We start from the raw sequence: 457269 nt of genomic DNA on the forward strand, positions 1-457269 counted from the left end.
AGGAGGGCGATCAGCCGCAGATGATCCCAGCTATCGACGGTCACGGCTTCGACGTCATCTACGAGCGCACAAGCAAGCTCAGCGTGAAGCAGTGCGCCAGCTTGATCGAGTGGGTTCAGGCATTCAGCGCTGAGCACCAGGTACGGCTGACGGCGAAAGATCATTGGGGTGGCCGATATGACTAACTTCGCAGAGGCCCTCATTCGGGTCGCAATCCGCCTCATCGTCTTTGCCGAGTGCGCTTATCAGATGCCGGTTACTCCGGCTGAGTTTCAGATGGGGGTGGGGTTGTGAGCTCAAAAATCTTTCCGCCGATCATTCTCACTCTGGTGATAGCTCTCTTCGCGGTGCTTGCGCAAGCAGGGATCAACCCTCAAGACGCAACCGCCTCGTTTTGGTCCGTAGTCGCCGTATCGGTCGCAATGGCGCTCGTTTGCTGGCTTTGGGGGAGTGACGCATGAACGACTTCACCTTTATCGACTTCATGCAGGCCCTGACCCTGCTGATCATGTTTTCGTGGTTCTGTTTGGAGAGGCAGTCATGAGCGGCTACCTCATCAAAAACACGGCCGGGGCAGTTGATCGCTTCCACGTTTACCGCCCAGGCGAGACTGCTCCAGCGTTCATGCTGCCGACAATTACCGAGGCGCTGGACATCGTAGCTCTGGATCGTGCCCAACCAGTGCCACTGAATCGCTGCGTGGGATGCGTAGAAGGGGAATGCCCATGCTTGCCTCAGTGAAGGTGCGAAAGGCCAAGAAGTGCCGCGTGGATTCGTGCGGGGCCTCATTCGTCCCCACGCGCCTAGGTCAGGCAGTTTGCAGCCCGGCCTGCGCGATTAAGGATGCGCCTGCCAATCGGGACAAGGCGCACAAGGCCTTGGCTGATGTCGGGCGCAAAGAGCTCAAGGTTCGCAAGGAGGGGCTGAAGAGTAGGGCGGATCACATGAAGGATACCCAGACGGCATTCAACGCCTGGGTGCGTGAGCGGGATGCATTGCTCCCGTGTGTCAGCTGTGGTCGCCACCACCAGGGAAAATATGACGCTGGGCACTATCGGACAGTGGGGAGCAATCCCGCGCTTCGCTTCGAGCCGCTGAACTGCCACCGCCAGTGCTCGCCGTGCAATACCAGGCTATCCGGGAATCTCGTCAACTACCGGGTCGAGTTGGTACGCAGGATTGGCATCGAGCAGGTTGATTGGCTGGAAGGGCCGCATGAACCGAAGAGGTACACCGTTGAAGAGTTGAAAGCGATGACGGCCGATTACCGGGCAAGAGCTCGAGACATTAAGCGCGCAGCAAATCAATAAATCTGGGAGCGCCTGCTATGCCCGAGCAAATGACGTTTGAGTTGCCGAGCCAGCCAGTCCGGCCACGTCTTCGTATCGTACCTCGGGAGCGGGCCGATTTAGGGCCTCAGCCAGAACAGCTATGGATTGATTTCACGGAGCCCGCTCTGGCTATGGCCGTCCGGATACCGCGTCAGCCGATCCGAAGCACAATCTGCGCAGGTGCCACGCTGATAACCAGGGACGGGATAATGCTCCCGGCTGCGGAGTGGGCTGCACGGCTCGGGCTGAAATGGCAGACAGTGAAAATGCGCAGGCTGCGCGGGGATAACTGGTCAGATGCGCTGGCCCCAGAGTTGAGGCGCAGCACCTTTATGTCAGGCTGGAAGATGCACGGTTAACGCCAGACGTGTAGCACCTTATCGCCATGGCCTTCGTCCACGGCCCGACGCTTCAACTCCTGCAATAGCACCAGCATGCGATCGATGCCCTCGGCGCTCAGCGCGCCGCCGATGACGGCATTCTCGGTCTTGCCGCTCAGCGAGATCACCAGCAACGCATCAGGCGGATTGGTGCTCATCGCTTCGTCCGCCAGCGCCATCACTTCAGTAATTGCCATGTACTCGGAATCGCGCGTCGATCCGATATCTGATTTCGTTTTGCTAGTCATTGGAATTGCCCCATTGGTTGAGAGGCCAGTCCATGTGACTGAGTTCGCGCGCGCAAGGCTTGTGGTGGCTATTGAGTCACATAGGCTCGGTTCAACGATGAAACCTGCCTCAAGGGCCGACGATGATCACCAAACCCAGCACCGCATCAGCAGAGGTCGAACATGGAGTTCAATAGGGCTTCCGTCTGGCTCGCCGGGCTGATTGGTGCCCTGATTTCGAGCTGGTGGCATAAAGATGATCTGGCCGATAAAAAGGCCTGGCTGATCTTTGTCACGTCAGGCGCATGCAGTGCGCTCTATCTGACGGGCATGGTCAGTTCCTACTTAGGTATCACTGATCCCAACAACGTTGCCGGTGTCGGCTTCCTGCTGGGCACCTTTGGTGGGTCTCTGATGGCCGCCATCAACCGCATGATAAAAGCCGCCGATCTCTGGTCTTTGATCAAGGCGAGATTCGGGGGAGGCTCCCCATGACTCTCGAAATCCTGAGTACGACCTGCATTGGCCTGATCGCGGCCTGGGCTACATGGTGCGTACTAAGCCGCAAGGTGAACGATGGCGTGGTGGGCAAGATCATCTTCGCTGCCATCGCGCTCGCTGGTTACGCCATGGTCATCCGCACCGAAAGTACCTTTTTCACGCCAACCGTTGCGGGGGTGACCTTTCATGCCGCCCTGGCCCTGGCCGGCGTCCGCCACTACGTCATGGTTAACCACTGGCCGAGCATCAAGGCGGTGATCTGCCGCTATCTGCATTGCGAAAGTTGCCTGAATGAACCGCTCAAAACTGAGCAACGGGAGTCACGTAAATGAGCGCATCACCAGCTGATATAGAGATCCTTGCCCGAACACTTTGGGGTGAGGCACGTGGCGAAGGGCTCTCCGGGATGATCGCCGTGGGCTGGTCTATCCGAAACAGGGTGAACGACGGAAAGGACAAATCTTGGTGGGGTGAAGGCTACGCCGGCGTGTGCCAAGCGCCGTGGCAATACAGCTGCTGGAACAAGAACGACCCCAATTACCCATTTCTCAGCGGCGCGCGCCCGATCCCGGCTGGTGAGATGTCCGCCGCCCGTCAAGCCGCCACCACGGCTATCGAGAGCCCCGGTCCAGATCCCACCGGTGGTGCAACTCACTATTACGCTACCAGCATGCCCAAACCGCCCGCATGGGCCGCCGCCGCGACGCAGACACTCGCGCTCGGCCATCACATCTTTTTCAGGAACGTGCCATGAACGAAGTCGCGTTGAAGTGGATCGGCTTCGCCGTCCTTGCCCTGGTTCTGATCGGTATCGGCGCGGCAGGTGCATGGCAATGGCAGGCCAACAGCTACATGGCGATCATCAAGACCAACGAGGCAAATCATCAGGCGGACTTGACCGCAATCGCCAATGCCGGCGCCGCACAGGCCCGGCAAGCGCTGGGCAAACAGAAAGACGCTGAGCAGGCGCTTGCCACCCTCGACACGAAAGCTACCCAGGAGAAGGCTGATGCCCTCGCTGAAAACGAAACGCTGCGCTCTCAACTCACCGGCACACAGGCTGACAACGACCGTCTGCGCGGCGACGTTGCTGCTGGTGATCGCCGGTTGCGCATCGCCGGTCGCTGCCCCGCAAGTAATACCGGTGGCGGCAACCTGTCCTCTCCCTCCAGCACCACCGGCCTGGGCGATGCAGCCACCGTCGAAATCTCTGCAGCAGCTGGACAAACTGTTTTCGATATCCGCGCCGGGATCATTGCTGATCAAGCAGCCCTGAGGATATTGCAGGATTACGCGACCAACGTCTGCCAAGGCGCCCCCGCCGCAGGTAACGCCCAATGAACTGGTTCAAAACCCTGCTCGCTAAATTTGCGGGCTCACGCCATATCGAGGAAATCGCCATGCCTGAAGTTGATGCAGCTACCGCAGTAATTCCAGTCTCCCCGACAGAGTTGAACACCGACACGCTCAAGGCTCTGCTCTTGGCTCTCGGCCATGACGTCGAAGCTGATTGGGAGCACTTGGTCGCGCTGGCCAAGAAAGCAATCTGAAATCCGCGCCACGTTCGGAGTTATCGCGAAACGTGGCGCGCCGTACAACTCGCATTGGAATACCTGAGTGGCTGAGCGCAAGAAAGTCGACTGGGAAGCGTTGGAGCGTGAGTTCCGTATTGGCTCGATGTCGCTGCGTGCTCTATGTGAAAAACACGGCGCCAACCCCGGCAACGCCAGTCGCAGGGCAAAGAAAGAGGGCTGGGTACAGGACGCAAGCCAAGAGGTCCGAGAGCGCACCCGCGCCGCACTAATCAGCCAGCCGAGGGAAGAAGACAACACTGTTGTATTCCGAGACAACGCTCCCACGCGGGCCGACGTCGATGTTGCTGTTCAGACTAACCTGGCCGTCATCACCCGGCACCGCAAGGACATCGGCCAGGGCCAAGAGATCGTCGGCCTACTCATGCGTCAGCTCGTCGAAACCGCGGTTAACCGCGAATCTATTGAGAATGACATTGAGGAAGAAACCAAAGGCGACGAAACCAACCAGCGCCGGTACCGGATGATCAAAGCCATCTCGTTGCCGACCAACGCAGCAGTGATGCGCGACCTTTCCACCGCCATGAAGAACCTGGTTGGGATGGAGCGTCAGGCTTTCAACCTTGACGAGCTGTCGTCAGAAGAAACGTACGAAGAGCGCTTGGCGCGCCTGATGGGCAGCAAGGAGTGAAGAAGAACTGGTCTGTCACAACGCCGGGGTATAAACCATTCCCGATGATCATGCTGGATGAGGCGATGGACCATGAGCACGCTTTGGCGTTTGCGCGTTGCATCTGGCCGCTGGCAGAAATCGAGTAGGGGGAGTGAGTGTTGTTTTTGTGTGGAGGCATTAAGCTACTTTTGAAAGCGTCAAAATGTTGCTATTTTTGGTGTTCAATTAATTGGCGTAGGTTGTTTTATGCAAGCAGTCAGCGAATTTGCCGGTATGGTCACAGGCTTCTGTGGGTCGTTAATTCTCTACGCATTCCTTGTGAGCCTGTTATTCGCTATCAGGTATTTGGACCTTTGGGATATCCAAGACGGCTGGTTCTACGCAGCCGGCATCGTCCTTTTTGTGTTGGTCGCAGTAATTCCTCATGGTTGGCATCTCGCGTTCGCTTCAGAAGGATTGGATTTCAGCGAACTCAGATCTGGTGGGTTTGTTAACCATGTTGCGCTGTTTAAAGCGAACCTGTGTGGTGCGCTGGTTGGGTTGCTAGGCGCAAGTGGCCTGGCGCTTTATGTCTCATTGAAGCGCAGCTACTAAGCTGTTCATTCAAGTTCAGCTTTGAAACCCAAAGCGCTCTTGGGGTTTACGCATCTGAGCAATCTGCTTGGTTATGCGGCCTCGACCGATACTGCCAGTCGCTTGCCCAGTGCACCCAACGCCGCCTCGACCTGCTCCATTTTCGACGTGTGCAGGAAGTCCACCAACCGATCGCCCTGCGCCTGGTGAACACCCAGTAACCGGCATAGGTCGGCTTTGCGCATACCGCGCTCGATCATCGCGTTCCACAGCACGATCTTCGCGACGGTGACTACAGGCAATCGAATCACGTGCTCGCCAGCGTGCGGTGCTGACGCATAGGGAATGGCCCGGCGCTGATCGACATAGATCGACAGGGTGGACTCGATGGCGTCAACAGCCTCAGCCAAGGCGTGCGTCTGGTCGTCGCCATAGCTGTTCAGCTCTGGTAGATCCCGGCAGAAGACGGCCAAGCCCGGACTGGTGTCGTCCTGCTCAAAGCGGATTGCATAGTCGTACATGGTCACTCCTTGGAGGTGATGGTCCAGCGTTCCGATGTGGTGAAGGGGCTCTCAGAGCCCCAGTTGTTTAATGATCGCCTTGCGGGTCGGTTCTGGCATTTCCTTGCTACCGTGATCCGCGAAGGTGCTCGTGTTGCCATTTGGGGCGGTGACTTTGAAGTGGCTTCCTTTGCCTGCTTCGAAGGTCACCCCGCGGGCCTTCATCCATCGTCTGAACTCGCTGAACTTCATCACCTCGCCTCGTTGTTTGGATAAGCCATTCTACTACACATCTGTAGTATTACAACATAAATGTTATATTTGGTGAGGTTTAGCGCTGGGCTTGCATTCCGGTCTCAGTCACAAACTCTGATAGCTCCTGAAGACGGTTACACCATTACCCATCGGAGCCTCACCATGCTTATCAAACGAACCACCTTGTTCGCCCTGGCTGTTGGAATGCTGCTGTCGTGCGGCTATGCGAGTGCCGAGCCGGCGTTGCATCAGTTCAGCTATCTGACCAGCCATCATATGGAGGCTATTTGCTCCAATGCGGTTGATGCGCAGATGGTGCGTGAGCGAGCGGTGTTGCAGTGGCAGTACGACGTAGCGCAGGGTTCCAGGGTTGCGCGATCTGACATGCATGCGTCCAGCGCTGGCTTTGTGTTCACGGCCATGACTACCGACTCGCTGACCGGTATCAATCCGGCGACGTAAGCCAGACCGAAACGAAAAGGCCCGAGCACTAACTCGGGCTTTTTTACGCCTGTTGCCTCGCCGATTCAGTCACATAGGCTCGGCCCCGTCATTTCGATAATCGGGATAGGGGCTGACCAATGTTCTTTCGCAAGAAGCCGGTAGTGATCGAAGCAATCACGTTTGAAGAGCTGGTAGCGCACGGAGTCGCCAGTGGCGGAAATATCGTCAATGGTATGCCGTGGTCTTTCCAGTACGCAGGGCAAGGCATCTCTCACGAAAACGACAGCTGCTACTTGATCCCTACTCTGGAAGGCACAATGCGCTTCGAGCGTGGCGATATGCTCATCACTGGCATCAAGGGCGAGATCTATCCGTGTAAGGGCGATATCTTCGCCGCTACCTATGATTCGGCTCATGACTCGGACTGCTCAATCAATAATCGCGGTGTTCCTGAACTGCTCGGGCCATGCGACTGCTCCGCCCTAAAGACCGTGCATACCGTCGAAGAGGACTTCGGTCACTTCCTATCCTATACAGGCTTCTGGCGCGCGCCTCAACAAGAGCAAGATCGGCTGCGTAAAGCGTATGAAGACGGTTCCGACCGTGGCTTAAATCTGCCGATCAGCAGCATGACGTTTGGCTTGGCTATCGAAAACCTCAAGGCCGGGAAGCGTGTTGCTCGTGCAGGCTGGAACGGCAAAGGCATGTGGCTAGTCCTCATCCCACGATGCCATTGGGAAACCACGAGGGGGCTGGACAATCTCGACGGGCTGCCATGGATCGGCATGAAGACCGCAGACGACAAGTTCGTGCCGTGGTTGGCATCGCAGACCGACATGCTCGCCGATGACTGGGCGTTGATTTAGCCCATGTCAGCCGACGCCATGCTGTCGAAGCTCATCACTGACGATGAGCTTTACTGCGCACGCAACTTGAAGATCCGGACGAAGGAGGGCGCAATCCTGCCCTTCATCTGGAACGACGCGCAACGCATCCTGCATGCCCGGCTAGAAGAGCAGTTGTCGTTGCGTGGCTGGATACGGGCGATCGTACTCAAGGGCCGCCAGCAGGGTTGCAGTACCTACGTGGCGGCCAGGTTCTACAAGCGCACCTGCACGAACTTCGGCAAGCGCACCATGATCCTGACTCACCTGGACGGCGCGACACAGAACTTGTTCGGCATGGTTAAAACCTTCTTTGATCTCAGCGACAGCACGCTCAGGCCGAAGGTAAAGGCCAACAGCGGCACCGAGTTGTCGTTTGAGAAGCTGCGCAGCGGCTACAAGGTCGCCACCGCCGGCAGCAAGAACGCTGGCCGTTCGGACACCGTCCAGTACCTGCATGGCAGTGAAATGGCGTTCTGGCCGAACGCGAGCCAAATCATGATGGGCCTGGGTCAGACCGTACCGATGGCCGATGGCTCAGAAATGATCCTCGAGTCAACGGCCAACGGGCTGGCCAACCTGTTCCGCAAGTTCTGGCTGATGGCTGTGTCGGGGAAATCCGACTACATGCCGGTGTTCATTCCGTGGTTCGTCCAGAAGGAATACCGTCGCAAGCCTGATGCTGACTTTGAACTGTCCGAAGAAGACATCGAGTACCAGGATGCGTACGCCCTCGACATCGAGCAGATGGCCTGGCGCCGCGCCAAGACCGACACCGACTTCGCCGGAGACAGTGACCAGTTTAACCAGGAGTATCCAGCATCGCCTGACCTGGCATTCCTCAAGGTTGGGCACAAGCCGCTGATCAACACGCTGAAGGTGCAACTGGCTCGCAAGAAGCTGATCGCGCACATGCAGCGGGTCGGCGCCCACGTTGTCGGGCTCGACCCTGCACGCTTCGGTGACGATGACTCCGTATTCATCCACCGCCAAGGCCGCGTCGCTTGGGGCACGGAACACATGGACGGCGCCGACACGATGGAAGTGGCTGGCCGTGCCGCACGAATGCTCACTGATGACCCGACCATCCGCATGATGTTCATCGATATCGGTGGCCTGGGCGCAGGTATCTACGACCGACTCGTCGAGCTTGGCTTCGGTGATCGTGTCACCGCCGTCAACTTCGGTTCATCCGCCTCTGATTCACGCAAGTACTTCAACAAGCGCACCGAGATGTGGGGCGAGCTCGCTGAATGGCTGCACGACAAGATCACCCCCTGCATTCCGGATGAAGACCTGCTCCACGCTGATCTGACGTCGCCATCGTTCACGTACAGCTCCAACGGGCAGAAGAAGCTCGATCCCAAAGAGAAGATCAAGGCCGAGCTCGGCCGCTCTCCTGATGACGGCGACGCCCTGGCACTCACGTTCGCTGAGCCTGTGGCTGCGGACGACACATTCACCGAAGACTGGAAGGCCAAGCTAATGCGCCGCAACTCCCGTAAATCTGCGATGGGGGCCTGACATGGCTGATGAGGTTGCTGAGGCGAACTGGTCCCGCTACCAATACGGTATCAGACGAGGCCACAACGATTACATTCATGACGCTCGCTTGTGTGAGGGTTTTTACCTGGGTGGTGGTCGCCAGTGGACCAATGAGGACCGCCAGCGCCTGAATGAGGCCGGCAAGCCCGCGCTCGAGTTCAACCAGATCAAGAACAAGATCAATGCTGCTGTGGGTTACCAGATTGGCAACCGTATGGACATCGGATTCCGTCCCCGCTCAGGCGCCTCTGATCAGGAAACCGCCACAACGCTGTCCAAGCTGGCAATGCAGATTGCGGATAATAATCAGCTGCACTGGAAGGAAACTCAGGTCTTCGGTGACGGAGTGATCCAGCAGCGCGGATTTTTCGATATCCGTATGAGCTATGACGACACGCTACTGGGCGAGGTCAAGATTGATGTGCTTGACCCGCTCGACGTGATCCCTGATCCAGACGCGAAGGATTACGACCCGGACAGTTGGGCGGACGTCGTCGTTATCAAATGGCTGACCCTGATTGAGATTGAAATGCTGTACGGCTCCAAGACAGCCAATGACCTTGATGAGTCAGGCGATGTGGTGGATGGCGGCGATAGATCTAACACCAGACGAAACAGCTTCGGTGGTGATTATCATGACTTCGATCAGTACGTGTCCGAGGACAAGGACGACGCGGCAAAACGCTTCTGTGTAGTTGATCGTCAATTCTGGCAGATGGACAAAGCCGACTGCATCATCACCTCGACAGGTGATATCCGCGTCATCTCGGACATGAAGCCCGAAGCCATCCAGTCAATGGTTAAAGAGGGTGGTATTCAACAGAAACGCCGCGTAAGGCGCGTGCGCTGGGCCGTGTCGACTCAAGACAAAACACTGCACGACGACTGGTCTCCATTCGATCACTTCACCATTGTTCCGTTCTTCCCGACGTTCCGGCGCGGTCACACGCGTGGCCTGGTTGATGACGCGATCGGGCCGCAACAGCTGCTCAACAAATCGATGAGCCAGTTTCTGCACACCATTAACACCACGGCGAACAGTGGCTGGATCACGGTCGCGGGTACTATCGCGAACATGCGTGACGATGAAGTTGCAGATCGGGGTAGCGAAACCGGGCTGCACATGATTGTCAAGAAAGGTACCGCAGAACTCGACAAGCCTAGGAAAATAGAGCCCAACCAAGTTCCAACAGGATTTGACCGGCTGATCGATCGCGCCTCATCGCTGCTCGAACAGGCGACCGGCATCAACGAGGCCATGTCAGGCAAGCAGGGTAACGAAGTCTCCGGCATTGCCATCCAGACCCGCCAGTTCGCCGCACAGCAGCAACTGGCCGTGCCACTAGACAATCTGGCCCGCACCCGGGCAATGCTCGCTGGCCGGATGCTTGAGATGATCCAGAAGTTCTATGACCAGCCGCGAATCATGCGGATCACTGAAACGGATCAAAGCGGCAAGGAAACGACACAGGAAATCCCGCTCAACTGGACACAGGATGACGCGCGGATCCTCAACGACCTGACCATTGGCGAATACGATGTAATCGTCACTGATGCTCCGGCGCAGATCACCTTCGAGAACAGCCAGTTCCTGCAGGCGATCGAGCTGAACGAGAAGGGGGCGAACATCCCGTGGTCGTTCATCATTGGTTATTCGAACCTGGCCAACAAGAAAGAGGTTGTCGCGGCCATGGAAGCCCAGCCTGCGCCACCGGTTGATCCAACTGTCCAGGCCAAGGCCGACTTGCTCGCGGCCCAGGGTCAGAAAGCTCAGGCCGAAACGGCGAAAGCTCAAATCTCGACCGATTTGCTCAAGGCTCAGACCGACGACATCCGCGCCGACACGGTATCCAAATCGGTCACCGCGCAGTTCAGCGCTATTCAAACCGCCGCAACAATCGCTGCAACGCCTGCCACCTCAAGCCTCGCTGACGCGCTGTTGTTGTCTGCTGGCTACGTTGATCACGACGCCTCGCCGATCGTCCCGCAGTACACCGGGACCGTCCTTGCTGCGCCGAATATTCCTCACAGCACCAACCCACTGACCCCGGCCCACCCTGCGGTAGGTCTTGATGCGGGCATCGAAACCCCGCGCATTGAAGGAGTACCAGCATGAGCAAAGTATTAGATAGCGCAGCAGAAGACGACAGCGAAGACGAAGCATGGGAAGTCGAATGTGACCTTCGAGCTCTGGCCACAGCCATCGAAATTAACAAAGACCCAAAAAGACTGGCGGCCGCCAAGGCCCTGGCCAAGCAAAAAAGCGTAGAGATGGCCTCGATCGCTAAGCAATAACACTGAAAATTAAAGGGGCAGAATATGAAACCAGCACTCGCACAAGAAACCCAGGAAGAGATCGACGCCCGCCTTGCGCAGGAAGCTATCGACAGCGGCGACCACTTTGAGCCAACCGCTGATGATCTGGCTGAAGAGGCCTCCGCCGCTGCGCCGCGCGATAAAAAACCAGCTTTACAAGCCGATATCGATCTCGAAACCTTGGCTGTGATCGCGGGTGACGATAAACCGAAGATGGTTCCTCATTCGCGCTTCAATGAGGTGAACGAGGAATCCAAAGCCAATCGGGCTCGGGTGCTGGAGCTGGAAGAGCAGTTGGCGCGCGCGAATGGTAATGCTGTCGCGCGGCCGGCTGCGCAAGCTAAACCTGAGATCGAACAGTACGACTATGACGCCGCCGAAGATCTATACAGCGCCGCTATTCTCGACGGTGACCCAGCCAAAGCAAAAGCAATCCGATCCGAGATACGTGCCAGCGAGAAAGCTGAGGCGATCCGCGATGCCGAAGCTGCTGCTGATCGGCGTTACTCGACCAATCGCCAACAGGATGATTTGGCGCGCGCGACCGTCGAGCGTGATTTGGCAGTGGCCAAGGCCTACGTCGAATTTCCATTTCTGGACTCGGCCAGTGCCGACAGCAATCAAGACGCGATCGATGAAGTGCTTGCCCTGACGAATCATTTCACCAGCAAGGGCAAAACTATCAGCGAGGCATTGGCCGCTGCTGTTTCCCGTGTTGGTCCTCGCTATGTGCCAGCAGGTGACGTAGTAAAGCCGCCGTTGGAGCAGAAGCCGGACCTGAAGAAGGGGATCGAACGCGCCGCACAGATTCCAGCGAGGGCGGCAGGGCTTGGCGCTCGGGCCAATTCCATTGATGTGCGCAAACTCACCGGCGCTGACATCAAGAAGATGTCAAAAGAAGATGATGCGAGGCTCTCGGGTGATGAGGTTTAGTTGACGGCCTGATTCAGTCACATAACTTTGTGGTTGCGGTAGACATCGACGCACAAGGAAGTGCACCTCTCCTCAATCCCGTACTGGGCAGAGAGTAATAAGCCTCGCATCGGCCAGATGCTCGCTCACCGAGTTACGGTGTCCCTCGCCGCCGGGCGTTAAGCGGACCAGCTGCAAGCGCCCCATGAGCGCCTAAACCATGTCCTCGCAAGGGTGGCGATATACCCAGAACCAGACCGCCACTCTCAAAGGAATGCCAATCATGGGCGTTACCAACTTTGCGGCCCTTCAGCCGCAGAACAAAGTTTATTGGTCCAAGAAGACCTGGGAAGCAGCTCGCGATCAGATGTTCGTGAACAAGTTTCTGGGCGACGGCGACACCGCGATCATCCAGCACATCACCGAACTGACCCAAACCGAAAAAGGCACCCAGGTGATTATCACTCTGGTCGCTGACTTGATCGGCGATGGCGTGTCGGGCGACAACTGGCGCGAAGGCAACGAAGAAGAAATGGAAGCCTACTTCCAAGAAATCCAAGTTGACCTGATCTCTCACCAGGTACGCAACAAAGGCAAGCTAGCTGAACAGCGTTCGGTTGTTAGCTTCCGCAACCAAGCAAAAAATCGTCTCTCGAACTGGCTGGCCCAGCGCGTCGACGAACTCGCAATCCTGACCCTCTCCGGTATTGGTTACACCTACAACACCGATGGCAGCCTGCGTTCTGGTTCTGCCTTCCCAAGTCTGTCTTTTGCCGCTGACGTGAGTGCCCCCTCGCCGAAACGGTATTTGACTTGGGACGGTTCTAATTTGATTGCTGGCAGCAATGCCGGGATCACCTCGGCCATGGTGCCGAAGTACAAAATGATTGTGGATCTGATGGCTTACGCCAAGACCCACCACATCCGCCCGGTGGTTTCGGGTGGCAAAGAATACTTCTTGGTCCTGCTGCAGCCCGGCACCCTGGCAGCTATGAAGATGGACCCGCTGTGGCAGAACGCTCTGTCGAACGCTGCCGTGAAAGGTGATCAAAACCCTTGGTTCACCGGCGCGACCATCACTGTGGATGGCGCGGTGATTCAGGAGTCGAACAAGGTGTTCACCACCTTGAACGCGCCTGCTGGTTCCAAGTGGGGCGCTGGCGGACTCATCAACGGTACTCGCACCTTGCTGCTTGGTGCACAAGCCCTCGGCTTCGCCGATATCGAGCAAGCGGGCGATTCCTGGAACGAAAAAACCTTCAACTACGGCGCCCAAACAGGCATCTCGGTTGACCGTTTCATCGGATTCCTAAAACCGAAGTTCTACAGCGTCTACGACAAGTCGACTGAAGACTTTGGCGTGATTGCTATCGATCACTTCCTGCCAAACGCTGGCCAGTAAGGAGTTCTGATGAACAAGTCCAATTATGAACACCAATGGCCCCTGGTTGGCCACAACAGCTTTCTGGTCGTCGACTTCGCAACGCTGGCCACCCAAAAGGTTATTGGTCTGCCAGCCGGCGCCCAGGTAATCAATGGGTGGGTGCTGGTCACTACGCCTTATGACTCTGCCACCACAGCGGTCTTGGACGTCGGCGACGTGGCCTTGCCGAATCGCTACGCCAATGACATCGACCTGAAAACGGCGGGCCGTAAGAACCTCACTCCGACTGGCTTCCTGACGACTGCTGCGGGTGCTGTCACTGCAACCTTCACACAGACCGGCACACCGGCAACTGTCGGCGAGGCCCGGGTGTACATCGAGTACATCGCGACTCGCAAGTCCGACGAAATCCAAGACTGATCTACCAATAGCCCCGGTTCGCCGGGGTCTTCACATGCGAAGGGGCAATAACCATGGCTGAAGCAACCCGTCTGTTACCGCCGAAAGGCAAAGAATCATTTCCAGTCTTCCTTGCGTCTGGGCAGAGCATTCGTATTTTTTGCGATGACCCTGACGGCAAGGAGGGCAGCATTGTTCCGCCGAAATATCGTCGCCTGGCACTGGCTGCTGGGTGTATTGAAGTCGGCACCGAGTATGAAGAAGATGAACTTGCTCAGGCTGACGGCCCGGTGGCGATGATCCTTCGTGCCATCGAGACGATCGTGAATCGCGATGTACTGGAAGAGCTGGAAGGCGATGGCCGCCCTAAGCTTGGCGTTATCAAGTCAGAAGTCGGCTTCAACGCGACCCGGGCGCAGGTCATTGAAGCCTGGAAGCTATTCGAAGAGTCGTTGGCTTAACCCATGGCCTACGAAACTGTCAGCGACCTCATCAAGGCCTTTCGTGAAGACGAGCAGGACACCATCGCGCCACACTTCTGGTCTGACAGCCAGTTGGTGCGCTGGACTAATGAGGCGCTGACAGAGTTCGCCGAGAGCTCGATGAGCATTTACGACGATGAAAGCCAGGTAACGCTCATCCCGTATGGCGTCGGTGAGAATCGGTTTTCGCTGGACCCCTGCATCATAGATATCATTGACGCCTGGATAGATGGGCAGCCGCATTGCCACCTCTGCCGTAGCATTGTCAGTTTTGGAAATGGTTACCGTGGTGGGAATGGTTACGGAAATATCCAGGGCTACAGTGGCAGCTGCACACATTTCCACTTCGATGGCGCCGGGCAACTGCGACTTCACCCCAAACCGACGACATCTGGAGCAATTCGCCTGCGTGTTGTACGGCGCCTAGTGAGGGAGCTCAGCAAGAGCGATCGAATCCCTGACTTGCTACCGCAAGAGCGGCGCCACCTACTGTCATATATCGCTTACAAGGCCTATCGCGTAAATGAGGGTGAGACCTATAACCAAGGAAGCTCTGACGAGCACCTGAAAAGGTTTGAAGAGGCTTGTCAGACAGTCCGTGAGACTTCAATTCTCCGCCGTGGATCATGCGCCAGGCCGATTCGGAGTAATTGGTAGTGGGCGGTTCTGCGCCGGCTATTCGCGGCCCATGGCCTGCTGGGATAAACAACCGCGCTAACGAAAAGGCGATCCCGACAGGCGCAGTGCGCGACTCTGTTAACTTCGACCCGAGCGCGGACGGCGTAATGCATCTGCGTTCCGGATTCGATCTGGTAGTGCCTGGGGAAAACATTCGCGGCGCTGTCGGTATTGGCGATCACGTATTGATCGCTGACGGTACCAAGTTGATCGATTTCAATGAGTCGACAGGGTCGACCGCCCAGCTGGCCAGTATCGCGGGTAGTGGTCGGTTCGTTGGTGATGTGCTGAATGATGAACTGTTCTTCTGTACCGAAAACCAATCCTTCCGTTACAAGAACGGCGCACTCCGACCTTGGGGCGTTCCGACTGTTACGTTGCAGCCGGTTCCCACTCTTGGCGCCGGATCGCTTGCGGCTGGTAGCTACCAGTGCGCAGCTACCTTTATCGATGCGCACGGCGACGAAGGTGGGACCACGGAAGCGCTCATCATTGACGTGCCGGCCAATAGTTCTTTGGGTTTCATCCTGCCATCACCTCCTGACGGCGGTAAGGTTCGACTCTATGTCAGCTCTGTAAACGGCGGCACGCCCTACCTCCAGTACGAAGGAGTCGGCGCTTATATTTGCTCGGTCGTAATGGATAGCAGCGCCCGCCTGGACACCCAATTCCTGCGCGAACCGGTAACCGGCGACTCAATTACTGCGCATAACGGCGTGCTGGTTATCGCCGCTGGTTCGACCCTGCATATGACCCTTCCAATGCGCCCGCATCTGCGCAGCGCAATGACAGGATTTTTTCAGTTTTCCAAGCCGATCGACATGGTCATGTCCTGTGACGGCGGAATCTATCTCGCCGCAGATAAGACGTTTTTCCTCACCGCTATCGAAACGCCAGAACCTGTTAGCACCAAGGTTCTGGATTTTGGCGCTGTGCGCGGATCCGGTGCGCGCGGTATCAAGAAGGAGGCGGTCTGGATGACCCGATACGGTGTGGCAATGAGCGACGGGCAGGGCGGAGCGACACTAATTAGTGAGGCTAACTTCGTGCCGGAACTTGCTTCCTCTGGTAGTTCAGGAGTGCTTGAGCACAACGGAAATCAACTGGTCGTCACGACAATGCATGACCCAAAAGGCCCAAACCCGCTCGCTGCGAGCGATTATTACGAAGCGGAGATTTTCACCCCATGACCAATCGTGACCATCACGAACAAGCGCTCCGCCTCGGTTTTATTTACGAGGGTGAGCTGGTAGACGCCGAAGGCAAGGTGCTCGACCGGTTCGTGGATCGAAATATTATTCCCCAGGCCGGTATCAACCATATCGTCGGCCTTATTCGTGGCGAAGCCAGCTTGCTGGCCCCTTGGTATGTGGGCGTCTATGAAGGCAATTACGTCCCGAACAGTGCGACCTCATCAGCAGATCTTCAGGCTGGCGCTCAAGAGTCTGTTTCCTACAGCGAGACTGCGCGGCCCGAATGGGTAGATGTTTATGATGGTGTTCAGCTGATCGGCAACCTGGCTTCCCGTGCTGAATTCACCTTTACCGCAGCCAAACGGCTTTATGGCGGCTTTCTCTGCTCGAACGCTGGAAAGGGCGGAAACAGCGGCGTGCTGCTCTCGATAGCGCGTTTTGCATCGCCTTACGATGTCCCTGCCGGGTCCACATTCCGTCTTGGCGTTTCCATCAGCATCGTTCCGGCGTCCTGAATATGGCTATGTCTCCAGATCTCATTGCTAGCTCCTTGGCGTACTACTTCACCGCAGACGCGTCGGTACCTAGGCCATCGGCATGGCAGCTCAGTCTGCACACAGCAACTCCAGGTGGTAACGGTACCGCGAATGAAGTTACGGACTCTGCCTATGCGCGCCAATCCGTGACGTTCAGCGATCCTGACTTGGCGAATCCGCTATTTCCACTTGTTTCCAACAGCGCACTGGTTTCATTCCCTGCGGCCTCGTCCTCATACACCGCAACTCATGTTGTCGTATGGGACGTAACACGTAGCGCTCCGCTGGTTATCCAGCGACTTATCGCAGACAAGGCCGTACCAATTGGCTCGCAAGCTCAGTTGGCAATCGGCGAACTTAAGATTGGAGGGGTAATTTAATGAAACGCAGCACTGGACTTCGAAACCTGATGCTGGCTTCCGGCTCCCTCAAGAGCGCGCTGGACGGGACAGTGATTGAAATCTATCAAGGCCCGGCCCCAGTTACCGCGGATGACGCACTATTAGCTGGAACAACACTGCTGTGCACCATCAGCGTCGGTGGTACGGGTACAGGGCTGACTATGGCCGCTACAGCAGCATCAGGGCAGCTGGCAAAAAATAGTTCTGAGGTGTGGAGCGGAACTGTAGTGGCTAACGGCACCGCGAGCTTCTTCCGTATGAAGACCGCAGCCGATGACAACTCAAGCTCAATCACGGCATCACGTATTCAGGGGAGTATCGGGCTGGATGGTGCGGATCTCAATTTCGCCACGCTCGGGTTGGTCGTTGGCAATCTGCGACAGATCAACTTTTTCGTGATTTCCGTTAGCGCGGGCTGAAAAAGGCATAACCAATGGCCCACCGACTGATCAAGCAGGCGACCTCGACCTATTTGCCTGCCGTCAAAGAGGTAATTGCCCAGCCGGCGCACTTCGATGTTGTTTTCACGCTGTCGGCGGTTACCAAGTACTCGCCCGGCACCAAGCCTGGCGTGCCGATACCTGTTTACGGGCCGGTTTCCGACGCGTCTGGGCGAACATCGCAACAAATCATTGGCTACACCTCAACACAAGTTCCTTCCGGCACGCCCTATGTTGTCTATGAACAGGTGCCCACCTATATCTATCGCCCAGCAATTTCGGATGTTCAGGGTCGCGATGCGACTGTTGTTACTGACAATCAGCCAGGGTGGAATGCCGGCGCCCATAGCTCAAAAGTCGTTGATGGTGACTTTGAAATAAGTTTCAGCCTTCCCCGTAGCGATATTGGCGCACTTGTTGGTCTGGCGGTACCAGGGAGCACTAACAGCTTTAATGGTGTTGAGCATGGGGTGTTACTGACTTCAGCAGGCAGCCTGACCATCGTAGAGTCGGGGGCCCCGCGTGACTCATCCGTAGCCTCGGAAGCTGTAGTGCCGATCAGAATTGTCCGGCGTAATAATGTAGTCACGTCCTACGTAGGGAGCGACTTTTCGTATATCAGCAGCATCCCGTCTTACGGTCCGAAGGTTTTATCAGCCGTTCTTTATGCTGCTACTGACTTTGTTGATGACCCCACAATCAGCGGCATAGTATTTTTCCAGTCTCGGGATGCTTGGGATTGGGGTGATGGCTTAGGCTTAATAGGTTTGCAGGCTCGTTCTGGTTGGGACCTGGCTGGTAGCGCGACAATTGGCGATGGCTCGGGGGAAATGTCCTTCGATTTGACGATGAATGCTCTTGATGCTGATCGCACCAGCGGGCATATGGTCATGGATGTGCCAACCCTGACAGCCACCGCTGGCTTTATTGACGTTGAGGCCAATGGGGTGACGGTCAATATCCCCATAAGCATGCTGTCCATGGCGATTGAGGTGGATATCGGATCGACGTCGTCGGTATTCGATCTGACTATGCATAGCGCCGATTATAACTACGGCGATGCATCCATAGTGTTGAATGCCCCTGATGTATTTGGCTTGTCTACCGAAGAACCGGTCGATACTTCGTCGTGGGCAGAGGCATCTTTTTTTGGTGATTTCTACAGCGTCGATCGCGTCCTGTTCGCGCTTATTCATGATGGTCTGTCGATCGGCGATTCGTTCGATTTGCTACTGAGCATGGACGCCGATCTGGCCGAGCACTTGATGCTCTACAGCGATTCTAGCGCCACGATGCTTATTCAGGCTCTCCTGACAAATGGCATTCAGGTTTCGAACATCGCATCGAGTGCCGCCCGAACCTTGCTGCAATACGTAACAAACCTCGCGAGTGGTGCTGTTGGTCGCTATCAGGGCTATGACTTTGATGGCTTCTGCCGCATAGGGATGCAGACCTTCGGATTTAAGCCTAACGGTCTCTACAGGCTTGGAGCGCCGGATGATAACGGTACGCTCATTAGCGCCCTCATTGATTTTGCCGCAGACAGCTTCGGTACCACTCAGGGCAAGAGGGTAGGAAACGTATTCCTTGGTCTTGGCACCGATGGCCAAGTGTTCGTGCGCACAACTGAAGATAACGACATCGAAATGACGTACCGCGCCTATCAACGCAAATCCGAGTTTCGTGCGGATATGCAGCGGGGCAGGGCGTCGCGCTTTTGGCGGATGCGTATTGAGATAGTAGATGCTTCCTTTGCGGAGCTAGACAACGTTGAGTGGGCGCTTGCGGCTACTGGGCGACGTACCTGAAGGAGAGCGACATGGCTTCTGAATACAGCAGTACAACGAATCAGCTCTTTTCGCTGGCGAGCTCAGCGCTCGGCCAAGTCGGGAATACTGCGGCGAATATCGGGGGTGGCGCCCGGCCAACACTTGGAAATACCACGCTAAGTTACAAGCCTGGATCGATGTCGCTTGGCGAAGTACCAAAATTCTCCGATCTTTTTAATGGGGTTGATAAGAGTGGCGAGCTCATCACTCAGCTAGACAGCCAGGTAGATGCATGGATTGCCAAATACTTTCCATCTATCAATGGACAATTTAAAAGTCTGCCTGAAGATTGGTGTGCCAACGTAATCAGTGGGGTAAAGCCCTATGGGACCGATTCAACAATCTTCGATTTGATATGGCAGCAGTCTCGTGATCGCGCATACCGTGCAACCCGCAGCGAGCAACGCAATCTCGAAGCTAATCTGTCTTCACGAGGATTCACCCTGCCTATTGGTGCGTTGGTCGACACCATCAGCCAGTCCGAGCAGAGGGCCACAAGCGCGATCCTGGACGTTAATCGTGAACAGGCGATAAAGGACGCAGATATCAAAGTAGAACTGCTCAAGCAGGCCGTGAGCATGGCTGCAACGCTGAAGATGGGAATACTCAATACCAGCGCCGAGTATTTCCGCTCGTATTACAGCGTCCACAATCTAAATAATGAGACGGCAAAAATTCGTGGCGATGCGTACCGATCTTTCTACGGCGCGCTGTCCAGCTACTACAACGTTGAGGTTTCGTTTGAGGAGCTTCGCTTACGGGCAGCTACGTCGACAGCAGACGTAAGCCTGTCGTCTGACCGCAACAAGATCAGCCTTTACGGAAGTGATGGTAGCTCGAAAGCCTGGGCCCAGGCATCGAGAGGGTTTGCCGATATTGCAAGCCACTCAGCAAGCGCTGCTGGAACACTATCTACCCAGATACAGAGCGTCTCTTGATGGATGAGAATGAGGGGCGCCCTAATCAGCCGATTATCTCCCAGGTGGCTACTCGCACCGGAGCTGTAAACATCAGGATGGCGCAAGACCTTGCTCGTAGTGCCGGAAGATCAAAGGTGCAGATTAATACCAGAATACTAAATGGATACATAATTCGAGGAATTAAGCGGGGGAAGATTTCGCTCGCGCAAGTAGTAGATCCACCGTCGTTCGCTCTGCTGGCTGGGCGCTCCAATGTCGGGCCAGTGCAAGGCATAAGCCTGGGCATGGCTGTTGGCAACCGGGATGAAGTTTATCCGCCTGGGACCATAGCGACGTATGAGGGGAAAGAGTCAGTAGGCGATACCTCAATCAGCCGAACTGTATGGGTTGGCCTAAAGCCGGCTGGCGGCGCTCTTGCTCGGCAAGTTATAAATCGTAGTCAAATACAGATCAGTTCGGGCCTGATGTCAGACGGTCAGCTATCTGCCGGGATCGCTGTAGACTGGAACAATCACCAAAACCTTGATGATCTGACAAAATTCACCGATGCGAGTCCGGTAACGCTATCGGGTGCGATCCGCACCCAGTACTTATCGGCGCTCCCTATTAGCGTTGTTGATGGGACAATTATTTCTGGGCAGGCCCCAGCAAGTTACTTTGCCTACAACTCGTTCACGATCTCTGAGTCGCAGCTTCCCGCGGGCTGGCAGTTCTTCCCGCGCCGGCTGCGGCCTTGGCAGGACTACACGGATACTGTTGATGAGCTGCAGGTGGTGCGGTACGACGAACCGAGTAATTTCGGGTTCGTGGCGGCTCCCTCTGGACCGCCGGGCACTAGCGGGGTAGATAAATTCTGCCTGACTGCCGGATGCGATAATCAACCAAAGACCCTGTTCAGGGAGAGTTCGGATGGGGTTCCTGTATATGCGCGCTATGGACAGAAGGGACTTATGGTAGCGTTGGGATCGCTAGATAGGGCCGCATTTTCCGGTAAAGATGTCGCTGCTACACTTGACTCTCTGAGGGTGTTTACGCCCGATGACCTGCCAGCTGCAGTACGTCCATTTCCCGAGATACGCTTGCCAGCAAATGACTTTGGTCGACCAGACATAAAGAACCTGGGTTACTTCTACTTCCCTCTGCCACTACGCACTACCAATGGGTTCATTACCTTCTCTCTTTACTACGCGGTACAGCAGGTAAATTCAGTGCAGAGCTACGGTATCTACGGGATTGTAGCCGTACTCGACAGCGGTAATCTTATAAGTGTCAACTCGGACTGGTACAACACGGGAATTTCCGGGACTCCTACTCCCGCTATACCCGAGTCTTCCCCAGACTTCTTTGTATATCCTCATATCGTTGGCGGCGTCTCAGTAGGCGGGATGGATAGCTCTGGAAACCCTACTCATACCGCTCAGTGTTTAGTGTGGGAGTATCTGGCGGGGCGGTTTGGCGACGATCCCCCACATGGTGTTCGCTGGGTAATTTATAGTACACAATCCGGCGCTCCAACCAGAATAGTACTTACGGGGGATGACTGCGGTCCGCTCTTTGGGCAGATGATGGCTAGTCCGCCATGGCTGAGTCATGGTATCCCAAGCGGGTATACAGCAAGTCCATGGAACTGGTTTTATCCTGGCGATGTTGGTCGCGCAGATACGGAGCATCAGTTGTCGGCGGTGTATGACTGCGGTGGGGGTCGGCTCGTTACTGCAGCTATCGCTTACCCTTGGCCCGATGCAGAAATATTCGGGAGCGTAGATACTAATCTAGTGGTAGCGGAACACGATATTCGCTGTATGGTCATCGACCTATCTGTCACTGCTTCTGGCACCACGGGTACAGTGAAGTTGCGGGGATCTATTGCTGCGCGAACAAGCGTTACAAGCAAGTGCATTATCACAGTTGTCCAGCCCTATGTTCCGGCAGTCAATGGAAAACCAGCAGTAGAGGCTGTGCTACTAGCCTCTGTTGTGGAGCATAAGTATGGTAACTGGGGTGACGGAAAGACCTACCTATCCATGGATGGTGGTGACAACTGGCGTGAGTACATCACTGATATCGGCGGGCAATCTGGCACGTTTTGGGCAGGAAATAGCCTTTATTTATTCGACCCGCTCAAGCCCTTTATCGAGGCGTCTCTATGAAGATCGTGCAGATACTCAATGAGTCCGGACAGATTAATGGCCACTCGAAGGCGTGGGACTCAGCCACTGGTAGCGTAGAAGAAAAGGTATGGGCCTGGCCTTACGGGACGAACCCGGGTCGAGTCGCCGAAATGCTCCGTACCTCTGGTGGGGTTATGGGGCTTACATACCACCAGATGGAATCCGATGGACGCTACTACATTGACAGCGCCTACACTGCAGTGGCTGGTGACAGCCCCGGCCCTATCACTGACCCTGCCGTAGGGTATCTGACACCGTTCGCGCAGAATAACTTCATGATTGGTGGCACCGTTATCATAGCGCTGCTGGACTGGAGGTCGCAGTACGTGGTGTACGACTTCGCTGCGGACATACCAGTGATAAAAATTGGTGCGATTGGCAGTTTCCCCGCCAGCATCAGCGGCCTTACGACAGTCAGCTACACCGACGGAGCAACCCGACTGGTTGCGATGTCCGGGGACACGGGGCTGATGTACCTATCTACACCTCTGGATGGGTCGACCCTGGACCTTGCGGCCTCATTGGCTATTGCGGTTCCACCATCTTCGCCCACTGACTACGCCGACATTTCCATACAGACGGCGTACGGGGCAACCCAGCTTGCCAATATTATTGCGGCCGGCTCTGGCACTCCAGTCTGGGGCGATGGCTGGATGGTTGGTAACGACCCGGGATATCCAGGGCTGTACGCTAGATCGCTCACTTCGCAATCAGTAGTAGCGCCTCTGCCTGGAAACTCGATACGTGTTGAGTTTGTAACTGGGGTCGATGGCGACCAGGCCGTAACTTTGATAGTAGATGCTGCGGGATCTATAACTGAAAAGTCAGTAGTTGCAGTCAGCGGGGTATCTGTTTCCGGTATCGACAAGTGGTTTGTTATGGGGCCAACAAGCGTGACGCCTCCAGCTGTTACTCCTCCTTTCTGGCGTAGCTTTGTGAAAACCTTCGAGCAGATATGAGGGGCTAGCCGAAGCTTGATCGTCACGTTTAGTCACATAGCCTTGGGTACACAGCTGATCAGCGGAGTACTCAAGCATGGCCATTGGCGATATTGCCGGCGACATCCAAAATACGTACGGGCAAGGTTTGACGCCGGAACAAAGGGCCGCACGGCAGGCAGCGCTGGCGCAGGGCTCGGCACCATCATCCTTGGCGACCTCTCCAATATCAGCACCGCCCGCCGGGCCAATTGGCCGAGCTCAGCAACAACTTGCCCCGACCTCTAGCCTCAACGATCCAAGTTTTGGCTTATCTTCCCAGGGCGATGCTCGGCAAACCTCTTTTGATGTTACCAACACGCCATCGAAGTACTTGCCGCCTGCGTCTCAGCCGAATCAGGTCGCGCAGCCGACAAGCCTCGGACAGATCAATCCGACTCCGCTTGATCCGGTGCCTACCGCACAGCAGCCATCTAGTCTGACCGACGCTTTCAAGACTGCTCCAGCAGCACAGCCTGCCGTAGTCGCGCCGTCAGTTGCGGCGCAGCTTGCGCCCTCGACCCCTGGGCAGCTTAGCCAAGAATTACCGCTTGACGGTACTGAAAGATCAATATCATCGGGCACTGTTGTACGAAACGACCCACAGGTGACGCCGCCTGCGCCTTCGGGTGGCCTTGGGCAGATAAATGTGACCCCGTTCGATCCTGTAGCCGCTGCCCAACAGCCGGCAAGTTTGACCAATGCTCATCTTCGCTTTCCTGTAGTACAGCCACAAACTGACACGCCGGCTATGCCGCAAATACCTCCACCAGCGGCAAATCCGGCTCAAGCCAATCCAAGCCCTATCGCCCGACTATCCATACCAGTAGACGCTAGCCCTCCCACCGGCTCACTCTCGTTAGATCAATATCGATCTACCGGGGCCGGAACAGACGCTAGTGGTGCAAATCGCCAAGGCGGACAGATCGTCGCGAAGGTAGGCCCTAACGGAGAGACGAGCTTTTCCAATGCTACAGGCGATCAAACTACCGCCCAAAGTCTTGGAAATCTTAGCGTTGAGCCTCGAGCTCAAACGTCCTCAGAACGCCCCGGCTCGCTCGCAGATCTCGGGTCAGCCTCAAATCTTGGCGATGGCATAGGTACATTCAGTCAAGCGCAGTCCGGTGATGCCGCCTTATCTATGGGGCGATTCCAGAAGGCACAGGACCTGCGCGATAGCTATAAGAACAAGGACCGGCTTGATCAGGCGCTAGGCGCTAAATGGAGTGCCGACCATACTAATGTCGTTCACGACAGCAGTAAGCCGCTAAGCCTGGCTGATATCAAATTTGATCAGGGTCAGCAGCAGAGCCAGGCGAGAGCTGATGCCAATGTAAATGGTGCTCAAGGGCTAGTCGATGCTGGCATTAAGGATCGGGCAAGCGAGCAGCAGTTACGACAGTCGACCAGGCTTGAGGACGCGCTTACTGCGGCAGTTGCTCCGAATGCCACGCCAGAGCAGAAGCAGCGCTATCAATCGTTGATCGATCCGACCGGTGCAGCCGGGCTTGATCGCCAGCTAAAAGTGGCCAAGGTCAATAACGCCGTGCTTGAGGGGCAATCAAAGCAGCAGCAGATTCAGCAAAGCACCCAATCCCAGGCTCAGGGAATTCAAGACAAGTCGACAGCGAGGAAGGGTCAGCTCGCAACATTCGATCAGGCCCTGGGGTCGGTAGATGGGCTCTTAGGCACCAAGCAAGATTCAAACAACCCTAAAGGGCCAAATACTGACGAGGATCCCGGCCTAGTTAAGGCTCTTGGGAAAATCGACGGCCTAGTACCAACCGCGCCAGGTACTGATGCTGCTGATTTTGAGGCAAAACTCGACACATTGAAGGCCCAGACATTCATTCCACAGGTCGCTGCGCTTAAGGGGATGGGCGCTCTTTCCGATGCCGAGGGCGCGATGTAGTGGTCAACTAATCCCGGACACGACGTTAAGTTTTTCTTCGGCCCGAGCTGGCGCCATCCCACCGTTGAATTGATGGGGTCGAATCCAGTTGTACCGATGCATCAAGAAAAGGCTGATATCACGCTGGGCTTCTTGGGCGGTTCTGTAACCCAGAGTCGGTATCCATTCAGTTTTCAAGCTGCGGAACACGCGCTCCATTGGCGCGTTGTCCCAGCAATTTCCCCGGCGACTCATGCTCTGGCGTATTCGATAACGCCACAGACGCTGGCGAAATAAACGACTCGCATACTGCGACCCTTGATCCGAGTGAAACAGCAGGCCCTGAGGCCTTCCTCGTTGCTCGTAAGCCATATCCAGCGCCTTGATAACCAGATCGGCGTCCGGCTTTTCTGACAACGCCCAGCCCACCACTCGGCGTGCGCAAAGATCCAGCACGACAGCCAGATAGTGCCATTTCCCCTGGGCCCAAATGTAGGTGATGTCGCCGCACCACACCTGGTTGGGTGCCGGGACATCGAACTCCCGATTCAAGATGTTCGGAATATCTAACCGTTCAACCGTCGCTCGTTTGTAGGCATGTGAACCTGGCTGTTTGCTCACGAGGTCAAGCTCACGCATCAAGCTGCGCACTTTGAACCGGCCGAGTTGCTCACCATCGTCACGCATCAAGGTGAGGATGCTACGGCTGCCCGCAGCACTGCGACTTTGTGAAAACAACTCGCTCACTCGGCTGCGCAATCGAAGCCGTTCGACATCAGGCGTTCGGCGCTTGAGACGGTGGGCGTAGTAGCTTGAGCGGTTGATTTCAAACACTTTACACAGCCAATCAACCGGCTCATGGACGCTCAGCTGAGTGATCAGCGCGTACGCTCGTGATCTTCCGACATCAAGAGCGCGGTAGCCTTTTTTAATATCGATTTTTCCCGTTCAAGGCGGGCGATCCGGGCTTCAAGCTCCTGGATTTTTTGCTGTTCCGGTGTCAGCGCTTTGCTCTGCGGGGTAACGCCTTGGCGCTCCTGCTGAACCTGCGTGACCCAGCGGCGTAGTGCCGACTCGCCGACGCCGAGTGAACGGCTGGCTTCGATGTAGCTGTAGTCTTGTTTGAGCACGAGGTCGGCAGCCTCGCGTTTGAATTCAGCAGAAAAGGTACGGCGTTGTTTGGTCATTTGACACCTCGATCTGGCGAGCATTCTCGCCTAAATGGGTGTCCGGTTTCATTAGACCACTACAAACAACGGCGAATACAAAAAGAACGGCACTATCGGTGAACTGACTGCGCCGTTCTATGAGTTCGACGCCTATATCGCCACGACCCCTGATCGTCAGGGTCTGCCGATGAATGTGCTGTACATAGCCCACCGCTATCGCGATATCGTCATCAACTTCGGCGCGCTGGTTCCACCGGGCGCTGGCGAGTTGTGCTGTGCCCTGTGGGATTTTCTGCAGAACTACATGGACACTAGCCGTCCGCTGCCCGACTTGCCTCGTTACGAAGAATTCCGCGACCTCGACCCTGTGACGGCCCAATACGACCGCGAAGTCGGCCGTAATCCACGGTTGTGGATCGACATGGATGACGAAACGTTTGAAGGGGCTCTTTACCACATACGTGGCCAGATCGATCAGATCGATACCTTCCGTCGCCCGAACCTGATGGCTCGGTATGTGGAGTATGTCGATTGAATTCCAGGGACATGACCGATGCCAAACCGAACTTCGAGAAAGTCGAACAGCTGTTCTGGGCCGATGAAACCGCCCATAAAGCGCAGAGCGGCGAATGACGGCCATGAACTCATCTTATTACGCGCCTACAGCCTACCGCTCTGATCAGATTCCCAGCCAACCGCCTTCGGCAGAGCGTTCGTGGATCCGACGTTTTGCCAAGGTGCGTCTGCCGTGGGGGATGACGCAGGAGGTTGCACCGGATGATTTTTTGAGAGAAGCGGCACCAAAAAATCTGCGTCGTGTAGAGAAAGGTCAACAGGAAAAGAAAGAGCAGTTGGCCTTAGGTACTTATGTGCCAGCACCCTATGAACATGTGGATTTTCATGATAGGGAGGATCAAGAGCGCTTTAGATTTTCGTTGTGGTCGAAACGATCAAGGTTTTGGATTTATTTACATTTGTTTGGGAAGTGGTTCTTCCTGATTGGTCTGATTCCAAGTGTTTTTACGCTTTTCGTAGCTATAGCTAAGCTTGATGGAACATGGATCGAAATAACAGTAGACAGCTTTAACAGTTTCTTTATTTGGTTTTCAGGCATTCCAATAGCGTGCTGGGCACTCGCCTCATTAGTCATCCGCTACTTCCCCCACCTCTGGGTCAAACCCTCCCGAGGCCCCATCTGGGAGATCAACCGTCGCACCGGCCTTGTCACCCTGTTCGATTACGACAACAAAGGCGAATACAAAAAGAACGGCACCATCGGTGAGCTGACCGCGCCGTTTTACGAGTTCGACGCCTATATCGCCACGACCCCGGACCGTCAGGGCTTGCCGATGAATGTGCTGTACATCGCCCATCGCTATCGGGACATCGTCATCAACTTCGGCGCGCTGGTTCCACCGGGTGCTGGCGAGTTGTGCTGTGCCATGTGGGACTTCCTGCAGAACTACATGGACACCAGCCGCCCGTTGCCCGACTTGCCACGCTACGAAGAATTCCGCCACCTCGACCCCGTCACCGCGCAATACGACCGCGAAGTCGGCCGTAATCCACGGTTGTGGATCGACATGGACGACGAAACGTTTGAAGGGGCGCTCTACCACATACGTGGCCAGATCGATCAGATCGACACCTTCCGCCGCCCGAACTTGATGGCGCGTTATGTGGAGTATGGGCAGGGGCATTAAAAAACCCGCCGCCTCTTGCGAGGGGGCGGGTTTTGAGGTGTTGCGAAGGGTGGATCAGCCGCGGTGACGACCACGGAAGTAATTGATCAAGCCTTGGGTCGACGCGTCGTCTGCCGGCTCTTCAATGCTACCGGTCAGGCGGTTGTAGACGCCTTTGCCCAGTTCCTTACCCAGTTCCACGCCCCATTGGTCGAAGGCGTTGACGCCCCAGATGACGCTCTGGACGAAGACCTTGTGCTCGTACATTGCCACCAGCGCGCCAAGACGGCGTGGGCTGATACGCTCTACGACCAGGGTGTTGCTCGGGCGGTTGCCCGGAATCACTTTGTGCGGTGCGAGTTTCTGGATTTCTTCTTCGGCCATGCCTTTGTCACGCAGTTCGGCTTCGGCTTCGGCGCGGGTCTTGCCGAGCATCAGCGCCTGGCTTTGCGACAGGCAGTTGGCGTATAGCCATTGGTGGTGGTCGGCCACCGGGTTGAAGCTGACGATCGGCACGATGAAGTCAGCTGGAATCAGCTGTGTGCCTTGGTGCAGCAACTGGTGATAGGCGTGCTGGCCGTTGCAACCGACGCCGCCCCAGATGACCGGGCCGGTGTCGGTGGACACCGGTGAGCCGTCCTGGCGTACGCTCTTGCCGTTGGACTCCATGTCCAGTTGCTGCAAGTGCTTGGTGATGTTGCGCAGGTAGTGGTCGTACGGCAGGATCGCGTGGCTTTGCGCACCCCAGAAGTTGCCATACCAGACCCCGAGCAGGGCCAGCAGCACGGGCATGTTCTGTTCGAACGGTGCGCTCTGGAAGTGCTGATCCATGGTGTAGGCGCCGGACAGCAGCTCTTTGAAGTTGGACATGCCGATGGCCAGCGCAATCGGCAGGCCGATAGCCGACCATAGCGAATAACGACCGCCAACCCAATCCCACATCGGGAAGATGTTTTCTTCGCGGATCCCGAAGGCCACCGCCGCAGCGTTGTTGCTGGAAACGGCGATGAAGTGACGGTACAGCTCCGCTTCGGAACCGCCTTGCGCCAAGTACCAGGCACGTGCGGCCTGGGCGTTCTTCAGGGTTTCCAGAGTGTTGAATGACTTCGACGAGACGATGAACAGGGTGGTCTCTGCGCGAATCTTGAGCGACAGTTCATGGAACTCACTGCCGTCGATATTTGCCAGATAGTGGCAACGCACACCTTTCTGTGCGTAAGACAGCAGTGCTTCGGACACCAGTTCCGGGCCGAGGAAGGAGCCGCCGATGCCGATGTTGACTACGTCGGTGATGGGCTTTTCGGTGTAACCGCGCCATAAACCGTCATGAATGCGTCCGACCAGCTCGGTGATCTGGTTGAGCACTTTATGCACTTCAGGCATCACGTTGACGCCGTTTACCGACAGCTTGTCGCCTACCGGGCGGCGTAGCGCAGTGTGCAGGGCCGGGCGGCCTTCGGATGCGTTGACCAGTTCGCCGGAGAATAACGCCTTGATCGCGTCCTGCAAGCCTGCTTCGTTAGCAAGGCCCACCAACAGGTCGCGGGTTTCGTGGGTGATCAGGTTTTTTGAATAGTCGAGAAACAGCCCGCAACTGCTGAGGGTGAATTGAGTAAAACGTTGCGGGTCGGCATTGAACGCCTCGCGCATGCTGAAATCCTGCATGGCTTCGCGGTGTTGATTCAGCGCCTGCCAGGCGGGCAGGGTAGTCGCGTCAATAGGAGTGCGGTAGTACGCCATCGCTGAGGGTTTCCTTGTACTTGAACTGCCTTTTCGGGCGCTAAAAAAGCCCGGACGGTGGATGTGAAGACGTCGATGCTCCGTCAGTGAGCGTAGACGGGTCACTGAACTCTAACGCGAGTTGCCTGGCCTGTCTGCGCGCTGCGTTGCCTTCGCTCGGTACTATTTTTCACACGTCAACGGCCGGGCTTTCCAGTGGATCGTCATTTTTACGTGTTCAGGGATAACTCAGGCAACCTGCACGGGTATGGCATTGCTGGTGTGGCTAAGTTCATTACCTGCGGCCATGTACAGCATGCGCGGTTTGAAATTGAGCAGTTCTGCTTCGCTGTAATGAGCATAGGCGCAGATGATCACACGGTCACCGACCTTCGCCTTATGGGCTGCGGCACCGTTCACGGAAATCATCCGTGACCCTTCTTCGCCACGAATGGCGTAGGTGGTGAAGCGCTCGCCATTGTCGACGTTGTAAATCTGGATTTGCTCGTATTCGCGAATCCCTGACAGGTCCAGCCATTCGCCGTCGATGGCGCAAGAGCCTTCGTAGTCGAGTACGGCGTGAGTGACCTCGGCACGGTGTAGCTTGGCCTTGAGCATGATTGCGTGCATTTTTATTCCTTGGTCAGGTGCAGATTGTCGATCAAGCGTGTTGGACCCATATATGCAGCTGCCAGAATCACCAGGTCGTGATCTTCCGCTGTGGTAGGGCGCAGGGTGGTTGCGTTGCGGATTTCCAGATAATCGAGGCGAAACCCGGCGGCCTTGAGTTGATCCACGCCGTTGGCGAGCAGGAAGTTCAAATCGCGCTCGCCGATGTGGATAGCCTCGGCGATATGTTTTATCACGCGATACAGCGCTGGCGCTGCAGCACGCTGCTCTTCGCTGAGATAGCCATTGCGCGACGACAGCGCCAGGCCATCGGCCGCACGTACGGTCGGTTCGCCGATGATCTGGATCGGCATGTTCAGGTCACGAACCAGCGCGCGAATCACTGCCAGTTGCTGGAAGTCCTTCTGGCCGAAGACCGCCAGATCGGGCTGAACCATGTTGAACAGCTTGCTGACCACCGTGGCCACGCCGTCGAAATGGCCAGGACGACTGGCGCCGCACAGCCCTTCAGACAAGTGCGGAACACTGACCAGGGTTTGGTCTTCCATGCCATGCGGGTACATTTCTTCGACCGACGGTGCGAACAGCAGATGGCAGCCGGCCTGCAGCAGCGTCTCCTGATCGGCGGGCAGTGTTCTCGGATAGGTCGCAAGGTCTTCGGTCGGGCCGAACTGCAGCGGGTTGACGAAGATGCTCGCCACCACGAAATCGGCACGTTGGGCCGCCTTGACGATTAATGCAGCGTGACCGCTGTGCAGGTTACCCATGGTTGGGACCAAGCCGATCCGCTTGCCTTCGCTACGTGCTCGAGCGATGGCGGCACGCAATTCACGTACGGTTTTTACTGTGTTCATGCTGAGAATCCGTGTTCAGTTGCCGGGAAGCTCACATCTTTGACTGCTGCGACATACGCCTGTAACGCCGACTGGATATCGGGCTGGCCGGTCATGAAGTTTCTCACGAACTTGGGCACACGGCCGGTGATGGACAGGCCAAGCATGTCATGCAATACCAGTACCTGGCCGTCAGTCCCGCTGCCTGCGCCGATCCCGATCACCGGGACTTTTACGGCGTGGGTGATTTCCTGGGCCAGTTCGCTGGGTACGCATTCGAGCAGGATCATGGAGACCCCTGCTTGCTCCAGTGCGATGGCGTCAGCGCGCATCTGGCGAGCTTGAGCCTCCAGGCGACCTTGCACCTTATAGCCCCCAAGGATGTTCACCGATTGCGGGGTCAGGCCCATGTGCGCGCAGACCGGGATACCGCGTTCGGCCAGCAACCGAATCGATTCGGCCAGCCACGCGGCGCCTTCGACCTTGATCATGTGCGCACCGGCTTGCATCAACTGCGCGCTGTTGGCGAATGTCTGCTCAAGGGTGGCATAGGCCATGAAAGGAAGGTCGGCGAGAATCAGTGCCCCCTGATTGCCGCGTTTGACGCTGGCAACGTGGTAGGCCATCTCTGCGTTGGTGACGGGCAGGGTGCTGTCATGGCCCTGCAACACCATGCCCAGAGAGTCGCCGACCAGGAGAACTTCGACGCCTGCCTGGCTGGCTGCGTGAGCAAAGGTCGCGTCATAGCAGGTCAGCATGGTGATTTTTTCACCTTTCTGCTTGAGGCCTTGCAGGGTCGTCAGGGATATTTCTGGCATGAAAAAGTCCTCGTTCAGGCGCTGTGAAAACTACTGCGAGCAACGCGTGAGATCATCTGAAAAAACAGGCGCACCGTCTTTGGCGGTGTTTATCCATGGCCTGATTTGCGCCCTTGTGCCCGGTAGGGGACAGCGGGACGCCTATCTTCGTGAGGAGGGGGCGTGAAGTCAATTACGGGTGTTACCGTTTTGTGTGCCTGTTACCGCTCACTGGGCGTTAGGTGTTACGGCGCGCGCCTCCGATCATGCATTCCTGGGCAGATAAACCGGGTTGCTGACTTCGCGAAAAAATTCCCACAGAGCCGGGATCTCCGCAGCTCTGCTGTCGGGCCCAGGCGCTAGAGGCGCTCAAGCCCAACGAATGGGCAGTCTGCCAGTAACTGATCAAGGTAACGGCCGTCAGCCAAGAGTAACTGAGGCGCAAGTTCGGCCAGGGGATATAGGACGAAAGGCCGGGCGTGCAGGTGATAGTGCGGCACTTTTAAGCGCGGCTCATCAATCAGGCGTTCGCCGAATAGCAGGATATCCAGGTCCAGCGTGCGCGGGCCCCAGCGTTCGTGGCGTTCGCGGCCCTGATCAAGCTCGATGGCCTGCAATGCGTCGAGCAAGGCCAAGGGCTCAAGCTCGCTGTCCAGCACGGCGACTGCATTGGTAAAACGCGGCTGGCCGGGCAACAACGAATCGCTGGCATAAAAGGAAGACACGCCCACCAGCCTGGATTGGGCCACGTGCGCCAAGGCTTTGAGAGCGTTGCGCAGTTGCTCGGCCGGGTCAGCCAGATTGCTGCCCAAGCCTATATAGACACGCTCCATGATCAATCGCCCCTCTATCAGTCGCCTGAAGTGGTCGGTGCGTCGGCGCCATTGCGCTTGCGTTTGCTGCCGCTGCTGCGACGGCGTTTGCGCGGGGCTGCACCGGTGGCATCGGGCTTGCTGCCCAAGTCACGAATCATGTTGCGTCGATCGCTGTCGTTGCCTTCCTGATAATCAGTCCACCAATCGCCAAGACCATCGGTTTCTTCGCCAGCGGTTTCGCGCAGCAACAAGAAGTCGTAGCCCGCACGGAAACGCGGGTTATCAAGCAACAGATCGGCACGTTTGCCGGTACGACGAGGCAGACGCTCCTGCATGTCCCAGATCTCGCGGATCGGCAGGGTGAAGCGCTTTGGAATGGCGATGCGCTGGCACTGTTCGGTGATCAGCTCGTGGGCGGCCTCCTGCATGGCCGGAATCGGCGGCATGCCGCGTTCCTGCAGGCGAATGACTTTGGCCGGCAGGGCAGGCCAGAGCAGCGCGGCGAACAGGAAGGCGGGGGTAACCGGTTTGTTCTGCGAAATACGCAGGTCGGTATTGCCCAGTGCTTCGCTGATCAGCGTGTGGGTGTACGTCGGGTTCAATTCCAGAGACTTGGCGCTGGCCGGGAACAATGGCTCGAACAGCTCGAGGTCAACCAGCATTTCGAAGGTGGACTCGGCGTAGCCGGACAGGAACAGCTTCAACACTTCTTCGAACAGGCGCGCTGAAGGGATGTCCCGCAGCATGGGCGCTAATTGCCGAATCGGCGTGGCGCTGTGTTTTTCAATGCCGAAATCCAGCTTGGCGGCGAAACGCACGGCCCGCAGCATCCGCACCGGATCTTCTTTGTACCGCTGCTGTGGATCGCCAATCAGGCGGATCAAGCGATTGCGGATGTCGTGCACGCCGTTGGCGTAGTCGAGGACACGCTCGCTGACCGGATCGTAATACAGCGCGTTGATCGTGAAGTCGCGACGCTGGGCGTCTTCTTCAAGGGTGCCGTAAACGTTGTCGCGCAGGATGCGTCCGCTTTCATTGCGGGAAGACTGGTTGCTGTCCTCTTCTTCATCATCTTGCGGATGGTTGGCGCGAAACGTCGCGACCTCAATGATTTCACGACCGAAATGGACGTGAACCAGTTTGAAGCGACGGCCAATGACGCGTGCGTTACGGAATTCTGCGCGTACTTGCTCCGGCGTGGCGCTAGTGGCGACGTCGAAATCCTTGGGCGTTATATGCAGCATTAGGTCGCGCACACAGCCGCCGACCAGATAGGCCTGATAGCCGGCGTTCTGCAAGCGCTCGACAATACTGACGGCGTAACGACTGAACTGGCCGCGTTGCAGCGAGTGTTGGCTGCTGGTGAGCACTTCAGGCGTGCTGCGAATATGTTGCGGTCGACGCACGGGGGAACGGAATGACTGGAATAGCTTCTTCAGCATGGGATGCACTGTTTGAAGGGATATTCGGCCAAAAAACAAGAATGACCGCATGATGGGCGGGGATTCTAGCATTTAGTCGGGGGATGGTGTAGGAAGCTGCGCGCAGGGGGCTGTATCAGGCGCTCGAGCGTTAGACCATGAGGGTTTTTCTGCAGAAGCTACTGGGGGAGCCGAAGCTCCCCCAAAGTGTTTGCGCTTTATTTTTATTATCGAGTCGGGCTTTTTGTTTTTATTGAGTGCCCAATCCACAAGCTTTTCGCCTGTGAAACCTCCCAGTCGGGAGTCAAGAGCAAACGGATTGCTTTGGTCGCTGCGTTGCAATGATCGTTCGATCCAACCAGTTCAGGCTCTACCTTAGGGTAGCTTTTTATTATTCTCGGCCTGGTTGCGGGGCAAGCCCCAAATACAACTCCTCTCCAAAAGAATCAGTTAGCTGCGCCTCCGCCGTGTTGTTTTTATTGTGCGTGAGTCGATTCGTCTTATTTTTATTGTCTTTTGCATTGCTTGTTATTGTTCTTGTACAAGACATATAGCAGGACCTGTGCCAACTTTTTAAATCCCTTTAAAATCGGGGGCTGGAGGGGTTTTGCGGTTTTTGGCAGGCATAAAAAAGCCGGGTCTTCGTTACCATAAGACCCGGCTTTTGTTACGTGTACTAAGGAGGGTAACAGTTTGCTCTAGGGCGGGAACACCGCGTGCCAGAGCCTCGCAGCCCCTAATGACCTCAGCTTTCGCTGGCGATACCGGTTTTGCGACGCGGGATACCCAGGCGCTGACGTCGCTCCCACAGACACTTACGGCTGACCCCGAGTTTGCGGGCCAATTCGGTTTCAGTCATGTGGTCCTGATGCTCGAGAACGAAGTGCTGGAAGTAGTCTTCCAGGGACAGGTCTTCGGTTGGCTCGTGGCTCGTGGAACCGGACGAGCTTTGCTGTGGGGCCAGGCCCATGAAATCGTCATCATCCAGGTCGCTCAGCTCGATATCGATGCCCAGCAGTTCGGCAGAGATTTCAGGGCTCTCGCACAGAATCACGGCGCGCTCGACTGCGTTTTCCAACTCGCGAACGTTACCGGGCCACGTGTAATGACGGATGGCCTGCTCGGCATCCGGGGCGAACTTAAGGTCGGTACGACCGACTTTCGCGCTTTGCCGGGCCAGGAAAGCGTGGGCGATGTCATTGACGTCGGCACCCCGTTCGCGCAGGGCTGGTAGTTTCAGGGCGATAACGTGCAGACGGTAATACAGGTCTTCACGGAACTGGCCGACTTTGGCCAGGCTCTTGAGGTCACGGTGGGTGGCAGCAATCAAGCGCACATCGACTTTTTGCGATTGCACCGAGCCAACGCGACGGATTTCGCCTTCCTGGAGTACGCGCAACAGCCGCGCCTGAGCCTCCAGCGGCAACTCGCCGATCTCATCGAGAAACAGGGTGCCGCCGTCAGCCGCTTCGACCAGACCTGCCCGGCTGGCGCTGGCACCGGTGAACGCCCCTTTTTCGTGGCCGAACAACTCGGACTCGATCAATGATTCCGGGATTGCGGCACAGTTCACCGAAATCATCGGTGCCTTGGCGCGTTTGGACAGGTTGTGCAGGGCTCTGGCCACCAACTCTTTACCGGTGCCGGACTCGCCCTGGATCAGCACGTTGGAGTCGGTTGGCGCGACTTTGCGGATTTTGATGTAAAGGTCCTGCATCAGTTGGCACGAGCCAATAATGCCGATTTCGCCGTTACTGTTGTCGACCGCACCTTTATCGGTGCCGCCAGCGCCAGCAGGCTTGGACGCGGCTGCGCTACGTTCAGCCTGGAGGCTTTGGATGCTTTGCCTGTCACGCAAAATACGCGCGACGGCCTGGAGCATTTCGTCGTGATCGAAGGGTTTGGCGATGTAGTCCACCGCGCCCATTTTCATCGAATCCACGGCAGAGCGCAGGCTGGCATAGCTGGTCATGATCAGGACAGGTTTACCCTGGCCCAGCTTGATCAATTCGGTGCCGGGTGCGCCAGGCAGACGCAGATCGCTGACGATGAGGTCAAACGAGGGGATGCTGAAACGTTCCTGGGCTTCCTGCACCGAACCCGCTTCGCTGACCTGGTACTGGTTGCGTTCCAGCAGGCGACGCAGGGCCGAGCGGATAATTGTTTCGTCTTCGACGATCAGAATGTGCGGCATTGATTCGATACTCTCGACGGTCTCAGTTCACAGCGGACGTCGCTTCGACATGACGCGGTAATGTCACCCGAATACGGGTACCGCGTTGGTGCTCGGGGTCGGCCGGGCTGTCGATGGTGATTTGTCCATAATGCTCTTCCACGATGGAATAGACCAGTGCGAGGCCCAGTCCGGTACCTTCTCCTGGATCCTTGGTCGTGAAGAATGGTTCGAATAATCGGTCCATGATCGCTTTTGGAATGCCACTGCCTTCATCTTCTACGATCAGATCGACCGTGTGTTCCGATGCCTCGCTTTTAACCCGCACCGCGCAGCCCGAAGGCGACGCGTCACGGGCGTTGGTGAGCAGGTTGATCAACACTTGCGCCAGTCGCTGTGGGTCGCCATCGACCCAGTGTTCGGGGTTGCACAGGTTGAAGAATTGAACTTCGTAGTTACGCCGGTTCAGCGCCAGCAGACCGATGGCATCTTGCGCCACTTCGGCCAGGCAAACCGGTTCGTCGGAATGTTGATGACCGCCGGCATGGGCGAAGCTCATCAGCGACTGGACGATGCGCGAAACACGTTTGGTCTGCTCAAGGATCTGGCTGCTGATTTCGCTCAGTTCGCTGTCGTCCTCGCGCTCTTCGCGCAGGTTCTGGGCCAGGCAGGCGATGCCGGTGATCGGGTTGCCTATTTCGTGGGCGACACCCGCCGCCAGACGACCGATGCTGGCCAGGCGTTCGGAGTGCACCAGTTTGTCTTCGAGCATCTGGGTGTCGGTCAAGTCTTCGACCAGCAATACCAGGCCGCTGTTGCCGGGGGCAAGCGGTTCATCAATGGCCGCTTTGTGCAGGTTCAGCCAGCGGGTTTGACCGTCGAGCCCCAAGCGTTGTTTGTGCAAGTGTTCGTCGGGCAGGTCAATAAAGCCTTGCAGCAATGCTTTCCATGGATCGGCGATGGTTTCCAGTCGCGAACCCACTACGCGCTGCGCAGCGATGCCGGTCAATTCCTCCATGGCCTTGTTCCACATCAGGATCTCTTGATCCTTGGCCAGGGAGCACACGCCCATTGGCAGTTCTTGCAGGGTCTGGCGGTGATAGCGGCGCAAGGCATCGAGTTCGGCGGCAAGGCCAGTCAGCCGGGAGTGGTAGTCCTCGAGGCGGCTCTCGATAAAGTGGATGTCTTCGGTGACGTAGTTTTCGCTGCCGGACTTATACGGCAGGAAGGTTTCGACCATGTCCTGAGCGACGCTGGGGCCCATCAGCCCGGACAGGTTGGCTTCGATCCGGTCGCGCAAGCGGCGCAGGGCATAAGGTCGACGTTCATCGAAGGGCAGATAGAGGTCGCGCAGTGCCTGTTCGACTTCTTTTTGGGCGGCCTTGGCGCCGAGGGGTTTGGCCAACTGGGTGGCGAATTCCTGGGGTGAGGCAGCGTGCAGCTCGCGGCGTTGTGGGCGTCGGACGTTGTCGACGGCGCACGCCTCGGCGGCGCTGGCTTCTTCCGGGCTGGCATCACTGAACAGCGAAATCAGGGTGAATATCAGAACGTTGGCCGCCAGCGAAGCGATGGCTGCCATGTGCCAACTGGTGTCGTCGAGCACGTAAATCATGTTCAGCAGAGGAATGTAGAAACCCTGAAAGTTGCCGATCAACGGCAACAGCATGGTCACCATCCACACGATGATCCCGGCCAGCAACCCGGCGATAAAGCCCCGACGGTTGGCAGTCGGCCAATACAGGACCGACAGCACACCCGGTAAAAACTGCAGAGTGGCGACGAAGGCCACAATGCCCAGATTTGCCAAGTCCTGCTGCGCGCCAATCAACAGGTAAAACCCGTAGCCGGCCATGATGATCGCGACGATCAGTGCGCGGCGGGTCCACTTCAGCCAGCGGTAGATATTGCCTTCGGCAGGTGGCTGATACAGCGGCAACACCAGGTGGTTGAGCGCCATCCCGGACAGGGCCAGGGTGGTGACGATGATCAGTCCGCTTGCTGCCGATAACCCGCCGACATACGCCAGTAGCGCCAGGGCTTTGTTGTTGGCGGCAATGCCGATGCCCAGAGTGAAGTATTCAGGGCTGGTGGTGGCGCCGAGTTTAAGGCCGGCCCAGAGAATCAGCGGCACGGCCAGGCTCATCAGCAACAGAAACAGCGGCAAACCCCAGCTGGCGCTGACCAGCGAACGCGGATTGAGGTTTTCGGTGAAGGTCATGTGGTACATGTGCGGCATGACAATCGCTGAGGCAAAGAACACCAGCAACAGGGTGCGCCAAGGGCCTTCCTGCAACGGGGTATGCAGGGCGGCGAGTGCAGCCTGGTTTTGCAGCAGCCACTGCTCCAGTTGCTGCGGGCCGTCGAACACTCCGTACAAGGCGTATAGGCCAATACCGCCGACCGCGATCAACTTGATCACCGATTCGAAGGCGATGGCGAACACCAGGCCCTCATGCTTTTCCCGAGTCGCGATGTGCCGCGAACCAAAGAAAATAGTGAACAGGGTGATCAGTGCGCAGAACGCCAGTGCAACGCGGTTCTGCACTGGCTCACGGGTCAGGATGCTGATGGAGTCGGCCACGGCCTGGATCTGTAAGGCCAGTAACGGCAGCACGCCAATCAACATGAAAATGGTGGTCAGCGCGCCGGCCCAGGTGCTGCGAAAGCGGAAGGCGAACAAGTCGGCCAGTGATGATAGCTGGTATGTGCGGGTGATCTTGAGGATCGGGTAGAGCAACACCGGCGCCAACAGAAAGGCCCCGGACACACCCAGGTAGCTGGAAAGGAAGCCGTAACCGTACTGATACGCCAGACCAACGGTGCCATAAAAAGCCCAGGCGCTGGCATACACCCCGAGAGACAAGGTGTAGGTCAGCGGGTGACGAATGATCCAGCGCGGAATCAGGCCGCGCTCACTGACCCAGGCGACGCCGAACAGCACCAGCAAATAGGTGGCACTGATCAGGATCATCTGGGTCAGGCTAAAGCTCATCGGCATCACGTTGACTCTGCAGGATAAAGGTCACGACGATCAGAATCAGCCAGAGTAAATACGGGCGATACCACGCGCCTGTCGGCTCAATCCACCAGTCCATGATGGCTGGGGAAAATAGGTATATTCCCACCACCAGGAGCAGGACCAATCGATAGATATACATGCTGGTCCCTCACTAAAAAGGTGCGGCGATGGTACTGGATGGTGGCCAAGCTGCAAGTGGCGTTTTAATAACGGTCAGAACTTGAGTGCGCTTGGCATGCCAACTCAGCTTAATAGAGCCTCTTCAAGACTGTGGGTGCGGGGGATGAGCGCAGCGTCCCAATGGCGAATTCCCCAGTCGAGTAACTCTCTGAGGCTGGCATATTCAAGCTCATCGCTGACGGGCTGGCCCAATGCCCGCAGGGCTCGCAGCAGGAGTGGGATGGCCTGGTCGCTGGACAGGGGCGGCGAGCGATACGACTTGCCCAGTTTGTTGCCGTCGGGCTGAGTGATCAGCGGGACGTGCAGATAACGGGGTTGCGGCAGACCGAGCAATTCTTGCAAGTAAAGCTGGCGGGGCGTGGAATCGAGCAGGTCGGCGCCGCGCACTATATCGGTGACCCCTTGCCAGGCATCGTCGATCACTACCGCCAATTGATAGGCGTAGAGACCATCACGCCGACGAATGACGAAGTCGCCAACGTCTCGCCCCAGATGCTGAGCAAACTCGCCTTGCACACGGTCCTTGAAGCGGTACTCCAGCTCCGGCACGCGGATACGTACCGCCGCGTGCTCAGGGTCATGTCCGGCATTGCGGCACAGACCCGGATAAATACCGTGGAAGTCTTCCAGCTGTTTGCGCGAGCAGGTGCAGGCGTAAGCCAGGCCCTGGCTCAACCAGCGATTTACCACCTGAGCATAAGCCTCGTGGCGCAGTCTTTGGTAGACGACCTCGCCGTCCCACTCGAAACCGTAGCGCTCCAGGGTTTGCAGAATCGCCAGTTGTGCACCGGCGACTTCGCGCGGCGGATCGAGATCCTCCATGCGCATAAGCCATTTGCCGCCCACTGCGCGGGCGTCAAGGTACGAGGCCAGGGCCGCAACCAATGAGCCGAAATGCAGGTAACCGCTGGGGGTTGGCGCAAAGCGCCCGATGTAGGGAGGGGATTTCATGGGGGCGATGTTACTGGAACTCGTTGATCACGATCCACTGACAAATCAAATCGCCAGGAACCACAAGGGGCGCCGGAGCGCCCCTTGTTCAGGTTGAAAACAGATTATTTACCGACCTGTTTTTCCTTGATTTCCGCCAGTGTTTTGCAATCGATGCACAGGTCGGCTGTAGGACGGGCTTCCAGTCGGCGCAAACCGATCTCTACACCGCATGACTCGCACCAACCGTATTCTTCGTCTTCGATCAGTTGCAGCGTCTTGTCGATCTTTTTGATCAACTTACGCTCACGGTCGCGGGCACGCAGCTCCAGGCTGAATTCTTCTTCCTGGCTGGCGCGGTCTGAAGGATCAGGAAAGTTAGCAGCTTCATCCTGCATGTGATGCACGGTCCTGTCGACCTCCTGCATCAGTTCCTTTTTCCATTGGCCAAGAATATGGGTGAAGTGAGCGCGCATACGAACGCCCATGTACTCCTCGCCCTTACTCTCAACGTAGGGTACAAAGCCGCGAATCAGTTGGCTGTTCTGTTGCTGTGCTTTATTGGGCATGAATGGACCGCCTCTTACTCTTCTAATCCATTGCGCAGGAATGATCCATCACCGACACCTGCCGGCCCTGCGGCTGCAAGCGGGCGAACTTACCAGATCGAATCGGAGCGCGCCACTCCCCGTTGTCGAGCGTGCAGTCATTGCTTGGCTTTAAAGCCCTGATAGTTGGACATTGGGCGTAAAAACGCGTTCGGAAATCTAATTTTAGTCCCCGCAACGGCGCCTGCCGGGTTTTATTTTCGATCAGGTTTCGGCGCCGCTCGACAGTAAACGCGTCATTAAACGGGCTCTTGCGCGGGCGCTTGGGTAGAATCGCGGGATTAATACTTCGACGCTCCCCGCTAAAAGGAAGACTTATGGCTCAGCCCTACAGTGCACGCAGTCGCGCTATCGAACCTTTTCATGTCATGGCTTTGCTGGCGCGGGCGAATGAACTGCAGGCAGAGGGTCACGATGTCATCCATCTGGAGATCGGCGAGCCGGACTTCACTACGGCCGAGCCGATCATTGCAGCCGGTCAGGCGGCATTGGCTGCGGGCAAAACCCGCTACACCGCTGCCCGTGGGTTGCCCGAGTTGCGTGAAGCCATCGCTGGCTTCTATGCCCAGCGTTATCAGGTGACTGTCGATCCGCACCGAATTCTTGTGACCCCCGGTGGTTCGGGCGCCTTGCTGCTTGCCAGCAGCCTGCTGGTAGACCCCGGTAAACACTGGCTGTTGGCCGACCCAGGTTACCCGTGCAACCGGCATTTTCTCCGACTGGTTGAGGGGGCCGCGCAACTGGTGCCGGTGGGGCCGGAGGTTCGTTATCAACTGACGCCGGATCTGGTGGCGCAGAACTGGAACCAGGACAGCGTCGGCGCGCTGGTCGCATCGCCAGCCAACCCGACCGGTACTTTGCTACAACGCGATGAGCTGGCTGCGTTGTCCGCGGCGTTGAAAGCGCGTAATGGCCATTTGGTGGTGGACGAGATCTACCACGGGCTGACTTACGGCTGCGATGCGGCCAGCGTGCTTGAAGTCGATGATGATGCTTTCGTGCTGAATAGCTTCTCCAAGTATTTCGGTATGACCGGCTGGCGTTTGGGTTGGTTGGTCGCCCCCGAAGATGCTGTGGCAGACCTGGAAAAACTCGCGCAAAACCTCTACATCAGTGCACCGAGCATGGCCCAGTATGCGGCGCTGGCCTGTTTCGAACCGCAGACCCTGGCGATTCTCGAAGAGCGACGTGCCGAGTTTGGGCGTCGGCGTGATTTCCTGTTGCCGGCCTTGCGCGAATTGGGTTTTGGCATTGCTGTCGAGCCAGAGGGAGCGTTCTACCTTTACGCGGACATCAGCGCCTTTGGCGGCGATGCGTTTGCGTTCTGTCGGCACTTTCTGGAAACGGAGCACGTCGCGATCACCCCAGGGTTGGACTTCGGCCGTTTTCAGGCGGGTCACCACGTACGGTTTGCCTACACCCAGAGCCTGCCGCGTTTGCAGGAGGCGGTTGAGCGGATTGCCCGTGGCCTGCGGAGTTGGCAGGGCTGATGCGCTTTTCTCCTGAACTGGAACAAGGCCGTCTACTGATTCGCTACAAGCGCTTTCTCGCCGACATTGAAACGGCCAGTGGCGAAAAGCTGACTATTCACTGCCCCAATACCGGTTCGATGTTCAACTGCATGGCGCCGGGTGGGCGCATTTGGTTCAGTCGATCCAACGATCCCAAACGCAAGCTGCCGGGTACGTGGGAGATCAGTGAAACCCCGCAAGGGCGCTTCGCCTGTGTCAACACCGGACGGGCGAATCACCTGGTGGAGGAGGCCTTGCTTGCTGGGGTGATCACCGAGCTGAACGGCTTTACCGCCCTCAAGCGAGAGGTGGCTTACGGCCAGGAAAACAGTCGGGTGGATTTTCGCCTGGATTATTCGAGCGGGCCTGCCTTTGTCGAAGTCAAAAGCGTGACTCTGGGGTTTGACGATTCGCGGATTGCTGCTTTTCCAGACGCAGTGACCCAGCGCGGGGCTCGCCATCTTCGTGAGTTGGCGAGCCTGGCTCGGGAAGGTGTGCGTGCGGTGCTGTTGTATTGCGTCAATCTGACCGGGATCGACGCAGTGCGCCCGGCCGAAGAGATTGACCCTGCGTATGCTGCGGCCCTGAGTGACGCGGTTGCGGCAGGTGTTCAGGTCTTGGCCTACGGAGTGCAGTTGACCCCTGATGAGGTTCGCATCGACCGTCGGCTTGAGGTGCATTTAGCACCGTCAACGTGACTAGGTCGGGCTGATCCAGACCCCGCTCGGGTCTTCGCGACAAGCAATTGCGCTTAACGATTGTCCTGCGCAAGGCCCGGACACACATTCTCCGCTTTCAATCAGAAACAGGGCGCCGTGGGTTGCGCACTGAATCAGGCTTGCGCTCGTGTCGAGAAATTGATCCGGCTGCCACTCCAGCGGTACACCTCGATGCGGACAGCGGTTGCGGTAGACAAAGACTTGCCCTTCCCGGCGTATCGCCAGCAGTTTGAGACCGTCTAAATCAAAACCCCGACTTTGGGATTCAGTCAGGTAATCTGCGGCGCAGAGAAATTTCATGCTTGGCTCCGATCACCAGTAAGTTCCCACCCGGACGCGAAATGGCCTGAGCGGGTGATTAAGCTTGATGCAAGAATGCCAACAATTATCGAACAGCTGGCGTGTTCAACGCTCGACAGTGTCGCAGCTCTGGCCGTTGGATGCTGCTTCCTGAAAGTGGCTAGCGGTCAATATTCAAGGGAACCTCGATATGGGCCTTCGTGCCAGCGGTCTCGGTCTTTGTGCCGAATCCTTTTGTAAACCGGCGTCTCGGGTGGCCGAAGGCTCTATGGCGGAGTTGTCGCCGCAATGAACGGTTTAGTGCCGCCGCGCGCCCTGTTCATTGGTTTGAGTGGGGTGTGCTTTATCGCGTTTTGGCTTTCCCTGGCGCTGGGCCCCATCAGTTTGCCGCTGATGGACACCTTGCGAGCGGGGTTGCGTCTGCTGGGCGTACCCGTGTCGGGCGCAGGCCTGGAGCAGGCCGAACTGATTCTCAGCCAGATCCGCTTGCCGCGTACCCTTCTTGGGCTGGTCGTCGGTGCGGTGCTGGCATTGACTGGCGCTGCCATGCAAGGCTTGTTTCGCAATCCGCTGGCCGATCCCGGACTGGTCGGTGTTTCCAGCGGTGCAGCCTTGGGCGCTGCGGTGGCGATTGTCAGCGGCTCGGTTTTTGGCGGCTTGCCGGAAGTGCTAGCGCCCTATTTGTTGTCGCTGTGTGCGTTCATCGGTGGGCTGGGCGTGACCGCGATGGTCTATCGATTGGGTCGGCGCGATGGGCAGACCAGCATCGCGATCATGCTGTTGGCCGGCGTCGCACTGACCGCATTGGCGGGGTCGACCATCGGCCTGTTCACCTACCTGGCCGATGACGCCACCTTGCGCACCCTGACATTCTGGAATCTGGGCAGCCTCAACGGCGCCAGCTACGCCCGATTGTGGCCGTTGCTATTGGTCTGTGTGCTGATCATCGTGTGGCTGCCGCGTCGGGCCAAAGCGTTGAACGCCTTGCTGCTGGGGGAATCCGAAGCCCGGCATTTGGGCGTCGATGTCGAAAAGCTCAAGCGTGAACTGATTTTTTGTACCGCGCTGGGTGTCGGTGCAGCAGTGGCTGCGGCGGGCATGATTGGCTTTATCGGACTGATCGTGCCGCATCTGGTGCGCTTGTTGACGGGGCCTGATCATCGCGTGCTGTTACCTGCCTCGGCGTTGGCGGGGGCCTGCCTGTTGTTGTTTGCGGATATCTTTGCGCGTTTGGTATTGGTGCCAACTGAGCTGCCGATCGGTATCGTGACCGCATTTTTGGGTGCGCCGTTCTTTTTATACCTGTTGGTGCGTGGGCGTACCTGATGACGGGTGCGTGGAGGTACCTGATGCCGTTACGAGGGCGCACCTGATGCTACGCAGTGAAAACCTGCACATTCAACGCGGTACAAAAACGGTGTTGACGGATATCACACTGGACCTTCGCCCAGGTGAGATTCTCGGCGTACTGGGCCCCAACGGTGCCGGCAAAAGTACCTTGCTGGGGGCGTTGTGTGGTGAGCTGAAAGCCGCTCGGGGGCAGGTTTGGCTGGATCAAAAAAGATTGGCCGACTGGGGCGGTTCAGAGCGGGCGCAGCGTTTGGCGGTACTGCCGCAAAGCTCGACCTTGAGTTTTTCTTTTAGGGTGGAGGAGGTGGTGGCGATGGGGCGCTTGCCCCATGACAGTGGTCGGGTGCGTGATGCGGACGTCATTCGTGCCGCGTTGATCGCTGCGGATGCGGCGCATCTACAGGGGCGCAGTTATATGGCGTTGTCCGGTGGCGAACGCCAGCGCGTGCACTTGGCGCGTGTGCTGGCACAGCTATGGCCGGGTGAACGTGGTCAAACGTTATTACTCGACGAGCCAACATCAATGCTCGACCCGCTGCATCAGCACACCATTCTGCAAGCAGTCCGCGAGTTTTCCGATCGCGGGGCCGCGGTGATGGTCATCCTGCACGATTTGAATCTGGCTGCGCGCTACTGTGATCGTTTACTGTTGTTGGCGAGTGGTCACGCCCATTCGCTGGGCAGTCCTGCCGTCGTTCTCCAGCCTGAGCCCCTCAAGTCGGTCTTTGGCCTGGAGGTATTGGTGCAAGCTCACCCCGAACGCGGCCATCCTCTGATCATCGCGCGATAAAAGGCAGGCCTGATGCTTCGTTTGCTCTGGATTATGTTGCTTGCCGGGTTACTGGCTACGCTGAGTGCTTGCCAAACCACGTCCCCCGTACGAAAGGTACCTGCCTGGCAAAGCCCGCGTGGGCATGAGCAGGCGGATGTCGGGGTCATCCGTGATATGAGCAGCGGTCGGGAACTGACGCCGCAGCAGCTGGCCGAGCGTTTAGCGCAGGCGCCGAGGGTCCTTGTCGGTGAGCAGCACGACAACCCCGATCATCATGCGTTGCAGCTATGGCTTTTGCAGGTGCTGGCCGATCAGCGTGCGCAAGGCAGCCTGCTGTTGGAAATGCTCACTCCTGACCAACAAGCGAAGGTTGATGCGGTCCAGGCGGAGGTCAGAAAGTCGGGTATTCCTGATGACCTGCCCGCTGCTTTGGCGTGGCAAAAGGGCTGGGACTGGGCTCTTTACGGGCCTGTCGTGCGCTATGCGCTGGGACAGCCCTATCCGTTGTTGTCGGCGAACCTGGATGCTCGCGACGTCACGGCGATCTACACGCAAGCACCGACGCTGACCGGCGTGCATTCGACCACCCCGGCGGTGCGCGAGCAATTGCTGAATCAGATTCGTGAATCCCATTGCGGATTGCTGCCGGAAGAGCACATGCCTGCGATGCTCGCGGTCCAGCAGCAGCGAGACCGGCGCATGGCGCAGAGACTGCTCGAAGCACCTTCACCCGCGCTGCTGTTTGCCGGTACTTACCATGCGCGCAAGGACTTGGGTGTGCCCACGCACCTTCTGGATCTGGGTGTCAGCCACGGCACCGTTGTGCTGCTTCTGGCGCAAGCCGGCGCTCCGGTGTCGCAAGGGGCTGCCGATTACGTCTGGTACACCCCGGCATTGCCTGAGCAGGATTACTGCGCACAATGGCGGGCCCAGCCTAAAAAGCCTTGATCATCGCTGTCATCGCACACCTAGGCACGTCTTCATTCGGACTCTTCCCTTAGTTTTGTAGTCCATGTCCCTGTTCGACGCTTGATCGAGTCTGGAGCATCGGCCTCGTTTATTGTTCTGCCTGTTGTGTAAGGGATTGGACAGAATGAACGAAATGACTCCGCAGGATGAGCAGTTGGCGCGTCAAGTGATCGGATTGCTTGATCTGACCCTGCTCAACGCCGATGACACAGAGGCGCGGATTATCGCCCTTTGCCAGCGAGCGCTAACGCCCGTGGGGACTGTCGCCGCCGTGTGTGTCTATCCGCGTTTTGTGCAACTGGCGCGGCGTACCCTGGATGAATTGCACGCGGAGACGGTGCGCGTCGCCGCCGTCGCCAACTTTCCGTACGGCGGGCTCAACATCCAGTCCGCTGTTTCTGAAACCAGGGGTGCCCTGGCCTCCGGTGCCGATGAGATTGATCTGATGTACCCGTATCGCACCCTGCTGACTGGTGACCAGCAAGCGGCGATGGACTTGGTTGCGGCGTGCAAAACGACGTGTGGCGAACGGGCGGTACTCAAGGTCATTCTGGAAACCGGTGAATTGAAAGACCCACAGATCATCCGTAAGGCCTGCGTGGACGTCCTGGCGGCGGGTGCTGATTTCATTGAGACCAGTTCTGGAAAAGTCGCAGTCAATGCCACGCCCCAGGCCGGACGTATCATATTGGAGGTGATTGCCGAGGCAGGCGGGCAGGCCGGAATCAAAGCGGCAGGCGGGATTCGCACGTTCGAGGATGCGCAGGTCTATCTCGACCTGGCTCGTGCCCGCTTCGGCCCGCATTGGGTCAATGTCAATCGTGTGCGACTAGGGGCTTCGAGCCTGCTCGACGATGTGCTGACCCGGCTAGGCGTGCTGGCGCCGGGGCACTAGCCGAGTGCGATGGCGGCGCTTTCATACAGGCAAAAAAAGACCCGGCAAAAAGCCGGGTCAATAACCGTGATTAGCCTGATGAGGAGATAATCTGAGAGTCCGAACCACTGGCCTTTCAAATCATCGACCAGCTGCAGAAATAATAACGATTCTCATTTGCGTGTCAATGCCTGGTCCATAACTAATTTCAACGGATTGACGCCTAGTACCTTTGGGTCGGCGCAAGTGCTTCAAGTTGCTGGTTCAGAGCTTGTTTACGCTCGACGGGGATGTCATTCCAATGCATGTCCAACAGCGCGCCTTCAATGGCATAAAGCAGCACTTTCGATGCTCGAAAACCTCGAGCACGTACCGCTTTGTAAGCGTTCACCGGGCCTAGCCGACGCAAGTCGGAAGCATTATGAATGCCGACGGCATGCAGCCATTGGGCAGACGTCTTGCCGAGGTTTTTCAAGTGTTGCAGTTCATCGTTCATCGAGCCTCCTTGCGATGGCTGAGCACTGCACTGTGTTTGCGGTGTGAGCAAATCTGAAAGGAGTGTAGCGGGCAGTGGCGAAAGCGCGGGCTATTGATACAGCAGGCTAAAGCTCGCTCGGGAAGGCGACATTCGACAGGGGCAAGTTCGGAGGGGGCAGGTATGCGCAGGGGACATGGGCAGCACGATCAGGCCCGCACGATAGAGCGTGCGGGGCCCGATTATCGGGCGATCATTTAGTTCTGTAGCGCAACCGGGTGCCAAAGTTGACAGACATCAGAATTTCATCCGCCGTCAGTTCCGCCGGGAAAAAAGTCCCGGAGATCTGTGCATGGCCAATGCTGGCGCCTTCCAGTGCGGTGTGACGCAGGTCCACTCCGCGTAGATCGGCTGCACGAAAATAGGCATCCGTGAAATCGACACCGGTGGCGTCCAGCCTGCGTAGATCAAGACCGCGGAAATCTCCGCCGACAAGATCGACGGTACCCGTTTTTGGCTTCTGTTCATTGAAGGCCGTGATGTCGTCTTGGTGCAGAAGAGCGTAGAGCGGGGAGTCGAGCTGTTTAGGCTGGCTCATGGGGGCATCTCCTGTTGGAATTGTGGCGCCAGTATAATGCCACTATTTTTGTGCCGTGAAGCATTAACTGCGTCACGGCACAAAGTATCGCTTACAGCCCCGGCAGGCGCTGGCGGATATGGGCAACCAGACCATCAAGATCGCTGCTGTTGTTGGTCTCGACGCGTTTGCTGCGCAGAATCTCATCAGCGCCCAAGGCTTCACGATGGGCCTGTTGAGCTTCAATCACTTCCATGGTCGCGTCGGACGGATCAACATTTTGCGCCTGACGTTGCGCCAGCCAACCCGCGATCACCGCTTGTGGCGCGTTGCAATCTAGGATCAGGAACGGCGCCCCCGAAGCCTCGGCAGCTTTTGCTGCGGCGTCGCGTTGCTCGCGCTTGAGGTAGGTCGCGTCAATCACGACCGGGAAGCCTGCGCGCAATACGTTGTCAGCCAGTTGATGCAGGTGGGTATAGGTGGCAACGCTGGCGTCGGCACTATAAATACCGCCGTTCTCGCTGTGCTTGCCGAAAAGACGTTTACGTTCGACGTCAGAGCGTAAGCGAATCGCGCCCAATGCTTCCACCAGACGCATGGCTACGTGGCTCTTGCCGACGGCGGAAACACCGTGGGTAATGACCAGAAACCGCGATGGGATGGCGCTGTAGCTTTCTGCCAGGTTGGCGTAATTGCGGTATTGGCGCAGGGTGCTGGCGCGTTGCACGGGATCGGCGTGCTCTGGCAGGCTGAACAATGCAACCTTGGCACGGACCAGTGCACGATAGGCTTTGTAGAAATTCAGCAGTTCCAGGCCCTGATAATCGCCGGTCAGTTCCAGGTACTGGCTGATGAAGCGCCGTGACAGTGATTTCAGGCCGCGGTCTTCCAGGTCCATGGCCAGGAACGCGATGTCGGCATAGACATCAGTCAGGCGGAAGGGCTCGTTGAATTCAATGCAGTCGAAAATCACCACCTTGCCGTCGATCAGCGTGGCGTTTCCCAAGTGAATATCGCCATGGCACTCGCGAATGAAACCTGCCGCCTTGCGCTGTGCGAAAAGGTCTTTGAGTCGCTCGAAGCTGGACTCAGCCCACGCCTGGAGCGCGTCCAGTTGCTGCAGGTCAGCCTTGTCACTGATCAACGGGCGGATTTGTTCGAAATTTTGCAGGACCGGCGCCATCACGCTTTCAGGTGCGCCAAGCGCATGTTCCTGTGGGACGTGCGGTGCGTTGATGTGGAACTCTGCAATCTGCCTGGCCATCTCGTCGATGTGCGACGGCGTCAATTCGCCATTGGCCTGCAGCGTGCTGAGCAACTGGCTTTGTGGGAACTGGCGCATTTTAAGTGCGTACTCGATGACCTCGCCATCGCCGCCCAGTTGCGGTGCTTCAACGCTGCCGGTAATCGGCAAGACATCCAGGTACAAATCGCTAGTCAGACGCTGGTTCAGGCGCAGCTCTTCGCGACAAAAATGCTCGCGTGCCGGCAGGCTGGTGAAATCGAGGAAGCCGAAGTTGACCGGCTTCTTGATTTTGTACGCGTAGGGGCCGGTGAGCAGCACCCACGAGATATGCGTCTCAATGACCTGGAAACCTTCTACCGGATGCGGATAGAGGGCCGGGTTTTGCAGCGCGGCAATCAGGGACTGGCTCACAGGCGATCCTTCAAGGGGTTGAAAATCAAGGCTGCTATTATGGCGATTCATGGCTGCGCTGCAAACCGCCCGAGGGTGCCTGTCGATCGTGAACAAAGTGCGTATAATCCGCCGCCATGACTCGTACCCGCACTCCCCGTACCCCCAAAAAACGCGCCTCTGGCGGTCTTCGCACCTGGTTTGGCTGGGCTTTGAAGCTCGGACTGGTAGGCCTTGTCGTGCTCGCAGGCTTTGCGGTTTATCTCGACGCTATCGTCCAGGAAAAGTTTTCTGGCAAGCGCTGGACGATTCCGGCCAAGGTTTACGCCCGCCCGCTGGAGCTATTCGTCGGACAAAAGCTTTCTCAGGTCGATTTCCTGACTGAACTCGATGCCTTGGGCTATCGCCGTGAAAGCGTCGCCAATGGGCCGGGCGCGGCAGCGGTGAACGGCACCAGGGTCGATCTCAATACCCGTGGTTTCCAGTTTTATGAAGGCACGGACCCTGCACAGCAAGTCAGCGTGCGTTTCTCGGGCGACTATGTGGCCGGGTTATCGGCGACCGATGGCTCGAAATTGTCGGTTGCGCGGCTCGAACCGTTATTGATCGGCGGGCTTTACCCGAAGAATCTCGAAGACCGCATCCTGATCAAGATCGATCAGGCGCCGCCGTATTTGCTCGATACGCTGATCACGGTTGAAGACAGGGATTTTTATCACCATTTCGGTGTGTCGCCAAAGTCGATTGCCCGGGCGTTCTGGGTCAACGCGTCTGCCGGGCAGATGCGTCAGGGCGGCAGTACGCTGACCCAGCAGTTGGTCAAGAACTTCTACCTGAGCAACGAGCGCAGCCTTAACCGGAAACTGACCGAAGCCATGATGGCCTTGCTGCTGGAGGTGCACTACAGCAAGCAGGAAATCCTCGAGGCTTACCTCAACGAGGTCTTCCTTGGGCAGGACGGGCAACGAGCAGTCCACGGTTTCGGTCTCTCCAGCCAGTACTTCTTCAGCCAGCCGCTGTCCGAACTGAAGTTGCATCAGGTAGCGCTGCTGGTCGGCATGGTTAAAGGCCCTTCCTATTACAACCCGCGCCGCTATCCCGAGCGCGCGCTGGAACGCCGCAACCTGGTGCTCGACCTTCTGGAGCAACAGGGCGTGGCGACGCCGGAAGTCGTCGCTGCGGCCAAGAAAATGCCGCTGGGTGTGACCAAGACTGGCAGCCTGGCGGACAGCTCGTTCCCCGGCTTCCTGGACTTGGTCAAACGTCAGTTGCGTGAAGACTATCGCGACGAAGACTTGACCGAAGAAGGTCTGCGCATCTTCACCAGTTTTGATCCGATCCTGCAGATGAAGTCCGAGGCCGCGGTCAACGAAACATTCAAGAAGTTGGCGGGTCGCAAGGGTTCCGAGGATGTGGAGGCGGCAATGGTCGTGACCAATCCGGAAACCGGCGAAGTCCAGGCGTTGGTCGGTAGCCGTCAGGCAGGGTATGCCGGGTTCAACCGGGCAATCGATGCCGTACGGCCGATTGGGTCGCTGGTCAAGCCGGCCATCTATCTCACGGCCCTCGAGCGTCCAAGTCAGTACACGCTGACCAGTTGGGTGTCCGACGAGCCATTTTCGGTCAAGGGTGCAGATGGTCAGATCTGGAAACCTCAGAATTACGACCGCAAGGCGCATGGCAACATTTTCCTGTACCAAGGGTTGGCACATTCCTACAACTTGTCCACGGCCAAACTGGGGCTTGAGCTGGGTGTGCCGAATGTGTTCAAAACCTTGGCCAAGTTGGGTGTGACCCGTGAATGGCCTGCGTATCCGTCGATGTTGCTGGGCGCGGGCGGGCTCAGTCCGATGGAGGTGGCAACCATGTACCAAACCATTGCAAACGGTGGCTTCAATACGCCGATGCGCGGTATTCGCAGCGTACTGACTGCCGAGGGCGAGCCACTCAAGCGTTATCCGTTCCAGATTCAGCAGCGTTTCGATCCGGGCTCGATTTACCTGGTACAGAATGCGATGCAGCGCGTCATGCGCGAAGGCACGGGTAAGTCGGTCTACAGTCAACTGCCGAGCTCTCTGAATCTGGCGGGCAAAACCGGCACTAGTAACGACTCGCGTGACAGTTGGTTCGCGGGTTTCAGTCAGGACTTGCTGGCCGTTGTCTGGCTGGGCCGCGATGATAACGGCAAGACTCCGTTTACCGGTGCCACCGGCGCGTTGCAGATTTGGACAAGCTTCATGCGCAAGGCAGACCCACTTCCATTGGATATGCCGCAGCCGGACAATGTGGTTCAGGTCTGGATCAATGCCAGTACCGGTCAAGGCTCCGATTCAACCTGCCCGAATGCGGTCCAGATGCCGTATATTCGCGGCAGTGAACCGGCACCCGGCGCAGCCTGTGGCGGTGTCAATCCAGCACCGGCCGATGCAGTGATGGATTGGGTCAAGGGCTGGTTGAATTAAGCAAAGAGGATGTGATGTGAATAAGTGGTGGATTCCTGCGGTAACGGCTTTGGCTTTGCTTAATGGCTGTGCCAGCGTGCAGCGTGGCTCAATTCCGGTGGTGGACTCCGGTAGCAAGGTCTCCAACAGTGAGCGTATCCCCGCCAACAACAAGGGCACGTATCGGCCCAATGTTGCCCAGCCTCAGCAGCGGCAAGCGATCCCGCAAGATTCAGGTGTAGTGGTGATGGTGCCTGGCGGTGGTGGTAGTTCTGCGCCGATCCAGAGTTACGCGGCGCCAATCAATACTGCGCCGATCAGCACCAGCCCGATCGATACGTCGCCGATCAGCCCATCGCCGATCAACTCTGCCCCCGTGAATACGGCGCCCGCTAATACCGGCAACTACGGCGCGCCTGCGCCTGTAATGCCGAGCGGTATCCCAAGTGGTGGCGGTTTGTCTGCGGACGAACAGCTGGATGGCCCGGTCTTGTCGTTGCTCACGACGGCTCAGCAGCAACAAGCCAGCGGCGATCTGAATGGCGCGTCGTCGAGCCTTGAGCGTGCCCAGCGTGTGGCGCCCCGTGAGCCGCAAGTGCTTTACCGTCTGGCGCAAGTGCGTCTGGCTCAAGGGGATGCAGCGCAGGCCGAACAGCTCGCTCGCCGTGGCCTGACTTACGCCAATGGACGGCCAAGTCTGCAGGCAAGCCTGTGGGGTTTGATTGCCCAATCGCGTGAGAAGCAGGGGGATCCGGCTGGCGCAGCAGTGGCCCGCCAAAAAGCCAAGGTCAGCTTCTGATGGATAGGCGCTTCCCTCGGATCGCAGAGCAATTGCTGCTGATCGAGCGTGAACTGCGTGTGCTGGGTTGGTGGAGTGATCTGCCACCCAGTGAGCAGGCGTTGGCCAGTCGCGAGCCTTTTTCCGTGGATACGCTGGAGTTCGACCAGTGGTTGCAGTGGATTTTTCTACCGCGGATGAAAGTCATCCTCGAACAGGATCTACCCTTACCCAATGCGTCGGGTATTCTGGAAATGGCCGAGATGGTCTATGCAAGCCGTCAGGGTGAAGCTCGACAGCTTCAGCAACTGCTGGCGCAGTTCGATCGACTGATCACCGAGGTCAGTTGACGCTCGGCTCTTTGCCTGGCGCGTTTACTGGCAGTTTTCGCTAATGGTTTTTTGGGTTTCGGCTATTCGGGTCTGACGCTCTTCCTCGGTCAAACGCCTCACGTCTCCATTCACTTCCTCACGCAGGCGCGGATTGTTTTGAAGCTGGACCAGATTGGTCCTTACGTCTTCGCAATACTTCGCCCGTTTGGTCTCCTGCACCGCAATCTGTTTTTTGACTTTGCTTTCTATTGCTTTCTGGTCGCCCTGCACGCTGCCTGCCGCCGGGGAAGGGCGGGGAGGGGCTGGCGGAGCCTTCTGCACATCAATCTGTTGCGTCGACTGCCCGGCTGGCGGTTGCGCATCAAAATGAGTCTGGCCTTGGGCATCGACCCATTTATAGATCTGCCCGGCTTGGCTGGTGGCGCTCACTGTAAACAAAAGAGCGGCCGCTAGGGTCCTGTAGCGCATGGTGCCTCCTTCGATGGCTGTGCACCGGCAACCTACCATAAGTGCATGCCAGCAGCCGTCACTCAGTGACTTTTCATGCGGTTAGTCGGAAGAAAGCGCACGGATGACTTGACTTGAAGAGGTCTAATCACAACAATCCAACGTTCGCTGTAGATGGACTGCCAGAAGCAGACCCTCTCGGTAGATCATGAGGCGCACATCCGCGTCGACCTGTAACACCCGCAACGCGTTACCTCGCGCTGGGTGGGAAAGCCCCGCAAACACTTTGGGGACCTCCCAATACTTGCTCAGTCAGTGCTGACGTAGTCGGCGACCACCGTCGCTCATGCTCTGCTAGCAGTAAACCTATTAAGACCCGTCCCTTTTTTGTGGGCGGTATTCTGGCGTTTTAGAGGTGAACAACGTGGAGCTTTTATCTGGCGCTGAAATGGTCGTCCGCTTTTTGCGTGACGAAGGCGTTAAGAATATCTATGGGTACCCTGGTGGTGCCCTCCTGCATATTTACGACGCGCTGTTCAAAGAACCGGCTGTGACTCACATCCTGGTTCGTCATGAGCAAGCAGCAACTCATATGGCTGACGGTTACGCCCGTGCCACCGGTAAAGCCGGTGTGGTACTGGTGACTTCGGGCCCTGGCGCGACCAATGCCATCACTGGCATCGCAACCGCCTACATGGACTCGATCCCGATGGTGATCCTGTCTGGCCAGGTTCCGAGCACCATGGTCGGCACCGACGCGTTCCAAGAGACCGACATGATCGGTATCTCCCGGCCAATCGTGAAGCACAGCTTCATGATCAAAAGCGCTGCGGAAATTCCTGAGGTCCTGAAAAAAGCGTTCTACCTGGCGCAATCCGGCCGTCCTGGTCCGGTGGTGGTTGATATCCCGAAAGATATGACCAACCCGGCCGAGAAGTTCGAATACGTCTTCCCGAAAAAAGCCAAGCTGCGCTCTTATAGCCCGGCTGTGCGTGGTCACTCGGGGCAGATTCGCAAGGCAGTGGAAATGCTGTTGGCGGCCAAGCGGCCGATCATCTACGCAGGCGGCGGCGTCATTCTGGGTCATGGCTCTGCGCCATTGACCGAGCTGGCACAGCTGCTGAACGTACCCGTCACCAATACCTTGATGGGGCTTGGTGCTTACCCGGGCAACGACCGACAGTTTCTCGGCATGCTCGGTATGCACGGCAGTTACACCGCCAACCTGGCCATGCACCATGCTGACGTGATCCTGGCGGTCGGTGCGCGGTTTGATGACCGAGTGATCAACGGCCCGGCAAAATTTTGCCCGAACGCCAAGATCATCCACATCGATATCGATCCGGCTTCGATCTCCAAAACCATCAAGGCCGACGTCCCGATCGTAGGCCCGGTAGAGAGCGTGTTGACCGAAATGGTCGCCACCCTCAAGGACATCGGCGAAACCCCTAACAAGGAGTCGGTTGCCAGTTGGTGGAAGCAGGTCGATGAGTGGCGCGCTGATCGCGATATGTTCCCTTACAACAAGGGTGACGGCAGCATCATCAAGCCTCAGACCGTTATCGAGACGCTCAGCGAAGTCACGCGTGGCGATGCCTACGTGACCTCCGACGTGGGTCAGCACCAGATGTTCGCAGCTCAGTACTATCGCTTCAACAAGCCTAACCGCTGGATCAACTCCGGCGGACTGGGCACCATGGGCTTCGGTTTCCCGGCGGCCATGGGTGTCAAGCTGAACTTTCCAGAAGCGGATGTCGCTTGTGTGACGGGTGAAGGCAGTATCCAGATGAACATCCAGGAGCTGTCCACCTGCCTGCAGTACGACTTGCCGGTGAAGATCATCAACCTGAACAACGGCGCGCTGGGTATGGTGCGTCAGTGGCAGGACATGAACTACGGCGCTCGTCATTCACATTCCTACATGGAGTCCTTGCCGGACTTCGTAAAACTGGCCGAAGCCTATGGTCATGTCGGGATGCGAATCACTGAGTTGAAAGATTTGAAGCCGATGATGGAAGAAGCCTTCGCCATGAAGGACCGCCTGGTGTTCCTTGATATCAAGGTTGATACCAGCGAGCACGTCTACCCGATGCAGATCAAAGACGGCTCCATGCGCGATATGTGGCTGAGCAAGACGGAGCGGACTTAATCATGCGGCACATCATTTCTCTTTTGCTGGAAAACGAACCTGGTGCATTGTCACGGGTTGTTGGTCTGTTTTCGCAGCGCAACTACAACATCGAAAGCCTGACCGTGGCGCCGACTGAAGACCCGACCCTGTCGCGCCTGACGTTGACCACCGTGGGGCACGATGAGGTGATCGAGCAGATCACCAAGAACCTCAATAAATTGATTGAAGTGGTCAAGTTGGTCGATCTGTCTGAAAGCGCGCACATCGAACGCGAGCTGATGCTGGTCAAGGTCAAGGCCACTGGCGCCCAGCGCGCCGAGATCAAGCGCACCACGGATATTTTCCGTGGGCAAATCGTTGACGTATCCAGTAGCGTGTACACCGTGCAACTGACCGGAACGAGCGATAAACTGGACAGCTTCATTCAGGCTATCGGCACTTCGGCGATCCTGGAAACAGTACGCAGTGGCGTGACGGGCATTGCCCGTGGCGACAAAGTGCTGAGCATTTAACTCATTACGCAAATGGCCTGAACGGCCAGGATAACAGGGGAATTTCATGAAAGTTTATTACGACAAAGACTGCGACCTTTCGATCATCCAGGGCAAAAAAGTGGCCATCATCGGTTACGGTTCCCAGGGCCACGCTCAAGCGTGCAACCTGAAAGACTCCGGCGTAGATGTCACTGTTGGTCTGCGCAAGGGTTCGGCTACTGTCGCCAAGGCTGAAGCTCATGGCTTGAAAGTGACTGACGTTGCTTCTGCTGTTGCTGCTGCTGACCTTGTCATGATCCTGACCCCGGATGAATTCCAGTCCCAGTTGTACCGTGACGAAGTCGAGCCGAACCTGAAGAAAGGCGCAACCCTGGCTTTCTCCCACGGCTTCGCGATCCACTACAACCAGGTCGTGCCTCGCGCTGACCTCGACGTGATCATGATCGCGCCGAAAGCACCGGGTCACACCGTGCGCTCCGAGTTCGTCAAAGGCGCAGGTATTCCTGACCTGATCGCTATTTACCAGGATGCATCCGGCAACGCCAAAAACGTCGCACTGTCCTACGCTTCGGGCGTTGGCGGCGGCCGTACCGGTATCATCGAAACCACGTTCAAAGACGAAACCGAAACCGACCTGTTCGGCGAACAAGCCGTTCTGTGCGGCGGTACCGTTGAGCTGGTCAAAGCAGGCTTTGAAACCCTGGTTGAAGCTGGCTACGCGCCGGAAATGGCTTACTTCGAATGCTTGCACGAATTGAAGCTGATCGTTGACCTCATGTACGAAGGCGGTATCGCCAACATGAACTACTCGATCTCGAACAACGCTGAATACGGCGAATACGTGACCGGTCCGGAAGTGATCAACGCCGAATCGCGTCAGGCCATGCGCAACGCCCTGAAACGCATTCAGGATGGTGAGTACGCCAAGATGTTCATCAGCGAAGGTGCCACTGGCTACCCTTCGATGACTGCCAAGCGTCGTAACAACGCTAATCACGGCATCGAAATCATCGGTGAAAAACTGCGCTCCATGATGCCGTGGATTGCAGCGAACAAGATCGTCGACAAAGCCAAGAACTGATCCCTGGTTCCAGGATTTTGTTTTGGAAAAACGCGGCTTCGGCCGCGTTTTTTCGTTTTGGTTGCACGCTTCTGGTATAAAGCTGCATCGTTTGATGACGAACCCTCGTCGCAAACATCTGTCGAAACTCTCCACACCGTTGCAAGGTATTGTCCATGAGCGAACGTCCCGAAGAGCCAAACCAGGCCTCTGACGCCGAAAGCCTGCTACCGATCGATGAGCACATTGAAGAAGGGCATGATGCCGAAGGGCGTAAGGTCCGGCATCGTGGTATCTATCTGCTGCCTAATCTGTTCACTACAGCGAACCTTTTTGCTGGCTTCTATTCCATCATCAGCTCGATGAGTGCGCAGAGCGCGTTGAGTGCTGGCGATCAGGTCGGGGCGAGCAAGTATTTTGCCTTTGCCGCTATCGCCATTTTCGTCGCGATGGTACTCGACGGTCTTGATGGTCGTGTCGCACGCATGACCAATACTCAGAGTGCCTTCGGTGCCGAGTACGACTCGCTCGCCGACATGGTTGCCTTTGGTGTCGCGCCCGCCTTATTGGCGTTTGGCTGGGCATTGGGGGATATGGGCAAGGTCGGCTGGATGGTCGCCTTCATCTATGTCGCCGGTGCTGCGCTGCGTCTGGCACGGTTCAACACTCAGGTCGGCAAGGCCGACAAGCGCTACTTCATTGGCCTGGCCAGTCCGGCTGCGGCGGGTGTTGTGGCGGGAACGGTCTGGGCCTTCAGTGACTACGGCATCCAGGGATCGAAAATGTCGTTTCTGGTTGCTTTGCTGGTGGCTGCCGCTGGCATGCTGATGGTCAGCAATATCAAATACAACAGTTTCAAGGAGTTGGATCTCAAGGGGCGCGTGCCTTTTGTCGCCATTCTTGCCGTCGTATTGGTCTTTGCGGTCGTGTTCAGTGATCCGCCTCGTATCCTCCTGCTCGTGTTCCTTGCCTACGCAGCCTCAGGGCCAGTGCAATATTTGTTACGACTTCGTCGTCACAAATCGGCTGAGTGATCTGCAATTTCTACCATACTCCACAGCCTACTGGTGCATAAGTTCCTCTAGCTGTGGAGTCATCAATGCTAATCAAGCTACCTGCGGCATCCGCCTGTAAAGAGTCGGATGTTACGCTTGAATCATTCTATATCTCCCGTCGCGCATTGCTCGGTAGCTCCATCGCCGGACTGGCCATCAGTGCGCTGCCGCGCTGGGCCAGTGCCGCTGATCCTTCTCCCTATGCGGGGGTAGAACCGGGTTCTGCGCCTGCATGGTTCAACGCAAAACTGCCTGATACCAAATGGCAGGCCGTCACCGTCAAGGGTGAGGCGATTACGCCATTCAAGGACGCAACTCACTACAACAACTTCTATGAGTTCGGGACCGACAAGGGTGACCCTGCGAAAAATGCGGGCACCTTGAAAACCGAGCCGTGGAGTGTGGTGGTCGATGGCGAGGTTGGAAAACCAGGGCGTTATGCGCTCGAAGACTTCATGAAGCCCTATCAACTGGAAGAGCGAATCTACCGACTGCGTTGTGTAGAGGCCTGGTCGATGGTCATCCCCTGGATCGGCTTTCCCATATCGGAATTGCTTAAGCAGGTGGAGCCCACTTCGAAGGCCAAGTACATCCGCTTCGAAACACTTCAAGATCCTAAAAGCATGCCTGGCCAGCGCTCCGGCTTTGCCCTGATCGATTGGCCCTATGTCGAGGCCTTGCGTCTGGATGAGGCGATGAACCCCTTGGCTATTCTTGCGGTGGGTATGTATGGGCGGGATCTGGCCAATCAGAACGGCGCGCCTTTGCGTCTGGTCGTGCCATGGAAGTACGGCTTCAAAAGCGTGAAGTCGATTGTGCGTATCAGTCTGGTCAGCGAGCAGCCAAAAACGACGTGGCAGAGCATCGCGTCGAGTGAATATGGCTTTTACGCCAATGTGAATCCGACTGTGGATCATCCTCGGTGGACGCAAGCGCAAGAGCGACGCCTGCCGAGCGGGTTGTTCAGCCCGAATATCAGGCGGACGGAAATGTTCAATGGTTATGGGGAGGAGGTTGCCTCCTTATATAGCAACCTAGATCTGCGGAAGAACTACTGATGCGTTATCCCTTTTGGCGCGTGGGCGTCTTCGTTGCAGCGTGCGTAGCCCCTATTCTTTGGTTGTATCAGGCCTGGAGCTTTGCTTTGGGGCCTGATCCCGGCAAGATCCTGGTCGATCGCCTGGGGTTGGGTACCTTGATTTTGCTTCTGATCACGTTGGCGATGACTCCGTTGCAGCGGTTGAGCGGTTGGGCGGGATGGATCGCGGTCCGTCGGCAGCTTGGATTGTGGTGTTTCGCTTATGTGGTCATGCACCTGAGTGCCTATGCGGTCTTTATCCTCGGGTTGGATTGGGCTCAGTTGGGGGTAGAGCTGATTAAGCGGCCCTACATTATTGTCGGCAGTCTGGCGTTTGTTTGTCTGCTGGCGTTGGCGGTCACTTCCAATCGCTATAGTCAGCGCCGATTAGGCGCTCGCTGGAAGAAGCTTCACCGATTGGTTTACGTGATTCTTGGGCTGGGATTGCTGCATATGCTCTGGATAGTTCGCGCAGACCTTAAAGAGTGGGCTGTCTACGCAGTCATTGGAGCATTGCTGTTAGTCCTGCGAATCCCGGCAATTGCTAGGCGTATCCCTCGGTTAAAGGCTCAAAAGGCACCCGCTGTAACAAAGGTCACAATAAGCCCTTGACGCCCCGTAAAATCTGTCTATAATTCGCACCTCTTCCGGAGCAGATGAAACGGAAAACTCTTTGTAAATCAAAGAGTTATCCAGAGTAAGCGGCGAGGAAGGGGTTTTGATCTTCTGGATCGAAAGCGGTAAAAAAGAGGTGTTGACAGCAGCGTGTAACGCTGTAGAATTCGCCTCCCGCTAACGAGAGACGTGAAGTTGATCGAAGCGCAAGTGGTTGAAGTTGCACAGGAAACTTTGAAACTTGTTAAAATAACCGCTTGACAGCAACAAGGGCTGCTGTAGAATGCGCGCCTCGGCTGAGACGAAAGATCTCAACCACCCGCTCTTTAACAACTGAATCAAGCAATTCGTGTGGGTGCTTGTGTTGTAAGACTGAAGTCAACTGATTATCAGCATCACAAGTTACTCCGCGAGAAATCAAAGATGTAACCAACGATTGCTGAGCTAAGTTTAGGGTTTTGTCAAAACCCAAAGATGTTTGAACTGAAGAGTTTGATCATGGCTCAGATTGAACGCTGGCGGCAGGCCTAACACATGCAAGTCGAGCGGCAGCACGGGTACTTGTACCTGGTGGCGAGCGGCGGACGGGTGAGTAATACCTAGGAATCTGCCTGGTAGTGGGGGATAACGTTCGGAAACGGACGCTAATACCGCATACGTCCTACGGGAGAAAGCAGGGGACCTTCGGGCCTTGCGCTATCAGATGAGCCTAGGTCGGATTAGCTAGTTGGTGAGGTAATGGCTCACCAAGGCTACGATCCGTAACTGGTCTGAGAGGATGATCAGTCACACTGGAACTGAGACACGGTCCAGACTCCTACGGGAGGCAGCAGTGGGGAATATTGGACAATGGGCGAAAGCCTGATCCAGCCATGCCGCGTGTGTGAAGAAGGTCTTCGGATTGTAAAGCACTTTAAGTTGGGAGGAAGGGCATTAACCTAATACGTTAGTGTTTTGACGTTACCGACAGAATAAGCACCGGCTAACTCTGTGCCAGCAGCCGCGGTAATACAGAGGGTGCAAGCGTTAATCGGAATTACTGGGCGTAAAGCGCGCGTAGGTGGTTCGTTAAGTTGGATGTGAAATCCCCGGGCTCAACCTGGGAACTGCATTCAAAACTGTCGAGCTAGAGTATGGTAGAGGGTGGTGGAATTTCCTGTGTAGCGGTGAAATGCGTAGATATAGGAAGGAACACCAGTGGCGAAGGCGACCACCTGGACTGATACTGACACTGAGGTGCGAAAGCGTGGGGAGCAAACAGGATTAGATACCCTGGTAGTCCACGCCGTAAACGATGTCAACTAGCCGTTGGGAGCCTTGAGCTCTTAGTGGCGCAGCTAACGCATTAAGTTGACCGCCTGGGGAGTACGGCCGCAAGGTTAAAACTCAAATGAATTGACGGGGGCCCGCACAAGCGGTGGAGCATGTGGTTTAATTCGAAGCAACGCGAAGAACCTTACCAGGCCTTGACATCCAATGAATCTGCTAGAGATAGCGGAGTGCCTTCGGGAGCATTGAGACAGGTGCTGCATGGCTGTCGTCAGCTCGTGTCGTGAGATGTTGGGTTAAGTCCCGTAACGAGCGCAACCCTTGTCCTTAGTTACCAGCGCGTAATGGCGGGCACTCTAAGGAGACTGCCGGTGACAAACCGGAGGAAGGTGGGGATGACGTCAAGTCATCATGGCCCTTACGGCCTGGGCTACACACGTGCTACAATGGTCGGTACAGAGGGTCGCCAAGCCGCGAGGTGGAGCTAATCCCAGAAAACCGATCGTAGTCCGGATCGCAGTCTGCAACTCGACTGCGTGAAGTCGGAATCGCTAGTAATCGCGAATCAGAATGTCGCGGTGAATACGTTCCCGGGCCTTGTACACACCGCCCGTCACACCATGGGAGTGGGTTGCACCAGAAGTAGCTAGTCTAACCTTCGGGAGGACGGTTACCACGGTGTGATTCATGACTGGGGTGAAGTCGTAACAAGGTAGCCGTAGGGGAACCTGCGGCTGGATCACCTCCTTAATCGAAGACATCAGCTTCTTCATAAGTTCCCACACGAATTGCTTGATTCATTGAAAAAGACGATTTAGAAGCAGCCCGAAATTGGGTCTGTAGCTCAGTTGGTTAGAGCGCACCCCTGATAAGGGTGAGGTCGGCAGTTCGAATCTGCCCAGACCCACCAATTTTGTGTGGGAAACGCCTGTAGAGATACGGGGCCATAGCTCAGCTGGGAGAGCGCCTGCCTTGCACGCAGGAGGTCAACGGTTCGATCCCGTTTGGCTCCACCACTTACTGCTTCTGTATTGTAGAGTTTAGAAATGAGCATTCCATCGGTTCGATGGTGAATGTTGATTTCTAGTCTTTGATTAGATCGTTCTTTAAAAATTTGGGTATGTGATAGAAAGTTAGACCGGACAGCACTTTCACTGGTGGTGTTACGGGCTAAGGTAAAATTTGTGAGTTAAATTGCGAATTTTCGGCGAATGTCGTCTTCATAGTATAACCAGATTGCTTGGGGTTATATGGTCAAGTGAAGAAGCGCATACGGTGGATGCCTTGGCAGTCAGAGGCGATGAAAGACGTGGTAGCCTGCGAAAAGCTTCGGGGAGTCGGCAAACAGACTTTGATCCGGAGATGTCTGAATGGGGGAACCCAGCGGTCATAAGACCGTTACCTTACACTGAATACATAGGTGTATGGAGCGAACCAGGGGAACTGAAACATCTAAGTACCCTGAGGAAAAGAAATCAACCGAGATTCCCTTAGTAGTGGCGAGCGAACGGGGACCAGCCCTTAAGCTGTATTGAGATTAGCGGAACGTTCTGGAAAGGACGGCCATAGTGGGTGATAGCCCTGTACGCGAAAATCTCTTTGCAGTGAAATCGAGTAGGACGGAGCACGAGAAACTTTGTCTGAATATGGGGGGACCATCCTCCAAGGCTAAATACTACTGACTGACCGATAGTGAACTAGTACCGTGAGGGAAAGGCGAAAAGAACCCCGGAGAGGGGAGTGAAATAGATCCTGAAACCGTATGCGTACAAGCAGTGGGAGCCCACTTTGTTGGGTGACTGCGTACCTTTTGTATAATGGGTCAGCGACTTATTTTCAGTGGCGAGCTTAACCGAATAGGGGAGGCGTAGCGAAAGCGAGTCTTAATAGGGCGTCTAGTCGCTGGGAATAGACCCGAAACCGGGCGATCTATCCATGGGCAGGTTGAAGGTTGGGTAACACTAACTGGAGGACCGAACCGACTACCGTTGAAAAGTTAGCGGATGACCTGTGGATCGGAGTGAAAGGCTAATCAAGCTCGGAGATAGCTGGTTCTCCTCGAAAGCTATTTAGGTAGCGCCTCATGTATCACTGTAGGGGGTAGAGCACTGTTTCGGCTAGGGGATCATCCCGATTTACCAACCCGATGCAAACTCCGAATACCTACAAGTGCCGAGCATGGGAGACACACGGCGGGTGCTAACGTCCGTCGTGAAAAGGGAAACAACCCAGACCGTCAGCTAAGGTCCCAAAGTTATGGTTAAGTGGGAAACGATGTGGGAAGGCTTAGACAGCTAGGAGGTTGGCTTAGAAGCAGCCACCCTTTAAAGAAAGCGTAATAGCTCACTAGTCGAGTCGGCCTGCGCGGAAGATGTAACGGGGCTCAAACCATACACCGAAGCTACGGGTATCACTTAGGTGATGCGGTAGAGGAGCGTTCTGTAAGCCTGTGAAGGTGAGTTGAGAAGCTTGCTGGAGGTATCAGAAGTGCGAATGCTGACATGAGTAACGATAATGGGTGTGAAAAACACCCACGCCGAAAGACCAAGGTTTCCTGCGCAACGTTAATCGACGCAGGGTTAGTCGGTCCCTAAGGCGAGGCTGAAAAGCGTAGTCGATGGAAAACAGGTTAATATTCCTGTACTTCTGGTTATTGCGATGGAGGGACGGAGAAGGCTAGGCCAGCTTGGCGTTGGTTGTCCAAGTTTAAGGTGGTAGGCTGAGATCTTAGGTAAATCCGGGATCTTAAGGCCGAGAGCTGATGACGAGTGTGCTTAGGCACACGAAGTGGTTGATGCCATGCTTCCAAGAAAAGCTTCTAAGCTTCAGGTAACCAGGAACCGTACCCCAAACCGACACAGGTGGTTGGGTAGAGAATACCAAGGCGCTTGAGAGAACTCGGGTGAAGGAACTAGGCAAAATGGCACCGTAACTTCGGGAGAAGGTGCGCCGGTGAGGGTGAAGCATTTACTGCGTAAGCCCATGCCGGTCGAAGATACCAGGCCGCTGCGACTGTTTATTAAAAACACAGCACTCTGCAAACACGAAAGTGGACGTATAGGGTGTGACGCCTGCCCGGTGCCGGAAGGTTAATTGATGGGGTTAGCTAACGCGAAGCTCTTGATCGAAGCCCCGGTAAACGGCGGCCGTAACTATAACGGTCCTAAGGTAGCGAAATTCCTTGTCGGGTAAGTTCCGACCTGCACGAATGGCGTAACGATGGCGGCGCTGTCTCCACCCGAGACTCAGTGAAATTGAAATCGCTGTGAAGATGCAGTGTATCCGCGGCTAGACGGAAAGACCCCGTGAACCTTTACTATAGCTTTGCACTGGACTTTGAATTTGCTTGTGTAGGATAGGTGGGAGGCTTTGAAGCGTGGACGCCAGTCTGCGTGGAGCCAACCTTGAAATACCACCCTGGCAACTTTGAGGTTCTAACTCAGGTCCGTTATCCGGATCGAGGACAGTGTATGGTGGGTAGTTTGACTGGGGCGGTCTCCTCCTAAAGAGTAACGGAGGAGTACGAAGGTGCGCTCAGACCGGTCGGAAATCGGTCGTAGAGTATAAAGGCAAAAGCGCGCTTGACTGCGAGACAGACACGTCGAGCAGGTACGAAAGTAGGTCTTAGTGATCCGGTGGTTCTGTATGGAAGGGCCATCGCTCAACGGATAAAAGGTACTCCGGGGATAACAGGCTGATACCGCCCAAGAGTTCATATCGACGGCGGTGTTTGGCACCTCGATGTCGGCTCATCACATCCTGGGGCTGAAGCCGGTCCCAAGGGTATGGCTGTTCGCCATTTAAAGTGGTACGCGAGCTGGGTTTAGAACGTCGTGAGACAGTTCGGTCCCTATCTGCCGTGGACGTTTGAGATTTGAGAGGGGCTGCTCCTAGTACGAGAGGACCGGAGTGGACGAACCTCTGGTGTTCCGGTTGTCACGCCAGTGGCATTGCCGGGTAGCTACGTTCGGAATAGATAACCGCTGAAAGCATCTAAGCGGGAAACTAGCCTCAAGATGAGATCTCACTGGGACCTTGAGTCCCCTGAAGGGCCGTCGAAGACTACGACGTTGATAGGTTGGGTGTGTAAGCGCTGTGAGGCGTTGAGCTAACCAATACTAATTGCCCGTGAGGCTTGACCATATAACACCCAAGCAATTTGCGTCGAAAGAGCAGATTGCGGTGTGTGAAGACGACACAAACCGAAAATTGGCAACAACCCACAGATCTATCACATCCCCATTAGTTGGCCCGTTGCGCGCAAGCACGACGATCCGGCAGCCGAATTTCTTGACGACCATAGAGCATTGGAACCACCTGATCCCATCCCGAACTCAGCAGTGAAACGATGCATCGCCGATGGTAGTGTGGGGTTTCCCCATGTGAGAGTAGGTCATCGTCAAGATTAAATTCCGAAACCCCTGTCTGCTTACGCAAACAGGGGTTTTGTTTATGCGCGGAGAAAACATCCTCCCCATCAAAAAGGCCTTAGTCCGCTCGCATCGGAACCTGTACTCGCATGCGGTAAAAAATTTGCGCGGCTATTTTTTGGGTAGACCACTAGAATGGGCCGCTATCCTTTCGTCTTTGAGTCTCCAGTTCTATGCCCGATCAAGCCAACTCCAGCGGCCTGGCCCAAGTGCCGCTAGATGAGTTGCCGCTCGATGATTTGGTGGCTTGTCATGAATGCGATCTGCTCATGCGCAAGCCCGTGTTGTCCCGCGGCGAAAAAGCTCAGTGCGTGCGCTGCGGCTACGAGCTTTATGCCCAAAGGCACAATGTCGTTCAGCACAGCTTGGCATTAGTGATCGCGGCATTATTGCTGTACATCCCCGCGAACTTTTTGCCCATCATGCATCTCAATCTCCTGGGCCAAACCTCGAAAGACACCGTTTGGACGGGCGTGCTGGGATTATTCGATACCGGCATGCAAGGCGTCGCAGCGGTGGTGTTTCTGTGCAGCATGGGTATCCCGTTACTCAAATTGCTCTGTCAGTTGTCTGTGTTGCTGAGCATTCGTTTGAATGTTGGCCGGAGCTTTGGCCTGCTGCTCTACCGTATTTATCATCACCTTCGTGATTGGGGCATGCTTGAGGTGTATCTCATGGGCGTGCTGGTCGCGCTGGTCAAGCTTTCCGACCTCGCTGAGCTGACTCTGGGCGTGGGGCTGCTATGTTTTATCGGCTTGTTGTTGGTTCAGGTCTGGCTTGAAGTGACCATGTCGCCCCACCAGATTTGGCAGGCGTTATCAGGTGGAGATGCACATGCGGGCGATTGATGCCGGGATTCTGATTTGTGCGGAATGCCATGAACTCAACAAAGCTGACCCGGACAATGACAACCTGACGTGTACTCGCTGCGGAGCGCAGGTACACCCTCGTCGCCCTGACAGCATGAAGCGCACGTGGGCATTGCTGGTGACTGCGGCCATTTTGTACATCCCTGCCAATATGTTGCCGATCATGACAGTCAGCTCATTGGGGCAGGGTGATCCCTCGACCATCATGTCAGGCGTCATTCAACTGATGCAACATGGGATGTACCCCATTGCCATCGTGGTGTTCGTAGCCAGTATTCTAGTGCCCACGTTCAAATTGATCGGTCTGGGCCTACTGCTTTTCTCGGTACAGCGTCGTCAGCCCTTATCGGCGCAACAGCGCATCATCATGTACCGCTTCATTGAGTTCATCGGTCGCTGGTCTATGTTGGACATATTCGTGATCGCCATTCTTGTGGCTGTGGTGAATTTTGGCCGCATCGCCAGTGTCGAAGCTAATCTTGGCGCAGTCGCTTTTGCCAGTGTGGTGATTTTGACGATGCTCGCCGCAGTAACTTTTGATCCCCGACTTATTTGGGACAACACGGAGTCGGATGACGACCATGAGTGATTTGCCTACCGCTAAAACCCGCCCTGCGTCCAATTGGTCTGCGATCTGGATACTGCCCTTGATTGCGTTGATCATTGGCGGGTGGCTTGGCTGGCGGGCATATAGCCAGTCAGGCATCGAGATTGAGGTGCGTTTTGAAAGTGGCGAAGGCATCCAGGCCAACAAGACCGAAGTGGTCTACAAAGGCATGTCGATCGGCAAGGTCAAGGCCTTGACGTTAGATGATGAAGGCAATACAAAAGGCGTTATTGCAACCATTGAAGTGAACAAAGAGGTCGAACCGTCCCTGCGGGCCAACAGCCGTTTCTGGCTGGTAAAACCGAGCATCACGTTGGCAGGGATCACCGGTCTGGAAACTTTGGTGTCGGGTAACTACATTGCCGCAAGCCCTGGCGATGGTGAGCCAACACGCAAGTTCAAAGCGTTGGCAGAGGCACCACCGCTCTCGGACAGATTGCCGGGGCTGCACCTGACCCTCAAGGCCGACCGTTTGGGTTCGTTGAATCGAGGCAGTCCGGTGTTCTACAAGCAGATCCAGGTTGGGCAGGTCAAAAGCTATGTCCTGTCGGAAGACCAAGGCACGGTCGAGATTAAAGTCTACATCCAGCCGACCTACGCCAATCTAGTGCGTAAACACACACGTTTCTGGAACGCCAGCGGCATTAGCATCGACGCCAATCTGTCTGGAGTAAAGGTGCGCAGCGAGTCGCTGGCCAGCATCGTTGCTGGCGGTATTGCCTTCGCTACGCCAGAGCACCGAAAAGACAGCCCACCCACCGACCCCAGTCTGCCTTTTCGTCTGTATGAGGATTTTGACGCCGCTCAAGCCGGGATACGGGTCAAGCTCAAGCTGAGCGACTTCGAAGGTTTGCAGGCCGGCCGTACGCCCGTGATGTACAAGGGTATTCAGGTCGGCAACATGAAAACGCTCAAGGTCGATCCCGATCTTTCCAGCGCTACGGTCGAATTGGCCCTGGACCCTTTGGCTGAAGACTATCTGGTGGAAGGCACCCAGTTTTGGGTAGTCAAACCCTCAATTTCGCTGGCGGGCATTACGGGTTTGGAGGCATTGGTCAAAGGTAACTACATCGCGGTTCGTCCCGGCGATCTAGGTTCGCCGCCCAGACGCGATTTCGTCGCCAGAGCCAAGGCACCACCACTGGACCTGCGCTCGCCAGGTCTGCATATGGTGCTGTTCAGCGACACACTGGGTTCGCTGGATGTCGGCAGTCCTATCCTTTACAAGCAGGTTAAGGTCGGCTCAATCCAGAGCTATCAATTCTCCCGCGACCAGAAACAAGTCGTGCTCGGCGTACATATCGAGAAGGAATACGAAAATCTGGTCAATGGCTCGACTCGCTTCTGGAATGTCAGCGGCATCACACTGAAGGGGGGGTTATCGGGTATTGAGGTCAAAAGCGAGTCCCTACAAAGTTTGATGGCGGGGGGCATATCCTTTGAAACGCCGCTGGCCAAATCGCCGCTGCAAAAACGTATCCCTCGCTTCCGCTTGTTTGCCAGCCGTGATCTGGCCACACAGCGCGGGACCGAAATCACGATCAAAGTCGACCGTGCAGACGGTCTGCATCCCGGTACGACAATCCGCTATAAAGGTCTGGATGTCGGCAAGGTCGAAGACGTCGATCTGACCAGTGATCTACAGGCGGTGATGCTGACGGCGCGGATCACCGAAGTACCCGACAAAATCGCCCGTGTGGGCACCGAGTTTTGGGTGGTCAAGCCAGAAGTGGGATTGATCAAAACCTCGAATCTCGAGACTTTGGTCACCGGCCAATACCTGGAAGTGTTGCCGGCCAGCAAAAGCGCGGGACCGCAGAAAAGCTTTGTTGCGTTGAAGGCCCCTCCGAATGCTTCCGCACGTGACGAGGGATTGAGTGTGGTCCTGAGCGCGCCACGTCGTGGCTCAATCAAGCCGGGTGTGCCGGTGACTTACCGTGAAGTGACAGTAGGCAAGGTCATGAGCTACGAATTGGGCCCGACGGCTGATCGTGTATTGATCCACATCCTGATCGAGCCGCGTTATGCGTCGTTGGTTCGGGGCGGCAGTCGTTTCTGGAACAGCAGTGGCTTTGGCGTTGACTTCGGCTTGTTCAGAGGTGCGACCGTCCGTACGGAGTCGCTGGAGACGCTGATCGATGGCGGCATCGCGTTTGCCACGCCGGAGGGGGAGCGCATGGGGAGTCAGGCGCGACCTGAGCAAACCTTCCCGTTGTTCGACAAAGCCGAGGATGAATGGCTGCAGTGGGCGCCCAAGATTTCTCTCGGGAAGTAGAGCAGTCAACGCGGTGTGCCAGGCACACCGCGTTGGCTTCTTCAGCTGCACATCAGGCCAGCACGGTCTCTGCTTCAGGATCTGCCGCCACTGCTTTCACCTCGTCATGGCGACGGATGTATTTCCAGTCGGCCTCGTCGATGTAAATGCCGTTAGGTCCGCTACCGCCTTCCAGATCGATCGCAACGTGTGCCGAGACCTGGGGTTTGACGCTGGCCAGAATCGGTACAAAGCCTAGCTGCAAACTGGTCTCCAGCAAGGCGGCCTGGTTTTTCTCGTCAATGTCGGCCGCTTCGTCGAGGTAGTAAGGCAGACGAATGCGCCCGGCTTGATCGCGATCCATCAAGTGCAGCAACAAATACATGTTGGTCAGCGCTTTGATGGTCATGGTCGTACCGTTAGACGCCGCACCATCGATATCGGTATGAATCACGGGTTGGCCGTTGACCTTGGTGATTTCAAAGGCCAGTTCGAACAAATCCTTCAGGCCGAGTTGGTTGTGGTTAGCCGCCACCAACCGTGCCAGATATTCCTTGGCCTCTTCGTTCTTGTTGTCCTGATCGGCACTTTGGCTGAGGTCGAATACCGACAGCGTTTCGCCTTCTTCGTACTGACCAGCGCTATGGATGATCTGGTCGATGTGTTTGAGTGCTTCCTTGTTCGGCGCCAGAACGATGCGGAAACTCGCCAGGTTGGACACCTGCCGTTTGTTGATCTCGCGGTTGAACAGCGCCAGTTGATGCTCAAGGCTGTCGTAGTCGCTGCGAATATTACGCAAGGTCCGGGCGATGTCGGTCACTGCTGCACGCCGTGCTTTACCCAGAGTAAGTGCCTCGTCTTGGCGATGCGCGTAGGCGTTGATCAGCAAGTGCAGGCGACGCTCCATGTCATCTTCACTGTCGAATTTGGCTACACCCTTGAGGCGCACTTGAGCGTAAAGCGCTTCAATCTGGCCATCGCTGCGCTGCAAACCCTGCCAGCTGTCCTGATAGTCATTGAGCAGCGGCAGCAGGTTCTCCAGCGAGTCATCCACCGGTTCCATGAACGGCGTACCGAACGGCATATCTGCAGGCAATAGCTGACGACGACGCAGGGCGTCATCCAGCGTGCGTTGCTTGGCTTCCATGTCGCCGATCTGCCGACCGACCAGTTGCAGCTTGGCGGAGAGCTGCTGCACACGTTCGGTGAAAGCATCGCTGGAGCGTTTGAGCTCGTCCTGCGCGGCTTCCATTTGCGCCAGCTGTTCGAGTTTCTCCGGCTCTTCCGCATTCAACGTCTGGCTGCGACGGAAGTCTTCCAGCGCTTTTTGCGCGTCCAATACCTGCTGGTACAGGGCTTCGGTCTGCGTTTTGCTCGCCGCCCGGTCCGAGGCAACGGCCTGTTGGACTTTCAGCTGCTTGAGTTCTTTTTCCAGACGTTCTTTCTGATCACGCAGTGCCGCACGGTCAGCCAGGGCTTGCAGCGCGGGCGGTTCAATGTGGGAAAGATTGATCGTCAGGCCCGGGACTTCGAAGCGCTCGCCTTTAAAGCTGTCGAGGATCAGCTCCAGTGATTTGACCCACGCGTCGCCATCATCGAGTGCAATACCCTGCTCGCCGAGTGGCAGGCTGAATAGCGCGCTGTTGAACAAACGCATCAACCGCTCGACATCTGGCTGCGAGAACTCTTCGCGCAAGCGGGCATAGCTGTTGTTGTCAGCGTGATCGAGTTGTTGCTTGACCGACTTCAGGCGTTTTTCCAGATCGCGCAGGCGTTCATCCAGGTCCTCGGCGCTGAACTGCCGGGACTGGGCCAGCGCACCGGCCAGTTCATCGTGAGCATCCTTGGCTGCCAGCAATTGCTGCTCCAAGACCTTGACGTCATCGACCAGCGCAAAACGATGCTTGAGTACCGACAACTCGCCGATCCAGCGCTGAATACCGCTGATTTCTCGCTCCAGGCGCATCAACTCCTGAGTCCCGCCACGCTGATCGTTTTGCAGCGAGTCCTGCTCGTTTCGGTAATGTTCGGCCTGGATCACCAGCTCTTCTTTGCGCGCGTTGGAATAGTCCTGCCACGTGCCCAGTAGCGAATCGAGCAGCGGTGACAGTCGGTGCAGTTTGCCGCGTAGTACTTCCCGCTGCTTGACCCCAGAGGACAGGGCTTCGACCAGTGGACCGGCGAGAACCAGTGCGTTGTAGTCCTGTTCCATGCGGCGTACGTCGCGGAAGGCTTCTTCGCACGCGGCGATGTAATCAACGCTGCCGGACCGCAAGCTGTGTTCAAAGGCATCGAGGAACAACTGCTTGAGTTTCGCCGCCGTGATTTCGCGCATATGCAGCAAGTTGATGAACAAGGCTCGGAAGGTCTTCAGGCTCTGTTCGCTGGTGGAGCGCAGCGGGATCAGGGTCAGGTCCAGCGGGATCGACGTATGACCACCCACCAGCAGGCGACGCAGTTCATCGGGCTTCAGCTCATAGGCTTTCAGGCCGTGGCTTTCCAGGTTGCTGAACAGCTCTTTTTGCCGCAAGCAGGTGTCATTTTTCTGATAGTGCGCCAGGTCCAGTTTGCCAGCGTAAGCAAAAAACTGGTGACCGAACCCACCGCCCGGTCCGCGTCCGACCACGCCAATCACATGCGGGCCGTGGGGCAGCGAGACTTCCACCAGGATGTAACTGGTGTCGGAGGCGAAATAGAAGCGCCGCGACTGTTCCAGGCTGTACTTACCGAAACTCATGTCCGACATGCGCGCCAGAATCGGGAATTGCAGGGCGTTGATCGAGGCGCTTTTGCCCAGGTTGTTCGCGCCGTACACCGACAAGGGGTGTTCCAGCGGGAACAGACCAAGGCTGTAGCCAGCCGTGTTCAGCAGGGCAAAGCGGCGGATGCCATAACGTTCCTGGCTCATGCGTCCATCTCCTGTTGCTCGGCGGCAATGGCCCGGGCCAACGCCTGCGCTTCGGTTTCTTCAGGTTCGTCGAACTCGGCGAGATCCAGCGGGTCATCGGTTTTCAGGAGTTTTTCGTCGCTGTCGCTGTCATCGTCAATCAGGATCGGCGTGGGCAGTGGCAACACGCTGTGCAGGCTGGCCGCCAGATCACGGTCCTGTTGCACCGATAGGCAGACGTCGAGGAAACGGTGCATCGGCGGCAGGAATCGGTAGATGCCGTTTTCTTCGTTGGCGAAACCGAGCTGGGTCATGCGGCGCATGATTTTCTCTTCCAGCTCTTCCTGGGTTTGTACTTCGGCTTGCACAAACAGGTCGCGGTATTTTTCCAGCAACGAAGGCAGCTCATCACGGCCCAGGCTACCGCCGTCGAGCACTGCGACCGGGTCGCGGCCCTGATCGGCCAAGTGCTCGACGATGATGAAGGTGAACAGCGCCAGGCGTTGCGCGGTCTTGTTCACCTGTGCGGCGGCCATTTCCGGGACGAAGTAATAGAAACCGCGGGTGTCGCAGACCAGTTCAAAGCCCAGGGCCTTGAACAGCGTTCGGTACTGGTCCTGGCAATTGGACAGCTGCGCATACAGCTCCGGGTCGCGGCGGCTGATGTGGTAACCCTTGAACAGCTCGCGAAAAATCGGCGCCAGCTGGGACAGTTCGGATAGATCAAGATGCATGAGGGGTGCTCGCGGAATTCTCTAGGTGCTCGTCTCGGCTAGAGAGCAGGGCGAAGGAGCGCAGGCTGACCTGATGCTCCTGCGTGTTGTAATCGCGACGTTCAAGGCGCTCACGGGTAAAACGCTTGTCCCGCGACAGGCGCGAGAACCAGTACAGCAATTCGTCGGTGGCGCCGTCCGGTTCTTGCTCCAACAGCCAAACCATCAAATCCGGCATCGGCAGGGCGTCTTCGCAGCGCTCCAGCATTTCTTTGACCGTGCGGGGCGCGCGGGGCGGTTCGCCTTTGCGTGTGACGTTGGCCTTGGGGAATTTCGCCGGTTTCGGTTCGAAGCGGGCCAAGGCATACACATAGGCTTCAACCTGACTGGCGCTGCCCAGGAACGTGCTTTGTGGTCGAGTGAACATCGACATAGCCGCTTGCGGCACGGCATCCAGCCCTTTACGGCGGATAGCAGAAAGCGCCAGCGCCGCACCACGGGTGACTGCGTTATGCCGGCGGGCTTCCTCACGCAGCGGCAACAGCAGCTCGCGGGCGTGACGCAGGGTCAGTTGAGCGCTGGTTTGCATCTCCAGGATGCGTGCGTGGGTACGCAGCAACATGTCGTCATCGACCAGATGGCCAAGGCGCTGCTGTTCGGTGAGCAGGCGCAGCAGAACATTTTCCACCTTGCGCACGCCCTGTTCGAACGCCCCGTCGGCGTTGACCAACTGGATCATCGGTTCGATGTACTCGTCCCAGGTCGCCAGCACCTCGGCATAGCGCTGACGCAGCGGAATCTGCCGGTCACTGGTCTTGGCCCGGTCAGCCACGGCGACCAGCGCCTGCTCATCATTGGCCAGCTTTTTCAGAACATCGCGCACACGCATGTCCAGCAGACGCAATTGCCGCGCCAGGTCGTTGGCATCGCGGATGTCGAAAGCGTCCTGGATATAGCCTGCCAGACGCTCCAGATGGCGTAGATAGGCTTCGATCTCCAGACACAGGCCAAGGCGATGTTCACGCCGGAGATAGGACAGAAAGTCATGGATCTGTGCGTTCAGTTCAAAACGGTTAGGGCTTTTAGCTACCGGAACCAGAATATCCAGACGAATCCACACGTCCAGCAGGCTGGTGATGTCTTGTGGCGTGCTATCCAGTTGCTGGGCGGCCAGTTGCAGGCGCAGTTCGCTCAGGCTCAAGGTGCCTTGGTCGAAGTGTTCGCACAGTGGCTCAAGGAGCGCCCAGTGTTCGGCAAGGGCGCGCAATACGCGCTTAGGTTCGATCATGGGAAGGCCGGTTGGTTGGCAAATAAAAGCAGCGATTGTACTGCATCGGCTACCTGAGATTTCACCTCCGGGCGATCAACTGCGGCGGGAATCGGCGAAGGGCGGTAGAATCGCCGACTTAACTTATCCACAGGTGGCTGACCTTTGCTTAATGAGTCCCGCCGCCGCGCTTATATGACTGCCATGCAGGTGGTCAATTGGCTGCCGCGCACCGAACTGCCCTTTGCCGCACCTTCACGCCCGGAATTGCTCGGGCCCTTGCCGTTGCCGGTCGAACAGGCTGTTGCTTCGCCTGCGCCCGCCGTCGCTGTTACGCCAGTCGCCACGCCTGTTGCGCGTCCGGTAGTCGAGCGGCCGAAAATCGAAGTGCCCCGTCCGTCGCTTTCCAGCACCCGAAATGGTGCCGTGGCCGACGCAGAGGTCGCTGCACCAGCACCAATCAAGGCCGTTGCCGTTCCTCCTCCACGCTTTGCCTTGCAACTGCTGCGGGCCGGGCGTTGCCTGGTGCTGGTCGAGTTACCCACAGGCGAGGCATTTCAGAGTCGCGACCCGTCCTATATGTTGCTCAAGGACATGTTGCGTGCCGCCGGTCTGCCTGACAGCCCGCAAATCATTGGCGAGCCGGTGCGTTGGCCATTGTTGGTCCGTGGTCAATTGGACCAGGGCCCCGCAGCCGCGCGTGATTTCGTGCAGGGATTTGTCCTCGCCCGACTGGAAGATGAGCCGTGTGCATGCCTGTGGCTGATCGGCTTGCCTGCGGTGCGATTTGCTGGCGAAGCCACTGCCGAGTCCTACAATCAAGAATTGCAGATCGACGGTCTGGGCAGTGCCTGGGCGCTGCCCGGTCTGGAATTATTAATGGATGAGCCGCAACGCAAGGCCGATGTCTGGCAAGCCATGCGTCGGCTGATGACACGCTGGAAAACGATTGATGACTGACGTTTCAATAAAGAGCCCCTCAATGAGCGACGCTGTAACTTTCCGCCCGATGACCGAAGCGGACCTGGACGCTGTACTGAAAATCGAATACGCGGCGTTCAGCCATCCCTGGACCCGAGGCATCTTTCTCGACGGGCTCAAATCCTACGAAATATGGCTGATGTTCGAAGGCGCCCAGCAAGTCGGCCACGGCGTGATCAATGTCATTATCGACGAAGCGCACCTGCTCAATATCACCGTCAAGCCAGAAAGCCAGGGCCGTGGTCTGGGCCTGCGCTTGCTGGAACACCTGATGTCGCGGGCCTACCAGATGAACGGCCGCGAATGTTTCCTCGAGCTGCGCGCGAGTAACCAAGCAGCCTATCGCCTGTATGAGCGCTACGGCTTCAACGAGGTGGGCCGCCGTCGGGATTATTACCCTGCGGTCGGCGGGAGCGAAGACGCGCTGGTCATGGCCTGCACCCTGTTTGAATAGTCGTTACTCTGGCTTGCCGTCGAGCGGATCGTGGCGAGCCAGTTCGGCTTCATCCAGGCCATCACCACCCCCGATGTCATCTTCATCGACGACACTCAAATCCCAGTCGGTAGGGCGGTTTTCGCCAGCTTCATTAGCTGAACGTGCGCCATCTTCGTCGATCATGTTTTCCGGGTCCAGGTCATCGTCGGTAGAGTGGTGATCCGGGGTCGACGCGCCGGTCATCCCCGCTTCACGAACCCGCTTGTCCGGGAACTCATGTTCGAGTTCGTTTTCTGGCACAAGATCGCCGATGCGACCGGTGTCCTCCTCTTCATCGAAGTGCAATTCTTCCATCGAGCCCATACGGTCTTCATTGTCATCGATCGGTTCAGGCTGTGGGGCACCGTAAGGGCGGCGTGATTCAGTCATGGCAATTCCTCATGTTTTGGGGCCTTATAAAGATTGACCGGCCGCAACGATGAAGATTCCTTTTGTATCCTCAGCAAAAGTAGTGGCACATAAGCGTGACCCAGACAGCCGGGCGCCAGTCAAAGCTGGGCATCATTTTCGAGGCTTCAACGCATGAACGAACTACAAGATCTGATTGATAACAACGAGCGCTGGGCCGACGCGATCAAGCAGAAAGACCCGGAATTTTTCGCCAAACTGGCCCGCCAGCAAGCGCCTGAATACCTGTGGATCGGTTGTTCTGATGCACGCGTGCCAGCCAACGAAATCGTCGGCATGCTGCCGGGCGATCTGTTCGTACACCGTAATGTCGCCAATGTTGTGCTGCACACTGACCTTAATTGCCTGTCGGTGATTCAGTACGCGGTGGACGTGCTCAAGGTCAAACATATCCTCGTCACTGGCCACTATGGCTGTGGCGGCGTACGTGCAGCGATGCAGAATCGCCAGCTTGGCTTGATCGATGGCTGGCTGCGTTCGATCCGCGATTTGTATTACGAAAACCGCGTCCCCTTGGCCCTGCTGCCAACTGAAGAAGAGCGTGTTGATCGGCTGTGCGAACTAAACGTGATCCAGCAAGTGACCAATGTCGGCCACACCAGCATTGTGCAAAATGCCTGGCATCGGGGGCAGAGCCTGTCGATTCACGGCTGCATCTACGGGATTAAGGATGGCCGCTGGAAAAGCCTGAACGCGACCATCACCGGTTTCGAGCAGCTGCCGCCGCAATACCGGCTTCGTCCGCTGGGTGAATGAAAGGCAAGGCGACTCATTCCTTGAGTCGCCTTGTATCCGCTTTTTTTAAAGTGGTGGCTGAGCCAGCACCGAGCCAGTCGGCGGCTGCACGTCGTGGGTCACTCGGCATCGCACGGGCTAGGCTCGGCCTTCGTACGGAAGTGATTACCGCCATTCCTTTTCGCGAAATACATGGCTTCATCGGCGTGCTTGAGCAGCTGTTTCTCTTCTATGCCATGTTCGGGGTAGAGCGCGATCCCGATGCTCAGCAGAGTACACAAGCCTTGACCTTCCATGTTCAGCGGGTGACTAAGCTCGCGATGGATTTTTTCAGCCACCCGCAAGGCGTCCTCCGGTAACTGGATGTTGTGCAGCAGCACCAGAAACTCGTCACCGCCGATGCGCGCAACCGTATCGGTTTCGCGCACGCATTGTTTTAGGCGCTGTGCCACTTCTTGCAGTAACTGATCGCCTGCCGCATGGCCGAGGGTGTCGTTGACCTGTTTGAACTTGTCCAGATCGAGGTAGAGCAGGGCGAACTGGCCTTGTTCGCGCCGGGCCATCGCGAGTGCAGTCTGCAGCCGATCTTGGAACAGTCCGCGATTAGGTAACTGGGTCAGTTGGTCATATTGGGCCATGTATTGCAGTCGAGCGTGCAGTTGTTTGCGCTCGATAGCGGCGGCGACTTGAGTGGAGACGAACTGCAACAGCTCTTGATCCTTCACGGTATAGCGTGTGCCACCTGAGTAGCTCTTGACCACCAAAGCACCGATAGTGCCCCGGTTCGAGTGCAACGGTACGCCCAGCCAGCACAGCGAATCGGTGTCGAACTCGGCGCGTAAATATTCCGGAAAGGTGGTCAGTGTCTCGGGGGTCAATAGCAGCGGGAGCCCGGTGCGGATCACCTCGGCACTCAAAGAGTCGGTGACTGTTTGTGGATCGGGTGCCTGGTCCTGTTCATCCACGTGGTAGGCAAAGCTCAACTGGTCACTCTTTTCGTCGTACAGCGTCACGGAAAAATTCAGTGCGGGCAGCAGTTCGCCAATGATCTGATGAATGCGATGAAACAGGGCGGGCAGATCCTCGGCGGCGTGGGCGGCTTCAGAAATGGAGTACAGCGCGGCTTGTACCGACTCAGACTGTTTGCGCTCAGTGATATCACGTGCAACCCCGATCCTTAGTTGATCGACTTCCGACCAGCGGGCCGACCACATGATGTGCACGATTTGCCCGTCTTTGCGCACATAACGGTTTTCGAAATGGGGTTTAGGCTGCCCGCCGATGATTTCGCTGGCGGCCAGCAGCGTCCGCGCTCGATCTTCGGGCAGCACCATGTCTATCATGACCCGGCCGATCATTTCCTCGGGCGTATAGCCGAAAATGCGTTCACACGCAGCGCTCACAAATACAAAGCGGCCCTGAGAGTCCACCACGCAGACAGCGTCGAGCATCAGGTCAACAAAGTTGCTCAACTGTGGGTAGGGGTTTTCCATAGGGAAGCGCTTGCCTGGAAAAATTAATGGTCGAGGACCGACATTCAGACCGATAGGCTGCTACAGATAGTGGCCGAAGCATAGCGTGATTTCAATTCAATGGGATGAACCCGATTACCAGCACGTCACGCTACTGATGATGGAGTGACGGCAGGAGGTTGATTCGAAGGTTTCGAGACGCTGGCCCTCTTGGTGGTTGGAGGGCCTGAGGGGGGTAAATGATAGGTGAGGCCGGGACAGATAGCACGTTACCTCGAAACGACCGTGCTATCTGCGAGGGCGGTGTTACTTCAATGCAAGTTTGTAAATGACTTGGGTCGCGTCCATGGGATCTCGGTGGCATTCAAAGCCTAACTGTTTAGTCAGCTGATGCATGTGAGTATTGCTTGTTGAGTCAATCGATATCATCTGTGCAAAACCGTTACGCCGTGCGGCGTCGATTAAATGCCGCATGAGTAACGTCCCCATGCCCAGATTTTGCCAGTCATCGGCAATCACGACCGCGCATTCGCATTGCCCTTCCTCTTCCAGCGCGGCATAACGACTCACACCGATTTCGATCAAGTCGCCATCTTTATGCGCCAACGCGACGTAAGCCATCCGCTTTTTGTTATCAACGTCCATCAACTGATCGAGCAGGGCAATACTGGGTTCATTCATTGAACCGAGAAAGCGAAAGTGCCGCGACTCTGGGGAGAGCTTTTTGATGAAGTTAAACTCGCGATCCCTGTCATGCGGTGCCAACGGCCTGATCAGGATGTGGGTCCCGTTGCTCAGCAAATCGATCCAGTGTTCACCGTTGACGCTTGGAAACGCGGCGCTGCCGCTGACATTGCTTGTTGGACTTATGGTCATGTTGATGCTTCCGTCGCAAGAAATGGGAGGGACTCTAAGCGTGGAACTTTGAACCTCTTGTACGCCTCGGAAGGTATTGCCAACTGATCTAGATCAAAAGTCCATGCCGGGGAGGATCCCGGCTGACAAGCGGTGAGCGGCTATTTGATGGGCCCGTGCCTGCTTGCGTGCAGGCACATGCCAGCCTTTCGCTGATTATTGCCCGCTGAGTCCGAGCCAGCCATGTATGCCCACATACAGACCGACACCGATGATCAATAGGCTGGAGAGGTAAGGTGCGCGGCGCGCCACAGCGCCCAGCCACGGCCAGCGATTGGACGCCTGCTTTGCACCCACGGCCGCAGCGACACCGACGCTGACCAGGGTGATCGCTAAGCCGATGCTGAAGCACAGAACGAGCACGCCGCCTAAAGCGACCTCTTTAACCTGCAGGCACAGCAACAAAACGGTAATGGCCGCCGGGCAAGGAATCAGGCCTCCGGTCAAACCGAACATGATGATCTGACGTGTGGTGACCTCGCGGTGGGTGAAGCGTTTGCGAATGTCATTGGCGTGCGCCCGTTCATGCGCATCCTGATAGCCGTCTATCGATAGCTCCAGCCCTTCCAGCCCTTCCAGCTCGGCGTGAACGTGGTCGTGCTCATGCTCATGGAAGTCCAGATCATAATCATGAGTGTGACTGGCATGCCCCAGACTCAAGCGCGCGTTGAACTGATGAGGCTCGGGGATTTCGGCCACTGACTCCAGGTAGTCGCCGCGATCGACGAATGCGAACTGTTGGGTCAGTCCGTCTGTACGCGTCGTCGACACACTGACCTCGGCAGCAGGCCATGCATGCCCGCTCAACGATTTCACCCGCCAGCGTGGTGGGGTACCTTCTTCAAAAATCGACAGTTCGATGTGCCCATGGCCAGTATCGATGCGATGAGTTTCATCATGGTGATCATGCGCTCCATGATGGTGATCGCCATCTTGCTCGAACTTGAACATCTGTTCGCCGCGCCACGTGCGCCAGAGCATCCAGAGGGCAATCGCGATGATCATCGCTGATGAGACCAGCTGAAAGTACGGCTCAGTGGTTTGCGCATCCAGTCCTTTGCCCAGGTACATACCGCCGATAGCAACTAGCCACACCACTGCGGTGTGCGAAACCGTCGCCGCCAGACCCAGCAAAATCGCCTGTTTGACGGAGCCTCGAACGGCCACGATAAAAGCGGCCATCATGGTTTTCGAATGCCCTGGCTCCAGGCCATGCAATGCCCCCAGCAAGATGGCACTCGGGAAATACAGCCAGGCGTGAGTTCCACCCTGTTGCAGCAGTTCAGCGAAATTTGGCATGACAGGCCTACAGGTACTTGGTGATTTGCTTGAACTCTTCCAGTGGCGCACGCGCCCCATTGGCAAGTGCGTCCACGGTGTGTTCCAGGCAGTGATCGATGTGATCCTGAATAAGCGTTCGCTTGGCCTGACAAACCGCTTTCTCAACGGCGTGCAACTGCTGGGCAATATCCACGCAGGCCCGCTGATCTTCGATCATGGTGATGATGCTGCGCAGATGACCCTCGGCCTTTTTGAGCCTTTTAACAATCGCATCATGAGTCTGGTGCGTGTGAGGGTGAGGGTGAGGGTGTAAATCTTCGCTCATGGCGATGGGCGTCCTGGTTCAGAGTGCTGGCATAGTATCCCCCCGGGGGGGATAAAGTAAGCCTGCCGATAAACTCTGAAAATGCGAGGACGCTGCGTAAACGGTGAATCGGTATTCTGACGGGGAACCGAATCAGGTAAGGCTTGAGCCTGTATTTTTAAGCGGGAGAGACTTCTTGCCGGGGCGACCTGATCGTCGAACCAGCGCCGTGATAATGATCAGCGTCGCTAGATACGTCAGTACCTGAATCCCCGAGGGTTGGGCGCTATAACCAATAAGGGTGTGCAGCATTTTGCCAACGATGCTGCTTTCTTTTAGCAGCCAAGAGCTGTCCCACAGTGTTTCTCCCAGCGCCGGCAACCAGTTGGCGCTGACCAGAAACGCTACTCCCTGACTCGCCATGCCTGCCGCCAACAGGATAATCATCCCGTTTGTCACCTTGAACAGATGACGCATCGCGACGCGTAGCAAACCGAAGTAGAGCGCAATACCCATCGCCACGCCGCTGGCAATGCCCAGCAATCCGCCCATTAACATTTGCCAGGTCTGGTTTGGGTCGCTGGCCGCGATCCCGTACAAAAACAGCACGGCTTCGGACCCTTCGCGCAGCACAGCGACGGCCACGACGATGGCCATCCCGCTTAACGCGCGGTCTCCACTGCTCACGGCTTCACCGACCTCGGTGAGCTGTACCGCCATCTCACGCCCGTGCTTGCTCATCCAGATGCTGTGCCATGCCAACATCAGCGCCGCGATAAACATGACGCCCGCGTTAAACAGTTCTTGCCCGGCACCGGAGGCCCAAGCGCTGATGGCGTCAGCAAAGACCGCCACAAGGCTTGCGCCCAGAATGCCGCCCACAACGCCCCACGCCACCCAAAAACCTCTGCGGTATACGCCTTTGGTGGCGGCGAGGATGATGGACACCACAAGCGCAGCTTCGAGGATTTCCCTGAAAACAATGAGCGCTGTCGATAGCATGGGGTTTACTCCGGAAGTGGGTTATTTAACGATCAACCGAGCTTTCGAAATGCTTTCTTTGTACTCGTCATGAAACTCATAAGTGCCGGGTTTCAATGGGCCAATGAAAAAGCTCACGGTTTTGCCTCCCGTCACCAACTTGCCACCTTTAAAGTCATCGCTCATAAATTCGGCGGTGGTTTGATCACGGTTTTCAAGGGTGACCTTGACCTTCGTGTTGGCAGGAATTTCCAATGGATTCGGTGAAAACAGATGGTCCTTGATGACCAGTGAAACCTCCGCGTCAGCGGCGAGTGCGGGCTGAGCCATGGAAATAAAGGCGAGGGCGGCGGCAGCACTGACAGTTTTGACCAGACTGGAAATACGAAGTTGCATGCGTTTGATTCCGTTTAATCATTGGATCTTGGCAATATGACGTCGCATTTGTCAAAAATACGTTCAAATCGCGTGAAAAAAACCTTAAAAACAAGCGGTTCGTCTTTCGTTGCAGCGCTCCCCCGGTCAAGGGTGGCTGCGACGTTGACGCGTTAAGGGCTTCGTTTCAGAGCGGTCAGTGAGTCGTTTTACTGTCGATTTTGGCGAGTAGCGTTGTCAGGGCCGAGGCGCAGGCTTTAGGGTCCGGGCTACCGGACCGCAGTTGCGACAAGGCCCGGTCGATGGACTTATCCACAGCGGTCCAGTCACTGGGGCTCATCGGTTGAAGCTTTTCTTCGCCTTGGTCCCAGGCCGTTTCCAGATCGGTAATGCGTGAACGTGCAGCGCTCATGTCACCGGCATCGACCAGCGCAGAGGTGTCCAAGACGATTTTTCGGTAGGCAGAGAGATCGCCCAGAGGACCGCCAGCAGTGCTCACGCGTGCTGCGACCTGACCTTGTTGGCTTGCGAACTTGGCGATCAGGGTTTGCAACGATTCATCAATGGCGGCCTTGTCCGGGGTACCAGAGCGCAATTGCACGAGGGCTCGATCAATGGATTTATCCACCGATGTCCATCCTTCCTGGCTGCGTGCCTGAAGTTGCTTGGCCGAGGCGTCCCATGCGCTTTCCAGATCCTTGATGCGGGCTTTCCCCCCTGCGATGTCACCGGCTTTTACTTTGGCAAGGATGTCGCTGGCGATGGCTGAAAAGGACGAGAGATCGCCTAGAGAGCCTGTGGTTACTAGCGTTTGAGCGCTTGGCGATGCTTGAGGGGTGAGTGTCGGTATCCAAAACCAGCCGCCCAACCCGATGACGGCCACGGCCAGCAGGAGGCTGATAAAGGGGCGCGACGTCAGGCGGGGAATGGTTGAGCGCCTATCGGGTCTGCTTAGGGACCGACTGTGCAGCGTGGCCCAGAGGGCGCCGGAGATGAAAATCGACGACACCGCGCCGCACATCAACCCGATCACCAATGCCAGCGAGAACATTTGCAGCGGTTCGCAGGCGAATAAATAAAGACTGGTCGAGGCCATCACCACGGTCAGTACTGTGTACAGGGAGCGCCCCAGAGTTTGCTCGATGCTCTGATTGACCATGCTCAACAAGGAGGCTTCGTCTGGGGTATTGGTCCGTTTGAGGTTCTCGACGATGCGCCCGAAGATCACGATTTTATCGTTCAGCGAGTAACCGATGATGGTCAGCAGCGCGGCAACGTAGGTCACATCGATTTCGAACTTGAAGAGCGCGAAAACTGCCGAGACAAATAGCAGGTCGAGGATGATCGGAAGGACCGTGGCCACGGCAATGGCCCAGGAAAACCGAAGCCCGATGTACAGGGTAATGCTGATGAATGCGGCCAGGACGGCATAGATTGCACGGGTCGCGAAGTCGCGTGCGATGCCTGGGTCCGCCGTATTCTCTTCATACTCGACCTTCTGGTATTTCGCCTGGAAGGCTGAAATGACCTGTTTCAACTCAGCGGGCTTGAGGACTTCATCGAAGCGGGCCGCTATGTGTTCGTTCTGCGCGCCACCTACCGCCAGCGTCGCCGGAACGATCCCGGCAGCGGTCATGATCTGTGTGGCGTCGCTCTGGGTTGTCGGGCGATCAATGTCGATATCCAGCGCAGTGCCGGACGTGAAATCGATATCCAGATTGAGTCCGTGCGCACGGTAATACAGCGCACCACTGGCGATGGTCAGCACCGAAAGAAGGATTGCTGTTTTGCCGAACTTTACGAAGCCGAAAAAGTGTTTGCGCGCGTTGCGCGGCTTGCCGCTACCGATCAACCAGGTCCGTGGCAACCAACCCGAATCCACCAGCCACAAGGTCAGCGTGCGCACCAGGAAATAGTTGGTGCAAATACTGATCACGATGCTTGCCAGCAAGGTCAGCGAGAATCCCTGGACCGGCCCGATGCCTGCGGCAAACAATGCGATCATTGCCAGCGCAGTGACCAGATTGGCGTCGCGAATGGTCGGGAATGATCCGTTGAAGCCAATCACCACCGCTGTTCTCAGGTCATGGCCCCGCGCGAGCTGTTCGCGGGTGCGTTCGAAACAAATGATGCTTGCATCCGCCGCCATGCCGATCCCCAAGACAAAGGCGACTACCGCAGAAAGCGACAGGGTCGCGTGTGATGCGTTGAACAGAATGATCAGCAGCCACAGGTAGACGACGGTGCAGAATGCGGCGATCAGCCCGGCCCCTCGGTACAGCACCAGCAGCAAGAGGAAGATGCAGGCGATACCGATAACCCCAGCGGTCATGGTTTCAGTCAGAGCCGTCTTGCCAAGGACGCTCCCGACCGTTTGGGTGTATTTTTCCGTGAGTACCGTCGGTAGCCCGTGGGTGTCGCCCAGCAGTGAGCGCGACTCATCCGCCGACGTCAGTCCCGCCAGCTTCACGCGGATGTGGTCTTCACCCTCGAGACGGATATCAGGCTCAGACATGCCAATGCTGTCGGCCCGTTGGCGCAGGATGTCGACGGTATTGAGTACATCCTGTTTGGACAGCGTCTGCTTGCCTGGCTGCGGCGTAACAACGTAATAAATCTCATAACCTCCGCGAAACTCCAGGCCGAATCGCACCTTTGAAGCAAGGGGCGCGAACGACAAACTGATCAAGGTGGCCAGCAGGCCCACCAGCAGCACAAACAAAATACGTTGTTTCGATTGAGTCATGATCGTTGTACCCGGACATGCGTAATTGCCGGGCAGTCTATTGAGGTGCGAATGAATGGATCATTAACGATAGAAAGCGACGCAAAGGGGACGACTTTATGGCTAAGTACGAATGCGGTAGCGTGTCGCGAACGATAAGGCGAGGTGATCGATGAAGGCGCTTGTGGTCGAGGACAATGTACTGCTCGGCAAGAGCGTCAGGCGTGGTCTCGAAGAGGGGGGCTGGGTGGTCGATCTCGCCCTGGATGGCAAGGAGGCACTCTATTTCGTCGAGTCCAGCGAGTACGACGTGATCGTGCTCGATTGGATGTTGCCCAAGTTGTCGGGCCTGGATTTCGTCAAGACGGTGCGTGCGCAGGCAAGAGAAGTGCCCATCATCATGGTCACCGCCAAGGGCGATTTGCGTGACAGAGTCGAAGGTCTCGATCAGGGGGCCGATGATTATCTGGTCAAGCCTTTCGACATGGTCGAGCTGATTGCCCGGGTCAACGCGCTTTACCGGCGATCCACTGCTCGTGGGGCAACGTTACTGGAACTGGCAGGCCTGAACATCGACCTTGCGACCATGAGCGTGACGATCAACCAAACCCCCTTGGTGCTGACGGGCAAGGAGTATGACCTGCTCGTGGCCCTTGCCAGTAAAGCCGGGCAGTTGGTCAAACGCACCGCGATCACCGGTTTGCTGTACTCCCTGGACATGGAGCCGGACAGCAATAGCCTTGATGTGCTGCTCGCGCGCCTGCGCAGAAAACTGATGGGGTCGGGCATAGAGATTGAAACCTTGCGCGGCAAGGGGTTCACACTTCGTGTGGCTTAAGCTTTCGCTGAATATCAAAATAACGATTACGTTATTCGTGGTGCAGGCGAGCGTGTTGGCGCTGAGTGTCCTTTGGTTGAGCCATTGGGTGGAGGCGGCTCGGCTGAATGAGTTGCGCCATCATCTGGATATTCAGTCAGATGTCATCGAGGCGCTTATCCTCCCCAAGGCAGGCCAACTGGTTTATCAGCGCAGCGGCGAGTTTGCGCAAGAGCTGGATCGTGACCGTGACGTCTATTTTATCGCGGGGGGCGAAGCAGGACCTCCGATTTTTGAGTCCCAAGGCCCCTCTGAGAAAATCCGCAACACCTTGCGCCAGCGCATGACGACCTTGAAGGTGACAGGCGAAGCATCCCGGTTGCTGAGCACTGAGTTTGGCAAATGGCTGGTTCAAAGCGGGCAGATAGAGCGTCAGTCCGGGGCAACCACCCTTCAGACGACGGTCACCGTGGCACTCAATGCTCAGCCCATGCTCGATGCTGTGAGTGAGTTCAAACGGCTGGCCACCCTGGCGGCGATTGGTATTTTGCTGCTGACGGCACTGGGTAGTTTTCTGGTGGTGTCTTATTCCACACGAAATCTGCGCAGTTTTTCGCGGCAGTTACGCTTGCTCAAACCCCCTGAGTTTACTCAGCGCGTGGTGTTTACACCTCATTCGGCAGAGGAAAAGCTGCTGTTCGACAGCTATGCTGAGATGGTGCATGCGGTGCGGACTGTTCTGGAAAACCAGCGTCTGTTCATTGCCAACGCGTCTCATGAGTTGAAAACGCCCATTGCCGCAGTGACATCTGCATTGGAGGTTATTCTCATGCGCCCCCGGGAGGCGCAAGACTACGCGGACACCTGCCGAGATGTTCTGGCGGAGATGCAGGTCTTGAAACGGTTGTCGTCGGCGCTAATGGACCTGGCACGACTGGACGGCGCCCAAATCGCCGGGATCAATAGTGAATGTCGGCTGGATGATGTCGTTCGCGTTGTAGCCGCCCGTTGGCAGCGGCAGGCTCAGGCCAAAAACGTGGCGCTTTCTGTGCAGATTGACGCAGGCGCACGTTACGAGACGCCCGGCTCGCTTGAACAGTGGGAAGTGGTGGTTGGAAACCTGGTCGACAACGCGATCAAGTACACGGCGGATCAAGGTCATGTATGGGTGAAGTTGAGCGCGTCGCCGGACGGCGATTGGCAATTGTCGGTCGAGGACGACGGCATGGGTATGACCTCGACGGATCTGGAGCAGTTAGGGCAGGTCTTCTTCCGAGCGGATACTGCACGCTCGGATGGAAGCTCATTCGGCCTTGGTTTTGCCCACGCCAAACGCATCGTTGAACAACTGGGTGGGCGGATGAGTGTGCAAAGTGTCAAATGTTCGGGCACCTGTGTGACGTTATTGCTGAAGACGTCGCAGTTCCTGGCCGGCTAATCCCGGAGTGTAATAGGAAAACTGCTCCTGACCACTTACATAGGCACGGGTTGATTCGGCTTGATATAGGCAACTGATCGACGTATCCGGTCAGCGAGGGTGCTGTCTGCATGCTGGTTGTGGTAGTGAAAGATAGCGGTTGCGCGCAAGGCATCCGGGTCAGCCGGTAGATTGGTGTGCAGCGAACGGTAGCCCCAGAACAGGTAGAGGTCGCCCGGTCGCATGTGGACTCGGGTGAACCGCTCGGGGTGCTTCGTGTACTCCTTTAGCCGCCGACGTTGTGCCCAGCGGTTATCGACGCGCAGCTTGTCGAGCAGGTTAAAGGCATAGGTTTTCCGGAGGGGGCGGTGGTTTGGCAGCATGATTAAATCGCCAGGATTATCCGGCATACAGACCGGCATGATGGTGGTCAGTACGAAGGAGTCGTAGTGGAAAATCGAGGACTCACGTTGACCTTGCTCACCGGTCAGGCAACGCAACACCTGATACAGACGCTGCTCGGTTGAATGTTCCCCCGTCGCGGCTGTAACGATACGCTTGCATAGATCGACGAAGTACGGGGAGCGGCCCCATTCGTCCAGGAGCGAACCGGCAACAGCTTGGTGCCCGGTCAGGGCAACGTAGTTGTTACCCGCCGCTACGACGGCGTCTGTGACCAAGGCCTGTAATTGGGTCAGCTCTGCGCTCGTCGCCCAGCCGGGTAACACGGCATAACCGTTGAGATCGATCGCCTCAATGAGAGACTTTATCTGTTCATCTGAAAACGTTGTGTATTGCATGGCTACATTCCCGACTTTCTTGAAATAGAAGGGGCGTTCGTAGGCACTCATCACAACATGGATAACGGCGTTGGGTGATGCCCACTCTCGCGTGGGTAGCGCACGGTTGATAATGCCGAGGGCACGTTTAATAGTGCGTCGATTCGTTCAGCGCTTTTAAACTATTCAATTACCGGTGTAGCAAAGCTTGTCGTCCGTGAGAACAGAGGCCACACCGACCTTCCAGACAACGCACAATCCGTCGTCTGGCAGTTACACTTTGAGGCTTCCCACGTGCATCGCCGTTTCATGAGCGTGCTCAGGGGGCCGAAATTTAGCGTAGCAGCTACTAAACATTATGCTGGCCGTGCCGAAAAATATTGTTGCGCTGAGCTGTGCACACAGCAGCTCGCGTGCGTGACGGCCGCTGAATAGTGTCTAATGGCCTCCAACCACGCCCCGGCAGATGATGCCGCTTTTGTGCGCACAGGCGGACGGGGCCTCAATCACGTTTTACCTCTATCGGTAACCTCAAATGAAACAGATCACCCCGGCTGACCTGGACGCGCTAGGTGCCCAAGCCCAGCAATCCCCGCGCCTGCGCGCTAACCGCAACCTGCACGAGGAATTGGCTGACCCGATCCAGCGCCTGGCTATCGCCATGGAGCCAGGCACCTACGTACGTGCCCAGCGTCATCCCCATACCTGGGAGTTGCTCTATCCCTTGCGCGGTCGGTTTGTGGTGTTGACTTTCGACGACGCGGGTATCGTCATCGAGCGCACGGTATTGGGCGAAGACTGTGCGGTACTGGAAATTCCCGCTGGCTGCTGGCATGCGGTGCTCTCTCTGGATGAGGGCGGTGTGATCTTTGAAGTGAAGCACGGGCCGTATATGCCCGTAGCTGAAGCCGACTTTGCCGCATGGTCCGGTGCCGAAGGCAGCCCTTTGGCGACCGCGATTCTGGACGGCTATGCCACGGCACAAATCGGTCAGCGTCTGCCCGGCCTTTAAGATAAGAGTACGTTTCGGACGGATGCCCGGCCCACGGGCTGCCAGTGAATGCCCGGTTGGTCGGAAACGACGGCGCGGGCCGGGTGATTTGTCCGCAGGGGAGAGCGGGCGCAGCAGCGCTTGTTTTTCCGTGTAACGCATCGCCGCTCAGGGCTATTTTTAGCATGATCCAGGTCAGTGACGACGGTCGCCTGTTCAGGTATTCTGCGCGGCTTCGGCGACCCCTACCCCCCAAAAAGTAAGGTCCGCACGTCATTTGACGGACTGGAGCACTTGCATGACCGATAGTCCTGTTCCTGTTTCGACCGAACCCGCCAGGCTCTTCTCCACGCTGCGTGAACGGATCAACTACAGGGTTGCCATTCTGGACCTCCAGGGACGTGGTTTGGTATTGATCGGTGGGCTCATCGCTTTGGCATGGGTCACGTCGGGCATTTATAAAGTGCAGCCGGACGAGCAGGGCGTAGTGTTGCGCTTTGGTCGTTGGGTGGACACCACCGAATCAGGGTTGCACTACCACCTGCCCTATCCCTTTGAGGCGGTGTTGCTGCCCAAGGTTACCCAAGTCAATCAGCTGCAGCTAGGCAGCGCCAGCAGTGCCCTCACCACGGGTAACAGCGGTTCACGTGACAAGCAGATGCTGACGGGCGATGAGAACATCGTCGAGGCAGATTGCACGGTTTTTTGGCGAATCAAGGATGCTGGACAGTATCTGTTCAAAATCAGCGATCCAGAGCGCTCGATAAAAATCATTGCCGAAAGTGCGCTACGTGAAGTCATTGGACGCACGCCGATCCAGTCCGCCATGTCCGACAAACGAGCGCAGATCGCGGATGAAACACGCGAACTGCTGCAACAGCTGTTGGACAGCGAGAAGGCTGGCATCCTCATCACCCAGGTTCAGCTGCAACGGGTCGATCCGCCGCCGCAGGTTATCGATGCCTTCAACGATGTGCAGCGCGCACGCGCGGATCAGGAGCGCGCCCGTAACGAAGCAGAGGCCTACGCCAACGATGTGATCCCTCGTGCGCGAGGCGATGCGGCGCGCATCACACAGGATGCCGAGGCCTACAAGTCGCAGGTTGGCAACCTGGCAGAGGGTGAGGCCAAGCGTTTTCTGTCTGTTTACAACAGCTATGTGCAATCCAAGGACGTTACTGCCTGGCGTTTGTACATGGAGAGCATGGATGAGGTGCTGAAGAAGGCCTCCAAGGTCATCATCGATTCGTCTGGAAAGGGTATGTCCGGCGTGGTGCCTTATATGCCGCTATCCGACCCAGGCAAGTCTGTTCAGAAGGATGCCAAACCATGAACCCCGCGCTCAAATGGCTGATCGCCGGAGTCGGCATCGTTACGTTATGGGTGTTGGCATCGTCGGTCTATGTTGTCGACGAAACGCAGCAGGCGTTAATTATCCGCTTCGGCGCGCCGATGGGCGTGGCCGGTGAGCCCGGCCTGAAGTTCAAGGTTCCGTTCAGCGACTCTCTGGTGTTCTACGACAGCCGGTTGCAGACACTGACCTCGCCGGCCGAGCAGGTGATTTTGGGCGACCAGAAACGCATTGAGGTCGAGACCTACACGCGCTTTCGCATCAGCGACCCGCTGCGCTTCTACCAGGCGGTGGGTACGCTGGACCAGGCCAGCGCACAACTGACGCAAATGGTCAGTTCTTCGTTGCGGCGTGAGTTGGGTCAGGTGACGTTGCGATCATTGTTGTCGCCGGAACGCCAGCAAGAAGTCGCCACCATCGAGAAGGACGTAGCCAGCAAGGCTGTGGGACTCGGGATCGAAGTGAGCGAGGTGCGTCTACACCGTGCCGACCTGCCATTCGAGGCCAGTCAGGCGATCTATGACCGGATGAAATCCGAGCGTCAGCGCGAGGCAAAGGAGCTGCGTGCACAGGGCTTTGAATGGGCGCAACAGATCCAGGGCAAAGCTGACCGGGACCGTACGGTCCTGTTGTCGGAGGTCCAGCGCCGGGCTGCGATTACTCACGGTGAAGCGGATGCTGATGCCAACCAGATTCTGTCGGCCGCGTTTAGCAAAGACCCTGCGTTCTACAAGCTATACCGCTCGCTGCAGACCTACCGGCAGGCACTGGCGGAGAGTCAGCCGACGCTGGTGCTGACGCCGGACGCTGAGTTCCTGAAGCAATTTCGCACGGGTCCTGCCGCGACCACCGTGAAGTAAAGAATGCGAGTCATTGAGCTTCCTTCTGACCACAAAGCATTTTGGCAACGGCTGACACGCTTGTTCGCCGTCATGGGGCCGGGACTGGTCGTGATGCTGGCCGATACCGAGGCCGGCAGCGTGGTGACGGCTGCCCAGAGCGGTGCACAGTGGGGATACCGCTTGCTGTTGCTGCAATTATTGTTGGTCCCGTTGATGTTCATGGCCCAGGAACTGACGGTGCGACTGGGGTTGTGCACTGGTAAAGGTTATGTCGAACTGGTCCGACAGCGCTTCGGTCAAGCGGTCGCGATAGTGTCCGCAGCGGTGTTGCTGCTGAGCTGCTTCGGTACATTGGTTACGGAGATGAGCGGGCTGGTTGGTGCAGGCAGCCTCTTTGGAATCCTGGGCTGGCAAATTCTTGTGGCGCTGGTGGTGATGATTCTCGGCATGGTCCTGACCGGCTCCTATCACTCGGTAGAGCGGGTAACCATTGCTATCGGGTTGTTCGGACTTGCCTTTCTGGTAATGGCGTTCAAGGCCCACCCGAACGTTCATCAGATGCTGCACGACATGACTCAAATACCTCTCGCCGACCATGACTATCTGTATCTGGTCGCGGCAAATGTCGGCACCAGCGTGATGCCATGGACGCTGTTCTACCAACAGTCGGCGCTGATCGATAAAGGGCTGGACACGGGCCGACTTCGGCTGGCGCGAGTCGATACGTTGGTCGGTACGGTGCTGTGCCAGGTGCTGACTTCCTCGGTATTGATCGCCGCCGCCGCCACGCTGGGTGCGCACGAGCAGGGTGGAAATCTGGACAACATCGCTCAGATCGGCGATGCGTTTGGTGCGCTGATCGGCCCCAGTTGGGGCAAAGTCGTTTTCGCGATTGGGCTGTCCGGCGGTGCGTTAGTAGCAACTATTGTGGTCTGCCTGACAGCTGTGTTGGCGTTGGGGGAGGCGATGGGGGTACGCCACTCGCTGGAGCAACACCCACTGGATGCACCTTGGTTCTATGGACCTTTCGCGGTGCTGCTAATCGTTGGCGCGCTGCTGGTGGCCTCGGGCGTCAATCTCATCCGGCTGTCGATTGCCGTGGGCGTGGTTAATGCAATTCTGATCCCGGTGATGCTGTTGTTGCTGTTCTTGCTGGCGCGCAGTGTCTTGCCGGCAGCACATCAATTGCGGGGAGGGTACGCACTGGCTGTCGGCGTCATCTTTGTACTGACTTCAACACTCGGCCTGTATGCCAGCATCGCCGGTTCACTCGGGTGATTTTTATATGAAACATCTCCTTGCCTGGAAACAGTCCCATGATGTTTGAAGGTTTACTGCACGCGATAGGCATGATCTTTCAGATATCCCTGCTGGACCTGATTTTGTCCGGCGACAATGCGCTGGTGATCGCTCTGGCCTGCCGCGGGTTGCCAGCGAATCAGGTGAAACAGGCGGTGATGATCGGTACTGGCGGGGCCATCGTGCTGCGCGTGCTCCTGACCACACTGGCCGGGTGGTTGCTGCTGGCGCCCTTTCTCAAGCTCATCGGTGCGGGGTTGCTGATCGTCATTGCAATCCGGCTGCTGATCGAAGAACAGCCGGATGACGAGAGTGACTCCGTCGAAAATACGCCGACCACCCTGTTCGGGGCTGTGACGACCGTACTGGTGGCTGATTTGGTCATGAGCATGGACAACGTGGTCGGACTGGCGGCAGTGGCGCAGGGCAGTATTTTCTATCTGGTGCTGGGATTGCTCCTAAGCGTGCCGCTGTTGATGTTCGGGAGCGTGCAGATCACCCGGCTGCTTCATCGTCAGCCTTTTCTGGTCTCGGTTGGCGGCGCGCTGCTTGGCTATGTTGCGGGTGATATCGCCGTTTCCGATCCTGCGGTGGTGGGCTGGGTAAATACTCAGTCGCCTGCGCTGAACACAATGGTGCCGCTCCTGTGCGCGGCTTTTGTGGTCCTGCAAGCGCGCATTATTCATCGACAGCGCGCGACGGTTGCCAAGCCGGCACCAAAGCTTCGAAGAGCACCTCCGGCATCGGAGTCTATAGCGGCAAGCGTAGTTGCCGAAGTCGCTCGGGACAGTGTGTTGATCGTTGCCGTCGATGCCCTCACCGAGCGCGCTAGCGTGGGCGCGACCAGTTCTGCAGAATCGTCAGCTACAGCGCCCTCTACGGGAGGCGCCGAGTGGGTACTCGCCAGTGTCAACCCTGTTCAGGACAAGCCTGAAGCGGCAGCTGTCGCGCGCAGTGTTCCGGCCGAAGTGCCAGACCGTGGGCGTCGCGTCTTCGGGGGGCGTGTACAGATATTGGTAGGGCTTGGGGCTATAAGTCTTGTGAGCTGGGTTTTGTACAGCTTCATTGGCAGCATCGCGGGTGGCTTGCTGCCCAGACCCGTGGCCGACAGCGCCTATGTTTGCCCCGGTGCCATTGCCACTGTCTACTATCGGCCCGGCGGCAGTGCGATACGTATTGTCACCGGGAACGGAGAAGCGGCAGGCTACGTGAGCCTTAAAAAAATTCTCTGGGAGAACCCCGCAGCAGCAGTCAGCGCGCTTCACCTTACGCCCCCCAGTGAAATAGAGAAGACCAACAGCAATGTGGTGACGCTCAGCGGCGGTAGCTTCTCGCAAATTCAGTGTGCACGCGTCCACTAGTGTTCATGGAACCTTGGGCCGCTGCCTTTTTAGCGCAGCAACTAGAGAGTCGGTTCATTGTAAATAGCATCCAATGAACCGGTTTTTGGCCCGGAATAAAGCTCCTGCGCGACCCTGACTACATCATCCACGCTGAGCGCACACAGCACATCTATGGGAAGTCCCGGAATCTCCGCTCGAATCAATACCTGTTGCACCCGGGTTTTTAAACGGGCGAGCATCAAGTGCTTGTTCTGGTCGAGGACTACTTTGCAAAAATCCTGTAGCGCTTCCACGCTTGAGCTGTCCAGGTCCGGAGACTCTTCCAGGCTGAGGATAATGGTATGCACGCTATCGCCAGCGGCCGTAATGTATTTTTGTACCTGCGCAAACACCCGTTCGGCATTCGCAAAAAAAAGACCTGTGTGTGGGCGCAAGATCAAAATGCCAGGGACTGCTTGCGCCTCTGGATGAAGGGTTGTGCTGACGAAATCATGGCCATGATTGAGCTGCCCAAGAATGGTCACCGATGACTCGGACAGCCGCCGCAACAGCATCACCAGGCTGACAGCGATAGCTGCCAGCAAGCCATCCAGTACACCTAATAACAGCACTGCCAATACCGCAGCAATCACGACCAGTCGGTCGCGGTGCAACGTGAAATAAGGAGCAAAAGTCGATGGGCGAAGCGTATGGCTGACGGCATGCACGACAATCGCCGCCACCACAGGTTCCGGTGTCAGGGCGATGGTTGGCAGAAGCGTCATCACGATGATCAAGAGCGCAAGGGCAGCAGACCAACCCGCCAGTCGCGACAAAGTCCCCGATGCCTCGTTTGCCGACGTCGCTGAGTAACCGGCGCCCACCGGCATGCCGTGGAAAAGTCCAGACACCAGGTTAGCGACACCGAGGGCAAGTAAATCCCGGTTAGGCGAGACACTGTCACCATGCTTCATCGCAAAACTGCGGATCGAACTGTAGGACTCTGCGTAGAGAATCAGCACCATGGCGATACTGAGTTCTCCTACTCGTAGCCACTCTGTGTACAGCAGCGTCGGGAGCGTCGGTGCGGTGAGTTGCAGGTTTATGGAGCCGACCAGACTAATGCCATACTGCGAAAAGTTCAGCCATTCACCGGCCGTGATGCCGATGACAATCACCAGCAGCCCTCCGGGCAGGTGTGGCATACGGGCAAACAAGAACAGCAATAACCACGCGGCGACGGCCACCGCCACGGCGGCCCAATTCCATGATCCTGTCTGACTGAATAACTCGACCAAGAATCGGATCAGGTCAGTGTGCTGGGGGTGGACGCCAACCACGTAAGCGATCTGCTTGAAAATAATCACGATGGCAAGGCCGAAGGCAAACCCGCGCAAAACCGGTTTGGCAATAAAGGCTGACATGCTGCCTAATCGTGCAAGTCCCGCGACCGTGAAAAACAGACCGGTCAGCATGACCAGGGCGATGGCAATAACCAGTCTGAGCGTGTTGTCTGGGCCCGCCATCGACGCGGAGGCAGCTGCCAGCACGGCAGCAGACGATGACGTTGCAGAGACGATCGCGAAGCGGCTGGTGCCGATCAATCCGTAGCAGACCAGTCCGGCAAACAGGGCAATGACCCCGGCCTGAGGCGCCAGATTTGCAATGCTTGCGTAAGCGACTGCCTCCGGTAACAGCAATCCAGCCAACGACAAGCCGGCAATGATATCCAGCCAGGACACACGGTCGATCAGCTTTGTTTTGACAGGCCCGGACTGCGGGCTTGGTGTTGACATCGGTGGCGCCTCGATCACGTTGCATGGGCTCTGGTCCCGGATAAAATAACCTGAGCTTACTTTTTATACTCAGGCTAAGCGTCCTGCCCCATTGATCTATTGATCATAACCACGATTCGACAACACGACGGTCCAACTCTTCCCAGTCAGCCATGCCCAGCACCCTGGTCGTATTAAGGCCTCGCAGGTAGCCCCTGAGCTGATTGGCCGATGCGCGCAAGTCATCGGACTGGATGTTGTCGTCGTGTAGAGCCTCTTCGTAGAGGCTCAGGTACTCGGCAACCCGGTCGCGATATTCCGGCAACACTGCTTCGCGGATACGGTCAAAGGTTCGCAGCTTCTGATGGGTATTCACGGTGTCATCCTTGCTGAGCTTGAGGGCTGCCGCCTGGGTGGGAGGATCGGATTTTAATGTACCTCATGCGAGGTCGCCTGTTGGACATGTAGTTGAGTAAAAAGGGAAAAAGAGATCGGTCTTACTGCGCTCGCAATAATATAAACGGCGCTGGGCATCATCAACGGCGTCTTGCACAGCCCACTTGTCGCTGATGACTAAAAAGGCCTACCTTTAGGTAAGCCCTTTTTAGTGTGCGGTGACCTATAACAATTAGATGGGGTATGACAGGCGACAGAACAGAACGAATTATTTTATTCGGTCACTCATTAAGGACGTGCCCGGGGGCTCGAGGTGTTCGCTTCGCTCATGGTCTTTATCCGGCTTTCGAGCATGCGCCCGATCTTCGAGGCGAAAAAGTCTGCCCTGCGGCTGATCGGCAAAATAACCCCGTAAACCTTGTCGCTTGCTCTCAATGAGCTGAGTGTTCTTTCGCTAGCACTCAGGCTCGAAAGGGCCTCACGCAATTCAAGTAGATTTGCGATCATTTTTGGCAGCGGGTCGTCATGGGGTCGGAGTTTGCGCATGGTTGATTCTCGCGGTTGAGCCCCTAGCATACCCAATGTCAGGGGCCTACCCGAGATCAGGCGATGACCGGAGGGCAGAGTGATCACTCGTCAAGCATTGCCACTTAGCGATAGCTGAACAAGGCACCCCGCTTGGTCAGCCGTATGTGATCCGCAGCGACGAGCAGCAGGCCAAGCGGATCACTTAGGCGGCCATACGTAAAGTCGCCAGAAATCATATCGAGCTGAATCAGATCCCTCAAGCCCATAAGGTTTCGCTCAGCGTTACCCATCAGGGCAAGCGAAGACCTGAGTTCGGCTATCGAGAGCTGAGCGATCAGGGATTGGAGCAGCGCGGAGTTGTTTTCGATGTACATGGAATGACCCTCTGTGCACAGCGAACAGAGTGGAACGCCATGAACGTAAGAAGTCAGTGAAGTCGGTTCGTTCAGTCTGTTTGGATTTAAGCCTCCGGCTGTTACCTCTCGGGTCCTTACTCGGCTTTATTCCTGACGATCCGTCCAGCCTTGATCTCATCGACATAGGCTTTTAATCGGTCGGAATCCTTATATAAGCGATTCATCAGGTGCAACACCGCAACAACATCCACATCGTTAATTCGCTCGGCGAGCCGACTGATTTCGCCTGCCGTTTGCTCTAGATTGCAGGCCACATTATTAAGGTCGCGCTTCAATTCTTGCGCTGACTTCTTGATTCCCACGATAACCCCCTAAAAAAACGTCGCTCCACGAGCCCGCTACGGTCCCATGATCGCCTTGTATTGTTTCTGACGTTCATCATAAGGCAAGTCCTGCTGCATAAGCTTCTGGATCGGTCTGCAGCCAGACCTTACCGCGATTAAATCCCGATCTTTGCCCCATCTTTAACCACCAGACCTTCTACGGTGGTCTATTCAGCCGACATCTCCATCTCCGGGCTGAGGGTGCCGAGCCAGGCAACCAGGCTCAGAATGATCACGGCGGCCGACAACTCCAGAATCATGCTGCGCCGCAAGGCGTTGATAGCGACCGTGTAAACCCCTGTTTGAATGGACCGTTCGAGCAGCGGGCTCAGGTGGAAGCGGTTCAACGCCGCAAACACTAGCATCCCGGCAAACAAGAAGACCTTTAAAGACAGCAGGGCCCCGTAAGTGCTGGTGGTCAATGTCTCGAATGTCGGCCCGATAATCAGCAGATAGTTAACTACCCCGGTGATAGTCAGGGTGACGACGATGAGCGCCCCTGCTGATTCGAAACCGGTCAGCGTTCGCGCCAGCAACCGGACTTGCAGTTCGCCTGTGAGCTTGTTTGAACGCAACAAAAGCGCAAATGCGGCCAGAGCACCCAGCCAGCCGCCAGCACCCAGAATATGAACAATATCGCTCGTGAAATGCAGGTAGCGACGAGGGCCTTCATCCATGGCGCCATGCCCTGTCCACGCTAGAGTAGCCAGTGCGGTGGCTCCGCACACAGTGACCATCCACAGGCTGAAAGCAGGGGCGCGCCTGTTGAATAGGGCGGCTACGACTGCCAGCGTCAGCGAGGCTATTCGGACCATCCATGTCAGCCCGACATCAGTCCCCATCAGCATCATTTGGAAAATATGGTGATGGAGTTCCATGAAACTGGACACTCCGCTCATCGACTTGGCCATTTGCAGCATCGCTGCCATCGACAGCAAAATGCCGATAACAGCGGTGCCCGCCAAGAGCGACTCAAAATTCAAAACAGCACCGCCGGCCCGTTCTTTTCCTCTGAGGCTATACAGACCGAACACCGCCAGCCCAAAGAGCAACATCAGGTCGATATACAGCATGAAGCGAAGCGTTATGTTGATTGAGTCGCCCATGGATCAGTTGACTTTAAAGGTCACGGCGCCTGTGATCGGGTGGGTATCGGAAGAGACCGCTCTCCACTCGACCTTGTAGGTGCCTGACGTGAGCGGAGCCGCGGGAGTGATCACCATCGTTTTTGGGTCGGCGCCGCCTGCGACACGGGCCTTAACGCCCATGGGTGAATTAGGCATGCCCGGCATGTCAGTCATGATCAGTTTCGCTCCCGAGAACTGAGTCATGAGCTTTTCCGAGAAGTGCAGTTCGATTTTTTCAGGCGCGGCTACCGTGGCACCCTCCGCAGGCGTAGATGACAGTAGTTTTGGATGCGCCTGGGCTATAGCACTCAGGAACAATCCGGTACTGAGTACTGTTGCGACGGTGATGCTTTTGAAATATGACATGCAAGGTTCCTGGCGGCGTGGGCCGCTGGTTGAGTTTTATTGTTTGAGCCGGTTTGGATTTCACGTGTCGATTGCGTTTAAAACCACATACGCACGCCTAGTACTAAACGTGTCTCGCTACGGTCTTCGCCTTCTTCTCGGGCGTAATCAGCTGTCTTCCCGTAGGAACGGTTCCAGGTCACGCCGATGTACGGCGCAAACTCGCGGCGAACTTCATAACGAAGCCTCAGGCCGATATCGGTATCCGACAGGCCCGATCCTGTACCTCTTTGTGGGTCATTTTTTCCGTAGAGATTTATTTCGGCGGTGGGCTGAAGAATTAAACGATTGGTCAGCAAAATATCGTAGTCACCCTTGAGCCTGAGTGCACTTTGGCCCCCCTCGCCGAGGTAGGCAGTCGCTTGCGTTTCCAAGTCATAGAACGCCATGCCCTGCAGTCCCAGCGCGGCCCAAGTCTGGGGCGCACCGGGCTTGAAGTCTTGCCGCACGCCGCTTACCACGTCCCACCAAGGACTTATGGCGTGTCCCCACAGGGCCTGGACTTCGGCGCTTTTAGTGACGCCATTGGTCCGCTCGCCCTCCGAGCGAAGTAAGAGGCGGTCGGTGTCGGTGCCAATCCAGCCGTTCGCCTCCCATCTCAGTGCACTTCCCTTATCGGCGTCTTGCCATTCGAGTTGATCGATCAAGAAAAACGAGTTGATCGAGCGGTCGGGCATTTGGTGTCCCGCGTGACTTTCAAAAACAGCGGCGCGATCAGCGTCTGTGAGCACCGGGATCGGCGTTCGGCTTTTCTGGGGGGGACTCGGTTCCATGCCCTGCATCTGGCCGCCATCCATACCTTGCATAGGCTCAGCTTGCGCATAGGCAAAAGGCAGCTGCATCACGCCCAACCCTAAAACCACAAGGCTGGCGAATACAGGTTTAGCGGTTTTGTCGACGTTCATGCCGTTCTCCTACTCTTGCACGCGGACTTCGCGGAACATGCCCATTTCCATGTGGTACATCAGATGGCAGTGATAGGCCCATCGTCCCAAGGCATCTGCGGTCACGCGATAGCTGCGTTTTGTTCCCGGCGGCATGTCGATCGTGTGTTTGCGAACCATGAACTCACCGTTTTCATCCTCCAGGTCACTCCACATCCCATGCAGGTGAATGGGGTGCATCATCATGGTGTCGTTTACCAGGACAACTCTGACGCGCTCTCCGTACTTGAGACGAAGCGGCTCGGCATCCTCGAACTTGATGCCGTCGAAGGACCATGAGAATTTTTCCATGTGCCCGGTCAGGTGCAAGGTGATCGTCCGGCTTGGCTCCCTGCCATCCGGGTCCTGAAACGTGCTCTTCAGATCTGCGTAGGTCAGTACCCGGCGGCCGTTGTTTCTCAGGCCCATGCCGGGATCGTTGAGTTTCGGCGTGGGGCTCATCGTCTGCATGTCGACCAGTGGATTATTAGCTTCGGAGGCTGGGTGGGGTTCCATGGTGCCCATGCCGCTCATGCCCTGGATCGAACTGCCATCCATGCCCGTCATTCCCTGCATGGAGTCGTCACTACCTGCCGCCATCTGGCTGTGGTCCATGCCCTCCATGCCTTGCATCGAATCCTGGCCAGCGCCCTTCATGTCGCCATGGTCCATGCCGCCCATATCACCCATGCCGATGTCGCTCATCGTGACCAGCGGGCGTGGGTCCAGCGGCGGTACAGGGGCTGAAAACCCTTCATGTACCGCCAATGTTCCTCTTGCGAAACCTGTGCGGTCCATCGACTGGGCAAACAGGGTGTGCGCGTTTTCGGTGGGTTCTACGATCACATCGAAAGTTTCGGCCACGGCGATGCGGAACTCATCAACGCTGACCGGCTTCACGTGCTGCCCGTCTGCCGCGACGACGGTCATCTTCAGGCCGGGAATGCGCACGTCGAAGTAGCTCATTGCCGAGCCATTGATGAACCTTAACCTTAGCCGTTCGCCAGGCCGGAAAAGGCCAGTCCAGTTGCTGTCCGGAGCCTGTCCGTTGAGCAGGTAGGTGTAGGTGGCGCCGCTGACGTCGGCAAGGTCCGTGGGGCTCATATTCATTTGCGCCCACATTTTTCGATCTGCGACGGTGGCGGACCAGCCGTTCTTGCTGACATCGTCAATGAAGTCGCCGACGGTGCGCTTGTGTTGGTTGTAGTAGCCGGATTGTTTCTTGAGCTTTTTCATGACCCGCTCGGGGTCTTCATCCGTCCAGTCGGACAGCATCACCACATAGTCGCGGTCGTAGCTGAAGGGTTCGGGGTCTTTTGCATCAATGACGATTGGCCCATAGACACCGACCTGCTCCTGAAAACCGGAGTGACTGTGGTACCAGTACGTGCCGTTCTGTTTGACCTTGAACGAGTACACGTACAGGCCACCTGGCTCGATTCCGTGGAAGCTCAGGCCCGGAACACCGTCCATATTCACCGGCAGAATAATCCCGTGCCAATGGATCGAGGTGTTTTCCTTGAGCCGGTTTCTGACCCGCAGGGTCACCGTGTCGCCTTCGCGCCAGCGCAGCAGCGGCCCAGGGAGGCTGCCGTTGATGGTCATGGCGGTGCGTGGAGTACCTGTGAAATTCACGCCCATCTCACCGACAGAAAGATCGAAATCAGTGCCGGCAAGCACATTCGGTTGGCCCGGGCTGGTAATCGCCCACACCGGACTGCGCCACAGCCCAAAGCCTGCGAGTATCCCGCCCGCAGCCAAGGCTTTCACGAAGGTACGTCTTGATGTTCTGGAATGCATGAACGGTATCCAATAAGTCAGAATCCAGGCAGGTACGGATTCGCCTCAGGGACCCGCTGCCAACCGCTATTTAGCGAGCAAGATGCCACATGACAGGCACGCGGATGATTACATTTCAGTCAGGTTGGCAAGGGCGGTCAGGCTCGCGCGGAGATTGAACAGCTTTTGTTATCTGGCCGCTCCGACGGGCGCCATGTGTTCCCCCCAAAGGTCATCGTCAATTGCCTGGGTAATCCGCGATTACCCGATCATTACCGGTATCGGTCAGACCTATCACCTGATACGGCTGTTTGGTCGAGCCATACTCCATACCGGGCGAACCCGATACCATACCGGGCACCGCGATTCCAACGAGGTCGGGGTGATTCTTCAGATCAAGGATCTGTGCCACTGGCACATGCCCTTCGACGAATTTTCCGTCAATCATCGCGGTGTGACAGGAGGCCAGGCGCGGAGCCACGCCGAGGCGCTGTTTGACTTCGCTCATGTTGGGTTCGACATGGTCGCGCACGCTAAAGCCATTGGCTTCAAGGTACTTGATCCACTCCTCGCAGCAGCCACAGTTAGGGTCGCGGTAAACGTCGATGACTTCAGCGGCTTGTGCTGCGCCTGCCATGAAGAGTGCAGTAAGAACAGCGATACGAAGTTTGGTATTCATGGGAACTCTCCAATTTAAAAAGACCGTTTACCGGCAGCAGCAACCACCGCCGTTCCCGCCACAACCTGAGATTTCTTTACTGGCTACACTTTCCACTGCCGCCAGTTGTGCCGGGTAGCCCGCGTCTTGCAGGGCTGCAAGCAGCGCATGGCTATCCGAACCGCCGCTGACCTTCACCCGTCCGGATGGTAGATCCACTGCCACGTCACTGACGCCTTCAAGTGAGCGTAGTGATTCGGAGACATGTTTGACGCATGAGCCACAGCTCATGCCCTGGACTTGCAGTTCAACGGTTTTCATGGATGACGCCTCACAAAAAATTGATCGTGGAAGGACAGCTGTATGCGGCTTTTTCTGTGGCCTTGGATTTATCCTCAACCTTGTCGCTATGACAAGGTCAAGGGCCTTCGTCACTCAATCCATCGAAACCTTGCGCAGGCGCAATACATTGAATGCCACCGACGCCGATCAGCGCGTCGCCAGGCCTCCTTAGGATCGGTAGGCCCAACATAGGGTCGTGTGTTCCCTGGCCAGATAGAACAAGGTGATCACCAGCCGCATGGGCAACGCTACGCCGGGTTTACTCCTCAAAAATGTTGGGGGGATCAGTTGAGTGCGGTGAACTGATCATGTTTTTGTACTCCTGAGGACGTGGTATCCCGTGAGGCGTCGCACAGGTTCAATGCACGACGCTATCGCCAGGATCACTGGTTCATGGGCATCGCCATCATGCTCGATTGCTGATCCATCATTTTCATCATCATGCTCATCATGCCCATGCCGTCTTTGTTGCCGGACATGCCCATGCCATTACAGTTTTTCTGCACCATGCCCAGGCTGTCTTTCATCGTCTTCATGTTCTCCTGCATGGCGGCCTGTCGCTCGGCAGGGGTTTTGGCCGCCGCCGCTTTGTCGTGCGCCGCCTGCATTTTTTGCATTTGCTCAGTCATGGCTTTGTTCTGCATGGGCATTTCGCTTGTTTGAGCTGGCGTGGTCGACGACGGCTCTGGCTGTGGTTCGTCGGCGGCCGAGGCCATGAGTGGGCTACTGATGAGCAGGGCAGCGAGGATCAGTTTCAATGACATATGCATGGCAAATCTCCAAAGGGTAAGGGCAACACAGGCGATACAAAGCCGCGCCAGAGTGGCGCAGCCAAGAAGTGCGGCCGGAATTCGGCGCGCAGAAGGTCGGTCTAAATAGTGAAACGGACGAAAATCAGGCGAGCGGGCGGTCTGGCAGGGGCAGGGCGCCGCAATGCAAGAAAGGCAAAAGCAGAGGAATTGACGGGGTAAAAAATCAGCAGTGCAGGGATCAGTAACAGAAACGTCCAACTGGACAGGTCAAACAGTTGAAGGTGCTGTGAAGGGCTCACGGCAATCGCCGCATCGGCGCAGTGTTCGATGCAGCCAAGGGGATGGGCGTCGTGGCTATCGTCATCTTGCACGGTGTTGAGCGAGACGTGGGTTGTCGCGGGATTGTGGCTGGGCTGTGTCAGGCATCCCTGGGTCGCGGCCAGACCAAACGCTAACACCCACAACACGATGGCGAAGCGCATGAACGCTGATTGGTGATAGCGAAACCAGAACATGATACATCCCCGACAATAGGTCAACGGGTGGTGGCGCACTCAACATACGCTACCTCGAAGTGCCACCCTTGATTCATATCAAGTAAAGCACAGCCTATGGTGTGCAGCCGAGAAGGGGACGCTCGAATTTTTCGCTCCAATTTTCCGGTATCACTTGCGCCACTGATTGCGCTGTTCGCGGTGGATGAGTTTGATGTTGTTGTTACTGAGAGGTGTCTATGCTGATGTTACCGATTTCATACCTTTGCAACGGTCTGCAAGGAGGCAATCAATGGGGCCCACGCTCAACTCCGAGAAGGCGTTTTCCCGTAGTCTGCTCGATGTACTGATTCGTGCCGGGCTGATTGCCGTACTGGTGATGTTCTGTTTCCGGATATTCAGTCCGTTCATCGATCTGATGCTTTGGTCGGTGATCATGGCGATCACTCTCTACCCACTGCAGGGCAGGCTCATCGGTATTATGGGGCACAGCGAGGGGCGTGCCGCGACGCTGATCGTGCTGGTCTCCATCAGTATCCTCATGGTGCCGATTTACCTGTTGGGCACCTCGATTGCTGACTCGGTGGCGAGTGTCGTCACCTTGGTCAAAAGCGGCAGTTTTCATATTTCTCCACCGGCCGACTCGATAGCCGATTGGCCGCTGGTGGGCAAGCCGCTGCATGGTCTCTGGCTGCAAGCGGCCACCGACCTGCCCGGTTTGACGCAGAAATTCATACCGCAAATCAAAAACGTCAGCCTCACCCTGTTGAGTAAGCTCGCAGGCGTCGGCATGGGCTTCCTCATATTCTTCTGCGCCCTGATCATCGCCGGTATCGTCATGGCGTATGGCGAGGGGGGGAGCCGCAGTGCGGTGCAGATCGCTTCGCGCATCTCCGGTCCCATCAAGGGGCCGCAAATCACCGAGCTGTGCACCGCCACCATTCGTGCGGTGGCGCTGGGGGTGGTGGGTATCGCCTTCATCCAGATGCTGCTGATCGGCGTCGGCTTTGTGCTCATGGGCATTCCCGGTGCGGGTCTGCTCGCCTTGGCGGTGCTGCTGATAGGCATCATGCAGTTACCGGCCACCTTGGTGACCCTCCCGGTGATCGTCTACGTTTTCGTCACTCAGGGTGCCACCACGGCGACCATTGTGTTCGCCATCTATATCTTCGTTGCCGGCCTGGTCGATAACGTACTCAAACCACTGCTGCTGGGGCGTGGCGTCAACGTACCGATGCCGGTGGTGCTGATCGGCGCCTTGGGCGGTATGGTCGCCAGCGGCATCATAGGCCTGTTCATCGGCCCGGTAATGCTGGCGGTCGGCTATCAGTTGTTCTGGCAATGGGTGAGGGACCAGCCGCAAGGCGGCGGGCCGGACGATCAGAACCAGCCGTGATGCCACGGGCTCATCCCCATCCAGGTCCCCATCATCTCACCGAGGCCAGTGACTCCTGACGGGATCTGCAGAAACAAAAAGCCCGCACGATGGCGGGCTAAAAAATCTATCACGAGAGAGTAGCCTGCAATGTGCGTTCTACACCGTGAAAGTCTTGTGAAAGGGATGTCGCAGATGTGGTAAAGCTTGAATAAATGCGGGCTCTACGCAATACAGATTGTTGCGCCATCAGCCCGGCCCGCGGGCGCCGCCGCTCAGAGCACAACGCATGGCATGAATCACGATGACTCATTCACCTCAATCGAAGATGGACCTTTTCCTGACGTTCTCTGCGCTGACCCTCCAAGGGTTTGGTGGAGTGATGCCTGTGGCTCAACGGGTATTGGTTGATAAAAAAGAATGGATGACACGCGAGCAATTTGTCGAAGAATTTGCGGTCGCGCAAATCCTGCCGGGTCCCAACGTGATGAATCTTGCCTTGGCGTTCGGACGGCGGCACTTCGGCTTGGGCGGAGCCGTCGCGGCACTGGCTGGGCTGTTGGCGGCCCCTTTGATTCTGATTCTTATCGTGGCATCCCAGTATGCCCACGTGATTGATCTGCCCTTCGTTCAAGGCGCTTTCAGAGGCGTAAGTGCTGTAGCGGCCGGTCTGATAGTGGGAACCAGCTTGAATTTGTTCTCGGCTCTGCGGCTTAACCCAATGGGTTGGACGGCGTCGATCCTGTTGGTGATCGTCGGGTTTGTGGCGCTTGCACTTATGCGATGGCCGCTGTATTGGGTCCTGCTGGGGGTTGGGGGCGCTGGCATTCTTTATTCGTATTTTCGGCACTTCAGAGTCCGCAGCGAGCGTCATGCCTCTGAGGACCCATCGGAATGAGCGTCACAATGCATGCCTTCGATTGGGTCTCGTTATTACTGCATTTTGTTTCGCTTTCATTGCTTACAGTGGGTAACCCGATGAGCCCGGCGCCCGAGATGCACCGCTATTTAGTCGATCAACAGCATTGGCTTAGCGACTTGCAATTTTCCTCTTCCATGGCCATCGCTCAAGCCCTGCCAGGCCCCAACGTTCTATTTGTGGCGTTGCTCGGTTGGAACGTTGGCCTTAACTCCGTGGGTGGGATCGGCGCTGGATGGCCGGCACTGATTCCGGCCTGTTTCGGTCTGGTGCTTAGCCTGCTGGGCTTTTTGCTCCCCGCTTTGATCGTTAGCTATCTCTGCTCTGGTTGGATCGCTCGCAACAGCAAGTTGTTGGCAGTTCGATCCTTCAAGACTGGAATGGCTCCCTTTGTGATTGCAACGCTCTTGGCGACTGGCTGGTTACTCATCGTCGGGCTCGGCGATCCGGCTAGGGAATGGGGCTATAGCTTGCTGGCTGCGGTCGCTGCTTTGCTTGTCTGGCGAACCAAGGTCCACTTGCTCTGGCTGATTGCGGCGGGAGCCGTGCTGGGGGGCTTTGGATGGATCTAATCCTGGCACGGAATAAGCGACACAAAAAAAAGCCCGCGGATGAGGGCGGGCCAAGGGAGTTCTTCAAAGGAGTAGATTAAATTTAGCGAGGCTGGAGTGAACGCGACGTGAAAAGCATGTCGCAGAAATGGAAAAAAACCGGCGCAGGGCCGGGCTAGACACACCACGTTCTGTTGTTCCTTGGCTATGAACCTAATCGTGTGAAAACTGTCACATTCGCGTTGAATTTAACTTCGTGGAGTTGTCATGTTTATAACAAAAAAGCGCATGGCTGTTGCGGCATGTCTGATGGTGTTTTCAGCGATATCCATGCTGCCCGGTGAGTTTTCGTTCATCTCCTCAGCCCATGCAAAAGATGGCGGCGGCAATGGTGGCGGTGGCGGTGGCGCTGGCGGTCACGGCGGTAGCAGCGGCAGCGGAGGTAGCGGGCACTCTGGCGGAACCGGGAGCAATGGGCAGGGCAACGGGTTGAGCAGCGATCACGATGGAAAGGCCGTGAGGGACAGAGGGGTAAGCGGTCAGCATATCGGCAATGCCCTTACCGATAAGGATGACCGCGGCTCGATCACTTCTGGCGTCGCGCACTCTAAAAATACTCGTGGGCTGTCCAAGGCAACGTCGATTTCTGGCACCACGCCGGGCGATCACAACGCCAAAGGGTTGTCCAACGCAGCCATATCAACGACCAAACAAGACCGTTAATTTCAACGTGGCCGGGCAAGCAGTTCAATGCCGCAAGCCCGGCGTCAGAAAGATCTCTCTTGCCCATTTCTCTAACCAGGGTGCTCGCCCACGTTGAAAGTGCGGAGCCTGTGCCATTCGTCGGGCGCTGTATTTGCTACCGAGCAAACGTGGCACAGCAACTAGACTCAGCGTTGAGAACAGTAGATCGCTGGTAGATGATGACCGGTAGTACAGCCATGTTTAGGGTGATGGTGATCATGGCGTTCTTGAGCCAGCCTCTCAACGTAAGGGGTCGTAGTGCGGGCCCCATGGCGCCGGACTACGACCCTGAGGCTGCAGAGCCTGTAGGGTCTATGCCGGATACTGTTGTCACATCCCTTCTATTGCCACCATAGGAGTACAGCAATGACAATGTCAGTCCGGTTCTTTCTCTCGATTATCCTGCTTACCGTATCGCTGGCATCGGCGACCTTCCTGAATAGCGCAAGTGCTGCTACTGCCGAGGACCTGGATAAAAGCTCCCGGCAGGCCTTACAAGCACTCTACAAAACTAATCCATCTGCCGAGACCATTTCGCGCAGTGCCAAGGCTGTGCTCGTATTCCCTAATATTGTCAAAGCGGGCCTTGTGTTTGGAGGCAGTTATGGTGAAGGCGAGTTGTTGAGAGGCTCGAAAGTGGAGGGCTATTACAACTCCGTGACCGGGTCATGGGGGCTACAAGCAGGCGCGCAGTCATACGGCTATGTGCTGTTCTTGATGACCGAAAAAGCGGTGAAGTATGTGCGCGAAACCAAGGGCTGGGAAATTGGCGTAGGGCCAACCGTTGTCCTGGTTGATGAAGGGATCGCAAAAAATCTGTCGAGCTCGACGCTGAAGGACGATGCGTATGCGTTTGTGTTCGATCAGCAAGGGTTGATGGCGGGCGTCAGCATTGAAGGAACCAAAATCTCTCTGATCAAACGCTAATCTGGCCATAACACTGAGGAGTATTCATTGTGACTTCCGTCCGTGGGTTAACGCCTTCAAGAGTTGCCCTTGCCGTGCTGTTGAGTTTCTCTCCTGTGGTACTGCAGGCCGCCAACGAAGTACCGATTGATATGTCGGCTGTGCAGTTGGAGCCGAAGGAGCAAAACGGCATCACCTATCTGTCTGGTGGCGTTGGCCAGGACGAGTCGCAGGCCATCCAGCAGGTCAAGGGTTACAACCTGCACATCACCTTCTCCATCGGGCCGGACAATAAGTACCTCAGTGGCGTTGATGTTGTGATTCAGACTGCCAAAGGCCGCTCTATAGTGTCGTTGAGTCAGGTGGGTCCCATCGTTTACGTTAAGTTGCCAGCAGATAACTATCTCATCATCGCCAGCCAGAATGGCCATGAGAAACGAAGTACCGTCGTGCTGGAAGGTTCGTCGACCGGTACGGTGAATCTTCACTGGAGTGATTAGCCCTGAGTTTGCTGAGGGGTAAAAGCCGTAAAGATTAAGCCGCGTGATGATGACGGGCAAAAAAAGCCTGCATGAGGGTGCGCTAAAGAATCAACTTTCGGGTTTTCTGGATAACAGAAATTTGTGAACGCCACAGAACGCTGGCGTCCAGTCGCGATACCCCAGACACAAGAAAGCCCGCACGAGGCGGGCTTCTTGAGGTGGTTTATAGACTGCTGTAGACGTCTGTAAACCGGTACTTGGTGGCTACACAGGGACTTGAACCCCGGACCCCAGCATTATGAATGCTATGCTCTAACCAACTGAGCTATGTAGCCAAGTGGCGCGCATTATTCGCGGATAACGAATATGTGTCAAGCGTTGTTAGTGAAAATTTATGCGTGTGATCAAGCGGTTAGGCTGCAGGGCCTGTGAAACGGGTGTTTATGGGGGCTGGCCTAGCGTTCAATGAGCAACGCGATGCCTTGGCCTCCGCCGATGCAGAGGGTGGCGAGGCCTTTTTTGGCGTCACGTTTGACCATTTCATGCAGCAGGGTGACGAGTATCCGACAGCCTGATCCGCCAATAGGGTGGCCCAAGGCGATGGCGCCGCCGTTGACGTTGACCTTGTCACTGTTCCAGTGAAGTTCGCGTCCTACGGCCAGGGCTTGGGCCGCAAAGGCTTCGTTGGCTTCGATGAGGTCGACATCCGCCAGCGTCCAGCCAGCTTTCTTTAACGCTTTGCCGGTAGCGAACACGGGGCCGATGCCCATGATCGCCGGATCGACGCCTGCGCTGGCGGCGGTGACGATTCGCGCGAGTATCGGCAAGCCCAGCTCGGAGGCTTTGTCTGCGCTCATCAGCATGACGGCTGCGGCGCCATCGTTGAGTGACGACGAGTTACCCGCCGTGACGGTGCCGCCGGGCTTGAAGGCCGGTCGCAGTTTGGTCAGGGTTTGCGCGGAGGTGCTAGGACGGGGTTGCTCATCCTGTTCGAATCGCACGCTTTCACCGTTGCGTTGGGGGATGTCGATGGCGGTGATTTCTTCCTGGAAGCGCCCTGCGTTGATGGCAGCACAGGCCCGCTGTTGCGAGGTCGCAGCGAAGGCGTCTTGCTCTTCGCGGCTGATGCCGTATTGCTCGGCCAGGTTCTCGGCGGTGATCCCCATGTGATAATCGTTGAAGGCATCCCACAACCCGTCCTGGATGATGCTGTCGACCAGTGACGCGTGGTTCATGCGCAGCCCGGTGCGGGCGTCTGGCAGCACGTAGCCGGCCATGCTCATGTTTTCCTGGCCACCGGCGATGATGATCTCTGCATCGCCACAGGCAATGGCCTGGTAGGCCAGTTGAACCGCCTTGAGGCCGGAGCCGCAGACTTTGTTCAGGGTCATTGCCGGGACGGTATGTGGCAGTCCGGCTTTTAGCGTGGCCTGGCGTGCCGGATTTTGCCCGGCGCCTGCGGTCAGTACTTGCCCGAGAATCACTTCATCCACGTCTTGCCCTGGTAGGCCGGTGTCAGCCAGCAGACGGCGGATCACCGCAGCCCCGAGTTCCGGTGCGGGGATGCGGCTCAACGAGCCCTGGAATGTGCCAACCGCAGTACGGGTGGCGGCGACAATGACAACTTCACGCATTCAATACTCCATAGGGCGAATGTCACCCCGACCCTCGCCAAGTGGGCGAGGGCAGATCGATAAAAATACGCGGACACCTAACCAGGCTGGCGCCGCGTTACGCTAAATAGTTAGAACTGTTCGGCATCCAGGCCGTATAGCGAGGCGCTGCCTGCCCGAATGGACTGTTCAAGGCTCAAGGTGCGGGGCAGCAGGCGGCTGAAGTAGAACTGGGCAGTGGCGATTTTCGCGCCATAGAACGCTTCGTCTTCGCCGCGCGTGCTCTCGGCGACCTGAGCCATGCGCGCCCAGAGGTAGGCATACGCGACGTAACCGAACAGGTGCAGATACTCGACCGACGCTGCGCCGACTTCGTTGGGGTTGGTCTTTGCCTGTTCTTGCAGCCAGTCGCTGAGGTTTTCCAGACGCTCGACGGCGTCGAGCAATGGCACGGAATACTTGGCGTCGGGCTGGTCGGCGAACACACGAATTTCATGAGTGAACTGACGCAGGGCGACGCCGCCGTTGGCGACTACTTTGCGCCCGAGCAGGTCCAGTGCCTGAATGCCATTGGTGCCTTCGTAGATCTGCGCGATACGCACATCACGCACCAGTTGTTCCTGACCCCACTCGCGAATATAGCCGTGGCCGCCGAACACTTGCTGGCCCAGTACGCAACTGTCCAGACCGCTGTCGGTGAAGAACGCTTTGGCGACGGGAGTGAGCAGGGCGACCAGGTTTTGCGCGTCGCTCCGCTCCTGGGCGTCTTCGGAAAATTTAGCCAGGTCCAGTTGTTGTCCGACATAGCTGGCGAAGGCGCGGCCACCTTCGGTCATGGCTTTCATGCTGAGCAGCATGCGGCGTACGTCGGGGTGGACGATGATCGGGTCGGCTATTTTATCTTTTGCCACCGCCCCGCTCGGCGCACGGCTCTGAATGCGTTCTCGGGCATAAGCGACGGCGCTCTGGTAAGACGCCTCAGCACAACCGATGCCCTGGATGCCGATGGACAGGCGTTCGTAGTTCATCATGGTGAACATTGCCGCGAGCCCTTTGTTGGCCTCGCCGACCAGCCAGCCGCTGGCGCCGTCGAAGTTCATCACGCAGGTGGCCGAGGCCTTGATGCCCATCTTGTGCTCGATCGAACCACAACCGACCGCGTTGGGCTGGCCGAGCGAACCGTCGGCGTTGACCAGCACCTTGGGTACTACAAACAGCGAGATGCCTCTTGGCCCTGCTGGCGCGTCCGGTAACTTGGCCAGCACCAGGTGGATGATGTTTTCGGTCAGGTCCTGATCGCCGCCGGTGATGAAGATTTTGCTGCCGGTGATGTTAAAGCTGCCGTCGGTCTGAGGTTCGGCGCGGGTGCGGATGATGCCCAGGTCGGTGCCCGCATGGGCCTCGGTCAGGCACATCGAACCGGCCCAGCGGCCTTCATACATCGGAGGCAGGTACAGGTTTTTCAGATCTTCGCTGGCGTGGGCATCAATGGCCAGGCAAGCGCCCGAGCTCAGGGCCGAATACAAAGCGAAGCTGGAGTTGGCGCCATAGAGCATTTCTTCGAACTGTACGGCGAGCATCTTCGGCATGCCCATGCCGCCGAAGTCAGAATTACCGGAAAGGCCTACCCAGCCACCCTCGATGTAGGTGGCGTAGGCCTCTTTGAAACCGTTCGGCGTGCTGACCTGACCCTCGAGCCACTGCGCGCCTTCCTCGTCGCCGCTACGGTTGAGCGGGGCGATCAGTTGCCCGGTGACCTTTGCAGCTTCTTCGAGAATGGCATCCGCAGTGGCGGCGTCGACGATTTCGGCCAAGGCTGGCAGGCGTGCCCACAGGGCTGGAGCGTCGAACACTTCTTGCAGAACAAAGCGCATGTCGCGCAATGGGGCGTTGAATTCAGGCATAACGTGAACCTCGTTGGAACAGCGTATGGATTGCACGGCACGTTTGGATGGCCGTGCCACTTTGGCGTGCAAAGCCCCGAAGCGACAGGTCGGACCTGTCGCTTGGTAGGGGCCTTATCGAGGTTTAAAGGGCCGAGGGTTAAAGATTCTTGGCCATGTCCCGCAGAACGAACTTCTGGATCTTCCCGGTGGAGGTCTTCGGCAGTTGGGTGAACACCACGGTGCGCGGCACCTTGAACCCTGCCAGATGCTCGCGGCAAAAGCTGATAATGTCGGCTTCGCGAACGTTCTGGTGGTCGGCCTTGAGGGTGATGAACGCGCAAGGCGTTTCTCCCCACTTCTCATCGGGGCGTGCAACCACGGCCGCTTCCAGCACACCCGAGTGGCGGTAGAGCACGCTCTCAAGCTCGATGGTGGAGATGTTCTCGCCACCCGAGATGATGATGTCTTTGAGCCGGTCCTTGATCTCTACATAACCATCGGGATGACAGACCGCCAGGTCGCCGGTATGGAACCAGCCGCCTTCGAAAGCTTCTGCGGTGGCGGTCGGGTTCTTCAGATAGCCCTTCATCACCGTGTTGCCGCGCATGAAAATCTCGCCGATGGTCTGGCCGTCGCGTGGTGTAGGTTCCAGGGTTTTCGGGTCGGCCACCATCACGCCTTCCAACGTCGGGTAGCGCACACCCTGGCGGGATTTGACCTGGGCACGCTCATCGAGCGGCAGTTCATCCCACTCGGCATGCCAGGCACAAATCGTGACCGGGCCGTAGGTCTCGGTCAGGCCGTAGACGTGGGTAACCTTGATGCCCATCTCTTCCACTGCGCCGATCACTTTGGCCGGTGGCGCGGCGCCTGCGACCATGGCATTGATCGGGTGATCAATGGCAGCCTTCGCCGACTCAGGCATGTTGACCAGAGCGTTGAGCACGATCGGTGCACCACAGAAGTGGGTGACCTGATGCTCGCGGATCAGGGTCAGAATCTTCTGCGGGTCGACGCGGCGCAAAAACACATGCACGCCGGCCATCGCGGTGATGGTCCACGGGTAGCACCAGCCGTTGCAGTGAAACATCGGCAAGGTCCACAGATAAACCGGATGGTTACCCATGTTCCAGGTCATCTGATTGCCCAGTGCGTTCAGATAAGCGCCGCGATGGTGGTAGACCACGCCTTTCGGGTTACCGGTGGTGCCGGAGGTGTAGTTCAGCGAAATCGCCTGCCACTCGTCGTCCGGCCATTGCCAGGCGAACGCGGGATCGCCTTCGGCCAGCAGCGCTTCGTAATCGAGGTCGCTGACGGCCTGGCCTTCGCCATACTCCGGGTCATCGACGTCAATCACCAACGGCGGGTGGTCCAGCATGCTGATTGCTGCGTGGATCACGTCATGGAACTCACGGTCGGTGATCAGCACTTTGGCCTCGCCGTGCTGGAGCATGAAGGCAATCGCTTCGGCATCCAGGCGCACATTGAGCGGGTTGAGCACTGCGCCGATCATCGGTACGGCAAAGTGGGCCTCAAGCATGGCGGGGATGTTAGGCAACATCAGTGCGACGGTATCGTTCTTGCCAATGCCGCGACCCGCCAACGCTGAAGCCAGACGGCGGCAGCGCGCATAGGTTTGCGCCCAGGTACGGCGGATAGAGCCGTGGATCACGGCAGGGTAGTCAGGATAGACGCTGGCAGTGCGCTCAATGAAGCTGAGCGGCGACAAGGCAATATGATTGACAGCCTTAGGGGCTAGCCCTTGTTCAAAAATCGACATGTAAAGGTACTCGGTGGCTGATTGTTAGCTCTTTAGGTGTGACCTTTCAGCATAGACTGCTGGGATCAACTTATGTCCGGCGTGTTTTATATAACAACTCTAGATAAATATGGAAGTAATACCTTAACAGTATAGTAAATATACTATATGTGATTTGCGGGTTTAAAAATTGATCCCAAGAGCGTGCCAAGGCGGGCATCTGCGGTCCAGATATTGCTTCGATATCGACTCTGAAAATGGCGATCTGCCGGTTTTGTATAAGCACCCTTCATGACCACAAGTGATGACAGGGGGCCCAGATGAGAGGTTGGACATGCAGGCACTTTTGTCACCGGGTATTCGCCTGCTTGGGCGTTTTGGATTTGCCCGCAAGTTTCAGCTGCTTTTTTTGCTGTTCATGCTGCCGTTAGTCGGCAGTCTATGGATGATTGGTCTGGATTATCGCGACAAACTTGCCCTGATTGCGGGGGAAAGGGCGGGTGTTAGCCAGTTATTGGCGCTGGAAACGCTGGACGACCTGCTGACCGCTCAGCGTGACCGCACAGCCCGCTGGAAAGCCGCCGACATTCTTCATGACCCGACCCCTGCGGCACGCGACGCCATGGACGCGCTCGACGCAGCCAACCCCGGAATCGGACAGGCGCTAACGTTGATAGGTGCGGAATTGCACCGTGACGGCGCGACGTCAGAAACGCTGGACCGTTACCAGAAGCTACAAAGTGCGGCCACTGGACTGGATTCTGCGGCCCTGCGCACGGTTGGCTGGTGGCCGGACGGTTATGAGCGCTTCACGACCGCCTTGAGTGCGCTGCAAACCTTGCGCGAACAAATCGCTCAGGACAGTGGGTTGATCCTCGACCCTTGGTTGGAAACCTATCTGTTGATGCAGATGTCCACGAAGCAAGCGCCTGATCTGATCGAGCGTGTCGGACGTCTGGCCAGCGTGGGACAAACGTCGGTGGCGTCCGGTCAGTTCAGCCTGCAAAGCCGTTTGCAGATGCGTGATCTGCGCAGCCGACTCGGCGATGCCCGCGAGCAATTGAACAAAACCGGGGGCTCCCTAGAGGCCAGGCTCTCGCCCGATCTGCAGCCGTGGGCTGATCAATACCGTAAAAGCCAACAGCGTCTGGACGGCGAGTTCAAGGTGCTTGATAACGGTCTGTTCGGTGGCAGCATCAACCTTGATACCGGCAGTTTCGAACGTAGCGTCGATGCCTTGCTGGGTGATTTGATGGCGCTGCGTCACCAATCTCTGGTCTCGTTGGACGTGCGTCTGGCCTATTACCATGACCAGTCGGTTCGCCAATTTATCCCCGTGGCGACGATTTTTGGTTGCTTGCTGTTGGCGGCGCTTTACCTGTTTGTCTGTCTGCAGACGTCGATCCGACGCAGTGCCAGCGGCATTACAATGCTGGCGCAGTCGTTACGCGACGGTAATCTATGTGTACAGGTGCCGGTTGAAGGGCGTGATGAGCTGGCAGCGATCAGCACAGCACTCAATGCAGCCGTGGTGCAGTTACGCACAAGTCTGTTGAGCGTCGATCACGAAACGCTGCAGTTGAGTAGTGCGGTTCTGACCCTCAACACCCAGTCCAACCGCACCCTCGATGAGGTCGAGGAGCAGCAGCAACAGATCAGTCAGATCGCCACGGCGGCAACGCAACTGGCCGCCACCTCTCAAGGCGTTGCGAAAAGTTGCGAGCAGGCGTCGACAAGCGCCCAGCACACCCGCCATGTGGCCGAAGAAAGTAGCCGTGACAGTCAACGAACCACTGCCAGTATTCAGCAACTCAACCTGCGCTTGAGCGACACCGCCGCAGCGTTGGGGAGGGTCAGCGAGCAGGGTCAGCAGATCCAGTCGGTGGTGGACGCGATACGCGGCATTGCCGAGCAGACTAACTTGCTCGCGCTCAACGCCGCCATCGAGGCGGCGCGGGCGGGTGAGCAGGGTCGAGGGTTTGCCGTGGTTGCCGATGAAGTGCGTAGCCTGTCACAACGCACGCAGGCCTCTACTGCGCAGATCGCGGGAACAGTGGACAGCCTGCGCAGCACGGTAAGTCAGGCAGTCGACCTGATGGCCGCCGCGTGTGGGCAGGCTGAGACCGATGCGGCTTCGGTGACCGGGTTGGGCCTGCGACTGGGCGAAATCGCCGATGCCGTGCAGGGTGTGACCGATACCTTGGCGCAGATCGCCACCGCCGTAGAAGAGCAGGCTGCCACGGCTGACGAAGTGAGCGGCAATATCCAGCAGGTCGATCAGGCGGCAGGGCGCTTGCTGGACGGTGCGCGCGCAGTGAATCAGGCGGCCGACACGCTCAGCAAGGGCAGTCGAGCGCTGAGTGATAACACCGCACGCTTTCAATTAAGCTAGGGGTTTGAAGTAAGCCCAGGTCTGTTCATCAGCGGTCCTGGGTCAACGTCATCAACGAAAGACGTCATCCGGCATTCCGGCAGATAAATAGGCTTCCATATCGAGTACATGACGTTGCTCTTTCAGCCAGCTCTTCAGGGCTCTCGGGTCTTCCAGCGCTTCACGCTGCTCCTTTAATGTCTGAATTTCAGTGCGCAGTTCCCGAAGTTTTTTCGGGAATTTGCGTGCTACGTTGGCGGGTGTGATGTGATCGCTCGGTGGCAGATTGAACTGCCTCTTGAACGCCAGCGTCAGCTCGGACACTTCGTGCTGCAAGTCATCGAGTTGATTGATCAGGACTCGGTTGTAGTGCTTGAGTTGGCCTTCAGCAATCGTGTTGATATGGCTCTGGTCGATCTGTTCGATCTCAAGTTGCAACTGCAGCAGAGCAAGCAGGTTGTTGTCGGTATAGGCCTGGTTGACCCGCTGCATCATCACGGTCTTGCGCTCTCGTTCGACAGCGTCGGTTTCGCGATCAGGGTGCAGCGCACTCACCAGTTTGCGGTAAATCTCGCGCACTGATCGGCTGGCGTTGGCGTGCTCTTCTTCCTCACGGATCTGTTGTGCGGATTTCTTGCGTGGCTTGGCGTTGCGTGTTCGCTGTTCCGCTTCCTCTGCCTGTTTTTCAAAAATGTATTGAGTGATGTCCTCCAGCGAATCCAAGTCGACGTCATCGTCCATCTTGAACCCGAACGTCTCTTCGAACGACGTCTTGAAGTGCTCGGCCTCCTCAAGCCTGTCGACGTCGAAGTGACTGCCCGCGTGCTTGTTGTAAATCGCCTTCAATGTTTCGTCATGTTCTCCGCCCATCAGGGAGGTCACCAGACCGCAGATGATCTCTTGCAGGGTCTGCCGATCATTCTTGCTGAGTTTTACTCGATCGCTGGCGTCGTCAAGGAAGTGCAGCATCTCGCTATCAAGCTGGTCAAACTCATCGAGCAATGGCTTGAAATCGGCGTTCCAGCGTTGCTGACAGCGAGACGTCGTGTTTTGCCAGGCTTCCAGTAATTGGCGTTGCGTTTCGATCTTCTTGAGCAAGGCGTTGAATTTCTTTTGCCCGGCCGACAGGTGCGGCTTGCCTGCCTGTGCGGCGATGCTGAGTTTCGGCGCCTGGTGTGTCATGGGAATCCCGCTGAGTCTGAAAATAGGGGCATTTTAAGGGACGACGACAGTTTTGTAATTGACTGCGGAATGCGCGGGAGATCACGCGCATGTACAGCCTGAAGCTGAGGCTCCACGTCGTGGAAAATGTGCGCTCAGGTGCACTAGCGATCATTCATGTTGGCAGCGATGCAGCTACGCTCAAACGGTACGTTATGGGCCTTGGGCTATGAGCATGAAAATTCATCAGCTGTCGGTCGCTGACGCCTTGGCCAGCGTGCAAGCCACTGAGCAGGGGCTTTCCCCGGCGCAGGTGCAGCGCCGTCAGCGCGAGTTCGGTCTCAACCGGATGGCCCACGCTCGGCGCCGCAGCTGGTTGCGGGCGCTGCTGAAGGAGTTTGTGCATTTCTTCTCGATAGTGTTGTGGCTGGCGGCGCTGTTGGCGTTCATTGCCGAGTGGAAGTCTCCGGGGCAAGGCATGGCTCGCCTCGGTTATGCCCTCATCGCGGTCATTCTGGTCAGCGGTGTATTCTCATTCTGGCAGGAGTATCGGATCGGGAAAGCGCTGTCTGCCTTACGCCGATTGCTGCCGCAGCAGGCTCAGGTACTGCGCGATGGCTCGGTGCTGCGGGTCGCGACCGAGGCGCTGGTGCCCGGTGATATCGTACTGTTCGCCGAGGGTGACCGGGTACCGGCAGATTGCCGGGTGATCGAGGCGTTCTCGCTGCAGGTCAATAACGCTCCCCTGACCGGCGAGTCGACGGCCGAAGCCCGCGATGCCCAACCCAGTGCTGCCGAGGACTGGCTATACGCGGGCAATATCGTGCTGACGGGCACTGCGATCATGTCGGGCAAGGGGCGCGGCGTGGTCTTTGCCACGGGCATGCACACCGAGTTCGGGCGCATCGCCCATCTGACCCAGGCCAGCGGTGCAGAAATCTCGCCACTGCGACGCGAGGTTGCCCTCCTGAGCCGCAGTATTCTGATACTGGCGCTTGGGATCGGTGTGGTCTTTTTCTGCCTCGGAATGGTGCTGGGTATGCCCTTCTGGAGTGATTTCATTTTCACCATCGGCCTCATCGTCGCAATGGTGCCGGAAGGTTTGTTGCCGACGCTGACGTTGTCGCTGGTTCTGGCCACCCAGCGTATGGCGCGCCGGCAGGTACTGATCCGTCATCTTCCGTCCGTTGAAGCATTGGGCTCGACGACGGTGATCTGCACCGATAAGACCGGCACCCTTACGCAAAATCGGATGACAGTGACCGCGCTTTGGCTGGATGGCAGTCTGTACGGCGACTTGGAGCACGGTTTGCCCGTCGGCATTGCGCAGGCCAATGCGCCGTTTTTTCAGGTGGCCGGGTTGTGCCACGATCTGCAGCAAACCGGTCCTTGTGAATCATTGACCTACCTGGGCGACCCTATGGAGCAGGCCATGCTCCAGTTGGTAAATCGTATCGCGCCTCAGACGTGTCCGATAGCGCGCTTGCAAGAGCTGCCGTTCAATGCGGAGCGCATGCGTATGTCGGTGGTGTACGCGATGGCAGACGGGCCTCGGCTGTTGTGCAAGGGCGCACTGGAAAAGGTGTTGCCGCTGTGCACCGGACAATGGCGCGATGGTGCGATCACGCCGCTCACTGACGAATGTCGCGCCCGTATCCTGGCGGCGCAGACGTCCATGGCCGACCGTGGCTTGCGGGTCCTGGCGCTGGCGTGGCGCGACGTGGAAGCGGGGCAGATGCCTGTCGAGCAGACGTTGGTCCTCGCGGGGTTGGTCGGACTGCAGGATCCGCCCCGACCAGAGGTGCCGGGGGCGATTGGCGCCTGCCAGGCTGCGGGCATCAAAGTGATCATGGTCACGGGAGATAACCCGCACACGGCGCTGGCGATTGCGCGCGAGATAGGCTTGGTACGCTCGGATGCGCCGCAGGTGCTCACCGGCGCACAGCTTTTGCAGTTGTCCGATGCGCAGTTGCAACTGGCGCTGGACGCGGCCGAAATCATTTGTGCCCGCATCGCGCCAGAGCAGAAGCTGCGGATCGTCGAGACGCTCAAGCGCAAAGGCGAGATCGTTGCAGTGACCGGTGACGGGGTGAACGACGCACCCGCCCTAAAGAGCGCCCATGTCGGTATTGCGATGGGGCTGTCGGGCACCGATGTAGCCCGCGAGGTGGCCGACATGGTGCTGCTGGACGACAATTTCGCCAGCATCGTCAATGCCGTCGAAGAGGGGCGTGCGGTGTTCGACAACATCCGCAAATTTCTCACCTACATCCTGGCGCACAACATGGCGGAGCTGATTCCCTATCTCGGCTTTGTGCTGGTCAAGCTGCCCCTGGCAATCACGCCCTTGCAGATGCTGGCCATCGACATGGGCACCGACACCCTGACCGCGCTCGGCCTCGGGGTGGAGCGGCCAGACCCGCAGATCATGCAGCGCCCCCCGCGTCCCCCGGGGGAGCGCTTGTTCAACCTGGGCGTTGCCCTGCGTGGTTATGTGGCGTTGGGCTTGTTTGAAGCGCTGGCAACCGTGTCGACGTTCATCTTTGTCCTGCAACGTGGTGGCTGGACGTTCGGCGACACAGTGGCTTTTTCCGATCCGCTTTATCACCAGGCAACCACCGGCAGCCTGGCGGCCATTGTGGTACTTCAGGTGGTCAACGTCTTTCTCTGTCGAAGTACGACCCGCTCGGTCTTCGACACGGGGGTGCGCGGCAATCCCCTGATTCTTTGGGGTGTGGCGCTGGAAATCGTCTTGATCCTGCTTTTTACTTACACCCGTTGGGGCAACGCGCTCTTGGGTACCGCGCCACTGCCGTTCGAAGTGTGGCTGTTCCTGTTGCCGTTTGCCCTGCTGTTGATTGGGCTGGAGGAGGCGCGTAAAGCGTTTGTCAGGCGCCGATGCCCCAGTCCATGAACCGGCGTCACTTCAATCGGAGGCATTTTCTGGGTATCTGCGGTTGGCATGATCCTGATCATGGAACCCAAACGGATGGCTTTGGATAATTGCCCGAACACCACTTCAATTAGGAGCTTCTATGTTTCCCGAATACCGTGATCTGATTACTCGCCTGAAAGCTGAAGATAAGCACTTTTCCCGTCTTTTCGATGAGCATAATGAGCTCGATCAGCGCATCAAGAACATCGAAGCCCGCATTGAGTCGGGTACCGAGCTTGAAATTGAAAATCTGAAAAAAGAAAAGTTGACCTTGAAAGACCAGCTTTACGTGATTCTCAAGAACGCTGAGACCGTATAGTTTTCGAGTCAGGGATGTTTATAAGATTCAAGGTTACCTGGTGTGTCTGGATTGCTCAGGTCCGCGTGGGCAGTCCCTTTTCGAGGAGTCTGGCGAATTGATCTGCCGGAACCGGACGGCTAAACAAATACCCTTGAACCTCATCGCATCCTGATTCGTTGAGGAACGCCAATTGGGCATCGACCTCCACACCCTCAGCGATCACCGTGAGCTGCAGGGTGTGCCCAAGCTGGATGATGGCTTTGACGATTGAGGCGCCATCGGGATCGGTCAACATGTCCTGCACAAACGATTGATCAATCTTGAGCTTGTCGACCGCCAGCTGTTTAAGATACGAAAGGCTGGAATAGCCGGTTCCGAAATCGTCGATGGACAGGTTCACACCCATGGCCTTCAAGCCGTGCAGGGTTTCTATCGTGGCATCCACGTCCTGCAGCAGAATGGATTCGGTCAGTTCCAGTTCCAGCCGGTCCGGTCGCAACCCAGACGTGGCAAGCGCAGCAGACACCACTTCCAGAACGTTCCCGCGCTTGAACTGCAAGCCCGAGAGATTGACGGCTATTACCGGTGCCGGTGAATATTGACTCTGCCAGACCTTGGCTTGACGACAGGCTTCGTTGAGCACCCATTCGCCTATCGGAACGATATGGCCACTGCGCTCAGCCAGAGGAATGAACTTGCCCGGAGGCACAAGCCCGTCGATCGGATGCTGCCAGCGGATCAGGGCTTCCGCGCCGATGATCCGACCACTGCGAATGTCTATCTGAGGCTGATAATGGAGCACGAATTCGCGATTTCGCAGAGCATTGCTTAATCCCCCGGTGAGTCGAACTTGCTCAATCAGACCGATATTCATTTCACGCGTGAAGAAACGATAGGTATTGCGCCCCGCCTCCTGGGCACTATTGACTGCCGTGTGGGCGTTATTGAATAGGGTGTCGAGGTCCTCTCCATCATTCGGGAACAAGCCAATGCCGATGGAGAAAGAAATACTTAGTTTATGGCTGCCGATTTCCAGGGGGTCAACAAAGACCTCCTGGATGGCATTCGCGAAGCCAATAATTTCCGCAACGTGGTAATTTCCCGTGAGCAAGACAACAAACTCGTCACCGTTAATTCGACTGATCGTTGCGGTCATTGGGATGCACTGCCACAGCCGTTCAACGACCATGACCAGTACCTGGTCGCCGACAGCGTATCCCAAGCTGTTATTGATCCGCTGAAAATGATCCAGATTGAGGTAAAGCACAGTAAGCGTGGTGTTTTCGCTCTTGCTGGTGAGTACTGCGTGCTCAAAGCGGTCGCGCAGCAGCAGACGATTGGGCAGGTGGGTCAGTGGGTCGTAATGCGCCAGGAACGCCAGCGTTTCTTTGGCGGCGGCATGCTCCGCACGGGTACGCAACGCCATGATGCCGTAAGCCAGTTCGTTGGCCAGCTCCTGCAGAAGCTTCAGCTCGTCTGGGTCGAAGGCGTGCGCTTCGCTTGCGTAAATGGTTAACGCGCCCAGCACTTTGGCGTCGCAAATGAGTGGCAGGGCCACACTGGATTGGTACCCATGCTGGATCGCCGCCTCGCGCCACGGCGCCATTCGCGGGCTGTTCTGGATATCCTGGCTGATATTCGGCTGACCGGTGCGGATGGCCATACCGGTCGGACCCTGACCGTTCTCGGTATCCGCCCAAGAGATATTGATCCCGTCGAGATACCCGTTGTCATAACCGGATTGCGTTATGGGTCGCACCATTTTGGCTTCATCCTGCTCCGCATAGCCAACCCAGGCCATCAGGTAATTGTCCCTGTCGACACACAAACGGCATATTTCAGCCAGCAGGGTGTACTCATCTTCAGCGTGCACCAGCGCTGTATTGCAGCGACTGAGCAGCCGCAAGTCGCGATTGAGCTTCCTGAGTACCGTTTCGCTTTGCTGCAAGGCTGATGTCATGTCTTTGGCAATGACCAACGCTCGTACTCGGCCTGTCACCAGCAGCCAGCCGACCAGGGCCAATAGCACGCTGGCAACGGTACCGGAAACTGCAATGATGTCGGCTTTGTCACTTTTCAGTCGGGCGTCAAAGGGTGCCAGTGAACTGACCGCTACCGTCCACTGATGGCCAAAAAGAGGAACAAGCCGGGTGGTGTGAAACTCGGGAGCCGAGCTGTCGCTACGGCTGTTCGAGCTGAAGATCAATGCGCTCTGTCCGACCGAATCACCGTCGTAGAGGTCTAGACTCAGTGTGGTGCCGGCTTCCCCAAAGCGTTTTCCCGGAATGCCGTCCATCAAGTCATTCATGCGGAAGGGGGCATAGACCCAACCGATCAGGTTTGCGCGGCGTTCATCGACTGTCTGATGGGGTGCTTGCAGACGATAGACCGGGTGGTACATCAGGAATCCTGCCTGAACGTCCTGATCGGTTTCCTGCAGCAGCCGAACCTTGCCCGAGATAGAGGTAATTTCCTCATCCCTCGATTGATCCAGTGCCGCGCGACGAACAGGTTCGGAATACATGTCGTAGCCAATCGCGCGCTGATTACGCCAGTTGAAAGGCTCGAGGTAGATGACCGGCGTGTAGAGGTCTCGGTTACCGCTGGGATTGATGGTGTAATCAACCCGGCCCTCGGTACGTACATCGGCGATGTGCCTGGATTTGTCCTCCGGCAACACCCGTGGAGCAAAACCTAATCCCTGGATGCCTGGGTATTTGCCTTCGAGTTTAAGAGCATCAACGTATCTAGCGAACTCGCTGCGCGTGACAACGAGCGACGTTGCGAACAGGCCCGACAGGCCTTCCATTAGTTGCTCGTAACGTTGTAAGCGCCTATTGGTGTTCTCGATGATTTCGTTGGTACGGTAGTCGAACTCATCGTGGAGCGCCTGTCGGGCAGACTCGCGAGGAATGTCCTGAAGTGCATAGGTCAGCGCTAGACCCAGGCAGAGGAAGACCCAGGGTATGAACCGAAGACGATTGGAAAGGACTTCATAGTTAGGCATTGGCTAGATTCCCTAGATGTCCTATGACGACTCTAGATGCAAAAAACCCCCTGTTTCAGGGGGTTTCAGGTTTTCATTGGGTTTCAGACAGTTTCTGCAGCCCAATGAAATAGCGGTAGCGACTTATACGTTGAAGCGGAAGTGCATCACGTCACCGTCTTTGACGATGTAATCCTTGCCTTCCAGGCGCCATTTGCCCGCTTCTTTAGCACCGGCTTCGCCTTTGTACTGGATGAAGTCTGCGTAGGCGATGACTTCGGCGCGGATGAAGCCTTTTTCGAAGTCGGTGTGGATCACTGCTGCGGCTTGCGGTGCGGTGGCACCCACGCGGACAGTCCAGGCGCGAACTTCTTTTACGCCTGCGGTGAAGTAGGTTTGCAGGTTAAGCATTTCGTAGCCCGCGCGGATCACGCGGTTCAGGCCAGGTTCTTCAAGGCCCAGAGCCTCAAGGAACATGTCCTTCTCTTCGCCATCGTCGAGCTCGGCGATTTCTGCTTCGATCTTGTTGCACACTGGAACTACGATTGCGCCTTCTTCTTCGGCGATGGCACGGACCACGTCCAGAAGCGGGTTGTTCTCGAAGCCGTCTTCCGCAACGTTGGCGATGTACATGACTGGCTTGATGGTCAACAGGTGGAAGCCACGAGCCAGTTGTTTGTCATCGGCATTCATGTTCTTCACCAGGCTGCGCGCGGGCTTGCCTTCGGAGAAGTGGGCGATGAGTTGTTCCAGAATGGCTTTTTGCGCAACAGCTTCCTTGTCGCCGCCTTTGGCATTGCGCGTCACTTTTTGCAGCTGTTTTTCACAGCTGTCGAGGTCGGCGAAGATCAATTCCAGGTCAATGATTTCGATGTCGCGTTTCGGGTCGACACTGTTGGAGACGTGAATCACGTTCTCGTCTTCGAAGCAGCGGACCACGTGGGCGATGGCATCGGTCTCGCGGATGTTGGCGAGGAATTTATTGCCCAGGCCTTCACCTTTCGAGGCGCCAGCAACCAGGCCGGCGATGTCGACGAATTCCATGGTGGTCGGCAGTACACGTTCCGGGAGAACGATGGCCGCCAAAGCGTCCAGGCGTGCGTCCGGCATCGGCACGATACCGGTGTTCGGCTCGATGGTGCAGAAGGGGAAGTTCTCAGCCGCGATGCCGGATTTGGTCAGGGCGTTGAACAGGGTGGACTTGCCGACGTTGGGTAGGCCGACGATGCCGCAATTGAATCCCATGATATTTCCCCTTGGAGTTAGTCAGGCCTTCTGGCTGTGCAGGTTTTTCATCGCGCGGTTCCATTCACCGGCGAAGATATCCGGCAGCACGCCGAGGGCAAAATCGATACTGGCGTCCAGTTTTTCCTGTTCAGCGCGTGGCGCTCGACCCAGAACAAAATTGGAGACCTTGCTGGCATCACCTGGGTGGCCAATGCCAAGCCGCAGGCGGTGAAACGTATTCTGATTGCCGAGCTGCGCGATGATGTCGCGCAGTCCGTTATGACCGCCATGGCCGCCGCCTTGCTTTAGCTTGGCAACGCCGGGAGGCAGGTCAAGTTCATCATGTGCCACCAGTATGGCGTCTACCGGAATGCGATAGAAGCCAGCGAGCGCCGCCACGGCTTGGCCGCTGCGGTTCATGTACGTGGTGGGGATCAGTAGACGAACATCCTGACCCTGGTGAGTGAATCGCCCGGTCAGGCCAAAAAATTTTCGCTCGACGGCAAGATTGACGCCTTGCGCCGCAGCAATACGCTCAACAAAAAGAGCCCCTGCGTTATGCCGGGTCTGTTCGTATTCGGCGCCTGGATTTCCCAGGCCAACGATCAGTTGTATGGCAGTCACGACAGGGGCTCTTCCTTGGAGTTGTGGATAACATCGCTAGGCGTAGCGACAGAAGTGGGCGAAATATGCTCATTTACCATGATGTAAACTCCGCGATCTCGCCCGCTTTGCCTGACTATCGCTCGCGACGCTTTCTGAGCAACTCCGACGTTACCAAGCAATGAATTACTCGGCAGCGGTTTCTGCTTCAGGTGCTACACGTGGTGCGTGAACGTTGGCAACAGCCAGGTCGTTACCGTGTACCAGTGTTACGAACTCAACGCCTTTAGGTGCTTTGAGGTCGGACAGGTGAATGATGTCACCCACTTCAGCAGCGTTCAGATCGACTTCGATGAACTCAGGCAGATCTTTCGGCAGGCAAGTTACTTCGACCTGGGAAATAACGTGCGAAATTTCGCCGCCTTTCTTGATCGGTGCTTCTTCGTTGATGAAGTGCACAGGTACGTGAGCGATCAGTTTCTGACCAGCGATAACGCGTACGAAGTCAGCATGCATCACGTGGCCCTTGGCCGGGTGACGTTGCAGTGCTTTGATCACGACGTTCTGCTTGGTGCCACCAATGTTCAGTTCGATAACGTGGCTGAAAGCAGCGTCGTTTTCCAACAGTTTGGCAACTTCTTTAGCCAGCATGCTGATCGATTCAGGGGCTTTTTCGCCACCGTAAACGACAGCTGGAACCAGGCTTGCGAGACGACGCAGGCGGCGGCTCGCACCTTTCCCCAGGTCGGAACGCACTTCAGCATTCAAAGTAAAGTTATTCATGTTGTTTCTCCAAAATAACCACATTCGCCCAGCGGTTGCGACCGGCGCTCAGACGATATGGGCAAAAAAGCCCCGCCCCAACAGTAGGTTGGGGCGGGGCGCTTTTCGACAGCGTAATGCAACCGTGGGCAGAGCCCTTAGCGGAACATCGCGCTGATCGATTCTTCGTTGCTGATGCGGCGGACCGCCTCAGCAACTACCGGTGCAATATCCAGTTGGCGGATACGTGAACAGGATTGTGCGGCAGCGGACAACGGGATGGTGTTGGTCACCACCAGTTCGTCCAGCATGGAATTTTCAATGTTTTCGATAGCCCGACCCGACAGCACAGGGTGTGTGCAGTAGGCAAAGACCTTGGCAGCGCCATGCTCTTTCAGGGCCTTCGCCGCGTGACACAGAGTGCCGGCGGTATCGACCATGTCGTCGACCAGAATACAGGTACGCCCTTCGACATCACCGATGATATGCATCACTTCAGAGTGATTGGCTTTCTCACGGCGTTTATCGATGATCCCGAGATCGACGCCCAAGGATTTGGCAACAGCCCGTGCACGCACGACGCCACCGATATCCGGGGAAACAATCATCAGGTTTTCGAAGCGTTGATCTTCGATGTCATCCACCAAAACGGGGGAGCCGTAGATGTTATCTACCGGAATATCGAAGAATCCCTGAATTTGGTCCGCATGCAAATCAACCGTAAGAACACGATCGATCCCCACCACGGTCAGCATGTCAGCGACAACTTTCGCGCTGATAGCTACACGTGCGGAACGCGGACGGCGATCCTGGCGGGCATAACCAAAGTATGGAATCACCGCAGTGATTCGAGACGCTGAGGAGCGGCGGAAGGCATCTGCCATCACAACCAGTTCCATCAGGTTATCGTTGGTTGGTGCACAGGTTGGCTGGATAATGAAGACGTCTTTACCGCGGACGTTTTCATTGATCTCGGCACTGATTTCACCATCGGAAAATTTGCCGACGGAGATATCACCTAGAGGGATATGCAGCTGGCGTACTACACGCCTAGCTAGATCGGGGTTAGCGTTCCCCGTAAAGACCATCATCTTGGACACGCGCACTACCTGCCGGCTGAGGGTATACCTGGATGAGTATAGAAAATGGCAGGGGCGGCTGGATTCGAACCAACGCATGGCAGGATCAAAACCTGCTGCCTTACCGCTTGGCGACGCCCCTGTAATGTTTCACCTTGAGTGCCCAGCACTCAATTCTTAGAACAGATCTTGTAACTTGCGATGCAACATCGAAACGTTGCTTCCCTTTGCTACAAACCCTGTAAGGGTCTCTGTAAGAAGGGCCGAGACTTTATCAGCTTCGGCTTGGTTTGGGAAGGCCCCAAACACACAACTTCCAGTTCCGGTTAATTTTGCTTCGGCAAAATTGCCTAACAAATTCAAAGCGTTACGAACAGCTGGGTAACGCCTCTCTACAACCGGCTGACAGTCATTTCGACTGTTTCCCTCGAGAACGGGGCGCACTTTAATGGGAGGAGTGTCTCGTGTCAACAGTGGATCTGAAAAAATTTCTGCTGTACTTACAGATACTTGCGGTACAAGCACCAGATACCAAGGCTCTTCGGGGTTTACAGGGGTCAGTATTTCTCCGACACCTTCAGCAAACGCAGCATGTCCACGCACGAAAACCGGGACGTCCGCGCCTAATGTCAGGCCCAATGCGGCCAGGCGATCTTCATCCCAACCAAGTTTCCACAGGTGATTCAGACCGAGCAATGTGGTGGCCGCATCGGAGCTTCCGCCGCCGATTCCTCCGCCCATGGGCAGACGTTTTTCCAGCCAGATGTCGATACCAAGGGTGCAGCCGGATTGTTTTTGCAATGCACGAGCGGCTTTTACGATCAGGTTACTGTCGTGGGGCACGCCGGGAATTTCAGTTTGAAGGCGGATTTCTCCGTCATCGCGTACGGCGAAACTGAGTTCGTCACCGTAGTCGAGAAATTGAAACAGCGTCTGCAACTCGTGATAGCCGTCTTCGCGACGGCCAAGAATATGCAGCATCAGGTTGAGTTTGGCGGGTGCCGGCAGCGTCAGGCGAGGGGTGTGCATGATTATTGCCCCAGTTTGCGTGGTTGCCAGTCCTTGATCACCAGCGTGACGTCGAGGTCCTGGCCGTGCAGCTTGATGCGCTCAGGCAGCCAATAGCCGTTCTGTTGCGTGTAGCTCAGGTATTCGACTTGCCAATCGTCCTGCTCGAGGCTGGCAAGGCGACTGTCGCCATCCAGGTTCAAGCGACTCCTGCTGCCGGGAGCGGGTAGACCGCGTACCCACCAGACAAGATGCGACACCGGTAATTTCCAGCCTAGTTGTTGTTGGAGCAAGTCTTCCGGGTTGGCAGCTTCGTAGCGGCCCTGATTGGCTACTTCCAGGGCGACGCTACCCGGTCGTCCGGTCAAGCGGGCTGCGCCGCGTCCCAGGGGGCCTGAGAGGCGGATATCGTAGTAGTCCTGACGCTGCAGCCAGAACAAGGTGCCGCTGCCCGAATCCTTCGGGGCGCGAATGCCGACCTTGCCGCTGATTTGCCACCCGTCAAGGCTGCTCAGTTGTGCTTTGTGTTCGCGCCATTGCGCGGGGTTGCCTTGGCCCTGCAGGGCTTCGCGAGAGGTAAAACCGGCGCAACCGGCGAGCAGGGCGATCAGGCTGAAAACGATAACGTGGCGCAAAAACATAAAATTAGAGAGTCTCGGATCCGGTCAGGCGCCGCAGAGTGCTGCGCAGAATAGGGCTATCAGGTTGTTGCTCGAGGGCTTTGCTCCAGACTTTCCGGGCTTCGCGCTGCTTGCCGTTGGCCCACAATACTTCGCCCAGATGGGCGGCGACTTCGTGGTCCGGGAAGCGTTCCAGCGCCTGACGCAGCAAGCGTTCGGCTTCATCGAGGTTGCCCAGGCGGTAATTTACCCACCCCAGACTGTCGAGTACGGCTGGGTCTTCCGGGTTCAGTGCGTGCGCTCGTTCGATCAGGGCCTTGGCTTCGGCATAGCGCGTCGTGCGGTCTGACAGGGTGTAGCCCAAGGCGTTCAAGGCCATGGCGTTGTCAGGCTCGCGCTTGATAATCGCGCGCAGGTCTTTTTCCATTTGCGACAGGTCGTCGCGTTTTTCCGCGAGCATGGCTCGTGTATACAGCAGGTTCAAGTCGTCGGGATACTGCTTCAACGCCTGCCCCAGCACTTGCCAGGCTCGATCGCTCTGGTTGTTGTTTGCCAGGGTTTCGGCTTCGATCAGGTACAGCTGAATCGCATAGTCGGGCTGCGCTTCGCGTGCGGCGGCCAGGCGTTTCGAGGCTTCGGCCACGCTACCGTTGCTCATCAGAATGTCGCTTTGGCGCAGTTGCGCCGGCAGGTAGTCATTGCCGGGGCCGACCTGAGCGTATTCGGTCAGGGCGTTTTGCGGATCGTTGCGTTCTTCGTAGACACGGCCGAGGTTCAGGTGCGCCGAATCAACGTGGCTGCCGCGAGCGATCAAGTCTTCCAGGTAGCCAACGGCTTCATCCCAGGCTTTGGCTTCAAGGCAAACCAGCGCCAGCGAATAACGCAACTCGTCGTCATCCGGGAACTGTTGCACCAGGCTGGAGAACTCGACTTTGGCGTCGTCCATGCGGTTCTGTTCGACCAGCATGCGGGCATAAGTCAGGCGCAGGCGTTTGTCGTCCGGGTATTGGCGAATGCTTTTTTCCAGGATCGGCAAGGCTTCTTTGCCTCGGTCCATGCCCTGCAGGAGGCGGGCCCGCAGCAGAATAGGGGTCACGTCGCCGTCATTGGCTGGATTGTCTTCCAGCAGTTTCAGGGCGCCTTGGGCGTCACCGTTCTGTTGGAGGAGCAAGGCTTTGCCGAAGATCAGCTGGCCGTTTTTCGGGTATTTCTTGAGCAGGCGATCAAAGCTGGTCAGCAAACCGTTGCGGGTATCTGCATCGGTTTCGGCGGCAGACAGCGCCAAAAAGTCAAAATGCGTATCGCCCTGTCCTTGCAGGACCTTCTCCATGTACGCCATGGAATCGTCATAGCGTCCGGCGCGGGCCAATTGAATCGCCGCCGCGCGTTGTGCTTCAAGATTGGTCGGGTCGTTTTTCGCCCAGATCAGCGAGGTATCCAGTGCTGCCTGATCGGCGCCCAGGTACTCGGCAATGTGGAAGGCGCGTTCGGAAATCCCTGGATCCTGAGTATTGATCGCTTGGGTGACGTAGTTATCCAGCGCGATGTCGAATCGGTTGCGCTGACCCGCCAGCTCCGCACTCAACAGGCTGAACACTGTGTCTTCGGTGAACGAGCTATAAACCTGCGGCTTGGGTGCGGGTGCGGGCGTCGTGTCTGCGGCCGGTGGCGTAGCATCCGGTGAAACGGGGGCTATAGCCTGGCAACCGTTCAGAAACACAAAGGCGAGAAGTAACGCGGAGGATCTATTCATATATAGGGAGAGGGCGACTTACCTGCGGTCGGATCATCATGACACAAGCCTAGGAGCAAACCCACAGCCTATGCGAAAACTACTCAACTGGCCTTTGGCGAGGCCAAAACACGGCCGATAAACGGCTTAAAAGGGGCCGCTCTATTCGGACAATAGTCTGCGGTGGTTGTTCTCACTCTGGCGAAGTAGGACAATTGCCGGCTTCACGTCACCATCAGCGACCTTGAATGGCCTTCCTTGCACTTGGTATTAACCATAAGACTGCTTCAGTAGACGTCCGCGAGCGCGTGGCATTTACGCCTGAGCAGTTGGTTGAGGCCTTGCAGCAGCTCTGCCGTCTAACCGACAGCCGCGAAGCTGCGATCCTCTCGACTTGTAACCGTAGCGAACTGTACATCGAACAGGATCACCTTGCGTCCGATGCCATACTGCGCTGGCTGGCCGATTATCATCATCTGAGCCTGGACGAGCTGCGCGCCAGTGCTTATGTGCATGAAGATGAGGCGGCCGTTCGTCACATGATGCGGGTTGCCTCAGGGCTTGACTCGCTGGTGCTCGGCGAGCCACAGATTCTCGGCCAGATGAAGTCTGCGTACGCCGTTGCGCGGGAAGCGGGGACCATTGGCCCGCTGCTGGGCCGGTTGTTCCAGGCCACCTTCAACGCTGCCAAACAGGTACGCACCGATACCGCCATTGGTGAAAACCCGGTGTCGGTGGCGTTTGCCGCTGTCAGCCTGGCCAAGCAGATTTTCAGTGATTTGCAGCGCAGCCAGGCATTGTTGATTGGCGCGGGCGAAACCATCACGCTGGTTGCCCGGCATCTGCATGATCTGGGCGTGAGGCGTATCGTGGTGGCCAACCGTACCCTGGAGCGGGCCAGTATCCTGGCCGCGGAGTTCGGTGCCCACGCGGTTTTACTGTCCGATATTCCGGCTGAGCTGGTCAAAAGCGACATTGTGATCAGTTCCACCGCCAGTCAGTTGCCGATCCTGGGCAAGGGCGCGGTGGAAAGCGCCTTGAAGCTGCGCAAGCACAAACCGATTTTCATGGTCGATATCGCGGTGCCTCGCGATATCGAACCGGAAGTCGGCGAGCTGGACGACGTTTACCTCTACAGCGTCGACGACCTGCACGAAGTGGTCGCCGAGAACCTCAAGAGTCGCCAGGGCGCTGCGCAAGCGGCTGAAGAGCTGGTGAGTCTGGGCGCCGATGAGTTCATGTTGCGCCTGCGAGAGCTGGCGGCAGTGGATGTACTTAAGGCCTATCGTCAACAAAGCGAGCGTCTGCGTGACGATGAATTGCTCAAAGCCCAACGCATGTTGGCCAACGGCAGCAGCGCCGAAGACGTGCTGGTGCAATTGGCGCGAGGGCTGACCAACAAATTGATGCATGCTCCAAGCGTGCAATTGAAAAAGCTGTCTGCCGAAGGTCGCCTCGATGCGTTGGCCATGGCCCAAGAACTTTTTGCCCTCGGTGAGGGCTCGACGGATAAACCCCCGCAATGAAAGCTTCACTGCTCAATAAGCTGGACATCCTTAACGATCGTTTTGAGGAACTGACCGCGCTGCTTGGTGATGCCGAAGTCATTTCCGAACAAAACAGGTTTCGCGCCTATTCCCGGGAGTACGCCGAAGTAGAGCCTATTGTCGTGACCTACAACCAGTTGCTCAAAGTACTGGGCGATCTGGAAGGTGCACAGGCGCTGCTCAAGGACAGTGACCCGGACATGCGTGAATTGGCCGTCGAGGAAGTCCGTGAAGCCAAAGAGCAATTGGCCGATCTGGAAGGTCAGCTACAGCGCATGCTCCTGCCCAAAGACCCGAACGACGGGCGTAATGTGTTCCTCGAAATTCGTGCTGGCACCGGTGGCGACGAGGCGGCGATTTTTTCCGGTGACCTGTTTCGCATGTACTCACGCTACGCCGAACGTCGCGGCTGGCGCGTGGAAATTCTGTCGGAAAACGTAGGCGAGCACGGCGGCTACAAAGAAATCATCGCGCGCGTCGAAGGCGATCACGTTTACGGAAAATTAAAATTCGAGTCCGGCGCCCATCGTGTGCAGCGCGTCCCTGAAACCGAATCCCAGGGGCGTATTCATACGTCTGCCTGCACTGTTGCGGTATTGCCTGAGCCCGATGAGCAACAAGTCATCGAGATCAACTCGTCTGATTTGCGCGTGGACACGTACAAGTCCTCCGGCGCGGGTGGTCAGCACGTGAACAAGACCGACTCGGCCGTGCGCATCACTCACCTTCCGACCGGCATCGTTGTCGAGTGCCAGGAGGAACGTTCTCAACACAAGAACCGGGCTCGGGCAATGTCCTGGCTGTCGGCGAAACTTAACGATCAGCAAACCAGCGCGGCGGCCAATGCCATCGCCAGCGAGCGTAAATTGCTGGTGGGGTCGGGTGACCGATCCGAACGAATTCGTACCTACAACTTTCCTCAGGGTCGTGTGACGGACCATCGGGTCAACTTGACGTTGTATTCCCTCGATGACGTTATGGCCGGTGGAGTCGATGCAGTGATAGAACCGTTGCTGGCCGAGTACCAGGCTGATCAACTTGCGGCATTGGGTGAGTAAATGACTATTATCGCCAGCGTGTTGAGAGCCGCCGAGCTTCCGGATTCGCCGACCGCGCGCCTGGACGTGGAGTTGTTGTTGGCTGCCGCTCTAGGCAAGCCCCGCAGCTACCTGCACACCTGGCCCGAGCGGATTGTCAGCAGCGAAGCGGCGCAGGTGTTTGCGTCCTATCTGCAACGCCGTCGTGCGGGCGAGCCGGTGGCCTATATTCTGGGCCAGCAAGGGTTCTGGAAGCTGGACCTGGAAGTTGCACCACACACACTGATCCCGCGTCCCGACACCGAGTTGTTAGTCGAAGTGGCGCTCGAACTGCACGCGATAACGCCTGCTCTGGCGCCTGTCACCGTGCTTGATCTGGGCACTGGCACCGGCGCCATTGCCCTGGCGCTGGCCAGTGAACGTCCAGCCTGGAGGGTAACGGCGGTAGATCGCATCCTTGAAGCCGTTGCATTGGCCGAGCGCAATCGTCAGCGCCTGCACCTGAACAATGTCACGGTGCTGAACAGCCATTGGTTCAGCGCACTTGAAGGTCAGCGTTTCGACATGATCATCAGCAATCCTCCTTATATTGCCAGCGCTGATCCGCATCTGGTGGCAGGAGACGTACGTTTTGAACCGAGCAGTGCCCTGGTGGCGGGCGTCGACGGGCTGGACGACCTGCGCGTCATCATTACCCAAGCGCCTGACTACCTTGATGTTGGCGGTTGGCTGTTGCTTGAACACGGTTACGATCAAGCCGCTGCTGTGCGCGACCTGATGGCAGGCCACGGCTTTGAACGCGTGCACAGCCGCAAGGATTTGGGCGGCCACGAGCGTATTACTCTTGGGCGCCTCCCGTGCTGACCGATCAGGAACTGTTGCGCTACAGTCGACAGATTTTGTTGCAGCACGTGGATATCGACGGCCAGTTGCGCCTCAAACACAGCCGGGCGTTGATCGTCGGCCTCGGCGGCCTGGGTTCTCCAGTGGCTCTGTATCTGGCCGCTGCCGGTGTCGGCGAGTTGCATCTGGCCGACTTCGATACCGTGGACCTGACCAATCTGCAACGGCAGATCATTCATGACAGCCACAGCGTCGGGCAGAGCAAGGTGGATTCGGCCATTGAGCGCCTGACCGCGATCAACCCCGAGGTGAAACTGATCGCCCATCGCCGCGCGCTGGATGCCGACAGCCTGGCTGCTGCGGTAGCCGATGTTGACGTGGTACTCGATTGCTCTGACAACTTTGCCACCCGCGAAGCGGTAAATGCGGCGTGTGTCGCGGCGCGTAAACCGCTGGTCAGCGGTGCAGCGATTCGCCTGGAAGGGCAATTGTCGGTGTTCGACCCACGGCGCGATGACAGCCCGTGTTATCACTGCCTGTACGGGCATGGCAGCGAAGCTGAACTGACGTGCAGTGAAGCTGGCGTCCTCGGGCCTTTGGTGGGGCTGGTTGGCAGCCTGCAAGCACTCGAAGCGCTGAAGCTGTTGGCCGGGTTTGGCGAGCCGTTAGTGGGGCGTTTGCTATTGATCGATGCGTTGACCAGTCGCTTTCGCGAGTTGAGGGTCAAGCGCGATCCAGCCTGCAGTGTGTGCGGTCTTGCCCATGACTAACACCCATGAAGCGCCGATTGGGGTCTTTGATTCCGGAGTTGGCGGTTTATCGGTGCTGGGTGAAATTCGCAGCCTGCTACCCAACGAGTCCCTGCTGTACGTGGCCGATTGCGGCAACGTTCCTTATGGCGAGAAAACCCCCGAGTTCATACGCCAACGCTGTGCGGTGATTGCCGATTTTTTCCAAAAGCAGGGCGCCAAAGCACTGGTGCTGGCTTGCAACACGGCCACGGTGGCAGGCGTTGCGGATTTACGCGAACGGTATCCTGACTGGCCTATCGTCGGCATGGAGCCCGCCGTCAAACCGGCAGCGGCGGCCACCCGCAGTGGCGTTGTGGGCGTGCTGGCAACCACGGGTACCTTGCAGAGCGCCAAGTTCGCGGCCTTGCTCGACCGGTTTGCACTCGATGTGCGGGTCATTACCCAGCCGTGTCCCGGCCTGGTCGAGCTGATCGAAACCGGCGATCTGGTCAGCCCGACTATCAGCAACTTGTTGCGCAGCTATGTTGAGCCGTTACTGGCTGCTGGCTGCGACACTATTATTCTCGGCTGCACGCACTATCCTTTCCTGAAGCCACTGCTGCGCCAAATGGTCCCGGAGTCGATCAGCCTGATCGACACAGGCGGTGCAGTCGCTCGGCAACTTCAACGGTTATTGACCCAGCGTGAGTTGCTGGCGACGGGGCCGGCTCAAGAAACGCAGTTCTGGACCAGTGCGGATCCGGAAGATTTCAGAAAAATCCTACCGCTGTTATGGAAAACATCTGGCTATGTGCGATTCTTCCCCCGGTAAAAAAAACGCGAAGAGCCCAGCTTTGAGCTGAGCTAACGTGTAACGGCGAATGTTCATAAAACGTCGCTGGATAAGTAAAGAGTTCCTACAACTGCATTCGAAAATAGGATGTTTCTGATGAAGCGACTGTTTTGTTTGGCTGCGATTGCGGCCGCACTAATGGGGCAAAGTGTTAGCGCTGAAGCTGCGGGCGTCGAGTTATCGGTCGGTCAGACTGGCGAATCGACAATGACCTATCGCTTGGGCTTACAGTTTGACTGGGATAAAAGCTGGTTACAGAGTGACGTGGGTCGCCTGACGGGTTATTGGGGTGGGGGTTACACCTACTGGGCCGGCCGCCATGGCGCCAGTAACAACAGCCTGTCGTTCTCGCCGGTATTGGTTTATGAGTTCTCGGGTCAAAACGTCAAGCCGTACGTGGAAGCAGGTATTGGCGTCGCGGTTTTTTCCGGCACTCGGGTAGAAAATCAACAATTGGGCACGTCGTTTTTGTTCGAAGACCGGCTTGGGTTTGGTCTGCGCTTTGCCGGAGGGCATGAGGTCGGGGTTCGTGCGACGCACTATTCCAACGCCGGGCTCAATGACGTCAACTCGGGTGTAGAAAGTTACGCCCTGCACTACACGATGCCTTTCTAATAGCGTGATGCCGTTTCACAGATACGCCGTGGCGATCCCTCGGCGTTCGTGCAGGCAATCCGCTTCGCCTGTTTCGAACTCGCGGCAAATCAGTGGGCGTTTTTCGTAGATGCTGCACATCATGGTGTTGCGATCCAGCGCCGCGCACCAGCCGTCATCCAGACGCAACATGACCTCGCCACCCCAATCGTCGGTATCGATGTAACGTTCAGGCACGCCGGTATCAGTGATCAGCATCACTTCCAGCTGGCAGCAACAGGCTGCACAGGTCGAACACGTGACGGCCGGTTCTGCGTCGATTTGGGTCAATGGAATGTTGATGGTTGTCATAGGCGCGCAGTGTATGCCAGTGCGCAGCCCCCGTGTGAGTCCCCTGACAGAACACCGCCTTCGGCACGTCTGGGTGGGACACGAATTTATTCGTGAAGGCGGTATGTCGGGTGCAGAAAATATGCCAGACCTTGCAGCAACGGAAACAAAACGGCCCAGATCAGCCCAAGCAACAATAGGCTTGGCCAGACCCCCAGCGGCAAATGGACCCCCGCCATCTGCGAACCTGCGCAGTACGACAGCGGTCCGCCGATGGCGCCGAGCAGGCTGGCGCGCCACCAGGGCTTGGCGGTCCAGGCCAGGCAGTGATTGAGCGTGGTCGCCAATACGGCCCATAACAGGATCAACCACAGCGGGATCAACGGCCCGCCACTGTCAAAATCGAATACACCTAGCGTCTGCAAGGCACTGTCGAGCAAGGTGCCGACCAGCGTCACGCTGATCAGCAGTTTGCCCTCCGCCTGCCATGAACTTATCCACAGCAGATGCACGCACAGCACGCCCGCCGCGATCAGTAACCACGGGCTGTTACCGCCCAGTACGCAGACGAACCAACCGATCTGAAACAGCAGCGCGTTGGCCAGCTGTCTACGCATCGAAACGCCCGAGTAACGGTTGCGGCAGCGCGTCGGGTTTGGCCAGCAGTAATTGCGCGGTGCCGATGGTCCGTTCAAGGAAGCCACCTTCGCAGTAGCACAAGTAAAACTCCCACAACCGCAGGAAGTGATCGTCATAGCCCAGTTCAGTCAAGTAGCCGTGGGCGTGACGAAAATTGTCGTGCCACAGGCGCAGGGTTCTCGCGTAGTGCAGGCCGAAATCCTCCATGTGCAGGATGTTCATGTCGGTGTCACGGCCGACGATCTCCAGCATCCGCTGCACCGACGGTAAAGCGCCGCCGGGGAAAATGTAGCGCTGGATAAAATCGACGCTATTTTTGGCTTGCTCGTAACGCTGCTCGCGGATGGTGATCGCTTGCAGCAGCATCAGCCCGTTTTTGTTCAGCAGCTGTGCGCACTGTTTGAAATAGGTTGGCAAAAACCGGTGGCCTACCGCTTCGATCATTTCGATGGACACCAGTTTGTCGTATTGGCCGGTCAGGTCGCGATAGTCCTTCAGTAACAGTGTCACCTGGTCTTTTAAACCCATCTTGGCGATGCGCTTCTCGGTGTAAGCGAATTGCTCTTTTGACAGGGTAGTGGTGGTGACTTTACAGCCGTAATATTGCGCCGCATAAATAGCCATGCTGCCCCAGCCCGTGCCGATTTCCAGTAAATGATCGGTGGGTTTGAGGTCAAGTTTCTGGCAGATACGCTCCAGTTTGTTCAGCTGTGCCTGTTCCAGGGTGTCATCTGGACTGAGGAACTGTGCCGCGGAATACATCATGGTCGGATCGAGAAACTGTTCGAACAGTTCGTTGCCGAGGTCATAGTGGGCCTCGATGTTTTTCTGCGAGCCCTTGCGCGTATTGCGATTGAGCCAATGCAAGGCCTGAATGAAAGGTCTTCCCAGTTTGGCCAGCCCCCCCTCCATGGCGTCGAGCACTTCCAGGTTGCTGACGAAAACCCTGATCACCATTGTCAGGTCGGGAGTGCTCCAGTAACCATGGATAAACGCTTCGCCCGCGCCGATCGAGCCGTTGCTGGCGATCATGCCCCAGACGGTGGGGTCGAGAATATGGACCTGCGCTTGCTGTACGGCACTGGCCGCGCCGAATACCTGACGCTCGTCGCCCTCGATGACCACCAGTTGCCCGCGCTGCAAGCGGGCAAGCTGGCGCAATACGCCGCGCCGCAGAATATTCGCTGTGAGGTTGTTGGTGCTCAAGCTGGCCGATACGCTACTGCTTTTCATGGCGAGGTTCCTTGGGTTGCACGGCGGCAATGCGGTAGGCGCCGTCGGCGGCCCGATGAGAGAAAATCGGCATCCGTTTGATCAACAGGCGCAACGCTTGCCAGTAGATAGCCAGGCAGGTTTTGGCGGTCATCCACGGAAACTCGAGCAAATGACGATGCAGGCTGGCGCGGCTCAGGGCCTGGCGTTGCAGGTTGAGCGTGGCGTCGAACACCTTGAGTTCGCCCTGCCAGTCGGCCATGTGAATGCCGAGCTTTTCGGCCGGAGGGCTGAAGCTCATGCGGTACTCCAGGTCGGGTGGTAGAAACGGCGAAACGTGGAAGGCCTTGGCCACCGCGAAATGCTGATGGCCTGCTCCGTTGGCCGGCAGGATGTAGTGATAACGCTCGCGCCACGGCGTATTACTGACTTCGCAGAGGATCGCGGCCAGTCGGCCGTCGCTCTCATGGCAATAGAAGAAGCTCACCGGGTTGAAGGCCAGGCCCCAACTACGGGCTTGGGTCAGCAGGCAAACCGAACCTTGGGGGGTGTGGCCCAGAGCGGCGCCGACCAGCTCACGCACCGCATCGATCAGGGGCACGCCGCGCCCGGTGTACGTGTGCAGGTAGTCGCTTTGGCGAAACGAAAACGGCGCAAAACGGCTGCTGCCGGCCAGAGGTGACAGGCCAAGCACTGCGTCCTGTTCGTCCAGGTCCAGATACAGCAGGCCGATCCGATAGCGGAAGTCATGAGGCTTGGGCGAAAACCGCCGATGGGCGACCCAGCCGCTGTACAGGGCGCTGTTCACAGCGATTCACCGAAAGCCTGGGCTACTCGCAGGCCACTGACCACGCCATCCTCATGAAAGCCGTTGGCCCAGTAAGCGCCGCAATAGTAGGTATGTTTGTCACCATGCAGTTCTTCCCAGCGCGCTTGCGCCGCAACGGCAGTCAGGCTGTATTGCGGATGCGCGTAGCGGTAGCGAGCGAGGATCTTGCTCGGGTCGATGGCGGCCGTCTGGTTCAGGCTCACGCAAAACCGGGTGTCGCTGTCGATCCCTTGCAGGATGTTCATGTCGTATGTCACTGCCGCGAGGTGCTGGCCAGCACCGCCCAGGCGGTAGTTCCAACTGGCCCAGGCCAAGGGACGCTTGGGCAACAGCTGGATATCGGTGTGCAGCACCACATCATTATCGGCGTAGGGCAGGGCGCCAAGGATGTCTTGTTCGGCCTGTGTCGGTTGCGCCAACAGGTGCAAGGCTTGATCGCTGTGACAGGCAAATACCACCTTGTCAAAACGCTCGCTGCCCGCAGCGCTGTGAACCCGCACGCCGATGTCGTCGCGCTCGACTCGGATCACAGGGCAGTTGAGGCGAATCTTTTCGCGAAACGAGGCTGTCATGGGTTCGATGTAACGGCTTGATCCCCCTTCGACCACACACCACTGCGGCCGATGATTGACCGAGAGCAGGCCGTGATTCTTGAAGAACCGCACAAAAAATTGCAGAGGAAACGAAAGCATGTCGGCCAATGACATCGACCAGATCGCGGCCCCCATAGGCACGATGTAATGCTCAGTGAACCGTTGTCCGTAACCCCCGGTTTTCAAGTAGGCGCCGAGGGTTGTGTCGGCTGCAATACGTTGGCTGTGCAGATCGCTCAGCGCTTCGCGGTTGAAGCGCAGGATGTCGCGCAACATCCCCCAGAACGACGGCGAACAGAGGTTGCTGCGCTGAGCAAACAAGCTGTTGAGGGTATTACCGTTGTACTCAATGCCCGAAATAGGGTCGCACACCGAAAAGCTCATCTCCGTGGCCTTGAAGGTCACGCCCAGCGTGGACAGCAAGCGAATGAAGTTCGGGTAGGTCCAGTCGTTGAACACGATGAAGCCGGTATCAATGGCGTGCTGTTGGCCGTTGACGGTCACGTCCACGGTATGGGTATGACCGCCAATCCAGTCAGCGGCTTCAAACACGCTGATCTCGTGGTTGCGATTGAGCAAATACGCGGTAGTCAGCCCCGCGATGCCACTGCCAATGATCGCGACTTTCATGGGGTGTTCCTCTCCGCGTTCGATGAGCGAACCATGCATTTGCCCAGCGCGAGTTGCAGGCGTGTGGGCAGTAGCGCCAATAGGCGCAGGGTGAAAATGAATGCGGCGGGGAAGGCTATCTCCAAGGGGCGGCGCGGGCGTTGAAGGCGTTCGGCAATGTGCCGGGCGGCCTTGTCCACGGGCCAGCGCATGGGCATGGGGAAATCGTTTTGGGCGGTCAGTGGTGTATCGACAAAACCCGGGCTGATGAGGGTGACGTCGATCCCTTCGTGAGCCAGGTCAATGCGCAAGGCTTCGAACAGATAACGCAGGCCTGCCTTGGAAGCGCCGTAGGCTTCCGCGCGGGACAGCGGTAGGTAGGTCACTGAACTGGAGACGGCGACGAGGTGCGGTTTTCTACCTTGGCGCAGCAGTGGCAGCGCTTCCTGGACGCAGTAACTGCTCGCCAGCAAATTGGTCCGCACTACGCGCTCGACCAGCGCCGCGTCGAACTGTTTGCAGTCGACATATTCACAGGTGCCGGCATTCAGGATCACGGTGTCCACAGAACCCCATATCTGGCCAATGCGTTCGCCAATGACCTTGACCTGTTCGCTGTCGGTGATGTCGCCGGGCGCCAGCAGAACCTGGCGCGGGTAACGTTCATCCAGAGCTTCGAGCGGCCCCAGCGTGCGCGCAGTCAGGGCCAGTCGGTGGCCGGACTTGAGCAGTTCTTCGGCCAGCGCCAGGCCGATGCCACTGCTGGCGCCGGTCAGCCAGATGCGTCGTGCGTCGGGATGCGTCATACCAATCTCCTTTTTAGCCAGGCGATGGCTCGTCCCATGACAGGCACGTGCTCATAGAGCAGGGCGCCAGCGTCGAAGAAGTCGCGGTGCTGGTAAACCTTGTCGTGCCATAGCAAGTGTGAGCAGCCCTCAACCCGAATCAGTTGACCGGCATTTAATCGAGGGTGACAAAAACTCAGGGTCCAGCGCAGGTAGCCTTTGCCTTCGCGTAGTTGATCGAACGCATAAAAATCGAAGCGCAACTGACTGACGTTGGCGTACAGCTCGCCGAAATAACGGTGCACATCCTTGAGGCCATGAATTTCATGCAAGGGGTCGGTAAACACCACGTCGTCGCTGTACAGCTCGCCGAGCCGATCCAGGTTGTGCTTATCCAGTTCGGCAAAGCGTTGGGCGAACTGGCGCAGAAAGTCACTCATAGCAGCCACCTGCAGGCTGTCGATGCGGCAGGCCTTTAAAGGCAGCCAGTGCACGCTCGCGGCTTGCTCTCAAATCAACCATGGGTTTCGGGTAGTCGCCCACGCCGAACAGACCGCCCATGGCCGCCGGGTTGTGGATATCTTTTTTGTTCAGATTCCCCAGCACGGGCAGCCAGCGTTTGATGAAATGACCTTCACCGTCGAATCTCTCCGACTGGCTGAGTGGGTTGAAAATCCGGAAATAGGGCGCCGAGTCGGTCCCTGTGGACGAACTCCATTGCCAGCCTCCGTTGTTTGCCGCCAGGTCGCCGTCAATCAAGTGCTGCATGAAAAACCGCTCACCCAGGCGCCAATCGATCAGCAGGTTTTTGGTCAGGAACATGGCGACGACCATCCGTAGCCGGTTGTGCATCCAGCCTGTTTCCAGCAGTTGGCGCATGGCGGCATCAATAATGGGCAGGCCGGTGCGGGCTTCTTGCCACGCCGCCAATTCTTCAGGCGCGTCGCGCCACGGCACCGCTTCGGTTTCCGGGCGGAAGGTGCGGTGTCGGGAAACCCGTGGGGAGCCGACCAAGGTATGTTTGTAGAATTCACGCCAGAGCAGTTCGTTGATCCAGGTGACGCAGCCGACGTTGCCGGTCTCGAATTCGCCGTGGTTGCTCATCAGCGCGGCGTGCAGGCATTGACGCGGCGATATCACCCCAGCCACCAGATACGCAGACAGCTGGCTGGTGCCGGGTTTTGCCGGAAAGTCCCGTTCGCTCTGGTAGTAACCGATATTTTCGTCGGTGAAGGCTTCGAGACGTCGACGCGCCTCGTCTTCTCCTGCGGGCCAAAGCGCGCGCAACGCCTCCGTCGGTGGGGCGAAACCCTCGACATGATGCGGCACGGGATCACTGTGGATATTCAGCCTGTGTTGCGCTTCAGGCGCGTGGACTAGGCGCGGCATGGCTTCGTGCAGACGCGAATAGCAGACTCTGCGGAACTGACTGAAGACCTGGAAAAAATTACCGGCTTTGGTCAGGACGCTGCCGGGTTTGAAGAGCAACTGATCGAGGTAGCGATAGACATTTATTCCGGCCTGCTCCAGGGCTTCGGCGACGGAGCGATCCCGATTCGTCTCATTGATACCGTATTCGTCGTTGAGATGCAGGCCCGCGATGGTGTGCTCCTTGCACAGATCGAGCAGCACCTTGGGCGCCTGGTCCCACGTGTCGGCGTAACGGATCAACAGCGGCACATTCAACGCACTCAGCGCCTGTCCCAGTTCAACCAGGTTACGCAACCAGAAGTCGACCTTGCAGGCGGCATCGTCATGGGCCTGCCACTGCCCTGGGCTGATCAGGTACACCGCTACCGTCGGGCCGCGCTCCATGGCGGCGGTCAAGGCAGTGTTGTCGTGCAGGCGCAGGTCGCTGCGCAGCCAAATCAGTTGCATGGTCGTTCCTTAGATAAGCCCGAGTTGGTGCAGTGCGGTTTGAGCTGACAGTGGATCTTCGGCAAGCGTCAATCCGTCGATCTCAGTGGTCGATACGGACAGCTCGGCAAAATGGATGCACACCGTTGGCCCGGCCAGTAATTTGGGGCAGGCGATGTTGCCCAGCAGCTTGGGCAATTGACTGAGGTTCAGCGCCTTGCTGGAATACAGCAGCAGGGCGCGGGCCTGCAGGTATTCCACCGCGAGCGCCAATTCGCCGTTCGGCAGCGGCCAATCGAAGACCTGTACCGGGCAATCTGCGCTGCTGATCAGCCAGGCAGTCAGCCACAGGTGCGGTTCCAGTGGCAGGTCGGACTGATTGACCAGTAACAGAGGGGCGCCCTTGAGTTGGCGGTTGTTGTAGTAGATCCGTGCTCCCAACTTGCTGCGCAGCCACGAGTAGAAAAATACTCGCTCCAGTTGCGCGCCGAACTGTCCCTGCCAGCACTGTTCCAGCTCTGCCAGCAACGGCAGCAAAAGCTGCTCGCAAAGGGTGCGAGGCGGGTACAGCGCCATGGCCTGGTTGACGGTTTCGTCGACCTTGCGCTCGTCCAGTTGGCTGATCGCGTGCATCAACGCCTGGCGCAAAGTGTCCCAGTCGTTTTCAGGGTTGTTCGCGACCGGCTGATGAGTGTCGAGCAGGTGTTTGACCTGGCTGACCGATACGCCACGGTTGAGCCATGTCAAAATCTTCAGGATGCGTTGCACATGTTCGGCCGAATACAGGCGATGACCTTTAGGCGTGCGCTGTGGCACTACCAGTCCGTAGCGCCGTTCCCATGCGCGCAGGGTGACGGCGTTGACCCCGGTTTGTCGGGCGACTTCACGGATCGGCAACCAGCCTTGTTTCAGCGCCAATGCGTAGGCATCGGGCCCGGATTCCGGGGCATTGTCGAGTGCCTCGCAGCTAGAATCGTTCATGGGTTAGATCGCATTTCGCAGGCTGAGATTTTCCGGGTGCGGTTGCAGGTAAATCTGCTGGGCCACGTACGGGTCGGGGTTTTGGCGCAAGTGGTGCTTGAGCAAGGTCAAGGGCACCACCAACGGCACGACGCCTCGGCGATATTGAGCAATCAGGCGCTGCATTTCCTGGCTGTCCCCAGCGCTCATGGTTTTTTTGAAATAACCGTTGAGGTGCTGCAGGACATTGGTGTGGGTGCCACGGGTGGCGCATTTTTTCAGCGCGCTCATCAACTCGCTGAAGTAGCGCGGGCCGACTTCATTCGGATCGGCTTTGGCCATGGAACCGAGCATCTTCCCAAGCACTCTGTACTGCGCCGGGTGGTTGGCCATCAGTTGGTATTTGTAGCGTGAGTGGAATTCGGTCAGCCCGCGACGGGTCAGCCCGTTACGCAGCAAGGCTTGCCAGTCGGCGTAGGCAAATACGCGGGTGATGAAGTTTTCTCGCAGCACTGGGTCATTGAGGCGACCGTCTTCTTCCACCGGCAGATTCGGGTGCCGAGCGCAAAAAGCCTGGGCATAAATCCCGCGACCACCGTCTGTTGCCGGTACGCCGTTGTCCTGGTAGACCTTGACCCGCTCCAGGCCGCATGAGGGGGACTTTTGCATAAAAATGTAGCCGCAGATGTCGTCCATTTCGGTCGCCATGTGCGTGCCGTAATCTGCCAGCGCCTGGGTCACGTTCAATTCGCTGTGCACGCTGCCGACCGCCTGCGGATTAGCGGGGTCACCGATCAGGCGAATGGCTTCGCGGGGAATGCCCATGCCGATGGCCACTTCCGGGCAGGCCGGTACGAAGTCGAAATACTCAGTCAGGCTTCGGGTGCATAGGTGCGATTCTTTGTGGCCGCCGTTAAAACGCACTTCGACGCCCATCAGGCAGGCGCTGACACCGAGCTTCGGTTTGTGGATGGCGGGGGTGCTGGTCATAACGAACCTCTGAGCTGGACTTGTACAGATACTGTTTTCTGTACAACTTAAGTCCATCATAGGTTCGTGGTTGTACAAGTCAAATTATTTGTACAGGAGTTGTCACGAATTGGCAGGAAGAGGGCTTCCGTGACGAGGTCAGGCGAGGGTGAGGAGAGGTGTTTGGCGCGGAGCTACTTCCAGCCGAGGCACCAGGCTTCAGTGTTTTGCAGGGTTTGCCAGGGAAAGCGCTCACTGCGCTGGGTGAGCACGGCTTGCAATTCGATATCCAGCACGTTGCCTTCTTCGTCGCAGAACAGTTCGGTGACCAGAAAATGCTTTTCACGGTGTTGAGGATGGGCTGCTGTCCACTTGGACAGCAGCAATTTACGCGGATTGAGACGGTTCATTCCAGATGCTCGATCAGCCGGCGCGCGGCTTCTTGACCGCTGAGCCATGCACCTTCGACGCGGCCCGACAGGCACCAGTCGCCACACACATACAAACCCAGATCCGAGTCGGACAATGCGCCCCATTCGTGGGCCGTTGCCGGGCGTGCGTACAACCAGCGGTGTGCCAGGGTGAACGCGGGGGCGGGCATGGCGCAGTCGACCAGCTCAGCGAAGGCTCCGTGTAATTGTTCGATCACGGCTTCCTTCGGCATGTCTAGGTGCTGCTTGCTCCAGGCGCTGGTGGCATGTAACACCCAGGTGTCGAGTGCGCTGTCACGTCCCGGTTTACTGCGGTTGCGGGCCAGCCAGTCAAGCGCGCTGTCCTGCACGAAACAGCCCTCCATCGGGGTTTGCAGGGGGGGGGCGAACGCCAGTGCCACGGCCCAGGTCGGCTCCATTTGCACACCGGCCGCGACGCCAGCAAGTTTCGGCGCGGCCGCCAGCAAGGTTGTCGCTTGCGGTGCGGGCGTGGCGATGACCACATGGCTGAAGGGGCCGTAGGTAATGCCGTCGGCGTCCTGCAGATTCCAGTGTTCTTCGCCGCGAAAGACTTCAGTGATCCGGCAAGAGAAGGTGACCGGCATATCGCCGCGCATGGCTCGGGTAATCGCACTCATGCGCGGGGTGCCGACCCAGCGCACTTGTTCATCCGGCGACGGGCTGAGCTTGCCTGCGTGGTAGTTGTAGAGCAATGGCTTCCATTCAGCGACATGGCCTTTGGTTTGCCATTGCTGAACCGCGTCGAGGAAGCGGCGGTCGCGAGCAGTGAAATACTGCGCGCCCAAGTCCAGAGACCCCGCATCGCTGCGCTTGCTCGACATTCGGCCGCCACTGCCGTGGCTTTTATCGAAAAGATGAACCGGATGCCCGGCGGCGTGCAGGGCTTGGGCGGCAGAGAGTCCGGCGATGCCGGTGCCGATGATTGCGATGGGTACAGTCATAGGGGCCTCGTTTACCTTGTCTGTACAGACTACGCCGTAGTTAAAACCTGTACAATATTGTTTTTTGGTATAACTTGCTGCCTTGGGCTGATCGTACGGCTCGACAGCTTGAGTCTGGCGCCCTGATGGGTTTTTTCAACTACCCGAACGGGTCATGCAGCCTCACCGCTTTCAGGGGTAGCCTATTGTTAGGTCAACGGCGCCGAGTAAAAGCGCCGGGGTGTCATTAATAGACTAACGATTTGCGACGAACGCCACGCGAGGGAGATGTCATGCACATATTGCTGACCGGCGGTACTGGTTTGATAGGACGTCAACTCTGCAAGCACTGGCGGGCTCAAGGTCATCAGCTCACTGTCTGGAGTCGAAGGCCTGAAGAGGTCGGTAAACTCTGCGGCGATTCGGTCCGCGGCATTGCGCGTCTTGACGAGGTGGGTGCCGAACCGGTTGATGCGGTGATCAATCTGGCAGGCGAGCCGATTGCCGACAGGCCCTGGACCCGCAAGCGCAAGTTACTGCTGTTGAGCAGTCGCATCGGCCTCACAGAACAACTGCTCGCCTGGCTGGAGAGGCGCGAACAAAAACCGCAGGTGTTGATTTCTGGCTCGGCGGTGGGCTGGTATGGCGATGGTGGCGAGCGTGAGCTGGACGAAGACGCGCAGCCAGTCATCCGGGATTTTGCCAGCCAGTTGTGCGAAAGCTGGGAAGAGACCGCGCAACGTGCGGAAGAGCTGGGCATCCGTGTGGTGATTGTGCGCACGGGGTTGGTGTTGGCCAATCCCGGTGGTTTTTTGCAGCGCCTGTTGCTGCCGTTCAAACTCGGTCTGGGCGGGCCCATCGGTAATGGTCGGCAATGGATGTCGTGGATTCATTTGCGCGATCAAGTTGCGCTAATTGACTTTCTGTTGAATCAGCCTGACGCACGAGGTCCTTATAATGCCTGCGCGCCGCACCCGGTACGTAATCGCGAATTCGCCAAGACGCTGGCTGGCGTGCTGCACCGCCCAGCGTTCATGCCATTGCCGGCCCCTGTGTTACGCGTGCTGATGGGCGAAATGTCCGAGATGTTGCTGGGTGGTCAGCGCGTGCACCCCTTGCGATTGCAAGCGGCAGGTTTCACTTTCCAATTCACTGATCTGCACGCGGCCCTGGATAATTTGCTGGGTCGCCACTGAAATAGGATGTTGCATGACCGATCACGCGCTGTTGCTGGTCAATCTGGGTTCACCGGCGTCGACCAAGGTGGCGGATGTCCGCAGCTACCTGAATCAATTTTTGATGGACCCCTATGTTATTGACCTGGCTTGGCCTATTCGGCGCTTGCTGGTGTCACTGATCCTGGTCAAGCGCCCCGAGCAGTCGGCGCATGCCTACGCCTCGATCTGGTGGGATGAAGGTTCGCCGCTGGTGGTGCTGAGCCAGCGTTTGCAAAAAGCCATGGTCAAGGAGTGGACCCAAGGCACGGTCGAGCTGGCGATGCGGTATGGCGAGCCGTCAATCGAGACGACGCTCACGCGCCTGGCGGCCCAGGGTATTCATAAGGTGACGCTGGCGCCGCTGTATCCGCAGTTTGCCGACAGCACCGTGACCACGGTGATCGAAGAGGCAAAGCGGGTCGTGCGGGCGAAACACCTGAAGCTACAGTTTTCGGTGCTGCAACCTTTTTACGACCAACCCGAATATATTGAGGCGCTGGCGGAACATGTCCGGCCGCATTTGCAGCAGGAACATGACCATCTTTTGTTGAGCTTCCACGGCCTGCCAGAGCGGCATCTGCACAAGCTTGATCCGACGGGCAATCATTGTTTCAAGGGCTCTGATTGCTGCCAGACGGCGTCTGCAGAAGTGCTTGCCACATGCTATCGCGCTCAGTGCCTGCGCACGGCTGCACTGTTCGCTGAGCGTTTGGGCTTGCCCGAAGGCAAATGGTCGGTGTCGTTTCAGTCACGGCTGGGCCGGGCCAAGTGGATCGAACCGTATACCGAGGCACGACTTGAAGCCTTGGCTCAGCAGGGGGTCAAGAAGATTCTGGTGATGTGCCCGGCGTTTGTCGCTGACTGCATTGAGACGCTGGAAGAAATCGGTGACCGTGGTCGCGAGCAATTTCGCGAAGCCGGTGGTGACGACTTGGTCCTGATCCCTTGCCTCAATGATGATCCTGACTGGGCCTCGGCGCTGAATACGCTGTGTGAGCGGGCGCCATTGATGCTTTGATGGGGGTGTGAGGGGCAAGATTTTTGCGGAGGATGTGAAAACTTCAGGCTCGATCCCGTGTGCAGGAACAAGGGCTGTGCCTGGCACAGCCCTTGTGGGAACGAAGCGAAAAACTAAAGCATCTCCTCCAGCTTCTTCTTGTGCTTCCAGCTGTCATTGCCTGGCAGCAACAGGTTCAGCGCAATCGCGACCACGGCACACAGGGCAATGCCCTTGAGGCCGAAGTCGTCGGGGCCAGAGCCTGTACCAATCAATACCCCGCCGATACCAAACACCAGCGTCACCGAGACAATCACCAGATTTCGCGCTTCGGCCAGGTCGACTTTGTGCCGGATCAGGGTGTTCATCCCCACCGCCGCGATTGAGCCGAACAGCAGGCAGAGAATCCCGCCCATCACCGGAATCGGGATGCTTTGTAGCAACGCACCGAACTTGCCGATGAAGGCCAGGCTGATGGCGAATATCGCCGCCCAAGTCATGATCTTCGGGTTGTAGTTCTTGGTCAGCATCACCGCGCCCGTGACTTCGGCGTAGGTGGTGTTCGGAGGTCCGCCAAACAGGCCGGCCGCCGTGGTCGCAATACCATCACCGAGCAGGGTGCGATGCAGGCCTGGCGTTTTCAGGTAGTCGCGCCCGGTCACGCTGCCGACCGCAATCACTCCGCCGATATGCTCGATGGCCGGTGCCAGTGCGACCGGAACGATGAACAGAATCGCCTGCCAGTTGAATTCCGGTGCGGTGAAATGGGGAAGTGCCAACCAAGGGGCTGCGGCAATTTTCGCGGTATCGACCACACCGAAGTAGAACGCCAGAGCAAAGCCGACCAGGACCCCGGAAATAATCGGCACCAGACGGAAAATCCCTTTGCCGAACACCGCGACGATCACGGTGGTCAGCAGGGCTGGCATCGAGATCAACATCGCGGTGCGATAAGGGATCAGTTCCGCGCCGTCACCGCCTTTGCCCATGGCCATGTTCGCGGCAATCGGCGCCATGGCCAGACCAATCGAGATGATCACCGGACCGATCACCACCGGCGGCAACAGGCGGTCGATAAAACCGGTGCCTTTGACCTTCACTGCCAGGCCCAGGAAGGTGTAAACGAAGCCCGCCGCCATCACGCCGCCCATGGTCGCCGCCAGGCCGAACTGACCCTTGGCGAGAATGATCGGGGTGATAAAGGCGAAGCTCGATGCCAGGAATACGGGCACCTGACGTCGGGTGACGATCTGGAACAGCAGTGTGCCAAGCCCGGCGGTGAACAATGCCACGTTAGGATCGAGCCCGGTGATCAGTGGCATCAAGACCAATGCACCGAAGGCCACAAACAGCATTTGTGCCCCCGACAGAACCGTACGCCAGAGCGGATCGTTGAACTCATCCGGCTTCATCAGGCGTCCTTCTGCTTGGTACCGAATATCTTGTCGCCGGCATCGCCCAGGCCCGGAATGATGTAGCCGTGTTCGTTCAGGCATTGATCGATGGACGCGGTGTAGATCATCACGTCAGGGTGCGCTTTATCCACGGCAGCGATGCCCTCTGGTGCGGCAACCAGGACCATGGCGCGGATTTCCTTGCAGCCCGCTTTTTTCAGCAGGTCGATGGCGGCGATCATGGAGCTGCCGGTGGCCAGCATCGGGTCGATGATCATCGCCAGACGCTCGTTGATTTCCGGGACCAGCTTTTCCAGATAGGTATGCGCTTGCAGAGTCTCTTCGTTGCGGGCCAGGCCCACGGCGCTGACCTTGGCGCCCGGAATCAGGCTGAGTACCCCGTCGAGCATGCCGATGCCGGCGCGCAGGATCGGTACCACCGTGATTTTTTTGCCAGCGATTTTCTCGACCTGCACAGTGCCGGCCCACCCCTGGATTTCGTAGTTTTCCAGCGGCAGGTCTTTGGTCGCCTCGTAGGTGAGTAGCGCACCGACTTCCTGAGCAAGCTCGCGGAAGTTCTTCGTGCTAATGTCAGCCCGGCGCATAAGGCCGAGTTTGTGGCGGATCAGCGGATGGCGGATCTCACGGATAGGCATAAGGAAAGGCTCCGGCGTGGGGCAAAAAAAACGGCCTAGATTAATCTATTCAACGGTGACTGTCCTAAGACATCCGGAACGTTAGTCCAGAAGTGCTTGCTCTGACCGAAACGGATGCGTACCTTTGCCCGCTTTTATTCCACCGCACCCCTTGGAGAGCGCTATGTCTGCTGATCTCGAGCATATCCGTCAAATCATGCGCGAGGCTGACTGCCTTTACACAGAAGCTGAAGTCGAAGTCGCCATCGCTCGTGTCGGTGCGCAGATCAATGCCCAGCTGGCCGACAGCAATCCCGTGGTGTTCTGCGTGATGAACGGCGGCCTGATTTTTTCTGGCAAGCTGTTGACCCATCTGAACTTCCCGCTGGAAGCGTCTTACCTGCATGCCACCCGCTATCGCAACGAAACCACCGGCGGCGACCTTTTCTGGAAAGCCAAGCCGGAAGTCTCGTTCATGGACCGCGATGTGTTGATCATTGATGACATCCTCGACGAAGGTCATACCCTCGGCGCGATCGTGGATTTCTGCAAGCACGCCGGTGCGCGCGCTGTGCATACCGCCGTGTTGATCGACAAGGATCACGACCGCAAGGCGCGCGCTGACCTGAAAGCCGATTTCGTCGGTCTGCCGTGCATCGACCGCTACATCTTCGGTTACGGCATGGATTACAAAGGTTACTGGCGTAACGCGGCTGGCATCTATGCGGTTAAAGGAATGTAATGATGAGCGCTCCGCGTTTTCTCGACCAGTCGCTGTTTGCCGATCTCGCCGAGAAAGCGGCGGCGAGTCCGCGTGGCCGGCAGCACCACAATTTCCATCAGATGGAAGAGCCGTGTCACCGCATGGCGGTGGGGATGCAGCCAGGTACTTACATTCCGCCACATCGCCATCTGAGTGCCGACAAGGCTGAATGTTTGTTGGTGCTCAAGGGTGCGCTGGGCCTGTTGGTGTTCGATGAGGACGGCCAATTGCTGAGCAAACGGCTGATGCAGGCGGGCGGCGATTGCGTGGGTGTGGATTTGCCTCCGGGCGTTTTTCACGGTTTGGTCGTGCTGGCGCCGGACACCCTGATGTTTGAATGCAAAGCCGGTCCCTATCGTCCGGTCAGCGAAGCCGAGCTTGCACAGTGGGCTCCGCGCGAAGGCGAGGCGGGGGTGGCCGAGTATCACGCCTGGATGCGTGCGCAGTTCGAGTAGCGGCAGCGTGTCTGATACACACACACACACACATGATCTATCGCACGTCATCCTGACCCAGCCAGCGCAACGCTTTTACTCGCGCTTGTTGCAGGTCGCGCACGTAAGCCAGTTGCCCTTCAAGCCGATGCACGCCGGCCCGGCGTAATTTCAAGCGCACCCTCGGCGTGGTCCCGACCAGGATCAGGCCGACCCCTGCACTGCGGTATTCAACCAACACGCTGTCCAGCGCTGCCAGTGCAGTCATATCGAGCATGGGCACCGCGCTCATTTCCACTACCACGACCTTGACCCCCGAGCTGAACTTACGCAGCACGCTGAGGGCTTTTTCCGCCGCGCCGAAGAACAACGGCCCGCGAATCGCGTAGCTCTGCACCTGGTCGGGCATGTCGTGCAACGCTTGGTGGTAGCTGCGCGGCAGTTCCGCAGTGTCGGTCAGATCGCTCATGCGCTTGATAAACAGCCCAGCCGCCATGAGCAGCCCGACCCCGACCGCCAGCACCATGTCGAACAGCACCGTCAGGCTCAAGCAGGTCAGCAGTACCCATACATCGCTACGTGGCGCTATGCGCAGGGTATGGATGACGTGACGGGCTTCGGCCATGTTCCAGGCCACCATCACCAGCAACGCGGCCATTGCCGCCATGGGCAGGTAGCTGAACAGCGGCGCCAACAGGACAATCGCGACCAGCACCACGGCGCTGTGAATGATCGCCGCTATGGGTGAAAACGCACCGGCGCGGATGCTGGCCGCACTGCGGGCGATGGCCGCCGTGGCGGTGATCCCGCCGAACAACGGGCCAACCAGATTGCCCAGGCCTTGGCCGATCAGCTCGGCATTGGGGTCGTGTTTACTGCCTGTCATACCATCGGCGACCACCGCGCATAGCAGTGACTCCATCGCGCCAAGCATCGCGATGGCAAACGCCGGGGCCATCAGTTGGCGGATCAAATCATAGGACAGGGTCAGCGATTGCCCATCGGCGGCGGGCAGGTTCCACGGCCAGGTGAAGGTCGGCAGGAACGGCGGAATGCCGGCATGACTGATGCCATCGACGCTATAGCTGAAGCGTTCACCAAGGGTTGCGACTGACCAGCCCGCTGCCTCCATGAGCAATCCCAGCAGCGCGCCTACCGCCAGTGCAACCAGGTGCCCCGGGACTTTCGGCACCCAGCGTGGCCAGACGATCAGGACTGCCAGGCACACCGCGCCTACCACCGCATCGCCTAAGTGAGCGCTGGGCAGCGACTGGAGTAGCACGCCTACTTGCTCGACATAGTGCTGCGGCTGGCTGCTGAGGGTCAGACCGAGTAAGTCTTTGAGCTGCAAGGTTGCGATCACAATCCCGATCCCGGCGGTAAAACCTAGGGTGACTGGGTAGGGGATGTATTGAATCAGCCGACCTGCGCGGATCAGGCCAAGCGTGATCAGGATCAGTCCGGCAAGCATTGTGCACAGCAACAGGCCGCCGAGTCCGTACTGCTGGGTGATGGGCAGCAAAATCACCACGAAGGCTGCGGTCGGTCCGCTGACGTTGAACCGCGAGCCGCCCGTCAAGGCGATCAACGGGGCGGCCACCAGCACGGTATACAGCCCATATTGGGGGGCGACGCCCACGGCAATGGCCAAGGCCATCGCCAGAGGAATGGCGATAACCCCTACCGTCAGGCCGGCGCTGAGGTCGCCGCGCAAGGCTATCCATGAGTATCCGGCACGCCAGGTTTGGCGCCAGGCAGAAAAAACGGGCGGCAATGAGAAAGACATGGCAACTCCAGCAGTGAGCGCATCGGTCCGCTCGGTTGATTCATTATATTTATTCGTACAGCCACTAATGGTTTCAGTCAGACCCCATTCAAGTATGGGCTCGGTACGGGCAGTGCGCCTTGATCCGTATCACCGAGCCTCATGCTAGAGTGCTCTCCAGCTTTTTGGGGAGTCAACATGACCTTAGTAATCCGTAGTGCAGCAGCCTTGATGCTTTCGCTCAGCCTGCCGCTGGCTGCCGCGCCGAGCCAGAGCCCTGGCATCTCCACACCCATGCACGCGTACTATTTGCCGCCTGATGATCTGGCGGTGCGCGAGGGTAATCCGGAACAGCAACAATTGCTGCAAATCACTGAATACTCGGTGGTAATTGGCAGTCAGCGCCAGTCCAATCAGCAGCCGATACCGGTGACCTTTCCAGTGTTACTGCGTTTGAAGGGCAAGCCAATGAACAAAGGCGCCACCGTGTCCGAGGTGCTGATTCACTTCGACGGTGAAAGTAAAAGCCTGAAGAAGCCTGCCTTCGATGACCATACCCGTACCTTGACTCTGTATTACCCAATGGCTGAGTACCGGGCAGTGCTCGATCTGTTGCGCAACGAGAAGGTGTATTGCCAGTTTTTGAGCTACGCCAATGGGCATGTATGGGCCGATCTGCACACCATGGCCGTACGCGCGCGTTGAGCGTTACGGTGGGCGAGAGGTAAACTGCCTGCCCGTGAAATATCCGCAAGTCAGTTGGAGTCAGCAATGCGTAAAGATAAGAAGCAGTTGATTGGTGATGAGATCGGCGATGCGCAGATCAAATTGTTCCTCGACTTCGAACCGGTCGATGCAACTTCACCGTCGCTGCACAAGCTGATCAAGGCGTACCGAGGCCTGCGGATCAATGATTTCGAACGTTTCCTGGTGTTCTTCCTCGAAGCCGGTTACGACCTCGATGGCAAAGATGAGCACGGCAAGGATTTCATCGCGCTTATTGCAGACCAGCGTCATGCCGATGAATACATCGAGTTGATCGAAAAAGCTCGCGGCTGAGACGGACACGTCAGGCCATAAAAAAACGCCCCGAAGGGCGTTTTTTTATGGGCGGTGGAGACAGCGCGTTACCTTAAGCGAAGCTTTTGGTCTCGCTGCTCTTCTCTACCAACTCCAGGCTTTCATTGGTCTGGGCGTTGATGCGCTGATACAGCTGCGCGTCGGTTTCCAGAGCCTTTTCCCGAGCCGGGAAAATTTCGTTGAGCTTGGCGGCCCATTCGTTGCGAGCCTTGTCCGCGAAGCAGCGTTCGATCAAATCGAGCATGATCGACACAGTTACCGAGGCACCTGGGGAGGCGCCGAGCAGGGCAGCCAGAGAACCGTCTTTGGCCGAAACCAGTTCGGTACCAAATTGCAGGACGCCGCCTTTTTTCGGGTCTTTCTTGATGATCTGCACGCGCTGACCAGCTACTTCCAGGCGCCAGTCTTCAGCCTTGGCTTCAGGGTAGAAGCGACGCAGCGCTGCAAGACGTTGCTCCATCGACTGCATCACTTCGCTGACCAGGTATTTGGTCAGGTCCATGTTGTCGCGCGCCACGGCCAGCATCGGACCGATGTTGGCGGCGCGAACCGACAGTGGCAGGTCAAGGAACGAGCCGTGCTTGAGGAACTTGGTGGTGAAGCCGGCGTATGGCCCGAACAGCAGAGAGGTCTTGCCATCGACGACACGGGTGTCGAGGTGCGGCACCGACATCGGCGGTGAACCCACGGCGGCCTGGCTGTAGACCTTGGCCTGGTGGCGCTTGACCACTTCCGGGTTGTCGCAACGCAGCCATTGACCACTGACCGGGAAACCACCGAAACCTTTGCTTTCTTCGATGCCTGACATCTGCAGCAACGGCAGCGCCGCGCCACCTGCGCCAAGGAACACGAATTTGGCATCGACTTCGCGGGTATTGCCGGTGTTGACGTCCTTGATGCTTACGCTCCAGCCCTGACCCTTGCGGCTCAGACCGGTAACGCGCTTGCAGTATTTAACCTGGGCGTCCGGGGTGCTGGACAGGTGCTTGAGCAACTGATTGGTCAAGGCGCCGAAGTTGACGTCGGTGCCTTGCATCACGCGGGTGGCGGCGATCCGCTCGTCAGCAGGGCGCCCCGGCATCATCAAAGGCATCCACTCGGCCAGTTTGGCCTTGTCTTCGGTGTATTCCATGGCAGTGAAAGCATGATGCTTGTGCATGGCTTCAAAGCGGTGCTTCAGGAACGCGACGCCTGCTTCACCCTGGACGTAGCTCAGATGCGGAACCGGGGTGATAAAGGACTTCGAGGAGCCGAATGTGCCTTTCTTGGCCAAGTAGGACCAGAATTCCTTCGATACCTCGAACTGGGTGTTGATGTGCACCGCTTTCTTGATGTCGACGGAGCCATCGGCCGCTTGCGGCGTGTAGTTCAGCTCACATAGCCCTGCGTGGCCGGTACCGGCGTTGTTCCACGGGTTTGAACTCTCCGCGGCACCAGAATCCATCAGCTCAACGACTTCCAGCGTAAGGCTGGGGTCGAGCTCTTTAAGCAGTACTGCAAGGGTGGCACTCATGATGCCTGCCCCAACCAATACCACATCGACTGCTTCGTTATGCGCCATTAACGCGTCTCCAAAATCTGCAGAACCAAATTGACGGCATACGATCCTGAGGTCAGCTGCCAAGTGTTTGCGGGGCGTGTATCCGAAAATGCCCCTGGTAACTCATGGCCAGGATCGCCATGTCCGATTCTTCGCAATTTTTTGCATCTTCAGCGGACACCGCCAATCGGGCTTTGAATTCGTATGAACTCATTTTCAGGCTCGGTTAGCAATTCGACTATCGTCAAGGCGTCCGGTTGTGCAACCAAATCCGTAGCGGACAGGCTTCAGACTCCAGTCATGGAGGCTGCGCAGCAGTCAGTCCTGTTCAAGGGGGCTGGGTCAGACATTAATGGTGCATCTACAAACGCAAAACTATTCATTTGCTCGCCACACTCTTGTGAAGTAGTGAAAACCCGTTTTTTTCACGCTCTTTTGGAGACGTGAACCTCAAAAAAGAACTGACGCAATGGCAGTTCCGGCAGATCGGATGCAGGCAAGGGTGAGAGGCTGGACGGCGAGAAAGGTTCGAAGCGATTCGAGCTATTCGACACCGGACCAGCAAGCACTGCGCTTGCAAACGACCTGTGTGGGCGGCTCTCTGTGGGCGGTGCGGGGGAGCTAATACAGGGTATTAGCGATGCTGCGAGGCCCGATCAGGAGACGTCCTTATAATCGGGGGAAGATTATAGCGATGAAACGTGCGGAATTGATCTTATTAACTGACTTTTATTAGCGCGTCAGTCGGTTCGCAAGGAGATGGCGGTTACCGGAGTGTGCAGCGTGCGGGCTGATACGCAGGCTGGCGAGGCTCCTGTCGAGTGAGCAGGGAAAGATTGCCCAAAGGACGTGACATCTCGGTAACACTTTCGTGGCGAAGGTATGTCACAAGGAACTGTACCCTGTCATCCCGGGTCCTATTTTCGACTAGTGAGCGGGCCGTTGGCGCCGCTATACTGCGGCTATCTATTGTGTCTGGCCCCTGGAGAGATGAGCATGTTGCATCGCCTGTTGTTCGGTTTGCTTGCTGTTGGCAGTTTGACCCTGGTCGGCTGTGCCCACAGCCCGCAACAACTTAGCCCGCAACCCAAACTCACCAGCCAACTCGCTGCGGTGGGTCATGGTCAGCCGGTCGTGGTTCGCGTCGTCGATGGTCGCCCATCGCCAACCTTGGGAACCCGTGGTGGTCTTTACCCGGAAACCAGCGCCATCAGCGTCCAGGGTTCTGACTTGCTGCCTAAACTGCAAGCTCAGACCGAAGCCGCTGTACGTTTGCTGGGCTTTACCCCGACGTCCAACGGCGGCAACGCACCGCAGTTGACGGTGACTTTGGTGGATCTGAAGTACCAATCGCCCAAAGAAGGTCTGTACGTGACCGAAGCGACCATCAGCTCGACGTTCCGTGCTGACGTGCAAAACAACGGCCGTAGCTACAGTGGTCGGTATGCCGCTTCGCTGGACCAGCGTTTCGGCATGGCGCCGAACCAGGAAACCAATACCAAGCTTGTCGGTGATGTGCTCAGCGATGCGCTGACACGGCTGTTTCAGGATCAAACCATCGGCAGGGTGCTGGGCGAGTAATACGGTCTGTTCGCCGCATTCACGCCGTGCACAAAAAAACCGATTTCTTTAATGAGAAATCGGTTTTTTTTGGTCTGTCTGGCGGACACCCATCTTCTGTAACCGGTCATGCGGCTTCGTGATAGAAATCCAGAAAGCTCAAGCCCGTCCGCTGATCCAGATCAGGCAGGTCATGGTGCTGATGGCCCCCCAGCGCGCAGTAAACCAGCCAGTGGCGGTCTTGCACATTGAATGACAGCGCATCGATCAGCGCTTCCTGTTCGTCGCTCTGGGTAATCAGATATAGCCGATCCTGATTCTGTGCATGCAGCATGACAAGGTCTCTTTAGGTGTCGAGGTGCAACACAGTGGCGGGTTAAGGTTACGGTTAGGTGACCGGGGCAAAATGAGCGGGCAGATGGATCGTCATCCGTCCCTGTATCCTGGAAAAATGGCAAAAAAAATGGCGCCCGAAGAGGCGCCATTTTTATGATTCGGGAGTTTAAAGCGCCCGTCCGGCCTTGACCCGATACTGATTGCGCACAGGCATTGCGTATTGCAACACCAGATACGGACGGTGTTCGACAGGGCAGCTCTCCAGACGGCGTTGCCACTCTTCCTTGGCGCGGGCCAGTTCGTCAGCGGAAAACACCTTGGCGGCACTGGGTACATCCAGCGTCGGATCGGCATCCGCCCATTGCGCGTACGCTAGGTAATGTGCCGGAAACAGGCGATAACCGCCGAGGATCTGCTTGTCCATTTCAATCGCCAACTGCTTGGTGTCTTCGAACACCCCGCTGATCGGTGTGGCGAAGTTCACATGCACCCGGCCTTTATAGCCCGTGATGCCCAACGCGATGCTGACATCATCCTCGCCCGGCGCCTTGGTGTAGCTGCCGGTAGTGGCGCGGATATACAGTTCGCGGGCCTTGGCGTGATCGCATGGGTCATATTCGTAGCTGATCGACACCGGCGTCAGGTTCAACGACTTGATCACCTCGGTGAACGGCTCGTCCTTGCGGCTCATGTGGAACATCTTGAGGATGGCCGATTCGGTGCGATCGTCGCCATCCTTGGCGCGACCTTCAGCCTGGGCGATCCAGATCGATTGGCAGTCATCGCGGATCGAATGATTGATATAGGCCGACAGTTGCAGGTACGCCGCCATCTTTTCCCTGCGCCCGGTGATGGAACGGTGCACGATGAAGCACTTGTTCAGGCGCATCAGGTCGCTGACGAAGGGCTTCTGCAGCAGGTTGTCACCGATGGCGATGCGCGGCGTTGGCAGGCCCGCGTGATACACCGCATAGTTGACGAAGGCCGGGTCCATTGCGATGTCGCGGTGGTTGGCCAGGAACAGATAGGCGCTGCCGGACTTGAACTGCTCGACACCTGTGTAGGTCACACCGTCGGTAGCCCGCTCGATGGTGTGATCGACGTAAACCTCGACTTTGTCCTGCAGCGAGGCCACCGAATGGACCTCGGCGAACTCGCGACGTAGCCGATGCGCAATGAGAGGCTTCAGCATCCAGCCAAATGCGCCCGCCATGCGAGGGAAGCGAAAGTGGGTGAGTGTTTTAAGAAGTGCCTTATCACTGAGCAGGCGTGCAATGACGGCTGGGACTTCGGCGTCGTTGTAAGGTCGGATGGCATCGAATTCGCCCATCATGCTCTCTTGTTGGAAACGGCTAGGGTAAAGGCAGGCCGGTCTGAAAAATGCGATCAGACCACAAGCCATGCTTCAAATAGACGGCGATTATACGCATAACTCACCCCGGAGACTTCGATGCAGGAAATAGAGCGTTATGACTGCCCTTACTGTGGAGAGTCGGTTGAGGCCGTGCTGGATTTATCTGGCGGTGATCAGTCCTATATCGAGGATTGCCCGGTGTGTTGCCGACCGATTGTGTTCGATTTGCAGACGGACGGCGAAGAATGGACCCTGGACGTGCGCAGCGAGAATGAATGATGCAAAGAGTCTACGAGCCGGAAAACTTGATGGAAGGCGAATTGCTGCAAGGCATGCTTGCCAGTGAAGGCGTCGAAGCGCATTTGACGGGGCGTGACTTGCTTGGCGGCGTGGGCGAGCTCCCGGTTTTTGGTCTGTTAGGGCTGTCGGTGGACAATGATCAGGCCGAACAGGCACGGCTGTTGATCGCCGAGTACAATGCGGCACTGCCGCTGTCGGGTGATGAACCTGACAATTTTCCTGACGTACTGGAGTGTTGACGTGCGTTTGGCCCTGCTTTCAACCGCCGGCTTTTAAAGCCTGCGTCTGAAAAAGGGTTTTTCAAAAAAGAGAGTGTGTTGCCCTTATGTGTGGACGTTATGCCCTGTTTCGCTGGACGCCCGCATTTGCGGCCTTGCCTGGTTTTCCTGCTGACCAAAAGGCGCAATGGAACATCTCGCCGGGCGACTCGGTGCTGATGCTGCGCGGCGGGGACACTCAGCGCGAACTGGCACGTGCACGTTGGGGGCTGACACCGCCATGGTTGACCGACCTTTCCCGAACGCCTGCTCACGCCCGCGCCGAAACCCTGGGCGAACAACCGATGTTTCGCGAAGCTTTCCGGCTGCGCCGCTGTCTGTTGCCGGCCAATGGTTTCTACGAATGGCGTGGCACCACGCGCAAGCGGCCGTTCTGGCTGACGCCGGGGGAGGGCTCTGCGCTGTTTTTTGCTGCGATTTGGGAGGCTTACCCGGTAGAAGGCCACACGTACCTGAGTGTCGCCGTCGTCACACAGGCGGCAGCCAGTCAGCGGCGCCCGCTGATCCTTGATGCGGCCGGGCAGGAAGCCTGGCTGGCTGCGGATACACCAACGTCTACCCTGCAAGCATTGCTCGCCAGCCCCCAGACGGCGCTGCGTGAACGAGCACTGGCTAACCTGGTGAACGATCCAAAACTGAACGCGCCGGAATGCCTGACACCGCTTTGAACTGAAGACGCTTCGCAGGCAAGCCTGCGATCATCTGCGGACGCTATCTACAAGTGTGGCAACTGGCTTGTATCTAGCTTCGCGGCGGGACATTGCCTAGGATACCGGCCATGTTTCCAGGGAGATCCACCATGCGTCAGTCATTTGCTCTGTGTGCCTTGAGCGCGAGCTTGTTGCTCAGCGGTTGCCAGTCCGTCAATACCACCAGCGGCGGTGCGGTGGGAGTCGAGCGCAAGCAGTACATGTTCAGCATGCTGTCGACCCAAGAGGTCAATCAGATGTATGCGCAGTCTTATCAACAGACGGTAGGCGAGGCCAGCACCAAAGGTGTGCTGGATAAAACCAGTGCCGACGCAAAACGGGTGAAAGCGATTGCTGATCGGCTGATTGCCCAGGCGCCGATTTTTCGCCCTGATTCGGCGCAGTGGCAGTGGGAAATCAATCTGATCAAAAGCGATGAGCTCAATGCCAACTGCGGGCCCGGTGGCAAAATCATTTTCTACACCGGGTTGATCGACAAGCTGCAGCTGACTGACGATGAAATCGCTGCGGTCATGGGGCATGAAATTGCTCACGCCTTGCGCGAGCATGGGCGTGAAGCGATGTCCAAGGCCTATGGTATTGAGATGGCCAAGCAGGGCGCGGGCGCGTTATTGGGATTGAGTCAGGACAGTCTTGCATTGGCCGATACGGTGGTGAATTACAGCCTGACCTTGCCTAATAGCCGCAGCAATGAAAATGAAGCGGATTTGATTGGGCTGGAGCTGGCGGCGCGCGCTGGTTATAACCCCAATGCCGCCATCAGCCTGTGGCAGAAAATGACCCAGAACACCGGAGGTTCACCGCCGGAATTCATGAGCACTCACCCCGCCTCGGAAAGCCGCATCGCATCACTGCAAAGCGCCATCCCGAAGGTAATGCCACTTTATCAACAGGCTAAAAAACCCTGAGTGGATAGGATCGTCAGTGACGATCCTGCCCCTCTGATCTTGAAGATGTCGTTTAAACCCAGCCACTCACCTGCATTGCCTTGTACACCGCAACGATGGCCAGGACAAAAAACGCGCAGGCTGCCAAGCGACGGATCAACGTGAGGGGGAGCTTTTCAGCCGCGAAGTTGCCTGCCAGTACCACTGGGACGTTGGCGATCAGCATGCCCAGTGTGGTGCCGAGAATCACCAGCCACAGGTAGGAATACTGGGCGGCGAGCATCACGGTGGCGATTTGGGTCTTGTCGCCGATTTCAGCGATGAAAAACGTGATCAGCGTGGTCACGAACGGCCCGAACTTGCGCGCTGTGCTGCCTTCGTCTTCATCCATTTTGTCGGGTACCAGGGTCCACAGCGCGGTGGCGGTGAAGCTGGCGGCCAGAATCCAGTGCAGGGTGGCGTTCGAGAAGAAACTCCCGAACCAGGCCCCGACGGCGCCTGCTGCGGCGTGGTTGGCCAGGGTGGCGACGATGATGCCGGCGATGATCGGCCAAGGCTTGCGAAAGCGCGCAGCGAGAATCAGGGCGAGGAGTTGGGTCTTGTCACCGATTTCGGCCAAGGCGACAACAGCGGTGGGGACGAGCAGGGATTCCAGCATCAGGTTTTTCCTAAGGGGCGGGTCGACACGGCTATGACACGTACAGCCTTCCCGCCCCGGGTAAGGTGTTCGTGTCATAGGTCTTGTCAAACCACCGATCCGACTGAGCGGATCTGGGTCGCACGCACCATGGTCTGTTGACCAAGTATGTTGATACGTGCCGGACGAGCATGGCGCTCGTGGGAGACTACTCCCCTAGGACGGAGCGGATTCTGCCTACACCGACAGCGTTCGGCAAGTGCTTATTTTTTTTCGCGTTTGGCGCGATAGACACGAAAGCCTTGCCCTTGTGCCTTCACCGCACACACGCCCAGATGCTCTTCGATCAGAGGCTGATAGCGAAGGAAGGCATTGGCGACCAAGCGGAGTTCGCCTCCATTTTTTAGATGCTGGCGTGCTTTTCGCAGCAAGTTCTCGGTTGCCAGGTAGTCGGTATGCACCCCGACGTGGAACGGAGGATTACTCAAAATAGTGCTCAAACCCATGGGCGCAGCGTCGATGCCGTCACCGGTCAACACTTCACCCTCCAGGCCATTGGCGGCCAGAGTCAGGCGGCTGCTGGCGGTGGCAAAGGCATCGACATCCAGTAGCGTGACATTGTTATGCGGGTAGCGACGCTTGACCGCAGCCCCCAACACCCCGGCGCCACACCCGAAGTCGAGCACCTCGCCACTGGGCAGTTTATCCAGATGCTGCAGGAGCAGTGCCGAACCGCGATCCAGTCGACCATGGCTGAAGACGCCGGGCAGACTGACCACTGTGAGCGGGCCGTCTTCCAGATCGACTTCATAGCGTTGGGCCATGCTTTCCAGGGTCACCGCTTGCGGTGCGTTCTCGACAGTCACCAGCCAAAGCTGGCAGTGCCGGGCGCTGTCGACTTTGCGGGGTTTGCCGAAGGGGCTCAATTGTTTGGCCGCTGCTTCGATGCCGCTGCGTTTTTCGCCGACCAGGTACAGCTCGCGTCCAGCCAGGCGCGATGCGAGGGCGTTCAATACATAATCAGTCAGGTCGCGGGCTTTGGGCACAAACAGCACAGCGGTTTCAAACGCCTGCTCTGGCACATTGACCCCAAAGTGGCAGCGGCCTTCGAAACGCGCGTCCAGCACCGCTTGATCGCCAGCATGCCAGCACCAGCCATGGGCATTCGGCAATTTCCCGAGCAGATCGTCTGCAGGCAGCCCGGCCAGGAGCACGGAGCCCTGAAACAATTCGGCCTGACGGAGTAACACTTCACTGCGCGGGTCCATCTTTGGCTCCTGAAAAGTGGCGAAGTCTAACAGAGCTTGTCAGCTCACGACCCGTCGAGGTGTGCCGGCGAAAAATGCCTGAGCGTTTTCGCTGAGTTGGCCGACGATCCGTTGCCGGGCTTCACGACTTCCCCAGGCGTTGTGCGGGGTGACGATCAAGCGCGGAATGTCGCCAGCCAACAGCGGATTGCCGTTCACCGGCGGTTCGACGGTCAGTACATCCGTCGCTGCACCACCCAGATGGCCATTGCGCAAGGCGTCGGCGAGCGCTTGTTCGTCAATCAGGCCACCGCGTGCGGTGTTGATCACGAATGCGTGGGGTTTGAGCAGGCCGAGTTCATAGGCGCCGATCATGTTACGGGTGTGTTCGTTGAGCGGGCAGTGCAGGGTCAATGCGTCGACTTGCGGCAGCAGCTCCTGCAACGGCACACGGTCATCGCGTTCGGGGCGGCCGGGTATCTGCCCCAACAGTACACGCATGCCAAAGGCTTCGGCCAGCTTCGCGACTGCGCCGCCTAGTTCGCCATAACCCAGCATGCCGAGGGTTTTGCCTTCCAGCTCGACGATAGGGAAATCCAGCAGGCAGAACTGTTTTGCGTGCTGCCAGCCCCCATGCTGCACCGCGTTTTGATAGTCCGGCAGGCGGGTCGCCAGCGCGAGCAGCAGCATCAGTGTGTGCTGCGCCACGGAGGCAGTTCCATATCCCTGGCAGTTGCTGACTACAACTCCATGTTTACGGGCTGCAATCAGGTCGACATTGTTGGTGCCCGTGGCGGAAATCAGCACCAGCTTCAAATCGGGACACGCGGCGAACGTGCCGGCATCGATCATGATTTTGTTGGTAATCGCTACCTGCGCGCCTTGCAGGCGTTCGATCACCTGTTGCGGTGTGCTGGTGGTGTGCAACTGCAAATCGCCGAAGTGTTCACGCAGCTCGCTGAGGTCAAGATCACCCAGGTCCAGAGACGTATGGTCGAGGAAAACTGCTTTGTGATGATTGCTCATGGGATGAGGCGCCTTATCGAAAATATAAGGTCCAGCCCGAAATGGCTGGAGGCACTGGAAAGGTATCAATTTCTGGTATCTGACGCGACCGTCTGGGTGAGGTGTCCGTATTCGGCGGGACACGCAACTGTTCGGCTGCAAACAGTCTCGCAACAGCTTGTGCAGTGAGAAGCACAGCTGGATATTTCTAAATACTTATAACTCATTGTTTTTCATTGATATTTGTCTTTGGCACGGTTGCTGCTCTATCGCTGTGGAGGGTGCTGAGTCGGCACGTGGGCGGGGAAAGGCAATGTCTGAGTTCATGGAAAATAGGGAGACGGTTCCCACCACGCTTCCAGAGTGGCTGTTGTTGCAAGCAGGGCAACAACCGGCAGGTATCGCTTTGCGCCATAAACATTTGGGTGTGTGGCAAGTGCGCAGTTGGTCTCAGGTCGCCACACAGGTGCTCAGTCTTGCCACGGCTTTGCACCTGCGCGGTTTTACCTCGGGTGCAACGCTGACACTGCTAAGCCGGCCACGGCCCGAAGCCTTGCTGGCGACGTTGGCTGCTCAGTGGCTCGGCGGCGTGGCCGCGCTGCTCGACCCACTGGATGCTGCATCAGAGCAAATAGCCTTGCTGGAGCAACTGCAACCCGACTTTATCTTTGCCGAAGGGCTGGAAGAACTTCAGCGGGTGGACGCCGCGCACCTGGCCCCGCAATTGGTGTTCTATGCCGACGGCCGCACGGTCACAGGCAACGCCGATGGACAGGGCAGGTGGGTCGCCTACGCAAGTCTGGTGGGGCAAGTGCCCAATCTGGAGTTACCGACTCGAGGGCATTCTCAGCACACGGCTTTTGCATTTTATCGACGCGCTGAGGGCGGCACGCTTGAGCAGCAGCGGATCAGCCATGCCGAACTGTTGAATGAGGGGCGGCATCTGGTTGATGTTCAGCAGTTGGGTATTCATGAGGAAGCATTGGCCGCCAGGGCGTTCGCCGTGGGTGGGCAAGCACGCTATCTACTGGCCCCCTGGCTGATTGCAGGTTTCCGTTTGAATTTTCCGGAGAGCTTGGCCACTCGGGATAACGACCGTCGCGAACTGGGGCCGACCCTGGTGGCGGGCACCCGCGAAACTTATGGTCGCCTGCATGCGCTGGTCTTGACCCGGTTGCCGCCCGTGGGCAGTTGGCAGCGGCATCTGGTCGAGTGGGCGCTGGCCAGCAGGCCGGGTGTTGTCCGCCGAGTGCTGGGCGATTGGTTGATCCGCAGACCGTTGCGCGATGTCCTCGGCTTTAGCCGTACGCACGCCGCGCTGCTGGTGGGTGACGCGTTACCGGAAAACACCAAAGCATTCTTTGCATTGCTGGGTATCAACATCCAGGGCTGGCCAGACCCGGGTCAATGGCAACCCCGGCCCCGAGCGTCAGCAGAGCGGGTCGATGGATGGATTAATCACGGCCCGCAATTGGCCTGATCAGGAGCACGACGATGTCTCAGGCTACTCGCGCAGTACCGCGGCCTTTGCTGGAACTGGAACATATTTCCCTGTCGTTCAAGGGTGTTAAAGCCATCACCGATATCAGCTTCGCCGTCGCCCCCGGTGAAATCTGTGCCTTGATCGGCCCCAATGGTGCCGGCAAGAGCTCGCTGCTCAATGTCATCAATGGTGTTTATCAGGCACAGGAGGGGCGAATCAGTTTCAACGGTGAAGTTCACCGCCGCATGCACCCGCACGCCGCCGCGCAACGAGGCATTGCCCGGACATTTCAGAACATTGCGCTGTTCAAGGGGATGAGTGTTCTCGACAACGTGCTGAGCGGTCGCAATCTCAAACGCCGCAGCACTTGGGTGGAACAAGCACTGCGCTTAGGGCGTGCTGCGGCTGAAGACGACCGCCAGCGTGAAGCCGCCGAGCAAGTGATCGAGTTTCTGCGGATACACGCCTGGCGTGACGCGATCGTTGGCAAGTTGCCTTACGGCTTGCAAAAGCGTGTCGAGCTGGGTCGTGCATTGGCCGCTGAACCCACGCTCCTGCTGTTGGACGAGCCCATGGCCGGGATGAACGCCGAAGAGAAGCAGGAAATGAGTCGCTTCATCGTCGACATCAACCGGGAGTTTGGCACCACCGTGGTTCTGATTGAGCACGATATCGGCGTCGTGATGGGCATCTCGGACCATGTGGTGGTGCTCGACTACGGCAGCAAGATCGGCGATGGCACCCCTGAGGTGGTACGCCGTGACCCCAAGGTAATCGCCGCGTATCTCGGCACTCGACACTGACATCCAGGCAAGAGTCGGCCCCTCGAATGACCCGGGGAGCAGGGCAACGTATGCACCGAACAACAGGTGATTGAGCATGGAATTTTTCTTCGAAGTACTGATCGGGGGGCTGCTGGCAGGGGTGATGTACTCGCTGGTGGCCATTGGTTTCGTCCTGATCTACAAAGCCTCGGGCGTATTCAATTTCGCCCAGGGAGCCATGGTGCTGTTTGCTGCGCTGACGTTTGTCAGCCTGGTCGAGCGCGGCATTCCGTTTTGGCTGGCGTTTGTTATCTGCCTGGCGGTGATGGTGGTGCTGGCGCTGTTGGTCGAGCGGATCGTGTTACGGCCTTTGGTCAATCGACCGCCGATCATTCTGTTCATGGCCACGCTAGGCCTGTCTTACGTCATTGAGGGTTTCGCCCAGTCGCTCTGGGGCTCTCAAGTGCATGGCCTGGAGCTGGGCATCAGCGACGAGCCTCTGGAAATCAAAGGCATGCTCCTCTCGCAGTTCGATCTTTTCGCCTCCGCTACCGCCGCCCTTTTGGTGGTGGTGCTCTCGGTCATGTTCAACAAAACGCGAGTCGGTTTATCGCTGCGTGCAGTCGCTGACGATCCGCTGGCAGCCCTGGCGGTAGGGGTGAAGCTGCCACGTATCTGGGCATTGGTCTGGTCGGTGGCCGGTTTTGTCGGGCTGGTTGCCGGACTGCTGTGGGGAGCGCGCCTGGGGGTCCAGTTCTCGCTCTCCCTGATCGTTCTCAAAGCGTTGCCGGTGTTGATCATCGGCGGCTTTTCCTCCATCAGCGGCGCGATCATCGGCGGCCTGATCATTGGTGCGTCGGAGAAGTTGGCAGAAGTGTATCTGGGCCCCGTTATCGGGGGTGGTCTCGAGAACTGGTTTCCCTATGTGCTGGCCTTGCTGTTCTTGCTGGTGCGCCCAGCCGGACTGTTTGGCGAACGTGCCATCGAGCGGGTTTAAGGAGAACACATATGTTCTATAAAGAAGCCGGCCAGTTCAGCACGACCTATGCGGCGGACCGTCGTGTGTTTCGTCTCAGGCAGGACCGTTATGGGCTGGTCCTGCTATTGGCCTTTGCGTTTATCGGTGTGCCCTTCATCGGCAACGACTATTGGTTCAGTGCCATTCTCATTCCATTTCTGGTGCTGTCCCTGGCCGGACTGGGTCTCAACCTGTTGACGGGCTATGCCGGCCAATTGTCGCTGGGGTCAGCGGCCTTCATGGCCGTCGGTGCGTTCGCCACTTACAATTTTGAACTGCGCGTATCGGGTCTGCCGCTGCTGGTCAGCATCGCGCTGGGCGGTGTAGCCGCCGCACTGGTCGCGGTCGTGTTTGGATTGCCCAGTTTGCGGATCAAAGGTTTTTACCTGCTGGTGTCGACCCTGGCCGCACAGTTTTTTGTGGAATGGGTGCTGACCAAGTTCGATTGGCTCTCCAATAACAACGCGTCCGGGGTCATCACTGCGCCGCCGCTGAACCTCCTGGGTATCGATTTCAGTACGCCGGTCGGCCGTTATCTGCTGACTCTGGGCATCGTGGTCGCGATGTTCTGGCTGGGTAAAAACCTGGCGCGCAGTGAGCTGGGGCGCAACTGGATGGCGGTACGGGACATGGACACTGCCGCAGCAGTGATCGGTATTCCCATCCTCAAGAGCAAATTGCTGGCCTTTGCCATCAGCGGGTTTTTCCTCGGCATCGCCGGTTCGCTGTGGGCGTTTACGTACCTGGGAACGGTCGAGCCCCACGGCTTTGATCTGAACCGGTCGTTCCAGATTTTGTTCATCATCATTATCGGCGGACTGGGCAGCATTCTCGGAAACCTGCTGGGTGCTGCTTTTATCGTCTTGTTCCCGGTGCTGCTCTCCAACCTTGTCAGCTTGCTCCCGGTAGGCCTGATCGATTCCGGGCAGCTGGAAAATGCTCAGAAAATGATTTTTGGCGCATTGATTATCGTCTTTCTGATCAAAGAACCCGAGGGCCTGGCGCGCCTCTGGCAACGATTTCGCGAGCGCGCACGGCTCTGGCCGCTGCGCTACTGAGTGAACCCCGCGTGACCGGACGCTCGTCCATTCCAACCCTTTAAACACTGATCGCCCTGATTCGATAAGGATAATTCCGATGCTAAAACGCACCTTTGTCAGAAGCCTCGCTTTGGCGCTGAGCCTGACCGCTACAGCCTTGACTGCGCATGCCGACAACGAGCAGTACTTCCCCCTGCAGAGCTATCGGGTTGGTCCCTACGCAGCCGGCGGTACCGGCTTTTTTGGTGGGTTTATCGACTACATGCAGTACGTCAATGCCAACGGTGGCGTGAACGGGGTCAAGCTGACCTGGAGCGAGTGCGAGACCGAGTACGTGGTAGAGAAGGGCGTTGAGTGCTACGAGCGTCTGAAAAAAGGACTTAACGGCGCGCCTGCTGCTGCCACCAACCCACTGTCGGTGGGGATCGCCTATGCGACGCTGGAGCGCTCGACCGCAGACAAGTTGCCGTTGATTACCATCAACCACGGCCGGACCGACTCCACTGACGGCAGTGTCTTCCCCTACGTATTTCCGCTGCAACTGAACCCCTATTCAGAAGTGTCAGCCATCATCAACTACATCGGCCAGCAAGCCGGCGGGCTGGACAAACTCAAGGGCAAGAAGATTGTCACCCTCTACCATGGCTCGCCGTACGGTAAGGAAACCAATGAGGTGTTGCAGACCCTGGCCGATAAATATGGCTTCGAGCTGACCCTGGCTGAAGTCCCGCACCCAGGCAACGAGCAGCAGTCACAGTGGCTGAACATTCGTCGGGCCAAGCCTGACTGGGTGATCCTGCGTGGCTGGGGGGTGATGAACCCGGTCGCATTGAAAACCGCACAGAAGGTCGGTTACCCGGCAGACCACATCATCGGCAACATCTGGAGTAACTCTGAAGAGGATGCCGCCCCGGCAGGCGCTGCAGCCAAAGGCTTTATTTCCATCACCACTCACCCTTCAGGCACCGACTTTCCTGTGCTGCAAGGCATCAAGAAGTCAGTACTGGATGCGGGTAAGGGCAACCTGGAAGATCCAAAACGGTTTGGCACGGTGTACTACAACCTCGGTGTGGTAAACGGCATTCTCAACGTTGAAGCGGTGCGGATCGCTCAGGAGAAATTTGGCAAAAAACCACTGACGGGTGAACAGGTTCGCTGGGGTTTCGAGCACCTGAACATCGACGAAGCACGACTCAAGGCGCTGGGTGCCGAGGGCCTGGTACAGCCGTTGAAACTGTCCTGCTCGGATCATGAGGGCGGCGGTGCCGTGCGCTTTCAGCAATGGGACGGTCAGAAATGGAACCTGATCAGTGATTGGGTGCAGGCCGACCGTGCGTTGTTGCGGCCGATCATCGAAGCCTCTTCGCATAAGTACGCGCAAGAAAAAGGCATTGCGCCACGCGATTGCAGCAAGGAGTCTTAAGCCGTCTATGGCCGAAGAGGGCTGCATGCGCTTCGGCCTCGTCACCTCTGGAGAGCGTCATGGCTGATACACCTATCCTGCAAATCGACAACATTGAAGTCCTGTACGAAAAAGCGATTCTTGCCGTTCGGGGCGTATCGCTGAAGGTGCCCGAAGGTGCCGTCGTGGTCTTGCTCGGTGCCAATGGCGCGGGCAAGAGCACAACCCTCAAAGCTGCTTCCAACTTGATCAGTGCCGAGCGTGGGGAGGTGGTTAAAGGGCAGATTCTCTATCGCGGACAGAACATCACCCGCAGCTCGACCAGCCATTTGGTGGCCAATGGTCTGGCGCAAGTGCTTGAAGGCAGGCACTGCTTCGCGCACCTGACCGTGGAAGAGAATCTACTGATTGGGGCGTTTGTGCGCAAACCGTCGCGGCAGGCATTGAAGGCCAGTCTTGAGCGCATTTACGCCTACTTCCCACGGCTCAAGGAACGGCGCAAAAGTCTGACGGGCTACACCTCAGGTGGTGAGCAGCAAATGGTCGCCATCGGTCGTGCGCTGATGGCTGAGCCACGCCTGGTGTTACTGGATGAGCCTTCGATGGGGCTGGCGCCACAGATTGTCGAAGAGATTTTCGAGATCGTCGATCAGCTCAATCGTCACGACGGCGTGAGCTTTCTGATCGCCGAACAGAATATCAACGTCGCTTTACGTTATGCCCAATACGCCTACGTACTGGAAAGTGGCCACGTGGTGAGTGAGGGACCGGCGCACCTCCTGGCCCAGCGTGAAGATATTCATGATTTTTATCTGGGCGGAAGGGGCGCTGCCGTTAATGGCTAGAGATGCCTGACCGTGGGCGGCGAACACCTGAACGCCACGGCGCAAAGGATTGTGCGGGTACTCGATCACCCAACTGTACCTTTTGCACGGTTGGACGAAGGCGTAATGTGGCCAGCACTCAATAGTGCTCATTGCTCACATGCTCGATACGGAGGCCCCATGTACTGGACGGAATTTCTGACTGTTGCCCTGATACACCTGCTCGCTGTCGCCAGTCCCGGCCCGGACTTCGCCGTGGTCGTGCGCGAAAGCGTGACCCACGGCCGCAAGGCAGGCACCTGGACCGCCATGGGCGTCGGCACCGCGATCTTCGTGCATGTGGGTTATTCGTTACTGGGCATCGGTCTGATCGTGTCGCAGTCGATCGTATTGTTCAACGCCCTCAAATGGGCGGCGGCCGCGTATTTGCTGTACATCGGCATCAAGGCCCTGCGCGCCAAACCGGCCAGCGCCACCGATGCACCCGTCAATCTGCCCGTGGGCGAACGTACCGCACGCGGTGCCTTTACCAGCGGTTTCGTTACCAATGGACTCAACCCCAAGGCGACGTTGTTTTTCCTGTCGTTGTTCACCGTGGTCATCAACCCGCACACCCCGTTGATGGTCCAGGCCGGTTATGGCGTGTACCTGGCCGTCGCGACGGGCGTCTGGTTCTGTCTGGTGGCGCGGTTGTTCAGCCAGGAGCGCGTACGTGCAGGGTTTGCACGGATGGGGCACTGGTTCGATCGGGCAATGGGCGCGGTGTTGGTTGCGCTGGGTGTGAAACTGGCCTTTACCTCGATTAATTGAATTTAGCGTTGTTTGCGCCTGGGTACCCCCTGAAAATCCCTCGATACGGATCGCTGCTTGATGGCGCAACGCCTGCATTCCCGCCCGCCCGCAAATCATCCCTTTGGCTGATTTGGCTGGCTGGCAAGGTCTCTAAAGTGCATATTTTTAAGCCAAGAATGTGCATTCAGAAAAGGGACTCCTATGTTGCAGACTCGCATCATTCCGCCAGCTGATGGCGCCTACCAGTACCCTCTTTTGATCAAGCGGCTATTGATGTCGGGTAGCCGTTACGAAAAAACTCGCGAGATCGTCTACCGGGACAAACTGCGTTACAGCTATCCGACCCTCAATGAGCGCATTGCCCGTCTGGCTAACGTCTTGACCGCTGCGGGGGTCAAGGCCGGGGATACCGTGGCGGTGATGGACTGGGACAGCCATCGTTATCTGGAGTGCATGTTCGCGGTGCCGATGATTGGCGCAGTGATCCACACCATCAATGTGCGCCTGTCACCGGACCAGATTCTCTACACCATGAACCACGCCGAAGATAAGTTCGTGCTGGTCAACAGCGAGTTCGTGGGGCTCTATCAGGCCATTGCCGGGCAACTGACCACGGTCGAGAACACTATTCTGCTGACCGATGCCCCGGAAAAGACCGCCGATCTGCCCAATCTGATCGGCGAGTACGAGGACCTGCTGGCGGCTGCGAGTACTCAGTATGAGTTCGAGGACTTCGACGAAAACTCGGTCGCCACGACTTTCTACACCACCGGTACCACGGGTAACCCCAAGGGTGTGTATTTCACTCACCGGCAATTGGTGCTGCACACCATGGGGGTGGCGACGATCATGGGCTGTATCGACAGCGTGCGGCTGCTCGGCACCAATGACGTGTACATGCCGATCACCCCGATGTTCCATGTGCATGCCTGGGGCGTACCTTATGCCGCGACCATGCTCGGGCTCAAGCAGGTCTATCCCGGTCGTTACGACCCGGAATTGCTGGTTGAGCTATGGCGCAAGGAGAAGGTTACGTTCTCCCATTGTGTACCGACCATCCTGCAGATGGTGCTCAACGCCAAAGCAGCTCAGGGCACGGACTTCTCCGGTTGGAAGATCATCATCGGCGGCAGTTCACTCAACCGTACGACCTATGACGCGGCCAAGGCCAAGGGTATTCAGTTGACGGCTGCTTACGGTATGTCTGAAACCTGCCCGCTGATCTCCGTCGCACATTTGAATGACGAAATGCTGGCCGGCAGTGACGACGAACGCATCACCTATCGGATCAAAGCCGGCGTGCCCGGGGTGCTGGTGGATGCGGCGATCATCGACCTGGACGGAAACTTCCTGCCGGCGGATGGCGAGTCTCAGGGCGAACTGGTGCTGCGTGCGCCCTGGCTGACGGAGGGCTATTACCGCGAGCCGGAAAAAGGCGCCGAGCTGTGGGCGGGCGGCTGGCTGCACACTGGGGATGTCGCGACGCTGGACAGCATGGGCGTGATCGATATTCGGGACCGGATCAAGGACGTGATCAAGACGGGCGGCGAATGGGTGTCCTCGCTGGCACTCGAAGATTTGATCAGCCGTCATCCAGCGGTACGTGAAGTAGCAGTCGTCGGTATCGTAGATCCGCAATGGGGTGAACGGCCTTTCGCGTTATTGGTGATACGCGAAGAGCACAACATCGGCGCCAAAGAGCTGAAGGAACATTTGAAGCCGTTTGTCGAACTTGGGCACATTAATAAGTGGGCGATTCCAAGCCAGATTGCCCTTGTTACTGAAATTCCCAAGACCAGTGTCGGCAAGCTCGACAAGAAACGTATTCGCCTGGATATCATCGAGTGGCAGAAGACCAACAGCACCTTCCTCTCGACACTCTGAGTGCCTTTTGCCGTGCTCGCTGAGCGCGGCAAGCCCCCAAGCAAGCGCTTGTCTTGCCAAATCCTGAAATTACGCCATTCTCCCGGTGCCAGCTGTGACTGGTCGGTCGAAATAGCCGTGCCAGAGGGTTTGCCGCTGTAAATCACACTTTAGAGGGATCAAGTGCCCGTACCTGCTGGCTATAGTCGGTACAGGGTCTTAGTAAGAGCGGCTATAACGCCCCCTCGTATCGCAGCCTTCCAGGCTGCCCGATGGCGTTAACACTCAAGAGCACTTGAGCCGGTCCCGGAAAAGCCCACTGCCATAACAATAAAAGCACATGGAGTAGCGTCGATGACATCAGTTAACCAGTTCTGGCGCCGGGCGAAATTGCCTCTGGCCGTCAGCCTCGCCTCTACGCTCGCCGGTCCGGCATTTGGCGTAAGTTTCAACATCGGTGAAATCGAAGGTCAGTTCGACTCGTCGCTTTCGATAGGCGCCAGTTGGTCTACGCAGAATCCCAACAAGAATCTCATCGGTTCCAATAACGGCGGCCACGGCCTGTCGCAGACCTCCGATGATGGCCATTTGAATTTCAAGAGCGGGGAAACGTTCTCGAAGATCTTCAAGGGCATTCACGATCTTGAGTTGAAATACGGCGACACCGGTGTGTTTCTCCGGGGCAAGTACTGGTATGACTTTAAGCTTAAGGACGATGATCTCAATTTCAAGAACATCAGCGACAGCGGCCGCAAGGAAGCCGCGAAATCGTCGGGCGCCGAGCTGCTTGATGCGTTCGTCTACCACAACTACTCCATTGGGGATGAACCAGGTTCCGTGCGGTTGGGTAAGCAAGTCGTCAGTTGGGGTGAAAGTACCTTCATCCAGGGCGGTATCAACAGCATCAACCCGGTCGACGTGTCAGCCTTCCGCCGTCCCGGCGCGGAAATCAAGGAAGGCTTGATTCCGGTCAACATGTTCTACCTCTCGCAAAACATCACCGAGAACCTCTCGGCCGAGGGCTTTTATCAAATTGGATGGGACCAGACGGTTGTCGATAACTGCGGCACCTTCTTCTCGCAACCGGACGTGATCGCCGACGGCTGCAACAACAACCTGGCCGTGTTGAAAACCAAAAATGGTCTAAATAGCGCGTTGCCAGCCAGTTTGCGTTCACCTGTGTCAAATAGCTTGGCGGCCCAGGGCGTTACCTTCGGCAACCCGGATGAAGGCGTAATCGTGCGTCGTGGTCCTGACCGTGACGCCCGCGACAGCGGCCAGTTCGGCCTGGCCACGCACTACATGTTCGATCCACTGGACACCGAGTTCGGTGCCTATTTCATGAATTACCACAGCCGCAACCCGATCTTCAGTGGCCAAGGCGCCCCGGCCAGCGCTTATAGCCCAGCCAACCTGGTTGGTTCGCTGGCTCGCAATGGCGTACCGCTACGGACTGCTGCGGCTTTGGCGCCGACCCTGCTGCCGTTGGTCGTGGCCGGCAACTCCAGCTATTACGTTGAATACCCGGAAGACATTCGTCTGTACGGCCTGAGCTTCTCTACCACCCTGCCTACCGGTACGGCGTGGAGTGGTGAGGTCAGCTACCGTCCGAACGCGCCGGTGCAACTCAACACCACCGATATCCTGTACTCCGGTCTTACGCCGTTGAACCCGAACGTATCGATGCTGCAAGGCAAGCCGGGTACTGACCAGTCGGGTTATCGCCGCAAGGAAGTTACCCAGTTCCAGACCACCTTCACCCAGTTCTTCGATCAGGTGATGGGCGCCGAGCGACTGACTGTCGTGGGCGAAGTCGGCTGGACTCACGTCGGTGGGCTGGAAAGTACCTCGAAAATCCGTTACGGCCGCGACCCGAGCTACGGCCCAGGTCCCCTGCCTAATGGTCAGTGCGCCACGCTCAACGCCAGCACCCTGGCCGGCGCAGCCCAGAACAACGTCTCGCGTTATTGCGAAAACGATGGCTTCACCACGGCTGACTCCTGGGGCTATCGTGCTCGTGCGATCTGGGATTACAACAGTGTGTTTGCAGGTATCAACCTCAAGCCAAGCATTGCCTGGTCGCATGACGTCTCTGGCTACTCGCCGGGTCCTGGTGGCAACTTCGAAGAAGGGCGCAAGGCTATCAGCCTGGGCCTGGATGCCGAATACCAGAACACCTACACCGCGAACCTTTCGTACACCAACTTCTTCGACGGCAAGTACACCACTGTGGATGACCGCGATTTTGTTGCGCTCAGCGTTGGCATGAACTTCTAAGAATACGGTTTTTTTTCAGGACGACTATGAACATGAAAATGACAAAGGGTCTGTTACAAGTCGGTGTACTGGGTCTGTCATTGCTGGCGACCGGGGTGATGGCTGCTGTGTCGGAATCCGAGGCCGCCAAACTGGGTACAACCTTGACGCCGATGGGCGCCGAAAAGGCCGGTAACGCCGCAGGGACGATCCCTGCATGGAGCCCGCTGCCAAAAAATGCTGGCGCTGTGGACAGCAAGGGTTTCCTTGCTGACCCCTATGCTCAGGAACAACCGCTGTTTGTGATCACCGCGCAAAACGTCGATCAGTACAAAGACAAGCTGGCGCCAGGGCAAATAGCGATGTTCAAGCGCTATCCGGAGACTTTCAAAATGAAGGTCTTCCCGTCCCATCGTGGCGCGACGGTGCCTGATGACGTGTTCGCAGCGATCAAAGGCAACGCGACCAAGACCAAACTGGTCGCGGGTGGTAACGGCCTTGAGAACTTCAAGACGGCGATTCCATTCCCGATCCCGCAAAACGGTTCTGAGGTGATCTGGAACCATATCACCCGTTATCGCGGTGGCAGCGTTCAGCGTCTGGTGACCCAGGCCACGCCGCAGGCCAATGGCTCCTACAACCTGGTTTACTTCAAGGATCAGTTCGTTTTTCGCGATAACGTGAAAAAATCCGGTGCAGACGATGCGAAAGCCAAGTCTGGCGATGAAGATGAGAAAACCGGTGACACCAGCAACATCCTTTTCTACTTCAAGCAGGAAGTAACCGCGCCCGCACGTCTGGCCGGTGGGGTACTGCTGGTGCACGAAACCCTCGATCAGGTAAAAGAACCGCGTATGGCCTGGGTGTACAACGCCGGTCAACGTCGCGTACGTCGCGCGCCACAAGTGTCTTATGACGGGCCGGGTACCGCAGCAGATGGTCTGCGCACCTCGGACAACCTGGACATGTACAACGGCGCACCTGATCGTTACGACTGGAAACTGATCGGCAAGCAGGAAATGTACATCGCCTCTGACAGCTATAAGCTCGATGATCCGACCCTTAAATATGCCGACATCATCAAGGCCGGTCATATCAACCAGGATCTGGCGCGCTATGAACTGCGTCGTGTCTGGCACGTGACCGCTACCTTGAAGGAAGGCCAGCGCCACATCTATGCCAAACGTGACTTCTTCATCGATGAAGACACCTGGCAGGCAGCGGTGATCGATCACTACGACGGTCGTGGTCAACTGTGGCGTGTGGCTGAAGCTCACTCCCAGAACTACTACAACGTACAAGTGCCGTGGTACACCCTGGAAACCCTCTACGATCTGCAATCGGGCCGTTACCTGGCGCTCGGTATGAAGAACGAAGAGAAAGCAGCTTATAACTTCAAGTTCGAGGCGAGCGTCAGCGATTTCTCTCCTTCGGCCTTGCGCCAGTCTGGCGTACGGTAACGATTCATCGCTAAACGCACACTGAAAACGCCCCGACTGTTCGGGGCGTTTTCTATTGAGAGCCCCTATGTTCACGGGGAGCGATGCAGGTTGTTGTAATCTTTTTCTAAAAATGCGCCAAATTCCTTCAAAAGGACCGACGTACCCGCTAGTCTGCGGACATCTGCAATGCCGATAACAGCACTTTAATAAGAGCCGGCTATGACTGATTTGTCCCGTCTGCAAGGGTTTGACAGCCACGCGGTTACCGCGCTGGAAGGCCGTTTCTTTCGACCACCGTTGCCCGAAGGTTATGTACTGCGTCCACGTTTATGTGAGCGCTTGAGTGCAGGCCTGGCGGGGCGGCTGTTGTTGGTCTGCGCCCCGGCAGGTTTTGGCAAGAGTTCGCTGGCGGTAGAGTTTTGTCAGAGCCTGCCGGCTCAGTGGCAAAGCCTGTGGCTGGGGCTGAGTCATCGCGACAGTGATCCGGGGCGCTTTCTTGAGCGTCTGCTTGCCGGTCTGCAACAATTTTTCCCACAGCTGGGTACCCAGGCGCTGGGTTTGTTGAAGATGCGCCAACGCCATCAACCCTTTGCATTCGAAGAGTGGCTTGATGGCCTGCTTGACGAGCTGACCACGCACCTGATGCTGAGCAAGCCACTGCTGCTGGTGCTGGACGATTACCATCTCGCTCAGGGGCCGGTGCTCGACCGCTGCCTGCAGTTTTTCCTCAATCACTTACCCGCCGGGCTGATCGTGATGGTCACCAGCCGTCAGCGTCCGAACTGGCACCTGGCACGGCTGCGACTGTCGCGCCAACTGCTTGAGCTCAATGAGCAGGATTTGCGCCTGACCAACGCCGAGTCGGTGGCGGTGCTTGAACAGCACTCGAATTCGCTGGACAGTGAAGCGCTGCAAAGTCTGATTCTGCGCAGCGAGGGTTGGGTAGCCGGGTTGCGCTTCTGGCTGCTGGCCGCGTCTGAAGCGGGCAGTGACAATGCGCTGCCACAAGCGCTGCATGGCGGGGAAGGGCTGATTCGCGATTACCTGCTCGAAGAGGTGATCGACTTTCTACCGACCGATGTTCAGGCGTTTTTGTACGATACCGCCTGCCTGGAGCGTTTTTGCATCGAGCTGTGCGATGCCGCTCGCGAAACGTATGACAGCGCCGAAATGCTGCGTTATCTGCAAGCGCATCAGGTCTTCCTGGTGCCGCTGGATGAGCATGGCCGCTGGTTTCGTTATCACCATTTGTTTTCCGACTTGTTGCGCACCCGGCCCGGCGCCGAGACCGGCCCGCAGCAACCCCGCCTGCACCTGAATGCCTGTCGATGGTTCAGCGACCAGGGTCTGCTCGACGAGGCCGTCGAACAAGCCTTGCGTGCGGGGCATCTGGATGTCGCTGCCAATCTGGTGCAGAACCTGTCCGAAGAGCAACTGCTGGCCGAGCAGAATGTCGGGATGCTGCTGCGTTGGAAAATGGACTTGCCTGACAGTCTGCTGATCAGCACGCCACGCTTGATCGTGCTCTATAGCTGGGCGCTGGGCCTGGCGTGCCAGCTGGATGCCGCTGAAGAGTTGGCCAGCCACTTGAGTCGCTTTCTGCCCGCGCCCTCGGCGACAGCGCAAAAATCCATGCTCGCCCAGTGGCTGGCGCTCAGCGGGATTATTGCCCGAGGGCGTGGCGACAGTGCCAAGGCCCGGCTCTATTGCAACGAAGCGCTGCTCAGCCTGCCGCATAAACGTTACGGTCAACGGCTGACGTGCCTGTCGACGCTGGCTAATCTGGCCATTGCCGAGGGTGACCCCTTGCGCGCCCGGGTACTCAATCGCGAGGCGCTTGAGCTGGCGCAACGGGTCGCCAATCCGTTATTTGAAGCCCTTGCCCATTATGATCGGGCGCGGGTGTTGCAGGCGCGTGGCGAGGTATTGCGTGCGCTGGACGAAGTCCACCAGGGCCAGGAGCGGCTCAAGGGTTTGCCAGCCCAACGGCTCTATGCTGTTCGTGCGCGGCTGACACTGTATGAAGGCTATCTGCTGACGATGCGCATGCAGCCTGAAGCGGGGCGTGCGCGGCTGTTGGCCGGGTTGTCTGAAGCGCGAGCCTGTCGTGATATCAGCGTATTGATCGGCCACTGTGTGATCGCAGGGCTAGACGGGCGCGACGGCCGTTTTGCCGAGGCCTTTGCCGAGTTGGGCGAGGCCGAGCGCTTGATGCACATCTGGGACGTGCCGCCAATCTACTACCTGGCCATGATCACTCTGGTCAAATGTGAGCTGTGGTTGTTGCAAGGCCGCATCGACCTCGCCGACGCCTGGTTGGTGCGGTTGGCGCAAACCTATGGCGGTGATCAGGCCGCTGCCGCACCGGAGTGTCACCCGCAACTGCCGCAACACATCGAATTACAGCGCGCAGTGCTCGAACGCATCCAAGGGCTGCGGCCCGAATCCGAGCAACGCCTGCTCGCCCTCGAACAACAGGCACACAATGCCGGTGCCCACTCTATTTATGTCGCCGCACTGACCCAGCAAATCCTACCGCTGTTGGGCACTGCGCGCGAAGCACAGGCGCGAACACTGTTCACCCGTAGCTTGCAAGCAGCCACCGGTGGCGCACTTCTGCCTTTCCACTGGCTGGTGAGCGGGCATCCCGATTGGTTGCGAGAACAACTGCTGCAAAGCGCACCGGGTGCGGTTCGCGATTCGCTACTGGAACTGTTGCCGCCCGCGGTTGCTTTGCGCGAACCTAGCGAACCTCTGCACTGCGCAGAACAACTCAGCGCCCGCGAACTCGCCGTGCTCCAACTCATCGCTCAGGGCTGCTCCAATCAGCAAATCAGCGAACAGCTGTTCATCTCCCTGCACACCGTAAAAACCCACGCCAGCCACATCAACAGCAAACTGGGGGTCGAACGGCGAACGCAAGCGGTGGCACGGGCGCAGGAGATGGGGTTGTTGGGGTGAGGGCAACTTGGCGAGGTTGGCTTCACCGTAAAGTTCTTAGGCCTCCACCCAACGACGGAGCAAGGTAGGGTCCATCTGAAACTGAGCGGCTATATGGCGAAAAACCTTTAACCAGCTCAAGGAAAGCGGTGATGGCGGATAGCTTGAACTGCTTTGAATATTTGCCCATGAAAAAACCCCCATAGATTGGATGGGTGTCCAACTTCTGGGGCGCAGTTCATTCTGCCCGGAGTTCCTTAGCATTCAGGACGTCAACCGAACAGGTTGCCTTCGGCTAGTGAGAGGCCAGACCAGAGCTCTTCAGCGTTGGTGATGCCCCAGTCCTCAGCCAACTCGATTTGCACAATTTTGTCTGGTTCCTCGAGGCAGGCAAGATCAATGATCTTATGGGGAATCGCCATTTTGCTTCGCGTTGACAGGAATACTTTAACTTTGGGGGTCAGAAGGGACTGTTCATTCTGCTCAATGACTACGCCCATGCGACCGCTTTGCAGGCTGACTAAAGCGCCAATGGGGTAAATGCCGATGGTTTTAACAAAGCTCTGGAAAACTATTTCATCGAAATGCCCTTTCCAGGAGGCCATTTCGCGAATGGAGTGTGCAGGACCCCAGCCCTTTTTATACGAGCGCTCGGACGTCACTGCGTCATACACGTCGCACACCGCGCCCATTCGGGCAAACAGACTGATCTGGTCCCCAGCCAGGCCATGTGGGTAACCCAAACCGTTGATTTTTTCGTGGTGATGCAAGCATACGTCAAGCACGTGAGTGCTGACGTCCTCGCTCCTCTCCAGAATTTTCAGCCCCTCTTCCGGGTGGCTCTGGACGAGTTTGAACTCCTCGGGTGTCAGCTTTCCGGCCTTATCGAGGATGGCGCTTGAGATCATCATCTTGCCGACATCGTGCATGAGGCCGGCCATCCCTGCTTCACGGACTTGCTCCTCGTTCATCTGCAGTTGTCGGGCCAGCGCAATCATCAATATACACACGGCCACGGAGTGCATGTAGGTGTAGTCGTCAGACGTTTTCAAGCGCGCCAGACTGATAAGCGCATGGGGATGGCGAAGTATGGAGTTGGTTATTTCATCCACCAAAAAAGCGCCATCCTCCACTTTTATAGCCTGGCCCAGTCTTGCGTCACTGAACATTTTTACGACGGCTTCTTTGGCTCGCACACAGATCTTTAAGGCCTGGGACAGCTCTTCATCCAGACTGACCCTGGAGGGGATGGTCGCGGGCTGTACGAAGGGAATGGGTGGAGAGGGCGGAAGGAAAGGCGCCTCGAACTGTTGAGGATTATCGTCAGTGACAGGAGGATGACCCTTGCCGGTATCCACCCACACTTCTGTAATAGCCGACTGCTGGATCCGTACAATATCCAGAGCATCTTTGAGTTCAAAGCTGCCTTTCCAAAAGGGATGCGCAACCCATGCACCACAGAATTTATGGATGTACATGCCAAGGGCAAGTTCAGAGGTGGGGATTTTTTTCAGCATCGCCAGTTTCTCAGTACAGCCAAGCCTTCCTGCAAGTAAGCTGGCTTTATTCTTGTGACCGCGAAAACAAAACCCGTCACGACGCCTGATACTTTCAGGTGAACAGTCGACATTACTTCACCCTTTAGAGCGCGCTTGATGGCGTGATTGACTCGCAGTGATCGCATAGTGCCATTATAGCCTGGCCCTTCCTGAAAAAGCGTACAAAGCTAAACAGTGGTCGTGCTTTATTTTTTTGTCTTTAAATTTATACGATATAAATCAACAGGTTGCTGTGATTATTTTTTGATTTTCAATTGTAACCACTGCGCGGGTCAGGTGTGCCGTGGAAAAAAATCAGCAAGCTTTCCTGCTGTTTTTTCCTTGGTCCCGCCCGTGCTGGCGTCTTGGACAATCGGATGCAAACCTCGGGCCTGTAGGCGAGGAACTCGGTATGGAGAGGGCGAAAACCGACGCTCGACGGCATGGCCTCTACAATTCAAACTTACGTCTATCCATCTCCCGGGAGGCCCCATGCAAGTCGCCAAACCGTCACTCATCCGCGAAACTTTTCCCGTCGGTCCTTTGCAGTGCAACTGCACGATCATCGGCGACCCCATCACCAAGCAAGCAATCGTGGTCGACCCGGGTGGCGATCATGAGTTGATTCTGGCTCGGCTGGAGGCATTGGGGCTGAGGGTGGTCAGTATTATTCATACCCATGCGCATCTGGATCATTTTCTGGCGTCCGGATTGATGAAGGAGAAGACTGGGGCGACGTTGCATTTGCATCGGGAGGACAAGTTCCTCTGGGACAATCTGGAGATGCAGTGCCAGATGTTCGGTGTGCCTTATACGCCGGTACCGCCGCCGGATCGTTGGCTGGCCGATGATGAGGCGTTGCCGTGTGGTTGCGGCGTGGCGTTGCACACCCCCGGGCATACACCCGGTTCGATGAGCTTCTGGTTTGCCGACGACAAGCTGTTGATTGCCGGTGACACGCTGTTCAAGCGCGGGATTGGGCGTACGGATTTGTGGGGTGGCGATCAGGCGACCATCGTTCGTTCGATCAAACAGCGCTTGTACTGCCTGGACGAAGAGGCAACGGTGATCACCGGTCATGGCCCCGAGACACGCTTGGGCGACGAGATGCGCCAGAATCCTTACGTTCGGGCGTGAAATTTGTTACATCGGGATTATGGAATTTTTTCCTGAAGTGAGGCTCTAATCGCCGCACGGTCTGCGTCTGACGTTCGTTGCGTTATCGAAAGCGGCCATAAAAAGTAGCCCTAGGAAGTTAAACAGGAGTTCCTCAATGTTCACCTCGCGTCGTTTGATTCTTGTCGCTACTGCTGTTGCCTTGTTGTCCGGGTGCGCGTCACCTAATCCTTATGACAATCAAGGACAGGCTGATAATTCGGGTGGTGTCAGCAAGACCGCCAAATACGGTGGCCTGGGTGCGCTGGCCGGGGCCCTGGCCGGTGCGGCGATCAGTCACGATAACCGTGGCAAGGGGGCGCTGATTGGCGCAGCAGTTGTTGGTGCCAGTGCTGCCGGTTACGGTTATTACGCTGACAAGCAAGAAGCCGAGTTGCGCAAAAGCATGGCCAATACCGGGGTCGAGGTGCAGCGTCAGGGTGATCAGATCAAGCTGATCATGCCGGGCAACATCACCTTCGCCACGGACTCTTCAGCCATTGCCAGCAGCTTCTATTCGCCGCTGAATAATCTGGCGGGCTCCTTGAAGCAGTTCAACCAGAACATGATTGAAATCGTGGGCTACACCGACAGTACCGGTAGTCGTCAGCACAACATGGACCTGTCCCAGCAGCGTGCGCAAAGCGTAAGTACTTACCTGACTTCGCAAGGCGTCGACCCTTCTCACCTGTCCGTACGTGGCGCAGGTCCGGATCAGCCGATTGCCAGCAACGCCGACGTGAATGGCCGGGCGCAGAACCGTCGGGTTGAAGTTAACCTGAAGCCTATTCCGGGTCAGCAATACCAGCAGCCGCCGCAGCAGTAAGACAGCATTTTTGATATCTGCCGCTAACCCGGCAGGAGCGAATTCACTCGCTCCTGCCGTCAGGTTGCGATCAACGCTTTTGTGGGTATTCCTGGTGCAGGCGATCCAGGAGTAAATCCTTGTCTTCCCACAATCGGTTGATCCACTGCTGGAATTCCAGGCGGTATTCACCGTCCTGGTCATAATTGCTGCCGATGAACTGCGGTGGGATTTTGATTTCTTCGAAATGCGCGACCACTTCCCTGACGTTACCGCACAGCAGATCCCAGTAACCTGGGCGCCCACCTGGGTAGTGAATGGTCACGTTGACGATGGCCTCCAACTGATCGCCCATGGCGTCGAGTACAAACGCGATGCCGCCCGCTTTGGGTTTGAGCAGGTGGCGAAAGGGCGAGTTCTGCTCGGCGTGTTTGCTCTCGGTGAACCGCGTGCCTTCCACGAAGTTGAAGATACCCACCGGGTTATTGCGGAACTTGTCGCAAGTACGCTGCGTGGTTTCCAGGTCTTTGCCCTTCTTCTCCGGGTGTTTGGCCAGGTACGCCTTGGAGTAACGCTTCATGAACGGAAAACCCAGCGCCCACCAGGCCAGGCCAATAACCGGTACCCAGATCAACTCCTGCTTGAGAAAGAACTTCAGCGGACGGATGCGCCGATTGAGTACGTATTGCAGGACCATGATGTCGACCCAGCTTTGATGGTTGCTGGTAATCAGGTACGAGTGTTGATAGTCCAGGCCTTCGAGCCCGCTCAGGTGCCAGCGGGTGTTGCGCACCAGCTTCATCCAGGCTTTGTTGTTGCTGATCCAGGCTTCGTGGATGTGGCTCATCAGCCAGTCGGTCAAGCGTTGGGCGGCAGGGAAGGGCAGGCACAGCTTGAAGATGGCGACCACGAACAACGGTGTGCAGCAAACGATTGTGTTAAGCGCCAAAAGCAACGAGGCAATCACGCCTCGCAATGGGGCAGGCAAAAAGTCCATGCGGGGCAGGGCTCCAAAAATAGTTCAAGTGCCGCCGGACTTCCCGGCGGTTGTTATTGGGGTCAGGAAAGGTTGTCAGCCTGAATCGCCGTAAGGGCGATGGTGTAGACGATGTCATCGACCTGAGCGCCGCGCGGCAGGTCGTTAACCGGTTTGCGCAGGCCTTGCAGCATCGGGCCGAGGCTGACGCAATCTGCGCTGCGCTGCACGGCTTTGTAAGTGGTGTTGCCGGTATTCAGGTCCGGGAACACAAACACCGTGGCACGTCCGGCGACCGGGCTGTTGGGCGCCAGTTGGCGAGCGACGGTTTCGTTGGCGGCGGCATCGTACTGCAGCGGACCGTCGATCAAAAGGTCGCTTTGGGCCCGATGCGCCAGTTGCGTGGCTTCACGGACTTTTTCCACTTCTTCGCCGCTGGCCGAATCACCGCTGGAGTAACTGATCATCGCCACCCTCGGCGCAATGCCGAAAGCCACTGCCGAATCGGCGCTTTGCAGGGCGATTTCAGCCAACTCGTTGGCGCTGGGGTGCGGGTTCATGATGCAGTCGCCGTAGACCAGTACCTGCTCCGGGAACAGCATGAAAAATACGGACGACACCAAGGTGCAGCCCGGCGCGGTCTTGATCAGTTGCAACGCCGGACGGATGGTATTGGCGGTGGAGTGGATGACCCCGGAAACCAGGCCGTCGACCTCATCGAGCGCCAGCATCATGGTGCCGATCACTACGGTGTCTTCCAATTGCTGTTCGGCCATCGGCGCGTTGAGGCTCTTGCTTTTGCGCAGCTCGACCATGGGTACGATATAGCGTCCCCGGATCAGGTCCGGGTCGAGAATTTCCAGCCCTGCTGGCAACTCGATGCCCTGGGCCTGGGCCACGGCATAGACTTCTTCTGGCTTGGCCAGCAGCACGCAACGGGCGATGCCGCGTGCCTGGCAGATGGCCGCCGCCTGGATGGTCAACGGCTCGCTGCCTTCCGGGAGGACGATACGCTTGTTGGCGGCTTGTGCGCGCTGGATCAATTGATAGCGAAAGACCGCCGGGGACAGGCGCATTTCCCGAGGTGTGCCGCAACGCTGGTGCAACCACTTCGCGTCCAGATGCCCGGCGACAAAATCGGTAATTATTTCCGCGCGCTCGCGGTCATCGATAGGGATCTCTTTGTTCAGTTGGTTCAGCTGGTTCGCCGTGTCATACGAGCCGGTGCTCACGGACAATACGGGCAAGCCCGCTTGTAGCGCGCCGCGGCACAGCTCCATGATCCGTGGATCAGGCACGGTGTCGCTGGTCAGCAGCAGGCCAGCCAACGGGACGCCGTTCATCGCTGCAAGGCTGACGGCGAGGATGATGTCATCGCGATCGCCAGGCGTTACCACGAGTACGCCCGGTTTAAGCAGCGATACGGTGTTGAGCACGGTGCGCGCGCAGAGGATGACTTTAGACATGCGCCGCTGCTCGTAATCGCCGGCATTGAGTACCTGTGCGCCAAGCAGATCGGCCACGTCGCGGGTACGCGGTGCGTTCAGGTCAGCCTGAAACGGAATACAGCCCAGTAGGCGGAAATCACCGTTGCGCAACAAAGGCGAGTGTTCTTTGAGGCGAGCGGCGAAGGCTTCCATGCTTTCGTCGGTGCGCACTTTGTTCAAAATTACGCCGAGGACTTTAGGGTCTTTTGGCCCGCCGAACAGTTGCGCCTGCAATTCGACCCGCCCGGACAGCTCGGTCAGCACTTCATTTTCCGGCGCGGAGACCAGAATCACTTCTGCATCCAGGCTTTTCGCCAAATGCAGATTGACCCGCGCGGCGTAGCTGGCATGGCGGGTAGGTACCATGCCTTCGACGATCAGCACGTCCTTGCCTACCGCCGCCTCTTGATACAACTGGATGATTTCTTCCAGCAATTCGTCTAGCTGGCCATCGCCGAGCATCCGTTCGACATGGGCCAGCCCCAGCGGTTTAGGAGGCTTGAGCCCGTGGGTGCGAGCGACCAGTTCGGTGGATCGCTCTGGCCCCAGATCGCCCGGATGAGGTTGGGCGATGGGTTTGAAAAAGCCGACCTTGAGCCCTGCACGTTCAAGCGTGCGCACCAGGCCCAGGCTGATGGAAGTCAGACCCACACCGAAGTCAGTGGGGGCGATAAAAAAAGTTTGCATGCGGGCTTCTCAATTGAGCAGTGCAAGGGCGGCGCGGATCAGCCAGCCAAAATACCGGTTTACGTCACTGATTCTTTTCGTACATTACAGGCACGCTATCGATTCTCGGTGCCTTGGTTGGGCATAAGACTATCGCTATCCAGGCTCTGCGCACACCAGCCACAGCTAAAGCTTTTACCTATTCGTTGTTGCCGTTGCGCTGGATCAAGCACCCAAGGCCGCGATTGCCATGGCGGTTGATGGCGTAGATGCTGGGTGTGGCCGCAGGAAAGCACGGCAATCCAGTGCCCTTCCTCGTCCTGGCGAAACTCAAGAAGTGTCGGGTTTTCCAATCTGGGCCGTCCGTCAGAGTTGCGTTCGCTTTCGGGCGATTGCTTGGTTAAACTTGATCGTTCTCCAATCTTAAGCAAAAGGTCTTGCCCCATGCCGATCGCCGCCAACAAGGCTGTCTCCATTGACTATACCCTGACCAACGACGCTGGTGAGGTCATCGATAGTTCCGCCGGCGGCGCGCCGCTGGTCTACCTGCAAGGTGCAGGCAACATCATTCCGGGCCTGGAGAAGGCTCTGGATGGCAAGAGCGTCGGTGACGAACTGAAAGTGTCCATCGAGCCGGAAGACGCTTATGGCGAATACCTGGCCGAACTGGTCAGCACCCTGAGCCGCAGCATGTTCGAAGGTGTCGACGAACTGGAAGTGGGTATGCAGTTCCACGCGTCGGGCCCGGACGGCAGCATGCAGATCGTGACCATCCGCGATCTGGATGGCGATGATGTGACCGTTGACGGCAACCATCCTTTGGCGGGTCAGCGTTTGAATTTCGAGGTCAAGATCATTGAAATTCGTGACGCCAGCCAGGAAGAAGTCGCTCATGGTCACGTGCATGGCGAAGGCGGCCATCACCATTGATTTGTGCTGCTAAGCTCTGTTAGCTGGCAAGGCGCCCAGGCAGGTATGTGAAGACGACGGGTTCGTTTCCACGGCCTGATACGGGCGCCTTTTTAGTTCGCTAGTTATTTGGGAGTTCGTCATGAGTGTTTTTCACGACACGACATTAAAAGCTCTGGATGGCCAGGAATTGCCTCTCGCGCCCTTCAAGGGCAAAGTCGTGCTGGTGGTCAACGTCGCCTCCAAGTGTGGTCTGACACCGCAATACGCGGAGTTGGAAAAACTTTATCAAAAGTACAAGGATCAAGGCTTCAGCGTGCTGGGTCTGCCGTGCAATCAATTTGCTGGCCAGGAACCTGGGTCCGAAGCGGAGATTCAAGAGTTCTGCACCCTGAATTACGGAGTGACATTTCCGTTGGGCAGCAAGCTTGAAGTGAACGGCGCTCATCGTCATTCGCTGTACCGTCTGTTGGTCGGTGAAGGTGCCGAATTTCCCGGAGACATTACCTGGAACTTCGAGAAGTTTCTGGTGGGTAAAGACGGCCGCGTCCTCGCGCGGTTCTCGCCAAGTACGTCTCCAGAAGATCACTCGGTGGTTCAGGCTATTGAAAAAGCCCTGAGCTGATCCACCTGCTTCGCCCGCCGGGTTGCCATTCGAGCACGCCCGGCAAGCTTTTCTCCTCCCGGTTTTGTCCATTGAATCCTCGCTATTTGCCTTTATTCTCCCCCCGACTTTTACGGCTAAATCACCCAAATCAATAGTGCTGGCAGAAGCGAGACGACCGGTCATATGCTTCGCACCATGAGCACATCCATTCGACTCGACAAGCGTGATCTGATCCTCGCCAAAGGCGCCCACCTGATGACCCGTCGCGGTTATCACGGCACGGGCGTGCTGGAGATTGTCCAGGCCGCAGGTATTCCCAAGGGTTCGTTTTATCACTACTTCGCCAGCAAAGAAGACTTTGCCGTGCAAGCGCTGGAGTATTTGTACGCGCCGCGATTGCAGCGTTACGCCGCTGTGCTGGCAGACCCGACGCAGAGCCCGCGTGAGCGGGTCCTGAGTTACTACCGCGACCTGCTCGAGCATTTTTCCCGACAAGAGAAACCTGAGTATCACTGCTTTATCGGCAGCTTGAGTTTCGAAATGGCGGATGGCTGCCAACCCATCGCCAGCCAGGTGGAACAGATCCTTGAGCGTTCGGTGGCGATTCTTGCCGAGTGCCTGACGGCCGCCCGTCAGGCCGGTGAGTTGCCTCGCAATACGGACTGTGCCGCGCTCGCCGAATTTATCGCCAATGCCTGGGAAGGGGCGTTGATGCGCATGAAAGTGGGAGGCAGTGTCGCCTCCCTCGACGTTTTTCTGAACCAGCTTGAGCGTCTGTTGGCGCCCGGCCCCACTGATACCGATTGATTCCCGAGGAGCGTCACATGCCAGTCAACGCCTTGTTCAAACCCTTTCATCTGGGCCATTTGCAATTGCCGTCACGCGTGGTCATGGCACCCATGACCCGCTCGTTTTCCCCTGGTGGCGTACCTAACTCCAAAGTCATCGAATATTACCGCCGGCGTGCTGCCGCAGGCGTAGGTCTGATCATCACCGAAGGTACGACGGTTAATCACAAAGCCTCTAACGGTTACCCGAACGTCCCGCAGTTCTTTGGTGAAGCGCCGTTGGCCGGCTGGAAAAAAGTCGTGGATGCGGTGCATGCCGAAGGCGGCAAAATCGTCCCGCAACTGTGGCATGTGGGCAGCGTTCGCCGCGTCGGCACGGAGCCTGACGCCAGCGTGCCGGGTTACGGGCCAACGGAAAAACTCAAAGACGGTCAGGTCGTGGTGCACGGCATGTCCAAACAAGACATTCAGGACGTGATTAGCGCCTTCGCTCAGGCAGCCAGGGACGCCAAGGCGATTGGCATGGACGGCGTTGAAATCCACGGTGCTCACGGTTATCTCGTCGATCAGTTTTTCTGGGAAGGCACCAATCAGCGCACGGATGAATATGGCGGCGATCTGGCCGGCCGTTCGCGTTTTGCCATCGAGTTGATCCAGGCAGTGCGTGCTGCGGTCGGCCCTGATTTTCCGATCATCTTCCGTTTCTCGCAGTGGAAGCAGCAGGACTACAGCGCACGTCTGGTGCAGACGCCGGAAGCGCTGGGCGAATTCCTCAAGCCGCTGTCAGACGCTGGCGTAGATATCTTTCATTGTTCGACACGTCGCTTCTGGGAACCTGAGTTTGAAGGCTCTGATCTGAACCTGGCCGGCTGGACCCGCAAGCTGACCGGCAAACCGACCATCACCGTGGGCAGTGTCGGGCTTGATGGCGAGTTCCTGCAATTCATGGTTAATACCGACAAGATCGCGCAACCGGCGAGCCTGGACAACCTGCTGCAGCGTTTGAACAACGACGAGTTCGACTTGGTCGCGGTAGGCCGTGCATTACTGGTGGACCCTGACTGGGCGGTGAAGGTGCGTGATGGCCGCGAGCAGGACATCCTGCCGTTCAGCCGTGACGCCTTAATGACGTTGGTCTAAAACCTGTAGGCGCTTGCCCGCGATGGCATCATGCCTGACACACCGTCAAGCTGATCGCGGGCAAGGACTGGGCGGTCCCCACGCGCTTACAATAATTGCCCCATGGGCAACGCCTTGTTGCTCATCGCGCACGCGCTGCGTAATTGTCTTTCGAACAGGTCGATAATCGCCGCCCATCCCTGACGACTGGCGTGTTGCCGCGCGTTCAAGCGGACTCTGCGCAGCGTTTCGCTTTCTTCGAGCAACCAACGTGCGGCATCGATAAACGCTTCCTCATCCCCCGGCATCGCTAGTGCACCATTGTGGCCGTGACGAATATGCTGAGCCGCAGCGGCTTGGTCATAGGCAATCACGCCCAGCCCGGACGCCAAGGCCTCAAGCACCACATTGCCAAAGGTTTCGGTCAGGCTCGGGAATACAAACAAATCCCCTGATGCATAGTGCGTCGCCAGTATGTCCCCCCGTTGCGTGCCGCAGAAAATCGCGTTCGGCAGTTGCTGTTCCAGCGTCGTTCGTTGCGGGCCGTCGCCGACGATAATCAACTTCAGCGTTTGTCGAGGGTGTGCCGCTTGCAGGGCGTCAAAGCTGGTTTTAAGCAGGCCCAGATTTTTCTCGGGAGCGAGCCTGCCCACATGCAGCACGGCAATATCGTCCACGCTCAGCCCCCAGCTTTCACGCAGCGCCGCCGAGCGCTTCGATGGATGAAACAACTGACTGTCGACGCCCCGCGACAGCAGTTCAACCCGCTCAAAACCACGACGCTCCAGCTCCATTTTCTGGCTCAGGCTGGGCACGACGGTGATCTGTGAGCGATTGTGAAACCAGCGCAAGTAATGCGTCAGCAGGCGGGTGACAAACCCGAACCCGTATTCGTGAGTGTACTGCTGGAAGTTGGTGTGAAAACCACTGACCACGGCAATTCCCAAGCGCCTTGCCGCGCGCAATGCGGACAATCCCAGCGGCCCTTCGGTGGCGATGTACAGCACATCCGGGCGTTGCCGCGTCCAGCGCCGCAACAGCTTGTGCATTGATGATTGCCCCCATTGCAACCCGGGATATCCCGGAATCGGCCAGCCACGGCACAGCATCAGATCGTCTGCGGCGACAAGCCCTGCATCTTCACTCTGGCGCGGACGTATCAACTCGACACGGTGACCGCGCAGACGCAGGCCGTCGCACAACCGACCAAGGGTATTGGCCACGCCATTGATCTCTGGCGGGAAGGTTTCGGTAATCAGGGTGACATGCAAGATCGTGCTCATGACGTCAGTCTCGGCTGAGGGCATGTCGCTTATGTGGTGATTTGATGATGGATTTGTGACGGTGATGGGCGGGCAGTTGCTGCTCGCGCGTTTTATCAGTTTAATTTGATTAAATATTATTGAACGGGGCGTGCCGGGTTCAGGTGGTTAATATCAGATTGGAGGCGGGGCATGGTAGTTATTTGCTAACGGGTTTTTTATTTAAGTGTCGGTCTTATAGTTATGTAGGACGTTTCTTTAAGTCACTATTTCAGTGGGTTTCATGTTGCCGCTGAATGCTTTCTAAGTAACGTGAGGTTTGTCGAGTTTCAATGCTCTTGTTGCAGTGTTGGGTCTCGGTACACAGGGCTATTAACTTCAGGCTTTTGAGGTTTTGCCGCCCATCAATACTTTTCAGAAAGTATCACATGAAATTTAACTCTAAAAAGTTGAACGGGACTCTTGCGGCCCTAGGAATGGTTACGGCACTTTTAACGTGCTCACAGATGGCAGTGGCTAGCAGTTATCAGCCATCAACTGTGTTGCCAACTGTTCACTCTGAAGGTTATCTGTACACGGCTAATGTGCCTGTTTCTGGCTCGCCGGCGGCGAACGGAAAAATATCAAATGTCACTTGGAATTGTGGCGTTGTAGGTTGGCCGAGAGGACTCTCTGTGTATCTGTGTCATGGTGCTGATCACTGCAAAGATATTTCTCGGCAGAGGGCGGGTTCCACTGACGACTTTAATAACAGGAGCGCCGGTCAGCTATTGTGTTATGCTGTTCGCGTGATAAACCCTGGGCGCAGAGTTTGCCAGTTTGCCAGTTTGCCAGTTTGCCAGTTTGCCAGTTTGCCAGTTTGCCATTTCACGAAGCTTTTGTGGCAATCCATTATTGAAATTCAGTATTTTCTCCAGGATTGTTACTGGAGGTGTGCCCTTTGCTTATTCTGTTTCATACAGTTCAATCCGCTCTTTTCTCATTGAGTGCATTGTTCTCTCAAAATATGAGGTTGTGGTATCAGTCACAATTTCGCCGGTCGAGCTATATCGAATAATAGGGTAGTCAGTAAGATCATGCATTTCTCCGTTGAGAGAATTGTAGGCATAGCTATGAGCCAGCCGTGCAGCCTCTTGTGGGTCGTTGTTGGCTCTGTCCAACAGAAAACCTCTGAACGATACGCTTTTAGCACTTTTAGTGTGTTCTTTGTGCGTTTCGGACGCTGTGACTGCCTCGTTAAAATTCTGCATGAATGACTTGCCTGCGCTATCGAGGGTCCGTAACGACGTTGCGTCCTTAGCTTCTGGTCGAGTTGTTTCAATCGGGCGGGTGTATAGCTTTTATCTTGATTCGGGGATTTGTCGCGTACATCATTCTGCATGAGCACCGTCGAGCGGGGCAGTACGAGCATTGTAAGTGCCGCTGGGGCCGGTTGATATGTTCTATCTTGAGTCGCGTTATATTCGCTCATGGCACTGTCTAACGTGTGTACGAATCTTGAGCGAGGCTCGACTAATCTCTCGATAGCTGCGGGTACGGAACCAAAGATGGTTTTCTGAATATTTGAAACAGTTTGAATTGAGTTCATGCTGGGTTCAATGGCCATAATGCCTCCTGGTTTTTTAGTGTTAGGAGAGCAATAAAGATGCCAGTTTTTATTTGAGGACGAGCGGCGCGGAGGATGAGTCAACTGTTGCAGCTATTCTGAGCGCTGGAATAGTTGTCCTACAGAAAGTTCCTACAAATAGTTATTTATAGGACGTGGGCAAAGGGTTGACCCCCTATCGGCAAGGGGTTGCCTTCCGGTTAATCGCCCCTGTTCTGATGCCAAATAGTGCCTTGGTTGTTTTCATTTTTTTACGGGGTAAACATGTTCATCCTTTTTACAGGATGAACATGCTCTGGTTAATGCCGCAATGACTTCCCATCAAGGAAATGCGTGGTGCTATTAAGCCAGGGTATGAACGATTTCAGTAATGATGCGGCTCAGGGTTTCAGCGTCAGGCCCCTCCACGCGGTGTTCATCGGCGAACGAGTAAGCTACCGAAAACAGACCTCCGTTTACATAGGAGTACGTAGGCAGATCTTTTTCGAGGGTTTTATCTACGGCTTCTTCGGTCAGTGAAATGGAAGCAATGACCAGGCGTTCGGTCATGTTGTTGACGCCGTTGAAATAGACGGCGTCCGGGTTCAGGTTCCAGTTTTCCAACGCAGCATTCAGCAGGTTGCGCGCTTTTTCACGAATGATTTCAGTGCTCATGGTGATCTTCCTTTATCTAGCGTCCCCGCCGTTGAACATCATGCTCATCGTGGTATGCAGAGGGACAGGTTGTTTGGAAGAGCCATTAGAAAGGATCAAGCGGGGTGACAGCACATACATAGTTATGGCAGTGAAATTCATCGGGCGTTAGTGCGTGCTTTAGATAACTGCCGGTGCGTCACTGGAACAAAACAACCGGCTGCTATCGGCGAGCTTTAAAGCGTGTTACCGGGCGCTGCCTCTGCTCCGCGTTCGCGTACCCAGAATAAGGTCGCACCTGCTACGGCGGCGGGCATCATCAAGATGTTGACCACCGGAATCAGCAACGCCAGATAGACGATGCCGCCGAAGCTTAGGCTCTGCCAGCGTTTAGCACGCAGCCAGGCGAGCATTTCGTTCCAGCCCATTTTATGGTTGTCCGCCGGGTAGTCGATGTACTGGATAGCCATCATCCAGACGCCGAACAACAGCCACAGTGGCGCAGCGACCAGATTGACCACCGGGATGAAGGACAGGATCAGCAGGCCGATCGCGCGGGGCAGGAAGTAGCCAAGTTTGCGCATCTCCCGGCTGAAGGTGCGCGGGACCATGGCGACCAGTTCGCCCCAACTGAAGGTCGGGAAGTCATCGGTGCCACGTAGCACCACTTCGACCTTTTCCGCGAGAAAACCGTTGAACGGCGCGGCAATGATATTGGCGATCATGGTGAAGGTGAAGAACACCATCAGCAGCACCAGCACCACGAACAATGGCCAGAGGATGTAATTGAGAAAGCTCAACCAGACCGGCAGGGTTGGCATGAAGGTGTCGACCCACATGCCGAACTGATGCATGGCCAGGTAAATCAGGCCGCCGAATAGCACCAGGTTGATGGCCAGCGGCAGCAGAACGAACAGGCGCAAGCCGGGGCTTAGGACCAGTTTCAGGCCTTCACGCAGGTATTGCGGGCCAGAAAGAACAGGGGCAGGCATGGCAGGCTCCGGGTGGTGGTAAACGCGCCGACCTTACCGGCTTTGCAGCCCGTACGAAAGTGCAGACATTCGCGGTAACAAACCCGACGGCGTAAAGTCTATGGTCAAGCGTTGATACAAAGGTTATCTGGATAGACCCTGCCTATGAGGTGGATTGTGAAACGATATTTCCTTAATCTTCGCGACCCCGATAAGCTTCTCGACAACTTATCAATCTCTTCCTGAAATTTTAATCTCCAAGGAGTCATCATGAGCGTACTGGTAAACAAGCAGGCCCCGGATTTCGACGCAGCAGCGGTATTGGGTGACGGCTCTATCGTCGACAGCTTCAAGCTGTCCTCCCTGCGTGGCAAATACGTGGTTCTGTTTTTCTGGCCTCTGGATTTCACCTTCGTTTGCCCGTCTGAAATCATCGCCCACAACAACCGCATCGCGAAATTCCGCGAGCTGGGTGTTGAAGTGGTCGGCGTTTCCATCGACTCGCAATTCACTCACCACGCATGGCGCAGCACCCCTGTTGAAAAAGGCGGCATCGGTGAAGTTCAATTCACCATGGTGGCCGACGTCAAACACGAAATCACTCGCGCTTACGGCATCGAACACGAAGCTGGCGTCGCTCTGCGCGCTTCGTTCCTGATCGACAAGGAAGGTGTGGTTCAGCATCAGGTCGTTAACAACCTGCCACTGGGTCGCAATGTCGACGAAATGGTCCGTTTGGTTGAAGCTCTGCAATTCACCGAAGAGCACGGCGAAGTCTGTCCAGCCGGCTGGCGCCCAGGTCAAAAAGGCATGAAGGCTGACGCCAAGGGCGTTGCCGATTACTTGGCCGAAAACGCCAAGAACCTGTAATACCCCGGCTGCGGCTCCGGCCGCAGCCTCATATTTTCAGGACTGCCGTGTTGTAAGCCTTCCCCAAGTGCTTGTGCGGTCCTTTTTTATTCCAGCCGGTACACCGGCGTTCCGACCACGCGTAACGATGGCCGGTCAATAGGAGTGTGTCATGTCTGATGTACGTCATTCCCGAGTGATTATTCTCGGCTCCGGCCCTGCCGGTTACAGCGCAGCGGTCTACGCGGCACGTGCCAACCTCAAACCGCTGCTGATTACCGGCATGCAGGCAGGTGGTCAATTGACCACCACCACTGAGGTTGATAACTGGCCTGGTGATCCCCACGGCCTGACCGGCCCTGTGTTGATGGAGCGGATGAAAGAACACGCCGAGCGTTTCGAAACCGAAGTGGTGTTTGACCACATCAACGCCGTGGACCTGGCTGGCAAGCCGTTCAGTCTCAAAGGCGACAACGCGACGTACACCTGTGACGCCTTGATCATTGCGACCGGTGCCAGCGCTCGCTATCTGGGCCTGCCGTCGGAAGAAACTTTCATGGGCAAGGGCGTCTCTGCCTGCGCGACCTGCGATGGTTTCTTCTATCGCAACCGTGAAGTCGCAGTCGTCGGTGGTGGTAACACTGCCGTGGAAGAGGCGCTGTACCTGGCTAACATCGCCAGCAAAGTGACTTTGGTCCACCGTCGCGAAACGTTCCGCGCCGAGAAGATCCTGATCGACAAGCTGCATGCCCGCGTTGCCGAAGGCAAGATCGTGCTCAAGCTCAACGCGACCCTGGAAGAAGTGCTGGGCGATAACATGGGCGTGACCGGTGCTCGCCTGAGAAATAATGACGGCAGCGCCGACGAGCTGAAAGTCGATGGCGTGTTCATCGCTATCGGGCACACGCCGAACACGTCACTGTTCGAAGGTCAACTGGCCTTGAAAGACGGCTACATGGTGGTTCAGGGCGGTCGTGACGGTAATGCGACTGCTACCAATGTCGACGGTGTTTTCGCGGCGGGTGATGTGGCTGACCACATCTACCGTCAGGCGATTACCTCGGCGGGTGCGGGTTGCATGGCGGCACTGGACGTCGAGCGTTATCTCGATGGCCTGCAGGACACTTCGCTGTAAAAGTCTGCTTGTGGCTGCAAAAAAAAACCGGCCTAGGCCGGTTTTTTTATGTTCAGTCTTGCTGGCACGGAATATTCAGGCTTTGCGTTTCAGCGGCTCGGCTGCGAAGGTCACCCCGACCAGGCCGTGAGCGATCAGCGCGCGGATGTTGCCGTGATCGTTGCCTTCAGGGGTCGCTTGCACCGAGCGATAGTGTTCGCCAAATGCGAGCAGGGCTTCTTCATCGCTCAGACCTTCAAGCACGGCCAGGCCCAGTGTCTTGCAGGAACCTTCGTTCTGCCCGGCGGCGTTTTCCACGCTGCCGTTGTTGAACGCCTGTGGCTGGTAGTCGTAGCCAGTAGAGATGAATGCCAGGGTGTCGGCGAAGGCGTGCTGGCCGCTACGAAGGCTGGCGCGCAGGGTGTTCAGATCAGTCATGCTTTTTTTCCTTGGCGAACGCGGCTTTCTGCTCGGCGTTGGCTTCTTGCTGGTAGTGGGTTTTCCACTCGCTGTAAGGCATGCCGTAAACCACTTCGCGGGCCTGGTCGAGGCTGACGTCGATCTGTTTCTCATCGGCTGCGGCCTTGTACCACTTGGACAGGCAGTTGCGACAGAAACCGGCAAGGTTCATCAGGTCGATGTTTTGGACGTCTTTGCGGCTGTCCAGGTGCGCGACCATGCGGCGGAAGGCGGCAGCTTCGAGTTCAAGGCGTTCTTGCTCGGTCATGATGGGCTCTTTGCAGGCAGTTAATGGTTTGAATGATAAGAGGGGAAGGCACCGGGGCCAAGCCATTCGCGAACACATTCGTGAGGGTTCTTGGTCAGCCCCTTATTCACACTGAATCAACGCTGCCCAGCCAGGGTAATCGACACAGACTCGGCAAATCGCAGGGCGTGAGGTTTATCGACTTCGACTTCGGCGTACAGCACCGCGTCGTGGCGCATCACCAGATCGAGCACTTCCTGGGTCAGCCGTTCCAGCAGCGCAAAACGATTGCCTTCCACGTGCTGAATGATGGCTTTGGTGATCGTGCGGTAGTTGAGGGCGTGATCGATGTCGTTGTCCCGCACGGCATCCTGGGCGGCATACAGAATCGTCAGGTTGATCAGCACGTCCTGCTTGTTGAGGATCTCGTCCTCATTGATGCCGATAAAGGTGCGCAGGCGCAGGTCTTTGACCCGAATGCGGGCCGTTCCTGGTTCGAGTCTTGGCATGACTATTTGCTCCGTCCAATCAATTGCAGAAACTCCTGACGGGTCGTACTCGAGTCACGGAATGCACCGAGCATGACCGAGGTGATCATGGTCGAATTCTGTTTTTCAACGCCGCGCATCATCATGCACATGTGTTGAGCTTCAATCACTACGGCGACGCCCGCGGCGCTGGTCACTTCGCGGATCGTATCGGCAATCTGCCGGGTGAGGTTTTCCTGAATCTGCAGGCGTCGGGCGAACATGTCGACGATGCGCGCAATCTTCGACAGCCCAAGGACTTTGCCGGTCGGGATGTAGGCGACGTGTGCTTTGCCAATGAAGGGCAGGAGGTGATGCTCGCACAGCGAGTACAACTCGATGTCCTTGACGATGACCATCTCATCGTTGTCTGAGGCAAACAGCGCGCCATTGACGATATCTTCAACGCTTTGCTCGTAGCCATGACACAGGTATTGCATTGCTTTGGCGGCACGTTTGGGCGTATCGAGCAGGCCTTCGCGGTCTGGGTTTTCACCCAGGCCCACGAGGATCTCACGGTAATGCTGTGGCAGCGATAAGGTCATCAAGGAATCCTCGCGGGGCGACTTATTTAAGGTGCCGACCGCCGTTTACAGTCAAAGTTGTGCCGGTAACGTAGGGGTTGTCCAGCAGATAGCGCAGGCTCTGGTAGATCACCTCGGCACCGGGTTCTATGCCCATAGCGGACTTGGCCAGGGTCTTGGCGCGGTACGCCGCGTCGTCGTCGGGTTGAAACATCAACAGCGCTGGCGCGATGCTATTGACCTTGATTCGGGGCGCGAACTTGGCCGCAAATGACAAGGTCAGGCTTTCAAGCCCTGCTTTGCTGGCGCAGTAGGCAATGTGCTTGCTGCTGCCTTTACGGGTCACGTCATCGCTGATGTGAACGATGTCGGCCACTGGCGAGCGGTGCAGCAATGGGGCGCAGTGCAGGTTGATCAAATAGGGCGCCAACATGTGCACGTTGAACATTTGAGTAAAGGCTGCGGCTTCATTGCCTGGCGTTTCGGCCAGCCACTGGGAGGCATTATGGACAATTGCCCGCAGGCTGTCGGTGTGGCTTCCGAGCTCATCGATGAACGCCAGGATGCTCGCTTCAGATGAGAAATCGGCATGGATCGCCAGCGCTCCCAGGTCACGTAATTGCTGCACGCCCGGGCGGTCGCTGCGGTAGCTGACGATAACCGAATGACCGTCTGCCAACAGGCGTTTTGCGCAATCCAGCCCGATACGCTGGCTGGCGCCAGTGATCAGAATAGGGGCAGAGGGAAAAACCATGGGGCAACTCGCGCATCACAGTGAGGGTTGAAGCCGGGGCCCTGAGTGATCGGCATGCGGCTCGAACCAGCGAAACCATTAGCTGGCTATTATTTGCAGCAAAGTTATACCAATGGCCCTCACTGAACAACCCGCACCGCGCAGCGCGAGTTGTTGAACTTCGCGCCTGGCTAGTGGCTGGGTGACGATTCTGATGCGCGGATTGACGCTTGAGGTGCGCTGTGCAACCAGGGTGACAGCAGGTGGGTGGACAGTGGAATGAACAGGAAAACCATCAGCGGTGTGAGGGCCAAGGTACTGACCAGCACCCGAGGCAGCAAACTCAACTCATTGAGCAGGGGCCCCAGCAAGAAGTTGAACATTAGCGATACCGGGAAGAACGCGAGCCAGATGGCCACGGCTTGTTTCCAGCGCGGTGGACGCTGACCGGCGGCACCAAACCAGCCGTCGATGCCTCTGACCCGGTGTTCCGACGGTTGGGCAAACAAGCCACTGCCGCGCACCAGCCAAGTGCTTCGTGACGCGGAATGCTCCCATGCGTGCATTGTGAATTCGTCGGCGAAGCGAAAGATGATCTGGAATTCATCGTCACCAGGGGGCGGCGCTAAAACGCCGGAGCCCAGATATCCGGGGAAGTCGGTGGCAAGTTGCTCACCTTCATGCAGCCAGGCGATGAGTTCGTGGTAGCGGCCATGGGCGACGCGGCGGGCGACCATCAGGGTGACGGGTGAGGTAGACATCGTGCATCTCCGTAAGGCGAGTGAGTTTCCCGGGTAGGGAATTCACATAACGCAGCGCCGGGGTGGTGGGCTGCGTTTAAAAGGCAGGCAAGGATTATTCCCGATTCCCACGAATAAGCCAGAGGCTGTCGTCGCTCGCGTTGTTTGTAGGGGCGGCCTTGAGGGTACAATGCTGCCACAGTTCTCAAGCGATGCCTGTCATGACCGAACCTGTTATTGGCCCTGCTCTGGGCAGCGGCCTCAAACAAGAAGAGTTGTTCCCCATTCGCGAAGTGTCGCGTATTACCGGGATCAATCCGGTCACGCTGCGCGCCTGGGAGCGGCGTTACGGGCTGATCCAGCCGACCCGCACCGACAGCGGCCACCGTCTGTATTCCCAAGCCGACATCGACGAGGTACGGAGTATTCTTGGCTGGATCGAACGCGGTGTGGCGGTCAGCAAAGTCGGAAAGATTCTCGCCAAGGCCAGCATCGTCAGGACTCAGTCCAATCCGCTTCCAGATGATGGCTTGCTGGGTGAGTGGGGTGAATGGCAGGCACAACTGCGTCGCACCATCAGCGCCTTCGATGAGCGCGGTCTGGAGCAGTTATATGGCCAGATATTTGCCAGTTACCCGTTGACCGTGGTGTTCCAGGACATTTTGATGCCGTTGTGGCAGGAGTTTCTGCTGCATCAGGATCAATTTGGCCAAGCCAGTGAATGGTTGTTTCTCGACAGCTTTTTGCGTGCGCGAACGCTGCAACGCTTGCAGATGCTGCGCGGTACGACGGAGTTGAAGGTCGTACTTGCGGCTATCCCTGGTCAATGTCGCGAGTTGGAGCTATGGGTGGCGGGGTTGATGCTGGGCACGACAGATACGTCGATCAGTGTCTTGGCGCTCGGTCAGCCACTGGAAGAGCTGAGCCTGGTCTGTGAAAAAATTCAGCCTCAGGCCTTGGTGCTGTTTTCAAATCATCCACCTGCGGCGGATCTGCCTCGGCGCCTGAAGCGCCTCGCGCTGACCCTGGATTGCCCTGTTTTGTTGGCAGGGGAGGCATCGGATTTGGCGCAAGAAAGCCTCGACGGTTCGCCCATCGCTTGCCTGGGAAGTGACGGACGTTCCATGCAGCGGCGTTTGCAGCAGTTTTTAGCGGGGCATCTGGACACATAGACGGTGTCGATGCACCGTGAAGTTTCTTGATCAGGGGGGCGCGGTTCACGGTTGCTCAGTCGAGCGGAGCAGGGTGAACCAGTAGATGTTGTTGCAGGATGTACTGGCGCAGGCGCTCAGTGTCTTCTTTGTTGCGCTGGCTCAGACGGTACGCCGCAAGACCTTGTTCTGTCAGCCGTTCGAAGGTGCCGCGCAACGCAATGGGCGCGTAGCCCGTCGGAGCAAACCATTGGGCGAAGTATTTTGGCGGTTTGGTCGCTTTGCGGTTCTCCAGCAAAATCCCCTTGAACGAGATTTCATGCACCCAGAGCGCACTCTGCGAACCTTTTTCGGTTTGCAGCGGTAGCGGTTCAGGCAGGCTCAGTCGCCACGGACGCACCTGAGGACCTTGTTCTTCATAAATACTCGGCGCGCCCAACTCCAGATGCATGGCATGGAATTCATCTTCCACCAGATGCAACGGAAAGGTCATTTGCTGGTTTTCGAACTGTGCCTGAATCGTCACCTGCTCATGGGCAGCCAGACGGGTCAGCAACTCCTGAATCTGCACGCCACCATTGACGAGCAGGCCGCGCGACGCATCACGCACGTTCAGCTTCGGGTTGTGCTGCATGTTCTGAATGAAATCCAGCTCATCCTGAGTGAGTAGGGTATCGCGTTGCATGCTAAAGCCCGAAATATGCGGTTATTAGAGAACAGACAGCTCATTCAGTGGTTTGTTAGCCCCACTTGTCATTTTTTTAGTGATTCTATCTCTGCCCGTGCGAGCGCCAGCTGGGCTTCCAGCTCGACGACGCGCTGTTGCGCTTCGATCTGTGCGCTGACATTTTTTTGAATGCCGATGAAATAGGTTAGCTGATCGGCCTCATTGAATACCGGCGTGATCGATAACTCGTTCCAGAAGGCGCTGCCGTCCTTGCGATAGTTGCGCAGCACCTGCCGGCAAGGCTGGCCGCTGGCAATTGCCTGGCGAATCACCTCCAGCCCTGGTTGCTGCCGGTCATCGGCCTGCAGGAAACGGCAATCGCGATACAAAATATCTTCCACCGCGTAGCCTGTCAGCGATTCGAATGCCTTGTTCGCATAGATCAGGATGTTGTCATCACCTTCCTGCTCAGCGACCACAATGCCATCATTCGAGGCGTTGATTACCAGCTGCAACAGTTTTGCATTGATCATGGGAAGCTTCCGTTGCGAATTGCCAAGCCAGCATTCTAAGACATCGCGCTGCGTTGGGGCATAATGCCCGACGTTTTTACTGTGTTACAGGGTCTATTTATGAAAGTGGTCATCCTTTCCGGGTCGGTCTATGGCTCTGCCGAAGAAGTCGCCCGGCATGCCGAAACAATCATTCGTGCCGCTGGCCACGAGGTTAGACACAACCCGCGTGTCACCTTGGCAGAGTTGCAAGCGTTCGCGCCCGAGGCGTTTCTGGTCGTGACCTCGACCACCGGGCTGGGTGAATTGCCTGATAACTTCCAGGCGCTCTATTCGCAGATTCGCGATCTGTTGCCTGCGGCCTGGCGTGGCTTGCCCGGCGGAGTGATTGGCCTGGGCGACGCCAGCTATGGCGATACGTTCTGCGGCGGTGGCGAGCAGGTGCGCGAGCTATTTGCCGAGCTGGGGATTCGTGAAGTGCAACCCATGTTGCGCCTGGATGCCAGCGAGACCGTTACCCCTGAATCCGATGCAGAACCGTGGCTGGCGGAGTTTATTCGTCATCTAAACGCCTGAGTCGGTCGATCGCGCGCGCACCGCGTGAGCAGGCTGGGCAGCAGCAATACCTGCCAAGCCTGTTCCGCTCTTACCCGTGCGCCCTGATATGACTCGCTCGGTCAGTAAGCTGGCTGCCAATGCAACTACCGGGATACTCAGGCCTGACTAGACTGATCGAGATGGGAATCTAATCGCGATTAGTATAAAAAGCCGAGGTGAGCACCGTGAATGTTGCCCAAGTTTTGCCCTCCCGAAGCGTGAAAGATCAAGTCAGCGCCGCCGAATGGCAGGCGCGGGTTGATCTCGCGGCCTGCTATCGGTTGGTTGCGATGCACGGTTGGGACGATCTGATTTTTACCCACATATCGGCCAAGGTTCCTGGTACCGAAGATTTCCTGATCAACCCGTTCGGCCTGATGTTTCACGAAATCACGGCATCGAGTCTGGTCAAAATCGATCAGGCCGGTAACAAATTGATGGACAGCCCCTACGAGATCAACCCGGCCGGCTACACCATTCACAGTGCGGTGCATGAAGTTCGGCATGATGTGGCTTGCGTGCTGCATACCCATACGGCGGCGGGGGTTGCGGTGTCTGCGCAAAAACAGGGGATCTTGCCGATCAGTCAGCAATCGATTTTCGTTCTGTCGAGCCTGGCTTATCACCCCTATGAAGGCGTCGCCCTTAATCATGAAGAAAAAGCGCGGCTGCAAGCTGATCTGGGTGATAACAGCTTCTTGATGCTCAACAATCATGGGCTGTTGACATGCGCCAGCAGCATTGCCGATGCCTTCCTGATGATGTTCACCTTCCAGCGTGCCTGTGAAATCCAGGTGCTGGCGCAAACCGGTGGCGCGGAGCTGATTCCTGTCGACGGGCAGATCCTGGCTGGCGCGAAAGCGATGATTGCCGGGGTGACTAAAAGCACCCAGGGCATGGGCGGGGCGTTGGCCTGGCCGGCGTTGCTGCGCACACTCGATAAACAAGACCCGAGCTACAAAGAATAATGCCGCTGGCAGAGATCCCTTTGTCCGTCTGGCGTACCCGTGGACAAAATTTTTTGTTCCGGGGCCAGACCATTCGCTACTGGGTAGCGGGGCAGGGCGAGCCATTGTTGTTGATTCATGGCTTCCCCACCGCCAGTTGGGATTGGCATTACCTGTGGCAACCCTTGACTCAGCGTTATCGGGTGATTGCCTGCGACATGCTGGGTTTCGGCGATTCGTCCAAGCCGCAGGACCATGATTACCGCCTGCTGGAACAGGCCGACCTGCAGCAGGCGCTGCTCGAGCACCTGCGGGTTGAACAGGCGGTGCATGTGTTGGCACATGATTACGGCGACAGCGTCGCCCAGGAATTGCTGGCCCGGCATTATGAAGGGACGTTCGCCATGGCCAGTTGCGTGTTCCTCAATGGCGGGCTGTTCCCGGAGACCCATCGCAAACTGCTGGTCCAGAAACTGCTGCTCAGCCCACTGGGCTGGCTGGTGGGCCGGATGTTCAGCCGGGAACGTCTGGTTAAAAGTTTTACCCAGATATTTGGCCCTGACACGCGACCCAGTGAAAGTGAGCTGGATGACTTCTGGAGCCTGATCGAAACCAACCAGGGACCGCGGATCATCCACCGTTTGATCAACTACATTCCCGAGCGAATTGTGCAGCGTGATCGCTGGTTGGCCGCCATGCGACGCGGGGATGTTCCTATGCGTGTGATCGACGGTGCGGTCGATCCGATCTCCGGTGCGCACATGGTCGAGCGCTACCGCGAATTGATCCCCAATGCCGACACTGTGCTGTTACAGGGTATCGGTCATTACCCGCAAACCGAGGCGCCAGTACTGGTTCTGCAGCATTACCTCAGTTTCCGGGCCGCATTAGATGCCCCGAGCCGGGTATTGGCGTGTTCCTGAACGTCGCTAATCAGGCCCCCCATCCTGCTACCTTATTGCGCACTATTCAGCACTGAGCGTATTGATTGTGACTGAGGGGCGAGTGTTCGACACTCAAGCCATTGTCCACCTTTGCTGGAGCTGTCCATGAGTGAGCCTGTGCGTTTTGAAGATAAGGTCGTCATCGTTACGGGGGCCGGCGGTGGTTTGGGTCGCGCCCATGCGTTGCTGTTTGCCAAACATGGCGCACGCGTAGTGGTCAACGATCTGGGGGGCTCGGCGCATGGTGAGGGTGCCAACGCGTCGGCGGCAGATCGTGTAGTTGCAGAGATTCGCGAGGCGGGCGGCACCGCGGTTGCCAACCATGACTCGGTCACTGACGGCGCCAAAATCGTACAAAACGCACTGGATGCATTCGGTCGTATCGATGTCGTGGTCAATAACGCCGGTATCCTGCGGGACAAGACCTTTGCCAAAATGGAAGACCCCGATTGGGACCTGGTGTATCGCGTGCACGTCGAAGGCGCCTACAAGGTGACCCATGCTGCTTGGCCGCACATGCGTGAGCAGAACTACGGGCGCGTGATTTTCACCTCATCGACCTCCGGCATCTACGGCAACTTCGGTCAGTCCAACTACGGCATGGCCAAGCTTGGCCTTTACGGCCTGACCCGCACCTTGGCCCTTGAAGGGCGCAAGAACAACATCCTGGTCAATGCCATCGCCCCAACCGGCGGTACACGCATGACAGAAGGGTTGATTCCGGCCGGTGTGTTCGAATTGCTTAAGCCTGAACTGATCAGTCCGCTAGTGGTGTTTCTCGGCAGCGAACAGTGCCAGGAGAGTTCAGGCCTGTTCGAAGTCGGCGGCGGCTGGATAGGCAAGACCCGCTGGGAGCGCAGCGTCGGTGCCGGCTTCGACCCTCGTACCGGTTTTAGCCCGGAAGATGTCGCCGCTAGCTGGCAGAACATCTGCGACTTCGAAGGTGCAGCACACCCAAAAGACACCATCGAAGCCCTGCAAGAGATGATGAAAAACCTGCAAAAGTATAGCGCTTGATAATAGTGGCTTCATATTGAACTCGGTCGATCAGGGCATACCTGATCGGCCGAATTTTTTTGTAGGCTTATTCTTACTTTGTATGTAGGAATGATCTCTAAATCTATTTTTGATGCTGTTTTAGGTCGGACGCATATCAAGATTTTCTAACGACTCCCGATACGACGTTAATAGCTATGTCGATTTTGGAGGCCTGCATGATTGAAAATTTTGGTCTGATCAAAGACCGAATAAGCGCCTATACCTATGTGCCTGACAGGCAGTTCAGAACGTCCTCCGGTCGTTCCGTCGAGGAAGAAAGTATTGCCCAGAAGTTACGGCAATTCTGGGCGGATGATAGTATTTCGAATTCGTCGAAACTGGAGGGGTTTGAGTTTGATCTATCAGGCTTCGATCCTGAGAGTACTAGCAGTCGAGAGCTTATAAGCATAAGCGTTATGCTCCAAAAGATGGGCATAATTGATCATATTACGGGGTCTTGGCTTGGCGCGGTCGGGAGTGAGTTCAATGATCAAGGTAATCAAATAAATATGGACAAAAAAACGAATGCTTTCGAGTATTTTGACAGGAGTCTTGAGTTCCTTAAAGGTCGTATTACTGAAGGGCACGATTTTGCCAAGGAAACAGTGACTACGCTGAAAACTGCCATGACTGTTATCTTGGCCTTGCAGGAACGTGCACAGTTTTCTCGCACGCCATCGTTGATTGATACCCGGGTCTGAATAGCGCGGGCACGGAAGGCTAAACCAGGCCTGAGCCGTGACCCATGGTCATGCGGCTCAGGCAACCTTATGAGTAAACCGTTAAAGTGGGACCGAGAATATTCCTTTGTAGCGGACAGGCGTTTGGCCTTGCTGATTATCCAATATTACTCGGAACGTGCCATTACCAAGTTTTTGATAGGGGTCGAATGCACCGTTCACAACCCTTGTCCAGTCTCCCCCAGATAGCTGCTCTACCACCACGGGTAATCGCTCGCCTGCAACGCTCCTCAGTTGAATACTGTGCGCCGTGGTACCGCATTTTGTGGTAAATGGGCCGTGCACAACTTTGTATTCACCCGCGTTCGCAATGCTCTCGTAAATAGTACCGTTATTTCTGAAACACATTGGCGCTGCCCCAATACTGGCGACAGGCTCCGCGAAGCTTGACCCCGAAAATTGGCATAGCAGCAATGAAATCAGCAGTGCGTTAATCTTGTTGTTCATGATGAAGATCCTTGAGTCTGTCAGGTTGTTTTATGAGTGATGTCTGGTTTTTGGATGTCGATGGTTAACGCTAATACCGTTCAAGTAACACTCGAATTCCGACTTGGCGACTTAAGGTTAATCATGCTTTCTTGTCAGTCTGCATCTGAAATAAGTGTAGGGCTTTTCCGGGTCGATGAAGTTTCTCTATTTTTTGTACGACATTTCTTGTTGTTACGTAGGCGTTGGATGGAATTCAAACACGCCTTGTTTGAACTATAAAGTTGTCGAGCCGTTTCCCGATATGCCCAATGAGTTGTCTATTTATTGAGTCGGGAGAACACCATGTCAACATTTAGCATCTGGGGCGACCTGCCTGCCGTTTTTATTCGGCAGCCGCCAGAAAGTACATTGCCCAAAGCATCCGCCACCGCGCTGACCCATAGCATCCTGCTGGAAATCGGCGAAAATCCAATTGCGCTTGATGCAGAATATATGGACACACTGAAGTTGAAGCCGCAGCTCAAGGGCTTCAATCCTGAAGAGATCACACCCAATGAGCTCAGTCAGTTAGGCAAGCAGCTTTACAAGTTTGGCCTTATCGATAATCACACAGCCGAGCTCATGGACAGAGCCGGTGCCGAGTTTGATAGAGACGGAGTGCCAATCAACCCGGATGTGAATATCAACGCGCTGGATTTTTTCGCGGGCAGGATATCGTCCATGAAGGACAACTCATTGCGCGGTGATCCCTATGCCACGATGTTGCTCCCCGACTATATCCGGGCGGTTCATGTCATGCAGAACCTGCACACGTACGCGACGACGGGCGATAGCTACGCCAGCCAGCGTGCGAAAGAGCGGGAGTAAAGTGCGGGTGGGAATTTGGTGCGGTGATGGCTTATAGCTATTATCGCTGAATGACAGGCAAAAAAAAGCCGCTGTTTAAACAGCGGCTAAACAAGACGTTAGATCCAGGAGCTTTCAAACCAACGTCGATAAACCTGGGGGCGAATCAGTCCGTAGAAGCTCATGTTTGAGCCACTGCCGGTACACAGTAAGTAATCAAGTCACTTGAATGAATCACCGGCGTTTTAAGGGTTCTGGCCGGTTGCTGTGAAAGCCCGGCAAGAATAAAGAATTCAGGCTCAATGAAACAGAGCAGTTTGCGACATTGACTGTTACATACCCGGCAATAGTGGGGTGGTTCCGGTTGTTGTCCGCAAAATCTCGCCAGGATTTGCAGCGCCCGGAAGCTCAATCCATGTCCCTCATCATGGATCATCCATGCCATCGATGATGGCGAGCAAAGCCGTGCCAGACGGGGGATTCATTCTTTAGAGGTACATCGAGAATACCTCCTTGGTGCGCTTATCCCTCCTGGTGGCTGTGAGTAGGGTGATTTCTTCTGCAACCACCAGGGGGAAGACGCATGACAACAACAATAATGCGCGCCATCTTCAAGCCACAGACGCTGGCCATCGCCGTGGCGCTGGGCTGCACGGCTCAGGCGCACGCCGTTTCATTCAATATTGGAGAAATCGAAGGGCAATTCGACTCCTCGCTGTCGCTCGGCGCAAGCTGGGGTTTGCGTAACGCAGACCCCAGTCTGGTCAGCACTGTGAACGGCGGCAAAGGGCAGGCGGCCACGGGCGATGACAACCGTTTGAACTTCAAGAAAGGTGACGCCTTCTCGGAGATTTTCAAAGGGGTCCACGACCTGCAACTGAAGTACGGCGACAGTGGCGTGTTCCTGCGGGGCAAATATTGGTATGACTTCGTCCTTGAAAACCAAACTCAAGACTTCAAGAACGTCAGCGATAACGGGCGCAAAGAAGCGGCCAAATCGTCGGGCTATCAACTGCTCGACGCCTTCGTCTATCACAGCTACAGCATCGCGGATCTGCCGGGCACTGTGCGCGCAGGCAAGCAGGTGGTCAGTTGGGGCGAAAGTACCTTCATCGGTAACTCGATCAACTCGATCAATCCCATCGACGTGTCGGCGTTCCGCCGCCCAGGCGCCGAGATCAAGGAAGGGTTGATTCCGGTCAACATGCTCTTCGGTTCCCAAGGGTTGACCGACAAGCTCAGCGTCGAGGGTTTTTACCAGTTGCAATGGCAAGAGACGGTTGTCGACAACTGCGGCACCTTCTTCGGTAACGACGTGGTCGCCGAAGGGTGTAACAACAACTACGACGTGGGCAACCCGGCCATCAAACCGTTGCAACCGATTGCTGCTGCCTTTGGCCAGGGATTCCAGGTCACGCCTGAAGGCGTGGTCGTCCCCCGTGGCAGCAGCCGTGATCCAAAAAACACCGGCCAGTTCGGTGCAGCGCTACGCTGGTTGGGTGACGACACCGAGTACGGCCTGTACTTCGAGAACTTACACAGCCGTCTGCCAGTCCTGAGCACCAAGACGGCGGGTCTGGCGACATTGAGTGCCATTCCACGTATCGCCGCTGCGGCCAACGCCGTTGCCCCAGGCAGCGGTTCGGGTCTTGCGCAGAGCACCATGCTCGGTAATGGCCAGTACTATCTTGAATACCCGGAGAATGTTCGGTTGTTCGGCGCCAGCTTCGCCACCACCCTGCCAGAGGGTACCGCCTGGAATGGCGAAATCAGCTACCGGCCCAATGCCCCGGTCCAGCTCAATACGACTGATCTGACCCTGGCGCTGCTTAACCCGATTGCTCGCGGGACTGCGTCACCGATTGCATCGAGCCCTGGCGCGGATAACAAAGGTTACCGGCGCAAAGAAATCACCCAGATCCAGTCCACATTGACCCACTTCTTCGACCAAGTGCTGGGGGCTGAACGGCTGACTGTGGTTGGCGAAGCGGCAATCGTCCATGTGGGAGGGCTGGAACCCACCAGCGAGCTGCGTTATGGCCGTGACTCGGTCTACGGTGCCTATGGCTTTGGTGGCGATACCAGCGGTTTTGTCACGTCGACATCATGGGGTTATCGCGCCCGGGCGATTCTCGATTACGCCAACGTTTTCGCCGGGATCAACCTCAAGCCCAACCTGTCGTGGTCCCATGACGTGCATGGTTACGGCCCTAACGGCTTGTTTAACCAGGGTGCAAAAGCGGTCAGCTTCGGGGTCGATGCCGACTACCGCAACACCTACACCGCGAACCTTAGTTATACCGATTTCTTCGGTGGTAATTACAACACGTTGACCGATCGTGACTTCGTTTCATTGAGCGTCGGCGTGAACTTCTGATCGGCTTGAAAAGGACATGACTATGCGCAAGATGATCCTGCAATGTGGCGTCCTGGCGCTGAGCCTGTTGGCAGCCAACGTAATGGCTGCGGTGTCGGCAGACGAAGTCGCGAAACTGGGCAAAAGCCTGACACCATTGGGGGCAGAAATGGCAGGGAATGCCGACGGTTCGATCCCTGCTTACACCGGCGGTCTCCCGGTCAATGCGGGGGCGGTGGACAGTAAGGGTTTCCTCGCGGATCCGTTCGCCAACGAGAAACCACTGTTTATCATCACCGCCAGCAACATGACACAGTACAAAGACAAACTGTCCGATGGGCAGCAGGCGATGTTCCAGCGTTATCCCACGACCTATCGGATTCCGGTTTATCCGAGTCATCGCACCGTAGCCTTGCCGCAAAAGGTCTATGACGCGGCGAAGAAAAGCGCGGCCACGGTGACGACCATCAATGATGGCAACGGCTTGGCCCATTTTGCCGAAAGCCGCTACTACGCGTTCCCGATCCCTAAAACCGCGAATGAAGTGCTGTGGAACCACATCACCCGTTACCACGGGGGCAACCTGCACCGCACCATCACCCAGGTAACTCCCCAAGTGAACGGTGCGTTCGACTCGGTCACGTTCGAAGAGGACGTCGGTGCCCCGGAGGACATACCGGACCTGAAACCAGAAGAAGGCGCGAATATCCTGACCTTCTTCAAGCAGGAAGTGACGAAGCCTGCGCGCCTGGCCGGTAATGTGTTGCTGGTGCACGAAACCCTCGATCAAGTGAAAGAACCGCGTCTAGCCTGGATCTACAATGCGGGTCAGCGGCGTGTCCGGCGTGCGCCGCAAGTGGCGTATGACGGTCCGGGTACTGCGGCGGATGGCCTGCGCACGTCGGACAACTTCGACATGTTCTCGGGTGCCCCGGATCGCTACGACTGGAAGTTGATCGGCAAGAAAGAAATGTACATCCCGTACAACAGCTACAAACTTGACTCGCCGAGCCTCAAGTACAGCGACGTAATCAAGGCTGGGCATATCAATCAGGACCTGGCCCGTTATGAGCTGCACCGGGTGTGGGAATTGGTCGGCACACTCAAAGCCGGTGAGCGGCATATCTATGCCAAGCGCCATATGTACATCGACGAGGATACCTGGCAGATCGCGCTGGTCGACCATTACGACGGTCGCGGCCAGCTCTGGCGGGTGGCCGAGGGTCATGCGCAGTTTTATTACGACCACCAAGTGCCGGCTTACACCCTTGAAGCCCTGTACGATTTGAACGCCGGCCGCTACATCGCACTGGGCATGAAGAACGAGGAGAAACGCAGCTTCCAGTTCGGCCTGAAGCTCCACGTGTCTGACTTCACCCCCAACGCCCTGCGCAACGCGGGCATCCGCTAATCGGTTGCAACTTACGTCTCAATCCGCTTGAAAAGCCATTCACGGTTACTGTGAGTGGCTTTTTTTATGGGGGATGATAAGCGCGCCAAATACTCCTACAGCAAGGTGTGACGAACGGCTTAGTGTGAGTGCGCAGGCAAGAATAACAAGGGACCATCCCATGACTGCCTTTACCGTTCATGCGGGGCGTGCGGACCACTGGCCGCGATTGTCTCCTCAGCACCTGACACGCAGCCGGTTGACCGCGCCTTTGCTGGCCTCGAGTGCACGGGTCAAGCTACTGTGCGCGCCAGCGGGCAGTGGTAAAAGTGCATTGCTCGGCGAGTGTCTCCGCCAGGCGCCTCAGGACTGTCTTGTCGGCTGGCTGCCGCTGGCTGGAGAAGCGCAAACGCCGGCCGGCTTCTGTGCGTTGCTGGCCACTGTTTTGGGCCTTGATGAGGCTGACGAGACCGGTGTTCTGAGTCAGTTGGCCCACCGGCAAACACCGTGCTGGATCGTGCTCGACGACTATTGTCGTGTCCCTGCGCCCGCGCTGGATCATTGTCTTGATCGCTTGCTGGCTGTCAGCAGCCCAGCGGTGACCTGGTGGATTAGCGGGCGCAGACGTCCTCTGTGTAACTGGCCACGTCTGCTGCTCAGCGGCGAATTGCTCGAACGCTATGGCCCGGCGCTGGCGTTCAATCAGGCAGAAATCGAACAGCTGTTGGCCCATGAGCCTGTCGTCTGGCCGCCCGAAGCCGCCGCTGCGATCTTTATCCAAAGTGCCGGTTGGTGCGTTGGCGTACGCGTTGCGTTGCTCAGCCCGAGCGACTGGTGCGTTTCCGAAGACTTCAGTGCTCTGCACCTCAACCGGCAACACCGTTCGACAACCTTGATCGATTACCTTGAGCACGAACTGTTCGCCGGGCTCGCCCCCGAATTGGCTGAGGCCTGGCGTGTGCTGGCGCATTTGCCGCGCTTCAATCCAGGTCTGTGCGAGCACCTGTTTGGGGCTGGCGAGGGTGGGCAATGGCTCAAGGCATTGCAGGACATGGGCAGCTTTATCGAACCTTGCGAGCACGACACCGATTGGTTGCAGGTATTTCCGCCGTTGGCCCAATGCCTGCACGATGAAGCATGGCCCGCGAGGCGCTCCTGGCATCGTCGTGCCTGCCAATGGTTCAGCGTAGAAAGGGATTGGCAATCGGCGATCGAACACGCCTTGCAGGCTGAACAGTACGAAATCGCTGTCAGTCTGCTGCAAAACGTTGACTTCTCCTACCTGTTGCAAGGGCAGAATGTGGCGTTGCTGCTGGACCTGCACGAACGCTTCGCCGACTTGATGCTGGGCACGCCGCACCTGATCAGCCTGACCAGTTCGGCGTTGGTGTACGCCGGCCGTTTTGACCAGGCCTGTGCGTGCCTGGAGCATCTGGCTCGTTTTTCGCCGCAACCCTCGGCCACTCAACAGCGTGAATTGATCGCCCTGTGGCAGGCACAGCAAGGCTGGCTTCAGCATCTTTGGGGTAAGGCGGACCTCGCTGTCGGGCATCTGCAGGACGCCTGTCGGGAGCTGTCGCAAAGCATGTGGCAAGTTCGGGTGATGTGCCTGTCCGGGCTGACGCAACAGGCGCTGCTCAATGGCCAGTTCGATCAAGCGCTGGCGCATAATCGTACCGCGCTGTGTCTGGCCCGGGGCGAGGGTTCTCTGCTGTTGGAAGCCTTGCTCGAACTCGATCATGCGCAATTGCTGGAACAGCGCGGGGCATTACAGCGCAGTGAGAGCACGCTGGAGAAAATGCACGATTTGCTGTTGATTCAGCACGCTCCCGCAGGCCCGTTGCTGGGCCGGATTGCGTTGCGCCGGGGGCGTCTGGCCCTGCGCCAAGGCCAGGATCAGCAAGCGAAGCTGCATTACCGGAGCGGCCTAGAGCAATGTTTGCGCAGCAAAGACAAACTGGCGTTGTTCGGTTTTTTGGGATTGGCGACGTTGGACGCCAATCAGGGCGACTACGCACGGGCATTCGTCTGGCTGCGCGATGCCGAGCGCGTGATGCAACAAAACCATATCCCGGAATATTTTTGGCGAGGCGTGCTGCTGCAAGTCAGCAGTCACTTCTGGCTGCAACAAGGTCGTGCGGGCCTGGTACAAGAGGCTCTGGCCAGGGTTCTGCGTCACCTCCGGCGTCATCCGGCAAAACATGCGCCGCCAGCCACGCTGGAATTGATTCCGAGTATCGAATACCTGCTGGTGCTGGCCGAAGTCTATCTGCATCAGGCCGAACAGCCATTGCAACGCTTGCACATCCTGCAGCGGAAGGCCCATCAAGAAGGCATGCACAGCCTTGAGACCGAACTTTATCTGGCCATGGCAGAGGTGGCGTTTTTGCAAGCCGATGTGCAAACCGCGCATGCCTGTCTGGCTGAGGGCCTGGCACTGATAGGTCGCTTCAATTTGCAGCAACCGTTACGCGAACTGAGGCTGCGTCAGCCGACACTGTTGCGCGAGTTGGGGGTGGAAGACGACCTGATTGCCGCCGCCGACAATCCCCTCAGCCAGCGTGAACTCGAAGTACTTAAGCTGATCGCCCACGGCAGCTCTAATCTGCAAATCGCCGAGCAGTTGTTCATTTCTCTGCACACGGTGAAAACCCATGCCCGGCGCATCCATAGCAAACTGGGGGTCGAACGCCGCACACAGGCGGTGGCGAAGGCCAAAGCGTTGGGGTTGATGGCCTGAGTTGGGCGGCTAGTGAAACGCGCTGTTGGGTGGCAAATGGCTCAACCGTTCAGTCAGACGCAAGCGCTGAATCGGATCGTCGCTGAGTAACAACGCATGTTCGAGGTCGAAGCGCTCAGCCTGCGGGCATTCGAGTGACTGGTACAGGCTGGCACGGGCGAGGTGATCGCTGGTGGTCGCCTGGCCCAGTTCCACGACCCGGTCAGCGTCCTTGAGCGACGCCAGGAAATCATCATTTAGTTGATGCAGGTGCCGCAGGTTGCGAGACAAGCGTTGCACCATGGCCATGTCGGTCGCGCGAACCATGTGCCCGGACTGGAGCTGCATGTCCGGGCCGAATTGGCGGGCCAGCAGTTCGCGGCAATCCTTAGGGTAAAGCCTGCGTCCTCCGCAGGGATCGAGGAGGTGATCTGCACCCGGCATACGCAGCAGAAAATGCCCCGGAAAGTTGACACCCTCCAGCGGGATTTCCAGACGCCTGGCCAGCTCCAGCGCAATGATCGCCAGCCCCAAGGGTTGTCCACGGCGGCGCTGCAAAATGTTGTGCAGCAACGCCGACTGGGGTTTTGGATGACTCCAGTCGTCCTGCTGAAACCCCAACGTGTTCAGCTGACGCAGCAAGGGTTGCGCCAATTCCCCCGCCGGTAACAATGGCAGGGCCGCACTGATCTGGCGCTTCAGGTCCTCGATATTCTGAAGCGCTTGTTCTGGCAAAAACTCCGGATCGTGTTCGGCCGACACCCACAAAGCCGCTTCAAAAACTGAAGGCGGCGTGCGTTGCAGGCAGGCAATGCAAGCTTGACGTGGGGTCATCGACCTCTCCGGTGGATCAGGCGTGTGGAGTCATACGTCGGACTGTTCATCTGACTTCACATGCCTTGTTTTAGCCCCAGCAGTCGATTTCGTCCAGTACCGTCGCTGCCGCCGAGTCAGGGGCTCGAGTGTTATGCCCTGGAGCCGATCCGTGCGGGTTTGCTTATGCTTGAGCGATCAGTCGCTTTTTTTTTCAGCGCCTATACTCGCAGTAGAAAAAAGAACCGGGAGCAATACCGATGTTCGCTCTCATGCAAAGCTCAAACGTTGAAACGTTACACTTCATCGTGGATCCAGAAACCGGGCTCAAGGCGGTGATCGCGATTCACAGCAGCAAAAAAGGCCCAGCCCTCGGCGGGTGTCGTTACCTTGCCTATGTGGATGAGGAAAGCGCCATTGAGGATGCTATTCGTCTGGCGCAAAACATGAGTTATAAAGCGGTGCTGGCCGGGTTACCTTTTGGCGGCGGTAAAGCAGTGATCATGCGTCCGGCGCATGTTCCCAATCGTGCCGCGCTGTTCGAATCCTTCGGCCGCTTTATCGAAACCCTGGACGGTCGGTACATCACCGCTGTCGACAGCGGCACCTCCAGCGCCGACATGGATTGCATCGCCCAGTGCACCCAACATGTCACCAGCACCACCGAAGCGGGTGATCCTTCGCCACACACGGCCATGGGCGTGTTCGCCGGTATTCGTACCACGGCGCTGGCGCGACTGGGCAGCGACAATCTTGAAGGCCTGCGGGTGGCGATTCAGGGGCTCGGGCATGTCGGTTATGCCTTGGCCGAACAGCTGCATGCGGCAGGCGCTGAACTGCTGGTCAGCGATTTGGACAGCGGCAAGGTGCAATTGGCCATGGAACAACTGGGCGCACATCCCATTGCGTGCGAAGCGTTGCTCAGCACACCGTGCGACATCCTTGCGCCTTGTGGGCTGGGCGCCATTCTCAATAGTCATAGCGTCGCTCAACTGCGTTGCGCAGCGGTGGCTGGCGCGGCCAATAATCAGCTGAGTAGCTTGCAGGTTGCGGATAATCTGGAAAACCGGGGCATTCTTTATGCGCCGGATTATGTGATCAACTCCGGCGGCCTGATCTATGTCGCCCTGCAGCATCAGGGGGAATCACTGGGTACCATCACCGCACATCTGTCGCGAATCGGACTACGATTAACTGAGGTTTTTGCCCACGCCCAAGCGGAGAAGCGCTCCCCTGCGCGCGTCGCCGATATGTTGGCAGAACGCCTGCTGAACGTCGGCTAGCACCTACCCGGTGTCACCCGACAAGACCTTGCCGTCACACGCGGCGAGACGGGTCGCCACGCGTACTGTCGCGTGTTGGGAGGGTGCCGTGTCCTATAACAAAATCAATGTTGCTTACACTCGCTATCTCACCCCTGAAGGTGGCCTGGTCGGCGAACTTCCGCGCTGGGCGGATGACTTCAACCTGCTGACCCAGCTCTATAAGCAAATGGTATTGACCCGCCTGTTCGACCAGAAAGTCGTCGCGCTGCAACGCACCGGGCGCATTGGCACCTACGCGCCGACTCTTGGTCAGGAAGCCATCGGGGTCGCCATTGGTAGCCTGATGCAACCTGACGATGTATTGGTCCCCTACTACCGCGACACAGCCGTGCAACTATTGCGCGGCGTGCGTATGGAAGAAATTCTCCTGTATTGGGGCGGAGATGAACGTGGCAGTCACTATGCCGAACCGGCCGTAGCCCAGGACTTTCCGGTGAACATCCCGATTGCAACCCAGGCCTTGCATGCCTGCGGTGTCGCCACGGCGTTCAAAATTCGTGGCGAGCATAGGGTGGTGGTGACCACCTGCGGCGACGGTGCAACCAGCAAGGGTGATTTCCTCGAAGCGCTCAACGTCGCGGGCACCTGGCAACTGCCTGTGGTGTTCGTGATCAATAACAATCAGTGGGCGATTTCTGTGCCCCGACGCATCCAGTGCGGCGCGCCGACGCTGGCGCAAAAAGCCATCGGCGCCGGTTTTCAGGGTGAGCAGGTCGATGGCAACGACATGCTGGCGGTCTACGACAGGGTGCAGAACGCTCTGGCGCGCGCCCGCAAAGGCAAAGGTCCGGTGCTGCTGGAGTGCCTGAGTTATCGCCTCGGCGACCACACCACTGCGGATGACGCCACTCGTTACCGCTCGGCTGAAGAGGTCAAGCACGCCTGGCTGGAAGAGCCGGTCAAACGCCTGCAATCGTTCATGGTGAGCCAGAATGTCTGGGATGAAGGCCGTGAGCGGGCACTGATCAGTGAATGCCAGGCGTTGGTGCAGAAGGCGGTGGATGCCTTCGACCACGCTGGCACTCAAGCGCCTGAGTCGGTAATTGATCACGTCTACGCCAAATGGCCGGAGGCCCTGGCTGAGCAGCGCGAATGGTTCCTTGAACGGGCGATGCGTCGTGCCGGGAGTGACGCTCATGGCGAATGAAAAAGTCACGCTGCTGGAAGCGGTCAATCTGGCGCTGCATCGGGCCATGGTCGAGGACGAAAATGTGGTGATCCTGGGTGAAGACGTTGGTGTTAACGGTGGGGTGTTCCGCGCCACTCAAGGTTTACGCGACAGCTTCGGTTTCAAGCGGGTCATCGATTCGCCGCTGGCTGAAACCATGCTGGGTGGCCTGGTGATCGGCATGGCGGCGCAGGGGTTGAAACCGGTGGTGGAAATCCAGTTCATGGGTTTCATCTATGCCGCCATGGAGCAACTGGTGTCCCACGCCAGCCGCCTGCGCAATCGCACGCGGGGTCGCTTGAGTTGCCCGATGGTAATGCGCACTCCAATGGGTGCCGGGATTCGCGCACCCGAGCATCACAGCGAAAGCACCGAAGCGTTGTTCGCGCATATTCCCGGCTTGCGCGTGATCATCCCTTCTTCGCCAGCACGGGCCTATGGTTTGCTGCTGGCGGCCATTGATGACCCTGATCCGGTGATCTTCCTCGAGCCGACGCGACTCTACCGGATGAACCCGCAACCGTTGGTGGACGACGGCAAACGACTGCCGCTGGACACCTGTTTCACCCTGCGTGAAGGCGGCGACATCACCCTGGTCAGCTGGGGTGCCAGTGTGCTCGAGACCCTGCAAGCAGCCAGCGTGCTGGCGGAGCGAGGTGTGTCGGCCGAAGTGATCGATGTCGCCTGCGTCAAGCCACTGGACCTCGACACGCTGGAAGCTTCGGTGCGTAAAACAGGACGTTGTGTGATCGTCCACGAAGCGCCGCGTTCGTGTGGCGTTGGGGCGGAAATCGCGGCCAGCCTCTATGAACGGGTATTCCTCGATTTGCAGGCGCCGATCCAGCGGGTCACCGCGCCAGACATCCCGCCGCCGCTGTATCGGCTGGAGCATCTGTACATCCCCGGCGTTGCGGACATCCTTCACGCGTGTGACAACGCCTTGAATTTCGCCTGAGGAGACCCGCTATGAAGTATTTCAAAATACCGGACCTGGGCGAAGGTTTACAGGAAGCCGAGATTGTCCGATGGCACGTCGCGGCCGGTGAAACGGTCAAGACCGATCAGTTGCTCGTGTCGGTGGAAACCGCCAAAGCTATTGTTGATATTCCTGCGCCGTACGATGGCATCGTGGCGAAAACCTATGGCGGTGAGGGTGACATCCTGCACGTGGGTGAGCCGCTGATGGCGTATGAAGGGGAGGGTGATGCCGGCACGGTGGTTGGGCGTCTTGAAGGCGGTGGCAACAGTCAGGACGATCAGTTTTTTATTGGTGCGGCGCCGTCGACTCGCGAACACATGGCCTCCCGCGCCACGCCTGTGGTGCGCCAGTTGGCCCGACAGCTTGGCGTTGATCTCAGTGCCTTGAGTGGCTCTGGCCGCGATGGCTTGATCACCCGCGCCGATGTCGAAGGTGCGGCACAGGTGGAACGCGATAAATTTGGCGGGGAAAAACTGCACGGTGTGCGTCGCAGCATGGCGCTGAACATGGCCCGCTCCCACGCTGAAGTGGTGCCGGTGACGATTTTTGCTGACGCTGATTTGCACCGCTGGGGGCACGCCCGCGACCCCTTGATTCGTTTGGGCCAAGCTTTGGTGGCTGCGTGCAAGGTAGAGCCTGTACTCAACAGTGGGTTCGAGGGTAAATCCTTATCGATCAAGCAGCATGAAACGCTCGACCTGGGAATCGCTATTGATACGCCTGACGGCTTGTTCGTGCCGGTGTTGCGCAATGTTGGCAACCGTACAGCCGAGGATTTGAAAAAGGGCATGGACCGACTGCGGGCTGACGTCAAAGCGCGCTCGATTCCGCCCAAAGAAATGATGGGCGCCACCCTGACCCTGTCCAATTTCGGCACCTTGTTCGGGCGTTACGCCAATCCGGTGGTCATCCCGCCACAAGTGGCTATCCTCGGTGCTGGCGGCATTCGTGACGAGCCGGTTGCGGTAAACGGCAATGTGGTGGTGCATCCAATATTGCCGCTGTCATTGACCTTCGACCATCGCGCCGTGACCGGCGGCGAAGCGGCGCGGTTCTTCAAAGCGTTGGTGATAGCGCTGGAAAAACCGGAGGGGTGATTGACCGCGGCGTGCCGAACACACCGCATCAACGTCATTCTTCCAACGGCGCACTGAGCAGTTCGGACAGTGCGTCCGGCTGGTTCTTGAAGGCCTTGGCGAAAATATCACGATTTTTCGCCATGTAAATCCCGGCTTCTTCCACTTGTGACTCCGTCAACGACGGCACTGCTCTTTGCAATACTTCGGCGAGCAACTCGGCCAGCTCAAGCATTTTGTCATGACGATCAGCTTCGGCTTTATCCATGAACAAACGCTCCAGATCTCGGCTGCTGCGGTATACCACTTCGACGGCCATTCACCACCTCACATGCCTTTACGATAATGTGTCTTTAGCGACTACTGTATTTTTATACAGCTAAAAGCATAAGCGAACCGATTCGATTTGGATAGTGGCTTTTTTACCTCCCTGCGCATCGGGGGAGCGTTGAGATGTGTCTTGTGACAAAGAATCACGCTCTCAACCATAGACTTTGGCCCCGATTCTGCTTGGAAAGCTGCTACAAAATGCAGCACAACGGAAAATAGTCACGTAGGTACTGCATCATCCGATCGAGTTGCCCACAGCGGGTGTCGGGATCTGTTTCAAGAGCAGGCCCACCGATGATTCATACGGACAGGGTTAGTCGTTTTTTAACATTGAAAGGTCAGGGGTAAGAATCATGGAAACCAAATGGGCGGAAAAGCTCCGCGAAAACCTGCATTCCCGAGCGGAGTCATTCGGCAATCTCTGCGTCGAAGGCTTCCATTTCATGGCGCTGTTCGCGATTGGTGGGATCACTGCCTGGGCTTCTGTGGTTGCTTTTTTGGGGATGGTCGAGAAGGGAAACGTCACGGTCGATGACATCTTGTTGCTGTTCATTTACCTGGAATTAGGGGCGATGACAGGGATTTATTTCAAGACCAATCACATGCCCGTGCGGTTTCTGATTTACGTCGCCATCACGGCACTCACCCGATTGTTGATTTCGGATGTGTCGCACCATGCGCCACCGGATCTGGGTGTGGTTTATCTCTCGGGCGCCATTCTCTTGCTCGCCTTTTCGATTCTGGTCGTGCGATATGCTTCGTCGCAGTTCCCGTCAGCAAAAATCCCTGATCCGCACAGCACTGTAAAAGGTGCCGTGATTGAAGAGAAAGGGGAGATTTGACCGGTAAGTTGGCCTGTACGGGGCTGGGTTCAGTCCGGGCACATGACCCAGGCCCGCTCGCGTCTACACGCTGATCCTCAAATGGGGTTGATTGCTCAGCCAGTCTTTGCGCGGCACGTGCAGTTGATTGAGGTTATCGCCGTCGGTCATTGCGGTGAGAATCTTCATGGCGCTGTGGCCTTGCTCGATGGCAATGCCGAATTGCACGCTTTCAATCAGGCGGCGCATACGTTTGGGTTCATTGCGCTGTGCGGCACTGATGAGGCGTTTGGCGACGACACCCGTTTCATTGGACAAGGTCAGCATGATGCTGCCCTCAAGGCTCTGAATGCTCAGGTTGACCCGGTATTGGGGCTGAAAGGCGTCAGTGATGAGTTGAAAAGGGTTGTCCATGGCCTGTTACCTAGTCAAGAAGTCTCCCTAAGTTGACCTGCGGTGGATGGATTAAGTTCGCGAAGCCAGATCAATCCGACGCCTTGACGAAGAAGGGCGGGCCTGTTTGCACAGGCCCGCCCTTCTTTAAGTGATTGCTCCAATAGCTAGGGTATTGAAATCAATCATGCTGCCGGATTAGCCGTGCAACACCTCATCCTTTTCGAGTTCTTTTTCCAAAAACTCTTCCTGAAGCAGGGCGTCCGGGTTTTCTGCTCCCTCTTCCAGATCACCTTCTGCTACTGGCGCACCGGCACGTTTGTCGCGCAATTTACCGAACAAATGCTCAAGGGCATGCTCGAGTTTTTCCGCCGCGCCTTCCACAGCCCGATCCAGCGTATCGGCTTTGTGGGTAACTGAAATCGGTTGGTGTCCTTTTGGACGAGCTTCCATCTGGCAGCGTTTGTCATGCGGGCCTGGCTTCTCGCCATTTTCGTCGCGGAGATGGACTTCGACGCGAGTCAGGTCTTCTTCGTAGCGTTCGAGCGTGCTCTCAACGGTGGTACGTACCCACTCCTCCAGTCGGATGCTGTTTTCGATGTGGTTATCGCAATTGACCTGGATTTGCATAGATTTTCCCTTACTTAGGCTTGCTCGTATGAGAACTGACGGTTTCGCTCGGGGAGTTCAAACCATTTGCCTCTCACCTCCAGTGTTGGCGCCGATGAGGAAACAATTCAAGCCCTTTGTGCACAGAAATATTTTGATGTGGGAAAAACCAGGGGTGGCAGGCCGGGACTCGAGCGTCAGCGACGGGCTTTGGCGCAAGGTCCGTACTGATTTTATGTAGGCGCTGCCGAAAGCGTTGATCCGTTACCGGGCAAACGCCAACCGATATTCCCCCGGCGTCGCGCCCATTGCCTGGCGAAATCGATTATTGAAGTGACTCGCGCTGGCAAAGCCGCACGCCATGGCAATATCGCCGAACGCTTGGTTGCCGGTACGCAGCAGGTGCCGGGCATGGGTCAGGCGGCGGGCGAGCAGGTATTGATGGGGCGGCAGACCGAAGCTTTCGCGGAACATGCGGGCGAAGTGGTATTCGGACAGCGCGCATTGCCCCGCCAGTAGCCCAAGGCTGATGGGGGCTGACAGGTGGTTCTCGATGTAGTCCACCAACTGCCGCCGCAGGTGCGGAGCCAGGCCGCCTTTGAGGCGCAGACCTTCGCGCTGGCCAACCTGGCTGAGCAGGGCATGGCTGAGCATGTCGTGGGCCAGGCTGCTGGTCAGCAGGCGCTCGCCGGGTTCGCTCCAGTTGAGCTGGATCAACCGGCGAAAACGCTGCACTTGTTCGGGGTCGTCGATGAAGGTGCTTTCGCGCAGTTGCAGCTCGCGGGGCTCACGGTCCAGCAGGGTGATGCAGCCCAGCGCGAATTGCTCGGGGCTGATGTACAGGTGTGCAAGACGGATCTCGCCATTGATCACCCACGCGGACTCATGTCCGGCGGGCAACACACATAACTTGCCCGGTCCGCCCTTGTCGTTGGGTCGCTCGCGGCGAAAGGTCCCGGTGCCACCCGCGATATAGCAGGACAGCGTGTGGTGGCTCGGCGCCTGGTACTCCTGCGCATCATGCCGGTTGTTCCAGAGGGCCGCGACCATGCCGTCACCCAGCCCCGCGCTTTGTTCCAGACGAGCGTTGGGCGAGCTGTTCAGGGCTTGAAAGACTTGGATGGTTTCCAGTGGTGGCATAACTGATTCTCTCCGATTCGCATCCTACTCCGTAGCGCCCGCGCTGCCAGCCTCCACTCGATTAAATGCGCAAGATTGTGCAAGTCGGCGCTAATGCAAAGCGCCAGACTGAGGCTTCAATCAGGAGCCCGACGATGAACCTCTCGCTTTATCTACTCACCGTTTTGATCTGGGGCACGACCTGGATCGCTCTGAAACTACAGCTCGGCGTCGTGGCAATTCCGGTGTCGATTGTCTATCGCTTCGGCTTCGCTGCCCTGGTGTTGTTCGTGATGCTGCTGTTGAGCGGGCGTCTGCAAAAGGTCAATCGGCGCGGGCAACTCATTTGTCTTGCGCAGGGCCTGTGCCTGTTCTGCGTCAACTTCATGTGCTTCTACACGGCCAGTCAGTGGATCCCAAGCGGCTTGATCGCCGTGGTGTTCTCCACCTCGACGCTGTGGAACGCACTGAATGCCCGGATTTTTTTCCGCCAGAAAGTCGCGCGCAATGTGCTCGCCGGGGGGGCGTTGGGACTGATCGGTCTGGCGTGTCTGTTCTGGCCTGAACTGTCCGGGCGTACGGCCAGTCACGAAACCTTGCTCGGTCTGGGCCTGGCCCTGCTCGGTACGCTGTGCTTCTCCGCCGGTAATCTGTTGTCCAGCCTGCAACAAAAAGCCGGCTTGCGCCCCCTGACCACCAATGCCTGGGGGATGTTCTACGGTGCGGCGATGCTCAGTGTGTATTGTCTACTCAGCGGTACGCCCTTCAGCTTCGAATGGAACACGCGCTACATCGGCTCGCTGGTGTATCTGGTGATTGCCGGCTCGGTCATCGGCTTTACCGCTTACTTGACCCTGGTCGGACGCATGGGACCGGAACGCGCGGCGTATTGCACCGTGCTATTCCCGGTGGTCGCGCTGAATATCTCGGCGTTCGTCGAAGGCTACCAATGGACACTGCCCGCGTTGATGGGGCTGGTGTTGGTGATGCTGGGGAATGTGCTGGTGTTTCGTAAGCCAAAGCAGCCTGCCGTTAACCCTGCCAATAGCGGCAACGGCAAGCTGGTTTAAAGATTTAGCCCTTCCACACCTGCGGATTGACCAGATCCTGCGGTCGCTCACCCAGCAACGCACTGCGCAAATTGGCGTAGGCGCGATCGGCCATGGCCTGGCGCGTCTCGTGGGTGGCGGAACCGATGTGCGGCAGGGTGACTGCGTTGCTCAACTGGAACAGCGGTGATTCGGCCAGCGGTTCTTTTTCGTACACATCCAGACCCGCGCCACGAATAGTGCCCTGCTGCAGGGCTTCGATCAGCGCGGGTTCGTCGACCACCGGGCCGCGAGAGATGTTGATCAGGAGCGCACTGGGCTTCATCAGCGCCAGTTCGCGGGTGCTGATCAGGTGTTTGGTCTTTTCGCTCAATGGCACCACGAGGCAAACGAAGTCGGACTCGGCCAGCAGTTGATCGAGGCTGCGGTACTGCGCGCCCATTTCCTGTTCCAGCGAGGTCTTGCGACTATTGCCGCTGTACAGGATTGGCATGTTGAAACCGAAATGGCCACGACGTGCGATGGCCGCGCCGATGTTGCCCATGCCGACGATACCCAGGGTCTTGCCATGCACGTCGGTGCCGAAATGCGAGGCTTCGACCGTGCGTTTCCATTGGCCAGCCTTGGTCCAGGCGTCCAGTTCGGCAACGCGTCGGGCGCTGCTCATGAGCAGGGCGAAGGCCAGGTCAGCGGTGCTTTCGGTCAACACATCCGGGGTGTTGGTGAGCATGATGCCGCGCTCGTTGAAATAGCCCAGCTCGTAATTGTCGTAGCCCACCGAAATGCTCGACACCACTTCCAGCCTGGTGGCACTTTGCAGTTGTTCGCGGCCCAGCGTGCGGCCCGCGCCGATCAGGCCGTGGGCGTGCGGCAGCGCGTCGTTGAACTGCGCGTTCATATCGCCAAGCTTGGGGTTGGGTACGATCACGTTGAAATCTTGCTGCAGGCGCTCGGCCATTTCAGGGGACACGCGGCTGAAGGCAAGTACGGTCTTTTTCATCAGGCAGATACTCTCGGACGTTCGAATGGTCAGTGCGTAGCACGCTAACATTCTTGCCCGTCCCTGGGCATCTGGTTCTTTCGAGGGGATTCTTCTGCCGAGCGGAACAGGTCAGACGATGTTCATCAAGTCGTGGGTTTTCAAGTCGGCTTCATGTGCGGCCAGAATCTCTGGCAGTGAGCCGCGCAGGTATTCGACCCACGTCCTGATCTTCGCATCCAGGTACTGACGCGACGGGTAGATGGCGTACAGGTTCAGTTCCTGCGAGCGGTAGTTGGGCAGGACCCGTACCAGCGTGCCGTTGCGCAAACCTTCGATGGCGGAGTAAATCGGCAGAATCCCCACCCCCATGCCACTGCAGATCGCGGTTTTCATGGCGTCGGCCGAATTGACCAGGAAGGGCGAGGTGACGATGGTGACCATCTCCTGACCTTCAGGACCATCAAACAACCACTTCTCCAGCGGAATCACCGGGCTGACCAGGCGCAAGCAGGCGTGGTTGAGCAGGTCTTGGGGCCTTTGCGCAGCACCGAAGGCTTTGACGTAGGCCGGCGAGGCACAAACGATGCTGTAGGTGATCCCCAGGCGTTGGGAAACGAAACCCGAATCCGGCAGCTCGCTGGCCAGGACGATGGAGACGTCGTAACCCTCGTTGAGCAGGTCAGGCGCGCGGTTGGCCATGGTCAGGTCGAAGGTCACGTCCGGGTGATGCTTGCGATAACGGGCGATGGCATCGATAACGTAATGCTGGCCGACGCCGGTCATCGAATGGACTTTCAGCTGTCCGGCCGGGCGAGCGTGAGCGTCACTGGCTTCAGCTTCGGCTTCTTCGACATACCCGAGGATTTGTTCACAGCGCAGCAGGTAGCGTTTGCCTGCTTCGGTGAGGGCAATCCGTCGAGTGGTGCGATTGAGCAGTCGGGTTTGCAGGTGCGCTTCAAGATTTGAGACTGCACGCGATACGTTGGCGGTGGTGGTATCGAGCTGTACTGCTGCTGCAGTAAAGCTTCCCGCTTGCGCCACGCAACTGAAAGCGCGCATGTTTTGCAGGGTATCCATTGGCAGTTCTCTGGTGAGATTGGCAAAGTGTGACATGAAGTAACAGTTGCGTGTGAGTCAGACCAATGGATTATCGCGCGTTTGGTAACAAAGAATCACACTTCCCTCGGCTTATCGCCGCCCGGACTGCCGCCTAGAATCGTTGTCTTCACGCTATTTCACCTAAGTCGGGAATTCGCAGCTGTGCCGCGTCGCATGATCAGAGGGCTTAAGCTCCTCAGTGTTTTGTCTTTATCCCTGGCAATAGGCGGCTGCATCGGGACTTGGGGGATTGCCCCTCAAGACCACTCCTTGCCGGCCAACACCCTGGCCACGGACGAAGCTATCCAAAATGCTGCCAAAGATGCTCATTGGCCCGCTGCCCAGTGGTGGCGAGCCTACAGTGATGAGCAACTTGACCGCTGGATCGAGCTTGCCGCCCAAGGCAGCCCGAGCCTTGCGATGGCCGCCGCCCGCGTACGTCAGGCCAAGGCCATGGCCGGTATCGCCGAGTCCGCCGAGTCGGTGCATGTCAATGGCGACTCTACCCTCAAACGTCATAACTGGCCTACCGACCAGTTCTACGGTCCAGGCGCGTTGGCCAATACCAGCACGTGGGACAACAATGCCTCGCTGGGCCTGAGTTACTCCCTCGACCTGTGGGGCCGGGAAAGTAATACCACCGAACAGGCGCTTGATCTGGCGCACATGACTGCCGCCGAATCACGCCTGGCGCAACTCGAACTGCAGAACAACATCGTCCGTGCCTATATTCAGCTGTCGTTGAATTACGCGCAGCGCGACATTGTTGAAGCGACGCTGGCCCAACAGCAGCAGATCCTCGATCTGGCGCAACGACGCCTGAGCGGTGGGATCGGCACTCATTTCGAAGTCAGCCAGGCCGAAACACCGCTGCCGGAAACCCATCGGCAAATCGATGCGCTGGACGAGGCTATCGACCTGAGTCGCAATCAGCTCGCGGCGTTGGCAGGTAAGGGCCCAGGGGAGGGCGCGAAGTTACAGCGGCCAACCCTGTCATTGCAGGCCGCATTGAAACTGCCATCGGCATTGCCCGCTGAACTGCTCGGGCAGCGCCCGGACGTGGTCGCCAGCCGCTGGAGAGTCGCGGCCCAGGCGCGCGGCATCGATGTCGCGCATGCCGGCTTTTACCCTAACGTCGATCTGGTCGGCAGCCTCGGCTTCATGGCTACTGGCGGCGGCATGCTGTCGTTCCTCTCCGGCAATAAATTCAACTACAGCGTCGGCCCGGCGATTACGTTGCCGATCTTCGACGGCGGGCGTTTGCGTGCAGAGTTGGGTGAAGCGTCGGCCGGGTATGATGTGGCCGTTGCGCAGTACAACCAGACACTGATCAATGCGCTCAAAGATATCTCCGACCAATTGATCCGCCGCGCCTCGATGGACAAGCAACAAGTGTTCACCGCTGAGTCGGTGGCGTCGGCGCAGAAGACGTATGACATCGCGTTGGTTGCCTATAAGCGCGGTCTGACCGATTATCTGAATGTGCTTAACGCCCAGACCTTATTGTTTCACCAGCAGGAAATTCAGCAGCAGGTTCAGGCTGCCCGCCTGACCGCTCACGCCGCGTTGGTGGTTGCGCTGGGTGGTGGCTTGTCGGCAGGTGCCGATTCGCCCGACGAGAAGAAAACCGCGCCCAGCAAACCTCCGGCGGCCCTTGAAGCGCTGGATCACATGATGAGTCGACCATGACCCCTCTGTATGCTCCCGTGCGTTGGCTGGGCTCGTTGGAATGGCGTCGCGGTTTTTTTGAGTGGGCGCGCAGCGATGGCGTGACCTGGGTCTATATCTTCAAGGTGCTGTTCGCCGCGTTCTTGACCTTGTGGCTGGCCATGCGTCTGGAGTTGCCGCAGCCCCGCACCGCGATGATCACTGTGTTCATTGTGATGCAGCGGCAGAACGGGCAAGTCCTGGCCAAAAGTTTTTACCGCTTCCTGGGGACGTTGACCGGTTCGGCGGTGATGGTCGCCCTGATCGCCTTGTTCGCTCAGGACACTGAGTTGTTTCTAGTCAGCCTGGCGATCTGGGTGGGCATTTGTTCGGCCGGCGCCGCGCGTAACCGAAACTTCCGGGCCTATGGGTTTGTTCTGGCCGGTTATACCGCTGCCATGGTCGGCCTGCCTGCCCTGGCACACCCGGATGGCGCGTTCATGGCGGCCATGTGGCGGGTGTTGGAAATTTCCCTGGGCATCCTGTGCTCGACCCTGGTCAGTGTCGCGATCTTGCCGCAAACCGCCAGTGCTGCGATGCGTAACGCGCTGTACCTGCGTTTTGGCGTGTTTGCCGGGTTCGTGGCTCATGGTTTGCGGGTGGGTAATGAATCGGGCGCATTCGAGGCCGGTAACGTGCGTTTTATCGCCGAAGCGATTGGTCTGGAAGGGTTGCGCAGTGTCACCGTGTTCGAAGACCCGCATATGCGCCGACGCAACGGCCGGCTCAATCGCCTGAACAGTGAGTTCATGGCCATCACCACGCGCTTCAATGCCTTGCACCAACTGCTTGAGCGCTTGCGCAGTCGAGAAGCGGTTCAGGTGATCAGCGCCATTGAACCGGGGTTGATGGCACTCGCCGATTTGCTTGAAGCTTTCTCCGGGCGGCCTTTGACCGATGCCGACGCGGCGCGATTGGCCGAGCGATTGGCGGCGTTTAAAGAGGGGCTGCCGGAGCGGGTGCGAAGTCTGCGTGCGGCGCTGGTCGAGACTCAACCTGCCGACGCGGACCTGCTGGATTTCCACACCGCCTATGAGCTGCTGTATCGGTTTGTCGATGACATGCACGGATACGCCCAGACTCATGCCTCGCTGGCCGATCACAACCATGTCCGTGAACAGTGGGATGAACCGTTTACCTCACAGACGAACTGGATGGCCGCTCTCGCCGCCGGTGTTCGAGCCTCGTTCGTCCTTTTGGTGCTGGGCAGCTATTGGGTTGCCACCGCATGGCCGAGTGGTTCCATCATGACCTTGGTCGCCGCCGCCACCATCGGCCTTTCAGCCTCGTCGGCGAACCCCAAGCGCATGGCCTTTCAGATGGCTTGCGGCACGTTTCTGGGAGCCATATTAGGCTTTATCGAAATGTTTTTCGTGTACCCGTTCATCGATGGCTTCCCCTTGTTGTGCCTGGTGCTTGCCCCGGTGTTGGTGCTCGGCTCGTTCCTCTCCTCGCGGCCGCAATTGGCGGGCTATGGCTTGGGATTGTTGATTTTTTTCAGCACCGGCTCGGTGCCTGACAACCTGACGATCTACAACCCTTACGGGTTCATCAATGACTACATCGGGATGGTGCTCGGCATGCTGGTCTGCGCAGCGGCGGGTGCAATTATTTTGCCGCCCAACAGCCGTTGGATGTGGAGCCGGCTTGAACAGGACTTGCGTCAGCAGGTGTTGTACGCCATCAGCGCGCCGTTGCGCGGTTTAGGGTCGAGCTTCGAAAGTCGTACCCGTGACCTGCTGCATCAAGCTTACGGCCTGGCGGCGGGGCAACCGGAGGTTCAACGCAATCTGTTGCGCTGGATGTTCGTGGTGCTTGAGGTCGGTCACGCCATCATCGAATTACGTCGTGAACAGTCAATCATGCCGGTGCACCCGTGCTATGCCGAGTCACAGTCCTGGCGTCTGGCGATCCGGGTGATGGGACGCTCGCTCATCCGCTTGTTTCTGCAGCCCAACCACAGCAACCTGGAACGTGCCCTGATCGCCGTCGATCATGCGATCAGTCGAGTGCAGGCCACTGATGAGCCCTTTGCCCGGCACTTCGACACGTCGGTATTGCGGCGCGTCCAGAGTTACTTGCACTTTATCCGCACTTCGCTGCTTGATCCGCAATCTCCCCTGGCCGCGTATGCCCCGTTACGCAAGCCGCAAGGACTGATCCATGCCTCGTGAAATCGCCTTCCACGGCGTCTATATGCCGACCATGACCTTGATGTTCCTGATCGCGGCAGTCATTGCCTGGACCTTGGGTCGGCTCTTGTCCGAACTCGATCTGTATCGGTTTTTCTGGCATCCGGCGCTGCTGCGTCTGTGCGTGTTTACCTGCATCTTTGGCGCTCTGGCGCTCACCGTTTACCGTTGATGCACTTTTTTTGAGAAACCCTGGATGAAAAAGCTCTTCAGTCTGATTGCTACCTTGCTGGTTCTGGCTCTGGCCCTGTGGATCGGTCGTACCCTGTGGATTAATTACATGGACACACCCTGGACCCGCGATGGTCGGGTGCGCGCCGATGTGATCAACGTCGCTGCCGATGTCTCCGGTGTGGTGGTGGATGTGCCGGTGCGCGACAACCAACTGGTGAAGAAGGGCGATGTGCTGATGCTGATCGATCCAGAGCATTACGAGATTGCCGTCAAACAGGCGCAGGCGTTGGTGGCTTCACGCAAGGCCACGTGGGAAATGCGCAAGCTGAATGCCAAGCGTCGCGCGGACATGGACAGCCTGGTGATTTCCAGCGAAAGCCGTGACGATGCGAGCAATATCGCCAGCTCGACGCTGGCCGACTATGAGCTTGCTCAGGCGCAACTGGACGCCGCCGAGCTCAACCTCAAACGCACCAAGGTGCTGTCTGCGGTAGATGGCTACGTCACCAACCTCAACGTGCACCGTGGCGACTATGCGCGGATCGGCGAAGCAAAAATGGCCGTGGTCGACAAGAACTCGTTCTGGGTGTACGGCTACTTTGAAGAGAACAAACTGCCGCATGTTCGCGTCGGTGATCCGGCCGACATGCAGTTGATGAGCGGCGAAGTGCTGAAGGGCCACGTCGAAAGCATCGCCCGTGGCATCTATGACCGGGACAACCCGCAAAGCCGCGAACTGACCGCCGACGTCAACCCGACCTTCAACTGGGTGCGCCTGGCCCAGCGTGTACCCGTGCGCATCCACCTGGACCAGGTGCCAGAGGGTGTGGTGTTGGCGGCAGGGATTACCTGCACCGTGATCGTGAATCCAGAGGACCATTGATCATCAGCGGTGATGGATGCAGTGCCTACAATGTGCCACGCAATCCAAAGCGCTTTTTCAACGCGTAGTCCAACACGCCTTTAGGCAGCAGCCACGCCATCAGCGGCATGGCCCTGCTGCCATTACCCAACCGCAGCAAGCGCGGAGGGTTGTCTTGCGACACGGCCTTGAGCAGGTCGCGGGCGAAGTCGGCTGCGGGGGTCGGGTTACCTTGTGACGCGTTGGCCCGGGCGCGAATAGCGTCACGCAGCGGCCACCAGGGTGAGGACTCACCGATCAACTGTTCGGCTTCGCGGCTGGCGTTGCTGGCAAAGCTGGAGGCGATGGCGCCAGGCTGCACTTCCATCAGTTTGATGCCGAACGGTGCCAGCTCCAGACGCAGGGCATCGCTGAGCGCATGCACGGCGGCTTTAGATGCGCAATAAGCGCCTGCAAACGGCGTGACCAGCACCCCCGAAACACTGCCGATATTCACTACCAGCCCTTTGCTGCGGCGCAATAACGGAAACAGCGCACGCGTGACGCCGACCACCGCGAACACATTGGTGTCGAACTGTCGGCGCATAGCCTCCACGCCACCATCGAGCAACGGCCCCATGGCGCCGTAACCGGCATTATTGATCAGCACATCAAGGCCGCCTTGTTGCTCAAGCTGTCCCGCCAATCGCTCAAGCGCCGCGCTGTCGTTGACGTCCAGTTCCACCGCGATGAACCCGGCAGCCTGCAATGCAGCGACATCTTCGGTTTTGCGGGCGGTGGCCCAGACTTGATAGCCAGCGGCTTTGAAGGCTTCCGCCAGTGCGCGGCCAATGCCGCTGGAACAACCGGTGATAAGGGCGATGGGCATGTATTTTCCTTAAAGGACCTAGTCCGAGAAACTGCCTTGTAAGTGCTCGGCACGAAACTCCACGGTTTGCGCGCGGTAACCCGGACGCAGCGGCGGCAGGGGTAAGCAGTCTTGCCAATCGCCACCGGCCTGCAATTCGCCAGGGCCGCGATAGCGAGGTGCCGCGTAGACGTTATCGGCCAGGTTGACCGTGTCCCCCGGCATATAAGCCGCAACACGCCACTGCAGGGAGAGCAGCGGCACGTCATTGCCATTGTGTAACTGGATCTGTAACGGACGGTCAGGCGGGCATTGTTGCGGCAAATAAGTCAATCGCAACTCCAGATGCTCCAACCGTCGCGTTTCGCGGCTGTCCTGCCATACCACCCATGCCGCCACGCTCCCCAAACCCAACACCGCCGCCAATGACACCGGCAACGCCTTGGCGGGGTAACGCAAGAGCAGAATCAGCCACGTTAGAATGAGCGCAATGCCGATCAGCATGGGGGGATACCTTGGTCACACAGATGTGGGCATCGTAGCGTTAGCTTCAGGCTTTGTATTGCGGCACTGACGCCTTTGCGAATGAATTCGCTCCTGCGCAGCCACAAATGTCACTGACTGAAGGCGATGTGACTGACATGAAAAAGCCCCCGTAACCCCTCTGCGGATGGGAAATACGCAGAGGGGTTACGAAGGCCAGAGTGTTACGGTTTAAACCGTATCAGCGTGCGATGGTTTTGGTCTTTATGCCCATTTCCACCACGTTATTGGAACGCCCGTAGACGTCTTCGAAACGTTCAATGTCGTCTTCGCCCAAGTAGCTGCCGGACTGGACTTCAATGATTTCCAACGGGATCTTGCCTGGGTTTCTCAAGCGATGGACCGAGGCAATCGGGATGTAGGTGGATTGGTTTTCGGTCAGCAGGAACACGTTTTCATCGCAGGTCACTTCGGCAGTGCCGGAGACGACGATCCAGTGTTCGGCGCGGTGGTGGTGCATTTGCAGGGACAGGCAAGCGCCCGGTTTAACCGAGATGTGCTTGACTTGGAACCGGCCACCCATGTCCACCGAGTCGTAGGAACCCCAAGGTCGGTAAACCTCACAGTGGTTCTGGGTTTCGCTACGGCCCTGTTCGTTGAGGGTGTTGACCATCTGCTTGACGCCCTGAACTTTGTCTTTGTGGGCAATCATCATCGCGTCTTTGGTTTCGACCACGACGATATTGTCCAGGCCAATGACCGAGACCAGTTTGCCGTTGCCATGGATCATGCAGTTGCGGCTGTCTTGGATCACCACATCGCCTTTGGCCACGTTGCCGTGGGCGTCTTTTTCCTGCACGTCCCACAGCGATGACCAGCAGCCGACATCATTCCAGCCAGCGGTGAGCGGAACCACGCAGGCGCGCTGGGTTTTTTCCATCACGGCGTAGTCGATGGAGTTGTCCGGGCAGCAGGCGAAGGTGGCGGCATCAATGTCGATGTTGTCGCCGTCGTGAATGCTGCGTTCGAGGGCCAGCATGCAGGTGTCGTAGATGTCCGTGTCGTGCTTTTTCAGCTCTTCGAGGTAACGGCTGGCACGAAACAGGAACATGCCGCTGTTCCAGAAATAACCGCCAGCGTTGACGAACTCGGTGGCGCGCTTTTCGTCAGGTTTTTCGACGAAGTGCGAGACGCGGCTCACACCCTCGGGCAGTAGCACATCGTGGGTCGACTTGATGTAGCCATAACCGGTTTCAGGTTTGGTCGCCGGTACGCCGAACAGCACCATTTCGCCGCGTTCGGCCGCGACGGTGGCCAGGGCGAGGGCGCGTTGCAGGGCTTTTTGATCGTCGATGACGTGGTCGGCCGGGAGCACCAACATCAGTTCATCACGGCCATCGCTGAGCAGCATCATCGCGGTGATTGCGACGGCCGGTGCGGTGTTGCGGCCGAAGGGCTCCAGCAAGATGGCCTGGGTCTCTAGCTTCAAGGTGTCCAGTTGCTCTGTAACGATGAAGCGGTGGTCCTTGTTGCAGACCACGATAGGGTCCTGCATGCCGTCGAACTTCAGGCGTTCGAGGGTTTGCTGGAACAGGGTGTGCTCACCGGTCAAGGCCAGGAACTGTTTAGGGAACTGTTTGCGCGAAAGCGGCCAGAGTCGTGAGCCGCTACCACCTGACAAGATTACTGGAATCATTTTACTTCTCCAAAAGTCTTCAAAAAGGCTGTACGTCGTTTTCTGTCGTTTCAGTCTTGTTTTTGTTCCGTGACAACCGGTCCTCTCCTGACTACGGAGCCCAGGACCGGCTGTCTCAATGGGTTAGCGCGTGGCGACCGGGGGTTTGACCCAGACCGGCGACACGTTGCTGCCGCTGCCGGTGACATACAGAACGGCGGCTTCACCACGTTCCAGGGCAATCGGTTTCAGATCGCTGATTTTCTTATCGCCGTCGAACAGCGCCAGGCTGACTTTCACCGGGTTGATTTCACGGTCGCCACGGCCTTTGGCGGCGACGGCCGGGATGACATCGGTCTTGCCATCGGCGGTTTTCAGGGTCAGCGCTTTGTCGGTGAGGTTCTGCACGCGCACCAGGGATTTCTGTTTGTTCTTGAACGGCGGCTCTTCCACCAGTTGTGGGGTGCCGCTGGTGTTGCTGACCAGGGTGTAATAGTGATCACTGGCCAGTTTCACCGGTACGGTCTGGCTGCCAACCTTGGCGCTGTAGTCGCCCTGGGGCATGAAGCTGAAGGCGCTGCTGGCCAACGGTGCGATTTCGTTGAGGTTGGTGTTGCCGACGCTGGCGCTGATTTCCGCGTTGCTGGCGTTGTAGACCCGGACGAAGGTCGAGCCTTTAGGGGCCGTCGGGCCATAGAGCGCAGAGTCGCCACCGGCAAAGGCTTGCAGGGAGAACAAGCCGAGGCCTGCAACCAGTGCGCAGGTTTTCAACAGGCTTTTTTTGGCAAAACGATTTGGAGTGGTCTGTAAGGTCATGAGATGTTCCTCTCAGTTTTGCGCCCGGTTGGGCGACTCGGATTTGTTGGCGTTAAGCGCCAGATTTTGTTGCGGGTCGCGAGCCTGTTTAAGTTCGGCGATCCACTGCGGATCGAACTCGCCAAGGTCGTTGTGGGCAGGCAGATAACGTTCTGGGAACTCCCAAATCAGCACTTGCGGCGGGCTGTTCTTGAAAGCATCGGTTTGCAGGTATTTGAGCATCGGCAGAATCGGGCCATGGCCGTCTTCGGCGTAATTGACCACGTCGCTGTGCAGTGCCTGTTTCAAGGCGCCCAGGAAGTTCCAGTTCGGGTTGGCGCTGTAGCTGGTGCCGACCAGTCCTACCGCGACTTCGTTGTCCGCGAACAGGGCATCGCCGCCGTTAGCCTCGGCCTGAGCCGGATTAGTGCTGCGTTGTTGCAGCTGATCGGGTTTAGGCAACAGGTTGCTGAACAGCGGGTCCAGTGGCAGGAAGCTGGTCAGGTCACCCTTGTACGGCGCGGTCTCTTTGGCTTCGGTGACGAACTTTTCAGGCTGGCCGCTCAACGGTGTTTCATTGCTGATGACCGTGCCCAGCTGTTGAGCGACGACTTCGGCACCCATCGGCGTCCAGTGCGTGTCGGTCCTCAGGAACACGGCACCGTTCTGTTTTGCGCTCTGCAGCGGCGTCAGCAGGTCAGGGGCAATAATGCCGGCCTTCGCCATCTGGGCATGGAACTGCTGATACAAATCGGCATGCAGCGCAGCCGGGGTGTTGTCGCCGATGTGCTCCGGGTACAGCCGGGTTTTTGCCGGCACGATGGCCAGCACCAACTGTGTGCCCTGTTTTTTCAGGGTGTCGCGTACACCTTGAATCAGCGCGAGGTTGTCGGCTTCGTTCTGCTCGCCGTTGGCCACAGGGTTGAACTCTTCATCGCTGTACAGCCACTGATCGCGGCCCAGCACGACACCGGGACGGCCTTCGTTGAACAGCTTGAAGTCCAGTGCGGCCCAAAGGTTGGTGCCCAGGCGTTTGATCGGGAACTCATCGTCGTAATGAGTCTCCGCCGCTTTGGTCCAGCGCCCGTTGAGCACGGTGGTCTCGGCGGAAGTCGAGAAGCTGCCGAAACTGCGCAGCGACCAGACACCCAACGCGAGCAGGATGGCGAGGAACAGGACGATGTAGAGGAAGCGTAATGATCGGGTCATGTCAGGCCCCTCAAAACTGGAAGTAAAGGAACGGCGAGAAACTTTGCGCCGAGAGCTTGAGGATCGATGCTACGAACAACAGCAACACCAAGGTGCGCATCGCATAACGCGGCCAGTCGGCGACCCAGAACGCAGGCTGTACCTGAGCATCGGTGCCGACGGTGTAACCCGGCAGGTGAATGCTGTTCGGCTGGTCGCCAGGGACTGCTTTGATCATGCCCGGTTGAGCGGTTGCGGGACCGTTGGCCTCGGTGCTCTCTTCGCCGGCAGCAGGTTTCACACCCTTGATTGCGTCGGCTTTAGGTCGGTTGGCGTAGAAGTCACGCAGACCGAAGAACGCCAGTGTCATGTACGCCACGATCAGTGTTGCTACTTGCAGGCCGGTGAGGCTGGCGCTGTTGAGTTCCGACAGTTGCCATTCGCTGAAGCTGAACATCGCGCCATACATCCGTGCAGCAACGTGCAGGTTTTCCGAGCGGAAAATAACCCAGCCCATGATCACCAGCAGGAAGGTCAGCGCCCAACGAATCGGATTGAAGCTGCGCTGATTGGTGTTCAGGCCCAAGGCTTTTTCGATCGCCAACCACATGCCGTGCCAGGCGCCCCAGACGATGTAGGTGATGTTCGCACCGTGCCACAGACCACCAAGCAACATGGTCAGGAACAGGTTGCGGTAGGTGGTCAAGGTACCGCCACGGTTACCGCCCAAGGTGATGTACAGATAGTCACGCAGCCAGGTGGACAGGCTGATGTGCCAGCGCCGCCAGAACTCGGTGATCGACTGGCTGATGTACGGCTGCTTGAAGTTCTCCATGAAGCGGAAGCCCATCATCAGGCCCAGGCCAATGGCCATGTCGCTGTAGCCGGAGAAGTCGAAATACAGCTGCGCGGTGTACGCCAGCGCACCGAGCCAGGCATCCCCGGTGGTCGGGTGCTGCAAGGCGAAGCAATGGTCGGCGACTACAGCCAGGGTGTCGGCGATGAACACCTTCTTGATGAAGCCCTGCATGAAGCGCGTGGCGCCTTCGGAGAACTTGTCCAGGGTGTGCGTGCGGTTATTGAACTGGTCGGCCAGGTCGCGGAAGCGCAACACGGGGCCGGCAATCAGGTGCGGAAAGATCGCGACGAACGCAGCAAAGTCGATCAGGTTACGGGTGGCCGGTGTGTCGCCACGGTAAACGTCGATGATGTAGCTGATCGATTCGAAGACGTAGAAGGAGATCCCGATCGGCAACAAGACGTGGGTCAGAATGAACGGTTCGAGACCTACCGAGGTCATCATCGCGTTGATGCTGTCCACGCCAAAGTTGGCGTATTTGAAGTAACCAAGGATGCCCAGATCCACCGCCACGCCGAGCAACAGCCAGCGCTGTGCCGGTTTGGTGCGCACGCCTGCCGCGCCGACTTTCAGGCCGATCCAGTAGTTCCACAGGGTCACGCCGATGAACAACGCCAGGAAGTCCACTCGCCACCAGGCATAGAACGCGTAGCTGGCAATCAGCAACAGCAAGTTGCGGTAGCGTTGTCCGCTCAAGTAGTACAAGCCGAGGAAGATCGGCAAGAACAAGAACAGGAACACATTGGATGAGAAAACCATCCTTATCCCTCCGTTGGTTCAACAGTCAAAGGCCGAAGCCCCCCCAAACCCCCCACAAAAAACAGGGGGTGTATTGCATGAAATTTACTGCCACTGCCGTCTGAAGGTCGTACCGACCTTATCGCAGACACGTCAGCTCCTACGGGGTTCGTGGTGCCTCAGGAACCAGAACCTTTATTGCCTTTTTCATGCGCCGGATCGAAAACCTTGGTCAGGTCGCCGCCAAGACGGAAGGTCTTGAACGGTTCCATCTTGTGTTTTTGATCCAGTACTTCGGCCTTGCAGGTGTAGAGCGAGCAGAAGGGTTCGAGCCAGGCGAACTTGCTGTCGATCTCGAGATCGGTCATGTCCTGTTTTTCGCCGTTGCGCTGGGTGAAACTGTCGGCATCCTTGATCCCGCTCAGCACCCGTTCACCCAGACGCTGCAATGCACCGTTGTTTTCCGGACGTACATCGACGCCATTGGCCTGGGCAAAACTGGCAATCATCGCCATCGGTGGCAGGGCGTAGTTGTGATACGCCAGGGCGCGTTGTTTGCGCTTGAGCTCGTTGGGCAGGAAGCCGTCCTTGTCGATCTGATTGGCGCCGACGCGGAACTCCTTCACCGACCAGTCGAACAAGTCACGTCGATTGGTCACCACCGACGTTGCCATCACCGACCAGGCAGCCCAGTAGGTGTGGTTGTTGTTCTTGTCCATCGGCAGGTTGTCCCAATCGCTGACCACCTGATCGGCCAGTTTGCTGAACCAGGCTTCGATGATTTGCGCTTGTTCCTGATGCGCGGCCAACGGGTGCGAGTTGGAGAACTTCAGGCGCAGGTAAGCCGAGGACATACTGCCCAGTGCCCATTTGCGCATTGACTTGCCGGTGTGGTTAAAGTCCTTGGACTCGAGCGCATCGGCCTTGGCCCAGGTGGTGAGCAGGTTCAAGGCGCAGTCGAGCTGTTCCGGACGACCGTCACGCATGTACTGCATGACGATTTTGCTGGTGTCGCGCTCCAGCTTGGTGATGTCGGCCGTGGCGTCCCTGAAGGCTTTTTCCGAGACCTCGTTGAGGGTCGAGCGGGCCTTGTCCGAGCCTTCGTATTTGCTGCGAAACACCAGTTTGTCGGTGTACGGTTTGGGAATCGCATCGCAGCTGAATTTATTGTCACCGGTTTTGACCTTCTCAATACCGGCGAAGTAGCCCTGTGGTGGAACCAGCGCCTGGGCAGCAGACGCGGCATCGGTCGCGGCCATCAGCGCCACGGCGAGCAGGGTGGGGAGCATCATTTTTCGAGTGTGCATAAAGGCCTCATAACCCGGCTTGCGCGGTGTTTTGCGCAGCTCGTGGGAACACGTTGCGTTTGCATATTTTCGCTTCAACTTGCTGAGGTGCAGCGCCCGCTTCCGGGCCCTGTACTTCCACGGCGAGCAATTGCTGGTCAGCCCAGTCCTTGTCGTCGCGCAGTTCAAAGGCGAAACGCCCGTCTGTATCGGATGTTGTCGGTTTTTCGATTTTCAGGTCTTCATGCCGGCCATTCATGTACCAGAGCGTGGCGTGCAAGGTTTTCACCGACGTGTCGGCGAAGCGGATGTCGACCTGATTACTGCCGTTGCGCACATCTTTGATGCCGTTTTTGCCATTGACCAGAAGCTCATTGGCCCCGGTTTTCAGTGTGGCGCTCTGGCTCATGATTGCAGTCTTGCCTTCGCAGCCGTTGTCGAGCAGAGACATCATCTGCCGGTAGATGGTCTCTTGGTCCAGGCGATACAGCGGCGAGAATTCCCAGATCAGGATTTTCGGCGGTTTCTTCTGGAAGTCGTCGCTGCCCAGGTATTGCAGCATTGAGCCTTCCAGGCCACCACCGGGGAAGGCGACGTTGAGAACGTCTGCGCCGATGTACTCTTCAAGGAAGCCGGAAAAGTTATAGTTCTTGCCGCTGTGACTGGTACCGACCAGGGTGATTTCCGGGTTGCCGGAATCGCCGAACAGGTCGCCGTCAGCGGCTTCGCCCTTGGGCTCGGTCACGAACTGATCCATGTACTGGATCGCGTAGGTATTGCCGCACAACTGCGCGGCCATGTTATGCAGGGTACCGGTCTTGCCCATGCGACCAGACTTGTGGCTTTCGAATTCACGTTTGGGAATGTCAGCGAACCCCGGTACTTGCTTGACCTTTTCGGCGACGATTTTCGCCGTGCGTTGAGCACCGTAAGGCGTCCAGTGTTGGTCGCCACGGAAGTAGAAATCGTGCCCTTGCTCGTCCTTGGTCGAGGGCTCATTGGTCAGTGGCGACAGGTCGGGCACCCAGTAACCCATCTGGCTGAAACGGCCGAGCATGGCCTGGTAGTTTTTCAGCGCCGTTTCGTAGTCGTACTTGGCGCGCTCAGTCGGGAGCAGCTTGTTTCGATCGACCAGGCCACGGGTGGGTTGGTACACCACGACCAGCTCGACACCTTTGCTTTTGAAGGCATCGTGCAGTTCTTTCATGCGCCGATAACCTTCGGGCGAGGTGTCGAATTGGGTCCGCAGGTCTTCCTGGGTACGGAACAGCCAGTCACCCTGGGCCTGTACCAGCGTGGTGAAGTTCTGCTGATAGCGCGTGGTGTAGTTCTTGGCGTCGAGCGCCTGCGGGCAAATGTTGCAGCAAGGCTCGGCGGTGAACGTCGGCGCGTGAGCGTCATCGGCGCGCACGCCGCTCGAGGCTGCGAAGATTGCTGCCGTGAGGCCCGAGAGGCTGAGTAGCTTGATCAATTGAGCGTGCATAAATAGGTTCCCTCAGTCCCGGAGATCGGTCTGGCGTTCGACCGGGTCGATCAACACGGCTTTCTTCTGGCGCACCAGCAGGTCGAGAATTTCGTCCTGACGTTCACCGAGAATCCCGTTGAAGCTGATCCCGTTGGATTTGGTCGGTGCGAGCATCGACACCCGATACAGCTCGACACTCAATGGCGAGTCGATGGACAGTGGGCCGGAACCGTTGGCGGCGAGTTCGCCACCGACAACGATCAGCGAGACCTTGGTGTCGAAGGGGTCAAGGGCGATGTCACGGTCGGTGTCGCTCAAGTCCTTGATGTGCCCGTAGACGCCCATCAGGCCATTGGCCATGGAGATGTTTTCGTACAACCGGATACTCACGCTGTTACGGACACGAATTCCGTGGCGACGGTTGTTGATCACACGGTTGCCCCAGATCAGGTTGTCGCCGCTTTCGTACATCGTGATGCCGTCGGAATGGTTCTGAAAAATCTCGTTGTAAGCGATCAGGTTGTTCACGCTGTTACGGTCGATCACTACGCCCGACAGGTTGTTGTCGTAGCTGCGGTTGCCGAAAATGAAGCTGTCGTTGACCTCACGGGAAATAATGATCCCGTGTTTTTTCTTGGTCCCGTGGACCGTGTTATCGGCAATGATCAGACCGTGTGAGCGGTCATGCGGGTCAATCCCGTAGACGATGTTGTCACGGTAGGTATTGCCCTTGATCACCACGTCACGCGCTTCATAGCAGTAGAAGCCGTACCACATGTCCGAGAACTCGGAACCGATGACCCAGCCGGTCGGTTCCGGGCGTTTCAGTACCTTGGCCATGTTTGGCGTGTACTGAGAAATACTCACGCCATAGGATTTGCTGTTGGCATAACCGAAGCTGGCGATTTTGCTGTTGACGATATAGGTCTCGGTACCGCCCCAGGACAGCAGGAACGGACGAAACTCATTCGGCTTGCGAAAGGTCGCCGGGCCGTTGTCGGCTTCGCGCCATCCGGTGATTTTGGTGTCCCGGACAAACAGCTGGCCATCGTTGATCAAGAACGAACCGGCTTCCTGCGACAAGCGCAGCTCTTGAGTCTTGTTATCGATTTCAAGAATGCCCTTGCGTCCAACGACAATCGGCAACCTGGCCAGGAATACACCGGGCGAGGTTTCGCTGAAGTACTGCTTGGGCAGGCTTTTGCTCAGGTCACGCAAGTTTATGTAACCGTCTTCGATAAAGATCGCCTGGGGGATGCCATGCTGGCGTGCCACCCATTCGGTCATCTTGTTATCGCCACCGATAAAATCTTTCAGGGCGTCTTCCTGCATCATGCGCCGGACTTTGATCTTGCCCGGTTTACTGCGCACGATTTTCTTGGCGACGGCTTCGGCGGTATAGCCGGAGATGTCGGGCAGTTCAGGCTTGGCCAGTTCCAGCGGCGCGGTGGGCGGGCTGGTCACGGTGTAGGTCTTGGCCTGCTGCAGGCCTTTGGCCGGAGCAGCAGGGTCGACCGCAGCAAACGCAGCGGCGCTGGCCAGCATCAAGGCGCTGGCCAACAGGCTGACGGAGCCTCTCATGGGTAGACTGTTCATCGTATCGCTCCCTTGGCAGCTTGCATCAGAAGCGCCAGATGACGTCGATAAAGGCGCGGTGCATATACGAATCCACTTCTTTACCGTAAGCATCGCCAGGTTTGAACACACCGCCACGGAACCGCACCAGTGCCGACGGCTCGTCGATGGACTGGCTCAGTGCCGCAGGCAGCAGGCCCTGTTTGAAGTACTTGGTGACGACCAGATCCATCTCTTGACCGAGGTCTTTTTTACCGTCCATCAAGGGCAGAGAGGTACTGGACTCAACCGCGCCGTCAGCGTTGTAGGAGTTTTCCACGGCATTGATGCCGGTGGTGCCCACGGCCTTGTTGCCGTCGACGCGCCAGAACTTGTGGTAGACCAGGCTGGCGTCATAGTCGTCGCGCAGCATCCAGGAACCGAACAGGGTGCCGGTTTGTACGTTGTTCATGCTGCCGCGAAAGGCCTCGCCGAAACGATGGATCCGCGAGCGGGTGCCGGTGTAGTTCGAGCGGTTGCTTTCCAGGCCGTTCTGTTCGTAGTCGCCGCTGGCGCGGGCATAGGCCGCACCGACTTGCCAGTTAGGGTCCAGCCGCAGACGAATCCCCATGTCAGTGGCCCAGCCGTCGACGTTGCCGCTGGTTTTCTCGCCCGCAGTGCTTACACCGTTCACGGTCGAAGGGTGGATCGAGTCGCGGTCGCCGCTCATCCCGGTCAGGCTGGCCCAGTAATTGATGGTATTGGTGTTGCGGTAGTTATAGGCATCGCTGTTGGCTTCGACACCCAGCCAGGTCAGGTCACCGTTTTGGGTTTTATCCAGGGAGTCGACCTGATCGAGGCCACTCTTGAGTTTGCCGTCATCATGGGTGTGATGGGCGCGCACGCCGGCCCACTGGCCAGGTCTCCACTGCGCCGAAATATCGCCAAACAGGTGCAGGCGATCTTTGTCTTTAGGCGACAGTTCGGAGAGGTCGGTGCGGTATTCGCTGAAGCGTTCCGCTGCGCCAAGGTTGGCCCGGAGCAAGGTGGTGTCGAAGGTCCAGTTCAGGGCTTCGATATTGGCGTCACGCCACATGCCATCGTCGTTGCGCAGGCGCTGACGACCCAAGCGCAGTTCCTCGCCAGGGTAAGGGGTCAGACCTTTGTAGCCGATCCAGAACTCACGCAAGGCCAGGTAGTTTTTGTCGGGCTTTCGATCATTGCTGGCGCTGGAACCGTTGTCGGTATTTGGCTGTTGCAGGGTGTCGGTTTCGATAATATCCGTCGAAGTGACCGCCTGGCCCATGGCGTAGGCGCTCCAGTTGCCGCGCTCGCCGTAGGCCCATGGGCGCAGGTCCAGACCGACACCGTTGACACTGCCGCCTGAGCGGGTGCCCAGGTCGCGGTCGTCTTCGGACTGGCCGGTGACTTTAACTTCCAGACCGAAGTTCTTGGTCTCGGTCAATGCTGCTGCCAACGCCGGAGTGGCCGAGAGCAGAGAAAAGCTCAGGCCCAGGCCAGCTGTCATCCAGTGATTCAACTTCATAAAGCTTCCTCGGCGTCTTCTTGTTGCAGAGCATGCAGGGCCAGATTGTTCTGGGCGGACGTGCCACGTATCTGTTGCTCTTGTTGCAACAGACGTTGTGCTTCGGCGCGCTGTGCAGGCAGCAGTTGGTCATTGATTTGTTGCGCAAGTTCGGTCGCTTCCGGGGTCGGAGCGTCCTGCTTTAGCGCCAGTTGGCTGAACACGTAGGCGTTGACCGGGTTGGGCAAGGTGCCCTTACCTTGGGAGAACAATTGCGCGAGGGCGTAGTCGGCGCTGTTCTGACCGCCGCGAGCGGCTATCAGTAATTGTTCGACGGCCTTTTGCGGGTAGACCTGGCCGAGGTAGCCCCGGCGGTAGATCTGACCCAGGTAGTAGTGCGCGGCAATTTCGCTGCCGGCGGCTTTCTGCAGATGAGCTTCGGCTTGTTTGGCATCGGGCAGGACCCATTTGCCTTCGTAATAGAGTTTGCCCAACAGCAGTTCGGCACGCGGTTGATCCGCTGCGCGACCGTTGTTCAGGTACTCCATCATCGTGTTCACGTCGCCCAGTTCCGGGAAGTCATAGAGCAACTTCGCCAGGCTGACCCAGGAAACCGGATAGCCAGGTGCGACTTTTTCCAGCAGTTGCTGAGCTGTTTTTTCATCAGGCTTGCCAAGCTCGGTATCGCTCAATACACGCGCTACACCGTCAACCCGTTGCGCTGAAACCTTGCCGAGTTCATAAGCGCTTTGCAGTTGGGCAATCAGAGCGGCCTGTTGATCCACTTGCGCGCGTTTCTGGTAAACGGTGGCCAGTTCGACGTAGCAGATGTCGGTGGCGAGCAGGGCTTTCTTGCAGATGCTTTCGATTTCATCCAGATGCTGATCGTAGGTGTTCTGCGTGCGATAGAGCAGCACCTGAGCCAGGCCCGCTTCCGGGTAGCCGGCGGCGCGCCATTGCTCGATCTGCCGTTGCGCATTGACCTTCGGGAAGGTCTGCGGGTATTGCAGGTACAGCATCGCCAGCGGGATCAATGTGCCGCCTTCGCCATTGGCAAAGGCCTTTTTCAGCAGGACCTCGGCTTCATGGTGTTCGGCTTCGGTGGCGTCTGGCCGTGCAACCAGCAAGCGACCCAGCCGGGCCTGAGCCCGGGGCGATGTGTCGGCGGCTGCGCGGTAAGTGGCTTCAGCTTGTTTGAGCTGTGCGGGGTCATGGGTTTCGACCTGAATATCCGCCAGGCCGACCTGTGCATCGCTATAACCCAGGTCCGCCAGTTGCCGATAGTTCTGCTGTGCCATCGCGGTATCGCCGCGTTTGAGGGCTTCGTTGGCCAAGCGCTGATCGGGCAGGCCAGCGCAACCGCTAAGGCCGATCGCCACGGCGAGGCCCAGCAGGGTAGGGGTCGACAGCTTTCGTAGTGGGCTAGCCATGTTTAGAGACCCACGGCCATGGCTTTGTCGATCAGCCAGTTCAATGAAGGGCCACGATCGCTGGTGACTTCCACCGGACGGCCGGACAGGCTGCTGCTCAGAGCTTGGTCAGGCTTGATCTGCACGCGAATGTCGGTCGACAGGTCGGTGCTGCTGTTGTTAGTGCTGCTGACGATCTTGCCGTGACGGATTTCATCTTCGCCTGCGACCTGGAAGTTCACACGGGTACCGGGGCGCACGTCAGCGAACTGGCGATAGCTGAAGCGAGCGTCGACTGTGGCTTCGGTGTTGCGTGGGACCAGTTGGAAGATCACTGCGCCTTTGCCGGCGAACTGGCCGTCAGCGACCAGTTGTTTGGCGATGATGCAATCACAAGGGCTGGTCAGGGTGCCGCTCAATTGCCGGGCGAACAGGTCTTCGACCTTGGCCGGTTGCAGTTGCGCGTCATCCAAGTGGTCTTTGAGCATTTCCAGCATGCTGGTGCTGAACGAGGCCAGTGGTGCACCTTTGGCGACCACGCCATCAGTACCCGCCAGGCTTTGCACGGTCCCTTCGCGAGGCATGGTCACGTCCATGCTTGGCACGCTGACCACGCCGGCGGTTGCATGGCTGACGAAGTACAGACCATAAACCGACTTGAAGATAAAGCCGAACGCGACCAGGCCGACGATGAAGATCCCCAAGCTGAAGATCACGGCGCGCATACGGCCGAAGAACGTCATGCCGCTGCCGCCGTCCTTGACCTTGCGTGCCTTGGTGAAATTGTCGCGCTGCAAGGTGGCGAGTACTTCGCCCATGGTCACAATGTCACCGCTCAAGTGCGAGGTGATCAGGTGGCGCAGGGTGGCGATGTCTTGTTGTTCCAGGTTCTGGAACTGGCAGCCGGCACGACCGGTACGAGCATCAAAGGAGCGAACCTGCAGTTCAACGTCCATGGCCAGGCCAAGGTTATCGATGACGAATTGCAGGCGGCCTTTCTGTACTTCCCCGACTTTCAGGGGCTGCCGGCCGGCGTTGAAGCACAGACCGCCGGCAGACAGGTCTTCGACCTGGGCAATATGGGCGGTACCGTCGCTGCCGAAGAAGCGCAGTTTGGCCGGTATTTTGACCCGAGCGTGCTGGCGCTGAGCTTCAGATTCATGCACTACATTCACATTCACGGCGGTATTCATGGCGGTAATTCCTACTTAATCAATTGATCCATTGGCCCGGTGGTCAGACCATCGTCAGCAGCACAGCGACGAACACGCTGCCTGCGGAGAAGGTCATGGTCCGAGACGACCAGGTGTTGAACCAACGTTGGAAGCTGGCCAGGTCGCGAGTGAGTTTGGTGTCCTGGCGAGTCCAGGACTGTTGATCGAGGCGGAAGAAAACGTAGATTTTCACCAGCGCACCGACGATCTGGTTGTAATAGAGAATCACGGGGTAAGCGGGGCCGATGGTGTGTCCGGTGCAGGACAGCAACAGCGTCAGGATCAGGCGGGTGATACCGATCCACAGCAGGTACATCAGGATGAACGTCACGCCATATTTGAAGCTGGCGATCAGGGCGACGGTCAGCCCCAGAATCGAGGTCCACATCGACACGCGTTGATCGAACAACACCACGCTGGTGAACAATCCCAGGCGCCTTACACCCAGGCCCAACGCGCGGGAGTTCTGCCGCAGGTTGTTGCCGTACCAGCGGAACATCAGTTTGCGGCTGGCCTTGATGAAGCTCTTTTCCGGCGGATGTTCAACGGTGTTGATCGAGGCGTCCGGCACGTAGAACGTGTCGTAACCCAAACGCATCAAACTGAACCAGCTGGACTTGTCATCGCCGGTCAGGAACTTGAAAGTGCCCAGACGCCAATGGTGCAGGGAGTCGCTTTCGACGTCGGCGATGAATTCCGGGTCGGTAACCACTTCGGCACGGAACACAGACATCCGGCCGGTCATGGTCAGCACGCGCTTGGACAGGGCCATGGAACACATATTGAGGTGACGTTGGGCGAAGCGCAGCTTGTGCCATTCGCTCATGATGTAGCCGCCACGGACTTCGCAGAACTCATTGGTGGTCAAGCCGCCAACGTTGCCGAACAACTGGAACCAAGGCACGGTCTTGCGCACGACACCCGGACTGAGCACGGTGTCGCCATCAATTACCGCAACCACGGCGCGGGCATCGGGCATGTGCCGGGAAATGGCGCGGAAGCCAAAGGCCAGGCCGTCGCGTTTACCGGTGCCTGCGATACGCACGAAGTCGAGCTTGACCCGCTCAGGCGGATTGAGTCTGGCCCACATGCTCTTGACCAGCAGCTCGTCGGACATCTCTACCAGGGAGCAGACAATCGTTGTCGGGTAGCCGCATTCAATGGCTTCGCGAATCACCGAGCTGTACACCTGAGCGGTGGTCAGGGCATCGATTCGAAAACTGGTGACCATCAGAAACACATGGGATGGATCTGCCGCGCTGCCGAGCTTGCGCACTTTGCGGCGCAGGTGCGGATAGACCACGTACAGAAACAGCATGCCGCGCAGAAAGTGCGTGGCGCCCATGGAGTAGCGCCAGATGCCGACAGCGCCAATCAGGAACAGAAAGTTCTTCGACTGAGAGTCGAAGATACTGGAAGGCAGCGCCAAAGCGAGGCCCATTAATATACTGAGATAAAACAGCCAACCTGCGGCCTGAAGTAGGCCGTGCTTTAGCCTGTGCATAATCTGCATCCGTCTCGATATCGGGAGAGCCTTTTGGGTTGGCCCGAATGGGTTAAGGCAGGCATGTGTAGCTGATGCCCGTCAGTTAAGGTGAGGGGGACGTGTGGGAGCGGATTCGCTCCCACAGACCTTGACTGACGCTGTCAGGGCAGCTGGATTACCAGCAGATACCTTCGGTCCGGCCACTTGTGCTTGTGGCGTTGGACATGAAACCGACCAGGTCGATAACCTGTTTGCCGGCCGGGGCTTTGTCTGCCAGGGCGCGGAACTTCTCGTCACGGTTGCCGAGGATGATCACGTCGGAGTTGTTGATCACTTCGTCAAAGTCCGAGTTGAGCAAGGACGAGACGTGAGGGATCTTCGACTCGATGTATTCCTTGTTCGCGCCGTGCATGCGGGCATATTCGACGTTGGTGTCGTAGATGCTCAGGTCGTAGCCCTTGCCGATCAGCATTTCTGCCAGGTCCACCAGCGGGCTTTCGCGCAGGTCATCGGTGCCGGCCTTGAAGCTGAGGCCGAGCAAGGCGACTTTGCGTTTGTCATGGCTGGTGATGATGTCGAACGCGTTCTGCACTTGCGAAACGTTGCTGCGCATCAGCGAGTTGAGCAGCGGCGCATCAACGTCCAGCGAGCCGGCACGGTAGGTCAGGGCGCGAACATCTTTGGGCAGGCAAGAGCCGCCGAAAGCGAAGCCTGGACGCATGTAGTACTGGGAAAGGTTGAGTGTTTTGTCCTGGCAGACCACTTCCATCACTTCACGCCCATCGACGCCCACCGCTTTAGCGATGTTGCCGATCTCGTTGGCGAAGGTGACCTTGGTTGCATGCCAGACGTTGCAGGTGTACTTGATCATCTCGGCGACAGCGATGTCCTTGCGGATGATCGGTGCGTCGAGCTCTTCGTACAGCGCTTGCAGCACGTCACCGGAGGCTTTGTCGAACTCGCCGATCACGGTCATCGGTGGCAGATCGTAATCCTTGATCGCAGTGCTTTCACGCAGGAACTCAGGGTTGACCGCGACACCGAAGTCGACACCGGCTTTTTTGCCGGAGCAGTCTTCGAGGATCGGAATCACTACGTTGGCGACAGTGCCCGGCAAGACGGTGCTGCGCACGACGATGGTGTGACGGGTGGTCTTGTCACGCAGGACAAAGCCAATTTCCCGGCAGACGGATTCGATGTAATCGAGTTCCAGATCGCCGTTCTTTTTGCTGGGCGTGCCCACGCAAATCATCGACAAATCAGTGTCGCGAATAGCGGCAGAGAAGTCCGTGGTGCCACGCAGTTTCCCGGTTTTGATGCCTTGTGCCAGAAGCTCTTCCAGGCCCGGTTCAACGATAGGCGATTTGCCATTGTTGATCAGGTCAATCTTGGCACTCGAGATGTCTACACCCACTACATCATGACCACGTGCAGACAGGCAACCGGCACATACTGCACCGACATAGCCCAAACCAAAGATGCTGATACGCATCGTATTCTCCTTGTTTATTCACGCCATAAGTTGGCTGGATATTGAGGTTGAGCCGCAATAATCATCCGCCCAACAGTGTGACGCTTAGAGCGTCACAGCGCGGACGTAGGCATAGTTAAGTTGTGAGGGCCTAATAAGGGGCGCACTCAATGACGCTGATAAGGGCTGTACGTGGCCTATTGTCAGGCTCTGGCCCGTGGGGCTTGGCAAAGCATTTCAGGACGCGTTGCCGGCAAGCGCGGAGCGCACAGGTCTTGGTTCAAGGCCTTGATGTGCGTGACCTGACAATTGCCACAAGCACTGGAAAGGTGCTTTTCCTGATCGTATTAAGATACCCGGTATTGCGTGATCTCCTGGGCTAACTCATCGACCCTGCGGTCGAACTTGCTAGTGGGTGATTTCCCGGATCGTCTTGTCACTATGTACGTCATCGCTTACATAATTGGCGAGAATTGTTACGATGACTAAGAGCCTCTGATTTTGATATTAGTTCCGGGCTAGCGGTATTCATTTCGAAACTAAGCTACCTAAAATCTGCAGAAAGCGTACTTGCATATTAGTGGCACTTTTTGGCAGAGCCATAATGAATGGGGAGTTGCGGGCAGGAGACACGTATAGGCCACTACTTTAAATAGGGGGTCTAACGGAGTGAAAAAAAGCTGTAATTTTTTTGAGAAATTTGGATTTAAATTTTACACGCCATTTTACTGGCGTCATTTAATTGTCCAAATGTACCAGTCAATCGGCTGGGAAGGGTGACAATGTGCACGCTTTCGAATAAGCCGTGCACCTCATCATGCAATTACTGATCGGCTGTCTCCCGTAGGAAAACCAGGGTGTCTGCTTTCGAATGCGCCGGGCTGTAACAATAGCCGTGCTCATTGAACTGTTTTAGTGCATCGGGATTGTCGATGCGCTCTTTGATCACAAAACGGCTCATCATTCCCCGGGCTTTTTTCGCGTAGAAACTGATAATTTTGTACTGCCCGTTCTTCCAGTCGCGGAATTCGGTGTTGATGATCCGCGCATTGAGGGTAGAGCGCTTCACCGCCGAGAAGTACTCATTGGAGGCCAGATTCAGCAACACGTCATCGCCTTGGTCGGCCAGCGCCTGGTTCAGCCACTCACTGATGTGCGTGCCCCAGAACGCATAGAGGTCTTTGCCGCGGTCGTTGCTCAGTTTGGTGCCCATCTCCAGCCGGTAAGGCTGCATTAGGTCCAGCGGGCGCAACAGACCATAAAGGCCGGAGAGCATGCGCAGATGGTCCTGGGCATAGGTGAAGTCGGCGTCGGTGAAATTTTCGGCTTGCAACCCGGTGTAGACATCCCCCTTGAACGCCAGCAGCGCCTGCTTGGCGTTCGCTGGGGTGAAAGCCGGCGTCCAGCTACCGAAACGTGCGGCATTAAGCCCCGAGAGCTTGTCCGATAGATGCATCAGTTCGCCGATCTGCACGGGGGTCAACTCACGCAGTTGAACCATCAGTTCCTGAGAGTGATCCAGGTACTGCGGCAACGTGAAGCGTGCGGTTGCCGGCGGGGTTTCGAAATCGAGGGTTTTGGCTGGGGAAATCACCATCAGCATAAAATCGTCTCCTTTAATCGTGGCGCGATTCTAGGGGGTGGGAGGTGTGGACTCCAGCTATAGTGCGTCGCGGGGATTTTCTGGGGATTTGATTGTGCGCATTGTTTTATTCATCTCGGTCTGCCTGTTCTGCTTCAACGCTCAGGCGGCCGGGCCTGCTGTGCCCGCCATGCTGGATCGCAGCGTATGGCCTGAGCATTTGACCTCGCCGGTCTTGTTCGATGTCGCCTCGCGCGCCGAGATTCTGGCCTTTGCGCATGCCTTGCTGGTTAGCGAAAGCCAGGATGAAGCGGGCCTTAAAGCGCGTCTGGGGCTGAAGAAAATCAACATGGTTTCGCTGAATTTGATCCGCCAGCGTCTGTGGGCGCGCTTGTTGGAGAATTACCAGTTTGCGCAACAGAGCTGCGAGCAGGACGCCTCTTTCTGCGTACTGGTCGAGGACATGGAGATGTTGCGCGAGCGGGCCGACAATTTTCAGGTCGCCGATGATTCGTTCTATGCGGCCTGGGCGGTACCGAGCCGGGCGTTTCACGAGCGCTACCTGAACGAGCTGCTGCGCATGGCGGCCTTGTTCCCGCTGGTCAGCAGCGAAATCGAGCGTTACAACTCAGACGAACTCACGGGCGATGAACTCAATGACCGGGCATTTCTGCTCACCTTCGACAGTGGCCCGACAGTCGTCGGTGGCACCACGGATTGGTTAACCGAGTACCTGCGCCAGCAAAAGCTCAACGCTGCTTTTTTCGTACTGGGCAAAAACATGCAGATGCGCCTGGAAAAAAGCTCCGTGCCGGAGGTACAGGGGCTCTATAAGCAGCAATGCGTGGGCTTGCAGGGCTGGGAATACCGTTCACACAGCCAGTGGTCCGACTGGCAGAACTCGGTTCAGCGCAGCGCCGTGCTGTTGCAGCAGGTGTTGCCCGACAACTACCTGCCGTTGTTCCGTCCCCCTTACGGTCACCGCCGGGCCGACAGCGCCGAATATTTCCGCGCCCAGGGGCTGAAGGTTTCGCTGTGGAATATCGATTCTCAGGATTGGAACCGAAACATTTCCGCCCAACAGGCCAGCGAGCGGGTCTTGACCCTGATGCTGCTGTGGCGACGCGGGGTCATTGTATTTCATGACATCCACAATAAAGTCGAGACGGCGTTGCCTTGGCTGATCGCCAATACGGCACAAAGTGGACTTCGATGGCAGGATTGTCACGACTACCCCTGAAAGGCCCGTGGAGCAAAGGAATGCAGGCATTTGAAGGGCGGGATGCGATGGATTTTTTCGACAATTCGGGTCAGGCAGACTCCTGACTGTAACGGTGCTTTACGGTCTCGCCAAGCGCTATTCGTCATGCTGAAAAATAAACTTCAAAAAAACGTCAAAGTGCTTTTTTCTGTCATGAGTTTTGCGGTATTACCAATACAGACCGCCGAAACCTGCAACACAGGTGGCGTCATCCCAGACCCATCTTGAGCATTTTCTCCTCTGCCTGAAGAGGAGAGCTACGGCGGCCTTTCCGTGGCGCAGAACTGTTGTTGTATTGCGTTGCTTGGCTTCTAAAAAGGTGAGCGAGTATGGATGATCACGGACGCACCCCTTCTTCTAACCAGCCAATCCTTTACGTGCTCGATACCAACGTATTGATCCATGATCCAAACGCACTGCTGAATTTCGAAGAGCATCACGTCACTATCCCCATGACCGTCCTCGAAGAGCTGGACAAGCTCAAGGCCGGCAAGCATTCGGTTGCTGCCGAGTGCCGTCAGGCGATTCGTCTGATCGACAAGACACTGGGCAACGCGACACCGGAGGAGGTTGAACAGGGCGTACCGATCGATCGTGGCACAGGCATCTGCAAAGGCTTTCTTTCGATCCTGATGAACAAGCGGGCCGAGCCCAACAGCTTGTTGCCCGAGCACCTGAACGACAACATCATCATTAACCAATTGATCGACCTGCACGTGCGCAATAAGGACTTGCCTGTAGTGCTGGTGACCAAAGACATCAACATGCGCCTCAAGGCGCGGGCGTGTGGGATCGCCGCAGAGGATTACAGCACCGACCAACTGGTCGACGACGTGTCCATGCTGTCGCGCGGCTACCACACCATGACCGGCTCCTTCTGGGACCGTGTCAGCAAGGTCGAAACTCGCCAGGATCACGGCCGCACATGGCATCGGGTGCAACTCATCGACAACCTGCCGGCAGTGCACATCAATGAGTTCATCATCGATGCGCAAGGTTTTGTCGGCTGGATCAAAGGTATCCAGGCCGATGAACTGCTGATTCTCGACATGCATCAGGAGCCTTTGTTGCACCAGGAAGCCTGGGGCCTGAAGCCACGGGACATCTACCAAGGCCTGGCGTTGTTTGCCTTGCTTGATCCAGACATCCATCTGGTCAATCTGTCGGGCGCAGCCGGTTCGGGTAAAACCATTCTCGCCTTGGCGGCAGCCATCGAGCAGACCATGGTCAGCAAGCGCTATCGGCGCATTATCGCCACCCGCAGCGTGCAGGGGCTGGATCAGGAGATTGGCTTCCTACCCGGCACCGAAGCAGAAAAAATGGAGCCGTGGCTCGGCGCCATCACTGATAACCTGGAAGCGCTGCACATGGATGACGAAAACACCCATGGCAGTGTCGACTACATCCTCAGCAAAGTGCCGTTGCAGTTCAAATCCCTCAACTACATCCGTGGACGCAGTTTCCAGCAAAGCCTGATCCTGATCGACGAATGCCAGAACCTCACACCGCACCAGATGAAAACCATCATCACCCGTGCCGGTTCCGGTTCCAAAGTGGTCTGCCTGGGTAACCTGGCGCAAATCGATACCCCGTACCTGTCGGCCACCAGTTCTGGCCTCACTTACCTGACGGAGCGTTTCAAAGACTTCCCCAATGGTGTGCACATCACCCTGCAAGGGGTGCCACGTTCGATCCTCGCTGAGTATGCGGAGAGCCATTTGTAACGCTTGATTGAGAGCTGTGGATGAACCTGCAGGAGCGAACATGTTCGCTCCTGCAGTTAATGAGGTAGTTCCAGTTTTAGGTTTACAATCCCCACTCCTATTCAGGAGTAACGCTGTGCTAACTCATCTCGATTCCCAAGGTCGCGCCAATATGGTCGACGTCACCGACAAAAACGTGACGTTCCGTGAGGCTGTGGCCCAAGCGTTTGTGCGTATGCGCCCTGAAACCCTGCAAATGATTGTCAGTGGTGGTCATCCCAAAGGGGACGTGTTCGCCGTGGCACGTATTGCCGGCATTCAAGCGGCAAAGAAAACCTCGGATTTGATCCCGCTGTGTCATCCGTTGCTGCTGACCGGCGTCAAGGTCGAGTTGAGCGCGGACGGTGAAGATGCGGTGCGCATCGTCGCCCGCTGCAAACTGTCCGGGCAGACCGGCGTGGAAATGGAAGCGCTGACGGCGGCGAGTGTCGCTGCGCTGACTATCTATGACATGTGCAAGGCGGTGGATCGCGGCATGATCATCGAAAACGTCCGCCTGCTGGAAAAGCTCGGCGGTAAGAGTGGTCACTTCATTGCTGAAGAGCCGGTGGACGCGCAATGACCTTTAAAGTCCTGTATTTCGCTCGTTATCGCGAGGCCTTGGGGCTGGATACCGAAACGGTAGACGGCGAGTTCGCCACCCTCGACGCACTGCGTACGCATTTGGTACTGCGTGGTGGTGTGTGGCAGGTGTTGGCCGAACAAAACCTGATGTGCGCCCGCAACGAGGAGCTGTGTCAGCTCGACGAGCCGCTGGTATCAGGCGATGAAGTGGCGTTCTTCCCTACCGTGACCGGAGGCTGAATATGGCAATTCGGGTGCAGACAGCTGCGTTCGATCCGGGCGTCGAAGTGAATGCCTTGCACGCTGCCAATGTGGGGGTTGGTGCGGTGGTCAGCTTCATTGGCTATGTGCGCGACTTCAACGAGGGGCGGGAGGTCGCGGGGATGTTCCTGGAGCATTACCCCGGCATGACCGAAAAGGCGCTTGGCAAAATCGCCGCTGAAGCCGAACAGCGCTGGCCTTTGCTCAGGCTAGAGGTACTGCACCGGTTGGGCGCTCTAGAGACTGGCGAGCCAATAGTCTTTGTCGGCGTTGCCAGTGCTCACCGGCAAGCGGCATTCGATGCCTGCGCGTTCGTGATGGACTATCTAAAAACCCGCGCACCGTTCTGGAAGAAAGAGACCTCCCTCGACGGCCCACACTGGGTCGAAGGCCGCGACAGTGATCACGCGGCGGCGGGGCGTTGGGTCGATAAGACCTGATCCCGAACTGGCTTCTTTGCGAATACATGGGCTCCTGATTTCACGGAGCAAAAAAAAGCGCATCACCGAAACCGGGATGCGCTTTTTTTTATGATGCAGTGGTCTTTTACAAAGGCTGAGCGCTCTTGCGCACCACCGGTTTCAACAACTCGGTTGGTGGCGTTTCGCAGCTGATCTTGCGGCCTAACAGCGCTTCGATCGAAGGCAACTGATAGGAGTCATCTTCCCCGGCAAAGCTGATCGAGACACCGCTGGCGCCAGCACGACCGGTACGGCCGATGCGGTGCACATAATCGTCCGGCACTTCGGGCAGGGTGAAGTTGATCACGTGGCTGATGCCGTCGATATGAATCCCGCGACCTGCGACATCGGTGGCCACCAAGACACGAATTTTACCTTCGCGGAAGCCTTCCAGGGTCTTGATGCGTTTGTGCTGCGGGACATCGCCGGACAACTGCGCGGCGTTTACGCCATCACGCACCAGACGCTCTTCGATGCGCCGCACTTCATCCTTGCGGTTGGCGAAGACCATCACGCGTTCCCAGTTGTTCTCGGTTACGAGGTTGTAGAGCAACTTGTACTTGTCGGCGGCGGCCACGGCATAGATATGCTGCTCGACCATTTCGCTGGCCACGTTTTCCGCTTCGATTTCGACGATGGCCGGATCGGTGGTCCACTGTTTGGCGAGGTTCATCACGTCTTCGGTGAAGGTCGCGGAGAACAGCAGGGTCTGGCGTTCGCCCTTGTGTGGGGTCTGGCGAATAATCTGGCGCACTTGCGGGATGAAGCCCATGTCGAGCATGCGGTCGGCTTCGTCCAGAACCATAACTTCGACCATGTCCAGGTGCACTTCGCCGCGCTGGTTGAAGTCCAGCAGACGGCCCGGTGTGGCCACCAGAATGTCGCAGTGGCGGGCTTCGAGCTGCTTGAGCTGCTTGTCGAAGTCCATGCCTCCGACGAATGTCATGACGTTGAGGCCGGTGTATTTGGTCAGGCTGGCCGCATCCTTGGCGATCTGCACCACCAGCTCGCGGGTTGGGGCGATGATCAGGGCACGCGGTTCGCCCATGTAGCGCTCTTTGGGTGGCGGGGTCTGTTCCAGCTGCGTAATGATCGAAATCAAGAATGCGGCGGTTTTGCCGGTGCCGGTTTGCGCGCGACCGATGGCGTCTTTGCCCGCGAGAGTAAAGCCCAATACTTCGGCCTGGATTGGCGTGCAATACGGGAAACCCAGGTCGTGGATGGCGTGCATCAGTTCGGGCGACAGGTTGAAGTCGTGAAAGCGGGTTTTGCCTTCCTGTGGCTCTACGACGAAGTCTTCAGGCTTCCAGGCGATGACCGGTGGTTTTGGTGCGCGTTCACGGCGCGGGCGCTCGGCCTTGGGTTGTTCGACTTTTGCGGATTCGATGTGCGTGTGCTGATCCTGGACAGGCGTGCTGGCAGGTACCGATTTTTTTGCGTTGTGTGGCCGTTGATCGCCCTCGGTTGGGCCGATAGCAGCAGGCGAAGGAGCGATGGGGCTGGGCGCGAGCTGCTCAGCCTCGCTTTTACCGAACATCTTTTTGAGTGCTCTGAGCACGGTCATCTCGTCAATTGATTAAGGAATATACGACAGGCAGTGTAAAGCAAGAACCGGGCGCGGCGTAGTGCCATGCCAAATGCCCTACACGACATGTCAAATCAGGGCTTCTCAGCGCGCTTCAGGTGGCATTTGTCCGCTCTGATTGAACGATTAACGCAGCTTTTGCGCCAACCAAACGCCAATGTCGGTAATTTCCTGCGGTAACACTTCGTGGCCCATTGGGTATTCCTGCCATGTTGCGGTGACGCCCAAGGCTTTCAGGTACTCATACGCGGTGCGCCCCATGGAATTTTGCACCACATCATCATAGTGCCCGTGCAAGCAATACGCGGGGGTCCGTTGTTGGCTCGCAGAAAGGGTCAGTTGATCACTGAAGGTAGGCGCGTAAGTGGACAGCGCAAGCACACCGCCCAATGGCCCCTGCCAGCGCAGGAATGCGGTGTGCAATACCACCGCGCCACCTTGGGAGAAACCGGCCAGGAAGATTCGTGCCGGGTCGATGCCGCTGTCGCTCTGCTCTTCGATCAGGTTCAGGAGCATCTGAGCCGATGTCTCAAGCTGCTCGTGACTGATGGCCCGGGCCGGGCTCATGGCCAGAATGTCGTACCAGCTGGGCATCTCGTAGCCACCATTTATGGTGACTGCGCGGGTCGGGGCCTGGGGCAAAACGAAGCGTGTTGTCAGCAACGTGGCTTGCAGCGTTTCAGCGACAGGCATGAAATCGTAACGGTCGGCGCCCAAGCCATGTAACCAGATGACGCAGGCATCGGCGGTCTTTACGGGTTGGAGGGTCAAAGGGGTGGTCATGGCTGCTCCATTAGTGTGCGTGCGCTCTTTCGCAGTGCGTTAGTACAGGGCGCATTCAAAAAATAGGTTTGGACGATGTCGCAAGGTTACAAGTTTTGCCGTTGATGTGTCGCTAATTCGACATTGCCAGCATGCTGGTACGGGCTTTGCTATACAACCTTCGGAGTGAATGCGCTCACCCCGGACGGTAACACTATCAGGCGACTGATGGCCGCGGGGGAGCTTGTAACCCATGTATCAATATTCTGCGTACGGTTCGTTCTGTACCGGACTGGTCCAGCGGACATCATGGGGGCTTCAGTCCATTCGGCCGATTGACGGGCTGCGGGTAGGGGGTGTCGGGTAGATCTCGCGCCAGACTCGTGGTCCAGGTCTTACGTTGCGTGACCCAAAAATAAGCCAGCACGGGTCATTAACGCCTCACAAGGGTGCGACGGGACTCAAGCTCCTACACAACAAAGAGCAAACTGGAGGTTTGAATGAAGATGTTGAAATCCACCCTGGCTGTACTGACGGCGGCAGCGGTTCTCGGTGTTAGCAGTTTTGCTCACGCAGGCGCGACCCTCGACGCCATTCACAAAAAGGGTTTTGTTCAGTGCGGTGTCAGTGATGGCCTGCCAGGTTTTTCGGTTCCAGACTCGACAGGCAAGATCCTGGGTATCGACGCTGACGTTTGTCGCGCTGTCGCTGCTGCTGTCTTTGGTGACGCTACCAAGGTCAAGTTCAGTCAGTTGAACGCCAAAGAGCGCTTCACTGCGCTGCAATCGGGCGAAATCGACGTGCTGTCGCGTAACACCACCTGGACCAGTTCCCGTGACGCGGGCATGGGCCTGGTGTTTGCCGGCGTGACGTACTACGACGGCGTTGGCTTTCTGGTAAACAAAAAGCTGGGTGTTAAAAGCGCCAAGGAACTGGATGGCGCGACCATCTGTATCCAGGCCGGTACTACGACTGAGCTGAACGTTTCCGACTTCTTCCGCGCCAACAAGCTTAAGTACACCCCGATCACGTTCGACACCTCTGACGAAAGCGCCAAGTCGCTGGAAAGCGGTCGTTGTGATGTGCTGACCTCCGACAAATCGCAGCTGTTCGCACAGCGTAGCAAACTGGCGAGCCCAGACGATTACGTGGTAATGCCTGAGACCATCTCCAAGGAGCCACTGGGCCCTGTCGTGCGTAAGGGCGACGAAGACTGGTTCTCCATCGTCAAGTGGACCCTGTTCGCCATGGTTAACGCTGAGGAAATGGGCGTTACGTCGAAAAACGTTGTAGAAGAAGCTAAAGCCAGCAAAAACCCGGACGTTGCTCGCTTGCTCGGTACTGACGGTGAATACGGTAAAGACCTGAAACTGCCGAAAGACTGGGTCGTACAGATCGTTAAACAGGTCGGTAACTACGGCGAAGTCTTTGAGAGGAACCTCGGACAAAGCACTCCGCTGAAGATCGATCGCGGTCTGAACGCGCTGTGGAACAACGGCGGCATTCAATACGCACCTCCAGTGCGCTGATAGGCCCTGCGCTCGGTAACCTTTAACCGTTACCGAGCGTTGTTCTGTTCCAATCTTCATGGGGCACTTCATGCAAAATCAAATCGGCGCACCAAAGCAGAGGTTTTCCCTCAGCGATCCTAAAGTGCGTGCGTGGCTATTCCAGATCATCACGATTGGCGTGGTGATCTTCATGGGTTGGTATCTGTTCGATAACACCCAGACAAACCTTCAGCATCGCGGTATCACGTCCGGGTTCGGCTTCCTTGATCGGAGCGCCGGTTTTGGCATCGCTCAACATTTGATCGATTACACCGAATCCGACACGTATGCACGGGTGTTCGTTATCGGTCTGCTGAACACTTTGCTGGTGACGGTCATTGGTGTCGTGCTGGCGACGCTGCTGGGCTTCATCGTTGGCGTTGCCCGGTTGTCACCTAACTGGATGATCAGCAAGCTAGCCACGGTTTACGTCGAGGTTTTCCGTAATATCCCGCCATTGCTGCAAATTCTGTTTTGGTACTTCGCCGTCTTCCTGACCATGCCGGGTCCGCGCGGCAGCCATAGCATTGGCGGTATGTTCTTTTTCAGTAATCGCGGCTTGAACATGCCGGGCGCGACCCTGACCGACGCTTTCTGGCCGTTTCTGGGCAGCGTGGTGGTGGCCGTCGTCGCCGTCATTCTGATGGTCCGCTGGGCCAACAAACGCTTCGAAGCCACCGGCGTGCCTTTCCACAAGTTCTGGGCTGGCCTGGTCTTGATGGTGGTGATTCCGGCGCTGTGCGTTCTGATATCGGGCAATCCGCTGCACTGGGAAATGCCGGAGCTCAAAGGCTTCAACTTTGTCGGCGGCTGGGTAATGATCCCGGAACTGCTGGCCCTGACCATCGCCTTGACCGTGTACACAGCGGCGTTTATCGCCGAAATCGTGCGTTCCGGGATCAAGTCGGTGAGCCACGGTCAGACCGAGGCGGCGCGCTCGTTGGGCCTGCGCCCTGGCCCGACCCTGCGCAAGGTCATCATCCCGCAAGCCCTGCGGGTGATCATTCCACCGCTGACCAGCCAATACCTGAACCTGGCGAAGAACTCTTCGCTGGCAGCCGGTATCGGTTACCCGGAAATGGTTTCGTTGTTTGCTGGCACGGTGCTCAATCAGACCGGTCAGGCTATCGAGGTGATTGCGATCACCATGAGCGTTTACCTGGCGATCAGTATCAGCATTTCGCTGCTGATGAACTGGTACAACAAGCGCATTGCGCTGATCGAACGGTGAGGAAAAGCGCATGACAACCCATACTTTCAAACCCGACATGCCACCCCCCACGCTAAGCGTGGGTGTCGTGGCGTGGATGCGGGCCAACCTGTTCTCCAGTTGGCTCAATACCCTGCTGACGCTGTTTGCTTTCTACCTGGTCTGGTTGATCGTTCCGCCTTTATTGGGATGGACGATTTTCGATGCCAACTGGGTCGGTACTACCCGCGCCGACTGCACCAAGGCCGGTGCATGCTGGGTGTTCATCGAGCAACGTTTCGGCCAGTTCATGTACGGCTACTACCCCGTCGAACTGCGCTGGCGCATCGACCTGACCGTGTTGTTGGCGGTTATCGGTGCCGCGCCCTTGTTTGTCTCGAAGTTCCCACGCAAGGCCGTTTACGGGCTGTGCTTTCTGGTGATCTACCCGACTGTGGCGTACTTCCTGATGCACGGCGGCACTTTCGGCCTGGCCAACGTGGCGACCAGCCAATGGGGCGGCTTGATGCTGACCCTGGTCATCGCCACCGTAGGCATCGCCGGCGCTCTGCCACTGGGTATTGTGCTGGCCTTGGGTCGACGTTCGAAAATGCCGGCGATTCGTGTGGTCTGCGTGACGTTCATCGAGTTCTGGCGCGGCGTTCCGTTGATTACCGTGCTGTTCATGTCCTCGGTGATGTTGCCGTTGTTCCTGCCCGAAGGCATGAGCTTCGACAAGTTGCTACGGGCCTTGATCGGGGTGATCCTGTTCCAGTCGGCCTATGTGGCTGAAGTGGTGCGCGGTGGTTTGCAGGCCATCCCCAAAGGTCAGTACGAAGCGGCCGCTGCCATGGGCCTGGGTTACTGGCGCAGCATGGGTCTGGTGATTCTGCCGCAAGCGTTGAAACTGGTGATTCCGGGCATCGTGAACACCTTTATTGCCCTGTTCAAGGACACCAGTCTGGTGATCATCATTGGCTTGTTCGACCTGCTCAACAGCGTCAAGCAAGCCGCCGCCGACCCGAAATGGCTCGGTATGGCCACCGAAGGCTATGTCTTCGCGGCCCTGGTGTTCTGGATCTTCTGTTTCGGCATGTCCCGCTACTCCATGCATTTGGAGCGTAAGTTGGACACAGGCCACAAGCGTTAGGAGTTTTGTGATGAGTGAAGCAATCAAACAGCCTCTGGGCGCTGAAGGCATGATCCAGATGCAGGGCGTGCACAAGTGGTACGGCCAGTTCCACGTGTTGAAAGACATCAACCTGAACGTCCGGCAGGGCGAGCGTATCGTGTTATGCGGACCTTCGGGTTCGGGCAAGTCGACCACGATCCGCTGTATCAACCGTCTGGAAGAGCACCAGCAGGGTCGCATCATTGTCGACGGCACTGAACTGACCAACGATCTCAAGCAGATTGAAGCGATCCGGCGTGAAGTGGGCATGGTGTTCCAGCATTTCAATCTGTTCCCGCACCTGACCATCTTGCAAAACTGCACGTTGGCGCCGATGTGGGTGCGCAAGATGCCTAAGCGCAAGGCTGAAGAAATCGCCATGCATTACCTGGAGCGGGTGCGGATTCCAGAGCAGGCGCACAAATACCCTGGCCAGCTTTCCGGTGGTCAGCAGCAGCGTGTGGCGATTGCTCGTGCCCTGTGCATGAAGCCGAAAATCATGCTGTTCGATGAGCCGACCTCGGCCCTCGATCCAGAAATGGTCAAGGAAGTGCTCGACACCATGGTCAGCCTCGCAGAAGACGGCATGACCATGCTCTGCGTAACCCACGAAATGGGCTTTGCCCGCACCGTGGCAAACCGGGTGATCTTCATGGACAAGGGTGAAATCGTCGAAGAGGCCGCGCCAAACGACTTCTTCGACAACCCGCAAAGCGACCGCACCAAGTTGTTCCTGAGCCAGATTCTGCATTGATTTGGTGACAGGCAGCATAAAGAAACCCGGGCTTTGGTCCGGGTTTTTTATGGCTGTTGCATTTCCCCAAGGAGCGTGTCGATTACAGAATCCCAAGGTCCCTCATGCCCATGAGAGTAATGACACTGAAACCCCACAAGCAAAGCCCCAGCAGCATCCACGCGTAGTTAAGCAGCGTAAATCTGGCATTGCTCTCACCCCGTGAATCATCCTCCAGATAATTGATGGCCCGTTGCGCGCCGATCAGCAGGTAGGTCTCGGCACATAGCAAGACCAGGGACACCGCCGCGCTCAGCCCGAAGCCGGCAAGCAGACCCTGGCCCATCCCAATCAAGGTCAACCCTATCAGAGCAATAGCACGAAATTTGGGAAACCAGGCCAAATGACGACCGGAATGTTCAATGCCTTGATTGATACGCTGAAAAAGCACATACACAAAAAATATATTAAATAATCCTCTGGCACCTGGCCAAATACTGGCACCCGTCGAGTCCTTATAAATCTTCCAGTTTTTATATGACCAGTAAACATAATAAAGCCCGGACGTCATGATGAACATTATGGCTAGCTTTGTTATCGATACGACGAAAAAAGCCGACTCGTCCTCTTGAGTGACTTCCAGTGCGGACTGCGGCGTAGCATAGGGATTGGCAGACATCGAACCTCCTTGGCGTGTTTAGCGCGATAATTAGCGCCACGTTTAATAACACCCTGCCAGACCCATGGAAGCCGGCCATTTCCGTTATCTATGTAAGAAACTTCCGCGTAGACCGGACCCAGACCATCGTAGGAGACAGACTTGTCTGCGAAGGCCACGGGGAGGTATGTAGGACGTTTCTGAGTTTCATATATTTATGCGCGATGGCGGTATATCTGACACGCCGCGTTAAGGGATTCGAAGGCAAGCCCACAGATTGACCAACCTTGTGTTCTCTGTCGTTCTCCAACAGGATGCCCGGTCTGATCCAGAACCTGACCAGAGAATCAAATGACGACTAAGGCGCCTCAGGCGAGCACAGGCCCCCGTGACATCAATGAACTGCTGATCGATGCCGAAGCTGACGATGAGCAGGTGCAGCAACATAATCCGGTACTAATACGTCCCTGGCTGTTGTTACTGGGGCTGGTATTGGTCGCCTTGAACCTGCGTCCGGCGTTGTCGAGCATGGCGCCGATGCTCAGCGACGTCTCGAAAAGCCTGGGCCTGTCGGCGGCTAAAGCCGGATTACTGACTACGTTGCCCGTGCTGTGTCTGGGATTGTTCGCGCCGCTGGCGCCGATTCTGGCGCGGCGTTTTGGCAGCGAGCGGGTGGTATTGGGCATTTTGCTGACGCTGGCGGGCGGGATCATTCTGCGCAGTTCATTCGGTGAAACGGGGCTGTTTGCAGGCAGTATTCTGGCCGGGGCGAGCATCGGCATCATCGGTGTGTTGCTGCCGGGGATCGTTAAACGGGATTTCGCCAAACAGGCCGGGACCATGACGGGCGTCTACACCATGGCCTTGTGTCTGGGCGCAGCGATGGCTGCCGGCTCGACCGTTCCGTTAAGCCAGTATTTCGACAACAGTTGGGCGACGGGCCTTGGTTTCTGGATCATTCCAGCAATGCTCGCGGCTGTGTTCTGGTTACCCCAGACACGTCAGGAGCATGGTCTGCACCGAGTCGCCTACCGTGTGCGTGGATTGCTGCGTGATCGACTGGCATGGCAAGTCACCCTTTATATGGGCCTGCAATCATCGCTGGCATACATCGTGTTTGGTTGGTTGCCATCGATTCTGATCAGCCGTGGTCTGTCCCCGACCCAAGCGGGTCTGGTGTTGTCCGGTTCGATCATGGTGCAACTGATCAGTGCCCTGACTGCGCCTTGGCTGGCGACACGCGGCAAGGACCAGCGGCTGGCGATTTTGGTGGTGATGCTGCTGACGCTCGGCGGTTTGTTCGGTTGCCTCTATGGGCCGCTCGACGGTCTGTGGGGTTGGGCAATTGTTTTGGGCCTGGGGCAGGGCGGGACCTTCAGCCTTGCGCTGACCCTGATCGTGTTGCGCTCACGGGATTCACATGTCGCGGCCAACCTGTCGAGCATGGCTCAAGGCTTCGGTTATACCCTCGCTTCTCTGGGGCCGTTCGCGGTGGGTATCGTTCATGACTTGACCGGTGGCTGGAATACCGTTGGCTGGATTTTCGCTGTTGTCGGTCTGGCCGCGATCGTTTTCGGGCTGGGCGCCGGGCGTGCGTTGTACGTACAGGTCCACAGCGAGAAAGTCTGAGCGACGGTATTCTCGTCGCGAATGCAGATAGTCAGGGCATGGGTTGCAGGCTTATCGTGCAGGCATCTTTCGTGAGCCATGGAACCGGACTGTATGAGCGAAGCAACACGCCTGAGTGATGCCAACAACGCAGTGATCACGGAGTTTTACCAAGCGTTCAACCGGCTGGACGCGGAGGCTATGAGCGCCTGCTACACCGAGGACGTTCTGTTCAGTGATCCTGTGTTTGGCGAGCTGCGCGGACGGCAAGCCGGTGACATGTGGCGCATGCTGACCTCGCGGGCCAAAGACTTTTCCGTGGTCTTCGATAACGTCCGTGCGGACGAGCGTACCGGCGGCGCACATTGGGTCGCGACTTACCTGTTCAGTCAGACGGGCAATACGGTGGTCAATGATATCCAGGCGCGCTTTGTGTTTCGCGACGGCAAGATCTGCGAACACCACGACCATTTCGACCTGTGGCGCTGGTCGCGTCAGGCCTTGGGCACCAAAGGCTTGTTATTGGGCTGGACGCCGTTTGTGCAGAACGCGATTCGGGCCCAGGCGCAGAAAGGCCTGAAAGCTTTCCAGGCCGGGCGCTGACGCTCTGCTAAGATCGTTCACTCGCTCTAACTGCCTGCGTTCATGACCACCATGCAAGAAGCTTCCCTGACACCGGCCGACGATGCGCTGGTGACGATCAATGCCAGCAAGCCCTGGTTCGTCTATCTGGTGCGTGCAGCCAACGGTTCGTTGTACTGCGGCATCAGTGATGATCCCCAGCGCCGTTTTGCCGCCCATCAAAGTGGCAAGGGTGCGCGGTTCTTCTATTCCAGCCCGGCGGTCGCGCTGGTCTACACCGAAGCCTGCTGTGATAAGCGTGAAGCCTTGCGTCAGGAACGCTTGATCAAACAACTGAAAAAAAGCGCCAAGGAAGCCTTGGTGTTGAGTGCAGTTGTTAATCCATCGGCGTGATGAGCGGTTATCAAGCTGACCGGGTAGGCTCGCAGGACTCAGGCAGGTAAGCTGCTGACTTTCCATCTGAAGGGCGGACCGAACATGACAGAGCTGATCCTGCACCATTACCCAGCCTCGCCGTTTTCCGAAAAGGCCCGTTTGATCCTGGGCTTCAAAGGGCTGTCGTGGCGCTCGGTGATGATTTCACCCGTCATGCCCAAGCCTGACCTGACCGCATTGACCGGGGGGTATCGCAAGACGCCGGTGCTGCAAGTGGGGGCCGATATCTATTGCGACACGGCCTTGATGGCTCGCCGTCTGGAACAGCAGAAAGCCTCACCCACGTTTTTCCCCGAAGGCCAGGAATTCACCGTGGCAAGTTTCGCTGCCTGGTCCGATTCGATCATGTTCCAGCATGCCGTGAGCCTGGTGTTCCAGCCAGAATCTATCGCCCTGCGTTTTGCCAAAGCACCGCCGGAGGCGGTCAAAGCCTTCATCGCCGACCGTACCGAGTTGTTCAGTGGCGGCACCGCATCACGCCTGACGCTGGAGCAGGCAAAGCATCAATGGCCGACCCTGATATCCCGGCTGGAGCTGCAACTGGAGCGCAATGGTGACTTCCTGTTCGGTGAGGCCTCCATTGCCGACTTCTCCCTGGCCCACACCCTGTGGTTTCTCAAGCAGACCCCCGTCACCGCACCGTTTGTCGATGCCTACCCGGCGGTGTCGATGTGGTTGAATCGAGTGTTGGGTTTCGGTCACGGTGCGTTCAGCGACATGAGTGCCACAGACGCTTTGGAGATCGCTCGCAACGCTACGCCTGCAGCGCTGCCGGACGAGGTCTTTGAGGACCCGAACGGCTTCACCCCTGGCCAGAAAGTGGCCATCTCCGCCGTCGACTACGGCGTCGATCCGGTGGAAGGCGAGTTAGTCTTTGCGGGTCGTGAAGAGCTGATTCTGCGTCGCGAGGACGAGCGCGCGGGTGTGGTGCATGTGCACTTTCCGCGCTTTGGATTTCGGATCGAGGCGCGCTGAGCTGAGGGGCCTGCGCCTGCTTTCGGGCGCGGCTGACATCATTTCAGCGCTGCCAGGATCGCTTCCGGGCTGAATCCCCTGATCAACGTACCGTTCACGTCGATCAGCGGGATGCCGCGTCCACCCAGGGCTTCATAGGCCTTGCGCCCTTCGGCTGACTTCTCGATATCAAACTCTTTGTACGGGATGCCTTTGCTGTCGAGAAAACGTCGGGTCTTTTTGCAGTAGCCGCACCAGTCGGTGGCGTACAGCACGACGTTGGCCTGCGCTTGACGTTGGGTCGCGACTGTCGAGGACGGCGAGAACAGGTGCTCGATCTTGCCCCAGTTCTGGTAAGCCACAACCACCAGCATGATCAGCAGAAACTTTTTCAGCGTGCGCGTCAGCATCTGCCAGATCCCTGTTTAACCATCACCGGCGCTTCAACTGGTCAGTGAGTTGGGTGGGCAGACCTTTGATGATCAAGGTGCCAGCCTCTTCGTCGTACTCGATCTTGTCGCCCAGCAAATGGGCTTCGAAACTGATCGACAGGCCCTCTGCGCGGCCGGTGAAGCGACGGAACTGATTCAGGGTGCGCTTATCCGCCGGGATCTCCGGAGACAGGCCGTAGTCCTTGTTGCGGATGTGCTCATAGAATGCGCGTGGACGCTCTTCGTCGATCAGCCCTGAAAGCACTTCCAGGCCCATCGGCTCGCCGATCTTGCTTTGGCTGCTGGCGTAGTCGACCAGCGTCTTGGTTTTCTCGCGGGCGGACTCTTCCGGCAGATCTTCGCTCTCCACGAAGTCGCTGAAGGCCTTGAGCAGGGTGCGGGTTTCGCCGGGGCCATCGACACCTTCCTGGCAGCCGATGAAGTCACGGAAGTATTCCGAAACCTTTTTCCCGTTCTTGCCCTTGATGAAGGAAATGTACTGCTTGGACTGCTTGTTGTTCTGCCACTCGGAAATATTCACCCGTGCGGCCAGGTGCAATTGGCCCAGGTCCAGATGGCGCGACGGCGTCACGTCCAGTTCGGCATTCACCGCCACGCCTTCACTGTGGTGCAACAGGGCGATGGCCAGGTAGTCGGTCATGCCTTGTTGGTAGTGGGCGAACAAAACGTGACCACCGACCGAGAGGTTGGATTCTTCCATCAGCTTCTGCAGGTGCTCGACGGCAACCCGACTGAATGCGGTGAAATCCTTGCCGCCTTCCAGATATTCCTTCAACCAGCCGCTGAAAGGGTGCGCGCCGGATTCGGCATGGAAAAAGCCCCAGGCTTTGCCTTGTTTCGCGTTATAGCTCTCGTTGAGGTCGGCGAGCATGTGCTCGATGGCCTGGGACTCAGCGAGTTCGGAGTCGCGCGCATGCAGGACTGCTGGCGTACCGTCGGGTTTTTTGTCGATCAGGTGGACGATGCAATGACGGATCGGCATGGGCTTCTCGGCTGGGGTAAACGGATGATGAAGAGCTGCGTTGGAGCCCGCGCTCAATTCAAGGTCGGGCAGTGTAACGCACCTTGGGCACTGCCAGAACGCCTCGCAAGACACGGGTTTTGGCCTGAATCAGACGTTTGCCCTGTATTTTTCATGCTCTAACGCTCTAAAGCTGACCAAATGGGTAGGTAGGTGCGGATATTTGAGCGTCTCTGTGCTAGTTTTGCCCGGTCTTGCGCACTTGAAGGGCGCTAAGCATGCAGTTTGTAAGCGTCAGGTCGAACCAAAGCCCGGTTTCAGTATCTACATTTCGCGATTAATCGTGGCTGCTACTGGAGGGCCGGATTCATTGTCTGGCCCCGGGCCGATGCCGCATTCTGCAATCCACATGAATTTGATAGGGAAGGAACACCACCATGGCTCTGACTAAAGACCAATTGATCGCCGATATCGCTGAAGCTATCGACGCGCCAAAAACCACCGCGCGTAATGCTCTTGAGCAATTGGGCCAAATTGTTGCTGACCAACTGGAAAATGGCGCTGAAATCACTTTGCCTGGCATTGGTAAATTGAAAGTGACCGAGCGTCCAGCTCGCACTGGCCGTAACCCGTCGACGGGCGCTGCCATTGAAATCGCTGCCAAAAAAGTGATCAAGTTCGTACCTGCTAAAGGGTTGACCGATTCGGTTAACAAGTAAGCTGAAGCGGCCTTAAGGGCCGTTTTACTTGCTGTAAAAAAGCCGTGCTCCGGATCACTCCGGGCACGGCTTTTTCAGGCCTGCGGTAAACCCATCCAGCATGAACTCAGCTTTTGGCCGATGCCCAGCGCTCCAGGCGCCATGCTTGCTGCTGTGCTTTATCGAGGAAAGTCCAGGCAACGAAGCGGCTCTGCTTCTGGCCTTGGGACATTTCCACCACGTGGCTTTCCACAACTCCGGCTTTTTTCAGCGTGCTTTGAATCGAGGCCAGATTGGAGGCTTTCGACACCAGCGTACTGAACCAGAATACTTGCCGCGGTACTTGCTTGCTCTCATTGATCAGTTGCGTCACGAAGCCAATTTCGCCGCCTTCGCACCACAATTCCTGCGACTGCCCACCAAAGTTCAAGACCGGCAATTTGCGCTTGGGGTCAGCTTTGCCGAGGGCGCGCCATTTGCGTTGACTGCCGCGCTGCGCTTCGTCGATTGAGGCGTGGAACGGCGGGTTGCACACGCTCAGGTCGAAACGTTCGTCGCTGCGCAGCAGATCCAGAAGGATATGCGAGCGATTGCTTTGCAGGCGCAGGCTGATGGCTTTGCTCAGGCCATTGGACTTGACGATGGCAGTAGCGGCCGCAACAGCAGTCGGATCGATTTCCGAGCCGAGGAACTGCCAGCCATAGTCGCTGTGACCGATCAACGGATAGACGCAGTTGGCGCCCATGCCGATATCCAGTGCACGAATCGACGCCCCGCGCGGGATAACGCCATCGTTGCTGCTGGCCAACAGGTCAGCGATGAAGTGCAAGTAATCGGCACGCCCTGGAATCGGCGGGCAAAGATAGTCCGCCGGGATATCCCAGTGGGCAACGCCATAATAGGACTTGAGCAAGGCCCGGTTGAACACCCGCACGGCAGTCGGGTTGGCGAAGTCGATGCTTTCCTTGCCATAGGGATTGATGACCACGAATTCGGCCAGTTCCGGGCTGCTTTTGATCAACTGCGCAAAGTCGTAACGGCCTTGATGGCGGTTACGGGGATGCAGGGTCGCTTTTTCACGGGGCTCGGCGGGTTTGCTGGGTGCTTTAGGTGTGCGTGGAGCTGTCATGAGGAGTCAATTCTGTGGAGTGTAGGCGTAGCCCTGTAGGAGCTGCCGAAGGCTGCGATAAGGTTGAAACAACCTTCGCTTATTTAAGGTCACGACCGCTTCGCAGTCGATCGCAGCCTTCGGCAGCTCCTACAGGGTGCCACTGGCTCGCTTGCGAGCCAGTCTTACTTGTCGCCCTTACAAACTGGCGATCCGTGCGTGTTGCTCAGCCAGCTTGCCCAAAGCCTGTTCGGCTTCGGCCATTTTGGCGCGTTCTTTGGCGATGACTTCAGGTGGAGCCTTGTCGACGAAGGCGGCGTTGGACAGCTTGCCTCCGACGCGTTGCACTTCACCTTGCAGGCGCAGGATTTCCTTGTCCAGGCGCGCCAGCTCGGCGGCTTTGTCGATCAAGCCGGCCATCGGCACCAGCACTTCCATCTCGCCCACCAGCGCTGTGGCAGACAGCGGCGCTTCAACGCCCTCAGCCAACACGGTGATGGATTCGAGCTTGGCCAGTTTTTTCAACAGGTAGTCGTTTTCGGTCAGGCGACGCTGATCTTCGGCGCTGACGTTCTTGAGGAACAATTGCAGCGGCTTGCCTGGGCCGATGTTCATTTCCCCGCGAATGTTGCGGGTGCCGAGCATCAGGCCCTTGAGCCACTCGATATCGTCTTCGGCGGCCTGATCGATGCGTGCTTCGTTGGCCACTGGCCACGGTTGCAGCATGATCGTCTTGCCGCTCACGCCAGCCAGTGGCGCCAGGCGCTGCCAGATCTCTTCGGTGATGAAGGGCATGAACGGGTGAGCCAGACGCAAAGCGACTTCCAGTACCCGTACCAGCGTACGGCGGGTGCCGCGCTGACGCTCGACCGGTGCGGTTTCGTCCCACAATACCGGCTTGGACAGTTCCAGGTACCAGTCGCAATACTGGTTCCAGATGAACTCATACAATGCCTGTGCCGCGAGGTCGAAGCGGAACTGGTCGAGGTGTCGGGTCACTTCGCTTTCAGTGCGTTGCAGCTGGGAGATGATCCAGCGATCCGCCAGCGACAGCTCTACCGCTTCGCCGTTCTGGCCGCAGTCTTCACCCTTGTCCAGAACGTAGCGTGCGGCGTTCCAGATCTTGTTGCAGAAGTTGCGATAGCCTTCGACGCGGCCCATGTCGAACTTGATGTCGCGGCCGGTGGAGGCCAGCGAGCAGAACGTAAAGCGCAGGGCGTCGGTGCCATAGCTGGCGATACCGTCGGCGAACTCCTCACGGGTCTGCTTTTCGATTTTCTTCAGCAGTTTCGGCTGCATCAGCCCGGTGGTGCGCTTGGCGACCAGGTCTTCGAGTTCGATGCCGTCGATGATGTCCAGTGGGTCAAGGACGTTGCCCTTGGACTTGGACATCTTTTGACCCTGGCCGTCGCGTACCAGACCATGCACGTACACGGTCTTGAACGGAACCTGCGGCGTGCCGTCTTCGTTTTTCACCAAATGCATGGTCAGCATGATCATCCGGGCGACCCAGAAGAAAATGATGTCGAAGCCGGTAACCAGCACGTCGGTGGAGTGGAAGGTCTTGAGTGCTTCGGTTTTTTCCGGCCAACCCAAGGTCGAAAAGGTCCAAAGCCCGGAGCTGAACCATGTGTCGAGAACGTCGTTGTCCTGTTGCAGGGCGATGTCCGGGCCCAGGTTGTGCTTGGCGCGCACTTCGGCTTCGTCGCGGCCGACATAGACTTTGCCGGACTCGTCGTACCAGGCCGGGATGCGGTGGCCCCACCAGAGTTGACGGCTGATGCACCAGTCCTGGATGTCACGCATCCACGAGAAGTACATGTTTTCGTACTGCTTGGGCACGAAGGCGATGCGGCCATCTTCCACGGCGGCGATGGCCGGTTCGGCCAACGGCTTGGTGGAGACGTACCACTGATCGGTCAGCCACGGTTCGATAATGGTCCCGGAGCGGTCGCCCTTGGGCACTTTCAGCGCGTGGTCATCGACACTGACCAGCAAACCCATTTCATCGAGGGCGGCGACGATCTGCTTGCGCGCTTCGAAACGGTCGAGACCGGCGTAGGCTGCGGGCAGAGTGCCATCCACTTGATCGTTGAGTGTGCCGTCGATGTTGAACACCTGCGCGACAGGTAGCACGGCGGCGTTCTTGTCGAAGATGTTCAGCAGCGGCAGATTATGGCGCTTGCCGACTTCATAGTCGTTGAAGTCGTGGGCTGGTGTGATCTTCACGCAGCCGGTGCCGAATTCAGGATCGCAGTAATCATCAGCGATGATCGGGATACGACGGCCCACTAGTGGCAGTTCGACGAATTTGCCGATCAGGGCTTTATAGCGCTCGTCTTCCGGGTTAACCGCTACAGCGGCGTCGCCCAGCATGGTTTCCGGGCGCGTGGTGGCTACGACCAGATAATCCAGGCCGTCAGCGGTTTGAGCGCCGTCAGCCAGTGGATAACGCAGGTTCCACAAGTGACCTTTCTCGTCGTGGTTTTCCACTTCCAGATCGGAGATCGCCGTGTGCAGCTTGGTGTCCCAGTTGACCAGACGCTTGCCGCGATAGATCAAGCCGTCTTCATGCAGGCGCACGAAGGCTTCTTTGACGGCATCGGACAGGCCGTCGTCCATGGTGAAACGCTCGCGGTTCCAGTCCACGGATGAACCCAGACGGCGGATCTGCCGGCTGATGTTGCCACCTGACTGATCCTTCCATTCCCAGATTTTTTCGAGGAATTTTTCACGGCCGAGGTCGTGACGGCTCAGACCTTGAGCTTCGATCTGGCGCTCTACCAGCATCTGCGTGGCGATACCGGCGTGGTCGGTACCCGGCTGCCACAGGGTGTTGCGACCCTGCATGCGGCGGAAACGGATCAGGGCGTCCATGATCGCGTTATTGAAGCCGTGACCCATGTGCAGGCTGCCGGTGACGTTCGGCGGCGGGATCATGATGGTGTATGCGTCACCCGTGCCTTGCGGAGCGAAATAGTTCTCGGACTCCCAGGTTTGGTACCAGGAAGTTTCAATAGCGTGCGGCTGGTAGGTCTTATCCATGCGCGGCGGGACCCTAATAGGCATTAATTCAGGAAAGCCGACAAGTATAACGGGGATGAACAGCGGGGCGTAGAGCGAGGCGATCACCAGCGGGATAAAAATGCCGGTTCATGGAATGTGCAGGCGCGGGCAAGCCCGCTCCTGCAGGGGTAAGCAGTTGCTCAACCTTGATATTGACTCAGCAACCGTTCCATCCGCGCATCAAGGCGGCGTTTGATTTCGGTTTCTATGTGCGGGGCGAAGTCGTCGATAACATCTTGCATGATCAATTGCGCAGCGGCGCGCAATTCGCTTTCCAGGTGCAACAGGCGATCTGGATTGGCGCTGACGGGTTCGGGTTGTGTCGCCGGAGGTTCTGGCGTCAGGGTTGGAATGTCCGCCTCGTCGGCATCGGAGTCGGTGTCATCCGTGTCGGTGTGTGCAGTCGCCTGAGCGCCCACCACGTTGAACAGTAACGGAATCTGTACGTCGCTGGCGACCGAGTCGGTCAGCAACGGCGGTTGCAAGGAGTCATCGCCGAGTAATTGGCGGATCGACTCAAGGTCATCCAGTAGATGTGCGGAGTCTTTCAGGGGTTTTTGAGTATCCATCGTGTGCTCAGAGACGCTGTAATCGGTGATCTTGCAGAGGATAGCCCTGTTCACGATAGAAGCGGAAGCTCTCTCGTGCGGCCTGACGAATCGCAGGGTCTTCTACCACGACTTCCGCCACGCGGGCAAAACGCTTGAAAAAATCGGGGATGCGCAGGTCCAGATTGACCAGCAGATCCTGATGGTGCCCAGAGTCATCGCCCAAGCCTAAAACGACGGGTGCGTCCTGATCGTCTTCCGCAGCGCCATGGGGCACGAAGCTTTCGCCCTTGAAGCGCCACAGCCGGGCGTCGAGATCGTCGCGCTGGGCGGCATCGCTGCAATGGATGTACACCCGGTGGCCCAGGCGCCAGGCTTTTTCGCTGAGTTTGCAGGCGAAGTCCAGGCGTGCCAGCGGGTCAGCGCTGGGCAGGATATAAAAGTCGACTTGAGTCATGTCAGCTCCAGAGCGCAGGGCGTATCAGCCAAACGGCCGATACGCCCTTAAGCGTTTTATACGCCAGCGCGGTCGAGCAGGTATTGAGTCAGCAGCGGAACCGGGCGGCCAGTGGCGCCTTTTTCTTTACCGCCGCTCAGCCATGCAGTGCCCGCGATGTCCAAGTGGGCCCAGTTATAGGCTTTGGCAAAGCGTGACAGGAAACAGCCTGCGGTGATCGAGCCGCCTTTAGGGCCGCCAATGTTAGCAATGTCGGCGAACGGGCTGTCAAGTTGCTCTTGGTACTCCTCGAACAATGGCAATTGCCATGCGCGGTCGTCGGCCTTCTTGCCAGCGTCGAGCAGTTGTCCGATCAGCGCATCGTTGTTGCCCATCAGCCCGGAGGTGTGGCCGCCCAATGCGACGATGCAGGCGCCGGTCAGGGTGGCGATATCGATCACAGCTTGTGGGTTGAAGCGTTCGGCGTAGGTCAGGGTGTCGCACAGCACCAGACGGCCTTCGGCGTCGGTGTTGAGGATCTCGACGGTCTGACCGCTCATGGTGCTGACAATATCGCCCGGACGAGTGGCGTTGCCGCCTGGCATGTTCTCGGCGCAAGCCAGCAGGCACACCAGATTGATTGGCAGTTTCAGCTCAAGCACGGCGCGCAGGGTGCCGAATACACTGGCGGCACCGCACATGTCGTACTTCATTTCGTCCATGCCTGCGGCAGGCTTGATGCTGATGCCGCCGGTGTCGAAGGTGACGCCCTTGCCGACCAGAACATGCGGCTGGTCGCTCTTCTTGCCGCCCTGATAATTCATCACGATCAGGCGGGGCGGTTGTTCGCTGCCCTGAGCCACGGCCAGGAAAGCGCCCATGCCCAGTTCCTTGAGCTTCTTCTCGTCGAGGATGTCGACTTTGAGATGCTTGTGTTCCTTGCCCAACGCTTTCGCTTCTTCGGCCAGGTAGCTTGGGTGGCAGACGTTGGGCGGCAGATTGCCCAGGTCGCGGGTAAAGGCCATGCCTGTGGCGATGGCGGCGGCGTGAGTTGCGGCACGCTCGGTGTCAGCCAGTGCTGCCTTGCTGGTCAGCAAGGTGATTTTTTTCAGGGCGCGGGGCTCGGCTTTCTGGCTTTTGAAACGGTCGAACACATATTCGCCATCAGCCAGGGTCTCTACCAGCAGGCGCACTTTGCCGTAGGTGTCGCGACTCTTGACCGCAAGATCGCCGAGGGCAATGACCGCATCGCTGCCGCCCAGGCCTTTAAGCACGTTTAGCGCGCCGGTGACGACTTTGCGGAACTGACGATCAGACAATTCAGTTTCTTTGCCCACGCCGACCAACAGCACGCGTTCGGCTTTGAGGTTGGGCAGAGTGTGCAGCAACAGGCTTTGGCCGACTTTACCAGGCAGGTCGCCACGTTTGAGCGCCGCAGTAATCGCGCCGCCGCTGAGGGTATCGAGCTTTGTTGCTGCGTCGCTGAGGGTGCGGTCTTCAGTGACGGCGACCACCAGCGTAGCGGTTTTCAAAGTTTCTGGACTAACGCTCTTTACAACAAATTCCATGTCGGGGTCCCCGAATAAACTGTGAGTTTTCGTAGAATAAGTGACATGCGCGGCCACAGAGAGGTATCTCGAATCTGTGGCGCCTGCTACAAGGCCCGCAGTTTGACCCTGACGCACGGACCCTGACAACCCTTCGCGCGATACGTTTACATGCAGTCCTGACGTTGTCGTATCGAGCGTATCAACCTTCTATAGAGAAGGCGCAGTGACAGGGACCCTCAATCACAGGATAATGCCGCATATTTTTTAGGCGGGTCGCTTCTGCGAGCCGGTTACCACTGTGGCTGATTCGCTTTCTTTGTTTGGCCGCCTGCGCCTGACAACCCTGGAGTGTCTGGTTTGATTGTCTTTCGTTATCTGTCCCGAGAAGTGCTGGTTACCTTGAGCGCGGTCAGCGCCGTGTTGTTGGTAATCATCATGAGCGGACGCTTCATCAAATACCTGGCTCAAGCCGCATCGGGAGCCCTTGACCCCGGTGTGCTGTTCTTGATCATCGGCTTTCGTCTGCCTGGCTTCTTGCAACTGATCCTGCCGCTGGCCTTGTTTCTGGGCATTCTGCTGGCATACGGTCGGCTTTATCTGGAAAGCGAGATGACTGTCCTGGCCGCCACCGGCATGAGCCAGCAGCGTTTGCTGTGGATCACCATGGCGCCAGCGACCGTGGTTGCGCTGCTGGTCACCTGGCTGAGCCTGGGGTTGGCGCCGCAAGGCGCAGCGCAGGTTTCTATGATCGTCAATCAACAAGACGCATTGACTGAGTTCGATACGCTGGTACCTGGCCGCTTCCAGGAGCTGCGCGACGGTTCGCGGATTACTTACACAGAAACGCTTTCAGACGACCGCGCTCGTCTGGGTGGGGTATTCATCTCCGAGAAACGCCCGACCCAGAATGGGGCCAAGGATCAAGGGATCTCCGTTCTGGTCGCCGAGAAGGGGCATCAGGAGGTCAGGGCTGATGGTAGTCGCTACCTGATTCTGGAGAATGGTTACCGTTATGACGGCAACCCCGGTGAGGCCAACTACCGCGCCATCAAATACGATACCTATGGCGCCCTGTTGCCAAAACCCGCGATCAGCGAGGAAATTACCGACCGCGAGTCGATTCCGACCCGTGATTTGTTCGGCAGCGACAACCCTCGCTACAAGGCTGAGTTGCAGTGGCGGCTCGCCCTGCCGGTCCTTGTGTTTATCGTGACATTGATGGCGGTGCCGCTGGCCAAGGCCAACCCGCGTCAAGGGCGTTTCCTCAAGCTGCTTCCGGCGATCCTTCTGTACATGGCGTACCTGACCATTTTGATTGCCGCTCGCGGTGCGCTGGAGCGGGGCAAAATCCCAATGGTTCTGGGCCTGTGGTGGGTGCATGCGTTGTTTCTGGGCATTGGCCTGTTATTGCTGTACTGGGAACCTCTGCGGTTGAAAATGGCGAGCCGCCGCACGGCGCAGGAGGTGGCCCGTGGTTAAAATCGACCGCTATATTGGCAAGAGTGTTCTAGTCGCGATCCTTGGCGTGCTCGGGGTCATTTTGGGGCTGGCTTCGCTGTTTGCTTTCATTGATGAAATAAAAGACATCAGCAACACCTACACCTTGGCCGATATTACTTCCTTCGTATTGCTGACTGCGCCGCGACGTGTCTACGACATGTTGCCGATGGCTGCACTGATCGGTTGTCTGGTTGGCCTTGGCAGTCTGGCCAGCAGCAGTGAACTGACCATCATGCGCGCAGCGGGTGTGTCCATCGGGCGTATCGTCTGGGCGGTAATGAAGCCGATGCTGGTACTGATGGTCGCTGGCTTGCTGGTGGGCGAATATGTCGCACCGCCCGCTGAGGACCTGGCTCAGTCCAACCGAGCCCTGGCCCAAGGCAGCGACGAATCGCAAAGCGGCAGGTACGGGGTGTGGCACCGTCAGGGCGAAGAGTTCATTCATATCAATACCGTACAACCCGATGGGGTGCTGTACGGCGTGACTCGCTATCGTTTCGACGATCAGCGGCACATGCAGTCCGCAAGCTTCTCGAAGAAGGCGAAGTTCGAGAATGATTCATGGATGCTGGAAGACGTGACCACGACGCTTTTCCATGCTGACAGCACCGAAGTCGTCAAAAGCCCGAATGATCGTTGGGACGCGTCCCTCAGCCCACTATTGCTCAGCACGCTGGTCTTGCCGCCGGACTCGCTGTCGATCACTGGCTTGTGGAGTTACGCACATTATCTTGCGGATCAGGGCTTGAACAATGGCCGTTACTGGTTGGCGTTCTGGACCAAAGTCCTGCAGCCGCTGGTCACAATGGCGCTGGTGTTGATGGCGATCTCGTTCATCTTCGGCCCGTTGCGCTCGGTGACCCTGGGTCAACGGGTGTTCACCGGGGTGCTGGTCGGCTTCACCTTCCGCATTGCCCAGGACCTGCTTGGGCCGTCTAGTCTGGTGTTCGGATTTTCGCCGCTGTTCGCGGTGCTGGTGCCTTCCGGGATCTGTGCCGTGGCTGGGGTCTGGCTGCTACGCCGGGCGGGCTAGAAAAAAGACAGACAAAAAAGCCGACGTCGAGTCGGCTTTTTTACAGGGTGCGCCAGGCATGCGCGTTGCGCGTAAGCAGTTCATCCAGAGCCACTATTTTTTCTGCTTGGGTACCTGCACCAGCTGGCTGTCGGAATATATGTCATGCCAGCTGCGTTTCTGCTTATCGAACAATACCCAGAAAAAGCCCAGTCCCACACATAGCCACGAACCGATAGCGACCACGAAACGCAACAGTGCCTGCCACAGGCTGATGGCAGTGCCGTCGGCGTTCTGCACACGAATGCCCCACACCTGCATCCCGAGGGTCTGGCCTGAATGGGTCCAGAACTTGGCGAAGAAACCGAACAGCACAAACACCAGAATCGTTGAAAGCAGCGGGTCGCTGTCCAGCGCCCCGGACTCGGACATCGCGCGTAATTGAGCCTCACCGATAAAGGCCATCAGGATCAGCTTATAAACGAAGGTGGTGACCATCAGCAGCGCGATGCACAGCAGGGCGTCATAGAACATCGCCGCAAGGCGGCGGCCCAAGCCTGCAACGGGAAAGTCGCCTTGTGGGCGGAGCAGGTGTTTCGACATGGCGGGCTCTCGTTTGCAAAAAGAACCCATTTTACGGAATCCCAGCCATAAAAAAGCCCCTGATGTCAGCATCAGGGGCTTTTTTACTGATCGCTATTTAAGCTTCGGCTTGAACTTCATCCGCCTGCAAGCCTTTTTGGCCCTGCACCGCAATGAAGGTCACCTTCTGACCTTCTTTCAGGCTCTTGAAGCCGCTGCCCTGAATAGCGCGGAAATGGACGAACAGATCCGGACCGCTCTCTGGCGTGATAAAACCAAAACCCTTTTCGTCGTTAAACCACTTGACGGTACCGCTCTGACGATTCGACATTTTCTTATTTCCCTGGAACTTGAATTGATGACAGTCTCTTTCGCCTGAAAGAGTACTGGACTGGCTGCAGGTAGTAAGAAACGTCGAGCGGGATGTAGCAATACTTAGAGCTACTGCCCAGGTCACGGTTCAAGCGACCCATGCAAACACAGTTAAGAAACTCTACGCCAACCATGGCAGAAAAAACAAGCCCTGCTCAGGCGCAGGTTTCCGGCACTCTCCAGCTTTTTTGAACGGTGTGCCCGTCAGGCAAGATCGATGGTTTTTTACCCGTGTGCCTGGCTATATGCAAAGTGCGCCGTGGACTAACAGCGCACTTTACAGCGGTATACATTGCGATTGCATGACGGCCAGTTGCCCTGTTTTTGGGTGTCCAGTTTACGGGCGGCCGCCTTTAACCTCGCCTGTTAACCACGGTAGTAACGCTGCGCCACGAATGGCATTTTGCTGACCCGCATCAGCACTTTCTTACCCCGCACGATGGCCCAGACTTCACTGTCCAGCGCGGTGTAAGCGCTGTCGAGGTAAGCCATGACCAGCGGTCCACCCAGCGTTGGACCGAACCCACCGCTGCTGACTGTACCAATGGGTTTGTCGTTGGCATCGACGATTTCTGCGCCTTCACGGACCGGCGTACGTTCCTGCGGCAGCAAGCCGACACGTTTGCGGCTCACACCGGCTTGCTGCTGAGCAAAGATCTGCTCCGCGCCGGGGAAGCCACCGGCACGTGCGCCGTCGGCGCGTCGAACCTTGGAGATCGCCCATAACAGGTTGGCCTCAACCGGTGTGGTCTCGGTGTTCATGTCGTGGCCATACAGGCACAGGCCTGCTTCGAGACGCAGAGAGTCGCGGGCACCGAGCCCGATGGGGGCGACCTCTGGTTCGGCCAACAAACGGCGGGCCAATGCGTCGGCTTGATCGGCGGGGACCGAGATTTCAAAACCGTCTTCACCGGTGTAGCCGGAGCGGCTGACGTAGCAGTCGGCGCCGAGCAACGTCACCTTGGCAAACTGCATGAACGTCATGTTCGCCACTTTCGGAGCCAGACGTGCAAGGACGGTCACTGCTTCCGGACCTTGCAGGGCCAGCAGGGCGCGTTCTTCGAACAGGGGCTGGATGTCGCACTGACCGGTCAGGTGCTGTTGCAAGTGCGCAAGGTCCTGGTTTTTACAGGCGGCGTTGACCACCAGAATCAGCTCGTCGTTGCCGATGTTGGCGACCATCAGGTCATCGAGAATGCCACCGCTTTCATTGGTGAACATCGCGTAGCGCTGCATGCCCACGGGCAGGTCGATGATGTCGACCGGCACCAGGGTTTCCAGCGCTTTGGCGGCGTTGGCGCCGGTCAGGCGAATCTGGCCCATGTGCGATACATCGAACAAGCCGGCATGCGCGCGGGTGTGCTGGTGTTCCTTAAGCACGCCAGCGGGGTATTGAACGGGCATGTCGTAGCCGGCAAACGGCACCATTCTGGCCCCCAGTTCGCGGTGTAAAGCGTGCAGCGGGGTAGTTAACAGCTGTTCGGTGGACATTCATGGCTCCTTGGAGTTTTCCGGCTTTCGCTTTGTAGGGAGGGCGAAAGCAGTCGATTTCATGAGGCTGTTTCAGCACTCGATAATGTTCACGGCCAACCCGCCTCGGGCGGTTTCCTTGTATTTACTTTTCATGTCGGCACCGGTCTGGCGCATGGTGCGAATCACTTTGTCGAGGGAGACGAAGTGCTGACCATCGCCGCGCAACGCCATGCGCACGGCATTGATCGCTTTCACCGAACCCATCGCGTTGCGCTCGATGCAGGGCACCTGCACCAAGCCGCCAATCGGGTCGCACGTCAGGCCCAGGTTGTGTTCCATGCCGATTTCGGCGGCATTTTCTACCTGCTGAACATTGCCGCCCAACACTTCGCACAACGCTCCGGCCGCCATTGAGCAGGCCACGCCGACTTCGCCCTGACAGCCCACTTCGGCGCCAGAGATCGAGGCGTTTTCTTTGTAAAGAATGCCAATCGCCGCCGCCGTGAGCAGAAAGCGCACAACCCCGTCTTCATTGGCGCCGGAGATAAAGCGCATGTAGTAATGCAGCACCGCCGGGACAATCCCCGCTGCACCGTTAGTGGGGGCGGTGACGACCCGGCCACCGTTGGCGTTCTCTTCGTTGACCGCCAGGGCGTACAGGTTGACCCAATCGAGCATTGACAGTGCATCACGCAGCGCCGCCTCCGGGTTGTTGCACAGCTGACGGTGTAGCGCTGCAGCCCGGCGTTTGACCTTCAACCCGCCCGGCAAAATCCCTTCATTGCGGCACCCCGCTTTCACGCAATCCTGCATGACCTGCCAGATGTTCAGCAGGCCTTTGCGGGTTTCCGCTTCCGGGCGCCAGGCGGCTTCGTTGGCCAACATCACCTGGCTGATAGACAGGCCATGCGCCGTGCAATGGCCCAGCAAATCCTTGGCGCTTTTGAACGGATAGGTCAGAGGAGTGCTGTCTTCTACGATCCTGTCAGCGCCGGCGGCGTCTTCATCGACAACAAAGCCGCCACCGACGGAATAATATTCGCGGCTACGAGTCTGCAAACCGGCGGCATCAAAGGCACGGAAAATCATGCCGTTTGGATGGAACGCCAAGGGTTTTCGGATCATCGCCAAGTGTTGTTTTTCGACGAACTCGATGCTGTGTTCACCGAGCAGGTTCAGGCGCTGACTGCTGCGAATCTGTTGCAGACGCGCAGAGATGGTTTCGGTATCGACGGTGTCAGGGTGTTCGCCTTCCAGGCCCAGCAGCACGGCCTTGTCGCTGCCATGGCCCTTGCCGGTAGCGCCCAGTGAGCCATACAGCTCGACCTTGACGCAGGCCGTTGTCGTCAGCAAATCGTCGCGGCGCAGACCTTCGGCGAACCGGGCAGCCGCCCGCATCGGGCCCACGGTATGCGAACTGGAGGGGCCGATACCAATCTTGAACAGGTCGAACACGCTCAGCGACATGGTTGCACTCCGGTTTTTTATTATAGACAGGGAGGTCGCGTTTAATTGTAGGAGCGAGCTTGCTCGCGATCGGACTGGCGTGGTGTCTCCGATACGCCGTAATCGCGGGCAAGCCCGCGCCTACCGGGTCATGCGTCGTATCAAGGATGGGGCTACTTTGCACAGTAGCCCCATCTCGATCAGGCGTCTTGATAGCTCTCGATGGACGGGCATGCGCAGACCAGATTACGGTCGCCAAACACGTTGTCGACGCGACCCACCGGCGGCCAGTATTTGTTCTCGATCAACGAGGCTACCGGGTACACCGCTTGTTCTCGGCTGTACGGATGGCACCATTCACCGACGATTTCAGCGGCGGTGTGCGGCGCGTTCTTCAACGGGTTGTCGTCCTTGTCCAGCGTCCCGCTTTCTACTGCGCGGATCTCTTCGCGGATGCGGATCATGGCTTCGCAGAAACGGTCCAGTTCTTCCCTGGATTCGCTTTCAGTCGGCTCAATCATCAGGGTGCCAGCAACCGGGAACGACATGGTCGGCGCGTGGAAGCCGAAATCGATCAACCGCTTGGCAACGTCATCGACGCTGATACCGCTGCTGTCTTTAAGCGGACGCAGATCGAGGATGCATTCGTGGGCGACAAGCCCGTTGCTGCCGGTGTACAGCACGGGGTAGTGCTCTTCCAATCGACGGGAAATGTAGTTGGCGTTGAGGATCGCCAGTTGCGACGCGCGCTTGAGGCCTTCGCCACCCATCATGCGGATGTACATCCAAGTGATCGGCAGAATGCTCGCGCTGCCAAACGGCGCTGCGCTGACAGCGCCTGTTTTGCGCTCCATCGTCCCGTGGCCCGGCAAGAACGGGGTCAGGTGCGATTTGACGCCGATCGGGCCAACGCCTGGGCCGCCACCGCCGTGGGGAATGCAGAAGGTTTTGTGCAGGTTCAGGTGCGAGACATCGCCGCCGAACTTGCCCGGTGCACAGAGGCCGACCATGGCGTTCATGTTGGCGCCGTCGATGTACACCTGGCCGCCGTTATCATGGACGATCCCGCAGATCTCGCGGATGCCTTCTTCGAACACACCATGCGTCGATGGGTAGGTAATCATCAGTGCGGCGAGGTGTTCGCGGTGCTCAATGGCCTTGGCGCGCAGGTCTTCGATGTCGACGTTGCCGCGTGCATCACAGGCAGTCACGATCACGCGCATACCGGCCATGTTGGCGGTCGCGGGGTTGGTGCCGTGGGCCGACGACGGGATCAGGCAGATGTCGCGACGATCATCGCCGCGGCTCTGGTGGTAAGCACGGATCGCCAGCAGGCCAGCGTATTCGCCCTGGGAACCGGCGTTAGGTTGCAGCGAGATGGCATCGTAACCGGTCGCGGCGCAGAGCATCGCTTCCAGTTCGTCGGTCAGTTGCTGGTAGCCCAGGCTTTGCTCGGCGGGTGCGAAGGGGTGCAGATTGCCAAACTCGGCCCAGGTGATCGGGATCATTTCGCTGGCGGCATTGAGCTTCATGGTGCATGAGCCCAGCGGAATCATGGTGCGGTCCAGTGCCAGGTCCTTGTCGGCCAAACGACGCAGGTAACGCATCAGCTCGGTTTCGGAGTGGTAACGGTTAAACACTGGATGGCTGAGGATCGCTGACTGGCGTAGCAACGCGGCAGGCAGGCGTGATTCTACGCTGCTGGCCAACGCATTGAAGTCCGGCAGGCTTTGCCCGTTAGTGGCGAACAGCTGCCACAGGGTTTCGACGTCGGCCTGTTGGATAGTTTCGTCGAACGACAGACCAAGGCGCTGAGCATCGATTTCACGCAGGTTAATCTGTTGGGCGCGGGCTTTGACGTGCAGCGCAGCGGTGTCGGCCCCGGTGTTCAGGGTCAGGCTGTCAAAAAAGAACGCCTGATCAACGTTCAAGCCCAACTGCTTCAAGCCCTCGGCGAAGATCGCGGTCAGCTGGTGCGTACGCTTGGCGATTTGTGTCAGGCCGCGTGGCCCGTGATAGACCGCATACATGCTGGCAATGTTGGCCAACAGAACCTGCGCGGTGCAGATGTTGCTGGTGGCCTTTTCGCGACGGATATGTTGTTCGCGGGTCTGCATCGCCAAGCGGTAGGCTGGCTTGCCATGACGGTCGATGGAAACACCGACCAGACGGCCTGGCATATCGCGTTTGAACGCATCGCGTGTCGAGAAGTAGGCCGCGTGTGGCCCACCAAAGCCCAATGGCACGCCAAAGCGTTGCGCACTGCCGATGGCCACGTCTGCGCCGAACTCACCCGGAGGGGTCAGCAAGGTCAGGGCCAGCAAGTCGGCAGCCACGGCGACCAGGGCATGAACGGCGTGGAAACGTTCGACCAGTTCGCGGTAATCGAACAGGTCACCGTTGCTCGCCGGGTACTGCAGCAGGGCACCGAAATACTCGCTGACATCGCTCAGCTCGTTTTCGTCTGCAACGACGACAGTGATGCCCAGCGGTTCGGCACGGGTGCGCAGTACATCAAGGGTCTGCGGGTGGCAATGGCTGGAGGCGAAGAACAGGTGGCTGCTTTTGTTCTTGCTCAAGCGTTTGCAGAACGTCATGGCCTCGGCGGCGGCGGTGGCTTCATCGAGCAACGAGGCGTTGGCGATGGGCAGGCCGGTAAGGTCGCTGATCAAAGTCTGGAAATTCAGCAGCGATTCCAGTCGACCTTGGGAAATCTCCGGCTGATAGGGGGTGTAAGCGGTGTACCAAGCCGGGTTTTCCAACAGGTTGCGCAAAATCGGTGCCGGGGTGTGGCAGTTGTAATAGCCCTGGCCGATGTAGGTTTTGAACAGTTGGTTTTTGCTGGCGATGGCTTTGATCGACGCCAGGGCATCAGCTTCGCTTTGCCCGGCGGACAGGTCCAGAACACTGGTGTTCTTGATGCTGTCCGGGATGACGCTGGCGCTCAGCGCTTCCAGGGAGTCGAAACCCAGGGTCGCGAGCATGGCTTTTTCATCCGCCTGACGTGGGCCGATGTGGCGCGCAATAAACTCGTTGGCGGTGCTCAATTCGATACGGTCAGTCATGTTGGCTCCTCAGGCTTCAGCGCTGGCTTTGATCAGGCGGTCGTAAGCGTCCTGATCGAGCAAACTGTCGATGGCGCTGGCGTCTTCAGGGATGAAGCGGAAGAACCAGCCGGCGCCCAGTGCGTCTTCGTTGACCAGTTCAGGCGTCGCTTCGAGCGCTGCGTTGACTTCGACCACTTCGCCGGTGAGCGGCATGTTGATACTGCTGGCAGCCTTCACAGACTCAACCACCGAGGCTTCAGCGTGTTGTGTGTAAGTCTGCAATTCAGGAAGTTGCACGTACACCACATCACCCAGCGACTCTTGCGCGTAGGGCGTAATGCCGACGGTGACGCTGCCATCCGCTTCGGTACGCAGCCATTCGTGGTCGACGGTGAATCGCAACTCGCTCATAAAAACTCCTCAAGGGGCAAAAGCTCACGGCGCGCATGAGCGTAATGAGGAAAGACCATAGCAAGTTTGCGGCCAATATTATTTAGTCGATATATATCAATGACTTATATATATATTTTGATGGCGAGGGGATAGGTGCTGTAGCGAAATCGTTACGGTTGGAGCGCGATAAAAAAGGCTTACAGGATCAAAGCCTTGCACACGGGGGGTGTCCGGAAGCTGTAGCGAAACCGTTCCGTTGTAGCGTTTTCGGTACAGGTTGATGGCCGTTCGCAGCTCAAGGAACTGACTTGTCTGCGAAGGTGGCCTGTCTGGTACGCCGTGTACCCGATAGGTTACACAAGACCAAATTCGACTACTGCAACCATTCCAAACAATACCAATAGAGGCACGCAGCCGCCCCAGTGCAATACAATCAATTTACGTTTAAGGTCGGCAGGGAAGCTCTTTAAATCCTCAGCGCTAGCCCCTCCATCGCGGAGATAGAGACGAGGGACGGTCATTAGTCCCATTATTGCACCCAGTACAAACAACCTTCCCGCAGGGCCGCCATTCTTAAATGGGGCTCTGATCATAACGGCGGGACAGTTCTTCAAGTGGTCCAGCATCATATCCATTTTGGTGTAGGCGAGATGTAGCGCAAGACCAAGGAAAACGAACACACCTGCAAAGCCACTTAAGCTGACACAGAGGAAAACTTTGTCAGCGGTACTCACGCTCATTGAGTGACCTCGTAAATAATTTCACCTGTCTTTTCACCAATCTTGCCGAGGGCAAGCCCAGCTGCCAAAGAACCACCTCCGACTACCACAATGCCGCATACAAGCGTTCCTACCCAAGCAGTGGGCACCCCGAGAGCAACACAGATAGCGCCAGTCCCAGCAGCGCCTAAATACGCACCAACGGCAGCACCCCCTGTAACCCCGCCGATAAAACCTCCGCCTTCGGTGTATTTCACTTTTTCGCAAGCCTCGGCATTGCCAGCTGTGCACACGTCTTGAACTTTCATGTACGAGGCGCCACCGCCGACGGCGGTGCCGATCCAGCCACCGTTTTGACGTACTGGGAAGCCTTGGCCACGGCGCCTATGCGGGTGGCGTAGCCGGGATTCTGGCCGAATCCGCCCGCTCGCCCCGCACGATGCACCAGGCTGCGACTGGAAATACCCAGAGCGGTTTTCAGCTTCGGGTGGTCGGGTAAGCCGATGCTTTTTTTGGTCAGCGAGGTAAGTTGGGTATCGAGTTGGGTAAACAGGCGCTTGCGGTCGGCAAAGAACTCCGCTGAGCGCAGGTGTCCATGTTGCTCAAAGGTGCGCGTATGCAAGGCCTCTATCTCCTGCAGCAGAAATTTCACATCGGCCAGGTGCTTGGCGAAAATCGACTCGCCAATGCCGATCGCGGTGGCGCCGTGCGTGAGGAAGGATTCGATTTCGTCACGGTGGCGGGCCATGAAATCGGCCTCTTCCGGGCTAAGGTCCGCCAACGCCTGATTCACCCTGCGTGCCGTTTCCATCAGCAGCGCTTCTTCGCGGGTGCATCGTGGATTTTCGGGATCGCTTAGCACGATCATCTGCCCCGCTTTTACCTGATCCAACCCAGGGTTAAGGGCCCTGAATTTGGCAATCACGGCCGGGTTGCGTGAGGTGAACAGCTGCGCTTCCAGCTGTTCCGCCGTTGTGCTCTTGGGGACGATGTAGAACCCTGGGTCGTGTAGCTCGATGGGCTCTGGCCATTGTTCTCGGGGGAAAAACTTATACGTTTCGACGGGAGGTGGCGGGGCTGCCGCTTGTGTTGTGCGCTGAGCCTTCTCATCAGGCGTGTTGAGGTGTTGAGCATGGACAAAGCGCAATAAGCGCTCGGGGTCAGGTTGTAATACGGGTTGGGTGAGTCGATATACCGGGATGCGCTTGACCGCATCGCTTATTGCAACCTGGCCGTTGCGCGCCACGGCCTGCGCCTGGTTTGACAGGTCGTTCCGTTCTTGCAGCAGTGCCTGTATGCCTTGTTCGGGGGTTTTATGGCCGAGCTCGACATCATCGACAATGCGCTTTGCGTAATAGGCCACTTCTCTATTGAAGTGCACACGCGGCATGCCGTGGCTAAGGTGGCGAGCGCTGAGGCTATGGGCTTGCGCCAGCACTTGGCCCGCAGCTTGATGGACATCCCAGAGGTCATAACGGTTGGGGTTCATCCCTCTTCACCCCAAAAGCTATAACCGCTGGTCCCGGCCAAGTGGTGCCTCCAGGTGATTTCACGGTAGCGAATAGCGACGTGTTCTTGAGGTTCTGCGTCCGATTGTAAAATGACATGCGGCATATCAAGCGTCAGGTCAGCGATAATCCCGCCACTGATCGACACTGAATAGAATTTTTCCTGGGTGCCAACGGGAGATACGCGGTAGAAACTGATCGTACCGTTTATTTCTTCTCTGTTTGAGAGCGCTTGAGCGAGTAACGGTGACGATTTATCAACGTTTTTGGTGATGATGATTGGGTGGTGGGTTGGCCTGTCGATATTTCCAATATTGGCCATGGTGTGGTTGTAAGACAGCACCATTATTTCGTCGGTATGGTCTGGCTGATATTTGTTGCCCATGGAATCCTGAGTTGAGCAGCTCGCTGAAATCAGTCCTTGAGTCTTACCTGTCAGGGGCATGTAACCGTGATTAGCCATACGTGCCAGTCCTTTTTTTCGTCGACTGGACAGTCTATTGCCAAGGGGGATAGGCCGGCTGTAGGACGCTTCCGAATATAGCGAAGGGGGCTGCGGAAACGCCCCTTGACCACACGCGTCGGGGCTTAGCCCTTTCCCGGAATCCCGTACTTGCGCAACCGATGGGCGATGGCGGTGTGGGAGGTTTGCAGGCGGGCGGCGAGTTGGCGGGTGGAGGGGTAGCTGATGTAGAGCTTTTCCAGCAAGGTTTTCTCGAAGTCCTCGACCGCCTGTTCGAGGCTGTCGATTTCGCCGTCGCTTTGTCGGGCGACGGACGTGCCGGCAATGTCCAGATCGCCGATATCCACCAGCGTGCTTTCGCAAATAGCTGCTGCGCGGAAGATCACGTTCTGCAACTGGCGCACGTTACCCGGCCAGCGGTTACCCAGCAGTGCGGGGTAAGTGCCCGGCGTCAGGCGGCAAATCGGTCGTTGGATCTGAGCGCAGGCCTGCTCCATGAAATAGCGCGCCAGCAGCAGGATATCCTGCCCGCGATCGCGCAGCGGCGGCACTTCCAGGTTGAGTACGTTCAGGCGATAGAACAGGTCTTCGCGGAAGGTGCCTTCGTTGACCATTTTTTCCAGGTCGCGATGGGTCGCGCTGAGAATCCGCACGTTGACCTTCACTTCACGATCCCCTCCGACGCGGCGGAAACTGCCGTCATTCAGGAAGCGCAGCAGCTTGGCCTGCAGGTACGGTGACATTTCGCCGATTTCGTCGAGAAACACCGTGCCGTGGTTGGCCAGTTCCATCAGCCCTGGTTTGCCGCCACGTTGTGCCCCGGTGAAGGCACCTGGGGCGTAACCGAAGAGTTCGCTTTCGGCGAGGTTTTCCGGCAGCGCCGCGCAGTTGAGCGCAAGGAAAGGGGCGCTATTGCGGGTACTGATGGCATGGCAGGCACGCGCGACCAACTCCTTGCCGGTTCCTGTTTCGCCTTGAATCAGCAGCGGCGCATCGAGGGCTGCCACGCGCAGGGCGCGGGCCTTGAGGGTACGAATCGGTGGTGACTCGCCCAGTAATGCATCGAAACCTTCGGCATGGTCATGGTGCAGCGCCGCCAAGCGTTCGCCAATCCGGCTCGGTTGGTACAGCGTCAACAGCGCGCCTGCGTCGGTGATCGGGGTGGCGTCGAGCAGTAAAACTTCGCCGTTGAGCGTGACTTCGCGCAACGGTAAACGAAAGCCGTTTTCCAGTAATGCGGTTTGCAGGCCGGGGTCGGCGAACAGCTCGGCGACGGATTCACCTTCAGGTTCGCGTCCGCACAGCGCAATCAGCGCCGGATTGGCCAGCAGCACATGACCAGCGCTGTCCAGGGCCAGGACCGGGTCGGTCATGGCGGCGAGCAAGGCATCAAGTTGCAGGTGGCGACGCTGGCCGGGAAGGATGTCCACCACGGTGATCGCTTCGACACCGCGCACCCGGAACAACGCATCCTTCAGCTCTTCGAGCACTTGCGGGCTGAGTGTCGGGGCATCGATGTAAACGTTCGGCGGCACCATCTCCACGGCGTCCAGGTTCAGATTTCGCCCGCCCAGAATAGCCAGCACTTCCTGGGTGATACCAACGCGGTCGATAAAACAGACGTGAATACGCATGGGCTACTAAAGGTTCTGGACCGCGGGGGCCGCAATTATGCCAGCAAATGGGTCAGCGGCGTGTCAGGTCGTCCGTGTCACTGGCATTGCCAGGCATATTCGCGAGAGGCGTTCCTGGCCATGGAGGTCATTCCAGATGTTCTGGCATCACCGGATCACCCGGCTTGGCGTCGAGCAGTTGCCGAATGTGTTCGAACATGGCGTCGTATTGTCCATGCATCGAGCGCAGGTCCGCAGCCTTGGGCATGCCGTGTTTGACCGCGATATGAAAGGCTTCGCTGGCAAAGTTGTAGGCCATGTCCTTTGGCAGTTCGAATTCGTCCTTGAACGCAGCGCCATTGATCTCGCCCTCCATGAAGAAATGCATGGCCGTGCCTTGCGTGGGGGCCTGTCGCACTTCGTAGCGGATGTGGATGTCATAGCTGAAATCGGTGGGTTGCAGTGCAACGCGAGTGATGTGCAGATGACCGGGTTCGAACATGTGCATTGCTCCTTCGCTGGACGAAACGATAAGTGTCGGGATAGACCTCGCGGCCTATCCCAAGGTTCATTTATAGATAATGCCAGGTGTGGCACTGCTGATTCGCGTGCCGGCGTTACCGTTGACGATGTCTTCGATATCTTCCAGTGATCCAATCACCGCGACCTTGCCGGTATTGCGGGCGAAGGTGCAGGCTGCCTGCACTTTAGGGCCCATCGAGCCTGCGGCAAAGCCCAGTTTTTCCATCTCGTCAGGGTGGGCCTGGGCGATAGCCTTCTGGGTGGGCTTGCCCCAGTCGATAAACGCGGCGTTCACGTCGGTGGCAATCACCAACAGATCACTCTCCAGTTGTTCCGCGAGCAAGGCCGAGCACAGGTCTTTGTCGATCACGGCTTCGACACCTTGTAGCTGACCGTCCTTGTCATACATCGTCGGGATGCCGCCGCCACCGGCACAGATCACGATGCTGCCTTTTTCCAGCAGCCACTTGATCGGGCGGATCTCGAAGATACGTTTGGGTTTCGGGCTTGCGACCACTCGGCGAAACTTATCGCCATCCGGGGCGATGCTCCAGCCCTTTTCCTTGGCCAGGCGTTCTGCTTCTTCTTTCGAATAGACCGGGCCGATGGGCTTGGTCGGATGCTGGAAGGCGGGGTCGTTGCCGTCTACCTCGACTTGGGTCAGCAGGGTGGCGAAAGGGACCTCGATGGGCAGAAGATTGCCCAACTCCTGTTCGATGATATAGCCGATCATGCCTTCGGTTTCAGCGCCGAGGACGTCCAGCGGATAAGGCGCCACGGCGGTGTAGGCCGATGCCTGCAAGGACAGCAGGCCCACTTGCGGGCCATTGCCGTGGGCCACCACCAGCTCATTGCCGGGGACGATTTTGGCGATCTGTTGGGTGGCGACGCGGATATTCATCCGCTGATTCTCCGCGGTCAACGGTTCGCCACGGCGGAGCAGGGCGTTACCACCCAATGCAACGACGATACGCATGGTGTTTTTCCCCAAAGTCAGATGTCAGCCAGCGCCGATACCAGGATTGCCTTGATGGTGTGCATGCGGTTTTCTGCCTGCTCAAAAGCGATGTTGGCCGGCGACTCGAAGACCTCTTCGGTGACTTCCACGCCATTGGCCAGATTCGGGTAACGGCTGGCGATGTCTTTGCCGACCTTGGTCTCACTGTTGTGAAACGCTGGCAGGCAATGCATGAACTTCACCCGTGGGTTGCCCGACGCTTTCATCATTGTGGCGTTGACCTGATACGGCAGCAGTTGTTCGATGCGCTCGTCCCACGCTTCAACCGGTTCGCCCATGGAGACCCAGATATCGGTATGGATGAAGTCCACGCCCTTGACTGCTTCCAGCGGGTCTTCAGTGATGGTGATGCGGCCACCACTTTCCTCGGCGAACGTTTTGCACTGGGCAATGAAGTCAGCGTGCGGCCACAGGGCCTTGGGTGCGCCGATGCGTACGTCCATGCCCAGTTTGGCGCCGATCATCAGCAGTGAATTACCCATGTTGTAGCGCGCGTCACCCAAGTAGGCGTAGCTGATGTCATGCAGCGGCTTGTCGCTGTGTTCGCGCATGGTCAGGGTGTCGGCAATCATTTGCGTTGGGTGGAACTCGGCGGTCAGGCCGTTGAAGACCGGCACACCGGCGAATTTGGCCAGCTCCTCGACGATTTCCTGTTCAAAGCCACGGTATTCGATGGCGTCGAACATCCGGCCGAGTACGCGGGCGGTGTCCTTCATGCTTTCTTTGTGGCCGATTTGCGACGATACCGGGTCAATGTAGGTGACGTGGGCACCTTGATCGTGGGCTGCAACTTCGAAGGCGCAGCGGGTGCGGGTCGAGGTTTTTTCGAAGATCAACGCGATGTTTTTGCCTTTGAGATGCTGCTGTTCGGTGCCTGTGTACTTGGCGCGCTTGAGGTCGCGGGACAGGTCGAGCAGGAAATGCAACTCGCGATTTGTGTGGTGCATCAAGCTCAGCAGGCTGCGGTTACGCATGTTAAAGGCCATGTTTCAGATCTCCTTGGGTTTCGGTTATCTCCCTGGCTGGCACGGGATAGGGCCAAGCCAGGGCACATGTGGGTGATCGATGTATCAGTAATCGATCGGGTCGCGCAGGATCGGGCAGGTCATGCAGTGACCACCGCCGCGACCCCGGCCGAGTTCGCTGGCGCTGATGGTAATGACTTCGACCCCGGCCTTGCGCAGCAGAGTATTGGTGTACGTATTACGGTCGTAGCCGATGACCACGCCCGGTTCCAGCGCGACCACGTTGTTGCCGTCATCCCATTGCTCGCGTTCGGCGGCGAAGCTGTTACCACCGGTTTCGACCACGCGCAGGGTTTTGAGATTGAGCGCAGCGGCCACGGTATCAAGGAAGTTGGTTTTTTCGCGACGCACGTCAATGCCGCCCGGCTTGCTGTCATCGGGGCGCAGGCTGAACGCGACGATCTGGCTGACCACTTCCGGGAAAATCGTCACCAGATCGCGGTCGCAGAAACTGAACACGGTATCCAGGTGCATCGCAGAGCGGGACTTTGGCAGACCCGCGACAATGACCCGTTCGACCGCATTGTTTTTGAACAAGTTCTGCGCCAGTTGACCAATGGCCTGATGCGAGGTGCGCTCGCCCATGCCGATCAGTACCACACCGTTGCCGATAGGCATGACATCGCCGCCTTCAAGGGTGGCGTTGCCATGATCCAGATCGGGGTCGCCGTACCAGACTTGGAAGTCGGCGTTGGTGAACTCCGGGTGGAATTTATAGATGGCGCTGGCCAGCAGGGTTTCCTGACGACGGGCAGGCCAATACATCGGATTCAGGGTCACACCGCCATAAATCCAGCAGGTGGTGTCGCGGGTGAATATAGCGTTGGGCAGTGGAGGCAGGATGAAGCTGGAGTGACCGAGGAAATCGCGGAACATTTCGATGGTCTTGCCGCCGAAGCTGGTCGGCAGATCATCGGCCGATACCCCGCCAATCAGGAATTCGGCGATCTGGCGTGGCTCCAGGCTGCGCACCCAGGCGTCGACTTCATCGACCAGGGCAACACCCACCAGGTTGGGGGAAATCTTGCGTTCGAGAATCCAGTCCAGTGCGTCTGGAAACGCGACGATGTCGGTCAGCAGGTTGTGCATTTCCAGCACTTCAGTGCCGCGCTCACGCATTTTAGTGACGAAGTCGAAGTGATCGCGCTTGGCCTGACCGACCCACAGCACGTCATCGAACAGCAACTCGTCGCAGTTAGTCGGAGTCAGGCGTTGATGCGCCAAGCCTGGTGAGCACACCATGACTTTTCGAAGTTTGCCAACTTCAGAGTGAACGCCAAGTTTGACTTTATCGGTGGACATATCTGTATTCCTCCAATGATGTACGCATGGGTGTTACAGGGTCAGGAAGCCGTCGTAGAGACCATAGGCGGCAACCAGCGCGCCGATGACCACTGCGACAAAGATCAGCTTCTCAACGTTGGTGAAAACGGGTTGGCCTGCTTCATGTTTCGCCTTGGCAAACAGGATCACCCCCGGGGCATAAAGCAGCGCCGACAGCAGCAGGTACTTCATGCCGCCGGCGTAGATCAACCAGATCGCGTAGGTCAGCGCGACGGCGCTGATAGCGAGGTCCTTCTTGCGTTCGGTCAAGGCTTGCTCATAGGTCTCGCCGCGCACCGCCAGCAACAGGGCATACGCCGCCGACCACAGGTATGGAATCAAAATCATCGAGGTGGCGAGGTAGATCAGTGACAGGTAGGTGCTGGCCGAGAACAGGGTGATGATCAGGAAAACCTGAACCAGACCGTTGGTCAGCCACAAGGCATTGGCCGGCACGTGGTTGGCATTTTCCTTTTTGAGGAACGCTGGCATGGTGCTGTCTTTGGCTGCGGCGAACATGATCTCTGCGCACAGCAGCACCCACGACAACAGCGCACCGAGCAGGGAAATAACCAGACCAACGCTGATCAGCACTGCACCCCAATGCCCTACGACGTGTTCAAGCACGGCGGCCATGGAAGGGTTTTGCAGTTTGGCCAACTCGGGCTGGGTCATGATGCCCAGCGACAATACGTTCACCAGTACCAGAAACAGCAGCACGGTGATGAAACCGATGATGGTGGCCTTGCCCACGTCCGAACGTTTCTCGGCGCGGGCGGAGAAGATGCTTGCGCCTTCGATGCCGATGAACACCCAAACGGTGACCAACATCATGTTGCGGACCTGATTCAGCACACTGCCCAGATCCGGGTTTTTAAAGCCCCAAATGTCAGCAGTGAAGATGTCCAGCTTGAACGCGAAGAGGGCGATCAACACGAACAGCAGCAACGGTACGACTTTGGCGACGGTGGTCACCAGATTGATGAACGCCGCCTCCTTGATCCCGCGCAACACCAGAAAGTGCACCGCCCACAGCAGCACTGAAGCGCCGATGATCGACGCTAGCGTGTTGCCCTGGCCAAAAATCGGGAAGAAGTAACCGAGGGTGCTGAACAGCAGAACGAAGTAGCCAATGTTGCCCAACCACGCACTGATCCAGTAACCCCACGCGGACGAGAACCCCATGTAGTCGCCGAAACCTGCCTTGGCGTAGGCGTAGACCCCACCATCAAGATCGGGCTTGCGGTTGGCCAGGGTCTGGAACACGAAACCCAAGGTCAACATACCCACCGCTGAAATGGCCCAACCGATTAAAATCGCGCCTACGTCGGCACTGACTGCCATGTTCTGCGGGAGCGAAAAGATGCCTCCCCCGATCATTGATCCTACGACAAGCGCGACAAGTGCGCCGAGCCTAAGTTTGCCGGTAGCTTGAGACATTGCGCAGCTCCATCCAGGAGAAGTAGTGCCTCAGGGTAGGTGCCATGACTGCCGCTAAATATGACGTAGGTCAACAGAGCCTCTTATGCAACGTGATTGCTAATGATGCCGTAGGCATTCCGATTGAAAATGTCGCATTGCAGCAACAGCCCATGGCAGGCGTTTAGGAGGGTTATGCATTCACGGGCTCGGGTCGCGACCAGATCCACAGGTTTCCCAGGCTCATGCCCGCGATGGCGAGGTACACCGGCCAGTGGTGTTCAAGCAGGATTAGCATGATGCTGGCACACAGCACCATGCTCAGGGTGGCGCTGATTTTCGCGCGACGGGTGATCAAACGCCCGTTGCGCCAGTTATTCAGGATGGGTCCAAACAGGCGATGGTTTTCCAGCCACGCGCTCAGGCGTGGCGAACTTTTGGTCGCAGCCCACGCGGCCAGCAGGACAAATTCGGTGGTGGGCAAGCCGGGCACGACGATGCCGATCAGCCCGATCCCTACACTGACGTAAGCAAGGATGGCAAACAAACGGCGTGAAAGGATTGACCGGTGCGGTGTTCCGGTCTTGGTCTCGAGGGGCATGAGGCGTCTGTCCATTTGACAACCCGGCCAGCTTAACAGGGCTGGCCGTGCTTGAAGCCCTCATGCAAGATGGTTTTACTGGGCGTTATGCAGCGCCAGGCAGTTGTCCAGCATGCGGTTGGAGAATGCCCATTCGTTGTCATACCAGGCCAGCACTTTCATCAGCTTGCCGTTAGCCTTGGTGTGGTTGGCATCGAAGATCGACGACAGCGGGTTGTGGTTGAAGTCGTGGGACACCAGCGGCAGGGTATTGTAGCCGAGGATTTTCGAGTGCTGACTGGCTTCTTTGAAGATCGCGTTGACTTCTTCAGCCGTGGCTTCGCGCTTGAGCTGCACGGTCAGGTCCACTAGCGATACGTTGATCACCGGGACGCGAACCGCCATGCCGTTGAGTTTGCCTGCCAGTTCCGGTAGCACCAGGCCGACGGCTTCTGCTGCACCCGTCTTGGTCGGGATCATCGACTGGGTGGCCGAGCGCGCACGGTACAGGTCGGTGTGGTACACGTCGGTCAGATTCTGGTCATTGGTGTAGGCGTGGATGGTGGTCATCAAACCGCTTTCAATCCCCCATTCACGGTGCAGAATCTGTGCGATGGGCGCCAGGCAGTTGGTGGTGCAGGATGCGTTGGAAATAATCTGATGCGATTGACGCAGGATGTCGTGGTTGACGCCGTAAACCACGGTGGCGTCCGCGCCTTTGGACGGGGCCGAGACGATTACTTTGCGCGCGCCGGCAGTAATATGCGCAGCGGCTTTGTTGCGGTCGGTGAACAGGCCGGTGCATTCGAACACCACATCAATGTTTTCTGCCTTCCACGGCAGCTCTGCCGGATTGCGGATGGCGCTGACCGCGATTCGGTCACCGTTGACGGTCAGGCTTTCATGGTCGAATTTTACTGTGCCGCCAAAATGGCCGTGGGTGGTATCGAATTGCAGCAGGTGCGCGTTGATCGCGCTGTCACCCAGGTCGTTAATGGCGACGACCTGCAGGTCCTCTCGATAGCCTTGGGTATAGAGTGCGCGTAGGACATTGCGGCCAATGCGGCCAAAGCCATTGATAGCGATACGAAGCGTCATGCAGCCGTCCTCTTTTAAATTTGTTGTTGGAATTACAAGATTATTCGCATAAAAATAGAAAACAAGCCTTTTTAATGGCAATATTTTGTTTTATCTACAACGAGTAGCCCGTAAGTCCGGTTCAGATGTTCGACTTCAAGCCTTTGCTCAGCCTAGGCCGCACAGTCGATAATTGGAATCACCTGAACGGGTCACCTATCCGTAAGCCTGGAGTTCATCACATGCATCCCCGCGTTCTTGAGGTAACTGAGCGGCTAATCGCCCGTAGTCGTGCGACGCGCGAGCGCTATCTGCAAATGATCCACGGCGCCGCCAGTGACGGCCCTATGCGCGGCAAGCTGCAATGCGCCAACTTTGCTCATGGTGTCGCGGGCTGCGGCACCGAAGACAAGCAAAGCCTGAAAATGATGAACGCCGCCAACGTGGCCATTGTTTCGTCTTATAACGACATGCTGTCGGCGCATCAGCCATACGAGCATTTCCCGGACCAGCTCAAACAGGCCTTGCGCGATATCGGCTCGGTCGGCCAGTTCGCCGGTGGTGTGCCGGCAATGTGTGACGGCGTGACCCAAGGCGAGCCGGGCATGGAGCTGGGCATCGCCAGCCGTGAAGTGATCGCCATGGCCACCGCCATCGCGCTGTCGCACAACATGTTCGACGCTACGTTGTGCTTGGGTATCTGCGACAAGATCGTGCCGGGCCTGCTGATGGGTGCATTGCGTTTTGGTCACTTGCCAACGCTGTTCGTGCCGGGCGGGCCGATGCCATCGGGTATCTCGAACAAGGAAAAAGCCGACGTCCGTCAACGCTACGCCGAAGGCAAGGCCAGCCGGGAAGAGCTGCTGGAATCGGAGATGAAGTCCTACCACAGCCCCGGCACCTGTACGTTCTATGGCACTGCCAACACCAATCAGTTACTGATGGAAGTCATGGGTCTGCACTTGCCGGGTGCCTCGTTCGTCAACCCGTACACGCCGTTGCGCGATGCCCTGACCCGCGAAGCGGCGCACCAGGTCACGCGTCTGACCAAGCAAAGTGGCGACTTCATGCCACTGGGCGAGATCGTCGACGAGCGTTCGCTGGTCAACTCCATCGTTGCCCTGCACGCCACTGGCGGCTCGACCAACCACACGTTGCACATGCCAGCGATTGCCATGGCTGCCGGTATCAAGCTGACCTGGCAGGACATGGCGGATCTGTCGGAAGTGGTGCCGACCCTGACCCACGTTTATCCAAACGGCAAGGCCGACATCAACCACTTCCAGGCGGCGGGCGGCATGTCGTTCCTGATCCGTGAACTGCTGGAAGCCGGGCTGCTGCACGAAAACGTCAACACCGTCGCCGGTTTCGGCCTGAGCCGTTACACCCGCGAACCGTTCCTCGAAGACGGCAAGCTGGTCTGGCGCGAAGGGCCTATCGAAAGCCTGGATGAAGACATCCTGCGCCCTGTTGCGCGGCCATTTTCGCCTGAAGGCGGTTTGCGCGTGATGGAAGGCAACCTCGGTCGCGGGGTGATGAAAGTCTCCGCTGTGGCGCCTGAACATCAAGTGATACAAGCCCCGGCGCTGGTGTTCCAGGATCAGCAGGACCTGGCCGACGCATTCAAGGCTGGCAAACTGGAGCGCGACTTCGTTGCGGTGATGCGCTTCCAGGGGCCGCGTTCCAATGGCATGCCCGAGCTGCACAAGATGACGCCGTTCCTTGGCGTGCTGCAGGACCGTGGTTTTAAAGTCGCGCTAGTCACCGATGGGCGCATGTCCGGTGCGTCCGGGAAGATTCCGGCAGCGATCCATGTCTGCCCTGAAGCCTTCGACGGCGGACCTTTAGCGCTGGTTCGTGACGGAGATATCATTCGCGTCGACGGCGTTAAAGGTACATTGCAGGTTCTGGTCGAGCCCGCAGAATTGGCCGCCAGAGAGCCAGCGATTGGTCTGCTCGACAACGGTGTCGGTTGTGGACGCGAGCTGTTTGGCTTCATGCGTATGGCCTTCAGCTCGGCAGAGCAGGGCGCGAGTGCCTTTACTTCGGGTCTGGAGACGCTTAAGTGAAATTGGCTTTGGTCGGTGATATTGGCGGCACCAATGCGCGTTTTGCCATCTGGGAAGACGGTCAGTTGCATTCGATCCGGGTCTTCCCGACCATCGATTACGCCAGCCCGGAAAAAGCCCTTGAGGTCTATCTCGAAGACCTGGACCTGCATCCGGGCGAAGTCGGCTCCATCTGTCTGGCGGTTGCCGGGCCGGTGGGCGGCGACGAATTTCACTTCACCAACAGCCACTGGCGCATTAGCCGCGCGGCGTTCTGTGCGCGCCTGAAGCTGGATAACCTGCTGCTGATCAATGACTTCTCTGCGATGGCGCTGGGCATGACGCGTCTGCGTGATGATGAGTACCTGACGGTCTGCCACGGCATCCCCGAGGAAGCTCGTCCACGGGTGGTGATCGGTCCGGGGACCGGGCTTGGCGTGGGCACCTTGTTGCCTCTCGCCGACAACCACTGGATGGCGTTGCCGGGGGAGGGCGGGCATGTGGATCTGCCGCTCGGCACTCCACGTGAAGCGCAGATATGGGCGCGCCTGATGACCGAGCACGAGCATGTCAGTGCCGAAACCGTGCTCAGCGGCAGTGGGTTGTTGCTCTTGTACAAGGTTAGCTGTTCGCTGGATAACATTGAGCCCACGCTTAAATCACCGGCCGCCATCACCTCGGCGGCGCTGGCAGGCGATCCGGTGGCTGCGGCGGTGCTGGAGCAGTTCTGTTGCTGGCTGGGACGGGTGGCGGGTAATAACGTGCTGACCGTCGGCGGTCGTGGCGGTGTCTATATCGTGGGCGGGGTCGTGCCGCGCTTCACCGACTTTTTCATCGCCAGCGGTTTTGCCCGGTCCTTTGCCGAAAAAGGCTTGATGAAAGATTATTTCAAGGGCATTCCAGTATGGCTGGTGACCGCCGAATACCCCGGTTTGATGGGGGCGGGTGTGGCGTTGCAGCAGGCATTTGGCTGAGGGCTGTATTGAACCTGTTGCGCTCGGCGCAGTCTGGGACCGTGTAACCTGTGCCAGGCCTCGTTCATGAGGCGCATGTTTTATTCAGAACAAGGACGATGGATGTGAGTTCAGTCAGTAAGTCGATTTTGCTGGTCGATGATGATCAGGAAATTCGTGAATTGCTGCAAACCTACCTGAGTCGTTGTGGCTTCGTCGTGCGCACGGTGGGCGATGGTGCCGGTTTTCGCCAGGCGCTCAACGAAGAACCCAGCGATCTGGTGATCCTCGATGTCATGCTGCCCGACGAAGATGGTTTCAGTCTGTGCCGCTGGGTGCGTCAGCATCCGCGTCAGTCCCAGGTCCCGATCATCATGCTCACGGCCAGTTCCGACGAAGCCGATCGGGTGATTGGCCTGGAATTGGGCGCTGATGATTATCTGGGCAAGCCTTTCAGTCCCCGCGAACTGCAGGCTCGAATCAAGGCCCTGTTGCGACGTGCGCAATTCGGCCATGAGCGTGGCGCCGGTGAGGTACTGATGTTCGATGAATGGCGGCTGGATATGGTCAGTCACCGACTCTTTCACAATGATGGCGAGGAAGTGATCCTCTCCGGTGCCGATTTTGCCTTGCTCAAATTGTTTCTGGATCGCCCGCAGCAAATCCTCGATCGCGACACTATTGGCAATGCCACTCGGGGTCGTGAACTGATGCCTCTGGAGCGCATTGTCGACATGGCTGTCAGCCGTCTGCGTCAACGATTGCGAGATACCGGCAAGGCGCCGCGGCTGATTCGTACCGTGCGTGGCAGTGGCTACCTGTTGGCTGCGAATGTCACGTCGTTGGTCAACCATGGCTACTGAAAAAGGTTGGCGTCTGCTGGTGCCGCACTCGTTGCTGGGTCGCATGCTGTTGCTGACGTTGTTGGTCGTGCTGCTGGCGCAGGGATTGTCCAGCGCGATCTGGTTGTCGCAATTGCGCGCCACGAAAATGGAAGGCTTGGTCACCAGCGCCCGCAGCCTCGCGCACTCCATGGCCGCCAGCGTCAGTTACTTCCAATCACTGCCGGTGGCTTATCGTCCGCTGGTGCTCGATCAATTGCGCAGCATGGGCGGTACACGCTTCGTCGTGACCCTGAATGACAAACCGTTGGAAATGGAAGTGCTGGGGCCGACTCCGCGCAAGACCGCAGTGCTGAACGCGGTCGATGAAGTGCTGCGTCAGCGTCTCGGCAGTGAGCCGAATATTTCGGTGAGTTTCGTGCGACCCGAAGACCTGCGGATTTTTAACGGTGGCATCAAGCTGGATGAGCTGCCGCGCTCCTGGGCGCATTACGCCTTGAGTCTGGAACCGATCAATCCGCCCGTTCTGGTCACCCAGATCGAACTGGCGGCCGGCGAATGGTTGTACATCGCTTCGTTGCTGCCCGAACCCTACACCACGCTCGAAGAGCAGGATCTGCCGGCGCAGCAGGTCTGGTTCATCGTGCTGACCAGCAGCTTTCTGTTGTTGTTTATCGGCCTGTTGGTGCATTGGCAAAGTCGCCCGCTCAAGCGTCTGGCCCGCGCGGCGCGGGAAATGTCGCTGGGTACGGTGGTCGAACCGGTCGTCGAAGGTGGGGGCAGCGAGGTGGTGGAAGTCAGCCGGGCGTTCAACGCCATGCGCGAGCGTATCAGTCGCTACCTCTCGGAACGCAGCCAGCTGTTCAGCGCGATTTCCCACGATTTGCGTACGCCCATCACGCGTCTGCGGCTGAGGGTCGAGCTGTTGGACGATGAGGCGGTGCAAGCAAAATTCAGTCGCGACCTCGACGAGTTGGAGTTATTGGTCAAAGGCGCGCTGCAATGCGTGAAAGATACGGATATCCACGAAAACATTGAACCGGTGGACCTCAATCAGGTGCTGCATTGTCTGGTCGAACCCTACCTTTCGCCAACCGGCAATGGCCGTGTCACTCAGCAGGGGAAGGCCGCCGCGTTTTATCCGGGCAAGCCACTGGCGCTCAAACGCTGCATCGGCAACCTGATCGACAACGCGCTCAAATACGGGCAGAAGGCCCACCTGCATGTCGATGACGACGCCGAAGCGTTCGTCCTGCACGTCGATGACGAGGGTCCCGGTGTGCCCGAGCAGCGCCAGGAACAAGTATTCGAGCCGCATTTTCGCCTGGCAGGCAAGCAACAACAGGGTTACGGCCTGGGCTTGGGTATTGCGCGCAATATTGCCCACAGCCATGGCGGAGAAGTGAGCCTGCAAAACCTCCGCGAAGGCGGATTGCGTGTGACCTTGCGCCTGCCGCGAACCCACGACTGACAGGCCTTTCTACGACTGTTTCCTTTATGTAACCAGGCTGTGACCTTTGCGCGTCCCTTCGTTACCATGGCGCCGAAACCCTTGGTTAAAATCTATGCAGCGCAAGCACCAGACTTGCTCATGCATAACAACAAGAAAAGGTAATCAGATGAATTCGATCTCCCGCCTCGCTGCTGTCATTTCCCTCGCCTCGTTGTTCCCTCTGAGCGTTCTTGCTGCGGATGCGCCTGCCGGTTCAAAAGGCACCGTGGAAGTGGTCCACTGGTGGACGTCGGGCGGCGAAGCAAAGGCTGTCGATGTCCTGAAAAAGCTGGTCGAAAAAGACGGCTATAGCTGGCAGGACAGCGCCGTCGCCGGTGGCGGTGGTGCAGCGGCCATGACCGTACTGAAGACCCGTGCGGTGTCTGGCAATCCACCTTCTGCTGCACAGATCAAAGGTCCGGACCTGCAAGAGTGGGGCGCCTTGGGCCTGCTGACCAACCTCGACGACGTTTCGAAAGCCAATAACTGGGACAAGCTGCTGTCCAAAACCGTCTCCGACACCATGAAGTACGAAGGTCACTACGTGGCGGTGCCGGTGAACATTCACCGGGTGAACTGGTTGTGGATCAACCCGGAAGTGTTCAAGAAAGCCGGTATCGACAAAGCGCCTGTCACCCTTGATGAGTTCTTCGCGGCAGGTGACAAGCTCAAGGCAGCCGGCTTCATCCCCTTGGCCCATGGTGGCCAACCTTGGCAGGACAGCACGGTATTCGAAGACCTGGTGCTGAGCATCATGGGGCCGGATGGCTACAAAAAAGCCTTCCTTGATCTCGACGAGAAAACCCTGACGGGCGACAAGATGGTCGAGGTGTTCGCCACGCTGAAAAAACTCATTGGCTACATGGACAACAACCGTGCCGGGCGTGACTGGAACCTTGCAGCGGCTGACGTCATTCAGGGCAAGGCCGGTATGCAGATGATGGGCGACTGGGCCAAGAGCGAGTGGAGTGCCGCCGGTAAGGTTGCCGGTAAAGACTACCAATGCGTTCCTTTCCCTGGCACCCAAGGCAGCTACACCTACAACATCGATTCGCTGGCGATGTTCAAGTTGTCTGCCAAAAACAATACTCCTGGCAACCTCGCGGCTCAGAACGATGTGGCAAAAATCGCCCTCGAGCCTGAGTTCCAATACGTGTTCAACCAGAACAAAGGCTCGATCCCGGTTCGTAACGATCTGGACATGAGCAAGTTCGACAGTTGTGGTCAGGCCTCGGCAAAGGACTTCAAGGACGCCGACAAGAACGGCAAACTTGAGCCAAGCATGGCGCACAACATGGCCACCTCGCTCGCTGTGCAGGGCGCGATCTTCGACACGGTCACTAATTTCATGAGCGACCCGAAAGCGGACCCGCAAGCCGTCGTCAAAAAGCTGTACTCGGGCATCCAGTCAGCCAAGTAATCGACTATTGAATCACCGCTGGTTCGCCAGCGGTACACCCCAGCCGTAGCGCATGCTGCTGAAACCTTAACGGGTTTCACGCTGGCGTTCGGCCTGGATTCCTTGTTCTCGAACTGGATTTTTCAGATGAGCTCTGTCGCTGTGTTCAGCAAGGCCTCACCGTTCGATGTGCTGCAACGCTGGCTGCCCAAGTTGGTGTTGGCGCCAAGCATGCTGATCGTGCTGGTCGGTTTCTATGGTTATATCCTGTGGACGTTTGTACTTTCGTTCACCAATTCAACGTTTATGCCCAGCTACAAGTGGGCGGGTTTGCAGCAATACACACGTCTGCTCGACAACGATCGTTGGTGGGTGGCGAGCAAGAACCTGGCGGTATTCGGCGGCATGTTCATAGGCATCAGTCTGGTGCTGGGTGTCGTGCTCGCGGTCCTGCTGGACCAGCGCATCCGTCGTGAAGGTTTTATCCGCACGGTCTATTTGTACCCGATGGCGCTGTCGATGATCGTCACCGGTACGGCCTGGAAATGGCTGCTCAACCCCGGTCTTGGTCTGGACAAAATGCTCCGTGACTGGGGCTGGGAAGGCTTCCGCCTGGATTGGCTGGTCGACCCGAGCCGCGTCGTGTACTGCCTGGTGATCGCAGCGGTCTGGCAGTCTTCCGGGTTCGTTATGGCACTGTTTCTCGCCGGGTTGCGCGGGGTCGATCAGTCGATCATTCGTGCCGCGCAGATCGACGGCGCGAGCCTGCCAACCATCTATCTGCGCGTCGTGCTGCCAAGCCTGCGCCCGGTGTTTTTCAGCGCGGTGATGATTCTGGCGCACATCGCCATCAAGAGCTTCGACTTGGTGGCGTCGATGACTGCAGGTGGCCCCGGCTACTCCTCGGACTTGCCCGCGATGTTCATGTACTCGTTCACCTTCAGCCGTGGCCAGATGGGCATGGGCTCGGCGAGTGCAATCCTGATGCTCGGCGCGATTCTCGCCATCCTCGTGCCATATCTGTACTCCGAGCTGAGGACCAAACGCCATGAATAGTCAGGTGGGTAAACCTTCCATCAGCATCAGCATCAGCCGGGTCGCGATCTATGCGGTCTTGCTGTTGGCGGTCGTGGTGTATCTGGTGCCGCTGATCGTGATGCTGCTGACCAGTTTCAAATCTCCGGAAGACATCAGCACTGGTAACTTGTTGAGCTGGCCGACAGTGGTCACCGGCATGGGGTGGGTCAAGGCCTGGGCCACGGTCGATGGCTACTTCTGGAACTCGGTGAAAATCACCGTGCCAGCGGTTCTGATCTCCACCGCCATCGGCGCCATCAACGGTTACGTGCTGGCGATGTGGCGCTTTCGGGGTTCGCAATTGTTTTTCGGTCTGTTGTTGTTCGGCTGTTTCCTGCCGTTCCAGACCGTGCTGCTGCCGGCGTCGTTCACGGTCGGCAAGATGGGGCTGGCAGCCTCTACCACCGGCCTGGTGTTCGTGCATGTGGTCTACGGCCTGGCATTCACCACGCTGTTCTTCCGCAACTACTACGTGAGCATTCCGGATGCGTTGGTCAAGGCTGCGCGGCTGGACGGTGCCGGATTTTTCACCATCTTCGGCCGGATCATTCTGCCGATGTCGACGCCGATCATCATGGTCTGCCTGATCTGGCAGTTTACCCAGATCTGGAACGACTTCCTGTTCGGTGTGGTCTTCTCCAGTGGCGACTCGCAGCCCATCACCGTGGCACTGAACAACCTGGTCAACACCAGCACCGGTGCCAAGGAATACAACGTTGATATGGCAGCGGCGATGATCGCCGGGCTGCCGACACTGCTGGTCTATGTGCTGGCTGGTAAGTATTTCCTGCGTGGGCTGACGGCCGGCGCGGTCAAGGGGTAATCATGGCAACTCTCGAATTGCGCAACGTCAACAAGACCTACGGCAGCGGTTTGCCGGACACCTTGAAAAACATCGAACTGAAGATCGATGACGGCGAGTTTCTGATTCTGGTCGGTCCTTCGGGCTGCGGTAAATCGACGTTGATGAACTGCATTGCCGGGCTGGAAAACATCAGCGGCGGCTCGATCCTGATCGATGACGCGGACATCAGTGGCATGAGCCCCAAGGATCGTGACATCGCCATGGTGTTCCAGTCTTACGCGTTGTACCCAACCATGAGCGTGCGCGAAAACATCTCGTTTGGTTTGAAAATCCGCAAGATGGCGCCCGCGGCCATCGAAGAGGAGGTCGCGCGGGTCGCCAAGCTGTTGCAGATCGAACACCTGCTCAATCGGAAGCCCGGCCAGCTTTCCGGTGGGCAGCAACAGCGTGTGGCCATGGGTCGTGCGTTGGCGCGGCGGCCGAAAATCTACCTGTTCGATGAGCCGCTTTCCAACCTCGACGCCAAGCTGCGGGTCGAGATGCGGACTGAAATGAAACTGATGCACCAGCGCCTGAAAACCACCACGGTTTACGTGACCCACGACCAGATCGAAGCCATGACTCTGGGCGACAAAGTGGCGGTGATGAAGGACGGGATCATTCAGCAGTTCGGCACGCCGAAGCAGATTTACAACGATCCGGCCAACCTGTTCGTCGCCAGCTTCATCGGTTCGCCGCCGATGAACTTCATCCCCTTGCGCCTGCAACGTAAGGACGGGCGGCTGCTGGCCCTGCTCGACAGTGGTCAGGCGCGTTGCGAGCTGCCGCTGGGCATGCTTGATGCGGGCCTGGAAGACCGTGAAGTGATTCTCGGCATGCGTCCTGAACAGATCGTTCTGGCACCCGTCGAACCCAACGGCTTGCCGACTATTCGCGCCGAAGTTCAAGTCACCGAGCCGACCGGGCCGGACACCTTGGTGTTCGTCACGCTTAACCAGAGCAAGGTCTGCTGCCGCCTGGCGCCGGACGTTGCGCCGCAGGTAGGGGAATCACTGAACCTGCAGTTCGATCCTTCAAAAGTGTTGCTGTTCGACGCCAAGAGCGGTGAGCGGCTCGGGGTTTTGGGAAAGTCCCAGCCCGCTGAACGTGTGGGCAATGTCACGCAAATTAGTCGCAACCAATGACGGGGTGCGCCGAGCATCGCGGGTTTGATCGATCAGGCCTTAACAGTCGGTCAGCCAGCGACACGATGTTAGTCAATGCAAGTCACCTACTAGCGCTAATAACAATAAGAGGATTTAAGGGATGAATCATAAAGAAGCCAAATCGCTTACCCAATTCAAGCTGATTAGCACGCTGTCTGTTTTGGGTGCATTAAGCTTGGCTGGAAGCGTGCACGCGGCTGATGCTTTTGATCCGAACTCGCAGTGGATGTCGGGTGACTGGGGCGGCACGCGTACCGAGCTGCTGAACAAGGGATATGACTTTTCACTTGAGTACGTAGGGGAAGTCGGCAGCAACTTGCACGGCGGCTACAACAACGACAAGACTGCGCGCTATGCGGATCAGTTCGCTCTGGGCGTGGACCTGGATCTGCAAAAAATCCTCGGCTGGCATGACGCTGAATTCAAACTGGCGATCACTGAGCGCAGTGGCCGCAACATCTCCAATGACCGCATAGGCGATCCGCGTGCTGGCACCTTTAGTTCGTCACAGGAAGTCTGGGGCCGTGGTCAGACCTGGCGCCTGACGCAAATGTGGGCCAAGCAGAAATATTTTGACGGCGCACTGGATGTTAAAGCTGGTCGTTTTGGGCCAGGCGAAGACTTCAACAGCTTCCCGTGCGACTTCCAGAACCTTGCGTTCTGCGGCTCGCAAGTGGGTAACTGGGTCGGCAGCATCTGGTACAACTGGCCGGTCAGCCAGTGGGCGTTACGTGTTAAATACAACATCACCCCCGAGTTCTATGCACAGGTCGGCGCGTTCGAGCAGAACCCATCCAACCTGGAAACCGGTAACGGCTTCAAGCTCAGTGGCAGCGGTACCAAAGGCATGATCATCCCCACCGAGTTGGTCTGGTCGCCGAAGGTCAACGACCTGCCGGGCGAATACCGTCTCGGTTACTACTACAGCACCGCCAAAGCCGACGACGTTTACAAAGGCGCCGACGGTCAGGCGCAGCCACTCACCCCGGGCGGGGAATACCAGTCGCACAGCAGCAAGCATGGCTGGTGGGTCGTGGCACAGCAGCAACTCACCACCCACAACGGCGATGCTGCCCGTGGCTTGAGTGCGTTCGCCAACGCAACCGTGCATGACAAGGCTACCAACTACATCGATAACTACCAGCAGATCGGCCTGACCTACAAAGGTCCGTTCAATGCGCGTCCAAAAGATGACATGGGCGTGGGTATCGCTCGGATTCACGTCAATGATGATGCGCAAGACCGTGCACGTCTGGTCAACCAAATCAGCGGGATCGACGATTACGACAACCCTAACTATCTGCCGGTGCAGAGTACTGAATACAACGCCGAGATTTACTACGGTTTCCACGTCACCAATTGGCTGACCGTGCGTCCCAACCTGCAATTCATCAAACACCCAGGTGGCGTCGATCAGGTTGACGATGCGCTGGTTGCAGGTTTGAAGATTCAGTCGAAGTTCTAAGCGGGTTTTAGCGCTAATCAAGGTTTGAAGACGCGCTGTCAGTGATCAAGGTATGTGTGTGCTTTGCGGGCAGCCTGGCTGCCCGTTTTTTTTGAGTCGTTTGGCGCAGAAGCGCTGGCTCGATGCGGTGTGCCCGATGGTGACCGGGCCTTAAATCAACTCATCGTCAATCGGATACCGGCTGGCGTTGAGGCTTTCCTTGATTTTGCGCAAATGCGGCTGGAAATCCACGCCCCGGCGCAGGGTCATGCCGGTGGCCAATACGTCGAGCACGGTGAGCTGGATGATCCGTGAGGTCATCGGCATATAGATGTCGGTGTCTTCTGGGAGCGGGATATTCAAGCTCAGGGTGCTGGCCTTGGCCAGTGGCGACCCCTCGGCGGTCAGGCCCAGAACCGAGGCGCCGTTTTCGCGGGCAATGCGGGCCACTTCCACCAGTTCGCGGGTGCGGCCGGTGTAGGAAATGATCACAAATAACTCGCCGGTATGTGCGACGGAAGCGATCATGCGCTGCATCAGCACATCAACGTGCGCGGTCACCGCGAGGTTGAAACGAAAGAATTTATGCTGCGCATCCATCGCCACCGGGGCCGAAGCGCCGAGGCCAAAAAAATGGATCTGCCGCGCCTGAATCAATAGATCCACGGCTTTGCTGATCAGGTTCGAATCGAGTTGCTGAAGGGCGCTGTCCAGCGAGGCAATGGCGCTGCCGAAAATTTTCCGGGTGTAGTCCTCGGGGTTGTCGTCGGCCTCCACTGCGCGGCTTACATACGCCGCGCCACTGGCCAGACTTTGCGCCAGCTGCAACTTGAGCTCGGGATAACCGCTGACACCGAACGAGCGGCAAAAGCGGTTGACCGTGGGCTCGCTGACCTTGGCGGCCTGAGCGAGCGCGGCGATACTCAAGCGCGTCGCTTGCTGTGGGTTGAGCAGGATCACCTCGGCGACCTTGCGCTCAGCCTTGTTCAATTCATCGAGACGGCCCTGGATATGCTCCAGGAGGTTGCGCATGCGGTCCATTTTATATCCTTGTCGAGCAGGCAACAGACTGATTTGTACACACCCTGGCAATGCCTGTCATCGAGAGTCTTACAGACGCTGGTAAAGGTGGCCTATCGTACTGATGGCCCTCGTCGATCACCATCGGAATCTGGTTTTAGACGAAATGTTGTGGTTATTACTACATTTGATCTTGAATACTGCCTTTAAAAAAGGTATTTGTAGCCTAACTTGATAAAAGAACAAACATTATGCCCCTGATAACGGTTGAATCGTGCACCTTTGCCTTGTTTGGCGCGTTAGGCGACCTGGCAGTGCGCAAGCTGTTTCCGGCCTTGTACCAGCTTGACCGCGCTGGGTTGTTGCATGCCGATACCCGTATTTTTGCCTTGGCGCGTGAGTCCGGCAGTGAACAGCAGCATTTGGCTTACATAGACAGCAGTTTGCGCCGATTCGTACCCGAGGCCGAGCTTGAAGATGAACATGTGCAGCGTTTTCAGGCGCGCCTGAGTTACCTGCATGTGGACTTTCTCAAGGCCGAGGATTATGTCGCACTGGCTGATCGGGTGGGCGACGCCGAGCGTTTGATCGCCTATTTTGCTACCCCGGCTTCGGTGTATGGCGCGATCTGCGAGAACCTCGCGTCGGTCAATCTGACCGAGCGCACCCGTGCCGTACTGGAAAAACCCATCGGCCACGACCTGGCCTCCTCGCGTCGGGTCAACGATGCGGTCGCGCAGTCCTTTCCGGAAAACCGCGTCTATCGAATCGACCACTATCTGGGCAAGGAAACCGTACAGAACTTGATCGCCCTGCGGTTTGCCAACAGCCTGTTCGAGACCCAGTGGAATCAGAACCACATTTCCCACGTTGAAATCACGGTCGCCGAACAGGTCGGCATCGAAGGCCGTTGGGGTTACTTCGATCAGGCCGGGCAACTGCGCGACATGATCCAGAATCACTTGCTGCAACTGCTTTGCCTGATCGCCATGGACCCGCCGAGCGACCTGTCCGCCGACAGCATTCGCGACGAGAAGGTCAAGGTGCTTAAAGCCCTGGCGCCGTTCACCCCTGAACGCCTTGCCACTCAGGTGGTGCGGGGCCAGTACATTGCCGGTTACAGCGAAGGCAAACCGGTGCCGGGCTATCTGGAGGAAGAAAACTCCAATACTCAGAGCGATACCGAAACCTTTGTTGCGTTGCGTGCTGACATTCGCAACTGGCGCTGGTCGGGCGTGCCGTTCTACCTGCGTACCGGCAAGCGCATGCCGCAAAAACTGTCGCAGATCGTGATCCATTTCAAAGAGCCGCCGCACTACATTTTCGCCCCCGAGCAGCGCTTGCAGATCAGCAACCGGTTGATCATTCGCCTGCAGCCTGATGAAGGCATTTCCTTGCAGGTGATGACCAAGGATCAAGGCCTGGATAAAGGCATGCAGCTGCGCAGCGGCCCTTTGCAGTTGAATTTTTCAGACACCTATCAAAGCGCGCGGATCCCCGATGCCTACGAGCGGTTGTTGCTGGAAGTCATGCGTGGCAATCAGAACCTGTTTGTCCGTAAAGATGAAATTGAGTACGCATGGCAATGGTGCGACCAACTGATCGCGGGCTGGAAGAAGGCCGGCGATGCACCCAAGCCTTACGCGGCTGGGTCGTGGGGGCCGATGAGCTCCATTGCACTGATTACTCGTGACGGGAGGTCCTGGTATGGGGATATCTAAAGTTGAACTGCCTGCGGGCATAGTCGCTCACACGTTTGCCAATCCGGCGCTGTTGGCCAGTGAGCTGGCGACGGCGGTGGCTGAGCAACTGCGCAGCGCAATCAGTGCGCATGGCGTGGCGACTCTGGTGGTGTCCGGCGGGCGCAGTCCGGTGGCATTTTTCCAAAGCCTGGCGCAGCAGTCGCTGGACTGGTCCAAGGTGGTGGTCAGCCTGGCGGACGAACGCTGGGTGCCGGTGGAACATGCCGACAGCAATGCCGGCCTGTTGAAGCGCTACTTGCTTCAGGGGCCAGCGGCTAAAGCCCGTTTCATTGGGCTGTACCGCGCAACGCCAACCCTGGATGAGGCGGCACATGAGGCCGATCAAGCCCTGGCTGAGTTGCCACCGATCGATGTATTGGTGCTGGGTATGGGGGATGACGGCCACACTGCGTCGCTGTTTCCCAAGAGTCCGAACCTCAGCGAAGCATTGCGCCTTGATGGACAGCGTCGTTGCTTGCCTATGCTGGCGCCGACGGTGCCACGCCAGCGCTTGACCCTGACGCGTCAGTTGCTCGCGTCTGCACGTCTGCAGATACTGTCCATTTCCGGGCAGGCCAAACTCGATACATTACGCACGGCAGTGGCAGGTGATGATCTCGCCCAAATGCCCATCCGTGCCTTTCTGAATTCCTCCTTAGAGATTTACTGGTGCCCATGAGCAAAGGATCAGCCGCCATGAAAACAATCGAAAAAAACCTGCCGCTGAACAGCATGGCGAACAAGATTGTCCAAATCGACGAACTCTGCGCCAAGGCGAAGATTTTGCCGGTGATAACCATTGCCCGCGAACAAGACATTCTGCCCCTGGCCGATGCGCTGGCCGCTGGCGGATTGACCACGCTGGAAGTGACCCTGCGCTCGGCATTCGGCCTGACCGCGATTCGGGTCTTGCGTGAGCAACGTCCCGAACTGTGCGTCGGTGCCGGCACCATCCTTGACCGACAGATGCTGGCGGACGCTGAAGCGGCTGGGGCGCAATTCATCGTTACCCCCGGTTGCACGCCCGAGCTGCTTCAAGCTGGCGTCGACAGCCCGCTGCCGATGCTGCCGGGGATCAGTAGCGCCTCGGAGATCATGATGGGCTACGCCTTGGGTTACCGTCGTTTCAAATTGTTCCCGGCTGAGATCAGCGGCGGCGTTGCGGCAATCAAAGCCCTTGGCGGCCCGTTCGGCGAAGTTCGTTTCTGTCCTACCGGTGGCGTTAATCCAGACAACCTGAAGAGCTACATGGCGCAGCCGAACGTGATGTGTGTGGGCGGCTCGTGGATGCTCGACAACGCCTGGATCAAGAATGGCGAGTGGGCACGGATTGAAGCTGCCAGCGTTGAAGCGCTGGCGTTGTTTGACTAACGGATAGGTTGTTGGTTGTTGTTGCTTGGCTTTTCACGGTGCGCCTTGGTCGGGTGCACCGTGTTTTTTAGGGCGGTTACCGGCTCAGTTCACGCAGTGCTCGTACCAGTGTTTCGATCTCCGCCACCGACGTGGTAAAGCCCGGAGTGATACGGATGCACGGCCCGCACGCAGCGCCGTCGCGCGCCACCGTGAACAGGTTGTACTCCTCCAGTAAACGCTCGACCATCCGCTGCTGATCCACTTGGCGGGTAAAGCGCAATGCCGTGATCCCGCAATACAGGCGCGCGTCGTCCGGGGTCAAAACCTCAATTCCCGACAATTCCCTTGCAGGCTTGACCCACAGGTCGCGCAGGTAGTTCAGGCGTGCGCCCTTCACGGCGGCACCGCCCATCGCCAGATGCTCTTCGAACACTCGCGGCAGGGTCATCAGGGCCGGGATATTGGGCGTGCCATAGGGCGCGCGCGACCGGATATCGTCGATTGCAAATCGACTGTCGCCCATGTCCGGGTCGATGTCTGTCAGGCGCTCCTGGGCAATGTAGATAAAGCCCAGGCTCAGCGGCGCTCCGATCCATTTCTGCAGATTGAATCCGGCAAACGCCACGCCCAACTCGTCCAGTTTGAAGTCGAGCTGGCCAAGGGCGTGCGCGCCGTCGAGGATCACGTCAATGCGATGGGTCTTGGCCCACGCGGCAATCGCTTGCACCGGCATCACCAGACCGGTGCGGTGGGTGACGTGGGTCAACGCCATCAACTTCAAACGGGGGTGGCTCTCGAAGGCTGAGCGGTAACTGTCCAGCAGGCTCTCATAGGTGGCAGGGTGCGGGTGCTGGATTTCAATCACCTCCACATCACGGCTCTTTGCCAGCCAGCGCATGGCGCTTTGCACGCTGATGTAATCCAGATCGCTGATCAACACCTGATCGCCAGGTTGCAGGGCGTTGTAGTTGCGAATCAATGATTGCAGGGATTCGGAGGCACAGCGCGTGATGGCGATCTCGTGGGCTGGCACTTGGACCATTGCCGCCAGTTGATCGCGAATCAGCACGCTGTCGACCTGATCGAACTGATGGCGCACATACACTGAGTTGCTGCGGTTGATGGCGGCGATCTGGTGTTGATAGTCCTCGACCACCGTCCGGGTCATGCGGCCAAAATAACCGTTTTCCAGGTTGATCGGGCCTGGCTCGACCTCATAGCGTGAAGCGATGCGCTGCCAGAAGGCTTCGTCTCGGGCGCAGTCCAGGGCGGTGGCGGCATGTTGATCAATCGGCATCACGAACTCGCTTGGCGTATGAATCGTTAGGGGCGGAACGGGCGTTGGCGCTTGCGTAGCGGGTCAAGCAGTTCGGACAAACCGTTATGGTCGATCTCGTGCATTAACGCCAACAGGCTGCCCAACTCACCCGAGGGGAAACCTTCCCGAGCGAACCAGTTCAGGTACTGCCCCGGTAAATCGGCGATGAGCCGGCCCTTGTATTTGCCATACGGCATTTCGCGGGTGACCAGCAGTTCAAGTTTTTCGGGATTCATGTCCAGGCCATTCAATGGGGTGCGCACGTCGGATGTGCACGAAACTACAGCCCTCAAGATACGTGCATTCTGCATGCAGGCCAAACGACAGTTCTTGCAGAAAGAACGATTGATCTGTCTCTTGTGTAAATCAACTTATTGAAATGTAAGGTATTTAAAGAAAATAGAACGTGGCATGAAGGCTGCTTTTTCAACTGTCATCCACTAACCGATAAGGAGTTTGAAAATGACAGATATCAATAAAGAAGCCATTTCATTGCTCAATGATTTGATTGAAACCAGTAAGGATGGCGAAAAAGGCTTTCATACCAGCGCTGAAGACATCAAAAATCCGACGGTAAAGAGCTTTTTTATCAGCCGGTCGCAAGAGTGCGCCACAGCCGTACGGGAGCTCCAGGCTGAAGTTCGTGTTCTGGGCGGGGATCCTGAAACGTCTTCAAGCATCGTTGGTTCGCTGCACCGTGCCTGGATCGATCTGAAGTCGGTGGTTACTGGTAAAAGCGATGAGGCGATTCTGAGTGAGGTAGAGCGAGGTGAAGACACTGCACTCAAGGCCTACAGAAAAGCACTTGAAAAAGCCCGTGAAGAGAATCTGCCAACGAACGTTATCGCATTGATTCAGAAGCAGCTTGACGGAGCACAACGTAACCGTGATCAGGTCAAAGCCATGCGTGATACCGCTCACGTACAAAAAAACTGATTGAACGCTTTAGAGAAAACGCCAGCTCGTCTGGCGTTTTCTCTGCATGCGCAACCTGCAACTCAAGTGACAAGAGGGTCGCGGTGGGAGGTCCATGATCCGCACTCCACACGATTGCGACCTTTGCGTTTGGCTTGATACAGCGCCTGATCGGCAATGCGGGTCAAGGTGCTCAGCGTGTCGCCGGGGCGCATCACATGAGAGACGACCCCGATGCTGACGGTGATGGCGTGTTCGTCATTGGCAAAGCGCGGCAGGGCCTCGATTGCAGCCCTGATGGCTTCGGCGATGACCTGAGCGCCTTCGAGCGGTGTGTCGGCCAGTACCACGGAAAACTCTTCGCCGCCATAACGCGCCGCAAGGTCTCCAGGGCGGCGAATACGGCTAAGAATAGTCGCCGCCACAGTACGCAGGGCCTCGTCTCCACCATGATGGCCATGGCGGTCGTTGAACGTCTTGAAGTTGTCGACATCAATCATCAGCAGCGACAGTGGCTGCCCTGAACGTAACCCTCGCGCCCATTCGGTTTTCAGTACCTGATCGAGCCTGCGACGATTGGCCAGGCCGGTCAAGCCGTCGGTCGCAGCCAGGTGGGCCAAGCCATTTTCGGCACGCTGGCGCAGACGCAGTTCGCGGCGCAACAGAAACGTCAGCCACAAAATGCCGAAACATAAGATGCTGGTAGCGCTGCCCACCAATAAGGTAGTGCGCCTCCAGACGGCATACACCTCTTCCACTGATTGGCCAACGACCACGATCAGCGGCAAATCGCCGACTCGCGAAAAGGTGTAAAGACGCTCTTTGTTGTCCAGCGAGGACACACTGGTGAAGTGACCACTGCCTTCTTTCAGGAAGCGTTGGAAGTTAGCTTGCTGGCTGAAGTCCGCGCCCGTCATATCGTTGCCATCCAGCACTGGCTGTCGAGCGAGCAGAATGCCGTGGGTATTGATCAGGTTCACGTTGCTGTCCTTGCCGATACTCAGGTCTTTGAACAGCTCATTGAAATACAGCAGCCGCATCGCCCCCGAGGCGATGCCAAGAAATTCGCCTTCAGGTGAAGACACGCGGCGACTGAAGCTGATGCACCAGTCCGGGTCACCCAGGCGCATCTTGAACGGATCGCTGACCAGCAGGCCCAGCGATGGGTTATCCCGGTGCGCCGTGAAATGAGTGCGGTCAGCAAAGTTGCCGGCTCTGGGGACGAGCGAAGTAGAGTCAGCAAGAATGCTTCCATTCTTGTCCAATAGCAGCAAATCACCTTTATAGGGCGCAGCGGTGGAACGGTCGAACAGCATCAAATGACGCATCTGTGACGGGATGGCCATGATCCCCGGAAGCTGCCATGCGGCAATCATGCCCTGGATAGATGTGTCGTACAGCTCGGCATTGCGCTGCACGTCGGCATCGATCAACTGCACGATGTTGGACGCCGTGCGGGCGGCAAATTCTGTCGCGCTGTCGCGCTCGCGAAACAGCAGTGACGTGACGATCACAAGAATAGCGACCACCGCAAAGCTGCTGCCGAAAATCAGGATGACTTCGGGTCTGGACCACTTTCCTGGCGTTGCGTGCAATGTAAAGGTTGGGTTCATGACCGGAATTCTATGGAAATAAAATACGGAGAATAATTTAACGTACTGATTTAAAAGACAATAACTAGTTAGGTAAGGATTTTTTAACACCTGAGTAGAACGTATTTAACACCTTATATCTTAGCGGCGGTATCAGCGTGCTCTCTAATAATTGTTACACGTCTGACATGTCTTGATAGCGGGTACGATCAGTCTTCAAGCTGAACGCACATCTTGTGCAGGGGGCGGGTCGGGATTCAGGTGGGTTAGCGAACGGGGGAAAAGCAATCGGTGGGCCCTAAGGTGCCCGACGTACAGCCGCTACGGCGCAAAATTGTACGCAAAAAAAAAGCCACTGAGTAGCAGTGGCTTTTAAAGAACGGTCGATCAAATGGGGCATTTGATCGACTGTCGAGGGAAACGTTATTACAGTCGATTAGCCCTTTTGAGCGTTATCGGAAGTACCGCTATCTACCGACTTTTCCAGAGATTGCTCGTTGTTCGGTGTCTTTGCGGTCATTTCTGCTCGGGTTTGGGCTTGTTCGACAGACGCCTGACGTGCGGCTTTCTGTGCAACAAAGGACTGCGATTCTTCTGCAGACGCCTGACCGGATAACAGGAACGAAGACAATACGAAAACGCTGGCAATACCCATACTGGTGGACATTTTTGAGACCTTCTTGCTAGGCAAGTGCTAATTAAGTGCGACAAAAATATAGGTCGGACCAAGTTCGAAAAAGAGGCATGTACTCAAAGGACTTTTGTCATTCTGGTAACAAAGTGCGGCACGAATTTTAACGTCTCAGCGGAGATAGCACGTTTGCGGGGGCAGGCACGCCTGCAATGAAGAGGGGAATGGTTCAGCGCGGAAGGTTGATGCCGAAAGTGTTGACGCCTTGCTGGCTGTGGACGAAAACGGTCCCGCCATGCATCAGGGCGATGGCTTTGACGATGGCCAGACCCAGCCCGTGGTTGGCGCCGCTGTTGCTGCGTGAGGCGTCGACGCGATAGAAGCGCTCAAAGAGCATGGGCAAGTGTTCGCTGGCTATTTCGGCGCCGGGATTGGCCACTCCGATGCTGACATGCTCGTCTTGGGCCCGGATCTCGACCCGGATCACTTGCCCTGGCTCGGTATGCTGCACAGCGTTGTGCAACAGGTTAATCAGCGCCCGTCGCAGGTGGGCTTTTTCGATACGAACGCTGGCGTCACCCTGAACCTCGACCCGCACGTGAGCGTCTTCGAGGATGAAGTCCAGGTAATCCAGGGCTGTGGCGACTTCTTTGGCCAGCGAGGTGGACGTCAATTCGGTGGCCTTGCTGCCTTGGTCGGCGCTGGCCAGAAACAGCATGTCGTTGATGATCGACCTCAATCGCTCAAGCTCTTCCAGGTTGGATTGCAACACTTCGAAGTAATGCTCGGCTGAGCGTCCACGGGTCAGCGCCACTTGAGTTTGACCGATCAGGTTGGTCAGCGGCGAGCGCAGTTCATGGGCGACATCGGCGTTGAATGATTCGAGCCTTGAGTAGGCTTGCTCGACTCGCTCCAGCGTCGAGTTGAATGAGCTGACGAATTGGTCCAGTTCAGGCGGTAGGGAGGACAGTTGCAGGCGGCCAGACAAACGTGGGGGCGCCAGTTTTCGGGCTTCCAGCGATAGGCTGACCAAGGGTTTCAAACCGATGCGTGCGACCCAGTAACCCAGCACTGACGCGAGCACGATGCCGGCGGCCGCGAGACCGATCAAGGCGATCAGCAGCGAGTGCTGGGTCTGCCAGAAGGTTTCGGTATCGATTGCAATCAAAAACCGTAGCGGTGGGCGTTGATCCTGTGCCGGGAACTGGCTGACCAGTACTTTGAACGGGAACTCATGGCCGGCCAGTGCCATGTCGCGCATGCCCGGCGGGCCCTTGGCGAACTGGCGTATCGCCGCATCCGGGCTACCAAACTCGTAGGCCGGGTTGTCGCTGACGACCCAGAATCGGATGCGCTTGTCTTCTTCGCTGAGTAGTTTGAGTTTGGCGCTGATCTTCGCCCAATGCTCGGGTGTGCCGAATCGGGTAACGGCGGATTCGAGCACGCTGTAGCGCGCTTCCACCTCGGCGGCGGGCAACTGGCCGAGGCCTTTTTCGACTTGCAGGTAAAGGGCCCAGCCGATCAGTAGAAACACCAGCATCGCGACCAGCGCAAACAGGCTGCTCAGGCGCAGGGCGATGGAATTAGTTGCCACTGCGGTTCTCCAGCACATAACCCATGCCGCGAATGGTATGCAGCAGCTTCTGCTCGAACGGCCCATCCAGTTTGGCGCGCAGGCGTTTGATCGCGACTTCGACGACGTTCGTATCGCTGTCGAAATTGATATCCCAGACCATCTCGGCAATCGAGGTTTTCGAGAGGATCTGACCCTGGCGGCGAGCCAGTACGCTGAGCAGGGAAAACTCCTTGGCGGTCAGGTCCAGGCGCATCCCGGCGCGTGTGGCCTTGCGGCTGATGAGGTCGATCCAGAGGTCGGCGATGCTGATCTGCACCGGCTCATGGCCGCTACTGCGTCGGGTCAAGGCTTGCAGGCGCGCGACCAGTTCGAGAAAAGAGAAGGGTTTGCCCAGGTAATCGTCCGCGCCTTCGCGTAAGCCGCGAATGCGGTCGTCGACGTTTTCGCGAGCGGTGAGCATGATCACCGGTGTCTGCTTTCTGGCACGCAGGGCGCGTAATACCCCGAAGCCGTCCAGGCCCGGCAGCATGACGTCGAGAATGATTACCGCGTAGTCACTTTCCAGCCCCAGGTGCAGGCCTTCGATACCATCGCGGGCCAGGTCCACGGTGTAGCCCTGTTCGGTCAAGCCCCGGTGCAGGTAGTCGGCGGTTTTCTCTTCATCTTCGATAATCAGCACGCGCATGGGGCGACACTCACTTGTCTATGACCAGAACTGCTGCGGGGTCAGGCGCAGAGTGTGGCGGGCGCCGATGGAACAGCCGTTCTAGCTGCAGGTAGATCACCGGCGTGGTGAACAGGGTCAACGCTTGGCTGACGACTAACCCACCGACCACCGCAATCCCCAAAGGCTGGCGCAACTCCGCGCCGACCCCGTAACCGAGCATCAGCGGCAAAGCGCCGAGCAGGGCCGCGATCGTGGTCATGATAATCGGTCGGAAGCGCGTCAGGCAGGCTTCATAAATAGCATCTTGTGGGCTGAGCCCTCGATTGCGCTGGGCATCCAGGGCGAAATCGACCAACAGGATACCGTTTTTCTTGACGATACCGATCAGCAGCACGATGCCGATCAGCGCCATGATCGAGAAGTCCTGGCCCAGCAGCCAGAGCAGCAGCAGTGCGCCGATCCCCGCAGATGGCAGGGTCGAGATGATGGTCAGGGGATGGACGAAGCTTTCATACAGCACACCAAGGATGATGTACACCGCCACCAGCGCTGCCAGGACTAGCCACGGCTGGTTGGCCAACGAACTCTGGAACGCCTGCGCCGCCCCCTGGAACGAGCCGACGATTGCTGCCGGCATGGCGATGTCGCTCTTGGCCTTGTCGAGCATCAGCACTGCATCGCCCAACGCCACGCCGGGCGCGAGGTTGAAGGACAGGTTGGCGGCCGGGAACATGCCGTCATGGCTGATAGACAGGGGGCCAACGCTCGGTGGATCGACTTTGGCCAGGGCCGACAGCGGGACCATTTCGCCACTGAGCGGTGAGCGCAGATAGAAATAATTCAGGCTCTCGGCCTTGCCGCGTTGCTCGGTGTCGAGTTCCAGGATGACCTTGTACTGGTTGATGTCGGTCTGGTATTCGCTGATCTGCCGTTGGCCGAATGCATCGTAAAGTGCCTGATCGACGTCACTGGTGGTCAGGCCAAAGCGCGCCGCAGCGCTGCGGTCGATGCTGATGTGGGTGATGCTGCCACCCAGTTGCAGGTCGTTGGACAGGTCGCGGAAGGCTGGGTTTTCCCGGAGCTTTTCGGTCAGGCGCTGGGTCCAGGTATTGAGGAGTTGGCCGTCATTGCTCTTGAGCACGTACTGGTATTGGCTTCGACTCGGGCCGGAGCTGAGGTTGATGTCTTGCCCGGCGCGCAGGTACAAGACGATGCCCGGCACTGTTGCCAGTTTTGGTCGTATGCGGTCGATGAATTCGCTGACCGATACATCGCGATCACTGCGGTCTTTGAGGGCAATCCAGAAACGTCCGTTGGCGATGGTCTGGTTGCTGCCGGTCACCCCCACTGAATGGGAAAACGCCTGGACCGCCGGGTCTTCACTGACGATTTTGGCCATCGCCAAGTGTTTCTCGACCATGTCAGGGTAGGAAATGTCGGCGGCGGCTTCGCTGGTACCCAGCACGAAAGCGGTGTCCTGCACCGGGAAAAAGCCTTTGGGGATGACGATATAACCGGCGACTGCCAGAACCAGGGTCATGCCGAAAATCCCCATCATCACGCGCTGGTGAGCCAGTGCCTTGCGCAGGCCTCGTTCGTACAACGCCAATAAGCGCTCGCCGAAGCCCGGCTTGGCGTCGGGATCATGCTTGGGTGCGCGCATGAACAGGGCGGCGAGGGTGGGTGCCAGGGTCAGGGAGACCACTACCGAAATCAGAATGGTCGCGGTGGCGGTGAGGGCGAACTCCTTGAACAGCCGCCCGACCACGCCGCCCATGAACAGCAGCGGGATGAACGCGGCCACCAGCGAGAAACTGATCGAAACCACGGTGAAGCCGATTTCCCCGGCGCCCTTGATCGCGGCTTCGCGCATGCCGTCGCCTGCTTCGAGGTGGCGGTGAATATTCTCGACCACCACAATCGCATCGTCGACCACGAACCCCACGGCCACGACAATCGCCACCAGTGTCAGGTTGTTCAGGCTGAAACCGAACAGGTACATCATCGCGAAACTGGCGACCAACGACACGCCCAGCACACTGCTGACGATCAGGGTTGCCGATAACTGGCGCAGGAACAGGGCCATGACCGCGACGACCAACAGCACGGCGATCAGTAGAGTCATTTCCACTTCATGTAATGACGCACGAATGGTTTTGGTCCGGTCGTTGAGCACTGACACTTCCACCGACGCCGGCAGCATTTCCTGCAGGCGAGGTAACTCGCGCTGGATGCGATCCACGGTCTCGACGATGTTCGCCCCCGGCTGACGGAAGACCACCAGGTTGACCCCTTGTTGATCGCCGGACCAGGCTTTGACGTAAGCGTTCTCCGCACCGTTGATCACCGTTGCGACATCTTTGAGATGAACCGGCGCGCCGTCTTTGTAGGACACAATGAGCTGCGCGTAATCCTCGGGTTGGAACAGTTGATCGTTAGCGGAGAGTGTCGAGACATTGTCCTTGCCATACAGCGCGCCTTTGGCCAGGTTCAAGCTGGTTTGTTGCAGCGCCACGCGCACGTCGGCCAGGGTCAGCCTCAAGGCCGCGAGTTTCTCCGGTGCGGCCTGAACCCGGATTGCAGGGCGTTGTTGCCCGGTGATGTTGACCAGACCGACACCGTCGATCTGGCTGAGCTGGCGCGCGAGCAGGGATTCGGTGATGTCACTGAGTTCGGTGCCGGGCATCAGGTTTGAGCTGACGCTGAGGATCAGCACCGGGCTGTCAGCCGGGTTGACCTTGCGCCAGGTCGGCAAGTTGGGCATGTCAGCGGGCAGCCTGCCCGCAGCGGTGTTGATGGCCGCCTGGACTTCCTGGGCGGCGGTGTCGATGCTTTTGCTGAGAGTGAATTGCAGCGTCAGATTGGTCGAACCCAATGCGCTGCTGGAGGTCATTTGTGTCATGCCGGGGATTGCGCTGAACTGCACCTCCAGCGGGGTCGCGACCGAGGAGGCCATGGTTTCCGGGCTGGCGCCTGGCAGGGAGGCGGTGACTTGGATAGTCGGGAACTCAGCCTCTGGCAACGGCGCGACAGGCAGGCGTGGGAAGGCGATCAGGCCCAGCAACACCGCTGGAAACGTCAGCAGCAAGGTGGCGACCGGATGATCAATGCACCACGCCGATACCGACCCCCGGCCTTTCATCGTGCGGTCTCCATCGCAGTGTCCTGTCCGACGATGGACGGTGCGGTGATTACGTCGACGTGCGCCCCGGGTTTAAGCCGGGACTGGCCGTCGCTGACCAGTACATCACCGACGTCAGGGCCTTTGATCAGGGTCAGATCGCTGTCTTGATACACCACTTGCACCGGCACCACTTCCACCTTATTGCCCTTGACGCGGTAGGCGAAGTGCTGATCGACGCCGCGTTGGACCACTTGTGGCGGCACTTTCAAGGCATCCCGGTCAATGGCCGTCTGGATTTTTATGGTCACCAGCTGGCCGGGCCAGAGTTTCTCCGTGGGGTTGCTGAATTCGGCTTTGGCGCGAATGGTGCCGGTGTTGGCGGCCACCTGATTATCGATCAGGGTCAATTTACCCTCGCCCAACAACGTGCCGTTATCGGTATTGCCGATGTAGGCTTGAACGGCTGCTGGCGTGCTCCCGTGGACCAGCGCCTGCAAGGTTGAGAGCATCTGTTGCGGCAAAGAAAACTCGACGGCAATCGGGTCGATCTGGGTCACGGAGAACAGACCTTGAGCGTCGCTGACGCGCAGGAAGTTGCCTTCATCGACGTTGCGGATACCGACGCGGCCGGTCACCGGTGAGCGTATCTGCGTGTAGGACAACTGCACTTGGGCGGCCTCGATAGACGCCTGATTGCCCAACGCAGTGGCCTGAAGCTGATGGACCAGTGCTTGTTGCTGGTCGAACGTCTGCTTGGAAATACCGTTGTCCGTCGTCAGCAAGCGATAGCGTTTCAGATCGATTTGGGCGACGTCCAGTTGCGCCTGGCTTTGTCCCAGCTGAGCCTGGGCCTGAGCCAGCATCGCACGAATCGAACGGTCATCGATGGTCGCCAGCAGGTCGCCGGCTTTGACTTGCTGGCCTTCCTTGACCAGCAGCCTGGTCAGGATGCCATCGACTTGGGGACGAACGATGACACTGTGCAGCGAAAGCACGGAACCGATGCCGGTGACATAGCGCGGTACATCCTCCTTGATCACGCTGATGACCCGGACTGGAATCGCAGTCGGCGCCGACACTTTTGCGGGGGCAGGACGGGTCAGGCTCCAACTGGTGAGCGCGATGAGCACAACGATGGCGCTGGCGGCGATTGCGGTTCGGGTCTGTTTACGCATGCAGGGAAGGCGCCGGGCAAGTCAAAGGGAAGGACAGGGATGAGAGGAGGTACCTCGTGAGGGCTTTCGTCATCTTCAGTGTCAGCCCCTTCTTTATAGCCTGCCAACCCGGTCAGCAAAATGACGGCTAACTGACAGAATGGACAGCTAGCGCCGTAGGCCGGCTTAGCCTCTCAGTTCGGCGCGTGCGGGCGGTCTATTAAAGAAAAAACGAAGGTTGACGATAATAAAGAAAAGGCATCAGGTGCATGTTTGATATGATCGGCTGAAAGGTTGGTGAAAGATAGCCAGGGAAAGTTCTTACTTGTCGTTTTGAATTTTCGGGTGAACCCCTTTTTTCAGCGTTGTTTGTTGAGGTGAGACGCCGCACGGAGTACTGCAATGAACGGCAACTCGGTCAGTGGTGTATTGTTTTCGATCGTGGTGTTCACCTTCAGCGTCGTGGCATCAGCCAACGGTGGCGTTATTCATTTCAACGGGCAGGTGGTCAATACGGGATGTGCCGTTCAGACACGGTCTGATAGCTCCTATTTTAAAGCCTCGCAGCAGATTCAGGTCTCATCGGAAATCACCCTTGCCGTGGACACGTATCGGAATGCCTGCAGCGCTGATGTCATTCCTTTCAGTGCCGTGTTTACGGTACTTTCTTCCTCGGAAGCGGCGAGTGGTACAGGGGGGGCTCCGGACAAGAAGTCCAGGGCGGGGGTGGTTACGTTGACCTATCAGTAGTGTCAATACAGTCACTGTATCGATACTGTGTAAACCCTAACTGTGCTGACACTTTGCTTTTGCTGTTTTCGATGAAAGCCCCTGTTTCCGGGTGCCGATCACTAATAAGGAATATTCCCGCAGAAAGTACCTACTTGTCCTGTTGCCAAATCCATATGCGTAATATGTTTATCCTGACATTCAACAATGCTTCGTATCGTTATAGTTCTTTTCGTCCAATGATGGGCATATACGAACGAACGCAAGGAATGTCGTTAGCATGAAAAAAATCTCTCTCACATTGGCTGTACTGGGTGCAATGGGTTTAGGTGCGGTCGGTACCGCTAATGCTGCAAATAACGGGAAGTTGGTGTTCAACGGCACGCTGACCAACATTTCTTGTAACGTCGGGCCGGGCGCCGGGGTCGGTGCCGGCCCTAATGGAGATATCAACGTCGATTTGGGCAACGTTTCATTCTCTGATATAGGCTCATCGAGCGCGAGCAAGCTGGAAACCGCTACACCTGTCCAGCTGCTGGTCAATTGCAGCGCTGGCGTCGATCAATACAACACCGTGAAAATGCGCTTCGTCGCACGCTCCGGCAGCGGCCTGGATAACAATGACCCCAAGCTGTTGCGTACTACGGGTGCCGCAGACGGTGTCGGTATCGGCCTGCTCAACGCCCAATCCCAGATCATGGACTTGAGTGGCACCGAGACGATCGACAAACCGCTGATCAAGGATGGCGCGGGTGGCGCGACAGCCGAGTTGAATTTTGGCGCGGTCTACGTGCTTAACGGCACGCCGACCAACCCGGGCAACGCCGATGGATTCATGCCTTTCGTGCTGGACTACGAGTAAAACCGCTGACGGGGTGAGCTGCAGTCGCCCCGTCGCACCTCAGCTCAAGGTGAATGCCATCATGTTTTCTCCCTCCATTCGTTATGCCTGCCTTTCGCTGGTAATGATCCTGAGCGCAGGTGCCCAGGCAGGCATCGTGCTCAATACCACTCGTGTTATTTATCCGGCAAAAGACAAAGAGGTCAGTTTCGGCGTACACAACAGCGGCGGCGGAGAAATTCTCCTGCAGTCCTGGCTTGAGTCTGACGCCGGGGGCACTGTCGATTTGCCGTTTGTGATTATCCCGGCCCTGGCTCGCATGCCGGGCGACGGCAAGCAACTGCTGCGCATCATGTATGCCGGCGTGGACATGCCGATGGACCGCGAGTCGGTGTTTTGGCTCAACGTGCAGGAAATTCCTCAGGCCGCGGCAAAGAACGCTTTGCAGATCGCGATCCGCCAGCGCATCAAGGTGTTTTTTCGGCCTCAGGGGTTGGAGGTGGAGCCAGCCCAGGCGCCGGAAAAACTTCAATGGCGTCTGCTGGAGGATGACGTGTTGCAGGTGAGCAATCCTGGACCCTATTACGTGTCCATGGTCAGGATTGAGGTTCGGGACGGTACAACTCACGTGATGAAAAAGGACAGCCAGATGCTGGCGCCGAATCAATCCTTGAACGTGCCGCTTGTCAGGCGGGCAAGCGGTCGTCCCTTGAGTCTGAGTTTTATCAGCATCAATGACTTCGGTGGGCAGGTGCCCTATAGGGCCACGCTGACCGCGCGCGAGTCGATCAACGCGGTCAAGGTCGCCAAGACCGATACCGGCGTCAGGTAACGACTCCTCCAGAATTTTTTATTCATCGAGCAATCCGAGTGACGGCCTCTGCGTTGACTCGGCAGTTTTGCGCCTGCGCGAAAGGATTCTCCGGTGCGACTGTACTCCAAGGATTGAGTGATAACAGCAAATGGAACGGCTCAACCGAAGTACCCAGGGATTTTTTTCAGGTGATCTCCTGCGCACCAATAAAAGCCTCCCGAGGTTTTATGTGCGCGCATCGTTCAGGCTCAGTACGCTCGCCATGGGTGTTGGTATGGCGTTGTCGATGCAGGCCATGGCGGCGCCAGATCAATCCGGCGACGCCGCAAAGGGTTCCCCAGTGGAATTCAATACGGCCTTTATCCAGGGCACCGATGAACCCGCCGACCTCAAGGAATTTTTGCGGGGCAACAGTGTTTTGCCAGGCGTCTACCGGGTGGATGTGTACGTCAACCGGGTCCTGAGTGGACGCAATGATGTCAGGTTTACCCAAAATACGGCCTCAGGCTTGATCGAACCCTGCCTGACGTTGGAGATGCTCCGGGCATTTGGACTGGACATGGAGCGCTTGCACAACGACGCAAGCCTGGCGGTTGATTTGCAACCGAGTGCTTGTTTTGACCTGGCGGCACAGGTCGAATTTGCTCGGGTCGACTACCAGCCCAATAGCCTGCGCCTGAATGTCAGCGTGCCGCAGACCGCCATGGCCCGTAGTGCTCGAGGTTACGTGTCACCCGAACTCTGGACTGAAGGCGAGACCGCCGCCTTCATCAATTACAGCTTCAACGGCGCCCGTCGGCACAATCAGCAAGAACGCACGGATCAGTATTACCTGGGCCTGCGAAATGGCCTGAACCTGGGCGCCTGGCGCCTGCGCAACGAGTCGTCGCTGACCTACGGCGGCAATCAGCCTTATCGCTTCAGCAGCAACCGCACGTTCGCCCAACGTGACCTGACGCGGCTCAAGGGGCAACTGACACTCGGTGAGATCTACTCAAACTCGCTGATTTTTGACAGTGTGCGGTTCAGCGGCGCCGAAATCGCCTCCGATGACGGCATGCTGCCTGACAGCGAGCGGGTCTACGCTCCGACGATTCGCGGTATTGCCGAGACCAATGCCACGGTTGAAGTTCGCCAGAACGGCTTTCTGCTGTACAGCAGCAACGTTTCTCCGGGGCCGTTCGAGATTACCGATATCTACCCCAGTGGCTCCAATGGCGATCTGTTGGTCACGGTGGTGGAGGCGGATGGGCGCACGCGCACCTTTACGCAGGCATTTACCTCGTTGCCGATCATGGTGCCCAACGGTGCGTTCCGCTACAGCCTCGCCGCCGGTCGATACGACAGCAATGCCGATCAACAGTCCTCGCCGACATTCACCAGTGGCACCCTGGTTTATGGTCTATCCGAACGGTTGACCGGGTTCGGTGGACTGCAATGGGCCGAGGATTATCAGGCGGCGAATGTCGGGGCGGGGGTCAACACCGGCTTGGGGGCTTTTTCGGCCGACGTGACGCAGTCGATCAGCCAGGCGCGTGTGAGCAAGACTAGCCAGGGCCAAAGCGTGCGGTTGCGCTATGCCAACACCCTCGATGTGACGAACACCACCTTAGCCGTCGCGGGTTATCGCTATTCCACCGAGCAATACCGCACGCTGCAGGAGCACGTAGAGGAACTCGATGGGCGCATCGCTCGAACGGTCACCGGCCGGGCAAAGGATCGGGTAGAGCTCAATGTCACGCAGTCGCTGCCGGAGCAATCCGGTTCGTTGAGCCTGACCGCCAGCGATCAGCGTTACTGGAACCTGCCGGGTAAAACTCGTCAGTTGTACCTGTCCTACAACAGCGCATGGAAAACTGTCAGTTACAGTCTGTCGATCGAGCGTAACCAGCAATTGGACGGTGACGGGCAGGCCAACACCGATCATCGGCTTTCCCTGAGCCTGACAGTACCGTTGGGCTCAAGCTCAAGCGCGTCCCGGACATCGTTCAATCTGGTGCGCGACAGCCAAGGAGACTACAACGCCCAGGCCGGTCTCAGCGGCCAGGTGCTGGACAATCGAAATGCTTTTTATTCGCTACAGAGCGGGCGCGACAGCAGCTCCGGCACTTTCGGATCCGGCAAACTTAACACCACCACGCCCTACGGTCGCTTTGAGGCCGGGTACAGCCAGGGTCGCGATTACGATGCTTTTAGCGTGGGTGCATCAGGGTCGCTGGTTGCTCACGGCGGCGGGGTGAACTTCGGACAGCCTTTGGGTGAAACCTTCGCCCTGGTCGAGGTGCCAAACGTCAGCGGTGCAAAACTGACCAACTACAGCAACGTCGAGACTTCGGACAACGGTTACGCGGTGTTGCCTTACGCCCAGCCTTACCGAACCAATTGGGTCAGTCTGGACACTCGCCAGTTGGGGGCGGACGTCGAGGTGGATAACGCAATCGTCCAGGTGGTGCCACGTCGCGGCGCCGTGAGTGTCGTGCACTTTGCCGCGTCGATCGGTCGCCGTGTGCAATTCGAACTGGTGCGCGCTGATGGCAGTAAGGTGCCGTTGGGCGCTAGCGTAGAGGACGAGCACGGCAAGTCTTTGGCGGTGGTCGACCCCACCAGTCGCGCGTTGGTGTTGACCGGTCAAGATCAAGGCGTACTGCGAGTGAAGTGGTCCGATCAAGGCTGCCGGGTGCCCTATAGCCTGCCGCCAAAGGACCCGTTACGTGCCTATGAACGACTGAAGGTGACCTGCCAATGAGTCTGTCGAAACGACTCGGTCAGAGGCTGATCAGCCTTATGTTGCTACTGATGGGGGTCGCCAGTGCCAGCGTGCAGGCTGCGGTGTCCCTTACCGGAACGCGGTTGATCTTTGACGGGGCTTTTCGCGAAGTCAGTATCGAAGTGATCAACCGGAGCCCTCGCGAGGTGCTGCTCCAGGCGTGGTTGAGCAGCGCCGCGAATGAGGGCGATGGCGTGCCTGATGATCTGCCGTTTGCCCTGACGCCTCACCTGTCACAACTGCCTGTTAACGGCAAACAGGCGCTACGCATCTTGTATGAAGGCGTCGGTATGCCGCAGGGGCGGGAGTCGCTGTTGCACCTGTACGTGATGGAAATCCCTCGGCGCGCAGAAGGTGAGAACCCACTGAGCATTGCCATTCGCCAGCGCATCAACGTGTTTTATCGCCCGCCAGGTTTGCCCGGTGATCCGGCTGATAGCGCCCAGGAATTGGTCTGGCAGCTGACCCGCGATGCGAACGGCAGGATGTCGTTGCAGGTCAGCAATCGGTCTGCTTTCCACGCCTCACTGCAGGACCTGCAGCTCGAGGGCCGCGCTGGAAAACATGACGTCAGCGACTACCTGTTGCTGCTGCCGGGGACCACCCGAATCTTACCCCTGAGCGCCGCCGAGCCCGCTGACAGCCAATGGCAATACATGTCCTTCAAGGCCCTTACTGATTATGGCGGCCAGCGTAGTTACCGCGCCGAAATTGACGGACGTTTACCGTTCAAGGCCAGGTTGCTGCCAGGCATTGCCCACTTAAAAGGCTTACAACCATGATCGATATTCGCTGGATTCGATGTCTACTGCTGGTGCTGCTACTGGCCCCGGCGACGTGTTTTGCCTTGGTCTGCAAGGAGCAGGGTGCAGGCGCTGCGGTGATCAATGGCGATCTGGGCAGCACTGTTGCCATTCCTGCCGCGTCGCCCGAGGGAACAATCGTCTGGCGCTCGGATCGGTTCAATGCTCAGGTCGAATGCTTCAAGGACGGTCTGCAAGAGCAGCAGGAGGAAGTGTTCATTTATCTGAACCCGGATAACGTGCCGATTGGCCAAGGTATTCGCGCGGGTTTGACCGTCGACGGTATCGATTATCTGCAGAACAGCGGCCGGATAGGCACAGGCCAGAGTGTGCCTGTTTGTCATGAAAGTGACGCGAATATGGCTGCATGTCCGCGCATCACCTTCAATCTGGTGTTCTCGGTGTTCGTGCAAAAGTTCGGTCCGACGCCACCGTCGGGGGTGGCCAGTCATCTGCTGGACTATCGGATGTTCCAACTCGACAGTGCGGCAGGCTTGAACCCGTTGCCCGGCTACAGCCTGAGCTACGTCATCAATAACCTGACCGGCCTGCGTTTCATTGCCTGCGATGCCGAGCTGCAGGTCACCCCGGAGACCGTCGAGTTTGGCTCGATAGGGATTCAGGAGGTAGCGGTGGGGCGGGTCATTGATCGACGTCCGTTTTCACTGGTGACCAGCCGCACCTGTGACACTCCGTTCAGCCTCGATGCGCGATTCAAGCCGGTGTCAGGTGTGCTGTCTGGCGATTTACTGATTCCCACGGCCAACGACGGCGTCGGTATCCGCATCATCAATGGCCGCGATGGCGCGACGTTGCCTTACAACCAGTCCTTCCATCTGGCGGATCTGCTCGGGACGAGTCAGTCGGCGAAGGCCGATTTCGAGGCCGAACTGGTCTGGCAAAGCCAAACACCCAAAGCAGGCGCCTTCGAGGCCGAAGTCATCATTGATCTGTTTTACAAATAGCAGGCGATAGGAGGTGAGTGGTGATGGCGGCAGGCCGCCTGTGATTCAGGTATGCTGCCGGGCCTTGGGCGACTGCCCATTTTCGCCAGATGACTGACTCGATACTTTTGGAGCTTCCATGACTACCCCCGAACACACGCCAGCTCCTGAAGCCGTCGTCACCGAAGAGGTGACAGTCGTCGAGCCGGGTGCTGAAACCACCGATAAAAAAGCCGCCATTCCTGCGTTCAGCTTTCCATTCAAACCGGGCGAGTTGTTGCAGGCCAAGACCCAAGACTCGCTGTATTACAAGAAGTCGGGCAAAGCCAGTCATAACAAAGTCCCCGGTGTCGCGCCTCACGGCACACGCAAGACCATGGGCAAACGCTGATTTTCAGGCCTGCCCAGCCTCGCCGGGCGTTATGCAAAAGAAATGAAGGCATAGTCCAGCGGATCGGCGCTCACCACCTGAGCGCCGGCCTGTTGCAGCGTATTGGCAATCTCCGCGCCCGATACGTGAAAACCCCAACCCGGTTCGACGGACAGCGCAGGTAACGTGCCGCTGTCGGCGATCTGTTGCGTGGCGGCCGCAAAGGCCTGCATGTCCGGCAGGTACGCGGTAAAACCGTCACCTTTGAGGGCGGTGGTGCGGATCCCCAGCAGTTTACAGATAGCATCTTTGGCGGCGACCTCATCGCGATCCGCCTGGCGCGATTGTTCGATCAGTGCCGTCAGTTGGGTATCGACCAGGTTGCCACCGACGATCAAGTCCGGCCCGTGCTCCCATGCATTCGGCGGACAACCTTTTGCTTCAGGTCGCAGGGGGATGTGCGGGTTGATCTCCATCGGGTAAATCCGACAGACCAAGGGACGTCGTTCATAGATACGGCACAGGTTTTCTGCGTCAAGATTCCGACAAGGCCCGACGTTATAAGCCGCGAAGGTAATGGCGACATACACCTGCGCTGTGCCGCTGGGCACCCGGCATGAACGACGTTGGGCATGCGTGCGTTGCAACTCAGGCACGCCATAACCGTCTTCGAGGAAACCCTCTACGAGGATGATCACCGCGCCGCCGTCAGCCGCCCATTGGCTCGCCTCGGACAGCGTCAGGGGAACGTGATGATCGGTGCAACACTTGCCACAACCTACGCATGAAAACGGTGTGTTCATTGACGTAAAAGACCAGAAAAGACGCGCGTTGACGGTGACAATTTGCAGGCGCGGTCACCGCCGGGGACAAGTGTCGAAGCAAATTGTGCGCCACTGCCAAGCGTCTATTTTTTCGGCAACGTGGTCATTTCATCCCACTCGGTCACGGTGGCTTTTTGGGTTTGACGTTGGTACAGGCACAGCTCGGTGCCGGTTTTGTTCTTCATGTGCGCCTGCGGGTAGCGGCCTTTGAGCAGGAGTGCGCTGTACCCGACGCTGTCATCGAACAAGGCTGCGGTGCCGGCCGGTTTTACCTCTTTAAGCTGACTGGCGTTTATGCAACTGGCGATGACGGCTTTGTCCAGGTCGCTCCAGGCCTGGCTGCTGGACGCATTGGCATGGGTTGCAGCAACCGCAAGGGCAATGCACAGCGCAGTGGATGCTTTCATATCAGGCTTCTTCCGAGTGGTGCTTCCAAAGGTCGGATTATGGCAGACGCCGTTGCGAGGCGGCCTTAGTCGACAGTAAAGCGCTGGACGTAACGCATACCTGATGTTTCATACAGGCGCCGAGCGTCATGGTTATTGTCCATCACCTTGAGGTCGACGCACGCTTCACCCCGCACGCGGAAAGCCTCGAATGCATGGTTCAGCAGGGCACGTGCGAAGCCTTGGCGGCGGGCGCGTGGATCCACCACCAGATCCTTGATAAAGGCACTGGTCCAGCACAGTACAACGCCTACCACACCGTATTCATCAGCAGCGATAAAACACAGTGACGGGTCGAACTCGGGGTCGGTGGCGAACGCTTTGTGCCAGTCCTCATAGTCCGGCACGCTGCCTTCGCCTTGCTGGTAACCGAGTACCAATAATGCGTGCACTTGTGGCGCGAGTTCAGGGCTGAACTCGAGAAGGCTAAGTGCGGCAGGCCATGCTGTGGGGGCGATGGTCTGAAGCAGATCGCGGCGCATCAGCCAGCACCAAGCCGTCGAATCCTCTGGCTGGGGGGGCTGTATTAAATGCCCTGGGCCTCGACCGTACGGGCTGCCTGAATCAAACATTTGGTCAACTCGGGTGAAGAGAATTTAGTCAGCACGGCATTTGCTCCTGCAGCCTTGGCTTTTTCGCTGTTCATCTTGCTGTCCAGAGAGGTGTGCAGCAGGACGTACAGGTCCTTGAAGTCAGGCGTTTCACGCAGGGTACGGGTAAAGGCATAGCCGTCCATTTCCGACATTTCAATGTCGGATACCACTACGTTGATCTGCTCCTCCGTGCCTTGCAGTTCGAGCAGGCGGTCGATGGCTTCTTTGGCGCTACGGGCGGTGTGGCAATGAATGCCAAGATTGCGCAGGGTGATCAGCGATTGCTGCAAGGCGACCTGGCTGTCATCGACCACGAGGATCTTGGCTTTGGCCAGTACCTGGGCGTCTTCTTCGCTCAGGTGCGCAGGCTCGTCGGCGATGATCCTCGCCGGGGCGATGCCGTGGATGACTTTTTCGATATCCAGCACCTGTACCAGCACGCCGTCGACCTGAGTCACACCCGTGATAAATGACCTGTTACCAGAGGCGAAGGGTGGAGGTCGGATGTCCGTGGTCAGGCAATGCACGATCTTACTCACTGCCTGCACGTGCAGGCCCTGTTTGGAACGGCTGACATCCGTGACGATCAAGCAGCCACCCGAAGGGTCGAGCAGCGGTTGTTCACCAATGGCCCGACTCAGGTCGATCACCGACAACGATGCGCCGCGCAGGACGGCGATACCTTTGACGTGAGGATGGGATTCGGGCAAGCGGGTCAGGGCAGGGCAGGGGATGATCTCGCTGACCTTGAGCAAGTTGATGGCCATCAGCTTGCCGCTGCGCAACGTAAACAGCAGGAGTGACAGGGAGTCAGCGCGGGCATTATTTGAGGACATATCAACCTTCTGAAAATTAAAGGCGTCGCTACAAGAGTGGCAAACAGCTTTCGATGCCGGGTTATCGACTTGCAAAGGTTTCGCTTTAGGGTATTTGTGCCTCAGGGCAGTAAACAGTCAAGCCGATCAATGATGCTGTCGGCAAAATCAGCGCAAGGCAGCGTTGTGTTTTGGTAGTCATAAGGACGCAAAGGAGTCTTATTGACTATTATTTATCATGTGTCATTTTGACTTAATATTTTCAAGCTATTGATTTTTATTATAAAAATAGCTGGCACGAATCCTGATGTGTAAGCGGCAATTAGCTAGAAGCCTTGCGGCTCAGGAGTCCAATCGTGTTGAACGCTCAAGATCGTGCCATCGTCAAATCCACCGTGCCCCTGCTTGAAAGCGGTGGAGAAGCGCTGACCACTCATTTCTACAAAATGATGCTCGAGGAATACCCAGAGGTGCGCCCGCTGTTTAACCAGGCGCATCAGGCCAGCGGTGATCAGCCCCGCGCGCTGGCCAACGGTGTACTGATGTACGCACGGCACATCGACGAACTGGAGCAGTTGGGCGATCTGGTGGCGAAAATCATCAACAAGCACGTCGCTCTGCAAATCCTGCCTGAGCATTACCCTATCGTCGGCTCCTGCCTGATCCGCGCCATCGCCGAAGTGCTGGGACGCGACATTGCCACTGACGAAGTATTGCAAGCCTGGACCCATGCGTATCAGCAACTGGCCGATATTCTGATCGGTGCCGAGGGCGCGATCTACGACGAAAAAGCCGAAGCCGTTGGCGGCTGGCGCGGTGCGCGTGAGTTCAAGCTGGTAAACCGGGTGGATGAAAGTGCCGAGATCACTTCTTTCTATCTGCAACCTGCGGATGATGGGCCGATTCTCGGATTTACCGCGGGTCAATACATTGGTTTGCAGTTGTTCATCGGTGGCGAAGAAATGCGCCGCAACTATTCGCTCTCGGCAGTGGCCGGCGGCAACCAATACCGCATCAGCGTCAAGCGCGAACCCAATGGCGTGGTGTCCAACTACCTGCATGACCAACTGCAGATTGGCGATAGCCTCCAGTTGTTCACGCCGTCGGGCGAATTCACCCTGACTGAGAGCCAAAAGCCGTTAGTGTTGATCAGCGGCGGTGTTGGCATCACGCCGACACTGGCCATGCTTGAGACCGCGCTGGAAACCTCACGCCCCGTGCACTTTATCCACTGCGCGCGCAATGGCGCGGTGCATGCGTTTCGCGATTGGGTCGATGGTCTGGCGGGGCGTCACCCGCAACTCAAGCACTTCTATTGCTACGCCGAAGACGATGGCGTGAGCCCAGCGGCGGATGCGGTTGGCCTGCTTGATCAGCAGCAGCTGGAACAGTGGTTGCCCGAAGATCGGGATCTGGATGCCTACTTCCTGGGTCCGAAAGGGTTCATGGCCGTGGTCAAACGCCAGTTGAAAGCAGCCGGCGTACCAGAGAAACAAAGTCGCTACGAGTTCTTTGGCCCGGCTTCCGTGCTCGAATAAACTCGGCGGAATAAAAAATGCCGTCAGCCTCTGTCAGGGGCTGGCGGCATTTTTTTGTCCGCGCTTCGCAGGGTCTATTCGGTCCGCATGACATGCAGCATTCGAGAATAAATTCCCTGCCCAAGGTCCCATATTCATATTTGCGGAGGTATTCACACGACCTTCACAGGCCTTTTGCAGATCCCTGTCGGAATTTATTCGCGAATGTTTCGATAGGGCATGCCTGACACCCCGGAAATTTAAGGCTTATGTGGCCGCGATATGCTTTCGCGGGGCTGCATTTTCAGCAGACGGCCGAGCGTGCGTTGGAACTCAAAGTTCAGGCGAACACTATAAACTCCACACAATGGATGATGGGATTACAGATCCAAGGTGAGCCGAGGGCCCATACACCTTGAAACACAGGGGAGCATTTTATTGTTCATCGCCCTGTCTTCGGTGCTTAGTACTTCGTCGCGGTGGTGTGGCACTCCATCCAGTACCGTTATGACGCATGCTCCGCTGACTCCAGCCTCACAGGATGTTTCAATCTCGATAGCGTTCTCAAATAGAATATCCGTAATCGACTTGTTGGAGGGGACTATCAACGTAATACCTGTACGAGCGAGAACGACTTCGAATGACTCGTTGTTAAGCGAGGGGCTCGTCGAAGCAGGCGAAAAATATTCATAATGGATGTGGGATGGAGGTAGGCACTGACTAGCTAATAACTTCACGGACTCCATAAAGGGCGCAGGGCCGCAAAAGTACACGTGTGGAGTATCAGAGGTGGCGAGAAGTATATCCTGCAGCGCTAAAAGCGTCGCGGAAGGATTAAGTCCAAAATAGAAGTGGACTTGTGACGAAAAATTGCAATTTTTCAGCCTGGCCGCATACGCGGCGGCCCCCGGTGATCGAGCAAAATAGTGGAGTTCGAATATCTTGCTCGATTGATGCAGGCTATGACACATTGCGAGCAGTGGCGTTACTCCGATCCCGGCCGCGATTAATACAACGCGCTCTGCAGTTTCATCAATAGAGAAATGGTTGAGCGGCTGGCTTATCTTGATTGAATTTCCGACATGCAGGTTCGCATGCAATCGAGCCGAGCCGCCGCGGGATACCGGATCTCGCTTAACGGCGATTTCATAAACGCCTTCTTCACCAGGGTCATTGCACAATGAGTATTTGCGGATGAGTCCATCGCAAATATACACGTCGACATGTGCGCCTGCTTCGAAACGAGGCAGGGATAATGAAGTTTCCTCTGCCACAAGGCGCCAGGACACCACGTCGCTCGCTTCATCTTGGCGGGATATTACACGCACCGACATAGTAGACTGAGTCATATTTATTACCTTGAGATTAAAGAAACCCTATTAATTTCCACCAAAGTGCGTTGGCAGGGATAACAAACACGAGTCCAAAGAATCCCGTCAAGAGACAGTATCTAAGAGCGTCCGCGCGGTGTATCCGTGATATATCGATACCAAAAGCCACGGGGGGCGACTGGTAGGGAAGAAGTGTTGTGGAATAGCCCATCACCTGAGAGAGCATTCCCATTTTCAAAATGGCACTGTCATGTAGAATGGAACTTGCCATTGGAACAAATAAGGCAGGTGCGGCATTTGATGTTACCAGTGAGCTAAGTAGTACCGACAATCCCGTCATAAATGTATAGGCCAGCATTGGGTCTTTCAGAGACACGTTCGTAATGATTTCTGGAGGCGAGCTATCGAGATGTCCAACCAATGCTGCCAAGCCAATAACAGCCGCAATGAACCATAGCAAATCTATTTTTAATGTCGTTATGAATTTATCTAGTTTTTCAGAAGTAGATGTCAAAAAGTAAACAATGACAAACCCAAGTCCAATCCAGCCCGGAGCGATATGATGCATCGCGTCGGTAAACCACAAAAAAAGCATCAAAGAAATCAAGCCCAGAGTGCATTTCTCTTCTCCGGACCAGGGACTCAGCGGGGCGAACCGGTCGATTACCTCTATTCTGTCATGGAAGAAAAAATATGAGACTGCAATTAGTACGCCTCCACGGATCAATACGCCAGCCGGAAAGAAATAGAATAGATACTCGGAATAACCAAGCGTTATATCTTCTGTCTCTTCCAGCGTACCTGCCATAATCAAGTTTGGTAAGTTTGCGGGCAAAACAGCTGCAGCGAGCGCATATGAACCTACGACGACTAGCAATAAAATGCCACTTCGCCCTTTACGGCTCTTATCAAGACCGGCTGCGTCACAATAACCTAGGGCGAGAGGAACTAAGATTGCGATTCGACCGAACGTCGACGGCATCACCAAGGACAAAATGAATGCCACAGTAGCAAAAACAAACAGAGCCCGCAGGTAAGAACCGCCAATTGTTTGCGCCAACAGTATCCCTATTCGTTGACTCAATCCGCTTTCTTTTAATGCGAATCCTATTACCATACCGCTGAATACTAGCCAGAAGGCACTTGAAGCAAAGCCGGAGAAGATTTCTGACGTCGGCACCTCAGTCATCGTGACGGCCATGAGGAAAAACAAAAGTGACACCAAGAAACCGGGAATAATAGATGTCGCCCATAATAGAATGCTCACAAATACGATGCCTATAATGCGCGCATTCATTGCATTCATTTGCCCAGACAAGACCAACGATAATAAGACCGCGACGCCTCCACTTAATCCCAGCATTGTCGTAAAGCCTTTCTTCGTCATACCCACCCCTTTTACTCATTCAAATGCGCCTAACGATTCGTCGGCACCGTGGCATTACGATCGTGCAACGGGAGAGCTTGCTGGGATTTCGTACTCCTCATGAGCGTGATCGAAAATATCCTCGAACGCCTTTTTCTGCACAAAACTTGGATCGGGTTGGCAACTCATCGGCAGATAGCCTCCCATCCATTGGCGAAGATCGGTGACTTTCGGACAGTCCCCGTAAATATTGGCTATTGGACGGCCACCCGCCTGAACAATCTCAATTTGTTCTTTAAGCAACTTTCGGAACATGACAACGCCACGATCCGAGGCGCCAAGGAGCTCGTTCGTGCGATCCAGGATAGCCCCCTGAGTTTCAACGACCATGGCATCCTGACTCATGAATGTATCCATGGTGTAGCGGCCTTGATCATCCATCCTGGAAGGCTGGGTAATAATTTTTGGAGGAAGCACAGCCTGATTATCTGCCAAACTCTTTGAGGGTAAAAAAGAAACCCAGAAGATACGCGTTGTCGTATCGTCAACGGGCACGCGCCAGTGCATTTCGGTCATGATCCGCAGCATGTTGGGAAATACCATCAGGTTGCCCCATCCCCGACCAAACCCTTCATACTCCCAGCTTTTCACGATGCCCCAGTCAAACCGTTGAAAGCCAAAACGCTTAAAAGGCTTGTTGAATCCTGAGTTATCCGCTATCCCCAAATGCTCAAAATATTTGGAATGGGTATAAAAAGTATGAGTGACATCTACTGCGTTCTCTTGAACCTGTAGCCAGTTACAGGCGAGATCATCTTGAGTCTCAAAATGGCGAACCCCATCGTTTCGGGTAAGGATGTCCCAGTTTGGAAAGGCAGGCTTATCCACCTCAGGCCCTAAATAGGCGAAGATTAATCCACCGCACTCCTCGGTCGCATAGCTTTGAATCAGCTTTTTACAGGCGCGGTTGGCCTTTTCTGATTCAAAGGGCCGCTCTACGCATTCTCCTGCTCGATTGTATCGCCAGCCGTGATAAGCACAGCGGATTGACTCCCCTTCTACGAAACCATATAGCAACGAAGCTCCACGATGAGGGCAGCGCTCCTGAACCAGCAGCAGCTTGCCTTCTTCAGTTCGTGCCAGGATCAGGTCCTCCCCCAACAACCTAACCTTCTTTGTCTGCCTCGCTTCATTCAATTCAGAAGAGAAACCTAGAGGATGCCAATACCTACGCATAAGGTCACCGCATGGGGTGTTGGGACCTATACGTGTCAGCATTTCATTGGTTGCTTGATCGAGCATCAGATTTTCCTTTTCTCGTGATTTGAACCTGGACGGCCTGGTGCGTAGACGGCCTAAAGGTGATTGATTTTGGGATGTCAATTTGTCTATTTTTTTAGACTATAAGGAGAGAAATATCCATTCAAGCGTTAAAATTCACCAGAATATCGGCGCTTATCAAAAAAACGGCAGATTTCGTATCAAAATTGATATAACCTGCAGCTGTGCAATGCGTTATTTTCTATTTTTAAAGGAGGCATAAAATGCCGGTAGTGGGCGTGATGGGGTCGGGCACAACAGAATGGATCGAGCTTGCCAATCCGCTTGGTCAGTGGCTTGCAGAGAATGGATATGACTTAGTGACCGGCGGGGGGAGTGGCTCGATGCTTGCTACCTGCCGCGCATTCAGGCAAACATCGCCTCGCCTAGGGCGCTCTATTGGCATAGTTCCGACTCAACCAGACCAATCCTGCGGATTCGTGCCATTGGCTGAATATCCAAATCCCTTTGTTGACATCACTATCGTCACACCATTACCGAGGTATGACTCCAACACGCCAGTCGCGGCGCTTAGCCGCAACTATGTGAACATCTTGACGAGTGATGTGGTGATCGCGCTGCCAGGGGGGCTAGGTACGCTCAATGAACTGGAGCTTGCTGTCCGGTTCTCAAAGCCCGTGATGTGCTTCGGTCCAGTCGATGCTTTTCGTCAAGCACCGGACAATATTGAAAGAACGGAAGATTTCAAGCGAGTTTGCCGTTTTATTGTTGGCGTCACTAAGACTTCGGTTGCATCTATAGTATAGCTCCCTATGGGGACTGGGCTTTTTGGAGCGCTCGGTCAGGACGGCGCCATCATCCATATAGTGGTATGGCAAGTGATTAGAGCTTGGCAAGCAGATCTATTAGCAATTGCCTTGCGCTGTTCCCTGAACTAGCTCGATCAAGGAGGCCTAATGTCATTTTTTTATACATGTCAACAACTTCCGGGGCGGAAGCGACACTTGCAATGCCAGTGTCGATATTCGGTAACTCTCCTAGACGGTAAGGGCTAACGGCTACGTAAGACGCGTGGGGCTGTTCGAAAATCTGGAAAGTGGTACTGGGCAAGCTGTCATCTATAACAAATATTTCAATATTGGATTCAGCACCGATGAGATCAATTAGATGCTCGACCTCCCGTCGAGCAAGCAGGGCACGCTCCATTCTTACGCTTGGCGGCAGATCTAAACGCCCCACCAAGCCGATATGAAGAAAGCGTTCTATTTGCCTGAGGCTGATAATTTGCCTGACCTTGAATTTGTGCTTCAAGAATGTCTCTTTCCGCTCATTCAAAATGCTCAATATCAGTATTTGCTTGAGACCGTCCTCATCGGTGAAATCCTTTGGCCTGGACTCGCCAAGCATGGTGACAAACTGGTCGTTGTATGCTGGTGAGGTCAGTAGGTAGGAAAATGGGTCAAAGTACGAAAGGATGCGAGTTGACTTGGCTTCCAACTGACGCATACGTTCGAAATAGCCCAGCGCATTGTCGAAATACTCAGTATCCGAACCTATAAGGCTAGAAAATGACACATCCAAAAGCACCGCTAGTCTCTCTAGGGTTTCCAGTTTGAAAATTTTTCCAAGCTCTAATCTGTAGACGGCGGCACGCGAAATTTGCAGCTTTTCCGCGATCTGGTCCGCATTCAGTTGCCGACCTATTCGATAAGCCCTGAGACGTTCGCCTATTGCTATGTAATCAATTTGACTCACTTGCGCGGCTTCCTGAAGACACCAATCAGTGTGGTTAATAGACATGATGCTTTGCCCCGCGGCCACATCCAGCGAAATGGTATGCCGGTTTCGACTTACCCACTGTATCAATATTTAGACATCCGGCCTATCAGGTAATTTTAAAGCAAGGTCCGTCTTGAGGCGATCCGCCTTGAGCGTGTACCACGAAGATTCTATAGGCAATGGGTTCGCTAGCTAAGCGAGCATGACTTTCACCCTCTATTGTTCTTCGCTTACGCAACACAGGAGCGACGTCAGCGATGCTCACCAGTGCATGAGGGGGGGGCGGTCCCGTCTGTATCAAAAATTAGACAGAAATAAACGCGCTGCCTCATACGCGCCGACGTCCACGTCATAACTATTCAGATGCCGACAGCTTGTTTGGAGAACAAACCGTGAAAGATCCACAGCTACCCAAAAAAATTCAATCCGCCGAATCCCCCGTTAAAGCTTTGATAGCCAGCGTTAGCGGCTATGCGATGGACGGGTTTGACCTATTGATCCTTGGATTCATGCTGCCCGCAATCAGTCTCTCCCTTCAGTTGAACATCTCTCAGGCAGGCTCGCTTGTGACTTGGACTTTACTGGGGGCTGTGGCTGGGGGGCTATTCTTCGGTCAGTTGAGCGACCGTTTTGGTCGAATCAGGGTTCTGAGTTTGTGCATCCTGACGTTTTCTATATTCACTGGGTTGTGTGCCGTTGCTCAGGGATATTGGGACCTTCTGATCTACCGCACCCTTGCGGGCTTCGGCCTGGGGGGCGAGTTTGGCATCGGAATGGCGCTTATTGCTGAAACCTGGCCTGCCAGTAAACGCAATCGCGCCTCTTCATATGTAGCGTTGGGCTGGCAGGCCGGTGTTTTGGCGGCTGCTCTGATAACGCCCGTTCTTCTTCCTCATATAGGCTGGCGAGGAATGTTCCTGGTGGGTTTGGCGCCGGCGCTGGTATCGCTTGTAATTCGTCATGCCATGGGGGAACCGGAAGAGTTCATACGTTCTGCAAAGGAGCCATTATCTTTCGCTCGTCGATTTGGAGAGTTAATCAAAGACCGCCACACCCTGAAGGCAAGCATTGGAGTAACAGTACTGACTTCAGTGCAGAATTTCGGTTACTACGGGCTCATGATCTGGATGCCAAGTTACCTCTCCGAACGGTTCGGCTTCTCTTTGATGCAGTCCGGGACCTGGACGGCAGTGACCGTTGCAGGCATGGCAATTGGCAATTGGCATTTGGATCTTTGGTCAACTAGCCGACAAATATGGCCGGTGGCGAATCTTTCTTGTGTACCAAGCCGGCGCGGCAGTCATGGTTCTCTTTTATGCCCGCCTAGAGGATCCCTTGAGCATGCTGCTCACCGGAGCAGTCATGGGTGTGTTTGTGAATGGAATGATCGGTGGTTACGGAGCTTTGATTTCTGAACTATATCCTCCCCAAGCAAGAGCGACCGCTCAGAATGTACTCTTCAATATAGGACGCGGTGTGGGAGGCTTCGGTCCTTTGATAGTCGGCGCGATTGCCTACAGCTATTCCTTTTCCGCCGCGATTGCACTGTTGGCATCTATTTACGTTCTGGCCATGCTGGCAACGATTCTATTGTTACCACAGGACAAAGGGCGGAACAATGAACTGGAAACCGTTTTGAAACCTACCGACTAACAATACAAACATCCCCGCGTTCATTCCGCAAAAAAAACGGCTGTATCTATTGATAACGAGGTTTTTCGGTCATGAAGGTGCTCACAAATTAAAATCTGTAACATTATATTAAAGCCGCGGGTCTCATAAAACTTCTTGACCTGAAAACCTGAATGCTTAATTATTACGACATCGCCCGTGAAGCGTCCTACATTACCACACTTAACAACGCATATTTCAGTCGTCACATTCATCGATAGTTTCCATTCAGGCTTCAATTGAAGGCGGTCAGCGTTGAGGCGTTAACAATCAAGTGTTCAAAGCATTTTTTGGAGGAAGCATGTACCCATTGAAACTATTTGGTGAACGCGTTAGCCTAGGAAAAAAACTCTGAATATGACTTCAAGTTCTGGTGAGATATCCAAGTTCCACGGACTAAGTAGTTGAGTTCCAGAAAGAGATACCCGATGCGGAGTACGCAAGTAAGCGTAAATAAACCCGCAGCGATGCATCCTGATGGAAATGGATCAGAACATGCGGTGAAAGGTACGGGGGGCACGATGGCATGTGATGGTGCCTATAGAAAAGGCTCGCCTACAATGTGGAGAACAACCTCTAAAAAGCCGAGAAACTGACCAGTTATTCAATGAGGGCTAACTCTAAAATGTTGATAACAGAGTGCTTAATGTTTAGCGATACACAAACAGCTGAAAGAAGTGGCTATTTTCGATGCTCCTCAAATAATGATTAGAATCAGAGTGTTCAATGTGAACATGGTCTGCCCCTGCTAAGATACTCTTCAGAACAATCGTCAAGGATGCGAGATATTAATATGAATTTCAATGAAGTTTTTCAGCTATTCTCTAATTCCCACTCAGGAACTGATTCATTCAAGCTTGCGATGAACCAATGTGAGGAAATTATTTATCTGCGGCCTGATCAAGCTTCAGTTTGCTTTTTCATAAAAGAGTACTGCAGTACCTATGTTTTGCGGTTTGAGGATCAAGAAGTCCAGCCTGGGTTCGCCAAGAATAAGCACATGGAATTGGTCGGGTACATGAAGGTCCTGGATGCCGCACTCGAGACCCAAAATAGTCGGACTATTCTCGATGCCTTGGATTCAGTTATTATCCTTTATACAGAACGAAAGATCACCGAATAGACAACTGACTTATCGGGATGATTTTGTTTGAAAACCCAAAAAACACATGCATTGAGCTTGTCGCTTGATTACTCAATGCTTGGGTAAGAATGAAGCATCTGAGTGATCATGAGGTCGGCAGCTGTTTTTGTAAGCAATGTGACAAGACAGGATAGGTAGTCAGCGTTCGCGAAGGGTTTGACGCGGTGTGTCAGATCCATCGCCATCGGGCGCCTGAATTGTTCCGTACAGCGGTTTTTCACTTGAGTTGGTAACCTCTGCCCACGATTATCGCGGGCGATCAGACCGTTGTGCATTTACACTCCGGGTCACACCATTTCAAAAGGTAAGGGAATGAGCGACAGCACGATGTACCTAAGACGCGAAAAGCGCTTTCTGGTCTTGCTCGGGGTGATCTGCCTCACGTTGATCGGAGGCGCGCTTTACATGCAAGTGGTATTGGACGAGGCGCCATGCCCGCTGTGCATTCTTCAGCGTTATGCCTTGCTGTTTATCGCCATCTTCGCCTTCATTGGTGCCGCGATGCCGGGCAGACGCAGTACTACGGTGTTCGAGGGGCTGACCGTGCTCAGTGCGATTGGCGGCATCGTCGCTGCCGGCCGTCATGTCTACATCCTGGCGAATCCGAACGAGAGCTGCGGTCTGGATGTATTGCAGCCTATCGTCGACGGTCTGCCGCTGGCGTCCTGGTTCCCGTTGGGCTTCCAGGTCGATGGCTTCTGCACCACGCCGTACCCACCTATCCTCGGTTTGTCGCTGGCGCAGTGGGCTTTGGCTGCCTTCGTTCTGACAGTGATATTGGTACCGCTGGGGATCATGCGTAATCGTCGCACCGCCCGCTGAATTCAGTTGGACACCGCAAAAGCCCTGTTTTCCTACGGAAAGTAGGGCTTTTTTTCAGCCCCGATAATGTCCTTGCTGGCTGATCATTGCTGAATATGAGAATAACTGTTGCAGAATAAGTCATAGTCAACAAATGGTTACATATCTACAATCGCTAACACTTATCAGTCAGCACCGCTTTGCAATTGACAAGAAACGAGGTCGAAAGCGTCTCTACGCACTCTATGTAGATCACGCCGATACGATTTCAGGGACTGACACCCTTTCAAAAAATCCGCACCAAATGGAATTGGTCTGCTAACCAGGCCGTTGCCACACCAGTTCAATAAGAAACCACAGACAATTCTGGATTTGCCGCCCAGCTCTCGAGCTTTTCTGGCAGGCCCTTATTCAATCAAAAAAACATGCCAACACCTGGCAGGGTGAAGTGTTGGCGGTCGAAACCTATGTGCATTGCGTGCGCAGCTTTAGAGGTCGTGAGATGAGTAGAAAAAGGTACCCCAGATTGTTTGGCTCGTTGGCCCTTTTGAGCATGCTTGCGCTGGGTGGTTGCAACATGGCCCTGCTCGATCCAAAAGGGCAGATAGGCATCGACGAGAAAAATCTGATCATCACCGCGACGCTGCTGATGCTGCTGGTGGTTGTTCCGGTGATCATCATGACGTTCGCCTTCGCCTGGAAATACCGCGCTTCGAACACCAAGGCGACCTACGCGCCGAACTGGGCTCACTCCGGCAAGATTGAAGCCGTGGTGTGGGGCGTTCCAACCTTGATCGTGATCGCGCTGGGTATCCTGATCTGGAAATCGAGTCACGAACTTGACCCCTACAAACCGTTGGACTCCAGCGTCAAACCGGTGGTCATTGAAGTCGTCGCAATGGACTGGAAGTGGTTGTTCATCTACCCGGAACTGGGTATCGCCACGGTCAATGAGATCAAGTTCCCGGCCAATGTCCCGGTTAACTTCAGGATCACATCCGACTCCACCATGAACTCGTTCTTCATCCCGGGCCTTGGCGGTCAGATCTATGCCATGGCCGGTATGGAAACCAAGCTGCACTTGATCTCCAACGAAGAGCATGTGTACGACGGCATGGCGGCCAACTTGAGCGGCGAAGGCTTCTCGGACCAGAAATTCAAGGCCTATGCCACGTCGCAAGCGGACTTCGATGCTTGGGTCGCAGCAGCCAAAAAAGCACCACACCCGCTTGAAATCGCTGAATTCAATCAGTTGGCCAAGCCTAGCGTGAAAAACCCTGTTGAGTACTTCGCCAGCGTTCAGCCCAACCTGTTCCAGACCATCATTGATAAATATGAAGGGATGAACAAGGCCAAGGGGATGCACCACAAGGCGGACGATGCACCAGAAATGACGGGCATGGACATGAAAATGCATTCGGCTGCCGGCGCAGAGGAGTAAGAGATGTTCGGTAAATTAACGCTGGAAGCCATTCCCTTCCATGTACCGATCGTAATGGTGACGCTGGTTATCATCATGCTGGTGGGTGCGGGATTGGTTGCTGCAATCTCCTATCACCGCAAGTGGTCCTACCTGTGGACTGAATGGCTGACCTCGGTCGACCACAAGAAAATCGGTGTGATGTACATCATCGTTGCGCTGGTCATGCTCCTGCGCGGCTTCGCCGATGCGATCATGATGCGCTCGCAGCTGGCCCTCGCCAGCGCGGGTTCCGAAGGCTACTTGCCTCCGGAACATTACGACCAGATATTCACCGCTCACGGCGTGATCATGATCTTCTTCATGGCGATGCCTTTTGTGGTCGGCCTGATGAACATCGTCGTACCGCTGCAGATCGGCGCTCGCGACGTTGCCTTCCCGTTCCTCAACTCGTTGAGCTTCTGGTTGTTCGTGGTCGGCGCGGTACTGGTCAACCTGTCCTTGGGGCTCGGCGAGTTTGCCCGTACCGGTTGGGTTGCTTATCCGCCGCTCTCCGGCCTGGCGTATAGCCCAGGTGTCGGGGTCGATTACTACATTTGGGCATTGCAGTTGTCAGGATTGGGTACGTTGCTGACGGGGGTGAACTTCGTTGTCACCATCCTGAAAATGCGCACCCCTGGCATGACGTTGATGAAAATGCCGGTGTTTACCTGGAACTGCCTGTGCACCGCGATCTTGATCGTGGCGTCGTTCCCGATCCTCACCGCGACCTTGATTCTGCTGACGCTGGACCGTTACCTGGGCATGCACTTCTTCACCAACGAGCTTGGTGGCAACCCGATGATGTACGTCAACCTCATCTGGGCCTGGGGCCATCCCGAGGTGTACATCCTGATCCTGCCGGCCTTCGGCATATTCTCGGAAGTGACCTCGACGTTCTCCAAAAAGCGCCTGTTCGGTTACACCTCGCTGGTCTACGCGACCATCGCCATTACCGTGTTGTCCTTCGTTGTCTGGCTGCACCACTTCTTCACCATGGGCTCGGGGGCCAACGTCAACGCCTTCTTTGGCATCATGACGATCATTATCTCCGTGCCCACGGGAGTGAAGATTTTTACCTGGCTGTTCACCATGTTCCGCGGGCGAATTCAATTCACCACGCCGATCCTCTGGACCCTGGGCTTTATCGTGACCTTCAGCATCGGCGGCATGACCGGCGTACTGCTGGCGGTTCCGGGTGCTGACTTCGTGCTGCACAACAGCCTGTTCCTGATCGCGCACTTCCATAACGTGATCATCGGCGGTGCGGTGTTCGGTTACCTGGCGGGCTTCGCCTACTGGTTCCCGAAAGCGTTCGGCTTCACGTTGAACGAGCGTCTGGGCAAGTATGCGTTCTGGTGCTGGATCGTCGGTTTCTACCTGGCATTCATGCCGCTGTACGTGCTCGGCTTCATGGGCATGACCCGTCGTCTGAACCACTACGACAACCCGGCATGGACACCGTGGCTGATCGCTGCGTTCTGTGGTGCGCTGGTCATCATGGTCGGCATCATCTTCCAGATCGCGCAACTGGTGGTCAGCATCCGTGATCGCGAGAAAAACCGTGACCTCACAGGTGACCCGTGGGATGCCCGCACGCTGGAATGGTCGACCTCTTCGCCGCCGCCGTTCTACAACTTCGCCGAGCAACCGCACGTCAATGACCTGGACGCCCACTGGGAGACCAAGGAACGCGGTGTACAGAGCAAAAAAGCAGCCGATTACAAGAAGATCCACATGCCGCGCAACACCGGTGTTGGCGTGTATATCAGCTTTGGCAGTCTGGTCTTTGGCTTCGCGTTGATCTGGCACATCTGGTGGCTGGCCGCCGTCGGTCTGGTCGGCATGGTAGCCACCTTCATCATGCGCAGTAACGACGATGACATCGACTACTACGTTCCCGCCGAAGAAGTGGCGCGAATCGAAAATGCACGCCTTCAAACTTTGGCTAAGCAGGCTTAAACCATGTCGAACTTAGTATTAGAAACTCAGATTGCCCATGCTGAGGAGCATGGGCACGAGGATGCCGGGTCCATGACCGTGTTCGGTTTCTGGATCTACCTGATGACTGACTGCATCCTGTTCGCGACGATCTTCGCCGCATACTCGGTGCTCAGTAACAACGTCGCAGGTGGCCCGTCGGGCAAAGACATCTTCGAACTGCCTTACGTGCTGGTAGAAACCTTCTGCCTGCTGTTCAGCAGTATCACCTACGGCTTCGCCATGCTGGCGATGCACAAGGGCAACAAGAACGGGGTTATCGCCTGGTTGGCGGTAACGTTCTTGCTGGGCCTCGCGTTCATCGGCATGGAAATCAATGAATTCCATCACCTGATCGCCGAGGGCTTTGGCCCTGATCGCAGCGCCTTCCTGTCAGGCTTCTTCACGCTGGTCGGTACTCACGGCCTGCACGTGACATCCGGTCTGATCTGGATGGCGGTGCTGATGTTCCAGATCAAGAAGAAAGGTCTGACCGCAACCAACAACACGCGTCTGAGCTGCCTGAGTCTGTTCTGGCACTTCCTGGACGTGGTCTGGATCTGCGTGTTCACCGTTGTCTATCTGATGGGAGCGCTGTAAATGGCTAACGCACATATCAGCCATGGCGGTGCCGACCATGGCAGCCTGAAGTCCTACGCCGTCGGGTTTTTCCTCTCCGTGATTCTGACGGTGATCCCTTTCGGTCTTTTGATGCACCCGGTGTTCCCCAAGACGATGACCCTGGCCATTGTCGTGGCCTTCGCTGTGGTGCAGATATTCGTGCACCTGGTGTTCTTCCTGCACATGAACAGGTCGTCCGAACAGCGCTGGAACATCATCGCCTTCGCCTTTACCGCCCTGATCATTGCGATCGTGGTCGGCCTGTCGTTGTGGATTATGTACAACGTCCACACGAACATGATGGCGCACTGAGGATCTCCCCATGTCGCTGAAGCACTTTATCCAAATCACCAAGCCGGGGATCATTTTCGGTAATGTGCTTTCGGTGGCAGGTGGCTTTTTCCTGGCGTCCAAAGGGCATGTCGACTTTGGCCTGTTCCTGGCTGCTGTCATCGGCACTTCGTTAGTGGTGGCATCCGGGTGCGTGTTCAACAACTGCATCGACCGCGACATCGACGTGAAGATGGAGCGCACCAGGAATCGGGTACTGGTGCAGGGTCTGGTTTCATTGAGACTGGCCCTGATCTTCGCCAGCGTGCTTGGCATCGCCGGGGTGGGCTTGCTGTATACCAAGGCCAACCCGCTGGCGGCGTTGTTCGCGGTGATCGGTTTTGTGATTTACGTCGGCTTCTATAGCCTGTACCTGAAACGCAAATCGGTGCACGGCACACTGGTCGGCAGCTTGTCCGGGGCAATGCCGCCCGTGATCGGTTACGTCGCGGTGAGTAACAGCTTCGACTTGGCGGCACTGACCCTGTTGGTGATGTTCAGTTTGTGGCAGATGCCGCACTCGTACGCCATCGCGATCTTTCGCTTCAACGATTACCTCGCTGCGTCGATTCCGGTCTTGCCGGTGAAGCGTGGCATCGTCGTCGCCAAGCGTCATATCCTGATCTACACCCTGGCATTCCTGCTGGCCACCTTGATGTTGACCGTGGGGGGTTACGCCGGTCTTAGTTACCTGGCCGTCGCGGCCATCATGGGCATGTACTGGTTGTACATGGCCTGGAGCGGTTACAAGGCAGTGGATGACCGGGTCTGGGCGCGCAAGCTGTTCGTCTTCTCGATCTTCACCATTACCGCGCTGAGCGTGATGATGTCGCTGGATTTTCAGGCGCCCAGTGAGCTGCTGCTGACTTACGCACCTTGAGTTGAGCCAGCCGTTGCACCAGAAACGCCCCGTTCTTTGGATGAAGAACGGGGCGTTTTTTTGTGAGCCCATTGCCCCGGACAAACACGCACGTGCTGCTATCGTTTACACAGATATTTCTAGTGGCCGCAGAGCAAATTCTGGTTTTATGCATGTCTATGTGAAACACGTCTATAAAGGTTGCACGCGATATGAGGTTGGCAGACATCACTCAGTACGGCGGAATCACGGTCATGCTTCCGGCGGCAGTGGTCATCGGTGCCTGGCTTTGGTTTTCCAGGTCCAGACAGTCGGCGCTGTTATGGGGCGCATTGCTGCTGTTTGTGTACGCGATTGTCGGGGCGAGCAAAATCCTCTTCAAAGGATGGGGCATAGGCCTTGAAAGCCTGAACATTGCGGTCATCAGCGGTCATGCCACGAATACTAGCCTAGTGCTACCCGTGGCGATGAGCCTGCTTGCGCGACAGATCAATCCTCGTCTTCGCTGGCCAGGAGCTGGTTTAGGGTTATTGATCGCGTGGTGGTTCAGTATCAACTGCGTGGCACCCTATATCCATCCGCTGCAGGAGGCGATTGCCGGGGCTCTCCTGGGGTCTGTCGCTGCCTGTGGGTTTTTGTATTACCTGGAAAACACAGAGATCAAAAAAATCCCTCATGCGGTGCTGGTGATTGGCCTTGTCCTCATCGCCCTCAACACGACCACCAAGAAATACACCGCCGAGCACGTGCTGAATCGTATCGCTGTCTCCATCTCCGGAGCGGAGACAGCGTTCAAGCGGCCTGAGTGGCGAGCACCAGTCGATACAACAAAGCTTTAAGCGCTTTGTCGATGTGAGTCGCCAGCGCCCGTGAGTAGCAGGTCGCTAGCGATACACTTCGCGGCGAAAAATCATTGGCGATGAGCCTCGATAGATGCCGAATCTGGCCAGCCCCGTTGCAGCTTCACGGCCCTTGCCATTCCAGTCGTAGAAAAGCCAGGACGGTGTTGCCGGTAATCCACCGAGTACCGATCCGTTGATCCCGGGAGGCTGCAAGCGCAACAGCCCCAATCCTGCGCTGGGTGCGATCAACGTAACCTTGTCATTGCCATAGACCTGTTGGCTGAGTTGCCCGGTGTAGCTACTCAGCGCGGGCGTTTGCAAAACGGCTGCCGTGGTGCAGGTATCCAGGCCTTCGACCCGAAAGCTGCCGCCCGCAAGGTTCTGCCACGTCTCGATGCGCAAGGGCAGATCCAATGCCTGCAACTCAGAGCCATGGGCATTGTCCAGACGCAAGCGTCCCAGACGAACTTCGCTGCCGGGGCTGTCGCTAAAGTCATAGCTGTACGCTGAACAACTGTTGCCATCGCCAAAACAGGCACCATCGGTATCGGTCAGTGTTGCAGCGCTGAAACCTTGACGAATGGCCGCGATAAACGGGTAATCATCGGCCAGCGGCAAGAGTGCCGTGTTGCGCGACGGACAGGCGTGCCATGGCGATCACCACCAGGGCGACCACGATGAGTAGGAACATCGCTGCAACCAGGCCAAAACCCTGGGCGCGATGGGGCCAGCGGGGATCAGGGCGCATTGTCGATGTGGACCTGTTGCAAGAGTTGAAAGCTTTCGCCGTCGAGGGTGGTATGCAGCATCAGGGACAGCAAACCGGCGCGCGCGGTGCTGCCGGCCTGGTAGGTAAAGCGTGTTTGCCCACAATCGACATTCATAGCCAACGGCTCAGGGTTGGAACCGGGCGGCGGGGCGGCGGGCAGTGTAGAAAGCAGTTGGTTATAGGTGTATCGAAGCAGTTGGCCATTTTGGCAGCGAAAGCCCACGACCGTCTGGGCCAGATACACACGCTGCTGCGGCGACGCATAGGCAAAGCGAAAACCGGTGGCGGGCAGGTTGCCCACCGCGATAATGCTTTCTCCAGCCGGTGCGCCTGGAAGCAGTACTGAAAGTACTGCCTGTTGGGGTTATCACACCTGGATTGGCCGGTGCCCAGAGATTACTCCCGACAACCGGGTTGCCACCGGACTCGGCACCGATGTTGTACATCACCATCCAGCGGGCCCCGGTCGGATCGAATGCCCCGTCCAGCACCTGCACCGCGAGGCAGCCCAGTAGCTGGAGTTTCTGCGGTCCGTGGTGCGCGTTTTTTTCTACCTGATAAAGGTTGAGGTTCTGCATCAGGAAGCCGTCTGGCGCAGAGCTGCGCCGACGGCTGCCATGCAGAGAGCCTGCATCTGTTCGTCCAGTTCAGCGGCGGGTTGCCCGCTGAACAATTCGCGCAGGTCGAGGGCCTGCAGTTTGACGGTCAGTCCATTACCCAGCGCTTGCAGTGCGGCTTCGCCATCGCGCTTCATGGGCAGTAACAGCAGGCGATTGATGTGCCCCTTGCCTAACTGGCTCTCGAAATAGTCAAGGGAACGCTGGATCTCCAGGGTGGCTGAAGAAAAATCCTGGCCAGCCTGTTCCAGTCGATGCTCAATGACGCGCGCCATGTACAGATCCGCGCCATGCTGCACGCAGATCAAGCCCTCGCTGGAACGCAAGCGCAGCAGTGCGATGTTCAGATTGTCGGCACCGGCCCAGACCAAGATTGCGAAATGCCATTTCGGTAACGTCGATGCTGACCAGATGGAGACCGGCGTGCTTGATCAGCTTGGCCCAGTCCTGCATGCGCGCTTTATTGAGCACTGCGCAGTAGGCCCTGCGCGAGCGGCCACGGTAGGCATCTTCGGGAAGAGCAAATGCGTCAACGACGACATCTTCAAGGGGCTCACTGATAAGGTCCTTGATGCGCCAGCGCATGGCGGCGCCCAAGTCTTCAGCGGGGACATAGGGGCTGTCGAGAAGCAGCATCTGGTAGGCAGCGGGGTGCAACACAAGGTTGACCGGCAAGCCGCCAAGGCCTGATTCGTCGACCATATTTTTCAATACGGTGGGGTGTTGTTCGGGCGTGGCTGCGCGGAAGTTGCAGTGGAGCAGGCGTGGAGCTTCGCCTTGGCTTCTTTGTACCTGGGCTAGAGCTATTCCATTTGGACCTGTTTCAACACCCACCAAACCGCGCGCTGTGGTTTTACTTCTTGGAAACCACATTAACTTCTTATCTCTTTACCTGGCGAGGTGCGCCAGGATCACCGATCCCGCATACAGCGTGATGTCAAAACAATAGCACGTATTGTAGGTCGATCATAATACTTAGATGGGCGGTCCAAAAACTGTAGTTTTGGGCAGCATTTCCGGCGATCCGCTTCATGCTGGCTGGCATAAAGAAAAGGGCATTTAAGTGGCGGAAAGGAATCATTTGAGGGCAGGGTCTTCAGGGTTGATGTGCGTCCATGCGCCTATCAACTTTCGCGCCTTTGGCTCATGACCGTTCTTCAGATCGTACTGGATCAGCAACAGCCTGGCATCGCGGTTGGCTGGCTGGTGTTCGAGCATCTGTTCCAGTTGTGAGCAGGCTTCATCGACCTGGCCGTTTTCGTACAAGGCCACTGCCAGCACGTAGCCATACTGAGCGTTTTGCGGTTCGAGTCGGGCAGCCCTGCGTAACGCGGGGATGGCCTGCACCCGCTGTCCCGCGCGAATCATTGCCAGGCCTTGGGCCTGGTGTAGCAAGGCGACGTCAGGGTGTTCGCGCAGGCCGTCGTCCAGCAACTGCCGAGCTTCTTTGCCGCGAGCATTTGATTCCAGCCACTCGACCAGCGTGACCAGCGCCGGAAAGAAATCCGGGTCACGTTGCAAGGCTGCACGCAGGCGGGGTTCGACATCTGCATTGCGGCCACTGGCCTGGTAGAGCATCGCCAGGTTGAGGTTGGCTTCGGCGCGTTCCATCAGGCTCAACTGCACAGCCTCGTACTCGCCGATGGCTGTATTCCAGCTTGGCTGCGATGCCCCCAATCCGCCATTCGCAGCGCCTGGCAGAGCACGGGCGGCGGCGATTCGTACGGCGCGGACCGGGTCATCGAGCCGCGGTGATAGCAACGCCAGACGTTGCGCCTCGGGCATAAGGGCGCTGACCGCGCGAATGGCACTTTCGCGCACATGCGGTGCCGGATTGTTCAGATCCTTGGTGACCAGCCTCAGCGCTTGTGCGCTGGGGTAGGCGGGCAGCTCGGCGAGTAGTGTTGCACGTTGGATGGCGGGCAGATTGCTACGTTGCAGCTGCTCGTACAACGCCTGTGCTGCACCGACCTGACCACCGCGAATCAGCGAGAGGCTTTCGTCGTAGCGCGATGCCTGGTCAGGCCGGTCGCCGGTCCAGAGCTTGAATTGCTCAATAATTTTGTTGCCCGCCACGCTTTGGTGGCAGCTCAAACAGGCATCCGGCGTACCGAGCGTCTGTGCGCGCAGGGGGTTGGGGATACTGAAACTGTGGTCGTGGCGAAAGTCATTGCCCATGTACAGCTTGCCAGGCATGTGGCAATCGACACATTGCGAGCCTGGCTTTCCAACCTGATGCCGATGGTGCTCGGGAGAGTCGTAGTTCTTCGCTTGCAGGCCCTTGCCATTGACACGCTCGACGGAGGTTTTGCCTGCTGTGTTGTGGCATTGCACGCACACACCGTTGCCTGGGGCCTTGAGTGCGGTGCTATGAGGGTTGTGGCAACTACTGCAGCGCACGCCCTTGTCGAACATTTTGCTTTGCAGGAAAGAACCGTATTCGAACACTTCATCCTTGATCTTGCCGTCCACCGTATAGAGTTCGGGCGTCAGCAGGCTGGGCAGGTAATCATCCATCAACCGTTTGCCGACCTGATAACCGTCGTCCAGCGGTGCGCGACGAGCATGGCACCGGGCGCAGGTCTCGATCTCGGTGGTGGCGTCTTTGTCTTTGAGGTCGACGACAAAGCCGGCATGCGTCAGGTCATTGGGCTTTGTCGCCCACGCTAAATGATTGGAGGCCGGACCATGGCAGGCCTGACAGCCGACTCCCAGACTGTTCCACTGGCTGGCAAAACTATCGCTCACGGCGTCGAAATTGCGTTTGAAGCCAGTGGTATGGCATTCGACACACATGAAGTTGGCGTTCTGGCTCGGCTTGCTCCAGTGCAAGGGATTCTTGAAGTTCACACCTTGGCCTGGATAGAGATGAAACCAGCGATGTTTCTCGGTATCCCAGGCCACCCCCAACGCTTGCAACCGCCCGCCGGGTGTCTCTATCAAATACTGCTGCAAGGGGGCGACGCCGAAGGTGTAAGCGACTTTGAAATCAGCGGGTTTACCGTCTGCGCCAGGAGTATTGACCCAGAAGCCGTCATTTTTATGAGAGAAGCGGGTGGTCTCTCTCTTGTTTTTGAACGTGACGTCACTGAAATTGGCGAGGACCGTTTCGGCGTTAGCCGGTTGCATGGCCAACTGGTGATGGGAGCCTTGCCAATCTTTTACCTGCGCACTGTGGCAACTCTGGCATTGCTGCTCGTCGACCATTTTTGCTGCTGGCGCGGGGGGTGTTTTCAGAGACGGCGGTGCTGATGTGATGGCGGGTGAATAGATCAAAGGTGCGGGCTTACTGTGTTGGAAGAACAGCCAACTACTAAAAATTGCCAGGGGTAACAGGATCGCTAAAACGATACGCAGAGAGGGCGTCATGAAAGTGCGTCGTAAACCCGATGTGGAGTGCGCTGATTTATTTTTATGTTTCGGCATTCCGTTGTCCTGATAGAACATTGTCCAATGCTGTTGCAGCTTTGACGCAGGATAGAGGTCTGTCAAATATTCATTCTGTGTTTTCTCACATTATTTACACTAACGTGTTCGGCGGTTTTCGATATTCATTCCTGTTTATCTGCGGGCGCGGGGGTTCGTGTTCATAGTGAAACTGAATAATTATTATGTCTAAACGTTATGAATCTCTGTGAGGGCCGACGAAAGAGTGTCGGTAACGAACCTGCGCGATAGAGGGTTTTGCGGGCATATTGCAGGCCTGGAAGTTGGCAGCCGTTCCAGGGCGAGCGATAAAAAAGAAAGTGGCTATCTGAGTATTCTCGCCTAGGATTAAATTCAGCTACTGTGTGTATCCCGAATTTTCACGTTGTAGGCTAGTCCTGAGACTTTCATAAGAGTACTGAGGAACTGACCGTGACAAAAATAATCGATTTTTTGGCGCTGACAGTAACAACACTTCTGCTTACTGCCATGCCCCTGCACGTGCAGGCCGCGTCCGATAAACCCAACATTGTTGTCATCATGGCCGATGATGTCGGCTGGTTTAATATTGGCGCCTATCATCAAGGCATGATGGCGGGTAAAACACCGAACCTCGACAGTCTGGCGGCCCAGGGCATGCGGTTTACCGATTATTACGCCGAGGCGAGTTGCACCGCTGGCCGGGCCAACTTCATCACCGGTGAGTTACCCATCCGCACGGGCATGACCACCGTAGGCCAGGCCGGTTCACCGATTGGTATTCCCGATCAGGCATTGACCCTTGCGACAACGCTTAAGTCGATGGGCTATTCCACGGGGCAGTTTGGCAAAAACCATTTGGGTGACTTGAACGAGTTCCTGCCAACGGTTCACGGCTTTGACGAGTTCTTTGGCTACCTCTATCACCTTGACGCGATGGAAGATCCGGCCCACCCAAACTATCCACAGGCGCTTAAAGATACGGTCGGCCCGCGTAACATGGTGCACAGCTGGGCAACCGACACTGATGACCCTACGGTGATGCCGCGTTGGGGCAAAGTGGGCAAGCAGAAAGTCGAAGATGCCGGCACACTCTATCCGGAGAGAATGAGAACGGTCGACGAGGAGATTCGCGACGTTGCCTTGAGCTTCATTGATAAGGCCAAGAAGGATGACAAGCCGTTCTTCCTCTGGCTCAACCCTACACGTATGCACGTCACCACTCACCTGTCGCCCAAATATGAAGGGATGCGTAACGCGGACAACGACTGGACTATCCAAGAGGCCGGGATGGCCCAGCTGGATGACATCGTTGGCGATGTCCTGAAGAAGCTCAAGGACATGGGCCTCGACGATAACACCATTGTTGTATTCACCACCGATAACGGTGCCGAGAACTTTACGTGGCCGGACGGTGGTCAGACGCCATTTGCTGGCGGGAAGGGGACGGCGCTGGAAGGTGGCTTCCGTGTCCCGGCCATTCTGCGCTGGCCAGGGAAAGTTCCGGCCGGTAAGGTCGAGAACGGGATCATGTCAGGGATGGACTGGTTCCCGACGTTTGTCGCTGCGGCGGGTAATCCGAACATCGTCGAAGAGTTACTGAAGGGTAAACAAGTCGGCAGTCAAAGCTACAAGGTGCACCTTGATGGCTACAATCAGACCGACATGATCATGGGCAAGGGACCGTCGACGCGCCACGAAGTCTTCTATTTCACCGAAGGCACGCTCTCCGCCGTGCGTATCGACGATTTCAAATACCGCTTCACTGATCAACCCGATGGCTGGATCGGCAGTACCGTGAAGTTGGACATGCCGGTTCTCACCAACCTGCGCCTTGATCCCTTCGAGCGCACGGGCTTTACCAAAGGCGCTCAAGGCTCATACCAGTACATGAACTGGTTCCTCTACGAATTTTGGCGCTTTCAGTTCGTGCAAAAAGAAGTCGCCAAGGTGGCGGCGACTGCGATTGAGTTTCCTCCAATGCAAAAGGGTGCCAGCTTTAACCTGGATGCAGTGAAGGAGCAAATCCAGCACGCGATGTTGAGCCAGTCAGGTAAGTAACTCACTCAGAAATCGATCGGGTAGGCGGTGTGCGCCTACTTGATCCTGGAGTTCTTATGCCGTCAAAAACAGGTACGCTGCCGGTCTCCGCGTTTACTCTGCTGACGCTCTGTTACAGCCAACAGGCGCTGGCAGGAGGCATCATGCTTTATGAGATCGGTAGCGATAATACCGGTCTGGTCAATGCGGGTGCCGCGGCGCGTGCGCAAGGGCCGTCTACCATTGCGAGTAACCCGGCAGGCCTCAGTTATCTGGAGGGCACCCAGATCGCGGCCGGTGCTCAACTTATTTACGGCAATGTGAAGTTTGATGCTGACGGGGACACTAACGTGGCTGGCAGTGGCAGCGGCGATGTTATTGAACCGACACCGGGTGCCAGCTTCTTTATAAGCCATAAACTGGATGAACACTGGAGTGTCGGCTTTGGCACGTATGGCGACTTCGGTCTGGCGCTCAGTTATAAGAATGACTGGTACGGTCGCTACTTCAGTCAATATGGAAGTATTGGTGGTTTGTCATTTGTACCCAGTGTGGCCTATCGGTTCAATGACGAGTGGTCAGTGGGCGTTGGCATAAAGGCCATGTACGGCATGTTGCAAGCTCAGGCGGCGATCAATCGGTCTCCTTTTGGATTAACGGATCGTGCTGACGGGCAGTACAAATATGAGGACAGTACATGGGGGTACGGCGCTAACCTGGGGGTTATTTATGCACCCAAGCCGGGCACCCGGATTGGTTTGGCTTATACCAGTAAGATCAATCTTGATTTCAAGGACCGTATAGACGTTCAAGGGAATGGCCTGTTACTGGACCGCGTGAATGGTACGGACACCACGCTCGGTGTGCAGGTCCCACAAACGGTCACGCTCAGCCTCTATCAGCAACTCGACGCGCAATGGGCCGTGCTGGCGACCGTCAACTGGCAGGACTGGTCACAGTTCGGCGAGATCTATATCGATGTCGATACGTCCAGGGCGGGTGGGCAGTCAACCACCGTTAATGCGCCTTATAAGGACACCTATCAATTAGCGCTGGGCACACAGTACCGAGCCACACCGAAACTGCTTTGGAGTGGCGGTGTCGCCTACGATACCTCGGCGGTATCGAACAGTGATCGAACCTTGAATGTCCCTATGAGTGCTCAATGGCATGTGGGGGCCGGGGTCACTTATGCAGTGGATCATGATACCGACCTTAACCTCGGCTGGGATTTTGTGTGGATGGGCGATATGCCTGTCGACCAGAGCAAACGTCTGTCAGGTGATCGCGTTTCCGGCCAGTTCAGTAGCGCCTGGATTCAGTCTGTTACCGGCAATATGACGTGGCGTTTCTAACGCCTGACAACAATAAATACCCTATTAATCCCATGAGTACAAAGCACATGAAAGCATCACGTAAATTGCTTGTCGGCATTGCGCTGAGCAGCTTGTTGCTGGGTGGTTGTGTCTCGAAAGTGACTGAAAAGGAGCAGTTCTCAGGCTTTTTGCCGAATTACGATGGACTCCAGGAAACGACGTCGTCGAGCGGGAAGGAAGTGCTGCGCTGGGTGGCTCCCGACTTTAAACCCGGGGCGTACTCTACGGTGGTGTTCAACGAACTTGAGTTGTACCCCGCACCCAAGCCGACGGATCGGGTTGACATGAAAACGCTGAAGCAAATACAGGCGTATGCCAGCAGCAGTGCCAAGGGTGTTCTTTCACAAAGGTACCGGGTGGTGAACAGCCTGCAGGCTGTACCACCCGGTTCGCGCACCTTGATCATGCACGCGGCAATTACGGGTGTAACGGCCTCTAACGAAGGTATGCACTGGTACGAAGTGGTTCCGGTCGCGGCGGTTGTGGGGGCGGCCAGCGCTGCTTCCGGCCATCGCGATCAGAACAGTGAACTTTACATTGAGGCGAGTTTTGTCGACGCCGCCACGGGTTCGCCAGTGGTGAAAGTCGTGCGTAAAGTTTTCGGTAAAACCCTGAAAAATGAAAGCCAGGCGATTACCGTGGATGACTTCAAGGCCGCGATCGACGGGCTGGCAGGTGATATGAGAGCGTTCATCAAGTAGCGATAGAGTCACTCCGGAGCAACAAGGCCGCTTAAAGCGGCCTTGTATAACGGTGTCTATATGCTACTGAACAACACTTTTATTACCCTGCGCTCCTCAACGTCGACCACCGTGCCGGAATCGACCCGGAGCTGCCAGCCGTTAGTAGTCGAGAGCGAGCTATGTATGGCGTTTTTCAGGGCCATTCGGCGTCTTATCGTCACTTTTATGATTTTACCTGTTCGGTGGACGCGATCAGGCCTTGACCCAGCGCTGGCGGCTCCAGCCGCTCAGGGCATCGACGGCGAATACCAGCAACAGCATGGCCAGGATCACCGTGCTGGCTTGGGCTTCCTGGAACAGACTGAGGCTGACATAGAGCATCTGCCCCAAACCGCCAGCGCCGACGAAGCCGAGCACGCTGGCCATGCGGATATTGTTTTCCCAGCGGTACAAACAGTAGGCCAGCAGTTGTGGCAACAGGTTGGGCAGTGTGCCGTAACAGAAGGCCCACACCGGATTACCGCCCTGCAGGCGGATAGCCTCGGCGGGTTCTGGCGGAGTGTTTTCCAGGGCTTCAGCGAACAGCCTGCCGAGTACACCGGTGGTGTGCAGGGCCAGGGCCAGGGTGCCGGCATTCGGGCCGAGGCCAGCGGCCAGTACCATCAGCGTCGCCCAAACCATTTCCGGGATCGCGCGCAGGGCGTTGAGCACAAGGCGCGACGCGCTCTGCAGCGGCCAGCCAAAGCGGCCGGCGGCGGGCAGTGCCAACAGCAGACCGAACACGGCGGCGAGCAGGGTGCCGAGGGCGGACATGGCCAGGGTTTCCAGGGCGCCATAACCGATGGCCTGGAGATGGCCAGTGCTCAGGTCCGGGCTGAGAAAACGCTGCACATAGGCGCCCATCTGGTTCAGGCTGCGGGTGCTGCCCAGCTCACCGAAGTCGATGCCCAGATAGGCGAACGAGGCGATGACTGCTGCGCCGATGCCGAGGACCAGCAGCAGGTTGAACAGGCGATTCATGCCAGCCTCCAGCGCAGCAGGCGGCTGAGTTGGTCGGCGAGCATGACCAGGACGAAGAAGGTCAGCAGCATGCTGGCCACTTCGCCCCCGGCGAACATGCGCATCGACAGGTCGATCTGCTGGCCCAGGCCGCCGGCGCCGACGAAGCCCATTACCACCGAGGCGCGGATCGCGCATTCCCAGCGGTACACCGTGTACGACAGCAGCTCTGCAGCGACATTGGGCAGGATGCCGTAGCAGAAGGCCGCCAGCCGACCACTGCCAGCCTGCATCAGGGCGTGGGCCGGGCGCTGGTCGACCGACTCGAATATTTCCGCGTAGACCTTGCCGAGCATGCCGCTGTAGGTGATGGCAATGGCCAGTACCCCAGCAGCCGGGCCGAGGCCGACGGCACGGACGAACAGCAGGGCCCAAACGATTTCCGGCACGCTACGCAGGAAGATCAGCAGCCCGCGTACTGGCCAGCGCAGCAGTTGTGCCCAGCGGCTCGGGTGCCCGCCACGAGAGGCGGCGGACAGTGACAGCGCGCGACTGGCCAGCAGGCTGGCGGGTACTGCCAGTAGCAGGGCCAGGGCCATGCCGGCCGTGGCGATGGCCAGGGTCTGCAGGGTGGCTTGCAGCAGCAACTGGATGAACTCCTCGCCATGGGCGGGAGGCCAGAACGCGGAGACGAAGCGGCCTATCTCGCTCTGACTGTCGGTCGCCAGCAGAACGCTCAGGTCCAACTCGCTGAGCCGGATACCCGGCCACAGCAGGGCGATGGCCAGCAGGCTGAGCAGCAGACGAGGCCCGGTGGCCGGGTCGCGGTTGTCGCGCGTCAGCATCGGGGAATCTGCACGCTCAAGGGTGTATCTGGAACCGGTGCAGGCTGCAGAGATTCGTTGGCATAGAGCGTGTCGAGTAGGTCGCGGCTGACGTCGCTGGCTGGACGGTCAAACAGGATTTGCCCGTCGCGCACGCCAATGATGCGTGGGAAGTGCGACAGGGCCAGGTCCACTGCATGCAGACTGGCGACCAGGGTGACGTCGTGCTCCTGCGCATGCTGGCAGAGGACTGCCAGGGTGTGCGCCGCCAACACCGGGTCCATGGCCGACACGGGCTCATCGGCCAGTAACACCTCGGGAGCTTGGTACAGCACACGGGCAATGCCTACGCGCTGTAGTTGGCCGCCGGACAGTTGCTGGCACTGGGCGAATAGCTTGTCGCTAAGGTCCAGCCTGGCCAATGCCGCGCGCGCACCGGGAATATCCAGCGGATGCAGCAGGTTCAGCAAGCTCTTGCCCAGACCCCACTGGCCAAGCTTTCCGGCCAGTACCGCAGTGATTACGCGCTGGCGTGGTGGCAGTGGTGGCGACTGATGCACCAGACCGATGCGCGCGCGCAGGCGCTGACGCTGGTGCGCAGAAAGCTGCCAAGGCCGCTCGCCGAGCACCTGGACCTCGCCGCTGCTGGGCCGCAGGGCGGTGGCCAGCAGGTTGAGCAGGCTCGACTTGCCCGCGCCGGACGGGCCAATAATGGCGACCTGTTCGCGGGCACCGATGTGCAGGTCCACGCTGCGTAACGCGTGGACTCCATTGGCGTGGCTGAGGCTGGCCTGGATAAGGCGCAGGGTCATTTCAGCAGGTCGGCGGCGCGTGCGGCTTCCTCGATACCCTTGTAGTTCTCAGGCTTGGTTTCGATGAAACGGCTGGCGGCCTGCAGGTCGAGGATTGCCTTTTGCTCCGGGTTCGCAGGATCGAGGGCGAGGAAGGCGGCCTTGATTTTGGCAGTCAGTACCGGGTCGAGGGTGCCGCGCACGGTCCAGTTGTAGTCGTAGTAGGTCGGGGTGGTGGCGAATACTCTGACCTTGCTGGTGTCGACCTTGCCGGCGGCGACCAGTTTGTCCCAGACGCTGGCGTTGAGTACCCCGGCGTCGACCTTGCCGGCCTGGACCCAGGCGACGGTGGCGTCATGGGCGCCGGAGTAGCCTACGCGGCTAAAGAAGGTTTCCGGCTTGATACCGTCCTTGAGCATGAAGTAGCGCGGCATAAGGCTGCCGGAGGTGGACGACACCGAACCGAAGGCGAAGGTCTTGCCCTTGAGATCCGCGAGGGATTTGACCGCAGGGTCGGCGGTGATGAACTTGCTGGTGAACTGGGCATCCTGCTCGCGCTGTACCAGCGGAATGGCGTTACCGGTTTTCAGGCGTGCCTGAACGAAGGTAAAGCCGCCCAGCCAGGCCAGGTCGATACGGTCGGTGGCCAGCGCCTCAACCACGGCCGGGTAGTCGGCAACCGGAATGAACTCGACCTTCATGCCCAACTGTTGTTCCAGATAGGCGCCCAGCGGCTTGAACTTGCGCAGCAGTTCGGTCGGGGCTTCATCAGGGATGGCGCTGACTTTCAGAGTGTCGGCGGCCTGTGCGAACAGGGTTGAAAGGGACAGGGCAAAGCCTGCGGCCAGCACCAGCGTACGCTTGAGCATGGAAGTTCTCCGGTTAAATAGCGGAAAAATGTCGAGGCGCCTGGCGCGAGCTGTTTGCTGCACGGCGCTTCGTGAGGGTAGACGAAACGGCGCGATTATATGACCCCCTGCGCGAAAGACCAGCTTTGCACACCAGGGGGAGATTCAAATCATGTTCTATTCACAAAACCGAATCGTGTTTCGTCCATGCTCTTTGGCCTGATACATCGCTGAGTCAGCCGAATCTATGACGTGTTCTTCACTTGCTTCGCGTCCCTTAAAGAGGGTTACACCGATGCTGGCCGTGCAGCGATGCTCAATGGTGAGACTCAGCAAATAGGGCGTCGACAAACTGATGCGTATCTTTTCGGCAATGCGTCTTGCCTGAGCAGTGGCTTCGCGCTTGTCGCAGCTCAGGTCACACAGCAGTACGACGAATTCGTCACCGCCAAAGCGGGCGACGGTGTCCGCTTCGCGTACGCAGGCTTTCAGGCGGTTGGCGACCTCGATCAGCAGCAGGTCGCCGACGCTGTGGCCATGCGTGTCATTGAGTGGCTTGAAGTTATCCATGTCGAGGAATAACAGGGCGCCGTAGCAGTTACTGCGGTTGCTGGACGACATTGCCTGGGTGAGGCGATCTTCCAGCAGGCGGCGATTGGGCAAGTGGGTCAGCGTGTCACGGAACGCCAACTGGTTGACCTGCTCTTCCAACAGCTTGCGCCGGGTGACCTCTCGCGTAATACCGTGGTAGCCGATAATCTCACCCTGTTCGTCAAGGTCCGGCTTCGACAGCACCTCCCCCCAGAGCAGGCTGCCGTCTTTGCAGCGATGCTGTACCTCAAAGGTCACAAAGTCATCCGACGAAGGTGGCCGTTCAGATCGCCGTCTTTCCTCCATCAGGTGCTTGACCATGGCCACACCCTCGTCGGTAAACAGTTCAAAGACGTGATGCCCGACTACCTCGTCGGCCTTGAAGCCACGCAGGCGTTCGTCGGCGGGGTTGATGTAGGTGATGAACAGGTCACGGTCTGTTTTCCAGTGGACATCGCGAGTGTCCTCGGTGAGCTGGCGATAGAGAGCTTCGCTTGCATGCAGTGCCTGGGTGCGTTCCTCGACCAGTGCCTCCAGAGTGCGGTTGCGCTCCTGCAGGCTCTTGAGGGGATACACCTCGCCATCCTCCGCCCGGTGATAGGGAATGGAGATACCGCTGTGAACGATTTTCCACTCTTCACCTTCGAGGCGGAAAATCAGCACCAGGCGTGCCGCTTCCTTTGCAAGCATATCGCCGTCAACGGGCAAGTGAATGCGGAATAAAGCGGTGGCAACCACCACCTCTTCACCCAGGTCCTGCAGAGAGAGATCGAGCATCTCAATGCGGATACGTTCAGGCACTTGAGAGAAGTCCTGGCGAGTGATCGTCTGCCAGTCGGCGAGATCCTTGACCAGAAAATCGCCGCTCCCCGTATACCCACTGAAGTTTTTACTGAAGCGGGTCGTCAGGCTCTGATCCCGAGAGGCGTACATCTCGATGTACTCTTCAAACAGGGCGCGAATCAGGCGCTGTCGATCCGGAGACTGGGTGCTGATGGTCATGGCTGGTGTGTACTCTGTTCTGCACCCATGGCGAAAAAACTGTTCGAGGCGCTTTTTGGGGGGGTACTTTACACGTTGCCCTCACGCAATAAACCGCTTCTGTTTTTACCATTCGTTTAGTTGATAGTTACCATCGACGAATGCGAGTTTTGTTTTTCCAGCGAAGGAGGAAGATAGCGCCATACCGAACATGCTTCTAAGGGAAATAACGCGATGAGAATTTCCACCCTGCTGGCTCTTGTCGCCGTATTGACCGGTGGCGCTGCCACCACTGTGCCTTCTTACGCTGCAGACGCGCCGTCCTGCCATTTGTTATCGGTAGCTGACAGTGCCGCTGGCCTGCTGCATGCACAATCAGTCGGTGTGCTCTACAGCGAAAACACCGTCAATACCCTTGAGTACCTTGAGCATTACCATTCTGTCGCGCTGAACGGCGTGAAGAATGGTGCGATTGACTCTCGCATTAGCGACGCGTTCGTCAACAGTTCCGATCCGAAACTCGCGATCAATTGGCTCATGGGTTCGCTGCAGAAAGAATTCTCCTTAGTGACCGTCTACGACAACCTTGATGCGCTGGTGCAAGCCCACCCAGACGTAGTGGTCATGCTGGACACCTACAACCGTCTGGTGACACAGCGCAATACCCAGGTCGAAGCGCGCTTCGTCGCCAAATTTTACGATTCGAACCTGCAATACATTGGCAAGGCCGAAGGTTTGGGTGAAAAGCAAATGTCCGCTGTCTGGGTGCATGGCAAAGCCGCTCCAGAGATTGCCGCGCAAATCGACCAACAACGTGAGCTGCAATTAAACGCCCTGAAACAGTTCGATGCATCGTTGAAGGCGCTCGTGACATCCGGCGGGATGGCTCAAGTCGCAAGCAACTGACGGTGTGGTTCCATTGACGGCCTGTCCGTAAAAGTCCACAGCCCGTCCACGATCATCAGGGCGCGCCGAACAGCATCGTCCAATAGATACCCAAGTCGCTACGCGAGGCCGTGGCATAAGCCGCACCCACTTGGGTAAACATCGGGTTCATCAGGTTGGCGCAATGCCCAGGGCTGGCCAGCCACCCCTGCATCGCCTGGCTCGGGGAACCCTGCCCAGCAGCGATGTTCTCGCCGATCTGCCGACCACGGTAGCCAACGGCCCGAGCCCGGGCCGCTGGCGAGTCACCGTTTGGATCTTGGTGAGCGAAGTAATTGCCATAGGCCATCGCCCGGCTATGCCCCTGCGCTGCCGCCCCCAAGGCATTGTTCCACGTCAGTGGTCGTGCGGCTGCGAAGCGCTGATACCCACACAGACGCGGCTTCGCCCGTGCCGCATTGACCTCTGTCAGCAACGCTTTATCCGCTGTCCGCCGATCAGTCAGGTGATCATCGACCAAGGGGCGCGCCAGTACCATCTGCCACCGATTACCGACGTGAGTGACACCAATATCGGTCGCTTGGGTATTGAGTAGTTTGTCGCAGTAGTTGTTCTTGATCACGGCAAAGGCCGTCTCGGCATCGCGCGCACCTGCCACTTGGATGGCTTGCACTTTCCCTGCTTGATAACCGGCGGCCTTCAACCCGTCCCGTAAATCGCCGCCATAACCGACGGGCAAGGCCACGCTGGACTTCAGCGCCAACGGTGTCATTGCAGGGGTCATGCGTCCCTCGCAGCGCTGGGGGTGGGCGCGGTAGCCGTTGATGGCTTGCACCAGTTGCTGCTCCCCTTCGGCATAAGCGGGATTGGCGAGCAGGGGGAGCAAAGGTACGAGGCAGAGCGAAATAGAGCGGGAGGAACGAACGGTTAGGCGCATGAGTCGAACAGCTCAGATGGAATGACAGGGGGCTTGGCAGCAAAGGGGCTGCGGTAGTGACCGGCAAAGCCCGAATAGGACTGCGGGCTTCCACACAAGTTTCACTGGCAATAGATACAAATTCGCAGTTGAGGCCATGCGTTTGCTGAGCACTGTTGGTTTTATTCCTTTGCGTCTCAAGGTGCTGCACATCGATACTGGCAAAAGAGGCTCGCAGCAGCGAGCCGCGCGATATTAGACCGAGCGCCCCTCGGCAAGCCTTCGACACTGATTCAAGGATCAAACAATGCTGTTAAGCAAACGCGATCAGGCGCAGATCGAGCGTCGTCTGGTGGTGGCCCTGACCGACGCCTGTGAGACGGCCAAAGCCGAAATAGCAGGGTTCTGCTGGCTGACCCACGAGGTTGATTACACCGTATTCCCGTCCAGCCTGATGGTCGTCTGGGTCTTTGACACGCAGGCCAAAAAGAACCAGGCCCTTGCGAGTGGGCAGGGTGAACGCATGGTCGAACTGACGGCCGTGGCGTTAAGCGAAGCGGATATCCACGTCAGTCCGGTGTCGGCCCATGTGCACGTCGATACTGAAGAGCAATGTCAGCATGCCAATGCCGGAAACTGGCAGCAACGCTTGGCGCGCAAGCGCTCGACTCGGGGTTGAGTCGTGGCCAAGGATATCGAAAATCCCTGTATTTCCGTTTGCCAGTTGAGCGGTGATTTATGTGTAAGTTGTGGTCGCACCAAGGAGGACATCAGAAAATGGAAACGCATGAAGCGACCCGAAAAAATGGCCGCTGTGCAACGGGCGGGCCTGCGCCTGAAGAGCCTGCAGAAAAAGGACGCTTGAAATGCGGGTCTCAGTGCGGCTTCAGGTTCTGATCGACGCACCCTTGGATAAAGCCTGATTCGCCTTAAAAAACGCATTCCCACAACTACACTGCGTGAACACTTCGGGAGCAAACATGAGCAACGCGAAAGAAGCGACTGAAATAAAATGGCTTCCAGATGTGGAAGAGCAGGACTACCCAGCCGCACAGTCCTACCTTCTTCTGCTATTCAGCGAAAACCGAGTGCAGAAAATAATTTCCGCCCTGCGTGCTGCCGACCTTACCCAGTTCAAGGCAAAGGACATTTTCCGCGCGTCAGAACTTTCCCTGCTTGGCATCAGCAACTCCCATGTAGAGAAAGACCGCAGCAAAATCAAGAACGGAACGCCGCTGTCACCGTTGCTGCTGGTCAGGGGAGAGAAGAGCGACAAACTGGTTATCGCGGACGGCTATCACCGCCTCTGCGCCATCTATGGCGTTGCCGAAGATGCCTGGATCAAGTGCAAGATTGTTTAGGCCGGGCCGCGTGAGATATCTGATTAGCGCCTTGTTTTATAGACTTGTCTCATGAGCGCTGCTGGCGGTGTTCGGCATAACCTCCGCGGAATCTCTCGCGGGTGCGCATAATGTGGCGTTGATGTGTGTAGACCAGTGCCTAGAGTCCAATAGCTTCGCCGGTGGTGGAGTCAGTAGATCAATGGAGAGCCATGCATCAGCAAAAGACTAAGCACCGAATGTGGCCACTCAAACCGATCCTGCTGATGTGCTCACTCTACCTGCTGGCAGCAAGTGCCGTCGCCGCGCAGATGCCGCACGAGACGCTGACGATCATGGTCGAGGATGCTGCCGATCCCTGGTCGAAGAGCGACGGTACAGGTTACGCCAATGACGTAGTTGTCGCCGCGTTCAAGGAGATGGAGGTTGAGGTGCGCCTGAAAGTCGTGCCTTATTCACGTTGCAAATACATGGTGCTCAATGGTGAGGTCGCGGCCTGCTTCAACATGAGTTGGCTGCCCGAGTTCGATGGCAAGATCAAGCTGGCGGCGCTACCGATCTACGCGGCGAATGACGACATCTTCGAACATATCGAAGCCCCCTTGCCGAGGCCTCCAGACGGCATATGCACGTTGCCGCCCGGGACTGTACTGGGCATCACCAACGACTACGAATATTCGCCCCAGGTCATGGCGCTACAGAAGTCCGGAGTGCTGTTCGAGAACGTTCACTCGGACTTACTGAATCTGAAGAAGCTGGCCGCCCGGCGCTTCCAGGCGGCATTGATCATTACCACCGACCTTGAGGCGGAGGCTTATAAGGCCAGGCAGTCGGGCACAGAAAATTCGGTGCGCTTCGCCTTCAATTGCGGTGTGGTAAGCGCAACGATAGGCTTTAGCCTGGCCCACCCGGATGGATTGCGTGCACTGAAGACGTATGAAGAGGGATACCAACGTATCGGGGCCAAAGGCGTACTCAAGCAGATTCATGCACGCTGGTTTCCTTAGTTGCACCGCTGCCCGACAGGCAGCAGGTGCTCCGTAAGGGATCGTGTGAGCCTTAAGCCTCCCAGCCCGCCCCACTGACCGCAGCCTGCGCCAGTGGGTGCAAGTCGGCCCCAGGATGCGTCGTCTGCCAGGCCAGCAACTCCTTGCGCATGCCGGGCGTCCAGAACATCTGCAGATGATTGCGCACGCCAAGCACTGCCTGTTGCTGGTCCGGTTCGCTGGCGAAGTACTGGGCGATCTGGTTTGCCATTTTGATCAGGTTGGCAGTGCTCATCGGCGTACCTCGGCCTTTGTTCCTGCGGTGCGTGCCCGGCGACGTTCGTCGAGTAGGCGTTGTTGTTCGTCGCTGAATGCCTGGTAACGTTTTTGCCACTCGGAAGGGTGGTAGACGCGGCTGACTTCCACGGCGGTGACCTTGTACTCCGGACAGTTGGTGGCCCAGTCGGAGTTGTCGGTGGTGATGACGTTGGCCCCCGATTCGGGGAAGTGGAAGGTGGTGTACACCACACCTGGAGCGACCCGTTCGGTGACCCGCGCACGCAGTACGGTCTGTCCGGCGCGGCTGCCGATGCCGACCCAGTCACCTTCATTGATGCCACGGCTCTCGGCGTCGGTCGGGTGGATTTCCAGGCGGTCTTCGTCGTGCCAGGCGATGTTTTCGGTACGCCGGGTCTGGGCGCCGACGTTGTACTGGCTGAGGATGCGTCCGGTGGTCAGCAGCAGGGGATAGCGGTTGTTGACCTTTTCCTCGGTGGGCACGTAGCCGGTGAGCATGAAGCGCCCCTTGCCGCGCACGAATTCCTCGATGTGCATGGTCGGCGTGCCGTCCGGCGCTGCGGCGTTGCACGGCCATTGCAGGCTGCCGTGGCTATCCAGTGCGGCGTAGCTGACGTTGCTGAAGGTCGGCGTCAGGCTGGCGATTTCATCCATGATTTCCGACGGGTGCTGGTAGTTCATCGGGTAACCCAGGGCGTTGGCCAGGGCCACGGTGCCCTCCCAGTCGGCCTTGCCGCCCAGCGGTTCCATGACCTTGCGCACGCGCGAAATGCGTCGCTCGGCGTTAGTGAAGGTGCCGTCTTTTTCCAGGAACGAACTGCCCGGCAGGAATACGTGGGCGAACTTGGCGGTTTCGTTGAGGAAAATGTCCTGCACCACGATGCATTCCATCGCCGACAGAGCCGAGGTGACGTGCTGGGTATTGGGGTCGCTTTGGGCGATGTCTTCGCCCTGGCAATACAAGCCCTTAAAGCTGCCGTCCAGGGCTGCCTCGAACATATTGGGAATACGCAGGCCCGGGTCGGGTTGCAAGGTGACGTTCCAGGCCTGCTCGAACTGCGCCCGAACCACCTCGTTGGAGATGTGTCGGTAGCCAGGCAACTCGTGGGGGAAGGAGCCCATGTCGCAGGAGCCCTGAACGTTGTTCTGCCCACGCAGCGGGTTCACGCCCACGCCTTCGCGGCCGATGTTGCCAGTGACCATGGCCAGGTTGGCGATGCCCATGACGGCGGTGCTGCCCTGGCTGTGTTCGGTGACGCCCAGGCCATAATAGATCGCCGCGTTGCCGCCGGTTGCGTACAGACGCGCGGCGGCACGGATGTCGGCAGCGGCGACACCGCAGATGGCGCCAAGGACTTCCGGCGAGTTTTCCGCGCGGCTGACGAACTCGCGCCAGTGGGCGAAATCGCTGCCTTCGCAACGGGCGTCGATAAAGGCCTGGTTGAGCAGGCCTTCGGTGACGATGACGTGGGCCAGAGCGTTGAGCATGGCGACGTTGGTGCCCGGGCGCAGGGCCAGGTGCAGTTCAGCGCGGGCATGCACCGAGTCCACCAGATCAATGCGGCGTGGGTCGATGACAATCAGCCGCGCGCCTTCACGCAGGCGGCGTTTGAGCTGGGAGGCGAACACCGGGTGGGCGTCGCTGGGGTTGGCGCCCATCACCAGAATCACGTCGGCTTGCATTACCGAGTCGAAACTCTGAGTGCCGGCGGACTCGCCAAGGGTTTGTTTCAGGCCATAGCCGGTCGGCGAGTGGCAGACCCGCGCACAGGTGTCGACGTTATTGTTGCCGAACGCGGCACGCACCAGTTTTTGCACCAGATAGGTTTCTTCGTTGGTGCAGCGGCTGGAGGTGATGCCACCAATGGAGTCTCGGCCGTATTTTTGCTGCAGACGGCGGAATTCGCTGGCGGCGTAGGTCACCGCCTCATCCCAGCTGACTTCCTGCCAAGGGTCGTTGATGTGCTTGCGGATCATCGGCGTGGTGATGCGATCCGGGTGGGTGGCGTAGCCCCAGGCAAAGCGCCCTTTGACACAGGAGTGGCCGTGGTTGGCCTGGCCGTTCTTGTCTGGAACCATGCGCACCAGCTGGTCGCCTTTCATCTCGGCGCGGAACGAGCAGCCCACGCCGCAATAGGCACAGGTGGTGATCACGGCGCGTTCGGGCTGGCCCAGTTCGACCACGCTTTTTTCCATCAGGGTCGCGGTGGGGCAGGCTTGCACACAGGCGCCGCAGGACACGCATTCCGAGTCGAGGAAGTTCTCGCCACCGGCGGCCGCGACCCGGGATTCAAAACCGCGCCCGGTAATCGTCAGGGCAAACGTGCCCTGGGTTTCTTCGCAGGCGCGCACGCAGCGGTTGCAGACGATGCACTTGCTCGGGTCGTAGTCGAAGTAGGGGTTGGAGGTGTCTTTCTTGTCGGCCAGATGGTTGTCGCCTTCATAGCCGTAACGCACCTCCCGCAGGCCGACCTGGCCGGCGACGGTTTGCAGCTCGCAGTTGCCGTTGGCCGAGCAGGTCAGGCAGTCCAGCGGGTGATCTGAGATGTACAGCTCCATGACATTGCGGCGCAGGGTGGCAAGCTTCGGCGTCTGGGTGTGCACGCTCATGCCTTCGCTGACCGGCGTGGTGCAGGACGCCGGGTAGCCGCGCATGCCGTCGATCTCGACCAGGCACATGCGGCAGGAGCCGAAGGCTTCCAGGCTGTCGGTGGCACATAGTTTGGGAATGGTGGTGCCCAGCAGCGCGGCGGCGCGCATCACCGAGGTCCCTTCGGGCACGCTGATGCTGCGGCCGTCGATGTTCAGGGTGACTTGCACCTGGCTGTCGCGGGCCGGGGTGCCCAGATCGATATCGGTTTTCGGGTCAAAGAGAGTAATCATTGCTCGGCCTCCGAGGCCAGCAGACCGAAGTCGGCGGGGAAGTGCTTGAGGGCGCTGGCGACCGGATAGGAGGTCATGCCGCCCAACGCGCACAGCGAACCGTAAAGCATGGTGTCGCACAGGTCCTTGAGGATGATCGCCTGCTCATCACGACCGCTCTGGTCAGGTGCGGCCAGCAGGCGGTCGATCACCTCCACGCCCCGGGTCGAGCCGATGCGGCATGGGGTGCATTTGCCACAGGATTCCTCGGCACAGAACTGCAGGGCGAAGCGCGCCATACGGGCCATGTCCAGGCTGTCGTCAGCCACCACCACACCACCGTGACCGAGCATGGCGCCGATGGAGGCGAAGGCTTCGTAATCCAGCGGCGTGTCGAATTGCCCTGGCGGCACCCAGGCGCCGAGGGGGCCGCCAACTTGCGCGGCCTTCAGCGGCCGGCCACTGGCAGTACCACCGCCGTAGTCTTCCACCAGTTCCCGCAGGGTCAGGCCAAACGCCCGTTCCACCAGACCGCCGTGACGAATATTGCCCGCCAATTGGAAGGGCATGGTGCCCAACGAGCGGCCCATGCCGTAATCGCGATAGAACTGCGCACCCTTGGCCAGAATCAACGGCACCGAGGCCAGGGTCAGCACGTTGTGCACCAGGGTCGGCAGGCCGAACAGACCTTTCAGGGCGGGGATCGGTGGCTTGGCGCGGACAATCCCGCGCTTGCCTTCGAGAGAGTCCAGCAGCGCGGTTTCCTCACCGCAGATGTAAGCGCCGGCACCGACGCGTACTTCCATATCAAAGGCCTGGCCGCTGCCGACGACATTGGCGCCGAGATAACCGGCGGACCGGGCGATGTCCAGCGCCTCGCGCAATGTGGCCACGGCCTGTGGATATTCCGAGCGCACATAGATGTAACCGTAGCTGGCCCCGACGGTGAGACCGGCAATGGCCATGCCTTCGATCAGCAGGAAGGGGTCGCCTTCCATCAACATGCGATCGGCGAAGGTGCCGGAATCGCCTTCGTCGGCGTTGCACACAATGTATTTCTGCGCAGCCTGGGTGGCGCGCACCGTGCGCCATTTGATCCCGGCCGGGAAGGCTGCGCCGCCACGGCCACGCAGGCCCGAATCGAACACGGCGGTCGCGGTCTGCTCGCCGCCCAGAGCGATGGCCCGGGTCAAGCCCTCGAAACCGCCGTGGGCCCGGTAATCCTCCAGGGACAGCGGCCGGGTAATGCCTGCGCGGGCAAACAGCAGGCGTTGTTGAGTCTTTAGATAAGGCAGTTCCTCCACCAGACCCAAGGCCAGTGGATGGGCGGACGACTCGTCTTGCAATGCATCGAGCAGGGATGGCACATCGGCAGCGGTCAGCGGGCCGAAGCCGATACGGCCTTGCGGAGTGTCCATTTCCAGCAACGGCTCCAGCCAGTACAGGCCGCGCGAGCTGGTGCGTTGCAGGTCCAGGGACAGGGACAGTTGGCGTTCCTGGGCCTGAGTGGCAAGGGCCACAGCTACATCATCGGCACCTACGGCACGGGCAAGAGAATCAATCGGCAAATAGAGGCGCGGCATCATGCGTCCTCCTGGCAAGCGTCGAGCAATGCATCAAGACGCTCGGCACTGAGCCGCGCATGCACCTGGCCATCCAGCTCCAGGGCGGGCGAGCAGGCGCAGGCACCGAGGCAATACACCGGGCGCAGACTGATGCTGCCGTCGGCGCTGCTGCCGTGGTCGTCCAGTTGCAGGCGTTCGCGCAACTGCGCTGCGAGCTGCTCGGCGCCGCGGCTCTGGCAGGACTCGGCGCGGCACAGACGCAGAATATGCCGGGCCGGGGGCGCGGAGCGGAAGTCATGGTAGAAGCTGATCACCCCGCGAACCTCGGCCTGACTCTGGTTGAGGGCGTGGGCAATCTCGGGGATGGCGGCATCCGGGATGTAACCGATGCCCTCCTGAATCTCATGAAGAATCGGCAACAGTGCACCGGGGCAGCCCTTGTGGCGCTCCAGCACGCTGTTGACCACAGGCAATTGCAACATCTCATCAGGCATACAGCATTCCTCACGATCACGGGCAAACCAGGCAGTCGCCGGTTGTCCGAAAGTGTCGGCTGCGGCACTCACACCACGTCACGGTATCGTGGCATGTTCAGGCCGTTGACCAGGGCACCCTTGGCGGGCATCTTGTTGGACCCGGTGCGGTCTTTGCCGCACCTCTTCAGGGCATAAAAGGCAGCTTGCCACGCCGCCTTTGATTCAACGGCACCAAAGCGACGTGTTCGGTTCTTTCTACGACCATGCGTTGAGTCTAGAAGAGGGTGGGCCGAGGTGTTGTCCTGAATGCTGTCGAACGAGCTGCGACAGGTACAGGAGATGAGCCGAGACACTTTGACAAACGCGCGGCATGTCAACCACGTGGCGCGGTGCTGGCCGGGCTCGTCGCGGCGACTCTGCTGGTGGCGCTCTGGATTTGGTTTCACGGGTAACGCTGGAACTCAGGGTGCTGAGTTGCTAAATCCATGCGAAAGGCAGAAGTATCGAGCAAAGGCACGGGCAACGTTCAGCTTTCAATTCATAGGGCATGTACCGTAGCCTTTGGACGCAAAAACATGCTCAGGGAAGATCAAATGGCAGATAAAGTTCACCGCTACGATGTCCAGGTTGTCTGGACGGGGAATGAGGGTACAGGTACCTCCTCTTACCGTGGTTACAGTCGCTCGCATGTTATTCAGGCCAAGGGCAAACCCCCGATTAATGGCTCATCCGACCCCAGTTTTCGAGGTGATCCGACTCGCTGGAACCCGGAGGAACTTCTTCTCGCCTCCTTATCTGCGTGCCATAAACTGTGGTATCTGGGCCTTTGTGCCGAGGCCGGGATGGTGATCGTGACCTATGTGGATAATCCGCAGGGCACAATGGTCGAGCAAAGCGATGGCGCTGGCCAGTTCACCTCAGTGGTGTTGAGGCCCAAGGTGACCCTGGCTCCCGGAGCCGATATCGAGAAAGCCCTAGCTCTGCATCATGCCGCCCATGAAAAATGCTTCATTGCGCGCTCTGTTAACTTTCCGATCAGCCTCGCTCCCGAAATATCGATAGGCTTGAGTACCTAGTCGTTACCAGCCTGTAACGATACGTCTTCTTGTGATTAGGTTGATTTTCACCCATGCCGCAGTTCTATCGTTCGAGTTGCCTGCTGCACAGGTCTTCCTCTCAACCTTGATCGGCCCCGCATGGGTAGACGCTTTCGAGTGTTTGCTAGGGGCGCTTTCCGCCGGTCGCAACAGACAGAAGTCGACCAAAAGCCGCCCATGACCAGGGTTTGCTTTGGGCCGATACGCGAGCGGTAGGACGGGGCGAGCCATGGCCCTGGTCACAGGCGTTTGAAATGCACGGCGTTACTCGACAGAATCTCGTCCCGATCCGGCCAAAGGTGCTGGACGTTCGTGGTGAAAAGGGGCTGCAGTTGAACGAACAAACATTGTCTATGCGCCTGGAGCGCGTGGCGGCGCATGTGCCAGCCGATGCGCGCCTGGCCGATATCGGCTCGGATCACGGCTACCTGCCGGTGGTGTTGATGCGCCGTGGAGCCATCGCAGCGGCGGTGGCCGGCGAGGTGGCGTCGACGCCGTTCCGCTCGGCCGAACGCACCGTGCGCGAGAACGGCCTGGACCAGCGGATCACCGTGCGCCTGGCCAATGGCCTGGCGGCGATCGAGCCGGGAGACGGGATCACGGCGATCAGCATTTGTGGCATGGGCGGCGAGACGATCCGTGACATCCTCGACAGTGGCAAGGCGCGCCTGAGCGGCCAGGAGCGCTTGATCCTGCAGCCCAACGGCGGCGAGCAGCCACTGCGCCAATGGCTGATGGAAAATGGCTACCGCATCCTCTGCGAGGAAGTGCTGCGGGAAAACCGTTTCGACTACGAAATCATCGTCGCCGAGCGCGCCGGGCCGGTGATATACACCGCCGAGGAGTTGTACTTCGGCCCGCTGCAGATGCAGGCACGCAGCCCGGCGTTCCTGGTCAAGTGGCAGCGCATGCTGCGCCATAAGCAGCAAACCCTGACCAACTTCGCCCAGGCGCGGCAGGCCGTGCCCGTGGAGAAGTCGCAGGACATCTCCCGGCAGGCCCGGTGGATCACCGAACTGCTGGCTTGAGCCCGGTCTAGGGTTTGTACGAAAAGTCGTCGAGCGGCAATCAGGCAAGGCGATTTTTCGTACAAAACATAAGGCAAAGCGAGGGCCAATATGAATCGCCCTCTAATTCGTAGACACCGCTGAATAACAGCTTTTGGCCGACTCTGTTGAAAAGCCGGCCTTAGTTTCCATGCCAAAAAAGTAATCGCCTGAGATTTAAATCCAGAGTTTTCGCAGAGGCATTCGGACTGCGATTTCACCTGGCGGCGTGTCAAAAGGCGCTTTCACCGATCAATTTTGCGGCAGTTTGAGAAAATCGACTTTCTCAACACAATCGGCCGTTTTCTGCCTGTCGCGAAGGACGGCAATCGACCCGTTTCTGCCTGTCGTAACCGGCAGCTATCGGCCAAGGCTGTGTGAAAACGCATGCACCGTTTTCAAGTCTGCATTGCTACGTAAAATCTGCCAGCGTCTAGTTGGTCAGCAGATCTGAAATTTGCGTAGGAACGCGATTTTCGTTACGGTTCTGACTGTCAAACTCGCTCTAAAACGTTTTCACACAGCCTCGGCCGATAGCTGCCTGTCGCGAAACGCTGCAGTCTCAAGCCACCGATCAAGAGTGCCAACGGTCGCCCAATAAGCCGGTGCGTCGCCATAAGATGAAAAAGCGTTCCGTCGCGCTAACGCGTTATCCAGATTGTGCGCAAGCTTCGGTTCATTCCTGCGTTGTGGCCGGAGGAGGGATCGGCGTGGTAGACGATTCCTCCTCCTGGAGTCCTTGGCGATGATCAGGCTTGCGCCGCGCTCATCCCGCCAGTGGCCATGGATTTTTTGCGCACCGCTTGATAGAGCAGGCTGGACACCATGAAGCCCGCAACGGCCAGTATGCTCATCAGGCTGAAGACATAGTTGTAACCCTGTTGACCGGGGAAGTGATCGAGGATCGCGCCATAGATGACGTAGGCAAACATGCCGGGTGCATAGCCGATCAGGCAACCGATGCCGAAGGCCGAGCCGGTGATGTGTTGGGGAATGCCGACTTCACCCATGGGGGCCCAGAACACGCCGCGCATGGAGAACACGATCAGGGCGAAGGACAGGGTGGCGGCCATGCCCGCATAGATGAAGCCCGGGCTTTTCGGAATCAGCATGATCACGCCCATCAGCGGCAACAGCGCCAGGAATGCCCATTTCAGGTAGCGGCTGGTGCTCTTGAACTGCTTGTCGGCAATGAAACCGCCGGCAGGCCCGCCGAGGATCTTCAGGAAGTACTGGTTGATGATGCCGTAGGCGCCCACCAATGCCACGGGCAACCCGTACATTTCCTTGAGGTAGGGAATGAAATAGGTCAGGCCGCAGTAGACGATGTAGACCATGAACACGTTGAGGCTGACCAGCCAGATTCCCGGTACCTTGATCGCTTCCATCAGGTTCGCCAGACCATTCTTTGGCTTGGCCACCGACTGCGCGTTGCCGCCCTTGAGCAGGAACCAGGTCAGGGTGCCGGCCAGAATGTCGATGACCGAGTAGAACAGGATCGCCGACTTCAGGCCGGTTTCGCCCGAACCCATGGCGACGAACACGCCCAGGGCGGAAAAGGCCACCAGTGTATCAACCACGCCACGCCCGCCTTCGAGCAGGCCGAACAACCGGCCTTGCTCCTGATCGTCACCCAGGTTGCGGATGGCTTTGAGCAGCGATGGCCAGAACAGGCAGTCGGCACAGACGGCCAACAGACAGAACACGATCAGCAAATTGCTGAAGGGCGGAAAGGTCGCCAGGTACAACCCCAGGCTACCGGTCCCGATCAGGCCGAGGGGGATTAGTTTGCGCGTCTCGTAGCGATCGGCGAGCAGGCCGCCAATCACAAACAGTGCAGTAGCGATGATCGCGTTGGCGCTCAGCAGCATACCGATTTCAGTGTGGCTCAAGCCCATCAATTCCTGCATGGGTACATAGAAGGCGTCCTTGAGGTTCGCCAGCTTGTAGATGGTGCCGCCACCGAGGATGAGGATCAGGAATCTGAGCCATTTGGCCTTGTTTTGAGTTGTCATTATTGTTCTCCGGGCGTAATCGGGTCGTCAGGTTCAGGCGTTGGAAGGGGTGGCAAGGGTCAGTTCGGCCAAGGTGCGCAATTCGGCCAGCAGGCTACGGACATAGGCGACCTGGTTGTTTGCCCAGCGGTGTTCATCGGCCAGCATTCGCTCAAGCGAGTAGCCGTTCGGGAGCGGCGTTTCGCTCATCTCCCGGTAAGCAATGAAGGGATCGGCCGCCTCAAGGCTCTGGCGGAAAGCCGGGGCCACATAGTGGTTTTCCTGCTCGAGAATGAATGCGATCACCTGCGGGGTTGCTTCGCCCAGCATCAACAGCTCGAACAGCATGCGGGCGCTGGGCAGATCGTCCTCGTCGCTGCCCTGCAATACGCCGTAATGGCCGAAGCCGTTTTGTTCGGGGACGATGCGCACACCCTTGAGGTGAGTCTGGCGGATGTGTGGCGCCAGGTTACGCAGGGCCTGCAGGGGCGGTTCGCAGGCATTGATCATGTTGCCGAAGTCGAACAGAGCATGCAGGCGAGGGTGGTTGAGGCGGTTGAGCAGTTGCGCGATTTCGCCGCTCTTGAGTTCTTCATGCTGCTCGAAGTCAAAGTACAGATCGTGTGCGTCGGCCTGTTGTGCGAGGTAGTGCAGGTCAGTCTCGATCACGTCCATGACCCGCGACAGCGTGCCCTCGTAACGTGAGTAAACACGGATGTTGCGCACCCCCAGGGCCCTGGCGATGGCGATCACCTGGTCGACATCCTTTTTCAGCGTGCTGCTGATTTCCAGGTGCACATCCAGCCCCAGCGCTTTGGCCTTGGCGGCAAACGCCTGGAGCTGCGCGGGTGACATTTGGCTCAGGCTGTTTTTCTCGCCGTCGAGCAAGTGCAGGCTCAGGCCTTGCAGCTCGTGGCGATAGGCGAAGTCCAGCAGGTCGGCAGGGGTGACACGACCGTGGGTGAGGTTGGTCAGTAGCGGGTAGGCGTGGGCAAACAGGCGCAATTGCCCGAGACGCTCAAGCAACCGCTGGGCCAGTGCGTCCGTCAGCACGGGAGCCGCCCCGTGTTCGACCACCTTATGGCTCAGCAAGGCGTTGAATCGTTCCTGGATCTTATTGTTCATTAGAGTCGTTCCTGGTTCAGACACCGGGTCTACCGGCGCAGCCTTTATCGCGCCAGTCAGGAACTCTCGATAGATCCATTATCAGTTAATTGATAAGACCACTTGCCTCGCATCAAGTGGTCGGCGGCAGATAACCTAATGTGCGCAAGGCCCGGGCCAGCGCCTCGACACGCTCCCGGGCCTGGTTTTCAGGCGTGCCGGCAAAGCCGATCAACAGGGCCGGCGACAGGGCATGCTTGATGCGGTAGTCGCTCAAGGCGTAGGTGTGGATGTTGTGCTGGGCCAGTTGCCGGGCGATGTCAGTGTCACTGAGTTCGGGGGACAGCCAGGCGATCAGGTGCATGCCAGCATCCGTCGGAGTGATCCTGAAGAAGCTGCCAATCTGCTTTTCAAGCTGTTCGATCAATGCCTGCTGGCGCGCCTTGTACAGCGCACGCATGCGGCGGATGTGCCCCAGAAAGTGGCCTTCGCACATGAAGTCCGTCGTTGTCGCCTGAAGCAGTGTGGGCGGACTGCGATCCATGACCGCGCGCAAGGTGCAAAAGGGTTCGACCAGGGCCTGCGGCAGAATCACGTAACCCAGTCTCAGTGACGGAAAGAGAACTTTGCTGAACGTTCCGACGTAGATCACCCGGGCCATCTGGTCCATGGCATACAACGCCGGGAGGAGGCGGCCACTGTAGCGAAACTCACTGTCGCAATCGTCCTCGATGATCCAGCTCTGATGTTGCGCAGCCCAGTCGATGAGTGCCTGGCGCCGCGCATAACTCAGCGTGACACCCAAAGGATGCTGGCGCGAAGGCGTACAAAACACCAAACGGGCATCAGGGCACTCGGTCAGGCCTTGCTGGACATCGATCCCCTGTTCATCGATACGCAACGGAATCACCTGAGCCCCCTGGGCTTGCAGCGCAATGCGCGCGGCGATGTGCCCCGGGTCCTCCATCCAGACACTGTCCTGCGGATTGAGCAGCAGCATGCCCAGCAGGTTGAACGCTTGCTGCGCGCCGGAAACGATCACCACTTGCCCGGCACTGCAGTCGATGCCACGCGCATCGAAGACGTATTCGGCAATCGCTGTGCGAAACGCGTGCAAGCCTTGTAACTCGCCATAACCCAGAATGGCCTTGGTTGGCTTGAGCAGATGACGGTTCATCAGGCGCCGCCAGATCGCCTGCGGGAATGCATCATAGGTGCTGTGGCTGGGCAGGAAGGAGGTCGGGGTCGCGGGGTCCCAGTCGGCATAGGACACCCCACGAAAATGATCGCTGCGCAGCGACAGCATCGACTGGCTCAGGTCGGACAGGCGTGGTGGCTGGCGCTGTTGCTCGTCCTCGATACCCCGGCTTTCCCACTCAGTGCCGACATACGTACCGGCGCCAGTGCGCGAGGCCAGGAAACCTTCGGCAATCAGTTGATCGAAAGCATTGAGAATGGTGATCCGCGACAACCCCAACTCGTTGCTTAAGGTCCGGGTCGACGGCAGGCGCACGCCCCCCTGGATTCTGCCGTTGAGTATCTGTTTGCGAATCTGCAGATACAGTTGGCGGTACAGGGGAATGGCACTGGCACGGTCCAGCTTGATAGCCGACAGCAGCAAACCTGCGGGGAATTTCATGACATGCTCGTCTGGGTGAAATGGGATTTGATCTGGAAACCGTCAGGCGACGGGGAGGTAAGGGTATCGAGCGATATCCGATAAGTCATCCGTCTGGCGTTGATGTCCGGCGCAATCCGGTCCCTAGATACCACTGAACAGGCCGATGATCACGGCATTGACCAGGTCTATGAAAAAGTCAGTGTTGTAATGCGTCTTGAAAACGGCGCAGTTCTCACCTCAAAGAAACGATAAAGCCCTGTAAAATCATGGGTCTGTCGTATAAGGATGGCGGAGGCGATGTCTGACTGACAGGTTCTTTCAAAGTCCCAAAAAGGGCAGATTCACGTCACCTCATAAGCGTCCGCTTCTGGCCCTGAGTGTGTAAAAACGCAGCCACTGTTTTGAAGTCTGCGTCGCTACGTAAAATCTGCCAGTGATTGGTTGATCAGTGGATCTGAAATTTGCGTAGGAACGCGATTTCGGCTCCGATTCGGACATTCAAACCGGCTCTAAAACGTTTTTACACAGCCTCGGCCGATTGCTGCCGGTCATGAATGACCGGAATCAACCCATTTCTGCCTTGATCGTAGTGATTGTGAGCTTCTGCATCGCTGTGCTTTTTCCGATGTTGGTATCCACGATCTTGAGTAGGGCGGTCAGGTGGGCTTTTCTCGCTCTAAGCGTTTCGGATATGGATGAGCTGTTTTGTGTCGCAGCGTTCATGGCTTCGATCCTTGGAGTGATTTAAACAGCCCGCGAAAGCAGGCTGTTTCAGGGTAAACGGCTGTTACATCGCGAGCAGATCGCGCGTGCGATGCTGGCTGCCACGGTCTACCAGGTCGCGCCACCTCCAACTGCCCGAGTTTTCACCCTGCTCAGGGATGTCGAGCTTGAACAAGGACACTAGGTCGCGGCCAATCAGGTTGGCTGCAGCGTAAAGCTTACCTCCCACATCAAGCAGCGCTTGGGCGGCTTCATTCCACGTTTCCTCCAGGGCGTCGTGGGCCAGTCGCAAGGCGGTGATGATCAGTAGCTGGCGGCGATGTTGTTCGGTCGCGGTAGTGAGGTTTTTCGCCGCTTTCTGAGCGTCTGTGCTGGCTGCTTTTTCGCCTTCGACATCGCCCCAGGCCACGGCCCGTGCGTAAGCGGAAGCCGCCTGGGTCTCAGCCTGCCGTGCGCTGGCCATCTCTTCCTGCGTTTGCTGGCGAATTTCTTCCAGGCGAGTGCTCAGGCTGTACCGTTTAGCGTTGAGTTCCAATTCATCCGCCATCCAGTTCGCCATATCGGCAATGTAGACCAGCCATGCAGCTTGCCGGGCTCACAGAAGGGAGATAGGAACGTGGTGATGCCGGTCGTCACTACGAAATTTGCTGGTCGATGGCGACGCGGCAGGCCACGTGCGATGCGATTACGAATCACGAAAAGAGATTTCGCTCCGTCTTCGGTTCGGCTATGTCGTCCGGCGAACTCGGTGTGGTGGAGCCGGATTGCCCAGGACGGGTCGGCACGACCTTACAGCGGTGTTGAATTCATTCTTTTGTCAGCGCTTCGGTCGGACGCGACCCCGGCTAGATCGCAGACAAGTCAGCTCCTACGCCCTCCGGGCAGAATCGGCTCCCAGTTTGCTGCGCGACAGCGCGGCGACGAAGGTGGGGCGGGATCTCCTACCGCCTGGCGGCCAGAAGCGGATTTGTAGTGCGACACATACTGCTCTGTGGGAAACGGTTGCGGCGCGTTGTGTCTGGCAGACCTCATTGCCTGATTCGCAGGCACGTCTGCGCCCGCAGATTTGCGAAAATTCGCTTTCTATATTTCAGATAAAAGAAGAGTTTCAGGCACAAAAAAACCGGCTCAAATGGCCGGTTTCTTTGGATCTGTGAGTCGGTAGAAACTCACAATGTGTAGCTATTTGGTGCCCCGAGGGAGACTCGAACTCCCACTCCTTTCGAAAACGGATTTTGAATCCGCCGCGTCTACCGATTCCGCCATCAGGGCTTGATGGGCGCGGAGTATAGAGATGAGATTACCGTTGGTCAATCATGTTTCGTGGTGAATGTTCATTATTTCCGCTAAACTTTCCGGCCCTGCTAGACGAACCCCATCATGCGTGTTGCTGACTTTACCTTCGAGCTCCCTGATTCTTTGATTGCTCGCCATCCTTTGGCCGAGCGTTGTGGCAGCCGCTTGTTGACCCTAGATGGGGTTAGCGGCGCACTGGCGCACCGTCAATTCACCGATTTGCTGGAGCATTTGCGCCCCGGCGACTTGATGGTGTTCAACAATACCCGGGTGATCCCGGCGCGCCTGTTCGGGCAGAAGGCTTCCGGCGGCAAGCTGGAGATTCTGGTTGAGCGTGTGCTCGACAGCCATCGGGTATTGGCCCATGTGCGTTCGAGCAAGTCCCCCAAGCCGGGCACGATGATCCTGATCGATGGCGGCGGTGAGGCGGAGATGGTGGTCCGTCATGACACCCTGTTCGAGCTGCGTTTTGCCGAAGAGGTGTTGCCGTTGCTGGAGCGGGTCGGCCATATGCCGTTGCCTCCTTATATAGACCGTCCCGATGACAGCGCCGACCGTGAGCGTTATCAGACGGTATATGCCGAGCGCGCCGGGGCGGTTGCCGCGCCGACTGCGGGGCTGCATTTCGATCAGGCGCTGCTCGATGCGATTGCGCAGAAGGGCGTTTCAACGGCTTTCGTGACCCTGCATGTCGGTGCGGGTACGTTCCAGCCGGTACGCGTTGAGCTGCTCGAAGATCACCATATGCACAATGAGTGGCTGGAAGTCAGTCAGGACGTTGTCGATGCCGTGGCGGCGTGCCGTGCGCGGGGCGGTCGAGTGATTGCCGTGGGCACCACCAGCGTGCGCTCGCTGGAGAGTGCGGCGCGCGACGGTCAGCTCAAGGCGTTCAGTGGTGACACCGATATCTTTATTTTTCCCGGGCGTCCGTTCCATGTGGTCGATGCCCTGGTGACCAACTTTCATTTGCCTGAATCCACGCTGTTGATGCTGGTTTCGGCGTTCGCCGGTTACCCCGAAACCATGGCTGCCTATGCGGCGGCAGTGGAGCATGGGTACCGCTTCTTCAGTTACGGTGATGCAATGTTCATCACCCGCAATCCCGCGCCGACAGCTCCCAAGGAATCGGCCCCAGAGGATCACGCATGAGCAACACCAGTCGTATGTCTTTCGAGTTGCTGGCCACTGACGGCAAAGCACGTCGCGGTCGTTTGACCTTTCCTCGGGGTGTGGTCGAAACCCCTGCTTTCATGCCGGTCGGTACTTACGGCACGGTCAAAGGCATGCTACCTCGGGATATCGAAGCGACTGGCGCGCAGATCATCCTCGGTAATACGTTCCACTTGTGGCTGCGTCCCGGGACTGAAGTGATCAAGCGTCACGGCGACCTGCACGATTTCATGCAGTGGAGCGGGCCGATTCTCACTGACTCCGGTGGTTTTCAGGTGTTCAGCCTGGGCGCCATGCGCAAAATCAAGGAGGAGGGAGTGACCTTCGCCTCTCCGGTCGATGGCGCCAAGGTGTTCATGGGGCCGGAAGAGTCGATGCAGGTTCAGCGTGATCTGGGCTCTGACATCGTGATGATTTTCGACGAGTGCACACCATACCCGGCTGATGAAGACGTTGCGCGGGTCTCCATGGAGCTGTCGTTACGTTGGGCCAAACGCTCGAAGATCGCCCACGGCGAAAACACGGCGGCGCTGTTTGGTATCGTTCAGGGCGGCATGCACCAGGATTTGCGCATGCGCTCGCTGGAAGGCCTGGATCAGATCGGTTTCGACGGTCTGGCTATCGGCGGTCTGTCGGTCGGTGAGCCCAAGCACGAGATGATCAAGGTGCTGGACTACTTGCCGGGCATGATGCCGGCTGACAAACCTCGTTACTTGATGGGCGTGGGCAAGCCAGAAGATCTGGTTGAAGGTGTGCGCCGCGGTATCGATATGTTCGATTGCGTGATGCCAACCCGCAACGCGCGCAACGGCCATTTGTTCATTGATACGGGTGTGTTGAAAATCCGTAACGCGTTCCATCGTCATGACGATTCGTCACTGGATCCGACCTGCGATTGCTATACCTGCAAGAACTTCTCGCGTGCGTATCTGCATCATCTGGATAAGTGCGGGGAAATGCTGGGGAGCATGCTCAATACCATTCACAATTTGCGGCATTACCAAGTGCTTATGGCTGGTTTGCGCGAGTCTATTCAACAAGGTACATTGGCCGCCTTTGTCGATGCCTTCTATGCCAAACGCGGGCTTCCAACGCCGCCTTTGGATTGATTGAGTACTGAGTTTTCTACCCTCTTAACAAAATTTTGCAATTGGAGTGCTAAATGAGCTTTTTTATCCCTACCGCTTTCGCGGACGCTGCTGCACCTGCCGCCGGTCCTGCTGGTTCGGGCTTTGAATGGATTTTCCTGGTCGGCTTCCTGGTCATCTTCTATCTGATGATCTGGCGTCCACAGGCCAAGCGCGCGAAAGAACAGAAAAACCTGCTGGGCAACCTGCAAAAAGGTGACGAAGTTGTCACTTCCGGTGGTATTGCGGGCAAGATCAACAAAGTGACCGACGACTTCGTGGTCATCGAAGTGTCTGACACCGTTGAACTGAAAATCCAAAAGGCCGCTATCGCTGCCACGCTGCCTAAGGGCACCTTGAAAGCGATCTAAGTTTCAGTCTTTTACCAATCGACGGGGCGCGCAAGGCGCCCCGCGTTATAAGCGGGCGGCGTGATGCTGAACAAATACCCTCTGTGGAAATACGTACTGATCCTGGCGGTGCTGGTGGTCGGTTTTATTTATTCCGCACCCAATCTCTACCCTGACGATCCGGCCATTCAAATCAGTGGCGCAAGCACTGCGTTGCAGGTGAACCAGGCTGACCTGGATCGTGTGAGCCGAGCGCTTACCGATGCGGGCATTACGGTCAAAGGCTCCACCCTGGCCGAGAAGGGCAAGGGCGGTTTGTTGCGTCTGACCAAGCAAGAAGACCAGTTGCCAGCGAAGGACGTCGTGCGCAAGGCTTTGGGTGACGACTATGTCGTTGCGTTGAACCTGGCTCCGACCACGCCGAAGTGGTTGCGCAGCATTGGTGCAAGCCCGATGAAGATGGGTCTGGACTTGTCCGGTGGTGTGCACTTCCTGCTGGAAGTGGACATGGATAAGGCTCTGGATGCGCGCCTTAAGGTGTATGAAGGCGAAGTCAAATCCCTGTTGCGTAAAGAGCGTGTGCGTTATCGCAGCCTGCCGCAACTCGACGGTGGTATCCAGCTTGGTTTCAGCGATGCAGACTCTCGCGAACAAGCGCGTACCCTGATCCGCAAGAGCTTCAACGATTTTGACGTGACCACCAGCGAGCGCGGCGGTTTGTCCGTGCTGCGTCTGGCGATGACTCCGGCCAAGCTGGCCGAGATTCGTGAATACTCAATCAAGCAGAACTTGACCACGGTACGTAACCGAGTCAACGAACTGGGTGTCGCCGAGCCTTTGGTTCAGCGTCAGGGCGCCAACCGTATCGTGGTTGAGCTGCCGGGCGTGCAGGACACCGCTGAAGCCAAGCGTATTCTGGGCAAGACTGCCAACCTGGAGTTCCGTCTGGGCGCAGGTCCTGAAGATTCGAAAGCCACTACCGAGATGTTCGAGTTTCGTGAGGGCGGTCGTCCTGCGGCACCGGTCGAGCGTGGGCTGATCATCACGGGTGACCAGGTGACCGATGCCAAGGCCGGTTTCGACGAACACGGTCGTCCGCAAGTGAACATCCGTCTGGATGGTCATGGTGGCGAGCTGATGAGTCGTTCGACTCGCAGTAACGTGGGTCGCAGCATGGCGGTGATCTTCATCGAGCAGAAGCCGACGACGACCTACGTCAAGCAGATGGTCAACGGTGTCGAGAAAGACGTGCCGGTCCAGACCTTCAAGGAAGAGAAGAAGATCATCAGCCTGGCGACCATCCAGTCGCCGCTGGGTAGCCAGTTCCGTATCACTGGCCTGAACGGTCAGGGTGAGGCGTCCGAGCTTGCGCTGCTGTTGCGTGCCGGTGGTCTGGCTGCGCCGATGTACTTCGCTGAAGAACGTACCATCGGTCCGAGCCTGGGTGCTGACAACATCACCAAGGGTATCGATGCATCGCTGTGGGGCATGTTGTTTGTGTCGCTGTTCATCATGGCGATCTACCGTTTCTTCGGCGTCATCGCCACCGTCGCACTGGCCGTGAACATGGTCATGCTGCTGGCACTGATGTCCTTGCTGGGTGCAACGCTGACCCTGCCGGGTATCGCCGGTATCGTTCTGACGATGGGTATGGCGGTCGACGCCAACGTACTGATCTTCTCGCGGATACGTGAAGAGATCGCTGCGGGCATGACGGTGCAGCGGGCAATCAATGAAGGCTTCGGCCGGGCATTCACCGCGATCCTCGACGCCAACCTGACAACACTGTTGGTCGGCGGCATTCTCTTTGCGATGGGCACAGGCCCTGTCAAAGGCTTTGCGGTGACCATGTCGCTCGGGATCTTTACCTCGATGTTCACGGCCATCATGGTGACCCGCGCAATGGTCAACCTGATCTTCGGCGGACGTGACTTCAAGAAGTTGTGGATTTAAGGGGCTGCCATGTTACGTACGATTAACTTTATGGGCGTTCGCAATGTTGCGTTCGCCTTTACCATGTTCCTTACCGCGCTGGCGTTGTTTAGCTGCTTCCACAAAGGGCTTAACTACGGTCTGGACTTCACCGGCGGTACGCTCATCGAGCTGACTTACGAGCATCCGGCTGATCTTGGCAAGGTGCGTGAGGAACTGGTTACTGCCGGTTACCACGATGCCGTTGTGCAGAGCTTCGGTGCTACCACCGATTTGCTGGTGCGTATGCCGGGCGAAGATCCGCAGTTGGGTACTCAGGTTGCGGAAGCCTTGCGCAAAGGCGGCGCGGATAACCCGGTCACCGTCAAGCGCGTCGAGTTCGTTGGCCCGCAAGTCGGTGAAGAACTGCGCGATCAGGGCGGCCTCGGCATGCTGATGGCGCTGGGCGGGGTATTGATTTACCTGGCCTTTCGCTTCCAGTGGAAATTCGCGGTCGGTGCAATCGTCTCCCTGATTCACGACGTGATCGTCACCATCGGGATCCTGTCGTTCTTCCAGGTGACCTTTGACCTCACGGTGCTTGCGGCTGTGTTGGCGATCATCGGTTACTCGTTGAACGATACGATTGTGGTCTTCGACCGGGTCCGGGAAAACTTCCGGATACTGCGCAAGGCGTCGTTGATTGAAAACATCAACATCTCCACTACGCAAACCCTGTTGCGGACCATGGCGACCTCGATTTCCACCTTGCTGGCAATCGTGGCGTTGTGGGTTTTCGGTGGCGACAGCCTGCACGGGTTCTCCGTCGCATTGTTCATTGGTGTACTGGCGGGTACTTACTCCTCCATCTACATCGCTAACGTGGTGTTGATCTGGCTGAACCTGAGCACTGAGGATCTGATTCCTCCTGTTGTGGCTGACAAGGTTGATGAGCGTCCGTAAAGCCTGAATGCTTTACCGGTTTGGACCCAGAAGGGCGTGAGTGTTGAACTCACGCCCTTTTTCGTACTCCAAGGCTGGGAGTAGCGTGGGAAATTTCGCGCGAGGTTACCAGGAGGTTCAAGTGAACAAGTCGTTGCTAATTGGTGCGGTGTTGGGGGCTGTCGGCGTGACCGCTGGCGGTGCTGTCGCCACGTATAACTTGGTGAAAAGCGGCCCTGAGTATGCAGAGGTGTTGGGTGTGCAACCCATCAAGGAGCAGGTCAAGACCCCGCGTGAAGTGTGCAAAGACGTAGCGGTCACCCGTCAGGCGCCCGTCAAGGATCAGCATCAGATCATGGGTAGCGTGCTGGGTGCCGTGGCCGGTGGCTTGCTTGGCAATCAGGTGGGTGGCGGTAACGGCAAAAAAATCGCGACGGTCGCCGGTGCGGTGGGCGGTGGTTACGCGGGCAACAAAGTTCAGGAAGGTATGCAGAACAGAGATACATACACCACGACTCAGACCCGCTGCAATACGGTCAATGACATCAGCGACAAGGTCGTGGGTTATGACGTGAAATACAAACTGAACGACAAGGTCGGTCAGGTGCGTATGGACCGTGATCCGGGTAACCAGATTCCGGTCAACAAAGAAGGTCAGCTGGTATTGGGTCAAGGCGCTCAGTAAGACGCGTCAGAATCGGCATCAAAGAAAAGCACCTTCGGGTGCTTTTTTTGTTTGTGCGGGGCATAAAAAAACCGGCGAACGCCGGTTTTTATTGTCGACCCTGAGGCTTAGCGCTTCAGCGAGGCCGGCAGGTGCGGTGCGATCGAGGTCAGTACCGCTTTGAAGCACTTGGTGTTGCCTGCAACGATATGACCTTTTTCAAGGAACTCGTGACCGCCGGTGAAATCGCTCACCAGGCCGCCAGCTTCTTGAATCAGTAGTGCGCCCGCTGCCATGTCCCACTCGGACAGGCCCGACTCCCAGTACGCATCGAAACGACCGGCAGCTACATAGGCGAGGTCGAGGCTGGCGGCGCCTGCACGGCGAATGCCGGCGGTCTGACCGACCAGGCTGCGGAACATGCCCAGGTAGTTTTCCAGGTTGTCCATTTGCCCTTCGCGGAACGGAAAGCCGGTACCCAGCAGGGCGCCTTCGAGGCTTTTACGCTGGCTTACGCGCAGACGGCGACCGTTAAGCGCGGCACCACGGCCACGGCTGGCGGTGAATTCTTCCTGACGGACCGGGTCGAGAACCACGGCATGTTCAAGACGGCCGCGGTATTTGCAGGCGATGCTGACAGCGAAGTGTGGAACACCGCGTACGAAGTTGGTGGTGCCATCAAGCGGGTCGATGATCCACAGGTATTCTGTGCCTTCGCCGCTGCCTTCGTGCATGCCGCTTTCTTCGCCAAGGATGCCGTGGGTCGGATAAGCTTTGCGCAGGGCGGCAATGATGTTGTGCTCGGCAGCCCGATCGATTTCAGTGACGTAATCCTTCGCGTCTTTTTCGTCGACCTTGATGGTATCCAAGCGCTCGATGGAGCGGAAAATCAATTCACTGGCGCTGCGGGCGGCGCGCAGCGCGATATTCAGCATGGGCTGCATGGACGTTTCACCTAGGTCGTTAAAGAAAGCCGAACATTGTAGGGCGTAGCATCAATTATTTCCAGCCTGCATAGCGTCCATAGCGTTAATGGGGGTGGTTCTGTAAGATTTGCTCCCCTTTCTCCCGTCTGTGAGAACTTGCATTGCTGCAAAATATTCGTGTTGTCCTGGTCGGTACCAGTCACCCCGGTAATATCGGTGGAGCTGCTCGTGCCATGAAAAACATGGGGCTTTCACGCCTGGTGCTGGTCGATCCACTGGTTTTCCCTAACCATGAGGCTGATGCGCGGGCCTCTGGCGCAAGCGATATCCTGGAAAACGCGCAGGTCGTCGCGACCCTGGAAGACGCGCTGGTCGGCTGCAATCTGGTGCTGGGCACCAGTGCGCGTGATCGGCGAATCCCCTGGCCGCTGCTTGATCCGCGTGAGTGTGGGGTGATGGCGTCCGAGCAGGCGGCGCAGGGCGCGGAAGTGGCGCTGGTGTTCGGTCGTGAATATGCCGGCCTGACCAACGAAGAGCTGCAGCGATGTCACTATCACATCCACATCCCCTCGGACCCTGAGTTCAGTTCGCTCAATCTGGCGGCAGCGGTGCAGGTGCTGGCCTATGAGGTGCGGATGTCCTGGCTCGCAGCGCAAGGGCAGCCGACCAAGGTCGAAAAGGTCGAAGTGGCCTCTGCGCGCAGTGTGGAAGAAGTCACCATGGATGAGATGGAGCTGTTTTACGGCCATCTCCAGTCCACGCTGGTCGATATCGGTTTTCTCGACACGGAAAACCCGCGTCACCTGATGGCACGCTTGCGTCGCCTGTTCGGTCGTCGCGCGGTGTACCGGTCAGAGATGAATATTTTGCGGGGCATTCTTACCGAGACGCAGAAAGTGGCGCGCGGCGAGCCTCATAAACTGAAGGATCAATGATGTTCGAGCGTTTGCGAGAAGATATTCAAAGTGTGTTCCATCGCGATCCGGCTGCGCGCAACGCCTTTGAGGTGCTGACCTGCTATCCCGGCATGCACGCAATCTGGCTGCATCGTTTGTCGCATTACCTGTGGACCCTTGACTGGAAGTGGCTGGCGCGCGTGGTGTCCAATTTCGGTCGCTGGTTGACCGGCATTGAGATTCATCCGGGGGCAACGATTGGGCGGCGCTTCTTCATCGATCACGGAATGGGCATCGTGATCGGCGAAACCGCGGAAATCGGCGACGACGTGACGCTCTATCAGGGTGTCACCCTGGGTGGAACCAGCTGGAATAAAGGCAAGCGCCATCCGACGCTCGAGTCGGGCGTGGTTGTTGGGGCGGGTGCCAAGGTGTTGGGGCCGTTCACGGTCGGTGCGGGTGCCAAGGTTGGCTCCAATGCGGTGGTCACCAAGGCGGTGCCGGCCGGTGCCACTGTCGTGGGTATTCCAGGGCGGATCATCATAAAGTCCGACGACGACGTGGAAGCCAAACGTAAAGCCATCGCCGAAAAGCTCGGTTTCGATGCCTATGGGGTCAGCGAAGATATGCCTGATCCGGTGGCGCGGGCGATCGGTCAGCTGCTCGACCATCTGCAAGCGGTCGATGCCAGGCTGGAAGGTATGTGTGGCGCGCTTAACGCGTTGGGCAGTGATTACTGCGCCAAAGAGCTGCCAGCGTTGCGCGACGAGGTGTTTGATTGCGTGAAAGGCGGCGGCGAAACCAAGGCCGGCTGACGGGTGGGCCGGACTCGCCGGTACTAGACCTAAGGGGTGTGCCAATGCACCCCGGCGTTTGTTATGATGTCGCCGTTGTTTGCGGGTAATCCCGACTGATTTACTCGGTCTTATAGTTGACTTAAATACTCGGGAATAGCATACTCGCACTCATTCCGAACCTCCGTGGTACATGCCATGCGACTGACTACAAAAGGCCGATACGCTGTAACCGCCATGCTTGACCTGGCATTACATGCGCAGCACGGGCCAGTGTCTCTGGCCGATATCTCCGAGCGGCAAGGCATCTCCCTGTCTTATCTCGAGCAACTGTTCGCCAAGCTGCGTCGCAGTAATCTGGTGTCGAGCGTGCGGGGGCCTGGTGGTGGTTACCAACTGGCCCGTGACATGCAGGGCATTCAGGTCGCGCAGGTGATCGACGCGGTCAACGAGTCGGTCGATGCAACACGTTGCCAGGGTCTGGGTGATTGCCATGCGGGCGATACCTGCCTGACTCACCACTTGTGGTGTGACCTGAGTTCGCAGATTCACGATTTTCTTAGCGGTATAAGCCTGGCTGACCTTGTAACTCGCCGTGAGGTACAAGAGGTCGCTCAGCGCCAGGATTTGCGTCGAAATACATGCAGAACGCCCCAGCTGGATAAGATTGAAACGTCCGCCGTCGAATGAACGCAGATGAATGCGCGGCGCGCCTGCCTGATAGGAGATATTCAATGAAATTGCCGATTTACCTCGATTACTCCGCGACTACCCCGGTCGATCCGCGCGTCGCGCAGAAAATGAGTGAATGCCTGCTGGTTGACGGAAACTTCGGTAACCCGGCATCGCGTTCCCACGTCTTTGGCTGGAAAGCTGAAGAGGCAGTGGAGAACGCTCGCCGTCAGGTCGCTGATCTGGTGAACGCTGATCCGCGTGAAATCGTCTGGACCTCTGGTGCTACCGAGTCCGACAACCTTGCGATCAAAGGCGCTGCGCATTTTTACGCCAGCAAGGGTAAGCACCTGATCACCAACAAGATCGAACACAAAGCGGTCCTGGACACCATGCGCCAATTGGAGCGTGAAGGTTTCGAAGTGACGTATATCGAGCCTGGTGAAGACGGTCTGATCACGCCTGCAATGGTTGAAGCGGCTTTGCGCGAAGACACCATTCTGGTCTCGATCATGCACGTCAACAACGAAATCGGCACTATCAACGACATCGCAGCCATCGGTGAGCTGACCCGTTCGCGTGGTGTGTTGTTCCACGTCGATGCGGCCCAGTCCACAGGTAAAGTCGAGATCGACCTGGCCAACCTCAAGGTTGACCTGATGTCTTTCTCGGCCCACAAAACCTATGGTCCTAAAGGTATTGGTGCGCTCTACGTGAGCCGCAAACCGCGCGTTCGCATTGAAGCGACCATGCACGGTGGCGGACATGAGCGTGGCATGCGTTCGGGGACATTGGCGACTCACCAGATCGTTGGTATGGGCGAAGCGTTCCGTGTTGCCAAAGAAGACATGGCGTCTGAAAACGTACGCATCAAGGCCCTGAGCGCTCGCTTCCTCAAGCAGGTTGAAGGTCTGGAAGAGCTGTACATCAACGGCAGCATGATTTCCCGTGTACCGCACAACCTGAACCTGAGCTTCAACTACGTCGAAGGCGAGTCGTTGATCATGGCGCTCAAGGATCTGGCGGTTTCGTCCGGTTCCGCTTGTACCTCGGCTTCGCTGGAGCCGTCCTACGTCCTGCGCGCCCTGGGCCGCAACGATGAATTGGCGCACAGCTCGATTCGCTTCACCTTCGGCCGTTTCACCACCGAAGAAGAAATCGATTACGCCGCGCAGAAAGTCTGCGAGGCCGTTACCAAGCTGCGCGCTTTGTCGCCGCTGTGGGATATGTACAAAGACGGTATCGATATCTCCAAGATCGAGTGGGCTGCGCACTAATTAAGTCGCCTGCAAGAGCGGCTACCTGATGAGAGAGGATTAGCACCATGGCATACAGCGAAAAGGTCATTGACCACTACGAAAACCCGCGTAACGTCGGCAAGATGGACGCGGAAGATCCTGATGTTGGCACCGGTATGGTCGGCGCGCCGGCATGCGGCGACGTAATGCGCCTGCAAATCAAGGTCAACGAACACGGCATCATCGAAGACGCCAAGTTCAAGACCTACGGTTGCGGTTCGGCTATCGCCTCCAGCTCCCTGGCGACCGAGTGGATGAAAGGCAAGACTCTGGATGAAGCAGAGACCATCAAGAACACTCAACTGGCTGAAGAGCTGGCGTTGCCTCCAGTGAAGATCCACTGCTCGGTACTCGCAGAAGACGCTATCAAGGCGGCTGTTCGCGATTACAAGCAAAAGAAAGGCTTGCTCTGAACAGAGCCTTTTTTAACGAAGCTTGATTCAAGTAAGGAGTTTCGATGGCTATCAGCATGACAGAAGCTGCTGCTCAACACGTACGTCGCTCCCTCGAAGGTCGCGGCAAAGGTGACGGTGTTCGCCTAGGTGTTCGCACCACGGGCTGTTCCGGTCTGGCCTACGTGCTGGAGTTCGTCGATGAGGCGGGCAGCGAAGACACGGTGTTCGAGTTGCACGGCGTCAAAGTGATCATCGATCCGAAAAGCATGGTCTACCTCGACGGTACAGAGCTCGATTTCGTCAAGGAAGGGTTGAACGAAGGCTTCAAGTTCAACAACCCGAACGCGCGCGGTGAATGTGGCTGCGGCGAAAGCTTCAATATCTGAGGCTGATCGTGGGTATTCCTTGTCATTTCGCCTTATTCGAGCTCAAGCCAAGTTTCCGTTTGGATCTCGATCAGTTGGCGACGCGCTACCGTGAGTTGGCGCGCGGCGTACATCCAGACCGTTTTGCTGATGCTTCCGAGCGTGAGCAGCGGCTGGCGCTAGAACACACTGCCAGTCTCAACGAGGCCTACCAGACGCTCAAGAACGCTCCCAAACGGGCGCGTTATTTGTTGACGCTGGGGGGTAACGAGTTGCCGTTGGAAGTTACCGTGCAAGACCCCGAGTTCCTCATGCAGCAGATGCAATGGCGTGAAGAGCTTGAGGATTTGCAGGAGGATGCCGACCTGGCGGGTGTTGCGGTATTCAAGCGCCGGCTCAAAGTCGCTCAGGATGAACTGAACGAAAGCTTCGCTGCCTGTTGGGATGATGCTGCGCAACGTGAATTGGCCGAACGGCTGATGCGACGTATGCAGTTCCTCGACAAGCTCACCTACGAAGTGCGCCAGCTTGAAGAGCGCCTCGACGATTAACCCCGTGCTGCCCTGGCCGCACGCCTGTGAATTTCGATAAGTATGGCCCTACTGCAGATCGCCGAACCCGGCCAAAGTCCCCAACCACATCAGCGCCGTCTGGCGGTTGGGATCGACTTGGGCACTACCAATTCGCTGGTCGCTGCATTGCGCAGTGGACTTTCCGAGCCGCTGGCCGATGGCGAAGGGCAGGTCATCTTGCCGTCCGTCGTTCGCTACCACGCTGATCGGGTCGAAGTAGGGCAGAGCGCCAAAAGCGCCGCCGCTATTGATCCGTTCAACACCGTATTGTCAGTCAAACGACTGATGGGGCGTGGCCTGTCCGACGTCAAACAGCTCGGTGAGCAACTGCCTTACCGATTTGTTGACGGCGAGTCTCACATGCCGTTCATCGACACCATTCAAGGGCCGAAAAGTCCGGTGCAGGTGTCGGCTGAAATTCTCAAGGTTCTGCGTCAGCGTGCTGAAGAGTCCTTGGGCGGCGAGTTGGTGGGGGCGGTGATTACCGTTCCGGCCTATTTCGACGACGCCCAGCGTCAGGCCACCAAAGATGCGGCTCGGTTGGCGGGTCTTAACGTTCTGCGTTTGCTCAATGAGCCTACCGCTGCGGCGGTGGCTTATGGTCTGGATCAACACGCTGAAGGCGTGGTTGCTATTTACGACCTGGGCGGCGGTACGTTCGATATTTCCATATTGCGTCTGACAGGCGGCGTTTTTGAAGTTTTGGCAACCGGTGGCGATACGGCACTGGGTGGTGATGACTTCGATCATGCGATCGCCAGTTGGATCGTGAGCGAAGCCGGTCTTTCTGCCGACCTCGATCCGTCTGCGCAGCGCAGCCTGCTGCAAACCGCTTGCGCGGCCAAAGAAGCGTTGACTGAAGTCGATTCGGTCGAAGTCGTGCATGGCGATTGGCATTCTGTGCTGACCCGGCAAGCTTTCGATGCGCTGCTTGAGCCCATGCTAGCGCGCAGCCTTAAAGCCTGTCGGCGCGCGGTCCGCGATGCCGGCATCGAGATTGAAGAAGTTGAGGCCGTGGTCATGGTCGGCGGTTCGACCCGTGTGCCGCGAGTGCGAGAAGCTGTCGCCGAACTGTTCGGTCGTCAACCACTGACCAAGATCGATCCGGATCAAGTGGTGGCCATTGGCGCTGCGATCCAGGCTGATACGCTGGCAGGCAACAAGCGTGACGGTGAAGAGCTGTTGCTGCTTGATGTGATTCCGCTGTCTCTGGGTTTGGAAACCATGGGTGGGTTGATGGAGAAGGTGATTCCACGAAACACCACCATTCCCGTCGCTCGCGCTCAGGATTTCACCACCTATAAAGACGGCCAGTCAGCCATGATGATTCATGTGCTGCAGGGCGAGCGGGAACTGATCAGCGATTGCCGCTCCCTGGCTAGGTTCGAGCTGCGAGGCATACCACCGATGGTTGCTGGCGCCGCGAAAATTCGCGTCACGTTCCAAGTCGATGCGGATGGCTTGCTCAACGTTGCGGCCCGTGAGCTGGGTTCGGGTATCGAGTCGAGTATCCAAGTCAAGCCATCCTATGGCCTGACCGACGGCGAAATTTCCCGCATGCTCAAGGACTCGTTCCAGCACGCCAGTGATGACAAAGTCGCTCGTGTACTGCGCGAACAGCAAGTCGATGCCCAGCGTCTGCTCGAAGCGGTGCAGGGTGCGCTGGATGTGGACGGTGAGCGCTTGCTCGACGCTGAAGAGCGGATGGTGATCGAGTTGCAGATGAAAGAATTGAGTGAATTGATGCAGGGCACTGATGGTCCTGCCATCGAGCTGCAGACCAAGCGTCTGTCGCAGGTGACCGATGCATTTGCTGCCCGACGCCTGGATTCGACGGTGAAAGCCGCGCTGGCGGGACGCAACCTGAATGAAATTGAGGGATAACTGATGCCGCAGATCATTTTTCTGCCACATGCCGTGCTGTGCCCGGAAGGTCTGGTTGTCGAGGTCGCGCCCGGTACCTCCATTCTCGACGTGGCCCATGATAACCATATCGAGATCGAGAGCGCCTGTGGCGGCGTCTGCGCCTGCACCACGTGTCATTGCATCATTCGTGAGGGCTTTGACTCGCTGAATGAGGCTGACGAACTGGAGGAGGATTTGCTCGACAAGGCCTGGGGGCTGGAGGCGCAATCGCGCTTGTCCTGCCAGGCGATTGTCGGCAATGAAGACCTGACCATCGAAATACCTAAATACACGATCAACCATGCGGCTGAAGCGCCGCACTGATTCAAGGGGTTCTTATGAGTCTGAAATGGGTTGATGTGCAGGAAATCGCAATCCAGCTGGCTGAAAGCAAGCCGGATGTTGATCCAAGATCGCTTAACTTCGTCGATCTGCGTAAATGGGTGATGGAATTGCCCGAGTTCGACGATGCGCCGGATCGCAGTGGCGAAAAGGTTCTGGAGGCCATTCAGGCTCTCTGGATCGAAGAGCTCGACTGAGCCGCGCTGCAGGTTAGGCAATACCAAAGAACCCGCGTATAATTCGCGGGTTTAATTTTTCGAAAATTACCGTTTCTGGAGTTACACCATGGCTGTTCAACGTACTTTCTCCATCATCAAGCCTGACGCCGTTGCAAAAAACGTAATCGGCGAGATCGTCACTCGTTTTGAAAAAGCCGGCCTGCAAGTCGTTGCTTCGAAAATGAAGCAGCTGTCCAAGGCTGAAGCTGAAGGTTTCTACGCTGAGCACAGCGCTCGTGGTTTCTTCGGCGACCTGGTTGCGTTCATGATCTCTGGCCCGGTTGTGGTTCAGGTTCTGGAAGGCGAAAACGCCATCGCTAAAAACCGCGAACTGATGGGCGCTACCAACCCTAAAGAAGCAGCTGCCGGCACCATCCGTGCTGATTTCGCTGATTCCATCGACGCCAACGCTGTACACGGTTCCGATTCCGAAGCTGCTGCTGCACGTGAAATCGCTTACTTCTTCGCCGCTACCGAAGTAACCGCTCGTAAGGCCTAAGGCCATTGAGTGAGGGTGAAAACATGACAACATCGACTGGCAAAACAAACCTGTTGGGTCTGACTCAACCGGAAATGGAGAAGTTCTTCGACTCGATCGGGGAGAAGCGTTTCCGTGCCGGTCAGGTGATGAAGTGGATTCACCACCTTGGCGTCGATGATTTCGACGCCATGACGAATGTCAGCAAGGCCTTGCGCGAAAAGCTCAAGGTCTGCGCTGAAATTCGCGGTCCTGAAGTCGTCAGCGAGGACATCTCCACCGATGGCACCCGTAAATGGGTGGTGCGTGTGGCGTCCGGCAGCTGTGTCGAGACCGTTTACATCCCTCAAGGCAAACGCGGCACGTTGTGCGTTTCGTCCCAGGCGGGCTGTGCCCTGGATTGCAGTTTCTGCTCCACCGGCAAACAAGGTTTCAATAGCAACCTCACCGCCGCCGAAGTGATCGGTCAGGTGTGGATTGCCAACAAATCCTTTGGCAGCGTCCCGGCAACCGTCGACCGTGCCATCACCAACGTGGTGATGATGGGCATGGGTGAGCCGCTGCTGAACTTCGATAACGTAGTAGCCGCCATGCATCTGATGATGGATGACCTGGGCTATGGCATTTCCAAGCGCCGGGTGACGCTGTCCACCTCGGGCGTGGTACCGATGATCGACGAGCTGTCCAAGCACATCGACGTCTCACTGGCATTGTCGCTGCATGCACCCAACGATGCACTGCGCAACCAATTGGTACCGATCAACAAGAAGTACCCGCTCAAGGTCCTGCTCGAATCCTGCCAGCGTTATATGTCGACCCTGGGCGAAAAACGCGTACTGACCGTTGAGTACACGTTGCTCAAAGACATCAACGACAAGGTCGAGCACGCGGTCGAAATGGCTGAGCTGCTCAAGGACACGCCTTGCAAGATCAACCTGATCCCGTTCAACCCGTTTCCTCACTCGGGTTACGAGCGCCCAAGCAATAACGCGATCCGTCGTTTTCAGGATCAGTTGCATCAGGCCGGTTACAACGTCACTGTGCGCACCACGCGCGGCGAAGATATCGATGCAGCATGCGGTCAGTTGGTTGGCCAGGTTCTGGATCGCACTCGACGCAGTGAGCGTTATATTGCTGTGCGCGAGTTGAGTGCCGAGGCCGACCAGGCCCAAAGCGCTACGACTCGAACCTGACTGAGAGGACCTCTATGACCCTGCGCGCCGCGCTATTGCTGTGTTTCGTCAACGTGCTGGCTGGCTGCGTTTCGTCGGGCAGTGTCGATCCGATGAGCACCAGCAAGGGTCGTGACCAGGCGCGCGCCGCGTACGTGCAGCTGGGGCTTGGTTATCTGCAGCAGGGTTCCACCGAGCGCGCCAAGGTTCCTTTGAAAAAAGCCCTCGACCTGGACAGCTCCGATCCTGACGCGAATGCTGCGCTGGCATTGATCTTTCAGGCTGAAATGGAGCCGGAGCTGGCGGACAAGCAATACCTCAAGGCACTTTCGGCGCGTTCCAACGATGCGCGAATCCTGAATAATTACGGCAGTTTCCTGTACGAGCAAAAGCGTTACAAAGAAGCTTACGAGCGTTTTCAACAGGCCGCCGCTGATACCCTCTACCCGGAACGTTCACGGGTTTTCGAGAGTTTGGGGATGACCGCACTGAGGCTCAATCAGCGTGACGAAGCCACCGGCTACTTCACCAAAGCCCTGCGTCTGGATCGCCAACAGCCACGCGCATTGCTGGAAATGGCTGAGTTGTCGTTCGAAGACAGGCATTATGTGCCCTCGCGTGAGTATTACGACCGTTTTAGCCAACTGAGCGATCAAAATGCACGTAGTCTATTACTCGGTACGCGGTTGGCAAAAATCTACGATGATCGCGATAAAGCAGCCAGTTTTGGGCTGCAACTAAAAAGACTCTATCCCGGTAGCCCGGAATATCAGCAATACCTGTCGGAGCAATGATGAAAGCGGCGCATCCCGAAGTTGTAGCAGCCACTCGCGTGAACCCTGGCGAGACCTTGCGTCAGGGCCGAGAGAGCAAAAACTGGTCGCTGCCTGATGTGGCCTCGAGGCTGAACCTCACCGTCGCGTCCTTGGGCAACCTTGAAACTGGCGATTTTGAAAAGTTGCCGGGGCATACCTTCGCCCGGGGCTATATCCGTGCCTACGCGAAACTTCTTGGGCTCGATCAAAGTGCGTTGGTTCAGCAGTTCGATCAATACACCGGCACCGATGCCCATGGCAGTAATGTGCACAGCCTGGGTCGCATTGAAGAGCCGGTGCGGCTGTCGCACAATATTTTGCGCATTGTCAGCTTGCTGTTGCTCGTGGTTCTGGTCGGTGCCGGTTTCTTCTGGTGGCAGGATCAGACGTCGATGCGCGGCAAAGAGTCGACAGGGATCAGCCTTGAGCACGTCGAAGTCGAAAGTGCTGATGGCACGACCCAGATTCATCCTCTGGATGAACCTGAAGATCAAGCCGTGACCGAGTCTCAAGGGACGTCGTTACCTCTCGCCGCAGGTGAGCCCGCGGCTGAAACCGCAGCGACGACGCCTGCTGCTCCGTCCGCTCCGGCCGTTGGCACGCCTTCGGCCAACGTCCCGGTTACACCGCCTGCGGTGCCGGTGCGCACAACTCCGATGACACCAGTGGCGCCATCGACCGTTGCAGTAACGCCTGTTACGACACAAGCGGACCCTGCAGCTGTGGTAGCGGGTTCTGGTCACATCAAGCTGCAATACGTCTCCGATTGCTGGACGCAAGTGACCGATGCCAACGGCAAAGTGTTACTCAGCGGTGTGAAGCGCAAGGGCGAGAATCTGGATGTCACCGGCAAGCCGCCGCTCACGTTACGCCTGGGCTTTGCTCGCGGTGTTCAAGTGAGCTATAACGGCCAGCCTGTGGACATGGCACCTTTTACCAGTGGCGAAACCGCTCGCCTGAAGCTAGGGCAATAAGTCATGCACGGCGAATCACCGATCAAACGTCGCGAATCTCGTAAAATTTGGGTCGGCTCCGTCCCGGTGGGCGGTGATGCGCCCATCGCGGTGCAGAGCATGACCAACAGCGACACCAACGATGTCGCGGCCACGGTTGCGCAGATCAATCGTCTGGAAGCGGCTGGCGTCGATATCGTGCGGATTTCGGTTCCGGACATGGATGCTGCCGAGGCGTTTGGCCGGATCAAGCAATTGGTCAAGGTCCCCTTGGTTGCCGACATCCACTTCGACTACAAAATTGCATTGCGCGTCGCCGAGCTGGGCGTTGACTGCCTGCGGATCAACCCGGGCAACATCGGCCGCGAAGACCGTGTGCGCGCGGTGGTGAGTGCCGCCCGTGACCGTGGGATTTCGATCCGTATCGGGGTCAACGCGGGGTCGCTGGAAAAAGACCTGCAGAAAAAATATGGCGAGCCGACACCGGCTGCGCTGGTCGAGTCCGCGTTGCGGCATGTCGAGCATCTGGATCGTCTGGATTTCCAGGATTTCAAGGTAAGTGTCAAAGCCAGCGACGTGTTCATGGCGGTGGAAGCCTATCGCTTGCTCGCCAAGCAAATCATTCAGCCGTTGCACCTGGGCATTACCGAAGCCGGTGGCCTGCGTTCAGGCACGGTAAAATCAGCTGTTGGCCTCGGTATGCTGCTTGCCGAGGGGATTGGCGATACTATCCGCATCTCGTTGGCTGCTGACCCGGTCGAAGAGGTGAAAGTCGGTTACGACATTCTCAAATCGCTGCACCTTCGTTCCCGTGGCATTAACTTCATTGCCTGCCCGAGCTGTTCCCGGCAGAACTTCGATGTGGTCAAGACCATGAACGAACTGGAAGTGCGCCTTGAAGATTTGTTGGTACCGCTGGATGTCGCGGTGATCGGTTGTGTGGTCAACGGTCCTGGCGAAGCCAAGGAGGCGCATATCGGCCTCACTGGGGGAACGCCTAACCTGATTTACATCGACGGCAAGCCAGCGCAGAAGCTGACCAATGACAATCTGGTCGATGAGCTTGAACGCTTGATCCGTCAGAGAGCGGCCGAAAAGGTCGAAGCCGACGCAGCGCTCATCGCGCGCGGTTGATAGGCCAATACAGATTTCGCTAAGGATTTTTCGTGAGTAAGTCTCTGCAAGCCATTCGTGGCATGAACGACATCCTGCCCGACCAGACGCCCCTGTGGCGCTATTTCGAGGGCACGGTGTCGCGTCTGCTGGATAACTACGGTTATCGCCAGATTCGTATGCCAATCGTTGAGTTCACCGAGCTGTTCAAGCGCTCTATCGGTGAAGTGACCGACATCGTCGAAAAAGAGATGTACACCTTTGCCGATCGCAACGGTGATTCTCTGACCCTGCGCCCTGAAGGCACCGCAGCATGTGTGCGTGCAGTGCTTGAACACGGTATTACCGGTGGCGGCCAGGTTCAGAAGCTTTGGTACATCGGCCCTATGTTCCGCCACGAGCGGCCACAGAAAGGCCGTTATCGCCAGTTTCATCAAATCGGGGTGGAAGTCTTCAATCTTGATGGCCCGGACATTGACGCCGAGCTGATTGTTCTGACCTGGCGTCTATGGGGCCTGCTGGGCATTCGCGGCGCGGTCAAACTTGAGCTCAACAGCCTGGGCACCAGCGAAGCGCGCGGGCGTTATCGCGAGGCGCTGGTCGAGTTTCTGTCGGCACGCCTGAGCGAACTTGACGAAGACAGCCAGCGTCGTCTGAAAACCAACCCACTTCGCGTTCTCGACACCAAGAGCCCTGAAACCCAGGCCGTTCTGGTGGACGCGCCGAAGCTGGCGGATTACCTCGACGACGAATCGCGCATCCACTTCGACGGGCTCAAGGCACGTCTGGACGCAGCCGGTATTCCGTATGTGATCAATCCCAAGCTGGTGCGCGGGCTCGATTACTACAGCAAAACCGTTTTCGAATGGGTCACCGATCAGTTGGGCGCCCAAGGCACTGTGTGTGCCGGTGGTCGTTATGATGGCCTGGTCGAGCAAATGGGCGGCAAGCCTACGAGCGGCGTCGGTTTTGCCATGGGCATCGAGCGTTTGGTCCTGCTGCTGGAAACCCTGGAGCAAATCCCGGAAGAGATCTCGCGTCAGGTCGACGTCTATCTGTGTGCCTTCGGTGAAGCTGCCGAACTGGCTGCATTGACCCTGACCGAACGTTTGCGTGACCAGTTGCCGAACCTGCGTCTGCAGGTCAATGCCGGCGCTGGCAGTTTTAAAAGCCAGTTCAAAAAAGCCGACAAGAGCGGTGCACTGTACGCGCTGATCCTGGGCGACGATGAACTGGCCCAGCAAGTGGTAGGTTTCAAACCCCTGCGTGGCCAGGGCGAACAACAAAATATTGCCTGGGATGCTCTGTCTGAGCACCTGGCCGCCTGCGTTGTGCAGGGTTGAAGCTGATAAACAGCCGTTTTAGCGAATAGGAGTATTGGGGTGTCGCGTACCGAAGATGAAGAACTGGCCGTGATGAAGGACTGGTGGCAACGCAACGGCAAACCCCTGGTTACTGGCGGTTTGCTGGCGTTGATCGTGGTATTTGGCTGGCAAGCCTGGCACAGATATCAGGGTAACCAGTCGCAAGGCGCCTCGATGCTCTATCAGCAATTGCTGGAAACGGCCTTGACCCCGAGCGGTCAGCCTGACACGGCACGGGTCGCGGATATCGCGGGCAAATTGAAAAGCGAATTCGGTGGCTCGGCTTACGCTCAATACGGCAGCCTGTTCGTGGCTAAAGTGGCGGTTGATACCGGCAAGCTCGATGATGCTGCCGCTGAACTCAACGCCATTACCGCCAAGCCGTTCAACGACACGCTGGGTGAAATTGCGCGTCAGCGTCTGGCTCGGGTGTTGGCTGCTCAGAACAAGACTGACGAAGCACTGAAACTGCTCGACGGTGATGCCGACAAAGCATTCCTGGCCAGCCGTGAAGAACTCAAGGGCGACCTGCTGGTACAGCTGGGCCGTGCCGACGAGGCGCATGCGGCCTATCAAAAAGCCAAATCCGCGCTGTCTGAAGAAGCGGCAGTGGGTGGCTTACAAATGAAACTCGACGACTTGGCGAAAGGGGATGCGTGACGTGATGCGTTGGAAACATGCAGCATTGCTGGCCCTGGCCATATTGGCCGCGGGTTGCAGTAGCAACAGCAAAAAGGAATTACCACCGGCCGAGCTGACCGACTTCAAAGAAGAAGTGGTTCTGCAAAAGCAATGGAGTCGCTCCATCGGTGATGGCCAGGGCAAGAACTACAGCATGTTGGTTCCAGCTGTCGAAGGTGAGAATATCTTCGCTGCGGACGTCACCGGTATTGTGATGTCTCTGGATCGCACGACGGGCGACGTGATCTGGAAGAAGGACCTTGAACTGCCTGTTTCCGGTGCCGTTGGCGTAGGCTCCGGTCTGGTGATGGTCGGTACGCTCAAAGGCGCAGTCATCGTTCTTGACGCTGCCACCGGCGAAGAAAAGTGGCGCGCTCGCGTGACCAGTGAAGTGCTGGCACCGCCTGCGACCAACGGTGACGTGGTCGTGGTTCAGACGCAGGATGACCGTGTGTTCGGCTTCGATGCTGCCACCGGCAACCAGCGCTGGATCTACGAAAGCACCCCTGCGGTCCTGACATTGCGCGGTACTGGCGCGCCGATCGTGACCAGCCACCTTGCCTTGGCCGGTCTGTCGACGGGTAAAGTCATTGCATTGAATACCTCGAACGGCGTGCCGATCTGGGAGCAACGCGTTGCTATTCCACAAGGTCGCTCGGAACTGGATCGTGTTGTCGATATCGACGGTGGTCTGCTGTTGTCTGGCAGTACGTTGTATGTCGCCACCTATCAGGGTCGTGTCGCCGGTCTGGATGTAGAGAGCGGTCGTGTGCTTTGGCAGCGTGATGCGTCAAGCTATGCCGGTGTCGCCCAAGGTTTTGGCAGCGTCTACGTGAGTCTGGCCAGTGGCACTGTCGAAGGCGTCGATGAGCGCTCCTCGACAGCGCTTTGGAGCAACGATGCATTGGCTCGTCGCCAGCTGGGTGCGCCGGAAGTGTTTTCCAGCTACGTAGCGGTCGGCGATATGGAAGGCTATCTGCACCTGCTGAGCCAGGTCGATGGCCGTTTCGTTGGTCGTGAGAAAATTGACGGCGATGGCCTGCGTGCCCGTCCGTTGGTTGTTGGCGACACGATTTATGTGTTTGGCAACAGCGGCAAGCTGGAAGCCCTGAAGATCAAGTAATGGTTGTCTACGCGTGAGGCCGCTCTCTATGTTTGAAACATAGGGCCTCTTGCAGCCTTGCCCCGGCAAGGCCTGCGGCACTTCTGGTGCCGCTCCGAACTCCGGCCGCTGCCATGCAGCGGCTTTTGTATTTTCTGAAATAACGAAGTGGAGAGCCGCATGGTTCCCGTAATCGCCCTGGTGGGTCGACCGAACGTCGGCAAGTCCACCTTATTCAACCGCCTGACCAGGACTCGCGACGCTATTGTCGGCGATTTGTCCGGTCTGACCCGTGATCGCCAGTACGGTGAGGCAAAGTGGCAAGGGCGTTCCTACATTCTGATCGACACCGGCGGTATCTCTGGTGATGAACACGGCATGGACGAAAAGATGGCCGAGCAGTCGCTGCTGGCCATCGAAGAAGCCGATGTTGTGTTGTTCCTGGTAGATGCCCGTGCCGGTTTCACGGCTGCTGACCAAATGATCGGCGAGCACTTGCGCAAGCGTGGCAAGCGTTCCTACGTGGTAGCCAACAAGGTCGACAACATCGATCCTGAAATGGCCCGCGCTGAATTCAGCCCGTTGGGTATGGGTGATGCGATCCCGGTTGCTGGTGCTCACGGTCGTGGCATCACTCAGATGCTGGAAATCGCCCTCAGCGAATTCCCGAAAGACCCTGAAGAAGAGATTGAGGCCGAAGATGTCGCCGAAGGCCAGGAAGCCAAGCGCATTCCAGGTCCTAGTGAAAAAGACGGGATCAAGATCGCGATCATCGGCCGTCCGAACGTTGGCAAATCGACGTTGGTCAACCGCATGCTCGGTGAAGACCGGGTTATCGTCTATGACGAGCCTGGCACCACCCGTGACAGCATCTACATTCCCTTCGAGCGTAACGACGAGAAGTACACGCTGATCGACACCGCGGGTGTGCGCAAGCGCGGCAAGGTCCACGAGGAAGTCGAAAAGTTCTCGGTGGTGAAAACCCTGCAGGCGATCAAAGACGCCAACGTGGTGATCTTCGTGATGGACGCCCGCGAAGGCGTGGTCGATCACGACCTCAACCTGCTGGGCTTTGTCCTGGAATCCGGTCGTGCGCTGGTTATCGCATTGAACAAGTGGGATGGCATGGATCCGAGCGAGCGCGAGTTCGTTAAGATTGAGCTGCAACGTCGCTTGTTCTTCGTCGACTTCGCCGATATCCACTTCATCTCGGCCTTGCATGGCACGGGTGTGGGTAACCTCTACCAATCGGTTCAGAACTCGTTCAAGTCCGCAGTCACCCGCTGGCCGACTAACCGCCTGACTCAGATTCTTGAAGACGCGGTCAGTGAACATGCACCGCCGATGGTTGGCAGCCGCCGCATCAAGCTTCGCTATGCTCACTTGGGCGGTGCTAACCCGCCGTTGATCGTGATTCACGGCAACCAAGTCGAGAAAGTACCCAAGTCCTATGTCCGTTATCTGGAAAACACCTACCGCCGCGTGTTGAAGCTGGTCGGTACGCCAATCCGGATCGAGTTCAAAGGCGGGGAGAACCCATACGAAGGCAACAAGAACACGCTGACAGACCGTCAGGTCAACAAGAAGCGTCGAATGATGTCTCACCACAAGAAAGCTGACAAAAAACGCAAAGATAAGCGTTGATCCGGTAACGGATATTCTTGAAAAGGGCGCCAATGGCGCCTTTTTTTATGCGCGTGGTATGGGCTATCCTGTTTGTTTCCCGTGCCGCCGTAGAGCCGGGTGTAAGCAAGGGAATGGCCCATGATCATCAGTAAGCTGCCGAATGTCGGCACGACCATTTTTACCGTGATGTCCCAGCTTGCCGCGCAGACCGGTGCAATTAACCTGTCCCAAGGTTTTCCGGATTTCGACGGCCCGCAAGCGCTTCGAGATGCTGTGAGCCGGCACATCGCTGATGGCCACAACCAATACGCGCCGATGACCGGCTTGCCTGCCCTGCGCCAGCAAGTGGCGGCCAAAATTGCCCGTAGCTATGGCCGTCAGGTGGATGCCGACACTGAAGTCACCATCACCCCCGGCGCGACCCAGGCCATTTTTTGCGCGATCCAGACGGTGATTCAGCCCGGCGACGAAGTGATCGTGTTCGACCCGTGCTACGACAGCTATGAACCTTCGGTCGAGCTGGCTGGCGGTCGCTGCGTGCATGTGCAGCTCGGTTTGGACGATTTCGCCATTGATTGGCAGAAGCTCGGTGAAGCCCTGACCCCGCGCACGCGGATGATCATCCTCAACAGCCCGCACAACCCGAGCGGCGCGTTGATCACCCGCGATGAGCTCGATCGGTTGGCGGCGTTGATCGCCAATCGCGATATTTATCTGGTCAGCGATGAAGTGTACGAGCACCTGGTGTTTGACGGCGTGCCGCACGCCAGCGTGCTGGCCCATGAAGAACTGTACCAGCGGGCGTTCGTGGTCAGTTCGTTCGGCAAGACCTATCACGTTACCGGTTGGAAAACCGGTTATGTGGTCGCGCCTCCGGCCTTGACTGCCGAGTTGCGCAAGATCCACCAGTACGTGAGCTTCTGTGGCGTAACGCCGCTGCAATACGCCTTGGCTGACTTCATGGCCGAGCACCCTGAGCATGTCGAGGAGCTGCCCGCGTTCTATCAGGCCAAGCGCGATCTGTTCTGCGACCAGCTTGAACCCTCACGCTTTAACTTCAGCCGCGTAGCGGGTACCTATTTTCAGCTGGTGGATTACTCGAACATTCGTCCGGATTTGAATGACGTCGATATGTCGCTGTGGATGACCCGCGAGCATGGTGTGGCTTCTATTCCTATCTCGGTCTTCTACCAAAGCCCACCATCAGGGCAACGCCTGATTCGTTTGTGCTTTGCCAAACGCGAGGAGACGTTGCGTCAGGCAGCGGAAAAACTATGCGCGATTTAAGCGAACTGCCCAATCTCAATATAGCGTTGGTCCAGACCACTCTGGTGTGGCACGACCGCGAGGCCAACCATGAGCATTTCGAGCTGTTGCTGGATCAGGCTCGGGGCGCGGACCTGATTATCCTGCCAGAGATGTTCACCACCGGCTTCTCGATGCAGTCCGAAACCCTGTCCGAGCCGGAAAATGGCCCCACCGCCAAGTGGATGCTGGCCCAGGCCAAGCGACTGGATGCGGTCGTGACGGGCAGCCTGATCGTTCAGGCTGCTGACGGCAGCCATCGCAATCGCCTGCTATGGGCGCGCCCAGACGGTGAGCTGTTGCATTACGACAAGCGCCATCTGTTTCGCATGGCGGGCGAGCACAACCACTTCACTCCGGGTGAGCGTCAGGTTCAGTTTGAATTGAAAGGCTGGCGGATTCGGCCACTGATTTGCTACGACCTGCGTTTCCCGGTCTGGAGCCGTGATGCGCAAGACACTGATCTGCTGCTGTATGTCGCCAACTGGCCCGGCGCACGACGTCTGCACTGGAATCGCCTGCTACCGGCCCGCGCCATCGAAAACCTCTGCTACGTCGCCGCAGTCAATCGAGTCGGCACCGACGGTAAGGGCTTTACTTACACGGGTGATAGCCACGTTTTCGACTTTCAGGGTGAAAGCCTGTTTAGCGCCGGTGAGGCCGATGGGGTGTTTCAGGTCTGCCTGAGCGCTGCCGACCTGGCCGCCTACCGCAAACGCTTTCCGGCGAATCTGGATGCGGACACTTTCGAGCTGCATTGAATAATAATGTTTTTATTTGATGCGGTTTCCAGCCAAACGCTGATCCCCGCAGGAGCTGACTTATCTGTGAAAGTCGCAACGCGGTGTGTCTGACAGGCCTCGTTGAATGGTCTTCGCAGACAGTTGCTCTTACAGTTTGAACTGCGCGATAGCGCGGCGTTGCAGGCGGGGCGACATCTCTCACAGGAAATGCGGGAAGCAGACACAAAAACGGCCCCGAAGCGTTCGCTTCGGGGCCGTTTTTTGTTTCAGGTGTTCAGATCAAGCCGCTTTGGCTTGGGCCTGGCTCAATGAGCGATTCAGTGCACTGAACAGTGCGCGGAAGCTGGCAGTGGTGATGTTCTCATCAATGCCAACACCGTGGACCGCACGATCACCGTTCACTCGCAGTTCGATGTAAGCCGCTGCCTTGGCCGTGGTCCCGGCGCCAATGGCGTGTTCGCTGTAGTCCATGATTTCCACGGAGTCCGGCAGGCTGGCGACCAGTGCTTCCAGAGCGCCTTTGCCCTTGCCACGCCAGTGCTGGGTCTCGCCATCGCAATGGACTTCGGCATCCACTGAGCTGTTGCCGTTTTCTTCCTGCAGCTTATGGCTGAGCAGGGCGTACGGCACGTTGGCTTGCAGGTATTCGCGGTGCAGCAAGCTGTAAATCTGCTGCGCGCTCATTTCCAGGCCCAGACGATCGGTTTCACCCTGAACTACCTGGCTGAACTCGATCTGCATCCGGCGTGGCAGGCAGATGCCATATTCCTGTTCCAGCAGGTAAGCGATGCCGCCTTTGCCGGATTGGCTGTTGACCCGAATCACCGCCTCGTAACTGCGACCGATATCGGCCGGGTCGATTGGCAGGTAAGGCACTTCCCACAACGCATCAGGCTTTTGCTGGCTGAAACCTTTGCGGATGGCGTCCTGGTGCGAGCCGGAGAACGCGGTGTGCACCAGATCGCCCACATACGGATGGCGTGGGTGAACCGGAATCTGGTTGCACTCCTCAACGACTTTGCGCACGCCGTCGATGTCAGAGAAGTCCAACTGAGGGTTGATGCCCTGGGTATAGAGGTTGAGTGCCACGGTGACCAGATCGACGTTACCGGTGCGCTCGCCGTTACCGAACAGGCAACCTTCAACGCGATCGGCGCCAGCCATCAAGCCCAGCTCAGTGGCCGCAACCCCGGTACCACGGTCGTTGTGGGTATGCAGGCTGATCAGCACGCTGTCACGGCGATTGATATTGCGGCCAAACCACTCGATTTGGTCGGCGTATATGTTTGGCGTAGCCACTTCAACGGTTGCTGGCAGGTTGAGGATGACTTTGTGCTCAGGTGTCGGGTTCCAGACCTCGATGACCGCGTCGCACACTTCCTTGGCGAACTCGAGTTCGGTCGCGCTGAAAGTCTCCGGCGAATATTCGAACGTCCACTGGGTTTCAGGCTGCTGGGCTGCGAACTTGACGAACAGCTTGGCTGCGCTGACCGCGATCTCTTTCACGCCGGCTTTGTCTTGGTTGAAGACGATGCGGCGGAACGAAGGCGAGGTCGCGTTATACAGGTGAACAATGGCTTTCTTTGCCCCGCGCAGGGATTCGAACGTGCGCGCGATCAAGTCTTCACGACCCTGGGTCAGCACCTGAATGGTGGTGTCATCCGGGATGTGGTTGCCTTCAATCAGAGTACGAACGAAGTCAAAGTCGGTTTGCGAGGCGGCCGGGAACGACGCTTCGATTTCTTTGACGCCGACGCTGACCAGGGTCTTCCAGAAACGCAGTTTCTTGACCGCATCCATCGGCTCGATCAGCGATTGGTTGCCGTCGCGAAGGTCAGAGCTGCACCAGATCGGCGCTGTTGTAATGGTCTTTGAAGGCCAGGTACGGTCAGGCAGGTCAATGGTTGGAAACGCGCGGTACTTGGTCGAGGGATCGTTGAGCATTGCCATGGGAGAAATCCTTATTGTGCTGGCCGGATAGAGGCGGCCTACCGTTGAAACGAAAGAAAGGGGCGAGGCACCGCGATCTAGCTTGGCAGTCGTGCACTGACCAGGCAAAGGCAGCGATGTTGGCGCAATAGAATGAGGGTGTGTGAGGTTTTCATGCCGTCAACCGTAACCATTGGGGTGAAAGTTGGCAAGCACTCGATAAAAATTGATATAAATCATCTGATTTAGCGTTTTGACGGGTTTTTATGGCTGAATCTTAAGTAAAAGACCGCGCAAATTGCGCGGTCTTCCACAGGGGCGCAACTCAGGGTTGAAATGCACCAATAAAAATCGCTGGATCAACCCGTGCATCGTTCAGGCTGACGTTCCAATGCATATGCGGCCCGGTGGCGCGGCCGGTTGAGCCGACTCTGCCTACCACGCCACCACGGCTTACTGCCTGACCAACCTTCACGTCGATTTTCGACATGTGGCAGAACATGCTGATGAAACCCTGGCCGTGGTCGACGAACACGGTATTGCCGTTAAAGAAGTAATTGCCGATCAGGATCACCTTGCCAGCGGCTGGCGATTTGATCGGGGTGCCCGCCGGTACAGCGAAATCCAGACCCGCGTGGGGATTGCGTTCCTCGCCATTAAAGAAACGGCGAACGCCGAACTTGCTCGAAAGGGGTCCACTCACCGGCTTTTCCAGCAGCAAGTTGCTCGGCGTCCCCGGCGTGAAGCTGCGGTAAGCGCGAATCTGCTCGGCCAGTTCGCCATCGATACGTTTCAGGTCGGCGGGGTTGGGATTGACCTGGCGCTGGTTTTTCAGGGTGATGCGTTGTTCTGGGTATTGCTTGTTGCCGACGGTGAAGTTCAGGGTGCGTGTGCTATTCGCGGTTTTGGCGGTGATCTGTTGGCTGCCGGGCTTGATCGTCAACGGCACACCCACAATCGCCAGCCAGCGCGCATCCTGTTCTTTGACCACCAACACCGACCTGCCTTGATAACTGGCTTGCGGCGCCTGAGCGCTGGTACCCAGATCGACGACCGCAACACCGCCCGGTACCGGCTTGTTCAGCAGGCGGGCGATGTAACTGTCGTTGCTGGCATGGGCGGGCAGGGCAAGACACAGTGCAAATAGTGGCGCAATAAAACGCAGCATCAATAGATCAATCCAGAAGAGAGAGGGTGACAGGCGCCAGATGGTTGTCTTCGACGCGCACCTGCAATTCACCTTCGCCAAGCCGGGCTTTCAAACGCTGGCCGTTATGGGTTTGTTCCGCGCTACGAATCGCATGACCACGTTCATCGAGCAGGATGCTGTAGCCACGGCTCAGCGTTGCCAGCGGGCTGACCACGTGCAGCGTCTGCATGTGGCTTTGCAGCTGCAAACGTCGGGTCTTGAGGATCTCGCGAATCGCTCGAGGCAAGCGTTGGGACAAGCTGTCCAGCCGTTGTTTCAACAGCGCAAGGGTACGACCTGGATGCTGGGCGGCGAGGCGGGCCTGCAGATGGGCCAGACGCGCAGCGCGTTTTTGCGTGTGCTGTTCGAAGGCGCGACGCAGGCGCATGTCCAGATCGTCCAGGCGTTGTGCTTGCTGGCGCAGGCGCTCGCCAGGATGACGCAAGCGTCGGGAAATGCCTTCCAGGCGCAGGCGCTCGCGCATCAAGCGATCCTGGATGCGGGTGACTAGTCGCCGCTTCAGGTTATCGACCCGTCGATGCAGGTCACTGGCGTCCGGTGCGAGCAGCTCTGCCGCAGCCGATGGCGTCGGTGCCCGCACGTCGGCCACGAAATCGCTGATCGAGACGTCGGTCTCATGCCCGACCGCGCTGACAATCGGCGTCACACAGGCATCGATTGCCCGGGCCACCGCTTCTTCGTTGAAGCACCACAAGTCTTCCAGCGAGCCGCCGCCACGGGCCAGGATCAAGGCATCAAAACCTCGAGAGTCGGCCAGTTTCAAGGCGCGGACAATTTGCGCGATAGCATCACGACCTTGTACTGCGGTAGGGATCAACGTTAGTTGCACCTGCGGTGCACGACGGCGGAACACGCTGATGATGTCGCGAATCACTGCGCCGGTAGGCGAGCTGATGATGCCGATGCGACGCGGATGCAAAGGCAACGGCACTTTGCGTTCGGCGCTGAACAGGCCTTCGACGCTGAGTTTGTCTTTCAGTGCATCGAAGGCCAGACGCAGGGCACCTTCACCTGCGGGTTCGACGGTGTCGAGGATCAGCTGATAGTCGCCACGGCCTTCGAACAGCGAAACTTTGCCGCGCACTTTCACCGCCAGACCGTCTTTCAACACCTGACGAACCCGTGCGGCGCTTTGCCGGAACAGTGCGCAACGCACTTGGGCGCCACTGTCCTTGAGGGTGAAATACACATGGCCGGACGCCGGGCGGGACAGATTGGAGATTTCGCCTTCAACCCAGATATTACTGAACACATCCTCCAGCAGCACGCGTGCGCGGCCGTTGAGCTGGCTGACGGTGAGGACTTCCCGGTCGAGGCCGAGTCTTGCGAAGGGGTCTTTGATCATGGCGAGCATGATAAAGGCATGCCTTTATATAGGATAGGTAGTGGTGGTTTTATCTAGTCGAGCATACCGCTCGCTGGTTACAGTCGGCACGGATAACTTCATGGATGAATCTCGATGACCTTTGCCGATTTAACCGGGTTGTTCAATCAATTGGCGTTCACGCCCCTCGACTGGGTGCTGATCGAGCTGGGCGTGATAGGCGCGTACATCGTATTTGGTATCGCCGGGTTTGGTACGGCGTTGGTTGCTGGACCGGTGCTGATCAATTTCATGGCGTTGTCGCGGATCATTCCGTTGTTGGTATTGCTGGATTTCATCGCTGCGTTCGGCAATCTGCTGCCTTCGCGCCGATCGGTGGTCAAGGCTGAGCTCCTGCGCCTGCTGCCCTGCATGGCGGTGGGCTGCACCTTGGGCGTGGTGTTTCTGCTCAACCTTAAATCCGATGTCTTGCTGTTGCTGATGGGATTGTTCATTACCGCTTACGCGCTTTATAGCCTAGGGGTAAAAGTTCGTCCGACACAGCTCGCGGCGGGCTGGGCGATACCGATGGGCACCATTGGCGGCCTGTTCGGTGCGCTATTTGGCAGTGGTGGCTTTCTTTACGCGATTTACCTTAACAGCCGTTTGCCTTCCAAGGTGCAGGCGCGGGCGACCCAGGCCGTGTTGATCAGTTGCAGCACCATCGTCCGGTTGAGCCTGTTTATGCTGGCGGGGGTGTACGCCGAAATGCCGTTGCTGATGCTGGCCGCGTGTTTGTTTCCGGCGATGGTCGTGGGTTCGTGGATTGGCCGCTCACTGATCATGAAATTGTCGCGTGAGGCCTTTGTGCGTCTGGTCACGTGGCTGGTGCTGGCCAGTGGTATTGCATTGATCGGTCGCTACCTCTCCACATGAGCCAGCACTTGACCTGAAAGAGGGGGGGATTAAGCTGCCTTATTAAGTAGCAGCAATAGGCGTCATCCATGAATACCCAGAGCATCATCGTCCCGCAGATTTCCGACTTTCCGGCTCACGAGGCTCGAGCCCGGCTGATCCTGCGCTGGCTGATGAACAAGAACATCATCGAGCAAGAACTGACCACCTGCGGCCGCAGTTTCAGCAAGATGGCCTATGCCGTTGCGCCCGGTGCCCGTGATGTCGTCGAGAATCCAGATGCCCTGCCATTCGGGCAAGCGATCAACGGTCTGGAGATCGTCACCAAGCGTTGCATCTTTACTCCGCTGACCGATTTCGCTGAAGAGGCTGGCTGCCCTGAATGCAGAAAAGAAGTGGGTGAAGCACTGTTCGACAGTCTGGAAGAGTGGATGCCGGGGCACACCGATAACTTCATCTGCCCGGAATGCGGGCATGAAGACGACATCAATGGCTTTCTGTTCCTGCAAGCCTGCGGTTTTTCCAACCTGGGTTTTATCTTCAATAACTGGCTGGACGCCTCGTTCAAGCAGAGCTTTCTCGATGAATTCGCCGAGCGTCTGGATCGTCCGGTTTCGTTCGTCAACGTGCATTTGGACGCTGATTGATAATAGGCTGAGGTTTACATTGAGCAGGCAGGTCCGTATGGGTATAATGGCGCGCTTCCAATTTCCCGCTCGGGAGCCCCCGCGATGCTGCGTATCAGCCAAGAAGCTCTAACCTTCGACGACATTCTCCTAGTGCCCGGTTATTCCGAGGTGCTTCCTAACGAAGTTAGTTTGAAGACACGTTTGACACGTGGCATCGAGCTTAATATTCCGCTGGTCTCTGCCGCGATGGATACCGTGACTGAAGCCCGTCTGGCAATTGCCATGGCTCAGGAAGGTGGTATCGGTATTATCCACAAGAACATGACCATCGAGCAGCAAGCTGCCGAAGTGCGTAAGGTCAAGAAGTTCGAAGCCGGTGTAGTCAAGGACCCCATTACCATCGAGGCAGATGCCACGGTACGTGATCTGTTCGAACTGACGCATCTGCACAATATTTCCGGCGTACCGGTGATGCACAATGGCGACCTGGTCGGCATCGTGACGTCTCGGGATGTGCGCTTCGAAAACCGTCTGGATGTTCCTGTTCGGGAAGTGATGACGCCTAAAGAGCGTCTCGTCACTGTTCGTGAAGGCGCCGACAAGAACGAAGTGCGTGAGCTGCTGCACAGGCATCGTCTGGAAAAAGTCCTGATCGTCGACGACAAGTTCGCGCTCAAGGGCATGATGACCGTCAAGGACATCGAAAAAGCCAAGGCCTACCCATTGGCGAGCAAGGACGATCAAGGTCGTCTGCGTGTCGGCGCTGCGGTTGGTACCGGCAAGGACACTGCCGAACGCGTTGCAGCCCTGGTTTCCGCCGGCGTTGACGTGGTGGTGGTCGACACCGCTCACGGCCACTCCAAGGGCGTGATCGATCGCGTCCGTTGGGTCAAACAGAATTTCCCTGAAGTGCAGGTCATCGGCGGCAACATCGCTACCGGCGCTGCTGCCAAGGCGTTGGCTGAAGCGGGTGCCGATGCGGTCAAGGTCGGTATCGGTCCTGGCTCCATCTGCACCACGCGCATCGTTGCCGGTGTCGGCGTGCCGCAAATCAGCGCCATCGCCAACGTCGCCGCGGCCCTTGAAGGCACGGGCGTTCCGTTGATCGCCGATGGCGGCATCCGTTATTCGGGTGACCTGTCCAAAGCCATCGTGGCCGGTGCTTCCTGCGTGATGATGGGCTCGATGTTTGCCGGTACCGAAGAGGCGCCAGGTGAAATCGAACTGTTCCAGGGTCGCTCCTACAAGGCTTACCGCGGTATGGGTTCGTTGGGTGCGATGTCTCAGGCGCAGGGCTCATCTGACCGTTACTTCCAGGACTCTTCCGAGGGTGCCGAGAAGCTGGTGCCGGAAGGCATCGAAGGCCGGGTCGCTTACAAAGGCTCGCTGAGCGCTATCGTTCACCAATTGATGGGCGGCCTGCGTTCATCCATGGGTTACACCGGCAGCGCCACGATCGAAGAGATGCGCACCAAGCCAGAATTCGTGCGTATCACCGGTGCCGGCATGGCTGAGTCCCACGTCCACGACGTGCAGATCACCAAAGAAGCGCCGAACTACCGCGTAGGTTAAAAGCGCTATCCAGTGTCATCTAAATAATCGGGGCTGCTAGCAGCCCCGTGTTGTTTCCGAATTCCACCGAGAGAATGAGTCATGGCCCTCGACATTCACGCCCACCGCATCCTGATCCTCGACTTCGGTTCCCAGTACACCCAACTGATTGCCCGCCGCGTGCGTGAGATCGGCGTGTATTGCGAGCTGCATCCGTTCGACATGGACGACGAAGCGATTCGCGCATTCAACCCACGCGGGATCATTCTCGCCGGTGGCCCTGAGTCCGTACACGAAGCTGATAGCCCGCGTGCGCCAAAGGCCGTGTTTGACCTGAACGTGCCAGTCTTCGGAATTTGCTACGGCATGCAGACCATGGCTGAACAGCTGGGCGGTCGGGTGGAAGGTTCCGAGCTGCGCGAATTCGGTTACGCCCGAGTCGATGTGGTTGGCAAGAGCCGCCTCCTCGATGGTATTGAAGATCACGTTGATCCAGACGGTCTTTACGGCCTTGACGTGTGGATGAGCCACGGCGACAAAGTGACTGAAATCCCTGAAGGCTTTCACGTGCTGGCAAGCACCCCGAGTTGCTCGATTGCCGGCATGGCCGACGACTCGCGCGGCTACTACGGTGTGCAGTTCCACCCGGAAGTAACCCATACCAAGCAGGGCGGTCGCATCCTGTCGCGCTTCATTCTCGACATCTGCGGCTGCGAAGCGTTGTGGACGCCGTCGCACATCGCTGAAGACGCCATCGCGCATGTCCGTGCCCTGGTTGGCACCGATAACGTGCTGCTCGGTCTGTCCGGCGGTGTCGATTCTTCGGTGGTTGCGGCATTGCTGCACAAAGCCATCGGCGATCAACTGACCTGCGTATTCGTCGACAACGGCCTGCTGCGTCTGCACGAAGGCGAGCAAGTGATGGCCATGTTCGCCGAGAACATGGGTGTCAAAGTGATCCGCGCCAACGCTGCCGATCAGTTCCTCGACAATCTGGCGGGCGAGAGCGATCCAGAGAAGAAGCGCAAAATCATTGGTCGTACCTTCATCGATGTGTTCGATGCCGAATCCTGCAAGCTGGACAACATCAAGTACCTGGCTCAGGGCACCATCTACCCGGACGTGATCGAGTCGGCTGGCGCGAAAAGCGGCAAGGCTCATGTGATCAAGTCGCACCACAACGTGGGTGGCTTGCCGGACGAGATGAACCTGAAACTGGTCGAGCCGTTGCGCGAACTGTTCAAGGATGAAGTTCGCCGCCTGGGTCTCGAACTCGGCCTGCCGTACGACATGGTTTACCGTCACCCATTCCCGGGCCCGGGTCTCGGTGTACGGATTCTCGGTGAAGTGAAAAGGGAATACGCCGACCTGTTGCGTCGCGCTGACCACATTTTCATCGAAGAGCTGCGCAAGGCTGACTGGTATCACAAGGTCAGCCAGGCATTCGTGGTGTTCCAGCCGGTTAAATCGGTCGGTGTGGTGGGCGATGCCCGTCGTTACGCTTGGGTTGTCGCCCTGCGTGCAGTGGAAACCGTCGACTTCATGACCGCACGTTGGGCGCACCTGCCTTACGAGCTGCTGGAAACCGTCAGCGGCCGCATCATCAATGAAATCGAAGGCATCTCCCGCGTCACGTACGACGTGTCGAGCAAGCCGCCAGCGACTATTGAGTGGGAATGATCTGATCGCGGCGGCAGCTTTGCAGCGCTGAAATGATTCAATCTATAAGGGCAGCCTAGGCTGCCCTTATTTTTTTTCAAATGCAGGTGTATCGTATTCGCCCTTGGCATCTGTTCTCAGGTGTGTGCGGGCCATCCGGCTCCGCTCTGTTTTATTCTTGAGGTGCTTGCGCTTATGTCCTTTACCCGTCGACAAATACTCGGAGGTCTGGCCGGTCTTGCCGTGGTTGGTTTGGGCGCAGGTGGCGCTTCGCGCTATTGGCTGGGGCGCAGGAATTCCGAGGCGGGCCACGACTACGAGCTGATTGCCGCGCCATTGGATCTGGAGCTGGTGTGTGGCCATCAGACGCCGGCCTGGGCATTCGGTGGCTCTGCGCCGGGCACTGAGTTGCGGGTGCGTCAGGGCGAGTGGCTGCGAGTACGGTTCATCAACAAGCTGCCGGTGCCGACCACGATTCACTGGCACGGGATCCGTTTGCCGCTGGAAATGGACGGCGTGCCGTACGTTTCGCAGCTGCCTGTGTTGCCGGGGGAGTATTTCGATTACAGGTTTCGCGTGCCGGACGCTGGCAGCTACTGGTATCACCCACATGTGAATAGCAGTGAAGAGTTGGGTCGCGGGCTGGTCGGGCCGTTGATCGTCGAAGAGCGTGAGCCGACCGGTTTCCTGCATGAGCGGACCCTGAGCCTGAAAAGCTGGCATGTTGACGAAGAGGGGGCGTTCACCGCTTTCAGTGTGCCTCGTGAAGCCGCGCGCGGCGGTACGGCGGGGCGATTATCGACTATTAATGGCGTGCCGCAGGCCGTCATTGACTTGCCTGCCGGGCAGATTGTCCGGGTCAGGCTACTCAATCTCGACAATACCCTGACTTATCGCCTGAACATGCCCGGTGTCGAGGCGCAGATCTACGCGCTGGACGGTAATCCGGTCAAGCCACGGCCGTTGGGTAAGGAATATTGGCTGGGGCCGGGCATGCGCATTTGTCTGGCGATCAAGGCGCCAGCGGCGGGTGAAGAGATTTCGCTGCGCAATGGTCCGGTACGTCTGGGAACCTTTCGTTCGGTTGCCAACAGCGACGCAGCTGGCGAATGGCCTCCGGCGTTGCCGGTCAATCCGGTTTCCGAACCTGACATGGCTAACGCCGAGAAGCTCAACTTCAATTTCGAATGGGTGGGCTCCGTGTCGGTGAACGTCGACAATGGTGCACCACCGAGCTTGTGGCAGATCAATGGCAAGGCATGGGATATCACCGACAAGACCTGCGCCGACCGGCCCATCGCCAAGCTGCAAAAGGGTAGAAGCTACATCTTCGAGTTGAAGAACATGACCCAGTATCAGCACCCGATCCACTTGCACGGCATGAGTTTCAAGGTCATCGGGTCGAACCGCAGGACGATCATTCCGTACTTCACCGACACCTACCTGCTCGGTAAAAACGAGCGGGCACGTGTCGCGCTGGTAGCCGATAATCCGGGCGTGTGGATGTTCCACTGCCATGTGATCGACCACATGGAAACCGGGCTAATGGCCGCAATAGAGGTGTCCTGATGAGGCAGTCGCAGATTATTGATCGCAGTCAGGATCAACATTTCATGCGTGAGGCAATGGCGCTGGCCTCGCAGGGCGCAGCTTTGGGTGAAGTGCCCGTGGGCGCAATAGTGGTGCAGAACGGCGAAATTATCGGACGCGGGTTCAATTGCCCTATCAGCGGCAGCGACCCCAGCGCCCACGCCGAGATGGTCGCCATTCGCTCCGCAGCTCAGGCGCTCAGTAATTATCGGCTACCGGGCAGCACCCTCTACGTCACCCTCGAACCGTGCAGCATGTGCGCGGGCCTGATTGTGCATTCACGCATCGCTCGTGTGGTGTACGGTGCGCTTGAACCCAAGGCCGGTATTGTTCAGAGTCAGGGGCAGTTTTTCAGTCAGGCCTTTCTCAACCATCGGGTGTTGTTCGAAGGGGGGGTGCTGGCGGAGGAATGCGGGAGGATGCTGAGTGAGTTCTTCAAGATGCGCCGGGCGAAGGGTTGAGTTCGCTGGCGCGATAGGCCTGAGCCGACGCTTAAAGCGTCGGGTTTTCTTCAGTCGGTTTGGTCTTGTCCACGCCCGGCACATGCAGGTTGCCGTCGGCGACCTGACTGCCTTCAAGCTGCGGCTGGGTGACCCATGTGAGGATGTCGTAATAGCGACGGATGTTGGCGACAAAGTGCACGGGTTCGCCGCCTCGGGCATAACCGTAACGGGTTTTGCTGAACCATTTTTTTTGCGCCAGACGCGGTAACATTTTTTTTACGTCCAGCCATTTATTTGGATTCAGGCCTTCGTTCTCGGCCAATTTGCGCGCATCGTCCAGATGACCGCTACCGACGTTATAGGCCGCAAGTGCTAACCATGTACGGTCAGGTTCCTGAATCTTGTCGTCCAACTGATCCTTCATGTAGGCAAAGTACTTTGAGCCGCCGTCGATGCTTTGCTTGGCATCCAACCGGTTGGACACACCCATGGCCTGCGCCGTGTTTTGGGTCAGCATCATCAAACCCCGTACGCCGGTTTTTGACGTGACGCTGGGCTGCCATAACGATTCCTGATAACCGATGGCAGCCAGCAATCGCCAATCCACCTGCTCTTCCTTGCCTGCCGACCGGAAATGTTTTTCATAGTGCGGCAAACGCTGCTGAAGGTGTTGGGCGAAGGTGTAGGCCCCCATGTATCCAAGGACGTCGACATGCCCGTAATAGCGATCTTTCAAGCGCTGTAGCGTGCCGTTCTTCTCGACTTTGTCGAGGAAGTTGTTGATCTCGTTCAGCAGGCTGTTGTCTTCGCCCAGCGCGACGGCCCAGCGCTGATCACGGCTATCGCCCAGGTCGAAGGCAACGCGCACGTTCGGGAAGTACACCTGATTCATTGCCAATTCATTGGAGTCGACCAGGGTCAGGTCAATTTGGCCCTCATCCACCATGCGCAGCAGATCGACCACTTCCACTGCGTCGGACTCTTCGTACTCCAGTGTCGGCATTTTCAGTTTCAGTGCGGCCAGCTGTTCGGCATGGCTGCTGCCCTTGAGCACCATGATCTTCTTTCCGATCAAATCGCCAGCGTCGGTCGGGCGCGACTGGCCGTTGCGGTAGATGATCTGGGGGGTGACTTGCAGGTACGGATGGGAAAAGCGGGCTTGCAGCTTGCGTGTGTCGGTAGCGACCAGGCCCGCAGCAGCCAGCACTGGGCCTCCGGGCTTCTGCAACTGATCGAATAAATCATCAAGATTGTCGGCGGTTTCGATCTTCAGTTCGACCCCAAGATCCTTGGCGAAGCGCTTGACCAGCTCGTATTCGAAACCGGTTTCACCGTTGCGATCCTGGAAATAAGTGGCCGGGCTGTTACGAGTGACCACGCGCAGAATGCCGTCCTCCTTGACTCGCTCCAGTGTGTTGGGTTTATCAACACAGGCGCCGAGCATTAGGAAGAGTCCGGTTGCGATGAGCCATTTGGCACAGCGCGGGCGGAAAGCGGATTGGGAAAACATAGGTGCAGTATACGCAAAGGACCCCGACCGCCATATCTCGACAGTGAGGGCCTTGTCTGATAGAGCGGAGTCGTTCTCGGGTCACCGACATCAGGCGATGCTGGAAACCACCGTTCTGGGTGCTGAAAGGGGCGGTTTAGGCTAGAATGTATGGCCTCAAAGCACACCCCTTCCCGAGGCTGTCCCGAAGATGTTGATCCTGCGCGGTGCTCCTGCCCTTTCTGCCTTCCGCCACAGCAAATTACTTGAGCAGCTGAAACAAAAAGTTTCAGCTGTCAGTGGCTTGTACGCTGAATTCGCCCACTTCGCTGAGGTCACTGGCGTTCTGACCGATGAAGAACAGCAGGTCCTTGCCCGCCTTCTGAAATACGGCCCGAGTGTGCCGGTTCAAGAGCCGAGCGGCCGGCTGTTTCTGGTGTTGCCGCGTTTTGGCACTATCTCACCCTGGTCGAGCAAGGCCAGCGATATTGCCCGCAACTGCGGTCTGGCAAAAATTCAGCGCCTTGAGCGCGGTATCGCTTTCTATGTAGAAGGCCAGTTCAGCGACGTCGAGGCCGAGCTGATTGCTGGCGCTCTGCATGACCGCATGACGCAGCTGGTGTTGGGCACGCTGGAACAGGCCGCTGGTCTGTTCCGCCATGCCGAACCCAAGCCGCTGACGGCCATCGATGTTCTGGGTGGCGGTCGCGTGGCGCTGGAAAAAGCCAACATCGAGCTGGGCCTGGCCCTGGCCGATGATGAAATCGATTATTTGGTGACCAGCTTCGAGACATTGGGGCGCAATCCCCATGACATCGAATTGATGATGTTCGCCCAGGCCAACTCTGAGCATTGCCGCCACAAAATCTTCAATGCCAGCTGGGATATCGACGGCCAGAACCAGGAAAAAAGCCTGTTCGGCATGATCAAGAACACTTTCCAGATGCATGGCGAAGGTGTCCTCTCTGCCTATAAGGACAACGCTGCGGTCATCGAAGGCCCTGTGGCGGGTCGTTTCTTCCCGAACCCTGAAACCCGTCAGTACGGCGCGGTGCAGGAGCCGGTGCACATCTTGATGAAGGTCGAGACCCACAACCACCCAACCGCGATTGCTCCGTTCCCGGGTGCCTCTACCGGCTCCGGCGGCGAGATTCGTGACGAGGGTGCGACCGGTCGCGGCGCCAAGCCAAAAGCCGGCCTGACCGGTTTTACCGTGTCGAACCTGCTGATTCCCGGTTTTGAACAGCCGTGGGAAGTGCCTTACGGCAAACCCGAGCGCATCGTGACGGCGCTGGACATCATGCTTGAAGGCCCGCTGGGCGGCGCGGCGTTCAACAACGAATTTGGGCGTCCGGCCCTGACCGGTTACTTCCGCACCTTCGAACAATCGATCAGCACCCCGCACGGCGATGAAGTCCGTGGTTACCACAAGCCGATCATGCTGGCTGGCGGTATGGGCAACATCCGTGATGAACACGTACAGAAAGCCGAGATCACTGTCGGCTCCAAGCTGATCGTGCTCGGTGGTCCGGCCATGTTGATTGGTCTGGGTGGCGGTGCAGCGTCATCGATGGCGACCGGCACCAGCTCGGCGGATCTGGATTTTGCTTCGGTTCAGCGTGAAAACCCTGAAATGGAGCGTCGCTGTCAGGAAGTGATCGACCGTTGCTGGCAGTTGGGCGATCAAAACCCGATCAGCTTTATCCATGACGTCGGCGCGGGCGGTCTGTCCAATGCCTTCCCTGAACTGGTCAACGATGGCGGACGAGGCGGTCGTTTCGAGCTGCGCAACATTCCAAATGACGAGCCGGGCATGGCCCCGCTGGAAATCTGGAGCAACGAATCACAAGAACGTTATGTGATGGCGGTTGGCGCTGCGGATTTCGAGCGCTTCAAAGCCATTTGCGAACGTGAGCGTTGCCCGTTTGCCGTCGTCGGTGAAGCCACTGCCGAGCCGCAACTGACGGTGACCGACAGCCACTTCGGCAACAGCCCGGTGGACATGCCGCTGGAAGTGCTGCTGGGCAAGGCGCCGCGCATGCACCGTTCGGCGACTCGCGAAAGCGAACTGGGCGATGATTTCGACCCGAGCACCCTGGATATCGACGAGTGTGTGCAGCGCGTTTTGCATCACCCGGCCGTCGCCAGCAAAAGCTTCCTGATCACCATCGGCGACCGGACCATCACCGGTCTGGTTGCTCGCGATCAAATGGTAGGTCCGTGGCAAGTGCCCGTGGCCGACTGTGCCGTGACTGCTACCAGTTTCGATGTGAACACCGGTGAAGCCATGGCCATGGGCGAGCGTACGCCGCTGGCGCTGCTGGACGCTCCGGCGTCCGGGCGTATGGCGATTGGCGAGACCCTGACCAACATCGTCGCTTCACGCATTGCGAAAATTTCCGACATCAAACTGTCGGCCAACTGGATGTCCGCTGCCGGTCACCCCGGTGAAGACGCCCGTTTGTATGACACAGTGAAAGCGGTTGGCATGGAGTTGTGCCCTGAACTGGGCATCACCATCCCGGTGGGCAAGGACTCAATGTCCATGAAAACCCAGTGGCGCGATGACGGCACCGAGAAGAGCGTGACGTCGCCGCTGTCGTTGATCGTGACCGGCTTTGCCCCGGTGGTCGACATCCGCCAGACCCTGACGCCGGAGCTGCGCATGGACAAGGGCGAAACCGATCTGATCCTGATTGATCTGGGTCGTGGTCAGAACCGCATGGGCGCCTCGATTCTCGCCCAGGTTCACGGCAAGTTGGGTCGTGTCGCACCCGACGTGGATGATGCTGAAGACCTCAAGGCGTTCTTCGCTGTGATCCAGGGTCTGAATGCTGACGGCCACTTGCTGGCTTATCACGACCGTTCCGACGGTGGTCTGTTGGTTACCACTCTGGAAATGGCCTTCGCCGGCCACTGCGGTTTGAACCTGTACCTGGACAGCCTGGCAGAAACCTCCGCCGAACTGGCAGCCATCCTGTTCAACGAAGAGCTGGGCGCAGTGATTCAGGTTCACCAGGATGATACGCCGGTGGTGCTTGCACAGTTCAGCGCGGCCGGGCTTCAGGATTGCGTCGCGGTCATCGGTCAGCCGGTGAACAACGATGAAGTGGCGGTCAGCTTCAACGGTGATCAGGTGTTTGCCGGTCAACGTCGTTCGCTGCAACGTCAGTGGGCCGAGACCAGTTATCAAATCCAGCGTCTGCGTGACAACGTCGAATGCGCCGAGCAAGAGTTCGACGTACTGCTTGAAGAAGACAACCCTGGCCTGAGTATCAAGCTGGGCTTCGATGTGAACGAAAACATCAGCGCGCCGTACATCAAGAAAGGCATTCGTCCGCAAGTGGCGGTTCTGCGTGAACAGGGCGTCAACGGTCAGGTCGAGATGGCGGCGGCGTTCGATCGCGCCGGCTTCAACGCCATCGACGTACACATGAGCGATATTCTTGCCGGTAGCGTTGATCTGAATGAGTTCAAAGGTCTGGTGGCCTGCGGTGGTTTCTCCTACGGCGACGTGCTCGGCGCGGGCGAAGGCTGGGCCAAGTCGGCCCTGTTCAACAGCCGCGCGCGGGATGCTTTCCAGAACTTCTTCGAGCGTCATGACAGCTTCACCCTTGGCGTGTGTAACGGTTGCCAGATGTTGTCCAACCTTCGCGAACTGGTTCCAGGCAGCGAGTTCTGGCCTCACTTCGTGCGCAACCGCTCTGAGCAGTTCGAAGCACGGGTAGCGATGGTTCAGGTTCAGGAATCAGCGTCGATCTTCCTACAGGGTATGGCCGGTTCGCGCATGCCGATCGCCATTGCTCACGGTGAGGGTCTGGCTGAGTTCCGCAACGAAAACGCGTTGCTCGAAGCTGATGTGTCCGGATGTGTAGCCATGCGGTTTGTCGACAACCATGGCAAGGTCACCGAAACCTACCCTGCCAACCCGAACGGTTCGCCGCGCGGGATTACGGGTCTCACCAGCCGTGACGGTCGCGTCACCATCATGATGCCGCACCCTGAGCGTGTGTTCCGTGCCGTACAGAACTCCTGGTGTCCGGAAGAGTGGGATGAAGACGGCGCCTGGATGCGCATGTTCCGTAATGCGCGGGTATGGGTGAACTGACAGACAACGGTCGAGCCATGTACAAGCTCAGCTTCTTCGTTCCACCGAGCCATGTAGAGGTGGTCAAGAGTGCCGTATTCGCCGCAGGTGCCGGGCGAATCGGGGCTTACGACAACTGCTCATGGCAGGTGCTGGGTCAAGGCCAGTTTCGCCCGCTGGACGGCAGTCAGCCGTTTATTGGGCAGGCAGGCGAGATCGAGCAGGTGGAGGAATGGAAGGTCGAGTTGGTAGTGGCTGACGAGTTGATCGCTCAGGCAGTGATGGCTCTAAAGCAGAGCCATCCCTATGAAACGCCAGCTTACGAAGTGTGGAAGCTGGCGGATTTCTGAATCAGCCGGACCAGATTCATGTTGCCTCTGGCCGGCAGACAGTAGGCGCTGACCGGGCTGCGATGGAGTACAAAGCGGTCCTGCAGTGCCTACAGAATGGCGGAGTACTGAGCCGGGAGGTATCAGGGAGGACGTTGCGTCAATCAGAATAGTCAGGGACGGATCTCGACCATGGTGCCGTCTTTGACCAGATCCCAGAGCTCGCGCATGTCGGTATTTTTCATGGCGATGCAGCCGTCGGTCCAGTCCAGGGTCTGGAAATACCACTCCGGGTAATCATCGTTGACCGGCGTGCCGTGGATCATGATCATGCTGCCCGGGCTGACGCCATCGCGTCGGGCGCGCGCCGAGTCGCTGATGTTCGGGTAGGAGATATGCATCGACAGGTTGTAACTGTCGCTGACCTTGCGCCAGTCCAGCCAGTAAAGACCTTCCGGGGTGCGCTTGTCGCCTTCTCGAAGCTTTTGCCCCTTGGGCACTTTACCCAGCGAAATGCGGTAGGTCTTGAGCGCCGCGCCGTCGCTGATCAACTGCAGTTGATGTGCCGATTTCAGAATCAGTATTTTATCGATGTTTTGAGCAGCGATGCTGTGCGTGTTGATGACTGCTCCACCAATGAACCTCTGTTCACTGCCCTTGGGCAGTCTGGTTTCGGTGAATGCAGCTTGAGACAGCGGAACGACGCAACTACATAAAAGGGCAAGCAACCAACGCATCGAAACGGTATCCCTGAGCAATGTATGGGCAGCGCTACACGCGCTGCCCGCGGAGTAATTAGGTCTTTTTTATCTGCTGCAACGGTGCCAGAGACTCAGTTCGCACTGGGTAGACCTGCTGGATCCGGTCGGCAAAGAAGCATTCTAAGGTACGTTTTACCGTCATGAAAGCCAGCTCGGACCATGGAATGTCAGCCTCGTCGAAAAGCCGCACCTCCAGGCTCTCTACCCCGGCGGCAAACTCCAGATCTACCAGCTCGGCGCGATAAAACACGTGTACCTGACTGATGTGCGGCACATCGACCAGCATGTACAGGCTCAGGTTGCGCAGCGTGGCGCAGGCTTCTTCCGCCGTTTCGCGGCGGGCGGCCTGTTCGACCGTTTCCCCGTTTTCCATGAAACCGGCTGGTAAGGTCCAGTACCCCATGCGCGGCTCGATGGCGCGACGGCATAGAAGCACCTGCGAGCCCCAGATTGGCAGGCTCCCGGCGACGATATTAGGGTTCTGATAATGGACGGTCTGGCAATGCTCGCAGACGTAACGTAAGCGGCTATCGCCTTCGGGGATGCGCTGAATGACCGGGTTGCCGCACTGGCTGCAGAATTTCATGCTGAACGTCGATTCCTGAAATCAGTCGCTATCTTGGCGTGCCGCACCGGGGTCGGCAAGCTGAGCTTACACAAGCAGGTCCAATCAGTTGCCGGGTTGTCCTACAAGGGGTTGGGCGTATCGCCGCTTTGGTGCATTATGCCAGTTAGGCAACAGATCGAGATTTCCCATGCTGGACGAGCTACTTCGCCGTGTAAGCAGTCATACGCCGCGTACTCTGGAAACGGATCGACGTTTCCCCGAGGCCGCTGTCCTAGTGCCCATCACTCGGAGTGATGAGCCGGAGTTGATCCTGACCCTGCGCGCCAGCGGGCTTTCGACCCATGGCGGCGAAGTCGCCTTCCCTGGTGGGCGGCGTGATCCCGAAGACCCGGACCTGATTTTTACGGCCTTGCGTGAGGCCGAGGAAGAAATCGGTCTGCCGCCTGGTCTGGTCGAGGTGATCGGCCCGCTCAGTCCGTTGATCTCTTTGCACGGAATCAGGGTCACGCCTTACGTAGGCATCATCCCTGACTTCGTCGAATACCAGGCCAACGATGCCGAGATTGCGGCTGTCTTCAGCGTGCCTCTGGCGTTCTTTCGCGAGGACCCGCGTGAGCATACTCACCGTATCGATTACCAGGGTCGTAGTTGGTATGTGCCCAGCTATCGTTTCGGTGAATTCAAAATATGGGGTCTGACAGCGATCATGATCGTCGAACTGGTCAATGTGCTGTACGACGCCGACATCAGCCTGCACACGCCGCCTGAGCGTTTTATCAATATTTGATACTTACCCACGGCCTGCGGGCCATGAGGAAACCACTATGAAATATCGCTTGGGAGATTCCCATGTCGACACTCATCCGCAAAGCTGGGTTGCGCCTACTGCCACCCTGATTGGCAAGGTCAAGCTCGAAGCCGGTGCCAGCGTTTGGTTTGGCGCCGTATTGCGTGGCGACAACGAGCTGATCCATATCGGTGAGAACAGCAACGTACAAGATGGCACGGTGATGCACACCGACATGGGGTCGCCGCTGATCATCGGCAAAAATGTCACCATCGGCCATAACGTCATGCTGCATGGCTGCACCGTGGGCGATTGCAGCTTGATCGGCATCAATTCGGTCATCCTTAACGGTGCCAAGATCGGCAACTATTGCATCATCGGCGCCAACTCGCTGATTGGCGAGGGCAAGGAAATCCCCGACGGCTCACTGGTCATGGGCTCGCCCGGCAAAGTGGTGCGTGAACTGACGGACGCGCAGAAAAAAATGCTTGAAGCCAGTGCTGCGCATTACGTGCACAACGCCCAGCGCTATGCGCGTGATCTGGCCCCGCAGGAAGACTGATGAGTGTCGAGCGACCGGTTGCTTCGCCGTGTGTGAATATTTGCGCGCTGGACGAGGCGGACATCTGTCTGGGCTGCCAGCGCACCGTTGAGGAAATTACCCGCTGGAGTCGCATGGACAATACTGAGCGCCGCGTGGTGCTTGGACGCTGTCATGAGCGAGCGCGGGACAGTGGCATGCTGTGGACGGTGGGTGTGAAAACCACTCCTTGATTCTGGCGCCTCACTTTTTCGGGACGAGGCCCAAGTGATCGGCTTCGTGGTAAATTGCGCGCCTTTCTTCTCCCCATGAGTCGCCCACCAATGGCGGGCTGGCTCGATGATCTGCTCCACGAGGACCTGAGATGACTCAAATCGGAACGCCACTGTCGCCTACCGCGACGCGCGTATTGCTCTGCGGTTGCGGCGAGCTTGGCAAGGAGGTGGTGATCGAACTGCAACGCCTGGGCGTCGAAGTGATCGCTGTTGACCGTTATGCCAACGCGCCAGCCATGCAGGTCGCGCATCGTAGTCATGTAATCAACATGCTCGACGGTGCCGCCTTGCGCGCAGTGATCGAGGCCGAGAAGCCGCATTATATCGTCCCGGAAATCGAAGCCATTGCGACCGCGACCCTGGTCGAGCTGGAGTCCGAAGGTTTTACCGTGATCCCCACTGCCCGGGCAGCTCTGTTGACGATGAACCGCGAAGGCATTCGTCGTCTGGCCGCTGAAGAACTGGATCTGCCGACTTCGCCGTATCATTTCGCCGACACCTTTGAAGACTACCGTCAGGCGGTTGAGAACCTCGGTTTCCCGTGTGTGGTCAAGCCGGTGATGAGTTCGTCGGGTAAAGGCCAAAGCCTGCTCAAAAGCACTGACGACGTGCAAGGTGCCTGGGATTATGCGCAGGAAGGCGGCCGTGCCGGTAAGGGGCGTGTGATCATCGAGGGGTTCATCGATTTCGATTACGAAATCACCCTGCTGACTGTGCGCCATATTGGCGGCACTACCTTCTGTGCGCCGGTCGGGCATCGTCAGGAGAAGGGCGACTATCAGGAATCCTGGCAGCCGCAGGTCATGAGCCCGGTTGCTTTGGCTGAGTCCGAGCGGGTTGCACGCGCCGTGACCGAGGCCTTGGGTGGCCGTGGTCTGTTTGGCGTCGAGTTGTTCATCAAGGGTGATCAGGTCTGGTTCAGCGAAGTCTCGCCGCGTCCACATGACACCGGCCTGGTGACCCTGATCTCTCAGGACCTGTCGCAGTTCGCGCTGCATGCGCGGGCGATCCTCGGCCTGCCGATCCCCTTGATCCGTCAGTTCGGACCCTCGGCTTCGGCAGTGATTCTGGTGGAAGGCAAATCCACGCAAACCAGTTTCGCCAACCTGGGTGCTGCCTTGAGCGAGCCCGACACCGCGTTACGCCTGTTCGGCAAACCGGAAGTCAATGGTCAGCGGCGCATGGGTGTGGCCCTGGCTCGCGACGAGACCATCGAAGCCGCCCGCGCCAAAGCGACGCGTGCGTCCAAAGCGGTGAAGGTTCAGCTATAACTGCAACTGCAACTGCAACTGCGAATTGCCTGACGCTGTGCGTCAGGCAATTCGGTCCAGATCGTTTTCCCGCGTCTCTTTCAGGCATAGCACAGCGATCAAGCTGAGCAAAGCTGCTGCCGACACATACCCGCCAACCCAGCTCAAGCCGCCCATCGCCACCAGTTTCTGGGCGAAGAAGGGCGCCACTGACGCCCCCACGATACCGCCCAGGTTGTACGCCGCAGATGCGCCGGTATAACGCACACGCGTCGGAAACAGTTCAGGCAGCATCGCGCCCATTGGGGCGAAGGTCACGCCCATCAGGAACAGTTCGATGCAAAGGAACAGCGCAACGGCCCATGTAGTGCCGTAAGTCAGCAAGGGTTCCATGGTGAAGCCAGACAGGATCGCCAGCACACCGCCAATGATCAGCACCGGTTTGCGCCCGAAACGGTCGCTGGCCCAGGCCGCCAGGGGTGTGGCTGCGGCCATGAACAGTACGGCAAAGCACAGCAGGCCAAGGAACGTCTCGCGACTGTAACCGAGGGTCGATACGCCGTAGCTCAGGGAGAACACAGTCGAGATATAGAACAGCGCGTAGCACACCACCATTGATGCCGCGCCCAGCAGCATAGGGCGCCAGTATTGGCTAAGGAGTTCCGCCAAGGGCATCTTGACCCGCTCGTGTCGGGCGATGGCGTTGGCGAAGATCGGTGTTTCCTCAAGCTTGAGCCTTACGTACAGGCCGACCATCACCAGTAACGCGCTGAGCAAAAACGGAACGCGCCAGCCCCAGGAGCGGAACTGTTCGTCATTCAGCGTCATGGCCAGGGTCAGGAACAACCCGTTAGCCGCCAGGAACCCAATCGATGGACCCAGTTGCGGGAACATGCCAAACCAGGCGCGCTTGCCCTTGGGGGCGTTTTCGGTAGCGAGCAATGCCGCGCCGCCCCATTCGCCGCCCAGCCCCAGCCCTTGGCCGAAACGCAATACGCACAACAGAATCGGGGCCCAGGCGCCAATCGTGGCATAGCCCGGCAGCACGCCAATCAGGGTGGTGCAGATGCCCATCAGCAAGAGCGAGGCCACCAATGTCGATTTGCGGCCGACACGGTCGCCAAAATGGCCGAACAAGGCCGAGCCCAGCGGCCGCGCAAGAAAGGCGATGCCGAAGGTCAGAAACGCCGACATCATTTGTGCGGTGCCCGACGTCTGCGGGAAGAATACCGGGCCGATGACCAGCGCGGCAGCTGTGGCGTACACGTAAAAATCGTAGAACTCGATGGCGGTGCCAATGAAGCTGGCAACGGCCACGCGCCGGGCCGAGTTGGCCGGTTTGGTCGCTGCGGCATCGTGCTCGAAAGTGGTGCTATTGGTCATCCGAATGTCCCTGTTGGATTTTTGTTTTTATGATGTCGCCAAGGTTCAGCGAGTGGCGCTTTTTCGGGTGCGGCGGTGAACAGTCGGCGTGATCGGGAAGCGCTTAAACGGCGGCGCGAGTGCTGCTGTTCTGCCACATCAGGACTCGGGTGACCCGATTGTCTTCGGTTTCGAGAATTTCCAGACGGTATGGCCCGATTTTCACGCATACCGAGCTGTCTGGAATGGTTTCCAGTGCTTCGGTGACCAGGCCATTGAGGGTTTTTGGGCCATCGGAAGGCAAGTGCCAGCCGAGACTTTTGTTCAATTCGCGAATCGACGCAGCGCCATCAATCACCAGGCGACCGTCGGTTTGCGGGTGGATATGCGGATTGTCGAAGCTCTGTTCGTTTTCAAACTCACCGACGATTTCTTCAAGGATGTCTTCCAGGCTGACAATGCCAAGCACTTCGCCGTACTCGTCGACGACCACGCCCAGGCGGCGCTGTTGCTTGTGAAAATTCAGCAGTTGCAGTTGCAGCGGGGTGCTTTCCGGGACGAAATAAGGATCGTAGCAAGCCTCGATCAGGTCTTCTTTGGTCAGGTCGGCATGCGGCAGCAAATGGCTGATCTGGCGTGTATTGAGTACACCTTCCACTTGGTTGATATCGTTGTGGTACACCGGCAGCCGCGTATGGCGGGAGATGATCAGTTGTTCGATGATGCGCTGGATCGGGTCATCCAGATTGATGCCGTCGACTTCGCTACGCGGTACCAGAATGTCGTTCACGGTAATGCTGTCCAGCGCGTGAATGCCCGATAGTACATGTGAGCGGCTGGGCTGGTTATCCTGCTGGCCGTCATGGAGCAAGACCGTCAGCGGTACTTCATTGTCCTTTTTGCGGGCGTTCGGTTTGTCGCGGATACCGAAGGGTCGCAGTAGCGTGCAGGCGATGGCGGAGAACAGCCAGGCCAAGGGAGAGAGTAGCTTCATGGGCAAGCGCAGAGTGCTGTTACCCAGCATCAATATCGCTTCCGGGTAACGTGCCGCCAGGGTGCGCGGTATGAATTCGGCAAAGATCAATAGCACACTGCTGACGCCGATCCACGCCAGCGTAGGCCCGTTGTTGTACCAGAAGTGCAGCGCCAACAGCATGCTGATGATGGTGATCAGTACTTTGATCAGGGTATTGCTCAGGATCAGGCTGCCCAGCTCAAACGCCAGCTTTGGCATGGAGGTGTCAGTAGCGCGACCGTTCGGACGCACAGCCTTGAGGTACTGGTGTGCGGCGTCTACCGCAGTGAGCAGGCCGGACCAAAGAATCAGCAGGGTCAATACACCAAACATCGGGCCGATGGGCAGGTTATTCATGATCAACGCCCGTCAGATGTGCAGAATGAATTCGCGTACCAGCTTGCTGCCGAAATACGCCAGCATCAGCAGGCAGAAACCGCCTAGGGTCCAGCGAATTGCCTTGTGTCCGCGCCAGCCGAGACGGTTGCGTCCCCACAGCAGCACGCTGAAAACCACCCAGGCCAGGCAGGCGAGGAGTGTTTTGTGCACCAAGTGCTGGGCGAACAGATTTTCGACAAACAGCCAGCCCGAGATCAGTGACAGCGAGAGCAGGCCCCATCCTGCCCAGAGGAAACCAAACAGCAGACTTTCCATGGTTTGCAGTGGCGGGAAGTTCTTGATCAGTCCGGACGGACGTTTGTGTTTGAGTTGGTGATCTTGCACCAGTACCAGCAAGGCCTGAAACACCGCGATGGTGAACATGCCGTATGCCAGGATCGACAGCAGAATGTGGGCCAGAATGCCCGGTGCTTCATCGATGGGCTGGACCGTGCCGGTGGGCGCGAACTGTGCTAGCAGCACCGTCGCCAGCCCGAGCGGGAACAGCAGCACCAGCAGGTTCTCCACGGGTATTCGCGCACAGGCAAGCATGGTCAGGGCAATAACAGCGACCGCGATCAGGCTCGCGGCACTGAAAAAGTCCAGGCCCAGGCCGACGGGTGTAATCAGCTGGGTGTAAAGACTGAGCCCGTGAGCGATTACAGCGAAGCCGCCGAGCAGGCAAAGTAGACGTTTATCCACCTTTGCACCTTGGCGCAGGCGGATGCTTTGATAAAGGGTCGCAGCGGCATATAAGCAGGCGGCGGCGAGACTGGGAAGCAAGCTGGGTGACAAGGGAAGCATAAATCCTGTTAGGCAAGCCCGAAAGACGCTGAGTTTGGCATAGAACCGACATTTCACGAAAGACTACAGAAGCAGACTCGATGGTGTCCGTCCAGCAGAGTCTTCGCTATAATCCGTCACCTGCTCAAGTCGCAGGCTCGTCGAACACTGTTTTTAGCCGTTGTTTTCAACAACGGGCCACCACGAGCCGGACCGCACCAACCGGGGTTCAACTAGAGCCTGAAAGGATCGCGCATGTTTGAAAACCTTACAGACCGCCTCTCGCAGACGCTTCGCCATGTTACCGGCAAGGCGAAGCTGACCGAGGACAATATCAAAGACACCCTGCGTGAAGTGCGCATGGCTTTGCTTGAAGCCGACGTTGCCTTGCCGGTGGTTAAAGACTTCGTCAATAAGGTCAAGGACCGCGCTGTCGGTACCGAGGTGTCGCGCAGCCTGACGCCGGGCCAGGCGTTCGTGAAGATCGTCCAGGCCGAACTCGAAGAGTTGATGGGGGCGGCCAACGAAGATCTGGTCCTCAACGTCACACCACCGGCCGTGGTCTTGATGGCGGGCTTGCAGGGCGCGGGTAAAACCACCACCGCCGGCAAGCTGGCGCGCTTTCTCAAAGAGCGCAGAAAGAAAAGCGTGATGGTGGTCTCGGTGGACGTTTATCGTCCTGCGGCCATCAAGCAGTTGGAAACCCTGGCCAACGACATCGGCGTGACGTTCTTTCCGTCCGATATCAGCCAGAAGCCGGTAGAGATCGCGCTGGCGGCCATCAAAGAGGCCACGCTCAAATTCATCGACGTGGTGATCGTCGATACCGCCGGTCGCTTGCACATCGATGTCGAGATGATGGGCGAGATCCAGGCGTTGCACGCGGCAACCAAGCCAGCTGAAACGCTGTTCGTGGTTGACGCCATGACCGGTCAGGATGCGGCCAACACCGCCAAGGCCTTTGGCGATGCGTTGCCGTTGACCGGTGTGATCCTCACCAAAGTCGATGGTGATGCTCGTGGCGGCGCGGCGCTGTCGGTGCGTGCGATCACCGGCAAACCGATCAAGTTCATCGGTATGGGCGAGAAAAGCGACGCCCTCGAACCGTTCCACCCGGACCGGATCGCCTCGCGCATCCTCGGTATGGGCGATGTGCTGAGCCTGATCGAACAGGCCGAACAGACTCTCGACAAAGACAAAGCCGATAAACTGGCGAAAAAACTGAAGAAGGGCAAAGGCTTCGACCTCGAAGACTTCCGCGATCAGTTGCAACAAATGAAAAACATGGGCGGCCTTGGCGGGCTCATGGACAAGCTGCCGAACATGGGCGGGGTGAATCTGGCGCAGATGGGCAATGCTCAGAACGCCGCTGAAAAGCAATTCAAGCAGATGGAAGCCATCATCAACTCGATGACCCCGGCCGAACGCCGTGACCCGGACCTGATCAGCGGTTCGCGCAAGCGCCGGATCTCCATGGGTTCAGGCACTCAGGTGCAGGATATCGGGCGTCTGATCAAGCAGCACAAGCAGATGCAGAAGATGATGAAAAAATTCTCCGCCAAAGGCGGTATGGCAAAAATGATGCGCGGCATGGGCGGAATGTTGCCCGGCGGCGGCATGCCGAAGATGTGATTGCATAGCGCGGGAGACTCTTTTCGCGCATCCCTACACGGAGGGTGACCTCCAGTAACCTTGCTTTTTGCAGGGTTGATAAGCCGCTGTTCGCAGCGGCTCCATAGCAGATCTGGATGGCATGCCGATAGGCGCCGGAAAAAGACATTTGCAAATGTCCGGATATTCCTTAGAATATGCGGCCTTTCGGGCACCTATGCCCGCTGTGCATCTTAAGATTTGCAGCACCGACTACAGGAACGATGTCCACATGCTAACCATCCGTCTCGCCCTTGGCGGCTCCAAAAAGCGCCCGTTTTACCACCTCACCGTGACCGACAGCCGCAACCCGCGCGATGGTTCACACAAAGAACAAGTTGGTTTCTTCAACCCGGTTGCCCGTGGTCAAGAAGTCCGTTTGTCCGTGAACGAAGAACGCGTGACTTACTGGTTGAGCGTTGGTGCACAACCTTCTGAGCGTGTTGCTCAGTTGTTGAAGGAAAATGCTAAGGCTGCGGCCTGAGCAATATGAACGCGACGCCTGCAGTAGCCGAAGATTTGATCGTTATCGGCAAGATTTATTCTATTCATGGCGTTCGCGGCGAAGTGAAGGTTTATTCCTTTACTGATCCGATTGGAAACCTGTTGGATTACAAGACCTGGACGCTTCGGCGCGAAGGCGATGTGCGACAGGTAGAGCTGGTCAGCGGACGCTTGCAAAACAAGTTCCTGGTCGTAAAGCTCAAAGGTCTCGATGACCGTGAGGAAGCTCGTCTTCTGTCCGGTTTTGAGGTCTGCGTGCCGCGCAACCTGTTCCCTGATCTGACCGACGGCGAGTACTACTGGTACCAGCTGGAGGGTCTTAAGGTCATCGACCACCTAGGGCAATTGCTCGGGAAAATCGATCACCTTCTGGAAACTGGCTCGAACGATGTAATGGTGGTCAAGCCTTGTGCGGGCAGTCTGGATGATCGCGAACGCTTGTTGCCCTATACAGAGCAATGCGTGTTGGCAGTCGACCTGGGTGCTGGCGAGATGAAGGTGGATTGGGATGCGGACTTCTAAGCGACATGGCTAGCCTACGCGTAGAAGTGATCAGTCTGTTCCCCGAGATGTTTTCCGCCATCAGCGACTACGGCATTACCAGCCGTGCGGTGAAACAAGGGCTTTTGCAGCTGACTTGTTGGAATCCGCGGGACTACACCACAGATCGACATCACACTGTGGATGATCGCCCATTTGGCGGTGGTCCGGGCATGGTGATGAAGATCAAGCCTCTTGAAGACGCTCTGGTTCAGGCCAGGCAGGCAGCAGGGGATGCGGCGAAGGTTATTTACCTGTCGCCACAAGGCCGCCAACTGACTCAGTCGGCGGTACGCGAACTGGCGCTAGGGGAAGCATTTATCCTCATCGCGGGTCGTTATGAAGGCATTGACGAGCGTTTCATTGAAGCTCATGTCGATGAAGAGTGGTCGATTGGTGACTATGTACTTTCCGGTGGCGAGCTGCCGGCGATGGTCCTGATAGACGCGGTTACGCGGCTGCTGCCTGGAGCTTTAGGGCATGCGGACTCCGCGGAGGAGGATTCCTTCACGGATGGTCTGCTGGATTGCCCGCATTACACCCGACCGGAGGTGTATGCGGATCAGCGTGTTCCCGACGTGTTGCTAAGTGGCAATCACGCGCACATCCGGCGTTGGCGTTTACAGCAGTCCCTTGGGCGGACCTATGAACGACGCGCCGATCTTCTGGAAAGCCGCTCGCTTTCTGGAGAAGAGAAGAAGCTGCTGGCGGAGTATCTCCGCGAGCGGGACGATAGTTAACGTATCGATGGTAGATCCTGATGATCTACCTTAGGAGCACAGCATGACTAACAAAATCATTCTGCAACTCGAAGCTGAGCAGATGACTAAAGAGATCCCTCCCTTTGCCCCGGGCGACACTGTTGTCGTTCAGGTGAAAGTGAAGGAAGGCGACCGTTCGCGTCTGCAAGCGTTCGAAGGCGTTGTGATTGCCAAGCGTAACCGTGGTGTGAACAGTGCTTTCACTGTTCGTAAAATCTCCAACGGTGTTGGCGTAGAGCGTACTTTCCAGACTTACAGCCCGCAAATCGACAGCATGGCTGTGAAACGTCGCGGTGACGTTCGCAAAGCCAAACTGTACTACCTGCGTGACCTGTCCGGTAAAGCAGCTCGCATCAAAGAAAAACTGTCTTAAGTTCAGTCTTTCCGATGCAAAAAAAAGCAGCCTAAGGGCTGCTTTTTTGTTGCCCGGTTTTTAATCTCCATCGGGCAACGCTCGCCGCGCCATGACCCGGTGTGGAACACTGCCACCGACTTTATTACAGAAGCCCCGAATATCATGCCTGCTATTGATCACCCGCTGATTGACCGTTTTCTCGACGCGTTATGGCTGGAGAAAGGCCTGTCGGATAACACCCGCGAGGCTTATCGCAGCGATCTGGCTTTGTTCAATGGCTGGTTGCAGGAGCAAGATGTTGAATTGAGTAGCGCGGGTCGGGAGCTGATTCTCGATCACTTGGCCTGGCGCCTGGACAAAGCGTACAAGCCTCGTTCGACAGCGCGCTTTCTGTCCGGCCTGCGCGGGTTTTATCGGTTTTTGCTGCGGGAAAAGTTGATCCTGGTCGATCCGACCCTTCAAGTGGACATGCCGCAACTGGGCAGACCCTTACCTAAGTCATTGTCCGAGGCCGACGTTGAGGCGCTGTTGGCCGCGCCGGATCTTGGCGAGGCCATCGGTCAGCGTGATCGGGCGATGCTTGAGGTGCTGTACGCCTGCGGCTTGCGCGTCACTGAACTGATCAGCTTGACCCTTGAGCAAGTCAACTTGCGCCAAGGCGTCGTGCGGGTCATGGGCAAGGGCAGCAAGGAACGACTGGTGCCGATGGGGGAGGAGGCGATTGTCTGGATCGAACGCTACATGCGTGATGCGCGGTGGGAGCTGTTGAACGGACGGCCCAGTGACGTGCTGTTCCCAAGTCAGCGCGGTGAGCAGATGACCCGCCAGACGTTCTGGCATCGTATCAAGCACCAGGCCAAGGTCGCCGGAATCGGCAAGTCCCTTTCGCCGCATACCTTGCGCCATGCCTTCGCTACCCACCTGCTCAATCACGGCGCTGACCTGCGAGTGGTGCAGATGTTGTTGGGGCACAGTGATTTGTCCACGACGCAGATATACACTCATGTAGCCCGCGCAAGATTGCAGGAAATACATGCAAAGCATCACCCTCGTGGCTGATTTCCAGGCCTGCCGGGAGGTGTCCTGCGTCACTCTCAGTCGGCCTGACAGCCCTTATGTGATAGGCTTTGCCGGTTTCGAAAATTGGGCAGCACTAAAACGCCTGCGGTCCCCCATGACCGCCGTTTTCAGCAGCGCCCATCTGTCCACCGTTCAAGGAGTCCCCATGCGCGTGACCCGGATTTTCGCCGCCGCAGTTATTGCGTTGGCCAGTACGCTCAGTATGTTCGCTCAGGCGGATGATGCCGCCGATAAAGCCATCCGCAAGGCCCTTGAAACGCTGCAGCTCGAGCTGCCAGTCGACAGCATCGCCAGTAGCCCGCTGAGCGGTCTGTATGAAGTCAAACTCAAAGGCGGTCGCGTGCTGTATGCCAGCGCTGACGGCCAGTTCGTGATGCAGGGGTATCTGTTTCAGATCAAGGACGGTAAACCGGTCAACCTGACCGAGAAGACCGAACGCTTGGCCATTTCGAAAACCATCAACGGCATTCCTACCGGTGACATGGTGGTCTATCCGGCCATCGGCGAAACCAAATCGCACATCACCGTGTTTACGGATACCACCTGCCCGTATTGCCACAAGCTGCACGCTGAAGTCCCCGAGCTGAACCGTATGGGGATTGAAGTGCGCTACGTTGCCTTCCCGCGTCAGGGCCTGGGTTCGCCGGGCGATGAGCAACTGCAGGCGGTCTGGTGCTCCAAGGACCGCAAAGGCGCCATGGACCGTATGGTCACCGGCAAGAATATCGAAGCACCGAAATGCGCCAACCCAGTGTCCGGGCAATTTGCCATAGGGCAATCGATTGGTGTCAATGGCACGCCAGCCATCGTGCTGGCGGACGGTCAGGTGATTCCGGGCTATCAGCCGGCCAAACAAGTGGCCAAGCTGGCATTGAGCGCCCAATAATCCTGTTTCGCCAGGGTTAGCTTTTGACGATCATGGAGCCGCGGGTTTACCGTCGCTTTATTAAACAGCGAGCCACCTCACAGCAGGTGGCTGTTTTCCACGGCCGGCCTCGCGTCGGCCGTTTTATGGGGACTTCATAGTGAAACCGGTCAAAGTAGGCATCTGTGGGCTGGGTACTGTCGGTGGCGGTACCTTCAACGTACTTCAGCGTAACGCCGAGGAGATTTCCCGCCGCGCCGGCCGTGAAATCGAAGTAGCGCAAATTGCCATGCGTACGCCAAATCCCCTCTGCCAGATTACCGGTACCCCCATTACCCACGACGTTTTTGCCGTCGCGACCAACCCTGAAATCGATATCGTCATCGAGCTGATCGGTGGCTACACCGTTGCCCGCGATCTGGTCCTGCTGGCCATCGAGAACGGCAAGCATGTTGTCACTGCCAACAAGGCACTGATCGCCGTGCACGGTAACGAAATCTTCGCCAAAGCCCGTGAGAAGGGGGTGATCGTTGCGTTCGAAGCCGCTGTCGCCGGTGGCATTCCAGTGATCAAGGCGATCCGTGAAGGCCTGTCGGCCAACCGCATCAACTGGGTCGCCGGGATTATCAACGGCACCGGCAACTTCATCCTCACCGAGATGCGCGAAAAGGGCCGTACCTTTGCTGACGTGCTGGCCGAAGCCCAGGCTCTGGGTTACGCCGAAGCCGATCCGACTTTCGACGTCGAAGGTATCGATGCTGCGCACAAACTGACCATTCTTGCGTCGATTGCCTTTGGCATCCCGCTGCAGTTCGACAAGGCCTACACCGAAGGCATCACCAAGCTGACCACTGCTGACGTGAACTACGCCGAAGCGTTGGGCTACCGTATCAAACACCTGGGCGTGGCACGTCGCACGGCTGCGGGCATCGAGCTGCGGGTTCACCCGACCTTGATCCCGTCCGATCGCCTGATCGCCAACGTCAATGGCGTGATGAACGCAGTGATGGTCAATGGTGATGCCGCGGGTTCGACCCTGTTCTACGGTGCGGGTGCCGGCATGGAGCCTACAGCGTCCTCAGTGGTCGCCGATCTGATCGACGTGGTTCGTGCCATGACCTCGGATCCAGAGAACCGTGTTCCGCACCTGGCCTTCCAGCCAGACTCGTTGTCCGACCACCCGATTCTGCCGATCGAAGCCTGCGAAAGCGCTTACTACTTGCGGATTCAGGCCAAGGATCACCCGGGTGTTCTGGCGCAAGTGGCGAGCATTCTGTCCGAGCGCGGGATCAATATCGAATCGATCATGCAGAAAGAAGTCGAAGAACAGGACGGTCTGGTACCGATGATTCTGCTGACTCACAGCGTCCTCGAACAACGTATGAACGACGCGATCACAGCCCTTGAAGCCTTGCAGGATGTGGTCGGCAGCGTGGTGCGTATTCGTGTTGAACAGCTGAACTAACCGCGGCTATCGAATCAAGCAGCTCTTGTTTTAGAGAGGAACAATCATGCGTTACATCAGTACCCGCGGCCAAGCGCCAGCCCTGAACTTCGAAGACGTGCTGCTCGCGGGTCTTGCCGGTGATGGCGGCCTGTATGTGCCGGAAAACCTGCCGCGCTTTACCCTGGAAGAAATCGCCTCCTGGGCGGGTCTGCCGTATCACGAGTTGGCGTTCCGGGTCATGCGCCCCTTCGTCACCGGCAGCATCCCGGATGCCGACTTCAAAAAGATTCTGGAAGAAACCTATTCGTCGGGAGAGGGGGGCGTATTCGCCCACAGTGGCATTGCGCCGCTGCGCCCGTTGAATGGCAATGAGTGGGTGCTTGAGTTGTTCCATGGTCCCACCCTGGCCTTCAAGGACTTCGCCCTGCAACTGCTTGGGCGTCTGCTCGATTATGTGTTGGCCAAGCGTGGCGAACGCGTAGTGATTCTGGGCGCGACCTCCGGTGATACGGGCTCGGCCGCCATCGAAGGCTGCCGTCGTTGCGACAACGTCGACATCTTCATCCTGCATCCGAACAATCGTGTCTCGGAAGTTCAGCGTCGGCAGATGACTACCATCTTCGGTGAGAACATCCACAACATTGCCGTCGAAGGCAACTTCGATGACTGCCAGGAGATGGTCAAAGACAGCTTCGCCGATCAGGACTTTCTCAAGGGCACGCGTCTGGTTGCGGTCAACTCGATCAACTGGGCGCGGATCATGGCTCAGATCGTGTACTACTTTCATGCGGCCCTGCAGCTCGGCGGGCCGGCGCGTTCGGTTGCGTTCTCGGTTCCAACCGGTAACTTCGGCGATATTTTCGCCGGTTACCTGGCGCGCAACATGGGCTTGCCGATCAGCCAGCTGATTGTCGCCACCAACCGCAATGACATTCTGCACCGCTTCATGAGCGGCAATCAGTACTCCAAGGAAACCCTGCACGCGACCCTGTCGCCGTCCATGGACATCATGGTGTCGTCGAACTTCGAGCGTTTGCTGTTCGATATGCATGGGCGCAATGGCGCCGCCATCGCTGGCTTGATGGACACCTTCAAGCAGACCGGTACGTTTAGCGTCGATGAAGATCGCTGGACCGAAACCCGCAAGCTGTTCGATTCTCTGGCAGTCAGCGATGAGCAGACCTGCGAGACCATCGCCGAAGTCTTCGCGCAGACGGGCGAAGTGCTCGATCCGCACACCGCCATTGGGGTCAAGGCCGCCCGCGATTGCCGTCGCAGCCTGGATACGCCGATGGTGATTCTGGGGACCGCGCATCCGGTCAAGTTCCCGGATGCAGTGGAGAAAGCCGGTGTAGGAAAAGCCCTTGAGCTGCCTGCACATTTGGCTGATTTGTTTGAGCGAAACGAGAAGTGCACCGTTCTGCCAAATGACCTTAAAGCCATACAGGCCTTCGTCAGCCTGCACGGTAATCGCGGCAAACCGCTCTGACGGTATCGTTGTGTAACAAGATCAGGCCCGCCATTTGGCGGGCTTTTTTGTTTTTGCGTGCCACACTCCGGGGGTTTTGGATCCCTACGGACGGGAAGACTGCGGTGAAGAAAGTCAGCAGGCACGGTATGAGTGCCACAAACAAAAGCGTTTTGCACACAGCCTTGCTGTGGATGCTGTTATTCCTGAGTCAGGCCGCGCCCGCTGCGCAAAGTTTGCCTTTCAGTCTGGTGGCACCCTTTGTAAGCCTGCCGCCCATGCTCCTGGAACCTCAGGATCAACAATGGCTCGATCAGCATCGCCCCCTTCGCGTGGGCATCTCGATTGCCGATTACGAGCCGATCGACATCACCAGTGATCGCAATCGCTATCAGGGCATTAGCGCCGACTACCTGAGCCTAATTGGCAGCACGCTGTCGGTGCCCATGCAAGTAGTAGGTTTCGCCCGACGCGAAGAGGCCATTCTCGCCCTGCGTAACGACACCATCGATATTCTTACCAGTGCCAATGGCTTCGAGCGAGGCGTGAAGGAATTGGCGTTTTCCGCCGACTACATGCCCGACCGCTCGGTGATCGTCGGACGCGGGAGTGACGTGACCCTGCCGTCCGGGCTGAAGGGTAAAAAAGTGGTATTGCTCGATGGCTACGCCGATGCGCGGGTGGTCCATGCGGTTTATCCCGACAGCGAAATTATCCTCGCGCCTAATCTCTACAGTGCTCTTGAGGCCTTGAGCCAAGGTGAAGTCGATGCATTTATCGGCAACGAGGTCATCGTGCGCTCCTACAGTGCCTTGCGCCCCTATCTGGGGTTACAGATCAAATCCGAAAGCGCACTGCCGCCGGTTGGGTTCTCGTTCGCCACTCGCAAAGAAGACGGGACCCTGCTTTCGATGATTGACCGTGCGCTCAAGCGTATCGACCCGTCGGTCAGGCGCGAGGTAGTCGTGCGCTGGACCACGGGCCTTGGCTCGGACATCGCCCGGCAACGCATCAAGTTGACGACCGCCGAGCAAGGCTGGGTCCGCAAACATCCGCGTGTCACGGTGGCTTCTGGCCAACATCCGCCGTACTTGTACCAAGACAAGAACGGCCAGTGGGTTGGCCTGAATGTGGACGTGCTGGCGCGTATTTCGCGCATGACCGGCCTGCAGTTCGTGCACAAGGAATCGTCTTCGACGGAAGAAACCATGCACTTGCTGCGCACCGGTCAGGCCGACATGAATACGACCTTGGGGGAGAACGCTGAACGCAAGAAGTTCCTCGGCTTCACCTACTCGTATGGTGGTAATGCCTGGGTTTTCGTCGTGCGCAGCAAGGACCCGTCGCCGCTGACCCTGAATGATCTGTCGGGACGGGTTCTGGCGCTGCCCGCCAAACATGCGCTGGAAGACTTTATCCGGCGCAGTCATCCAGACATCAAGCTTCGATCGGTCAAGACCTACGAGCAAGCCCGTCAGTTGGTCGAAGACGGTCAGGCCGATGCAACCATCCAGAATGAGGCAGGGGCCTATCTGTTCCCGCCGGGGGTGCTGAAAGTCGGTCGTAGTGTTGAGGGGCAATGGTCACCTGATCGTTTTTCAGTGGTCGAGACTCAACCGGAGCTGTTGAGCATCCTGAACAAGGCCCTGGAAGAATTTCCCGTGGGCGAGTTACGGGCTATCCGCCTGAAGTGGCTGGGTGCGGTCATCCCTCAACCCACGCTCTGGCAACGCATCCCGCCGTGGGTTTATTGGACACTTGCAGTCGCACTGATGCTGGGCCTGGTCTCGCTGGTCTGGAGCAGTCGCCTGAAGGTGCAGATTCGCCAGCGGCTCAGGGCAGAGGAACAGCTCAGTGATCAGTTGGCGTTCAAGCATGCCTTGCTCGACGGTATCCCCAACCCGATTTATGTGCGGGACCTCAATGGCCGGTTGATTTCGTGCAACCGCAGTTATGAGGAAAGCTTCGGGATCAGTTTTGAACAGATGAGTGGCCGGCGCTTGATCGATGTGGATTTGATCCCTCGTCCGAGCGCCGAACAGATGCATGCCGATTACCTGAAACTCCTGGAAACCCGGCAGCCGGTGTTCGCTGACCGGCAGATGGAGCTCTTTGGCCGGTTGATTGAGGCCTATCAGTGGACCGTGCCCTTTTACCGGGCCGATGGCCAGTTGCAGGGCTTGCTGGGTGGCTGGATAGACATCACCGAACGCAAGCAACTGGAAGCCCAGCTCGACCAGGCGCGGCAGGAGGCCGAGCTGGCCAATGTCGCCAAAAGCGCTTTCCTGGCAACCATGAGCCATGAAATCCGCACGCCGATGGGCGCCATCATCGGTCTGCTTGAACTTGAGCGCGAACAGGCTTTACGTCAGGGCACGCTGCCGTCCGAGGGGCTAAACGTTGCGTACCAGTCCGCACAGGAATTGATCGCCCTGATCGGCGACAGCCTGGACCTGGCCAAGATCGAATCCGGGAGTATGCAATTGACGCTGGTCACAACCCCGTTGCGACCGTTCTTTGAAGGTATTTGCAAACTGTTCGAGGCCAAGGCGTCGGAGAAGGGCCTAGACCTGCGGCTGGAGTTCGCCGAACAGGCCGAGGGTGACTACTGGCTTGATCCGTTGCGCCTGCGTCAGGTATTGCACAACCTGCTCGGCAACGCCTTGAAATTCACCCGCGAAGGCGCGGTGCTTATGCGCGTCAGCGTGACCGGGGCGGATCAGCACCGGCCCTGCTTGCAGATCAGCGTCAAGGACAGCGGTGTCGGCATCAGTGCGCAGCAGCAGAGCCTGTTGTTCCAGCCGTTTTCTCAGGCCAGCGGCGATACTGCAGCCGAATATGGCGGCACCGGCCTGGGGTTGAGTATTTGCAGGCAACTGGTGGAATTGATGGGCGGGCAGATCGGCCTTGAGAGCGAGCCGGGGGCCGGAACACTGGTCACCGTTGAGCTGGAGCTGGCCCGCGCCCAAGCGTCGAGCAAAGGCCCAGAGCCCCTTCAGCAGCGAGCTGTCAGCCGTTCGTTGCAGTTGCTGATCGTCGATGATCTGTCGGCCAACCGTCTAGTACTGACTCAACAGCTTGAGTTTCTCGGGCATGAAGTGGTGTCCACCCACAGCGCGGAGTCGGCCTTGGCGCTCTGGCGTGAGGGTGACTTCGACGGGGTTATCACTGACTGCAATATGCCAGGCATGAGCGGTTATACCCTGACCGAAAACATTCGACGGATCGAAGCTCTGGAGCAACTGCGGCCTTGTCCGGTCATCGGTTGCACCGCCAATGCCATGAGTGATGAACGCCAGCGCTGTGAGCAGGCAGGCATGGACCGGCTTCTGATCAAGCCAGTGCCTCTGGAGCAACTGGCACAATTGCTCGCCGATATTGCGCCCGCACAATCGTTTGATATCCAGTCCTTGCGGCAAATGACCCGGGCCAACGATGAGCAGATGCAGCTGTTGCTTTTGGAACTGTGGAAAAACCTGGAACAGGAATGGGGTGTTTTGCAGCCAGCGGTGAGCGCACAGGACTGGAAGGCCCTGAGCGCTTCACTGCACCGTTTGAAGGGCGCCGCGTGTCTGATCGACGCGGTGCCGCTGGCGAAGGCCTGTGCCAGCCTCGACGCTAGCGTGCGCGTGCAATCCAGCGTAACGCTGGTCGAGGAGTGGCAGAAGCTGGACGACGCTATCGGGCAGCTTCGCGTCGACATTCAGCAGCACTTGCCGGTACCGCCTGTTTAGGACTTGTCCTATGGGGTACAGATGCGGGGGCCTTTAAAGTACAGATCACTTTTGGCTAAAACCGCTCCGGCCCGCGAGGCATGACTGTGAACTCTCTTAACGTTCTGATCCTTGAAGACAATCCGTTTCAACTGATGGCGCTGCACCAGATGCTCAATGCCAATCAAGTCTTCAACGTCCTGGCGGCTGACGGCGTCGCAGCGGCGCAACAATCGTTGGCCAATCGGGGCAGCGTCGATATCGCCATCTGCGACTTGCAGATGGACGGCCCGGACGGGCTCGAAATGATCCGGTATCTGGCCGAAACCCGGCAGGCCCGAGCGGTGATCATTCTCAGCAGCACCGACACCAGCGTGCGTGACGGCGCAGCATATCTGGCACGACAGCAGGGGCTCTGGGTGCTGGGTAGCCTGCCAAAGCCCGCGTCGGCAACGGCGCTATGCAAATTGCTGGAGGTTTACAGCGAGGGCATCGAGCACGATACCGCGCCCTTACCGTTGTTGCAGGTGTCGGAGTCATTGTCACTGGAAGCGCTGTATCCGATAGCCCCGGGTCAACACATCGGCGATACCCGAGTATCCGAACAGTGGATCGCCCACTACCAGCCCAAGGTCAGCCTGGAGGGGAAGTTGCTGGGCGTTGAGGCGCTGGTCCGTTGGCAGCACCCGCAGTACGGCCTGTTGGTGCCCGGCCAGTTCATGGCCGCACTGGAACATGCGGGCCTGATTGCGCCGCTGACCTGGCGCATGCTGGAGCTGGCGTTGAAATTGTCCTCCGAGGTATTACAGGCGCGTGGGGAAGCCTTGCCCGTGGCCGTGAATATCGCGCCGGTGATGCTCGAACACGTCGATTTTGCCCAGGAAATCCTGGCGCTGCTGGCGCGTTTCGGCCTGCCACCAGAGGTGCTGACTCTGGAAGTCGTCGAGAGCTCGGTACTGAATACGCCGTCCTGGCAACTGGAAAGCTTGATGCGTTTGCGCCTGCAAGGGTGCAAATTATCCATCGACGACTTTGGTACGGGCGCTTCAAATATTGAGCGTTTGCTGCAATTGCCCTTCTCTGAACTGAAGATCCCTTCCGAATTCGTACGGGGCATGGCCGAAGACGCACGCAAGTCGGCGGTGGTCGCCGGTGCTTTGACTATGGCGAGACAGATGGCGATGAACGTGGTGGTCGAAGGTGTTGAAACCGCCGATGACTATCGAGCCCTGCAGGCGTTGGGCAAGCCCGCAGTGCAGGGTTATTTCATTGCACGTCCCATGAGCGAGGCCGCTCTACTGAGCTGGATGGCGGAGCGTACGGGTCCGACTTCAGGTCAGCCCATGCTCTTGCAGATAAATGAATAACGACGCGTCGTTGGCCAGGCCCAGCTTGCGCATGGCGCTGACTTTTTGAGTGCTGACCGTTTTTTTGCTTCGGTTAATTTGCGCAGCGATTTCCCCAACCGAGCGCCCGGCCGCCAGTAAACGCAGGACTTCCTGTTCCTTGGGTGAGAGCTGCCCGTGGGATACCAGGGCGTCAGAACCGTAATCACCGGCTTCGAGCAGAGCCTGTTTTACCGAGTCCGCAATGTAGTGTTTGTTCTGCCGGATACTCAGGATTGCGGCAGGCAACTCGCCCGCCAGGCTGGCTTTGCTCAACAGCGCATTGACCCCCAATGCAAGGATCGAGCTAAACAGTCCTGCATTATTGAGCATGGTGACCACCACAATGGGCAACTGTGGATGATCACGTCGAATCCGTTCCAGTAACCGCAGCCCATCGTTCTGTTGATCGACAGGCATCATGAAATCGGTCACCAGCACATCACACGCGTGGCTTTTCAGCGCTTCATTGAGTTCTACCGGGCTGCCAGCCTCGGCCACTACCTGAGCGTCGCCGCCCTGTTCGAGCACAACCCGCAGCCCTATCAGGAAAATAGGGTGATCGTCCGCCAGGATGATGCGCAGTGTTCGATCAGAGGGCTTACTCACGGTCAGGCTCCGTTTGCATGGGCAAGATGGGATTGACCTGCCTTGAAGGTTATCGGCAGCTCTTTGTGCGTATTGATAGGGTATTGCAGGTTGACCTCTCCGTCGCGAGGGGGGTAGCCGTTTGTTTTTTATCTGTCATGTTCAGCAGGCATGCTCAAGGTTCCTGATTGCAGGCAATCCCCAGCTCACGGCGCACGAACTTTTTCCTCAAGCCGGGGGTCATTGATAAGCACCTTTGCATTCAAACTGTTGAGTGGTGATCTAGATGGAAAATATCAGCTTACTGCTAAGTGAAGCCCTGACGCCGTACCAGGCAACGCTGGGCCCTGCAGGTGCTCGGGGTGAGCGTCTGGTGACCCTGAAAAATCCGGCGGGTGCGATTGTGATCGAGCGCACGCTGTGTGTAGCGCAGTTTTGCGACAAGCGCCAACTGACAGATGTGGTCGACGGTTTTCACCGGGACCTGTTGGTGGCCGAGGGGCGCATCGAGCCCTGCGTGATTGCGGCCATGCGCCACGTTCAAACGCAGGCATTTAGACCGGTTCTGGATTTTATTTGACTGATCGGGGAACCTTAGTCGTATTCAGGCCTCATATTAAGTACGGCAGGTTCAGGCATTGTGCTCCGGTGATTGTTGCCTGTCGTACTGGTCCCGAGGGACCACGGTTTGACCCCGAGTTAGTTACCCCGCTGCTCGGGGTTTCTTTTGTCTATAGTTTGGCACGCGTCAGTATTTCCGTGGGCTCAGGGCTTATCGAAAAACGCCTTGGCATCCTTCAGATATTCCACGCGGGACGACGGGTCGAGCCACTCGGCGTAGAGATCGACAAGTGTGCTCTCGCGCAACACGCGCATTTCGCGGTTGATGATCTCCATGGCCTCCCGGCCTCGCTCGGTATTCGAACAACCGACATGGGCGAACTGATATTTGGCGGTGCCTTTGACCGGGTAAAACGCCAGTTCTTCAGGGTCGATGCTTTGGTGCTGTGCCTGGTAACGGGCTTCTGGCCAGTAACTGATAAAGGCTTGCAAGCGGCCCAGGCGCTCCATCTGTAACAGGCTGCCGACCGCATCGTTGCCGTAATGCTCGCTGACGTCAGCGCCTGACGCGCTATGAACAATTTGATCGATCACCGGGCCGTAACTGCGTTCGGCCACTACCCCGAGCTTTATCGTCTGGCTCGCCAGTAACGCCACCAGGTCGATCTGGCCGTTTTCGATGAAGGGGCTGAAGCGACTCGCGTCTTCACGACGAATGACGATGCCGTTGCTGGCCACTGCATACGTAGGGATCGAGAAAATGATGGTTTTCGCTCGCTCTGGAGTCCAGAGCAGCGTCGGGTCGCAAGTGAGGGAAGGCTCATGAAGCATTTGCATGCCTCGGGCGCGATTGACCCGCAACAGCTGGTGTTCGAACTCGGGCATGCGGGCGATCAATAGGGGCATCAGCCGATCAATCGAACCTTGGCCCTGCTGCGGGCCTGAGGCAATCGTCAAGGGCGGTAGATCGCGCAGTAACCAGATCAATGTGTCTTTTGCCATGCTGGTGCGCGGCACGCCAATGAGCGATACCAAGACTAGCATGAGCTTTAAACAGGGCTTGGCGGCCCGCAAGGAGCGATAGAACATTCGCTGATGAATCCTCGGGAAGTGCCTGAATTATAGCGTCATTTAGATGACGCCTTGTTCGCGCAAACGAACAATCTGTTCAGCGTCATAACCCAGAGCTTTCAGTAGCTCGGCATTATGGGCCCCCAGCTCGGGTCCGACCCAGTCTGCAGACCCCGGTGTTTCCGAGAGTTTGGGGACGATGCCGGGCATTTTGAACAATTTTCCATCGGGTAATTTGGCCTGGAGAAACATTTCCCGGGCGAGAAATTGCGGGTCACTGAACATGTCTTCAGCTGAGTAAATACGACTGGCAGGCACCTGAGCTTCGGTCAGTGCACTCAACAGTGTTTCCAGCGGCAGCGAACCGACCCAGCGATCAATCACGCCGTACAGTTCATCACGGCGGCTGTCCCGCCCGTCATTGCTGGCCAGCGCGGGATCATTGGCCAGGTCCTCACGCCCGATGACCTGCATGAACCGTTTGAAGATCGCATCGCCATTGGCGCCAATCTGTATGTGCTTGCCGTCGGCGCTGGTGTGAATCGAAGAGGGCGTAATGCCGGGCATGATGTTGCCGGTGCGCTCACGGATGAACCCGAACACATCGAACTCCGGGACCATGCTTTCCATCATCGCGAAAATTGCTTCGTACAGCGCCACATCTACCACTTGGCCCTGGCCGCCGTTGACTTCGCGGTGACGCAACGCCATCAGCGCTCCGATCACACCCCACAGCGCGGCAATCGAGTCACCGATTGAAATCCCGGTGCGTACCGGTGGCCGATCCTCGAAACCGGTGATATAGCGCAACCCGCCCATGGATTCCCCGACTGCGCCGAACCCTGGCTGATCTTTCATCGGTCCGGTCTGGCCGAAACCGGACAGGCGCACCATCACCAGTTTCGGGTTCAGTGCGTGCAAGGTTTCCCACCCCAGGCCCAGCTTTTCCAGGACGCCGGGTCGAAAGTTTTCGATGAGGATGTCGGCCTCGCCCAGCAACTGCTTGAGGATGGCCAAACCCTCGGGATGCTTGAGGTTGAGCGTCAGCGACTTTTTATTGCGCGACTGAACAAACCACCACAGCGAAGTCCCCTCGTACAGCTTGCGCCACTTGCGCAGGGGATCGCCGCCGTCCGGCGATTCGATTTTGATCACCTCGGCACCGAACTCGGCGCAGATGCGCGAGGCGAAAGGGCCAGCAATCAACGTTCCCAGTTCAATGACTTTTAGACCGGCAAGGGGTTTGGCAGTGAGTGGCATGGGGCATCCTGTGGGCAGCGAATGGCCTTAGCCTATTCGATTCTGGCGACAGATTCTGCCCCGGCGGCACCTTGGTCTGGCATCAGGCGCTTATTTGTCCCGACCGCCGGGCAGATCAGGCCGGTTCGGTCGTTCAATGGGTCAGCATCGGTTAGACTTGGCGCCTTTCTCCGCATCTAGAAGCCCGTTCATGGCCCAGCCGTCCACGACCTACAAATTCGAACTCAATCTCACCGACCTCGACCGTAGCGTCTATGAAAGTGTCAAACAGACGATCGCCCGCCACCCCTCTGAAACTGAAGAGCGCATGACCGTGCGTTTGCTGGCTTATGCCTTCTGGTATAGCGAGCACCTGGCGTTTGGCCGTGGCTTGTCGGACGTGGACGAGCCCGCGCTCTGGGAAAAGAGCCTGGATGGTCGCGTGTTGCACTGGATCGAAGTGGGCCAGCCCGACGCTGATCGCATCACATGGTGCTCGCGTCGTACCGAGCGCACCAGTCTGTTGGCCTACGGCAGCTTGCGTGTCTGGGAAACCAAGGTCATCCCGGTCGCGAAAAACCTGAAAAACGTTAACATCGCCGCCGTGCCGCAAGACATTCTGGAAGTCCTGGCCAAGGACATGCCACGCGTTATCAAGTGGGACGTGATGATCAGCGAAGGAACGATTTTCGTAACCGACGACCGTGGTCAGCACGAAGTTCAGCTGCAATGGCTCACCGGCGAGCGCGGCTGATACGCCTCGCCACTGATTGCTCTGCCAGCTCGCCAATCAAAGAAATCCAGCGGAAACCGAATGCGCATCGAACCTCGCCTGTTGCCTGACACTTTGCCGTTTCTCGGCGACCTGCCGCCTTTGCTGACGCGTCTGTATGCCGCGCGCGGCGTGCTGTCCGAGGTCGAGCTGGACAAAAGTCTGACCCGCCTGATTCCTTATCAGCAGCTCAAAGGGATCGATGCGGCGGTGGACCTGTTGGTCACGGCGTTGAACGAGCGTCAGCGCATCCTGATCGTCGGCGACTTCGATGCGGACGGTGCGACCGCCAGCACTGTGGGCGTGCTGGGGTTGCGACTGCTCGGTGCCGCGCATGTCGATTATCTGGTGCCGAACCGTTTCGAATATGGTTATGGCCTGACCCCGGAAATTGTCGCCGTCGCCTTGCAGCGAGAGCCGCAATTGCTGATCACTGTGGATAACGGTATTTCCAGCGTCGACGGTGTGGCGGCGGCCAAGGCTGCGGGCTTGCAGGTACTGGTCACTGACCACCACTTGCCCGGCCATGAACTGCCGGCAGCCGATGCCATCGTCAACCCGAATCAGCCCGGTTGCGAATTCCCCAGCAAGGCCCTGGCCGGCGTCGGGGTGATTTTCTACGTGTTGATGGCATTGCGCGCACGGTTGCGTGATACCGGTTGGTTCGAGGCCAACCAGCGGGTGCAACCGAACCTCGGTGAGCTGCTCGATCTGGTTGCACTGGGCAGCGTCGCCGATGTGGTGCCGCTGGACGCCAACAATCGCATCCTGGTCCATCAAGGCCTGCTGCGCATCCGTGCAGGTCGGGCGCGACCGGGGCTCAAGGCGATTCTCGATGTCGCGCGCCGTGAACCTGCGCGCATTACCTCGACCGACCTCGGGTTTATCATTGGGCCGCGTTTGAATGCTGCCGGTCGTCTGGATGACATGAGCCTTGGCATCGAATGCCTGCTGTGTGAAGACGAAACCCTGGCCCGTGAAATGGCGGTGCAACTCGACGAGTTGAACCAGGACCGCAAATCCATCGAGCAGGGCATGCAGCGTGAAGCACTGGCCCAGCTCAAGGACTTGCCACTGGAATCGATGCCGTTCGGCTTGTGCCTGTTCGAGGCGGATTGGCACCAAGGGGTGATCGGGATTCTCGCTTCACGCCTGAAAGAGCGTTATCACCGTCCGACCATCGCCTTCGCCAGCGCCGGGGAGGGCGTACTCAAAGGTTCGGCGCGTTCAGTGCCGGGGTTTCATATCCGCGATGCGCTGGATGCCGTGGCGGCCAAACATCCGGAACTGATCAGCAAGTTTGGAGGGCATGCGATGGCCGCTGGCCTGTCGTTGCCTGAAGCGAACTTCCCGGCGTTTGCCGAAGCCTTTGACGCGGAAGTGCGTCGCCAACTGTGTGAAGACGACCTGACCGGGCGCCTGCTGTCGGATGGCACGCTGGCCGTGGAAGAGTTTCATCTGGAACTGGCCCGGGCGCTGCGCAACGCGGGTCCCTGGGGGCAACATTTCCCTGAACCGTTGTTCCATGGCGTGTTTCAGTTGGTAGAACAACGCATCGTTGGCGAGCGTCATCTGAAGATGGTACTGAAAAGCGAATGCGGCTCGCTGAAACTCGATGGCATCGCCTTCAGCGTCGACCGCGAGATCTGGCCGAACCCGACCATTCGCTGGGTCGAACTGGCGTACAAACTGGACCTCAACGAATTTCGTGGCAACGAAACCGTACAGTTGATGGTGGCGCATATCGCTGCGCGTTGATTTGCTGCAGGAACCCTGATCTCTCTTGAGTTGTCGACTAGGCTCTAGGCATTGTTGTACAGAAACATGCCACACAGAATCTGGAACCCGATTGTCAATTTGAGAGGTCCCCATGAGCCTGCTGCTTGAACCCTTTACCCTGCGTCAACTGACCCTGCTCAATCGCATCGCGGTGTCGCCGATGTGTCAGTACTCCTGTGTCGATGGCCTGGCCAACGACTGGCATCTGGTTCATCTCGGTAGCCGCGCCGTCGGCGGTGCCGGGCTGGTATTCACCGAGGCCACCGCCGTCACCAAAGACGGGCGCATCACTCCCGAAGATTTGGGGTTGTGGAACGACGAACAGATCGAGCCTTTGCAACGCATCACCCGTTTCATCACGGCTCAAGGTGCGGTTGCCGGTATCCAGCTGGCGCATGCCGGTCGGAAGGCCAGCACTTGGCGACCCTGGTTGGGCAAGCAGGGCAGCGTGCCATTAAGTGAGGGTGGCTGGACACCAGTCGGGCCTTCGCCTATCGCATTCGACCCCAAACACACGGCGCCAGTACAACTGGATGAGCACCAGATCCAGGAGGTGATTCAGGCGTTCGTCGACGCGGCGCAGCGCGCGCTGACGGCGGGTTTCAAAGTGGTCGAGATTCACGCCGCTCACGGCTATCTGTTGCATCAGTTCCTGTCGCCGTTGAGCAATCAGCGTCGCGATCAATATGGCGGCACGTTTGAAAATCGCATTCGCCTGACCCTGCAAGTCACCGAGGCGGTACGCGCCATTTGGCCCGAAGAACTGCCATTGTTCGTACGTGTCTCTGCCACTGACTGGGTCGAAGACGGCTGGAATCCGGACGAAACCGTTGAGCTGGCGCGACGCTTGAAAAACATAGGCGTGGACTTGATCGACGTGTCGTCGGGCGGCACGTCTGCCAATGCAGAAATTCCAGTCGGCCCCGGTTACCAGACTCGGTTCGCCGAGCGGGTGCGCAAGGAGTCGGGGATTGCTACCGGCACCGTCGGCATGATCACAGAACCGGCCCAGGCCGAGCACATCCTGCGTACCGGGCAAGCTGACTTGATCCTGCTCGCCCGCGAACTGCTGCGTGATCCGTACTGGCCCCTGCACGCTGACGATGACTTGGGCGGACGCAAAGCCACCTGGCCCGCGCAATATCAACGCGCGACTCATCGTGATCAACCGATCCATGAGTCCGATTTGCGCGAGTGAGGTCGAGCACTCCGCCCACCGGGGGCGAACCTATTCGCGAAGACGCCCAGACGAAATGCCCACGCAGAGCGTGGGCATTCTCAGATCAAAGGCTTTTACTTCCTGACTTTCCAGGCATCCCCAGCGGGCGCCGTACCGTGGTCGTACGGTTTACCCAGCCACATGTAGATCAAGCCCAGGCCAATGACAATGGCGGTGGTCAGGACCATGGCGTAGTTGATGTACCAGGCGGCATCCGGGGTACGAGGCCAGGCCATGTTGATGATGGCCAACACCCCGTAGATCAACGCGCCAAGGTTAATGGGCAGGCCCCATTTACCGAGGCTGAATTGACCGCTTGGCTTCCAGCCGCGTGCGCGGGCGAAGAGGGCGGCCATGACAATCATCTGGAACGCCAGGTAGATACCGATGGCGGCGAAGCTGACGATGGTGGCGACCGCATCCTGCAACACAAAGCCCAGGCAGATGATCAAAGCGGGCAGTACGCCAGCAACGAACAACGCTGCAACTGGCACCTGAGTGTTGGGTGACAGGCGTTTCAGCACAGTGCTGCCGATGATCATTTCATCCCGTGCGTAGGCATAAAGCAGGCGGCTGGCGGCGGCTTGCAAGCTGATGACGCAGGAGACGAAGGACACCATCACCACGGCCATCACCACTTTCGAGCCATTGACGCCAAAGGCGTTGCTGAGGATGGTGGTCACCGGATCCTTGTCGGTGCCGTTGATCACTGCGGCCATGTCCGGTACGGAGAGGATCAGCGCCAGGCAGGCGAACATCGCTGCTGCGCCACCGATATAGATGGTCATGCGCATGGCGCGCGGGATCATCTTGCTCGGGTTAGGCGTTTCTTCGGCAACATCACCGCAGGCCTCGAAGCCGTAGTACAGGAACATCCCCGCCAGCGACGCGGTCAGGAACGCCGGCATGTAAGAGCCATCAATGCGGATGTCGAAGGTATTGAACAGCACACTCAACGGTTGGTGACGCTCGAAGATCAGCAGATACAGACCGACGATTACCGCACCGATCAGTTCGCAGAGAAAACCAAACATGGCGATGCGCGCGAGCACTTTGGTGCCGCTGAGATTGACCAGCGTGGCAAACAGGGTCAGCACCAGCGCGATGACAATGTTGGTGTTGGCGCTAGGCTCGAATCCGAGCATGGCGGCCAGATACGGTCCGGCACCCACAGCAACGGCGGCGATGGTCACGCACAGGGCGATTGCATAGATCCAGCCAACCATCCATGCCCAGCGCTTGCCCACCAAGCGACGAGCCCATGGGTACACACCGCCGGAAATCGGGAACTGCGAAACCACTTCACCGAAAATCAGGCACACCAACAACTGACCCATGCCCACTAACAGGTAAGCCCAGAACATCGGTGGACCGCCTGCTGCCAGGCACAGGCCAAACAAGGTGTAGACGCCCACCACGGGCGACAGGTAAGTGAAGCCGAGGGCGAAGTTCTCCCACAGGCTCATGGTGCGGTTGAAGTTGGAGGTGTACCCCAACTTGAGGAGTTGTTCTGCATCGCTGTCCAGCGCGGCGGCTAGCGGGGTTGCGCTCATATGTTTCTCCAGAAAATCGGCAGATTTGGTGTGTCCGAAACCGTGGTTGTGCACTCACTGCACAACCCGATTCGGTCGTTATTGTTTTGATCTGGATTGCGGGTGAAACGGAAATCGTCGAAGGCTGCGATAGCGCGTGAAACGCCCTCAGTGTTTGAACATCACATGGCGCACGGTGGTGTAATCCTCCAGCCCGTACATGGACATGTCTTTGCCATACCCGGAGAGCTTCTGCCCGCCATGGGGCATTTCGCTGACCAGCATGAAGTGGGTGTTGACCCAGGTGCAGCCATACTGCAAGCGCGCAGCCATCCTGTGGGCGCGTCCGACGTCTTGGGTCCAGACCGATGAGGCTAAACCGTAGTCCGAGTCGTTGGCCCAACCCAATACTTGCGCCTCATCGTCGAACTGGGTGACCGAGACCACCGGGCCGAACACTTCGCGGCGGACGATTTCATCATCCTGTTTCGCACCGGCAATCACGGTGGGTTCGAAGAAGAAGCCGTTGCCCTCAACCACCTTGCCGCCAGTGATCAGGCGCATGTGCGATTTAGCGAGCGCGCGTTCGACGAAGCCCACCACGCGGTCGCGATGCTGTGCAGTGATCAGTGGACCGAGCTCGGTTTCCGGGTCGTCTTGCAAACCGTACTTGATGGTGCTGACAGCTTCGCCCAGCCGGGTAACGAATTTTTCGTAGATGCCTTTTTGTGCGTAGATCCGGCACGCGGCGGTGCAATCCTGGCCGGCGTTGTAGAAACCGAACGTGCGAATGCCCTCGACCGCAGCGTCGATATCAGCATCATCGAAAATGATTACCGGTGCCTTGCCGCCCAGCTCCATGTGCATGCGTTTGACGCTGTCGGCGGTGCTGGAAATGATGTGCGAGCCCGTGGCGATAGAGCCGGTCAACGAGACCATGCGCACTTTTGGATGGGTCACCAGCGGATTGCCGACGGTTTGCCCTCGACCGAACACCAGATTGAGTACACCGGCCGGGAAGATATCGGCCGCCAGCTCCACCAGACGCAACGCGGTCAGTGGTGTTTGCTCGGACGGTTTGAGTACCACGGTATTGCCAGCGGCCAGCGCCGGGGCGATTTTCCAGGCGACCATCATCAGCGGGTAGTTCCAGGGCGCAATCGACGCCACGACACCGATAGGATCACGACGGATCATAGAGGTGTGGCCCGGCAGGTATTCACCGGCCGCTGAACCACTCATGCAGCGACTGGCGCCCGCGAAGAAGCGAAATACGTCGGCAATCGCCGGGATTTCATCGTTCAGTGCGGCGCTGTAAGGCTTGCCGCAGTTGTCCGACTCCAGTTTGGCCAGCTCTTCGCCATGGGCTTCAATGGCGTCGGCCAG

General features: G+C 57.4%; 430 protein-coding genes, 5 tRNA genes, 3 rRNA genes, 2 pseudogenes and 1 riboswitch (2 of these 441 running past the window's edge). Of the genes and pseudogenes, 240 read left to right on the top strand and 200 right to left on the bottom strand.

The window, feature by feature from the left end; genetic code table 11:
- The 3 genes from ACVBEG_RS03070 to ACVBEG_RS03080 form a co-directional block, all read left to right on the top strand.
- On the top strand, positions 1-185 hold the final stretch of the coding sequence (locus ACVBEG_RS03070) for a recombination protein NinB (protein ID WP_447107363.1). The gene continues 235 nt to the left of window position 1, outside the view; the window shows 185 of its 420 coding nt (coding positions 236-420); its start codon lies off the left edge, out of view; the stop codon is at positions 183-185.
- A gap of 355 nt (positions 186-540) precedes the next feature.
- Entirely contained in the window at positions 541-741 is a 201-nt protein-coding gene (locus ACVBEG_RS03075) for a hypothetical protein (RefSeq protein ID WP_447107364.1), read from the top strand.
- Entirely contained in the window at positions 726-1310 is a 585-nt protein-coding gene (locus ACVBEG_RS03080) for a recombination protein NinG (protein WP_447107365.1), read from the top strand. The genes ACVBEG_RS03075 and ACVBEG_RS03080 overlap by 16 nt, the downstream gene beginning before the upstream one ends.
- Before the next feature lie 376 nt (positions 1311-1686).
- Here the strand turns inward: ACVBEG_RS03080 and ACVBEG_RS03085 are convergent, their stop codons facing one another.
- The gene (locus tag ACVBEG_RS03085) at positions 1687-1959 is read right to left on the bottom strand and encodes a hypothetical protein (RefSeq protein ID WP_447107366.1); all 273 of its coding nucleotides are present in this window, start codon (positions 1957-1959) and stop codon (positions 1687-1689) included.
- Between the two features lie 162 nt (positions 1960-2121).
- Between ACVBEG_RS03085 and ACVBEG_RS03090 the strand changes: the two genes are divergently transcribed.
- The 7 genes from ACVBEG_RS03090 to ACVBEG_RS03120 all read left to right on the top strand — a co-directional run bounded on the left by ACVBEG_RS03090 (position 2122) and on the right by ACVBEG_RS03120 (position 5238).
- Positions 2122-2433, top strand: coding sequence for an MFS transporter (locus ACVBEG_RS03090; protein WP_447107367.1), 312 nt, complete (start codon positions 2122-2124; stop codon positions 2431-2433).
- On the top strand, positions 2430-2771 hold the full coding sequence (locus tag ACVBEG_RS03095; protein WP_447107368.1) for a hypothetical protein: 342 nt from the start codon (positions 2430-2432) through the stop codon (positions 2769-2771). Before ACVBEG_RS03090 ends, ACVBEG_RS03095 begins: the two co-directional genes overlap by 4 nt.
- On the top strand, positions 2768-3193 hold the full coding sequence (locus tag ACVBEG_RS03100) for a cell wall hydrolase (protein ID WP_447107369.1): 426 nt from the start codon (positions 2768-2770) through the stop codon (positions 3191-3193). The genes ACVBEG_RS03095 and ACVBEG_RS03100 overlap by 4 nt, the downstream gene beginning before the upstream one ends.
- Entirely contained in the window at positions 3190-3780 is a 591-nt protein-coding gene (locus ACVBEG_RS03105) for a lysis system i-spanin subunit Rz (RefSeq protein WP_447107370.1), read from the top strand. The genes ACVBEG_RS03100 and ACVBEG_RS03105 overlap by 4 nt, the downstream gene beginning before the upstream one ends.
- Positions 3777-3989: a hypothetical protein gene (locus tag ACVBEG_RS03110; RefSeq protein WP_447107371.1), complete on the top strand. Its 213-nt coding sequence runs from the start codon at positions 3777-3779 to the stop codon at positions 3987-3989. The genes ACVBEG_RS03105 and ACVBEG_RS03110 overlap by 4 nt, the downstream gene beginning before the upstream one ends.
- Before the next feature lie 67 nt (positions 3990-4056).
- Positions 4057-4662: a hypothetical protein gene (locus tag ACVBEG_RS03115; RefSeq protein WP_330201223.1), complete on the top strand. Its 606-nt coding sequence runs from the start codon at positions 4057-4059 to the stop codon at positions 4660-4662.
- Positions 4663-4890: 228 nt separating this feature from the next.
- On the top strand, positions 4891-5238 hold the full coding sequence (locus ACVBEG_RS03120; protein ID WP_447107372.1) for a hypothetical protein: 348 nt from the start codon (positions 4891-4893) through the stop codon (positions 5236-5238).
- A gap of 71 nt (positions 5239-5309) precedes the next feature.
- Here the strand turns inward: ACVBEG_RS03120 and ACVBEG_RS03125 are convergent, their stop codons facing one another.
- Positions 5310-5738 (bottom strand): type II toxin-antitoxin system HicB family antitoxin, encoded by a 429-nt coding sequence (locus ACVBEG_RS03125; protein ID WP_447107373.1) that lies wholly within the window; start codon positions 5736-5738, stop codon positions 5310-5312.
- Between the two features lie 51 nt (positions 5739-5789).
- On the bottom strand, positions 5790-5969 hold the full coding sequence (locus ACVBEG_RS03130; RefSeq protein WP_447107374.1) for a type II toxin-antitoxin system HicA family toxin: 180 nt from the start codon (positions 5967-5969) through the stop codon (positions 5790-5792).
- 165 nt (positions 5970-6134) lie between these two features.
- Between ACVBEG_RS03130 and ACVBEG_RS03135 the strand changes: the two genes are divergently transcribed.
- The 19 genes from ACVBEG_RS03135 to ACVBEG_RS03225 all read left to right on the top strand — a co-directional run bounded on the left by ACVBEG_RS03135 (position 6135) and on the right by ACVBEG_RS03225 (position 25395).
- Entirely contained in the window at positions 6135-6434 is a 300-nt protein-coding gene (locus tag ACVBEG_RS03135) for a hypothetical protein (protein ID WP_447107375.1), read from the top strand.
- A 119-nt stretch (positions 6435-6553) separates the two neighbouring features.
- Positions 6554-7282, top strand: coding sequence for a DUF2829 domain-containing protein (locus ACVBEG_RS03140; protein WP_447107376.1), 729 nt, complete (start codon positions 6554-6556; stop codon positions 7280-7282).
- A gap of 3 nt (positions 7283-7285) precedes the next feature.
- Entirely contained in the window at positions 7286-8824 is a 1539-nt protein-coding gene (locus tag ACVBEG_RS03145; protein ID WP_447107377.1) for a hypothetical protein, read from the top strand.
- A gap of 1 nt (position 8825) precedes the next feature.
- Complete coding sequence (locus tag ACVBEG_RS03150; RefSeq protein WP_447107378.1) at positions 8826-10961, top strand: portal protein; 2136 nt, start codon at positions 8826-8828, stop codon at positions 10959-10961.
- Positions 10958-11140, top strand: a complete 183-nt coding sequence (locus tag ACVBEG_RS03155) for a hypothetical protein (RefSeq protein ID WP_330201217.1) — start codon at positions 10958-10960, stop codon at positions 11138-11140. The genes ACVBEG_RS03150 and ACVBEG_RS03155 overlap by 4 nt, the downstream gene beginning before the upstream one ends.
- 24 nt (positions 11141-11164) lie before the next feature.
- Positions 11165-12094: a hypothetical protein gene (locus tag ACVBEG_RS03160; protein ID WP_447107379.1), complete on the top strand. Its 930-nt coding sequence runs from the start codon at positions 11165-11167 to the stop codon at positions 12092-12094.
- Positions 12095-12356: 262 nt separating this feature from the next.
- A complete protein-coding gene (locus ACVBEG_RS03165) occupies positions 12357-13475 on the top strand; it encodes a phage capsid family protein (protein WP_447107380.1) in 1119 nt (372 codons plus the stop codon).
- A 9-nt stretch (positions 13476-13484) separates the two neighbouring features.
- On the top strand, positions 13485-13877 hold the full coding sequence (locus tag ACVBEG_RS03170) for a hypothetical protein (protein ID WP_447107381.1): 393 nt from the start codon (positions 13485-13487) through the stop codon (positions 13875-13877).
- A 53-nt stretch (positions 13878-13930) separates the two neighbouring features.
- Positions 13931-14317, top strand: coding sequence for a hypothetical protein (locus ACVBEG_RS03175; RefSeq protein WP_330201213.1), 387 nt, complete (start codon positions 13931-13933; stop codon positions 14315-14317).
- Positions 14318-14320: 3 nt separating this feature from the next.
- On the top strand, positions 14321-14995 hold the full coding sequence (locus tag ACVBEG_RS03180) for a hypothetical protein (protein WP_447107382.1): 675 nt from the start codon (positions 14321-14323) through the stop codon (positions 14993-14995).
- A gap of 128 nt (positions 14996-15123) precedes the next feature.
- Positions 15124-16206: a hypothetical protein gene (locus ACVBEG_RS03185; RefSeq protein ID WP_447107383.1), complete on the top strand. Its 1083-nt coding sequence runs from the start codon at positions 15124-15126 to the stop codon at positions 16204-16206.
- Entirely contained in the window at positions 16203-16724 is a 522-nt protein-coding gene (locus ACVBEG_RS03190; RefSeq protein WP_330201210.1) for a hypothetical protein, read from the top strand. The genes ACVBEG_RS03185 and ACVBEG_RS03190 overlap by 4 nt, the downstream gene beginning before the upstream one ends.
- Positions 16725-16732: 8 nt before the next feature.
- Positions 16733-17125, top strand: coding sequence for a phage tail fiber protein (locus ACVBEG_RS03195; RefSeq protein ID WP_447107384.1), 393 nt, complete (start codon positions 16733-16735; stop codon positions 17123-17125).
- The gene (locus ACVBEG_RS03200; protein ID WP_330201209.1) at positions 17125-17565 is read left to right on the top strand and encodes a hypothetical protein; all 441 of its coding nucleotides are present in this window, start codon (positions 17125-17127) and stop codon (positions 17563-17565) included. The genes ACVBEG_RS03195 and ACVBEG_RS03200 overlap by 1 nt, the downstream gene beginning before the upstream one ends.
- Positions 17566-17579: 14 nt before the next feature.
- A complete protein-coding gene (locus tag ACVBEG_RS03205) occupies positions 17580-19394 on the top strand; it encodes a hypothetical protein (RefSeq protein ID WP_447107385.1) in 1815 nt (604 codons plus the stop codon).
- Between the two features lie 11 nt (positions 19395-19405).
- Complete coding sequence (locus ACVBEG_RS03210) at positions 19406-20353, top strand: hypothetical protein (protein WP_447107386.1); 948 nt, start codon at positions 19406-19408, stop codon at positions 20351-20353.
- A gap of 116 nt (positions 20354-20469) precedes the next feature.
- On the top strand, positions 20470-22485 hold the full coding sequence (locus tag ACVBEG_RS03215) for a hypothetical protein (protein ID WP_447107387.1): 2016 nt from the start codon (positions 20470-20472) through the stop codon (positions 22483-22485).
- Complete coding sequence (locus ACVBEG_RS03220; RefSeq protein ID WP_447107388.1) at positions 22482-23465, top strand: hypothetical protein; 984 nt, start codon at positions 22482-22484, stop codon at positions 23463-23465. The genes ACVBEG_RS03215 and ACVBEG_RS03220 overlap by 4 nt, the downstream gene beginning before the upstream one ends.
- A gap of 76 nt (positions 23466-23541) precedes the next feature.
- A complete protein-coding gene (locus ACVBEG_RS03225; protein WP_447107389.1) occupies positions 23542-25395 on the top strand; it encodes a hypothetical protein in 1854 nt (617 codons plus the stop codon).
- 3 nt (positions 25396-25398) lie between these two features.
- On the opposite strand, the gene ACVBEG_RS03230 is transcribed toward ACVBEG_RS03225, so the two are convergent.
- A protein-coding gene (locus ACVBEG_RS03230) for an IS3 family transposase (RefSeq protein WP_447107390.1) occupies positions 25399-26561 on the bottom strand; the annotation gives its coding sequence in 2 pieces (ribosomal slippage) (positions 25399-26306 and positions 26306-26561; 1164 coding nt in all).
- 169 nt (positions 26562-26730) lie between these two features.
- Between ACVBEG_RS03230 and ACVBEG_RS03235 the strand changes: the two genes are divergently transcribed.
- Positions 26731-27078, top strand: a complete 348-nt coding sequence (locus ACVBEG_RS03235) for a hypothetical protein (RefSeq protein WP_447107391.1) — start codon at positions 26731-26733, stop codon at positions 27076-27078.
- Positions 27079-27172: 94 nt separating this feature from the next.
- Positions 27173-28246 carry a hypothetical protein gene (locus tag ACVBEG_RS03240; protein ID WP_322177834.1) on the top strand — a complete coding sequence of 358 codons (1074 nt, stop codon included), beginning with the start codon at positions 27173-27175 and terminating at the stop codon, positions 28244-28246.
- A gap of 54 nt (positions 28247-28300) precedes the next feature.
- On the opposite strand, the gene pgi is transcribed toward ACVBEG_RS03240, so the two are convergent.
- The 11 genes from pgi to dksA all read right to left on the bottom strand — a co-directional run bounded on the left by pgi (position 28301) and on the right by dksA (position 41311).
- Positions 28301-29965, bottom strand: a complete 1665-nt coding sequence (pgi, locus tag ACVBEG_RS03245; RefSeq protein ID WP_219063813.1) for a glucose-6-phosphate isomerase — start codon at positions 29963-29965, stop codon at positions 28301-28303.
- Positions 29966-30193: 228 nt separating this feature from the next.
- Positions 30194-30574, bottom strand: a complete 381-nt coding sequence (gene panD / locus ACVBEG_RS03250) for an aspartate 1-decarboxylase (RefSeq protein ID WP_064118696.1) — start codon at positions 30572-30574, stop codon at positions 30194-30196.
- A 2-nt stretch (positions 30575-30576) separates the two neighbouring features.
- Positions 30577-31428 (bottom strand): pantoate--beta-alanine ligase, encoded by an 852-nt coding sequence (panC, locus tag ACVBEG_RS03255; RefSeq protein WP_322177835.1) that lies wholly within the window; start codon positions 31426-31428, stop codon positions 30577-30579.
- The gene (panB, locus tag ACVBEG_RS03260; RefSeq protein ID WP_322177836.1) at positions 31425-32225 is read right to left on the bottom strand and encodes a 3-methyl-2-oxobutanoate hydroxymethyltransferase; all 801 of its coding nucleotides are present in this window, start codon (positions 32223-32225) and stop codon (positions 31425-31427) included. The genes panC and panB overlap by 4 nt, the downstream gene beginning before the upstream one ends.
- 338 nt (positions 32226-32563) lie before the next feature.
- On the bottom strand, positions 32564-33037 hold the full coding sequence (gene folK, locus ACVBEG_RS03265) for a 2-amino-4-hydroxy-6-hydroxymethyldihydropteridine diphosphokinase (RefSeq protein WP_322177837.1): 474 nt from the start codon (positions 33035-33037) through the stop codon (positions 32564-32566).
- A gap of 17 nt (positions 33038-33054) precedes the next feature.
- Positions 33055-34461, bottom strand: coding sequence for a polynucleotide adenylyltransferase PcnB (locus tag ACVBEG_RS03270; RefSeq protein WP_322177838.1), 1407 nt, complete (start codon positions 34459-34461; stop codon positions 33055-33057).
- Between the two features lie 724 nt (positions 34462-35185).
- Positions 35186-36634, bottom strand: coding sequence for a sigma-54-dependent transcriptional regulator (locus ACVBEG_RS03275; RefSeq protein WP_322177839.1), 1449 nt, complete (start codon positions 36632-36634; stop codon positions 35186-35188).
- A gap of 22 nt (positions 36635-36656) precedes the next feature.
- The gene (locus ACVBEG_RS03280; protein WP_322177840.1) at positions 36657-39611 is read right to left on the bottom strand and encodes a sensor histidine kinase; all 2955 of its coding nucleotides are present in this window, start codon (positions 39609-39611) and stop codon (positions 36657-36659) included.
- The gene (locus tag ACVBEG_RS03285; protein ID WP_003250005.1) at positions 39595-39771 is read right to left on the bottom strand and encodes a hypothetical protein; all 177 of its coding nucleotides are present in this window, start codon (positions 39769-39771) and stop codon (positions 39595-39597) included. Before ACVBEG_RS03285 ends, ACVBEG_RS03280 begins: the two co-directional genes overlap by 17 nt.
- Before the next feature lie 104 nt (positions 39772-39875).
- The gene (gene gluQRS / locus ACVBEG_RS03290; protein WP_443690527.1) at positions 39876-40763 is read right to left on the bottom strand and encodes a tRNA glutamyl-Q(34) synthetase GluQRS; all 888 of its coding nucleotides are present in this window, start codon (positions 40761-40763) and stop codon (positions 39876-39878) included.
- Positions 40764-40867: 104 nt separating this feature from the next.
- A complete protein-coding gene (dksA, locus tag ACVBEG_RS03295; RefSeq protein WP_219063805.1) occupies positions 40868-41311 on the bottom strand; it encodes an RNA polymerase-binding protein DksA in 444 nt (147 codons plus the stop codon).
- A gap of 356 nt (positions 41312-41667) precedes the next feature.
- Here dksA and ACVBEG_RS03300 point away from each other — a divergent pair, with 356 nt between their 5' ends.
- Positions 41668-42840, top strand: a complete 1173-nt coding sequence (locus ACVBEG_RS03300; protein ID WP_219063804.1) for a pyridoxal phosphate-dependent aminotransferase — start codon at positions 41668-41670, stop codon at positions 42838-42840.
- Positions 42840-43559, top strand: coding sequence for a DNA/RNA nuclease SfsA (sfsA, locus tag ACVBEG_RS03305; RefSeq protein ID WP_322177842.1), 720 nt, complete (start codon positions 42840-42842; stop codon positions 43557-43559). The genes ACVBEG_RS03300 and sfsA overlap by 1 nt, the downstream gene beginning before the upstream one ends.
- Here the strand turns inward: sfsA and ACVBEG_RS03310 are convergent, their stop codons facing one another.
- Positions 43560-43880, bottom strand: a complete 321-nt coding sequence (locus ACVBEG_RS03310; RefSeq protein WP_322177843.1) for a Rieske (2Fe-2S) protein — start codon at positions 43878-43880, stop codon at positions 43560-43562.
- A gap of 288 nt (positions 43881-44168) precedes the next feature.
- Between ACVBEG_RS03310 and ACVBEG_RS03315 the strand changes: the two genes are divergently transcribed.
- From ACVBEG_RS03315 to deoC, 4 genes are all read left to right on the top strand, one after another.
- Positions 44169-45206, top strand: coding sequence for a FecCD family ABC transporter permease (locus tag ACVBEG_RS03315; RefSeq protein ID WP_447107392.1), 1038 nt, complete (start codon positions 44169-44171; stop codon positions 45204-45206).
- 46 nt (positions 45207-45252) lie between these two features.
- Positions 45253-46020, top strand: a complete 768-nt coding sequence (locus ACVBEG_RS03320) for a heme ABC transporter ATP-binding protein (RefSeq protein ID WP_322177844.1) — start codon at positions 45253-45255, stop codon at positions 46018-46020.
- A gap of 12 nt (positions 46021-46032) precedes the next feature.
- The gene (locus ACVBEG_RS03325; protein ID WP_322177845.1) at positions 46033-46950 is read left to right on the top strand and encodes a ChaN family lipoprotein; all 918 of its coding nucleotides are present in this window, start codon (positions 46033-46035) and stop codon (positions 46948-46950) included.
- Positions 46951-47095: 145 nt separating this feature from the next.
- On the top strand, positions 47096-47866 hold the full coding sequence (gene deoC, locus ACVBEG_RS03330; RefSeq protein ID WP_322177846.1) for a deoxyribose-phosphate aldolase: 771 nt from the start codon (positions 47096-47098) through the stop codon (positions 47864-47866).
- Between the two features lie 202 nt (positions 47867-48068).
- Here deoC and ACVBEG_RS03335 read toward each other — a convergent pair whose 3' ends face one another.
- The 3 genes from ACVBEG_RS03335 to ACVBEG_RS03345 form a co-directional block, all read right to left on the bottom strand.
- Entirely contained in the window at positions 48069-48341 is a 273-nt protein-coding gene (locus tag ACVBEG_RS03335) for a TfoX/Sxy family protein (protein ID WP_322177847.1), read from the bottom strand.
- 232 nt (positions 48342-48573) lie between these two features.
- Entirely contained in the window at positions 48574-48918 is a 345-nt protein-coding gene (locus ACVBEG_RS03340; RefSeq protein WP_322177848.1) for a pentapeptide repeat-containing protein, read from the bottom strand.
- 91 nt (positions 48919-49009) lie between these two features.
- Complete coding sequence (locus ACVBEG_RS03345; RefSeq protein WP_322177849.1) at positions 49010-50554, bottom strand: bifunctional aminoglycoside phosphotransferase/ATP-binding protein; 1545 nt, start codon at positions 50552-50554, stop codon at positions 49010-49012.
- Positions 50555-50670: 116 nt separating this feature from the next.
- Here ACVBEG_RS03345 and mrcB point away from each other — a divergent pair, with 116 nt between their 5' ends.
- Genes mrcB through ACVBEG_RS03360 form a run of 3 tightly spaced genes read left to right on the top strand, consistent with a single transcriptional unit; the run spans position 50671 to position 54102 of the window.
- Positions 50671-52995 (top strand): penicillin-binding protein 1B, encoded by a 2325-nt coding sequence (mrcB, locus tag ACVBEG_RS03350; RefSeq protein WP_322177850.1) that lies wholly within the window; start codon positions 50671-50673, stop codon positions 52993-52995.
- A 16-nt stretch (positions 52996-53011) separates the two neighbouring features.
- Positions 53012-53773: a tetratricopeptide repeat protein gene (locus tag ACVBEG_RS03355; RefSeq protein ID WP_322177851.1), complete on the top strand. Its 762-nt coding sequence runs from the start codon at positions 53012-53014 to the stop codon at positions 53771-53773.
- Positions 53773-54102, top strand: coding sequence for a YqcC family protein (locus ACVBEG_RS03360; RefSeq protein WP_330201839.1), 330 nt, complete (start codon positions 53773-53775; stop codon positions 54100-54102). The genes ACVBEG_RS03355 and ACVBEG_RS03360 overlap by 1 nt, the downstream gene beginning before the upstream one ends.
- Before the next feature lie 24 nt (positions 54103-54126).
- On the opposite strand, the gene ACVBEG_RS03365 is transcribed toward ACVBEG_RS03360, so the two are convergent.
- Positions 54127-54552, bottom strand: coding sequence for a DUF4124 domain-containing protein (locus tag ACVBEG_RS03365; protein WP_330201840.1), 426 nt, complete (start codon positions 54550-54552; stop codon positions 54127-54129).
- A 403-nt stretch (positions 54553-54955) separates the two neighbouring features.
- Between ACVBEG_RS03365 and ACVBEG_RS03370 the strand changes: the two genes are divergently transcribed.
- From ACVBEG_RS03370 to ACVBEG_RS03435, 14 genes are all read left to right on the top strand, one after another.
- Positions 54956-56680, top strand: a complete 1725-nt coding sequence (locus ACVBEG_RS03370; RefSeq protein WP_219063790.1) for an acetolactate synthase 3 large subunit — start codon at positions 54956-54958, stop codon at positions 56678-56680.
- Between the two features lie 2 nt (positions 56681-56682).
- Positions 56683-57174, top strand: a complete 492-nt coding sequence (gene ilvN / locus ACVBEG_RS03375; protein ID WP_219063789.1) for an acetolactate synthase small subunit — start codon at positions 56683-56685, stop codon at positions 57172-57174.
- Positions 57175-57220: 46 nt separating this feature from the next.
- A complete protein-coding gene (gene ilvC, locus ACVBEG_RS03380; RefSeq protein ID WP_219063788.1) occupies positions 57221-58237 on the top strand; it encodes a ketol-acid reductoisomerase in 1017 nt (338 codons plus the stop codon).
- 155 nt (positions 58238-58392) lie between these two features.
- Positions 58393-59250 (top strand): CDP-diacylglycerol--serine O-phosphatidyltransferase, encoded by an 858-nt coding sequence (gene pssA / locus ACVBEG_RS03385; protein ID WP_322177854.1) that lies wholly within the window; start codon positions 58393-58395, stop codon positions 59248-59250.
- Positions 59251-59315: 65 nt separating this feature from the next.
- Positions 59316-60329 carry a protein-methionine-sulfoxide reductase catalytic subunit MsrP gene (gene msrP, locus ACVBEG_RS03390; RefSeq protein WP_447107393.1) on the top strand — a complete coding sequence of 338 codons (1014 nt, stop codon included), beginning with the start codon at positions 59316-59318 and terminating at the stop codon, positions 60327-60329.
- Complete coding sequence (msrQ, locus tag ACVBEG_RS03395) at positions 60329-60961, top strand: protein-methionine-sulfoxide reductase heme-binding subunit MsrQ (protein ID WP_322177856.1); 633 nt, start codon at positions 60329-60331, stop codon at positions 60959-60961. The genes msrP and msrQ overlap by 1 nt, the downstream gene beginning before the upstream one ends.
- A gap of 483 nt (positions 60962-61444) precedes the next feature.
- Positions 61445-62983 (top strand): 16S ribosomal RNA (locus tag ACVBEG_RS03400).
- Between the two features lie 83 nt (positions 62984-63066).
- Positions 63067-63143, top strand: a tRNA-Ile gene (locus ACVBEG_RS03405).
- Positions 63144-63173: 30 nt separating this feature from the next.
- Positions 63174-63249 (top strand) — tRNA-Ala (locus tag ACVBEG_RS03410).
- A 236-nt stretch (positions 63250-63485) separates the two neighbouring features.
- Positions 63486-66376, top strand: a 23S ribosomal RNA gene (locus ACVBEG_RS03415).
- A gap of 146 nt (positions 66377-66522) precedes the next feature.
- Positions 66523-66638: ribosomal RNA gene (rrf, locus tag ACVBEG_RS03420) — 5S ribosomal RNA — on the top strand.
- The 16S, 23S and 5S rRNA genes sit together here with 2 tRNA genes alongside, the layout of an rRNA operon.
- 198 nt (positions 66639-66836) lie before the next feature.
- Positions 66837-67511 (top strand): paraquat-inducible protein A, encoded by a 675-nt coding sequence (locus ACVBEG_RS03425; RefSeq protein WP_322177857.1) that lies wholly within the window; start codon positions 66837-66839, stop codon positions 67509-67511.
- Complete coding sequence (locus ACVBEG_RS03430) at positions 67498-68121, top strand: paraquat-inducible protein A (protein ID WP_322177858.1); 624 nt, start codon at positions 67498-67500, stop codon at positions 68119-68121. Before ACVBEG_RS03425 ends, ACVBEG_RS03430 begins: the two co-directional genes overlap by 14 nt.
- Complete coding sequence (locus ACVBEG_RS03435; RefSeq protein WP_447107394.1) at positions 68114-70414, top strand: MlaD family protein; 2301 nt, start codon at positions 68114-68116, stop codon at positions 70412-70414. The genes ACVBEG_RS03430 and ACVBEG_RS03435 overlap by 8 nt, the downstream gene beginning before the upstream one ends.
- A gap of 52 nt (positions 70415-70466) precedes the next feature.
- Here ACVBEG_RS03435 and mksF read toward each other — a convergent pair whose 3' ends face one another.
- The 3 genes from mksF to mksB are packed head-to-tail and all read right to left on the bottom strand — an operon-like array spanning position 70467 to position 75281.
- Positions 70467-73301 (bottom strand): Mks condensin complex protein MksF, encoded by a 2835-nt coding sequence (gene mksF / locus ACVBEG_RS03440; protein ID WP_322177860.1) that lies wholly within the window; start codon positions 73299-73301, stop codon positions 70467-70469.
- Positions 73298-74014, bottom strand: a complete 717-nt coding sequence (gene mksE, locus ACVBEG_RS03445; protein ID WP_322177861.1) for an Mks condensin complex protein MksE — start codon at positions 74012-74014, stop codon at positions 73298-73300. Before mksE ends, mksF begins: the two co-directional genes overlap by 4 nt.
- The gene (gene mksB / locus ACVBEG_RS03450) at positions 74004-75281 is read right to left on the bottom strand and encodes an Mks condensin complex protein MksB (protein WP_322177862.1); all 1278 of its coding nucleotides are present in this window, start codon (positions 75279-75281) and stop codon (positions 74004-74006) included. Before mksB ends, mksE begins: the two co-directional genes overlap by 11 nt.
- Before the next feature lie 144 nt (positions 75282-75425).
- On the opposite strand from mksB, the gene ACVBEG_RS03455 reads away from it, so the two are divergent.
- Both ACVBEG_RS03455 and rimI read left to right on the top strand, forming a co-directional pair.
- The gene (locus tag ACVBEG_RS03455; RefSeq protein ID WP_322177863.1) at positions 75426-76220 is read left to right on the top strand and encodes an energy transducer TonB; all 795 of its coding nucleotides are present in this window, start codon (positions 75426-75428) and stop codon (positions 76218-76220) included.
- A 22-nt stretch (positions 76221-76242) separates the two neighbouring features.
- Complete coding sequence (rimI, locus tag ACVBEG_RS03460; RefSeq protein ID WP_219063424.1) at positions 76243-76695, top strand: ribosomal protein S18-alanine N-acetyltransferase; 453 nt, start codon at positions 76243-76245, stop codon at positions 76693-76695.
- 3 nt (positions 76696-76698) lie between these two features.
- Here rimI and ACVBEG_RS03465 read toward each other — a convergent pair whose 3' ends face one another.
- Positions 76699-77106 carry a serine kinase/phosphatase gene (locus tag ACVBEG_RS03465; protein ID WP_322177864.1) on the bottom strand — a complete coding sequence of 136 codons (408 nt, stop codon included), beginning with the start codon at positions 77104-77106 and terminating at the stop codon, positions 76699-76701.
- A 153-nt stretch (positions 77107-77259) separates the two neighbouring features.
- On the opposite strand from ACVBEG_RS03465, the gene can reads away from it, so the two are divergent.
- A complete protein-coding gene (gene can, locus ACVBEG_RS03470) occupies positions 77260-77901 on the top strand; it encodes a carbonate dehydratase (protein ID WP_322177865.1) in 642 nt (213 codons plus the stop codon).
- A 98-nt stretch (positions 77902-77999) separates the two neighbouring features.
- Here can and ACVBEG_RS03475 read toward each other — a convergent pair whose 3' ends face one another.
- The 7 genes from ACVBEG_RS03475 to secF (ACVBEG_RS03505) all read right to left on the bottom strand — a co-directional run bounded on the left by ACVBEG_RS03475 (position 78000) and on the right by secF (ACVBEG_RS03505) (position 85954).
- Positions 78000-79373 carry a diguanylate cyclase domain-containing protein gene (locus ACVBEG_RS03475; RefSeq protein WP_447107395.1) on the bottom strand — a complete coding sequence of 458 codons (1374 nt, stop codon included), beginning with the start codon at positions 79371-79373 and terminating at the stop codon, positions 78000-78002.
- A gap of 285 nt (positions 79374-79658) precedes the next feature.
- Entirely contained in the window at positions 79659-80228 is a 570-nt protein-coding gene (locus tag ACVBEG_RS03480) for a GNAT family N-acetyltransferase (protein ID WP_407074676.1), read from the bottom strand.
- A gap of 195 nt (positions 80229-80423) precedes the next feature.
- The gene (locus ACVBEG_RS03485; RefSeq protein WP_447107396.1) at positions 80424-81566 is read right to left on the bottom strand and encodes a nickel/cobalt efflux protein RcnA; all 1143 of its coding nucleotides are present in this window, start codon (positions 81564-81566) and stop codon (positions 80424-80426) included.
- Positions 81567-81573: 7 nt separating this feature from the next.
- Positions 81574-81873 (bottom strand): metal-sensing transcriptional repressor, encoded by a 300-nt coding sequence (locus tag ACVBEG_RS03490; RefSeq protein ID WP_322177868.1) that lies wholly within the window; start codon positions 81871-81873, stop codon positions 81574-81576.
- 132 nt (positions 81874-82005) lie between these two features.
- The gene (locus ACVBEG_RS03495) at positions 82006-82854 is read right to left on the bottom strand and encodes an FTR1 family iron permease (protein WP_322177869.1); all 849 of its coding nucleotides are present in this window, start codon (positions 82852-82854) and stop codon (positions 82006-82008) included.
- A 21-nt stretch (positions 82855-82875) separates the two neighbouring features.
- Positions 82876-83229 carry a cupredoxin domain-containing protein gene (locus ACVBEG_RS03500; RefSeq protein ID WP_322177870.1) on the bottom strand — a complete coding sequence of 118 codons (354 nt, stop codon included), beginning with the start codon at positions 83227-83229 and terminating at the stop codon, positions 82876-82878.
- A 175-nt stretch (positions 83230-83404) separates the two neighbouring features.
- Positions 83405-85954: a protein translocase subunit SecF gene (gene secF, locus ACVBEG_RS03505; RefSeq protein WP_447107397.1), complete on the bottom strand. Its 2550-nt coding sequence runs from the start codon at positions 85952-85954 to the stop codon at positions 83405-83407.
- Positions 85955-86105: 151 nt separating this feature from the next.
- Here secF (ACVBEG_RS03505) and ACVBEG_RS03510 point away from each other — a divergent pair, with 151 nt between their 5' ends.
- Positions 86106-86771: a response regulator transcription factor gene (locus tag ACVBEG_RS03510; protein ID WP_322278347.1), complete on the top strand. Its 666-nt coding sequence runs from the start codon at positions 86106-86108 to the stop codon at positions 86769-86771.
- Entirely contained in the window at positions 86761-88188 is a 1428-nt protein-coding gene (locus tag ACVBEG_RS03515) for a sensor histidine kinase (protein ID WP_322177874.1), read from the top strand. Before ACVBEG_RS03510 ends, ACVBEG_RS03515 begins: the two co-directional genes overlap by 11 nt.
- Positions 88189-88223: 35 nt before the next feature.
- Here the strand turns inward: ACVBEG_RS03515 and ACVBEG_RS03520 are convergent, their stop codons facing one another.
- A complete protein-coding gene (locus ACVBEG_RS03520; protein ID WP_322177875.1) occupies positions 88224-88967 on the bottom strand; it encodes a hypothetical protein in 744 nt (247 codons plus the stop codon).
- Between the two features lie 514 nt (positions 88968-89481).
- On the opposite strand from ACVBEG_RS03520, the gene ACVBEG_RS03525 reads away from it, so the two are divergent.
- The 5 genes from ACVBEG_RS03525 to ACVBEG_RS03545 all read left to right on the top strand — a co-directional run bounded on the left by ACVBEG_RS03525 (position 89482) and on the right by ACVBEG_RS03545 (position 94790).
- A complete protein-coding gene (locus ACVBEG_RS03525) occupies positions 89482-89958 on the top strand; it encodes a WbuC family cupin fold metalloprotein (protein ID WP_322177876.1) in 477 nt (158 codons plus the stop codon).
- 277 nt (positions 89959-90235) lie between these two features.
- Entirely contained in the window at positions 90236-91270 is a 1035-nt protein-coding gene (gene hflK, locus ACVBEG_RS03530; protein WP_322177877.1) for an FtsH protease activity modulator HflK, read from the top strand.
- Complete coding sequence (gene hflC, locus ACVBEG_RS03535; protein ID WP_322177878.1) at positions 91267-92148, top strand: protease modulator HflC; 882 nt, start codon at positions 91267-91269, stop codon at positions 92146-92148. Before hflK ends, hflC begins: the two co-directional genes overlap by 4 nt.
- Before the next feature lie 3 nt (positions 92149-92151).
- Positions 92152-93408 carry an NRAMP family divalent metal transporter gene (locus ACVBEG_RS03540; RefSeq protein WP_322177879.1) on the top strand — a complete coding sequence of 419 codons (1257 nt, stop codon included), beginning with the start codon at positions 92152-92154 and terminating at the stop codon, positions 93406-93408.
- Positions 93409-93446: 38 nt separating this feature from the next.
- On the top strand, positions 93447-94790 hold the full coding sequence (locus tag ACVBEG_RS03545) for a TerC family protein (RefSeq protein WP_322177880.1): 1344 nt from the start codon (positions 93447-93449) through the stop codon (positions 94788-94790).
- A gap of 41 nt (positions 94791-94831) precedes the next feature.
- On the opposite strand, the gene ACVBEG_RS03550 is transcribed toward ACVBEG_RS03545, so the two are convergent.
- The 12 genes from ACVBEG_RS03550 to ACVBEG_RS03605 all read right to left on the bottom strand — a co-directional run bounded on the left by ACVBEG_RS03550 (position 94832) and on the right by ACVBEG_RS03605 (position 104690).
- Complete coding sequence (locus tag ACVBEG_RS03550; protein WP_322177881.1) at positions 94832-96547, bottom strand: SulP family inorganic anion transporter; 1716 nt, start codon at positions 96545-96547, stop codon at positions 94832-94834.
- Between the two features lie 103 nt (positions 96548-96650).
- Positions 96651-96902 (bottom strand): hypothetical protein, encoded by a 252-nt coding sequence (locus ACVBEG_RS03555; protein WP_322177882.1) that lies wholly within the window; start codon positions 96900-96902, stop codon positions 96651-96653.
- A 670-nt stretch (positions 96903-97572) separates the two neighbouring features.
- A complete protein-coding gene (locus tag ACVBEG_RS03560; protein ID WP_447107398.1) occupies positions 97573-97824 on the bottom strand; it encodes a hypothetical protein in 252 nt (83 codons plus the stop codon).
- Positions 97825-97940: 116 nt separating this feature from the next.
- On the bottom strand, positions 97941-98168 hold the full coding sequence (locus ACVBEG_RS03565) for a hypothetical protein (protein WP_447107399.1): 228 nt from the start codon (positions 98166-98168) through the stop codon (positions 97941-97943).
- Positions 98169-98356: 188 nt separating this feature from the next.
- Positions 98357-99295 carry a copper homeostasis membrane protein CopD gene (gene copD / locus ACVBEG_RS03570; RefSeq protein WP_322177884.1) on the bottom strand — a complete coding sequence of 313 codons (939 nt, stop codon included), beginning with the start codon at positions 99293-99295 and terminating at the stop codon, positions 98357-98359.
- A 3-nt stretch (positions 99296-99298) separates the two neighbouring features.
- Positions 99299-99682, bottom strand: a complete 384-nt coding sequence (copC, locus tag ACVBEG_RS03575; RefSeq protein WP_322177885.1) for a copper homeostasis periplasmic binding protein CopC — start codon at positions 99680-99682, stop codon at positions 99299-99301.
- 77 nt (positions 99683-99759) lie between these two features.
- Positions 99760-100626, bottom strand: coding sequence for a copper resistance protein B (locus ACVBEG_RS03580; RefSeq protein WP_322177886.1), 867 nt, complete (start codon positions 100624-100626; stop codon positions 99760-99762).
- Between the two features lie 9 nt (positions 100627-100635).
- Positions 100636-102444 (bottom strand): copper resistance system multicopper oxidase, encoded by a 1809-nt coding sequence (locus ACVBEG_RS03585; RefSeq protein WP_323569357.1) that lies wholly within the window; start codon positions 102442-102444, stop codon positions 100636-100638.
- Positions 102445-102661: 217 nt separating this feature from the next.
- Complete coding sequence (locus ACVBEG_RS03590) at positions 102662-103102, bottom strand: DUF411 domain-containing protein (protein WP_322177888.1); 441 nt, start codon at positions 103100-103102, stop codon at positions 102662-102664.
- A gap of 27 nt (positions 103103-103129) precedes the next feature.
- Positions 103130-103402, bottom strand: a complete 273-nt coding sequence (locus ACVBEG_RS03595) for a heavy-metal-associated domain-containing protein (protein ID WP_322177889.1) — start codon at positions 103400-103402, stop codon at positions 103130-103132.
- A 404-nt stretch (positions 103403-103806) separates the two neighbouring features.
- Positions 103807-104193 carry a hypothetical protein gene (locus ACVBEG_RS03600; protein WP_322278355.1) on the bottom strand — a complete coding sequence of 129 codons (387 nt, stop codon included), beginning with the start codon at positions 104191-104193 and terminating at the stop codon, positions 103807-103809.
- A 101-nt stretch (positions 104194-104294) separates the two neighbouring features.
- The gene (locus tag ACVBEG_RS03605) at positions 104295-104690 is read right to left on the bottom strand and encodes a hypothetical protein (RefSeq protein ID WP_322177891.1); all 396 of its coding nucleotides are present in this window, start codon (positions 104688-104690) and stop codon (positions 104295-104297) included.
- A 271-nt stretch (positions 104691-104961) separates the two neighbouring features.
- Here ACVBEG_RS03605 and ACVBEG_RS03610 point away from each other — a divergent pair, with 271 nt between their 5' ends.
- From ACVBEG_RS03610 to ACVBEG_RS03635, 6 genes are all read left to right on the top strand, one after another.
- On the top strand, positions 104962-106065 hold the full coding sequence (locus ACVBEG_RS03610) for an AI-2E family transporter (protein WP_322177892.1): 1104 nt from the start codon (positions 104962-104964) through the stop codon (positions 106063-106065).
- 307 nt (positions 106066-106372) lie between these two features.
- Complete coding sequence (locus ACVBEG_RS03615) at positions 106373-106942, top strand: chromate transporter (RefSeq protein WP_322278358.1); 570 nt, start codon at positions 106373-106375, stop codon at positions 106940-106942.
- Positions 106943-106950: 8 nt separating this feature from the next.
- Entirely contained in the window at positions 106951-107535 is a 585-nt protein-coding gene (locus ACVBEG_RS03620) for a chromate transporter (protein ID WP_322177894.1), read from the top strand.
- A 246-nt stretch (positions 107536-107781) separates the two neighbouring features.
- Positions 107782-108237, top strand: a complete 456-nt coding sequence (locus ACVBEG_RS03625; protein WP_322278360.1) for a hypothetical protein — start codon at positions 107782-107784, stop codon at positions 108235-108237.
- Between the two features lie 387 nt (positions 108238-108624).
- Positions 108625-109185, top strand: coding sequence for a lipid-binding SYLF domain-containing protein (locus ACVBEG_RS03630; protein ID WP_322278362.1), 561 nt, complete (start codon positions 108625-108627; stop codon positions 109183-109185).
- Between the two features lie 29 nt (positions 109186-109214).
- Positions 109215-109664, top strand: coding sequence for a carboxypeptidase regulatory-like domain-containing protein (locus ACVBEG_RS03635; RefSeq protein ID WP_447107400.1), 450 nt, complete (start codon positions 109215-109217; stop codon positions 109662-109664).
- Between the two features lie 240 nt (positions 109665-109904).
- On the opposite strand, the gene ACVBEG_RS03640 is transcribed toward ACVBEG_RS03635, so the two are convergent.
- From ACVBEG_RS03640 to ACVBEG_RS03655, 4 genes are all read right to left on the bottom strand, one after another.
- Positions 109905-109981, bottom strand: a tRNA-Met gene (locus ACVBEG_RS03640).
- 120 nt (positions 109982-110101) lie between these two features.
- Positions 110102-111280, bottom strand: coding sequence for an acetyl-CoA C-acetyltransferase (locus ACVBEG_RS03645; RefSeq protein WP_322177898.1), 1179 nt, complete (start codon positions 111278-111280; stop codon positions 110102-110104).
- Between the two features lie 110 nt (positions 111281-111390).
- On the bottom strand, positions 111391-113163 hold the full coding sequence (locus ACVBEG_RS03650) for an acyl-CoA dehydrogenase C-terminal domain-containing protein (RefSeq protein WP_323569353.1): 1773 nt from the start codon (positions 113161-113163) through the stop codon (positions 111391-111393).
- A gap of 139 nt (positions 113164-113302) precedes the next feature.
- Positions 113303-114925, bottom strand: coding sequence for an acyl-CoA synthetase (locus ACVBEG_RS03655; RefSeq protein WP_322177900.1), 1623 nt, complete (start codon positions 114923-114925; stop codon positions 113303-113305).
- Between the two features lie 313 nt (positions 114926-115238).
- Here ACVBEG_RS03655 and ACVBEG_RS03660 point away from each other — a divergent pair, with 313 nt between their 5' ends.
- A complete protein-coding gene (locus ACVBEG_RS03660) occupies positions 115239-117296 on the top strand; it encodes a methyl-accepting chemotaxis protein (RefSeq protein ID WP_447107401.1) in 2058 nt (685 codons plus the stop codon).
- A gap of 51 nt (positions 117297-117347) precedes the next feature.
- Here the strand turns inward: ACVBEG_RS03660 and ACVBEG_RS03665 are convergent, their stop codons facing one another.
- Positions 117348-118457: a molecular chaperone DnaJ gene (locus ACVBEG_RS03665; protein ID WP_322278367.1), complete on the bottom strand. Its 1110-nt coding sequence runs from the start codon at positions 118455-118457 to the stop codon at positions 117348-117350.
- 214 nt (positions 118458-118671) lie between these two features.
- Between ACVBEG_RS03665 and ACVBEG_RS03670 the strand changes: the two genes are divergently transcribed.
- Both ACVBEG_RS03670 and ACVBEG_RS03675 read left to right on the top strand, forming a co-directional pair.
- Entirely contained in the window at positions 118672-121350 is a 2679-nt protein-coding gene (locus ACVBEG_RS03670) for a cation-translocating P-type ATPase (protein ID WP_322278368.1), read from the top strand.
- 121 nt (positions 121351-121471) lie between these two features.
- Complete coding sequence (locus ACVBEG_RS03675) at positions 121472-121690, top strand: YdcH family protein (protein WP_322177904.1); 219 nt, start codon at positions 121472-121474, stop codon at positions 121688-121690.
- 55 nt (positions 121691-121745) lie between these two features.
- Here the strand turns inward: ACVBEG_RS03675 and ACVBEG_RS03680 are convergent, their stop codons facing one another.
- The 9 genes from ACVBEG_RS03680 to ACVBEG_RS03720 all read right to left on the bottom strand — a co-directional run bounded on the left by ACVBEG_RS03680 (position 121746) and on the right by ACVBEG_RS03720 (position 131710).
- Complete coding sequence (locus ACVBEG_RS03680; protein ID WP_322177905.1) at positions 121746-124679, bottom strand: bifunctional diguanylate cyclase/phosphodiesterase; 2934 nt, start codon at positions 124677-124679, stop codon at positions 121746-121748.
- Positions 124680-124802: 123 nt separating this feature from the next.
- Positions 124803-125903, bottom strand: coding sequence for a redox-regulated ATPase YchF (gene ychF / locus ACVBEG_RS03685; protein ID WP_322177906.1), 1101 nt, complete (start codon positions 125901-125903; stop codon positions 124803-124805).
- 21 nt (positions 125904-125924) lie between these two features.
- Complete coding sequence (gene pth / locus ACVBEG_RS03690) at positions 125925-126509, bottom strand: aminoacyl-tRNA hydrolase (RefSeq protein ID WP_322177907.1); 585 nt, start codon at positions 126507-126509, stop codon at positions 125925-125927.
- Positions 126510-126674: 165 nt separating this feature from the next.
- Complete coding sequence (locus ACVBEG_RS03695) at positions 126675-127271, bottom strand: 50S ribosomal protein L25/general stress protein Ctc (RefSeq protein WP_322177908.1); 597 nt, start codon at positions 127269-127271, stop codon at positions 126675-126677.
- Positions 127272-127408: 137 nt separating this feature from the next.
- Entirely contained in the window at positions 127409-128350 is a 942-nt protein-coding gene (locus ACVBEG_RS03700; protein ID WP_219063551.1) for a ribose-phosphate pyrophosphokinase, read from the bottom strand.
- Positions 128351-128396: 46 nt separating this feature from the next.
- Positions 128397-128471: transfer RNA gene (locus ACVBEG_RS03705), tRNA-Gln, on the bottom strand.
- 35 nt (positions 128472-128506) lie between these two features.
- Complete coding sequence (ispE, locus tag ACVBEG_RS03710; protein WP_322177909.1) at positions 128507-129358, bottom strand: 4-(cytidine 5'-diphospho)-2-C-methyl-D-erythritol kinase; 852 nt, start codon at positions 129356-129358, stop codon at positions 128507-128509.
- Positions 129359-129360: 2 nt separating this feature from the next.
- A complete protein-coding gene (lolB, locus tag ACVBEG_RS03715) occupies positions 129361-129978 on the bottom strand; it encodes a lipoprotein insertase outer membrane protein LolB (RefSeq protein WP_322177910.1) in 618 nt (205 codons plus the stop codon).
- Between the two features lie 4 nt (positions 129979-129982).
- Positions 129983-131710, bottom strand: coding sequence for a tetratricopeptide repeat protein (locus ACVBEG_RS03720; protein WP_322177911.1), 1728 nt, complete (start codon positions 131708-131710; stop codon positions 129983-129985).
- A 227-nt stretch (positions 131711-131937) separates the two neighbouring features.
- Here ACVBEG_RS03720 and hemA point away from each other — a divergent pair, with 227 nt between their 5' ends.
- The 6 genes from hemA (at position 131938) to ACVBEG_RS03750 (ending at position 137315) form a co-directional block, all read left to right on the top strand.
- Positions 131938-133215 (top strand): glutamyl-tRNA reductase, encoded by a 1278-nt coding sequence (hemA, locus tag ACVBEG_RS03725; RefSeq protein WP_219063481.1) that lies wholly within the window; start codon positions 131938-131940, stop codon positions 133213-133215.
- A complete protein-coding gene (gene prfA / locus ACVBEG_RS03730) occupies positions 133212-134294 on the top strand; it encodes a peptide chain release factor 1 (RefSeq protein ID WP_322177912.1) in 1083 nt (360 codons plus the stop codon). Before hemA ends, prfA begins: the two co-directional genes overlap by 4 nt.
- Positions 134295-135137: a peptide chain release factor N(5)-glutamine methyltransferase gene (gene prmC, locus ACVBEG_RS03735; RefSeq protein ID WP_322177913.1), complete on the top strand. Its 843-nt coding sequence runs from the start codon at positions 134295-134297 to the stop codon at positions 135135-135137.
- On the top strand, positions 135131-135886 hold the full coding sequence (locus ACVBEG_RS03740) for a molybdopterin-synthase adenylyltransferase MoeB (RefSeq protein ID WP_322177914.1): 756 nt from the start codon (positions 135131-135133) through the stop codon (positions 135884-135886). The genes prmC and ACVBEG_RS03740 overlap by 7 nt, the downstream gene beginning before the upstream one ends.
- On the top strand, positions 135879-136679 hold the full coding sequence (murI, locus tag ACVBEG_RS03745) for a glutamate racemase (protein ID WP_322278383.1): 801 nt from the start codon (positions 135879-135881) through the stop codon (positions 136677-136679). The genes ACVBEG_RS03740 and murI overlap by 8 nt, the downstream gene beginning before the upstream one ends.
- A 117-nt stretch (positions 136680-136796) precedes the next feature.
- Positions 136797-137315 (top strand): acyloxyacyl hydrolase, encoded by a 519-nt coding sequence (locus tag ACVBEG_RS03750; RefSeq protein ID WP_322177916.1) that lies wholly within the window; start codon positions 136797-136799, stop codon positions 137313-137315.
- A gap of 15 nt (positions 137316-137330) precedes the next feature.
- On the opposite strand, the gene ACVBEG_RS03755 is transcribed toward ACVBEG_RS03750, so the two are convergent.
- The 12 genes from ACVBEG_RS03755 to ACVBEG_RS03810 all read right to left on the bottom strand — a co-directional run bounded on the left by ACVBEG_RS03755 (position 137331) and on the right by ACVBEG_RS03810 (position 147470).
- Positions 137331-137645 carry a YkgJ family cysteine cluster protein gene (locus tag ACVBEG_RS03755; RefSeq protein WP_322177917.1) on the bottom strand — a complete coding sequence of 105 codons (315 nt, stop codon included), beginning with the start codon at positions 137643-137645 and terminating at the stop codon, positions 137331-137333.
- An 86-nt stretch (positions 137646-137731) separates the two neighbouring features.
- Entirely contained in the window at positions 137732-138241 is a 510-nt protein-coding gene (locus ACVBEG_RS03760) for a DUF2878 domain-containing protein (protein WP_443690776.1), read from the bottom strand.
- Positions 138234-139496, bottom strand: a complete 1263-nt coding sequence (locus ACVBEG_RS03765; RefSeq protein ID WP_322278385.1) for a cyclopropane-fatty-acyl-phospholipid synthase family protein — start codon at positions 139494-139496, stop codon at positions 138234-138236. Before ACVBEG_RS03765 ends, ACVBEG_RS03760 begins: the two co-directional genes overlap by 8 nt.
- On the bottom strand, positions 139483-140283 hold the full coding sequence (locus ACVBEG_RS03770; protein WP_322177920.1) for a DUF1365 domain-containing protein: 801 nt from the start codon (positions 140281-140283) through the stop codon (positions 139483-139485). Before ACVBEG_RS03770 ends, ACVBEG_RS03765 begins: the two co-directional genes overlap by 14 nt.
- A complete protein-coding gene (locus ACVBEG_RS03775) occupies positions 140280-141527 on the bottom strand; it encodes an NAD(P)/FAD-dependent oxidoreductase (protein WP_322177921.1) in 1248 nt (415 codons plus the stop codon). Before ACVBEG_RS03775 ends, ACVBEG_RS03770 begins: the two co-directional genes overlap by 4 nt.
- A complete protein-coding gene (locus tag ACVBEG_RS03780) occupies positions 141524-142312 on the bottom strand; it encodes an SDR family NAD(P)-dependent oxidoreductase (protein WP_322278386.1) in 789 nt (262 codons plus the stop codon). Before ACVBEG_RS03780 ends, ACVBEG_RS03775 begins: the two co-directional genes overlap by 4 nt.
- Positions 142309-142731 carry a nuclear transport factor 2 family protein gene (locus ACVBEG_RS03785; RefSeq protein ID WP_322177923.1) on the bottom strand — a complete coding sequence of 141 codons (423 nt, stop codon included), beginning with the start codon at positions 142729-142731 and terminating at the stop codon, positions 142309-142311. The genes ACVBEG_RS03780 and ACVBEG_RS03785 overlap by 4 nt, the downstream gene beginning before the upstream one ends.
- Positions 142724-144169, bottom strand: coding sequence for a deoxyribodipyrimidine photo-lyase (gene phrB, locus ACVBEG_RS03790; RefSeq protein ID WP_447107402.1), 1446 nt, complete (start codon positions 144167-144169; stop codon positions 142724-142726). Before phrB ends, ACVBEG_RS03785 begins: the two co-directional genes overlap by 8 nt.
- A gap of 9 nt (positions 144170-144178) precedes the next feature.
- Positions 144179-145129, bottom strand: coding sequence for a MerR family transcriptional regulator (locus ACVBEG_RS03795; RefSeq protein WP_322177925.1), 951 nt, complete (start codon positions 145127-145129; stop codon positions 144179-144181).
- Between the two features lie 3 nt (positions 145130-145132).
- Positions 145133-146098, bottom strand: a complete 966-nt coding sequence (locus ACVBEG_RS03800; RefSeq protein WP_322177926.1) for a YbgA family protein — start codon at positions 146096-146098, stop codon at positions 145133-145135.
- A gap of 173 nt (positions 146099-146271) precedes the next feature.
- Positions 146272-146487 (bottom strand): TIGR02450 family Trp-rich protein, encoded by a 216-nt coding sequence (locus ACVBEG_RS03805; protein WP_322177927.1) that lies wholly within the window; start codon positions 146485-146487, stop codon positions 146272-146274.
- Positions 146484-147470, bottom strand: coding sequence for an NAD(P)/FAD-dependent oxidoreductase (locus ACVBEG_RS03810; protein WP_323565616.1), 987 nt, complete (start codon positions 147468-147470; stop codon positions 146484-146486). Before ACVBEG_RS03810 ends, ACVBEG_RS03805 begins: the two co-directional genes overlap by 4 nt.
- Before the next feature lie 272 nt (positions 147471-147742).
- On the opposite strand from ACVBEG_RS03810, the gene ACVBEG_RS03815 reads away from it, so the two are divergent.
- Entirely contained in the window at positions 147743-148645 is a 903-nt protein-coding gene (locus tag ACVBEG_RS03815) for a TIGR01777 family oxidoreductase (RefSeq protein WP_322177928.1), read from the top strand.
- Positions 148646-148658: 13 nt separating this feature from the next.
- Complete coding sequence (gene hemH, locus ACVBEG_RS03820; RefSeq protein ID WP_322177929.1) at positions 148659-149684, top strand: ferrochelatase; 1026 nt, start codon at positions 148659-148661, stop codon at positions 149682-149684.
- A 113-nt stretch (positions 149685-149797) separates the two neighbouring features.
- Here hemH and ACVBEG_RS03825 read toward each other — a convergent pair whose 3' ends face one another.
- Both ACVBEG_RS03825 and upp read right to left on the bottom strand, forming a co-directional pair.
- On the bottom strand, positions 149798-151075 hold the full coding sequence (locus ACVBEG_RS03825; RefSeq protein WP_322177930.1) for a uracil-xanthine permease family protein: 1278 nt from the start codon (positions 151073-151075) through the stop codon (positions 149798-149800).
- Entirely contained in the window at positions 151075-151713 is a 639-nt protein-coding gene (gene upp / locus ACVBEG_RS03830; RefSeq protein WP_219063502.1) for a uracil phosphoribosyltransferase, read from the bottom strand. The genes ACVBEG_RS03825 and upp overlap by 1 nt, the downstream gene beginning before the upstream one ends.
- A gap of 163 nt (positions 151714-151876) precedes the next feature.
- On the opposite strand from upp, the gene ACVBEG_RS03835 reads away from it, so the two are divergent.
- The gene (locus tag ACVBEG_RS03835; protein WP_219063503.1) at positions 151877-152434 is read left to right on the top strand and encodes a hypoxanthine-guanine phosphoribosyltransferase; all 558 of its coding nucleotides are present in this window, start codon (positions 151877-151879) and stop codon (positions 152432-152434) included.
- Between the two features lie 2 nt (positions 152435-152436).
- Complete coding sequence (locus ACVBEG_RS03840; protein ID WP_322177931.1) at positions 152437-152910, top strand: WbuC family cupin fold metalloprotein; 474 nt, start codon at positions 152437-152439, stop codon at positions 152908-152910.
- Positions 152911-152947: 37 nt separating this feature from the next.
- Here the strand turns inward: ACVBEG_RS03840 and dauA are convergent, their stop codons facing one another.
- Positions 152948-154675, bottom strand: coding sequence for a C4-dicarboxylic acid transporter DauA (gene dauA, locus ACVBEG_RS03845; RefSeq protein ID WP_322177932.1), 1728 nt, complete (start codon positions 154673-154675; stop codon positions 152948-152950).
- 177 nt (positions 154676-154852) lie between these two features.
- Here dauA and ACVBEG_RS03850 point away from each other — a divergent pair, with 177 nt between their 5' ends.
- Positions 154853-155359: a hypothetical protein gene (locus ACVBEG_RS03850; RefSeq protein ID WP_322177933.1), complete on the top strand. Its 507-nt coding sequence runs from the start codon at positions 154853-154855 to the stop codon at positions 155357-155359.
- A 66-nt stretch (positions 155360-155425) separates the two neighbouring features.
- Positions 155426-155713, top strand: a complete 288-nt coding sequence (locus ACVBEG_RS03855) for a PA4642 family protein (protein ID WP_219063507.1) — start codon at positions 155426-155428, stop codon at positions 155711-155713.
- Positions 155714-155786: 73 nt separating this feature from the next.
- Here ACVBEG_RS03855 and mqo read toward each other — a convergent pair whose 3' ends face one another.
- Together mqo and ACVBEG_RS03865 are read right to left on the bottom strand one after the other, a co-directional pair.
- Positions 155787-157295 (bottom strand): malate dehydrogenase (quinone), encoded by a 1509-nt coding sequence (mqo, locus tag ACVBEG_RS03860; protein ID WP_322177935.1) that lies wholly within the window; start codon positions 157293-157295, stop codon positions 155787-155789.
- 52 nt (positions 157296-157347) lie between these two features.
- A complete protein-coding gene (locus ACVBEG_RS03865; protein ID WP_322177936.1) occupies positions 157348-157488 on the bottom strand; it encodes a hypothetical protein in 141 nt (46 codons plus the stop codon).
- Positions 157489-158270: 782 nt separating this feature from the next.
- On the opposite strand from ACVBEG_RS03865, the gene ACVBEG_RS03870 reads away from it, so the two are divergent.
- On the top strand, positions 158271-158855 hold the full coding sequence (locus tag ACVBEG_RS03870) for a YajG family lipoprotein (RefSeq protein ID WP_322177937.1): 585 nt from the start codon (positions 158271-158273) through the stop codon (positions 158853-158855).
- 106 nt (positions 158856-158961) lie between these two features.
- Here ACVBEG_RS03870 and ACVBEG_RS03875 read toward each other — a convergent pair whose 3' ends face one another.
- Positions 158962-159168, bottom strand: coding sequence for a hypothetical protein (locus ACVBEG_RS03875; protein ID WP_322177938.1), 207 nt, complete (start codon positions 159166-159168; stop codon positions 158962-158964).
- Positions 159169-159336: 168 nt separating this feature from the next.
- Positions 159337-160500 carry a 1-acyl-sn-glycerol-3-phosphate acyltransferase gene (locus ACVBEG_RS03880; protein WP_322177939.1) on the bottom strand — a complete coding sequence of 388 codons (1164 nt, stop codon included), beginning with the start codon at positions 160498-160500 and terminating at the stop codon, positions 159337-159339.
- 120 nt (positions 160501-160620) lie between these two features.
- Here ACVBEG_RS03880 and ACVBEG_RS03885 point away from each other — a divergent pair, with 120 nt between their 5' ends.
- The 4 genes from ACVBEG_RS03885 (at position 160621) to ACVBEG_RS03900 (ending at position 162720) form a co-directional block, all read left to right on the top strand.
- A complete protein-coding gene (locus ACVBEG_RS03885) occupies positions 160621-160803 on the top strand; it encodes a CPXCG motif-containing cysteine-rich protein (protein WP_219063513.1) in 183 nt (60 codons plus the stop codon).
- Positions 160803-161063 carry a putative signal transducing protein gene (locus tag ACVBEG_RS03890; RefSeq protein WP_219063552.1) on the top strand — a complete coding sequence of 87 codons (261 nt, stop codon included), beginning with the start codon at positions 160803-160805 and terminating at the stop codon, positions 161061-161063. The genes ACVBEG_RS03885 and ACVBEG_RS03890 overlap by 1 nt, the downstream gene beginning before the upstream one ends.
- Before the next feature lie 86 nt (positions 161064-161149).
- Positions 161150-161770: an SOS response-associated peptidase gene (locus ACVBEG_RS03895; protein ID WP_322177940.1), complete on the top strand. Its 621-nt coding sequence runs from the start codon at positions 161150-161152 to the stop codon at positions 161768-161770.
- Positions 161771-161901: 131 nt separating this feature from the next.
- Positions 161902-162720 carry a M48 family metallopeptidase gene (locus tag ACVBEG_RS03900; protein WP_322177941.1) on the top strand — a complete coding sequence of 273 codons (819 nt, stop codon included), beginning with the start codon at positions 161902-161904 and terminating at the stop codon, positions 162718-162720.
- A gap of 52 nt (positions 162721-162772) precedes the next feature.
- Here ACVBEG_RS03900 and ACVBEG_RS03905 read toward each other — a convergent pair whose 3' ends face one another.
- The 3 genes from ACVBEG_RS03905 to ACVBEG_RS03915 form a co-directional block, all read right to left on the bottom strand.
- Positions 162773-163357 carry a TMEM165/GDT1 family protein gene (locus ACVBEG_RS03905; RefSeq protein WP_322177942.1) on the bottom strand — a complete coding sequence of 195 codons (585 nt, stop codon included), beginning with the start codon at positions 163355-163357 and terminating at the stop codon, positions 162773-162775.
- A 71-nt stretch (positions 163358-163428) separates the two neighbouring features.
- Positions 163429-163566: riboswitch (yybP-ykoY riboswitch) on the bottom strand.
- Between the two features lie 33 nt (positions 163567-163599).
- Positions 163600-164604 carry a class I SAM-dependent methyltransferase gene (locus tag ACVBEG_RS03910; protein ID WP_219063517.1) on the bottom strand — a complete coding sequence of 335 codons (1005 nt, stop codon included), beginning with the start codon at positions 164602-164604 and terminating at the stop codon, positions 163600-163602.
- A gap of 39 nt (positions 164605-164643) precedes the next feature.
- The gene (locus tag ACVBEG_RS03915; protein WP_322177944.1) at positions 164644-165609 is read right to left on the bottom strand and encodes a 2-hydroxyacid dehydrogenase; all 966 of its coding nucleotides are present in this window, start codon (positions 165607-165609) and stop codon (positions 164644-164646) included.
- 292 nt (positions 165610-165901) lie between these two features.
- Between ACVBEG_RS03915 and ACVBEG_RS03920 the strand changes: the two genes are divergently transcribed.
- The 11 genes from ACVBEG_RS03920 (at position 165902) to ACVBEG_RS03970 (ending at position 181433) form a co-directional block, all read left to right on the top strand.
- Positions 165902-167068 (top strand): AMP-binding protein, encoded by a 1167-nt coding sequence (locus ACVBEG_RS03920; RefSeq protein ID WP_323565617.1) that lies wholly within the window; start codon positions 165902-165904, stop codon positions 167066-167068.
- A 14-nt stretch (positions 167069-167082) separates the two neighbouring features.
- Positions 167083-167874 (top strand): ABC transporter ATP-binding protein, encoded by a 792-nt coding sequence (locus ACVBEG_RS03925; RefSeq protein ID WP_322278400.1) that lies wholly within the window; start codon positions 167083-167085, stop codon positions 167872-167874.
- Positions 167875-167950: 76 nt separating this feature from the next.
- Positions 167951-168832 (top strand): branched-chain amino acid ABC transporter permease, encoded by an 882-nt coding sequence (locus ACVBEG_RS03930; RefSeq protein WP_322177947.1) that lies wholly within the window; start codon positions 167951-167953, stop codon positions 168830-168832.
- A gap of 11 nt (positions 168833-168843) precedes the next feature.
- Positions 168844-169911, top strand: a complete 1068-nt coding sequence (locus tag ACVBEG_RS03935) for a branched-chain amino acid ABC transporter permease (protein ID WP_322177948.1) — start codon at positions 168844-168846, stop codon at positions 169909-169911.
- 79 nt (positions 169912-169990) lie between these two features.
- The gene (locus tag ACVBEG_RS03940; protein WP_322177949.1) at positions 169991-171316 is read left to right on the top strand and encodes an ABC transporter substrate-binding protein; all 1326 of its coding nucleotides are present in this window, start codon (positions 169991-169993) and stop codon (positions 171314-171316) included.
- 59 nt (positions 171317-171375) lie between these two features.
- A complete protein-coding gene (locus tag ACVBEG_RS03945) occupies positions 171376-172140 on the top strand; it encodes an ABC transporter ATP-binding protein (protein WP_322177950.1) in 765 nt (254 codons plus the stop codon).
- 159 nt (positions 172141-172299) lie between these two features.
- Positions 172300-172929 carry a LysE family translocator gene (locus ACVBEG_RS03950; protein WP_322278403.1) on the top strand — a complete coding sequence of 210 codons (630 nt, stop codon included), beginning with the start codon at positions 172300-172302 and terminating at the stop codon, positions 172927-172929.
- Positions 172930-173112: 183 nt separating this feature from the next.
- Positions 173113-174795, top strand: a complete 1683-nt coding sequence (locus ACVBEG_RS03955) for a fatty acid--CoA ligase (RefSeq protein ID WP_322177952.1) — start codon at positions 173113-173115, stop codon at positions 174793-174795.
- 333 nt (positions 174796-175128) lie between these two features.
- Positions 175129-177051 carry a DUF1302 domain-containing protein gene (locus tag ACVBEG_RS03960; RefSeq protein ID WP_322177953.1) on the top strand — a complete coding sequence of 641 codons (1923 nt, stop codon included), beginning with the start codon at positions 175129-175131 and terminating at the stop codon, positions 177049-177051.
- A 32-nt stretch (positions 177052-177083) separates the two neighbouring features.
- Positions 177084-178490, top strand: coding sequence for a DUF1329 domain-containing protein (locus tag ACVBEG_RS03965; protein ID WP_322278404.1), 1407 nt, complete (start codon positions 177084-177086; stop codon positions 178488-178490).
- Between the two features lie 201 nt (positions 178491-178691).
- Positions 178692-181433, top strand: a complete 2742-nt coding sequence (locus ACVBEG_RS03970) for a LuxR C-terminal-related transcriptional regulator (RefSeq protein WP_447107403.1) — start codon at positions 178692-178694, stop codon at positions 181431-181433.
- Between the two features lie 251 nt (positions 181434-181684).
- Here the strand turns inward: ACVBEG_RS03970 and ACVBEG_RS03975 are convergent, their stop codons facing one another.
- Positions 181685-182929, bottom strand: coding sequence for an HD-GYP domain-containing protein (locus ACVBEG_RS03975; RefSeq protein ID WP_322177957.1), 1245 nt, complete (start codon positions 182927-182929; stop codon positions 181685-181687).
- Positions 182930-183442: 513 nt separating this feature from the next.
- On the opposite strand from ACVBEG_RS03975, the gene ACVBEG_RS03980 reads away from it, so the two are divergent.
- The gene (locus ACVBEG_RS03980) at positions 183443-184087 is read left to right on the top strand and encodes an MBL fold metallo-hydrolase (RefSeq protein ID WP_322177958.1); all 645 of its coding nucleotides are present in this window, start codon (positions 183443-183445) and stop codon (positions 184085-184087) included.
- A 136-nt stretch (positions 184088-184223) separates the two neighbouring features.
- A complete protein-coding gene (locus ACVBEG_RS03985) occupies positions 184224-184931 on the top strand; it encodes an OmpA family protein (protein ID WP_322177959.1) in 708 nt (235 codons plus the stop codon).
- A 70-nt stretch (positions 184932-185001) separates the two neighbouring features.
- Here ACVBEG_RS03985 and ACVBEG_RS03990 read toward each other — a convergent pair whose 3' ends face one another.
- The 3 genes from ACVBEG_RS03990 to ACVBEG_RS04000 form a co-directional block, all read right to left on the bottom strand.
- Complete coding sequence (locus tag ACVBEG_RS03990; RefSeq protein ID WP_330201529.1) at positions 185002-185907, bottom strand: acyltransferase; 906 nt, start codon at positions 185905-185907, stop codon at positions 185002-185004.
- Between the two features lie 62 nt (positions 185908-185969).
- Entirely contained in the window at positions 185970-188060 is a 2091-nt protein-coding gene (gene pta, locus ACVBEG_RS03995) for a phosphate acetyltransferase (protein WP_322177961.1), read from the bottom strand.
- Between the two features lie 95 nt (positions 188061-188155).
- The gene (locus tag ACVBEG_RS04000; protein WP_322183028.1) at positions 188156-188470 is read right to left on the bottom strand and encodes a DUF3565 domain-containing protein; all 315 of its coding nucleotides are present in this window, start codon (positions 188468-188470) and stop codon (positions 188156-188158) included.
- Positions 188471-188483: 13 nt separating this feature from the next.
- On the opposite strand from ACVBEG_RS04000, the gene ACVBEG_RS04005 reads away from it, so the two are divergent.
- The 4 genes from ACVBEG_RS04005 (at position 188484) to ACVBEG_RS04020 (ending at position 191483) form a co-directional block, all read left to right on the top strand.
- Positions 188484-188969, top strand: coding sequence for an FKBP-type peptidyl-prolyl cis-trans isomerase (locus tag ACVBEG_RS04005; RefSeq protein ID WP_322177962.1), 486 nt, complete (start codon positions 188484-188486; stop codon positions 188967-188969).
- A 121-nt stretch (positions 188970-189090) separates the two neighbouring features.
- On the top strand, positions 189091-189573 hold the full coding sequence (locus ACVBEG_RS04010; RefSeq protein ID WP_447107404.1) for a glutathione peroxidase: 483 nt from the start codon (positions 189091-189093) through the stop codon (positions 189571-189573).
- 177 nt (positions 189574-189750) lie between these two features.
- A complete protein-coding gene (locus tag ACVBEG_RS04015) occupies positions 189751-190362 on the top strand; it encodes a TetR/AcrR family transcriptional regulator (protein ID WP_407074566.1) in 612 nt (203 codons plus the stop codon).
- Between the two features lie 17 nt (positions 190363-190379).
- A complete protein-coding gene (locus tag ACVBEG_RS04020; RefSeq protein ID WP_322177965.1) occupies positions 190380-191483 on the top strand; it encodes an NADH:flavin oxidoreductase in 1104 nt (367 codons plus the stop codon).
- A gap of 86 nt (positions 191484-191569) precedes the next feature.
- Here ACVBEG_RS04020 and ACVBEG_RS04025 read toward each other — a convergent pair whose 3' ends face one another.
- The 3 genes from ACVBEG_RS04025 to cysZ form a co-directional block, all read right to left on the bottom strand.
- Positions 191570-192745, bottom strand: coding sequence for a glycosyltransferase family 4 protein (locus ACVBEG_RS04025; protein WP_322177966.1), 1176 nt, complete (start codon positions 192743-192745; stop codon positions 191570-191572).
- Positions 192746-194672: 1927 nt separating this feature from the next.
- On the bottom strand, positions 194673-194984 hold the full coding sequence (locus ACVBEG_RS04030; protein ID WP_322177968.1) for a hypothetical protein: 312 nt from the start codon (positions 194982-194984) through the stop codon (positions 194673-194675).
- A gap of 215 nt (positions 194985-195199) precedes the next feature.
- Positions 195200-195955, bottom strand: a complete 756-nt coding sequence (cysZ, locus tag ACVBEG_RS04035) for a sulfate transporter CysZ (protein WP_322278408.1) — start codon at positions 195953-195955, stop codon at positions 195200-195202.
- A 249-nt stretch (positions 195956-196204) separates the two neighbouring features.
- Between cysZ and ACVBEG_RS04040 the strand changes: the two genes are divergently transcribed.
- Both ACVBEG_RS04040 and trxB read left to right on the top strand, forming a co-directional pair.
- Positions 196205-196804: a peroxiredoxin gene (locus ACVBEG_RS04040; RefSeq protein WP_322177970.1), complete on the top strand. Its 600-nt coding sequence runs from the start codon at positions 196205-196207 to the stop codon at positions 196802-196804.
- A 151-nt stretch (positions 196805-196955) separates the two neighbouring features.
- Entirely contained in the window at positions 196956-197918 is a 963-nt protein-coding gene (trxB, locus tag ACVBEG_RS04045) for a thioredoxin-disulfide reductase (RefSeq protein WP_322177971.1), read from the top strand.
- 75 nt (positions 197919-197993) lie between these two features.
- Here trxB and ACVBEG_RS04050 read toward each other — a convergent pair whose 3' ends face one another.
- The 6 genes from ACVBEG_RS04050 to ACVBEG_RS04075 form a co-directional block, all read right to left on the bottom strand.
- On the bottom strand, positions 197994-198335 hold the full coding sequence (locus tag ACVBEG_RS04050; RefSeq protein WP_322177972.1) for a HopJ type III effector protein: 342 nt from the start codon (positions 198333-198335) through the stop codon (positions 197994-197996).
- On the bottom strand, positions 198328-198624 hold the full coding sequence (locus ACVBEG_RS04055) for a DUF1244 domain-containing protein (RefSeq protein ID WP_322177973.1): 297 nt from the start codon (positions 198622-198624) through the stop codon (positions 198328-198330). The genes ACVBEG_RS04050 and ACVBEG_RS04055 overlap by 8 nt, the downstream gene beginning before the upstream one ends.
- Positions 198625-198740: 116 nt before the next feature.
- The gene (gene folX / locus ACVBEG_RS04060; protein WP_322177974.1) at positions 198741-199112 is read right to left on the bottom strand and encodes a dihydroneopterin triphosphate 2'-epimerase; all 372 of its coding nucleotides are present in this window, start codon (positions 199110-199112) and stop codon (positions 198741-198743) included.
- A 2-nt stretch (positions 199113-199114) separates the two neighbouring features.
- On the bottom strand, positions 199115-199675 hold the full coding sequence (gene folE, locus ACVBEG_RS04065; RefSeq protein WP_322177975.1) for a GTP cyclohydrolase I FolE: 561 nt from the start codon (positions 199673-199675) through the stop codon (positions 199115-199117).
- A 22-nt stretch (positions 199676-199697) separates the two neighbouring features.
- On the bottom strand, positions 199698-200408 hold the full coding sequence (gene folM, locus ACVBEG_RS04070; protein WP_322177976.1) for a dihydromonapterin reductase: 711 nt from the start codon (positions 200406-200408) through the stop codon (positions 199698-199700).
- A gap of 170 nt (positions 200409-200578) precedes the next feature.
- Positions 200579-201148 carry an antibiotic biosynthesis monooxygenase gene (locus ACVBEG_RS04075; RefSeq protein WP_322278416.1) on the bottom strand — a complete coding sequence of 190 codons (570 nt, stop codon included), beginning with the start codon at positions 201146-201148 and terminating at the stop codon, positions 200579-200581.
- Positions 201149-201348: 200 nt separating this feature from the next.
- On the opposite strand from ACVBEG_RS04075, the gene ACVBEG_RS04080 reads away from it, so the two are divergent.
- Positions 201349-202299 (top strand): MerR family transcriptional regulator, encoded by a 951-nt coding sequence (locus ACVBEG_RS04080; protein ID WP_322177978.1) that lies wholly within the window; start codon positions 201349-201351, stop codon positions 202297-202299.
- A 55-nt stretch (positions 202300-202354) separates the two neighbouring features.
- Here the strand turns inward: ACVBEG_RS04080 and ACVBEG_RS04085 are convergent, their stop codons facing one another.
- Positions 202355-202963, bottom strand: coding sequence for a hypothetical protein (locus ACVBEG_RS04085; RefSeq protein WP_322177979.1), 609 nt, complete (start codon positions 202961-202963; stop codon positions 202355-202357).
- Between the two features lie 68 nt (positions 202964-203031).
- Entirely contained in the window at positions 203032-203478 is a 447-nt protein-coding gene (locus tag ACVBEG_RS04090; protein ID WP_322177980.1) for a PAS domain-containing protein, read from the bottom strand.
- Between the two features lie 99 nt (positions 203479-203577).
- Here ACVBEG_RS04090 and ACVBEG_RS04095 point away from each other — a divergent pair, with 99 nt between their 5' ends.
- The 5 genes from ACVBEG_RS04095 (at position 203578) to ACVBEG_RS04115 (ending at position 207684) form a co-directional block, all read left to right on the top strand.
- The gene (locus ACVBEG_RS04095) at positions 203578-204033 is read left to right on the top strand and encodes a flavodoxin (RefSeq protein WP_322177981.1); all 456 of its coding nucleotides are present in this window, start codon (positions 203578-203580) and stop codon (positions 204031-204033) included.
- A gap of 224 nt (positions 204034-204257) precedes the next feature.
- A complete protein-coding gene (locus ACVBEG_RS04100) occupies positions 204258-205022 on the top strand; it encodes a class II aldolase/adducin family protein (protein ID WP_407074567.1) in 765 nt (254 codons plus the stop codon).
- Entirely contained in the window at positions 205022-205924 is a 903-nt protein-coding gene (locus ACVBEG_RS04105; RefSeq protein ID WP_322177983.1) for an alpha/beta fold hydrolase, read from the top strand. Before ACVBEG_RS04100 ends, ACVBEG_RS04105 begins: the two co-directional genes overlap by 1 nt.
- Positions 205925-206050: 126 nt before the next feature.
- Positions 206051-206962 carry an SDR family oxidoreductase gene (locus tag ACVBEG_RS04110; RefSeq protein ID WP_219060877.1) on the top strand — a complete coding sequence of 304 codons (912 nt, stop codon included), beginning with the start codon at positions 206051-206053 and terminating at the stop codon, positions 206960-206962.
- Between the two features lie 197 nt (positions 206963-207159).
- Positions 207160-207684, top strand: a complete 525-nt coding sequence (locus ACVBEG_RS04115; RefSeq protein WP_323569347.1) for a hypothetical protein — start codon at positions 207160-207162, stop codon at positions 207682-207684.
- Between the two features lie 81 nt (positions 207685-207765).
- Here ACVBEG_RS04115 and ACVBEG_RS04120 read toward each other — a convergent pair whose 3' ends face one another.
- The gene (locus ACVBEG_RS04120; protein ID WP_322177985.1) at positions 207766-208170 is read right to left on the bottom strand and encodes a hypothetical protein; all 405 of its coding nucleotides are present in this window, start codon (positions 208168-208170) and stop codon (positions 207766-207768) included.
- 324 nt (positions 208171-208494) lie between these two features.
- Here ACVBEG_RS04120 and ACVBEG_RS04125 point away from each other — a divergent pair, with 324 nt between their 5' ends.
- The 4 genes from ACVBEG_RS04125 to ACVBEG_RS04140 all read left to right on the top strand — a co-directional run bounded on the left by ACVBEG_RS04125 (position 208495) and on the right by ACVBEG_RS04140 (position 215484).
- Positions 208495-209019: a hypothetical protein gene (locus tag ACVBEG_RS04125; protein ID WP_322177986.1), complete on the top strand. Its 525-nt coding sequence runs from the start codon at positions 208495-208497 to the stop codon at positions 209017-209019.
- 562 nt (positions 209020-209581) lie between these two features.
- On the top strand, positions 209582-211375 hold the full coding sequence (locus ACVBEG_RS04130) for a DUF1302 domain-containing protein (RefSeq protein WP_322177987.1): 1794 nt from the start codon (positions 209582-209584) through the stop codon (positions 211373-211375).
- 22 nt (positions 211376-211397) lie between these two features.
- Positions 211398-212765, top strand: coding sequence for a DUF1329 domain-containing protein (locus ACVBEG_RS04135; RefSeq protein WP_322177988.1), 1368 nt, complete (start codon positions 211398-211400; stop codon positions 212763-212765).
- A 160-nt stretch (positions 212766-212925) separates the two neighbouring features.
- The gene (locus tag ACVBEG_RS04140; RefSeq protein WP_322177989.1) at positions 212926-215484 is read left to right on the top strand and encodes a LuxR C-terminal-related transcriptional regulator; all 2559 of its coding nucleotides are present in this window, start codon (positions 212926-212928) and stop codon (positions 215482-215484) included.
- A gap of 9 nt (positions 215485-215493) precedes the next feature.
- On the opposite strand, the gene ACVBEG_RS04145 is transcribed toward ACVBEG_RS04140, so the two are convergent.
- The gene (locus ACVBEG_RS04145; RefSeq protein ID WP_323565621.1) at positions 215494-216297 is read right to left on the bottom strand and encodes a SirB1 family protein; all 804 of its coding nucleotides are present in this window, start codon (positions 216295-216297) and stop codon (positions 215494-215496) included.
- A gap of 239 nt (positions 216298-216536) precedes the next feature.
- On the opposite strand from ACVBEG_RS04145, the gene ACVBEG_RS04150 reads away from it, so the two are divergent.
- The 4 genes from ACVBEG_RS04150 to ACVBEG_RS04165 all read left to right on the top strand — a co-directional run bounded on the left by ACVBEG_RS04150 (position 216537) and on the right by ACVBEG_RS04165 (position 220845).
- Positions 216537-217559 carry a Leu/Phe/Val dehydrogenase gene (locus ACVBEG_RS04150; protein WP_322278426.1) on the top strand — a complete coding sequence of 341 codons (1023 nt, stop codon included), beginning with the start codon at positions 216537-216539 and terminating at the stop codon, positions 217557-217559.
- 88 nt (positions 217560-217647) lie between these two features.
- On the top strand, positions 217648-218748 hold the full coding sequence (pdhA, locus tag ACVBEG_RS04155) for a pyruvate dehydrogenase (acetyl-transferring) E1 component subunit alpha (RefSeq protein ID WP_322177992.1): 1101 nt from the start codon (positions 217648-217650) through the stop codon (positions 218746-218748).
- The gene (locus ACVBEG_RS04160; RefSeq protein ID WP_447107405.1) at positions 218738-219724 is read left to right on the top strand and encodes an alpha-ketoacid dehydrogenase subunit beta; all 987 of its coding nucleotides are present in this window, start codon (positions 218738-218740) and stop codon (positions 219722-219724) included. Before pdhA ends, ACVBEG_RS04160 begins: the two co-directional genes overlap by 11 nt.
- A gap of 11 nt (positions 219725-219735) precedes the next feature.
- On the top strand, positions 219736-220845 hold the full coding sequence (locus ACVBEG_RS04165; protein ID WP_447107406.1) for a dihydrolipoamide acetyltransferase family protein: 1110 nt from the start codon (positions 219736-219738) through the stop codon (positions 220843-220845).
- A gap of 34 nt (positions 220846-220879) precedes the next feature.
- Here the strand turns inward: ACVBEG_RS04165 and ACVBEG_RS04170 are convergent, their stop codons facing one another.
- Complete coding sequence (locus tag ACVBEG_RS04170; protein WP_322177995.1) at positions 220880-221143, bottom strand: YebG family protein; 264 nt, start codon at positions 221141-221143, stop codon at positions 220880-220882.
- A 364-nt stretch (positions 221144-221507) separates the two neighbouring features.
- Here ACVBEG_RS04170 and ACVBEG_RS04175 point away from each other — a divergent pair, with 364 nt between their 5' ends.
- The gene (locus tag ACVBEG_RS04175; protein ID WP_322177996.1) at positions 221508-221996 is read left to right on the top strand and encodes a phosphate-starvation-inducible protein PsiE; all 489 of its coding nucleotides are present in this window, start codon (positions 221508-221510) and stop codon (positions 221994-221996) included.
- Between the two features lie 63 nt (positions 221997-222059).
- On the opposite strand, the gene ACVBEG_RS04180 is transcribed toward ACVBEG_RS04175, so the two are convergent.
- The 3 genes from ACVBEG_RS04180 to ACVBEG_RS04190 form a co-directional block, all read right to left on the bottom strand.
- Positions 222060-222389: a DUF3509 domain-containing protein gene (locus ACVBEG_RS04180; protein WP_219060889.1), complete on the bottom strand. Its 330-nt coding sequence runs from the start codon at positions 222387-222389 to the stop codon at positions 222060-222062.
- 177 nt (positions 222390-222566) lie between these two features.
- Positions 222567-222998: an HPF/RaiA family ribosome-associated protein gene (locus ACVBEG_RS04185; RefSeq protein ID WP_322177997.1), complete on the bottom strand. Its 432-nt coding sequence runs from the start codon at positions 222996-222998 to the stop codon at positions 222567-222569.
- A 243-nt stretch (positions 222999-223241) separates the two neighbouring features.
- The gene (locus ACVBEG_RS04190; protein ID WP_322177998.1) at positions 223242-224117 is read right to left on the bottom strand and encodes an AraC family transcriptional regulator; all 876 of its coding nucleotides are present in this window, start codon (positions 224115-224117) and stop codon (positions 223242-223244) included.
- Between the two features lie 134 nt (positions 224118-224251).
- Between ACVBEG_RS04190 and ACVBEG_RS04195 the strand changes: the two genes are divergently transcribed.
- Positions 224252-225166 carry a DMT family transporter gene (locus tag ACVBEG_RS04195; RefSeq protein ID WP_323565624.1) on the top strand — a complete coding sequence of 305 codons (915 nt, stop codon included), beginning with the start codon at positions 224252-224254 and terminating at the stop codon, positions 225164-225166.
- A 4-nt stretch (positions 225167-225170) separates the two neighbouring features.
- On the opposite strand, the gene ACVBEG_RS04200 is transcribed toward ACVBEG_RS04195, so the two are convergent.
- Positions 225171-226145, bottom strand: coding sequence for a 2-hydroxyacid dehydrogenase (locus ACVBEG_RS04200; RefSeq protein WP_322278431.1), 975 nt, complete (start codon positions 226143-226145; stop codon positions 225171-225173).
- A 111-nt stretch (positions 226146-226256) separates the two neighbouring features.
- Complete coding sequence (locus ACVBEG_RS04205) at positions 226257-227204, bottom strand: LysR family transcriptional regulator (protein WP_447107407.1); 948 nt, start codon at positions 227202-227204, stop codon at positions 226257-226259.
- 183 nt (positions 227205-227387) lie between these two features.
- Between ACVBEG_RS04205 and ACVBEG_RS04210 the strand changes: the two genes are divergently transcribed.
- From ACVBEG_RS04210 to ACVBEG_RS04225, 4 genes are read left to right on the top strand one after another with little or no spacing between them, the layout of a single operon-like run.
- Entirely contained in the window at positions 227388-228914 is a 1527-nt protein-coding gene (locus tag ACVBEG_RS04210) for an efflux transporter outer membrane subunit (RefSeq protein WP_322178001.1), read from the top strand.
- On the top strand, positions 228911-231106 hold the full coding sequence (locus tag ACVBEG_RS04215) for an FUSC family protein (RefSeq protein WP_322178002.1): 2196 nt from the start codon (positions 228911-228913) through the stop codon (positions 231104-231106). The genes ACVBEG_RS04210 and ACVBEG_RS04215 overlap by 4 nt, the downstream gene beginning before the upstream one ends.
- On the top strand, positions 231096-231296 hold the full coding sequence (locus ACVBEG_RS04220) for a DUF1656 domain-containing protein (protein ID WP_219060898.1): 201 nt from the start codon (positions 231096-231098) through the stop codon (positions 231294-231296). The genes ACVBEG_RS04215 and ACVBEG_RS04220 overlap by 11 nt, the downstream gene beginning before the upstream one ends.
- A gap of 24 nt (positions 231297-231320) precedes the next feature.
- The gene (locus tag ACVBEG_RS04225) at positions 231321-232181 is read left to right on the top strand and encodes an HlyD family secretion protein (RefSeq protein WP_322178003.1); all 861 of its coding nucleotides are present in this window, start codon (positions 231321-231323) and stop codon (positions 232179-232181) included.
- A gap of 25 nt (positions 232182-232206) precedes the next feature.
- Here ACVBEG_RS04225 and ACVBEG_RS04230 read toward each other — a convergent pair whose 3' ends face one another.
- The 15 genes from ACVBEG_RS04230 to yaaA form a co-directional block, all read right to left on the bottom strand.
- Positions 232207-233028 carry an SDR family oxidoreductase gene (locus tag ACVBEG_RS04230; protein WP_322178004.1) on the bottom strand — a complete coding sequence of 274 codons (822 nt, stop codon included), beginning with the start codon at positions 233026-233028 and terminating at the stop codon, positions 232207-232209.
- An 18-nt stretch (positions 233029-233046) separates the two neighbouring features.
- Positions 233047-233511 (bottom strand): multidrug transporter, encoded by a 465-nt coding sequence (locus ACVBEG_RS04235; protein ID WP_322178005.1) that lies wholly within the window; start codon positions 233509-233511, stop codon positions 233047-233049.
- A gap of 220 nt (positions 233512-233731) precedes the next feature.
- Positions 233732-235186 carry a mannose-1-phosphate guanylyltransferase/mannose-6-phosphate isomerase gene (locus tag ACVBEG_RS04240; RefSeq protein ID WP_322178006.1) on the bottom strand — a complete coding sequence of 485 codons (1455 nt, stop codon included), beginning with the start codon at positions 235184-235186 and terminating at the stop codon, positions 233732-233734.
- A 123-nt stretch (positions 235187-235309) separates the two neighbouring features.
- Positions 235310-235981 carry an alginate O-acetyltransferase AlgF gene (locus ACVBEG_RS04245; protein ID WP_322178007.1) on the bottom strand — a complete coding sequence of 224 codons (672 nt, stop codon included), beginning with the start codon at positions 235979-235981 and terminating at the stop codon, positions 235310-235312.
- A 12-nt stretch (positions 235982-235993) separates the two neighbouring features.
- Entirely contained in the window at positions 235994-237169 is a 1176-nt protein-coding gene (locus ACVBEG_RS04250) for an alginate O-acetyltransferase (RefSeq protein ID WP_322178008.1), read from the bottom strand.
- A 10-nt stretch (positions 237170-237179) separates the two neighbouring features.
- Positions 237180-238766: an MBOAT family O-acyltransferase gene (locus ACVBEG_RS04255; RefSeq protein WP_322178009.1), complete on the bottom strand. Its 1587-nt coding sequence runs from the start codon at positions 238764-238766 to the stop codon at positions 237180-237182.
- A gap of 158 nt (positions 238767-238924) precedes the next feature.
- Positions 238925-240052: a mannuronate-specific alginate lyase gene (locus ACVBEG_RS04260; protein ID WP_322178010.1), complete on the bottom strand. Its 1128-nt coding sequence runs from the start codon at positions 240050-240052 to the stop codon at positions 238925-238927.
- Between the two features lie 7 nt (positions 240053-240059).
- Entirely contained in the window at positions 240060-241514 is a 1455-nt protein-coding gene (locus ACVBEG_RS04265; RefSeq protein ID WP_322178011.1) for an alginate O-acetyltransferase, read from the bottom strand.
- Positions 241515-241526: 12 nt separating this feature from the next.
- On the bottom strand, positions 241527-243092 hold the full coding sequence (algG, locus tag ACVBEG_RS04270; protein ID WP_447107408.1) for a mannuronan 5-epimerase AlgG: 1566 nt from the start codon (positions 243090-243092) through the stop codon (positions 241527-241529).
- 25 nt (positions 243093-243117) lie between these two features.
- The gene (locus ACVBEG_RS04275) at positions 243118-244596 is read right to left on the bottom strand and encodes an alginate export family protein (protein ID WP_322178013.1); all 1479 of its coding nucleotides are present in this window, start codon (positions 244594-244596) and stop codon (positions 243118-243120) included.
- Complete coding sequence (algK, locus tag ACVBEG_RS04280) at positions 244593-246005, bottom strand: alginate biosynthesis TPR repeat lipoprotein AlgK (protein WP_322178014.1); 1413 nt, start codon at positions 246003-246005, stop codon at positions 244593-244595. Before algK ends, ACVBEG_RS04275 begins: the two co-directional genes overlap by 4 nt.
- A 2-nt stretch (positions 246006-246007) precedes the next feature.
- Positions 246008-247177 carry an alginate biosynthesis protein Alg44 gene (locus ACVBEG_RS04285; RefSeq protein ID WP_322178015.1) on the bottom strand — a complete coding sequence of 390 codons (1170 nt, stop codon included), beginning with the start codon at positions 247175-247177 and terminating at the stop codon, positions 246008-246010.
- 43 nt (positions 247178-247220) lie between these two features.
- On the bottom strand, positions 247221-248702 hold the full coding sequence (alg8, locus tag ACVBEG_RS04290) for a mannuronan synthase (RefSeq protein WP_407074565.1): 1482 nt from the start codon (positions 248700-248702) through the stop codon (positions 247221-247223).
- 157 nt (positions 248703-248859) lie between these two features.
- Entirely contained in the window at positions 248860-250176 is a 1317-nt protein-coding gene (locus tag ACVBEG_RS04295; RefSeq protein ID WP_322178016.1) for a nucleotide sugar dehydrogenase, read from the bottom strand.
- A gap of 802 nt (positions 250177-250978) precedes the next feature.
- Positions 250979-251758, bottom strand: a complete 780-nt coding sequence (gene yaaA, locus ACVBEG_RS04300; protein ID WP_322178017.1) for a peroxide stress protein YaaA — start codon at positions 251756-251758, stop codon at positions 250979-250981.
- Between the two features lie 94 nt (positions 251759-251852).
- On the opposite strand from yaaA, the gene ACVBEG_RS04305 reads away from it, so the two are divergent.
- The 5 genes from ACVBEG_RS04305 to moaE all read left to right on the top strand — a co-directional run bounded on the left by ACVBEG_RS04305 (position 251853) and on the right by moaE (position 256026).
- Entirely contained in the window at positions 251853-252977 is a 1125-nt protein-coding gene (locus tag ACVBEG_RS04305; RefSeq protein WP_322178018.1) for a polysaccharide deacetylase family protein, read from the top strand.
- A gap of 350 nt (positions 252978-253327) precedes the next feature.
- On the top strand, positions 253328-254722 hold the full coding sequence (locus ACVBEG_RS04310; protein ID WP_322178019.1) for a PhoH family protein: 1395 nt from the start codon (positions 253328-253330) through the stop codon (positions 254720-254722).
- Positions 254723-254837: 115 nt separating this feature from the next.
- The gene (gene moaC, locus ACVBEG_RS04315) at positions 254838-255323 is read left to right on the top strand and encodes a cyclic pyranopterin monophosphate synthase MoaC (RefSeq protein WP_322178020.1); all 486 of its coding nucleotides are present in this window, start codon (positions 254838-254840) and stop codon (positions 255321-255323) included.
- Positions 255320-255565 (top strand): MoaD/ThiS family protein, encoded by a 246-nt coding sequence (locus ACVBEG_RS04320; RefSeq protein WP_322178021.1) that lies wholly within the window; start codon positions 255320-255322, stop codon positions 255563-255565. The genes moaC and ACVBEG_RS04320 overlap by 4 nt, the downstream gene beginning before the upstream one ends.
- Before the next feature lie 2 nt (positions 255566-255567).
- Positions 255568-256026 carry a molybdopterin synthase catalytic subunit MoaE gene (gene moaE / locus ACVBEG_RS04325; protein ID WP_447107409.1) on the top strand — a complete coding sequence of 153 codons (459 nt, stop codon included), beginning with the start codon at positions 255568-255570 and terminating at the stop codon, positions 256024-256026.
- Positions 256027-256132: 106 nt separating this feature from the next.
- Here moaE and rhlB read toward each other — a convergent pair whose 3' ends face one another.
- Together rhlB and ACVBEG_RS04335 are read right to left on the bottom strand one after the other, a co-directional pair.
- Positions 256133-257611, bottom strand: a complete 1479-nt coding sequence (rhlB, locus tag ACVBEG_RS04330) for an ATP-dependent RNA helicase RhlB (protein ID WP_322178023.1) — start codon at positions 257609-257611, stop codon at positions 256133-256135.
- 147 nt (positions 257612-257758) lie between these two features.
- The gene (locus ACVBEG_RS04335; RefSeq protein WP_322178024.1) at positions 257759-258415 is read right to left on the bottom strand and encodes an alpha/beta hydrolase; all 657 of its coding nucleotides are present in this window, start codon (positions 258413-258415) and stop codon (positions 257759-257761) included.
- Between the two features lie 479 nt (positions 258416-258894).
- On the opposite strand from ACVBEG_RS04335, the gene ACVBEG_RS04340 reads away from it, so the two are divergent.
- From ACVBEG_RS04340 to ACVBEG_RS04355, 4 genes are all read left to right on the top strand, one after another.
- The gene (locus ACVBEG_RS04340) at positions 258895-259923 is read left to right on the top strand and encodes an amino acid ABC transporter substrate-binding protein (RefSeq protein WP_322178025.1); all 1029 of its coding nucleotides are present in this window, start codon (positions 258895-258897) and stop codon (positions 259921-259923) included.
- 70 nt (positions 259924-259993) lie between these two features.
- On the top strand, positions 259994-261175 hold the full coding sequence (locus ACVBEG_RS04345) for an amino acid ABC transporter permease (RefSeq protein ID WP_322178026.1): 1182 nt from the start codon (positions 259994-259996) through the stop codon (positions 261173-261175).
- A 10-nt stretch (positions 261176-261185) separates the two neighbouring features.
- Positions 261186-262283: an amino acid ABC transporter permease gene (locus ACVBEG_RS04350; protein ID WP_322178027.1), complete on the top strand. Its 1098-nt coding sequence runs from the start codon at positions 261186-261188 to the stop codon at positions 262281-262283.
- Between the two features lie 10 nt (positions 262284-262293).
- Positions 262294-263058 (top strand): amino acid ABC transporter ATP-binding protein, encoded by a 765-nt coding sequence (locus ACVBEG_RS04355; protein WP_322178028.1) that lies wholly within the window; start codon positions 262294-262296, stop codon positions 263056-263058.
- 82 nt (positions 263059-263140) lie between these two features.
- On the opposite strand, the gene ACVBEG_RS04360 is transcribed toward ACVBEG_RS04355, so the two are convergent.
- On the bottom strand, positions 263141-263716 hold the full coding sequence (locus ACVBEG_RS04360; RefSeq protein WP_322178029.1) for a hypothetical protein: 576 nt from the start codon (positions 263714-263716) through the stop codon (positions 263141-263143).
- Between the two features lie 330 nt (positions 263717-264046).
- Between ACVBEG_RS04360 and ACVBEG_RS04365 the strand changes: the two genes are divergently transcribed.
- The 4 genes from ACVBEG_RS04365 to ACVBEG_RS04380 all read left to right on the top strand — a co-directional run bounded on the left by ACVBEG_RS04365 (position 264047) and on the right by ACVBEG_RS04380 (position 267295).
- A complete protein-coding gene (locus ACVBEG_RS04365; protein ID WP_447107410.1) occupies positions 264047-265324 on the top strand; it encodes a CynX/NimT family MFS transporter in 1278 nt (425 codons plus the stop codon).
- Positions 265325-265435: 111 nt separating this feature from the next.
- A complete protein-coding gene (locus ACVBEG_RS04370) occupies positions 265436-265906 on the top strand; it encodes a nuclear transport factor 2 family protein (RefSeq protein WP_447108441.1) in 471 nt (156 codons plus the stop codon).
- Between the two features lie 51 nt (positions 265907-265957).
- Positions 265958-266278 carry a GIY-YIG nuclease family protein gene (locus ACVBEG_RS04375; protein ID WP_407074564.1) on the top strand — a complete coding sequence of 107 codons (321 nt, stop codon included), beginning with the start codon at positions 265958-265960 and terminating at the stop codon, positions 266276-266278.
- A gap of 84 nt (positions 266279-266362) precedes the next feature.
- On the top strand, positions 266363-267295 hold the full coding sequence (locus ACVBEG_RS04380; protein WP_322215171.1) for a glutathione S-transferase family protein: 933 nt from the start codon (positions 266363-266365) through the stop codon (positions 267293-267295).
- A gap of 38 nt (positions 267296-267333) precedes the next feature.
- On the opposite strand, the gene ACVBEG_RS04385 is transcribed toward ACVBEG_RS04380, so the two are convergent.
- Together ACVBEG_RS04385 and yejK are read right to left on the bottom strand one after the other, a co-directional pair.
- On the bottom strand, positions 267334-267684 hold the full coding sequence (locus ACVBEG_RS04385; RefSeq protein WP_322178033.1) for a glutaredoxin family protein: 351 nt from the start codon (positions 267682-267684) through the stop codon (positions 267334-267336).
- 22 nt (positions 267685-267706) lie between these two features.
- A complete protein-coding gene (gene yejK / locus ACVBEG_RS04390) occupies positions 267707-268708 on the bottom strand; it encodes a nucleoid-associated protein YejK (protein WP_219060934.1) in 1002 nt (333 codons plus the stop codon).
- Between the two features lie 416 nt (positions 268709-269124).
- Here yejK and ACVBEG_RS04395 point away from each other — a divergent pair, with 416 nt between their 5' ends.
- Positions 269125-269406, top strand: a complete 282-nt coding sequence (locus tag ACVBEG_RS04395; protein ID WP_219060935.1) for an HU family DNA-binding protein — start codon at positions 269125-269127, stop codon at positions 269404-269406.
- A 106-nt stretch (positions 269407-269512) separates the two neighbouring features.
- On the opposite strand, the gene rlmF is transcribed toward ACVBEG_RS04395, so the two are convergent.
- From rlmF to ACVBEG_RS04420, 5 genes are all read right to left on the bottom strand, one after another.
- Positions 269513-270514, bottom strand: a complete 1002-nt coding sequence (gene rlmF / locus ACVBEG_RS04400; RefSeq protein ID WP_322178034.1) for a 23S rRNA (adenine(1618)-N(6))-methyltransferase RlmF — start codon at positions 270512-270514, stop codon at positions 269513-269515.
- A 177-nt stretch (positions 270515-270691) separates the two neighbouring features.
- Complete coding sequence (locus tag ACVBEG_RS04405) at positions 270692-273538, bottom strand: valine--tRNA ligase (protein WP_219060937.1); 2847 nt, start codon at positions 273536-273538, stop codon at positions 270692-270694.
- A 161-nt stretch (positions 273539-273699) separates the two neighbouring features.
- Positions 273700-274128 (bottom strand): DNA polymerase III subunit chi, encoded by a 429-nt coding sequence (locus ACVBEG_RS04410; protein WP_322178035.1) that lies wholly within the window; start codon positions 274126-274128, stop codon positions 273700-273702.
- Between the two features lie 7 nt (positions 274129-274135).
- The gene (locus ACVBEG_RS04415; protein ID WP_322178036.1) at positions 274136-274564 is read right to left on the bottom strand and encodes a DNA polymerase III subunit chi; all 429 of its coding nucleotides are present in this window, start codon (positions 274562-274564) and stop codon (positions 274136-274138) included.
- Between the two features lie 56 nt (positions 274565-274620).
- Entirely contained in the window at positions 274621-276111 is a 1491-nt protein-coding gene (locus ACVBEG_RS04420) for a leucyl aminopeptidase (protein WP_322178037.1), read from the bottom strand.
- A gap of 339 nt (positions 276112-276450) precedes the next feature.
- On the opposite strand from ACVBEG_RS04420, the gene lptF reads away from it, so the two are divergent.
- Both lptF and lptG read left to right on the top strand, forming a co-directional pair.
- Complete coding sequence (gene lptF, locus ACVBEG_RS04425; protein ID WP_322178038.1) at positions 276451-277572, top strand: LPS export ABC transporter permease LptF; 1122 nt, start codon at positions 276451-276453, stop codon at positions 277570-277572.
- Positions 277565-278626 (top strand): LPS export ABC transporter permease LptG, encoded by a 1062-nt coding sequence (lptG, locus tag ACVBEG_RS04430; RefSeq protein WP_322178039.1) that lies wholly within the window; start codon positions 277565-277567, stop codon positions 278624-278626. The genes lptF and lptG overlap by 8 nt, the downstream gene beginning before the upstream one ends.
- A 93-nt stretch (positions 278627-278719) precedes the next feature.
- Here the strand turns inward: lptG and ACVBEG_RS04435 are convergent, their stop codons facing one another.
- The 18 genes from ACVBEG_RS04435 to gap form a co-directional block, all read right to left on the bottom strand.
- Entirely contained in the window at positions 278720-279208 is a 489-nt protein-coding gene (locus ACVBEG_RS04435) for an RDD family protein (RefSeq protein ID WP_322178040.1), read from the bottom strand.
- 97 nt (positions 279209-279305) lie between these two features.
- Entirely contained in the window at positions 279306-279518 is a 213-nt protein-coding gene (locus tag ACVBEG_RS04440) for a cold-shock protein (RefSeq protein ID WP_322178041.1), read from the bottom strand.
- 407 nt (positions 279519-279925) lie between these two features.
- The gene (gcvT, locus tag ACVBEG_RS04445) at positions 279926-281050 is read right to left on the bottom strand and encodes a glycine cleavage system aminomethyltransferase GcvT (protein WP_322178042.1); all 1125 of its coding nucleotides are present in this window, start codon (positions 281048-281050) and stop codon (positions 279926-279928) included.
- 72 nt (positions 281051-281122) lie between these two features.
- Complete coding sequence (locus ACVBEG_RS04450; RefSeq protein WP_322178043.1) at positions 281123-282499, bottom strand: L-serine ammonia-lyase; 1377 nt, start codon at positions 282497-282499, stop codon at positions 281123-281125.
- A gap of 179 nt (positions 282500-282678) precedes the next feature.
- Positions 282679-285543: an aminomethyl-transferring glycine dehydrogenase gene (gcvP, locus tag ACVBEG_RS04455; RefSeq protein WP_322178044.1), complete on the bottom strand. Its 2865-nt coding sequence runs from the start codon at positions 285541-285543 to the stop codon at positions 282679-282681.
- 9 nt (positions 285544-285552) lie between these two features.
- On the bottom strand, positions 285553-285936 hold the full coding sequence (gene gcvH, locus ACVBEG_RS04460; RefSeq protein WP_322178045.1) for a glycine cleavage system protein GcvH: 384 nt from the start codon (positions 285934-285936) through the stop codon (positions 285553-285555).
- 335 nt (positions 285937-286271) lie between these two features.
- On the bottom strand, positions 286272-286658 hold the full coding sequence (locus ACVBEG_RS04465; RefSeq protein ID WP_322178046.1) for a hypothetical protein: 387 nt from the start codon (positions 286656-286658) through the stop codon (positions 286272-286274).
- Entirely contained in the window at positions 286655-286945 is a 291-nt protein-coding gene (locus ACVBEG_RS04470) for a hypothetical protein (protein ID WP_322178047.1), read from the bottom strand. The genes ACVBEG_RS04465 and ACVBEG_RS04470 overlap by 4 nt, the downstream gene beginning before the upstream one ends.
- The gene (locus ACVBEG_RS04475) at positions 286942-288126 is read right to left on the bottom strand and encodes a hypothetical protein (protein WP_322178048.1); all 1185 of its coding nucleotides are present in this window, start codon (positions 288124-288126) and stop codon (positions 286942-286944) included. The genes ACVBEG_RS04470 and ACVBEG_RS04475 overlap by 4 nt, the downstream gene beginning before the upstream one ends.
- The gene (locus ACVBEG_RS04480) at positions 288123-288608 is read right to left on the bottom strand and encodes an Hcp family type VI secretion system effector (RefSeq protein ID WP_322178049.1); all 486 of its coding nucleotides are present in this window, start codon (positions 288606-288608) and stop codon (positions 288123-288125) included. The genes ACVBEG_RS04475 and ACVBEG_RS04480 overlap by 4 nt, the downstream gene beginning before the upstream one ends.
- 125 nt (positions 288609-288733) lie before the next feature.
- Complete coding sequence (locus ACVBEG_RS04485) at positions 288734-290242, bottom strand: sigma-54-dependent transcriptional regulator (protein WP_322178050.1); 1509 nt, start codon at positions 290240-290242, stop codon at positions 288734-288736.
- A 127-nt stretch (positions 290243-290369) separates the two neighbouring features.
- Positions 290370-290723, bottom strand: a complete 354-nt coding sequence (locus tag ACVBEG_RS04490; RefSeq protein ID WP_322178051.1) for a DUF5064 family protein — start codon at positions 290721-290723, stop codon at positions 290370-290372.
- Positions 290724-290789: 66 nt separating this feature from the next.
- Complete coding sequence (gene arcC / locus ACVBEG_RS04495) at positions 290790-291719, bottom strand: carbamate kinase (protein ID WP_322178052.1); 930 nt, start codon at positions 291717-291719, stop codon at positions 290790-290792.
- A 17-nt stretch (positions 291720-291736) separates the two neighbouring features.
- Entirely contained in the window at positions 291737-292747 is a 1011-nt protein-coding gene (locus tag ACVBEG_RS04500; protein ID WP_322178053.1) for an ornithine carbamoyltransferase, read from the bottom strand.
- An 84-nt stretch (positions 292748-292831) separates the two neighbouring features.
- Positions 292832-294088 (bottom strand): arginine deiminase, encoded by a 1257-nt coding sequence (arcA, locus tag ACVBEG_RS04505; protein ID WP_322178054.1) that lies wholly within the window; start codon positions 294086-294088, stop codon positions 292832-292834.
- Positions 294089-294121: 33 nt separating this feature from the next.
- Positions 294122-295549, bottom strand: coding sequence for an arginine-ornithine antiporter (gene arcD, locus ACVBEG_RS04510; protein WP_322178055.1), 1428 nt, complete (start codon positions 295547-295549; stop codon positions 294122-294124).
- A gap of 172 nt (positions 295550-295721) precedes the next feature.
- Positions 295722-296129 (bottom strand): YbaN family protein, encoded by a 408-nt coding sequence (locus ACVBEG_RS04515; protein WP_322178056.1) that lies wholly within the window; start codon positions 296127-296129, stop codon positions 295722-295724.
- 75 nt (positions 296130-296204) lie between these two features.
- Positions 296205-297206, bottom strand: a complete 1002-nt coding sequence (gene gap, locus ACVBEG_RS04520; protein WP_322178057.1) for a type I glyceraldehyde-3-phosphate dehydrogenase — start codon at positions 297204-297206, stop codon at positions 296205-296207.
- A gap of 221 nt (positions 297207-297427) precedes the next feature.
- Here gap and edd point away from each other — a divergent pair, with 221 nt between their 5' ends.
- The 9 genes from edd (at position 297428) to ACVBEG_RS04565 (ending at position 308471) form a co-directional block, all read left to right on the top strand.
- Entirely contained in the window at positions 297428-299254 is a 1827-nt protein-coding gene (gene edd, locus ACVBEG_RS04525) for a phosphogluconate dehydratase (protein WP_322178058.1), read from the top strand.
- Entirely contained in the window at positions 299251-300207 is a 957-nt protein-coding gene (locus tag ACVBEG_RS04530) for a glucokinase (RefSeq protein ID WP_322215158.1), read from the top strand. The genes edd and ACVBEG_RS04530 overlap by 4 nt, the downstream gene beginning before the upstream one ends.
- A gap of 98 nt (positions 300208-300305) precedes the next feature.
- On the top strand, positions 300306-301049 hold the full coding sequence (locus tag ACVBEG_RS04535; protein WP_416151985.1) for a response regulator: 744 nt from the start codon (positions 300306-300308) through the stop codon (positions 301047-301049).
- Positions 301039-302499, top strand: coding sequence for an ATP-binding protein (locus ACVBEG_RS04540; protein WP_447107411.1), 1461 nt, complete (start codon positions 301039-301041; stop codon positions 302497-302499). Before ACVBEG_RS04535 ends, ACVBEG_RS04540 begins: the two co-directional genes overlap by 11 nt.
- Before the next feature lie 148 nt (positions 302500-302647).
- The gene (locus ACVBEG_RS04545) at positions 302648-303940 is read left to right on the top strand and encodes an ABC transporter substrate-binding protein (protein WP_322178062.1); all 1293 of its coding nucleotides are present in this window, start codon (positions 302648-302650) and stop codon (positions 303938-303940) included.
- 126 nt (positions 303941-304066) lie between these two features.
- On the top strand, positions 304067-304975 hold the full coding sequence (locus ACVBEG_RS04550) for a carbohydrate ABC transporter permease (protein ID WP_322178063.1): 909 nt from the start codon (positions 304067-304069) through the stop codon (positions 304973-304975).
- The gene (locus ACVBEG_RS04555) at positions 304968-305819 is read left to right on the top strand and encodes a carbohydrate ABC transporter permease (protein ID WP_447107412.1); all 852 of its coding nucleotides are present in this window, start codon (positions 304968-304970) and stop codon (positions 305817-305819) included. The genes ACVBEG_RS04550 and ACVBEG_RS04555 overlap by 8 nt, the downstream gene beginning before the upstream one ends.
- Before the next feature lie 2 nt (positions 305820-305821).
- The gene (locus tag ACVBEG_RS04560; RefSeq protein WP_322178064.1) at positions 305822-306985 is read left to right on the top strand and encodes an ABC transporter ATP-binding protein; all 1164 of its coding nucleotides are present in this window, start codon (positions 305822-305824) and stop codon (positions 306983-306985) included.
- Positions 306986-307106: 121 nt separating this feature from the next.
- Positions 307107-308471, top strand: coding sequence for a carbohydrate porin (locus ACVBEG_RS04565; RefSeq protein ID WP_323566275.1), 1365 nt, complete (start codon positions 307107-307109; stop codon positions 308469-308471).
- A 150-nt stretch (positions 308472-308621) separates the two neighbouring features.
- Here the strand turns inward: ACVBEG_RS04565 and ACVBEG_RS04570 are convergent, their stop codons facing one another.
- Entirely contained in the window at positions 308622-309482 is an 861-nt protein-coding gene (locus tag ACVBEG_RS04570; RefSeq protein WP_322183037.1) for a MurR/RpiR family transcriptional regulator, read from the bottom strand.
- Positions 309483-309721: 239 nt separating this feature from the next.
- Between ACVBEG_RS04570 and zwf the strand changes: the two genes are divergently transcribed.
- The 3 genes from zwf to ACVBEG_RS04585 are packed head-to-tail and all read left to right on the top strand — an operon-like array spanning position 309722 to position 312583.
- Positions 309722-311191 carry a glucose-6-phosphate dehydrogenase gene (zwf, locus tag ACVBEG_RS04575; protein ID WP_447107413.1) on the top strand — a complete coding sequence of 490 codons (1470 nt, stop codon included), beginning with the start codon at positions 309722-309724 and terminating at the stop codon, positions 311189-311191.
- A complete protein-coding gene (gene pgl / locus ACVBEG_RS04580) occupies positions 311178-311891 on the top strand; it encodes a 6-phosphogluconolactonase (protein ID WP_323566276.1) in 714 nt (237 codons plus the stop codon). Before zwf ends, pgl begins: the two co-directional genes overlap by 14 nt.
- Before the next feature lie 17 nt (positions 311892-311908).
- Positions 311909-312583, top strand: coding sequence for a bifunctional 4-hydroxy-2-oxoglutarate aldolase/2-dehydro-3-deoxy-phosphogluconate aldolase (locus tag ACVBEG_RS04585; RefSeq protein ID WP_322178067.1), 675 nt, complete (start codon positions 311909-311911; stop codon positions 312581-312583).
- A 76-nt stretch (positions 312584-312659) separates the two neighbouring features.
- On the opposite strand, the gene ACVBEG_RS04590 is transcribed toward ACVBEG_RS04585, so the two are convergent.
- Positions 312660-313862 carry an aminotransferase class V-fold PLP-dependent enzyme gene (locus tag ACVBEG_RS04590; protein WP_323566277.1) on the bottom strand — a complete coding sequence of 401 codons (1203 nt, stop codon included), beginning with the start codon at positions 313860-313862 and terminating at the stop codon, positions 312660-312662.
- Positions 313863-313888: 26 nt separating this feature from the next.
- The gene (locus ACVBEG_RS04595) at positions 313889-314119 is read right to left on the bottom strand and encodes a DUF3820 family protein (RefSeq protein ID WP_219060970.1); all 231 of its coding nucleotides are present in this window, start codon (positions 314117-314119) and stop codon (positions 313889-313891) included.
- A gap of 226 nt (positions 314120-314345) precedes the next feature.
- Between ACVBEG_RS04595 and ACVBEG_RS04600 the strand changes: the two genes are divergently transcribed.
- The gene (locus ACVBEG_RS04600; RefSeq protein ID WP_447107414.1) at positions 314346-314819 is read left to right on the top strand and encodes a ferritin-like domain-containing protein; all 474 of its coding nucleotides are present in this window, start codon (positions 314346-314348) and stop codon (positions 314817-314819) included.
- Positions 314820-314881: 62 nt separating this feature from the next.
- Here ACVBEG_RS04600 and ACVBEG_RS04605 read toward each other — a convergent pair whose 3' ends face one another.
- From ACVBEG_RS04605 to ACVBEG_RS04630, 6 genes are all read right to left on the bottom strand, one after another.
- On the bottom strand, positions 314882-316411 hold the full coding sequence (locus ACVBEG_RS04605; RefSeq protein WP_322178070.1) for a sensor domain-containing diguanylate cyclase: 1530 nt from the start codon (positions 316409-316411) through the stop codon (positions 314882-314884).
- 415 nt (positions 316412-316826) lie between these two features.
- Positions 316827-317057: a hypothetical protein gene (locus tag ACVBEG_RS04610; RefSeq protein ID WP_322178071.1), complete on the bottom strand. Its 231-nt coding sequence runs from the start codon at positions 317055-317057 to the stop codon at positions 316827-316829.
- A gap of 193 nt (positions 317058-317250) precedes the next feature.
- Positions 317251-318615 (bottom strand): heavy metal sensor histidine kinase, encoded by a 1365-nt coding sequence (locus ACVBEG_RS04615; protein ID WP_322178072.1) that lies wholly within the window; start codon positions 318613-318615, stop codon positions 317251-317253.
- A complete protein-coding gene (locus ACVBEG_RS04620) occupies positions 318605-319282 on the bottom strand; it encodes a heavy metal response regulator transcription factor (protein ID WP_322178073.1) in 678 nt (225 codons plus the stop codon). The genes ACVBEG_RS04615 and ACVBEG_RS04620 overlap by 11 nt, the downstream gene beginning before the upstream one ends.
- Before the next feature lie 10 nt (positions 319283-319292).
- Positions 319293-322406 (bottom strand): multidrug efflux RND transporter permease subunit, encoded by a 3114-nt coding sequence (locus ACVBEG_RS04625; RefSeq protein WP_447107415.1) that lies wholly within the window; start codon positions 322404-322406, stop codon positions 319293-319295.
- On the bottom strand, positions 322403-323563 hold the full coding sequence (locus ACVBEG_RS04630; RefSeq protein ID WP_330200629.1) for an efflux RND transporter periplasmic adaptor subunit: 1161 nt from the start codon (positions 323561-323563) through the stop codon (positions 322403-322405). Before ACVBEG_RS04630 ends, ACVBEG_RS04625 begins: the two co-directional genes overlap by 4 nt.
- A 381-nt stretch (positions 323564-323944) precedes the next feature.
- Here ACVBEG_RS04630 and ACVBEG_RS04635 point away from each other — a divergent pair, with 381 nt between their 5' ends.
- From ACVBEG_RS04635 to ACVBEG_RS04665, 7 genes are all read left to right on the top strand, one after another.
- A complete protein-coding gene (locus tag ACVBEG_RS04635; protein ID WP_322215151.1) occupies positions 323945-324292 on the top strand; it encodes a hypothetical protein in 348 nt (115 codons plus the stop codon).
- 259 nt (positions 324293-324551) lie between these two features.
- Positions 324552-325133 (top strand): fimbrial protein, encoded by a 582-nt coding sequence (locus ACVBEG_RS04640; RefSeq protein WP_322178077.1) that lies wholly within the window; start codon positions 324552-324554, stop codon positions 325131-325133.
- Between the two features lie 61 nt (positions 325134-325194).
- A complete protein-coding gene (locus ACVBEG_RS04645; RefSeq protein WP_407074561.1) occupies positions 325195-325944 on the top strand; it encodes a fimbrial biogenesis chaperone in 750 nt (249 codons plus the stop codon).
- A gap of 268 nt (positions 325945-326212) precedes the next feature.
- Positions 326213-328672, top strand: coding sequence for a fimbria/pilus outer membrane usher protein (locus tag ACVBEG_RS04650; RefSeq protein ID WP_322215186.1), 2460 nt, complete (start codon positions 326213-326215; stop codon positions 328670-328672).
- Positions 328669-329475 carry a fimbrial biogenesis chaperone gene (locus ACVBEG_RS04655; protein WP_447107416.1) on the top strand — a complete coding sequence of 269 codons (807 nt, stop codon included), beginning with the start codon at positions 328669-328671 and terminating at the stop codon, positions 329473-329475. The genes ACVBEG_RS04650 and ACVBEG_RS04655 overlap by 4 nt, the downstream gene beginning before the upstream one ends.
- On the top strand, positions 329472-330461 hold the full coding sequence (locus ACVBEG_RS04660) for a fimbrial protein (protein WP_447107417.1): 990 nt from the start codon (positions 329472-329474) through the stop codon (positions 330459-330461). The genes ACVBEG_RS04655 and ACVBEG_RS04660 overlap by 4 nt, the downstream gene beginning before the upstream one ends.
- 118 nt (positions 330462-330579) lie before the next feature.
- Positions 330580-330831, top strand: coding sequence for a hypothetical protein (locus tag ACVBEG_RS04665; RefSeq protein ID WP_322178080.1), 252 nt, complete (start codon positions 330580-330582; stop codon positions 330829-330831).
- 29 nt (positions 330832-330860) lie between these two features.
- Here the strand turns inward: ACVBEG_RS04665 and ACVBEG_RS04670 are convergent, their stop codons facing one another.
- The 4 genes from ACVBEG_RS04670 to ACVBEG_RS04685 form a co-directional block, all read right to left on the bottom strand.
- A complete protein-coding gene (locus tag ACVBEG_RS04670) occupies positions 330861-331613 on the bottom strand; it encodes a YkgJ family cysteine cluster protein (RefSeq protein WP_322178081.1) in 753 nt (250 codons plus the stop codon).
- Between the two features lie 104 nt (positions 331614-331717).
- A complete protein-coding gene (locus ACVBEG_RS04675; protein ID WP_322178082.1) occupies positions 331718-332041 on the bottom strand; it encodes a hypothetical protein in 324 nt (107 codons plus the stop codon).
- Positions 332042-332106: 65 nt separating this feature from the next.
- Complete coding sequence (locus tag ACVBEG_RS04680) at positions 332107-332562, bottom strand: GNAT family N-acetyltransferase (protein WP_322178083.1); 456 nt, start codon at positions 332560-332562, stop codon at positions 332107-332109.
- Between the two features lie 44 nt (positions 332563-332606).
- Complete coding sequence (locus ACVBEG_RS04685; RefSeq protein ID WP_322178084.1) at positions 332607-333509, bottom strand: chemotaxis protein; 903 nt, start codon at positions 333507-333509, stop codon at positions 332607-332609.
- Between the two features lie 335 nt (positions 333510-333844).
- On the opposite strand from ACVBEG_RS04685, the gene hmpA reads away from it, so the two are divergent.
- The gene (gene hmpA / locus ACVBEG_RS04690; protein ID WP_322178085.1) at positions 333845-335026 is read left to right on the top strand and encodes an NO-inducible flavohemoprotein; all 1182 of its coding nucleotides are present in this window, start codon (positions 333845-333847) and stop codon (positions 335024-335026) included.
- Positions 335027-335385: 359 nt separating this feature from the next.
- Here hmpA and ACVBEG_RS04695 read toward each other — a convergent pair whose 3' ends face one another.
- Genes ACVBEG_RS04695 through ACVBEG_RS04705 form a run of 3 tightly spaced genes read right to left on the bottom strand, consistent with a single transcriptional unit; the run spans position 335386 to position 339004 of the window.
- Positions 335386-336354, bottom strand: coding sequence for a PDR/VanB family oxidoreductase (locus tag ACVBEG_RS04695; protein ID WP_447107418.1), 969 nt, complete (start codon positions 336352-336354; stop codon positions 335386-335388).
- Between the two features lie 16 nt (positions 336355-336370).
- Complete coding sequence (locus ACVBEG_RS04700; protein WP_322178087.1) at positions 336371-337723, bottom strand: SLC13 family permease; 1353 nt, start codon at positions 337721-337723, stop codon at positions 336371-336373.
- 54 nt (positions 337724-337777) lie between these two features.
- Entirely contained in the window at positions 337778-339004 is a 1227-nt protein-coding gene (locus ACVBEG_RS04705) for an aromatic ring-hydroxylating dioxygenase subunit alpha (RefSeq protein ID WP_322178088.1), read from the bottom strand.
- A 242-nt stretch (positions 339005-339246) separates the two neighbouring features.
- Here ACVBEG_RS04705 and ACVBEG_RS04710 point away from each other — a divergent pair, with 242 nt between their 5' ends.
- Positions 339247-339789, top strand: a complete 543-nt coding sequence (locus ACVBEG_RS04710) for an SLOG cluster 4 domain-containing protein (protein WP_322178089.1) — start codon at positions 339247-339249, stop codon at positions 339787-339789.
- Positions 339790-339865: 76 nt separating this feature from the next.
- On the opposite strand, the gene ACVBEG_RS04715 is transcribed toward ACVBEG_RS04710, so the two are convergent.
- Positions 339866-340783: a helix-turn-helix domain-containing protein gene (locus tag ACVBEG_RS04715; RefSeq protein WP_322178090.1), complete on the bottom strand. Its 918-nt coding sequence runs from the start codon at positions 340781-340783 to the stop codon at positions 339866-339868.
- Between the two features lie 455 nt (positions 340784-341238).
- Between ACVBEG_RS04715 and ACVBEG_RS04720 the strand changes: the two are divergent.
- The 9 genes and pseudogenes from ACVBEG_RS04720 to ACVBEG_RS04760 all read left to right on the top strand — a co-directional run.
- Positions 341239-341958: pseudogene (locus tag ACVBEG_RS04720) on the top strand (MFS transporter); the annotation flags it as partial.
- Between the two features lie 16 nt (positions 341959-341974).
- Complete coding sequence (locus ACVBEG_RS04725; RefSeq protein ID WP_322178091.1) at positions 341975-342415, top strand: MFS transporter; 441 nt, start codon at positions 341975-341977, stop codon at positions 342413-342415.
- Positions 342416-343889: 1474 nt separating this feature from the next.
- On the top strand, positions 343890-344399 hold the full coding sequence (locus ACVBEG_RS04730) for a disulfide bond formation protein B (RefSeq protein WP_322178092.1): 510 nt from the start codon (positions 343890-343892) through the stop codon (positions 344397-344399).
- A 481-nt stretch (positions 344400-344880) separates the two neighbouring features.
- On the top strand, positions 344881-345819 hold the full coding sequence (gene cyoA / locus ACVBEG_RS04735) for a ubiquinol oxidase subunit II (RefSeq protein WP_322178093.1): 939 nt from the start codon (positions 344881-344883) through the stop codon (positions 345817-345819).
- A 3-nt stretch (positions 345820-345822) separates the two neighbouring features.
- Complete coding sequence (gene cyoB, locus ACVBEG_RS04740; RefSeq protein WP_322215143.1) at positions 345823-347799, top strand: cytochrome o ubiquinol oxidase subunit I; 1977 nt, start codon at positions 345823-345825, stop codon at positions 347797-347799.
- 3 nt (positions 347800-347802) lie between these two features.
- A complete protein-coding gene (locus ACVBEG_RS04745; RefSeq protein WP_219060991.1) occupies positions 347803-348417 on the top strand; it encodes a cytochrome o ubiquinol oxidase subunit III in 615 nt (204 codons plus the stop codon).
- On the top strand, positions 348418-348750 hold the full coding sequence (gene cyoD, locus ACVBEG_RS04750; RefSeq protein WP_219060992.1) for a cytochrome o ubiquinol oxidase subunit IV: 333 nt from the start codon (positions 348418-348420) through the stop codon (positions 348748-348750).
- 10 nt (positions 348751-348760) lie between these two features.
- Positions 348761-349648, top strand: a complete 888-nt coding sequence (cyoE, locus tag ACVBEG_RS04755) for a heme o synthase (protein WP_322178095.1) — start codon at positions 348761-348763, stop codon at positions 349646-349648.
- A gap of 311 nt (positions 349649-349959) precedes the next feature.
- Entirely contained in the window at positions 349960-350466 is a 507-nt protein-coding gene (locus tag ACVBEG_RS04760; protein ID WP_443692495.1) for a hypothetical protein, read from the top strand.
- Between the two features lie 45 nt (positions 350467-350511).
- On the opposite strand, the gene ACVBEG_RS04765 is transcribed toward ACVBEG_RS04760, so the two are convergent.
- The 6 genes from ACVBEG_RS04765 to ACVBEG_RS04790 all read right to left on the bottom strand — a co-directional run bounded on the left by ACVBEG_RS04765 (position 350512) and on the right by ACVBEG_RS04790 (position 355224).
- The gene (locus ACVBEG_RS04765; RefSeq protein WP_322178097.1) at positions 350512-351087 is read right to left on the bottom strand and encodes a DUF6701 domain-containing protein; all 576 of its coding nucleotides are present in this window, start codon (positions 351085-351087) and stop codon (positions 350512-350514) included.
- On the bottom strand, positions 351071-351217 hold the full coding sequence (locus tag ACVBEG_RS04770; RefSeq protein ID WP_322178098.1) for a hypothetical protein: 147 nt from the start codon (positions 351215-351217) through the stop codon (positions 351071-351073). Before ACVBEG_RS04770 ends, ACVBEG_RS04765 begins: the two co-directional genes overlap by 17 nt.
- A complete protein-coding gene (locus tag ACVBEG_RS04775; RefSeq protein ID WP_322178099.1) occupies positions 351207-351539 on the bottom strand; it encodes a hypothetical protein in 333 nt (110 codons plus the stop codon). The genes ACVBEG_RS04770 and ACVBEG_RS04775 overlap by 11 nt, the downstream gene beginning before the upstream one ends.
- A gap of 276 nt (positions 351540-351815) precedes the next feature.
- Complete coding sequence (locus ACVBEG_RS04780) at positions 351816-352130, bottom strand: hypothetical protein (protein WP_330200636.1); 315 nt, start codon at positions 352128-352130, stop codon at positions 351816-351818.
- Positions 352114-352728, bottom strand: a complete 615-nt coding sequence (locus ACVBEG_RS04785) for a hypothetical protein (RefSeq protein ID WP_447107419.1) — start codon at positions 352726-352728, stop codon at positions 352114-352116. Before ACVBEG_RS04785 ends, ACVBEG_RS04780 begins: the two co-directional genes overlap by 17 nt.
- Before the next feature lie 204 nt (positions 352729-352932).
- Positions 352933-355224 carry a tetratricopeptide repeat protein gene (locus ACVBEG_RS04790; RefSeq protein ID WP_447107420.1) on the bottom strand — a complete coding sequence of 764 codons (2292 nt, stop codon included), beginning with the start codon at positions 355222-355224 and terminating at the stop codon, positions 352933-352935.
- Positions 355225-355770: 546 nt separating this feature from the next.
- Between ACVBEG_RS04790 and ACVBEG_RS04795 the strand changes: the two genes are divergently transcribed.
- From ACVBEG_RS04795 to ACVBEG_RS04805, 3 genes are read left to right on the top strand one after another with little or no spacing between them, the layout of a single operon-like run.
- The gene (locus ACVBEG_RS04795) at positions 355771-357321 is read left to right on the top strand and encodes an arylsulfatase (RefSeq protein ID WP_322183043.1); all 1551 of its coding nucleotides are present in this window, start codon (positions 355771-355773) and stop codon (positions 357319-357321) included.
- 56 nt (positions 357322-357377) lie between these two features.
- The gene (locus ACVBEG_RS04800) at positions 357378-358655 is read left to right on the top strand and encodes an OmpP1/FadL family transporter (protein WP_323569508.1); all 1278 of its coding nucleotides are present in this window, start codon (positions 357378-357380) and stop codon (positions 358653-358655) included.
- Positions 358656-358702: 47 nt separating this feature from the next.
- Entirely contained in the window at positions 358703-359377 is a 675-nt protein-coding gene (locus ACVBEG_RS04805; RefSeq protein WP_330200684.1) for a DUF3313 domain-containing protein, read from the top strand.
- A 234-nt stretch (positions 359378-359611) separates the two neighbouring features.
- On the opposite strand, the gene phnE is transcribed toward ACVBEG_RS04805, so the two are convergent.
- The 5 genes from phnE to ACVBEG_RS04830 all read right to left on the bottom strand — a co-directional run bounded on the left by phnE (position 359612) and on the right by ACVBEG_RS04830 (position 364414).
- A complete protein-coding gene (phnE, locus tag ACVBEG_RS04810) occupies positions 359612-360379 on the bottom strand; it encodes a phosphonate ABC transporter, permease protein PhnE (protein WP_322215139.1) in 768 nt (255 codons plus the stop codon).
- Positions 360376-361203, bottom strand: a complete 828-nt coding sequence (locus ACVBEG_RS04815; protein ID WP_322178104.1) for a PhnE/PtxC family ABC transporter permease — start codon at positions 361201-361203, stop codon at positions 360376-360378. The genes phnE and ACVBEG_RS04815 overlap by 4 nt, the downstream gene beginning before the upstream one ends.
- Positions 361197-361994: a phosphonate ABC transporter ATP-binding protein gene (locus ACVBEG_RS04820; protein WP_322178105.1), complete on the bottom strand. Its 798-nt coding sequence runs from the start codon at positions 361992-361994 to the stop codon at positions 361197-361199. Before ACVBEG_RS04820 ends, ACVBEG_RS04815 begins: the two co-directional genes overlap by 7 nt.
- Positions 361991-362842, bottom strand: a complete 852-nt coding sequence (locus ACVBEG_RS04825) for a putative selenate ABC transporter substrate-binding protein (protein ID WP_219061017.1) — start codon at positions 362840-362842, stop codon at positions 361991-361993. The genes ACVBEG_RS04820 and ACVBEG_RS04825 overlap by 4 nt, the downstream gene beginning before the upstream one ends.
- 156 nt (positions 362843-362998) lie before the next feature.
- The gene (locus ACVBEG_RS04830; RefSeq protein WP_322178106.1) at positions 362999-364414 is read right to left on the bottom strand and encodes a diguanylate cyclase domain-containing protein; all 1416 of its coding nucleotides are present in this window, start codon (positions 364412-364414) and stop codon (positions 362999-363001) included.
- A gap of 213 nt (positions 364415-364627) precedes the next feature.
- Between ACVBEG_RS04830 and ACVBEG_RS04835 the strand changes: the two genes are divergently transcribed.
- The gene (locus tag ACVBEG_RS04835; RefSeq protein WP_447107421.1) at positions 364628-365299 is read left to right on the top strand and encodes an ATPase; all 672 of its coding nucleotides are present in this window, start codon (positions 364628-364630) and stop codon (positions 365297-365299) included.
- Between the two features lie 55 nt (positions 365300-365354).
- On the opposite strand, the gene ACVBEG_RS04840 is transcribed toward ACVBEG_RS04835, so the two are convergent.
- Entirely contained in the window at positions 365355-366215 is an 861-nt protein-coding gene (locus ACVBEG_RS04840; RefSeq protein ID WP_322178108.1) for a CAP domain-containing protein, read from the bottom strand.
- A gap of 286 nt (positions 366216-366501) precedes the next feature.
- Here ACVBEG_RS04840 and ACVBEG_RS04845 point away from each other — a divergent pair, with 286 nt between their 5' ends.
- The 4 genes from ACVBEG_RS04845 to ACVBEG_RS04860 all read left to right on the top strand — a co-directional run bounded on the left by ACVBEG_RS04845 (position 366502) and on the right by ACVBEG_RS04860 (position 368541).
- Entirely contained in the window at positions 366502-366873 is a 372-nt protein-coding gene (locus ACVBEG_RS04845; RefSeq protein ID WP_330200641.1) for a hypothetical protein, read from the top strand.
- A 3-nt stretch (positions 366874-366876) separates the two neighbouring features.
- Positions 366877-367059 (top strand): DUF1289 domain-containing protein, encoded by a 183-nt coding sequence (locus tag ACVBEG_RS04850; protein WP_322178110.1) that lies wholly within the window; start codon positions 366877-366879, stop codon positions 367057-367059.
- A 115-nt stretch (positions 367060-367174) separates the two neighbouring features.
- Entirely contained in the window at positions 367175-367555 is a 381-nt protein-coding gene (locus ACVBEG_RS04855) for a hypothetical protein (protein ID WP_322178111.1), read from the top strand.
- A 191-nt stretch (positions 367556-367746) separates the two neighbouring features.
- Entirely contained in the window at positions 367747-368541 is a 795-nt protein-coding gene (locus ACVBEG_RS04860) for a hypothetical protein (RefSeq protein WP_323569155.1), read from the top strand.
- 52 nt (positions 368542-368593) lie between these two features.
- Here ACVBEG_RS04860 and ACVBEG_RS04865 read toward each other — a convergent pair whose 3' ends face one another.
- Genes ACVBEG_RS04865 through ACVBEG_RS04880 form a run of 4 tightly spaced genes read right to left on the bottom strand, consistent with a single transcriptional unit; the run spans position 368594 to position 373738 of the window.
- Positions 368594-368815 (bottom strand): formate dehydrogenase subunit delta, encoded by a 222-nt coding sequence (locus tag ACVBEG_RS04865; RefSeq protein WP_322178113.1) that lies wholly within the window; start codon positions 368813-368815, stop codon positions 368594-368596.
- Complete coding sequence (gene fdhF / locus ACVBEG_RS04870; RefSeq protein ID WP_322215129.1) at positions 368812-371700, bottom strand: formate dehydrogenase subunit alpha; 2889 nt, start codon at positions 371698-371700, stop codon at positions 368812-368814. The genes ACVBEG_RS04865 and fdhF overlap by 4 nt, the downstream gene beginning before the upstream one ends.
- Entirely contained in the window at positions 371697-373265 is a 1569-nt protein-coding gene (locus ACVBEG_RS04875) for a formate dehydrogenase beta subunit (protein WP_322178115.1), read from the bottom strand. Before ACVBEG_RS04875 ends, fdhF begins: the two co-directional genes overlap by 4 nt.
- Complete coding sequence (locus tag ACVBEG_RS04880) at positions 373262-373738, bottom strand: formate dehydrogenase subunit gamma (RefSeq protein ID WP_322178116.1); 477 nt, start codon at positions 373736-373738, stop codon at positions 373262-373264. The genes ACVBEG_RS04875 and ACVBEG_RS04880 overlap by 4 nt, the downstream gene beginning before the upstream one ends.
- A gap of 575 nt (positions 373739-374313) precedes the next feature.
- On the opposite strand from ACVBEG_RS04880, the gene ACVBEG_RS04885 reads away from it, so the two are divergent.
- Together ACVBEG_RS04885 and ACVBEG_RS04890 are read left to right on the top strand one after the other, a co-directional pair.
- Positions 374314-374796 (top strand): OsmC family protein, encoded by a 483-nt coding sequence (locus ACVBEG_RS04885; RefSeq protein ID WP_322178117.1) that lies wholly within the window; start codon positions 374314-374316, stop codon positions 374794-374796.
- Between the two features lie 353 nt (positions 374797-375149).
- The gene (locus tag ACVBEG_RS04890) at positions 375150-375845 is read left to right on the top strand and encodes a tRNA (adenine(22)-N(1))-methyltransferase (RefSeq protein ID WP_323565750.1); all 696 of its coding nucleotides are present in this window, start codon (positions 375150-375152) and stop codon (positions 375843-375845) included.
- A 767-nt stretch (positions 375846-376612) separates the two neighbouring features.
- Here the strand turns inward: ACVBEG_RS04890 and ACVBEG_RS04895 are convergent.
- The 6 genes and pseudogenes from ACVBEG_RS04895 to ACVBEG_RS04920 form a co-directional block, all read right to left on the bottom strand.
- A complete protein-coding gene (locus ACVBEG_RS04895; protein ID WP_447107422.1) occupies positions 376613-377878 on the bottom strand; it encodes an MFS transporter in 1266 nt (421 codons plus the stop codon).
- A gap of 33 nt (positions 377879-377911) precedes the next feature.
- Complete coding sequence (locus ACVBEG_RS04900; RefSeq protein WP_323565741.1) at positions 377912-378982, bottom strand: sugar phosphate isomerase/epimerase family protein; 1071 nt, start codon at positions 378980-378982, stop codon at positions 377912-377914.
- Positions 378983-379094: 112 nt separating this feature from the next.
- On the bottom strand, positions 379095-380600 hold the full coding sequence (pdxR, locus tag ACVBEG_RS04905) for a MocR-like pyridoxine biosynthesis transcription factor PdxR (RefSeq protein WP_322215125.1): 1506 nt from the start codon (positions 380598-380600) through the stop codon (positions 379095-379097).
- Between the two features lie 546 nt (positions 380601-381146).
- On the bottom strand, positions 381147-381305 hold the full coding sequence (locus ACVBEG_RS04910; RefSeq protein WP_322178121.1) for a hypothetical protein: 159 nt from the start codon (positions 381303-381305) through the stop codon (positions 381147-381149).
- A gap of 64 nt (positions 381306-381369) precedes the next feature.
- A pseudogene (locus ACVBEG_RS04915) lies at positions 381370-381876 on the bottom strand (chromosome segregation protein SMC); the annotation flags it as partial.
- A 616-nt stretch (positions 381877-382492) separates the two neighbouring features.
- Positions 382493-382577: transfer RNA gene (locus ACVBEG_RS04920), tRNA-Leu, on the bottom strand.
- Between the two features lie 108 nt (positions 382578-382685).
- Here ACVBEG_RS04920 and queA point away from each other — a divergent pair.
- The 6 genes from queA (at position 382686) to ACVBEG_RS04950 (ending at position 388786) form a co-directional block, all read left to right on the top strand.
- Positions 382686-383750 (top strand): tRNA preQ1(34) S-adenosylmethionine ribosyltransferase-isomerase QueA, encoded by a 1065-nt coding sequence (queA, locus tag ACVBEG_RS04925; RefSeq protein ID WP_322215206.1) that lies wholly within the window; start codon positions 382686-382688, stop codon positions 383748-383750.
- Positions 383751-383764: 14 nt separating this feature from the next.
- A complete protein-coding gene (gene tgt, locus ACVBEG_RS04930) occupies positions 383765-384880 on the top strand; it encodes a tRNA guanosine(34) transglycosylase Tgt (protein ID WP_219061312.1) in 1116 nt (371 codons plus the stop codon).
- Positions 384881-384933: 53 nt separating this feature from the next.
- Positions 384934-385269, top strand: a complete 336-nt coding sequence (gene yajC, locus ACVBEG_RS04935) for a preprotein translocase subunit YajC (protein ID WP_219061116.1) — start codon at positions 384934-384936, stop codon at positions 385267-385269.
- 63 nt (positions 385270-385332) lie between these two features.
- Positions 385333-387201 carry a protein translocase subunit SecD gene (gene secD, locus ACVBEG_RS04940; RefSeq protein ID WP_322178123.1) on the top strand — a complete coding sequence of 623 codons (1869 nt, stop codon included), beginning with the start codon at positions 385333-385335 and terminating at the stop codon, positions 387199-387201.
- Positions 387202-387210: 9 nt separating this feature from the next.
- Positions 387211-388122 carry a protein translocase subunit SecF gene (secF, locus tag ACVBEG_RS04945; RefSeq protein ID WP_322178124.1) on the top strand — a complete coding sequence of 304 codons (912 nt, stop codon included), beginning with the start codon at positions 387211-387213 and terminating at the stop codon, positions 388120-388122.
- Positions 388123-388243: 121 nt separating this feature from the next.
- Positions 388244-388786 carry a glycine zipper 2TM domain-containing protein gene (locus ACVBEG_RS04950; RefSeq protein ID WP_219061119.1) on the top strand — a complete coding sequence of 181 codons (543 nt, stop codon included), beginning with the start codon at positions 388244-388246 and terminating at the stop codon, positions 388784-388786.
- A gap of 107 nt (positions 388787-388893) precedes the next feature.
- Here ACVBEG_RS04950 and suhB read toward each other — a convergent pair whose 3' ends face one another.
- Entirely contained in the window at positions 388894-389709 is an 816-nt protein-coding gene (gene suhB, locus ACVBEG_RS04955) for a type III secretion system regulator SuhB (RefSeq protein WP_322178125.1), read from the bottom strand.
- Positions 389710-389852: 143 nt separating this feature from the next.
- Here suhB and trmJ point away from each other — a divergent pair, with 143 nt between their 5' ends.
- From trmJ to ACVBEG_RS05060, 21 genes are all read left to right on the top strand, one after another.
- A complete protein-coding gene (gene trmJ, locus ACVBEG_RS04960) occupies positions 389853-390626 on the top strand; it encodes a tRNA (cytosine(32)/uridine(32)-2'-O)-methyltransferase TrmJ (protein WP_322178126.1) in 774 nt (257 codons plus the stop codon).
- Positions 390626-391402, top strand: a complete 777-nt coding sequence (gene cysE / locus ACVBEG_RS04965; protein WP_447107423.1) for a serine O-acetyltransferase — start codon at positions 390626-390628, stop codon at positions 391400-391402. Before trmJ ends, cysE begins: the two co-directional genes overlap by 1 nt.
- Positions 391403-391579: 177 nt before the next feature.
- Entirely contained in the window at positions 391580-392071 is a 492-nt protein-coding gene (gene iscR / locus ACVBEG_RS04970) for a Fe-S cluster assembly transcriptional regulator IscR (RefSeq protein ID WP_322178128.1), read from the top strand.
- Between the two features lie 44 nt (positions 392072-392115).
- Entirely contained in the window at positions 392116-393330 is a 1215-nt protein-coding gene (locus ACVBEG_RS04975) for an IscS subfamily cysteine desulfurase (RefSeq protein WP_322178129.1), read from the top strand.
- 47 nt (positions 393331-393377) lie between these two features.
- Positions 393378-393764 carry a Fe-S cluster assembly scaffold IscU gene (iscU, locus tag ACVBEG_RS04980; protein ID WP_219061125.1) on the top strand — a complete coding sequence of 129 codons (387 nt, stop codon included), beginning with the start codon at positions 393378-393380 and terminating at the stop codon, positions 393762-393764.
- Between the two features lie 44 nt (positions 393765-393808).
- Positions 393809-394132, top strand: coding sequence for an iron-sulfur cluster assembly protein IscA (gene iscA / locus ACVBEG_RS04985; RefSeq protein ID WP_322178130.1), 324 nt, complete (start codon positions 393809-393811; stop codon positions 394130-394132).
- A gap of 8 nt (positions 394133-394140) precedes the next feature.
- Entirely contained in the window at positions 394141-394662 is a 522-nt protein-coding gene (hscB, locus tag ACVBEG_RS04990) for a co-chaperone HscB (protein ID WP_322178131.1), read from the top strand.
- A 42-nt stretch (positions 394663-394704) separates the two neighbouring features.
- Entirely contained in the window at positions 394705-396567 is a 1863-nt protein-coding gene (gene hscA / locus ACVBEG_RS04995) for a Fe-S protein assembly chaperone HscA (protein WP_322215212.1), read from the top strand.
- Between the two features lie 3 nt (positions 396568-396570).
- Positions 396571-396912, top strand: a complete 342-nt coding sequence (gene fdx / locus ACVBEG_RS05000; RefSeq protein WP_219061129.1) for an ISC system 2Fe-2S type ferredoxin — start codon at positions 396571-396573, stop codon at positions 396910-396912.
- A 14-nt stretch (positions 396913-396926) separates the two neighbouring features.
- The gene (gene iscX / locus ACVBEG_RS05005) at positions 396927-397127 is read left to right on the top strand and encodes a Fe-S cluster assembly protein IscX (protein ID WP_219061130.1); all 201 of its coding nucleotides are present in this window, start codon (positions 396927-396929) and stop codon (positions 397125-397127) included.
- Positions 397128-397215: 88 nt separating this feature from the next.
- Positions 397216-397647: a nucleoside-diphosphate kinase gene (ndk, locus tag ACVBEG_RS05010; RefSeq protein WP_219061131.1), complete on the top strand. Its 432-nt coding sequence runs from the start codon at positions 397216-397218 to the stop codon at positions 397645-397647.
- A gap of 23 nt (positions 397648-397670) precedes the next feature.
- The gene (gene rlmN, locus ACVBEG_RS05015) at positions 397671-398819 is read left to right on the top strand and encodes a 23S rRNA (adenine(2503)-C(2))-methyltransferase RlmN (protein ID WP_322178133.1); all 1149 of its coding nucleotides are present in this window, start codon (positions 397671-397673) and stop codon (positions 398817-398819) included.
- Positions 398820-398833: 14 nt separating this feature from the next.
- A complete protein-coding gene (pilW, locus tag ACVBEG_RS05020) occupies positions 398834-399592 on the top strand; it encodes a type IV pilus biogenesis/stability protein PilW (RefSeq protein WP_322178134.1) in 759 nt (252 codons plus the stop codon).
- The gene (locus tag ACVBEG_RS05025) at positions 399592-400587 is read left to right on the top strand and encodes a RodZ family helix-turn-helix domain-containing protein (protein ID WP_322178135.1); all 996 of its coding nucleotides are present in this window, start codon (positions 399592-399594) and stop codon (positions 400585-400587) included. The genes pilW and ACVBEG_RS05025 overlap by 1 nt, the downstream gene beginning before the upstream one ends.
- A 3-nt stretch (positions 400588-400590) precedes the next feature.
- Positions 400591-401700 carry a flavodoxin-dependent (E)-4-hydroxy-3-methylbut-2-enyl-diphosphate synthase gene (ispG, locus tag ACVBEG_RS05030; RefSeq protein ID WP_219061135.1) on the top strand — a complete coding sequence of 370 codons (1110 nt, stop codon included), beginning with the start codon at positions 400591-400593 and terminating at the stop codon, positions 401698-401700.
- Between the two features lie 32 nt (positions 401701-401732).
- Positions 401733-403022, top strand: coding sequence for a histidine--tRNA ligase (hisS, locus tag ACVBEG_RS05035; protein ID WP_219061136.1), 1290 nt, complete (start codon positions 401733-401735; stop codon positions 403020-403022).
- 39 nt (positions 403023-403061) lie between these two features.
- A complete protein-coding gene (locus ACVBEG_RS05040) occupies positions 403062-403703 on the top strand; it encodes a tetratricopeptide repeat protein (protein WP_322215218.1) in 642 nt (213 codons plus the stop codon).
- Positions 403696-404847, top strand: coding sequence for an outer membrane protein assembly factor BamB (gene bamB, locus ACVBEG_RS05045; protein WP_322178137.1), 1152 nt, complete (start codon positions 403696-403698; stop codon positions 404845-404847). Before ACVBEG_RS05040 ends, bamB begins: the two co-directional genes overlap by 8 nt.
- A 159-nt stretch (positions 404848-405006) precedes the next feature.
- Positions 405007-406470: a ribosome biogenesis GTPase Der gene (gene der, locus ACVBEG_RS05050; RefSeq protein WP_219061138.1), complete on the top strand. Its 1464-nt coding sequence runs from the start codon at positions 405007-405009 to the stop codon at positions 406468-406470.
- Between the two features lie 120 nt (positions 406471-406590).
- The gene (locus tag ACVBEG_RS05055; protein WP_322178138.1) at positions 406591-407739 is read left to right on the top strand and encodes a pyridoxal phosphate-dependent aminotransferase; all 1149 of its coding nucleotides are present in this window, start codon (positions 406591-406593) and stop codon (positions 407737-407739) included.
- Entirely contained in the window at positions 407727-408518 is a 792-nt protein-coding gene (locus ACVBEG_RS05060; protein ID WP_322178139.1) for an amidohydrolase, read from the top strand. The genes ACVBEG_RS05055 and ACVBEG_RS05060 overlap by 13 nt, the downstream gene beginning before the upstream one ends.
- Before the next feature lie 261 nt (positions 408519-408779).
- Here the strand turns inward: ACVBEG_RS05060 and leuA are convergent, their stop codons facing one another.
- The 3 genes from leuA to xseA form a co-directional block, all read right to left on the bottom strand.
- Entirely contained in the window at positions 408780-410450 is a 1671-nt protein-coding gene (gene leuA, locus ACVBEG_RS05065) for a 2-isopropylmalate synthase (RefSeq protein WP_322178140.1), read from the bottom strand.
- Between the two features lie 304 nt (positions 410451-410754).
- Positions 410755-411597, bottom strand: coding sequence for a peptidoglycan DD-metalloendopeptidase family protein (locus ACVBEG_RS05070; protein ID WP_330200667.1), 843 nt, complete (start codon positions 411595-411597; stop codon positions 410755-410757).
- Between the two features lie 7 nt (positions 411598-411604).
- Positions 411605-412984, bottom strand: coding sequence for an exodeoxyribonuclease VII large subunit (gene xseA, locus ACVBEG_RS05075; protein WP_322217719.1), 1380 nt, complete (start codon positions 412982-412984; stop codon positions 411605-411607).
- Between the two features lie 114 nt (positions 412985-413098).
- On the opposite strand from xseA, the gene ACVBEG_RS05080 reads away from it, so the two are divergent.
- The 6 genes from ACVBEG_RS05080 to tadA all read left to right on the top strand — a co-directional run bounded on the left by ACVBEG_RS05080 (position 413099) and on the right by tadA (position 419747).
- Positions 413099-413878 (top strand): sulfite exporter TauE/SafE family protein, encoded by a 780-nt coding sequence (locus ACVBEG_RS05080; RefSeq protein ID WP_322215220.1) that lies wholly within the window; start codon positions 413099-413101, stop codon positions 413876-413878.
- A gap of 68 nt (positions 413879-413946) precedes the next feature.
- A complete protein-coding gene (locus tag ACVBEG_RS05085) occupies positions 413947-414504 on the top strand; it encodes a sugar ABC transporter ATPase (protein ID WP_447107424.1) in 558 nt (185 codons plus the stop codon).
- 84 nt (positions 414505-414588) lie between these two features.
- Complete coding sequence (gene guaB / locus ACVBEG_RS05090) at positions 414589-416058, top strand: IMP dehydrogenase (RefSeq protein WP_219061145.1); 1470 nt, start codon at positions 414589-414591, stop codon at positions 416056-416058.
- An 81-nt stretch (positions 416059-416139) separates the two neighbouring features.
- Positions 416140-417717 (top strand): glutamine-hydrolyzing GMP synthase, encoded by a 1578-nt coding sequence (gene guaA / locus ACVBEG_RS05095; protein WP_322178144.1) that lies wholly within the window; start codon positions 416140-416142, stop codon positions 417715-417717.
- Between the two features lie 174 nt (positions 417718-417891).
- Positions 417892-419265, top strand: a complete 1374-nt coding sequence (locus tag ACVBEG_RS05100; RefSeq protein ID WP_447107425.1) for a multicopper oxidase family protein — start codon at positions 417892-417894, stop codon at positions 419263-419265.
- Positions 419265-419747, top strand: a complete 483-nt coding sequence (gene tadA, locus ACVBEG_RS05105) for a tRNA adenosine(34) deaminase TadA (protein WP_322178146.1) — start codon at positions 419265-419267, stop codon at positions 419745-419747. The genes ACVBEG_RS05100 and tadA overlap by 1 nt, the downstream gene beginning before the upstream one ends.
- A gap of 31 nt (positions 419748-419778) precedes the next feature.
- Here tadA and mltF read toward each other — a convergent pair whose 3' ends face one another.
- A complete protein-coding gene (gene mltF, locus ACVBEG_RS05110; RefSeq protein WP_322178147.1) occupies positions 419779-421239 on the bottom strand; it encodes a membrane-bound lytic murein transglycosylase MltF in 1461 nt (486 codons plus the stop codon).
- A 190-nt stretch (positions 421240-421429) separates the two neighbouring features.
- Here mltF and purL point away from each other — a divergent pair, with 190 nt between their 5' ends.
- Together purL and ACVBEG_RS05120 are read left to right on the top strand one after the other, a co-directional pair.
- Positions 421430-425326 (top strand): phosphoribosylformylglycinamidine synthase, encoded by a 3897-nt coding sequence (gene purL, locus ACVBEG_RS05115; RefSeq protein WP_447107426.1) that lies wholly within the window; start codon positions 421430-421432, stop codon positions 425324-425326.
- Positions 425327-425343: 17 nt separating this feature from the next.
- Complete coding sequence (locus tag ACVBEG_RS05120) at positions 425344-425655, top strand: YqfO family protein (RefSeq protein ID WP_322183052.1); 312 nt, start codon at positions 425344-425346, stop codon at positions 425653-425655.
- A gap of 152 nt (positions 425656-425807) precedes the next feature.
- Here the strand turns inward: ACVBEG_RS05120 and ACVBEG_RS05125 are convergent, their stop codons facing one another.
- Both ACVBEG_RS05125 and ACVBEG_RS05130 read right to left on the bottom strand, forming a co-directional pair.
- On the bottom strand, positions 425808-426371 hold the full coding sequence (locus tag ACVBEG_RS05125; protein ID WP_322178149.1) for a L,D-transpeptidase family protein: 564 nt from the start codon (positions 426369-426371) through the stop codon (positions 425808-425810).
- A 58-nt stretch (positions 426372-426429) separates the two neighbouring features.
- Positions 426430-426981, bottom strand: a complete 552-nt coding sequence (locus tag ACVBEG_RS05130; protein WP_322178150.1) for an NUDIX hydrolase — start codon at positions 426979-426981, stop codon at positions 426430-426432.
- Between the two features lie 169 nt (positions 426982-427150).
- Here ACVBEG_RS05130 and ACVBEG_RS05135 point away from each other — a divergent pair, with 169 nt between their 5' ends.
- The 4 genes from ACVBEG_RS05135 (at position 427151) to purT (ending at position 429837) form a co-directional block, all read left to right on the top strand.
- A complete protein-coding gene (locus tag ACVBEG_RS05135) occupies positions 427151-427750 on the top strand; it encodes a CoA pyrophosphatase (protein ID WP_322178151.1) in 600 nt (199 codons plus the stop codon).
- A gap of 37 nt (positions 427751-427787) precedes the next feature.
- A complete protein-coding gene (locus tag ACVBEG_RS05140; protein ID WP_322178152.1) occupies positions 427788-428312 on the top strand; it encodes a gamma carbonic anhydrase family protein in 525 nt (174 codons plus the stop codon).
- A complete protein-coding gene (locus ACVBEG_RS05145; protein WP_322183053.1) occupies positions 428309-428524 on the top strand; it encodes a DUF1289 domain-containing protein in 216 nt (71 codons plus the stop codon). The genes ACVBEG_RS05140 and ACVBEG_RS05145 overlap by 4 nt, the downstream gene beginning before the upstream one ends.
- Positions 428525-428655: 131 nt before the next feature.
- Positions 428656-429837, top strand: a complete 1182-nt coding sequence (gene purT, locus ACVBEG_RS05150) for a formate-dependent phosphoribosylglycinamide formyltransferase (RefSeq protein ID WP_322178153.1) — start codon at positions 428656-428658, stop codon at positions 429835-429837.
- A 42-nt stretch (positions 429838-429879) separates the two neighbouring features.
- Here purT and ACVBEG_RS05155 read toward each other — a convergent pair whose 3' ends face one another.
- The 3 genes from ACVBEG_RS05155 to ACVBEG_RS05165 all read right to left on the bottom strand — a co-directional run bounded on the left by ACVBEG_RS05155 (position 429880) and on the right by ACVBEG_RS05165 (position 433375).
- Positions 429880-431199 (bottom strand): MFS transporter, encoded by a 1320-nt coding sequence (locus ACVBEG_RS05155; protein ID WP_322178154.1) that lies wholly within the window; start codon positions 431197-431199, stop codon positions 429880-429882.
- Between the two features lie 103 nt (positions 431200-431302).
- Positions 431303-432550, bottom strand: coding sequence for an HlyC/CorC family transporter (locus ACVBEG_RS05160; RefSeq protein ID WP_322215227.1), 1248 nt, complete (start codon positions 432548-432550; stop codon positions 431303-431305).
- 12 nt (positions 432551-432562) lie between these two features.
- Entirely contained in the window at positions 432563-433375 is an 813-nt protein-coding gene (locus ACVBEG_RS05165) for a cytochrome C assembly family protein (protein ID WP_322178156.1), read from the bottom strand.
- 234 nt (positions 433376-433609) lie between these two features.
- Here ACVBEG_RS05165 and ffh point away from each other — a divergent pair, with 234 nt between their 5' ends.
- The 11 genes from ffh to ACVBEG_RS05220 all read left to right on the top strand — a co-directional run bounded on the left by ffh (position 433610) and on the right by ACVBEG_RS05220 (position 447104).
- Positions 433610-434986 carry a signal recognition particle protein gene (gene ffh / locus ACVBEG_RS05170; RefSeq protein WP_322178157.1) on the top strand — a complete coding sequence of 459 codons (1377 nt, stop codon included), beginning with the start codon at positions 433610-433612 and terminating at the stop codon, positions 434984-434986.
- Positions 434987-435236: 250 nt separating this feature from the next.
- Complete coding sequence (gene rpsP, locus ACVBEG_RS05175) at positions 435237-435488, top strand: 30S ribosomal protein S16 (RefSeq protein ID WP_219061317.1); 252 nt, start codon at positions 435237-435239, stop codon at positions 435486-435488.
- A 5-nt stretch (positions 435489-435493) separates the two neighbouring features.
- Positions 435494-436030, top strand: coding sequence for a ribosome maturation factor RimM (rimM, locus tag ACVBEG_RS05180; RefSeq protein ID WP_219061159.1), 537 nt, complete (start codon positions 435494-435496; stop codon positions 436028-436030).
- Positions 436031-436035: 5 nt separating this feature from the next.
- Positions 436036-436788, top strand: coding sequence for a tRNA (guanosine(37)-N1)-methyltransferase TrmD (trmD, locus tag ACVBEG_RS05185; RefSeq protein ID WP_322178158.1), 753 nt, complete (start codon positions 436036-436038; stop codon positions 436786-436788).
- 43 nt (positions 436789-436831) lie between these two features.
- Positions 436832-437182, top strand: coding sequence for a 50S ribosomal protein L19 (gene rplS, locus ACVBEG_RS05190; protein WP_296248607.1), 351 nt, complete (start codon positions 436832-436834; stop codon positions 437180-437182).
- 144 nt (positions 437183-437326) lie between these two features.
- A complete protein-coding gene (gene xerD / locus ACVBEG_RS05195) occupies positions 437327-438223 on the top strand; it encodes a site-specific tyrosine recombinase XerD (RefSeq protein ID WP_322178159.1) in 897 nt (298 codons plus the stop codon).
- 166 nt (positions 438224-438389) lie between these two features.
- Positions 438390-439130, top strand: a complete 741-nt coding sequence (locus tag ACVBEG_RS05200) for a DsbC family protein (protein WP_322183055.1) — start codon at positions 438390-438392, stop codon at positions 439128-439130.
- Positions 439131-439269: 139 nt separating this feature from the next.
- On the top strand, positions 439270-440574 hold the full coding sequence (locus ACVBEG_RS05205) for a homoserine dehydrogenase (protein WP_322178160.1): 1305 nt from the start codon (positions 439270-439272) through the stop codon (positions 440572-440574).
- Between the two features lie 46 nt (positions 440575-440620).
- Positions 440621-442045 carry a threonine synthase gene (gene thrC / locus ACVBEG_RS05210; RefSeq protein WP_447107427.1) on the top strand — a complete coding sequence of 475 codons (1425 nt, stop codon included), beginning with the start codon at positions 440621-440623 and terminating at the stop codon, positions 442043-442045.
- 128 nt (positions 442046-442173) lie between these two features.
- On the top strand, positions 442174-445758 hold the full coding sequence (locus ACVBEG_RS05215; protein WP_443690354.1) for a transporter substrate-binding domain-containing protein: 3585 nt from the start codon (positions 442174-442176) through the stop codon (positions 445756-445758).
- Between the two features lie 86 nt (positions 445759-445844).
- A complete protein-coding gene (locus tag ACVBEG_RS05220) occupies positions 445845-447104 on the top strand; it encodes an EAL domain-containing response regulator (RefSeq protein WP_322183059.1) in 1260 nt (419 codons plus the stop codon).
- On the opposite strand, the gene ACVBEG_RS05225 is transcribed toward ACVBEG_RS05220, so the two are convergent.
- Positions 447069-447731 carry a response regulator transcription factor gene (locus ACVBEG_RS05225; protein ID WP_322178162.1) on the bottom strand — a complete coding sequence of 221 codons (663 nt, stop codon included), beginning with the start codon at positions 447729-447731 and terminating at the stop codon, positions 447069-447071. The genes ACVBEG_RS05220 and ACVBEG_RS05225 overlap by 36 nt on opposite strands.
- Positions 447732-447996: 265 nt before the next feature.
- Between ACVBEG_RS05225 and ACVBEG_RS05230 the strand changes: the two genes are divergently transcribed.
- Positions 447997-448290: a DUF3509 domain-containing protein gene (locus ACVBEG_RS05230; protein ID WP_322178163.1), complete on the top strand. Its 294-nt coding sequence runs from the start codon at positions 447997-447999 to the stop codon at positions 448288-448290.
- Positions 448291-448475: 185 nt separating this feature from the next.
- Here ACVBEG_RS05230 and ACVBEG_RS05235 read toward each other — a convergent pair whose 3' ends face one another.
- A complete protein-coding gene (locus ACVBEG_RS05235; protein ID WP_407074669.1) occupies positions 448476-449360 on the bottom strand; it encodes a TIGR02285 family protein in 885 nt (294 codons plus the stop codon).
- 42 nt (positions 449361-449402) lie between these two features.
- Positions 449403-450602, bottom strand: a complete 1200-nt coding sequence (locus ACVBEG_RS05240) for a CaiB/BaiF CoA transferase family protein (RefSeq protein WP_322215229.1) — start codon at positions 450600-450602, stop codon at positions 449403-449405.
- A gap of 190 nt (positions 450603-450792) precedes the next feature.
- Between ACVBEG_RS05240 and ACVBEG_RS05245 the strand changes: the two genes are divergently transcribed.
- The 3 genes from ACVBEG_RS05245 to ACVBEG_RS05255 all read left to right on the top strand — a co-directional run bounded on the left by ACVBEG_RS05245 (position 450793) and on the right by ACVBEG_RS05255 (position 454330).
- Positions 450793-451335, top strand: a complete 543-nt coding sequence (locus tag ACVBEG_RS05245; RefSeq protein ID WP_322178166.1) for a YaeQ family protein — start codon at positions 450793-450795, stop codon at positions 451333-451335.
- Between the two features lie 60 nt (positions 451336-451395).
- A complete protein-coding gene (gene recJ / locus ACVBEG_RS05250) occupies positions 451396-453111 on the top strand; it encodes a single-stranded-DNA-specific exonuclease RecJ (RefSeq protein ID WP_322178167.1) in 1716 nt (571 codons plus the stop codon).
- A 112-nt stretch (positions 453112-453223) separates the two neighbouring features.
- Positions 453224-454330: an NADH:flavin oxidoreductase/NADH oxidase gene (locus tag ACVBEG_RS05255; protein ID WP_322215232.1), complete on the top strand. Its 1107-nt coding sequence runs from the start codon at positions 453224-453226 to the stop codon at positions 454328-454330.
- 95 nt (positions 454331-454425) lie between these two features.
- On the opposite strand, the gene ACVBEG_RS05260 is transcribed toward ACVBEG_RS05255, so the two are convergent.
- Positions 454426-455904: an APC family permease gene (locus ACVBEG_RS05260; RefSeq protein WP_322178169.1), complete on the bottom strand. Its 1479-nt coding sequence runs from the start codon at positions 455902-455904 to the stop codon at positions 454426-454428.
- Between the two features lie 147 nt (positions 455905-456051).
- Positions 456052-457269: the 3' portion of a gamma-aminobutyraldehyde dehydrogenase gene (locus ACVBEG_RS05265; RefSeq protein ID WP_323566377.1), read on the bottom strand. Its footprint extends 207 nt past the window's final position; only the last 1218 of its 1425 coding nucleotides appear in the window; its start codon lies off the right edge, out of view; it ends in the stop codon at positions 456052-456054.

The sequence above is a fragment of the Pseudomonas sp. GG8 genome (assembly GCF_052976945.1).

Bases quoted from the DNA above. Each gene is read 5' to 3' on its own strand.
- ACVBEG_RS03075 (WP_447107364.1), top strand. From the start codon at position 541: ATGAGCGGCTACCTCATCAAAAACACGGCCGGGGCAGTTGATCGCTTC.
- ACVBEG_RS03080 (WP_447107365.1), top strand. From the start codon at position 726: ATGCTTGCCTCAGTGAAGGTGCGAAAGGCCAAGAAGTGCCGCGTGGAT.
- ACVBEG_RS03085 (WP_447107366.1), bottom strand. From the start codon at position 1,959: ATGACTAGCAAAACGAAATCAGATATCGGATCGACGCGCGATTCCGAG.
- ACVBEG_RS03090 (WP_447107367.1), top strand. From the start codon at position 2,122: ATGGAGTTCAATAGGGCTTCCGTCTGGCTCGCCGGGCTGATTGGTGCC.
- ACVBEG_RS03095 (WP_447107368.1), top strand. From the start codon at position 2,430: ATGACTCTCGAAATCCTGAGTACGACCTGCATTGGCCTGATCGCGGCC.
- ACVBEG_RS03100 (WP_447107369.1), top strand. From the start codon at position 2,768: ATGAGCGCATCACCAGCTGATATAGAGATCCTTGCCCGAACACTTTGG.
- ACVBEG_RS03105 (WP_447107370.1), top strand. From the start codon at position 3,190: ATGAACGAAGTCGCGTTGAAGTGGATCGGCTTCGCCGTCCTTGCCCTG.
- ACVBEG_RS03110 (WP_447107371.1), top strand. From the start codon at position 3,777: ATGAACTGGTTCAAAACCCTGCTCGCTAAATTTGCGGGCTCACGCCAT.
- ACVBEG_RS03120 (WP_447107372.1), top strand. From the start codon at position 4,891: ATGCAAGCAGTCAGCGAATTTGCCGGTATGGTCACAGGCTTCTGTGGG.
- ACVBEG_RS03125 (WP_447107373.1), bottom strand. From the start codon at position 5,738: ATGTACGACTATGCAATCCGCTTTGAGCAGGACGACACCAGTCCGGGC.
- ACVBEG_RS03130 (WP_447107374.1), bottom strand. From the start codon at position 5,969: ATGAAGTTCAGCGAGTTCAGACGATGGATGAAGGCCCGCGGGGTGACC.
- ACVBEG_RS03135 (WP_447107375.1), top strand. From the start codon at position 6,135: ATGCTTATCAAACGAACCACCTTGTTCGCCCTGGCTGTTGGAATGCTG.
- ACVBEG_RS03140 (WP_447107376.1), top strand. From the start codon at position 6,554: ATGTTCTTTCGCAAGAAGCCGGTAGTGATCGAAGCAATCACGTTTGAA.
- ACVBEG_RS03145 (WP_447107377.1), top strand. From the start codon at position 7,286: ATGTCAGCCGACGCCATGCTGTCGAAGCTCATCACTGACGATGAGCTT.
- ACVBEG_RS03150 (WP_447107378.1), top strand. From the start codon at position 8,826: ATGGCTGATGAGGTTGCTGAGGCGAACTGGTCCCGCTACCAATACGGT.
- ACVBEG_RS03155 (WP_330201217.1), top strand. From the start codon at position 10,958: ATGAGCAAAGTATTAGATAGCGCAGCAGAAGACGACAGCGAAGACGAA.
- ACVBEG_RS03160 (WP_447107379.1), top strand. From the start codon at position 11,165: ATGAAACCAGCACTCGCACAAGAAACCCAGGAAGAGATCGACGCCCGC.
- ACVBEG_RS03165 (WP_447107380.1), top strand. From the start codon at position 12,357: ATGGGCGTTACCAACTTTGCGGCCCTTCAGCCGCAGAACAAAGTTTAT.
- ACVBEG_RS03170 (WP_447107381.1), top strand. From the start codon at position 13,485: ATGAACAAGTCCAATTATGAACACCAATGGCCCCTGGTTGGCCACAAC.
- ACVBEG_RS03175 (WP_330201213.1), top strand. From the start codon at position 13,931: ATGGCTGAAGCAACCCGTCTGTTACCGCCGAAAGGCAAAGAATCATTT.
- ACVBEG_RS03180 (WP_447107382.1), top strand. From the start codon at position 14,321: ATGGCCTACGAAACTGTCAGCGACCTCATCAAGGCCTTTCGTGAAGAC.
- ACVBEG_RS03185 (WP_447107383.1), top strand. From the start codon at position 15,124: ATGCATCTGCGTTCCGGATTCGATCTGGTAGTGCCTGGGGAAAACATT.
- ACVBEG_RS03190 (WP_330201210.1), top strand. From the start codon at position 16,203: ATGACCAATCGTGACCATCACGAACAAGCGCTCCGCCTCGGTTTTATT.
- ACVBEG_RS03195 (WP_447107384.1), top strand. From the start codon at position 16,733: ATGTCTCCAGATCTCATTGCTAGCTCCTTGGCGTACTACTTCACCGCA.
- ACVBEG_RS03200 (WP_330201209.1), top strand. From the start codon at position 17,125: ATGAAACGCAGCACTGGACTTCGAAACCTGATGCTGGCTTCCGGCTCC.
- ACVBEG_RS03205 (WP_447107385.1), top strand. From the start codon at position 17,580: ATGGCCCACCGACTGATCAAGCAGGCGACCTCGACCTATTTGCCTGCC.
- ACVBEG_RS03210 (WP_447107386.1), top strand. From the start codon at position 19,406: ATGGCTTCTGAATACAGCAGTACAACGAATCAGCTCTTTTCGCTGGCG.
- ACVBEG_RS03220 (WP_447107388.1), top strand. From the start codon at position 22,482: ATGAAGATCGTGCAGATACTCAATGAGTCCGGACAGATTAATGGCCAC.
- ACVBEG_RS03225 (WP_447107389.1), top strand. From the start codon at position 23,542: ATGGCCATTGGCGATATTGCCGGCGACATCCAAAATACGTACGGGCAA.
- ACVBEG_RS03235 (WP_447107391.1), top strand. From the start codon at position 26,731: ATGAATGTGCTGTACATAGCCCACCGCTATCGCGATATCGTCATCAAC.
- ACVBEG_RS03240 (WP_322177834.1), top strand. From the start codon at position 27,173: ATGACGGCCATGAACTCATCTTATTACGCGCCTACAGCCTACCGCTCT.
- pgi (WP_219063813.1), bottom strand. From the start codon at position 29,965: ATGGCGTACTACCGCACTCCTATTGACGCGACTACCCTGCCCGCCTGG.
- panD (WP_064118696.1), bottom strand. From the start codon at position 30,574: ATGCACGCAATCATGCTCAAGGCCAAGCTACACCGTGCCGAGGTCACT.
- panC (WP_322177835.1), bottom strand. From the start codon at position 31,428: ATGAACACAGTAAAAACCGTACGTGAATTGCGTGCCGCCATCGCTCGA.
- panB (WP_322177836.1), bottom strand. From the start codon at position 32,225: ATGCCAGAAATATCCCTGACGACCCTGCAAGGCCTCAAGCAGAAAGGT.
- folK (WP_322177837.1), bottom strand. From the start codon at position 33,037: ATGGAGCGTGTCTATATAGGCTTGGGCAGCAATCTGGCTGACCCGGCC.
- ACVBEG_RS03270 (WP_322177838.1), bottom strand. From the start codon at position 34,461: ATGCTGAAGAAGCTATTCCAGTCATTCCGTTCCCCCGTGCGTCGACCG.
- ACVBEG_RS03275 (WP_322177839.1), bottom strand. From the start codon at position 36,634: ATGCCGCACATTCTGATCGTCGAAGACGAAACAATTATCCGCTCGGCC.
- ACVBEG_RS03280 (WP_322177840.1), bottom strand. From the start codon at position 39,611: ATGCCGATGAGCTTTAGCCTGACCCAGATGATCCTGATCAGTGCCACC.
- ACVBEG_RS03285 (WP_003250005.1), bottom strand. From the start codon at position 39,771: ATGTATATCTATCGATTGGTCCTGCTCCTGGTGGTGGGAATATACCTA.
- gluQRS (WP_443690527.1), bottom strand. From the start codon at position 40,763: ATGAAATCCCCTCCCTACATCGGGCGCTTTGCGCCAACCCCCAGCGGT.
- dksA (WP_219063805.1), bottom strand. From the start codon at position 41,311: ATGCCCAATAAAGCACAGCAACAGAACAGCCAACTGATTCGCGGCTTT.
- ACVBEG_RS03300 (WP_219063804.1), top strand. From the start codon at position 41,668: ATGGCTCAGCCCTACAGTGCACGCAGTCGCGCTATCGAACCTTTTCAT.
- sfsA (WP_322177842.1), top strand. From the start codon at position 42,840: ATGCGCTTTTCTCCTGAACTGGAACAAGGCCGTCTACTGATTCGCTAC.
- ACVBEG_RS03310 (WP_322177843.1), bottom strand. From the start codon at position 43,880: ATGAAATTTCTCTGCGCCGCAGATTACCTGACTGAATCCCAAAGTCGG.
- ACVBEG_RS03315 (WP_447107392.1), top strand. From the start codon at position 44,169: ATGAACGGTTTAGTGCCGCCGCGCGCCCTGTTCATTGGTTTGAGTGGG.
- ACVBEG_RS03320 (WP_322177844.1), top strand. From the start codon at position 45,253: ATGCTACGCAGTGAAAACCTGCACATTCAACGCGGTACAAAAACGGTG.
- ACVBEG_RS03325 (WP_322177845.1), top strand. From the start codon at position 46,033: ATGCTTCGTTTGCTCTGGATTATGTTGCTTGCCGGGTTACTGGCTACG.
- deoC (WP_322177846.1), top strand. From the start codon at position 47,096: ATGAACGAAATGACTCCGCAGGATGAGCAGTTGGCGCGTCAAGTGATC.
- ACVBEG_RS03335 (WP_322177847.1), bottom strand. From the start codon at position 48,341: ATGAACGATGAACTGCAACACTTGAAAAACCTCGGCAAGACGTCTGCC.
- ACVBEG_RS03340 (WP_322177848.1), bottom strand. From the start codon at position 48,918: ATGAGCCAGCCTAAACAGCTCGACTCCCCGCTCTACGCTCTTCTGCAC.
- mrcB (WP_322177850.1), top strand. From the start codon at position 50,671: ATGACTCGTACCCGCACTCCCCGTACCCCCAAAAAACGCGCCTCTGGC.
- ACVBEG_RS03360 (WP_330201839.1), top strand. From the start codon at position 53,773: ATGGATAGGCGCTTCCCTCGGATCGCAGAGCAATTGCTGCTGATCGAG.
- ACVBEG_RS03365 (WP_330201840.1), bottom strand. From the start codon at position 54,552: ATGCGCTACAGGACCCTAGCGGCCGCTCTTTTGTTTACAGTGAGCGCC.
- ilvN (WP_219063789.1), top strand. From the start codon at position 56,683: ATGCGGCACATCATTTCTCTTTTGCTGGAAAACGAACCTGGTGCATTG.
- ilvC (WP_219063788.1), top strand. From the start codon at position 57,221: ATGAAAGTTTATTACGACAAAGACTGCGACCTTTCGATCATCCAGGGC.
- pssA (WP_322177854.1), top strand. From the start codon at position 58,393: ATGAGCGAACGTCCCGAAGAGCCAAACCAGGCCTCTGACGCCGAAAGC.
- msrP (WP_447107393.1), top strand. From the start codon at position 59,316: ATGCTAATCAAGCTACCTGCGGCATCCGCCTGTAAAGAGTCGGATGTT.
- msrQ (WP_322177856.1), top strand. From the start codon at position 60,329: ATGCGTTATCCCTTTTGGCGCGTGGGCGTCTTCGTTGCAGCGTGCGTA.
- ACVBEG_RS03425 (WP_322177857.1), top strand. From the start codon at position 66,837: ATGCCCGATCAAGCCAACTCCAGCGGCCTGGCCCAAGTGCCGCTAGAT.
- ACVBEG_RS03430 (WP_322177858.1), top strand. From the start codon at position 67,498: ATGCGGGCGATTGATGCCGGGATTCTGATTTGTGCGGAATGCCATGAA.
- ACVBEG_RS03435 (WP_447107394.1), top strand. From the start codon at position 68,114: ATGAGTGATTTGCCTACCGCTAAAACCCGCCCTGCGTCCAATTGGTCT.
- mksF (WP_322177860.1), bottom strand. From the start codon at position 73,301: ATGAGCCAGGAACGTTATGGCATCCGCCGCTTTGCCCTGCTGAACACG.
- mksE (WP_322177861.1), bottom strand. From the start codon at position 74,014: ATGCATCTTGATCTATCCGAACTGTCCCAGCTGGCGCCGATTTTTCGC.
- mksB (WP_322177862.1), bottom strand. From the start codon at position 75,281: ATGATCGAACCTAAGCGCGTATTGCGCGCCCTTGCCGAACACTGGGCG.
- rimI (WP_219063424.1), top strand. From the start codon at position 76,243: ATGAGCGACGCTGTAACTTTCCGCCCGATGACCGAAGCGGACCTGGAC.
- ACVBEG_RS03465 (WP_322177864.1), bottom strand. From the start codon at position 77,106: ATGACTGAATCACGCCGCCCTTACGGTGCCCCACAGCCTGAACCGATC.
- can (WP_322177865.1), top strand. From the start codon at position 77,260: ATGAACGAACTACAAGATCTGATTGATAACAACGAGCGCTGGGCCGAC.
- ACVBEG_RS03475 (WP_447107395.1), bottom strand. From the start codon at position 79,373: ATGGAAAACCCCTACCCACAGTTGAGCAACTTTGTTGACCTGATGCTC.
- ACVBEG_RS03480 (WP_407074676.1), bottom strand. From the start codon at position 80,228: ATGACCATAAGTCCAACAAGCAATGTCAGCGGCAGCGCCGCGTTTCCA.
- ACVBEG_RS03485 (WP_447107396.1), bottom strand. From the start codon at position 81,566: ATGCCAAATTTCGCTGAACTGCTGCAACAGGGTGGAACTCACGCCTGG.
- ACVBEG_RS03490 (WP_322177868.1), bottom strand. From the start codon at position 81,873: ATGAGCGAAGATTTACACCCTCACCCTCACCCTCACACGCACCAGACT.
- ACVBEG_RS03495 (WP_322177869.1), bottom strand. From the start codon at position 82,854: ATGCTATCGACAGCGCTCATTGTTTTCAGGGAAATCCTCGAAGCTGCG.
- ACVBEG_RS03500 (WP_322177870.1), bottom strand. From the start codon at position 83,229: ATGCAACTTCGTATTTCCAGTCTGGTCAAAACTGTCAGTGCTGCCGCC.
- secF (WP_447107397.1), bottom strand. From the start codon at position 85,954: ATGACTCAATCGAAACAACGTATTTTGTTTGTGCTGCTGGTGGGCCTG.
- ACVBEG_RS03510 (WP_322278347.1), top strand. From the start codon at position 86,106: ATGAAGGCGCTTGTGGTCGAGGACAATGTACTGCTCGGCAAGAGCGTC.
- ACVBEG_RS03520 (WP_322177875.1), bottom strand. From the start codon at position 88,967: ATGCAATACACAACGTTTTCAGATGAACAGATAAAGTCTCTCATTGAG.
- ACVBEG_RS03525 (WP_322177876.1), top strand. From the start codon at position 89,482: ATGAAACAGATCACCCCGGCTGACCTGGACGCGCTAGGTGCCCAAGCC.
- hflK (WP_322177877.1), top strand. From the start codon at position 90,236: ATGACCGATAGTCCTGTTCCTGTTTCGACCGAACCCGCCAGGCTCTTC.
- hflC (WP_322177878.1), top strand. From the start codon at position 91,267: ATGAACCCCGCGCTCAAATGGCTGATCGCCGGAGTCGGCATCGTTACG.
- ACVBEG_RS03540 (WP_322177879.1), top strand. From the start codon at position 92,152: ATGCGAGTCATTGAGCTTCCTTCTGACCACAAAGCATTTTGGCAACGG.
- ACVBEG_RS03545 (WP_322177880.1), top strand. From the start codon at position 93,447: ATGATGTTTGAAGGTTTACTGCACGCGATAGGCATGATCTTTCAGATA.
- ACVBEG_RS03550 (WP_322177881.1), bottom strand. From the start codon at position 96,547: ATGTCAACACCAAGCCCGCAGTCCGGGCCTGTCAAAACAAAGCTGATC.
- ACVBEG_RS03560 (WP_447107398.1), bottom strand. From the start codon at position 97,824: ATGTACATCGAAAACAACTCCGCGCTGCTCCAATCCCTGATCGCTCAG.
- copD (WP_322177884.1), bottom strand. From the start codon at position 99,295: ATGGGCGACTCAATCAACATAACGCTTCGCTTCATGCTGTATATCGAC.
- copC (WP_322177885.1), bottom strand. From the start codon at position 99,682: ATGTCATATTTCAAAAGCATCACCGTCGCAACAGTACTCAGTACCGGA.
- ACVBEG_RS03580 (WP_322177886.1), bottom strand. From the start codon at position 100,626: ATGAACGTCGACAAAACCGCTAAACCTGTATTCGCCAGCCTTGTGGTT.
- ACVBEG_RS03585 (WP_323569357.1), bottom strand. From the start codon at position 102,444: ATGCATTCCAGAACATCAAGACGTACCTTCGTGAAAGCCTTGGCTGCG.
- ACVBEG_RS03590 (WP_322177888.1), bottom strand. From the start codon at position 103,102: ATGAATACCAAACTTCGTATCGCTGTTCTTACTGCACTCTTCATGGCA.
- ACVBEG_RS03595 (WP_322177889.1), bottom strand. From the start codon at position 103,402: ATGAAAACCGTTGAACTGCAAGTCCAGGGCATGAGCTGTGGCTCATGC.
- ACVBEG_RS03600 (WP_322278355.1), bottom strand. From the start codon at position 104,193: ATGCATATGTCATTGAAACTGATCCTCGCTGCCCTGCTCATCAGTAGC.
- ACVBEG_RS03605 (WP_322177891.1), bottom strand. From the start codon at position 104,690: ATGTTCTGGTTTCGCTATCACCAATCAGCGTTCATGCGCTTCGCCATC.
- ACVBEG_RS03610 (WP_322177892.1), top strand. From the start codon at position 104,962: ATGGGGCCCACGCTCAACTCCGAGAAGGCGTTTTCCCGTAGTCTGCTC.
- ACVBEG_RS03615 (WP_322278358.1), top strand. From the start codon at position 106,373: ATGGACCTTTTCCTGACGTTCTCTGCGCTGACCCTCCAAGGGTTTGGT.
- ACVBEG_RS03620 (WP_322177894.1), top strand. From the start codon at position 106,951: ATGCATGCCTTCGATTGGGTCTCGTTATTACTGCATTTTGTTTCGCTT.
- ACVBEG_RS03625 (WP_322278360.1), top strand. From the start codon at position 107,782: ATGTTTATAACAAAAAAGCGCATGGCTGTTGCGGCATGTCTGATGGTG.
- ACVBEG_RS03630 (WP_322278362.1), top strand. From the start codon at position 108,625: ATGACAATGTCAGTCCGGTTCTTTCTCTCGATTATCCTGCTTACCGTA.
- ACVBEG_RS03645 (WP_322177898.1), bottom strand. From the start codon at position 111,280: ATGCGTGAAGTTGTCATTGTCGCCGCCACCCGTACTGCGGTTGGCACA.
- ACVBEG_RS03650 (WP_323569353.1), bottom strand. From the start codon at position 113,163: ATGCCTGAATTCAACGCCCCATTGCGCGACATGCGCTTTGTTCTGCAA.
- ACVBEG_RS03655 (WP_322177900.1), bottom strand. From the start codon at position 114,925: ATGTCGATTTTTGAACAAGGGCTAGCCCCTAAGGCTGTCAATCATATT.
- ACVBEG_RS03660 (WP_447107401.1), top strand. From the start codon at position 115,239: ATGCAGGCACTTTTGTCACCGGGTATTCGCCTGCTTGGGCGTTTTGGA.
- ACVBEG_RS03665 (WP_322278367.1), bottom strand. From the start codon at position 118,457: ATGACACACCAGGCGCCGAAACTCAGCATCGCCGCACAGGCAGGCAAG.
- ACVBEG_RS03670 (WP_322278368.1), top strand. From the start codon at position 118,672: ATGAAAATTCATCAGCTGTCGGTCGCTGACGCCTTGGCCAGCGTGCAA.
- ACVBEG_RS03675 (WP_322177904.1), top strand. From the start codon at position 121,472: ATGTTTCCCGAATACCGTGATCTGATTACTCGCCTGAAAGCTGAAGAT.
- ACVBEG_RS03680 (WP_322177905.1), bottom strand. From the start codon at position 124,679: ATGCCTAACTATGAAGTCCTTTCCAATCGTCTTCGGTTCATACCCTGG.
- ychF (WP_322177906.1), bottom strand. From the start codon at position 125,903: ATGGGATTCAATTGCGGCATCGTCGGCCTACCCAACGTCGGCAAGTCC.
- ACVBEG_RS03695 (WP_322177908.1), bottom strand. From the start codon at position 127,271: ATGAATAACTTTACTTTGAATGCTGAAGTGCGTTCCGACCTGGGGAAA.
- ispE (WP_322177909.1), bottom strand. From the start codon at position 129,358: ATGCACACCCCTCGCCTGACGCTGCCGGCACCCGCCAAACTCAACCTG.
- lolB (WP_322177910.1), bottom strand. From the start codon at position 129,978: ATGTTTTTGCGCCACGTTATCGTTTTCAGCCTGATCGCCCTGCTCGCC.
- ACVBEG_RS03720 (WP_322177911.1), bottom strand. From the start codon at position 131,710: ATGAATAGATCCTCCGCGTTACTTCTCGCCTTTGTGTTTCTGAACGGT.
- hemA (WP_219063481.1), top strand. From the start codon at position 131,938: ATGGCCTTCCTTGCACTTGGTATTAACCATAAGACTGCTTCAGTAGAC.
- prfA (WP_322177912.1), top strand. From the start codon at position 133,212: ATGAAAGCTTCACTGCTCAATAAGCTGGACATCCTTAACGATCGTTTT.
- prmC (WP_322177913.1), top strand. From the start codon at position 134,295: ATGACTATTATCGCCAGCGTGTTGAGAGCCGCCGAGCTTCCGGATTCG.
- murI (WP_322278383.1), top strand. From the start codon at position 135,879: ATGACTAACACCCATGAAGCGCCGATTGGGGTCTTTGATTCCGGAGTT.
- ACVBEG_RS03750 (WP_322177916.1), top strand. From the start codon at position 136,797: ATGAAGCGACTGTTTTGTTTGGCTGCGATTGCGGCCGCACTAATGGGG.
- ACVBEG_RS03755 (WP_322177917.1), bottom strand. From the start codon at position 137,645: ATGACAACCATCAACATTCCATTGACCCAAATCGACGCAGAACCGGCC.
- ACVBEG_RS03760 (WP_443690776.1), bottom strand. From the start codon at position 138,241: ATGCGTAGACAGCTGGCCAACGCGCTGCTGTTTCAGATCGGTTGGTTC.
- ACVBEG_RS03765 (WP_322278385.1), bottom strand. From the start codon at position 139,496: ATGAAAAGCAGTAGCGTATCGGCCAGCTTGAGCACCAACAACCTCACA.
- ACVBEG_RS03775 (WP_322177921.1), bottom strand. From the start codon at position 141,527: ATGAAAGTCGCGATCATTGGCAGTGGCATCGCGGGGCTGACTACCGCG.
- ACVBEG_RS03780 (WP_322278386.1), bottom strand. From the start codon at position 142,312: ATGACGCATCCCGACGCACGACGCATCTGGCTGACCGGCGCCAGCAGT.
- ACVBEG_RS03785 (WP_322177923.1), bottom strand. From the start codon at position 142,731: ATGAGTGACTTTCTGCGCCAGTTCGCCCAACGCTTTGCCGAACTGGAT.
- phrB (WP_447107402.1), bottom strand. From the start codon at position 144,169: ATGCAACTGATTTGGCTGCGCAGCGACCTGCGCCTGCACGACAACACT.
- ACVBEG_RS03795 (WP_322177925.1), bottom strand. From the start codon at position 145,129: ATGAACGATTCTAGCTGCGAGGCACTCGACAATGCCCCGGAATCCGGG.
- ACVBEG_RS03800 (WP_322177926.1), bottom strand. From the start codon at position 146,098: ATGACCAGCACCCCCGCCATCCACAAACCGAAGCTCGGTGTCAGCGCC.
- ACVBEG_RS03805 (WP_322177927.1), bottom strand. From the start codon at position 146,487: ATGAACCGTCTCAATCCGCGTAAATTGCTGCTGTCCAAGTGGACAGCA.
- ACVBEG_RS03810 (WP_323565616.1), bottom strand. From the start codon at position 147,470: ATGACTGTACCCATCGCAATCATCGGCACCGGCATCGCCGGACTCTCT.
- ACVBEG_RS03815 (WP_322177928.1), top strand. From the start codon at position 147,743: ATGCACATATTGCTGACCGGCGGTACTGGTTTGATAGGACGTCAACTC.
- hemH (WP_322177929.1), top strand. From the start codon at position 148,659: ATGACCGATCACGCGCTGTTGCTGGTCAATCTGGGTTCACCGGCGTCG.
- ACVBEG_RS03825 (WP_322177930.1), bottom strand. From the start codon at position 151,075: ATGAAGCCGGATGAGTTCAACGATCCGCTCTGGCGTACGGTTCTGTCG.
- upp (WP_219063502.1), bottom strand. From the start codon at position 151,713: ATGCCTATCCGTGAGATCCGCCATCCGCTGATCCGCCACAAACTCGGC.
- ACVBEG_RS03835 (WP_219063503.1), top strand. From the start codon at position 151,877: ATGTCTGCTGATCTCGAGCATATCCGTCAAATCATGCGCGAGGCTGAC.
- ACVBEG_RS03840 (WP_322177931.1), top strand. From the start codon at position 152,437: ATGAGCGCTCCGCGTTTTCTCGACCAGTCGCTGTTTGCCGATCTCGCC.
- dauA (WP_322177932.1), bottom strand. From the start codon at position 154,675: ATGTCTTTCTCATTGCCGCCCGTTTTTTCTGCCTGGCGCCAAACCTGG.
- ACVBEG_RS03850 (WP_322177933.1), top strand. From the start codon at position 154,853: ATGACCTTAGTAATCCGTAGTGCAGCAGCCTTGATGCTTTCGCTCAGC.
- ACVBEG_RS03855 (WP_219063507.1), top strand. From the start codon at position 155,426: ATGCGTAAAGATAAGAAGCAGTTGATTGGTGATGAGATCGGCGATGCG.
- mqo (WP_322177935.1), bottom strand. From the start codon at position 157,295: ATGGCGCATAACGAAGCAGTCGATGTGGTATTGGTTGGGGCAGGCATC.
- ACVBEG_RS03865 (WP_322177936.1), bottom strand. From the start codon at position 157,488: ATGAGTTCATACGAATTCAAAGCCCGATTGGCGGTGTCCGCTGAAGAT.
- ACVBEG_RS03870 (WP_322177937.1), top strand. From the start codon at position 158,271: ATGTTGCATCGCCTGTTGTTCGGTTTGCTTGCTGTTGGCAGTTTGACC.
- ACVBEG_RS03875 (WP_322177938.1), bottom strand. From the start codon at position 159,168: ATGCTGCATGCACAGAATCAGGATCGGCTATATCTGATTACCCAGAGC.
- ACVBEG_RS03880 (WP_322177939.1), bottom strand. From the start codon at position 160,500: ATGGGCGAATTCGATGCCATCCGACCTTACAACGACGCCGAAGTCCCA.
- ACVBEG_RS03885 (WP_219063513.1), top strand. From the start codon at position 160,621: ATGCAGGAAATAGAGCGTTATGACTGCCCTTACTGTGGAGAGTCGGTT.
- ACVBEG_RS03890 (WP_219063552.1), top strand. From the start codon at position 160,803: ATGCAAAGAGTCTACGAGCCGGAAAACTTGATGGAAGGCGAATTGCTG.
- ACVBEG_RS03895 (WP_322177940.1), top strand. From the start codon at position 161,150: ATGTGTGGACGTTATGCCCTGTTTCGCTGGACGCCCGCATTTGCGGCC.
- ACVBEG_RS03900 (WP_322177941.1), top strand. From the start codon at position 161,902: ATGCGTCAGTCATTTGCTCTGTGTGCCTTGAGCGCGAGCTTGTTGCTC.
- ACVBEG_RS03905 (WP_322177942.1), bottom strand. From the start codon at position 163,357: ATGCTGGAATCCCTGCTCGTCCCCACCGCTGTTGTCGCCTTGGCCGAA.
- ACVBEG_RS03910 (WP_219063517.1), bottom strand. From the start codon at position 164,604: ATGGACCCGCGCAGTGAAGTGTTACTCCGTCAGGCCGAATTGTTTCAG.
- ACVBEG_RS03915 (WP_322177944.1), bottom strand. From the start codon at position 165,609: ATGAGCAATCATCACAAAGCAGTTTTCCTCGACCATACGTCTCTGGAC.
- ACVBEG_RS03920 (WP_323565617.1), top strand. From the start codon at position 165,902: ATGTCTGAGTTCATGGAAAATAGGGAGACGGTTCCCACCACGCTTCCA.
- ACVBEG_RS03925 (WP_322278400.1), top strand. From the start codon at position 167,083: ATGTCTCAGGCTACTCGCGCAGTACCGCGGCCTTTGCTGGAACTGGAA.
- ACVBEG_RS03930 (WP_322177947.1), top strand. From the start codon at position 167,951: ATGGAATTTTTCTTCGAAGTACTGATCGGGGGGCTGCTGGCAGGGGTG.
- ACVBEG_RS03935 (WP_322177948.1), top strand. From the start codon at position 168,844: ATGTTCTATAAAGAAGCCGGCCAGTTCAGCACGACCTATGCGGCGGAC.
- ACVBEG_RS03940 (WP_322177949.1), top strand. From the start codon at position 169,991: ATGCTAAAACGCACCTTTGTCAGAAGCCTCGCTTTGGCGCTGAGCCTG.
- ACVBEG_RS03945 (WP_322177950.1), top strand. From the start codon at position 171,376: ATGGCTGATACACCTATCCTGCAAATCGACAACATTGAAGTCCTGTAC.
- ACVBEG_RS03950 (WP_322278403.1), top strand. From the start codon at position 172,300: ATGTACTGGACGGAATTTCTGACTGTTGCCCTGATACACCTGCTCGCT.
- ACVBEG_RS03955 (WP_322177952.1), top strand. From the start codon at position 173,113: ATGTTGCAGACTCGCATCATTCCGCCAGCTGATGGCGCCTACCAGTAC.
- ACVBEG_RS03960 (WP_322177953.1), top strand. From the start codon at position 175,129: ATGACATCAGTTAACCAGTTCTGGCGCCGGGCGAAATTGCCTCTGGCC.
- ACVBEG_RS03965 (WP_322278404.1), top strand. From the start codon at position 177,084: ATGAAAATGACAAAGGGTCTGTTACAAGTCGGTGTACTGGGTCTGTCA.
- ACVBEG_RS03970 (WP_447107403.1), top strand. From the start codon at position 178,692: ATGACTGATTTGTCCCGTCTGCAAGGGTTTGACAGCCACGCGGTTACC.
- ACVBEG_RS03975 (WP_322177957.1), bottom strand. From the start codon at position 182,929: ATGCTGAAAAAAATCCCCACCTCTGAACTTGCCCTTGGCATGTACATC.
- ACVBEG_RS03980 (WP_322177958.1), top strand. From the start codon at position 183,443: ATGCAAGTCGCCAAACCGTCACTCATCCGCGAAACTTTTCCCGTCGGT.
- ACVBEG_RS03985 (WP_322177959.1), top strand. From the start codon at position 184,224: ATGTTCACCTCGCGTCGTTTGATTCTTGTCGCTACTGCTGTTGCCTTG.
- ACVBEG_RS03990 (WP_330201529.1), bottom strand. From the start codon at position 185,907: ATGGACTTTTTGCCTGCCCCATTGCGAGGCGTGATTGCCTCGTTGCTT.
- pta (WP_322177961.1), bottom strand. From the start codon at position 188,060: ATGCAAACTTTTTTTATCGCCCCCACTGACTTCGGTGTGGGTCTGACT.
- ACVBEG_RS04005 (WP_322177962.1), top strand. From the start codon at position 188,484: ATGCCGATCGCCGCCAACAAGGCTGTCTCCATTGACTATACCCTGACC.
- ACVBEG_RS04010 (WP_447107404.1), top strand. From the start codon at position 189,091: ATGAGTGTTTTTCACGACACGACATTAAAAGCTCTGGATGGCCAGGAA.
- ACVBEG_RS04015 (WP_407074566.1), top strand. From the start codon at position 189,751: ATGAGCACATCCATTCGACTCGACAAGCGTGATCTGATCCTCGCCAAA.
- ACVBEG_RS04020 (WP_322177965.1), top strand. From the start codon at position 190,380: ATGCCAGTCAACGCCTTGTTCAAACCCTTTCATCTGGGCCATTTGCAA.
- ACVBEG_RS04025 (WP_322177966.1), bottom strand. From the start codon at position 192,745: ATGAGCACGATCTTGCATGTCACCCTGATTACCGAAACCTTCCCGCCA.
- ACVBEG_RS04030 (WP_322177968.1), bottom strand. From the start codon at position 194,984: ATGAGCACTGAAATCATTCGTGAAAAAGCGCGCAACCTGCTGAATGCT.
- cysZ (WP_322278408.1), bottom strand. From the start codon at position 195,955: ATGCCTGCCCCTGTTCTTTCTGGCCCGCAATACCTGCGTGAAGGCCTG.
- ACVBEG_RS04040 (WP_322177970.1), top strand. From the start codon at position 196,205: ATGAGCGTACTGGTAAACAAGCAGGCCCCGGATTTCGACGCAGCAGCG.
- trxB (WP_322177971.1), top strand. From the start codon at position 196,956: ATGTCTGATGTACGTCATTCCCGAGTGATTATTCTCGGCTCCGGCCCT.
- ACVBEG_RS04050 (WP_322177972.1), bottom strand. From the start codon at position 198,335: ATGACTGATCTGAACACCCTGCGCGCCAGCCTTCGTAGCGGCCAGCAC.
- ACVBEG_RS04055 (WP_322177973.1), bottom strand. From the start codon at position 198,624: ATGACCGAGCAAGAACGCCTTGAACTCGAAGCTGCCGCCTTCCGCCGC.
- folX (WP_322177974.1), bottom strand. From the start codon at position 199,112: ATGCCAAGACTCGAACCAGGAACGGCCCGCATTCGGGTCAAAGACCTG.
- folE (WP_322177975.1), bottom strand. From the start codon at position 199,675: ATGACCTTATCGCTGCCACAGCATTACCGTGAGATCCTCGTGGGCCTG.
- folM (WP_322177976.1), bottom strand. From the start codon at position 200,408: ATGGTTTTTCCCTCTGCCCCTATTCTGATCACTGGCGCCAGCCAGCGT.
- ACVBEG_RS04075 (WP_322278416.1), bottom strand. From the start codon at position 201,148: ATGTCTACCTCACCCGTCACCCTGATGGTCGCCCGCCGCGTCGCCCAT.
- ACVBEG_RS04080 (WP_322177978.1), top strand. From the start codon at position 201,349: ATGACCGAACCTGTTATTGGCCCTGCTCTGGGCAGCGGCCTCAAACAA.
- ACVBEG_RS04085 (WP_322177979.1), bottom strand. From the start codon at position 202,963: ATGCAACGCGATACCCTACTCACTCAGGATGAGCTGGATTTCATTCAG.
- ACVBEG_RS04090 (WP_322177980.1), bottom strand. From the start codon at position 203,478: ATGATCAATGCAAAACTGTTGCAGCTGGTAATCAACGCCTCGAATGAT.
- ACVBEG_RS04095 (WP_322177981.1), top strand. From the start codon at position 203,578: ATGAAAGTGGTCATCCTTTCCGGGTCGGTCTATGGCTCTGCCGAAGAA.
- ACVBEG_RS04105 (WP_322177983.1), top strand. From the start codon at position 205,022: ATGCCGCTGGCAGAGATCCCTTTGTCCGTCTGGCGTACCCGTGGACAA.
- ACVBEG_RS04110 (WP_219060877.1), top strand. From the start codon at position 206,051: ATGAGTGAGCCTGTGCGTTTTGAAGATAAGGTCGTCATCGTTACGGGG.
- ACVBEG_RS04115 (WP_323569347.1), top strand. From the start codon at position 207,160: ATGATTGAAAATTTTGGTCTGATCAAAGACCGAATAAGCGCCTATACC.
- ACVBEG_RS04120 (WP_322177985.1), bottom strand. From the start codon at position 208,170: ATGAACAACAAGATTAACGCACTGCTGATTTCATTGCTGCTATGCCAA.
- ACVBEG_RS04125 (WP_322177986.1), top strand. From the start codon at position 208,495: ATGTCAACATTTAGCATCTGGGGCGACCTGCCTGCCGTTTTTATTCGG.
- ACVBEG_RS04130 (WP_322177987.1), top strand. From the start codon at position 209,582: ATGACAACAACAATAATGCGCGCCATCTTCAAGCCACAGACGCTGGCC.
- ACVBEG_RS04135 (WP_322177988.1), top strand. From the start codon at position 211,398: ATGCGCAAGATGATCCTGCAATGTGGCGTCCTGGCGCTGAGCCTGTTG.
- ACVBEG_RS04140 (WP_322177989.1), top strand. From the start codon at position 212,926: ATGACTGCCTTTACCGTTCATGCGGGGCGTGCGGACCACTGGCCGCGA.
- ACVBEG_RS04145 (WP_323565621.1), bottom strand. From the start codon at position 216,297: ATGACCCCACGTCAAGCTTGCATTGCCTGCCTGCAACGCACGCCGCCT.
- ACVBEG_RS04150 (WP_322278426.1), top strand. From the start codon at position 216,537: ATGTTCGCTCTCATGCAAAGCTCAAACGTTGAAACGTTACACTTCATC.
- ACVBEG_RS04160 (WP_447107405.1), top strand. From the start codon at position 218,738: ATGGCGAATGAAAAAGTCACGCTGCTGGAAGCGGTCAATCTGGCGCTG.
- ACVBEG_RS04165 (WP_447107406.1), top strand. From the start codon at position 219,736: ATGAAGTATTTCAAAATACCGGACCTGGGCGAAGGTTTACAGGAAGCC.
- ACVBEG_RS04170 (WP_322177995.1), bottom strand. From the start codon at position 221,143: ATGGCCGTCGAAGTGGTATACCGCAGCAGCCGAGATCTGGAGCGTTTG.
- ACVBEG_RS04175 (WP_322177996.1), top strand. From the start codon at position 221,508: ATGGAAACCAAATGGGCGGAAAAGCTCCGCGAAAACCTGCATTCCCGA.
- ACVBEG_RS04180 (WP_219060889.1), bottom strand. From the start codon at position 222,389: ATGGACAACCCTTTTCAACTCATCACTGACGCCTTTCAGCCCCAATAC.
- ACVBEG_RS04185 (WP_322177997.1), bottom strand. From the start codon at position 222,998: ATGCAAATCCAGGTCAATTGCGATAACCACATCGAAAACAGCATCCGA.
- ACVBEG_RS04190 (WP_322177998.1), bottom strand. From the start codon at position 224,117: ATGCCACCACTGGAAACCATCCAAGTCTTTCAAGCCCTGAACAGCTCG.
- ACVBEG_RS04195 (WP_323565624.1), top strand. From the start codon at position 224,252: ATGAACCTCTCGCTTTATCTACTCACCGTTTTGATCTGGGGCACGACC.
- ACVBEG_RS04200 (WP_322278431.1), bottom strand. From the start codon at position 226,145: ATGAAAAAGACCGTACTTGCCTTCAGCCGCGTGTCCCCTGAAATGGCC.
- ACVBEG_RS04205 (WP_447107407.1), bottom strand. From the start codon at position 227,204: ATGGATACCCTGCAAAACATGCGCGCTTTCAGTTGCGTGGCGCAAGCG.
- ACVBEG_RS04215 (WP_322178002.1), top strand. From the start codon at position 228,911: ATGACCCCTCTGTATGCTCCCGTGCGTTGGCTGGGCTCGTTGGAATGG.
- ACVBEG_RS04220 (WP_219060898.1), top strand. From the start codon at position 231,096: ATGCCTCGTGAAATCGCCTTCCACGGCGTCTATATGCCGACCATGACC.
- ACVBEG_RS04225 (WP_322178003.1), top strand. From the start codon at position 231,321: ATGAAAAAGCTCTTCAGTCTGATTGCTACCTTGCTGGTTCTGGCTCTG.
- ACVBEG_RS04230 (WP_322178004.1), bottom strand. From the start codon at position 233,028: ATGCCCATCGCCCTTATCACCGGTTGTTCCAGCGGCATTGGCCGCGCA.
- ACVBEG_RS04235 (WP_322178005.1), bottom strand. From the start codon at position 233,511: ATGCTGATCGGCATTGCGCTCATTCTAACGTGGCTGATTCTGCTCTTG.
- ACVBEG_RS04240 (WP_322178006.1), bottom strand. From the start codon at position 235,186: ATGATTCCAGTAATCTTGTCAGGTGGTAGCGGCTCACGACTCTGGCCG.
- ACVBEG_RS04245 (WP_322178007.1), bottom strand. From the start codon at position 235,981: ATGACCTTACAGACCACTCCAAATCGTTTTGCCAAAAAAAGCCTGTTG.
- ACVBEG_RS04250 (WP_322178008.1), bottom strand. From the start codon at position 237,169: ATGACCCGATCATTACGCTTCCTCTACATCGTCCTGTTCCTCGCCATC.
- ACVBEG_RS04255 (WP_322178009.1), bottom strand. From the start codon at position 238,766: ATGGTTTTCTCATCCAATGTGTTCCTGTTCTTGTTCTTGCCGATCTTC.
- ACVBEG_RS04260 (WP_322178010.1), bottom strand. From the start codon at position 240,052: ATGCACACTCGAAAAATGATGCTCCCCACCCTGCTCGCCGTGGCGCTG.
- ACVBEG_RS04265 (WP_322178011.1), bottom strand. From the start codon at position 241,514: ATGCACGCTCAATTGATCAAGCTACTCAGCCTCTCGGGCCTCACGGCA.
- algG (WP_447107408.1), bottom strand. From the start codon at position 243,092: ATGAACAGTCTACCCATGAGAGGCTCCGTCAGCCTGTTGGCCAGCGCC.
- ACVBEG_RS04275 (WP_322178013.1), bottom strand. From the start codon at position 244,596: ATGAAGTTGAATCACTGGATGACAGCTGGCCTGGGCCTGAGCTTTTCT.
- algK (WP_322178014.1), bottom strand. From the start codon at position 246,005: ATGGCTAGCCCACTACGAAAGCTGTCGACCCCTACCCTGCTGGGCCTC.
- ACVBEG_RS04285 (WP_322178015.1), bottom strand. From the start codon at position 247,177: ATGAATACCGCCGTGAATGTGAATGTAGTGCATGAATCTGAAGCTCAG.
- alg8 (WP_407074565.1), bottom strand. From the start codon at position 248,702: ATGCACAGGCTAAAGCACGGCCTACTTCAGGCCGCAGGTTGGCTGTTT.
- ACVBEG_RS04295 (WP_322178016.1), bottom strand. From the start codon at position 250,176: ATGCGTATCAGCATCTTTGGTTTGGGCTATGTCGGTGCAGTATGTGCC.
- yaaA (WP_322178017.1), bottom strand. From the start codon at position 251,758: ATGCTGATGGTGATTTCCCCAGCCAAAACCCTCGATTTCGAAACCCCG.
- ACVBEG_RS04310 (WP_322178019.1), top strand. From the start codon at position 253,328: ATGGATGATCACGGACGCACCCCTTCTTCTAACCAGCCAATCCTTTAC.
- ACVBEG_RS04320 (WP_322178021.1), top strand. From the start codon at position 255,320: ATGACCTTTAAAGTCCTGTATTTCGCTCGTTATCGCGAGGCCTTGGGG.
- moaE (WP_447107409.1), top strand. From the start codon at position 255,568: ATGGCAATTCGGGTGCAGACAGCTGCGTTCGATCCGGGCGTCGAAGTG.
- rhlB (WP_322178023.1), bottom strand. From the start codon at position 257,611: ATGACCGTGCTCAGAGCACTCAAAAAGATGTTCGGTAAAAGCGAGGCT.
- ACVBEG_RS04335 (WP_322178024.1), bottom strand. From the start codon at position 258,415: ATGACCACCCCTTTGACCCTCCAACCCGTAAAGACCGCCGATGCCTGC.
- ACVBEG_RS04340 (WP_322178025.1), top strand. From the start codon at position 258,895: ATGAAGATGTTGAAATCCACCCTGGCTGTACTGACGGCGGCAGCGGTT.
- ACVBEG_RS04345 (WP_322178026.1), top strand. From the start codon at position 259,994: ATGCAAAATCAAATCGGCGCACCAAAGCAGAGGTTTTCCCTCAGCGAT.
- ACVBEG_RS04350 (WP_322178027.1), top strand. From the start codon at position 261,186: ATGACAACCCATACTTTCAAACCCGACATGCCACCCCCCACGCTAAGC.
- ACVBEG_RS04355 (WP_322178028.1), top strand. From the start codon at position 262,294: ATGAGTGAAGCAATCAAACAGCCTCTGGGCGCTGAAGGCATGATCCAG.
- ACVBEG_RS04360 (WP_322178029.1), bottom strand. From the start codon at position 263,716: ATGTCTGCCAATCCCTATGCTACGCCGCAGTCCGCACTGGAAGTCACT.
- ACVBEG_RS04365 (WP_447107410.1), top strand. From the start codon at position 264,047: ATGACGACTAAGGCGCCTCAGGCGAGCACAGGCCCCCGTGACATCAAT.
- ACVBEG_RS04375 (WP_407074564.1), top strand. From the start codon at position 265,958: ATGCAAGAAGCTTCCCTGACACCGGCCGACGATGCGCTGGTGACGATC.
- ACVBEG_RS04380 (WP_322215171.1), top strand. From the start codon at position 266,363: ATGACAGAGCTGATCCTGCACCATTACCCAGCCTCGCCGTTTTCCGAA.
- ACVBEG_RS04385 (WP_322178033.1), bottom strand. From the start codon at position 267,684: ATGCTGACGCGCACGCTGAAAAAGTTTCTGCTGATCATGCTGGTGGTT.
- yejK (WP_219060934.1), bottom strand. From the start codon at position 268,708: ATGCCGATCCGTCATTGCATCGTCCACCTGATCGACAAAAAACCCGAC.
- ACVBEG_RS04395 (WP_219060935.1), top strand. From the start codon at position 269,125: ATGGCTCTGACTAAAGACCAATTGATCGCCGATATCGCTGAAGCTATC.
- rlmF (WP_322178034.1), bottom strand. From the start codon at position 270,514: ATGACAGCTCCACGCACACCTAAAGCACCCAGCAAACCCGCCGAGCCC.
- ACVBEG_RS04405 (WP_219060937.1), bottom strand. From the start codon at position 273,538: ATGGATAAGACCTACCAGCCGCACGCTATTGAAACTTCCTGGTACCAA.
- ACVBEG_RS04410 (WP_322178035.1), bottom strand. From the start codon at position 274,128: ATGGATACTCAAAAACCCCTGAAAGACTCCGCACATCTACTGGATGAC.
- ACVBEG_RS04415 (WP_322178036.1), bottom strand. From the start codon at position 274,564: ATGACTCAAGTCGACTTTTATATCCTGCCCAGCGCTGACCCGCTGGCA.
- ACVBEG_RS04420 (WP_322178037.1), bottom strand. From the start codon at position 276,111: ATGGAATTTGTTGTAAAGAGCGTTAGTCCAGAAACTTTGAAAACCGCT.
- ACVBEG_RS04435 (WP_322178040.1), bottom strand. From the start codon at position 279,208: ATGTCGAAACACCTGCTCCGCCCACAAGGCGACTTTCCCGTTGCAGGC.
- ACVBEG_RS04440 (WP_322178041.1), bottom strand. From the start codon at position 279,518: ATGTCGAATCGTCAGAGCGGTACCGTCAAGTGGTTTAACGACGAAAAG.
- gcvT (WP_322178042.1), bottom strand. From the start codon at position 281,050: ATGTCCACCGAACAGCTGTTAACTACCCCGCTGCACGCTTTACACCGC.
- ACVBEG_RS04450 (WP_322178043.1), bottom strand. From the start codon at position 282,499: ATGTCGCTGAGCGTGTTCGACCTGTTCAAGATTGGTATCGGCCCCTCC.
- gcvP (WP_322178044.1), bottom strand. From the start codon at position 285,543: ATGACTGACCGTATCGAATTGAGCACCGCCAACGAGTTTATTGCGCGC.
- gcvH (WP_322178045.1), bottom strand. From the start codon at position 285,936: ATGAGCGAGTTGCGATTCACCGTCGACCACGAATGGCTGCGTACCGAA.
- ACVBEG_RS04465 (WP_322178046.1), bottom strand. From the start codon at position 286,658: ATGAGCGTGAGTACCGCTGACAAAGTTTTCCTCTGTGTCAGCTTAAGT.
- ACVBEG_RS04470 (WP_322178047.1), bottom strand. From the start codon at position 286,945: ATGAAAGTTCAAGACGTGTGCACAGCTGGCAATGCCGAGGCTTGCGAA.
- ACVBEG_RS04475 (WP_322178048.1), bottom strand. From the start codon at position 288,126: ATGAACCCCAACCGTTATGACCTCTGGGATGTCCATCAAGCTGCGGGC.
- ACVBEG_RS04480 (WP_322178049.1), bottom strand. From the start codon at position 288,608: ATGGCTAATCACGGTTACATGCCCCTGACAGGTAAGACTCAAGGACTG.
- ACVBEG_RS04485 (WP_322178050.1), bottom strand. From the start codon at position 290,242: ATGCGTATTCACGTCTGTTTTATCGACCGCGTTGGTATCACCCAGGAA.
- ACVBEG_RS04490 (WP_322178051.1), bottom strand. From the start codon at position 290,723: ATGTTCGAACCCGGTCATCTGCACATCACTCGCGTTGCACTGCAACCC.
- arcC (WP_322178052.1), bottom strand. From the start codon at position 291,719: ATGCGTATCGTCGTTGCATTGGGTGGTAACGCCCTGCTCCGCCGTGGC.
- ACVBEG_RS04500 (WP_322178053.1), bottom strand. From the start codon at position 292,747: ATGGCCTTTAACATGCGTAACCGCAGCCTGCTGAGCTTGATGCACCAC.
- arcA (WP_322178054.1), bottom strand. From the start codon at position 294,088: ATGTCCACCGATAAAGTCAAACTTGGCGTTCACTCTGAAGTTGGCAAA.
- arcD (WP_322178055.1), bottom strand. From the start codon at position 295,549: ATGTCTCAAGCTACCGGCAAACTTAGGCTCGGCGCACTTGTCGCGCTT.
- ACVBEG_RS04515 (WP_322178056.1), bottom strand. From the start codon at position 296,129: ATGCCCCTCGAGACCAAGACCGGAACACCGCACCGGTCAATCCTTTCA.
- gap (WP_322178057.1), bottom strand. From the start codon at position 297,206: ATGACGCTTCGTATCGCTATCAATGGCTTTGGCCGCATTGGCCGCAAT.
- edd (WP_322178058.1), top strand. From the start codon at position 297,428: ATGCATCCCCGCGTTCTTGAGGTAACTGAGCGGCTAATCGCCCGTAGT.
- ACVBEG_RS04535 (WP_416151985.1), top strand. From the start codon at position 300,306: ATGGATGTGAGTTCAGTCAGTAAGTCGATTTTGCTGGTCGATGATGAT.
- ACVBEG_RS04540 (WP_447107411.1), top strand. From the start codon at position 301,039: ATGGCTACTGAAAAAGGTTGGCGTCTGCTGGTGCCGCACTCGTTGCTG.
- ACVBEG_RS04545 (WP_322178062.1), top strand. From the start codon at position 302,648: ATGAATTCGATCTCCCGCCTCGCTGCTGTCATTTCCCTCGCCTCGTTG.
- ACVBEG_RS04550 (WP_322178063.1), top strand. From the start codon at position 304,067: ATGAGCTCTGTCGCTGTGTTCAGCAAGGCCTCACCGTTCGATGTGCTG.
- ACVBEG_RS04555 (WP_447107412.1), top strand. From the start codon at position 304,968: ATGAATAGTCAGGTGGGTAAACCTTCCATCAGCATCAGCATCAGCCGG.
- ACVBEG_RS04560 (WP_322178064.1), top strand. From the start codon at position 305,822: ATGGCAACTCTCGAATTGCGCAACGTCAACAAGACCTACGGCAGCGGT.
- ACVBEG_RS04565 (WP_323566275.1), top strand. From the start codon at position 307,107: ATGAATCATAAAGAAGCCAAATCGCTTACCCAATTCAAGCTGATTAGC.
- ACVBEG_RS04570 (WP_322183037.1), bottom strand. From the start codon at position 309,482: ATGCGCAACCTCCTGGAGCATATCCAGGGCCGTCTCGATGAATTGAAC.
- zwf (WP_447107413.1), top strand. From the start codon at position 309,722: ATGCCCCTGATAACGGTTGAATCGTGCACCTTTGCCTTGTTTGGCGCG.
- pgl (WP_323566276.1), top strand. From the start codon at position 311,178: ATGGGGATATCTAAAGTTGAACTGCCTGCGGGCATAGTCGCTCACACG.
- ACVBEG_RS04585 (WP_322178067.1), top strand. From the start codon at position 311,909: ATGAAAACAATCGAAAAAAACCTGCCGCTGAACAGCATGGCGAACAAG.
- ACVBEG_RS04590 (WP_323566277.1), bottom strand. From the start codon at position 313,862: ATGCCGATTGATCAACATGCCGCCACCGCCCTGGACTGCGCCCGAGAC.
- ACVBEG_RS04595 (WP_219060970.1), bottom strand. From the start codon at position 314,119: ATGAATCCCGAAAAACTTGAACTGCTGGTCACCCGCGAAATGCCGTAT.
- ACVBEG_RS04600 (WP_447107414.1), top strand. From the start codon at position 314,346: ATGACAGATATCAATAAAGAAGCCATTTCATTGCTCAATGATTTGATT.
- ACVBEG_RS04605 (WP_322178070.1), bottom strand. From the start codon at position 316,411: ATGAACCCAACCTTTACATTGCACGCAACGCCAGGAAAGTGGTCCAGA.
- ACVBEG_RS04610 (WP_322178071.1), bottom strand. From the start codon at position 317,057: ATGTCCACCAGTATGGGTATTGCCAGCGTTTTCGTATTGTCTTCGTTC.
- ACVBEG_RS04620 (WP_322178073.1), bottom strand. From the start codon at position 319,282: ATGCGCGTGCTGATTATCGAAGATGAAGAGAAAACCGCCGACTACCTG.
- ACVBEG_RS04625 (WP_447107415.1), bottom strand. From the start codon at position 322,406: ATGAAAGGCCGGGGGTCGGTATCGGCGTGGTGCATTGATCATCCGGTC.
- ACVBEG_RS04630 (WP_330200629.1), bottom strand. From the start codon at position 323,563: ATGCGTAAACAGACCCGAACCGCAATCGCCGCCAGCGCCATCGTTGTG.
- ACVBEG_RS04635 (WP_322215151.1), top strand. From the start codon at position 323,945: ATGAACGGCAACTCGGTCAGTGGTGTATTGTTTTCGATCGTGGTGTTC.
- ACVBEG_RS04640 (WP_322178077.1), top strand. From the start codon at position 324,552: ATGAAAAAAATCTCTCTCACATTGGCTGTACTGGGTGCAATGGGTTTA.
- ACVBEG_RS04645 (WP_407074561.1), top strand. From the start codon at position 325,195: ATGTTTTCTCCCTCCATTCGTTATGCCTGCCTTTCGCTGGTAATGATC.
- ACVBEG_RS04650 (WP_322215186.1), top strand. From the start codon at position 326,213: ATGCAGGCCATGGCGGCGCCAGATCAATCCGGCGACGCCGCAAAGGGT.
- ACVBEG_RS04655 (WP_447107416.1), top strand. From the start codon at position 328,669: ATGAGTCTGTCGAAACGACTCGGTCAGAGGCTGATCAGCCTTATGTTG.
- ACVBEG_RS04660 (WP_447107417.1), top strand. From the start codon at position 329,472: ATGATCGATATTCGCTGGATTCGATGTCTACTGCTGGTGCTGCTACTG.
- ACVBEG_RS04665 (WP_322178080.1), top strand. From the start codon at position 330,580: ATGACTACCCCCGAACACACGCCAGCTCCTGAAGCCGTCGTCACCGAA.
- ACVBEG_RS04670 (WP_322178081.1), bottom strand. From the start codon at position 331,613: ATGAACACACCGTTTTCATGCGTAGGTTGTGGCAAGTGTTGCACCGAT.
- ACVBEG_RS04675 (WP_322178082.1), bottom strand. From the start codon at position 332,041: ATGAAAGCATCCACTGCGCTGTGCATTGCCCTTGCGGTTGCTGCAACC.
- ACVBEG_RS04680 (WP_322178083.1), bottom strand. From the start codon at position 332,562: ATGCGCCGCGATCTGCTTCAGACCATCGCCCCCACAGCATGGCCTGCC.
- ACVBEG_RS04685 (WP_322178084.1), bottom strand. From the start codon at position 333,509: ATGTCCTCAAATAATGCCCGCGCTGACTCCCTGTCACTCCTGCTGTTT.
- ACVBEG_RS04695 (WP_447107418.1), bottom strand. From the start codon at position 336,354: ATGACTCAGTCTACTATGTCGGTGCGTGTAATATCCCGCCAAGATGAA.
- ACVBEG_RS04700 (WP_322178087.1), bottom strand. From the start codon at position 337,723: ATGACGAAGAAAGGCTTTACGACAATGCTGGGATTAAGTGGAGGCGTC.
- ACVBEG_RS04705 (WP_322178088.1), bottom strand. From the start codon at position 339,004: ATGCTCGATCAAGCAACCAATGAAATGCTGACACGTATAGGTCCCAAC.
- ACVBEG_RS04710 (WP_322178089.1), top strand. From the start codon at position 339,247: ATGCCGGTAGTGGGCGTGATGGGGTCGGGCACAACAGAATGGATCGAG.
- ACVBEG_RS04715 (WP_322178090.1), bottom strand. From the start codon at position 340,783: ATGTCTATTAACCACACTGATTGGTGTCTTCAGGAAGCCGCGCAAGTG.
- ACVBEG_RS04730 (WP_322178092.1), top strand. From the start codon at position 343,890: ATGAGCGACAGCACGATGTACCTAAGACGCGAAAAGCGCTTTCTGGTC.
- cyoA (WP_322178093.1), top strand. From the start codon at position 344,881: ATGAGTAGAAAAAGGTACCCCAGATTGTTTGGCTCGTTGGCCCTTTTG.
- cyoB (WP_322215143.1), top strand. From the start codon at position 345,823: ATGTTCGGTAAATTAACGCTGGAAGCCATTCCCTTCCATGTACCGATC.
- ACVBEG_RS04745 (WP_219060991.1), top strand. From the start codon at position 347,803: ATGTCGAACTTAGTATTAGAAACTCAGATTGCCCATGCTGAGGAGCAT.
- cyoD (WP_219060992.1), top strand. From the start codon at position 348,418: ATGGCTAACGCACATATCAGCCATGGCGGTGCCGACCATGGCAGCCTG.
- cyoE (WP_322178095.1), top strand. From the start codon at position 348,761: ATGTCGCTGAAGCACTTTATCCAAATCACCAAGCCGGGGATCATTTTC.
- ACVBEG_RS04770 (WP_322178098.1), bottom strand. From the start codon at position 351,217: ATGCGCCCTGATCCCCGCTGGCCCCATCGCGCCCAGGGTTTTGGCCTG.
- ACVBEG_RS04780 (WP_330200636.1), bottom strand. From the start codon at position 352,130: ATGGCGCGCGTCATTGAGCATCGACTGGAACAGGCTGGCCAGGATTTT.
- ACVBEG_RS04785 (WP_447107419.1), bottom strand. From the start codon at position 352,728: ATGTGGTTTCCAAGAAGTAAAACCACAGCGCGCGGTTTGGTGGGTGTT.
- ACVBEG_RS04790 (WP_447107420.1), bottom strand. From the start codon at position 355,224: ATGACGCCCTCTCTGCGTATCGTTTTAGCGATCCTGTTACCCCTGGCA.
- ACVBEG_RS04795 (WP_322183043.1), top strand. From the start codon at position 355,771: ATGCCCCTGCACGTGCAGGCCGCGTCCGATAAACCCAACATTGTTGTC.
- ACVBEG_RS04800 (WP_323569508.1), top strand. From the start codon at position 357,378: ATGCCGTCAAAAACAGGTACGCTGCCGGTCTCCGCGTTTACTCTGCTG.
- ACVBEG_RS04805 (WP_330200684.1), top strand. From the start codon at position 358,703: ATGAAAGCATCACGTAAATTGCTTGTCGGCATTGCGCTGAGCAGCTTG.
- phnE (WP_322215139.1), bottom strand. From the start codon at position 360,379: ATGAATCGCCTGTTCAACCTGCTGCTGGTCCTCGGCATCGGCGCAGCA.
- ACVBEG_RS04815 (WP_322178104.1), bottom strand. From the start codon at position 361,203: ATGCTGACGCGCGACAACCGCGACCCGGCCACCGGGCCTCGTCTGCTG.
- ACVBEG_RS04820 (WP_322178105.1), bottom strand. From the start codon at position 361,994: ATGACCCTGCGCCTTATCCAGGCCAGCCTCAGCCACGCCAATGGAGTC.
- ACVBEG_RS04825 (WP_219061017.1), bottom strand. From the start codon at position 362,842: ATGCTCAAGCGTACGCTGGTGCTGGCCGCAGGCTTTGCCCTGTCCCTT.
- ACVBEG_RS04830 (WP_322178106.1), bottom strand. From the start codon at position 364,414: ATGACCATCAGCACCCAGTCTCCGGATCGACAGCGCCTGATTCGCGCC.
- ACVBEG_RS04835 (WP_447107421.1), top strand. From the start codon at position 364,628: ATGAGAATTTCCACCCTGCTGGCTCTTGTCGCCGTATTGACCGGTGGC.
- ACVBEG_RS04840 (WP_322178108.1), bottom strand. From the start codon at position 366,215: ATGCGCCTAACCGTTCGTTCCTCCCGCTCTATTTCGCTCTGCCTCGTA.
- ACVBEG_RS04845 (WP_330200641.1), top strand. From the start codon at position 366,502: ATGCTGTTAAGCAAACGCGATCAGGCGCAGATCGAGCGTCGTCTGGTG.
- ACVBEG_RS04855 (WP_322178111.1), top strand. From the start codon at position 367,175: ATGAGCAACGCGAAAGAAGCGACTGAAATAAAATGGCTTCCAGATGTG.
- ACVBEG_RS04860 (WP_323569155.1), top strand. From the start codon at position 367,747: ATGCATCAGCAAAAGACTAAGCACCGAATGTGGCCACTCAAACCGATC.
- ACVBEG_RS04865 (WP_322178113.1), bottom strand. From the start codon at position 368,815: ATGAGCACTGCCAACCTGATCAAAATGGCAAACCAGATCGCCCAGTAC.
- fdhF (WP_322215129.1), bottom strand. From the start codon at position 371,700: ATGATTACTCTCTTTGACCCGAAAACCGATATCGATCTGGGCACCCCG.
- ACVBEG_RS04875 (WP_322178115.1), bottom strand. From the start codon at position 373,265: ATGATGCCGCGCCTCTATTTGCCGATTGATTCTCTTGCCCGTGCCGTA.
- ACVBEG_RS04880 (WP_322178116.1), bottom strand. From the start codon at position 373,738: ATGCCTGATGAGATGTTGCAATTGCCTGTGGTCAACAGCGTGCTGGAG.
- ACVBEG_RS04885 (WP_322178117.1), top strand. From the start codon at position 374,314: ATGGCAGATAAAGTTCACCGCTACGATGTCCAGGTTGTCTGGACGGGG.
- ACVBEG_RS04895 (WP_447107422.1), bottom strand. From the start codon at position 377,878: ATGACAACTCAAAACAAGGCCAAATGGCTCAGATTCCTGATCCTCATC.
- ACVBEG_RS04900 (WP_323565741.1), bottom strand. From the start codon at position 378,982: ATGAACAATAAGATCCAGGAACGATTCAACGCCTTGCTGAGCCATAAG.
- pdxR (WP_322215125.1), bottom strand. From the start codon at position 380,600: ATGAAATTCCCCGCAGGTTTGCTGCTGTCGGCTATCAAGCTGGACCGT.
- ACVBEG_RS04910 (WP_322178121.1), bottom strand. From the start codon at position 381,305: ATGAACGCTGCGACACAAAACAGCTCATCCATATCCGAAACGCTTAGA.
- queA (WP_322215206.1), top strand. From the start codon at position 382,686: ATGCGTGTTGCTGACTTTACCTTCGAGCTCCCTGATTCTTTGATTGCT.
- tgt (WP_219061312.1), top strand. From the start codon at position 383,765: ATGTCTTTCGAGTTGCTGGCCACTGACGGCAAAGCACGTCGCGGTCGT.
- yajC (WP_219061116.1), top strand. From the start codon at position 384,934: ATGAGCTTTTTTATCCCTACCGCTTTCGCGGACGCTGCTGCACCTGCC.
- secD (WP_322178123.1), top strand. From the start codon at position 385,333: ATGCTGAACAAATACCCTCTGTGGAAATACGTACTGATCCTGGCGGTG.
- secF (WP_322178124.1), top strand. From the start codon at position 387,211: ATGTTACGTACGATTAACTTTATGGGCGTTCGCAATGTTGCGTTCGCC.
- suhB (WP_322178125.1), bottom strand. From the start codon at position 389,709: ATGCAGCCCATGCTGAATATCGCGCTGCGCGCCGCCCGCAGCGCCAGT.
- cysE (WP_447107423.1), top strand. From the start codon at position 390,626: ATGTTCGAGCGTTTGCGAGAAGATATTCAAAGTGTGTTCCATCGCGAT.
- iscR (WP_322178128.1), top strand. From the start codon at position 391,580: ATGCGACTGACTACAAAAGGCCGATACGCTGTAACCGCCATGCTTGAC.
- ACVBEG_RS04975 (WP_322178129.1), top strand. From the start codon at position 392,116: ATGAAATTGCCGATTTACCTCGATTACTCCGCGACTACCCCGGTCGAT.
- iscU (WP_219061125.1), top strand. From the start codon at position 393,378: ATGGCATACAGCGAAAAGGTCATTGACCACTACGAAAACCCGCGTAAC.
- iscA (WP_322178130.1), top strand. From the start codon at position 393,809: ATGGCTATCAGCATGACAGAAGCTGCTGCTCAACACGTACGTCGCTCC.
- hscA (WP_322215212.1), top strand. From the start codon at position 394,705: ATGGCCCTACTGCAGATCGCCGAACCCGGCCAAAGTCCCCAACCACAT.
- fdx (WP_219061129.1), top strand. From the start codon at position 396,571: ATGCCGCAGATCATTTTTCTGCCACATGCCGTGCTGTGCCCGGAAGGT.
- iscX (WP_219061130.1), top strand. From the start codon at position 396,927: ATGAGTCTGAAATGGGTTGATGTGCAGGAAATCGCAATCCAGCTGGCT.
- ndk (WP_219061131.1), top strand. From the start codon at position 397,216: ATGGCTGTTCAACGTACTTTCTCCATCATCAAGCCTGACGCCGTTGCA.
- rlmN (WP_322178133.1), top strand. From the start codon at position 397,671: ATGACAACATCGACTGGCAAAACAAACCTGTTGGGTCTGACTCAACCG.
- pilW (WP_322178134.1), top strand. From the start codon at position 398,834: ATGACCCTGCGCGCCGCGCTATTGCTGTGTTTCGTCAACGTGCTGGCT.
- ACVBEG_RS05025 (WP_322178135.1), top strand. From the start codon at position 399,592: ATGAAAGCGGCGCATCCCGAAGTTGTAGCAGCCACTCGCGTGAACCCT.
- ispG (WP_219061135.1), top strand. From the start codon at position 400,591: ATGCACGGCGAATCACCGATCAAACGTCGCGAATCTCGTAAAATTTGG.
- bamB (WP_322178137.1), top strand. From the start codon at position 403,696: ATGCGTGACGTGATGCGTTGGAAACATGCAGCATTGCTGGCCCTGGCC.
- der (WP_219061138.1), top strand. From the start codon at position 405,007: ATGGTTCCCGTAATCGCCCTGGTGGGTCGACCGAACGTCGGCAAGTCC.
- ACVBEG_RS05055 (WP_322178138.1), top strand. From the start codon at position 406,591: ATGATCATCAGTAAGCTGCCGAATGTCGGCACGACCATTTTTACCGTG.
- ACVBEG_RS05060 (WP_322178139.1), top strand. From the start codon at position 407,727: ATGCGCGATTTAAGCGAACTGCCCAATCTCAATATAGCGTTGGTCCAG.
- leuA (WP_322178140.1), bottom strand. From the start codon at position 410,450: ATGGCAATGCTCAACGATCCCTCGACCAAGTACCGCGCGTTTCCAACC.
- ACVBEG_RS05070 (WP_330200667.1), bottom strand. From the start codon at position 411,597: ATGCTGCGTTTTATTGCGCCACTATTTGCACTGTGTCTTGCCCTGCCC.
- xseA (WP_322217719.1), bottom strand. From the start codon at position 412,984: ATGATCAAAGACCCCTTCGCAAGACTCGGCCTCGACCGGGAAGTCCTC.
- ACVBEG_RS05080 (WP_322215220.1), top strand. From the start codon at position 413,099: ATGACCTTTGCCGATTTAACCGGGTTGTTCAATCAATTGGCGTTCACG.
- ACVBEG_RS05085 (WP_447107424.1), top strand. From the start codon at position 413,947: ATGAATACCCAGAGCATCATCGTCCCGCAGATTTCCGACTTTCCGGCT.
- guaB (WP_219061145.1), top strand. From the start codon at position 414,589: ATGCTGCGTATCAGCCAAGAAGCTCTAACCTTCGACGACATTCTCCTA.
- guaA (WP_322178144.1), top strand. From the start codon at position 416,140: ATGGCCCTCGACATTCACGCCCACCGCATCCTGATCCTCGACTTCGGT.
- ACVBEG_RS05100 (WP_447107425.1), top strand. From the start codon at position 417,892: ATGTCCTTTACCCGTCGACAAATACTCGGAGGTCTGGCCGGTCTTGCC.
- tadA (WP_322178146.1), top strand. From the start codon at position 419,265: ATGAGGCAGTCGCAGATTATTGATCGCAGTCAGGATCAACATTTCATG.
- mltF (WP_322178147.1), bottom strand. From the start codon at position 421,239: ATGTTTTCCCAATCCGCTTTCCGCCCGCGCTGTGCCAAATGGCTCATC.
- purL (WP_447107426.1), top strand. From the start codon at position 421,430: ATGTTGATCCTGCGCGGTGCTCCTGCCCTTTCTGCCTTCCGCCACAGC.
- ACVBEG_RS05120 (WP_322183052.1), top strand. From the start codon at position 425,344: ATGTACAAGCTCAGCTTCTTCGTTCCACCGAGCCATGTAGAGGTGGTC.
- ACVBEG_RS05125 (WP_322178149.1), bottom strand. From the start codon at position 426,371: ATGCGTTGGTTGCTTGCCCTTTTATGTAGTTGCGTCGTTCCGCTGTCT.
- ACVBEG_RS05130 (WP_322178150.1), bottom strand. From the start codon at position 426,981: ATGAAATTCTGCAGCCAGTGCGGCAACCCGGTCATTCAGCGCATCCCC.
- ACVBEG_RS05135 (WP_322178151.1), top strand. From the start codon at position 427,151: ATGCTGGACGAGCTACTTCGCCGTGTAAGCAGTCATACGCCGCGTACT.
- ACVBEG_RS05140 (WP_322178152.1), top strand. From the start codon at position 427,788: ATGAAATATCGCTTGGGAGATTCCCATGTCGACACTCATCCGCAAAGC.
- purT (WP_322178153.1), top strand. From the start codon at position 428,656: ATGACTCAAATCGGAACGCCACTGTCGCCTACCGCGACGCGCGTATTG.
- ACVBEG_RS05155 (WP_322178154.1), bottom strand. From the start codon at position 431,199: ATGACCAATAGCACCACTTTCGAGCACGATGCCGCAGCGACCAAACCG.
- ACVBEG_RS05160 (WP_322215227.1), bottom strand. From the start codon at position 432,550: ATGAATAACCTGCCCATCGGCCCGATGTTTGGTGTATTGACCCTGCTG.
- ACVBEG_RS05165 (WP_322178156.1), bottom strand. From the start codon at position 433,375: ATGCTTCCCTTGTCACCCAGCTTGCTTCCCAGTCTCGCCGCCGCCTGC.
- ffh (WP_322178157.1), top strand. From the start codon at position 433,610: ATGTTTGAAAACCTTACAGACCGCCTCTCGCAGACGCTTCGCCATGTT.
- rpsP (WP_219061317.1), top strand. From the start codon at position 435,237: ATGCTAACCATCCGTCTCGCCCTTGGCGGCTCCAAAAAGCGCCCGTTT.
- rimM (WP_219061159.1), top strand. From the start codon at position 435,494: ATGAACGCGACGCCTGCAGTAGCCGAAGATTTGATCGTTATCGGCAAG.
- trmD (WP_322178158.1), top strand. From the start codon at position 436,036: ATGGCTAGCCTACGCGTAGAAGTGATCAGTCTGTTCCCCGAGATGTTT.
- rplS (WP_296248607.1), top strand. From the start codon at position 436,832: ATGACTAACAAAATCATTCTGCAACTCGAAGCTGAGCAGATGACTAAA.
- xerD (WP_322178159.1), top strand. From the start codon at position 437,327: ATGCCTGCTATTGATCACCCGCTGATTGACCGTTTTCTCGACGCGTTA.
- ACVBEG_RS05200 (WP_322183055.1), top strand. From the start codon at position 438,390: ATGCGCGTGACCCGGATTTTCGCCGCCGCAGTTATTGCGTTGGCCAGT.
- thrC (WP_447107427.1), top strand. From the start codon at position 440,621: ATGCGTTACATCAGTACCCGCGGCCAAGCGCCAGCCCTGAACTTCGAA.
- ACVBEG_RS05215 (WP_443690354.1), top strand. From the start codon at position 442,174: ATGAGTGCCACAAACAAAAGCGTTTTGCACACAGCCTTGCTGTGGATG.
- ACVBEG_RS05230 (WP_322178163.1), top strand. From the start codon at position 447,997: ATGGAAAATATCAGCTTACTGCTAAGTGAAGCCCTGACGCCGTACCAG.
- ACVBEG_RS05235 (WP_407074669.1), bottom strand. From the start codon at position 449,360: ATGTTCTATCGCTCCTTGCGGGCCGCCAAGCCCTGTTTAAAGCTCATG.
- ACVBEG_RS05240 (WP_322215229.1), bottom strand. From the start codon at position 450,602: ATGCCACTCACTGCCAAACCCCTTGCCGGTCTAAAAGTCATTGAACTG.
- ACVBEG_RS05245 (WP_322178166.1), top strand. From the start codon at position 450,793: ATGGCCCAGCCGTCCACGACCTACAAATTCGAACTCAATCTCACCGAC.
- recJ (WP_322178167.1), top strand. From the start codon at position 451,396: ATGCGCATCGAACCTCGCCTGTTGCCTGACACTTTGCCGTTTCTCGGC.
- ACVBEG_RS05255 (WP_322215232.1), top strand. From the start codon at position 453,224: ATGAGCCTGCTGCTTGAACCCTTTACCCTGCGTCAACTGACCCTGCTC.
- ACVBEG_RS05260 (WP_322178169.1), bottom strand. From the start codon at position 455,904: ATGAGCGCAACCCCGCTAGCCGCCGCGCTGGACAGCGATGCAGAACAA.